Raw genomic sequence first — 461,373 nt, 5'->3', positions numbered from 1 at the left:
GCGTGCTTGCCGGACAGTTCCAGCAATTCGTTTTTGTAGCGAAAAACCCTGAAAAAGCAGGGGAAGCTGCATGGGATGCGTATCAATATTATAAGGATGGAACGGTCGTTGAATGGACTGGCGATAAAGATGCTGATAAGCCGCATTCGATCACAAACATTGTGGCATCTAATACGGTAACGGATTCCCATGGTCAAGAAAAACCAAAGGAAGAAAAGGCATCTGAAACAGCCTCCAATTCTCCTTCACCACTTGTGCTAGGGTTGTCCATTGCTGCTCTAGTCGTAGCACTGATTGCGCTTGTGCTTGTTTTTAGAAAGAAATAATTGATTAGTAAGCGATCGTTTTCACGGGAACGATCGCTTTCATTTCTTTCCACCTTATTTGAACACGAGATGCAAGGCTTTGCCTGCAAGCTAGGAAGATCACCCCCTATTTTCCCAACCTATTATTACCAATATAGGATTGAATAGGATGATGACGCATGCCATAATGAGACACATGACCACCTAGGAGGCTATAAGATGAACCATCTAATTATATTTGCTCATCCCCAGCAAAGCTTAAACCAAACCTTATTAGATCTTGTTGTCAGCACTCTTTTGAACAATGGTCATAAAGTGACTGTTCGTGATGTTTATGCTCTTGGTTTTTCGCCAGAACTAAGCATCTTGGAAAAGGCTGCGATCAAACGAGGTGATCTCCCAATTGCCATTCAAACTGAGCAGAAGCTGATTCAGCAAGCAGATGTCCTAACGTTTATTTTCCCCATTTGGTGGACAGGCTTACCCGCTATGCTAAAGGGCTATGTAGAACGCGTTTTTTCTGAGGGCTTCGCTTATCAAATCAATGAGTATGGGGCTATTGAAAACCTGCTTCGGCACAAAAAAGGTGTCATTATCAACACGCACGATGCTCCAAGGACCTTTCTTGACTCTAACCGGATCGTTTCCGCTTCCCACCGAATGACAGCAGATACAGAAGTCTTCAATTTTATTGGGGTTGAGCCTGTTGAACGGCTTTTGTTCAGCAGCATGGAGCAGGCATCAGCAGATTACATCCACGAAATTCTGAAAGAAACAAAAGAAACGGTGGAGCAGCTTTTCCCGCCGGCTGTTTAACATAAAAAAGACTGCCGAGATTCCTTATTCGGACAGTCTTTTTCACGTTTATTCGTCTAAACCAATGGATACATATTTGGTTTCTAAATAGGGTTCGATCCCTTCGATGCCGCCTTCACGGCCAATTCCGCTCTCTTTCATTCCTCCAAATGGTGCTTGAACAGCCGATGGTCCGCCATCATTCCAGCCAATAATTCCGTAATCAAGATTCTCTGAGATGTAGAGGCCGTTTCGATAATTCTCTGTAAAGAAATAAGCTGCAAGACCAAAAGGTGTATCGTTGGCTAATTCAATCGCTTCATCTAGCGTTTTAAATGTCGTAATCGGTGCCACTGGTCCAAAGGTTTCTTCATGCATGATGTTCATGGAAGGGTCCACATGTGTGAGAACCGTTGGCTGGACAAAATAATACGACTTTTCATCATCGAAATGCGTATCGCCGCCGACAAGAATTTTCGCCCCTTTATCGACTGCATCTTGAATTTGGCTGACAATTTTATCAAAGCCGCGCTTGTTGATAATTGGGCCGATGGATGTGCCTTCTTCAAAGCCATTTCCCACTTTCAGCTTTTCTACCTCTTTGCTAAAGCCATGAGCAAATGCTTCATGAATGTCTTCATGCACAATTAAGCGGTTGGCACAGACACAGGTTTGTCCTGCATTACGGAACTTAGATGCCACTGCTTGTTTGACAGCTAGTTCAAGATTGGCATCTTTGTCTACGATGAGCGGGGCATGACCGCCAAGCTCCATGGATACGTGCTTGACTGTGCTGGCACTGTTTTTGATCAGATGCTTTCCGACTGGCGTTGAGCCTGTAAACGTGATTTTGCGAATCAATGGACTATCTGTGAAAATTTCACCGACTTCTTTTCCATCTCCAACCACCCATTGCAGGGCATCCTCAGGTATTCCGGCTTCGTGGCCTAATTTCACAAGTTCAATAGCCGTCAGCGGCGTGTCTTCAGCAGGCTTCACAATAAAGGTACAGCCCGCCGCAAGTGCTGGTGCTGCCTTTCTCGTGATCATGGCTGCTGGGAAATTCCACGGTGTAATGGCCGCAACAGGACCAACTGGCTGCTTTGTGACGAAAAGGCGTTTGTTCGTCGTATGTGACGGAATGGTTCTACCGTAGATTCGTTTGGCTTCCTCTGCGTACCATTCAATATATCCAGCCGCATAAGCGATTTCGCCTAATGCTTCTTGATACGGCTTCCCGTTTTCTTCCGTGATGATTTTTGCGAGCCTTTCTTTCTGTTCAATCATGAGATCAAACCACTTGCGAATGATATTGGCACGTTCATGCGCTGACGTTTTTGCCCATACTTTGAATGCTTTATGTGAGCGCGAAATGGCGTCTTCGATCTGTTCTTTTGTATGCTGAGCAACTGAAGCAATTGCTTCTCCTGTTGCAGGGTTATACACTTTGAGTTCGTTTGTCATGCTCTACCGTCTCCTTCGTTCTTGGATTCATTACATATAGTATATACCCAATGAGTGCCCAACCTAAAAGCAATATCCATTCAGCTGGCCATGATAAGGAAGCCGGCATCCCTGGAAAATAAAATGAAAGAAAAAGGAGACTTAGCCCGATGGCTAAAACGCCTGTCGTCCGCCAATATTTAATGCGGTATGGACGCTCAAGCTCTGGTTCCACTTTGCGAAGTCTCATAAAGGCAATGGACACAATTAAGTACCCAACGATGATCCCGACACCACCTGCATTGACAATCCATACGAGGGCAGGGCGCCCTAATAATGGAGCGAAAAAAGCCAAAGCACCAAGAAATAAAATGGCATTTGTCGGCGTTTTATACTTTGGATGAATATACGCAAACCATTTGGAAATCATGCCTCTTTCCGCCATCGCGTATAGAATACGGCTGGCACCGATAATAAAAGCATTCCAGCTCGTCACAATCCCTGCTACACCGCCAATGACAAGCACTGTCCCAAATGCTTGATGACCGAGAAGCTGCACCATGGCATCTGCTGTCGCCAATGAAGAGGTTTCAAGCTGTCCTTTTGATAGCCCCGCAGCTACCCCAAAGACAATAAGCAGATAAAATACGACCGCACTCACGATGGAGATAATTAAAATTCTCCCAATGATTTTCTTTGGCGCATTAATCTCTGCTGCTACTTGCGGTATCACATCAAAACCAACGAATAAAAAAGGAATCATGACTAACACGGCCATAAGCCCGCCAACCCCGCCTTGAAACATTGGCTCAAGGTTTGCAAAATCTCCATTAAAAGTCGCGCCGCCTAAAAGGAGAAAACCTGTCAGAATAATCGCTACTGTGAACACAGACTGAAAAATGGCTGCGGGCTTTGCCCCAATGTAATTCAGTGCTGTTAAAAACAGTGCACCGCCAGAACCAATCAATACCCATGTGAAATAAACGTCCCATCCACCTATATTCCATAGGAAGCCAACATGCTGTGTTGGAATCACATAATCAATAACTGTCGGCAAGGCAACAGCCTCAAACGTAATGACGGACACATAACCAAACAATACGCCCCATGCTGAGATGAACGCTGATTTCATCCCAAATGCCCGCTGGACAAAGACGAGCCCTCCGCCTGTCTCTGGAATCGCAGACGAAAGCTCAGCATACGTCAGTCCAATAAAGATGACGAGAATACCTCCTATAACGAAGGCAATCACGCTGCCTAAAAATCCAGCTGTTAAAATCCAATCTCCCGAAAGTACAACCCAGCCCCATCCAAGCATTGCACCAATGGATAAAAACAGTACGTCAGACTGCGACATGGTTTTTGCCATTTGTTGTTTTTGCATACAACCATCCCCCTTTGTTGTTTAGCGTGCTTTGAAGGCGTCCTCGATGATCCCTAGTCCTTCGTGAAGCAGCTCATCTGTGATGACAAGTGGTGTTAAGAAGCGAATAATATTCCCATTAATCCCCGCCGTTAATAAGAGCAGCCCATGCTCGTTTGCATATGCTGCAATCGCTGCGGCTGTTTTCTTATCTGGTGTACGCGTAGTTTGATCTTCCACAATTTCAATCGCCGCCATTGCCCCTAACCGGCGGACTTCCCCAATGAATGGATACGTAGTTCTCCAATCATTTGCTTTCTCCTCAATGACTTGTCCGATGTGCTCAGATCGTTGATTCAGTTGTTCTGTTTCAATAATATCAAGAACCGCTAGTGCTGCCACACAGCCTAATGGACTTCCTGCATACGTTCCCCCTAATTCCCCTGGATCTGCCGCATCAAGCAGTTCTTTTCTGCCGACGACACCGCTTAGCGGCAACCCAGCAGCAAGAGATTTTGACACCGTGATTAAGTCAGGCACCACATCAAAGTGCTCAATCGCAAAATATTTTCCTGTTCTTGCAAAACCTGTTTGGATTTCATCTGCTACAAAGACAATCCCGTGCTGCTGACAGAATGAAGCGACATGCTGAACAAAACGCTTCGATGGTACAATGAACCCGCCCTCCCCCTGGACTGGCTCCATGACCACACACGCAACGGTTTCTGGTGCAACGGTAGCGACGAAGAATTGGTTGAATTGATCAATGATGTACTCATCGTAGGCTGCATCGCTTAATCCTTCTGGCTTCTGATAGTAATACGGGTATGGCGCTTGATACACCTCTGACGCAAATGGTCCGAACCCAAATTTATATGGCTTGACCTTGCTCGTCATGCTCATCGTCATATTCGTTCTGCCGTGGAAGCCTCTTGTAAACGAGACAACGGCCTGTCTTTTCGTATATTTACGTGCAATTTTCACCGCATTTTCAACAGCTTCTGCACCTGAATTAAGGAAAATGGCTTTCTTGTCATGGTCGCCTGGTGTGAGGCGGCATAGCTTCTCTGCCAATTCGATATACGATTCGTACATCATCACGTTGAATCCTGGGTGGATCAGACTGTCTGCCTGTGCTTTGACGGCTTCCACAACCTTTGGATGTGAATGGCCTACATTTAACGTACCAATTGCGCCAGCAAAATCGATAAAACGTTTCCCATCGATATCGAACAGCTCGGCTCCCTTCCCTTTTGCTGCAAGATGGCGGTTACCATTACTCACGCCTCTTGCGACGTATTGATCTCTTTTCCCCTGCCATTCTTCTGTTGAAAAACGGTTTGTTGTCGTTTGACTCATTGTCATCCATCCCCTTTATGTCTTTTTTATTATTCTGAATATTTTTTGGTATGATAGAAAGTACCAATATCATTTTTTTCATGGTACCAGAGAGGAAGGACTGAAGAGATGCTGACAATTCAACTAGATCAAACAGGGGCAAACGGATATATTTATCATCAAATTTATACGAAAATTAAAGGTGAAATTTTAAATCGAAACCTTCAGCCGCACGATCAATTACCATCCAAACGAGAATTAGCCGATGCATTAAACGTCAGCGTGAATTCAGTGAATGGCGCGTATCAGCAGCTGCTTGCCGAGGGATATTTATATTCGGTTGAACGGAAAGGATTTTTTGTGGAGTCACTAGAAACGTTTCATGAATCAGGTCAGCTGAAACCCTCTTCCCTTCCAGCAGATTTAAAGGAAGAGCCGATTGCACGAGACGATTGGTATTCCTTTTCACATATCTCAGTCGATACCACTCATTTTCCCTTTAAAAGCTGGTTGAAAAGTGAACAAAAGGCGATCAGCCTCCACCAAGAAGCGTTTGGCGAGCTTCCGCATCCACAAGGTGTGTACGAGCTTCGGGAAACGATTGCCCGGTTAATCGGGCTGGCAAGAGGCGTCAAATGCTATCCAGAACAGCTCATTTTAAGTGCAGGCACGCAGTCACTTATCCATTCGTTATCAAGCATTCTTCCAGCCGATCAAGTATACGGGTTAGAAAACCCTGGCTATCGCCGGCTCTATCAAATGCTAAAAAACAATCATCACCGAATTGAAACGATTGGCATTGATCAAAAAGGAGTGCGGATGAGTGACATTCAGAAAAAAGAGCCGAATGTGTTGATCATTACCCCTTCACATCAATTCCCAACAGGGGTGATTATGCCAATTTCCCGGCGGATTCAGCTCTTAAACTGGGCAGCCGATGAGCATGACCGTTATATCATTGAGGATGATTATGACAGTGAATTCAAGTATGGGACTGACAGCATTCCAGCGCTGCAAAGTTTGGATCGATATGACAAAGTCATTTATATGGGGACCTTTTCAAAATCATTGCTGCCCGGCTTGCGGCTAAGCTATATGGTACTGCCTCAGCATTTATTGAGACGCTATAAGGAAGAACAGCACTTCTTCATTCAAACGGCCAACCTTTTTACACAATACACCCTTCTTCATTTTATAAAGGATGGGGCGTATCAGCGGCATATTAAAAGAATGAATGGTTTATATGAGGAAAAGCGGAAGCAGCTCATTGAAGAGCTCGACACGGTTTTTGCTGACAATGTACGGATTATTGGGGAAAATGCTGGACTTCATTTTATCGCAGAGTTCCGCTCAAACCGCACGCAGCATGAGATTTTACAGCGTGCCAAAGAAAGAAAGCTGAAAATGTATGGGATGGACCGTTTTACCCTTGATGAGCAATTACCGGGGCATCAGGAAGGCTTTGTTCCGCTCGTCCTCGGCTTCTCTCATATGCGGCCAGAGGATATTGAGCCGGCGGTAAAACGACTGTATGAGTCGATTTATGGAAAATAAAACAGCCAGCTGCTTTACTAGACAGCTGGCTTACCACCGCTCTTTATCTACGGCTAAAATGGATGACACGAGTCCAGGAAAAGCGGTCTCGATGTCTTCTGTTCTTAAAGAATAGTAGCGGTGTTTTCCGTCAATTCTCACTTTCACGATGCCTGCCTCCCTCAGCACTTTGAAGTGATGAGAAAGCGTGGATTTGGCAATATTCATTTCATACGTGCCACATGTCCTCTCGCCTGCTTCTGCTAAGCAGCGGACAATTTCTAACCGGATTGGATCGGCCAATGCGTGCAGCACAGAAATCAGTCTCATGTCTTCTTGGGTTGGATGGATTGGATTATTCATACGATAAATGTATCGTATTTTGTGCCAACATACAATCTCCTTACTCGCCTCAAAAAGTAACGATACATCCTTCGGAAACGACTATGACCATATAATAACTTTCTTGAAGGGAAGGACCTCATTTGACACGAAAGATCTGGACTTACTTATGTATGATGTTACTCGCCATTTGCTTATGTGGATGCCAATCCGTTCGGTATGCCGAATCTAAACCACCTAGTGCAGAAGAGTTATTAGCTCTCGATAAACAGGCAGATTTATTTCAATGGGAAGAAACTGTCTATGAAGCAAATGTAGATTGGACCCATCAACTAACCGTCACTAAAGATCAGCAATTAGGTGTGATTTAGAAAACAGCTGCCGAACATTATAATCACGGCACAGCTTCCCAGCTGAAAAAAGGGACAGCGATTTACTCTGTAAAGGAGCAAAAAGACCTTTTGATCGCCGAACTTAACGGTCAAATCATCATATATGCCGCACATGCGGAAGGGTAAAACACCTGTCATAAGATAGGTGTTTTTTAAGTTTCTTTTCTTGTCATAGGTCATTGATTTTGTTATCATTGCAAAAGTGACCACTCGGTTTCCATTGTGACCATATGGTTTTGCCGAATCGGAAAGGACTTATGAAGATGAACGAAAAGCAAGAAGAGATTTTGCGAGTTTCAAAGAAATTATTCTCTCAAAAAGGCTATATGAGTGTCTCCATGCAGTCAATTGCCGATGCCTGTAAAATATCAAAAGCGTCTATTTATAAACTGTTTGATTCAAAGGAAGCTCTTCTATTAGAACTGATTAAATACAATCAGTGCAAAATGAGAGAGATTTCTCAGATCATTCATTCAGAAACAACGCTGTCCAAAAAGGAAAAATTCACAAAGAAGATCAAGCTTGAGCTTGAAGAGTTTAAAGAGAATCATAAATTTTTGAATATGCTGTCCTTTGAAGCTTTTTCACAGCATTCACCCATTGTGATTAAGCATTTACGTGAGACACGCTCCATTATCATGCAGCGGCACAGAGACATTATTTTAAGCACATATGGTGAATCTGTTGCGCCTTACGTCTGGGATCTTGTGATTGTACTCAACGGACTAATGAGAGAATTCATCTTAATGCTGGCCATCGAGCGAAAGAACATCCAATTAGAAAATGCCGCAGAAATGATTATCGGCGTGATGGACCGTGTGTCGAAAAAGCCTTGCTCTATTGAGCCTGTGCTAACAGATCAGTTGATGGACTCTTATTTGCTTTCCACACAGGACGAATATGATGAAGAAAAGCTTGTCATCTCGTACTTAACAAAGATCAAACAAGAGCTTCACACACTGTCAAACGGGGAAGAAAAGGACGATCTCCTCTCTGCGTTTGAACTGCTAAGTGAAGAATTATCAAAGGACCAACCGAGAACCTTTTTAATCAGTTCACTACTCGATTATTTAGGCAAAAACAGCGTTTTATCACAAAACGTGTCACAGCTGAAAAGCATCATTTTATAGATAAAGAAGGGATAACATGAACCAATCTACAACATCGTATAATCGATCTGTGATTGTGGGGATTTTCCTCGTTGGGGCATTCGTCGCGATTTTAAACCAAACGCTGCTCATACCAGCAATCCCACATATCATGGAGGAATTCAATATTGATGTCAGCAAAGGACAGTGGCTCACTACAGCCTTTATGCTGACAAACGGGATTCTCATCCCGATCACGGCTTTCTTAATTGAGAAATTTTCAAGCCGTTCTTTAGTTTTAACAGCGCTTAGTATCTTTACAGCCGGTACCATTCTTGCTTCATTCGCAACGAATTTCCCTGTATTACTTGCAGCGCGTATTGTGCAGGCAGCTGGCGCAGGGATTTTAATGCCGCTGATGCAAACGATCTTTTTAACCATTTTCCCGAAAGAAAAACGGGGTCAGGCAATGGGCATGGTCGGACTTGTCATATCTTTCGCACCAGCTCTTGGACCGACACTTGGCGGCTGGATTGTTGATGCCTTCAGCTGGAAGTTCTTGTTCTATATTGTTCTGCCAATCGGTATCATTGATCTTATTCTTGCTTTCTTCTTAATGAAAAATGTAACGCAACAAAGAGAGGCACGTATTGATGTTTTATCTGTCATCTTGTCGTCCTTCGGTTTCGGCGGGCTGCTTTACGGATTTTCTAGTGTTGGCACATATGGCTGGACGAGTGCCACTGTCCTCATATCACTGATTGTCGGCGCTGTGAGCTTGTTCTTCTTTATTCTGCGCCAGTCGAATTTGACAAGACCGATGCTTGAATTTGGTGTCTTTAAGTTTGCGATCTTTAGCTTAACGACCTTCCTTGGGATGCTTGTCTTTGCTTTATTGATTGGGACAGAGACGATTCTGCCGCTCTATACGCAGAATGTGAGAGGATTGTCTGCTCTTGATACAGGGCTTATCTTACTGCCAGGTGCTCTCTTTATGGGACTCCTCTCACCAATTATTGGACGGATTTTTGATAAAGTCGGCGGAAAAGGGCTGGCATTAGGCGGGTTTACGATACTTACCGTGACGACCTTGCCATTTATGCTGCTCACCCTTGATTCATCCATCGCCCTCATTACGGTCGCTTACACACTGCGCTTAATTGGGGTTGGGATGATCATGATGCCGCTGACAACAGCAGGTATTAACTCTTTACCGCCTCATTTGATCCCGCATGGAACAGCGATGAATAACACGATGAGACAAGTGGGTGGTTCCATTGGGACGGCAGTGCTTGTCTCCATCATGAGCAGCTCTGCTGCAAATGCAGATTTGGCCAGTCCATTAAAATCAGCCGTTCACGGCATGAACACATCATTTATCGTGTCTGGTTTGATTGCGGTCCTTGGGCTTGTCCTCTCCTTTTTCTTAAAGGAAAAACGCGAGAATAAAGTGATGAAACAGGAGCTATCTTCCTCCTCATCTTCTTCATAAGAATAAGAGTCGGCATATGGCCGGCTCTTTTTTCATATACTCGCGCTATATCGTCCTCCCCTAAAATACATTTGTATTTCTAGTGAAGAAAAACCTTGATAATTTGATGAAAAGAGTTGATAATAGGAACTATTCAATTTGTGAGAAAATTTTTACTATAGGAGATGTATGCTTTGAAGGTCGTTAAATTTGGTGGCAGTTCACTTGCATCTGGCAAGCAGCTGCAAAAGGTATTTGACATTGTAACAGCAGATCCAGCTCGAAAAGCAGTCGTTGTTTCCGCACCAGGAAAACGGCATTCAACGGATACGAAGGTCACCGATCTATTAATTAGCTGTGGTGAGCAATATTTACGTTTAGGCGAAGCACACGATTTACAGGAAGCCGTCATCAAGCGGTATGCCTCGATTGCGGATGAACTCGGGTTAAGTCATGACGTGATTGGCACCATCCGGCAAGATCTAGATGCCCTCTTGCAGGCTGATACGTCTCATCCTGAGCGATATCTTGATGCCATCAAGGCAAGCGGTGAAGACAATAACGCAAAGCTCATTGCCGCCTATTTCCGCTATCAAGGTGTCGAAGCTCACTATGTGAACCCAAAGGAAGCCGGTTTATTTGTGAGCGATGAGCCTGGTCAAGCGCAAGTCCTTCCGGAGTCATACGATCATTTGTACAAATTAAGAGAGCGCTCTGGCATCATCATCTTCCCTGGCTTTTTTGGCTTTAATCTATCGGGAGATATCGTCACCTTTTCTCGCAGCGGCTCCGATATTACCGGCTCGATTTTGGCAAATGGTTTGAAGGCAGATGTGTATGAAAACTTTACAGATGTGGATGCTGTCTACGCTGTTAATCCAACGATCGTTCATGAGCCGAAGGAAATTACAGAGCTAACGTACCGGGAAATGCGCGAGCTATCCTATGCTGGTTTTTCCGTGTTCCATGATGAAGCACTCATTCCAGCCTTCCGTGCAGGCATTCCTGTGCAGATTAAAAACACCAATAATCCCTCGGCAAAAGGCACAAAAATTGTGAACCAGCGGGATCATACAAATGGACCCGTTGTCGGAATCGCTTCAGACAGCGGATTTTGCAGCATTTATATTAGCAAATATTTGATGAACCGAGAAGTCGGTTTTGGACGCAAGGTGCTGCAAACGTTAGAGGAATATGGGCTTACGTATGAGCACGTCCCTTCTGGCATTGATGATATGAACATTATTTTAAGGCAGGATCAGCTGGAGGAGCAGCATATTGAACAAGAGCTACTCGATCGCTTGAAGCTCGTGCTTGATGCAGATGAGGTCGTGTTAGAGCCGAATCTCTCCCTCATTATGGTTGTAGGAGAAGCGATGCGTCACAATGTTGGTACCACAGCAAGAGCAGCAAAGGCGCTGTCAAAAGCGAAGGTCAATATTGAAATGATCAATCAAGGTTCTTCCGAGGTCAGCATGATGTTTGGCGTCAAAGCGGCTCAAGAAAAAGAAGCCGTTCAAGCGTTGTATGAGGAATTTTTCTCTATGTCTACTGTCCCTGTCTCTCTTTAATCAGCAGGCTGCCAGATCTCAGAATCGGCAGTCTTTTTTGTTCTCACCCGATTCACATATTAAAGTATATCTATTTCTCGTTTGATTTTGTATGATAGAGACAAACCAACTATTGTTCCGGCCTATGATCGGAGCTACAAGGAGTCCTAAAACAATGCCTCGTCAACAACTATTAAAACAGTTTCGCAATTTTCATGATGCTTCTACGAGTATTTTAAATATGATGAGTCAATTCACTGATGTAAATACACTGTTTATTGCTAAAAACGATCAAACCACCAATCAGATTGTCAAGGTGCTGAATCATGATGAGCAGCTTCTTGAAGAAGGAGAAGAAATTCCTTACGAGAAGACATTTTGCAAACTGGCGGTCGATCATCAGGATACGCTTGTGATTCCTGATATATCATTGGATGATCGTTCTAAATACTTAGAAGTCACGAAACGTCTTCAAGGCGGATCATTCATCGGAGTGCCGATTAATTTTACAGATGGCACAAACTACGGAACGATTTGCGGGCTTGACCTAAGACCACAGCAATTCACAGAAGAGCATGTGCATATGTTTGAAACGATGGCTTCTCTATTAAGCTACGTCCTGGAACTAGACCGTGCCAACCGGCAGATTCAGCAATTATCTGTACCGATCGTCCCAGTTGTTGACGGTGTTGCCGTGCTTCCTCTACTTGGTGATATCGAAGAGACAAGAGCTCAGCATATTTTAGAAACCATTTTACAGGAAAGTTACAGACTGTCGCTCTCTCATTTGGTCATTGATGTATCGGGAACAAAACGGCTGAATGAACAGAGCATTCAATATTTGGTCAGCTATGCACAAACGCTGAGACTTTTAGGGATTTCGGCTGTTTTAACAGGGATTAAACAAGACCTTGCTTTAAGTGCGATTCAATCGAATATTTCATTTAAAGACATCACCATTCGAAAGGACTTGCCGCAGGCACTTGCTCATATTGGCTTGACGTTTACTAAAATGGATTAAGAAATATATACACAAAAAGGGCTAACTGATGATAGCCCTTTTTCTTCTTTTTAAATCATGCCAACAGCTGCAAATAAGAAGAATCGTTTCCGTCTTCAATAACTTGTACAACCTGCTGTGCATGTAATGCTTCTGTGACACTGTTTAATTTTTGCTTGATGTCTTCTTTCGATAGTGCATGGCCTGGTGCTCCCCGCGGAATATCGACTCGTTTGCTGATGATGGTGCCGTCAGATAAGGTAAGCTTCACAATCGTAAAGCGTCCTTTTGGGACAGCGTCTGGATGGGGTTCTATCGTTTGATCATACCCTCTGCTCACCCGCTTCATCCATGTGCGCATGTGTGATGGAATGATTTTTTTCGTAAAGTGATCCAGCGTTAGCGTCTGTCCAAACACGGCAAGTGCGATCACGTATTCGACACTGAATCGTCCTTCTTCTCCAGTTGAAGGTGTCCGCTCAATAAGTGCTGCATCTCCGCCAGGCGGGAATAGGACATCTACTTGTTTCACCTGCTCCGGTAAGAAAGTACGCTCATTCATTAATGCTAGGATCGCATCGGCTGCATGATGCGCAGCTGAACAGAACGGGTATACTTTGAACCACAGCCCCGGCGAGACAATTCGCCACGTTGTACCATATCCCTCTAGTAAACGACTTTCCGCGCGCTCCTGATCTCCATAGAGAGAAAAGAAACCAAGCGTACCATCAAGAACCGATTTATTCCCGCCAAAACCTGAACAAGCTAAGTCCATAGACCAGACGGCTGTTTTAGCCGCTAAGCCGGCTTGTAATGGTTTCATATCAGAGCCGAACTGCTTTCTCATTCCGGCTGATTGCGCTCCGGCAAAGCCGATTGCCTTCGCCAGCTCTTCCTGCGAGACTTGTTTTAAATACCCAATGGCACATACTGCCGCAATGGCTCCGAGGGTTCCAGTATTATGCCAGCCCCTTTCATAATGCGCCTTGCCGATGGATTCGCCAAGCCTTGCCATCACTTCAACACCTGTGATGTAGGCAGCTAAAAATCGATCGCCAAACCCTTTGCCGTCTGATAGCTGTGATAGCAATGCTGGAATGATAACCGCACTTGGGTGTCCTCTCACGTCTGAATGCACATCATCATAATCAAGGGCATGGATCAGGTAGCCGTTCAGCATCGCTGCTGATTGACGGCTGACCTTCTTCCCTTGTCCAATGACAGGAATTTGAGCGGCTCCGCCTTCTTGTTCCACCAGTGCCATGAGCTTTTGAATTCCTTCATCCTCTTTCGCAGCAAGCGCTGCTGCCGCAGCGTCTAACAGACCATTTCGAGCCATTTCTACCGCCCGCTGATCTTGAAGTGGATGAGCAGACAGTACAGCCTCTGCCAGTTGTTTTGTTAGTTCCATGATCGTGACTCCAATGCCCGAACAGCAAGCTCGGCAAAGAAGGCAGCGGCAACAGGGAGTGCGCCTTCATTTAATGTAAAGGCAGGGTGATGCCATTCCTCCGTACCGCTTGTCCCCATCCATACGAAAAAGCCTGGAATGTGTTCTTGATAAAGGGCAAAATCTTCTCCGCCCGGTGACTGCTCTGCCTGAACGACTGTGAGATCCAGCGCACCTGCCGTTTCTTCGACCACCTTTGTCAAACGATCGTCATTCAACACAGAAGGCAAATACGGATGCCATTTCACTTCACCTTTCGCCCCAAATCCCTCGGCAATCCCACTCACGATTTGTTTCATAAGCTCTGGAATCATCGCTCTTACTTCAGGCTCAAACGTCCGAACGGTTCCTTCCATCTCAACACGATCAGGAATCACATTCCATGAAGTACCACCTTGAATGCGTGTGATACTGACAACTGCATGATGCAATGAGCTGATGCGGCGGCTAACGATTTGCTGAAGAGCACTTGTGATCTGCCCGCTGATGGCAATCGGGTCCACCGTATGATTCGGAATACCTGCATGACCACCCGTTCCTTTAATATTGATTTCAAACCGGTCTACACTTGCCATCAACGCTTTTTCTCTAATGCCTATAGTGCCAACTGGCAGGTCAGGTTTGTTGTGCATACCAAAAATCGCATCCACTCCATCTAAAACGCCTGCCTCTATGACATGTTTCGCTCCTTGCGCGACTTCCTCAGCCGGCTGGAACAAAATGCGGACCGCTCCTTTGATCTCGTGTTTCCGTTCTTTTAATAAAAGAGCCGCTCCAAAGATAGAAGCTGTATGGAAATCATGTCCGCATGCATGCATTTTGCCCGGTACCTTTGAAGAAAATGGTTCGCCAGATGCTTCTTCAATCGGAAGTGCATCAATATCAGCTCTCAGGGCAATTGTTGGTCCCTCTTGTTCTCCTTTGATTTCACAGACAACACCTGTTTGAAGAGCTGGAAAATCGAGTACGGTGATCCCTTCTTCTTTTAACCAGCCGCGCAGTTTTTTAGTCGTTTCATGTTCTTCAAATGCCAGCTCTGGATGCTCATGAAGCGCTCGGCGAATGTTAATTAAACGTTTGTTTAATGCTTCATTTCCTATTGATTTCACTGATACTCACCCCTCTAAAGAGTAAAAAGCAGCTTATGCTTCTTCAGCCGCTGCTTCTTTTTGGATAAATCGTTTTGTCCGTTCATTCTTCGTTTCATCAAATAGCTCAGTTGGTGTGCCCTGTTCAATAATATGACCATCCGCCATGAAAATCACATGGTCTGCCACTTCTCTTGCAAACGCCATTTCATGTGTGACGATGATCATCGTTGTTTCTTGAATCGCAATGGATTTAATGACTTGAAGCACACCTGAGACAAGCTCTGGATCAAGTGCTGACGTTGGTTCATCGAGTAGAATCGCATGTGGATCAACCGCTAATGCGCGGGCAATCCCAATTCGCTGCTGCTGTCCGCCAGATAACGTGACTGGATAGCTGTCAGCCTTTTGCTCTAACCCTACCTGCTTCAGCAGCTTCATTCCAATCTCATTTGCCTGCTGCTTCGTCATTTTTTTCGTCACAAGCAGTGATTCTGTGATGTTTTGCAGTGCTGTCTTGTTTTTAAATAGATTATAGTTTTGAAACACCATGGCCGTTTGTTGACGCAGGTGATGGGCTTCTTTTCGTGTATATTTAGACGCATCGAGCTTCGCATCGCCAATTTCAATCGTGCCTTCATCTGGTATTTCTAATAAATTTAAGCAGCGCAGCAAGGTGGATTTACCGGAGCCAGAAGGTCCGATAATGGCCACAACCTGCCCTTTTTGCACGTCGAGATTGATTCCGTCTAAGACGACAAGGTCGCCGAATGATTTCTTCAAATTGGTGAGCTTGATCATGTCCACACCTCCTTAATTCCGGTAAGGTTTGCTAATTTTTCGTTCAAATAGGTCTTGAAGGAAGCTATAAATGATGGTCATCACCCAATACACAATCCCTACAGCTAAATAGGTTTCAAAGTATTTATAGTTCGCTGACGCAATCATCTTCCCTTGTGCAAACATTTCTGCCACACCAATCGTAAAGGCAAGAGATGTTTCTTTTAAAAGACCGATAAAGGTATTTCCCGTTGCTGGAATCGCATTTCTTATTGCCTGCGGGAAAATAATTCTTACGTAAGACTGCCATCTTGTCATGCCGACAGATAGACAAGCTTCCAGTTGCCCTTCATCTACAGAATTAAGGGCCGCTCTGAAAATTTCTGCTAAGTATGCTGAGTTTTTAATACTTAATCCGATAATGACCGCTGTTAGGGCATCCATTGAGGTCATCGCAGGGAATAGCTGCGGAAGACCAAAATAAATGAGAAAGAGCTGAACCAAGGTTGGAACCGCTCTGAAAAAAGAAATATACAGCTTAGCAAATTGGTATAAAACAGGTATCCGGTTTTTCGTAATAAGAGCGAATACCACACCAATGATAATGGCAAATACCATGGAGACAATCGCCATGAAGATCGTTATCGGCAAGTATTGGATCAATGTCGGAAAAACCGTCACCATATACTGCCAATCAATTTTGTTCATGTCTGCTCTTCACCGCCGCTGTCGTTATTTTTTAATTGGCACTGTGACATCGTCTTTGAAATACTTCTCAGACAATTTCTTCAGTGTCCCGTCTTCTCTTAATTCTTTGATCGCTTTGTTAAATTCTTCTCTTAGCTTGTCATGCTTTTTATCTTTGGCAAATGGGTAGCCTACTTCTTCATACACAATTGGGTTGCCAACGATTTTGAGTGGCAGACCTGTTTTTTCAATTTGAGCAAGTAATACACTGCGTCCGTTGACATAAGCATCTACGCGGCCATTTGCCACTTCATTTAAGACACCGTCTTGCGTTTCATATGTTTTAATATTGATTTTTTTGTCTGGGTCTTTGCTCTCTAAGTTTTTGGCGTGGTTAGAGCCAAGAACCGCCGCCACTGTTTTCCCTTTTAAATCATCAAGACCTTTGATGTCGTTGTTGTCCTTTTTCACGATGATTTGTGTTCCTGCATAAGCGTACGTATCAGTGAAATTAAACGTTTGTTTACGCTCATCTGTGACTGCGACTTGATTTGACACTGTATCCAGCTTACCAGATGTCAGCTGTCCCATGAGTCCGCTGAATTCACTCAGCTGCCAGTCTAGTTTGTAGCCGAGCTTTTTCGCAACCGCTTCAGTTACTTCGACATCGAAGCCAACAAGCTTGCCATTGTCTTTATAAGCGAACGGATAGCTTTGCCCTGTGGCACCTACTTTCAACACTTTTTCGTCTTTGCCTTCACTCTGATTGTTACCGCCGCAAGCTGCTAAAACTGCCAACATTGCTGCAAATAGAACGACTAGCCATTTTTTGTTTTTCATGATCGTATACCCTTCTTTCCTCTTATGGTTGTGTGATATCTGACCTTAGTTGTTTTTTAAAATAAACCGTGATGTGACCCTTGCCTAAATCCTTTTCTCCTGCTCTGACGTAGCCTTTGCGCTCATACATGTCTATGAGCCACGGATGCTTATCAGCTGTACCAAGAGATACGTATGGCACCTTCAAGGTATCTCTTAACACTTCGGTTTCAACCCATTCCAGCAAGACAGAGCCTGTCCCTTTTTTGGCGGATGGTTCTGAGGCAAACCACCAAATATGAGGGACGCCGAACGGGCCTGGCTGTTCTCCCCAAGGCATACGGAGCGACAAGGTAGATAGAAGCTCTCCGTTTTCTTCCATCACATAGCAAAGATTCTTTTGTACATTTTTTTGAACGAGAGCGAAATCAGCATGTGCTGCTTGGAACTGGATGCCGAGCTCACGAATTGGCTCATAGGCTCTTGTTGTCAGTTCAAGCAGCGCCTCTATATCTGCCTCTGTTGCCAGACGAAACGTGTATCCCAACGTTAGTCACCTCACCCTTATGTCGTGTAACGATTTTTTGGCTGTGTTAATCCTAGATTTTCTCGTAAGGTTTGTCCTGTGTATTCTGTTTTGAATAAGCCTCTTTCCTGAAGGATTGGGACGACGCGGTCTACGAACATATCCAGCCCTTCTGGCAATAGCGGCGGCATGACGTTAAAGCCGTCTGCTGCTTCTTCATTGATCCATGTTTCCATCACATCTGCGAGCTGCTGCGGTGTACCAATGAAAATATTATGACCACGAGAGCCGGCGACCGATTGATAGAGCTGGCGAATGGTCAGGTGATCCTTTCTCGCCATATTCATCACGAGATCAAAACGGCTTTTTACCGCATTTGACGTGCTTGGATCAATTTCTGGAAGCGGACCGTCTAATGGATACTGGGAAAGATCAATACCACCTAAGTAGTTTTGCAAAATGCTCAGCCCAATCTCAGGAACAATCAGCTCCTGTAATTCTTCATATTTCGCTTTGGCTTCTTCCTCTGTATCAGCAATAATCGGGAAGATCCCCGGCATGATACTGACGTCCTCTCTAGCACGACCAGCAGCCTCTACTTTCTCCTTTAAGCTTTGATAAAATTCCTTCGCTTTTTCGAGATCGTTTTGTGCAGTGAAAATGAGTTCAGCTGTTTTCGCTGCAAGCTTTTGACCATCTTCGGATGATCCTGCTTGAATGATCACTGGCTGCCCTTGAGGCGTGCGTGATACGTTGAGAGGACCCCTTACTGAGAAGAACTCCCCTTTATGCTGGAGCTCATGAAGCTTACTAGATTCAAAGAATTCTCCCGTTTCCTTGTTTCTGACAAGGGCGTCTTCCTCCCAAGAATCCCAAAGACCTTTGACGACTTCAACGAACTCTTCTGCTCGCTCGTATCGTTTATGGTGTGCTAAATGCTCTTCGCCGCTAAAGTTTTTCGCTGTTTCTTCAATAGAAGATGTGACCACATTCCATGCCGCTCTTCCGCCTGATAAATGATCAAGGGAGGCAAACTGTCTTGCAATATGGAAAGGTTCACTGTATGTAGTGGATGCTGTTGCTGCTAAACCAATTGATGAAGTAGACTCAGCAATGGACGAAAGCAGGGTAAGCGGTTCAAATCTCGTCAGTACATTCGGATGAGAGGTTTGGTTAATGGATAAGCTGTCGGCTAAAAAGAGTAAATCTAGCTTTCCTTCCTCTGCTTTTTTCGCTAATTGTTTAAAATAATCAAGGTTCATGGCTGCATCTGATACGGCATTCGGATGTCTCCAAGAGGCAACATGATGTCCAGTTCCTGCGATGAATACGCCTAGCTTGAGCTTCCTTTTCGGCTGTGACACTTGTTCTTCATCCTTTCTATATCCTGCTGTATCAAACTGAAGTCCTCAGAAGATACATTTTTCTGATTGAATTAATCGGTTTTATCAATAAAAAAAGGGCAAATGTTGCGAAAAATGAAAAATAATTATTACTATATGCCCTTTTTACAGGATTGTCAACCGCCTTCTGAACCTCCAAAATCAGGAATTCCACTCGTTCATCACGGTGTATCGATTTCAATATTTCCGATGAGCCGGTCTGTGGTATGTGTCACCAATTGACTGCGTTCCAGCATGTTATGGGCGATCACGGAATGAGTGGAAGAAATGGTGCGGACGGCAATCGCTTTTTGAGGAGACAAATTAATGATGTTATTCCGCAACACACGGGCTGAGGCGGATTGATCAATAAAGATCGCCGTCGGCTGTCCGAACGAACGATTTAAATAAAAGCGGTTATCTCCGATTTGTGGTGAACCGTTTTTAATATACATCACGACATATAAAGATGATTCTTCAAAGGAATTGTCTTTGATTTCTAATGGCCCCGTCGTGCTGCTGTATACGGCATAGTTTTGGTAGTGTTTAAAGCGATTATGCCAAATGAAAGCCTTTGCATTTCCAGTGACACTGATCGTATACGAAGACGCAAGCTCTGGGTGTCCCTCTTGAATAAAGTGATTGCCGTTGATTCCAGCTTCTCCATCCTGCACCCAGATCCCTCTGCTGAAATCTTTGAATTGATTTTGCTGGATCAGGATATTCGTTCCTCTCACCATCGCCCCATCGATCACCGAATAAATCGTATTGTTTGAAAAGACGACGCTATCCGATTGATAGATACGCAGTGCTGCGCTTCTTTGCCCTGTATTCGTCCCCGATTCAATATGATTTCCTTCTATTAGAATGCGATTCGCCATATAAACGGACAAAGCCGCATCTTCAAATAGACTGATCTTATTCCCTGTAATGTGAACGCTGTCGCCCCTCACATCAATCCCTTTTTCAAACCCTTCAATCATATTGCCAATAATAATCACATTGTTTTCCGATTGATCAAGAGAGACACCTAAGCTCGTAATTCCTGCTTTTGTTACGCCTCCTCCTACTGCACGGATCAAATTGTTGGCAATGATTGTTTCGGTAGCAAAGCCATAGGAGATGCTACTGTCTGTGTGATTGCCTTCAATGATGACACCATAGCCGTTGAAGTTATAAATGGAGCTGGCGGCACCACCTCTTACAATGTTGTTTCGAATTTGAATATTCAGCGGTTCCTCCATATTAACTGCATTTTCCCCGTAGCCTTCAATATCAATGCCCATTCTTGGCTCGACTCCGTTTACTCCTGCTCTCTCCAGCAAACAGTCCTCCACAATGACCCCATCACAGCCTGTAATCGAGATATTGTTTCGTCTTGAATCTGTGATGTGGCAGCCGGAAATATGAATAGATGAAGCAGGCGAGTACGATTCAGCTTGTGATAATAAGCCGTGGGGACTGACAATCATGCCGTCTCCCGTACAATTCTTGATTTGCACACGATTCACTTCCACATTAGAGGCCCCTTCAATACATATCCCAAAGCCCCACTCATGGGTTTTTCGTTCAGGAGGAAGCGACTTGTATACATGCTCATGACGATCCCCTTCGATACGCCCGCCCCGGATGGTCACATGCTGAACCTTTCCTATATAAAAGGCCGCATACCCCCATGAATCATTTGGTTTTACCTTAATTACGGCATCCGGCGCCATCTCAATGGTCATATGACTTGGCACACGTATACCCGCACCTCGGAAAGGAAAAAATCGATCCCCTCTGTACACTGCATCGATGACATACGTGCCGCTCGGCAGCCAGACGTGAGAATACCCCTGTGCTTTCGTCCATTGTAAGCATTCATTGAGCTTCGCTGTACAGTCCGTTTTCCCATCCGCCACCACACCAAAATCTTGTACATTGACAACAGGCTTTTTTAGATCAGATTCATTCAATTCCCCCAACCTAAACCCCTCCTTTTCACACATGTCCTCTTGTCATCCTATGCATGTGTAAAAGGTTTGCTTGTACAATCCTTCAAATTTTAAATAAATTCTTTCGGTATAACTTTCTGACCATTCTTACTTGAGAGAATTTTTCGTTTTTTGAGTCTTTACGCCTATTGAACTAACATTTTCCTGTTTTAGAATAGTTTTATATTGACACAAGAACTATACAAGAATATCATTTTTCTCATATCTCTTTTTTTAAGAAAGGATCTATGCCATGTCTACAATTGACCACGATAAAATTGTTAAAAGTGTTCCTCAAAAAGGGTTTTTTGGACATCCTAAAGGACTTTACACACTGTTTTTCACTGAATTTTGGGAGCGTTTCTCTTATTACGGCATGCGTGCACTGCTTATTTACTATATGTACACAGAGGTGACAAAGGGCGGTCTTGGCTTTGATCAGACGACAGCCAATTCGATCATGTCTGTCTACGGTGCGCTTGTCTATATGTCAGGCATTATTGGCGGATGGCTCGCCGACCGGGTATTCGGTTCGTCCAGTACGGTCTTTTATGGCGGGGTGTTCATTATGCTTGGACATGTCATTTTGGCTTTGCCAAGCGGAGCAACAGCGCTCTTTATTAGTATGGGATTGATTATTATTGGGACAGGTCTTCTAAAGCCGAACGTTTCAAACATTGTTGGCGACCTGTATTCCAAAACAGACCCACGCAGGGATTCTGGCTTTAGTATTTTCTACATGGGGATCAACATGGGCGGTTTTATTGCCCCATTAATTGTCGGAACACTCGGTCAAAAAGTGAACTTCCACCTCGGATTCTCACTTGCTGCCGTTGGGATGCTTGTTGGTCTGATTACATTTGTGATCACGAAAAAACCGAATCTTGGTCTTGCCGGTACTTATGTGACAAATCCGTTATCAGCTACTGAACGCAAGAACTTCAAAATTTTCGGAACATTAATTGCCATTGTGCTCGCTGTTTTTGTCGTCATTGGCATTCAAACTGGCGCTCTTACGATTAATCTATTCACTTGGTTTGTCAGTGTTCTTGGGGTGCTTATTCCGATTGTGTATTTCATCGTCATGTATTTCAGTAAAAAGACGAGCCCAGTGGAGCAATCCAGGGTTCTCGCTTATATTCCATTGTTCCTTGCTGCGGTGATGTTCTGGGCGATTCAAGAACAAGGCTCAAACATTTTAGCCACATATGCAGATCAACGAACAAACTTGAATTTCCTTGGGATGACACTTGCCTCTTCGTGGTTCCAATCATTGAACCCAATTTTTATTGTGCTCTTGTCTCCTGTGTTTGCTTGGTTGTGGATTAGACTAGGGAAAAAACAGCCATCTACCCCGATTAAGTTCTCACTTGGCCTTCTGTTTGCAGGATTATCCTTCATCATCATGATCATTCCTGCCTACATGTCTGGCCCGAATACACTTGTAAGTCCATTATGGCTCGTTCTGAGCTTCTTCCTTGTCGTGATCGGAGAGCTCTGCTTATCACCAGTTGGGCTGTCAGCGACAACAAAGCTTGCACCTGCTGCCTTCTCAGCGCAAACGATGAGCCTTTGGTTCCTTTCAAATGCGATGGCACAGGCGATCAATGCGCAAGTGGTCAAACTGTTTGATAAAGTGCCAGAAACCGTCTATTTCGGTATCATCGGATTGCTTGCCATCGTTTTATGCGGTGTGATGCTATTACTTACACCAGTGATTAAGAAAGCGATGAAAGGTATTCATTAATAAAAAACTGGACATGAGTCCTCATGTCCAGTTTTTCCATAATACCCTTATTTATCATCATTCTTTTTTCAGCATCTTCATTATGGAATATAATATGATTGATCCATCAGCAGTAAAAGGGAACAAATTCACAAGATTTAATATGCAAATAAATGCAAATGCATTCCAGTATATGCTGATATCGTAGGATAATAAGATCCCGCCGCTTATCGGTAAAATAATATTAGGCGCTACTGAAATTATGAAGATATGAAGATATTTATTATCATTTAGATAAGTAACACTAGCTCCAAATAAATTAAACTTCATGCTTAAAATCTTTTTTCCTAGTTTTCTTATAAACAGCAAATGAATAGCTTCATGGATTAAAAGCACACTCATAAATATAAGATAAAAAAGTATAAACCCTTTTGTAAATAAAATCAAATTTTCCATAATTTATTTAGTTGTTTTTTTAAACTTTACAATAGCAAATAGTGCAATAATAAAGAGAATATATATAATATATATAATTAAAATTTGAGATGTAAATGAAAAATTCGTGTACAATTCTTCTTCATTCATTGTCATGTCAATTTTTAGTCCTAATTTAGACATATATACGCCAGACTTATCAATAGAAAAAAGAGTCGTTATATAATCTATTAAAAACGCAACTAAATACAAAATTGTACCTAAAAAAATCCACCTAGGCAGCCTCATCTAAATAACTCCTTTCCAATAAATAGTATTTAACTGAAAATAGCAACAAGTATACAGAGATAAAAATAAGCATACTATTTGATATTAGGTAAAGCCCTACAGCCATAACAATACATAATACAGAAGCAGAAAACTCATTTAAAGAACTCTTATTTTTCGGAAATATAATACTCATTATCAGCCCTGCTTCAAATAAAATGACACCATAATAGAGACTTTTTACGAAATCACCTGATAACAGTAGTGATGTGATTACAAGTGGGAATATGAAATTCATAAATGTTGTAATAAAAGTTTCTTTTAAAGAAGTTAACCCAAAAAAAGAATTCATTTTACGATATGATACAGTTGTATTAAAATACCTAATAGATGAAAATGAAATAAGGGGATATATGTATACAAGTGTAGTCAATGAAATGAGAATATTTTTAGTATCAAAAAGAGATAATAAAAAGACTAGAATTACTACACCCAAAAGCCTTATGGTCAACTTACTCCTAATAGTTCCAAGTATTATTAAATTTAATTGATTCATTTTCATATTAAACGGCAGTTTGAAAATATAAAAATCATTAGAAGTATATACATCATTATCAATCTTTGTATGTAGATAATTGATACATATCACAAATGATGTTATTAAAATGCATAAAATAAGCATTAACTTAACCACCAAGGCATGATCAACAGTAATATTAAATGTCTGAAATTTCATGTCAATACTAAAACGAAAAGAGAAATAATAGAGGAAAAGAAACAACACTAGTAACCCATTATTAATATTAAAAAAAGTTAATTTAACAAGGTTACTCAAAGAATAAAAAATTAAATAGTAAAAACAGATACTTGCAACGAATAAAAGCTGGCAATATATCAGGATTAAAAAATTTAATCCTATATTATAGTGGAATAACCTCAACATAGGGCTGATTATTGCGAAAACAATTAAAAAGGAACAATAACTTAATAACAGTTTGAAAATAACACTACCAAACCATATACTCCCTTTTTCAAACGGAAGAATCTTTAGTAAATATTGCATTTTTTTGGTTAGTGTGAAGGATAGTGTTACAATTAAATAAATAACTCCAGTGATAATAATGATCATATTAGTTAGACTAGAGAACAGAGAGTTTCTCAATTCGTTAGAAACTTCATCCCTATTTATAAAAATTTTATTTAATTCAGACATATTTAAATAGAAATACAAGATATACAAAGCTACGATAATACATAATAAAAGATATCTATTATGTTTTTTTTCGAAAATATTATTAGATAACAAGTTATGACAAATCTCATTAAGTAAGACTTTTGTTACGAGAAATGAATCCATCAATTTTTTCATAGTATTTTTGTAGTTCTCCATTATTTATTACTATCCCTTCAATATCTCCAACATTCTTAATAGTACTCAAGGTGCCTTTGCTAAGTAAATAGATATTAGCCTGTTCATTACGCATAATAAAATCCATATTATGTGAAATTAATATGAACTTTCTGAGTGCAGAGTATTTTTTTATTAAATACTCTGTCAATAGATAGCTTTCATAATCAAGTCCATTAAATACCTCATCTGCCAATACATATTCAACTTCTAAAGCTAAAGCAATACCTATTTGTAATTTCTTTTTCATTCCATAAGAATAATTGCTAATTTTTTCGTCTAAAAATGTTGTCAGATGATACATTTCGGTAATAAATTCAAATAATTTCTTGTTTACATCCTTATATCTCTTAAAAATAAAATCAGCATATTCGTTACCAGACAAATATTCAGGCAAATAAAAATCAGATGGTATATAGAACATTTTAAGTTTTGCTTCTTTTTCTTTTCTACTAACAGAATTAATTCTTATATCTCCTTTTTGAAAGGACGTTATATCGCATATACAATTTAGAAGTGTAGTTTTCCCCGATCCATTTACTCCAACAATGATGTCGATTCCTTTAGAATCAAACGTTATATTTAAGTTATTCAGAACAGGGTTACCATTATAGTTTTTTTCTAAGTCATTTATAGTGATCATTTTTATCATTCCTATATTTAAATAATAGAGATTTTGAAGAACAGCATATATACTAATTTATTTTGCGTTACAACCTATCCCGATATCCCAAACTCTTGGCCAATTCCACTTTACTTTACCTGAGAAACTGTAGCCTTTACTTGTACAATAAAATGCATAGGCACTGCCTGAAAGTAATGCTATTAAAATAATAACCCATACTATCCATTTATTTTGAATAACGTTCTTATGCTTTTCATTTAAATAAGATCCCATTTTATATAGACTAGACATTAATTTATTCTCAATTTTACTAATGACAAACACTTTATTCTCCCCTAATTGCTGTTCTCCAAAATACAAACTAATACTAATTTGTTTAAATGGAAAAAACAAGTTTATTTTACAATTTTAAGGTTATTTTAATCCATTACTCTTAAAATCACCGTTTTATCATCCTATTAATTTAATAATTATTAAGTTCATTAGATTGTGATTGAACTAACTTCAGTTGAATATGAAACTTTACCGAATGATTCTCATGAAAAAACACCTTCTGATTTATATCAGAGGTGTTCTTAAATATCCCATACTCATATATTTAGTGCTTCTTTTTGATCTTAAAACCGGATCTCATCATCTCCATGAATTTGCAGCTTAAGCAGTTCACTTTTCGCTTGATGCTTTTTCACATAGCGGTGATAGACGACATACCCAATGATCATGAGAGGGACGCCGACATATAATCCGATGCGCTGCTCCTGATCAAAGGCAAGGCTGATCAACACAATGGTGTTGAGAGTAATCGCAATAATCGGCAGCACCGGATAGAGAGGGGTTTTAAATTTTAAGTTTTCCAACTTTCCGCCTGCTTTCAGATATCTTCTGCGGAAAAGCATCTGTGATAATGTAATGGTGATCCAGCCAGTCTGGGCACTCATGCCGGCAATGGACACGATCCAGGCAAAAACTGTTTTCTCTGCAAAGAAACCGGATAATAGCGAAATCCCTGTAAACAGGAACGTGAGCAGTAAGGCATTCATCGGAATACCGCGCTGATTCACGCGTCTAAATGCTTTTCCTGCCATTCCTTCTTTCGATAAGGAATAGAGCATTCTCGTCGATGCATACAAGCCAGAGTTGGCAACAGATAATAAAGCGATGATAATGACAAAGTTCATGATATCTGCCGCAAAAGGAATGCCCGTTCTCTCAAATACAGTAACAAACGGACTTTGCAGCACACTCGCTTCCTTCCAAGGCACCATACCCGCTAAGACAAATATAGATAAGACGAAAAAGACGAGTGTACGCCAAACAGTCTGATGTATCGAACGAGGAACGGTTTTCTCAGGGTTTTCACTTTCTCCTGCCGCAATCCCGATCAGCTCTGTTCCTTGGAATGAAAAGTTCACGGTAATCATCGTGACCACAACGGCGAGCAATCCATTTGGAAACAGCCCATCACTCACAAAATGACTGAAGTAAGGGGCAGGTTCACCGCTCGTTGTTTCAATAAAACCAAACATCGCCGCTCCGCCTACACCTATAAAGAGTAAAATCGCAATGATCTTAATGGTTGAAAAGAAAAACTCCGACTCCCCGAACGCTTTCGCCGACCGGGCATTTAATAAGAAAAGACACAGTCCAAATATGAGACACCAAATCCACACATCCACTTGCGGGAGCCAGCGCCTCATCAGCTGTCCTGCTGATAAAAATTCAAGGGCGACCGTTGCTGCCCAGCCAAGCCAATAAATCCAGCCGACCGCAAAACCCGCTGCAGGGCTGACAAATTTCGTCGCATACGTATGAAACGACCCGGACACAGGAAGTGCAACCGACAGCTCTCCAAGACACAGCATGGTTAAATACATAATCAATCCGCCCACAATATAAGAAAGAACGGCTCCGACTGGTCCTGCTTGTCCAATCGTATAGCCCGTTCCTAAGAAAAAGCCTGTCCCAATGACACCGCCAAGTGAAATCATAAATAAATGACGGGAGGTCATCGCCCTTTTCAATTGCTCAGGCTGATTTTGTCCAACATCCACAATGATGCCCTCCTTCTTCTAAGATGATAACTTATCAAAACATGTCTCCATGTGATTCATTCCATTTTCAAAACAACCTACTAATTATACATCTTTTATAATAAATATGCTTCCTTCTATGGTCACTGTCTCAAAGTCTTTATTTTAGTAATGTTCGCACAAATAAAAGATGAAAGGCTTTGTAGACGAGAGAGGTTTGAAAGAAATGGGTTGCGGGCATAAAGTTGGTGAGATTCGCTCAAGCTAGTTTCAAATGCTTTACTTTTAGGTTGCTTCTCTGTAAGATCATATGTTGTAAATACCAACAAGAAAAGTGGGGAATAAAATGAAAAAAATGTTCTTTGCCATTATGTTAGGCGCTTGTGTTGCATTGATCACGGCATGTGGATCAGGTGCAAACGACAACGCGAACAAACAATCTGGGTCTAAGGAATCAGGTGACCTTTGGAAATCCGTTCAGGATAAAGGTGTTCTGACGATCGGAACTGAGGGTACTTATGCTCCTTTCACATTCCATGACAAAAAGACAGATAAATTAACTGGCTACGATGTAGAAGTCATCACAGAAGTAGCAAAACGTCTTGACTTAAAACCCGAATTCAAAGAAACACAATGGGACAGCATGTTTGCTGGACTGAATTCGAAACGTTTTGACGTGGTAGCGAACCAAGTTGGTAAAACTGGACGTGAAAATCAATACGAGTTCTCTGATAAATACACAACGTCTCAAGCCATTGTTGTGACAAAATCAGATAACAACGACATCAAGAAACTATCTGATGTAAAAGGCAAAAAAGCAGCACAATCATTAACAAGTAACTACAATAAACTAGCTACAGATGCTGGCGCTAAAATTGAAGGCGTTGAAGGTCTTGCACAATCGATTCAATTGATTCAGCAAGGACGTGCTGATCTGACGTTCAATGACAAGCTGGCTGTATTGAATTACTTGAAAACAAGCGGGAACAAAAACCTAAAAGTTGCATTTGAAACAGGAGATCCTCAAGAAACTTACTTTGCATTCAGAAAAGGCAGCGGCGAAGTCGTTGACAAAGTGAATGGCGCATTAAAAGAAATGAAAAAAGACGGTACACTTGCTAAGATTTCTAAGAAATGGTTTGGTGAAGATGTTACAAAGTAATACCCTAGGAGTCGTCATTCCTTGGGATCTTCTTCAGCAATCTTTTTGGCCAATGGTGATGCAGGGGATTTATTATACAATCCCCCTCGCCATCATTGCCTTTATTATTGGTATTTTCATCGCGCTTGTGACAGCTCTTGCTAGAATGTCTAAAATCAAAGCCCTCAGATGGATTTTTTCCATCTATGTGTCGGCCGTTCGTGGAACGCCGCTTTTTGTGCAATTGTTTATTATTTTCTATTTCTTTCCGACATTTAATATCACACTGGATCCATATCCAAGTGCCATTATCGCTTTTTCATTAAACGTAGGTGCGTATGCGTCTGAAATTATCCGTGCATCCGTCCTATCTGTTCCTAAAGGACAATGGGAAGCTGGTTATTCAATTGGGATGACGCATCGTAAAACGCTTGTCCGCGTGATTTTACCGCAGGCAGTACGTGTTTCGATTCCGCCGCTATCTAATTCATTCATTAGTTTGGTGAAGGATACATCTCTTGCCTCCCAAATCCTCGTAGCAGAGCTTTTCCGTAAGTCTCAGGAAATTGCTGCGGCGAACTTAGATCAGATCTTGTTCATTTATATGGAAGCAGCCCTAATCTATTGGGTATTCTGCTTCATTCTATCGCTCGTTCAGCACCAAATTGAAAAACGACTTGATCGATATGTCGCAAGGTAAGGAGGGAACGACATGCTAACAGTCAAAGGTCTTAAGAAATCCTTCGGTGAAAATGAGATTTTAAAGTCAATAGATTTTACGATCAACAAAGGGCAGGTTATCGCCATCCTTGGCCCATCAGGTTCAGGAAAAACAACGATGCTTCGCTGTTTAAATGCACTTGAAACACCAAATGGCGGCTCCTTAACCTTCGATGATTTCTCGATTGATTTTTCGAAAAAGAATAAATCAGCTGATCTGCTAAAGCTACGCCGGAAATCGGGAATGGTGTTTCAAGATTATCACCTGTTTCCACACCGCACTGTGCTTGAAAATGTGATGGAAGGTCCTGTCCAAGTGCAGCGCCGTCCAAAGGAAACAGTTCGAAAAGAAGCCATCCAGCTCTTGCAAAAGGTCGGTCTGGAAGATAAAAAGGATCTGTATCCATTCCAGCTTTCAGGCGGCCAAAAGCAGCGTGTCGGGATTGCCCGTGCACTTGCCATTCAGCCAGAGCTCATGCTTTTTGATGAGCCCACCTCTGCACTTGACCCTGAGCTTGTCGGGGAAGTCTTAAAGGTCATGAAGGATTTAGCGAAAGAAGGCTGGACGATGGCAGTTGTCACACATGAAATCAAGTTTGCCCAAGAAGTGGCGGACGAAGTGATTTTTATTGATGGCGGCGTCATCGTCGAACAAGGTCCTCCCGAAGAAATCTTCAAACGACCGAAGGAAGAACGAACAAAACAATTCTTAAACCGGATTTTGAATCCAGTATGATGAAAAAAGGCTGTTCTCACGTGATGAGAACAGCCTTTTTTCATATTTCTTTTTGCAGGCGAAGCGCCAGTAAATCTTGCAAGAGCAATCTCGCTCCCTCTGGACTGATAACGACTCCACCCGATAGCACTTTGTTGGAGCCTGTTACTTCCCCTGTAACGATACAAGGTTTATCCTGCCAATACGGCTTCATGACAATTTGGTCTTCTTCTCGATAAATCTCCATAAAATCGCGAGGATGAATTTTCAACCGTTTTCTTATATCTGTCGGAAGAACAATTCTTCCAAAGTTATCTATATATCTTACATAGTCTTGATTTAACAAATTGACCCCCTCCTGCATCTCTATAGATATAGGCGATTCCCTTTTTATCAAGGAATGAAGCGCTCTAATCGGTTAGTGAAAGGATAAGTTGCAGGCTGATCCAGTGGCTAAACACGCTTCCCATATATGATATATCTGTTTGGTGCAGGACCAATGAAAGAAAAAGGATAACATGTGGTGAGGATAAGTTCTTCCTTTCCCTGTTGCAATGTAATAATACTTTGATCATCTTTTTTCACAATCTTTGTTTTCTCAATTTCATAGGTAAATCGTCCATATGAAAGTTCAATGACGAGTTGATCCCCTTTCACCAGTTCTCCTGTTCGTCTAAACACAGTATCACGATGCCCAGATAAAACGATTTGTCCTTGTTCATTAGGTAAATAGCTTTCGTGATAATGACCAACGCCCTTTGCTAAATCCTCCGCTTCTGTTCCTTCTACAATTGGTAACTCAGCATTTAACTTTGGAATGTGCAAGAGCCCAATGGTTTCACCAGCCTTCGGGACAAGAGGGGAATCTGTTTGCCCCTTTTGCTGGATGGCTGCTTGGGCAGACTGGAAAGATTGATCTACTTGCCTTTGCCCATCAACAATCCTCATATATCCTATAATCACAAGACAAATACCTGCTGAAATCAATAGCGTTGAGATGATTTTTTGAAACATGGACAATTATTCGTTTCTTTTTCTTCTTTTCCATACAATAAGGGATGCACCTATTAGCACAAGTGCAAATCCTGCTAGTAAAAGGTTGTACATCGCTGTTGCTGTATTCGGCAGGTGATGTCCGGGTGTGTCCGGGTTTGACCCAGAAGGCTGCTCTGGATGTTCAGGCACCTCTGGCACATGCGGTGGTTCTACCGTTGTGGAGTTTTCAGGTTTGTCTGGTTCGTCAACATTCTCACCCTTCACAACTGCGATATTTTGAATGGTTTTACCTTCATATCCTTTAGCGACCTTCGCTTCAAAAGTAATCGTATGCCAGTCCGTATCTTTGATATCGCCAAATTGACCGGTTACTGTGCCTTTTGTGTAGTCTCCGTTGTCGTCATCTTTTGCATCTGTGACGGCTTGCCCATCTACTTTTAATGACCCTTCGACATACTCAAGACCTTCTGGCAATTGATCTGCGATGACTAAATCTTTGATAACACTGTCTTCTACACTATTTTTTGCTTTGATCGTGTAAAGAAGGGTGTCGCCTACCTGAACTTGTTTTTCATCTTTATTTCCTTCTGCTTTTTGAGAGATCTCAGATGTTTTTTCCGATTCAAGCTTTGGATCTCTTGGATCAATTTTTGTTTCGGTTGTCGGCTCATCTGGTGGTGTGTTTTCGCCTGTTACTTTCGCTGTGTTTTGAATGCTTTTATCCGCTTGGCCTTTAGCGACCTTCGCTTCAAAAGTAACTGTATGCCAGTCCGTGTCTTTGATATCACCAAATTGACCGGTTACTGTGCCTTTTGTGTAGTCTCCGTTGTCATCATCTTTTGCATCTGTGACAGCTTGTCCATCTACTTTTAATGATCCTTCGACATATTCAAGACCTTCTGGCAGTTGATCTGCGATCACTAAATCTTTAATAACACTGTCTTCTACACTATTTTTTGCTTTGATCGTGTAAAGAAGGGTGTCGCCTACTTGAACTTGTTTTTCATCTTTATTGCCTTCTGCTTTTTGAGAGATTTCAGATGTTTTTTCCGATTCAAGCTTTGGATCTCTTGGATCAATTTTTGTTTCGGTTGTCGGCTCATCTGGCGGTGTGTTTTCGCCTGTTACTTTCGCTGTATTTTGAATACTTTTATCCGCTTGTCCTTTAGCGACCTTCGCTTCAAAAGTAATCGTATGCCAGTCCGTGTCTTTGATATCGCCAAATTGACCGGTTACTGTGCCTTTTGTGTAGTCTCCGTTGTCGTCATCTTTTGCATCTGTGACAGCTTGTCCATCTACTTTTAATGATCCTTCGACATATTCAAGACCTTCTGGCAGTTGATCTGCGATGACTAAATTTTTGACGATGCTGTCTTCTTCAAGATTCTTTGTTTTGATCGTATAAAGAAGGGTATCTCCTACCTGTGGTGTCTTTTCATCTGTGTTTCCTTCTGCTTTTTTCTGAATGCTCGCTGCCTTTTCTGATGATAGTTTTGGTTCACGTGGGTAAATTTCTGTTTTCGTAGTTGGATCATCTGGCGGCGTGTTTTCACCTGTTACTTCGGCAGTGTTTTGAATGTCTTGACCAGACTGTCCCTTTTCAACTGTGACTTCAAACGTCACGGTATGCCAGTCCGTGTCCTTCACATCACCAAAATAACCCGTGACCTTTCCATCTGTGTAGTCACCGCTATCGTCGTCTTTCACATCTGTGACGGATTCTCCATCAATTTCAAGAGACCCAGCAACATACTCCAGCCCTTTTGGCAATTGATCTGAGATGACTAGATTTTCAATAAGGCTGTCTTCTATCGTGTTTTTTGTTTTAATCGTATAAAGCAGGGTATCGCCTACTTCTGGATGCTTCTCATCTTTGTTACCTTCTGCTTTTTTCTGCAAGACGGCTGATTTTTCTGATTCAAGCTTTGGATCACGCGGATAGATTTCTGTTTTTGTTGTTGGATCGTCTGGTGGTGTATTTTCACCTGTGACACTCGCTGTATTTTGAATGTCTTTACCAGACTGTCCTTTTTCAACCGTCACTTCAAACGTCACGGTATGCCAATCTGTATCCTGAATGTCACCGAATTGTCCTGATACGGTTCTGTTTGTGACATCCCCATTGTCTTGATCTTGCTCATCTGTCACCGCTTGTCCGTCTACCTCAAGTGAATTCGGCACATATGCTAATCCTTCTGGCAGTTCATCTGAGATCACTAAGTTTTTAACGAGACTGTCTTCTATCGTATTCTTTGTTTTAATCGTATAAAGAAGTGTATCACCGACCTCTGGATGCTTCTCATCTGTATTACCATCTGCTTTTTTCTGCAAGACGGCTGATTTTTCAGAAGTCAGCTTCGGGTCACGAGGATAGATTTCTACATTCGTTGTCGGCTCGTCTGGCGGTGTGTTGCCGCTTGTGACATTGGCTGTATTTTGAATGTCTTTGCCTGCCTGACCTTTTTCAACTGTGACTTCAAATGTCACGGTATGCCATTTCGCATCTTTCACGTCACCGAACGTTCCAGTGACAGTTCCGTCTGTCATATCACCGTTATCATCATCTTTTGCATCTGTGACTGGATTTCCATCTACCTGAAGTGAATTTGGTACATATGATAACCCTTGAGGTAACTTGTCAGAAATCACAAGATCTTCAATGAAGCTGTCTTCAACAGTGTTACGGGCTTGAATGGTATACAGCAATGTGTCGCCTACTTCTGGGTGCTTCTCATCTGTATTACCATCTGCTTTTTTCTGTAAGACCGCTGATTTTTCTGATTCAAGCTTTGGATCACGAGGATAAATTTCTATGTTTGTTGTTGGTTTGTCTGGCGGTGTGTTTTCCCCTTTGACATTGGCTGTATTTTGAATATCTTTGCCAGCTTGACCTTTTGCTACTTTCGCTTCAAATGTCACGGTGTGCCATTCGGTGTCTTTCACATCACCTATTTGACCTGTAACAGTGCCGTTTGTATAATCACCTTTGTCTTGATCCTTTGCATCTGTTACGCCTGCGCCATCCACCTTAAGTGAGCCTGGAATATAGGCTAAGCTGCTCGGAAGGTTATCTGATATGATCAGATTTTTAAGAATGCCGAATTGCACCGTATTTTTGGCTCTAATTGTATAAAGCAACGTGTCTCCTACTTCTGGATGCTTCTCATCAGTGTTTCCTTCTGCTTTTTTCTGTAAAGTAACAGACTTTTCTGATTCAAGGTTAGGTGGGAATGGATCAAATTCTGGCTTTACCCGTGATGCTAAGTCGTAAGATAATGAATTACCTGCAATGCCAATATATTTTGTACTTAATGATTTTGCATCAAGTGTAAAAAGAGTAGAATGGCCTATAGATGCATCTTTACCTGATTGTAATAGCATTTGTCCATTTGGCAAAAAGCTAATTCCTCGTACGCCTCCCTCAATAGGTTTACCATCTGCATTTGTGATTGGAATCACTCGAATTACTTCAGCTGTATCAGGATTCATTTGTGCAATGGCGCCACTTCCATTTGATGCGAACCAAAGATAGCCATCCTTATCGACTACAAGGTCTCCGCCAACGCCAGAGCCGATGTCATAGCCGACAATTTTTTTAGACGTTTTTTGACCGGTCGTTAAATCGTATGATCCAAGGAAGTATTCACCACCCGAAGCATAAGAATGTAAATATTTACCTTTGTAGATGACAGCATTCGACGCAGCATACGAACCTCCAGCTAATACGCCTACACTCTGAGCTTGTCCTGTCGTCGGATCTATTTTATAAAGAACAGGTTCTCCAGTTGCTGTCGTCGTTGCATACACAAAATTTTGCTGATCATTAACTGCAACACCGTTGACTAAAGTGCTCGGAATCCCCTTCACCGGCACACTAGCCTTTACGCTGGTTGGATTATTCCCATCAAGCTGATAAAGGGTCATTGGAAGACCTTGGCCACTTTGGCCAATCATGTAGGAATCTGTATTATTGACAACCACCGTTCCAGCGGCTTTCGTAACAGCTGGTGAGACTGTTAATAAATTTCCAGCAATCAGCACCAATATAAGAAATAATTGACTCGTTCTTTTTAATATGTTCATTCTTTGACATCCCCTTTCCATGCTTCAGATCATAATGGTATGTACCAGTTCACCTCCCACACTTTGGTAAAGAATATCAATAATATTTCAAAAGCCTCAACATGACTAAATGACTATTTTCGACAAAAATAGATATTTAGAACTATATACCTCTCAACGATTGATTCGCTTATGTCTTTCCAATAAATTAACCTTTTTCCATCTCAAATTTCATCATCTATCTATCTTTACAAACAGGTCTTATGATGGGAATCACATACAATCCTTTCTATTTAAAGATAAATATTCTTTTATTGGGTGACGATTAATTTTTTGTTAATATATATAGAATTTTTTTCTTTTTTTATTAAAAAAAGGGAATGATTGGTTCGCTTTGTTAAAAAAAACAAGCCGAAAGTCTTGCTGCTTGTTTTGATGTTTTGACTTTTACGATGCGAAAAAATTCTTTTTATAAGTAAGCGATTACAATTGAGCAAAGCCATTTAAAGGGGCGTGGGAGTATGTTACGATTGAATTCGAGTGTTTAAGAAAGAAGGGAAAGCTTTTGAAGCGGGAACATCTTTTACGTTGGTTTTTTTATTTTGTTGGATTAATCGTATTAGCTTTTGGACTATCGCTGACAGTGAAAGGAAAGATTCTTGGGATTGGTCCTTGGGACGCTTTCCACTACGGACTGTTTCAGCACTTTGGACTTACGATTGGACAATGGTCCATCATTATTGGTGCACTGATTGTGACACTAACATCTGTTTTTACGAAATCATTTCCAAAGATCGGCGCATTACTGAACATGGTGCTGATTGGTATGTTTATAGATTTCTTTAATGCGGTATTGCCTGCACCACATGGGTATTTACCCGCTTTATATGTGTTTATTACGGGCGTTGTGGTTTCAGGGTATGGTGTAGGCATTTATGTCTCAGCAAATCTTGGCGCTGGGCCAAGGGATTCATTAATGCTGCTCATCTCAGCAAAAACAGGGTTGAACGTGCAGTGGGTTCGAAATGGCATTGAGTTAACAGTGCTTTTATTTGCATGGATGCTCGGCGGGCCGATTGGCGTTGGCACGATTCTGACGGCTATTTTCACAGGTCTCGTCCTTCGATTCTCCTTGCCGCAATCGACACGGCTCTTGCAGCTGCTTATTACGAAAACAGCAGAGAAACCTGTTCAGACGCTTATCCGATAAGAACAAGCCATTCTACGAAAAGAATGGCTTTTCTTGTGTTGAAAAGAATAAACGGAATATTATATTATTTGAGATGAGACCTCATGCAGCTTTTCCACTATCATTACTGGACACCATTTGTTGAAGAGACCGAGCAGACGTATCGCTTGTTAGGCTTTGAAGTAAAGGCGCGTTTCACAAAGGATGGCTCCTTTCATCCGCCGCTCACATGGGATGATGTTAGAGAAGAGTAGCCGACCTTTCGAATCGTCGAAATGAGAAAGGGACAAATGAATATCACATTCGGTTAAAGTAAAAAAGTCCTTTCTGATCATACAGGCTTAGAATGCAGCGTGGCTTGCTGTCACTTTGTGCTTTGATTGTATAGGATTTCCCTTTTGTACGGCTCTCTCCAATGGTACAATCAATGTAAAAAATTAGAGGTTCATTATGAAGATTTTCGCTATCCAATTACAACATTTAGATGACATCCATGCACGAGAACAAATCGAGCAATTGAAACCCTTTGTTTCAGCTGAAAAGCGTGCTGCGGCTGAGCGTTTTCGCTTTTTGGTCGATGCAAGAAGGACTTTGTTAGGTGAGGTGCTGGTTCGTCAAATGATCCATAGTATGTACGATCTGCCTATTGATCAGATCGTTTTTCAAACAGAGGGCAATGGCAAGCCTGTCGTCCGGCACATTCCTTCTTTTCATTTTAATCTTTCTCACTCTGGTGATTGGGTCGTATGCGCAATAGATGATGCACCCGTTGGTATTGATATTGAGGAGATCAAACCGATTGATCTAGCGATTGCTAAACGATTTTTTTCAGCAGATGAGTATGAAGATTTACTTTCACAACCGGCAGAACGGCAGGAAGCCTACTTCTTTCATTTATGGTCAATGAAGGAGGCCTTTATCAAGCTGACTGGAAAGGGATTATCTTATGGTCTTTCGTCCTTTACAGCCCACCTGTCAGAGGATGGACAGGCGACGCTTGCATTACCTGATCATGAAGCGCCCTGCTTTGTTCAAACATACTCACTCGATCCTGCCTACCAAATGGCGGTGTGTACACGAAAGCCTTCTGCGGCTGAACGTGTAGAGATACTCTCTTGCCGTGATGTGCTGTCTCGTCTTTAATATCGCCCAATTTGCTGAAATGCTGTCTTTAACAAATCGACTCCACGTGTGATTTGTTCTTCTTTCACATGCCAAATGTTCAACTGAAGAATAGAGTCTTTTTGAAAGGTCGACAGATAATGGCGGTCGATTGACTGAATGGAAACAGATGCCTTTTTCAGCTGCTGAATGAGCTGGTTCGTCGGAATTGACCGATCGAGACGTACATGTGTATGAGTAGCTGGCTCCTCTTCTCCTAGTTGATAAGCGATTTGATCGCTTTTCAGGCATGTCACTAGTTGTTTGGATCGGTTGCGATAGGTTGTCTGCATTCTGTCTCGATGCCGTTCAAACATCCCGCTTTTTAAATATATTTCTAAGGCTGCCTGTGACAGCATGGAGCTGTCGATGTCAATGAGCCGTTTGTGTTCGCTAAAAGGTCTAATCAGTTCCTCAGGTAAGACGACCGCTCCTGTTCGAAGTCCTGGAAAGATGATCTTGGAGAAGCTTTTTAAATAAATGACCTTACCCGCCTGATCGTACGAATAGATCGGGTCTCTTTTTGCATCGAATTCTAAATCGGCTATATAATCATCTTCAACGATATAGACATCATATTTCTCGGCAAGAGCTGCAATCGCTCTTTTCTCCAGTTTTGACAAGCTCGTTCCAAGCGGGTTTTGAAATCTTGGCATCGTATAGAAAAAACGAATCTCCTCTTCTCGAAAGATGCGCTCCAATTCCTGAAGGTCAATTCCCTTTTCCGTCCGCTGAATCCCCATCACAGGCAGTTGATTTTTTTCTAAATATTGAAGGTATAGGTGATAGCCTGGCTGTTCGACTAGTATGGTCTGTTTGCCATTCGGAAAAGGGATGGTGCTTAAAATAGATAACGCCAGTTGAATACCAGAAGTCATAACGATCTGTTCTGGATTTGCAAACACTTGATAATCCATTAATCGCTGAGAAATGACTGGTAGCAGCGAGGGTAATCCGTTGGCTGTGCCGTATATAAACAAGTCATTTTGATACAAATCGATCGCTTGGTTAATGCAGTGCTGGAAATCAACATATGGAAACACGACGGGATCAGGTGCAGATGAAGCAAAATCAATCCATGTGCTATCCTGTTTCCCCGCTGACTGCTTCGTTTTCACGACATAATAGCCGCTTCTTTCTACAGAATAAAGCAGATGTTCATGTTCCAATGTGTCTAGTGCTTTGATGACAGTGCTTTTACTCACTGCATATTGAGCCGCCAAACGGCGAATGGAAGGGATCTTCATGCCAGCATTGTATTCACCAGACGTCATCTTCTCTTTTAAGCTGAGAACAAGCTGATCATATTTCCTCACACCACTTCCTCCTTGTACCGGTACAGATATCATGTTCTCTTATTGTACACCTTAGATGATCCGATTACGATAGAAGAACAGAACCGGTCAATTCATCCGAAGCATGCATGCTCGTATAAGGAGTCAAATTGTGGACATTTCAAAACAGAAAGCGTATGCTGCCGCGATAGGCTACGCCACGATCATTGGTTTTTCATTTTTGTTTGTCAAAATTGCATTAGAATCAGCAAACCCGATCGATTTATTGGCACACCGCTTTACAGTTTCTTTTGCAGCCGCACTATTGCTGTATCCATTTTTACGAAAGAAAATCCGCCTCTCCATTCAATGGCGAGATCTTCTCTACATCGTACCGTTTTCCTTGCTTTATCCTGTGTTGTTTTTTGCTTTTCAAGTATGGGGGCTGATGTATACCTCTTCGTCAGAGGCTGGTATTATTCAGGCAACGATTCCTATTCTGACAATGGTGCTTGCCGCGTGGTTTTTAAAGGAACGCGCGACATGGATACAAGTGCTGTTTACCATTCTTTCTGTGTGCGGGGTGATGCTTCTCTTTGTCATGAAGGGAATTGATGTGAAGCATTCACACATGATCGGCTATGGACTGATATTGCTTTCTGCCTTATCATCCAGTGCATACAGTGTATTTGCCCGGGTGATTACACGGCGCTTCCATGTGATTGAACTCACCTTCGTGATGACATTCTTTGGATTTGTCTTCTTCAATGCCACTGCGCTCATCCGGCATTCAGTAAACGGGACAATGCCGCAATTTTTCAGCCCATTTACACAACCATCCTTTGTATGGTCAATGCTCTTTTTAGGCATTCTTTCTTCACTTCTCACGGCATATTTATCAAACTATGCCCTCTCTCAGCTTGAAGCGGCAAAGGTCAGCATCTTTAACAATTTATCTGCGTTTATTACAGTCGCCGCTGGGGTCCTCATTTTACATGAAACAATCGATTGGTATCATCTCATCGGAGGTGTACTGGTCATTGGCGGAGTGATTGGCGGGAATGTGGTGAAAAAGCGGAATTCATAAGAAAAAGCGGTCCCTTTAAGGAGGACCGCTTTCTTTTAAAGTTTCATTAATTGTTGTTTAGCTGCAAGGTCGATCACATGTCTCATCTGTTCTGCGAAGGGCTCGAGGTGTGTGTTGATATACATGTGCCCTCCTTCGAAATTGGTGCGTTCGATGGTTTTTGCCCATGGCAGCCAGCCGTTTGCATCTTGCATGCATTTTTCATCTTGTGTTCCATTGAATAAATAAACAGGTGTTTCGATGATGGATTGATCTTTGTGTTGGAAGGTTTCCAGCGCCTGATAGTCTGCACGTAAGGACGGCGTAAAGTAATCCATCATTGGTTTGTTCTCTAATAATTCCTTTGGAATCCCGCCCATTTCGGCAATATGCTGAACAAATGCTTCATTCGATAAATGGGTCAGGATCTGTCGTTTTGTTTGCGGCGGCTGAATGGCTGAGATCACGACTGCTGCAGGATCAATTCCTTCCTTTTCTAACAGCTGCGTCAGTCTATACACAACGAGTCCTCCCATAGAATGTCCGAACAGGATAAACGGGCGGTTCAAGTTGCCCGAGAGCCCTTCTTTGTATAGCTCAGCCAATCGGTCAATGCTCGTTTCGAGCGGCATGAGATTGGTTCCATGCCCTGGGGGCTCTGCTGCTGTTACTTCGGCAGTGCCTTTTAGCTGTTCAAAAAGCGGGCGGTACGAGGCGGAATAACCGCCTGCAAAAGGAAAACAAATAAGTTGAATAAGATCTGATTTTTTTTCAAAGGTTTTAAATAAATGATTCATACGTTCTTACCCCTTTATCATCGTTTGAAGAATTCGTGCCAGTTCATCCGCCTGCGGCCTTTTCATCATGGTGACATGGTCTCCTTTGATGTGATAATACGAGCACGGTCCTTTCGTATAAGCCTCCCAGTCTGAGAACTTCTTCTGGAAATCAATGGCGTGATCACTGCTTTTTACAATATAAAACGGCACACCGAATGGTTCTTTTTCTAATTCAATGGCTTGTGACATGATTGTATTGTGCGTTTGCATTTGCAAATATTTATCTAAATACTGATCATTCATAAATTGATGAACCACTTCATCCTTTTCTGCCTCTTTGAGTATTTTTTGCTTCACTTCTTGGAAGCTCAGCCCTTGTAATGCTTCTGGCTGAATGCCGACGAGATTCCCCATTCCAAGGACAAGCGCAAGCATTTTCACTTCTTCTTCGTTCATATCCGCATGGAGCGCCTGATCTGCCTCATCTCTTAACACCGGGACCGTATCTAAAATGATGAGTCCTTTCGGCGCTTTTCCTGCATGGCAGAGCCGCTGATTCATTCCGTAGGCAAGGTGCCCGCCCATTGAATGCCCTGCTAGATAGTCAACACCAGGTCGATAGAAGGTCTCAATGGCTTCAACAAATATGGACACAAGCTCTGTGTAATGGAGGAATTGCGGTTCTTCATCCTCATATAAGCCAGGAGACTGCAAGGCGTACACAGCGCCTTGATGTGTCATCAGCTTAGCCACATCGATATAGCCCATTACCGTTCCACCGGCAGGCGGTGCAAAGAAAATCCTCGGCTCGGCTGGATCGCCTTTTTTCAGCTCAATCACGTAGTCCTTTGGAGACCTTTCGACGTGCTCCCCGGCCTCTGGCATTGCATCCACATGTGCGGCTAGCTGAGCCGGTGCTGGATGCATGAAAATCCATTTCGGATCCACACGAATCCCCTGTTCTTTTAATTTGGCAACGGCTTGGATACTCATAATTGAATCACCGCCTAAATCAAAAAATGAGTCATGTATGCCTACTTGTTTGACACCAAGCACGTCCTTGAAAGCTGTGACAATCAACTGCTGTGTTTCGGTGACTGGTTTGTCATCTCCTTGAGAAAGAGAGATCGTTTCTGCCGGGTCTGGCAGTGCTTTTTGATCAACCTTTCCGTTTGTTGTAACTGGCATTTCGTCCAGAACGATAAAGTAACTTGGAATCATGTAGCCTGGCAGGCTTTCCTGTAAAAATGCTTTCCAGCCTGGAACAGGATTCGCTCCGTCTGTGACAAGGTAGGCCGCCAGCCGTTTTGAGCTGCCATACGTTTTGGCGATGACTGTACATTCTTTTACTTGTGGATGCTTGAGGAGAGCTGTCTCTATTTCTCCACATTCAATCCGGTAGCCTCTAATTTTCACGAGGTTGTCTTTTCGGCCGAGATATTCAATGGTGCCATCTGAACGCCATGTACCAAGATCACCTGAACGATATAGCCTGTCTCCCCCTAGTTCAGGGAATGGATTGTCTATAAACCGTTCATGCGTCCGCTCTGGATCATGAAGGTAGCCTTTTGCGAGCCCTGTGCCGCCGATATAAATTTCTCCTTTGACGCCTGCTGGCACTGGGTTAAGCGCATCATCTAGTATGACGACAGTTGAATTCGATACTGGGACACCAATCGGAACTGACCTTGCTCCCTCTGGCATGTGCGTGACTTGATGTGTTGTGGCTAAGGTCGTGTTTTCTGTTGGGCCGTAAGCATTGATGAGTACACCCTCCATATGCGGCAGTGCCTTTCGTGCATGCTCACTAGACATTGCTTCTCCGCCAACGAGTAATGTGCGGTAGCCTGCTACACTTTTTGGATCGTGCTCCACCAGCCGATTGAATAAAGCAGTTGGCAGACAGTTGGCTGTCACTTGATGCACTTTGATCAGCCGTGATAATTCTTCCATATTCAGTGCGGCATATTTCGGAATCAGAATGAGCTGACCGCCATTCAGCAGCATTCCCCACAACTCAAATGTAAAGGCATCAAAAGCATAGTTTGAGAGCTGAAGCATCTTATCATCTGGACCTAGTTTCATATAGTTTGTTTCTCGAACCAGACGGACAACTCCTGCATGGGGGAGCATGACGCCTTTTGGTGTACCTGTTGAGCCTGATGTGTAGTTGACATAGGCTAACTGGTCTTCTCCAATGATTGATTGTTCTCTTTGATACACTGCATCTGTTACTGGTAATGGCTTGTCCATCTCAATCTTTGTACCTGTAAAGTCTACTAGACGCTCTATTAAATGAGACTGAGTGATGATCACATCACTTTGCGTATCGCGAACAATGAGGCGGATTCGCGCATCTGGATATTCTGGTGACATTGGAACATATGCAGCACCAGATTTGACGATGCCTAGCACTGAGACAATCATGTCAAAGGAACGATCAAAAAGCATCGGTACAAGTGAACCTGGTCCAACTCCTTTTGACTGCAAGTAAGCAGCAAGCTGTGTTGCCTTCTCATCCAACTCTTGATACGTCATGTGCTCTTCCAAATAAGACAAGGCAATGCGGTGCGGATCACGCTGCACCTGTTCTTCAAACAGCTCTTGAATGGTCCGTTTTGGATATGGCGTAGCCGTTTGGTTTTTCCCTATGATCATCGCAGCCTGTTCCGCTTTGTCCATTAAGCAATAATCAGAAAATGTACGTTCAGGCTGAGCTGTCATACCATCTAGCAGATGAAGATAATAATTCATATAACGATGAATGGTCTCTTGATCAAATAAATCTGTATTGTATTCCACATGGATCGACAGCTGATCCCCCTGTTCAAATACATGTAGGGTGAGATCAAATTTAGACACTGTATGATGAACCATCACATGTTCACTTGTCAGCCCTTTGAGATTGACATGGAGCGAATCTGTTACATAACCCATGGCCACTTGGAAAATAGGCGATCGACTTAAATCTCTATCTAATGAAAGATCATCGACAAGCTTATCAAATGGATAACGCTGATGCTCGAAGGCTTTTAATGTCATCTCCTTCACGTTTTCCATGACATCAGCAAACGTATCTGCTGTGGAGATATCCTGTCTCAGCGCGAGTGTATTCACAAACATTCCAACAAGCTTCTCTGATTGCTTGGCACCTCGCCCTGCGATCGGCGAACCAATGATGATATCTGTCTGTCCTGACAGCTTGTGAAGCAGGACGTAGTACGCCGACAGCATCGTCATAAACAGCGTTGTGCCCTGCTGCTTGGACAAAGCCTGCAAACGGCGGATAAGCGTATCTTCCAAGACAATTTGCTCTGTAGCGCCGTTAAATGTTTGAACTGGCGGACGAGGACGGTCAAACGGCAGCTCTAACACCGGAAGATCACCTTGTAAATGATCGAGCCAATAGGCTTGGTCTACTTGATGATGCATTACTTGCTCATTTTCCCAATGAACATAATCTGTCCACTCAATTTCCAGCGCTGGGAGCTGCGGCGCTTCATCTGCAAGAAGCCCGTCATATGCCACTTCTAACTCCTGAATGAGCAGACTGAGCGACCATGCATCTGAAATGATATGGTGCTGCGCGCAAAGAAGATAAAATTCTTCATTGCCCATATCCACAATCGTCCACTGCGCAAGAGGCCCTCTTTCTAAATCATAAATGCGGTTCGCTTCTTGCTGAATAAGTTGCTTAAGTCTTCTCGTTCTTGTTTTTTCATTAAATAATGAGAAGTTCGCAACAGTGACGGATGGCGGAAGGTCTTCACGTATCAGTTGAACCGGCTTGCCGCCAAGCGATTGAAAGGTTGCACGCAGTGCTTCATGACGTTTCGTCAAGAGGCCAATCGCTTTTGTTAACGCTTGAATGTGCAGTTGTCCTGTCAACTTCCAAGCACCTAATATATTGTAATGATGGCTCTTTTCTAATGTGGATAAGAACCAAATACGCTTCTGAGCATGTGACAGCTCATAGCTTGTTCGCTTTTCCAGCTTTGGAATATTGGCTTCCTGAACAGCCGGTGCCTCTTTGATGTCATCCACCATTTGCGCCAAATGTGCCAGATGCTTGCTTTCAAATAATATTTTTAAAGGCGCCTTGATTGAAAACTCATGATTGATCCGAGAAATGGTTTGAGTCGCCTTTAATGAATGTCCGCCAAGGTCAAAGAATTGATCCTCTTTGTACACACGATCAACGTCTAAAATGTCCTCCCATATGGCAGCAAGCATTTGCTCTGTTTTCGTTTCAGGCAATTGTTTTTCAAGGGGTTGTCCATTTTTGTGATGATTCAGCTTAAGGGCTTCATGATCAATAGAGCCATCTAGTTTTTTCGGTATTTCCTGTACTTGCTGAATATCCCAGTCACCTTTTGTTCCACCTGCCATATCTTCAACATGCACTTCTTTGCCAGACTGAACCGTGTAAAAAAGCTTTTTCTCAAAAGTCGGTATTGGCGCTGGCTGAAGATACGCTGCGATTTCTGGATTGGCTCCGTCTAGGCCGATAAATAGATGCGCTTCATTCAGCCTAGCACCTAGACAGAATGAATGGAGACCTTGCTTCTTTCCAATCAATTGAAATCCCTTGCGAACGGTAAGGGCTGCGCTGGTATGTCCCTTAGACAAACCAAGATTATCCCACATGCTAAAGTTTAAAGAGATCGCCCGTCTTCCTTCATGAAAGGTGAGCGTGTGCGCAAGTCCATCTAAAAAGCTGTTGGCCGCAGAGTAAGCCCCGAATGTTGTACCGCCAAAAAAGCCATTTACTGATCCAAAGAAGACGAGTGGTACTGCCGGGTCATGCTTGAAGGCTTCCTGCAGGACAAACGCTCCGTCCGCTTTCCCTGACAGTTCCTTTGTAAAATCCTCTTCTGACGTATGCGCCAATGTATACTTATCTGTATGCTGAAAATGCTCAGACACATTGCCAGCACCGGCTAAATGCAGCACACCCCGGATGGTTTGACCAAAATGTTTTTCTGCTTTGTAAATCGCCCGCTCTACATCAGCTAAATCGGTCACATCCGCTTGTACATAGATGACGTCACCAAGGTCTTTTAGCTGTGAGAACGCTTCTTTCTTTTCCAAACTGTCTTCCAAAGAAGTCCTTCCAATCAATACAAGCTTTAGGCCAAATTGAAGCATCTGCTTAGATAGTTCAAACCCAATACCGCCGAGTCCTCCGGTCAGCAAATAAAGACCTTCATATTCTAAAAACCCTTCTGTTTGAGGTGCTTTCATCACATCGACTTTTTCCAACTTTGGTACGAGCCTGTGCCCTTTTCGGTATGCCACCTCTGCTTTTATATGAATCACCGACAGCTCATCAGCAATGTGCTTTGCATCCTGTTCCACTTGCTCCGCTTCAATATCAATATGGGACACCTCTGCTCCTTCCCATTCTTGCGGGATGGTTTTTAATAAGCCAACGAGCGACGTTTTCTCCACATGGAGATCGTCTTCAGGGCTTACATATTGACCACCCTTTGTCACTACAACAAGCCGGACAGACTCTTTGTTCTCTTGCCTCCACGCTTGATACAAGTACAAAATCGATTGATTGGACCTCGCATGCATTTCTGTGAACTGCGCAGGCTCAACAATGGCTTCTTTGTCTGTCACATTCCACAAATGGAGTATGCACCCTGTCTTTAATTCATCTGCTTCAAGAGCTGCAACGAGCCTGACATAATCCCCCTTGATTCTCGGGTTCATCTGGTACATCCCTTTGGACAGACGCAAAAATTCATGTCCTTTTTTCACAGAAACATAGGGCTGATTTCTTTGTTCGAATTGGGCGTAAAGTGATTGGTAAAGCCCTTTTTCATCCTCGAAAACGAGTACATGATCAGCAGCAGGCTGAGACGGACCAATATGTTCCTTTGCCCAAGTGCGTTTGAAAAACCAATCTGGTAGTGTTTGTTCATTGTCAGAAGCAAGATCCAGTGCCCTTTCAATGTCACGGAATACCCCTTCTTTTAGCGCCGCGCCTAACTGAGCACGTTGGATCTTTCCACTTTCTGTTTTCGGAAATTGGTCTTTTTTCACTGGAATGATGTGATCGGGCTCTATGCCAATTTTACGAATGATGGCCTCTCTAATCTGCTGAATCATCGTGATTTGTTCCTCTATCGATTCCTTTTGTGTGACAAAGAAGACGGCAAGCGTGTCGTTGCTTGATTCGGGATTGTAGATGCCGTACGCAGCGGCAAAGGTGACTTCCACCCCGTCTACCTCTTCCACAACTGCTTCAATTTCGTAATTCAAATAGTTGGCTCCGTTGATGACGATGATGTCCTTTTCCCGGCCTGTCAGAACAAGACGCCCTTCGTGGATAAATCCTAAATCCCCCGTGTGAAACCAGCCATTTTCCGCAAATACCTCTTGATTGGCTTCCTCATTTTGATGATACCCCATCATAATCGTCGGACTCTTCACCTGCAAACGGCCGACCTGATCTTCTGGGAGCACATGATGATGCTCGTCTACAATCCGAATCCATACAGACGGAATCGGTACACCGACTTCTGTAAACGTCATTTTGTGCGGATGATCTTGCGCCACGTATTGAATGTCACCTGTTAACGAGGTCTGATCAATCGTCAGTTGTCCATCCTGATCACCATGCCGCATGAATTTCTTTGATTGAACAATGGCTGAGGATGTTTCAGACATGCCGTACGCCGGCACCATCGCATGATGGCTTAATCCGTGCTGGCCCATCATATGCATGAAGCGCTGCGTCACTTTTGGCACAACCGCTTCGGCTGCATTCATGATATAAATCAGTGTGGAGAGATCCCAGCTCCCCTTGCGAATGTCGTCCTCATATTCATTCATCATCGCAAAAGCAAAATTCGGTGCCCATGTCCTTGTGACGCCGTATGTTTCTACCCAATCCAGCCACACCATCGGCCGCTCGATAAATTGATCGATGGATGGACTAATCTGCTGGCAGCCAAGGTAGACGTCATGCACATGAAACATGACAATGCCTCCTACATGATCAAGCGGCATCCAGTTAAGCGACACATCCTCATGCGTAAAGCCATTTGTCTGCTCAAAGGAGATGATTCGAGATAAAATACTTTGATGGTTGTGACGAATACACTTAGGCACACCCGTACTTCCTGAAGAGAGCAGCTGAAGAACAGGCTCATCCGGCTCTGGCTCATAATGCTGTTCATCCGGTTCACACGCAAGCAATGTTTCTACTGTTAAAATAGGTATTTCTTTTGCCTCAAATGTCTCACGCAGCCCAGCAATGTCCTCAGCACTTGCTTCGTTTGTAATAATGAACGGTTCATTTTGCAGCTGAAACACGCCCTTGAGCTTGTTCACTCCTTGATTCATCTCATCATAAACAGGCGGCACAGAGACTGGAGTCGGAATGATGCCACCGAGAATACAGCCCCAAAACACAGTGATGAAATCGTGATGATCTTTCAATTGAAGTAACACTTGATCGCCGTTTGTCAGCCCTGCTTTCCTTAAACCAGACAGAACCCGTTCTGCGTTTGTGAGTAACTCAGGATAGGTTTGGGTCAACGTGCGCCCGCCTTCTGTGATATATGTCACCCCGCGGTCAGGTGACATAAAGGCTGATCGAATCAACACCTCTGTCAGTGTGACAGGTGTGCCTGGTTTTTTGATGACATCCCCGCCATACACAAGTGCAGGCGGCTTTTCATGAGCGGATGCTTGCTTTGTTTCACCCTCTTCATCCTTCGAGATCGATACGTTCCCTTGCACACGCTGCCGATTAGGAAACAGATCATCTAGGTGATAAGGCGTTTGTTTTTCTGTCTGACTTTCAATGAGAGCAGCCGCTTCCTCTACTCCATCTATAGCTTTCGTACGATCTTCTATCTTTCTCAAACTCTCTTCATCAATGATGTCAATCGAAAGCAGTGCTTCTGTATCGACAGCTCCACTTTCTGCCCTTGGCAAGGAAGGCAATAAGACGAGAGCGGCTGGCACTTCATCAGGGTGAAGCGCGCCTGTCATCAGATCCTCTCTTGTTAGCGAAGGGGCCTTCGCCTGTGCAAATAGCACAAGCGAGAGGCTTCCTTCTTCATTTTTCTTCGGGATGAGTACACATTCCTTTAGCGGAAAATGCAGCATCATGACCTGTTCTAATGCTTTGAGATCGATTCGTTTTCCGTTGATTCTGACGATATGATTTGCTGCATGTCCTTTTCTTCTGCTCATTAACATCGTTCTTCTCCTCCTACACCCAATCCAAAATTTGAATCTTGTTTTTTTCAGTCCAAACGCCGACATCACCTGTCGGATAGAGGTATTCGCCTGTTTGATGTTTGAATGGATGCGGAATTTTATGCGTCTCCATCCAATCGGCAAGCTCTCCGCAAAGTGCCTTGATATCCTCTGCACCGATAAAAATATCTCCAGGAAACCCTACCGGCATGAGCTGATGCTCTTCGCTCAGGACATAGATTTCTGTCTCACACGAAGGATCATGCACACCTGAGTAGACCTCTTCTTGATCTGGGTACAGCACGCTGACTTGTGCGTTTTTCGCCCAATCGGTGATCATCCACTCTTTTTCTTTATTTGTCACGATCGTGAAGGAAGAGAGTGGTGTCTCCACTTGTTCTGTCATGGCTTCAAGTGTGTGGACCAGCTGCTGCATCAGCGATTGTATTTGTTTTTCTTTATATTGATTGAAGCGGTATGTGACCCGAAGCTCCAGCGTATCTCCCGGGACAGCCACAAGGGTCAGGTCATAGTTTGTTTCTTCATGACTGGCTATGTCTAAGATCCGTACACCATACGGCTCTACAGTTTCAATCGGGTAGTTTTCAAACACGACAATGCTGTTAAACAATGATTCTCCATTCGGAATTTGGGTCATCTGCTGAATATCTGGCAGTACGGTATACTCGAATTCTCGCATGTGAAAAACCGTTTCCTGCGTCTGCGTAAGCAGCTCGGCAATGGTCCTATCTGGTGTGATCGGCAAACGGAGCGGCAAGGTGTTAATAAAGAGACCTGTCATGCTTTCAACCTCTGGTAAGTCCGCCGGCCGGCCAGATACTGTGACACCGAACACAACATCCTCTGAGCCTGAATGAAGGTGCAAGAGCAGACCCCATGCCGCCTGAATCAGTGTGCTCATCGTGACCTTCTGTGTCCCTGTCATTTTCTCCAGCTTTTCCTGCATTTCAGGCGTCAGTTTGATACTAATTTGATCAATACCTGCTCCTTCATCCGAAGCTTGCTCTCCGTCTCCTGGAAGTGGTGTGACTTCCTCTACTCCTGACATATAATGTTTCCAGAACTCTTGCGCCTTCTCTTGATCCTGCTTTTGCAGCCACTCGATAAAATCTTTATATGGACGCACAGCAGGAAGGTTCATCTCTCGTTCATCCACAAGCGAGCGATATATTGAAAAGGATTCCTCAATCAAGCCGAACAGGCTCCAGCCATCAATTAAAATATGATGAAAGCTAAAAACAAACGTGCAAGTTTTCTCATCACGATGGAATAAAGCAATTCGAATGAGCGGTTCAGCCGCATCTTCTAATTCAAAATCCTTTGAGCGATCGGTTTGTAAATACTGCTCAATGGTTTCCTTCTGATCCATTTCACTCAGGTGGCGCACATCGTGCTGAGTGAGGTGAATGCTTCCTTCTGATTGAATCAATTGGACAGGCTCCTTTAGCCCCTCCCAAGCAAATCTTGTCCGTAAAATCGAATGACGTTCCACAAGCAGATTCCATGCTTTTTCATAGGCTTCGCCGTCCGTTAAGCCTTCGAGTGTCATATGCACCTGGCCAAAATACGCCTGTGATGCTTGATCTAACAGTGCATGAAACAGCATCCCTTGCTGCATCGGAGATAACGGATACACATCTACCACATTGTCTGGAAGCTCATCTATTTGCTTTTGCGTAAGCTGAACCATTGGAAAATCAGATGGCGTAAAGCCACCTTTTGCCTCTACACAATGCGTCAAAATGTCCTCCATTTTTTCTTTAAATCGGTCAGGTAACTGACGCACCTCTTCCTCCTGAAGCAGTTCACGATTGATCATAAAATTCATCTGAAGCTGACCACTGACAACGTATCCGTACACATCGATCAAATGCTGTCTTTCTGCTTTTGGGTCATGTACATGTCCATTTCGCTCATCTGCTATATACAGATTTGCCTCACCATCTATTTGATCTAACTGTCCAAGGTAATTAAAGCTCATCTGCGGCGCTGCCGTTTTAAGGAAACGAGATGCTGTCATGTATTGAAGTAAGCCATAGCCGATGCCCTTTTGCGGCACAGCTCTTAAGGTTTCTTTGACATCTTTAATTTGTCTCTCAACATCGGTTTGAATAAAAGGAATAAAAATAGGATAAGAGCTTGTAAACCAGCCGACTGTCCGTGACAAATCCATCTGTTCAAATAAATCCTCGCGTCCGTGCCCTTCTAACGTAATCAGTATTGGCTTTCCAACAGCTTGCGCAAGTGCTGACAGGAGTAAATCGTTGACCTCTGTTCGGTACGCTTGTGATGCGTGCCTTAGTAAAATGTCTGTTTGATCCTTCGTCAATTGAACAGTCAGGATCTCTGCATGTTCTTCTATATTGAAAAGCGCAGGTCGTTGAAAAGGAGAACCTTCTTCCTCTTGATTCATGATCTTTTCCCAAAAAGGAACCTGCTCTTGTAATTGATCAGTTTGTGCATATTCATAGAGTGCCTCTGCCCACTGCTGATAGGAAGCGGTTTTCTTTGCAAGCGTGATCTCCTGCCCTGCCGCAGCCTGCTTCAAACCATTTAATACATCTTCCTGTATAATGCGCCACGATATTCCATCCATCACAAGATGGTGGGCTGCGATAAAGAGTTCAGACGTACGATCACTTGTCTGAAAAAGAATGGCTTTGATCACTTCTCCCCGCTCTAATGACAGTGTTCCTTGACAAGCGCTTGTCTCCAAGCGGATTTGATCCAGCGCTTCCTCATGAGAAACATTCGTCAAATCAAAGAATGTGACACAAGGGGTGATGCCAGGCGCACGAATGGTTTGAATCCATGTTCCGTCTGCTGCTTTTGTATAAATCGCTCTCAGCATATCGTGATGATCGACAAGCTTTGAAAGAACTTGTGATAACTGCTCGGGTTGTATAGATTGCTTGAATTCAATATGAGCTGATAGATTCCAATAATCTTGGTTTGTCATCGATTGCTCAAGGAACCAAGATTGGATTGGAAGCAGACGAACATCTCCTGTAACAGGTGATTGATCATAAGACACAGATACATCTGCTTTTTTCATAGCGCGTGCCAGCTGTGAAATGGTCTGTTTTTCAAATACATCTCTCGGCTGTATGATGTAGCCTTCCTGTGATAGGCGTGCCACCATTTGTATGACAATAATAGAATCTCCGCCAAGCTCAAAGTAGTTATCATGAACACCAATTGAAGGAGTGCCAAGAAGCTGAGTCCACACTTTTTCCAGCACTCGTTCTTCCTCACTGAGTGCCTGATCTGTTGGTTTGTCTGCTTCTTCCTGTCCCCACACTGGCGGCGGGAGACGCTTTTGATCTACCTTGCCGTTTTGCGTGAGCGGCAGTTCCTCGAGCTCTATGAATAGGCTCGGTACCATATAATCTGGCAGTCTATCATTTAATTTGCGGCGAAGGTCTTGCTGGGTCCATGCACCTTTTTGGACAAAGTAACCGATGAGGCGCTTATGACCACTCCCGTGCTGATGCGGAATGACCGCACATTCTATGATGTCTTCAACACTCAGCATAGCGACTTCAATTTCTCCACATTCGACGCGATGTCCGCGGATTTTCACTTGATGATCGATTCTTCCAAGGCAGTCGATGATGCCATTTGGGAGCCAGCGGCCCATATCACCTGTTTTATATAAACGCTCTCCTTTATGGAAAGGATGCGGGATAAATGATTGCGATGTTTTTTCTTCATCTCCAAGGTAACCTAGTGCCAGCCCTGTTCCCCCAACATAAATCTCTCCAATGACACCTTGCGGAACCGGCTGCAACTGGTCATCTAATACATAGGATTGTGAATAAGCAATTGGCTGACCGATAGGGACGGTCGTCTGCCCTTCGTCTAATGAGTGAATGTGATGCACACAAGAGAACGTCGTGTTTTCAGTTGGTCCATAGCCGTTTAAAAGCCCTTCAGGTAAATACGGTAGTGCCTTACGAATATGAGCAGCTGAGAGCGCATCACCACCAACCAATAATGCATCGAATCCAGATAAAGCTTCTGGATGTTCCTCTGTCAATCGGTTGAACAGCGGCACTGTCAGAAATCCTGTTGTGATCTTGTATGATGTCAGCGTGTCAGCCAGTGTATCCATTGATAAAACCGTATTTCGATCGGTGAGAATCAGTCTTCCCCCGTTTAGAAGAGCTCCCCATATTTCATACGTAAAGGCATCAAAGGAGAAGCTGGCGATTTGTAAAATACGCGTATGTTCATCAAGGGTGACATAATCTGTTTCACAGACAAGCCTGATGACTGCTTGATGCGGGATCAATACCCCTTTTGGCTGTCCAGTTGATCCTGAAGTGTAATTGATATAAGCGAGTCCATCAGGTTTTAAGGCAGCAGGTATGAGTTCTGCTTCTGATAAAAATTCTTCATATCCCTCATCAAGACAAATGAGTTCGGTTTGACTGATGGACACTTTTTTCAGCCATTTATTTTTTGTCAGTAACAGCTGAATACCTGTATCCCTCAGCATATAATCAATGCGTGCATCTGGATATTCAGGATCAATTGGCACATAGGCGCCTCCTGCTTTCACAATCGCCAGCACCCCAAGAATCATTTCAGGCGACCTATCGATGAGCAGCCCTACTGGTTCATGCGGTGTGACACCTCGCTGCTGCAGAGAAGCCGCAAGCCGGTCGACTTTCTCTTGTAACACACGATACGTCCACTGCTCTTCCCCGAATTCGAGAGCGATGGCATCGGGTGACTTTCTCACCTGGGCTTCAAACCGGTCCGTGATGAGAAGCGGGCCTGCTGGCTGATCTGTTTTGCCGCTCCATTCATAGAGCAGCTGATGCTTCTCTTTTTCTGGCAGGTAATTCATTTGTCTAATCGGCTGTGCTGGATTTTCACAAATACGCTCAAGCAGATGCTCGTAGTATCGAAGGAACCGGTCCATCGTATCGTCAGAAAATAAGTCCACATCATACTCCAGTTTTAATTGAAGACCCTCCGCTCCTTCAAAAACAAACAGAGATAGATCGAATTTGGCGGTATTGTTATCTTCAATGGCTAAAACAGATGTCGCCTCTCCCATCGGAGAAGCCTCAAGCGGCAGATTTTGCAAAACGAACATGACCTGAAACAGCGGCTGTCTGCCAGCCTCACGTACAATATTCAGCTCATCTACGACCATTTCAAACGGCACATCCTGATGCGCATAGGCGCCCATTGTTGTTTTTTTCACCCGTTCTAATAGGTCAGTGAAAGCAGGATTCCCGCTATGATCGATCCGAAGTGCCAGCGTATTGACGAAAAATCCGATGAGCTGCTCCATCTCCGTCCGATTTCTCCCAGCAATGACTGACCCAATCACAAACTCATCCTGTGAAGACAAACGGTGAAGCAATGTAGAAAAAGCGGTCAGTAGCGTCATATAAAGGGTACTATCTGTTTTTTTAGAAAGCTCAGCCAACTGCTCTGAAAGCGACTTCGACAGGTGGTATTTTTTCGTTTTTCCCTTGTAGGATTGAACGGCTGGCCGCGGGTAGTCATACGGCAAAACCAAATCTTCTACAGGGACTGCAAATTGCTCCTTCCAATAGGAAACCTGCTTTTGCAGCGTCTCTCCAGTCAAATACTCCTTCTGCCATAGGGTGTAATCCGCATATTGAATCGGCAGTGGTGAAAGATCAGGTTCTCGGCGGTCAATCATCGCTGTATACCATTCAGACAGCTCTCTTGCGGCAATCCCAACCGACCAGCCATCTGACACAATGTGGTGAATGGACATTAGCAGCAAATGATCTGTTTCCGACAGACGAATCAGTTTTACCCGAAAGAGCGGATCACGCTCTAAGTGAAAAGGTGTGCTCGCCTCACTTTTTGCCCATTCAGCCGCTTTTTGTTCTTTTTCTTCCTGTGACGTCAGATCTGATAGATCCACCACTTCAAGCTCTGGAAGGGTCATATGCTCATGGATGATCTGCACCGGTTCATCGCCGCTCATGGTAAAGGAAGTTCTAAGCGACTCATGCCTTTGCACCATTTGCTGAAGACTGCGCTGAAGCACCTTCACATCTAAAGGGCCATTCATCCGAAAGGAAATTGTATTATTGTAAAAAGGCAGATCAGGCTGTAATTGATAGAGAAACCACTGTCTTTGCTGGGCATAAGACATCGGAATCTCCTGACCCTTTGCCATTTTCCGCACCTGTACCGCTTCATCCACTTTTGCATGCGAATCGATCCATGCCGCTAATTCCCCAAGTCTCGTATGCTCAAAAAGAACAGCGAGCGGCACGTCAAATCCCATTCTTTGTCTCACCGCAGACAGCATTTGCGTTGCCTTGAGCGAATGACCCCCGAGTAGAAAGAAATGATCACCACAGCTGACATTTGAGACATCAAGCAACTCGGACCAAATGCTTGCCAACAGTTTCTCCGTCTCCGTTTGAGGCGCTCTGTCCTCGGCTTCCTGGCCACTTTCCTCAATGAGTGCTTTGAAATGCGCTTCATCCGGCATGCCATCCTCTGATTCTTTCCAGTATTCCTCAGGAAATAGATGGACGGAATATTCACCAGATAGATGAGTCTGCAAACACGTATAAATGGACTGATACAGCCGTTCTTCAATGGCTTTTGTTTTGTCGGTTTTGTAAAAGACATACACGGCTTTCTCTGTTCGGCTCTCCGCATGAAGCATCTCTTGAATGTCCTGCTTCGACCGATCTAATCCCATATAAATGAGAGGTGCATCTGTCATCAAACATGCCAGCATCGTCTGCAAGCCCGCCCGCTTCGGAATCGGAAGATAGCCTCTTTCTTTTAAGATGCCTTTGATCATCGAACCCTCGCTCATGCCGATCTCATCCCACATGCTAAAGCTAAAGCAGTACGGCTTCACGGTAGATGTCAGCCTCTGATAATGAGCGAATTGTTCAACGAACTCATTGGCAGCGCAATAAGCGCCTACGGTCATCCCGCCCTTTAACGTTCGTGCTGATGAGCTAGAAAGAAATAAGACGTTCTCCCGTTTAGAAGCCGCTTCATGAAGCGCAATCGTGCCATATACCTTTGCTTCGTACATCGCATGTAAGGACACAGACGTCATGTCAGCAAGCAGCTCTTCTTGAATGATGCCAGCGAAATGAATCACGCCATGCAGCCTTTTGCCCCGAGCCACCTCTTGTCTTGAGATGAGCGCTTCAATACCTTTTGCGTCCGTCAAGTCCACTTCTTCATAATGAACAGTGCCGCCGCGTTTTTCCGCTTGTTTCTCAAGTGAGGTCAATACGTCTTGCTGCTCCGCAGATAAAGCTTCTCGTGCCTTTCTTCCAAGCAGCACAAGATGCGCTTGATAGGATGTTAGAAGATGCTCACTTAGCATCCGTCCTATTCCGCCAAGCCCGCCTGTCATCACGTAAAGCCCCGATGATTCAAATGGCGGTTTTTTCCTCTTTTGTTCCCTTTCCAGATGAAGCGGCGCTATAAGAGGAATATAACGAACACCTTCGCGATAAGCAGCGACATGATGACTTGTGCCATGTATGAGCTCTGTCATGATCGCCGATACATGAGAATGACCAACCGATTCTGTTAGAGAAAAATCAAGACATCGCACCTTGATAAACGGCCATTCATGCTGAACAGCTGTCATCAATCCCGCTGTTGTTGCTTTTTCCACATGATGTACTTTGTCTTCTGGCAAATTCATCGCATGAGCGGAGACAAAGGTCATCTCTACAGGTTCCTCATAGGCGGCGATCGCTTTTGTTACATACAATGCACTCATGCTGCCAGCTTTCTGTGCTTCCTTCGCTATTTCCGCTTGTAATGTGTCTTTTTTGTTTGTGTAGTTCCAAAGGTGAATGATTTGTTTCACCGAAACGCCATACGAACGGAGCGCCTCAAAGAGTTGTTCGTAGTCTGACGGCCGATTCGGGTGGATGATGAAGTGAGTGGGTGTGAGTTGTGTGAATGCTTGACCCGGCTCAACCGTGATATAGGTTTGTTCATGGTTTGAGAGGAATTTCAATTGATCTGCAAGCCCTAACTCATCTGCAAAGATCACCATGTCCCCTGCTGTTTGCTTTTCGGTTTCATGAAGCGGAGCGGGTGTCCACTTCTTTTGATAACTCCAATCAGGCAAGGTGTGTTCATTTTCAAGTCTGATGTCCAGTTCCTTGATGATTTCGTCGAATTCACCTTCCTGCCACCTTGTCTTGAGCTGTGCCCTTTCTATTTTTCCAGAGCTTGTTTTCGGAAAGGCATGCTTCTGGACCGGAATAATCCTTGATGCATAAAGACCCATTTTTGTTGCAATATGGGTTTTGATATGCTGGCTAGCCCTCATGATATAAGCAGGCTCATACAGCTTCGGTGTAAAAAAGAGAATCAGTTCATCGGATGCAGATGCCTCCATCCGAACGGAGCAAGCTGCCACAAAGCTTGTTTCTACGCCGGGTACTTCTTCTGCCATGGCTTCAATTTCATAGTTGTGATAATTTTTCCCGTTGATGATGATCATGTCTTTTTCTCTACCGGTTAATGTCAGCCTTCCTTCATGCAGAAATCCTAAATCACCCGTGTGGAACCAGCCTTCTGTTTGAAATACCTCTTGATTCGCTTCGTCATTCTTGTAATAGCCCTTCATTGTCGTCGGCCCTTTGATTTGCACGCTGCCAATATGATCTTCGGGAAGAAGCTCATGCTCATGGTTGACGATACGAATCGTGATACCCGGAATCGGTTTCCCGAGCTCTGTAAAGCTGACGGTTCCTGTCTCGCGTGCCTTCGCTGGTCTTAGCTGCTCTGTCAGCGATGTTTCTTCAAAGGTCAGCACCCCGCTGTTTTCATCTCCCCGCTCAATCGCAAAAGAGAAAACAACAGCTGATGAGATTTCTGACATGCCGAATGCCGGTCTGATGACGTCTCCTTTTAAGCCGTGCGGAGCGAGCAGGTGTAAAAACCGGTGGATCGTCTTCGGTACGACCGCTTCTGCCCCATTGATCATACAAGTCATAGCAGAAAGATCCCAAGACCCTGAAGAGATTTCTTTCTCATAATCATTGATCATCGCAAATGCGAAGTTAGGTGCCCATGTCTTCGTTGCACGATAGCGGTCCATCCAGTCAAGCCAGCACAGCGGCTGAGCGATGAAGTCATCTGTTCTTGCTCGAATTTGCTCACAGCCTGTGTACACATTGACAAGATGGAACATGACAATGCCGCCAATATGATCTAATGGCATCCAGTCTAATGAGACATCTTCTTGTGTAAACCCATTGGCTGCCACTGTTCCTTTGACATTTGCCAGCACACTTCTATGAGAATGCTCTACGCATTTGGGCATCCCTGTACTTCCAGACGTTAAGATAAAAAAGACGGAATCATCGGGCGTGACTGGGTGTGCTTCTAGATCTCTTTCTAAAGTAAGCATTGGTTCAACGGCTGCAACACGTAATTGATCTGTATGCCACAGTAAAGCTAATCCTTGCACCTCATCAATCAGCGAGTCATCTGTGAGAATGAGCGGATGCTCCAGCAGGTTCCAAGCGTGATGAAGCTTCTTCACTGAGGCGTTCATTTCCCGATAGGTCGGGGCTGCTGATACAAGTGTTGGGACAAATCCGCCTAATACACATGCCCAAAAGGCCGTGACCATCGCATGATTCGATGAAAATTGAAAGAACACAGGATCTCCTGGCTCAAGCCCTAGTGCCCTTAAACCCGTCAACACCCGCTCGGCATCCTCCTTTAACTGCGCGTAGGATTGCGTGAGCTCGTTTTCACTATTGATGATATAAGTCAGCCCATTTGTTGTTTTGGCTGCCTCAGTTAGAGCGTCCTGCAAGGTTTGAGCTCCTGCACGAACATCTATATCCCCTCCATAGGAAATGGCTGGGGGCATGTCCGCTAAAGCAGGTGAAGCCATTTGCGTTTGTATCCATTCAACTGCGGCCTCCTGCTCCATGTGATGGTCTAGAAATAAATGAGAGAGGTGATATGGCCGAGGTCGAATGGTTTTTTCACGAGAAAAAACAGCGAAGCGTTCGATTTCGTTGGTTTGTAAAATGGTATTCTGTACATCTTGTAAAATCGTATCCATTGATTCATGTACATTCGATTGATTAATGATTGATGGTTTCATATGAGTTCCTTCCCTTTTTTGTCAGGCAGGGCTGCCAGTGTGCACCCCTGCCTCATCTAAAGTTTACAAGACTATTTCTTTATTTTTATGATGGACTATTTCTTTAATTAGCTGTGCATTTCGGGCGGCACATTCTTTGTTTTTGAACATGTCAGCGTGCTGACCATAGCCTTGATATTGTCGATAAGCGCCGGTCGTCGCAGCTTCCCAATGTTCCATCCATTCTGGTATCGCAATGTGCTCTTCGGATTGGATAAAGTCAATGTCTGCTTGTATCTCTCCTTGGTTCACCCCCTTAACAAAAGTTTCATAGTAAGCCCTCGTTTTTTGAGCAAGCGCGTCTTGAATGAGCTCCGCTTGGGCAAGTTCACTTTGCTTCGACTGATGGACGATCGCTGCGATATCGTCATCAATGGATCGTCCTTCTAAATCACTTTCTCCTATTTTCTTATAGGAATCGATCATGATGACTTTTTCGACGGTACGCCCTGCTTGTTCGAGCGATTGAACAAGCTCAAAGGCTAGGTAGCACCCGCCAGAGTAACCCATCAAAGTCAGCGGCCCTTCAGGCTGAAGGTGCTCGATATGCTGAACGTATTGCGTGATTCGGTGATCAGCTTCAATAAAGTCAAAGGCGATCAAACGAACACCATCGAGCGTTTTTGCGGCTTCCTGATAGATAAAGCCATAGCCTGGTAATGGCGGTAGAGCAAAGACTGTTGGCGTTTGAGATTCATTGAATACAAGATAGCCGGCGGCTTCCTGATCCTGCTGTTGAATATAACGGCTGATTGCTTCAATGGTAGGCGTCTCAAACAGCAAGTGAATAGGCATCTGAACATCGAATTCCTTCGACATCTTGGATAAAAGCGACATCGCTTTTAATGAATGTCCGCCAAGCTCAAAGAAATGGTCATCTGTGCTGATATCTTCTCGTTCAAGCACTTCCCGCCACATCACAAGTAACTTTTGTTCTACCTCATTTACCGGAAGCTTCACATGACGGTTTCCTTGAGGCACCTCTGGCTTTGGCAGCTGACGTTTATCAACCTTTCCATTTGGCGTAAGTGGCATTTTCTCAAGTCTGATCAGCTCATGAGGCTGCATGTAAGCCGGAAGTTTTTCCTTCAGCCCTGATTTGATCACATCCAGTTTATCCTTCCACTCCTCCTCACACGTCATATAGGCGAGCAGCCTTGTATGCTGCGTGTTATGCTGATCAGCTATAAGGGCCACTTGTTTTACACCTGGATGCATGAGAAGGTGGGCTTCAATTTCTGTCAGCTCAATTCGGTGACCGCGAATTTTCACCTGATCATCCACTCTGCCTGCATACTCAATCAAACCGTCCGTTCGAAAATAAGCCAAGTCTCCTGTACGATACAGCCTTTCTCCCGCAGCGAATGGATGCGCGATAAAGGCTTGTTTTGTCAGATCAGGACGATTCAAATACCCCTTCGCAAGCCCTTTGCCGCTCAGACAAAGCTCTCCGACCATTCCAATCGGCTGAAGCTGCCTGTGCTGACTCAATATATAAGCACCCGTCTGGTTGAGCGGCTTTCCGATTGGAATCGAACGGGCTTCCATCGGCAGAGCCTCATCGACTGGATAATAAGTGGCGAATACTGTTGATTCGGTTGGGCCATAGACATTGATGAGTCTGCCTTTCCCCATGACAGCAAAAGCTTTCCTCACATGCTGTACCGATGCCCGCTCTCCGCCGAATAGCACCTTGCGCACACTGCGCATCCAGTCGGTTTCTTCATCAACAAGGAGATTAAATAATGCCGTTGGAACAAACATGACAGAAATGTTTTCCCTTTTAATCAATCCCGTCAGCTCGCCCATGTTTAAAATGGTCTCTTTTTTCGGCAAGACAAGCTTCGCTCCGTTTAAAAGTGCGCCATACACATCAAATGTAAAGCCATCAAATACGCTGTTGGATAATGACAGCAGTGTATCTGTTTCTGAAATGGTTAAGTAGTTTGTATTTTTGACCACCCGGGCAATATTCGAATGGGTCGTCATGATGCCTTTTGGCTGACCTGTTGTACCAGACGTATACATGATGTAAGCCGTATCGTGTAAACCTGCTTCAAGCGGCAGATTCTCTGAGCTCATCAGTGAAATTTCTTGATCATCTGCAAACAGATACTTTCCATCAAACGCAAGTCCCTTCACTTGACCGATAAAGGATGAGTGAGTCAGTAGATGCGTTGCCCCGCTGTCTTTAAGCATGTATTGAATGCGGCTTTCTGGATAATCGGGATCACTTGGCACATAGATTGCACCTGCTTTTAAGACAGCCAGCAGGCTGACAATTAGTTCAGGCGTGCGGCCGGCTAAAATGGCGATGACCGTTTGATGCGTGACCCCATTTTTTTGCAAATGTCTTGCCAATCGGTTAGCTTGTTCATTCAGCTCCGCATATGTCATCGTGTGCTCACCTGCTGATAATGCGACCGCATTCGGCTGTTTGCGGACATTATGCTCAAACCATTTCGACAAATATAGCTGGTCATGCTCAAGCTCGGGCGCATTCCATTCCTCAAGAATCAGCTGCTTTTCCTGTTTCGTGACAAGTGTAAATGTATGAACCGATTGATCAGGATGCTTGATCGCCTCGCTCATCAATAGACTCAGCTGCTCCTTTAACCGTTGAACAAATTGAGGATCAAATGCTTTTTTGTTAAAGGCCAGCTTCAATTGCAATTGTTCTCCTGGTGATGCCAGCAAATTGAGATCATAGTTCGATTTTTCATACACATTCATGTTTTCCACAGTAAATCCTAACCGCGCCTCTTGCTCGTCCTTCTTTGCGGCTGGGACATTTTCAAACACGACAATATGATCAATGAGTGGCTGATGACCTGTCTTTGCCTGAATATCATAAATCGGAATATATTGATGCGGCTCAGCCGCAAGAGACTGCTGCTGCGTTTCTGACAGAAGAGAACGGAATGTCATGTCATCTGTCAGCTGAATTCTTCTTGGGATGACATTGATGAACAAGCCAACCATTCTGTCAACACCAGCCAAATCTGCCGGACGCCCCGACACAACCGTGCCAAACAGCACATCATTTGAACGCTGATACCTGCTCAGCAGAATTGACCAAACCGATTGCAGCACACTGCTTAACGTCGCATTTTGCTGGAACGCTAACTCTGATAAAGCAGCCGTTTCTGCCTTACTCATCGACCATTCCAATTCGCCTAATTCATGTTCATTCGTTTGCTTTCTCTGTTCTTTAAAGGTAGATTGTCCATCAAATCCGGCTAATGATTGCTGCCAATATTGAAGTGATGCTTGTTTATCTTGTTTTTCAAGCCATTGAATATATTCTTTGTACGGTTTAACCGGTTCCAGCTTGTAAGGGATGTCATGTAAAAGGGCATGATAAATCGCAAATAACTCCTGCACCACAAGCCCAAAGCACCAGCCATCAAGAAGGATATGATGATAGCTCCATATCCAGCGATAGCTGGCAGGGCCCGTTTGGAAAACAGTTGCCCGCATGAGAGCATCCTTCGAAAGGTCAAATCCTCTCAGGCGATCCTGTTGTTTAAATGTCTCAAGACGTACAAGCTGTTCGTCTTCAGAAAGATTCTGCATGTCCACCACATCAAGCGTAAAAGGACGTTTCTTCAGTACCACTTGGACAGGGCGCTTCACTTTTTCGTGGAGAAATACGGTACGAAAAATATCGTATCGCTCCACGATGACATTCATGCTTTTCTCAAGTAAGTCATGACGCAGTGTGCCCTTTACGTTCATATCCATTTGCTCTACATAAAAGCCCTTTTCTTGGTGATGGAGGGTATGAAACAGCATGCCTTCTTGCATCGGTGACAGATAATACATATCTTGAACTTGATCCCTTTTAAATGAACTCATCTATTTCATCCTCCCTTCCCGTTTTTATGACTGATCTCATGTTGTTAGGTCAATTTCTCCTCAAGCATGTCAAATATATCGTCCATTTCATCCATATCAAGGTCACCAGCAGAGAAATCACTTGGCGTAAATTCTCGTTCGTGCTGCGCTAAACAATGAGTCATGATGGATTGTATTTTTTCTTTTAGCAATGCCATGAACCGCTGTATCGTCTGTTCATCATATTCATCTGAGCAATATGAACAAGACAACATGAATCGATTGTGTTGAACAAGACCACTGAGGTTCAGCTTATAGACAGCTTCTGAATCAGGGCTTGCTTGTCGTCCCATATCATAGGCGGATGGTCCAAAGAGTTCTGTCGTCACTTCCTGATCAATCTGCCCAAGATAGTTCAAGCTGATTTCAGGTTGTACATGTTTTCCTGACGATTCAGTGGCTGTGAGGTATTTTAAAATCCCGTAGCCAATCCCTTTATTCGGGACACGCCGCAGCATCTCTTTCGTTCCTTTAATCTCCTCAGCTATGGTCTGATCCGGCTTTGCTTTCAGTACGACTGGATACATACTCGTAAACCATCCAACCGTGCGGGAGACATCCAGTCCTGATAAAATATCCTCTCTTCCATGACCTTCAAGCTGCACATGTACATGGGACTCACCTGTCCACTCCTGAATGGCAAGACCGAGCGCACATAGAAGAATATCGTTCATTTCCGTTGTGTACGGTAGATGAATGTCGGTCAAAAGATGCTCGGTTTCAGACTCTGAAAGCTGCATCTGTACTGCTTTTGTTTGAGCAACTTTTCTTTTCGTTACTTCATGATCAACAGGTAAAGTGGTGATTGGGGTCCTGTCAATCTCATTCCAGTACTCACTTTGGCTTTTTAACGGCTTGGACTGTGCGTATCGTTCGATCGCCTCTGCCCATTCTTTAAAGGAGTGGGTTTTAGGCGGTAGGACGAGTGTTTGTCCTTGAACTGCCTGTTGATAAAGAGACATAAAGTCCTCTAGTAAAATTCGGCATGAGACACCATCAATCACAAGATGGTGTGTCACGATAAGTAAGTGATCGCCATCTTTTGCACAGAAACAGATCACTTTCATCAATGGACCTGTTTCGAGGTTCAGCTGACGCTGATACTCGTTGGCATAGGTGGAAATGGCTTTTTTCACGTCGTGCTCTTTAGAGACATCATGAGAAATAACCGCAATTGGTTCAGTGAGCTCGCGCTGATTGTATTGCAGGATGCTGCCATCCTCTTGCCTGTATACCATGCGCAGTGCATCATGATGTGAAAGTAATTTCTGCATCACTTGTTCTGTCATCAAAAGGTCAAATCCATTTGGCGCATGAAGCATCATCGAGAGATTCCAATGATGCTGGTCAGTGAATGTTCGTTCAAAGAACCAGCGTTGAATTGGAGTCAACATGACTTCCCCTTCAACCGTTGATTGGTCAGCTGTCAGTTGATCAGCTTCTTCGATATATGGGCGTAGCTCCGCAATCGTTGGGTACTGGAATAGTAGTTTCATATCAAGCTTCCAGCCCGCTTGTGTGAGCCTGCTTGCCATTTGAATGCCTTTAATCGAGTCTCCGCCAAGGAAAAAGAAATGGTCGTGAATGCCGACTTGGCTGACGCCAAGCACATCTTCCCAAATGCCGCATAGAAGCGTTTCGACTTCGTCTCTTGGCGCTTCGTATGCCATTTTGTTGGCTTCCATATTTGGTGCTGGCAATGCTTTCAGATCGACTTTTCCATTTGCCGTCATCGGCAGGTGGTCTAGCTTGATGATCCATGAAGGGACCATATAGTCTGGCAACGTGCGTTTTAAGCTTTCTTTCATGTCGGCCGTTTCTTCAGCTGTGATGACGTAAGCGACAAGCGCATCTTGTTCGCTGGTATCTTTCACCGTTGTCACAACTGCTTCTTTGACTGAATTCAGTTCAAGAAGCTGAGCTTCAATTTCTGATAGCTCAATCCGGAAGCCACGGATGTTGACCTGATGGTCTTTTCTGCCGAGGTAGATCAGCTCGCCATCCTCTGTCCATTTCACCAAATCACCTGTCAGGTACATGCGCTCATCTGGATAAAATGGATCTGGGACAAAGCTTTTCTCTGTTTCCTCCGGAAGATTCCAGTACCCTCTTGCCAGTCCTTTTCCTGCGATCACAAGCTCACCCGGTACGCCTGGCGGCGAGAGGTCATATAACGAACCCATAATGTAAAAACGAGTATTGGCAATCGCTGTTCCAATCGGAAGCGTGCCTTGATCTGGATTGATGATCCCGCTTGTCGCCACGACGGTGTTTTCTGTCGGACCGTAGTTATTAACGAGTTTATACGGAACAGGCTTCACCTGTTTCAGCTTGTCTCCGCCTGTCAATAAGTAACGCAGAGAATGGTTCTCCATAGACATAAACTGCTCGCATAGCTGAGTTGGCAGGAATGCAATGGTGATATTTTCATCATTGAAATACGCATTGAGCTTGATCATATCGAGACGAATCGCTTCATCAATGATGTGCAGCTCTGCACCGGCAATCCATGTCGGGAACATTTCCCAAATAGAGGCGTCAAAGCCAAAGCCGGCATATTTGGCGGTTCGGTCCGCATTGGTCACTTGGAAGGCATCATTGTGCCAAAACGCTAGATTCACAAGAGACTGGTGCTCGACCATGACACCTTTCGGCTGTCCTGTCGTTCCAGACGTGTAAATCATATAGGCGAGATCTGTTGGTTTGACATGAACCTGAACATCGTGAGCTTCACCTTCTACGGCATCTTCTATGAACAGGACATGACCTCTGAATGAAGATGGTGCAGTCAGTCCTTTTTGCATGAGAAGAACCTCTGCCCCGCAGTCTTCCAGCATATAAGCAATGCGCTGATCAGGATAATCCGTATCAATTGGAACGAATGCCGCACCTGCCTTGAGGACGCCAAGGACGGCTGCCGCCATATCAAGCGATGGGCGAGTCAGAATACCGACACGATCTCCTCGTTTTATGCCGTTTGAAATGAGTCTTGAAGCGACTGTATTCGCCCCGCTGTTCAGTTCCTCATACGTCCAGCTTGTTCCGCAGAAGGTCGCCGCTTTTTGTTTCGGTGCTTCAAATGCTTTAGCCTCAATCAGTGCATGAACGGTTTGATCTGACGGAACGTTTAGGACAGGACCTGACCATTCATTGATCAGCTCTTGTTTTTCCTCTTCTGTTAAGATCGAAAGCGATGAAATTGGTTCATTTAGCTTCACCAGCATCTCGTCTATAATTTGTTCATAATATCGACTCCAACGCTGAATGGTCTTATTTTTAAACAGCGCTGTTGCATACTCAAAGCGTAAGCCCACTTGGTCCTTTTCTTCGAATACACCGAGCGTTACATCAAATTTTGCATGAACTGTCTCTTGCTGTTTTTGCGAAAGCTTGAGTCCATTTAGATTCGGTAACGTCATATCACGGTCATCCGTTGTCAGCATGACACTAAACAATGGGTTGCGGCTCGTGTCTTTCGGCAGATCTAACTGTGCCACCAATTCCTCAAACGGAAATTCTTGATGTTCATAGGCTGATAGACTTCGATCTTTCATTTTTTCAAGTAATTGTGCTGTCGTTTCCTCGAGCTGCACTTCATGTCGAAGAGCCAGTGTATTCACAAACATGCCTGGAACCCGTTCGATTGAAGCATGTGTACGTCCTGCTGTGACAGCGCCTATCACGATATCTGTCTGCCCAGTTAATTTGGAAAGGAAAATAGCAAATGCCGTTTGCATGACCATGTTCATGCTCACACCTTTTTCAGCCATGAGCGCTTTAATGGTCTGCACCTTTTCAGAAGATAACCATCTATCGACTCGGTCTCCTTCAAATGACTGTACATGAGGGCGCGGAAAATCAAGTGGCAGTGCCAAATCTTCAGGTGGCTCTGCGTATTGCTCCAGCCAATACTGACGCTGTTTCTGGAGCAGCGCTTGCTGCTTTTCTTCCTGCTGCCATACTGCATAATCCTTGTAGTGCAGCTGAACTGGCGGTAACGTCTTTTTCTCATACAGCTCTGCCAATTCTTGAATGAGCAGACTGCGTGTGACACCATCTGCGATGATATGGTGCATATCCATCATGAACACATATTTTTCTTCAGAAAGCTTCGCCACCTTTGCCCTCATTAATGGTGCTTGATGTAATGAGAATGGGGTGATGAATGCGTCTATAACAGGTTGCTCATGACCTTTCTCTACTTCAACAACCTCTAACGTAAACGGCACTCGGCGATACACTTTTTGAACGGGTACGCCATCAATTTCTACAAAGGCTGTCCGCAATGATTCATGTCGTTCGATCAAGGCTTGCAGCACTTCTTCTAGCTGCTTTACATCTAGAATGCCTTCCATCATCAATACGGCAGGCATATGGTAAGTCACTGCTTCTGGATGCAGCTGCTGCAACACATACATCCGCTTTTGAGCAGAAGAGACAGGATAGAAATCTTGCTTCTCCGCCGGCTGAATGGATGTCATGTCCGAGGAACCCACTTCTTCTAAATAAGCTGCCATCGCGCGTATCGTTGGCTTTTCAAAAAGGACTTTGAGCGGCACATGCTTGTTCAGCTTGGCTTGCATTTTTGAAATGAGCACCATGCCTTTTAGGGAATGACCTCCCAATTCAAAGAAGTGATCATGCACACCTATTTGTTCAACCGCAAGTACTTCTGACCAAATATCGCAAAGCGTCTGCTCAAGTGCCGTTTTTGGTGCTACATGCACCGCGCGATTCATATGCACCTCGTGCGGAAGCGGCAGAGACTTCGCATCTACCTTTCCGTTTTGCGTGAGCGGGATGTGGTCGACTTTGACAAAGTACGTTGGGATCATATAATCCGGCAGTGTCTCCGCAAGCTTTTCTCTAAACGTCAGTGTTCCAATCGGTTCAGGCGACGTGTAATAAAGTGCAAGCTCTGGTAAACGGGACATATGAAGTACTTTGACATACACCTCTTGAATGGATAATCGTGCACGTGCGGCATGCTCAATTTCCTGCTTCTCAATACGATAGCCGCGGATTTTCACTTGATCATCTATTCTTCCAAGAAACTCAATCTCTCCATTTGCATGCTGTCTGACCAAATCTCCTGTACGATACATCCGCTCTTCAGGAAAATACGGATTTTCTAGAAAACGCTCTGCCGTTAATTCAGGCTGATTCAAATACCCTCTCGATACGCCTTCCCCTGATATATAAAGCTCTCCAGGTGCGCCATACGGGACGAGGCGCTGCTGACGATTGAGTGCGAGCGCTCTTGTGTGAGCAATTGGCTGTCCGATCACAGAGCGATCCTTCGATTCGCCTAGCTCTTGCTTTGTGATCAGCTTGGTCACAGTTCCAATGGTTGTCTCTGTCGGGCCGTAGTGGTTCATCACAGCCACACATGGATGCTGTTCCATAAATATCTCAACGTCTTCAGAGACAATCGGTTCTCCTCCAAGTATGACAAGGCGTAAAGCGTTAAATGCATGATCTTTCGAATCTGCCATCATATGAAATAAGGATGGTGTCATTTTGATATAAGTCAGCTCTTGTTCATCAATTAAACGCATGAGTCGTACCGGGTCTGTATACACATCTTCACGAGGCACATACAGGGTTCCTCCTGCCTTTAAGACAGGGAAAATGCTTGTGTAACCAAGATCGTATGCATAAGAAGAAAGAAGTGCCGTCCGATCGCATTCTTGCAATGTCACCTCATTTGTCAGCCAGTTAACGTAGTGTGATAGATTACGATGCGTGAGCTGAACACCCTTCGGTTTTCCTGTTGTCCCAGATGTGTAAATCACATACGCAAGTTGATCGGCTGATGCTTCCGGCAAATCTAGCGTGCGGCTTTGTAGTACTGCTTTTTCAACCTGCACGACCTGAATCGACTTGTGATGTTGATAGGACCCTGCAAGAGACTCATTTGTTACGATCACTTGTGCACCTGAATCTTCTAATGTGTAATTGATACGTTTCTCAGGAAAGGCCGGATCAATTGGCACAAATGCACCTCCTGCTTTCATCACACCAAGCATTGAAACGATGACATAGACAGAGCGATCAAGAATCAGCGCTACAGTCTTTTCTTTCTCGACGCCTCGTATCTTCAGTTCACTGCCAATTGCATTTGACATGTCTTCCAGCTCGCGGTAAGTGAGCTTCCGTTGATCATCCATCACCGCAATGGCATCTGGTGTTTCCTTTGCCTGACGTGAAAGTTGGACGTGGAAAGGCTCATGATGATTTGTTTGCACTTCGTCTTTTTTCTCCAACCGCTCTATTTGCTCATGCTGTTCAAGAATAGGGAGCAAGCCGATCTGTTCCTCCGGGTGTTGGACCGCTTCATGAATAATCGCAAGAAGATGAGTTCCGAATCTGCGGACCGTCTCTTCTTTAAATAACGCCGCTGCATAGTCAAAGCTCAGCTTTAATGCTCCTTCTCGTTCGAATGCTTCTAGAGACAAGTCAAATTTGACTGAGTGATGCTGTATGGCATAAGGCGAAATGTGCAGGTCACCGAGCTTTAGCGCGGGAACCTCCATGTTCTGCATGTTAAATGACACGCTAAAGAGCGGGCTTCGGGTTGTATCACGATCTAACGGAAGACGTGCAATTAACTCTTCAAGCGGATAGCTTTGATGAGCAAAAGCATCAACACTCGTTTCTTTTATTTCTTCAAGCAGCTGTAAAAATGTCTTTGTTTGCTCTGGTTTTCCGCGCATCGCAACGGTGTTGATAAACATCCCCGGCATGTCCTGTATATCAGGATGTGTCCGTCCTGCAACAGGGGAACCAACGATGATATCTTCTTGGCCGCTATAGGTGGCAAGTAGCACCTGAAAAGCAGATAACAAGAACATGTACATGGTCGTATCTGTTTTCTGAAGCAGGTCATGAATCCGCTGAGTCGTCGCTTGATCACAGCCAAACATGAATCGTTCTCCTGAAAAATCACGTTCCGCTGGACGCGAATAATCCGTTGGCAGCTCTAATACTGGCAAGTCTCCTTCGAATTGCTTCAGCCAATAGGCTTCATGCTCCTTCTGTTTCTCCGTCTCTTCTTCACTTAACTGCCAGACAGCGTAATCTTTATAATGAATGGCTCTTTCTGCAAGAGCTTCGCCATCATAGGCCTTCGCCAAATCTTGTATGAACGTCTTCATGGAGCTGCCATCTGTAATGAGATGATGTGCTTCCAAGACGAGAAGATGACGGTTTTCACTGACCTTCAATAGCTGAGCTCGTAATAAAGGCGCAGCTGTTAAATCAAATGGTGTCTGACGTTCAGAAAGAAATGCTTCCGCCTCTTCTTCCTTGATGTCATGGACGGGAAGATCAAATGACGTCCAATCATTCACTCTTTGAACAATGTCTTCTCCATTTATATGAAAACTCGTTCTTAGAATTTCATGCGTTTGGATCAACTGATCGAACGCTGATTTGAGCCGCTGATATTGGAGTGTTCCTTCAAGCATTAAGACGATTGGAATATGATAATTCGTGCTGTCTGGTTCGAGTGTCTGCAAAATGTATAAACGACGCTGAGCTGGTGATACCGGATATTCATCCGCCTGCTCTGCTGGTAAAATCGGATGCCCCATTTCTTCTTGACCATCCTGATCGATATATGCCGCTAATGAACGAATCGTCGGCTTCTCAAAAATCACTTGAATCGGCACTTCCTTTTGTAGCAACTCTTGAATCTTCGCAGACATCATCATCGCTTTGAGAGAGTGCCCGCCAGCCATGAAGAAATGTTCATCTACTCCGACCGTTTTTCCAAGGAGCTCCTCCCAAATTTGAGCGAGTGCCTTTTCTATCTCCGTCTCAGGCGGAATGATTTCCTTTTTCTCCTGATGCGCTTCGTCCGGCTTTGGTAAAGCTTTTCGATCTACCTTTCCGTTCGATGTGAGCGTAAAAGCATCCAGCTTCATCACATGGTGCGGCACCATATAAGCCGGGAGCTCTTGATTAAATAAATCTCGCACTTCTTCTTCTGTTATTGTCCCTGTGAAGTAAGCGGTGATTTCCTTCTCATCTGTGGAAAACGAATGGACAAGCACAACCGCATCCTCTATGCCCACGTTTTGCTGAAGCACTGATTCAATTTCACCAAGCTCAATACGGAAGCCTCGAATTTTCACCTGATCATCTGTCCGGCCGAGGAATTCGATCTGGCCATCTGCACCATACCGTGCCAAATCCCCTGTTCGATACAAACGGCCTGACGGCTTAAAAGGATCTGCCATGAATACTTGATTGGTCAAATCTGGACGATGGAGATACCCTCTTGCGACACCATCCCCGCCAACATACAGCTCTCCTGGCGCTCCAATTGGCTGCAATCGTTGATCACCATCTAAAATATAAGCCGACGAATGGTTAATCGGCTGGCCAATTGGAATTGGACCCGTTTCATCTCCTCTTACTTCGTAAATGGTCGAGATGGTTGTATTTTCTGTTGGACCATAGGCATTCAGCAAGACAAGTGCTGGATGATGCTGTTTCACAAGCTCCGCACTCTTCACATTGATCACGTCACCGCCTGTAATTAATGTGGTTAATCCTTTGAACATTTGCGGCCGCTGCTGAGCGAGCTGATTAAATAATCCAGTCGTTAAAAAGAGCGTCGTGATCTGATGTGTTTGGATAAATTGTTCAAATCGATGAATATCCAATAAAGTATCGCGGTCAACAGGATACAGCGTCGCCCCACCCAGCAGCGTGGTAAAGATTTCAAAGGTAATGGCGTCAAAGCTGACCGCTCCTGTATGCGCCATACGATCCGACTTATTCAAGCCTAATTTCTCCTGAGAACAAGCCAATCTCACAATGTGCTGATGCTCAATTTGCACCCCTTTGGGCTGTCCAGTTGATCCCGATGTATACATGATATACGCCAAGTGAGATGGAGACGTCCTGACTGATACATCTATGTGTGAGTGATGAGGCTTACTCGTCACATGTACAGCCTTGATCTGTTCATCAACTGGCGGCTGACTGTCAGCATGAAGCAAAATGGATGCGCCACTGTCCTCAAGCATAAATCGGATTCTTTCTTCAGGCTGCGAAGGATCAATCGGCACATAAGCTGCCCCTGCGTGTAGAACTGCTAAGATGGCGATCACCGCATCAGCTGATCGGTTCATATACACCGCCACAGCATCCCCGGGCTGTACGCCTTTCTCAATAAGACTGCCAGCCAAACGACGGATTTCTTGTCCAAGCTCCTCGTACGTGAATGTTCGGTCGCCTTCAACTAATGCCAGATGGTCAGGCTGCGCCTTCATACGTTCTTTGAGCAGCTCAGGAATAGACAGATGCTTCGGATAATCTCGCTCCGTCTGATTCCACGCTTTGATCTGCTGCTTCTCTTCTTCCGTGATACATGTCACGTCATGAAGGCGTACATCAGGGTTATGGATGATTTGCTTCATGAGATTGGTTAGATGTTTCGATATGTTTTCAATGACCTTTTCTTCAAAAGCTATGGCGTTGTATTTGATTTTCAATGTCCACGTTTCACCGGGATACACAAGGACATTTAGGTCAAAATTCGTTTGTTCAAATCCGTCCTTTACATCAATGGAAAAACCAAGACGCGCAGACATGGTGTCACCAGACAGCTCCTGATCTAAAGGATAATTCTCAAACCCAACCAAATGATCAAAGAGCTGCCCTCCAGCAGCTGTTTTCTGCTGAATGTCATAAAGCGGCATAAAATCATAGTTTTCCGCTTCCAATGCATGCTGCTGTACCTTTTGAAACAACTGTTTGAACGTCTGCTTCTGATCCAATGTCACTCGAACGGGTATCGTATTGATAAACAGCCCTGCCATGCGCTCAATTCCAGATACACTTGGAGGTCTGCCCGATACAACGGTGCCGAATGTGACATCATCAGCTGCATGATAGGTGCCTAAAAGAACAGACCAGACAGCCTGAAACAGGTTCGGGGCTGTTACTTGGCATTGTCTTGCTACATTTTGAATGGCTTGTACCGTTTGAGCATCCCATGTAAATGTCCATTCCTGATGGTCGTATTGTCCATTCGCTTCTTTTTGCTCTAGCAGCCCTTGATGCTGAACCGCCCCATCTAGACGCTTTTGCCAATAGCTTTCCGCTTCTTGTTTGTTTTGCTTTCCAAGCCACTGGATATAATCTGCATAAGGCTTACCCTGTGAGCGATCCGGCGTTCGACCGTTCCGAAAAGATTCATAGTAATGAAACAGTTTTTTCATTAAAACACCCATGGACCAGCCATCCATGATGATGTGATGGTTGCTCCAAATCAGATGCCAGTTTGTTTCATTTAGTTGAAAAACAGCGACTTTCAATAACAGATCATTTGTTAAGTGAAATCCTTGCTTTCTCACTTGTTTTTTATATTGATCCAATACCATTTGCTGCTCTTGATGATTCAGATGAGATAGATCCTCTCGATACACATCGAGATGACGTTCAGCAAGTACAACCTGACGAGGCTTTTGTAATTGTTGATAAACAAAGGCTGTACGGAGAATGTCATATGTCCGTATGAGCTCATTGAGACTTTTTTCAAAAAGAGCGTGATCAAACTCTCCGCTTATTCCAAGCTCAAGCTGTGTGAAATAAGAGGAGGAATTAGGGTCTAGCATGGCATGATAAAGCATGCCCTCCTGCATGGGTGTTAAAGGATATACCTTTTGAATCTTCTGCTTGCTCATATGTCCACCTCTTCGTTTGCTTAAAATATATCCATTAGCTTTTCAAGTTCATCCATCGTGAGATCTTCATCCCCCACATCACTAGGTGTCATCTGGGTTTCCTCCTGTGATACGCAATGTGAGATCAGCGCCTTCACATTCTTTTCAAGAAGGTCCTTGAATTGTTCCATCGTACGTTCTTCAAATTCAAGATGATGATAAGAAATCGTCACATGGAGCATGGCTTGTTCGACGAAACCAACAATATCAAGTGCATGAGGTTTCTCTGATTCAGGACTCAGCGATTGGCCTGCATCCCACGTTGAGCGGCTTAACTCACCGATGATCTGTTCATCAAACTGACCAAGATAGTTAAAGCTGATATGTGGCACGAGATCAAATGAGATATCGTCCTTCATCTTGTCAGGGGTTAAATATTTTAATATGCCATAGCCGATTCCCTTGTTCGGGATGTGCCTGAGCTCCTCTTTTAAATGCTTGATCTGATAAGAAAGATCGTCTGCATGCGACATATCCAGTAACACAGGATACATACTTGTAAACCAGCCAATCGTCCGTGATACATTGACCGCAGGGAGGATGTTCTCTCTCCCGTGTCCTTCAAGATGTATAAAGTGTCTGTCTTCACCAGTCCACTCTTTCATGGACAATCCGAGTGCTGTCAGCAAAATATCATTGATGTCTGTTTGATATGCTTCATGTACATCTGTCAGCAGACTGCGCGTTTCCTCCTCAGACAATGTAAAACGAATGGTCTGTGTATGAAGCATCCGCTGATCCTCCGTCACATGATCCTTTTGAAGCGGTGTAACAGAATGCGCAAGTACCTTTTTCCAATAAGCTCTTTCCAACAGCAACTCATCTGACATCGCGTATTCCGTCAGCTTCTGGGCATATTCTTGGAAAGAGTGTGTTTTTTCAGGAAGTGTCAGGATTTCCCCGCGCTTCGACTGTTCATAAAGAGCCATAAAATCTTCAAGGAAAATACGCCATGACACACCATCGATGACAAGATGATGTACAGCGAGCAGTAAATGATCCCCTTGATCCGTTCGGAAAATGGCTGGCTTTACTAAAGGTCCTTCCGCTAGCGATATACTCGCCTGCACTTCATTTGCCAGCTTTTCTACCTGCTGGATTTGCTGCGACAGTTCCCCTTGTACTTCTACCACATCAACAGCCACCAAGTTTTCTTCGATTTTTCGATGACGCTGGATCACGCGTCCTTCTTCAAGCGGATACACCATTCGCAAGGCATCGTGATGGATCATGAGCTGCTCCAACACTTGCTGAACGATGGTTTCATCCAAGCCATTTGGCGCTTGGAGCATAACTGATTGGTTCCAATGGTGCTGACTCGTAAAGTTTCGTTCAAAGAACCAGCGCTGAATCGGTGTGAAAATGACTTCTCCTTCGACAGGTGATTGGTCGGCTGTCAGTTGATCGGCTTCTTCGATATATGGGCGTAGCTCCGCAATCGTTGGGTACTGGAATAGTAGTTTCATATCAAGCTTCCAGCCCGCTTGTGTGAGCCTGCTTGCCATTTGAATGCCTTTAATCGAGTCTCCACCAAGGAAGAAGAAGTGATCATGAATGCCGACTTGGCTGACGCCAAGCACGTCTTCCCAAGTGCCACATAGAAGCGTTTCAACTTCGTCTCTTGGGGATTCGTAAGCTGTTTGATTGGCTTCCTTATCAGGTGCTGGCAATGCTTTTAGATCCACTTTGCCATTTGCCGTCATCGGCAGTTGGTCTAACTTGATAATCCATGAAGGCACCATATAGTCTGGCAACGTGCGTTTTAAGCTTTCTTTTAAGTCTTCTGTTTCATTCTCCGTGATGACATAAGCGGCAAGCGCGTCTTGATCGCTGGCATCTTTGACCGTTGTCACGACTGCTTCTTTGACTTCCGAAAGTGCAAGAAGTTGCGCTTCAATTTCTGACAGCTCAATCCGGAAGCCGCGGATGTTGACCTGATGGTCTTTTCTGCCGAGATAGATCAGCTCGCCATTCTCTGTCCATTTCACTAAGTCGCCTGTCAGGTACATACGCTCACCTGGATAAAATGGATCTGGGACAAAGCTTTTCTCTGTTTCCTCTGGAAGATTCCAGTACCCTCTTGCCAGTCCTTTTCCTGCGATCACAAGCTCACCCGTTACGCCTGGCGGCGAGAGGTCATATAACGAACCCATAATGTAAAAACGAGTATTGGCAATCGCTGTTCCAATCGGAAGCGTACCTTGATCTGGATCGATGATCCCGCTTGTCGCCACGACGGTGTTTTCTGTCGGACCGTAGTTATTAACGAGTTTATACGGAACAGGCTTCACCTGTTTCAGCTTGTCTCCGCCTGTCAATAAGTAACGCAGAGAATGGTTCTCCATAGACATAAACTGCTCGCATAGCTGAGTTGGCAGGAATGCAATGGTGATATTTTCGTCATTGAAATACGCATTGAGCTTGATCATATCGAGACGAATTACTTCATCAATGATGTGCAGCTCTGCGCCGGCGATCCATGTCGGGAACATTTCCCAAATAGAGGCGTCAAAGCCAAAGCCGGCATATTTGGCGGTTCGGTCCGCGTTTGTCACTTGGAAGGCATCATTGTGCCAGAACGCAAGATTCACAAGAGAATGGTGCTCGACCATGACACCTTTCGGCTGTCCTGTCGTTCCAGACGTGTAAATCATATAGGCGAGATCTGTTGGTTTGACATGAACCTGAATTTCTTGTGCTTCGCCTTCTACGGCATCTTCTATATGCAGAACATGACCTGTGAATGAAGATGGTGCAGTCAGTCCTTTTTGCATGAGAAGCACCTCTGCCCCGCAGTCTTCCAGCATGTAGGCAATACGCTGATCCGGATAATCCGCATCAATTGGAACGAATGCCGCACCTGCCTTGAGAACGCCAAGGACGGCTGCCGTCATGTCAAGGGATGGACGGGTGAGAATACCAACGCGATCTCCTCGTTTTATGCCGTTTGATCTGAGTCTTAAAGCGACTCTATTTGCCCGATTGTTCAGCTCTTCATACGTCCAGCTCGTTCCGCAGAAGGTCGCCGCTTTTTGATGAGGTGTCTGGTATGCCTTAGCCTCAATCAGTGCATGAATCGTTTGATCTGACGGAACGTCTAGGACAGGACCTGACCATTCGTTGAGCATTTTTTGCTGCTGCTTCGGTGATAATAGCTGCATTTGATCTAGCGTTTGACCTGGCGCTGATACCATTTGTTCCAATAAATGAAGGAAAAACTCCTTCCACTTTTCAATCGACGACTGTTGAAAGATAGAAGTATTAAAATCGAACACAAGCTCAATGTGATCAGCCGATTCGTTTCCCGTTAAGGTCAAATCAAATTTGGCGATATTCTCTTCGAATGGCTCCGGAACAATATGAAGTCCATCCATCGTTAAATCACGAATATCCGCATTTTCCATCGAGAACACCACATCAAAGATTGGATGACGGCTAGTGTCTCGAACCGCTTGTACTCGGTCTACCAATTCTTCAAATGGGTACAACTGATGCTCATTTGCCTCTAACACAAGCTGATGAACATTTGACGCAAATTCTGCGGCTGTCAGATGTCCTGCTGGCTTTGTTCTAAGTGCCAGCGTGTTCACAAACATACCAATGACAGATTGAATATCCGGATGAGTTCTGCCCACAATCGGCGAACCGATGATGATATCTTCTTGTCTTGATAGCTTGCTTAAAAGGGTACTGTAGCAAGTGAGCAGCACTGTATACGTCGTACTGTTGAGCGCTCTGACCAGCTCATCCAATTTCGCTTTAAGCGGCCCATTGATTGTAAATAAGACACGATCTCCTGCGAATGTTTGCACTTTTGGTCTTGGCAAATCTTCTGGCAGTGCCAGTACAGGCAGTTCTCCTTCTAATTGCTTCAGCCAAAACGCCTCTTCAGCTCTTTTTTGTGCAGCAAACGTCTCGCTTTTTGACCAAACCGCATAATCCTTATATTGAACAGGTAATTCCTCTAGTTTGTCTCCTCGATACAAGGCTGAAAGCTCTTCAATTAAAATGCCCACAGATGCACCATCTGAAATGATATGGTGCATATCAATCAGTAAATAATGGACATTTACGGAAGCAGAAACTAGACCTACTCTGAGTAGAGGCGCCTTTTCTATATTAAATGGACGGATAAAGTCATTCATCAATTCCTGTATGTCTCTTCCGTTCCCTTCGATTGTCTCAATGTCTACGGAGATGTTTGGTTCAATCCGTTGAACAGGTTCATTCTGAACAAAATCAAAGCTCGTTCGGAATGCTTCATGACGATGGACAAGCTGTTCAATCGCTTTTTTAAATCGTTTTTCATCAAAAGCACCTTCTAGTTTTAAAGCAGCCGGCATATGATAGCTTTGCTCCGCATCGGTCATTTTCTCCAATACAAACAGCCTTTTCTGAGCAGATGTCACTGGATAATAGGCCGCTTCTTCTGCAACCTCCACCCGCTTGATCTCCGTTTGATCCGCTTGATCAACCGCAAAGGCAAACGCCTCTAATATTGGGGATTCAAATAAAGACTTTAAAGTGAGCTCCACATGCATCTCTTCATACAGCTTGTTCAGCATTTTCATGCCGCGCAGCGAATGACCACCGCATTCAAAGAAATGATCGTGCCTGCCGATTCGCGGCACTTCAAGAACTTCTTCCCAAATGCGCGCCACGAGACGCTCCGTTTCTGTTTGAGGAGGGATGTACTCATTTACCCCTTGCTCACTTAGGTCAGGCACCGGTAGCGCGCGCCTATCTATCTTGCCGTTATTCGTCAGCGGAAGCTCGTCTAATTGCATGAAGAATGACGGCATCATATACACAGGCAGTTCACGCCCTGCTTGCTCGCGCAAATCAGTTAATGAGACAGACCCTTCGGCTGTAAAATACGCACATAATGTGTCATTTGGAGCTGCAATGACGACGGCTTCCTTTAATTGCGGATGGCGCAGCAACTGATGCTCAATTTCTCCAAGTTCAATACGCTGACCTCGAATCTTCACTTGATGATCGATTCGTCCAATGAATTCAATCTCTCCATTTGACAGCCAGCGGGCAAGATCACCTGTTTTATACATCGCCTCACCAGAGCGGAAAGGATTTTTCACAAATTTTTCGCTTGTGAGTTCTGGCTGCCCATAATATCCTTTTACCAGTCCATCACCAGCGACACATAGCTCTCCCGCTACACCTGGCGGCTGCAGCTGTCCAAATTCATCTACAATATAAACAGCCGTTTGACTCACTGGCTTTCCGATTGGAATGGATAACGCCTGCTCCTCAATGTGATTCACTGGATAATACGTAGTGAAAATCGTACTTTCAGAAGGACCGTACATATGAACAAGTTTGCCTTCCCCTACCGTTTCAAGTGCAGTCATGACATGAGGCACGGAAGCACGTTCTCCGCCAAATAGAACTTTTCTAACGTTCTTCAGGCTGTCTTTTTTCATATCGATAAGTAAGTGAAAAAGAGCTGTCGTGATCATTAAAATACTGACTTTCTCCTTCTCAATCGCTCCAGAAAGCTCATTCATGTTTAAGATATGATCCTTTGGCAGAACAATCAGTTTCGCACCGTTTAATAAAGCACCAAACACATCGAACATAAAAGCATCAAATACATAGTTTGATAAACTCATCACCGTATCTTCCTGATAAATGGCAAGATAATTTGATTGCTTCACTGTTCTCAAAATGTTCCGGTGTGTCACCATATTTCCTTTAGGTTTTCCAGTTGTACCAGATGTATAGGTCAAATTCGCCAAGTCCTCTGGTAAAATACCAACATCTATAGGGCTGTCTGATTGCTGGTCAATTGCCTGATCTTCTGTTTCGATGATGTTTCCCTCGAAAGAAGCGAGTACCGAGCGATGGCGCAGCACTTGATGTGTCAATAAGAATCGCGCACCGCTATCTGTTAAAAAGTGCTTCACGCGTTCATCAGGGAAATCAGGATCAATTGGTACATAGACGCCGCCCGCCTTAAGTACAGCTAGAACAGAGAGTACCATCTCATTAGACCGTTCAAAGAATAAGGCTGCTTTCATCCCTCTTTCAAACCCATGTTCACTTAAATAATGAGCCAGCTGATTCACACGGCCATTTAGTTCTTGGTAAGAAAGAATCACACCTTCACATTGGAGGGCAGACTTATGACCGTGCGCCTTCACCTGTGCTTCAAACTGCGTCACAATGGTTTCTTCTGACGGATAAGGCGTCGGTAACGGATTCCACAGATTCAGTTGAGCTTCTGCTTCTTGTTCAGAGAGTAATCGATAAGATCGAATCGCCTCCTCCGGCGCTTGAACCATCTGCTTCAGCAAATACATATAATGATGCAGCATCTGCTCGGCTGTACTTCGTTTAAATAGCGCCGTACTGTAATCGAGGACAAAGGATAACCCTTGATCTGACTCCATCGCTTGCAGCGTTAAATCAAACTTTGCAATATGGAAATTGGTTTCTTCGATTTCAACTTGCATTTCTCCTATATGCTGGGCTGATCCATGATCTGGCATGAGTGTAAAAACGGTATCGAATAATGGATGACGGCTAAAATCCCTTGGCACATTCAGTTTTTCAAGCAGTCGTTCAAATGGATATTGCTGATGCTCAAATGCATGCATCGTCTTTTCCTTCACTTGCTCGATCAACTGCGACATGGTTCCATTCGGATCAACCTCGGATCGCAAAGCAAGTGTCTGGACAAACATGCCAATCATGTCATCCAAGTCTGCATGCACTCGCCCCGCCGCCGGTGTTCCAACCACGAATTCCTTTTGACCCGTGTACTTCGCAAGCAATGTATAGTAAGCAGAAAGCAGAACCGTATACAGTGTCGTATGGTGTTTTGCCGCTAGCTCCTGTAATTGTCCCTTTAACGTTTCATTGATTTCTTTGATCACACGATCACCCGAAAACGATTGGACCGCTGGGCGCTGATAATCGGTCAGCAGCTGTAAAGCAGGAAGATCACCCGAAAATTCCTGCAGCCAGAATGCCTCTTCTTTTTGAAAATCTTGTTGTTCTTGCCAAACAGCATAGTCCTGATATTGAAGCTTCAATGGGGCTTTGACCGATCCTTTGTAAGCGTCTGATAGCTCACGCAGCATCAAATCAATCGAAAGACCATCTGAGATCAGGTGATGCATATCGAAAAAGAGCAGGTGCTCCTGGTCATGTAATGACTTCAAGCCAATACGAAGAAGTGGTGCACACTCAAGGTCAAAGGGTCTGACAAATTGCTGCATATTTTCTTCCATCGTGCCGCCTGTTAGCTGTTCGATTTGAAATGACACGGATGGAGCTACCCGCTGACGAGGAACACCTTTCAACGTATGAAAAGACGTACGCAGCATATCATGACGTATGATGAGTTTTTCAAAGGCTTCCATCAGCTTCTCTTGCTGCAGCGTTCCTTTTAACTTCACAACAGCCGGCATATGATATGCAGTGCTTTGCTCCAATTGACTCACCATATAAACGCGCTGCTGTGGAGGTGACAATGGATAATGGTCTAAGGCAGGTGCTTTAGGTATCACCGTTTCAGAAGATGTTTCCGCTTGCTCAATGTAGGCAGCCAAAGCGGCAATAGTCTGCTGTTCAAATAAAATGGACAGCGGCACCTCTACCTGAAAATCTCGCTGCACATGTGTGAGTACAGTCATTGCTTTCAGCGAATGCCCCCCTCGTTCGAAGAAGGAATCATATATACCAATCTTCTCTTGACCAAGGATTTCTTTCCACAAACGCACAAGCTTCGTTTCGAGCTCGTTTCTAGGCGCAGCATAAACAGCTTGAACGGCTTTATCACCTTTTAAGGCAGCAAGTGCACGACGATCGACTTTGCCACTGACTGTGAGTGGAAATAAATCGAGCTCTTTGAAATAGAGCGGCATCATGTAAGCTGGTAGCTGATGTTTGATAGCGGCTTGAAGTATGTCAACTAACACATTTTCATGACGAGCTTGATAGTAAGCACTTAACGCCTTTTCCCCGTCCGCTTCTTCGACAACAAGTACGACAGCTTGATCCACTCCATCTACCTGCTCCATCACTGCTTCAATTTCGCCTGTTTCTATGCGGTAACCCCTTATTTTCACTTGATCATCCATTCTGCCAAGATAATCAATTGTGCCATCCGGAAGCCATCTGACTAGATCCCCTGTTCGATACATCCGCTCATCTGGAGAAAATGGATCTGCCGTAAATACTTTCTCCGTCAATTCAGGCTGATTCACATAGCCTCGTCCAACACCTATCCCTGCAACGCACAGTTCTCCAGCAGCCCCCTGTACCTGTAATTGATCATGGTCATTTAAAATGTAAAGACGGTGATGACCGAGCGGCTTTCCGATCGACACATAACGCTGCTGTTCGGATGATTCGCGCAGCTCACTTAGTTCCAGACGATGAACCGCCGCATCGACACACGTCTCAGTCGGACCATACACATTCCACAAAGTAAAATCAGGCTCACTCATCCGAACCGCTTCGATAAGAGAATATGCTGCTTTCGCAGGCAATGCTTCTCCCCCAACTAACATATGCAAGAGTGACAGCCCATCTAATTCCGCTGCAAGTAAAAGCTGCACATGCGCCGGTGTTCCGTCCGCTGCTTCAATTTGATGTTTTCTATAATAAGCCGCTAATTGAACACCATTTCTCGTTGTTTCTCGCGGGATGATATGAAGCGTATGCCCAAATAATAGTGCAGCAAAGATTTGTTTCACCGATGCATCAAAATGGAATGGTGCAAGAAGCGCCATTTGAAGCTCACTCGCCTCTTCATAAACCTCATGATGCAAGGCATGGACCAAATGATGCAGCTGAAGATGCTCAATCATGACGCCCTTCGGCTTTCCAGTCGTCCCCGATGTATAAATCATATAAGCCAAATCCTCTGGTAACGACTGATCTACAAGCTGAGGCAACAGTTCATCATCTAATGCGATTTGCTGCTGCACGACCATTTTTTCCGAGAGGACACGGTATGTTGAAACGAACGATTCCTCAGTTAACACAATGGAAGCACCAGAATCCTCCACAATATATTGAATACGCTCCTCAGGTAATGCCGGATCAATCGGTACATACGCCCCGCCAGCCTTTAATATGCCGAAGATCGCCACCATAGCCTCTGCCTTCCGATCCATTAGGACAGCAACAGGCACATCACGCGAGACACCTTTCATTTGTAAAAAACGCGCCAGCTTTTCTGCCTTTTGAAACAGCTCTCCATAAGTAAATGCTCCATTTTCTGCTACAACAGCTGTCCGCTCTGCATACTTATTGGCTGTCTCATCAAACAAGTGGTGAACCGGCTTTTCAGCTGGCTTTTCAAACGGTTTTCTCTCAGATAATTGAAGCAGTTCCTTTTGTTCATCTGGTGGAAGTAAAGGGAGTTTCCCGATCAGCTGGTCAGGCTGAGAGACCGCCGCTTCTAGTATGATCAAGAATCGATCAAACATCTGACTGATTTCTTCTTCGGTGAATACATCTGTACGGTAGTCCAAATCAATGGTCAATGTATCTGTATCCCAGCGGTCCTTTACATGAATGGAAATATCATTCATTCCGCTCCCGCTAAAGATCGGTTCAGTAATAAAAGACAGATTCTCTTTTTTCTGCCACTGCATGACTTGGTATTCTAAAGAAATATCAAAAAGGCGTCCTGTAAACCCTTCTCTTTCACGTAAATCATTCATGAGGAGATTGTAAGGGTACTTTTGGTGACGCAAAATCTTCATTTGATCCGCCATGACCTGTTTGACGAAATCAAGAAATGATTGCGACCCTTGAACAGATGCACGCATCGGAATGGTGGAAACAAACATACCAATCATCTTTTTTTCTTTGGCATTCGTTCGGTTGCCCATAAAGGTTCCAAGGACAACATCCTCCATACCGCTAAAACGATGCAAATACATATAAACAGTAGACATGAACATCGAGAGCATACTGACTTTCTGCTCTTCACAAAACGTACGAAGTTTCTCCTTCAAAGAATCTGGAATATCCCCTGAAAATCGCTCCGCATGTAAACTCATCTCATATCCCTTATGCGGTTTTAAAGAAGCGAAATCTGGAATATTGGCAAATTGTTCATTCCAAAAAGCTTGGTCTTTTTGAAATCGTTTAGAAGTTTCATAGCTTTGCTCACTCATGATGTGGTCAACGAAGGAAATCTCCTCAACCGGTGAGATGTCTACCCCCTGCAGCATGTCCTGGTACAAGTCGATAATGCGATTTCCCATCAAGATAATGGAGATACCATCCGCCACAATATGATGTGCTTTACAAAACAGCCAGCACTCTTGATCACTGATTTGAAAGACCGTAAATTCAATCAAGGGGCTGTCAATCAACGGCATCGGCTCACGGATTTGTTCATTCGCCCAAGCCCTCACTTCTTCTTCACTCCAGCCCTTCTCCATCCGAATCGGCTGTTCTTCATAAGGCTTGATATATTGAACAGGCTCCTCCTGCTCATGCCGATACACCAGCCTCAACCGAAGGGAGTCAGTTTGGCGAATGTACGCTTGAAGCACGTCAACGACCAAAGATGGATCTAAACCTGATACCGATCTCAATCTGGCGAATCCACCCAAATTAGAAATACTTGTACCTGGATAAAATCTTTCCGTGTAGAATACTCGCTTTTGCGCATGTGTTAAGGGGTAATAAACTGTATTCATTTTCATCCTCCGCCTCTTCTGTGTTTTCTCCACCAATGTGACAACCCTGCACCCTCTATATCAAAAGAACCAAGTCTATTCCATTAAAATAGACAGAATACGGAAAGAAGCCCACCCCGAATAAAACGGAGGGACTCCCATTTTGATTCGGTAACCTGCCGACCATAGTAAAAAAGCAACATTTACCTTAGGACATGGCTTTGCGTCTCTACGTTTCCATAGATTTGCCTTTTTCTTCTTTTCTTTTTAAATATTTTCTATATTACGTCCACTTTATATGAAATTATTGTTTTTTTCACCGAAAAATGGGTGTAAAGATTCATGCGTTATGCCGAATGAATCACATAATAATTTACGATATTTACCGAAAATAACTAATAATAGTTGCGTTCAACCGAAAATAATCGACTAAATACCGCAAAAATTTCATGTTTTTCCTTAAATTTTGCAAATATGACCGAAAATGTAGGATAGAGGTCTCCTCCCATCCTCCACATTTTCTTAAATCTTAAGAACTATATTCCCTAAAAAATTGAAAATATTTACCGTAAAAACAACACAAAAAGAGCTGCCATTTCAAATGACAGCTCCCTTGTTTCTTCATTATATTTACATCACCTTAGACAGGCCAATTGTTTTTTCAATAATGAGCAACGCAATGATAGAAATGATAATAAATATGACAGATATCGCATTGACACTCGGATCAAAGGTTTGCTCAATGTAATTAAACGTCCTGACGGGAATCGTAATCGTTTGAGGAGAGGAAACGAACAAACTAATCGATATTTCCCCAAATGACGTCACAGCTGAAAACACCCCGCCTGCAATAATTCCTGGCTTTATCAAAGGCAGCGTCACTCGAAAGAATGTGCGAATGGGTCCTGCGCCAAGATTCATTGAAGCTAGCTCAAGCCGTGGGTCCAAATTCGATACACTGACGCCTACTGTTCGAACCACATAGGGAAAGCCAATAATGACGTGACCTATAACAAGCGCCCACAAAGATCCCGTAAACCCCATAGCCGTAAACAAATAAAGCATGGCAATCCCTAACACTACTTGAGGAATCATAAGAGGTGACAAAATGAAGGCTTGAATGGCCTCCTTTCCCTTAAAGGAAAGCCTTGCTAAAGCATACGAAGCCATCGTGCCTAAAAGAACCGTGAGAGGCGTTACGATGAATAGCAAAATCACACTGATACGCAGAGACTCCATCCATTCTGGATTCGACACGACCTCTTGAAACCAACGAACAGAGAACGAAGTCGGCGGAAATTCAGGAAAGGCATTTGGACTAAAAGCAGATAAGACGATGACAAGAACAGGTATGGTCAAAAAGAGATAAACCAATGACCCAGCAGTCCAAACCAGGATTGAAAGCAAGCGATCACCAAATGATTTTTTACGCATGCATCCTCGCCTCCCAACGCTTCAATAGATAGCTTAATAAACTGACCACCACAAGCACACAAACCAATAACGTAAAGGACATCGCTGCAGCAAGAGGCAAGTTATACACCTGCATGACCTGCTGATAAATAGACAGAGGCAGCAGCGGCTGCATTCTTCCGCCGACTAAGAGCGGAGTGATATAGCTCCCAGCCGCCAGCGAAAAGACAATAATAGCCCCAGTCACCATCCCTGGAATGGTCAATGGAAAGGTCACATGAAAGAAGGTTCGAATTCGTCCAGCTCCTAGACTCATAGAAGCCGATCGTAAATGACGATCCATATCAGTTAAGCTCGTCGCAATAGGCAGCACTGCAAAAGGCAGCATGACCTGAACATAAGCAATAATCACCGCATTCATATTCCACAGCATAGAGAGCGGCTTCTCAATCACATGTAAATCTAATAACATGCCATTGATCAGACCATTTTGTGAAAGAAGGACAATCCATGCAAACGTCCGAATCACTACGCTTGTCAAAAGCGGGGAGACAAGTAAGATATAGAAAAATGCCCGCAGACGTGGATGAGGTGCCTTGACGAGCACGTATGCTGCAGGGTATGCCATCAATAAACAAATCACCGTTGTCTGTAAGGCTACCCACACTGTACTTCCAATCGCCTTCACATACGCATCTGTCGTGAACACATGTATATATTGAGAAAAACTATACGTTTGTAATGTGTTCATCATTGAATCCACATCGCGAAAACTGAGGACGAACATCATCACTAGCGGCGCTAGAAGAAATACAACAAGGAACAAACACGCCGGCAGCAGCATGAACCAATGAAATCGCTGATTCTTTTTCTTGATACGCATCACGTATGCACCTTCGAATCTAGGAAAACGATATCTTCAGGCTGCCAATTGATATGAATAGCTTCTCCAGCTTTCGGCAGTTCAGGAAATGCTGCATCGGAAGCATGGACAATCATTTCACCGCTATCGAGCTCTACCACCAAACGTAATGAGTGACCAATATAACTGACATCTGCCAGCACGCCTGATACATAGTTGGACTGAACGTCTTCCCGCTCAGAAGATATGTTGATTCTTTCTGGACGGAGCATGAGTAAATGCTTCTCCTTCTTCTCTTGGTGTGCCGCTGCCTTTAACTGAACTTCCTGCCCGTTTGACTGGATTAAATGAGGAACGATAAATATAGCTTTCGCTTCATCATAGACTGCCTCGAATAGGTTCACTTGTCCGATAAATTCAGCAACAAATCGATTGTTTGGCTGGCGGTACACCTCTAAAGGCGTTCCAATCTGCTGGATTTTCCCCTCTCCTAAAATCCCAACCCGATCAGAAAGACTTAATGCTTCCTCTTGATCATGGGTCACGAGAATGGTGGTAATTCCGACATTCCTTTGAATATTTCGAAGCTCCGTCTGCATATTTTTTCTTAGTTTTGCATCTAGATTGCTGAGCGGTTCATCAAGAAGAAGAACAGATGGCTGAATCGCAAGCGCCCTTGCAATCGCTACCCGCTGCTGCTGTCCACCACTTAATTGATGCGGCATACGTTTAGCAAACGCTTCTAATTGCACAAGAGATAAACTCTCCATTACCTTCTCTTTGATTTCAGCCTTCTTTTTCTTTTGAACCTTTAACCCATACGCCACATTATCAAATACGGTCAGATGCGGAAAGAGTGCATAGCTTTGAAAAACCATACCCGTTTTTCTTTGATAAGGCGGTAAATTCGTCACATTCTGATCACCAATATAGACTACACCTTTTGTTGGTTCTAAAAAACCGCCAATGATGTTTAATAACGTTGATTTCCCGCAGCCGCTAGGACCAAGAAGGGAGAAAAACTCTCCCTCATTCACCGTAAGACTGACATCGTTAAGAGCAATCTGCTCGCCGAAATGCTGGCTGATATGTTCTAAATGGATTCCACTCATACGATCACCTATTTTCCTCCGCCTAATACTTCGTTCCATCGATTTGTCCAATTTCCCAGCTCCGAAGTTGCTGTTTCGTAATCTACCCAAGTCAGCTTGCTATAATAATTCTCTCCAACCTTGACCTTCCCCTTAATCTTGTCACCGTATTTCACATCAGAATTCGACATACCATAATAAGATTTTTCCGAGAAAGCTTCCTGAGCTTCTTTTCCACTTAAATAGTTTAATAGTTTGTAAGCCGCTTCCTCATGCTGACTTCCCTTCGTTAAAGCCCAGCTCGCAACTGCTGCAACAGCGCCTTCTTTCGGATATGAAAAACCAATACTCATTCCTTCTTCTTCAAGTGCAAATGCTCGTCCATCCCAATATGGAACTGCTACGACGTCACCACGTTCTAACAAGGTTTGAATAGACCCTGGATTATCTGGAAAAGCAGCAACATGCCCTTTTAATTGCGAAAGGCTTTTAAAGGCTTTATCAATATCCTTAGGATTTGATTCTGTCCCCCCTTGAGCATGGACAAGCGCAGAGAAAAATTGCAGCCCGGCTGAATAAGTCGGAGATGAAATGGCTACCTTCCCTTTTAGCTGACTGCTCCATAGGTCTGTCCAGCTGTTTGGTTCCTGCTTTACGAGGTCTTTTCGATAAGCAATTCCAAGCTGACCCATACTAAAGCCTGCTGCATATTGTTTTCCATCAACAGTGAGCTTCTTTTGGACAGAACGGTAAAGTTTTTTGACATTCGGTGCTTGATCTTCATCGATAGGTGCAAGAACGTTTGCTGCAATGCCTCTTTGAATCGTATCAGGCTGTAAAATAAGCAGGTCATACGGTGGATTTTTACCATTTGACGCTTTTAATTTTGTAAACCATTCAGAATCCGCACCAGAGACGGTTTGGACTTTAATTCCCGTATCTTTTTCAAACTTTTCAAGGATCGGTTTGATATTCTTTTCCCAATCGCCCCCGTATACGCCAACGATCACAGTCTGCTGCTGTTTACCTTGATCCTGTCCATTCCCACCGCAAGCTGTCAGCAGTAAAATCATTGACAGAACACCTGCAAAAATAGTGATTAATCTTCTTTTCATGATTCATTTCCCCCTTTTTGTCCATCCATATGACGAAGTGCTTGAATAATATCTTTCTTTGTTAACGGCTCATTTCTATGACTGAAATATTGATGAACTGCATGTTTATAATGTGTACGTTCATTGGCTGGGTAGGAACGCAGCCGCACAGCAAGCTCGCTACTGGCTTCATCCGTCCATACTTTCTCATAAGCTTCTCTGTGTTCTCCGACATCCCACATGATATTAGCAGGATGATTACCCTTTTCACGAAACTGATTCGTTTGCTCCTCATCAATCTTCCATTCATTTTGGTCTAGATACACTTTAACGCCATATTGCTGCAGCGCTCTTTCTTCACTTAATAAACCTGCTTCCACTTCATGAAGGACTTTTTCTTTCTCTCTTGCAAATGGATTTCCCCAACCGCCTCCACTTGGTGATATCAATTGCACAATATCGCCTTTTTCAAGACGTAGAACATCTATTTTCGGTTGGTCTTGTTTTTCATCTTTTGCTGTGACTAGCTTGACCTCACCGATAGCTCCCGCTCGTCCGCCCATTAGCCCCCAAGGCTGAAACTTCATACGTTCCATACCTCGTGCGGTCACCATGGATTCAGGCTTGATCATTTCAAATTCCAAACCAATCGCATGTCCGCCTCTGTTTTCTCCTGCCCCGCCTGTGTTCGGCAAAAGCTCATATCGGTGAACATGAATATCAATATGCTGTTCTAAACTCTCAATAGGTGTATTCTTCAAAAAGCCAGACGAATGATCAATACCATCTACTCCGTCCGTTCCATTTTGAGCACCACCGCCTCCGCCTAATGGTTCGACAACAGACATTTTCCTGCCGCCTGTTTGATTATCAGGAACAGAGAGAACAACAATAGCTGATTGACCTGCACCTGCTGCCGGCACTGCTTCAGGTAACAGCTTACCAATGGCGCCTAGCACGACATTGAACAGCCGCATCGTAATTGAATGCCGAATACCAACAGAAGCCGGGTATTCTGGATGCACTAGCGTCCCTTTAGGTGAAATCACTTCAATCGGATATGTGATTCCGCCATTAATCGGTATAAAGGGATCTTTACTAATAATGTAATTAATCAATCCTTGATATAGGAAGGAATGCTTCTGACCATTGGTGACAAGGTTAAAAGCTGTTTTCACTTGCGGGTCACACTCAGAAAAATCAAGCGTTAGCCGCTTTCCTTTGACCGTTAACTTAATTTTCAACCGTATCGGCACATCCGAGATCATATCATCATCTAAATAATCAGCAAATTCACTCGTTCCATCCGGAATGGCTTCAATGACCTTTCCTGCACGAACCTCAGATTGTTTCAGGAGGTCCATCATTCCTTGTTTCACTTCATTTATTCCAAATTTCCCGATCATTTCTTTTAACCGAATTTCTGCTGTATTTACTGCAGCAATCATTGCATTGATATCCCCATCATTTAAATGACTGGCTCGGCTGTTGGCTCTTAAAAAAGTACGTACAACCTGATTCTCTTTTCCGCCTTCATAAATTTTCACTGGCGGTATTCTTAATCCTTCTTGATGAACATCGGTCGCTGTCGGTGAAATACTCGAGGGTACAAGTCCGCCCACATCACTTACATGAACAAAAGACCAAGCATAGCTGACAATTTCACCATCTACGAAAATCGGCTTAATGATATGAACATCCGGCAGGTGAGTCGCTAAACCATCTGTCGTATAAGGGTCATTTGTGATGATAATATCTCCTGGCTGCATCGGTCCGCTCTCTTCAATCGCTTTTTTAAGACTCAGCCCTAAAAAGATCGTGACACCCACTGTCTTCGGATAAACAAAGAAATCTCCAGAAGGCGTGGCTAACGCTGTCGCAAAGTCAGCTGATTCTTTAACGAAAGTCGTAAAAGACGTCCGCTCAATGACATGTCCCATGCCAGATGCAATTGCATTAAAATAACTGCGCATCATCTCAAGCTTTGCTGGATCAGTTCTCATATAAAGCCGCCTCCCTTGAAATCACCAAGTTCCCTGATTGATCAATGCCTCCTGCCCAATTTGGCAGAATCAATATTGTTGTATCATCCTGCTCAATGATGGCAGGTCCATTAATGACAGAGCCTACTGACAAAGTATCTCTGTAATAAATAGCTGCTTCATATTCTTTTTCTTCTATAAAGATTCGCCTGTATTCATGTGGCTTCAAAGATTGTCCGCTGCTTTCATGAACAGGTGTGAAAGGCAGTGGCGGCGTCTCGCCTATGACTCGAACTCGTAAATGAGTAAACTCGATGTTCGCCTGATCATCTCTATGCCCATATTGACGCTGATGTAGCTTGTGAAAGGCTTCAATGAGTTGATGGATATCTTGTTCTTGCGTCAGCCATTCAGCTGATAATGGTAATTCAATCTCAAAGGCTTGTCCTTGATAACGTGCATCTGCCAATAATAGTATGGATGTCTGTTTAATATGCTGAATGTTCTGCTGACTGAACCAATCAGTCGCTTTTCGAGAAAGCACCTCATAATCTTGTTTTAGTTGATCTATCGAGTAGTCTTGTAAGCATATTTTCTTCGACAGTACTGCATCATGAATAAAATCAGCGTTCAAGGCACCTAATGCACATAATGTTCCTGGACTTGGAGGAACGACCACGTTTTTCGCATGAATTTCTCTCACAAGGAAATTCGCTACAACCGGTCCTGCTCCGCCAAACGCTAGTAAACTAAAATCTCTTGGGTCAAACCCTTGCTGCTCCATGACATTGCTTAATTCTGTGTACATATTGGCGACAGCTACTTGAATCAGCTGGTCAGCCGCTTCTTCTACCGTTTTGTTGAGCTGGTCAGCAATTGGCTGAAAGGCCTTTTCCGCCGCGGACAGCTGTAGTTGTAAATGTCCTCCGGCAAAACGCTCTTGATTGAGATAACCACATATGAGGAACGCGTCAGTTAAGGCGGCTTTCATTCCCTTTCCATACGAAGCTGGTCCCGGCTGTGAGCCAACTGATTCTGGTCCTGCTTTGAGAAGCCCGCCCTGATCAATCCATGCAACAGAACCCCCGCCTGCCCCTATTGAATACATCGCAACAGATGGAAGAATGATCGGAAAACCTGAAAGCTGATTTGACTGAGCCATTGTAGGCTGTCCATTTTGAATAATGGAGATATCTGCACTCGTCCCCCCAACATCAAACGTGATCAGATTGGATTCGTTTGCAGCGGCTGCAATTCTTGCCGCACCAATGACACCAGCTGCCGGACCAGAAAAAAGTGTTTTAACAGGTGAAGTTGCTGCACTTTCTGCATCCATTAAACCACCATTTGATTGTGTAATGTATGGAGAAATTGGTACACCTTCTTCTTTCAAACGGCTTTTCAATGTTTGTAAATACTGTTTCACCTTTGGTTGGATATACAAATTGACAACAGACATCACAGTACGCTCGTATTCTCTCATTTGGGGCCATAATTCAGATGAAGTAAGGACTTCTAATTGCGGATAATGGTGTTTGATATAGGCTTTTGCCTGTAATTCATGAACTTGATTTTGATAGCTATGTAAAAAAGAAATGACAATACCTGCTAGTCCTTTAGACATGACCTGCTGGACAGCATGATCTAATTGCTGCAGATGGAGAGGTTTTTTGATCGTACCATCGTGTATCAACCTTTCAGAGATTGGATATACATGCTTTCGTGGTATCAATGGTTCTGGCAAACGAGAATTGAAGTCATAAGGAATGGGTAATCGTAAACGCTGTAGTGACAATATGTCTTGAAAGCCTTCGGTCACAAAAAGGGCCAAATCTGCTCCTTTTCTCTGCAATAATGTATTAAGACCGATTGTCATGCCATGTACGAGATATTGGATTTTAGATAAATCAACACCTCTGTCTTTTAGAAGTTTTAGCCCATTGATAATTCCCTGAGCTGGGTCGTCAGTCACTGTGGGTGTTTTGAGTTCAGTTAGCGCCCCTGTTGCTTCATTCATCAGCGATAAGTCAGTAAATGTTCCGCCTATGTCTATGCCAAGCCGATAAGAGACATCCGCCATTTGTACTTCCCTCCTACAATGTAAATAGAATGATATTTTGATAAATTACGACATTTTTTGATATTTGACTCCATATTATTAAAGCATATCGGTCTAGTCAATTTTATTTTTTTAAAATTTCTGTGTGTTAAATTCTTGAAATTAGCCCAAAAAGCAGTGATAAAGCCATTTTGATAAAGCATAATCTTTTTATGAACTGAAAAATTAAAATTTTTATGAATTTTTACAAATGTGAAAAGCAAGAAAATGGATAAAAACCGTTTTTCGAACTTTAAAAGGCGTTTTTTCAAAACCAGGAGAAATTGGTAAGTAATTCTGCTATACTTCTGTTTACAAAATACGCAAACAAGAAAGAGAGCTAGCATCTATGAAACTTCTTAAAATCATTCTCTTGCTTTTACTGGTCGTCGTTAGTGTAGCAACAGGCTATATTCAGCTGGAGCAAAGTAAACAAGAGACGACGAATTCATCTTATGACAAAACGATTCACTTCCCATCAGATCGTTACCCCGAAACCGCTAAGCACATAGAAGAGGCCATTGATGAAGGCCATTCATCCGTATGTACGATTGACCGTAAACATAGCGATGAACAAAGAGAACAATCACTTCATGGCATCCCAACAAAGCGCGGGTATGATCGGGACGAATGGCCGATGGCGATGTGTAAGGAAGGAGGAACAGGAGCTTCAGTCAAATATATTAATCCTTCAGATAATAGAGGAGCAGGCTCATGGGTCGGTCATCAATTATCGGATGATCCTGACGGCACAAGAATACAATTTATCATCGATTAATGCCATTTCCCTTTTTTATCTAAAAAAATTTCCTCGTAACTGCATTGAGGTATTTCAAACATTTTTTTCATGCCGATAATCCTTAAGGAGGTTTACCCTACCTTATACCTAAAGGAGTCAAAAAGCATGAAGAACAAGGGGAAACTGAGGCTTGGTGCCAAAATTTTGCTGATCTTTTTAAGTGTCATCATCATCTTTTCAGCAATTGTTGGTTATATGGTGAATCGTGAAATGACAGAAAACATCAAGCACATGGCCACTGAAAAAACAAAAGGTGATGTAAAGCTAGGCTATGCCTACTTGCTCAAAACGCAGCAATTGAAGCAGCACGAGCAGGCGAGCATGGGAAAGGATTTGCGGTTGTCGCAGACGAAGTGAGAAAGCTCGCTGAGGAATCACAAGCATCATCAAATTTGATTTCCCATCTCATTTCTGAAATCCAAAAAGAGATGACTCATTCAACAAATGCGATCAAACGAGTAAGAGAGGAAGCGGCTCTAGGGACTGTACTTATTTCTCATACAGAAGAATCATTTATTGATATTCAACAGTCAATGAGAGAAGTGGCAGATGGCATCAAGCATTTATCTAGTGCATCACAAAAAATCGCAGCTTATACAAACGATGCGAAACGATCCTTTGCCACTATTACAGAAGGGGTTAAACTAACGAGTGAACATTCACAGCAAGTAGCCGGTTTAACAGAAGAACAATTTGCCGCAATGGAAGAAGTAACTGCTTCATCAGAAGCTCTTGCTCATTTAGCAGGAGATTTAAAAGCAATGGTTTCACAATTTCACATCTAGATTCCTCATATAGAAGCGCAAGACGGCGACAATCGTCTTGCTGCCTAACATTCTCTTCAAGAATCATTCTTTCAACCATTCACATTCCAATGAAAATCTTTGTATAAAGGAGTTTTTTAAATGAATAACTTAAACCAAGCCTATTCCCTATCTATCTCCTATAACCAAATCACCGTATACACCGGAAGCAAAACACCACCTGTGATTGACTGGTCAGATGATGACATTCTTCAAGGATTCGCCATAGGAGATCACGGTGTATCCTTTGAAGGGGTCAACAACGGAAAAGCATCTGTTACCGTAACTTTAAATAGCAATATGCCCCCAGCTTCGGCTGACAGAACGGTCACAGTGCCTTTTACGCATGCAAGCGATCAAGTTTATATCACAAGCGTCATGGCTCAGGTGCTGTCTTTCCCTATTCCAAAGGGAGACTATCAGCTCACCTGCTATACTTCTCAGCAGCCTGATCAAGACCTTTATCATATGAATTTCCAAACGGTGTAGGTCACGACTGATCGTACAAATCAAGCCACTTTTCCGCAAAGTCTACCGATTCTCTCACCGGTAATAAATATGAACTGGCAAGCCCGATTTGACCGTGATGATGAGTGCCTCCTGATAGAAGAAAGTCACGGCCGATCTGCTCAAATAGTTCTTCTCTTGTGATAATATCTTGGTACTCTTTCCATACCCTCCATCCATTTTCTAAGATGGGAGCTCCTCTTGTCATGAGGTCTTGCTGAGGAATGCGATATTCAGCCAGATGGAAAGCTGTCAGACTTTCAAAAGACGTACCAATCAGCAACACCTGAGCCTGAAGATCATACATGCGGGCTAGAGGCGAATGTTCCCCTAATCCAAAAGAAAGTGCGTGGTGTTTCAGAAGCTCATGTTTCTTTTTCCCCCAGGCCGTGAATGAAAAATGAGGATGATTGCTTCTCGCCACGCCCGGGTATTTCCAAAACGTTTCCGCTACCTTTCCCATTGCTGTTGGCATCGAGTAAGCTGGATCAAATGCAGGCATCGTGTCTTTGATCGATTTCCACCATGAAAAAGGAACAGGCGGATCGATCCAATCAGCGGGATCAGAAATCTCTAACGTTTGTGCCGGCATGATCAGTGTCCCCTCTTCTGTTAAGGTTTCCATCAATGCTTGTATGAGGGCAACAGCGCCTCCGTTTACCCAGCCGATAGATGATAAGGATGAGTGAACACATAAAATCATGCCTTTTTTCACACCAAGTTGAACCAAGTCTGCTTTGATTTTTTCCTTTGTCACCGGTTCAGCTTGATTTTCGATTAATTTTTTCATCGTTCTTTTTCCTCCTGCGTCTCTTTTCTTACTGATGAATGAGACGCTTAACCGCAATAGACAGTTTATAATTTGCGTAATTTGTCAGCTCCGTTAAAAACAGATCCAGTTCATCATGACTGAAGAAATGGCCTTCAGCCATATAGCAGCCTTCACCACTTATTTTAAATAAATTCTTGATCTCTTCCTGTCGGTCGAGAAAGGACAGAAGCGGTTCGTGATGATGACTGCGGGTATAGAGCTGCATAAATGTTTGGATGGTGTTTTGCGTCCGCCAGTCAATCGAAATGGTATATGCTTCAATCACACCCTCTTCTTCAAGCTTTAACACACGATTTGCAACAGCTTGACCCGTTAAATGAACTTTTTCACCTAGCGCTTTCATAGTTAATCGACTGTTTTTTGAGAGCTCTTTTAAAATATCCATATCGGTTTGGTCTAACATTGGCTCACCTCTTTCAAAAATCAAGTCCTTCTGATGAAAGACTTTCACAACCCTCTGTCACATGGAACTCTTTTAATATACTGTAAACTTAATCAGAAAAAAAGGAGGCCTTTTCATGAAAATCACGCTCATTCGGAATGCTACTTTCTACCTTGAATATGGTCAGGCAACTTTCTTCATTGATCCCTTTTTAGCAGCAAAAGGAACATATCCACCGTTTCCTCATACAGCCAATCAACATTTGAACAATCCGATTGTTGATCTGCCTGTAAACATTGACTTAGACAACATGCTACACCCAGATGCTGTCTTACTCACTCATTTGCACGTGGATCACTTTGATGACGAGGCGAAACAAAAATTAGCCCAAGACCAACCCATTTATACGCAATCGGATAATGACAAAAAAGAAGTTGAAGAGGCCGGTTTCCAGCATGTCACATGCATTGAAGATGAAATAGACATTTATGGTGTTCATATTCAGCGGACAGGTGGACAGCATGGGACAGGAGAAATTGCAAAGCGGATGGGACAGGTCAGCGGTTTTGTTTTCTTTCACCCTGATGAACCTACCCTTTACATTGCAGGTGATACCATTTGGTGTGATGAGCCGAAGGAGGTTATCAATACTTGCAAGCCAGATGTCATTGTGGTCAATAGCGGAGCTGCTCAATTTTTAGAAGGCGATCCAATTACGATGACGAAGGAAGACATTTTAGACGTTCACCGTTCTCATCCAACAGCACAAATTGTCGCTACTCACCTTGAGGCAGTGAATCATTGCTTACTAACAAGAGCCTCTTTACAAGCTTACATTCAAGAGCATCAAGCAGCACAAGCCATTTTTGTCCCTAAAGATGGTGAAAGTCTCTCCTTCTGAATAGATTGATAAACAATAAAAAACCGGCACCTCGCTGCCGGTTTCATCCTTATGGTCAATGGTGCTGTGGTTTTTTCAGCAATGGCACAAATCCGTTGTTTTTCAAATGATTGTAATGTTCATCCATTCGTTTCGTAATATGTGTACCTTGTTCCTTTGTTAACACACCATATTGGACGTACTTCTCAATCACTTCTTTTCGTTTAGAAAGAATTTGCTGCTCAAGCGTTTCAATTTGTTTTTGTTGTTCTGTCGTTAGTTTTACTTGATGCGTTACTGGACGCTTTTCCATTTGGGGTGTTTCTCCATGAGCTGTTTCCATATAAAAACCAGACAACAGCATCACCGATAATATGATCAAGCCACTTATTTTTTTCATCATTTTCTTCCCTCCTTTATTCGCATTTATTTTGTACGCACTTTCCTTTTTTATACATTATCTCACGTTGCAAATTGCACATAATATTCTTACTTTTTCGCTTTTCTTCTGAAAACGTTGTCCTAACAGAAAAAGCGTGCTATGTTTTGTTTTGTATAAAAAATAGAGGAGGATTCTTAAATGAGTCGTTTTTATCATAGAAAATCGATCTGGGTAATGCTTGTTGTGTCTGCTTTCATACTTGTCTTGTCTGCTTGCAGTCAATCAGGCTCTTCTCAGTCTGGAGATTCAAAGTGGGATGAGATTCAAAAGAAAGGGAAAATCGTGGTTGCTACTTCAGGGACCCTTTATCCAACGTCATATCATGATACCGCTAATGGCAAGGATCAATTGACTGGTTATGAAGTGGAAGTGGTCAAAGAAGCATTTAAACGCCTGGATGTGAAAGTAGAATTTAAAGAAATGGGCTATGATGGCATGCTGAGCGCCATTAATTCTGGTCAAGTTGATGCCGCTGCAAATGACATTGACATCACAGATGACAGAAAAGATAAGTTCGCCTTTTCAACTCCTTATAAATATTCTTATGGCACAGCGATCGTAAGAAAAGATGATTTGTCTGGCATTAAAACGTTAAAAGATTTAAAAGGAAAGAAAGCAGCTGGTGCTGCCACAACGATTTACATGGATGTCGCTCGCAAGTATGGTGCGAAGGAAGTCATTTATGATAATGCGACAAACGAGCAATACTTAAAGGATGTCGCTAACGGTCGTACAGATGTCATTCTAAATGATTATTACTTGCAGACACTAGCTCTAGCTGCATTCCCGAAATTAAATATTACGATTCACCCTGACTTAAAATACATGCCAAACGAACAAGGTTTTGTGATGAAGAAGGACAACACAGAGCTTCAAAAAGAATTAAATCGTGTCTTAAAAGAAATGAAAAAAGACGGAACCATGAAAAAGATTTCCGAAAAATTCTTTAATCATGCAGACGTCTCAAAGAAAATAGATGCTGATGTCGAAGATGTCGACATTTCTAAATAAGGAGCCGCAAGCGTGGCAGATATTCATTTAGAATATATATTTAATCCTGCACTGGCAAAGGCGTCATTTCCATTTGTCATGAAAGGCATCTGGCTGACGCTGCTCATTTCCTTTGTGAGCATGTTTTTTGGCACCATTCTTGGCTTTTTTATTGCGCTTGCCAGAATGGCGAATACGTGGGTGCTTTGGCTGCCTGCACGGCTGTATATCTCATTCATGCGTGGCGTGCCCATTCTGGTGATTTTGTTTATTCTTTATTTTGGATTTCCTTATATCGGCATTGAGTTTACAGCGGTCACTGCTGCCATTATTGGATTCAGCTTCAATAGCGCTGCCTATATTGCAGAAATCAATCGGGCGGCCCTCTCATCTGTTCCAAGTGGACAGGTGGAAGCTGCCAAGTCACTAGGTCTCAGCTATTGGCAAACGATGCGCGGTGTCATTTTGCCTCAATCCGTCCGCATCGCACTGCCGCCATTGACCAATGTCATGCTCGATTTAATCAAAGCCTCCTCACTGGCTGCAATGATTACTGTCCCCGAACTATTCCAGCAAGCAAAGATCGTAGGTGGGCGCGAATTCGATTATATGACCATGTATATTTTGGTCGCCCTCATTTACTGGGGCATTTGCAGCGTAGTCTCATTACTTCAGGACTTTTTAGAAAAACGCTATGCAAAATATCTGTAACAAAAAAGAGCAGATCCAAGCGACCTGCTCTTTTTTATATTCAGCTTTAATGTATGAGCCATAACCACGCATATAACCCCAATAAAGTAAGGATCAAGGTTGGGATGGTCAGGATGATTCCGGCTTTCATGTATGCACCCCAAGAGATATGGACGCCCTTTTTCTTAAGAACATGAAGCCACAGCAATGTCGCCAATGAGCCGATAGGGGTCATTTTCGGACCAAGGTTAGAGCCGATGACATTGGCATATATCAATCCGTCTCTCATGACGCCTGCTGTATCTGTATGACCGATCGCAATCGCATCAATTAACACAGTAGGCAGATTGTTCATGACAGAGGACAGCACTGCGGCAAGCACACCCATAAACATCGTTCCCGCAAGCAAGCCATGCGATGCTCCTTGTTCGATCCATGCCGCCAATATTTCTGTGAGACCGACATTCTTCAGTCCATATACGACGACATACATGCCGATTGAGAAAAAGACAATGGACCACGGTGCTTCTTTTACGACACGTTTTGTCGCCACTTGGGGACTTCTTCTTGCCAGCCACAAGAAGACAAGAGCAATACCGCCCACAATGATGGAGACCGGAACCCCAATGAGTTCCCCTGCAAAATAACCGACAAGCAGACAGCCAAGCACGTACCAAGACAAGCGGAACATGCGGATATCCCGGATCGCTGATGCCGGTTCCTTCGCCTGTGATACATCGTATGTTTTTGGGATAAGCTTTCGGTAAAACACATAAAGCACTAACATGCTTGCTCCAAGTGACACAAGGTTTGGCACGAACATGTTTGCTGTATATTCTAGAAACCCAATATGAAAATAGTCGGCTGATACGATATTGACCAAGTTACTAATGACAAATGGCAAGGAGGTTGTATCTGCAATAAAGCCGCTCGCCATCACAAAAGGCAGGATCATCCGCTCATCCAGCTTTAACGCTCTCACTACAGACAAGACGATCGGGGTCAAAATCAGTGCCGCTCCATCGTTCGCAAAAAAAGCAGCCACGACAGCGCCGAGCAATGTTAAATAAATAAACATGCGGACACCGTTCCCTTTTGCGGCTTTTGCCATATGCAGTGCAGCCCATTCGAAAAAACCGATTTCATCTAAAATTAACGAAATAATAATGATGCCAATAAACGCAAATGTTGCGTTCCATACTATTTGCGTCACTTCCCACACATCGCCCAGATGAACGACACCAAAGGCAAGTGCAAGAATGGCGCCTCCACATGCTGACCATCCAATGGTTAAACGTCCTGGCTGCCAAATGACAAGGACGAGGGTCAGGATGAAAATCAAAATGGCCAAGGTGACTGCTCCCAAAGGTGGCCCCCCTTTCATAAAATCCTTATCTATCATACAACGAAACACGGCCGTTGTATGCCATTTTCACATGAAAACCCGCAGGTGATCCCGGGCACCTGCGGATTCGATGACTATTGATCTTTTTTCATCAGCATCAATTCAATAAATAACTCACATCGCTGGCTGAAGTGACTTAAATCGATTGAGGTCATATCAAAGATTTGTTTCATTCGATAGTTTAATGTATTTTGATGAATAAACAACTGCTCTGCGGCTGGCTTTAGCTTGCAGTTATTCAATAAATAGACTTCAAGCGTTTTTAAAAATGAGGTTTGGCTGTCTCGGTCTTTTTCCTTCAAACGTAATAAATCTGGATTGAAGTCATTTTTCTTTTTTTGATGGCTGTAAATCGAGTCTAAGAAGCGGAAAACCCCAAGATTCTCGTAATCATATGGAATCAGCTCTTGTCCCCCCACAATTTTCACAGCCTTCACGACCTCTATCGCTTCAAATCGACTTGTGCTCATTTTCATGACATCTCGATACTCTCTTCCCATCCCAATATAAAATGGAGAAGGATGGGCATGCGCTTTCGATTGCAGATGAGCGATGACGTCAGCCGCAGTGGCTTTCGGTGAGTGCCGGTCTGACAAGCTGCCCAATATGACGACAATGTCGGCTTGAACGGAGTATACGTGATTCACCTTGTCTTCTAGCTGCAAATACGTCCGAATGACGTCCTTTACATCTTCTGCCGTCTCACTTTTGTTATCGGCAGCGTGTACGACCATGACAGTAAATACGGCTGGCAGCGGGATGCTTAAATTCTCAGCCTCCCACTTCAGTTCTTCTTCTGTATAAAAATGATCATCCATGACCTTTTTAAAAAATTCTTCAATCTTGCCTTCCTTTTTCTCCAGCTGTTTCTTATTCTTATAAATCACTTTTCCCACTTGAAAGGAAGCTTCATGCAAAAATTGCAGCTCCTCCTGAGAGAGAGAATCTTCAATGTCCTGCACCCAAATAAAGCCGACAACCTCTTGTTTATGCTTGGCGCTCACAGCCACCCGCCGATTAAACCCGAGCTCGTCATGACCGCTCACATAAAAAGGCTTTGACTCCTTGTGAAGCCGCTCGATGACCCCTGTTTTCTTTAACCAATCGACTACAGACCCCGGACATTCTTTTGAGAAAATCGTTTGCTGATTGACTGGGTCAAACTGCTGAATGCTGTAAGAATTATAAGCAAGGAGCTGACACTCTGTGCTTTCTAAAATGACTGGTTTTTTTAAATACCCGCTAATAAATGCAATTAACTTATCGACATCAAAAAATGTATGAAGCTTTTCTAATATCTCTTCCATCCCGATTGCTCCCTGATTAAGTAATACATTTATCATACTTCTTTCCGGACAGATTTGCATAGAAACAAGTCGTAGACAAGCAAAAAAAAGCATGAACCCGTGTGCACAGGTTCATGCTTTTCCAACTTAAAACATTTCACTAATCGTTTTTGCCTGCATGTGTAGAGCTAGGTAATCTGGACCGCCTGCTTTTGAATCGGTTCCTGACATTTTGAATCCGCCGAATGGGTGATATCCTACGATGGCTCCTGTGCAGTTACGGTTAAAGTAGAGGTTCCCTACATGGAACTCCTGCTTCGCACGGTTGATATGATCACGATTATTGGTAATGACAGCACCTGTCAAACCATATTCCGTGTTGTTGGCTACTTCAAGTGCCTCATCAAAGCTAGATACTTTCGAGAAGGCCAAGACAGGTCCAAAGATTTCTTCTTGCATCAAGCGAGATGTTGGCTCAAGATCTGCAAAAATGGTTGGGTGAATGAAGTATCCTTCTGAATCATCACTCGTTCCGCCAGTGACTAAGCGGCCTTCCTGTTTGCCCACCTCGATATAATCCGTGATCTTGTCAAAGGACGCTTGATCAATGACAGGTCCCATGTAGACATCCGCAGAAAGAGGGTTCGCTGTTGTTTTCGTTTCTGTGATTTCCTTCACTCGCTCGATCACTTGGTCATACAGCTTCTCGTGGACGACAGCCCGAGATCCAGCTGAACATTTCTGACCTGAAAAACCGAAGGCTGATGTGAAAATGGCATTAGCCGCTAATTCGACGTCTGCATCCTCATCTACAACCACTGTATCCTTACCACCCATTTCAGCAATGACACGCTTTAAATGCTGCTGACCTGGCTGTACAATTGCCGCGCGTTCAAAGATACGTGTCCCTACTTCTCTTGAGCCAGTGAATGTAATCAGGCTTGTTTTCGGGTGATCGACTAAGTAATCTCCAACCTCTGCTCCGCTTCCTGGTACAAAGTTCACCACACCCTTTGGAAGACCTGCTTGCTCAAGCTCTTCCACAAAACGTGCCGCAATGACAGGAGTTGCACTTGCAGGTTTTAAGACAACTGTGTTCCCTGTAACGATTGGTGCTACTGTTGTTCCTGCCATAATGGCAAACAAGAAGTTCCACGGCGGAATGACGAGCGTCACGCCAGTTGGTGTGTATACGTATTGATTGTGTTCCCCTTCGCGGCTGTTCACTGGTTTGCCTTTCGCCAGCTCCAGCATTTGACGAGCATAATATTCAAGGAAGTCGATCGCTTCTGCTGTATCTGCGTCCGCTTCATTCCAAGGCTTACCTGCTTCTTTGACAAGAAGGGCTGAATACTCATGCTTTTTACGGCGAATGCTTGCCGCAGCACGGAAGATGACGCTGGCTCTTTCTTCTGGAGACGTATAGCGCCAAGTTTCAAATGCTTTCGCCGCAGCCTGAACTGCTTGTTCTGCCTCTTCTTTTCCGGCCTTTGATACGGTTCCAACAACTTCATCCTTTTTCGCTGGATTGATCGAGACAATTTGATCTTTCGTTTCGATTCTTTCTCCATTAATCACGAGCGGATAGGTTTGACCCAGTGATTCTGTTACCTTTGCTAATGCTTGTTCAAACGCTTTGAGATTTTCTTCCTGGCTAAAATCCGTGAATGGTTCATGTTTGTAAGGTGTTGTCATTTTTGTCACGCTCCCGTTTCAAATTATTTTCTCGTCATTCCTTTTAAAGCAAAGGCAATGTTTGCCGGCCGTTCTGCAAGACGTCTCATGTAGTAGCCATACCACTCTCGTCCATATGGGGTATAGACCCTCATTTGATAGCCCTCTTTCACAAGTGCCTGCTGCGTTTCTGACCTCATGCCATACAGCATTTGAAATTCGAACTGACTTGTCGGTATATTGTGTTTTTTCACAATATTTTTCGTAAACTCGATCATTTGATCGTCATGTGTCGCAATGGCTGTATAGTTCCCTGTGAGTAATTGCTTTTCGATCAGTTTCTTGTAATTCTGATCAACGTCTTTTTTGTTTGGATACGCCACTTCGGCGGATTCCTTATAGGCACCCTTTACAAGTCGTAAAAATGGTTGCAGCTCATTGAGGTCATCAAGATCCTTTTCTGTTCTGTACAAATACGCCTGCAGGACCGTACTGACATACTCATATTGAGATTTCATCTCTTTAAAAATGTCCAGCGTTTTTTGACAGCGCTGTTCATCCTCCATATCGATTGTCACCATGATACGGTGTTTTTCTGCCGTATCTAAAATACGTTTCATATTGCGATACACAAGGTCATCGTCAATATCCAGGCCGAGTGATGTCATTTTGAGTGACACGTGGGAATTGAGTCCCGCCTCAGCAATCCGCTGAATGGTTTGAATACACTCATCCGTCCGTTCATTTGCAATCTCTGCCTTTGTGACAAACTCACCAAGGTGATCGACTGTTACAGCCATTCCTTGATCATTTAATCGTTTAATGACAGAGATAGCGCTCTCAAAATCTTTCCCACCGATGATTTTCTTAGATGCAACAGCACTTCCCCAATTACGAGCAATATGGTTCAAGAGACTGCTTTTTGACAAAAACAAGAAGAAATTTCTTGTGACCGACTCCATAAAGGGCACCTCCCACTCTTTGTAAGCTATGTCTTTATTGTAAGGCTCATAAGCTGTCCGCTACAATATTTGAAGATGACAAAAATTCTGACTTTTTTTGTGGTTTTATCACAATAAGAGAAAAAAAAGAGCCTGCCGCTATTCGGCTGGCTCTTCCCTCCTACACCCACACCTCATCAAGGGTAGACTGCAGCAGCTCATTTAATTTTTGTATCAGTTGTCTTTCGGCTGATTGTAGCTTTTCACCAATTCATCAAAACGCGCCAGCTCTTTATCAATAAATGGATGGACATGAGCGAGACGGTTCTCTACATCCATTTCTTCTCCATCGATTTTACGTTTGAGCAGTTCGTGAATTTCTGCTAAAAGCGGGCCTTCCTCCACTAGCTCCTTGAGCAATTCATGAAAGTCCATTGGTGGAACTGTTCGGTAACGTTCAATCCACTGACAGGCAAGAAGCGGCCGAAGCACATAGAAATACTTCTTGATTCGCACCTGCTCTCCTCGTAAATGCCGACTCTCATTCCGCTTCGCCATATTGAGGTAATGATACATCAAAGCCGCAGGGTAAAACGCTCGATCCTTTAATTCTCTTAGCTGCTTTGCCAAAGAGAAAGATTCAGCATAGATGATATCAGAAGACAGCCATTCCATAATGGACGGATTTGATTTATTGAATAAGCGAAGTGCCTTTCTAAGCTCCCAGCCGCTGATATCAAGCACGTCATCAATCGGTCGTTCAATGACATCACGATGCTCTTCCATCGCCCAATACCATTCTTTCCGGGGAACATATAAAAAACGAACATCATAATCACTATCGGTCGAGGGAAATCCCCATGCCCTACTGCCTGATTCGACGGCAAGACAAATCTTTACGTCATACGTTTCTTCGATGATTTTCAGCTCTTCCTTAATTCTCTCTCTCAAGCGTTCATCAACTCTTTCTATAGAATTCTGCATGACTTCTTCACGTTTTGGGAAAATACGAATAAGACATATATGAAAAAGGAGTTGGATCTGATGTCTATATCTCGCATTATGAAATGGATCACTGGGATTTTTGAAGCTTGCCTTGCCATCCCTGTGATCGGAGGTCTATTCGTTATCAGCAATGGATATTCACCGCTTATGGTCATGCTTATTCTGCATATTATCACACTCGTCTTATCGAGGCGAGACCAGGGACCAATGATTGGAAGTATCATCGGAATTGTCACATCCTGCCTTGCATGGATCCCGATTCTCGGATTCATTCTTCATATCATCACTGCCCTTGCCCTCATTATCACCGCGTTAGTGCCTGATGAAAAAACGAGACAGAATACGAGCTATTAAAAAAGAGGCCCTCCTAGAGAGGCCTCTTCAGCATATAGACAAACCCTCGCATTCGTTGTCAGGTCTGCGCGCTGGTGCTCACGAATGTTCAATTCGCTCCGCGCCAGTGCTCGCCCTTCCTAGACTTCAAAGGTTTTCTATCACGCTGAAAAAAGAAGACAAAGTGCTAAAATAAACATCATTTTAGCACTTTGTCAACAATCTAAAGAGGCCCTCCTAGAGAGGCCTCTTTGTTCTGTTAATTCGTTAAATGCTTTTGTAAGAAGGCAAGCTTCTCTGTTTGAAAAGCCGGGATGTACTCGTGTCCAAAGTAGCGATACACCTTTAAATCTTTATCTGTTTCTAAATGGTTATATACCGCAAACACAGTAGATGGTGGGGTGATTTGGTCAATCAGACCGATCGCCATCAATGTGGGCTGTTTCACCCATCCGGCTAAATTGATCAAATCAAAATAGCTTAACGTCTCAAATACCTTTTCTTCCGCTTCTGGATCGCTGTTTCTGCGAAAGTATGAATTGATTTCTAAATAAGGCTGCTCCAATGCCACATCTACTGCACGTTCAAAATTCGATAAGTACGGATAATCTGCCACGACGACCTTCGGAATGTCTGAAAGTGCTGCAGCTGCAACCGCTAATGCACCACCCTGGCTCCCGCCCACCACGCCGACCCGGTGTTCATCCACTTCCGGGAAGGACTGAATCACGGCGAGCGCTCGAACCGCATCTAAATAAACACCCCGATAATAGTAGGTCTCTTTCGATAAAATGCCTTTTGTCATCCACCCCAAAGCCTGTGCGCCTGGTGTCACTGTCTTATCTTCACTGCCGCCTTGACCGCGGACGAGCATACCAAATGTCGCATAGCCATGCAGTGCCCAGTTGACGATGTCATGAATGCCGCCGTCATAGCTAGCATTATAGCCATGAAAATGTACGAGTGCTGGATGTGGACCTGTTTGATCTGGTACTGCATACCAGCCTTCAATTCGAGAATGACCAAAGCTTTGATACGTCAGGCGGTACACCTTCACTCCCTTTACTGGATAATCATAAGGTTCAAGTGCTGGCTCTGCCTCCACTTGGTTCAGTTCTTCAAGCGATGCCTTCCAAAAGTCTGAGAAATCAGGACGTGCTGTTTTCTTCGGTTTATACTTTTTTAGCTCTTCTAATGGTAAATCAAACAATTGCATATCCTACTATCCCCCTTTGTTTTATTAGTTGTGTGTATCATATCACTGTTTTCTTGACGAAGAAAGCCATTTTCTATACAAAAGACAAAACCTTCTGACATTTCTATTGGCAAAGAAGTTTGAAACCTTTATGATAAAGAAACTGGCTTGAAAACTAGAGATTCTCAGACAAAAAAATCGATCGATCCATTCATGGATTTCATATTTGCAATCATCGAATAAAGGAGGAACCTGTATGAAAATCGCCCTTGTCCAAATGGACGTACAAATTGGAGAACCTGATGTGAACTTTCAAAAAGCAGAAGCATTTTTAGAAGAAGCGATCCGCGAGCAGCCTGATCTGATCATTTTACCCGAAATGTGGAATACCGGTTACGCTCTTGAACAAGCCGATCAGCTTGCGGATGTAAACGGTGAACGCACAAAACAGCTTTTCTCTTCCTTTGCCCGTAAACACCAAGTAGTTCTCATTGCAGGAAGTGTATTGAACAAGCGCTCAGAAAGTGACAACATCACCAACACGATGTATGTCTTTAACCGCCAAGGTGAGCTTTTAGTCGATTATGATAAAATTCATTTATTCCGCTTAATGGATGAGCACAACTATTTAACCGCTGGTGATCAGCTTGGTTTATTTGACTATGAGGAGGATGTGAAGATTGGGGCCATGATCTGCTACGACCTTCGCTTTCCGCAGCTTTCCAGAACACTTGTCAACAAAGGGGCGAAGGTGCTTATCAATACGGCGCAATGGCCTTCAGCAAGAGTGGATCATTGGCGCAGCTTGCTCATCGCAAGAGCAATTGAAAATCAGTCATTTATGATTGCTGTTAACAGAACAGGCACAAGTAGAGACACTGAATTCCCTGGCCACTCCATGGTGATTGATCCACTTGGCCGTATTTTACTTGAAACAAACCATGAGGAAGATATATATTATGCGGACATTGATCTTGAGCTAGTGGATGAAGTGAGACAGCAGATTCCTGTGATGACAGATCAGCGGCTGGATGTCTATTAAAAAGCGAAATATTCGTGTTTAATTAAACGTTTGTTTAACCCACTTCTATATAGAAAAAAGTCTACTATAACGGGACTGACCCCCGTTTTTGAGACAGGGATCAAAACACCTTTATACAGCCAATTGCCGATAGTTTATCGGTGATTGGTTGTTTAGTTTCGTTTGAATACGAATGTTGTTATAATAATAAATGTATTCTTTGACAGTGCGTTCTACGATGCTGGTCGTAGTGCGGTCAATCCTGTTAAGATAGAACGTTTCAGACTTTAGTGAGGAATGAAACGATTCGATGGAGGCATTATCAGCGGGCGTCCCTTTACGGGACATGCTCATGGTAATGCCTTTTATATGAACAGCTTTCTGATACTCGTAAGATGTATACACAGAACCTTGATCGCTATGTAACACGCAATTCTCAGGCAGTGCTGGGAGCTGATTAAGTGTGTTTAAGATAAAGTCTGTGTCCTGCTTATCACCAATCGTAAAAGCAATCACTTCTCCATTATATAAATCCAAGATACTGGAAAGGTACAATTGTTTCTGTCCATAAGGCAAATACGTGATGTCCGTTACTAGTTTTTCAAGAGGGCGATCAGACTGAAAGTTCCGATCCAATATATTACCGGCCACGGCATAGGGCTGCCCATTCTTCTTACGCTTTTTCATTTTAACCCGGCATTGCCACTGGTTTTTCTGCATGATACGTTGAACAGTTTTATGGTTAATACGCATTCTTCTTTTTAGTATGGCTGTGATTTTTCGATAACCATATCGATATTTGTGCTTTCGGCACAACGTGCCGACCTGTTTCTCTATTTGTCTTTTAGAATGATTCTGAGTCAAATCCTTTTTCCATCTATAATACGAAGTACGTAAGATGCCTAAATGGACACAGATGTCCTGTACTGTCATCGTTTTGCACAATTCTTCTACCAGTTTGATTGACGTTTCCTTATCAACTTCCTTTCCAATTCGTTGTACTTTTTTAAAACTTCATTCTGTTGACTCAAATAGCGATTTTCTGCCTGCAGTCTCTCTAATTCGGAAGAGTACTCGGGACCCTTTCCATAGGTATATTGTTTTCCAACAGGCTGTTCGAACCGGTGTGTATCCCCAGCCTTATGCCACCTCACCCATGTCTGAACCTGCGTCTTATTCTTGATATTCAATTTCTGCATGATCTCTTTCATAGGTACGCCTGCCAATCTCATTTCTACAGCCTTCTGTTTGACTTCAACCGGATAACTCACTCTTGTCCCCATAGAAAAAACACCTCCATGTTTTATTTCGGATCACAACGATCCATTTTCAAACTTGAAGGTGTTTTTTATTTGTCTCATCTTATGGGGTCAGTCCCTAACAAGTAGACTTTTTTATTTTGAGCATAAATCCCAGCCAAGCCTGAGTTTTCTCAGCTTCCGGATCTGTTTCGAGTCTTGAGTTATGAAGGGCTATATTTCCCGGCGCTCTTCAATCAAGCCTAAACTTTTATTGAATCACGGTGCAATATCCTCTAATACTTTCTCGCGCGTTTCGATCATTTTAAAAGCAAGAATTGCTCCCACTACAGTCACACTTGCAAAAAGAATAAAAATAGTTGAAACACCGCTTACCTCTAAAATAAAGCCTATCATAATAGGAGCGATCGCTGAGGCCAGCCTAAGCCATGCTGTAGCAAATGCCGTTCCAATCACCCTCATACGTGTTGGATAAATTTCAGGTGTATATAGATAGAGAAGAACTGTAATCGTCCCCATCATTCCGTAAGCAGCGGACCCTAAATATATCACACTTTCTGGAGAACTCGCTCCGCTGATCCATAAAGCAGTTAATAAAGCACCTGTTACGATAAATGCAATGGTTGCCCAGCGCTTTCGTCCTACTTTATCAATTAAAAATGCACAAGCGAATACCCCTATGGTCTGTAAAATATTTGTGAGAGAGGCTGCCCTTAATGAATCTCCAACTGGCAAATTGTAAACCGTATTATAAAGACTTGGTAACCAGTTATTTAAACCATTTGATACAAAGTAGGCAGAAAACCATAGTCCCCATACGATCAATGTTCTTTTACGGTAAAAAGTTGAAAAAAGCTCTTTCCAGTCGCCCTTTTCAGTACTGCTAAATACTTGCTTTGCTACAGGCATTCGTTTGTCAGTACTAGCTTCAATTTCTTCAATAATTCTTTCGGCCTCATCTAACTTGCCTTTCGAAATAAGCCACCTTGGAGATTCACGTAACATAAAAAAGAATACAAAGACGATTAAACCTCCAATACCTCCAATCAAAAACATCCACTTCCACCCAAAGCTAGGTACAACAAATGCGCCGATTTGAGCTGAGATCATTAACCCTAAAGGAAAAATCATCTCATAAAGCATAAAAAATCTGCCTCTCCCTTGAGCCCGGGACAGCTCATTGATATATGAAGCCGCTACCGGCACCTCTCCTCCTACCCCAATCCCTTGTATAAAACGAAAAATAAACAGTGCCATAAAATTACCTGAAAACACACATGCAATACTCATGACGGACATGAGGAGTACAGTCCACTTTGCACTAAATACACGGCCACGCCTTTCTGCTAACCATCCAAAGAAAATGGCACCAATCGCTTGTCCTATATAACCAGACCCAATAAGAAGACCAATTTGAGCAGGTGATAAACTCCACATGCCGATGAGAACTGGGAGAACAAACGCTAAAGACAGAGCATCAAAAGCATCAAAAAAGGTGGCAGATCCCATAATGATACGAGGTTTTAAATGCCATCTAGAAAAAGGTACACTTTCCATTCTCGTCAATAGTTGCGAAGCTCTATCAACAACTTGTCCATCATGAGAATTTGAATTTCCGCTGACTTCTAACGTCATGATATCTCCTCCTTATTAGAGGAAATGATGCAAAAGTACATGCCGAAGAGCGCTAAAGAAATCGCTTACATTTTAAATCAAGAGACATTCTAAAGCGTTCATAGGAGTTTTCAGCATCTATCATTTCTTTTTTGGCGTTCCCGTGGTGCCCCGATCTATGTAGTACATAGGGAAGATATGTTCCATCGCTTCTAACTGTTCTCCTTCTAATACCTGTGTTAATAAAGAAACAGCTTTTCTCCCCATTCCAACTAAATCAACATGAACTGAAGATAAAGAAGGGGTTAGAAAACTTGCAATGGGCACATCATCGGCACCAACGACAGACAAGTCATGAGGTATAGACACATTTGCGTGTTCTGCAGCTTTCATGACCCCCATCGCCAAAAAATCTGAAGAGCAAACAACTCCAGTCATGTGCTGGTTTCCTTGGAGAAATTGAGAAACCACTTCTACTACTTTTCCCCCATCAAATTCATCTAACTCAAACACAAGTTCTTTGTTCATTGTTAACCCTAAATTTTTAAGTGTGCGCTCATATCCCTTGTAATACCTCACACTATGCATCGAACTCATTGGACCATTGACCAGCCCAATGGTTCGATGGCCTTTCTCAAATAAGGCCGTTACGGATTGACACACACCTTCTTCATCATCTGGCCTGACACATGGGAAAGGAGAATCCTCTAAGTAACTTCCAACAACAATAATGGGTATAGCTAAACTTTTTAACCAATCCATGCTCAATTCTTCATTTCTTGGAGAAAATAAAATGGCACCATCTACAGCTTGCGTTTCAAGTAATCGCTGCTGCTGTATAGATGTAAATGACATCAACATATTGAATTCAGTCTCATCTAATTCCTTCGCTATACCATCTAAAATCGTCGAAAAAAATGGATTATTCAAAATATATGAACCACGCGGAACCACGACAGCTATATTCCCAGTCTTTCTTTTAACGAGCCCTCTAGCTCCTAAATTAGGACGATAGCCTAACTCATCAATCACTTGTTTGATTCTTTCAGCCGTTTGAGCACCTACTCCTGGTTTACCACTTAATACTCGGGAAACAGAGGCGATAGACACTCCAGCTTTCAATGCGACATCTTTAATACTTACTGACACATTTCATACCTCCGGGAGTCTGTTGTTTTATACACTATTATAACCTGACTCACCTTCATCATGAAATCAATGGTCTGTTATCTACCGACGTTTTCCTTAAGCAAACCAACACTTTGAAGTCCCTGACGAATTTCTTCTTTTTCCTCATCAGTTAAAGGTAGTACCGGCTTCCTAGCAAGCGAACTACTGATCAAACCTCGCTGATACATCGCTTCCTTCATGCGCAGATGAGAAGTAGATGAAGGTTCATCCATTTTATACACAGCATGCTTTAATTCGAATATTCTATCGTAAACTTTATTAGCCGCTATAAGGTCTTTTTCTTCCACACATTTCACAAGTTCAGCGATCAAATCTGGCACGAAACAGCCGAAACCTACAAGTGCTCCATCAATCCCTTGAACCAATGTTGGCAATAAATATTCATCGTGACATGTGAGTAACGATACATCTGGTGCATGTTTTTTCAATGCCCGCACATCGACCTCGTATTGTGCCATGTCTCTTTGACCAATTTTAAACGAAACAACATTCTCAATTTCCGACATTTCTAGTAATTGACTGGTTGTATATGAGGTTTTTGTCCATGTTGGATATTGATGAACGATGATTGAAATATCAATCGCTTCTGCAACATCTTTAAAGAATTGGACAGGTGACTCAGGCTGCATACCGAATCTTAGCCATGAATGTGGCGGCATGAGAAGTATACCTTCACCACCAGCTTCTTCAACGGCTTTTGCATGCTGGATCGCTTCAATTGTCCCTTCAGCAGAAACCCCAGAAATGACAGGTACTTCCCCTTTTAATTCGTCGGCTGCAATGCGCACAGCCTCAGCTCGTTCATGTGGCAGTAAGGTCATAATCTCGCCAGTATGTCCATTGACAACGATCCCGTTAATCCCTTTGTGATCCGCCACCCATCGGACAAGCTTACGAAAAGCAGGTTCATCAATTGAATAGTCATCTTTAAAAGGAATTAAGACAGCCGGGAATACACCGCTCCATTTTTCTTTATTTTTCATAAACAAATTCCTCCCCATTCGGTTATAGTAAACGTTTACGGTAAGCGTTTACGTAAACAATCATAGAATGATATTGTGAATGATGTCAATATTATTTTTTAATAATTACAATAATTCAAAAAACTATTGTTGAATTTTAGATACTATTTTATTTTTCCAAAAAAGAAAATGAGGGATATATTTTGTTTACCACATCGACCAAAAAACCTCATCTTCGTTAACTGGTTGAAGTATGATACCTCTTTTTCCAAACGGCAACATACCAAAAAAGGATAAATAAATTTTACTGTCAAAACATCATCATATCTACGAAGGAAAAGGCATCAATAAAAAAAAGTCTACCCTAAACGGTAGACTTAGATTGTTGACAAAGTGCTAAAATGATGTTTATTTTAGCACTTTGTCTTCTTTTCATCGTGATAGAAAACCTTTGAAGTCTAGGAAGGGCAGCTACTTTTGCGGAGCGAATTGAACATTCGTGAGCACCAACGCGCAGACCTGCGGGCGAATGCGAGGGTTTGTCTACACGCTGAGTCTACCCTAAACGGTAGACTTTTTTATTTCGAATATAAATCCCAGCCAAGCTTGAGTGTGTCCACAATATAATTGGCGACTTCCTCAGCCTCTAAATGATCTGTTTCCACTCTGGAGTTATGAAGAGAATAAATCTCCCGGCGTTCTTCAAACAGCTCTTTCATTTCATCAAGCGACCGGTTGTGAAGAACAGGACGGTTTTCAATTAAAATATCAAGTCGCTGCTTCCAATTCTCCCAAGATAGGTCAAGGAAAAGAACCGTACAATGCTTCAAGCAGGCACGTTTGATTTCTTCCTGTTTGAAAGCACCGCCTCCAAGTGAGACGATCTTGAGCTGTGTATGTTCACATAAATCGACGATATAATCCTTTTCAGCCTGCCTGAAGAATGCTTCTCCTTTATGCTGAAACATCTCTGGAATCGTCATGTTGTATTTTTTCTCAATCTCCTGATCGACATCAATAAAATCTCGATATAGCTTTTTGGCAACCAGCTGCCCAATGGTTGTTTTCCCAACACCCATAAAGCCAATGAGAACAATATTCCGCTGTCTTACAGGGATTTCTCTATTGATTTTCATGATCGTGACACGTCCTCCTTACGACAAGGAATGCTACATAATGTTTCTATTATATGATAAATGGAGCGCGAAAAGATAGGCAATCTTAAAAATTGTGTTTGACGACGTAGCCGAGCTGTTCAGAAAGCCTCTGTGCCTGTTCTTTCACTTTTTGCTGCAGCTGGGGAATGACTTCTTCAGTAAACCGGTGGGTTGGACCAGATATGGATAAACAAGCCTTCACTTCCCCATGAATGTTAAAGACTGGTGCCGCTACTGCCGCAGATCCTACCTCTCGTTCATCGATGCTGCAAGAAGTATACGTGTCAAGAATATGTTTACATTCCTTTTGCCAGTCATCTCTCATCACATGATCAGCCTCAGACGCTAATACTTTTTGTTGAAATTCTTCACTTTGAAATGCCAATAATACCTTTCCGCCTGCACCTGCGTATAACGGCAGCTTCTCACCAACCTTGACAAGATGTCGAATCGATTGCAGCCCTTCCGCCTGTTCAATACAAACCCTGCTTGTTGCATCCATTACATACAGGTTGACGGTTTCTTTTGTTTCATCACGAAGTGCGTACATGAGTGGTTTAGCCAGTTCTCTCAATTTAATGGACTTCCCTGCAATGTATCCAAGGAGATAAAGTCTTTGACCCAATCGATATTTCATTGTATCTGGATTCTTTTCCACAAAATGATTCATTTCAAGTGCCTTGAGCAGTCTCGTTGTAGTAGACATTGCTAAATTCATCTCTTTTGAAATATCCGTTAGCGTCAGCTCTTGACGTTCTTCACTAAAACAATAAAGAATATCTAAAGCGCGCTGAACCGTACGCAGCCCTGATTCTTCTTTTGACTTCTTATCAGCCATGTTCACTTTCTCCTTTTCCCCTTTGATTTCTTATCGACATAAACGATCGATTTTGCTATAATCCATTTTAAACGTTCCACTAAAAGAAAACAAATTCCACCAGTCGGAATAAAATCGATTGGAGATGTTTGATGGAGGAGATATTTGAATGTACCTGCTTGTTTTTACACTTCTTATTAGCCTATATATTGTTCATCAACTATTTCCCGCTCCCATACTCTCCTATTTTGTTGGTCTGCTGGCCGCTGCTTCGCTCATCATTTCTTTTAAGAAAGCAAGTGGCCTTTATTTGAAAACAGGTGGTATGTTTCTCATGATTGGCTTGATCTTATTCTTCTTATCCGACGAGCCATTGCACACGTTGTTTCTTCACTTTCATTCCATGCTAGGCTTGCTTTCTCTATTTTTCATGCTGCCTTTTATTCATTCTCTCATACATGTTGGACATTTCGATACACAATTAAATAAACTGCTCACACTGCATACAACGAGCACAAACCAGCTTTATCGCAAGAGTTCATTTGTCACTCATATTCTTGGCATGTTTTTAAATATCGCAACGATTCCCTTACTATATACATCGCTCAAACCGTCGCTGGATTCCCTAAAAGAACAAGTGAAACAACATCTTTATACACGCAACCTTTTAAGGTCATATGCATTATGTTTAAGCTGGAGTCCTGTTGAAGTGCTCGTAAGCGTCACCATTGATGCAACCAAACTCAAATATTATCAAATCGCACCCGTTACTTTTGGTTTAATGGTCATCGTGCTGGCGACAGATTGGATGCTCTTTTCTCGTCAAAGCAAACGACACCCAAACATCATTCAGTCCACAGAAACAAACTCCAATCCTCGTCGAATTAAGCGAAAAACCCTTCAGCTTGCTTTCATGCTGCTGAGTTTTATGACAGCCGTCTCACTTGTCGATGCATGGATTGGGAAAGGCTATTTATTCGCTGTTGTGCTAACCATTATTCCATTTGCTCTATTATTCTCTTCTGTCATCAAGAAAAGAAAACAATATATAGCCGTTTCTGTCCCTCATTGGAAAGAAAGAACCCGTCAGCTCTCCAACTATATGTGTCTATTTTTAAGTGCTGGCTTCTTTGTCGATATGCTGCTTGCCACAAACAGTATGCAGCCGATTCAAGCATTTATTGTCAGTATATCAGAGCATGCCATTTTGGTTTATTGTGTCATTGGGTTATATTTTCTGATCACCGCTCTTTGCGGTTTTCACCCGCTCGTCTCGCTTGCTTTGTTAGTTAGCATGATGGCACCTGTCATCCAAGAACTTCCTGCTCTTCCCATTGCAATCATGCTTATCGTTGCTGGAACATCAACTGTCATGTTTAGTCCTTTTAATGTTTCTGTCTCCCTGTTAGCTGATTTGATGAAGGTCAACCCTTACCGTATCACTCGCTGGAATATATGGTTTGCTGGCTTTTATATCAGCATAGGTATCGCATGTGCAACGATCATCACCGTTATCTTTTATTCATAAAAAAGAGAACTCATCTTGGTTTGAGTTCTCTTTTGCTTCGCTTTCTCACTCTGGTTTTAATTGAATACGTTCAATTTTCCCTACGATAAAAATGTACGACAATGCCCCGCCTAATGCGACTAAACTGACGAACAAAATCCCCCCGTTGTAAGAGCCTGTCGCCGACACGATGAATCCGATAATAAGCGGAGTGATGATCCCAGCTAAATTAGCAAAAAAGTTAAATACACCGCCAGCCAGCCCAACCATTTCCCTTGGTGCCACTTCAGACAGCATCGTCCAAGAGATATTAGACAGTCCTTGTGCAAATGAAGCGATGGATAAAATGGTCAGCACAAGCGGAATATTCGTTGTAAAGTTCGCTAAAACAATGGTACTCGTCAGAAGCAAGCCAACCACTACCGGCAGCTTCCTCGCTACATTAACGGATACGCCCTTTTTAAGCAGCCAATCAGACACATAACCTCCAAACAATACCCCAAAGAATGCAGCAATATAAGGAAGAGAAGCCGCAAAACCCACTTTAAGAAACGCCATATTTTTCGCCTCTGCCAAATAGGTCGGAAACCATGTTAAAAAGAAAAAAAGTGTAGACGCAACAGAGAATTGGCCAATATAGAGCCCGATCAATTTACGGTATTTTAGAAGGGCGGCAAAGTCTGCCCATTTCAGCTTCCCCTGTGATGCTACTGTCAGTCCATCGCCTTGCCGAATCAATTCTAACTCCTCTTCATTCATCTTCGGATGCTCTTTCGGTTCGTGATAATACTTGTACCAAAAGAAAGCAAATATGATACCGAGCGCACCTGCTGTAATAAAGACGGTTCTCCAATCGAAAGTCGTCATGATCCAAAAAAGAAGAGGTGTCGCAAATGCAAGACCCACATACTCTCCAGCAGTATAAACACCTGTTGCAAAAGCCCGTTCCCGTCTTGGAAACCATGTGGTGACAATGCGGTTATTCGCAGGAAATGCGGGAGATTCTGTAATCCCAATAAACAAACGACAGCCGAATAAAAAAGCAAAGCTGTTCGCAAACGCCTGCAGGCCTGTGAAAATAGACCAGGTAATGAGTGATATCCCATACGTTACCTTTGAGCCAAATTTATCGAGAATAAAACCGCCTGGTATTTGCATCGCTGTATATGTCCAGCTAAATGCTGAAAAAATGAGGCCTAATAAGGCAGGATTTAATTGCAATGAAGATTGAATAGCAGGTGCAACAATAGATACACTGGCTCGATCAATATAATTAATGGCGGTAATAAAAAACAACAGAATCAATATGCCAAAACGGGCTTTCGTTGGCTTCATATAACCGGGCCGCAATTCATTCCCCTTCAGTTCTGAATGCACTTTCATAACCATCCTCCTTTGTTTCCGCAGCGTGCGATTCGGTTGAGCGTCTTAAATAACCCCTTTTTCTTCCAATTGTTTGCACTCTTCTTCTGTTAACCCAAGCATATTTGTTAAAATCTCATAATTATGTTCGCCTAAATCAGGTGCAATGTGACGGATATTTCCGGGTGTTTTTTCAAATTTCGGAATGATCCCGGGCACCTTTACTTTTCCAAGACGGGGGTGATGTACCTCGACGATATTCTCTCGTGCTTTAAATTGCGGATGCTCAAAAATATCCTGAATACTTAAAATTGGACTCACAGGAACGCCATGAGTATCTAGAATTTCTAATACGTCATCCCTTGTTTTCGACGCGATCCATTGAGAGACGATCGCATCCATCTCTTTGTTATGCTTCAGCCTAGATGCATTGACCGCGAATTTTTCATTCTCTAATAAATCTAAGCGATTCATCGCCTCTGCCAATCGATTGAAGGTCGAATCCGTACTCGTCACAAGAACCAAATAATGCCCATCCTTTGTCTCATAGGTGCCGGCAGGGCTTGAATGACCGCTTAACCCCGGTGAACGCTCACGCACCTTCCCAAGCTTGTCATATTCAGCAACCAAAAATTCTAACATACGAAAGACAGATTCATAGAGGCCCAAATCCACCATTTGCCCAGTTCCTTCTGGATGTGTATCTCTGTAATACATCGCTGTCACAGTAGCAAACGCCACATATATGCCTGCAATATAATCAGTTAAAGAAAAGGAAGGACTGACTGGGTGCCGGTCTGGAAACCCTTGAATATATGTAAAGCCGCTAAACGCTGTCGCAGGTGTTCCAAATCCGGCCTTGTCCTTAAACGGACCCGTTTGTCCATAACCCGATACACGAATCATAATTAATTGAGGGTTGATTTCTTTTAATACGTCGTACCCTACGCCCCATTTTTCGAGTGTTCCAGGACGGAAATTTTCAATTAACACATCGACCTGACCTGCAAGCTTTTTAAAAATGTCTGATGCTTCGTCTTTGTGCAGATCCAGTGTTAGAGATTTCTTATTCCGTGAGAGACCTGACCATCTAAGTGGTTCACCTTCTGCAAAAGGGCCAACATGCCGCAGCGTATCGCCTTTACCAGGAATCTCGACTTTGATGACCTCTGCACCAAAATCCCCTAGAAGCACCGCGCCATAGGGGGCAGCGATCATCGTAGAGACGTCTAATATTTTCATTCCTTCGAGCGGTGTATTCATATTCATTGCTTGACTCCCTTTCATTCAAGTGATGAAGGGCTAAATAACTTTCTATTTTAGCCCTTGTCATCTTTCTGATTGACCCGGAAGACCCTGATGATTCAAAAGGAGGGCTTACCGGAGCAGTTTGTTAATCCTTCGGAAGCTGCCCTTGCGGTGTGTAAAGCCAAATCAGCCATAAAGGTTCATCTCCTGTATTTACATGCTGGTGCGAGACACCGTCTGGAATGAACATGAAATCATTTTGTTTAAAGGACTGCCTTTCTCCATCACAAATGACTTCGCCAGATCCTTTAATCACATAATCAAATTCCTCTGAACCTGGGTGATTGTGCACTGAACTTGCTTCTCCCGGTTCAAAAATGGTGAGACCTGCCATCATATGCTCTGACCCAACAGTATCTGGTGTAATGGTTTGAAATACCTTTCGAATCATTTGCTCCTCTGGATGATCTAAACCTAACCATAATGGGTTCCCATCTTGAAACGGATTCAATACTTTAATTTTCATTGTTACTTCCTCCTCGTTATGTTTAATTCACGCTGACATGTGAGCGCTTTGAATTTGGTGAATAAATATCATTAATATTCCAATGTCCATCCGTAGGGACAGGATCATTTTTCATTGCTACATCGATGACGCAAGGCTCCTCAGATGCAATTGCTTCAGCTAAAGCTTCTTTGAATTCAGAAGCAGAGGTGATTTTAATCCCCTTCATCCCATAACCTCTTGCAATGGCAGCAAAATCCGGAGAATAGCTTTCTCCACCTTTTCTGAAAACAGTACCGTACGTCGTTTCATAGTGCGCCATTTGCAAGCCAGCTATTGTTCCAAACGCACTGTTATTCATCACAATCCACACAACAGGAATGTTCTCTTCAACGGCTGTTGCGAGAACGGATGGATTTTGACCGAATCCGCCGTCCCCAACGAGTGACACAACGACACGGTCAGGCTGGGCAATCTTTGCCCCAAGTGCAGCAGGGGCTCCAAATCCCATCGTTGCAAAGCCGCCTGGTGTTAGAATGGTCCCTGGCGTGAGCACAGGAAATTGCTGTCCGACCCCATTTTTATTCCAGCCAACATCCGTTGTAATAAAGGCATCTGGCGGTAATATTTCCCGCACTTCCTGCAAAATACGCTGCGGCTTCATTGGGAAGGATTCATCTTGAATGTTCGTCAGATTGCTCGCCTGAAAATCCTTACGATATGCCGCAATTTCCTTTTTCAATTCAGGTCGATTCAGCCCTTCTGGCAGTCTTTCTCTCGCCACTCGATTGAGCACAGTCAAGGCCTGCTTCAGATCGGCTACTGCTCCTATGTCAACAGGATAGTTACGTCCAATTTCATTCGGATCAATGTCAATATGAATGAGCTTGGTTGACGGGAAACGGAACGTATAATTTGATTCCCACGAACTCGCATCAGCTTCAGCAAAACGGGTGCCTAAAGCCAATATATAGTCCGCCGCTTTGCACTAATCATTGATAAATTTTGTCCCCCAAAATCCTGTCATTCCAAGGGTCATTGGGTGATCATCTGGCATGGCTCCTTTCCCCATCAAAGAATGGGCGACAGGGATACTTAGATGATCAGAGAATGCCTTTAATTCTTCAGCTGCATCAGCTAGTAAAATGCCTCCCCCTACATATAAAAGCGGCCTTTCTGCCTGCAGCAATCGATCTAATATCCGATTGGCCGTTTGATCATCAATTGAAGGTTTTTCAATGGTCTGTGTATGATGGTTGATTTGTTCAAACAAGGACACATCTAGGTCTTTTGAGAACACATCCATTGGAACAGATATCAACACTGGACCAGGACGGCCGCTTTCAGCTAACTGAAATGCTTTTGATAAAATCTCTGGAAATAATTCTGGAATATCGACTCGCCATGCTCTCTTCACAAACGGCCGATAAATTTCGTATTGAGAGGCATCGGAATGAAGATTGATCTCTTGATGTGGGTGCTTTCCGTAGTAATGACTCGGGACATCTCCTGCAATGACAACCATTGGAATGGAATCAAGTGCTGCATTCGCTACCCCTGTTGCCGCATTGATGAGTCCTGGACCTAGATGACTGAGAACAACAGCTGTCTGTTTCTTTGCTCGCGCATAACCATCTGCTGCATGTGCCGCTATCTGTTCATGTCTGACATTTACAAATTGAATCGAGCTTTTTTCAAGCGCTGATAAAAAAGCAATATTCGTATGACCGCAGAGACCAAAAATATGCTCGACTCCCCGATTCTCTAAATACTGAATAACCTGTGTAGAAATATTCTTCTTCATGTTTCTCTCCTCTCACGGTGCAGCTATGAATCTGCTACTCACTTATTCTTTGAAAAACAATCGATAGAACGCTGTTCAAATCCTGTATCGCCACTTGCCCGGGAGCTGAGCTTTCTTTCCCTACAGCAAAGGTCATGACAGATCCAAAAAGTCCACCAACCATTCTTGTAAAAGCCCCATATTCCCCCATTGCCATCGAAATAACGGGAATCGACAGCTGCTTGTTCGCATGGCTGGTCGCCGAGAGCAGTGTTAATGCATCCTCATAGGAATGCGGCATCACTGCAATCTTTGCGATGTCGGCGCCGACTGATTCTGCATTGACGAAGAGCTGCACGAGACGATCCAACTCAGGGGTGCGCTGGAAATCGTGATACGACACAATCAAGGTGACCCCATTACTTTTAGCCGCCTGACTGACTTGCTGTAAATGTGTCACATCATGCATCAATTCATAATCAACGGCGTCCACAAGCTGTGTGGAACAAAGCTCGACAAGCAGAGAAACCTTCTCATTTTCTGAGAGTGATATACTTTCGCCGCCCTCCTTTTCAGAGCGGATTGTGAATAAAAATGGTATGCCCTTTGCCTTTTCTACCATTCCCTTAAGGGTTTCTATAACTTGTTCCTTGTCATGAAGGTGATGAAAAAAATCCGCCCGCCACTCTATCACATCAGGCTTCTTCTCAGTTAATACCTCGACCTCATGAAACAATTCTTCCTTTGTTTGCCCGATGAGCGGCGTACAAATCATTGGCTGACCGCCAGTCTGCACACTTTTTACCTTTTGCTGAAATGCATTCACATTCATACGCCCCTTTCACAGACCATTTGGAAGCACGATCATTTTGGTTTCGGTCATCTCCTCAATAGCGAAACGCGGACCTTCTCTTCCAAGACCACTTCGCTTAATTCCTCCATAAGGCCAATGATCCAGTCTAAAATTTGATGTCCCATTGATGACAACACCGCCAGTTTCAAGCTCTTTTGCTGCGTGTAACGCAACATCCAGCTGATTCGTAAAGATCCCTGCCTGCAATCCATATCGACTATCATTTGCTTCTTTAATTGCCTCCTCCAGCTCCGCATAAGGGAGAATGCTGACAACTGGGCCGAATACTTCCTCACAGACGACCTTAGCCTGTTTCGGAGGGTTCAGCAAAATAGCCGGTGTGATGCTCGCTCCATTTCTTTTTCCCCCACATAAAAGCTGTGCCCCCATACTCTCTGCCTCTTGTATCCATGTCTCAACTCGCTGCGCGGCCTGTACATCGACCATACAGCCGATATCACTCTCACTGGACAGCGGATCTCCAACGACAAGCTGCTCTACTTTTTGTTTTAATACCTCAGTAAACGACGGCATAATTTCCTGGTGGACATAAATTCTTTGGACAGAAATACAGCTTTGACCAGAATTACTAAAGCCTGTCTTGGCACAGAGGGATGCGGCTTGTTCAATATCAGCATCGTGATGAACAATCGTCGCGCCATTCCCTCCGAGTTCGAGCAATACTTTTTTTAATCCCGCAGAAGTTGTAATATGCTCTCCTCCGGCAGCCCCGCCGGTAAAAGAGATGAGATTCGTTCTTTCATCAGTGACTAACTGTTTCCCAGCGTCGACCCCGCCAATCACAAGCTGCAAACTTGCCTCAGGAAACCCTGCTTCGAGAAGGAGTTTGACAAACGCTGAGGCAACAGCTGATGTTTGCGGTGCAGGCTTCAAAATAATGACATTCCCTCCCGCAAAAGCTGGACCAACTTTGTGACAAATTAAGTTGAGCGGTGCATTAAAAGGGGTAATCGCCAGCACAACTCCGACTGGTACTTTAAATGTCATGGCCATTGCTCCCTGCCCACGCGATGATACATTGCCTGGAATGGTCTCACCTACTAATCGATTCGCTTCTTCCGCTGACTGCGCCAGCGTCTCGATTGATCGTGAGACTTCATCTCTTGTATTTTTAAGTGGTTTGCCTAATTCTAACGAAATCAGTTTTGCGAAATGGTCTTTTTGTTCTTCAAGCAAGGCGGCTGCTTTTGTTAGAATCTTTGAGCGTTCAATTGCCGATATTCCCGCTATTTGTTTTTTAGCATGCTGCGCAATAGAAAGTGCCTGTTCTATGTCTTCTGGTGAGGCGAGATATGATGTACCGATCCTTTCTCCTGAGTAAGGATTTGTGATATCTGTTTTCACACGATCGGAATCCATCCACTCGCCGTCTATATATGATAACGCTTTCAAACTACTCAAATTTTCTCTCCCTCCTTTAGGTGCCGCGTTCCATGTCCTGCATAACGAACCAATCTTTCTTCGTTCGGACAAGGTCCCTTCACGAGGGCTCCCTTTGTCAGCTCCTCATATGCATGCGCCACGATGCCCATTCCTCTGGATAAGGAAAAAATGCCTTTTGCTGCTTCTGCTGGAATGTTTAATTCACATTGGATTGCAGCAGATACACCGTCTATATTCATCGTGATTTTCTTCCCTTTCAGGTGTTCAAGCTCATGTCTAATCGCTTCGGCTAACCGTAAATATATCCCACTGATAAGGCCTTGCTGGACATATGTGTGACTCAGCTCATATAGACGTCTAACCCTCGGATCATCATCATGAAGCTGATGGCCGATCCCCGGGATTTTTTCCTTGCGAGTTAACCATGTGTGACATACTTGCTTGGCCGCAGACTGTATATCCTTTTGATCATCGTAGATCGCTTTGGCTTCGTATAACATACGCATGGCCTTCTCTCCGGCTCCGCCATGAATATCACCTAATAAATTCACCCCTGTTGCAACAGAGGAATTAAACGAAATACCGCAAGTCACCGCCATTCTGGCTGCTGCAATAGATGGCGCTCTTGGTCCATGGTCCGCACCTGCGACAAGAACACTTTCAAAAAGAGCTGCTTTTGAATCATCCAATAATTCACCAACAAGCAGTAAATAAAGCATTTGTGGATACGACAGTTCGCCAATAAGTTCTTCAATCGGATAACCTCGAAGTTCAATTGAATTTTTTTGAATATGACTAATCTCAGTTTCCCACCAAGCGCCTCCCTCTTTGTAAATTTCCAGTGCACTTCGATTTTTCATTGTGTCAATCATTCCTTTAGCTTCTTATTTGGAGGTGAACCACCCCTTTATTCCATCCAGTGGAATCTAATTTCACTTTTCGGAATGTGATTTCATTGTAAGCGCATTCTTTTTCTTCGTCAATCATTTTTTCTGAAAATACTGTAAATAGAAGTAAAATTAAGTGAATCGAACTAATTATACTTGCTTTTTTTGATCAAAAAAATCTTTATTTAGTTAAATGGACTTAAGTAGATCGTTCTACTAATTTAATGATTTTTTGGTTATTTTGTCAAACCCACTTGAAATTCGACATAAAAAAACCTCTCCGTCTACTGGAGAGGTCTCTGATTGTTGACAAAGGGCTAAAATGAACATCATTTTAGCCCTTTGTCTTTTTTTCAGCGTGATAGAAAACCTTTGCAGTCTAGGAAGGGCGAGCACCGGAGCGGAGCGAATTTGACATTCGTGAGCACTGGAGCGCAGACCTGACAACGAATGCGAGGGTTTGTCTACACGCTGAAACCTCTCCATCTTCTGGAGAGGTCGCTTTTTTATTTCCACCAGTCATCAAACATGGAAGCGGGTACTTGGCGTTTATGCTCTGATTGAACATAGCGCTTTTCAATCGCTTCTGCTGCTTGTTCTGACACGGGCTTACCTTCTAAGTAATCATCAATTTCATTGTACGTAATGCCTAGTTCTGTTTCATCCGTTTGCTGAGGTTTGTCATCAAGCAAATCAGCTGTCGGTTTCTTTAAGTATAGGCGCTCTGGTGCTTGCAGCGCTTCTAGCAGTGTCCGGCCTTGGCGTTTCGTCAGACCTGTGAGCGGGAGAACGTCTGCACCGCCGTCACCATACTTCGTGAAGAACCCAGTGACTGCTTCGGCTGCATGATCTGTACCAATGACAAGTAATCCTTCTTCTCCTCCGACAGCATATTGCGCGATCATTCTCATACGTGCTTTGACATTCCCTTTATTAAAGTCAGACAACGGTCCGCCTGTGTCTTTTTGATATTGTTCACTGAATGCCGTCACGGCAGGCGCAATATCATATTTCCACGACTTGTCCGGCTGAATAAATGATAAAGCGAGCTGGGCATCATCTTCATCCTGCTGCACGCCATGCGGGAGACGCACCGCAATAAAGACTGCCTCTTCTTTTCCTTCTTGACGCAGTTCAGATGCAGCGAGCTGTGCAAGACGTCCAGCGAGCGTTGAATCCTGTCCGCCGCTAATGCCGAGAACGAATCCTTTCGCGCCGGTTTTTTTCAAGTAGTCCTTTAAAAATCCAACCCGTTTTTCAATCTCCTGCTTCGGGTCAATTGAGGGCTGCACATGCAACTCTTGGCTGATCTTTTTTTGCAAACTCATACACTTTTCCTCCTAAGCATCCTCTACATGAAGAGAACAGGTTTTACTCTAAATTCATTGATTTGACAACGTTTTTTGAATCTTCATTATACCATGTTTTCAGTAAGAACATTTTGTAAGACGTTCCCCTATTTCATCAATGATCAAACATTCACAAATGAAAAAGACCCTGTCTATAAGGACTGGCCCTTTTTTTTCAATCAATTTCTACCCGTATAGATGTACAGCTTGCGCCATTACACTTCCCAATATCAGCAGGGCATGCGGATACGGCCACAATGAGATCCATTTCGGCTCGCAGACGAATGTAATCACCAGGAAGCGATTTTGGCTGCTCCACAGACAGCTTTCCTTTTTCATCAATGACTGTATTCATAAAGGCATTAAAAGGATAGTACATATCCTCCTTCGGAATCCCAAATGGTTCGAAGCCAGTCCTTAAATTATCGTAGCATGTATGCATGACCTCTAAATGCGTCCGTCCGTATAAAAGCTGGTACATTTCTTGCCGGCAGGCGGGCATATATAAATCATGGCACTCGACTGTATCTTCAATGACCGTAAACATCGGTTTGTATAAATTAGAATAGAGCTTATCGCCTTTTTTCACTTTGGACGAAAATAGGCTGTCCATTGTCGCGCCTTGGTCAAATTTTTCATAAAAATCCTTTTCGTGATAGGCCATGACATCTGCTACTTGCTGGCCTTCAACATCAACCACCCGCATACATTGGCCTTTTCCTAAACGAAAGCCATGTCCATCCTTTGGTAAAATCACGTATTCTCCGTTCAACACATGCACTCCTTTCCTTAACAGTATGCCCAAAACGTCCCCTTGATCATGTATAAAAAAAGGAGCCAGTCACAAGCTAATGTCATTGAAACAGAAAGGTGTTGCACATGCATTGAAAGAAGAACAATCTTTATCTTGGTGGCAGCTTTCTCTCATCGGAGTAGGCTGTACAATTGGTACCGGTTTCTTCCTTGGTTCCAGCATCGCCATTACAAAGTCCGGTTATTCCGTCTGCATTTCTTTTTTGCTTGCTGCGGTTGGAACCTATCTCGTCTTTAAACATTTGGCTGCGATGACGGCTGATAACCCTGATAAAGGGTCGTTTTGCTCCTATGCTCGTAAAGCATATGGACGCTGGGCAGGGTTTAGCAATGGCTGGGTGTATTGGTTCGCAGAAATGCTGATTACAGGAAGTCAGTTAACAGCGATTTCTCTTTTTACCCGCCACTGGTTTCCATCTGTGCCGCTCTGGGTGTTTTCTGCAATTTATTCCGCTCTTGCCCTGCTCGTGATTATCATAGGGCTTTCTTCTTTTCAAAAGACAGAAAATGTCCTTGCGGTACTGAAGACAGCGGCGATTTTTCTATTTATGATCCTTGCTGTGCTTGTGTTATTCGGTATTCTGACAGATCATAAACCAACCCTTCACCTCCCAAACAAGGATCACGAATGGATGCCGCTCGGTCCGCTTGGTCTTTGGAATGGATTGATTTATGCGTTTTATGCATTTGGGGGAATAGAAGTCATGGGGCTGATGGCGGTTCATTTAAAGGACCCGAAGGATGCAGCAAAGTCTGGACGCGTCATGCTGATGATTCTAGCGGTCATCTATATCGTCTCAATTGGTCTTGCTCTCTTGCTTGTCCCGGTGACAGCCTTTAATGAGAACAGTAGTCCCTTTATTACATCATTAGAGCCATTTCATTTATCAATCTTTCTTCATATCTTTAATGGCATTTTCATTATTGCCGGCTTTTCGACATTGGTTGCCTCACTCTATGCAGTCACGACGCTGCTTGGCACGATGTCGGAGCATCAAGATGCACCTGCTTGTTTTAAACAAAAAGACCCATCTCATGTCGGATGGCCTTCGATTATTTTAACTGCTGCTGGATTAATTGTCTCGATTTTGCTTGCACTCTTTTTGTCCAAACACATCTACGAGCATCTCACAACAGCAGCCGGTCTTACCCTTCTGTACACGTGGGTCTTCATTCTGTTCTCAAGTAAAAAGCTATCAAAGCCATCCACTCGCCAAACGTGCGAAATGTTTCTTGCGCTGCTCCTGATTGGAGCCGCCATTTCAGGCACTTTAACAGAGGCAAGCGGACGACCTGGCTTTTTTATCAGCCTTGGGATCATTGCAGTGATTGCCATCATGGTGCTATTTATGAGAAAAAAGTGGAAGCAGCAGGATCAGACCGCATCATAATTTCATCATGTTTCTTAATGCAGTAAAAGGACATTTGGCGGAGGCTGGTTTCTCCGCCTCATCATCTGAGAGGAAATATTGTTTCCATTCCAGATTTTTCTGATCACCATACCACTTTAACGCTGGATGAACATCTACTTGATCATATGCCTTGAGCCTTTTCCGAACAAGTTTGCTCATTTTTTGACCGAATGTGGTAGATCCGTTCATCTTCTCAAATACCCATCTTGGTTGAAATGCCCACATCACATAAGGAAAGTGACGACTTTTTCTAAGCTTGTGAGCTGGTGTTGCGCATAAAATAAAATAGGGTTCACCATGAAAACAAAATTCCCATTCATGATTTTCTGGATCTGTCGGAATGTCCTCGGGCCACTTCATTTCATCCTTTTGATGCAATTGCTGAACGAGCGACCAAAACTGTTCCTCATACTCTTCGAGCGAATATTCCCTCAAATCCTGCGGTGTCTCAAAAAAGCAAACAAATGAGGCATATTGACCCGTTTCTTTCGAACAACTTTGATATTCTCTCAAGAGCTGGGCCAATTCATCAACCGCATCCTCTTCCCTCGGGTCACCAACAAACCCATACCGTAAATGATCAAGAAAAAACCCCTGTCTTCCGGGTACACAAGGGAATGTATCTGCCTCATCTCCTACCATCTCTCCAAATAGCGTAAAAGCATCCTGCTTCCATTCTTCTAGTGATCGTAGATTTTGATCAAGGCAACTTTTTGCATACAACTGGGCCATTTCCTTCCACCTCGTTTTAGCGTCTTCTCCATAGCCTATGAGAAAAAAAGGCTGTGGTGACTGTCCCTAAGCGACTTTCCTTGCGCATTCCAGAGGTGGATGTTCTCGTTCAAATTCAGCATGTATGTGCGTCTTTCACTCCATGCTGCTTCTTTTAATAGAGCGCTTTTGTATCTTCCCTATGATCGGTTCTTCATCAAAAAGACAGAATCGAGCACCCAATAAATGAGGGCTGAGCAAAAGCTAAACAGATAGACTTTGTAGCTAATGAACACAACCAGTCCATAATCAATCCATAACGCTAACGCAGAGCAAATCACCCACGCCGCAAGAAAATAAACAAGTAAGTCACGGCCTCGAAACCTTCTAGGATGCCTGTGTAAAACAAGCTGAATCGGTGCAGCAAACACTACATAAGCGATCAAAATCAGCAGACTTGTCATCTCCACATAACCAAAGCCTGATTCAGTCGGGATAAATAGCATGGTATATACGAATGTTGCTGTGATGACTGATAAGATCAGCATGCACAAATAGTTGAATACTGGAAGAAAAATACGCATGGCAAAGCTCCTTGAATCCATTTTATATCTCAACATTATTCAAGAATGTGTTATATCTGTCAATCCTTACAAAAAAGCAGACTGACATGAGTCTGCTTTTCTACCCAATCAACGCCATGATCCCTTGATACCCAAAATAAGCGCCGAAACCAAGTAAAGATAAGCCTGCAAGCACGGATAAGCCATGTAAGACACGTTCACTTAAATAGCGCCTAAACGAACTAGCAAGCAGTGCCATGCTGAAATCCCAGATCAACATGCCGATAAAAATAGCCATGCTGTACATCAGCAATTGAGATGCCCCATACTTTTCGATCGTATTGGCCAAAATACTGCCGTAGATACCAAGCCAAAATAAAATACTGAGCGGATTGGAAAGAGAAATAAAAAATCCCGTCATGAACGACTGATTAATTGAAGTGTTTCCCCCATCCTTTTTTGGGCTCTCCTGCAAATTGATTTTACGTAGGCTCTCAATGCCGGTATAGGTCAAAACAAAAAAGCCGAATAGCCACAAAAAGGTTTTCACAAGAGGTGCGGTCAAAAGCTGGGCGACACCAAAATAGATGAGGAGCATATAGACAATATCCGCAGCCATTGCCCCCACACCAAAAATCCACGCGTGCCAAAATCCACTTTTAATCCCTCTGTCGATTTGAGCTGCATTGACTGGCCCAACAGGCGCTGAAAGTGACAACCCTAAAAAGATATAACCAAAAAACACCGCCACATAGACGTCCTCCTTTTGATGCTGACTTGTACATATTATTCAAACGTTCTATGGTTTAGTACAAGTCCTTTGTCATCTTTTCAGGCGGACTCAGGGGAAATAGCGGGTATCGCTTACCGATCCGCTTTCAGTACCGACTGCTGTGGGAGAACGGTTTCTTTTTTCTTCACACGTTTCATTTGAATCGCAGCTGCAAACAGAAGAACAGCTAAGAAGGCGAAAACAAAGACGGCACTTGCTGCTCCTGCCCATTCAAGACTAAAGCCGATCAAGAAGGACAAGCAGGCTCCGCCTAAACTTGCGGCTGCAATAAAGTAGCTTGTGGCCTCGTCGATGGCATTTTCAATCATTAATGCAGATGCAGTCAGTGCGATTGGGAACATACCAGCTGCGCACAGGCCGATGAAAAAGATGAGAAGCAGCTGGGCGGCAATGTGGGTTGTCATGGCAAAAACCACGAGCAGCAGAATCATGAGTGCTGCGCTTAGCTTTAAAAAACGCAGCGGGTGCAGCTGATCTGCTTTTCTCGCAATCACGGTTCTGCCGATGACAATTGCTGTCCAGAAAGTGGAGACTGCAAAGAGACCCCAATTGTCTCCCCCCTTCTCCAGCATGATCGACGGCAAAAAGTTCGCAAAGTTCGTTTCAATCCCTGCGTAGAAAAAGGCAAAGCAAATCATGATCACCACAATGATTCGATTGTTTCGATCAACAAGTAAGGACGGTTTTCTCACCCCATTGGAGGAAGAAGTCATCTGTCCACGAGGCAATTTGTTCATAAAGGCAAGCCAGAGCATCAGGAAGAAAGTCAGTGCACCGACTTGAAATAAAAACACATAGTGCCACGTCTGTTCATTGACAGTCAGTAAAATCACAAGTGGAAACAGCAGCGCTCCTAACCCAAAGAAGACCTCCATGATACTGATTCGCTTCGCACTGTTTGCCATCGAAATCACATACGCTCCGGCTGTTGTCTCAAGACTGCCCGCCCCGCTCCCAAGAAAAAAACCTGCCAGCACAAGTGTTGACCAGCCAGGAACCAAAAGCCCAAGCAGAAGTGATCCGATCATCAGCAAAAGACCCATGGTCAGAACAGCGCCATAGCCTTTTTTCCTCACAAGGATGGGGGATAACAGAACCCCTGTCAAAAAACCAATAAACTGAAAAAAGATTAAAGAAGATAATTCCCCAGGACCCTTATCGTAACTAGACAGTAAATAAGGAGTTAAGCTGCCAAAAAACACATGAATGGTCCCAATAAAAAAATAAAAGACACAGCCAAAATAAAATATTTTTTTCATCTTTTCACTTCCTCTAAAAAGGAGCGGAGTTTTGACATCCTCCGCTCCACCTCTTTAATATGCCCGGGAAGACTCGACAGCCTCTTCCCTCTCGAAGCATGTATTAAGCGCAGCCTGTGCGCGATACCCGTCTACAAAATCAGCAACTTTCATATGAGATGGATATGGATCTGTATTCACCCAGTGCATCAGCTGATCACGGAACGTATCAGACCATCCGTAAAATTCATTTGGCGGATCTGTCAGCAAGGTTTGCGGCATTTGATGACGCTCCACACACAAGCCATCGCTGATCTCATATTCGTTTTGCATGTTCGTATGGTATTTGAATACCTTGTCATGACCAACGACTTCCACACTAAATCCGCATTCCTCAGGCTGCGTGCTTTTGGATGTGACCAAGTGAAAGAACACTTGATTCTCCATCTGACCGAAAATTTCGGTATGATCATCCACCTGTACCTTTTTCTCTTCCTTTTCCTTTACATGCGTCAGCATCTTGGTATTAAGTGATTCTTTCTTCATTTCACTGCCAAATAAGTACCACAGCATATCAATTAAATGAATGCCCAGATCCCCTAATGCACCGCTCGTACGCAGACTCTCACCGCTGTCTCTCCATGAAAATGTCTTTCTTCTGAGGGCACTGTTTTTCTTAAAATGAGTCCTGACAGTCAAAATCCGGCCTAATTCACCATTGGCAATCAAGTTCTTCAAAATATTCACAAAGGATAAGTAACGATAGTTAAAGCCCATACTGGCTTGAACCTGGAACTGTTTGGCTGTCTCCACCATTTCCTCCGCTTCCTTCAGCGACACAGCCATCGGCTTTTCACATAAAATGGGCTGTCCTGCTCTTAGTGCCTGAAGGGCATGGTCTTTGTGACAAAAATTAGGGGAGGCAATGATCAACCCGTCAGATGCATCTGCTAAAGTTTCGATACTTGAATACACACGTCCGCCATACTGTTTAATGAATCCCTGTGCAACTGACTCGTGTAAATCATAGACACCGGATAACTCTGCACCTTTGATCGTTGATAATGCTCTTGCATGTGCTTTTGCAATATTCCCTGCTCCAACAATTCCAATTTTCTTCATGAATGTGCCTCCTCATGTTTATACATCACTGTTTTCAGTGTTTCATAGATTCCTTTTGCATAACCATGATGACAAATTTGATGATGGTGCCGCTTGGCTTCGGCCGTCGCATTTTGGACGAGGAAACCGTGCGTGACGGATTGAAGCATCCGCAAATCGTTCCCACTATCTCCAAAGGCAAAGCCTTGATCTTTCGATAAATCATATTGGTTCAGCATAAAGCGGACAATTTCATCCTTCCCTGTGCCGACTGGTAAAAAATCAACATCATAGCAATCAGCAGGGTCTCCTGCAAGCGGATTGCATTTGTTGATGTTGACCGCCACCCCGCGCTCTTTGGCAAGTGTTTGGATAAATGATAGATGATGAAGATCAGTCCGTTCATCCTGCTCCTGATAATAGAAATTCTTCTTATACCCTGAGCTGCCCAGCTGCGTTTGCGGTCTGAGATGAATTCCCTTTTCACGTATAGTTTCGAGGATGTCTTCAATTTTTTCATCTGAGAAGCCCTGCGCATCCAGCCGCTTCATCCACTCCGCATCTGGCTGTCCAAAATGAGCATCGGATGTATACACAATCTCAGTCCCTAAATTCGACGCAATGAAATGCGGGAATTGATGAAAACTGCCTGTTTCCATTTTACTTGTCACAGAATCGAGGCTGCTTCCCGTGACCCAGCCAAGCATGAGCTGTCCTGCTTCACTCTTTTCTGCCACAAAGGCTTCCAGCCGCTTTACATCCTCTCTCAGCTCATCGGTCATTCCGTGAGAATAATAGGTTTCATCAAAGTCACAGAAGACGATCCACTTCGGATTTTTCGGCTGATTCAGCAGCTTTTTATTGAATGGAAGACTTGATAACATGATGAACCCCCTCGATGACCTTCTCCTGATCTTGCAGCGGCATGCCTGGATACAGCGGCAAGTGAAGTAATTCCTGTGCTGCTTTTTCCGTTTGTGGAAGTGTCGTTTGTTTATACTTTTGAGAAACAAGATTTGTTTGATGCTGATGCGATAGAATCGGGTAATAAACATCTGTTTCTATGCCCATTTTCAGCAATTTCGTTGCAAGCTTATCTCGTTCTCCCTTCAGCACTCTGATCGGGAACAGATGCCAGACATGATCATCCGTCAGCTTCGGAAGCTTCAAGTATCCTTCATCCTCAAGCGTTTGCAGCTGGTCAATGTATCGCTTTGCTAAGTAAAAGCGTTTAAAGTTTTGTAATCCTAAATACTTCATGCGTTCGAGTCCGATCGCTGCCTGCAAATTATCAATTTTCGAATTAAAGCCGTAGTCACTGCGTTTGACATTTTTCTTTCCTACTTCAAAGCCGTGATAGCTGATCTCCATGCATTTTTCTGCTAAGGCTTCATCATTTGTCGCAATGGCTCCTGCCTTGCCGCAGACACCAAGATTTTTGTATGGATTAAAGCTGAGAACAAGCCCATCTCCATATGCTCCAAGGTCGGTGCTGCCGATCGCCTGACAGCCATCTTCAATGATTTTCAGCCCATGCTTTTTCGCAATCGCCGAAATGGCCTTCATATCCGCTTGTTTTCCATATAAATGAACCGGAAGAATGCATGCCGTTTGATCTGTGATATGCTTCTCTATTTCACTTGGTGCCAAGCAGTAAGTATCTGGATCAATATCGGCATAGACTGGAACAGCCCCAATCGCAAGCACTGCATTTTCTGTTGCAGCAAAGCTATTCGCTGGCAAAATGACCTCATCTCCTGGAGTGACGCCTGCTGATATAAGGCTGATCATTAGGGCATCTGTTCCACTTGACGTGGCAATGACATATTTCTTCCCTAAGTACTCAGCGAGCTGCTTTTCAAACGCCGGGATATATGGCCCTGAAGTAAAACGGCCAGAACTCAATACTTCTTTCAACACCTGCATAATGTCATCGATTTCATCCTCTGAAATCAGTTTATCAACTGGCAGAAACGGTATCTTTTTTTCCTTATTTTGTTTATAATGGAAGAGAATTTTTTCCAATCCTGTGTGCCCTATATCTTGCTCGAGGAACGTCACCAGCTTTTCATTTGCTAGGTGCTTCTCAACTGAATCAGACTTTACTTGAACACCTTGATTGATCATATCCAGCAAAGGAAGATAATCCTTGCTTTTACCTGATATCTTCGTCAATATTTGCATTCCATTCCCTCCAATTAATCAATTCCATTTGTTAATATTTAACTTGTTTCACATTGTAAATGATGTTATCGATTTCAGAACAATAACTTTGTGTAAAGGATTTGTTAATATGTGTACAATTTATGAAATTGCCAAACGCTGCGGGGTTTCAACCACCACCGTTTCCAGAGTGCTGAATCATCATCCATATGTGTCAGAGGAAAAGCGCCAGCTCATTTTACAGGTGATGAAAGAAATGGAATATACACCGAGTTCAGCGGCTCGCACCCTTCGTTCACATCAGACAAAAACCATTGCTGTATCTGTCCCGGCTGTGGACCATCCTTTTTTTGCACAATTCATTAAAGGAATTTCAAAAGAAGCACTGGATCAAGGCTATAAAGCCATCGTGCTTCAGACGTTTTATCAGGAATCATTAGAGCTTGAAGGGCTTCAATTATTAAAAAGAAGAGAAGTAGATGGGGTCATATTAGGGGCATTAGAAAATCCGTGGGAAAAGATCGAGCCATTTTTAACGAACGGCCCTATTGTCATGGCGAATGAATATCATCAAACAGCAGACATCCCGATTATTGGATACGACGAGCGGGAAGCTGCCTATAAAGCAGTTGACTACTTGATTCAGTCGGGGCGGAAATCGATCGGGTTTTGCTTTGATACAGAAAGCAGTGAAGCACAGAAACAAAGGAAACAGGGCTATCTCGATGCTCTTTCTGCACACGGCTTGCCGCTGCATGACGATTGGCTGTTCGGCGAGGCCTTCACCATTGAAGACGGTTTTCGCTTAATGGATGTCATCCATGACATGAAGAATGCACCTGATGCCATTTTCACCGGTAATGACCAAGTCGCAGCAGGGCTCATTAAACAGGCCATTTCATATGGTTATCAAATTCCTAAGGATCTAGCGGTGATTGGCTATGACAATCAAGACATTTGCGAGGTGACGGCTCCAACAATCACCACAATCGACATCCCGATCGTAGAGCTTGGCCAGCGGTCTGTGCAGCAAATAATCGAGATCCTGCAAGACCAAAAACCATTACAGCGTGAACATATCCAGCTGCCTACCCGGCTTGTAACAAGGGAATCGACATAAACAAAAAAAGACTGAGAGCTGTCCAGTCTTTTTTTAAACCTATATAAATTGAGCAAGAATGAATGTCCATACACACACTATGCCGAGCAGGATGAAGCTGTACTTCACAGTCTTTTGGAAGAGCTCAGATTCTTTACCTGTTTCTCCAACTGCTGCTGTAGCAATGGCGATAGATTGTGGAGAAATTAATTTCGCCATGACCCCGCCTGTTGTATTTGCTCCGATTAACAAACCTGCTTGTGAGCCGATTTGAGAAGCAGTGACCGCTTGAAGGTTACCGAATAAGGCGTTGTTACTCACGACAGATCCTGTAATAAACACCCCGATCCAGCCAAGCACTGGGCTGACAAGCGGGAACAAATCGCCTGTTTTGGCAAGTGCAAGCCCAATGGCTGAACTTAGTCCAGCGAAGTTCGCCAAGTTGGCAAAGCCCATGACAAAACAAATGGTGAGAACTGGTACCCAAAGCTCTTTCACTGATGCTTTTAAGCAGGCAGCGCCTTCTGTTAATGTAATATGTCTGCTAAACAAACCTGTCAGCATCACCGCAATCAGAATGGCAGTACCCGTTGCACTGATCACATCAATTTTAAAGATCGCATCAATAGGTGTTGCTGTTTGTGCAATTGGTGGTAATTTCACAATTTGCTGATGCAAAAATGGCATTTTCACTAAAATGGTTGTCCAGTTGAGCGGGCCTCCTACAGCAAACAATGCTTTAAATGCTGGCAGACTCCATACCGTAATCACGGCAGTTAAAATATAGAACGGAGACCATGCTTTCAGCACTTCAACGCCGCGATACGTTTGTTTCTGTTCAATGGCTGGTGCTCCTTCTTCACGATAAATATGTTTCGGCTGCCATTTTCGAAGAAATAAAGCCAAAATCCCCATACTTGCTAAAGCTGAAATAATATTGGCAAGCTCAGGACCCATTGTCACCATTGTGACAGCTTGCAAAATGGCATAGCTTCCACTCACAACAAGCAAGGCAGGGAGCGTTTCTTTAATCCCTTTCAATCCGTCCACAATGAGAATGAGTAGGAACGGAATACAGAATGAAATAAATGGAATCGTAAACACAAGGGTTTGAGATAATGCAAGCGGCGTCATATTGCCCATTTGCGCCCCTGTAATGACTGGGATACCCACAGCACCAAATGCGCCAGACGCAGCATTGGCAATTAAGCAGAGCATCGCAGCTTTCAGCGGTTTAAACCCAAGCTCTGTTAAGAGAGCGGCACTAATCGCAATCGGTACACCAAACCCAGCGGCTCCCTCTAAAAATGCGTTAAAACTAAAACCAATTAATAAGAGCTGAAGACGTTGATCTTGAGAGATTCCTGCAATACTAGAACGAATAACATCGAATTTACCAGATTTCACAGCAATTTTATAGAGCCACACCGCCATGATGACGATATATCCAATCGGCCACAGCCCATTAGATATACCGAGCAGCACAGCAGATAATGCTTTTTCAATTGGCATATGAAAGAAGAAAACTGCTGTTACAAAGCTGACGATTAAGGTAAAACAAGCGGCTAAAACACCTTTTAACTTAAATACGGTTAATGCAAGTAGGAAAAACAAAATTGGAAGCATTGCTACCAATGCACTCACGAACTCATTGCCAAACGGATTATATATTTGCTGCCACATAGTGATTCATCCTTTTCTGCTCAGATAGGTTGCTTTTGATTAAAAATGAGGAGCCAAAATCTTTTTTAACACATTCACACTGTGCGCGAATTGTTCTTTTTCTGTATCATTCAGTGCAAGCTCTATCACTTCTGTTGCGCCATTTCGATTCACAAGTGCAGGTACACCAATGTAGACATCTTCTGCTCCGTACTCTCCATCTAAGTAAGTGCTGACAGTCAAAATACTGTTTTCATTGTGCAGAATCGCTCTTGTTATGCGGGCCAAACTCATCGCTACGCCGTAGTAAGTAGCGCCTTTTTTCTCAATGATTTGATAAGCGGCATGACGGACATTTTCCATCATCTCATCTAAATCTTCTTGTTTGTATTGATCATTTTTCTTCATTAATTCTGTAATCGGTACACTTCCGATATTCGCATGACTCCAAACAGCAAGCTCTGTATCGCCATGCTCTCCAATGATGTACGCATGCACATTGTGTGCCGCTGCGTCAAAGTACTCACTAAGCATGTATCTAAACCTTGCAGTATCAAGTGTAGTTCCGCTGCCGATCACTCGTTCTTTTGGCAGTCCACTGAATTTCCAAGTCGCATATGTTAAAATATCAACAGGGTTTGTGGCGACTAAGAATATACCATCGAATCCACTTTTCATCACATTGTCTACAATGCCTTTAAATATATTTAAGTTTTTTTCAACAAGGTCAAGTCTCGTTTCACCTGGCTTTTGGTTCGCTCCAGCACAGATACACACAATGTCCGCATCCTTACAATCCTCATAATCTCCATACCATGTGTTCACCGGATGCGGAGCAAATGCTTTCCCGTGGTTTAAATCCATGACGTCACCCATTGCTTTATCTTGATTCAAATCGATGACAACCAATTCATCTGTGATCACTTGATTTATTAATGTAAAGGCATAACTGCTACCTACAAAACCTGCTCCAATAAGTGCTACTTTGTTTACTTTTTCGTTTGTCATTTAACTCATCCTCCTGAGTAAAACTAGGTTGCTTTTCATATGTGAAGTATTTCACATACTTATTGTGCAATATTTCACAAACTTTTGCAAGGGGGTTTCTGAAAAAAAATATGTAGCGAATTTGTGAACACACTTATTGTGCTTTCAAAGAGCTGTATCCATGCATATTTCCACAAGAAAAAAGCTGCCAAACCATTGTCAGCAGCTTTATACATGTTAATAAGGTCCCCAATTGATCATCACGCCGATACAAATAAAGACAAGGCCAATGACAAACCAAATGAGCGCAAGCGGCACCATAAAACGAAGCCACTTCACATAAGGAATACCACTTGCAGCAAGCACAGCCATGAGCACACCTGAAGTCGGATTGATACAGTTAACCACCCCTTCGCCAAGCATCACCGCTTCTACTGCGACCTGTCTTGTGATGCCCATTAAATCAGCCAGCGGCGCAAGAATCGGAATAAAGACAACCGCTTCTCCTGATCCTGATGAAATCAAAAAGTGAAGAAGTGCACTCGCAATATACATCCCGATCGCACCAGCAATTGGACTAAATCCTGTCAGCATACTCGCCAAGCCATTAACCACGGTATCAAGCAGCTTACCATTTTCCAAAATGACAGAAATACAGCGTGCCATTCCAACAATGAGTGCGCCGTAAACAAGGCTTTGACAGCCGACAATAAACGTTTTCGCAATATCATTGGCTGCTAATCCGCCAAGCAATCCAGCAGCAATCGCCATGAAAATGAAGACTCCTGCCATTTCCTTATCGGTCCAGCCAAGCTGAAGCGCGCCATATAAGAAGCCCCCAAGAGACAATCCACACACTGCTAAAATCAGCTTATGCCTGCCCGTAAATGCAGGCTTGTCCACAGATTCTGCATCAGATCCGCCAAGCCCCTTCGCAGGAAACCATTGATCACCAAGAAGACTTCCCTTTTCTTTATTCTTTAGGCGTCTTGTATATAAATAGATGTACACAATACTAGATATAAGAAAACAAAGATAAATAATGACACGCAGGCCAATGCCAGAAAAAATCGGCAGCTCTGCAATCGTCTGAGATAACCCCAGTGGAGATGGAGACAATATGGTTGCGTTAAACCCGGCATAACAGCCGATGTAAATGACCGCCGCTCCTGCCACAGCATCCCATTTCAAGGATCTTGCCACAATGATCCCGATTGGAATAAATCCTATAACAGAGTTCACGACAATTCCGGTCGTTCCAAGCACTGAAAATAATCCTCCAACAATACAAATAAACAATAATTGCTTTGTTTGAAACCTGCTGATGACATGGTGAATCATTCCGTTAATGGCACCTGTTTTCTCCAAAATGGCTATGGTTCCACCAGTAAATAGAATGAGAAAAATAATAGAAGAAGACCCTACCATCCCTTCCTGAATGGCTGTAAAAAAGCCCACTGGACTTACGGGTGATTGATCAATGCGGTGATAGCTGCCAGGAACAGCTGTTGTAATTTCCCCTGACGTTTTTCGGTCAAATTCACCTGCTGGCACAAAATACGTTGCAACGGTACAAATGAGCGCAATGATAAATAAGAGAACATAAGCATCTGGCATTTGAAGTTTTCTTTTTTGTTTCTCTGGTGGTAATACTGCTGCTGTTTTCATGTGTCAAAACCCCTTTGTCCCGATCAGAATTTAACTTAATTTTCTGAATAATCAAATGATGTGTTATATTATAAACACTGATGATATTTAAGATCAATATTATTTCACTAAAAGAATATTTTGACAGATTTTCTGTCAGCAAGGAGGCTATTCATGACAACTTTGACAAACGACATGCAGCAAACGGTGAAAGACATTTTTGATCACCTGCACGCCCACCCTGAAATCAGCTGGGAAGAAACCAATACGACGGCTTATCTTGAGGACTTATTAAAGAAAATGGGCTGTCAGACTCGAACATTTGACGACTGTACAGGAGTAATCGGTGAAATTGGAGAAGGTGCACCAGTGGTCGCTGTGAGAGCCGATATTGATGCACTTTGGCAGGAAGTAGATGGTGAGTTTCAAGCCAATCATTCATGTGGTCACGATGCACACATGACAATGGCTCTCGGCACCTTCATGGCATTAAAAGAAAAGGAACTCCCAAACGGCACCATCCGGTTCATTTTTCAGCCTGCTGAGGAAAAAGGCGGCGGTGCGCTGAAAATGATTGAAAAAGATGTGCTAGCAGACGTTGATTACTTATACGGAGTGCATGTGCGCCCAATTCAAGAAACATTAAACGGACGCTGCGCACCTGCGATCTTGCATGGATCGAGTAATCATTACATTGGCACAATTATTGGTGAGGAAGCCCACGGTGCACGCCCGCACCTAGGGGTCAACGTCATTGAAGTGGCTTCTACCCTCGTGCAAAGACTCGCGCATATTCATGTCGACCCAAGAGTTGCACATTCTGTGAAAATGACCAACCTGCATGCTGGCGGAGGCAGTTCAAACATCATCCCTGGCAAAGCTTCTTTTACATTAGATGTCAGAGCACAAACAAATGAAGTGATGGATGAACTAGAAAAAGAAATTGAAAGAGCCGTACATGCTGTAGCGGATGCCTTTGGTGCTTCCATTACCCTTTCAACAGATCATCGTCTGCCTGCCGCCACCTTAAATGAGGAAGCCGTTCAGATGATGTCTCAAGCCATTGAAAAGGTTTTAGGCAAAGAGCAGCTCGATCCTCCGCTTGTAACGACAGGTGGAGAGGATTTTCACTTTTATGCAGCAAAGCTTCCGCATATCAAATCGACGATGCTTGGTTTAGGCTGTGATCTAAAGCCCGGTCTACATCATCCATATATGACATTCGACCGCTCTGCTATTTTTACCGGCATTGAGATTTTGACTGAAGCTGTTTATCAAACCCTTCAGCAGCATTCATCATAAAATCAAAAAACCACCCGTTTTTTCTTTAAACGGGTGGTCTGATTGTATTACGCATTCAAATCTGTCATTGCTGGGACGTTGATTTCTTTTACACAGGATACCCTTGATAAATGAATCACACATCTCGCAAGTTCTACTATATCCTGTACAGGAATTCTCGTTTCATCATATAGAGCGATGGCTTTTTCGGCACCATCTTCATATGGTACCTCCGCTGCCAGCTCTCCTGGATTGATACAGGTGACAGATATTTTATCTTTTCTCACATGCTCTCTTAGTGCATTCACAATTCCGCGCAGGCCAAATTTAGATGCGACAAAAGAAACTTGCGGTAGGTTTGTATGATCGAGTCCCGCCGTTGAACCAATCACGATGATTTTTCCATTCTCCGATTTTCTTACGTGCGGAAGCAGTGCTTGGATGTAAGTAATCGTAGACGTGACATTCACATTGATTAAATGAGCGATATCCTCTGGCTGATCGTGATCAAATGAATAATCATCTTCAAAGCCTCGTTTTTCCCATAAGCCGACGTTATAGATGAGGACATCAATGGTTTTGTCCCCCAATGCTTCGATCATGTATGGGATATGAGATTGGCTTGATAAATCAATTTTCAGCCAAATTCTATGTACACCGTCATCTAATTTCAAACTGCTCGGTTCACTTCGAGACACAATCCAAACTGTATCTCCGCTTGTCGGAAGACCTTTAACAAACGCATCCCCTAATCCTTGACTTGCACCGAATATGATATAGTTTTTACTCATAGCTCCTCCTTCTACGTCTCATGAGCTTTCAGTCAGACAGTAGCTCATCTGTAAGCGTTTTATACCTCTATCATATAGGTTCTAAGATTTGGCTGCCTCTTTTATGCCTGTCTTTACTTTCAGTTACTTGATTTCCTTTAATTCCACTGGTAATGTGCGTTCCTCTATAAAGCATTGAACCATATCCATAAACAGTTCTTTCTTTTCAAACGTAAATGTATGTCCAATAGCGGGAACGACGACACCTGCTGCCTGCGGATGTGAATTCGTTATTTTCTTTGCTGACCGTTTCATGATGCCTTTTTCCTTTTCCCCCACTGTGACAAGAATTCGTGCCTTCGCTTGTTGAAACGTGTCTGGGAGCTTGTAATGGAGATTTTCTTGAAACATCGTCAGAAGGGTTTTCTTCTGCAAATTCTTCGAATCCGCCACATAGTGATTGAGTACATCGTTTGGAAGCCCCATTTTTTCAGCTTGGAGCTCGATAAACCAATCTTTCTTTAATAATGGATACGTAAGAGGTAAAAGAGGTCTCACCATCAAGTAAAGCCATGGCAGTGGCATTACAAGAGCGCTATTGATGACGGCTATGTCTACGATGTCAGGCTCTTTTGATAACACCTCAACGGCAACCTGTGCACCTAGAGAGAAGCCAACGAGTATTACTTTATGTCCGTGCGCATGCTGCTTGATCCATGAGATGACTTCAAGAGCACTTTCTCGCATGGAAAAGGACTGTTCATCTGCTCTAGTCCCGTGACCAATGAGGTCAGGCGTATAGCATTCATACGCTTCCTTGAATGTTTTTATCTGCTCCTGCCACATCCAGCTACTTACTCCTCCACCATGCAGGAAAATCATGATTGGCTTAACCATCATCGACAACTCGTCCACCTTCCTTATATATAAGAAAAAAGCAGCCGCTTTTTGAGCAGACTGCTTTTTCATATGCTCCCTTCTATTATAAGGGAATCTCATCATAATTAGCTATTTTTTCAAATCCTCAATCGAGTTGATGTTCTTCATATATGTCGGAACAACTAGACCCATGCGAAGACCTTTCATACTTGTGCCTAGATCATCATATTTCCCTTTAAACTTCGCTGCATACGTTTTATGCGTATTTGGCAGCCAAGCAGATAACGAGGCATCCGCACTTCCAGTTGCAATTGCTGTCCACATTGGACCTGCTTCCACCTGAGTCAAGGCCACTTTAAATCCGAGCTCACGCAGTACTTCTGCAGCAACATTGGTACTTGCAATCTCACTATCCCACGCAACGTAGGCAAGATTGACTTTGTCACCATTCGACTTTTTCACGCCTTTTGTCCATTTCGCTACTTGGTCTTTATGTTTCTTCACATATTTAACGGCGGCATCCTTTGGATTGATACCATCTTGGATATCTATCATGACTTCGCCCATGTCATCTTGAGACCATTTAAACTGGCCAAGCATTTTGGCTGCATCCGGCTGATCCTTTGCAAACCCTTTACGTGAAATCGTATGAATCTCTTCCGCTTCACCGTAAGATTTCTTTGGATCCTCTAAATATTTTAAATCATAGCGAGAAAACATCCAGTGTGGATTCCAGCCAGTGATGATGATTGGCTTTTTACGGTCGTAAGATTTTTTGAGCGTTGCAGTCATAGCTGCACTTGATGCAGACACAACCGTCCAATCCTCTAAGCCGTAATCCTTTTTCGCTTGATCAGTTAGCGCCATAATCCCTGAACCGGGATCAATGCCGATAATGGTTTTATTCACCTGCTGTGCTGCACTCGCATTAGAATCTGGCTTTGCACCACAAGCGGCTAGTAAAAAGACAAGCAGGGCGGTCATCCCAATGTAGAGAGACTTTTTCCACATTAAGCATTCCCCCTGGTTTTTTTCGTTTTAATGTTTTGTGTAATACGGTCAAGTGTAATTGCCACAATGACAATGGCAATACCTGCTTCAAATCCAATTCCTGTTTTCAGCTGCGTTACCGCACTATATACTTCTGAACCAAGTCCTGGTGCACCTACCATTGCCGCAATGACGACCATTGATAGAGCAAGCATGATACTTTGGTTAATACCAGCTAGGATAGTTTTTGTTGCAAGTGGAAGTTGAACTTTGAACAAACGCTGGAATGTCGTTGAACCAAATGCTTCTGTTGCTTCAATTAAATCAGCTGGTACTTGTTTAATACCGAGAATCGTCATACGAATCGTTGGCGGCATAGAGAAAATAACCGATGCCACAACTCCAGGCACAACGCCAATGTTAAAGAAGAAGATTGCTGGTAATAGATAAACGAATGCAGGCATTGTCTGCATTAAATCTAAGATAGGTGTCACAATTTTACGCACAGTTTCCTTCTGTGATGCCCAAATACCGATCGGAACCCCGATTACGATGGAAATGACCACAGCTGTTAAAACGAGCGCAAGTGTTTGAAGCATTGGATGCCAGTAGCCTAAATAGTCAATCAGCAAGAATCCAATAAGTGTGAAAAGAGCAATTCCTCTTGTACTGATCCACCAAGCAATGCCGGCAAAAATAAGGGTTAAAATAATGGATGGAATCACACCAAGTACTGCCACAATTCCATTTACTGTACCTGCTAATCCATTTGTGATCCCATCAAAGAAACCACCAAACGTTAATGTTAACCAGTCAACAAATCGATCGATATAATCCGCGAACGGAATTCTAGGTAAATCACTCATACTAAACATCTTATTCTACCTCCTGTGCAGAAGGCTCTTGTGTTTTAATTTCCTCAAGCTTGTTAGAAGACATGTTGATATACTCATCATTACCTGATAACGCACCAATTAATGCACCTCTGACCACAATACCCTTCATTCTGTTTTTCTCATCGACAACGGCAATTGGAATGTTTGCCGCATCAGACACCGCATCAAAGATTTCTGTCAAATACGTCGATTCCAATACTGTCGTGAATTCTTTATCAAGAACAGTTTCAAGCGATGCTCCCATTTCTGCCGCCTTTTTCGCTGCTTGTGCAGAAATAACACCTAATAAATGCTTTTTCTTATCGACTGCATAGATTGACGAAATTCCAAGGTTTTTCATGAGCGTAAGTGCAACACGAGCCCCTTTGTCGATCTGAACTGTTTCTGCACGTTTCATAATATGACCAGCGGTTAATACTTTAGAAAGGTCGACATCTTCAACGAAACGTTCAACATATTCATTCGATGGGTTCATCAAAATTTCTTCTGGTGTTCCGATTTGGACGATATTCCCGTCCTTCATGAGCACAATGCGGTCGCCAATCCGAAGCGCCTCATCTAAATCATGGGTAATGAAAATGATCGTTTTTCCTACAGATGTGTGAAGCTCAAGCAATTCATCCTGCATGTCTTTACGAATTAATGGATCGAGTGCGCTGAATGCTTCATCCATTAATAAGATGTCAGGGTCATTTGCTAATGCACGTGCCAATCCAACACGCTGCTGCATCCCACCACTTAATTGGTTTGGATATTGCTCTTCAAAGCCTTCAAGTCCAACAAGCTTTAAAGATTCAAGCGCTTTTGAGTGGCGCTCTTCTTTGTCTACACCTTGTAATTCAAGACCATACTCTGTGTTCTCAAGAATGGTGCGGTGCGGGAACAATGCGAAGTTTTGGAAGACCATGCTGATCTTTTTCCGTCTGACTTCACGCAATTGATCCTTTGACATATTTGTTATCATATCCCCATCAATATATATTTCGCCGGAGGTTGGTTCGATTAACCTGTTTAGCAGCCGCACAAGTGTGGACTTTCCGCTCCCTGATAGCCCCATGATGACAAATATCTCGCCGTCATACACATCAAAATTTGCTCGATTGACACCAACTGTTGCGCCGGTCTCTTTTAGGATCTCTCTTTTTGTTTTCCCTTTTTCAAGCATTTGAGTTGCTTTTTTAGCATTTTTACCGAAAATTTTAGATACATTATTTATCTTGATTTTGATATTTCTCTCTTCAGAATTCATATTTTCCCTCCAAATTAGCATCTTTATAACCGTAACATAAGCGTTATGATGCGAACAATCTTTAGAATTCGCTTATTTCTGCACAATATGTATGAATTCCCTATAAGAGGTCTGGTGATTAGAGTTTATACGCCGTATTACTCGTAAATCCTATAGAATGCTTCATAAACAACATAATTTACGGGGTATTTCCTCTCATCAGACAATATTTTACTGGAAATTCCTAATTGTGCTGAAAAATAACTCAAATCCTCACCATAGCGAACTTTTTCAAACATGGGTGAACCATTCCTCTGAACAGGATTTACCCGAAAATGGTCACATAGAAACCTTTTTCATTCAAATTTTAATTAAAATATTAAAAAACTGCCTGCAACTTTAGTTACAGACAGCTTATTTTTTTAGGACTCTAGGGCAGCTCGCTTAATATTATCTTGTAATTCAAGCATACGCTTTGTTCCATCTTCGCGTAATCGTTTGTTTTCTTCTTCGATCTGTTTCGTCTCTTTCATCCCTTGTACAATCGTATTAAAGGAGGATTCGATCGTTTCAATGTCGATACTTGGACGTCCAGACAATTTGGCAATCTCCACACTTTGGCTTGAGATGTTTTCAGCATTTCGTTTCAGCATTTCATTTGTTCTTCTATCCAACTCACTCATTGAATCAGCCACAAGCTTTTGTCTTTTCGCTGTCACAGCTTGAATGATGCCATTTTTAAAGATCGGAATCGTGATAATGAACGCTGAGTTGATTTTACCGATTAGTTTCGTATTCCCACGCTGCAGCAAACGAATTTGCGGTGCTGTTTGAAGAGCCACCATCCGTGCCATATCAAGGTCATATACACGCTCTTCCAACGCTTGAATGCCGTTACGAAGTGTATCGAGCTCCATTTGTGCGAGCTGGTTTCCACTAGCTGCTTTTTCTTCATAAGAAGGAACCAATTGCTTTAATTCCTCGATTTTCATTTGACCTGCAACGACATACTTTTCAAGCTCCATATAGTATTGAATGTTATGCTCATACATTTCTTCAAGCGTCACAGTCGATTTGGTCATTTCGTCTTTATATTTACTGATTTCCACATTAATTTTTTCAATCTCTGCACCGAGCGTTTGATATTTACTGAAAATCTTTTCAATCATGCTGCCGCCGCGTTTAAAGATTTTTGACAGTAAACCACCCTTTGGCTCGTCAAAATCATTTTTATCAAAACGATCCATAATTTTTCCAAGCTGCGTCAGCATCGTTCCTGAGTCAGTGACACTAGTTGAACGCATCATCGAAAGAATACGATCAGAAAACTTAGAGATTTCAACGGCCGGCTGTTTTCCGTATTCAAGCAGATCCAGCTGATTTTTCGCATCGATCTGTCTTGCAATATTTTGCACTTCTGGTTCATTTCGAAGCTGAACGCGAATATCGTCTGCCTTCTCAATGGAGATTTCCTCTTTATCAATTGAAATGATGTCATTTCCGTTTGTATTTGTCATAAGCTTTGATCTCCTTATCGGTTTTTAATGGATTGAAATAATTTTCTTACGATGGACGGCTCTTTAAACTCCTGGTTCATAACCATCTCATCAAGCCAATTGGTATCAAATAATTGGTCATCTATATACCGCTCGATACACTGGTATCCCGCCGGATGATACACGAAGAGATCCACACCCATTTCATTTAGGAAAATGAGGACAGCCGCATCAGAACGAGTTAGCTCACCATTATATTCCGTATGATATAAAATCACTTTCGGTACAGTTTGTGCATAATCAAAGGTTTGAATGAGTTCAATGAGCTCCTGGCCGATATGCAGTACCTGTTTGAATAAATAAATACGGACATCTAATTCAGTCTCATTGCCTTCTTTTATTAGCTTCGGATGCTGACAGATTCGAGATATCGCCTCTGCTATCGCACGCTGCGTCCCCTCATATAGATGAGAAAACTGCCATACGTTGCTTTTCATTAATAATTCAGGATCAATCTCTCCAGCAGAAGAAAGGGCATGCTGATAATGAAATTGATAATTCGAAGACACTTCTTTCGTAAAAGGAAAATGGCGAATGGTCTTCGTCTCTTTCCATTCCATTAACGTGTGGATACGATCCCAGTATTCACGCTTGTCTCGAGTGACCCCCATCATTTTCGCAAAGAGATTCGGGATCTGTATCGTGTCGCGGTCTGCTTGAAAATTAGGGCGGATAAAGGAACGTTCCTTTGCAATTAAAAACAACTCATCATACGTTGTCTTCAGCGTAATAGAATGAGGAGTATGATCTCTGAATTGCCAAGGCTTATACAGCATTGAATCTTCCGTGTGGAGCACCTCTTCAAGCTCTCTTGTCGAGCGGTACGCCACCGTTGACTTCCTCTCAGGCTTTTCAGTAGGGAACGGTTCCAGCTTTGAAGTCCCCGGATACTGATCAATAAAAGTCAGCTTTTCTTCTGGATCTAGTTCGCGGAACGAATCCTCGCCCTCTGGATGAAATAGCACAACATCACAGCCAATCAGCATGACATAGTAAAGAAAATAAAGCTGACTTTTATTCGCCTCTCCATACCAAATGACAGCCGGCATTTTTTCTTCTATATTGACTTCCTTCAGCCATGGACCTAGATGATTATTTGAGAACTTTACTACATCCAGCAAAACCCGTCGGAAATCGGGATGCTGAAATCCCCCTTCATGCAGCTGTTTGAAATGCTCAAACACCTTGATCAATGAAAGGCGGATATGCCGGTTCATCACAGGGTTTGGATGGCGTACAATCAGCTGTTCACCATCTAAGAAAGCCACAAAGCGATTCACAGATAATCCTTTTTCTTCTTGGTTAATCAAATGAATGCGTTGAAGCGCTTGAAAATGCTCCGGCTCAATATGACGATTGAGCGTTTCACTTAAAATATGAATGCCATCTGTTTCATATAATTCATGTAAATAAATAAAATAATCGGTTGCATCATGCGGAGTTCCAAGGACCCGGGCGGCGAGACGCGGGAAGGACAATGTATGCTCGTCCTTTACATAACCGTCTCTTTCAGGGAGCGGCTTTTTCAGCACGTTTTTCCAGGCTTCCTGCTCCGCCCGTGTTTGGTTAACATTGATTTCTTTATAACTCACGCCGCTCCTTCCTTTCTCCTATATTTTCTCGAAAGCTACTACTATCATATCATTCACCCTTCTACTTCTGCTATCGAATCGAAGGCTTTTTTGCGGTCGTCATCTGCTTCATGACACAAGCGGTGATTTCATCTGCTGCTGCCATGCCAGATGCTGCTGTCGGCTCAAGTAAAGGATCAAAGTCGAGCACTTCTCCATGCCTTGGGGCAAAGCCCATATCTGCCTGACGAATGAGACCTGCATCTAAGAGGGAATCACCCGCACCGTATACATATTCAAGCTCCAGCCGCTCCTTTAGAAAAGCAACAGCATCCCACTTATTGAGCGGTTCCGGAATAAAATAAAGCTTCCGTCCTTGTAGAGACACCTGCCAGCCTCTCTCCTCGCCCCACTGCTTCAATTCAGCAAGTGGAATGCGAGACAGATACTCATCTTTCATAATCAAATAAAGAAATCTTCCCTCTGCTGTCCGGGTACGCTTCACCCATGCCGCAACTGGAAGTTCGGAGATGGCTCTTAGCATCTCTCTGACTGACATACACACTTTGAGCCTCTCATCAACGATGACCTGCCAATCCTCAAGCGGCTTGCCGTGTTGAAGGATACAGCCCCCATTTGTCGTGATAGCATACTCCGGTTTGAGCTCTTGCTGAAAGAAGGTGATCCGTTCATACTGAGCGGTCGTTCTTGTCGTCACTGGAATGAACCAGCCCAATTGATGAATCGTCTGCAAAGACTTCTTCGTTTCAACCGACATATAGGAAAGCGGACGTTCATCCAGCATTTCAACTAAAGCATAATCTCCTTCATACACATACTGATCCAGCACTCGATGTGAGTAAATCAGTGTCCGGTCTAAATCACTGGCAAACGCACTTGTCTTCATGACGTCTGCTCCAGCGGACGAATGAGTCCACAGCACGTATAGGACATATTGGCATATTCAATGACAGGAACGCCTCTGTCCTCTGCCAGAAGCAAAATATGCTTTAGCTTCTCCTGAGACCCAGGCTGTATCAAGATTTTCCAAGGGATTCTTCTCAGCAGCACACGGGTCGTCTCACCAACACCCGGCTTAATCAAATGGGTATTTTCAATTTGAAACTCCTGACCGATCGCTTCAATGGACGCCATTCCCCGCCAATCCGCAGGCATTCCTTGCGCGAGGATGGTCTCTGCTTTCTCTCCTACATTTGGTTCGAGGCTAGAAAATGCTTCTTCGATTGTATCCACATACAGATTGGACACATCCTCTTCAAGTAGCTCTTCATAATATTTTGCCCCATGGAAATCATCGGCATTGATCCAGCGGTTGTTTAGTACCGTACGACTAACAAGTCCAGATACAGTCGAATTCAGGCAAGCACTTGGAATGAGAAAGTCCTCTCTCGTTCCGTAGACATGTGTACAATAGCCAGGATCAGCGAGTACAGCTAGTTCACTAGAAAGACGAATACCATACTTTTTTTCAAAATCAATCACCGCTTTTTGGAGCTCTCTCGAAATCGCACCTTTTCCGGTCCATCCATCAATAAAGGCAATCTCATAGCCCGGATGTTCCTTGAGCATATAATGTAGCGCATTCTCATCTATTCCTCGATCACGAATAATCGAGATGCTGTAATGAGGCAGTTCAAGACCATATGTCTTTCGAATATATCGTTTGATGAGTACCCCGATCGGCGTTCCCGCTCTAGCCAAACTGCAAAGCACCGTTTGGAAGCCTCGCTTTTTCACAATCTGTTCTGCTACAACAGCTACCGCTTCTGCTACCTTCTCCTTACTTTCTTTCAGAGATTCATAGAATAAATCCATATAAGATTCCGTTGGTTTATATTCAATCGGCAGCATTTCTGAATAATGCGCACCACTCTGAATCGAACGTTCCCGCTCCTCTGTACTTTTCTCCATCTCAATGGATGATAAATCTTTGAGTAAGAAGGTTACATCCTGCTCTGGATAGCTTCCCATCTTTGTATACACATTAGCCATTCACCTTCACCTCGTCTGATAAAGTCACAATCTGCACATGCTTCACATGCCGCTCGGCAAATAAATGAACAAGCGGAAGCAATGCCTCCTGAGAGACCTTTTTCTCAAAGAAGAGAAATACATCATCGTATTGACCTTTTGGTATGTTGTACACGTAGTGCTGAATTCGAGCATCCTCTGGACTCACAAAGGTGAACCCATTTTGAACAGCGTATCCATCCTTTTCAACGGGATGAATAGGGCTTCTCGTCGTTGAATGAAAGAGAACACCTTCTCCCATATGTGCAGCCACTCTCATCGGCACATACATCAGCTCACCAGTTCCTAAACAAAGTGTCTGCTTTCCTTTGCGTTCCTTCTTCAGTTTCAGTCCAGCCGCTGCAGCTGCTTGGTCGATGGCTGCTGTATCTGCTGCGTTTAAACCAAAACGACCCGTTTCATGTATATATGGCGAATGACCAGCCGAATTGGTTGCATGAGAACGTGCATACGGCTCTTGCTGAAAGAAGGATTGAAGGGAGTGAACAGAGAGACTTGGCAGATCCTTTTGCTCAGCAATCTCATACGAATAAGCTGGTTCATCCAGCGTTTTGCCGCGAAAGACCATTTGCCCTTTTAATAAAGACAATGAGGTGATATGAATACCAAGCTCCTCTTCAAGCTCACACATGGCTTTCTCGTGCTCCTCTGTCCGCCAGTCTAAAATAGAAAGAATCGTGTAAGAATGCCGCGGGTGCTTTGCATGAAGGTCCCGAATGATATTGATATTCGTACGGCCTGTCGTGACTTCATCATCTACTAGCACGACGGGACGGTCTGTGCGAAGTAATGCTTCGTCTGCATAACAAAGCTGATCCGTTGCATGCGAATGCTCTTCTTCAAATACCAATGAAGGATCAAGATCCAGCAGCTGTTCACGTGTCGTATGAATGTAAGATGCTCCTTCTAATACGTCATACACACCGTGACCAAGAGCTGTGGCTGTTTCTGCAAAGCCGATCACGATCGGCTGTTTTCCTATTGAAAGCTTCTCTTTTTTGAGCGCTTCGTAGGCTTTAGTTAATACCGTGTGGTCATCCGTCTTGAGTGCTTCTACTAAAAGCTCTTGATGCGGAGACGTCTTGCCTGTTTGCTCTTTGGCATACGCCATGGCTAAAAGACCCGAGACAAGGAGCGGCTTTACTGGATGAACAGGAATGTGCTTACCGAGCACCTTACTAACGAATAAAAAGGCTCTTTTTTTGTTCACCCTTGCTGCCATGTCAAAGAGATGCTCTTTTTCTAGCTGAAGCGCACCTTCTTTGAGAACAAGCTCAACTTCCATATGTTCCAAGATGCTCAGCGTATGCGGCTTCTGCTTCTGTGAGTATGTCGATATAGCTTCTATTTTCATGAAACACCCCGTAAATATCTGACTTCATTATAATGTGCTCTGCCCATCTGTAATGGGGCTTCGTTTCATTCATTTTATTAGAGAAGGTACTCTTCATTACGCCAACTGTGCCGTCTGCATGTTCAAGAATGCTTAATGCATCCATATACTCTTCCTTCGTTACAACATACATGCTTTGAACCGGCTTGAGATGTGTTGGATGAATGACCGTCTTTCCATGAATGCCGTTAGCCACATCGAGTTTTGTCTCCTTGAGTAAACCTTGTACGTCATCAAATTCAGATGAAGACGATTCACCACTCTTATGAGAAAGTGCCCGGATGAATGGCTTTTGTTCCTTTCGTGCAGGGCCAAAATGCTCCCACACAGCACCTGATACCACAAAGGAACGGCCAAAATAATTGGTGATATCTGTGATCAAATCAGCAATCAAATTAATCTCATAAATGGTCGTGTTACGATCACGGCGAATTCCGTACAAACCGCAAAGATCCGTTGCCCCAATGCGAATATTCAAAATATATTCCTCGTCATTCAGCAAGATCTGCTTTAACTCTGACAACACCGTATATCTTGTTTCTTTTTCTAGTAAATCGGGTGTTTCCAAAATGGGCATCCCATAAAGGGTTGTCTGCGTTTGGGACGATGCCTGTTTCAGACTGTCCAAATAATCCTTCGCATTATGAACCGAGCACTTCGGGAACACAAAACCGGTAAGTAATTGAAGAGAGGAACCGAGCAAGTCTGCCATTTTGAGCAGCTGTTTCGGCGAACGAACGCGAATAAATATAAGAGGCAAATGTTCAGCCGTTTCAGGCGCATGCGTGACTTTCTCTTTGAGACTGGCCAATTGTGCCACTAGATTCTGTTCAGCCATGTCCACTTCTTGATCACCGATGGCATCCTCCAAGCAAAATACAACAGAGCAAAGCGCTTCATATTTCTGCGACAGCAGCATATCTGCTATATCTTGTCTTGTCGCAGGCATATACAAAGTAGCACCTAATGCATGCGCAAGTACATGCCTCGGTGTCAGTGAATGCATCGCCCCCGGCCGCTTGAAAAAAAGATCGTGCTGCATCGCCTCTGATAAAAATCGAAAATACCGCATGCTGTGCCACCTCCTGTTGTTTAGAGAAAATAAATAAATGACCTGATGATTCAAAAAAGGATGGAGCCGCTAGTCAACTCCATTCCTTTTTGATCGTCCTATTCTTCTTTTGAAGCCGCAGCTTCGTTTGTCACATCTTGATGTTTCTTCTTATTGATTTTATGGACAATAAACGTCCCGATAAATGCTAGGATAATAATCGCAAAGAATGCGACATGCGGAATTTCAATATGAGCAGCACTTAAGCCCATTTTGATGGCAATAATTCCAATGAGAATAAACGCTGTATTCTCAAGCTCTGGAACACGGTCAATGAGGACAAGGAATAACTGTGCCACTGTACGCATCATGAGAATGCCAAGCATTCCGCCTAATAGCAGAATCCATACTTCCTCAGATACAGCGAATGCCGCAAGAATACTGTCCACCGAGAAGGCAAGGTCCATAATTTCCACAGAAATAACGGTTGCCCAGAACACGCCAAATACGCGAATCATCCAGCCTTCTTTTTTCAATTCCTTCGCTTCGTCATCGCCGTCACCTAACCAGAAATGCTTAATGACAAGCCATGCTAAATATGCAGCTCCGAGAACCTTAATCCACCAAAACTTAATAAGCAGCATCCCTACGCCAATGAATAGAAAACGGAAGAAATAAGCGCCAATTAATCCGTAGGTTAATGCCTTTTTACGCTGCTTTTCTGGTAAATGTTTCACCATGACAGCTAATACAAGTGCGTTATCTGCTGATAACAATCCTTCAAGCACAACAAGGGTCCCAATGAGCCCCCAAGAGACAGGGTTTGTTAATACCTCTGCCCACATATGCCAATCAAAAAACGAGGCATACGTGTCCAACATATGTTTCAAAATATCCAACTGGTTTTCCTCCTATAAGTGTAGAAGCATCAGCAGGCTTTCGCCTGCTGTTATTCTTGATCGCTGTTTCTTTCTCACTTTGGAAAAGGCCCTCATATGAGTCATTGGCAGCGCCTCTTGAATTTTGTTTCTCTCGTTTATACTTCTAACCCATAATTTTGACAAAGAGCTGCAAGTCCGCCAGAGAATCCGCTTCCGATCGCGTTAAACTTCCAATCGCTTTCGTGTCGGTACAATTCACACACTACGACAGCCGTTTCAATTGAGAAGTCTTCCCCTAAATCAAAGCGAATCAATTCTTCCCCGCCCTCTTCATTTACAACACGAACAAATGCATTCGAGACTTGTCCAAAATTCTGGCTGCGCGTCTCTGCATCATGAATCGTCACTGTAATTCCGATACGATCAATGTTAGCAGGAATTTTTGAGAAATCAACGAGAATTTGCTCGTCATCTCCATCTCCTTCACCTGTCCGGTTATCACCTGTATGAGTGACACTGCCGCTTGGGTGCTGAAGGTTATTATAGAAAACAAAATCTGTGTCTTGCTGACAACGATTGTTTGCATCCACTAAGAATGCCGAAGCGTCCAAATCAAATTCGGCTCCGCCAGAATATTTATTCGTATCCCAGCCAAGACCAATCATCACTTTCGTCAGCCCTGGGTTGGTTTTTGTTAAATCGACACGTTGTCCTTTTGAAAGCTGAATCGCCATATTCGTCCCTCTCCTGTCTCCTGAAAATATAAAAATAGCCGTTACCCGATATCTAAACCGAAGTCCGTTGCAATGCGGGCAAGTCCGCCTTGATAACCCGATCCGACAGCTGAGAATTTCCATTCCCCGCCATGACGGTATAATTCACCTACAATAATCGCTGTCTCGATGGAGAAGTCCTCTGCCAAATCGTAGCGAATCAGTTCTTCATTTGATGCCGCATTTAAAATACGCACATATGCGTTCGTGACTTGTCCGAAATTTTGACTGCGCGCTTCCGCATCATGAATCGTAATGACAAATGAAATCTTCTCAATACTCGCTGGTACAGCTGATAAGTCGATATTGACCTGCTCGTCATCTCCGTCGCCTTCACCAGTGCGGTTATCGCCTGTATGTACGACACTGCCGCCTCCGCCAGTTGTTTGATTGTAAAAGACAAAATCCGATGGAGAGCTTGCCTTACCTGCCGCATCTAAAAGAAATACACTTGCGTCTAGATCAAAGTCATGTCCGCCGTCATACTTATTGACGTCCCAGCCAAGACCTACGACCACTTTCGTTAAACCTGGATTCGTTTTTGTTAAATCAATTTTTTGACCTTTCGCTAAAGAAATTCCCACTAGGAACCTCTCCCTTCTAATTAAATGTAGTTTCTCGTAATATCGGCAAGCTTCGCATCATTTGTACCGTCCCCAACAGCCGCAAACTTCCACTCATTCTCGTGACGATAAAGCTCTCCGACGATTAATGATGTTTTCCCTGCATACTCATCTTTTAAATTATACTTCACTAATTCTTGATTGTTTGAACGATCAACGATGCGAATGTACGCATTTTGAATCATACCAAAATGCTGATTTCTTCTAAGTGCATCATAGATGTTCACAACAAACACCAATTTATTCACATTGCCTGGCACCTTGCTCAAGTTGACGAGAACTTGTTCATCATCTCCGTCTCCTTCACCAGTCAGGTTGTCACCTGTATGCTCGACACTGCCGCATTTGCTTTTCAAGTTGCCAAAATAAATCAAATCTTTATTTTCCGTAAATTTATCATTTTTCAGCATGAGCACTGAAGCATCACAATCAATATCAGCGCCGCCTCCGCCGCCAAACAGCTTTCCTAAAAATCCGCCGCCTTGTGATACAGGGTCCCAGCCAAGTCCAACAAGAATATTCGTTAGCCCTGCTTTGCCTTTTGTTAAATCAATACGTTGACCTTTTTCTAATGTAATCGCCAAATCAATCACTCCTCCAGCATAATAAAAATCTATTTATTAAGCGATGGACCCTATTAAAATCATCATACATGAAAATTCGACAAAATTCATGAAATGACATTGGAGCCTCTTACTCTTTTTTCTATTTACTAGTATATACGATCTACGTTCAAGATAGGTTTCAAACAAATGATATTTTTTTAACGAAAGATCCATGTAGAAAATGGTTCATGTCGTAAATGAAGTGTTTCATGTGAAACATTGTCGAAAATTCTCGTCCACAGAACTTGCTGATAAATAACGTATTGATGTGTTTTCGTATGTTGATATAGAAAAGATAAAGCATGAAATCAAAGGATAAACCCTTTCGTTTCCTTCTATTCAAGGATTTCTTTATACTGAAATGAAGAACATTGACCGTGTAAATGAAAGGATGTTGATGATGCCATCACTTCACATATTAGATCAAGTCGCTATTCCTAAAGGTCAGACAGCGCAAGAGACATTGATTCACACAACACAGCTAGCTCAGCTTGCGGAAACTCTTGGATATGAGCGTTATTGGTTTGCTGAACACCACAGCACAAGAGGGCTCGCTAGTACAGCACCTGAAATATTAATGGCACATATCGCCGCTCATACATCGACCTTACGTACCGGGTCTGGCGGCATTTTACTTCCGCAGTACAGCCCCTTTAAAGTAGCAGAGGTCACGCGGCAGCTTGAGGCTCTGTATCCTGGACGAATTGAAATCGGTGTCGGCAAATCTCCGGGCGGGATTGAAAGGACGAGACTTGCTTTGACAGACGGCGTGCATAAAGATCTATCTCAGTTTGACCGACAGCTGAAGGATCTTCTATTTTACTTATCAGACAGCCTGCCTTCTAGGCACCCGCATGCAGGAGTCAAAGCTTCTCCGCTTGTTGATGCTCATCCGCCAGTTTGGCTACTTGGTCTCGGAGAAAATAGTGCCGTGCAGGCAGCGGAACTTGGGATCAACTATATTTTTGGTCACTTTATCCACCCTGCACGCGGCAAACAAGCATTTGAGACGTATCGGTCTCACTTTTCTCTATCTGTCTTTGCCACGCAGCCGCACGCTATGTTTGCCGTGTTTGTCATTTGTGGTGAAACCGATGAAGAGGCCGAACGGATCGCCAGCAGTACAGATTTATGGCTGCTGCGTGTTGAAAAAGGACTGGACAGCCGCGTCCCTTCTATAGAAGAAGCCAGTACCTATCACTACACCTCGCAGGAAAAGAAAAAAGTGTTACAAAACCGCCAGCGGATGATCGTCGGCTCAAAGGCAACGGTGAAAGAGCAATTACTTAGCTTGATGGAACGCTATCAAACGGATGACATCATGATTCTAAACAATTCATTTGATCCGATAGAAAAACAGCGCTCCTTCAAACGAATCGCCGAATTATTTTGAAGCCAAAGGGCTGAAATGGGAAATGTAACATCAAGATGTCAAAATCCTTCCGCCTGTCATCTGATCGCAAATGTGTCTTCTAATCGTTAGCGAACTGTAAACGCATAAGGGGTGTACCTTTTATATAGTAGAGGTACATATAAAAGAACCGTTTACGACGCTAGAAGGAAGGAGATGACAGGCCATGAATAAGAGACTCGAATGGGTCGATGCGGCTAAAGGGATCGGGATTCTGCTCGTGGTTATGGCGCATGTGCCCATTCCAGATCCGCTCAAGCAATTCATTTACTCTTTTCATATGCCGCTTTTCTTTTTACTATCCGGCATGATGTTTCGATCATCCTCACGCCCTGCTCTGTCATTTATTCAGAAGAAAGCCAAGAGCTTACTCTTGCCCTATCTCTATTTCTCCATCATTACGTATGTTTTTTGGTTCACCGTTACTCGTTTTTTTGCCTTTAAGGGACAAACGGATATTGACCCTTTCGTTCCGTTTACAGGTATTTTTATATCCAATGCAGATGAAGCTAGACTCACGCATAACCCAGCCATCTGGTTTTTAACGACACTCTTTTTAGTGGAAATGATCTTTTTCTTTATGCACCGTCTGACAAAAAGGAAACCTGCTGTCTTGATCTTACTGACCGTCCTTTGCGGAGGTGCTGGATATGCCTCTACCTTGCTTTTAGACCAAAGTCTACCGTGGAATGCCAATGTCGCCTTGACGGCTGTTGTGTTTTATTCAATTGGCTTTTTGGCAAAGCAATGGTTTGTGGAATTAAAGACAGACCCAACCCTTCTTCTATGTACTGGTCTGCTTGTACTGACGGCTTACATGCAAAGCTTTAATTCACGTGTCGATATGCGCGTGAACGACTATGGTGATCTTTTTCTTTTTTATGCATGTGCACTGCTCGGTTCAGCTGCCGTGATTTATTTAAGTTTTAAATTCAAAACGTCCCCTATTTTGACGTATCTCGGTCGAAATTCCATTGTGATTCTCGTCTTACAGTTTGCCGGCATCGATATCATGAAAGCATTTGTTTATTATGGACTTGGCATCAATATTGCAGATACAGCGCAGCTCTCTTGGACTCTCTTTTACACGATCGGAACATTGCTGCTCATGGTGCCATGTATCTCCTTCCTAAGCAAATACCCGATGCTACTCGGCAAACCAGCCAAAGCCGCACACCGTTACGAACAAAAAACATCCGCCAGCTGATTGGGCGGATGTTTTTTGGATTAATCATTGATTTGAGAAGGGTAAAGCGTCATTCCTCCATCTACAAATAAAGTGGTGCCTGTGATATACGAAGCTTCCTTAGATACGAGGAATGCAGCGGCTGACCCAATCTCCTTCGGTTTACCAAATGCTCTCATCGGAATCTTTTCAAGCTGCTTTTGTTTTTTCTGTTCATCCTGCAAATCATCATTCGATTCGGTCGCCATTGTACCTGGTGCAATCGCATTGATCCGAATACCTGCTTCCGCATAATCAAGAGCCAGCGTTTTTGTCATCATGTTCATTCCGCCTTTGGAAGTGGAATAGTGAACATTGAACGGGCGCGGTATTTCCTGATGGACACTGGATATATTTAAAATCGACCCTTTGATGTCATGCTCCATCATATAGGCGATTGCAGCCTTTGCGCCTAAAAAAGTGCCTGTGATATTGACATCAATGACTTTTTGCCATTGCTTGAGCGTCATCTCATGCGGCATCGCTTCTTCGCCATTAAAGCCTGAATTATTGACGAATACATCGACTGTTCCGAAATGCTCCAGTGCTGTCTCCATGATGGATTGAATTCCTTCCTCTTCGGAGACATCTGCGTGTACTTTCACCGCTTGCCCTCCGCTCTGCTGAATGGCTTGGACCGTTTCTTCAGCACCCTCTTCATCACCTTTATAGTTCACAACCACATTCATCTGCTCTTCTCCAAATCGTAATGCGATGGTTTGTCCGATTCCTTTTGAAGAACCTGTGACAATGGCTGTTTTTCCTTTTAAATCTTGATACATCTTTATTTCCTCCTATCACGTGCTTCATCTTGTTGATACACAATGGTTACCCATTTTGAAAAAAAGAAAAGCACAATCCTCTGCAATCGTTGACTAAGAGGATTGTGCTGTTCATCAAACTAAAAGGTGTTATAGACATTTTCACAAGTTTCAGCGGTTGGCTGATAAAAGCAATGAGACTTATACCTTGCCACAAACGGCTGATTGTACCATGTCGGTGGACAATTACCAGGCGGCTTAAAATACCAAAGGCTGAATTTTGCTGGCCAAAATCGTTCTCCGTTAATATTCCTCCGTGCAAGTGTTTTTTCTGTTTCTCGTGCTCGTTGATAAAAATAACCATGCGTGACTGCTTCAAATGCATGCTCCTGATAAATCATTTGTGGAATCGTACGCAGCCCTTTAAAGTCAGAGCAGTTGGCACGCAACCGGTTGATGCCCACATTTCCTACAAGCAGCATCCCTTGCTTCCCTTCACCTTCTGCCTCCGCTCTCAGCAGTCTGGCCATGAGGTCAATATCAGAGCTTGTCGCTCTTACCACTGCCATACATCCACCTCCATTCGTTTCTCTTTTATTTTATGTAGGGTTTCTGTGTAGATGACTGCCATTTTGAAGGGAAAAGACACATTCCGTGTCGAGAGCCTGTCTAAACACCTCAACATTTTGCTGGACATGTGTCTCTCTGCCAACAACACACAAACCTAGTGATCATGCACATTACAGGAAAAAATATTCATTACTATAGACTCACTTACAAGTCATAAAAATCCTTCTAATTGCTACACCATCATCAAAAACAGTCATTTGAACCTATTCAACAATCCGACTCAAAACCTTAAAATATAAAATATTGAGTTTTTACAGGAGACATCAAATCATATTTTACAGTTTCTCCTTTCAACTTAGTGTCATTTTTACTACTTGAAGCTGTACAACCTTAGAAACGCACTGAAGTATTGACAGTACTTTCGCTTCATTCTACAGTAAAAAACATACAGTATTTTTCTTTTTGTGCAAAAAGAATGATATGAACTAAAGCTTTCCAATGAAATTCATCATAAACCCGAGGAGGAAAACACGTCATGTTTAAAAAGAAATTATCCCTGTTTCTTCTGATCTTATGTGTCACTGTTGTCGCTGCTGCTTGTAGTGGTGGAAAAGAAAAGTCAGCTGCAAAGGAAAAAGATACAAAATCTCTTGATGCAGCAGAGGTAAAGGTAGAAAGTGCTGAGTACACATTACCACCTCAATACGATACATCTGTACAGGATGATCAGTATGTACTAAAAGTGAACGTATCTGTAAAAAATATCAGCAAAGAGCCTCTAAATGTTGATAAAAGCAACTTTACGCTTTACCAAGATGACTCACAGGTGTCTACGATCTCTCCAGATGACTACAATGAAGTATTATCTTCAAGCTCTCTAAATGCAGACAAAGTATCAAAAGGCGGTCTTTTCTTTGTTGTTGATAAAGACAAAGACTATCAGCTTGTGTACAATGAGCCAGGTAGTGGTTCTAAAAAAGATGACAAAACACTAGAATTCGATATTAAAGGTAAAGACTTAATGAAAAAAGCAGATACACTTCAAGCATCTGCAAAAGCTCTTTCTTCTTATATTGATGTCATGATTTTCGGTAAGAATAACGACGAGTTTGAAAAACTAACAGGTGATAACAAATCAACCGTTGTCAACCAATTTGATAAATCATTCAAACAAGGCTACATCACGTCATCAGGTATTTCTTCTAGCTCAGCGAAGGACGAAAACCTTGATAAGCTTCTAAAAGCTGTAAAAGAAACATTAGCTGAAAAATCAAAAGTATCAACAAAAACAAAAGCGATCAGTGGTGATAAAGCTGTTGTGACTGTCACTCTTACACCAATTGATGCAAGCCCGCTTGTCGATCGTCTAAAAGAAAAAGCGACTGAGTTCTACAGCAAAAACCGTTCAGCTTCTTACGATGAAGCTCAAAAATACCTACTCTCGATCTACCCAGAAGAGTTCAAAAAATTAGGACCATCATCTTCTGAAGAAACAGTAGAAGTCAACATGAAGAAAAATGACATCGACCAATGGAAACTTGATTTGAACGATTACAAAACAAGCTCATTGGTTGAAAAGTTCATCAAGAACTAATGAAAAACCCCCGATGCCGGGGGTTTTTTCTTATCGTTTTTTGTTTGATCCCTATATTTAATTCCGAATTACAGCCAAGAAAGTAAGATACGGTCTATTATGAAGGAGTTTCTTTTACAGCTTCATACTCTTTTATCACCTCAACCGGATCAACCGCATCCTCCTCTTGTGCGTATTCCTCTACATAAGGATCCATTAATTTTTTAAACTTTTGTTCGTCGTCTACTAAAGCAACATACGTTTCATATCCTTCAAAATCAGATGGATATAAATGTGCAACGGAACTACCCGTTTCTAATGCCTCATCTATCGCTTTTCTTAATTCCAATAACCCTTTCCTGTTTCCCAAAATAAACGCTTCAAAATGGTGTGTTTGTTGAGCATATATATTACATAGCTCTAGCACATCATCGTCTACTGCTTGATAAGACATACACGAATCACCTCATTAATCGAATTGGGATAATAATGTAATTCCTCCCTTCCATTATGCCATTCCTTTCACTCGATAGTGAATCTCTTTTATATAAATCTCTGGATATAAAAAAACTTGCAGATAAAATCTACAAGTTTTTAGCTTTTTTATTTCGCAAGCATTCACTTTTCTTTCATAAACAAACTTCTCACGCTGCCAAACATCAATTACTTACATAGTAAGTGAATATTAAGAATGGGATAGCAAAGTAATACGTATCTAGCTGCGTAGCTCCTGCTCTCATGGTATTATTATCACTGGCATCCCTATAAAAGGACTCCAAAAGCTCATTCATTCTACGGAGGTCCTGTTAAATAGTTAATAGAGGTGAATCATGTATAATTACGAAAAGCTATATAAACAGTATTTATATAAAAAAGATCAATTGATTTTTACTAAAGAACAAGTCGTTGAAATGATAACGTCTAAATTTAAAGCTAGAGAATTTTCAAAAACAAAGATTTTAGATTTAGTAAATGATGATCACTTTGAATATACTAAGATATATAAATGTTTTGTCATTGATGATCCGAGTATATTGATTCAATTGTTTTCGAATGAGGAAAGAAAGGATCACCGTGAAGAAGTACTTTATAATCGTCTTCATCCTTTAAATCCTAAAAGAGTCGAAGATTGGGAGTATAATCACTTATTGCGTGATGAACAAGAAGGTAGAAGAATTGATATCATTTTAGAGAGTAAAGATGGGTTATATATTTCAGAATTTAAAGTAAGATCTAGTTGCGAAAAGCTTGATAGGTATATAAATGCTTTAATTGTAGGTGCTCTTATCGAAAATGGGTTAGAAGAATATCCTGATGGTATTCATGACGAGTATCTTCAATTTTATTTAGAGAACTTGGATCAATTCGGTTTCTTAAACTGAAACATACGGTGATCGGTATTCACTTGAAAACGCCCTCTATCATAGAGGGCGTTTCTTTATTTTGCAAGCATCCATTTTTCTTTCATAAACAAGCTTCTCACGATGACAAACAAGATGACGACTGCGAGGGCTGAGGAGCCGAGTGTCAGAGTGACGGCCATCGGATCGATGATGCCAAACATCAATTGCTTACAGAGCGCATGAATATTGAGGAATGGGACAGCAAAGTAATACGTATCTAGCTGCGTAGCACCTGCTCTCATGGTAAAGAACATTGGGATCACACCTAATGTAATGATCATGGACATGTACGATTGCGCTTCTTTCACTGAGCTTGAAACGACACTGAGTAGCAGTTCAATCATGGATACCATGAAGGAGAAGATGATAAGCGCCGCAAACATGACGGCGATAATGCTCCACATTTGATCACCAAAGTTCAGTGCTTGTTTTAGCTTTTCTGTAAAGAGCAGCGTGGATAAAAGCAGCATGCCGATCGCCACAATTCCACTTAAAATCCCGAACATGGAGACAGCCAGCCATTTTCCGATGAGAATTTGGAGTCTGCTGGCAGGTGTCAGGAACAACGCTTCAATGGATTTTCGGTCTTTTTCACCCGCTACAATATCAAGCGCAGCTGGCAAAGCACCTGAGATGACGGAGGTCACCAAAATCATTGGAAGAAGAATCGACAAAAGCATAGAGGTCATGCCATTTTCTCCTTCTTCGCCCTCTTCTACATCAACAGCCTGCACCTGAAATGGGTGAACAACAGATGTATTGATTTGATCAGCTGCTAAACGCTTTTCTACGACTTGGTTTTGATACTGCTCCAATAAGGATTGCAGCATTTGAACCGCGATGACCGAATCATCATCTGTTGTATACCCATGAATTTTAATTGCAAATGATTGTTGATGCTGAAGCATGTCGTCTGCCTCTTTCGGCATTTCCAGGTAAGCATTCGCCTTTCCATCTTTGACAGCTTGCTGCGGGTCATCAAAAGTTTCAAGTGTGAGGTTTTTGACCTCTTTGATCATTTGATTCATTTCAGTTGGAAGCTGTTCATTCACTGCGACCGTATAGGTTTCATCTCCTGGATCTGCAATCATGCTTTCATAAAAGAACACCAATCCAAGCATCGTCAAAAGAGGAATCAGCACTGTTAAGAGTAGCGTTTTTCGGTCTCTTAGCGCATCTGTCATTTCTTTTAAAAATACGGTTTTCCACATTATGAAATCCCCCTAGCGAGCTTCGACATAAAGATATAGTTCAAGTCATCACTTTGTTCCTGTGTATATAATTCTGGAAGTGTCCCTTTATACACAAGCTCTCCTTGATGAATCATCATGACACTGTCACAAAGCTGGCTGACTTCTTCCATGATGTGGCTTGAAAAAAGGATGGTTTTATTTTGCTGCTTGAGCTGATGAATAAAGTCTCTGAAAATATTACTTGATGTGATATCCAAGCCTGTTGTCGGCTCATCAAATAAAATAATGTCAGGATCATGAATCAAGGTTCTGGCAATCGCCACCTTTTGTTTCATTCCTCTTGAGAATCCTTTCACCTTGCGATCCATGTATTGTCTCATCCCAAAACGCTTTGCCAAATCCTCTATTCTTGCTTTGATTTCATGCTGATCTAAGCCATACAATTTGCCAAAGTATTCAAGGTTTTCTCGTGCCGTCAAACGATCGTAAAGCCCCGTCTCACCGCCAAACAAGACACCAATTCGCTTTTTCACTTCTGTTGATTCTTTCACCGTATCAAAGCCTGCGACAGTGACTGTTCCGTGCGTAGGTTCTAACAATGTGGCGACGGCGCGTAATAATGTGGTTTTCCCTGCACCATTTTCTCCTAGGATGCCAACGACTTCCCCTTCCTTCACGGAAAACGTCATATGTTTCATCGCTTTTACAACCTTTTTCTTATCTTTAAACCAGCAGCTGCAATCGCTGAGAGTAATCATGTGGTTCGCCCCTTTCAACTTTCTAAGTCTATGATAGAAAAAATGACGCTTCCTTGACATAGAAATGTCGCGAAACGTCCTTTTTCTGTCTTGAAATGATCTATTTTAAAAAACAAATGGTAAAATAGACAAATAATAAGAAGAGTCATAGGTGATTTTTATGATAAAAGTAGGTCTCGTTGATGATTACCGAGTAGATTTAGAAAAGCTGCATGCCATTGTAGGCAGAATGGAGGCTGTAGAGATTGTCTTTGTCACGCAGTCAGCAGAGGATGCCTATGAGAAGGTCAAACAAGGAGACATTGATCTGTTGTTTGCAGACATTGAAATGCCCGGAATGTCCGGTTATGAACTAGCGGACCTCATTCACTCTCATGCACTGAATGTCGATGTTGTCTTTGTGACAGGAAATAGCGGATATGCGGTTCATGCGTTTGATTTGAATGTACATGATTATATTATGAAGCCCTACCATGCCGATCGAATCGCCAAATCCTTAGAGCGCTACAAGTCCACCAAGCAGGAGAAAAGCATTCATGGACGGCTTCTCATTAAGCAGCAGTCAGATATTCATGTGCTGCAAAAGAAGGATGTCATTTTTGTTGAGCGAACAGGCAGGTCAACCACCATTGTCACAACAACAGGAGATATCCAGACATATCAGACATTAAACGAGTTAAAGGGCGATCTAGCTGAAAAAGATTTTATCCGCTCTCACCGATCGTTTATCATCAATATTCATTACATTAAGAACTTCTCGGCGTATGCTAAAAATTCATTTATCGTATCTTTTGAAGGTACAGATAAAAAAGCCATGATAACCAAGCAGCAATTAGAATACTTTAAGAAATATTATTTTTAAGGAGAACGAACGTGAACGCTTTCTATCTTGGATTCCGCATGTATGCTTTCATATGGCTAGGTCTTGCGTTTCATGCAGCTGCTGAAGCTATTCTGCCGCTATCATCAGGAGTGCTGTGGCTCCTCACTTTTTGTCTGATTTGTCTTTATACATTTTTCATATACAAAAGGTTTTTGCCTCATGTGAGTGGTTATGTGATGTTGGGCGCTTTTGTGCTCTTTACCTGTGCAGGTCTTTCCCTTTTTCTGACGCAAGGAAATGGATGGAGCTCTCTTTTGGCTTTTGTGATCATCATGACAACAGATATCCTTTCATTGAAGATGATGCGGACGGAGAGACGATTAAATGGGCGGCTTCAAGAGCTGATCAACGCAGAATCAAGAACCAATGAACTGCTGCTTGAGCTGCGCAGTAAACATCATGAAACAGCTAGACATTTAAATGCCTTTTCCGCGTCAAACGAAGAGCATGAGATCAAGGATTTGATTCAGCAATACGTGAAACATTTCCCTTGGATGAAAGGAGAAAATGCTTATTTGGCCTCAACCCTGCATTCCTTTTTCCAACGGGCTGAAAAAGAGAACATTGCCCTTTCTCTAGACCTTCAAGCACCTTTTTCATCGCTTCCCTTTTCTAAGGCGGATCAGGTTAGTTTCACTGGCAACCTGCTTGATAATGCCCTAGACGCAGCGATTGAAGCGAAGCAAGTCGGAAAAGAGGGCAGCATCTCGATTGCGACCTCTATTCGGAGCGGGCTCTTTTTAATCCATTGTGAAAACAGCACAAAAGGAATGGAAAAACACGTGTTATACCATTTGTTCAAAAACTTTGGCCGCTCGACAAAAGGCGGAGATCATCAAGGAATGGGGACGTATATCATTCATCAGCTTGTTGAAAAGGCAGACGGTACTCTTGATTTCACATACCGTTCTCCACATTTGCGGCTTGTCATCAAAATCCCCCTCACGATGTCATAAAAAAAAGGTGCAGCTAAGCACCTTTTTTTATTAAGAGAAAATGTGGTCAATTTGATTGATTTCCTCTTTTGTTAATTGAACTTCGTTTGTTTTTAAGTTTTGCTGAACTTGCTCAGCTCGTTTTGCACCTGGAATGATGGCGTCGATGCCGTCCTGTGCTAAAAGCCAAGCGAGTGCGACGTGTGCCGTTTCGGCGTTCTTTGATTGTGCAATTGCCTTTAGCTTGTCTACTTTTTCGAGGTTTTGAAGGAACGCCTCGCCTTGGAAAAGTGGATCTTTTGCTCGAATATCATCAAATGTCGCATCCTTCGTAAATTTCCCAGTCAACAAGCCTGATGCCAATGGGAAATACGGAATAAAGGAAATACGATGCTCGACGCAGTATGGGAGAAGATCCTGCTCTGCCTCACGTTTCAGCAAAGAATACTCCGACTGAAGCACATCTAAGTAGCCATCTCGATTAAAGGCTTGAAGCTGTTCAAAATCAAGGTTAGATGCACCAATGGCCCTGATTTTCCCTTCATCCTTCAATTCCTTTAATGTGCCTGCTACTTCTTCCAGCGGCGTCCGGCCGTCTGGGAAATGCATATAGTATAAATCAATATAATCTGTTTGCAGTCGTTTCAGGCTATGTTCGACCTGCTCTCTTAAAAAGTCCCGGCTGTTATCCAGCTCAATTTGTCCGTTTACTTCTTTATGAGCCCCCTTTGTCGCAAGGACGAGGTTCTCTCTACCGCCTCTTTTGGCAATAATCTCACCGATCAATTCCTCTGAACGGCCCAGCCCATAAATAAAAGCAGAATCTAAGAAATTGACACCTTGATCAAGAGCTGTCTCCACAAGCTCTCGTCCGGCATCTTCACTCAGGTTGGGGAACAAATTATGTCCACCTACCGCATTCGTACCAAGCCCTATCGGATTCACCTGTAAATTAGTTCGTCCAAGCGTTACCTTTTTCAAAAGCTCATCTCCCTTATCTGCTTAATCATCCTTATTTTCCCATGAATCCTTTTCAACATTCAAGTATCCTGCTCTCTGAAGCACAAACACCCTCACTTCAAGATTTTTACGTAAAAAACATTTAAAACCGATAATAAATCTACAAATTAATTCTTATTGACCGGTATATTAGACTCACAAATTTCCTTTTATTATTGATTTTAGTGTAAATTTCTTTCAAAGATAGGGACTAAAACCTATTCCTCATCATGATCGAATTTCGATAGAATGAAAAGTACAAATCGTCATAAGGAGATTTTCCCCTGCAACACCCGAATATACCATTCTATCTGTTTCTTTTTTCATAGTCAGATAGCGGGAATGAAATGACGAAAGAAAAGCAAAGGAGCATCAACTGTGAATCTTAAAAAAATAAGCGCACTCCTCATGATTTCATTCGTGATGATCATCTCTACAGCTTGCCAGAGCTCAGCCAAATCAAGCAACGCTGATCAAAAATCAACAAAAACAGCAGAGGTAAAAGTCGATAGCTACGAATATACGTTACCAGAAGACTCAACAACTACGCTTAGAGACAATGAATTGGTGCTAAAAGTCAACCTGACGATTACAAATAAAGGTGACAAAGCTCTATCATTATATAGCTCTGACTTCTCCCTTTATCAGGATGATGCCAAAGTATCTGATTTAAAATTTTACGGCAGTAAAGACCGTCTTGACCTCGGTTCATTGAACAAAGGCAAATCTCAATCAGGTGCTCTTTATTTCCTTGTAGACAAAGGGAAAAAATATCAGTTCGTGTACCAAGACAGCATCAAGAAAAACAGTGATTCGATCGAAATCGACCTAGATGGAAACAAAATACTTGATACAGCGAAAAAGCTGGATAACCCTGCAAAGGCGCTTTCCGCTTATACTGATATCATTGTCTTTGACAAAAAGAACGATCAATTTGCAGATTTAACAGGTGACAACCAATCCGATGTCGTGAATAAATACCACGACATGTTCGTAAAAGACTTCAAAAGAAGCGCCGGAATGTACGGCAATGAAGTAAGTGACCGTGATATTCTGTCTATGTACAAACGGATTCAAGACACCATGAAGGATAAAACCAAAGTAGAAACAAGTGTAAAAACCATCTCTAATGACGAGGCGAAGGTTGTCGCTCAAGTAACAGGCATTGATGCTTCTAACTTAAAAGACAAGCTAGACAAGCAAAGAGATGAGTTTTACAACGGCAAGATCCGCTCTAAAGAAGAATTGTATAAGAAAAGCTTAAACTTGTACGCATCTGAATTCGAGAAGCTTCCTCCAGTCTCCATCCCGGCTGAATACGAAGTGAAAATGAAACGTAATGGGGATGGTCAGTGGAAAATTGACCTTAACGATTACAATACATCGCAGTACATGAGTGGTTTTATTAAAACAAGATAATCATGAACTAAAAAAGACGCTGGCCCAATGAAGGTGCCGCGTCTTTTCTTATGCTATACAGTCGCCTCTTGCTCTTCTTTCACCGCTTTTTCAATATCTTTAAAACGGCTCGATACAGTAGACGCACTAATGCCATACTTTTTCGCTATTTGCGCTTGAGAAAGCGGGGCATCGCTTGCAAGTGAATGAATGTAATATTCGATTCCCGCAGCAAATGATGCTGCTTTACGGATCACAGGTGATTTCTGATCACAATAGGCTTTCCACACAGTTAAAGCGCCATCAGTCAGGCTTTGGTCCCCGTGTTCCTTCATTCCGTCTTCAATCAGCTTAGCTGTTTCCAGTTGAACGTCACTTGCCCAGTCCATTCGATCTGCTGTTAGGCCTGTATCGCCTTCTGTTTGAGCAGATGTTTCTGATTCTTCTACTTCTTGCTTCGCAAACATGCACTTCAACACGTCAGGGAATGATTCTCTCATAAATGTGCTGCGCGTTCCTCCATTTGCCTCATATGCTTCAACAAGCTGACGAACTTGAAGAAGAAGCGTATCTGTAAACTCCTTCGCAAACATCGTATATTGAATGAAAAACTCTGCTTTTTCTTCAAATTGAACAGGGAATCCAAGTACGAGACTTCCCTTTTCAGGCAGCACTGTTTGATCCGGTTTTACATCTACTTCAACCTTTTCAGCTGTCACCATATTCTCAAAGTAAAGAGACTCGTCCGTTTTTTCATTTAATAAAAGCAAAGAAGGCTCCATGTCTGTCCATGATTGAACCACTTGTTTTGTTTTCGGACGGGTAATATCCTCCGCTTTCTTTGTCAGGAATTCTTGGAAGATGGTTTCTTTCTGATCCGTTAATGGACGGAAGAAGATGCCCCATACACTCAAATGAAAGACTGAGATTTGTTGCGTTTCTTTATCCATATCTGCAAGAAAAGAAAACTCATTAATGAATTGATTGATGGCTCTCTGATGTTTAGAGAATGCGTAATTCATTAAATCCTTTTGAACTTGTACAGCTTCCTTAAACACAAGCTCAGACGTTTGTTCTCCGCCTGACTTTTGACCACAGCAATGTTTATATTTTTTTCCGCTCCCACAAGGGCAGAGCGCATTTCGTTTAATTTTTCCCAAAATAAAACCTCCGACATTCTAGTCTAACCTCACTATTTTAACAAACGATTGCACAAGAGAGTTTTATTTTCAAGAAAAAAGAAAAATCAGAATGATCAGTTAAATAATAAAGATACTTGAAGATCACGACAGATCATAGGAATAGCGGTCTTTTTCTGTTTATTTTCTCCAATCATTCCAATAGATTTTCTTTAGCTCATTCCCTCAAATAACTGCTTTGCCTCAAAATAAAAGATTTGAACAAACTTCTTCGTATTGACTCTGCCCGTTGATCCTGCGGATGATGAGGTCTTCTGCATTTCTTTCATTCTTTGGCTGACATCGGTAAAGTCAAAAAACTTCGACGCATAGTGCTCAAACTTAGGATTCGAGAAATCTGTTAATCCTAGTGAAGCAAAATGATTCAAGGAATGATGAATAGCGCGTCTAATCCGCTGTTCTGCCGCTTTCACTTCCCTCATCACTTCGACATCGGTTGCCCCATGATCCAGCTTCCTCTCCGCTGTTTTGATAAAGAGCTGCTTTAGCGGCGGGAAATTAACCTCATGAGAATTGGCTGACTGTGTTTCATGTAAGTAGATCAGTATCTCAAGTAAATCCTTAGAACCGCTCTCTCCGACAATTCCTAGTTCGGATAAGAGAAATTCCCCCGCCTCTTTCATCGTCCTTTTCTTCAATCCATTGCCCGTTGTATTATGAGAAATCACAGGCTCTAACGGCAGCACATGGCGAAGGGAAGCTTGAATATCGTAAATCGATTTCTCGAGTTTGATCCGCTCCATGACTTTTCGAATCACACTGACGATCTCAATTCGATTGACAGGTTTATGAATATAATATTCGATCCCTAATTCATAGGCTTCTGCCATCATCTCTTTCGCCTCTACTTGGGAAATCATCATGATTTTACCTTTGAATTCAGGGTGAATATGACGAATGGTTTGAATGCCATCTCTAGCAGGCATCAAAAGGTCAATCAGAAGGATGTCTATTTTTTTCAGATTCAATGAATGGGCTTCTAATCCAACACCGTCATCGGCTTCATCCACGACCTCTCCCAAATCTTCATCCTCAATGATTTGTCCTAAAATCGAGCGTATTGCACGATCATCATCTGCAATGAAAAATCGCATACACTCACCCTCTCTGTATTAAATTTTGTATAGGAAGGAGTAGCTGAAAAGCTGTTCCCTTTGTTTCTCTTTGTTCGATTTTAATTGTACCGCCAAGCTCTTTAACCAGCTCTTTCACATAGGATAAGCCAATCCCAGTTGATGGTGTTCCATATGCATCAAATTTAGAAGTATAGCCTGGATCAAATACTATTTCTCTCATTTTTTCAGGAATCCCCGGGCCATCATCTTCAATCCGAATCTCTATTTTATCATGACTTACTTTCAATACGAGTGAGATCATTCCGTTATCCTTTATGGCTTCAACCGCATTTGCCATTAAATTATTAATGAGCGATAAAAAAATGAACACATGATAATCATGCAAATGAATGCCCCTTATATCAGATATAAAGGAGATGTTTTTCCCTAGAGAGAGCGCATACTTTTCTTGAATGCGGAGTACAATTTGAACGAGTTCTTCTGCCTTCATATAGTCTTGCATATTTTCCTTAGAAATTAGCTTCGAAAGCCCAGCATATATACGCTGATTATCCTTTTTCACTTCATGGATTTCTCCTGCAAGCTTTAATAGCTCCTGACTCACTTTCTTCCCTGCTTCGTGTTCATGCAAGAGACGATAAAGCCTGTATGATTCTTGCGTAATGTGCTCTGTATGTTTTAACGTTTTCTTTAAATGAACCGTTTCTTCGTATAAATTTGAAATGACCATCATCATATGCTCATTTTGTTTCATGATTTGCTTCTCTCTTGATTGTGCCTCATATAGCTTCATCATATTAAAAAAGCTGATTACGACAAAGCTGTGAGCAAACGCAATGAGAAACATATCACTCAGCTTTGATAGCGTCATCGTCGTATCAAACACTAAAAATTGTACAAAGAGCTCAACAAAATCAGCCACTAATTCAATCATGAGACCAATGATGCCAATAAAAATAGAGCGCTGTTTAAAACGTCCCGTACGGACGGCAAAGAACAGGAATGCATATGTAAAATAGAAAAAGAAACTTGGGAATTGCTGATAAAATGATGCAGCGAGATCAGCATGATACTGCATCAGATCTAAACCTACTCGAAAAAGCACAATGGCTGCGCCTGTTAAAAACCCGGGCAAGAACGGTCTAGATTTCCTTAAGAGTAATAAACAAAAGAAAAACGCAGGTGCCCCAAAGCTGATCCGGAACGTCTCATTCACAGGATAAAACTTCAGTTCTCCTGCAAGCGGCACAATCACCACCATAAAAATTAATATGAATGCGTCTTTTTTAACAAGCTGGTTTAAACTCAAATGACTGACATCCCTTCCCCTTTTTGCATAGCCACAGTATACAAGGAGACTCTTTTCTTCACAACATACAAAAAAATAATTTTCACAGCTCCTTCTTTCCTCAAAATCCTTTTTTATGACTATTCACCGAGACGGCATGGTGACCTTTCAGCTATTCAGCATTTTGGATATTGTCTACAATAATGGGAATTGTTTAGACAATGATCGACAAACCGATTTTTATTTGTAAGTTTTTCTGTAGATTTTCGTCAGATTGTGTAGTTTCCAAGATAAATTGAATGAACAATTTTAGTGAAACTATATGTAAGCGTTTTCTGATTTTTCACTAAAAACCCTTTTTGTTTTTTCGCCGCCAAAGCCTTCATTTGAACATATATTTAGGTGTAAAGGAGTGGTACAAGCAGCGCATGACAAGTTCTTTGAAGATGTGTAACATGTTTTCGTGCCTATTTGATCGCATTTTTTGTCATCCGCCAATTCAATAGGGTACTTTTTGATTTTTGATTGGAGGAATCGTATGAAAACAGCAATTTCTAATAATACACAACACGCATGCCAGTCTTCTGTTGATCAATGGGCAGAAGAAATTCGTCCGTATTACAAAAATGGACAAAACGCTGGCTATATTCCAGCACTCGGAAAAGTGAATTCCTCTCAACTTGGTATCAACGTGATAGGCCCAGATGGATCATCTGTACGATATGGTGATTGGGACGTTCCCTTTACCCTGCAAAGTATCTCAAAAGTCATCAGCTTTATAGCTGCCTGTTTAGGAAGAGGCGTTCCTTACGTCTTGGACCGGGTAGATGTAGAGCCAACTGGTGATGCATTTAATTCCATCTATCGTCTTGAGATGCATAAACCAGGGAAGCCCTTTAATCCAATGATTAATGCTGGAGCTATTACCGTATCCTCCATCCTTCCCGGAAAGACTTCTACAGAAAAGCTAGCATATATTTTCGATTTAATCGAAAACTTAATAGGAAAGCGTCCATCTGTCAATGAAGAGGTTTATCAATCAGAATGGGCAACTGCGCACCGCAACCGTGCTCTTGCTTATTACTTAAAAGAAACCAATTATTTAGAATCAGATGTCGAGGACACATTAGAAGTGTACTTAAAGCAATGTTCCATCGAAGTTACAACAGAGGACATCGCCTTGATTGGGCTGATTATATCAAGTGATGGCTATCATCCCTTTAAACAGGTTCAAGTCATTCCAAAAGATATCGCAAGACTAACAAAGGCATTGATGCTGACATGCGGCATGTATAATGCGTCTGGTAATTTTGCTGCTTTCGTAGGCGTTCCAGCCAAAAGTGGTGTGTCTGGAGGAATTATGGCTTGCGTTCCGCCAAGCGCAAGAAGAGAATTTCCATTTCAGACAGGCTGCGGAATCGGTATTTATGGTCCCGCCATTGACGATTGCGGAAATAGTATTACCGGTGTCATGATGCTGAAAAAGCTCGCAAAAGAGTGGGATCTCAGTATTTTTTAAAATGAACAGTCATGAATTCGAAGAGGTGATGTTATGAACGAAAAAGCTTTGCTATCTTATTTAACACATACAAATGATTTTATTTGGACTTATATTGTCATTGCTCTGTTACTTGGAGTTGGTGTCTACTTCACATATAGAACACGCTTCCTGCAAGTGAGAATGATTAAAGAAATGGTGCGTGTCCTGAAAGAAGGAAGAAAAGAAAAAGAAGGGATATCACCGTTCCAAGCATTTGCCATCAGTATGGCGGCACGTGTAGGAACAGGGAATATTACAGGGATTGCCATCGCCATTGCAATTGGTGGACCTGGGGCAATCTTTTGGATGTGGATCGTAGCGATTATCGGTTCTGCCTCAAGCTTTGTTGAAAGTACGTTAGCCCAAGTGTATAAAGTGAAAGATAAAACAGGATTCCGCGGTGGACCTGCTTATTACATGGAAAAAGGGTTAAACAAGCGCTGGATGGGAATTTTATTTGCGATTCTGATTACAATTTCTTTTGGAATCGTCTTTAATGCGGTGCAATCAAATACAATCACTGTCGCTTTTGAAAACTCCTTTGGATTAGACCGTTTAACAGTCGGTATTGTGATGGCTGTTATTTTTGCAGCAATTATTTTCAAGGGAATCCAAGCCATTGCAAAAGCTTCTGAATACATTGTCGTTGTGCTGGCTCTAGCTTATATCGGAATTGCATTCTTTGTTATTGTGACAAATATCACTGAACTTCCTGGTGTCATCAGTACGATTGTGAAACACGCCTTCGGGTTTGAACAGTTCGCTGGTGGAACATTAGGCGGCGCATTATTACAAGGGATTAAACGCGGTCTTTTCTCGAATGAGGCTGGTATGGGTAGTGCACCTAACGCAGCAGCAACAGCTGTGACAAGTCACCCTGTAAAACAAGGATTAATCCAGGCGTTTGGCGTGTTAACAGATACATTAATTATTTGTACAAGCACAGCCTTCCTTGTCCTGTTCTCTGATGCATACAAAACAACGAACCTGCAAGGAATTGAATTAACACAGGCTTCACTCAGTCAGCACATTGGACCATGGGCCTCTGGATTCCTTGCTATCATGATTTTCCTATTCGCCTTTAGTACATTAATCGGTAACTATTACTACGGTGAAACGAACATTGAATTCCTTGGAGCCAACAAAGTTTGGCTTAACATCTATCGAATTGCCGTTATTGGAATGGTTCTTTTCGGTGCAGTTGCTACCGTTCCTCTCGTGTGGGGTCTAGCCGATCTCTTCATGGGACTCATGGTCATCGTCAACCTCATCGCCATTACCATGCTGTCTAAAGTCGCCTTTGAAGCATTGAAGGATTATACGAGACAGAAAAAAGAGGGGAAAGATCCAGTCTTTTATAAAAATGCCGTTCCAAACAATGAGAACATTGAATGCTGGGACGATGAATCTGCTTCGTTGAAAAAGAATCATATTGGGTAAATCACAAAAGCTCTGGTCCTCTGACCAGAGCTTTTTTCTTTAGTTCAAAAATTCGAGTATAAGTTTGTTCACCACTTCTGGTTTTTCATGATTGATCCAATGAGAGGCATCATCGACAAAAATCAGCTGACCATTTGGGCAAATCTTCATCGTTTCCTTCGCCAGCTTTCTGCTTAAAAACTTATCCTCCATCCCCCAGATCATGCGAACAGGTACTAGAATGCGCTTTGATATCGGCTTTTCAAAGCCACCCTTTTTGATGGCGCGGTACCAATTCAGCATTGAGGTCATGGCCCCTGGCTGCGTCCAAGCCAGCTTATAGCTTGATATATCTTCCTTCGTGAACAAATGGGGTCTTGCAGTCAGCCCAATGGCTTCATCCAGCTTTTGAAAGTGATTTTCCTGGAGAGCTGCCTCTGGCACATTCGGGAGCTGAAAGAATGCGATATAGGAGCTCTTCTTCCACTGCGGGGGATAAAATGGAAGAACCTTCATCATCACCCGCGGATGCGGCATGTTGACAATGATTAGTTTCTCTACATATTGAGAACGTGTGGATGCCAAATGCCATGCAACTGCCCCGCCCCAATCATGACCACCCACAATCGCCTTTTGATTCGGACTAAGCGTCTTAATCAGCCCTACGATATCATCTCTCAGTTGATCTAATACATAGGATTCGATTCCTTCTGGCTTATCACTTAGATGGTAGCCTCTTTGATCAGGAACGACGACACGATAGCCTGCCTCAGCCAGGGGCATAATTTGGTTCTTCCAGCCGTACCAGAACTCAGGAAATCCATGCAGCAGTATAAGTAGCGGGCCATCCTCAGGTCCAGCCATTGCTGTGTGAAGTGTTACACCATTTGTTTGGATTGATTGAAATTCAATTTGCTCCATCCCTTTGCCACCTTTCTCCTTGTTCTTTTATTCTTCCAACATAGCATATTTTCCATTTTTCAGAAAATAAAAGCACTCCCAAAAAAACCTTCACAATGGTGAAGGTCTTCGTCTATTTCATATAATTCAGCACCCAGATCAACCCATTTTTGCGGTCCTGTACTTGTCCGTGAAGTGCCCCAAAGAACGTATCCTGTAATTCGACCAGTACATCTCCATCAGCTTCTAGCGCTTCATATACAGCCTTTAGTTCTTCTTCATTGTCAAACTGCATAATCAATCTGAGATGTTCAGGCTTTGGTGTGTGGTCAAACGTATCTGAAAAGTGAAGCAGCGATTCTCCAAGGTGCAGTTCTGCATGCAGCACACGGTCTTGATGTTCATTTAAAATATGAATATCACCGCCAAAAATCCCTTGATAATATTGAAGAGATTCCTTCACATCGTCTACCACAATATAAGGACTAACACTAATCATACCCCTCATCCTCCTCTTATTCCGTCCATCTTCTCTTTTATAGCTTATCCCAAATCGTATGAAAAAAGGCACAAACCGTCAACGGATTTGCACCTTTTTCTCATGAAGATTTCGCTAATTCACTATGTTTGTTTGAATACGCTGCGTACATGACAACACCGATTAACAGCCAAACGCCAAAGTAAAGCCACGTCCGGCCTGGTAAGTTGAGCATAAGGAACAAGCAGCAGCCCATTGAAATAATAGGTAAGACCGGCACAAATGGAACCCGGAATCCTCTCTCAAGCTGCTGATGTGTCTTTCTCAAAATGAGCACAGATAAACTCACCATTGCAAACGTCAATAAAGCACCGATATTCGCTAAATTGGACAAGTCCTTTAAATCAATAAACCCTGAAATAACAGCTGTCATGCCGCCAATCATCCATATGCTTGCAACAGGCGTATCGCTTTTGTTTGTTTTCGAAAATACTTTCGGCAAAAGACCATCTCGTCCCATCGCATAGGCAATTCGAGTTGCTGCATAATTATTGGCGAAAATCACAGCCATCAATCCAATGACCGCACCGACAGAAATAATACCGGCTACGCTATTTTGATGTACACTTTGCAAGACATAGGACATAGCCTCTGTGACATTCAGTTTTGTATAGTGCACCATACCTGTCATAATCAAACAAACGACAATGTAAATGATCGTGCAAATGAGTAATGAGCCAATAATGCCAATTGGCAGGTTCCGCTGCGGATTTTTCACCTCTTCTGCAGAAGCAGAAATCGCATCAAATCCTAAGAAGGCAAAAAACACAGCAGCAGCACCGGCAATGACGCCTTCTGCACCAAACGGCATGAACGGCTGCCAATTGGATGGCTGTACATAAAACCCGCCTACTACAATGAAAAGAACAATAATACCGAGTTTCACAAACACCATGATATTATTGAATTTTTTACTTTCTTTCGTTCCTCTTGATAAGATCCACGCAATCAGTAAGGCAATGATAATAGCTGGCAGATTCATATATCCGCCTTGTTCCGGTCCCGCTAAAAATTGATGGGGGATTGAAATCCCAAACCCCTCAAGCAAGCTGTTGAAATAGCTCGACCAGCCACTGGCGACAGCTGAAGCAGTCAGCATATAAACGGACAATAACGTCCATCCCATTAGATGCCCGACAAGCTCACCCATCGTTGTATATGAATAAATGTACGCACTGCCGAATACAGGCAGCGCTGAAGCCATTTCTGCATAGCAAAGTGCTGCCAAACTGCACACAATCGCTGCGATAGCAAAGGAAAAAATGACAGCCGGCCCTGCATCCTTAGCCGCTGTAATTCCGGTTAACACCATGACCCCCGTGCCGATCACTGCCCCTATACCAAGGAGCGTGAGATCGAGCCCGCCTAGCGTTTTCTTTACCTTTTGCTGCCTGCTCTGTTCTAACAAATCGTGAATGTGTTTCTTACGTAGAATATGTCGCAAACCCTTTCCCTCCAAAACGTTAGAAAAACAAAAAATCATTCAAATTTCATTATAGCAGAATAGGCACTACGCATTCACAACCAATTCACGTAAATCTTTCTTCATAATTTTACCAAGCTTATTTTTTGGCAGCTCCTGTGTGAAATGAATGGAGGGCACTTTGTAATCTGCCAAACGGTCCTGGCAATAGTTCACCACATCTTCTTCGCAAAAATCGACGGTATCGTCTTTTACGATATACGCACTTGGCACTTCACCATATAATTCGTCCGGTACCCCAATGACAGCTGATTCAATCACACCTGGAATTTGATCAATGACTTCTTCTACTTGGTCAGGATAGATATTATCCCCGCCGTACAGAATCACATCTTTGTATCTCCCTGTGATGAAAAGAAAACCGTCTTCATCTAGATACCCTGCATCCCCCATATGGAACCAGCCATCTTTCAGCACCTTCTCTGTAGCGTCAGGCTGATGATAGTAGCCTAGGAAATAAAATGGGCTTCTCATAACGACTTCGCCAATTTCTCCAGCTGGCAATGTCTCCTCTGTCTCAGGGTGCATGATTTTCACTTCTACATCCGGATCCACTTTACCTGCAGAGCCCATTTTATCCTCGCCCATCGCTGGATGCCACGCACTCACAACCCATGCTTCGGTACTTCCATAGCCATGCATCATCTGAATGCCTGCTTCTTTGTAATCTTTAATTAAGCGTACCGGCACCTTCGTACCGCCAGAAATCGCAATTTCAAAAGATGAGAGATCGTACGAACATCGTTTCATTTCTTCTAGCATGTACGTGTAAGCTGATGGGAAAGCCATCATGAACGTAATTCTTTCTTTCTCAATCGTTTCTAAAATGCGCTTCGGTGTTGCATCATGTAAGAAGACAAGCGTATATCCTTCAATCGCAGCTGCGATCAGGTGATTAATCGAACTCATATGATACAGAGGGTGACTCGCCAAGTACCGTTTTCCTTTCAGATCGAATCCTCGATTCCCATGTCTTGTTAAAAATTGATAGATTCGTCCATGTCCGACCATACAGCCCTTTGGATTCCCCGTTGTCCCAGAGGTGAATAAAATCATCGCTAGATCCTCTTCTGATACCTCTTCAGCAAGGTTACTTCCATCATTTGAAGCCAAAATGTCTTCAAACAGCTGTGTTGTTTTCGCATTGACACCGGATTCCACCATCAGGCAATCTTCTAAAGACACATTCACTGCCGCAATGATGTCACGGAATTCACGGTCAAAAAATAAAGCCTTTGGCTCTGCTTTTTTCAAAATACCTTCCAGCTCAAAGGAAGTAAGCTGCCAGCTAAGCGGAACAGCGACTGCACCTGCTTTAATGGTTGCCAGCATAATCGTTGAAAAGTGATGATGGTTTTGACAAATAAAGCAAACACGGTCCCCTTTTCGAATCCCCTTTTGATGTAAGTAATGAGCGAGCTGGTCAATGCGTTTTGCATATTCTTCAAATGTATAAGACACACCCCCGCCAGTTACCGCTTCAATTTGTGAAGAGCGTTCCATTCTGTCGTTAAGTAATGCCTGTAATGTATTCAATATCTTCATCTCCAAACGTTTGATTTACAAAAGCCAATTTCCAGTGAATGGGTTGGCAGATTTTATCTCATTCACATTCTAAAATAAAACCAGCTGAAAGTAAAATCATTTCATTTTGGAATTGTTCTTTATATTAATTGATAATATAGGTAATTTTATAGCCGTCTTCCATTTTGGTTTAAATGATGATAACTATTATGATAAGATAGACCTAGTAATTGATCGGAAAATGCGAATGCAATAGGAAAAGAGGTATGGAGAATGCAACATTTCGAGCTAGAGGCAAGTTTATTAGACCATGCGCTGACAAAGTATTTAAAGGCGACGAAACAAATAGATGAAAAGAACATCCCGAAAAACGTCACGAATGTGAAAGGGTTTATTTTACGCATTATTTATCGTCATCAATCATGTACTGTGAAAAATATTCTGCAGGAAGTTTCATTATCTCCCTCTGCAACAACAACCGCTCTCAATCACTTAGAAGATGAAGGGCTGATTATCCGCTCTCGAAATAATAATGACCGCCGTACTGTATGGATTGAACTCTCTGAATCTGGTGAACAAATTGCAAAACAAATGATCGACAACCGCCAGCTGCTTGTCAATCAGCTGTTCGACCACCTTTCAGAAGAAGATAAAAAAACATTTTTTGAATTAATCGAAAAAATGATGGACGAGCACACATTAAAGGCTTAGGGATAAACCTAAGCCTTCTTTTTTATGGCTTTAAAATGACCTTTATACAATCATCCTTCTTATCATTAAATATGTGATACGCATGAGCGGCATCATCTAACGGCAATTGATGTGTGATGATTGCTCTAGGATCAATTTCACCGGTTGTCACTTTTTGATAGAGCTTTGACATGTAGCCTCTTGCTGGGGCCTGTCCCATTTTCAGTGTGACGTTTCTTGCGAAAAAGGCACCTAATGGGAACATATTATATAGGCCGCCGTACACACCCGTCATCTGAACCGTTCCACATTTACGGACGGCTTTTGTGGCAATTTGAATCGGTCCAATTGTTCCGCCTTGCAGCTTGAGCTTCTGCTCAATTTTTTCAAGCGGCGACTTCTTCCCGTCCATTCCGACACAATCGATCACAACGTCCGCTCCGCCCTTGGTGAGCTCCTTCAATGTTTCTCCCATGTCGGGATCTTCTGTAAAATCAAATACTTCTACGCCACTCATCCGCTTTGCATGTCGCAGACGGTAATCAATATAATCGACCGCAATCACACGTTCTGCCCCTTTTTGCCATGCAAATTGCTGTGCCATTAACCCAACAGGTCCACAGCCTAACACAATGACCGTATCACCTTTTTTCACACCGGCGTGCTCCACGCTCCAATAGGCAGTTGGAAGAACATCCGATAAGAACAGCAATTGTTCATCCTCCAGCTCACAATCATCAGGGATCTTAAACGGGGTGTAATTGCCAAAAGGCACACGTAAATACTCTGCCTGTCCTCCTGGGTAGTTCCCATATTTCTCACTATATCCAAAGAGTCCACCCGAATCGTAGTGCGGGTTTGAGTTGTCGCATTGGCTTTCTAAGTGGTGATGACAATATTGGCATTGACCACATGCAACGGTAAATGGAATAACGACACGGTCTCCCTTTTTCACTGCCGTGACATTCGGTCCAACTTCCTCCACAATCCCCATTGGCTCATGCCCAATCACATAGCCGATTGGAAGTGGGAAATTACCCTGATACAAATGTAAATCAGATCCACAAATTGCTGTTGATGTCATTCGGATAATCACATCTTCCCGATCTTAAATAGATGGCGCATCTACTTTCTTCACTGCAATGCTATTTTTCCCCTGATAAGTAACAGCTCTCACATGCATTTCCTCCTTTAGCGAAAATCATCTGTACATAGCTTCACCTTGAATGGATGGTTCATGCATCAGATCAGGATTATTAAAAAACAAAAAAGCCCGTCGATCGGTTCGACAGGCGCTTATTCAATCATGTGTAACGCGTTACATATTTATCCTTTTTCGATAAAGACCAAATCATATTGAGAGGAATTCTCTCGATCAATCATCAAGTTCCCTTCTTGAATAAAATAAGGACATATACTCGGGCTTTGTGATTCTTCAAATTGCTCATACAACTGCTCAATCTTTCCAGGGAGCAGTAAAAGCAAAAATTTATTAGAATGGGACACGAATTCATAAGAGTGAATTGTATCCGGCGGTATATAGGCAAAGTCACCCGGCATCAGGCATATATCCTCTCCGTTCAATTGAAGATTCATTTTTCCCTCAACGCAATAAAGTGCTTCTGTATGTACTTGATGATAATGCGGAGGAAAATACTTTCCCTTCGCGCCTTCAATCACAAAATGACTGAATCCGCCTCCAGTTGTTTCTGTTGTTGCGATCAGCTCATGAAGCTGACCATCAATAATGTATTGCTTCCCTTCACCAGCCTCTAATACGTAGGGCTGCACCGCCTGAGGGAGCTGACTATGAAATAATACGGAGGGCTTAGTTGTATTTGACAGCTGCCTGATACCATGCATCAATATGAGATCGCTTTCTTTTTCAGCTTGTTCAAAGCTGTCTGCATCGAAAGCATGATCGGTCATCGGCCATTCGTTCCGCTGAAGCCTTTTCCCAATTTGCTGATAGACATCTGTCATTTGTCCGCCCAACGTATATGAAATAAATCTTGTTTTGTGACTATGCATTCTGTAGCCATGGATCGTTTTGGGTGGGATATGAATATAATCGAAGGCTGTGACCATATATTTTTTACCGTCCAAGATCACTTCAAGCTTTCCTTCCAGCACAAAAATGGTTTCAAATAAGTGCTCATGACAGTGAAGTGGAAAATAAGCTCCTTTCCCACCTGTGATTAAGACAAGCTCAAACAGCTGATTCGTTTGATTTACTTCTGCCAGCACATGAACAAGCTGATTTTCCAGCCCATACAGTTTCCCTGAACCAGACACGGTATAAAAAGAGGTTCCTTCGGATTGCTTGATCGATTGCGGTTGCTCCGACATCCCATCACTCCTCATGACTAATTGACTATCTTTATTATATAGACCAATTGATATAATAGATAGACAATATGCGAGAGATTTTACTCTTCTCGCATAAATAAGTGTCTAAGGTAACATTTCACATGTTCTAACGGGGTCGTTTGTTTGAGTGCGGTGGTCATCGATAGACCCCCAATCACCATTGAATGAAGGAGAGAAGCCAGCTCATCCGCTTTGTTTTCTTCATATCCGCTGTTCATGAGCTTTTCTTTCACAAGCTTTTGCCAGCGGATCATTTCTTGTTTACATGCAGTATGAAGCTGCGTATGTTCTGGCTTGGATTCTGCCGCCAGCAAGACAATCGGAATCCCTCTTTCATTTTCTTGCTCCGTAAATCCCCGGATGATGTTTGTCATAAAGCGGTCGATGGCGATATAAGGATCATCCGAATAGGCAAAGCTTTCTTCAATTCGATTGATGACCTTTTGACTAATATATTCAACGGCTGCTATGGCTAGCTCTTCTTTTCCGTTTGGAAAATAATAATAAAGAGATCCTTTAGGCGTGCCGCTCTCTCTAATGATTTGATTCAATCCTGTCGCATGATACCCCTGTTTGCGTAAAAGAAGTGCGGCCGTTTGAATAATTCTATCCTTCGTACTCACGTGTGACACTCCTTTCCCTCCATAGACCAATGTCGTTTCAACGTATGAGTTGATTTGTTCCTTTCCAAATCGAGGATGTCTCCATCTCTGCTGCAAGCCGAAGCAGCCAATCCTCTTTCCCCTTAGGTGCTGTTACCTGTACCCCTAAAGGCATGCCCGCCTTAGTGAGATGAACAGGAACGCTCATAGAAGGCTGACCCGTTAAGTTGGCAAGCTGTGTAAATGGTGTGTAGGTCAGACTCTTTAAGAACATGTCATAAATGAGATCCTGCTGCGCTTGCATTGAGAGAGATGACACACGTAAAAGTTCAGTGATTTCTTCTTTCGAATGCATCAACTCACCAACCTTAGGAGCAGAATAGGCAGTCGCTGGTGTCACAAAGAGATCATAGGTTTGATGAAATGACGCCATTTGTGCAGCTGCCATATCCCATGCATCAAGACTTTCTGTGTAAGCAGCTGCGGTTACATTTTTGCCAGCCTCCGCCAACACCCATGCCACGATGTCTGTTTCCTCCGGATTGACTGGACGTCCTAATGAACGATTCAAGGACATGAATAGTGCAGACATTTCTCCGCTGTTCATGACGTAGTATTGCTGCATGAGATGAATCCCATCGATTGCAGGCCCTGCTTCTTCTACTTGGTGCCCTTGATCACTCAGCCATTTCACTGTTTGCTGCACCGCCTGCTTCGCTTCCTCACTGACCTTCGTACCAACTGGAGATTCTACACTGTAAGCAATTCGCATAGAAGATGTACGTTTCACTAGATCTTCTTGATAGCTGCCGTCGTATAATGGCGTTTGGAAAGCTGCTTCAGGCTGAATGACTTGAAGCAGATCAAGAAGAGCTGCACTGTCCCGCACTGTTTTTGTAAGTGTAAAGTCAATGGATGCCCCTTGCCACTGCCTTCCTACGCCTGGTCCTACCGGCGTTCTTCCTCTTGTTGGCTTGAGACCGAACAAACCTGTAAAGGATGCTGGAATCCGAATGGAACCTCCACCATCACTTGCTCCACCAGCAGGTACGATGCCGCTTGCAACAGCTGCTGCCGTCCCGCCGCTTGAACCGCCAGGGGAATAGTCAGGATGCCAAGGGTTCCTCGTTGGACCATGTAAAGCAGGTTCTGTTACATTCCTTAATCCAAATTCTGGTGTGTTTGTATGTCCCATCATGAGAAATCCAGCCTGCTTCAATCGCTGGACAAAGTGGGAGTCCGTTTTTGCCTTTACATCCTTTAACAAAGCAGCACCAGCTGTCAGCGGTTCATTTTCCAGTCCTTGCGATATATTTTTCAGTACAAGTGGAACGCCTGCAAACGGCTGATTCGTATGTAATGTCTTGATTTCTTTTAATACTTGATCTTGTCTTGTCTGAATCAACGCATTTAGTTCAGGATTGACCTCATTCAATCTAGCAAATGCAGCTTGTACAAGCTCATCTGGTGTTACCTGCTTATTCCGTACAAGTGCTGCCAAGCCTGTCGCATCATACGTCATATACTCTTTTACGTTCATCAGCATATCCTACTTTCTCTTATTATGATCTCTCTATTGTCTACTAGATTTGTATGAATTTCAATTTCAGGTTACTTGTAAAAAAACTTTCTGACAAACAATATGATTCTTCTAACCATCCTTCTCATTTCTCCGATATAATAGAGAAAAAAAGACGGAGGTCATCGTATGCAAGGGGCTATCGCCTTGAAAAAGAAAATCGTCGTAGTCATCGCGTTTCTTCTTGCGTTGACAACTGCCTTGCCTTACCATTCGCAGGCAGCTGCACCGCCAAAAGAAACAGATGTCATCATCGTCTATAAAAACCAAAAAGGAAAGCAAACAGCTATTGAAGAAAGTGAAAAAGTGAACGCACAGTACATACATCTTCCCGCTGTCGCTGTGATAGCAGATGAACAAGCGGTCACGTCACTCAAAAAAGATCCCAACATCGCGTATGTCTCAAAAAACATAAAGGTCAAACTCGCTTCTTCTAAGATTAAAAAAACCGCTGCCTCTACGAATCAGGATGCATTGGTTCAAAAATCTTACAACCTGCAAAAGCTGAATGTAAAGCAAGCGATAAAAGAAGGCGTCACGGGGAAAAATGTGAAGGTAGCCGTTTTAGATACTGGAATTTCTCCACATGAGGATTTAAAGATATCCGGCGGTAAATCATTTGTGAAGTACACAACTTCCTATAAAGATGATCAAGGGCATGGCACACATGTAGCAGGCACGATTGGTGCGCTCAATAACGATTATGGCACAGTCGGCGTCGCTTCTGGTGCGAAGCTATATGCTGTAAAAGTGTTAGATAAAAAGGGAGAAGGCGACTTGTACAGCCTGCTTCGAGGAATCGATTGGGCCATTAGCAACAAGATGGATATTATGAATTTAAGTCTAGGTTTTGAAGACAATATCCCTATTTTGCGTTCAGCAGTGGATGAAGCATACAAAAGAGGACTGCTTGTGGTCGCTGCAAGCGGGAATGATGGGAAGAAGAATCATATCAGCTACCCTGCCGCGTACAATAGCGTCATTGCCGTTTCTGCCACGACGGACAAAGACAAACTCGCATCTATCTCAAATACAGGGAAAGGTATTGAATTTTCTGCCCCTGGTCAGAACGTCATCAGCACTTATTTAAAAAATGAATATTGGTATGCAACAGGTACATCACAAGCTGCACCGCATGTCACAGGCATGCTGGCACTGTTGAAGCAGCTTCACCCGAAGAAAACAAATGTTCAGCTTCGCACCTTATTACGCAGCTATACAGTGGATCTTGGCGCAAAAGGAAAGGATCCACAATTCGGCTATGGCCGCGTGCAATATATAGCACAATCAAGCTTTTTGAAGGCTGCGACTAGCGCTGTCAAAACAGCCGAAACTTCTAAAAAGCAGGCAGATGTCAATCAAGCCAAAACGAGAATTGGCCGACTCACTGCAAGTAAACAAAAAACAGCACTCACTGAACGGGTGAAAAAGGTACAAGGAACCATTGATATCCGCTTGGCACGTGCAAAGGTTCAAACAGCCGAAAAAAGCAAAACACAAGGCGCCATTAAAAGCGCACAAGCGGCCATCAAAAAGTTAAACAAAGGCAAAGAAAAAACAAGCCTGCAAAATCGGCTCGACAAAGTCAAAAAACAGGTCGCCTATCAAAAGAAAGTGACAGATGCCAAACAAAAGGTCAAAAAAGCGGAAACCAAACGAACGAAGAAAACAAAAGCAGCAGCGCAAACCGCTGTCAAACAGCTAAAAGCTTCTAAAACGAAAACCAGTTTACAAAAACGATTAAACCGTATCAAGGTGTAACAGAAAAAACGATTCCTCGCTGAAAGGAATCGTTTTTTTATTTCAACAGCGGCGCAAACAAGCTGTGATGATATTTCCCTTCGACATCTGCCCTCACTTGATCGAGTATGCTTTCTAACGAAGCCATCACACCCTCTAATGCCCGGCGCACTGAACCTTGTTCAAAATCCGCCAAACTCTCCGGCAACTCATCTTCATCCAATACAAAAAAATCACCATTCGGAAGAACGAGAAGATCAACAATGAGGTCTTCAAACATGACCAGCTGGCCGTTGAACCATGTATTCCCTACAATATTAAAATAAGACCCAAGTTCCTTCCCTTGATCATCCCTCCAGAAGTAAATATTGTAAGGTCGATCCTTCCAATAATAGGCGGTCGTATAGCTCCCTTTTGGAATGGTCAGACTACCATCGCCTGCCCTCATCGTAAACGTGTCTTCAATCTTGTGAAAAAGTACAGCCTGCTGTTCCTGAACATCTAACAGCTGACACGTATGTTCCACAACCTTCTGATCGTATTTGATTTTTCTCTCGATTACTTCATCCCACCGATCCGCATGTAGCGAAAACACCATGTCACAACTCCCTCTTGCATCTAGTTTCTCTCTTTCCAGTATACACCGATTTTTTTTTGAAAAAATAAAGGGTTGCTGCATTCACATATGGAAGACCTATGATGAGGTGAAATAAATGAACGGAATCTCGATTCTTGAGAACCTTACACAGCTTGGACAAATCATCCTCATTTTTTGTGGCTATGCCCTTTATTGGCGGCTGGTGAAAACAAAGAGAGAACGAAAGCTATCTCCTTATGAGCACATGTTAAAATTCTTTGTTATGTTCGGTTTAATCTCGTGGTTGGTATCATATTGGGCGCTTGTACTGTGGGCGTAAATTGAAAAAAGGAAGAGCTGTCCATTGGGGACGTGCTCTTCCTTTTATTACGCGTGATGTGATGAACCAGCCGGCTGTTCTTTTTGGATGACATATTGATAGCTTTTGACATGCGTCCCATTTTGATTCACAAATTCTTTATCTAGTGCACGCTCAAAGCCCATTCTTTCATATAGACGAATGGCAGCCTGCATTTTATCAGATGTATGAAGGTACAGAACATTTTCGCCCCATGATTGCGTGAGTTCAATACTTTTACGTAACAATGACTCTGCAATTCCTTTTCCCCTGACATCGGGATCTACTCCTAAAAACCGGACGATGGCTGATGTAATGCCCATTTCGGGTTTGTCATACGCTTGCTCTGATGACCGGAACATTTGAAGCGTCCCCACGACCTTACCTTCAAGCTCCGCCACAAGCATCAGCTCCATGTTCGGATTATCTACAGCTGCTGCAAGCGCAGCAGAATAATTTTGCCAGCCTTCCTCTGTAAATTGAGGTTCATATTGTGAATAGGACTTGATTAGTACTTGTCTGATCGCTTCATGATCTTCTTTGACTGCTTGACGAATGATCAGCTCTTGCTGCTCCATGTCAGCACCTCCTGCTCTCTATTGCTAGATATACGTATCATGCAAATACTGCATGTCGATGACCTTGTTCTTTTCTCTACTCATTCAATGTAAAGAGTCTCATTCGAAAGATCAATCATTTTGCACGGAATCCTCTTTGAAAATTTCCATTGAAAAGGAGCGCTTGATTCATTATGCTGTTTTGAGGAAGTATACGAGGAGTGTAATGATCATATGAGTTCTTTATCTTATCCCCAAGAATCGAAAAAAAACCGATTTCTCCTTGCTGCATTGCTTGGGTCTTTAACAGCCCTTGCACCGCTTGCAATGGATATGTATTTACCTGCTTTACCTAATATTGCACGTGATTTTGAAGCGAGCACGGCTTTGTCCCAATTAAGTCTGATGGCTTGTCTGATTGGACTGGCGCTTGGACAGCTGATTGCAGGTCCGATCAGTGATACGATCGGCAGAAGAAAACCACTGATGATCGGCTTAATCATTTTTATCGCCGCATCCCTTTTATGTACGGTGGTCACGTCGATTTGGACGTTCATCCTCTTAAGATTGATTCAAGGGCTCGCTGGTTCAGCAGGCATTGTCATTGCACGAGCCATTGTGCGTGATCATTATGAAGGCTCAGAAATGACGAAATTCTTTGCACTGCTCATGTTGGTCAACGGGGTTGCTCCGGCAGCGGCACCTATCGTGGGCGGACAGATGTTACGCTTTACCACATGGCAGGGTGTATTTGTTCTATTAGGAATTCTCGGGGCCTTGATGCTGCTGAGATCCATTTTTTCACTTCAAGAAAGTTTACCTGCGGAGCGCAGACAGACAGGAGGCTTTCAACAGATTGTTGGTGCCATGAAAATTTTAGCGAGTGATCGTCTCTTTGTTGGGTATGCCCTCTCCCAAGGTCTTGTATTCGCAGCGATGTTTGCTTATATTTCTGGCTCACCGTTTGTGCTTCAGGAGCTTTTTCACCTTTCTCCACAAGGATTCAGTGCTGCCTTTGCGGTGAATAGTCTCGGGATCATCACGGCTGGACAAGTATTTGCCCGCGTCGCTGCTAAAATCGGCGAAGAGAAGGTTCTTCGCATTGGATTGCTGATAGCTGCCTTAGGCGGCGTCACCTTATTTTTGATGATCTCCATTGATGCAGGGTTGTATGGTATTCTCATTCCGCTCTTTTTTGTGGTCTCAAGCGTTGGAATTGTCGGCACCTCTGCCCCGTCTCTTGCGATGCAGCATCACGGCGCACATGCAGGAAGTGCAGCCGCACTCATCGGTGTGGCACAAATGCTGCTAGGCGCCTGCATGACGCCTCTTGTCGGACTAGCCGGAAGCCAAACGGCCTTTCCAATGGGCCTGATTATTATGCTTTGTGAACTAGGTGCACTTTGCTGTTATTTCTTCTTTGTGATTCGAGCAAAAAAAAGACCCGCATAAGCGGGTCTCAGATTGTTGACAAAGGGCTAAAATGATCTTGATTTTAGCCCTTTGTCTTCTTTTTATGGCTTGCTCCAATTGATGGTGCGGAACACATTGTTCTGGTCATTGTTGTGATATGCATCTAGGTCAAAGCCTGATAGTCCAAAACCAATTACCATTACAGTTCCCCCGACAACAGTGAAGATGATCCCCCATTTGATGCATTGCTTTTTTAAATCATTCACATTCATATTCTCACGACCTTCTTTTTAAACATTCCCATGAATGCCTTAGTGGTTTGAACAGTCATTTGAACAAATAGCTTTGTCAAATACACCGTGGCCATGCCGCATAATAATCCGACACCTAATAGAAGAATACCAACGCCAATCTGCGTCACCACCACATGCAAACCGTCCTGAAAGATAAATGGAGAACCAATGATGCTCCAAAAACCTCCGAGCAGACCAACTAGCGTCATTGTACCTGTCACGAGCGGAATGCACCAAATCACCATGTACACAGAAAGAATCAGCAGGAAGACTGTTGCTAGAATACTACCCCATAACGGAAAGCCTAAAATGAGGATGGAGAGCCTTGTGGCTTTTTCTCCAAACGTCGGCACCTGAACGGTTTTGATTCCTTGTTCCTTCAAAATCCCTTCAGCGATGATGGCAGGCTGCCCGACTTGATCGACCGCTTCCTGTTCACTGTATCCATCTTCCTGATAATCCTCGATCATTTCATCGTAATATTCGATGAACCGATCACTTTCTTTTTCGCCTAGACGATGCAGGTGCTTCTCTAAGCTGGCTAAAAATTCTTTTTTATTCATTGCCCTGTCCTCCAGAAATAAAGTCGTAAATCGCCATCACTTGATCCCATTCCGCTAAAAACTGCGCCATATGCTCACGGCCGCTTTTTGTCATCCGGTAGTATTTTCTTAATCGACTATTGTGTTCTTGAGAATAGGTCTCTACATAATTGTTTTGCTCTAACCGTTTTAATATCGGATATAATGTCGATTCTGAAATCTCAATACAATGGGACATATCTTTAATCATTTGATAACCATAGGAATCGCCTTTCTTTAATACCGCCAGTACACAGAATTCCAGCAACCCTTTTTTTAATTGTGCATTCATGATTACAACTCCTAACCATTTATACTATACATTACATAGTATCATGTGACAAGAGGTATCAAGTATAAAAAAAAGACCCTAATGGAATGGGGTCTTCTCGTTTTTATATATTCACAAATCCTTCTCCGAACACATCACGCACGTCATGGACAACAACGAATGCATCCCGATCAATTTTCTTGATGATTTTCTTTAGGCGCATAAGCTCTTGCTTTTGAATGACTGCATAGAGAATTTCCTTCGATTCCTTTGAATAATGACCGCGGCCGTTTAAAATCGTCACGCCTCGATCCAAGGTGTGATTGATTTCTTCGGCAATATCATCTTTGCATGAAGAAATAATCGTTACTGCCTTTTTCGTGTTAAGCCCTTCTATCACGAAGTCCATCACCTTTGTTGCCACGTACAGCATCACAATCGTGAACATTAATTTTTCCGCACCAATAATAAAGTAGGAAGCAAATACGACGATCAGATCAAAGAACAAGATGGCGTAGCTCACGTTCCAGTCTAAATACTTGTTGGCAATTCTCCCGAGTATGGCAGAACCCGCCGTTGTACCGCCTGCTCTTAGCACAAGACCAATCCCAATTCCGATAATGATTCCTGCGAAAATGGCTCCAATGATCAATTCGTGAACATTCACGACCCATGTTGTGGTCAGGTGTAAAAATAGGGAGTTACTCGCGACGGCAACCACAGTATAAATCGTCGTCTTCTTGTCCAAATATTTATACCCCACAAGCAGCAGGATGGCATTAAACACTAGGTTCGTCAGCCATGGTGCAATTTCAAACAAATAATAGAAAATGATGGACAGCCCCGTTACACCGCCTTCACCAAATTCAAGCGGAATGACAAACATGTTCACTGCGGCGGCAAATAAAAAAGAACCAATTAGAATCATTGCGATATCTTTTACACATTTTTTCAATTTCTTCTTTCCTCCTTTTTTAAGCATATAAAAAACCCTCTTTCTGCACGAAAGAAGACAGTCGTTGAACAAAAAAAATCAAAAGACAGCGCCTTTTGACGAAGCTTTCTGAAATGAACCTTTCCATAATATATATCTCTTTTTAGAGGCTGTCAATGACTTGGTTTTCTATTATTTTGACTGCATGTTTATGCATGTAAACCCGCATGTTTTCAGGGTTTTTCCGCGGTCACATGCTTTTTCCTCTCCTTGACAAAAACAATTTAGTCATTTAAACTACTGCCTCATATCATATCCATCATTTCCGACTAAAAAGGAGGGTGTTCAATTCGATGAATCCTATTCAAAGCCGTTTACAGGCTCACGCACCTTTAATTTTAGACGGTGCACTTGCAACAGAGCTTGAACGAAAGGGCTGCAATTTAAACGACAGTTTATGGTCAGCCAAAATACTTATTGAACAGCCAGAATTGATTCAGCAAGTACACTTGGATTACTTCCAAGCCGGAGCTGACTGTGCCACAACAGCGAGCTACCAAACAACGATTGATGGCTTCGCTGAAAAAGGCTATTCAAAAGAAGAAGCCATCGAACTAATGAAACGATCTGTCACTTTAGCAAAAGAGGCACGCGATCTTTTTTGGCAGGATGAAGCGCGTCGTAAAGGGCGGACAAAACCACTTGTCGCAGGATCTGTGGGGCCATTCGGCGCTTATTTGTCTGATGGTTCAGAATATAAAGGAAATTACGGACTCACAGAGCAGGCACTCATTGATTTTCATAGACCAAGGATTCAGGCATTAGTAGAAGCTGGTGCAGATATTCTTGCGTGTGAAACGATCCCTTGTCTCATTGAAGCAACGGCCATTGCAAAGCTGCTGCAAGATGAATTCAGTGGTGTATCTGCTTGGATTACATTCAGCGCGAAGGACGACCTTCATATTAGTGAAGGAGATTTGCTTAGAGAATGTGTACAAGCACTGGAACCTTATGAACAGATCGCTGCTGTTGGTGTAAACTGTACGCCGCCGCAATTTATCTCTTCTCTCATTCAAGAGATGAAAAAGGGGACGAGCAAGCCGATTGTCGTGTATCCAAACTCAGGAGAATTATATGATCCTGAAGAAAAGGTATGGAGCGGAGATACGCCTCAGCATACATTTGGTGAATGTGCGCATCAATGGTATCAAGACGGCGCGCATATCATCGGCGGCTGCTGCAGGACAACTCCAGAAGATATTACGGACATCTTAAAACTAACCACATCATAGCATCATGAATCATCACACATACTTCTAAGCAAAAGGGCGGGAAGACATGGAACAAGCAAAAGATGAGTCACAACAATATCAACGAAAAATGACGAGCCGCCACCTGTTCATGCTTTCTTTAGGCGGCGTCATTGGAACAGGGCTCTTTTTAAGCTCTGGGTATACCATCAGTCAGGCCGGGCCTGCGGGAACGATTCTTGCCTATCTTGTCGGGGCATTAATTGTGTACCTCGTGATGCTCTGTTTAGGTGAGCTGTCTGTTGCAATGCCAGTTACAGGGGCATTTCATACGTATGCAACAAAATATATTGGACCCGGCACAGGCTACACAATTGCTTGGCTGTACTGGCTGACATGGACAGTCGCACTCGGATCGGAATTTACAGCGGCAGGGCTTTTAATGCAGCGCTGGTTCCCGGACACATCGGTTTGGATGTGGAGCGGCGTCTTTGCTCTTCTTATCTTTTTACTCAATGCGTTTACAGTTAAGTTTTTTGCAGAATCAGAGTTTTGGTTTTCCAGCATTAAAGTAATGGCTATTATTCTCTTTATTATTCTTGGCGGAGCTGCGATGTTTGGCTTGATTCCGTTAAAAGGCGGTGAGGCCGCTCCATTCTTTTCTAACTTCACCGGGGAAGGTGGACTTTTCCCAAACGGCTTTTTACCAATTTTAATGACGATGCTGGCCGTCAATTTCGCTTTTTCAGGTACGGAGTTAATTGGGATTGCTGCGGGTGAAAGCGTCAATCCTGACGAGACCATTCCAAGAGCGATTCGCACAACCGTACTGCGTCTTGTCTTGTTTTTCGTTGGAACAATCGTGGTCTTAGCCGGCTTGATCCCAGTGGAAGAAGCCGGGGTGATCAAAAGTCCATTTGTTGTGGTGTTTGATCGCATCGGGATCCCATATGCCGCAGATTTCATGAATTTTGTCATTTTGACAGCGATCTTATCTGCCGCAAACTCTGGACTATACGCTTCATCCCGTATGCTCTGGTCACTTTCTGAGGAACGGACACTGCCTAAAAAATTGGCGAAGCTGACATCAAAAGGAATTCCTTTGAATGCACTGATTTTAAGTATGATCGGCGGGATTCTTTCTTTGTTATCAAGTGTCATCGCACCAGAAACGGTATACCTTGTCCTTGTTTCGATCTCAGGACTTGCCGTTGTGATCGTGTGGATGGGGATTGCTGCCTCACAATTTATGTTTCGGAAACGTTTTTTACAAGAAGGCGGACAGCTCCATGATCTTTCCTTTCGAACCCCGCTCTATCCAGTGGTTCCGATTGCTGCCTTCTTCCTGTGTCTTGCCTCTGTGATCGGCATTGCCTTTGATCCAAATCAGCGGATTGCCCTTATCTGCGGCATCCCTTTCATCGCGCTCTGCTATGCTGCCTATTATGTGACAACTTGGATTCAGAAAAAACGTGAAGAACCTGGTGTATAACGCCAGGTTTTTTTCTATCAAAAACAATTTGACAAAAAAGGATATCGCTAGTAAAAGAAACACACTTTGGTATATGATAGGAATCTATGATTTTCAGGATGAACCAAGGGAGTTGTCACTAATATGGAAATGACCATTACAAGAGCATTAAGTGAACTGAAAATGTTAGACAAGAGAATCAACCGAACCGTTGATGAAGCCGTACTTGGTGGATTGATGATCGGGAAACATATACAGCACGGGTTTCAACATCAAGAAGACATCGAAAAGAAGGCGAAGGCTGATGACCAATCGATTCAAGCATTAATCAAACGCCGGAATGCCATCAAATCAGCCATCGTTGTGTCGAATGCGACGACAACGATTGATGTTGCGGGTGTCAGCATGACGGTGGCAGAAGCAATTGAACGGAAGACGTCGATAGAATACGATATTCGTTATTTACGGAAATTGAAAAAGGTGTACACAGAGCTAGTAGACAAAGCAGAACAAACCAATGAAGATGTGAAGAAGAGGCTCGACCAGCATTTAGAAACCCTATTTGGAAAAGACGGAAAAACACAAGCGGCTGCCAACCAAGAGATCGTCAAGTCGTTCCTCGCTGAAAATGAGGCGACGATCATCGATCCGCTTCGTCTTCGAGTGAAGATTGAAAAGCTTTCGACCGAGATTGAGGATTTTCAAATGGAAGTTGATTTTTCCTTGTCAGAAAGCAATACACTAACGAAAATACAGATCAATTAATAGATTTTGTTAGTGAGCCGAAAATCGATAGAACTAAACACCTCCGAGGGAAAGGTCATTCCCTCCTCATCTGATCATCTCTGGATGATCCTTGATAAAAGCTCAAAGCTGAAGGTTCAAGGATCAACGTTCAAGTGTAAAAGTTCTTATCCATCAAAGCTCAAAACTAAAAGGTAAACGCTCGATCGAATCTGGGAGTCACGGCTCATGAGTGTTTGTTTATCGACTCTTTTGGTTGCCGCCCAGCAGGTTTGCTAACAAAAAGAAAAGGATGTCACATGATGACATCCTTTTTTCTATGAAAAAAACGACAAGGCTTCAGCCAAGTCGTGTCCCCCAGCAGATTAGTTACGTAATGTATATGCCAAATGGTAAACACTTGTGACATTTGATGATAGCTTGATGTCATTTGAAGTGAACGTCACTGGAACGATATCATAGTAATGTGTAGACCAGCCTGCATTATTGTATGTAAGGTAGCCTGCACCTGAAGGAACTTGAATCGTTAGTGAAAATTGTCCATTTACGTCTGTTGTGCCTGTCGCTGTTTGAGCATATGATTTAATTGCTGCTTCAAAATAAAGCTGGATCGGCTGATTGGGCATGAGATTTCCACTTGTATCTTTTAGTGTTCCTTTAAAAGTAGCTGGATAATAAGAACCCACGCGATATTTACTTCCATAGCCGTAATTCACTAATCCACTATCGGCTGCTGTGACACTTGTTACTTGAACGGAAGCTGGTACTGCCCCTGTTTCCTCTGCATGTGCAAATGTTGGGAATACGAGAAGCAATGATAGAAAGAAAGCAAACATGATTTTTTTCATCGATAAATCCTCCTTTTTTTTCCTGCTATATTACTATCGACATTAATTGGTATTTTTCCAGTAACAAGAAAAAAAACTTCCCTTCTTTAGAAAGGGAAGCTCTCCTCTTACTTTTTCACAACAACGACCTTCACCGCTTTGCTTTCTCTTTTTCTCACATCAGAAGCGGTCACATACAAGACTGTTTTGGCTTTTTGCGGTTTTATTTGGGCAGTAAATGCGCCCTTGTTATTTGTTTTTACCGTTTTGATGACTTTCTTTGATTTGTTTTTCACTTTAATGGTCAATCCTGCACCCGCAGTCCCTTTGACCGTTTTACTTTTGACCGTTACTTTGCCCACTTTCGGCTTAGCTGGTGCTTTGCCTTTTTTGACGACTGTTTTGAGCGTTGTAGCGGCCTTTCCTTTTGAAATCTTAATGTGAAGGACTTTGTTTTTGTTCTGATGCTTGATCTTCACGCTAAAGGTTCCATTTTTGCCTGCTGTGCCTTTTCCAAGCAGGGTTTTGCCTCTATACACAGAAATAGCAGCGCCTGCCTTTGCTTTACCTGTCACCTTTTGATGCTGATCCTCCACTTTGCTGACAGATGCATTCAGTTCGACAGCACTTAAAGCAGCAAATGCATTCAGTCTGCCATGTCCTGTCATCCAATCGATCCCTGGAATTTTCGGATCGACAATTGGCTCATCGTTTTCATCATAGAAAACGTCATCTGTACCATCAACAGACGTAAAGGAGATATTATCTGATGTGCTTTGCAAGATATTCCTTACTTGATTCGGCTTTAAGGTTGGATTTTTAGAAAGCAGTAATCCTGCTGCTGCTGCCACATATGGTGTCGCCATTGATGTCCCGCTCAGGTATGAGACATTCCCATCTGGCATTAAGCTTGGAATATCAGATCCTGGTGCAGACATGCTCAGTCCTTTACCATAGCTTGAGAATTCAGCGGCAATATCCATACGGTTGCTTGCACCAATGGCCATTGCGTACTTTGATGTCGCAGGATAGCCCATTTCTGGAACGCCATCATTTCCACTCGCCACGACCACTAGTACATTTCTTTGAGCCGCGTAGTTCATTGCATATTCAATCACCCGGCTGTAGTAGCCACCAAGACTCATGTTGATGACCTTTGCGCCTTTATCCACTGCATGCTTGATTCCAAGTGCAATATGCTCTGTATCTCCAAAACCATAGGCATCCAGCACCTTCACCGGAATGATGCCCGTATGTTGGTTGAGACCTGCCATCGAGTAATAATTATCGGCTTTTGCGGCAATGATGCCAGCTACGTGCGTACCATGTCCATTGTCATCAATCGCATCTTTGTTTCGTCCAATGAGATTCGCACCTAAGTCCGTACGAACAGTCCCGCTTAAATCAGTCAAACGACTGTCTACACCTGTATCCACAACAGCAATCAATGTTTGCTTCATTTTGCTTGTACCAATCAGTGTGTTCATTTGTTCAAACTTCACATCAGCGCCTTTTTTCCCGCTGTTTTGCGCACTGTTTTTCAGGGGCCACTGGTATCCATACTGCACATCATTGCTCAGTGCACGATAGGTTTGAACAGGCTCCGCGAATTCAACATTCGGCATGCTGGACAGCTTTCTCGCAGTGCTTTTGATCACAGCTTTACCTGCTTTTAAAGTCTTTCCAGCTGATTCTTGCCCTGCTGGCACATCATAGACATACATTCCTTTAAACAAAGGACTTACTGACTGCGATGTCACACGGTTTTCTTGGATTCCATAGCTTTTCATCTTCTTTTTCGCAGATTGAAGCGTTTGGCCATCCTTTAATTTAAAAATGATCTTATTCGTCTTCACTTTCTCTTCTTTTACAAGCTTTTGCTTCTCTAATACATAACCGATCGATTTTCCTTCAAGCTGATCGATTCCAATCTGTTGACTCACTGCTTCTAATTCCTTTTTTAAATAGGCAGGACTTGCCCCTTTGAGCATATCAAAAAGGGAACGGATCGCCTGTTGTTCTTTCTTTGTTACAATATGACCGCTAAATGCACCATTTTTCTCTACGTCATTTAGCAGTGACTTTAATGTCAGCAGATGATTGTATACCTTTTGCTGCTCATTTTTTTGTTTGATGAGTTTCGATTTGAGAAATGGCTTTGTTTTTTGAAGCACACGGCTCAGCTTCTGACCATTTGGTGTTTCATTAAAACGTTTATCTTCGATTGTACGAATCGATTGGAGAATTTCACGCCCGTACTTCTTCTCAATAATAATGATACCAGGCTCATCGTCTTCAGGGAAAACGGGTTCAGAAGGCGGAAGGTTAGCTCCTTTATACCCGATTGTATAGGCCGCATCCTCTTCCTCATCACGGCTGTCTTCCTCCGACCCTAAGTAGAGCACTTTGACAAAGTAAGGACCTGACCATGCATGCGGGAAATCTACCTCTGTCTCTCCCCTTGCAGTGTCCACACGATATCTGGAATAAGTGTCATCCTTCATCGCTCTGTCTTTACTTGGATAGACCGATACGGATAACATTTGTTTACTTTTGACAGAAATTTTCATATGCGTATGTTTTGCCACCTCTTGTGCTGATGGCGTGATTTGGTACCATGACTCTTCCATTTCATTCTGTAATGTACCTGAGATGACTTCACCATTTTTTAACCCAATGGCTTCATTGACATTAGTTCCTTTACTGGCAGCTGCTGCCTCGTATCCAGGTAATGCCGCCATACAGAGAATGACGGCCATGAGTACGACCACACAAGATTTGACCTGCTTTTTGAACATGAAAAGACCCCCTTATCTTTTGTAATACCTTGGAAGAATATCACAGAAATGCATCTAGTAGAATCTGTTTTTTACATAATTAAACTCGTTTTAAGCTAGGATTTGAGATATACAGACAGCAAGATGAATAGCTTCATAAACTTTTTGCCATTTCAAACGGAAAATGATGCTATTTAACCATGTCGAAAAGTACATTACAATCAATTTGTAAGCGCTTAACAAACAAGAGAGAAGGGATCAGCTTGTTCCAAAAAGATCATGTTTTCACACAAGTAAACGGACGATCAAAGAATGAGATTTTACAATACATTGCCGAGAGAGCTGAAGACCTTCAGATTACAAACGATCAGGCGGGGTTATTATCAGATTTGTTGACTCGCGAAGACGAAGTCTCAACAGGACTTCAGCAAGGCTTCGCCATTCCTCATACAAAAAGCTCCGCTGTACAAACGGCTTCACTTCTTTTTTTAGAGCTAGAACAACCGATTGAATGGGGCAGCTTTGACGATTTGCCCACAAGCTATTTATTTACACTGCTCGTTCCACTAGAAGAAGCCAATATCACACACCTGAAGTTACTGTCAGGGATTGCGACCAGCCTCATGGAACCGGCTTTCATCGAAAAAATACAACCAGGTCAAACCACTGACTACTATTACGAAGTCATTGAACAACAATTGAAAGAGGGGATTACACAATGAAAATTGTCGGTGTCACTTCATGTCCAGCAGGGTTAGCTCATACACCAATGGCAGCAAAGGCGTTAGAAAATGCGGGTAAACAGCTCGGTCACGAGATCAAAATCGAGCAGCAAGGGATTATGGGACAGGTAAATGGCATTACCGCAGAGGAAGCAAAGCAGGCAGACCTCTGCATCATTGCCTCCAACCAGCACATCAACGATGCGGAACGTTTCTCAGGCATTCCCACAGTACGTGTCGAGATTGGACGCGCCTTAAAAAATGCCGAGCAAATCATCACAAAAGCTGTAGCACTTGTTGAAAAGAAAAAATCTGAATCTCAATAAACGTGAGCAATGCCATATAGAAAGGAGCAAAGCAAAATGAAAGCAAAATTAAAAGTCATTGAAGGCCATCTCATGACCGGTATTTCTTATATTCTTCCTGTAATCATTGGCGCCTCCCTTATCGTTGGTTTAGCCAAACTAGTCGGATTAGGATTTGGTGTTTCAGATTTAAACGCCTATAAGGATGCTGGCGGCATTTTACACAGCGCCTATTTAATGGAGCAGGTTGGCTGGACAGGTATTGGCTTAATGAACGTCCTGCTCGCTGGATTTATCGCCTATTCGATTGCGGATAAATCAGGGCTTGCAGCCGGCTTCATCGGCGGTGCCCTTGCCAGCTCAACGAATGCTGGATTTATCGGTGCCGTTATTGCAGGCTTCTTCGCAGGATATGTCGCTCTTTTTGTAAAACGAAAAATTCAAATTCAAGGCTCCGCAGCCGGACTTGTTCCTCTGCTCATCTTACCGCTTATTACCGTTGGCTTAACTGGACTTCTCATGTCCGTTCTGCTGGGCGGGCCATTAGGCGCTTTGAACACGGCATTAATTGAATGGATCAAAGGTATGGTCGCTGACGGGACAAGCACACTCGCACTCGCTCTCATTCTAGGTGCGATGATTGGCTTTGACCTTGGCGGACCAGTGAATAAATCTGCTTGGATGGCCGGTAACGCGCTCTTCCTATCAGGCGTCTACCTCCCTGCCATTCTCGTCAATATTGCGATCGTCATTCCGCCGCTTGGATACGGGCTTGCGACACTGATTCGAAAACGTAACTTCTCCCCAACCTTTAGAGAAGCCGGACGAGGCGGCCTTGTCATGGGGATTATCGGTATTACAGAAGGAGCAATTCCTTTTACCCTCGTCAATCCTTTGAAATTGATTCCACTGAATGTCGTCGCTTGTGCTGCTGGAAGTGGGGTCGCTGCATTATTAGGTGTTCATGACATCATGCCGCCAATTGGTGGACTATACGGCTTCTTCTCAGTCGGAAACTGGTGGGCCTATTTAATCGGAGCCCTCACTGGCGCACTCGTCATCGGTATTGGCGCCAACCTGCTTGTCAATTTCTCTGAGAAAAAAGAGCCAAAAACGCCTGAGCATGATCAGAAGCAGAAAGAAGAAGACGATTTTGACCTTGTACTAGAAGGATAATTTGCACATAGAAAGGTGTCGTTGATCAATGACTGTCAATGTACATGTGATTCCACATACTCACTGGGACCGGGAATGGTATTTCACCACCTCCCGCTCCCGTATCTACTTAATGAAAAGCGTAATGGACATTTTAGACACCCTTGAAACAGATGAAAGGTTCCATTACTTTATGCTCGATGCTCAGGCATCCTTATTGGATGATTACTTGAAATGGCGTCCTGAGGATGAGAGTCGAATCAAAAAGCTCGTCACAGCCAAACGTCTCATCATCGGCCCATGGTATACCCAAACCGACCAGCTCGTCATTTCAGGTGAATCGATTGTACGGAACCTGCAATATGGGATTGAACGCTGTCAGCAGTTCGGTCATGTGATGAAAGTCGGCTATGTCCCTGATTCCTTCGGACAATCCGCGCAAATGCCTCAAATTTACCGCGGATTCGGCATTGTGGATACAGCTTTTTGGCGCGGTGTTTCAGACCATATGACGAATCACACTGAATTCAATTGGCAAGGTGCTGACGGCAGTGAAGTCTTTGCGGTTAACCTGCCATTTGGCTACTACTACGGTGGTAATATTCCTGAAAAGGATGAGGACTTACAAGCCTTTTTATCTGAAAAAATCGGTGCGCTGCAAGCAAAGGCAACCACAAAAAATATCTATTTCCCAAATGGCTTTGACCAGGCACCGATCCGCAAAAACCTGCCTGACTTATTAGAAAAAGCCAATGAACTGGACGAGCACCACTATCAAATTAGCAGTTTAGAAGATTACATTGCAGCAGTGAAAAAAGAGCGGACGTCTTTTGAGACGTTACAAGGAGAGCTTATTCACGCGAAGCATATGCGGATTCACAAATCGATCTTTTCAACACGAGCTGATTTAAAAATCTTAAACAATCAAATTGAAAACTATCTCGTCAATGTGATGGAGCCAATCCTAACGATCAGCTATTCACTCGGACATGACTATCCTCATGACACGGTGCGTGATATTTGGTACCTCATGTTTGAAAATGCAGCGCATGACAGCATTGGCGGCTGTAATAGTGATACGACGAATCAAGACGTCTTCTTCCGCTACAAGCAGGCAAAGGAAATCGCCGGAAATCTGGTGGACTTACACATGCGTCTCATCGCTATTCGACTGCAAACTGAGCAAGACATCACACTTACGTTATTTAATACATTGCCTTCAAAGCGCTCTGAAGTCATTGAAGTCGAAACGTTTATCACAGAGCGTCCATTTACGCTGAAGGATGCAAATGGAAAAACGCTTCACTACACAGTGAAAAGCAAAACCGATGTCACAGATTATGTGCTGGCACAGCAAATTTCTCTTAACCCAAGTAAAGATGTGTACATGCCAAAACAAGTATGGAAAGCCGTTCTGCTAATTGAAGCCAGCGACTTACCGTCAGTTGGTTATACACAAGTCAGCATGGTTTTCGATGAATCAAGCGAATCTGCATGGGAACAAACAGAAGGACGCGCGATTGAAAATACGTATTACCGCATTGCGGCAAATGACAACGGATCACTGGAGATCACAGATAAACAAACAGGCCGGACATTCTCTGAGCAAATGATCTTTGAAGACAATGGAGACGACGGGGATTCCTACAACTATTCCCCGCCGCGTGAGGATCTGTATGTGTCATCCAAGGATCTTTCTTCGGCAGACATCACAGTGTCTAAAAGCGGCTTGCAGGAAGAGCTCACCGTCCAGCTTACTCTTACTGTCCCTTATGACTTAGAAGAGCGCTCTCAGCAATCAGTCACGACTTCACTCCCAATCACAGCGAAGGTAGCATTAAACAAAGATGAGCCTGTCATCCGTTTTCATGTCGATGTCGACAATCCTGCGTTAGACCATCGTCTGCGTGTCCTCTTTGATACAGGCATCGCATCAAAGGTATCACTGAGCGATCAGCAGTTTGGAACCATCGAACGCCCAACAGAGCTCACGCAAGAGCTTGAATGGTGGAGCAATGAACATTGGGAAGAAAAACCGATCACCATTGAACCGATGCAATCCTTTACTGCACTTCGTGATGAAGCATACGGTGTCGCTCTGTTGACGGACTGCGTGAGAGAATATCAGATCACAGGAGAAGGCTACACAACGATTGCGTATACGCTTTTCCGTTGTTTCGGAAAAATGGGGAAAGAAAATCTTCTTTACCGTCCAGGACGCGCATCTGGGGAAAAAATTGTTGAGACACCTGACGCTCAGCTACAAGGTGCACTGTCGTTCTCATTTGGCATGCACTATAGCAAGGATGCTGTCAGCGAGGGGCACTTAGCGCAGCTTGCCAAGCGGTATACAACCCCAGTTCAATGCTACGAACGGGCAGACTTTTTAAACGGTCGTTTAATTTTCTCTTTCCGAGATGAAAAAGAAGACTTACAATCTACTTATAGCCTGCTTGACATTGAGACAGACGGAGCCATTCTAAGCGCTCTGAAAAAAGAAGAGCATGGAACAGGCATTGTCATCCGTCTCTTCAATCCATATTTAACGCGTCAAACAGCCGCTTCAATCAATAGTTCATCTCTACAGCACGGAGAAACAGCGAATTTAGGCGAAACACCTGAAGGACATATACTCAAAGCACAACATGGATCATTACACATTGAACCGCTCACACCTTGTCAGGTACAAACCTACATTGTAAAGAAAAAATGAACATGTAGGGGCGGGATCCATTTGGATTCCGCCCCTCTTTAATGGAGGGCATTGATCATGCGAATTGGAGGCATTGAAGCAGGCGGAACAAAATTTGTCTGCGGCTACGGAACAACAGATGGAACGATTGAACACATGACTTCCTTTGCAACAGGAAACCCAATTGAAACATGCCGGCAAGTGATCGATTACTTTACAAAGCATCCTGTCGATGCCATTGGCATTGGGGCATTCGGGCCTGTGGATGTAAAAGAACAAAGTCCAAGCTATGGGACGATTTTAGAGACACCCAAAACAGCCTGGCGCCAATTCCCTTTACTTTCTACTTTAAAACAAGCCCTTGGGCTTCCGATGAAGCTTGATACCGATGTGAACTGTGCAGCACTCGGAGAAGCCCGCTTTTCGGTCGAAGCACAAAAGCCTGCTTCTTTGGTTTACATCACAGTTGGAACAGGAATAGGCGGCGGTGCCTATATTGAACACCGCCTCATTCACGGGTTGCTGCATCCAGAAATGGGTCATATCACAGTGCAGCGGCACCCTCATGATTCCTTTGGTGGCTGCTGCCCTATACATCATGATTGTTTAGAGGGACTGGCATCTGGACCTGCCATAGAAGGACGCTATCATACACTGGCACCCATGCTGCCAGAGGATCATCCTGCCTGGTCACTTCATGCCTACTATCTCGGGCAGATGACCGCCAATTTATTACTCACCCTTTCGCCAGAGCGCATCATTCTCGGCGGAGGTGTGATGAAACAGCCCGCTATGCTGCCGCTCATTCTTGATGAAACAGAAAAACGGCTTCATGGGTATTTGCAACTGCCAAAGCCTTTAAATGAAATTATCACCAAGCCATCCTTTGATGGATTATCAGGTTTAATGGGCGCTATCGCTCTTGGTAATGATGCCTTACAGGCGCAAGGAGCCGCGCAATGATGATGACGGCAGATCCTCGAACCTATCAGCTGATTCAGCGGCTATTTGAAACGAAAGGGTTCGTGAAGCTGGAGGAGCTTACTGCCTCTTTTCGCTTATCTGACCGCTCCATCCGCAATTTAATTAAAGAAGCAAATGAGCAGTTAAAGGAAGCTGGAGCCAAGATTAAAACGATCCGCGGAAAGGGCTACACCCTATTAACGAGTGATCAAGACGCCTTCCTGCTTTGGCTTCATCAACAAAAGCTTCCTGCCCGCTCTCTCGTTCCCGTCATGCCAGAAGAGCGTGTACGATTTATGATGAGAAAGCTATTGCTTCAACCGGATTACTTAAAAATTGACCAGCTGGCTGAAGAACTGTTCATCAGCCGCATGACGGTCAGCAGTGATTTAAAAAAAGGACGAGAGCTGTTAGCCCGTTACGGTATGACCCTTGTGTCAAAGCCTGGATTTGGTTTGAAAATTGAAGGGGAAGAGTTGCAAAAAAGAACATGCTATGCAGACTTACTCCTTGAAGAAGAGCCTGCACTTTCTCATATCACAGAGCGGGAGCAGCTCCATTTTCCCGATATTTCTCTTGAAACCATTCGATCGATTGTCCTGACGAATCTGCATCAAGAGTCATTGCTCATTAAAGACATTGCCTTAAAAAACTTAGTCATTCATTTAGCGATTGCGATTCAGCAGACACGAAAAAACCAGCGGATACCTGCCAGTACCACTCGTACACAACGATCACCCGTCTTGATGAGAATTGCCCAAAAGATCATACAGCAGGTGAGTGACACCTTTCATGTCACCTTATCAGAGGATGAAACAGATTACTTAGTCATGCATCTATTGGCAAATCAAACGTGGAAAGAAACCGCCCAGCATCAGACGACAGTGGAAGTTCAGCAGGCGGTTGCGGTCTTTCTACAGCACATTGAGAAAATGAGCGGTCAGCGCTTTGCAGAGGACAACATCCTGCAGCAAGACTTGATGCTTCATATGAAGCCATTATTAAATCGAATCCAATATGGCGTATCCTTACAAAATCCGCTTTTGCATGAGATCAAAGCGTCCTATCCATACCCGTTTGATTTGGCTGTCAGCGGGCTGAATGCCTTACAGCTGGTGCGGACGCCAAATGAAGATGAGGCAGCATATGTTGCCCTGCATATCGCTGCTTCATTTGAAAGAAGTCAGCTCGATACCTCGCAAAAAAAGAAAGCCATTATCGTGTGCGGGTCTGGATTAGGGACGGCAAGACTACTTGAAATTAAATTAAAGGCAGCCTTTCAGCACGAGCTGGACATCGTCGAGCTGTATTCCTATCAGGATTATCTCATGAGCACCATCCTGCCCTGTGATGTCATCATTACAACCGTCCCACTCGCATCAAAGGGAAAACCAGTGATACAGGTCAGCGCCTTTTTTGAACATCATGATGTACAGCGGGTGAATGAAGTCATTCATTTATTAAATGGACACGGGACTCCCTCGAAAGAACTGATGGCGTTTTTTCAAGAACGATTGACCTTATTGAATGCTGACCTATCCAGTAAGGACGAGGTATTAGACACACTATGCAGCCGTTTAGAAACGTATCAGCTAGTATCGTCATCTTTTCGATCCTCGGTGCTTGAGCGGGAGCAAATGTCGTCTACCTATCTTGGAAGAGGAATTGCCATGCCGCACCCGCTCATCACAAATGAAGGCACATCCTGCGTAGCCATCGCACACTTAAAACAGCCAATTGACTGGCAGGGAAACCAAGTATCAATTGTCTTTTTATTAGCCATTCATAAAGATGACGCAGCCTGCATGAATCAATTCTTTGAACAGGCCGTCGATTTACTGGACAATCCAAACCGCATTCACTCCCTGAATCAATCGAAAACATATGATGAGCTGATGGATGCGTTGTTTCAATAAGATCAAACAAAAGGCCGCCCAGCTATTGATGAGGCGGCCTTCGTGTGATTGAGAATCATCAATCGTATATGACATTTTTTCCTTCTTCACTTAACTTCTTTAAAGAGCTCAGCATATGATCGATTTCTTCATCGGAATGTCTTTCCCATGAACCTAATTCTGCGACGATTTTCAAAGGGGATTTCGACCGATAAGAACGTGTGGGATTACCCGATTTTTTGTCAGTCAAATTCGGATCATTTTCAAACTCGCCTAACGGTTCTACAAGATAAATTCTCTCTTTCGCATCAGATCTTGCTAATTCAGCACCCCATTTGGCTGCGTTTAATGTTCCGGTGAAATAGATATGATTTGATTTTTGATCTTGATAATTCGATAAATACTGCGGTTCAAGCAGATCTCCAATCTTCAATTCCGCTTTCGTCCCATGAAAAAACGGGCCAGGATCTAAAACTTGTTGCTTGTCATTTATACAGCCGCACCCCTTATCGTTTTTGACTTGCGTATAACAGTATACGGCCTGATCTGGGCGGAAAACAGTCTATAAATGAGATGACATTCGGGGTATAATGATAGTAGAGAGTAAGAAGTGATTTGTAAACTCCAGCAAGTTGAAAAAACAGCAAGAATACATACAAAGAAGTCTTATTAAAAGAGATAAAAAGCTATTAGAAGCCATAAGAGAAACAAGAAACTAAAAAATTAATTGCGACAACGGACCAGAAGGAAAAAAGGGCAAAAAAATGTTGGTGACAGTTTTGGAAATAGCGTATTGATGCCTAGGAAGAATCTCTGAGCAGGATTGAAGAAGATGAGGATAAAGTAGCCAATGAGACGTTTGAGGTCTTGGCATGTTGGCATCAATAATTATATAATTAACTAAATTTTACTTTGGAGGTGCTTTTTGTATGTCTATTCAAGTGGATGATGATGATGTTTTAGAGATGTGTAATATATATGCTCAAGAAACTCATCATAGAGAAGCATTGATTTTAGGAAACAGGAAAGGTCTATTGGAATTAAAAAATGCGATAGATCAGGCTTTAAAAACTGGTAGTGCTGTTGCAAATTTATACCCATCTGATTTTGAAGGATATGAAACTTGTATTGCTTTAGTAGATGATGAAAATAAGTTTGAGAAGTTGATGACTCCTTATGTAGAGCAATATGTACAAGATGATGATGCAATTGATCCAATTGAAATTATTAAAGATTACGATGCTAAAAAAGAAAAGCCCTCCTAATAGGGCTTTTCAGATTGTAGAGAAACTCATGTTTTTCTACAATCTTTTTTATTTTCATCGTAATGATGATGGATGAGATTAAAGAAAAAGGCCTCCCACACACCTAGCCTAGCTTCGCTAGGTGTGTGGCAATCTTCTTCATGTTCTGACAGGCAGCTGTGAGAAGCACTTGCTCACTCACATTTTGTTTTCCCCTCAACCGGCAGTAGCGAAGCCCATGCAGTTGTTTTGAATCTGCAAAGCTTCGCTCTATTTTTTCTTTTCTTTTTTTATATAGCTCTTTTCCAGAAGCAGACAGACGATTTTGTCTGATCTTTTCTTTATGTTCTTCCCATACATGTCTTGAGATCACTTTTTGATGATTTTTCGACCTTGTACAGCTCTCTAGGAAAGGACACGATACGCATTTTTTAGGGTCTGATTTGTAGAATCGATAACCTTTTCGATCAGTTGTTGTATATAATAGCTTCTCGCCATTTGGGCATATGTAGTGATCATGTTCAGAATCATACTGAAATTTCCATTTCTCAAATAATCCTCTTGTTGGATGAAAGCGTCTATGTGCGATGACACCAAAAATACGGCGATCGGATAAACCTTTACAGATTGGGGTTGTCAAATAACCAGAATCAAGGGCAACAGCTTCTACTTGAAAACCAAATCGGGCGATTTGGTGATCCAATCGATCAAGATACGGAACAGAGTCATGGATATTGCCGGGCGTGACATGGGCATCCGTGATGATATTGTACTTCATATCCGTTGTACGGTGGTCTAGGTAGAAAAAGCCTTCTGGCTTGTTTTCACGATAAAGATAGCCACTTTCAGGGTCAGTCGTACTTTGACGAATGTCTTTTTCCGTTTTCACCTCCTCTTTTACCTTTAAGGGCTTTTTTCCGTGTACCTCTCGATCTTCTTGGATCGCTTCTTCTAAATCATTTATATAGTTCTGAGTATCTTGTTCAATCGTTTTTCTCGTATATTTATGTTTATTGGCATTGGCTTTAAGATGAGTCGAATCAGTAAAAAGAACGCGGCCTCCTACCATATCATGATTGATGGCTTGAAGCACAATTTCATCAAAAATGTCTTGAAAAATCGTTGTATCTTTGAATCGAGTACGACGATTCCAGCTAATGGTCGAGTGGTGGGGAACGGGGTCATTGATGTTCAAACCTAAAAACCATCTATACGCCATGTTATAGTAAATTTCTTTTTCAAGTTGTCTTTCAGAACGGATACCGTACAGGTATCCGATAAACATCATTTTGAACAAAATAAGTGGATCAAGAGAAGGACGACCTTTATTCTCACTATAATAGGGTTTGACTTTATCTACGATAAATGAAAAATCAATGTACTGATCAATTTTACGAAGCAGGTGATCCTCTTCGACCAGTTGATCTAGCAATACAAATTCGGCTTCGTGCTGAGAAGAATTTCTAGTGTGGAACATGAGAAAAACACCTTCCTTTAGTATGCCTTTCTCTATTATAAAACGGGGGAATGGAAACTTTAAGGGAAAAAATAAAGCTGTCGAGATTTTCTCGACAGCCTGAAAAGCCCTCCTAATAGGGCTTTTCTTTTTTAGTGGAGTATTGTTCTACCTTTTACAGCTTTGTGTTTACTTGGTACTGATGCTCTCAGAGCATGGTGTATATTAATTTTTGGAGCTACGTGAAAATGCCAGTACCAGTTTGATGATCCTGGTTTTAGTGGTATGACTCCGTTATCAACTGCAAATACTCGTATTTTCTTTTTTCCTTTTTTATGGAACACTTTTACAAGACTCTCGACTTTTCCTTTTCTATTTTTTACATACCAATCGATATGATAGTTCTTCCCAAAACCTTTTATTCTGTTTTTCAAATACTTCAGTGCAACTTTTGCGCCTTTTGATCTTATGGCCCATAAAGCAACTCTTCCTACGGTCATTGCAATTGGTACGAAGAATATTGGTAGTGCTTGTGTTGTGATTTCACTCTGACTACTTTTGGAGTCAAGTTGTTTCATTCGGTTTTCTAAAGCTAAAATTCTTCATTGTTGAAATATTGTTCGATCACTTTATTTTGTTCTGACTCTGTCATGTTTTCAAATTCTTTTTCTGTAAATGGAAGGTTTTCTATGTATTCCCCCATTTTCATTTCAAGTTCGTCTAATTCTTTGTTAGCTTGTTCATTTTGTAGAACCGTCGGTGTTACTAACGCTTTTAATTCTTGTGAATTAATAGAGTATGTTTCTGCTGATGCTTCTGATGAAAATGGACACCATATTGATATGACAAGAGCTAGAGTAATTAGGGTTAAGAGCGTTTTTTTGAACATTTTGTTTATATTCCTCCTTTTGTATTAAATTCCAAAATCAAGGTTATCAAATCAAAATGAGTGTATCAATGGATTTAAGATAGATTTAAGAAAATTACTTTTTTGGTTGCGGTGTCCGCAATCATTTTTTTATTTTTTAGAACTTCGTTTTGATGAAAATTTCTGTGGTAGACAAATGACACAAGCCGAATTGCATATGGTCCTAAACAATGGTGCAAGATATTCCCACCACAATCTAAAGAAGCCCAAACTAAAAATATCGTCACTTCAATAGCAAAAAAACTTGCTGTTCAGGCTCTTCGCAAGTCAGGCACATATTTAGAAAAAACCTTATCGAAAGTAATAGGCAAGAAATATGCAAAGAAAGCTAAATCAGGTTTTTACAAAGTAGCGCAATTTTATACAAGCTGGCCTACCACCTGATGTAGCATTCTAAACAGCAAAATGGATTGTGATATTCTTCGGATTATAAAAGAAAGCAGTTTATTAGGCTGTTAAAATCAGACTATCATTCTAGAACAACTCGAACAATATAATCTTGCCAATAGAGTGAACGAAAAAAAGCCAACCGGCCGCATAAGGTGATTGGCTTTTTTATTTGTTACTCCCCGATGTTCTCTCCATTTTGCTGAATTAATGTTTCATACCAGTAAGAGCTCTTTTTACGAATTCTCTTCAGGTCTTTTAGGTCAAATTCATCGCGGTTGACGTAGATGAATCCGTAGCGCTTGGAGCACCCTTGGTGTGTGCTGATTAAGTCGATAGCGGACCACGGGCAGTATCCGAAGACCTCGACGCCGTCTGTGATCGCCCATTTGATTTGTTCGATATGCTTTTCTAAATAATCAATTCGATAATCATCTTGGATTGAACCATCTTCTTCTAACTTGTCGAAAGCACCCAGTCCGTTTTCCGTGATAATAAGCGGCAGCTGATAGCGGTCATAAATCTCGCGCATCGTTGAACGGAAACCGACAGGGTCAATCTCCCAGCCAAACGCATTTTTGCTTAAGAATGGGTTGTTGCCGCCTTTGTAAACGCCATCTTCACCTGATTTCAAATGCTGATCTCCGCCGCGTGCAAATTCGTCGTTGCCATCTCCTTTACTCGCTTCAACCGTTTGAGAGGTGTAGTAGTTAAAGGCAATGAAGTCTGGCTTCGCGCTTTTCAAAATATCCATATCTCCCTCTTCGATGACAGGAAGAATGTCTTTTTCTTTCATGTACGCCCAAGCAAGGTTGTTATAACGCCCGAACACAGCCATATCAAGATAAAGCCAGTTGCGGATCGCATTGTAATTCGCCGCAGCAAGCACATCCTCAGGCTTTGGAGAAGCCGGATAAATGAGCGCGATGTTTGGCGCTGGTCCAATTTTCGCTTCGGGCAACATTTGATGACAAAGCGTCATGGCTTTTGCCTGAGCGACGAGCATATGATGGTTCTGCTGATACAGTTCTTTTTTCGGATTTTCTAAATTTGGATCAAGTGTACCGAGCGCTGATCCATGTAAGATCATCATGTTTTGTTCATTAATGGTCAGCCAATATTTCACCTTCTGACCATACTCCTGAAATAGAACCTTTGCATACCGTTCAAACGCATCTACTGTCGCACGATTTGACCAACCGCCTTTTACTTGAAGTGCATGAGGCAGATCAAAATGATACATCGTCACGATTGGTTCAATATCATAGCGGCGCAGTTCATCGATGAGAGAATGATAGAATTCAATCCCCTTTTGATTGATCTCCCCATCTCCATTTGGAATGATCCGTGTCCATGCAATAGAGAAGCGATAAGCCTTCAAACCCATTTCTGCAAACATTTTCACATCCTCTTTATAGCGGTGATAGTGATCGCTTGCGACTTTAAAATCTGTTGTTCCTTCAGGGTAACTTGCTCTCATATCAATGACAGAAGGCCCTTTGCCATCCTCGTTCCACGCACCTTCTACTTGATAGGCGGAAGTAGATCCGCCCCAGAAAAAGTCCTTTGGAAATGGTGCTAGTGTTGAATATCTCATAATTTTTTCCTCCTCTTGATTAAACGAGATGTAAAAATGATTGTCCTGGTGTGATTTGTTTTTCTTCTGTTTCTATGATATCGCTAAACTCACCTGAATTGGTAATAATCACTGGTGTTGTGACGGACAGGCCGGAAGCTTGGATGGCTTCAATATCAAACTCCGCAAGCAATTCGCCCTCTGTGATGGTTTGCCCCTGTACGACCTTCGGGGTAAAATGCTGACCGCCTAATTGTACGGTATCAAGTCCAATGTGAATGAGCACTTCTGCTCCGCTTTCAGAAGTAAGACCGTACGCATGGCCTGTTGGGAACACCGTTGTCACAACTCCTGATACTGGTGCAAACAGCTTGCCTTCTGATGGAATGATGGCTGCGCCCTTTCCTAGTGCACCAGATGAGAATGCCTTATCCTGTACTTCCTCTAGCTTGATCACCTCACCCTTTAAAGGACTTTTCACATGAGCTGCTTTGACCCCATGTTCGTTTTCCATTGTTGGTGCGGCAACCGGTGCTGGCGTTTCATCTTCATCTACTGGATCCTTAAATCCAATCAAGTAAGTCAAGACGATGGATAGAACAAACGATACCGAGATTCCGATGATGAACCCTGTAAACCCTTGTCCGTAGAAAATCGGAAGTGTCAGTAAACTTGGAAGTCCTGACGCAATCGCAATACTTTGTGAATAACCGATGATCGCACCGCCGACTCCAGCAGAGATAACGGCTGCAATAAATGGTTTTTTCAAACGAAGTGTGACCCCGTATACAGCTGGCTCTGTGATCCCAAACACGGCAGAAACCGCTGTTGATCCAGCCAATGATTTCAGCTTTTTATTCTTTGTTTTCAGCATAACACCGATGGAAGCACCGGCTTGTGAAAATACAGCTGGCGCAGTCGCCGGCTTGATATGATCTTTTCCATGGACGGCAATATTATTTAAAATCACTGGCACTAGACCCCAGTGGATACCGAAGATCACAAGAACCTGCCATGCCATCGCAATTAAAGCACCTGCAAGTGTAGGACTAAAGGAGAATACTTTCAGCAAGACAGCGGCAATGCCGTTCCCTGCATACACACCAAATGGTCCGAATACAATGAGTGTCAGTGGAACAACCGTGACAAGTAAAATCAGTGGAGTAATAAAGTTTTTGACACTTTCATGAATGACTTTGTTAAAGAAACGTTCGATATATCCCATGACAAACACTGCCAAAATGATTGGAATAACCGTTGATGTATAAGACATTAAGACGACCGGAATACCGAAGAAGGTCACATCTCCGCCGCCTTTTGACAACTCTTGAATGGTTGGGTAAATGAGTGCACCAGCAATCGTCACAGCGACAAATGGATTCGCTTTAAACTTCCTCGCCGAAGTGAATGCGAGCAGTAATGGCAGGAAGTAGAACAAGCTGTCAGATGCAGCAAATAAAATTTGATACGACGTATCTTCAGGTGATAACCATTTTGCATTGATACAGATCCCTAATAGACCTTTTAAAATACCAGCACCTGCCATGACACCGAGAAGTGGTGTGAAAATACCAGAGACAATGTCGACGAATTTTCCGAAAAGACTCGTGCTCTCTCCCCCTGATTTTGCAGATGAAGAAGTGGAATCCTCTAATAGATTTGTAAACTCCCCAATCTCTCGATAAACCTCTGGTACAGTATTGCCAATGACTACTTGAAATTGGCCGCCGCTTTCCATAACAGTTACAACGCCATTTAATTTTTCAATGGCTGCTTTGTCTGCTTTTGATCGGTCATTTAATGTGAAGCGAAGTCTTGTAGCGCAATGGACCAGTGAATGAACGTTTTTCTCTGTGCCAATGTGTTTGATAATGTCTTCTGCTAATTGACGATAACTCATACAAAAACCCCCTTTTTTTCAAAAAAATACGTTTTTGGGCAAAATAAAAACCTAAACGGGCACCAAAAATAGTCGCAACTGCTATTGCGCTTTTTTCAGTGAACGTTTAGGTTTTGCCTGCCGAACAGTCACAATCCTCTAAGACGATCATTGTGAAACCGTATTCTTTTATGTTTATGAGCAAATAGTACCACTCTGCTTTTCTTATGTCAACGCTTTCTTTTAAAAACTATCTTTATTTTTCTCGTTTGATCAATCGATTCAAATGAATAGATAGATACAGCATCTCCTCTGATGTGAGATCTCGGTGATAGGTTTGATAGACATATTCTGCGATTTTCTTTGCACATTCGTATGCCTTCGGATATTTTACCTTGATTAGCTGATACAAGTCATGATCTTCGCTGACAAGCATTGTTTCGTTCATCAGACGCTGGACGAAAAAGCGTAAATGCGTGAGAAAACGATAAAAGTTGAGCGAATCTTCATCAAATTCCATATTGAGATGATATTTCACAATGGTGAGAATGGCGTTTACTTCTTTTGTGATATTGACCGTTGTATTCATGTCCTCATTGAGCTCTGCATTAATAATATGCATAGCAATAAAGCCTGCTTCATCCTCAGGCAATTCAATATGTAGACGCTCTTCAATCATCTCAAGGCAGTCCTTTGCCACAAGAAATTCATCTTTGTATAAGCGTTTAATCTCCCAAATGAGCGAATTCTCAATGAGGTGATTTTTCTTCAATCGTTCGATGGCGTAATGAATATGGTCTGCGAGTGATACATGCAGACTTTCGTTTAATCTTCGGTTCAGCTTTGTATGTGCATATTGAATCATTTCTTCGGTCACCTTGACCACATCATACGGAACTTCCAGAAGCAGCATTTTCATCCGCTCATGAACGGAATGATCCTCTAGTCGAAAGACTTTATCGATTAACGATTCGTCTACCGGGTCCCCGGGTCGCCGCTGGAACGCGATACCTCTCCCCATGACGACGATTTCTTTTCCTTGTTCATCTATCACACTAATGACATTATTGTTTAGAACTTTTTGTATCTGCAACCCCAAACACCTCCGTCTATGAACCACAATCTTCACTCAAAATATGCTCTCATCTTAACACAACTGTCAAATCACTTGGTGTTTTTATCTGACTTTTGCAATAGATTTCACCATAATTCTCCCCCGTCATAGCTGGTCTGATCCTTCAATTGCCTGCATACAATACTCCGAGGAGGTGACCTTCAGTGAAGGCTTTTTTCTGGTCTGCATCATTTTTATTCGTGCTTCTATTCACACTCGTCTTTCTAGGAATCGTGTTTTGGCTTAGTGGACAAGGCATGAATCAGCTTTGGAAGTATATGCTCATCTCATTTGTCACAGCAGCCGTTTTGCGCGGTGTCACCACTTGGCTGAGGCAGCATGTGATGCATCATTTATCAAAATAAAACGGCTGCCCGTAATATTCAGGCAGCCGTTCCTTTATTCTTTGGATGATGCGGCTTCTTGCGAAGAAGTACGCAGCTCATCATTGATTTTTTTCGCATCCTCTAGAAATTCTGTTTCAAATCCACTTTTGAGTGCCCACATATAAAATAGCAGAGCAACCACTGTAATAAGAGCCATGTCCCAGCCATAATGAATGACGTTATAGCCGCCGAATTTGTCACTGCCAAGGCAGGAAATCGTCATCATCACAAGTAAGTACACGACCATCCAAGCACCCGCCTTGAAGTTGCGGCCGAAGCCTTTCCACTTCGCTTTTGCTTGATAGTAAGAATAGATCGGAAGACCGATGAGAATAATGAATAGCACCTGACCTGTTAACGGCCATCTCGCCCAATACAGCGTCAATGACGCAAAGACAAAACCGAGAGGAGCAATAATGCTGAGTCCTTTTATTCGAAGGGGACGATATAAATCTGTCCCTGTCTTTCTCAGTGTCATGACAGTTACTGGGCCTGTCAAATAAGAAATAAGTGTCGCAACAGAAATGATTTCCGCAAGTACACCCCAGCCTCTAAATAAAAACAGAAAGATAAACGATACGGCTAAGTTAAAAAACATCGCTGAACGAGGCACGCCATAAATAGGGTGCAGACGACCAAGTACACTTGGCATGTATTTGTTTTTTTCCATTCCATAAATCATACGGGATGTCGTCGCCGTATACGTAATGCCTGTACCAGAAGGTGATACAAACGCATCTGCATATAAAATCAGAACCAGCCAGTTAATCCCAAGCGCAATGGCAAGGTCAGCAAATGGCGAGTTAAAATTCAAATGTCCCCATCCATTCACAATCATGGACGGATCGACAGCACCGATAAAGGCGATTTGTAAAAGAACATAAATCACAGTCGCAATCAAAATGGATCCAACAATAGCAATCGGAATTGATCGGCCTGGATTTTTCGCCTCACCCGCCATATTAATCGGGCTTTGGAAGCCATTGAAGGCAAACACAATTCCTGATGTCGCAACAGCTGTCAGCACACTCGCCCAGCCGTTAGGGGCAATACTTGTTCCAGAAGTAAAATTCTCACTATGAAAACCTACGAATAAGAGCGCACCAATTGTTAATCCTGGAATGACAATTTTAAACACGGTAATGAATGTATTGGCTTTTGAAAATAACCCTACTGTCCAATAATTGAGCATAAAGTAAATCACAAGAAGCACACTGGCGACCATGAGCCCTTCTGTCGTCAACACCCCTTTTGTGACCAAATGGCTTGTCCACTTTGCCCATTCCCAAGGCCATGAACTCATATACTGGACAGAAGCCACCGCCTCAACCGGAATGACGGAGACAATGGCGATCCAGTTTGCCCAAGCGGCAATAAACCCGATAAAAGAGCCGTGTGAATATTGCGTATATTTCACCATTCCCCCTGCCTCTGGAAACATCGATCCGAGTTCACTATAAGACAAAGCGATAAATAAAATCACAACCATCCCAATCAACCAGGATAAAATAGCAGCAGGACCTGCAATTTGAGCGGCACGCCAAGCACCGAATAGCCAACCTGAACCAATGATTGAGCCAAGACCTACCATCATTAAAGCGAAAGTTCCCATTCTACGATGTAAATGATTCATGTTCATAACACCTTTCGATTAAATTACAAAGCATGTGCCTAAGTAAGCACCTTTCTTTCATTGCAGCTCACTTTTCATTCAATTAACAAATATTTCTTCAACTAAATCTTTACTCTTGTTCATTTTTTCGCCTGTTTTATTATCTCTCAATTCTCCATTTTCTGAAATAGTCGAACATGCTTATTTCTTAAGAAAGCGCTTTTTCAATGATTCAATCTATTAGACTGAATAACTACCTTTACCCTTATTTTGAAAAAAACTAAACAAAAAAGAAAGAGGAAATGAATCCCTCTTCCTTCTGAGCCCTATCATGAATAAAAAAAAGGATAAAGGGGGGTTCCCTCTATCCTTGTGAGATCGCTTGTTCTTGTTCAATCACAGCTAGTCTTTCTTGCACTTCTTCTTCAGACAGATTGTGCTGTTTCACATAAAGGTTACGTTCACTCGTACGACATTCATGGCTGCAGCTGCGCATATATTTATGCTCGCTTTCTTCTGTTGCAATCATTTTGCGGTTACATGCAGGGTTTGCACAGTTCACATAACGCTCGCAAGGCTCACCAGTGAAGAAATCTTTTCCGACAACCACATGCTCTGTTTGATTCACGGGCACTGTTAAGCGAGTATCAAACACATAGCATTGACCATCCCAAAGCTTCCCTTGAACTTCTGGATCTTTTCCATACGTGACTATTCCGCCGTCAAGCTGAGAGACATCTTCAAAGCCTTCACGCTTTAACCAGCCAGAGAATTTTTCACAGCGTACGCCGCCTGTGCAATACGTCAGGATTTTTTTCCCTTCAAGAATCTCTTTATTGTCACGAATCCACTCCGGTAATTCGCGGAATGTCTCAATATCAGGACGAACTGCCCCTCTAAAGTGGCCGACATCAAACTCGTAATCATTACGTGCATCTATCACAACGGTATCAGGTGATTGCATTTGCTCGTAAAACTCAACCGGGCTAAGATGTTTACCTGTTAATTCTAACGGGTTCACATCATCTTCAAGGCTCAGATTCACTAGTTCATTTCGATGGCGGACGTGCATTTTTTTAAACGCATGACCATCTGTTTCATCAATTTTGATCGGCATAGACGCAAAGCGCCGATCTTCTTTTAATGCTTGCATGTACTTATCCGTTTGCTCAAGAGTTCCTGAAACCGTCCCGTTTATACCTTCTGATGAAACAAGGATACGGCCTAACAAACCAAGCTCCTTACAGAATGCTAGATGCTCTGCTGTAAACGTCTCTGGGTCCTCAATGGGGACATATTGATAGTAAAGTAAGACACGATATTGTTTTTCCATATATATAAACACCTCTTAAATTTAATGAGAACATACCGTTCTTTATCATACAGGAAATACATACCTAAAGGCAATGACAGCGGCTCAATTCCATAAAACGGAAGGGTCTTTCCTCTCATATTTGACAGAACTTTCTGTGAAATGAGATGATTTATCAAATATGATGTTGTAAAGGAGCAGAACGCAATGATCCAGCCAGAAGATATCGTCAGAAGCGGTCCAAACCAATTTATTTCTCAAAAAGGCATTTATCATGAACTCGATTCACTTGTTTCTCCATCCTTCCAGTCGCCCGCTGTCGTGACGGGATATGATTCATTTCATGCTTTTTCACAGTACACAAAGCTTCCGCCATATTGGCCTGTTGTTCAGCACAAAGGATACAGTTCACCCAATGCAATCACTCGAATTGCAGAAGAACTGAAAGAGGCAGATGTGGTGATTGGGATTGGAGGCGGCACGATTTTAGACACCGCCAAGTCAGTAGCAGAGGCTCTTCAAATTGAAGTCATCATGGTTCCAACTATCCCGGGGACATGTGCTGCATCTACACCTCTTAGCGTCATTTATGATGACAAGGGGAATTTCATGAGAGTCGATTACCATAAACGGTCCAGCTACCTCACGCTCATTGATCATACATTTTTGCTCTCGTCTCCTCTTTCCTACCTTCAAAGTGGGATTGGAGATACGCTGGCCAAATGGTATGAAGCGGAAGCCATTATTCGAAATGCAAAGGATTCCTTGCCGCTCATGGTGCATGCAGCACTAAAACAGGCGGTATACGTGAGGGATATTCTTGTTTCCCATAGCGAAGAAGCTATCCACAGCTTGCAAACGGGTCAGCTTTCGCAAGCATTTGCAGATGTAACGGATACCATTATTACATTAGCTGGCACGGTCGGCGGCTACGGAGGACGCTACGGAAGAATGGCAGGAGCCCACGCCATCCATAACGGATTGACGTTTATTGAGGAAACGCACCATATGTTACATGGTCAAAAAGTGGCCTATGGCATTCTTGTTCAGCTTGCCGCAGAAAATCGAATGAGCGAAGTAGAAGAATTACTTGAGCTTTATGAAACACTCGGATTACCTAGAAATATGCGTGAGCTTGGCATCACAGCTCAGCTGGAAGAAGCCGCAGAAACAGTGGCAAGCCATGCTGCACGTATAGACGAAACCTTTTGCTTGATTGGAGACTATTCCAAAGAGCAAATTGTCGACGCCATTCAAGTCATTGAAAACGTATCAGCCTCATAAAATCGTTCAATAAGAAAAGCACAGGCATCCCACCTGTGCTTTCCTTTCGATTAAAAATCAAAGTTATCTGGATCTGGACCTGTGCGCTCATCTTCATTGAGCTGATCGATGACGCCCATCTCATGTGCGGACAGCTCGAAATCGAAGACTTGTGTGTTTTCGATGATTCGACTCTTCGTCACAGATTTTGGAATGGTGATAATACCATGCTGCAAGTCCCAGCGAAGAATGACTTGAGCCACGGATTTGTCATGTTTTTTCGCAATATCCTGAAGAACAGGATGGTTCAGCAGCTTCCCGCTGCCTAATGGTGACCACGCTTCTACATGAATCCCTTTCTCCTTGCAGTAGTCTCGTAAAGGCTCCTGCGTCAGCTTAGGATGCAGCTCGATTTGATTAACCATTGGCACAACTTCTGCTTCTTCTAATAAATCATCTAGATGGTGCTGATGGAAGTTACACACACCGATGGCTCGAACGCGTCCATCCTTATACAGCTTCTCTAGTGCTTTCCAAGTATCTTTATATTTACCTTCAACTGGCCAATGAATTAAATAAAGGTCTAATACATCTAACCCTAGCTTGTTCATACTTGTTTCAAAGGCTTCAAGTGTTGATTCATAGCCTTGATCACGATTCCACACCTTTGTCGTAATAAACAGCTCATCGCGAGAGATGCCTGATTGCTGAATGGCTTTGCCTACCCCTTCTTCATTTTGATAGGCAGCTGCTGTATCAATGCTGCGGTAGCCCGCTTCAAGAGCGTCTGTGACTGCATTTACAGCCTCATCCCCATCTTTTACTTGCCATACACCGAAGCCTAGCTTCGGCATTTTTACTCCGTTTGCTAATGTGACTGTATCTGTTAATCCACTCATCAAACAAACCTCCGCTTCATTTTTGCTTACCAAGGACTATACCCAAATTTTTGATTGATCATGCATGAATTTTCGCTGGTGTTATTTGATATATTGTCCTATATCGACTTGATTGGCGTCAACGATTTGGTATTCGCTTGTTTGATCTTTCTTTTTAGAAAAATCATATGTCTCTAAATATGCCTGATCATAGAATGTCAGACCGTATGTTTCCTTCTTATTCTCATAAACCCTGATCCAATAAGACTCTTTTGTGGCTTTTTTGGCTTTTTTGGCTTCATTGGTTTTCTTTAATGTCACATCTGAAAGTTCCTTCAACAGCTTTTGAATGTCTTCTTTCTTGTCTAAAACAACACGTTTATGATCATGCTCAATTTGAATCGAAGTCACCTTATTTTGATCAATCGAGACCACATCATTAAATGAGTACGTTTTGGCATTGATCATAAAATATATACCAATTCCTATTAAAATGACTACAACTACACCAATGATCCACTTTTTCAGCCTAACTCCTCCTTCTATTCGCCACACCTATTGAAACAACGACATCCAATCATCCTCCTCAGAGAACACTTCAATCCCGTGCTGTTTCAGCAAAGCTGACGTCACACCATCTCCCGCTTTTGTCTTACCGTTAAACTCTCCCTGATAAATCATCCGGCTCCCGCAAGAAGGGCTGTACTCTTTTAGCACAACCGCTGTTGCTTTCAGAGACTGAACCTGTTCCAGCGCCGCTTTCGCACCTTTGACATACATCTTTGTGACATCAGTTCCATGCACATCAACAACAGCAGCCTGCCCCCGTAAAACATCATGTCCATCTCCGTCAATGATTTCTGCGGGAGGTCTAGGCGTAGAGAAGCCGCCAAGCAGTTCAGGACAAACTGCCACAGCCTTTCCTTCCTGCACAAGCTCTTCGATTCGCTGATCTAATCGATGGCTACCATTATACCGGACCTTCAACCCAGCAAGACAAGAGCTGACCACAATCATGAATGTTCCTCACTATTTTTTCTGACTTTAAAATAAATACATAATGGCAAAAAACATATCGTGTTCACCAAAAAGGGCAGAGCACAATACAAAGCAGCAGCCCAAATCGGTTCTCCAGCTCCTGCAATACCAAAAAAATAAACAAATAATATCAAGCTGACAAACAATCCCACGAATGGCATAATGAATACGTACTTTTTAAAATTTTCCATCATTTCTTTCCCCAAAGAAACTCCCTCCCTTTTAACATGATCACGAATAACGTCAATATATGTTAATTTTACCATATAAAAAACCGAAATCATCTCATTTTCTACGATGGTTTCGGTTTTTGTAATCTATATCTTTTCTTTCCAAGCCTTCAAAAAGCGCTCAATCACTTGTAATTCATCTTCATGAAACTGCTGGAGAAATTCTAAGTAGGACGCGACAGCTTTCTCATGTAATTCATCATGCAGCGCCGCCAATTGCGTGCCTTTCTCTGTCAATGAATAGTAGACAGATTTTTTATCCCCTTGCCGGTGGCAATAGTCCACCATGCCTTTATCAATTAGTTTTTTCACAGCTTTTGTAATAGCGGGCTTTGATAGTTTCAGTTGTTGAGAAAGAAATGTATTATTTGATTCGTTTGAATTTGCTTGAATCATTGATAAAATGTGAAGCTGTGTGAGTGTCCAATCTTGCTTGAGTGTATCAGTCGTGGTAATCAGTGGATCTGTTGGATCATTCCTTCTCTTTTCTCTATGAATAATCAGATCTTGAATCGCTTTTAATACAATCTGCTCTTTAGTCTCCATCTGAACCTCCACTCTTAACTGGTTAATAAAATGGTACTAATAATTAAGATAGGAGTCAAAAGAAATGTCAGTGTGATAAAAAGAACAGGCCATCAGACCTGAAAATGGTGTATGTACTTTTCTACTAGATGACCTATGATGTCACATCTCCTCTTTCTTTTATTTGCTATCATTCATAGGGGATGTCATCCAATTTTTGATGAAAAAGGTGAGCTAATGAAAACCGAACAAAAAATCGCCATTCGTCAGTTAGAAGAAAAGATCCACCTGTTTTCTTCAGCTGTGAACGGAACCTTCCTCGCAACGGACGATTTCGTACTATCCAATACTCACATATCGACAGACACATTCAATTTGCTATTACCGACATCAGCGCAAATCAAAGATCCGCAAAAAGTGAAAACGACCATCGAACACTTGCAGTCACAGAAACAATCATTCAGTACGTGGGTGGATCACCGCTTACTTCATCCTGATTGGACTGATTTACTAAAGGAATATCAGCTTGAAGAGGTTGAACGTAATACCATCATGATGCTTGAGCAGACAGAAGACATGGATACATTCACACCTTCGTCGCTTACAATCAAAGAAGTACTTGATGAGCAGACACTGCTTGATTACAAAAATATCTTTATCGAGCTATTCAAAGAGTCACCGGAGGCCATCGCCTTAGATAACTATTTCCAGCGTTTTTCGCTTGAAGCTATACACTCACGCGCTCGCATGTTCGTCGGATATGCAGACCACAAGCCGGTCACAACAGGCTTATTACTCGAAGCAACCGATAGCTACGGTATTTATGATGTCATCACAAGGGCAGAGCACCGCGGAAAGGGACTTGGCAGTGACATGTTTCATTATCTTCTGACACAGACAGAGAACAAACAAAAGTGCGTCCTGTTACAAGCATCAGCTGACGGCAAAAATATTTACCAACGTGCCGGCTTTCAACCAATCGGCGAAATGGTTGTTTTTGAATAGAAAGTTTTTTTGTGTGAAGTGAAAGAAAAACATAAAAAAGGCTGCCTATCATAGGCAGCTACAGATTGTTGACAAAGGGCTAAAATGTTCTTTATTTTAGCCCTTTGTCTTCTTTTCAGCGTGATAGAAAACCTTTGCAGTCTAGGAAGGACGAGTACTGGCGCGGAGCGAATTTGACATTCGTGAGCACCAGCACGCAGGACTGACACCGAATGCGAGGGTTTGTCTACACGCTGAAGCTGCCTATCATTAGGCAGCTATTCAGCACGATGCTGACGATCCATATAAAGTGGTGGTCTTTTCAACGAAATCACCGCACAGCTAAACGCAATCAGCACAAACACTGCACCGAACTTCGCCAGATCAACAGATGAACCGGTCATCGTAAATAGGACACCGCCAACCGCTGATCCAATTGAGATACCAATTTGCAAGGCCGATGTATTTAAGCTTTGCTGAATATCAGAAGTGACAGGATCTGTTTGAATCAAATAGCTCTGCAAGGCAGGCGTTAATGCCCAGCTAAGCGCTCCCCATAGGACAACCATGATCATAAAGAGGACAAACACACCCGCTGTATAAGGAATGATAAACAACACAACCGCAAACGCGATTGTCACCAGCAAAATGGCTTTCCCTGAACCCAGCTTGTCACTAAGCCAGCCGCCTAACCCATTCCCGCCAATAGATGCAAGCCCGAAGACCAAATAACAAATACTAATCCAGAACGGGGTCATATGCAGCACTTCCATTAAAAACGGAGTGAAATAAGAATAAAGCATATAATGACCTGCAAGCATAAACAAACTGATCAAATGTGCACTAAAAATTTTCGGATGCCCTAAAGAACGTATTTGCTCTCTAAGAGGTGTCACTTTTTCAACAGGCATTTTCTCCAATAGGAAATAAATTAGCACCATCGATATCGCTGATAAAATACTGATTCCTAAAAACATCACTCTCCAGCCAAAGCTCTCTGTAATAAAAATACCGATCGGTACACCGAGAACAAGTGAAGAACTAATCCCAATAAAAATCAGCCCTAATGCCTTCGCACGATGCGCTGGTTCCACCAACTTAGCAGTGATCGTCAGTGACAACACCACCACTAGCGCTGTACTCATTGCGATCAATACCCTAGAGATCATGACAAGGGCAAAGGTCGAACTAAAATATGTGAATACATTCCCTATTGTAAACACCAATAACGCGATTAAATAAAGACGCTTTCGTTCAATTTTAGCTGTGGCAGTCAGCAGCACAGGTGCTGAAATGGCATACACAATGGCAAATACGGTGATAAGCTGCCCAGCTGTCGCAAGAGATACATTCAAATCCTCTGCAAGGCTTGGCAAAATGCCTCCGACCACAAGCTCAACTAATCCAACCGCAAAAGTAGAAACGGCTAATAAATATACTCTCCAGTTCATGTCTAACATCCCTTCTCTATATCATCGCTTTCACTTTTGATACAGGGTGAAGACAAACAAAAAAACCCTGATTACAAAAAAGGAAAGCACGCTTTTGTAATCAGGATTTATCGGATCCTGGTAGAAACCCTCAAACCATATTATTGAGGTTATACAAGTCTATTTTTTCTTCAAATATAGTAGCATATGCTTACATAACTGGCAAGCTATAAAAATAGGAAATGACTGCAAATTCACGATCAAACAAAGCACTCAGAACAGCATGAAAAGAAACCCCAGTACAACTTGCTTTCTCCTGCATTTACAGGTAAACTGATGAAAAATCAACGAACATTGATCAACGTAGATCTGGAATAGTAGCTTGAATTGACCTTTAACAGAGAGGGAACGGTGCTGAGAAGTTCCTACTGACATCTTCAAGTGAACCTGCCGATTTAGTTCTGTTTCATACAGCGGTTCATACCGTTATCATGATCGAGTGTAAAGCTGTGCTTTAAATTAGGGTGGTACCACCAGGAATGGTCCCTAACTTAAAGCACAGCTTTTTTGCATTTTAAAAGGAGGAATATGCAATGTCAAAGAAACAATTTGTTGAAAAAATCACAAGCATGGAAGACGACTTTGCCCAGTGGTATACAGATGTTGTCACAAAGGCGCGCCTCGTCGATTATTCAAGCGTCAGAGGCAGTATGATCATTCAGCCATACGGCTTTAAAATTTGGGAGAATATTCGTGACGAACTGGACCGCCAAATCAAAGAAACAGGGCATGAGAATGTGTATATGCCGCTCTTTATCCCAGAAAGTCTGCTGCAGCAGGAAAAAGACCATATCGAAGGCTTCGCTCCTGAAGTGGCGTGGGTCACACATGGCGGTGAATCCGAATTACAGGAAAGGCTCTGCGTCAGACCGACCTCTGAAGTACTGTTCGCTGAGCATTACAAAAATATCATTCATTCCTACCGTGATTTACCGAAGCTTTATAACCAATGGGCGAATGTCGTCCGCTGGGAAAAGACCACACGTCCATTCCTTAGAACGCTTGAATTCCTATGGCAGGAAGGACACACATGCCATGAGACGGAGCAAGAAGCGATTGAGGAGACAGAAAGAATGCTTCACATCTACGCTTCTCTTTGCGAAGAGCTCCTTGCCATTCCTGTCATTAAAGGGAGAAAAACAGAGAAGGAAAAATTCGCTGGTGCCCGCTTCACCTATACGGTTGAAAGCCTGATGCATGATGGAAAAGCGCTGCAAACGGCCACTTCTCACTTCTTCGGCAACGGCTTTGCCAAAGCATTTGGCATTGAGTTCTTAAACCGCGAAGGAAAGCTAGAGCATGTCCAGCAAACCTCTTGGGGCTTCACCACAAGAATCATCGGTGCCATGATCATGGTGCACGGCGATGACAGAGGACTCGTCCTTCCGCCAAACATTGCGCCAACCCAAGTGCGAATCGTGCCAATCGCCTCTCATAAAGAAGGTGTACTCGATCATGCCTACGAATTGAAAGATCGACTCACCCGCATCGTACGTGCTGACATTGATGCAAGCGATAAACAGCCAGGCTGGAAGTTCAACGAATGTGAAATGCAGGGCATCCCTCTACGTGTCGAAGTAGGACCAAAGGACATCGAAAAAGGACAGGTGATGCTCGCAAGACGAGACACTGGTGAAAAGCAAGCTGTCACATTAGATGCACTTGAACAAACCATCACATCCACGCTTGAAGATATTCAACGGACGATGTACGAAAAGGCGAAAGAACGATTACATGAAAAAACATCAAAAGCTCACACCATCGAAGACATTGAGCACATTCTTTCAGAAGAAAACCGATTGATTAAAGCCATGTGGTGTGGTGACGAAGCCTGTGAGAACGACATTAAAGAAAGAACAGGGGCGACCTCACGCTGTATCCCATTTGAACAGGAATCTGTTTCAGACACATGTGTCTGCTGCGGAAAACCTGCATCTGATATGGTGTTCTGGGCAAAAGCCTACTAATAATATGGACAAAAGAGAAGCATCCTGGAAATGCTTCTCTTTTGTTAAAAAGATCCAAACACCCATTGACCTCACCTACACGATCCCCTATAATTCATATTAATATAATCGGTTTTTAAGACTTTAACTGGAGTGGTGATGTATGAAGCGCTGGCCCTCACTGTTTGCCGAACGCTGCCCTAAATGTAAAACAGCATTAAAAGTCTCTAAGTCCAATGCCCTGCAAGGCAAAGTCGTGAAAACATGCCCCAACCTTCATTATCAAAAAGAGTACCACCCAGCACTTGAAACGTATATCGAGCACGATGACGTCAAATAAAAAAGACCAACACGTGTGAAGCAGCTGCTGCTTTCTCTGTTGGTTTTTTCTTCAAAATAGATCCAGCCAAATTTTTATCGCTGTCGCTGTAATCATCACGGCAAGTAGCCATTGCAAGTAGACGGCATTGATTTTCTGACCGACCTTTGCACCAATCGGAGCGGCAATCAAACTTGCCGCCATTAACACAACAGCAGGAAGGAGCATGACTTGACCCGTCAATACCTTTCCAGTAGATGCACCGATGGCAGAAAGAAACGTAATCGCAAGTGACGACGCAATGGTCATCCGTACAGGAATTTTTAAAATAGACAGCATCACCGGCACCAAGATAAATGCTCCTCCTGCGCCTAAAACCCCTGAAACACTGCCGATCACAAAGGCAATACCAGCGGCCAGCCCTTTATGAAAAGTCACTTCTCCCTCTGCGTCTGCACGCTGCCCTTTTTTCGGAATCAGCATGAGGATAACGGCTACAATGGCGAGCAATCCATAGACGAGATTCATCCCTTTCTCCGGCATGAAGTGTGATATATAACTGCCTAATAAGCTGCCTGCCAATATACTGCTTCCCATATATAAAATCAACGAGCGATGTAAATACCCGCTTTTTCGGTAGGCCAATACCCCACCGAGCGTCGAAAAAAGCACTTGAATGGCGCCAATTCCTGATACCTCATGTGCCGATAGTGCCATCACACCGACCAGTGGCGGGATATAAAGCAGCATAGGATAGTTGATCACAGATCCCCCGATCCCCACCATTCCTGATAAGAAGGAACCAATACATCCGATGATAAAAAGTGTAATCAAAAACGCAAAATCCACGCTGGTCTCCTCCTTTGCAAAAGGAAAAGGGGATCTTCAGCAGATACCCCTACATCCTTTAGGACCCTTTTCTCACCCAGAACTTCAGCACATCTCCTTCATCCGTCTGCGTGATCAATTCATGTCCGCTTGACTTCGCCCATGCTGCTAAGTCAGCTTTAGCCCCTTTATCTGTTGCATGTATTTCTAACACTTGACCCTCCGTCAAGTCATTCATTTTTTTCTTCGTCCGAATAATCGGCATTGGGCATGCAAGCCCTGTGACGTCTAATATTTGATCTGATGTCATTTGATTGTTCCTCTCTTCTTATTTTATTGGACATTACCGAATCGCACAACGGTTTGGACCAATTTCCATTTCACGCTTCGCTTCATCATCTGGACTCAGCTTCCCCATATTGGTTTGACGAATGTCTTGATAGGCGTTTGGCTGTGCAGGCAGATTCTTCGTGACCATTTGTCTAAATACGTCATCATCTTCAATATTCAGTCCATGATTTTCTTCAAATAGGACGCCTAGCTCCTTCCAAACGCTTCCGTCTTCATTGACTTCATCCATGATCATGAAATGCGCTGGTAGCACAATCAATTCTTTCGAAAGTGCTCTATATCGGTCATAAAGTGTTTCTCTCAAATCACCTACCCAGTCCTCCGCCATTCCAGCGAGGTCAGGTCTTCCAATCGAATCCACGAACAAAATATCACCTGAAAGAAGATATTGCCGATCCACGATAAAAGATGTTGAACCAATCGTATGCCCCGGCGAGTAAAGGGGGTGAATATCAATTGAAGCCGCTCCAATCGTTATGCGCTGCCCTTCTTCAAGTCGGTTATACTCAAAGATCACTTCTTCTGCATCTTTTGGCGGCAGCCAGTAGTTGGCACCAGTCTGTTCAGCCAGTTTTTTCCCGCCAGAAATATGATCTGCATGAAGATGAGTATCTAACACTTGCGTTATAGAGACATGATGCTTTTTAGCAAAACGAATATAAACATCCGTCATTCTAGCTGCATCTACAATTGCGGCTTCTCCATTCGACATGATCATATAAGACAGACATCCCTTGCCCATTCGCACAAATTGATACAGCTCTCCACCGCCGCTTAAATCACCGATCTTCACTGGCTCTAGATGCTCACTCCACGCCTTCATGCCGCCTTCTAAATAATGGACCGTTCTACCCACCTCTGACAGCATCTCCGCGACCATGATAGAGGAGCCTTCCTTGGCACAAACCACCAACACTTCACGATCATGAGGAATGTCATGCAAAATGCCCTCTACTCCTTCAAGGAGATCAAAATAAGGCACATTCATATGAACGATTGCTTCCCCTTCGATCTTCCAATCCTGAACATCCGCTTGATTTCGCACATCTAGCAAAAAGAGCGGTTCCTTGTTCACGATCTTTTTTGTTAACTGCTCTGCGTTCATCGCTGTTACCGTCATGTTTCATTCAGCTCCTATTTTTCAATCGCTCCTGTCCAGCTATTCATGCCTGGCACGATATTCATCAATTGATGAAATCCTTTTTCTTTTAACTTTTGCGCAGCTAATTCACTTCTTCTGCCTGAATGACAGATCAAGTAAATGTCCGTCTCCCGGCTCAATTCCTCCGCACGTTGTTCAACCTCACCAAGAGGAATATGAACAGCTCTTGGAATATGCCCCGCCTCGTATTCATCAAGCTCTCGCACATCTAAAATAAACAAAGATGGATCTTCTTTTACTTTCTGTTGAAAAGTCTCCAAAGACATTTCCGAAATCATGGACTTCCCTTCTTTCTCTTGTTCTCCGCCCTTACGAATCAAATGATGAAGCACCTGGCCTTCTACTGTTGTTCCTAAAAATTCGTGGCCTGCACTTTTTGACCATGCCGCTAGATCCGCTGCTGACCCTTTATCCGTAGCTTGTACTTCAAGTACATCTCCTGGCAAAAGCTCATTCATTTGTTTTTTTGTTTTCACAATCGGCATCGGGCATGCCAATCCTTTTGCATCTAAAATGACAGTTGGTTGCTGCATGTCTTATCCTCCTCCATATAGGGGTGGGGGTATATTTTATTGCGCATTTAATGCCAAGCATTCATGCCACCCTTGATGTTTGTAATCTGAGTAAATCCTTGCTTCTTCAATATTTTCGCCGCCTGCATACTTCTCATCCCGCTTTGACATATCACATAGACCTCTTCTTTTTTCTCAAGCTGAGAAGCTCGTTTCTTCAAATGAGACAACGGGATGTTTTGAAAGCCTTTGATATGATTTGTTTGAAATTCACTGGGAGAGCGTACATCAATGAGCTGTTGACCTCTGCTTTTCAGCTTCTTTTTCATATGAGCTGCATCCATTTGCTTCACACCTCGAACCGGCAGAAAGCGGCTCACGAGTAATCCAATTACGATGATGAGTAAAATCGTCTGCACCATCCTGCTTCACCTCACTAGATAAATAAATTCACACGTCCGATTTCAGCCTCTGCTAAATATGCCGCTACACCAGCATATTGAATGTCATCTAATAATTCTTTCTCCTGTAATCCTAAAAGATCCATCGTCATTGTACATGCGACAAGATTGATATCCTGTTCCTTCGCCATCTCAATGAGCTGCGGCAAGGTCATGGCATTGTGCTTTTTGATCACATGCTTAATCATCTTCGGCCCCATTCCTGCAAAGTTCATCTTGGACAGCCCCATACGATCAGCCCCGCGCGGCATCATTTTGCCGAACATTTTTTCTAAAAATCCTTTTTTCATCGGTACCATCTCATCCTTACGTAAGGCGTTCAGCCCCCAAAACGTATGGAAAATGGTCACCTCATGATCATAGGCTGCTGCACCATTGGCAATAATGTAAGCAGCCATCGCTTTATCATAATCTCCACTAAATAACACAATCGTCGTGCGTTTTTTCTGTTCTTCCATTCTGCTCCTCCTTCAAATATTACCTATGGGGGTATATAAAAATAAAAAATATATACATATACCGGTAAGGGTATATTACATCAAGTAAAAAAATCCGTCAACCTCCAAAGGCTGAGGAATTTCTTACCGGCTTTTCACCAATAGCTCAACTGCCTCTTTCACAAGCCCTTCCGTATCCTTGCCTTCTTCAAGACTTTCACGGACACATTGCTCAAGATTTGTACTCACAATCACACCCATTGCCCGATCAATCGCATTACGTGATGCAGACAGCTGCGTGACCACCTCACGGCAATCCTTGCCCTGCTCCATCATCGCAAGAACCCCTTTAATCTGCCCTTCAATCCGGCGAAGACGGTTCTTCATCTGCTGATTATATTCCATGAATAAGCACTCCTTTCTATTCTTTCTATGACAGATAGTATACCCTAAGAGGTATTTAGTCAAACGACTTGCCCTTTTCTTTTGTAGAAAACGAATGTGAAAAGAATTGCACATTCCACCATTTATTGATAAAAAGTAAATAATCAACGAACAAGAAATCATTGAAGAAAAGAGGGCAACCCATGACTTTACAGCATTATATTGGATCAAACAAAGAACTGCCGCTTGGGACCATTGGTCAAAATCCTACCTATAAACCACTCTCTGAACTCAATATCAAATTGTTTGATCAAAAACAAAAAAAGCACAAAACCTATCAAAAAGAAGATCCTTTGATAGAAGTATTCGAAACAGAAGAGGATTTCGAAGGCATTCACATTGATTATTTAGATCCTGTCTATGAAATGGTAAGAAACAAATTCACGCATCCTTTTGTTTATGAATTGGACATCATTCATTCTCTTCGTGCACTTTTTCAATTCATTGAAAAAGAGCTGTCAACAGGAGAAACCATCGAAATCTATTCTTGTCTAAATGAACTCGAAACGAAAGAAAAGGATGATCAATTGGATGTAGAAATTGACCTAAGCAAAAAACAGTTTGGGAAACATATCAATTTTAAAGGGATCGATGAACTGATTGATATGTTTGAATTAGAAAACCTACAATATGTGTTGGTGAAGAAGTGAAAATGATAAATTCCTTCCAAATGAGGGATCTTAAAAAAAGAAAAAAGCAGGTGACCCATGCCAAACAACCAAACACCCAACCCACTCATCACTGAAAAATCGCCATACCTCCTTCAGCACGCCCACAACCCAGTTCACTGGTACCCGTGGGGGCAAGAAGCCTTTGACAAAGCCAAGCGTGAAAATAAACCAGTGCTTGTCAGCATCGGTTATGCCACTTATCACTGGTGCCATCATATGACTAATTAAACTAACAATAGTAATCCAAAATACAAATTCCCCATTTTGTAAATAAACCTTTTTTTGTTAAAAACAAAGATCTAATTACCGATATTCATTAAGAGTTAGTTATAAACAAAGGGGGAATTATTCTTGTCAAGAAGAGCAATTTTAACAGGAAACGGTTTATCAGTAGCTTTAAATTCTGATTTTGGATTAGGATCAATAACCAAAAGGTTTTTTGATAGATTGGATGACAATCATCGAGAATTTATAAAACATCATATGAGAGACAACTATTCACAACTAGATTTTGAAGAAGCAATCGCTACAATTGAACAAGTCTACGATTCATTATCTCACTATAATGAATTTTTAACTGGAGAAAACGGAAAGAATTTTTTAAATTCTTATAGACTGAATAACAATGAATTAGCTGACCATATTGAAGCAGTACAAATAGTAATTCATCAATATACATCTTCAATCCTTGATTTAATAATTAACAATGTTCGGCAAAAAGATATCTCTGATAAATTACAGCCCTTTGTGGATTGGTTAACAAAGATCATTGATTCTTCCGAACATGTTGATTTGTTTACATTAAACTTTGATTTACTACTAGAAACAATACTATTAACTTACTATAGAAAAGAGCAATTCGCAGACTTTCATTATAGAGGAAAAAAATGGCCTGTTATAAATAATGATTATCAATATTACTTTGATCCAGATAGAAGTAAACAGATACATCCTGAAAATTATGAAAAGAATATAAGACTGCATCATTTACATGGTTCTTTATCGTCCTTTAAAGATATCAAAACTGGACGTATTTTTAAAATAACTACAGAATCTTTAAGAAACAGTGATCTTTATGAAAACATATTTGAAAAAGGTGTAGTTCCTTCTATAGTTACCGGAGGTGGGAAGAGTTTCAAAGTCCAACAAAACCCATTCCATTTTTATTACAATGAGTTCAAAAAATGCATGGTAATTGAAGATAACCTTTGTGATGAATTATATATAATAGGTTATAGCTTTAGGGATAATCATATAAATAAAGCTATTTCAGAAAGGTTAAAATTTTCAAGAAGGAAAGAAAACCCAATTCCATTTAAAATTATAATTGTAGATTACGCTAAAGATGAGGCATCCAAGCACAGTTTTATCAATAGGGTAAATACTAATTTGCAAATACCTAAAAAACATGCTTTCAAAATTGAAGACGATAATATATTATTCGGAGGAGCTAACAGTATAAAAGATGTTTAATTTTTTTGATTCTATTTGTAACTAACTCTAATAGAATGGGAGTGTATTATTCTGCAAGATTTTGCTACATACTCGCCTTTATTTGTCGCTATACTAACTATATTTGGTGGTTTTTTTACATGGTATTTAAATGAGAGAAGCAAAAGGAATCAGGAAGTATTCATCAGAAAAGAGGAGCGTTATGCTGTGCTGGTAAAAAGTCTAAAAGGCTTTTATGTTGAGTCTGAAAATTCAGAGCTAAAATCCGTTTTTATAGATCAAGTTAACTTATGTTGGTTGTATTGTCCAGATCAAGTCATAAATAAACTATACAACTTTTTAGAAAGTGTTAAAAATAGCTCAACTCATGAACACAAACATAAAGCTCTTGGAGAATTACTTGTTGAAATAAGGAAAGACTTAATTAAAGATTCAAAACTCAAATCTGATTTAAAGCCAAATGATTTTAAAATATATTCCTCAACTAATTCTGAAAATTCCTCTCGGACTTCAGAATTTACACAAAATCAGTCCAATTAAATTATCGAATAAGCATAGACTAAGTCTCTTTAAAGGTAAAGTACAGTGCAATAAACTAACAACGGAAGTAGGTGATCCCATGCCAAACAAAAAAATACCCAACCGATTAATCGCTGAAAAGTCTCCCTACTTACTTCAACACGCCTACAATCCAGTTAAATGGTACACATGGTCAGACGAAGCATTCAAAAAAGCGAAACGCGAAAACAAACCTGTTTTCGTATCGATTGGGTATGGTTAACCAAAGGAACATGTCACTGGTGCCATGTCATGGCACACGAAAGCTTTGAAGATCAACAAGTCGCTGACATCTTAAATGAGCATTTCATTTCGATTAAAGTCGATCGTGAGGAGCGCCCAGATATCGACTCGATGTATATGTCTGTTTGTCAGATGATGACGGGGCAAGGCGGCTGGCCGTTGAACGTGTTTGTCACACCTGATCAAAAGCCTTTTTATGCGGGAACGTATTTTCCAAAAAGAAATGCTTACGGACGCCCTGGCTTTATCGAGGCACTGACACAACTCTTGGACGCATATCACAACGATCGCGATCATATCGAATCATTGGCAGAGAAGGCGACAAATAATCTGCGGATCAAAGCAGCAGGGCAGACAGAGAATACGCTCACCCAAGAGGCGATCCACAAAGCCTATTATCAGCTCATGAGCAGTTTTGATACGCTGCACGGCGGATTCGGCTCTGCGCCAAAATTCCCTGCACCTCATATGCTTTCATTCTTGATGCGCTATTACGAATGGACTGGGCAGGAAAATGCGCTATATGCAGTCATGAAAACGTTAGATGGAATGGCAAATGGCGGTATATACGACCATGTCGGTTCAGGTTTTTCTCGTTATTCAACAGACGAAAAATGGCTTGTGCCTCATTTTGAAAAAATGCTGTATGATAACGCCTTGCTGATGGAAGCTTACACAGAAGCGTATCAGCTCACTCAACAACCTGAATATGAAAAGCTTGTCCACCGCCTGATCCACTTTATCAAGCGAGATATGATGAATCCGGGCAGCTCCTTTTATTCAGCGATAGATGCAGATTCTGAAGGGAAAGAAGGACAATATTACGTTTGGTCAAAAGATGAGATCATGACTCATTTAGGCGAGGACCTCGGCGCATTATTCTGCGCTATCTATCACATCACAGAAGAGGGGAACTTTGAAGGGACGAACATCCCTCATACCATTTCCACCTCTTTTGATGACATCAAAGCCTCTTTTTCGATTGATGACCATGCGCTTCAATCTAAGCTGCAAGAGGCCCGGCACATTTTACAATCTGTCAGACAGCAGCGACCCGCACCGCTTGTCGATGACAAGGTACTCACATCATGGAATGCACTGATGATCTCATCTCTCGCCAAAGCAGGAAGGGTATTTGGTGCAGAGGAAGCGATCCGTATGGCGAAACAGGCGATGTCTTTTCTAGAAACACACCTCGTCCAACATGATCGTCTCATGGTCCGATATAGAGAAGGTGACGTAAAGCATCTCGGCTTTATCGAGGATTATGCTCATATGCTAAAAGCGTATATGTCTTTATACGAAGCGACCTTTGAATTAGCATGGCTGGAAAAAGCGACAGCTATTGCCGAGAACATGTTTGAGCTGTTTTGGGACAAGGAAAAAGGGGGCTTTTTCTTCTCAGGATCAGATGCGGAAGCGCTCATCGTTCGAGAAAAAGAAGTGTACGACGGCGCCATGCCTTCTGGTAACAGCACCGCACTCAAGCAGCTTCTCATGCTAAGCAGACTGACCGGACGTCAGGATTGGCTGGACACATTAGAGCAGATGTTCAAAGCCTTTTATGTCGATGTCTCTTCCTATCCAAGCGGGCACACAGCGTTTCTGCAAGGACTCCTCGCTCAATATGCAACGAAAAGAGAAATCATCATTCTCGGAAAAAACGGCGACCCTCAAAAAGAACAGCTTTTACAGGCGCTTCAAAAACGCTTCATGCCATTTGATATCATATTGACTGCCGAAACAGGGGAGGAATTAGCAAAACTCGCGCCCTTTACAAAAGATTACAAAACGATCGATGGCAAAACCACCGTGTATATTTGTGAAAACTACAGCTGCCGCCAGCCAATCACCAATATCGACGAAGCGATGGAACAATTATTCCACGATTGAGTCTGTCATAAGATGACTATGAGAAGACAAAATGAGGACAAACAGATAAAAAACATGTCAATCCGCTAACAAATTGTCTGTACGGTTTTATTTTTCCTAAAAAACGGTTAGAATGCGCACTAGATGTTCTCATACCGAAGGGAGAGAAAATGATGAAAAAGGTATCATACACACTCATCGCTTGTTTGTTATCTGTTGGGCTTGCAGCCTGCTCGTCAAACGATGCCAAACAAGATAAGCAAAACGACTCAGCCAAAAACAAGGAAACAACACAGGCTGACCAAAAAGAACAGCAAAAGCAAATGGAAGAGATGCAAAAGAAATTAGACGAACAAAAAATTGATGATCAAAAGGTCGTTGCGACCGTCAACCAAGACAAAATCACAGGTAATGAATATAATAGCGCTCTATCAACCATTCAGGGACAGCTTCAGCAATCCGGGCAAGACCCAACATCTAAAGAAGGCGCAAAAGCAGTCAAGAAACAAACCATTGATGCGCTCGTAGGTCAAGAGCTCATCCTGCAAGATGCTGAGAAGAAGGGCATCAAAGCCTCTGACAAGCAGGTAGATAAACAGTTAAAAGAAGAAAAGAAACAATTCAAAGACAACGCTCAATTTGAAGAAGCCCTTAAGAAAAGCGGACTCACAATGGATCAGCTGAAAAGTGACATTGCCGACAGCATCAAATATAGCCAGTATGTCGACAAAGAAATCAAATCAGCGTCCGTCTCTGAAAAGGACGTCAAAGCGTACTATGATCAATACGCTGATGAAATGAAAAAACAAAAGCAAAAAGCACCAGAGTACAAAGAGGTTAAATCACAAATTAAAAAACAGCTAGAATCTCAAGAAAAGCAGAAAGAAGTACAAAAAGAAATTGAAAAACTAAAGAAATCTGCGAAAATTAATGTGTCTCTGTAACAGCTAAGAAAAAATCCGCCATTGTGCGGATTTTTTTTCGTTACTTGATGAACTGTTTTTCCAAAATTATGACAAAAGCCTCATCATAAACGTCTCTTCCATCCGATATGATGGGAGTACAAAAGAAAGCGTTATCAATTCTTTTGTCTCTTAAAAAGTACAAGATCAAACGCTGATCTCGTACTTTTGCTTCAGTCAATCGGACAACGACAAGAGGAGGATCTTTATGTTCAAATGGTTTAAACCCGCTCCGCATATCGACAGGCTCGATGATGCCAAGACAGATGAGACGTATAAGCGGCTGCGGCTGCAAGTCTTTTTAGGCATCTTTATCGGGTATGCGGGCTACTATTTGCTACGAAAAAATTTCGCTTTTGCTATTCCGTATCTACAGGAAGAAGGGTTCACGAAAAGTGAATTAGGCTTTGTACTCGCAGCTGTCTCCATCGCTTATGGCTTTAGTAAATTCATCATGGGGATGATCTCAGACCGCTGTAACCCAAGATACTTTTTAGCCACCGGACTCTTTCTATCAGCCCTTATCAATATCCTATTTGTCTCATTTCCATGGGTGACGTCAAGTGTATGGATCATGTTCTTATTCATGTTTTTAAACGGCTGGTTCCAGGGCATGGGGTGGCCGCCATGCGGACGGACGATGGCGCATTGGTTTTCGGTTAGTGAACGTGGAACGAAAATGTCCATTTGGAACGTCGCTCACAATATTGGCGGGGGAATTCTTGCACCGCTCATCACCTTAGGGATCGTGCTGTTTGCGACGTGGAAAAGCATCTTTTTCTTCCCTGCCATCATTGCCATTATCGTCTCCTTCGTGATCATTCTTCTCGTCCGGGATACCCCGCAATCCGCTGGTCTTCCGCCAATCGAGGAATATCGCAATGACTATCCGTCACAGCAGTATGAAGATCAAGAAAAAGAATTAACAGTGAAAGAGATTTTATTTAAGTATGTACTCAACAATAAATTCCTTTGGTATATCGCCATTGCCAACGTCTTTGTGTACTTCGTCCGTTACGGTGTCGTGGACTGGGCGCCGACCTACTTAACAGAAGCAAAGGGCTTTTCACCAGAGCATTCACGCTGGTCATATTTTCTTTATGAATATGCAGGCATTCCCGGCACATTATTGTGCGGCTGGATCAGCGACCGCTTCTTTAGAAGCCGCCGTGCACCAGCAGGCGTCCTCTTTATGGCTGGGGTGTTAATTGCGGTGCTTGTTTACTGGTTAAACCCTGCTGGCAATCCAATGGTCGATAACATTGCCCTCATCAGCATCGGCTTTTTAATTTACGGACCTGTCATGCTCATTGGACTTCAAGCCATTGACCTCGCTCCGAAAAAAGCGGCTGGCACTGCGGCTGGACTCACAGGCTTCTTCGGTTATATTGGCGGCTCTGCCTTCGCCAATGCGATGATGGGCGTCGTCGTGGATCATTACGACTGGACAGGAGGCTTCATTTTATTGGTTGGTTCTTGTGTGCTTGCAATTGTCTTCCTAGCGATGACTTGGAATACAGGGAAGCGCGTAGAGCAAGCTTAATGAAAATCACATAAAAGATTCATATCCGCCCAACATGCCCTTTACATCTATTTCTTATGATGGAGGCAGTTACCGTAAAAGGAGGATAAAATATGAAGAAAAGTAGATTACTTGCTTTCGTGTTGCTCTCTTTTGCTTTACTGTCTATTGCTTGGGTGCCGACCACCGTATCAGCACATGAACATCTTTTATCTCCAGATCGTATTCTAACTGTTGCACATCGCGGAGCATCAGGGTATGCACCAGAGCATACCCTGGCTTCTTACAAACTCGCCACAAAGATGAATGCGGATTACCTCGAACTCGACCTTCAAATGACAAAGGATGGACATCTCATCGTCATGCACGATGAAACCGTTGACCGCACCACAAACGGAACGGGCTGGATCAAAGACCTCACACTTGCCGAAATCAAACAGCTTGATGCTGGTACTTGGTTTAATGAAGTCAATCCCGACAGACAAAACGCCAACTATATCGGACAACGAGTCCTCACATTAGATGAAGTGCTGCGCTATTTCGGTAAACGAGAAAATTATTATATTGAAACAAAAAAACCAGACATCTATCCGCAAATGGAAGAAAAACTATTGGCGACCCTAAAAAAACATCATCTTCTCGGGAAACACACAAGAAAAGGGCAGGTCATTATCCAATCCTTTAGTCAAGACAGCCTGCTAAAACTACAGAAATTAAATCCACGCCTTCCCAAAGTACAGCTTTTAGACAGAACCCAAATGACGTCCATCACAGATGATCAGCTCGATTTCATCAAATCTTATGCAGTGGGTGTCGGACCGAATTTTAGAGCATTAACACTTGAAAACGTACAGCAGGTCAGAAGCCACGGACTCCTCCTCCACCCATATACGGTAAATAGCGAAGCAGATATGACCCGTCTACTGCAATACGGCGTCACCGGTCTTTTCACCAACTTTCCAGATGTCTTTCAACGTGTGAAAGCATCGTTATAGTTTCATCTTATTTGTTAACAAAGCAGTCCATTAGTAACAAAACTAATGGACTGCTTTGTTATTTTTTATGCATTTCACCTTTGTCTTCATACATACCTCTTTCTTCATATTGCATGATTAATCAACCTATGATAAATTGGATTTATACGATAATTGAAAACAAAATCCGTTTATCGTATTAAAATGAAAGCGTTTTAAGGAGGAGTTCATATGAACAAGGCGTTAGAAGGTATTACTGTTTTAGACCTTGGTCAAATTTATAACGGCCCCTACTGCTCGCTAATGTTAGCATTTCAAGGAGCAAAAGTAATTAAAGTAGAGCCTTTAAAGGGAGAGAACTTAAGGGTTAGGCGAAAAGGGGACTGCCACGAATTACTTATGTTGAATTCAAATAAATACGGCGTATCAATCGATTTAAAAACCGATCAAGGTAAAGAAATTTTCTTAGATTTAGTGCAGAAATCTGATGTATTGGTTGAGAACTTTTCACTCGGCGCCATGGATCGATTAGGACTTGGCTATGATGTTTTAAAAGAAGTAAACCCTCGTCTTATCTATGCTTCTGGAAAAGGATATGGGCTTAGCGGTCCTTATGCAAAAAGACCGGCGATGGATTTGACCGTGCAAGCAATGGCAGGAGTTATGGCGACAACTGGCTTTGCTGATAAACCTCCTGTTAAGGCAGGACCAGCCATTTGCGATTTCCTAGGGGGAATTCATCTATTTGGAGGGATAACGACCGCACTTTATCAAAGAACAATAACCGGAAAAGGTCAGCTTGTGGAAGTCTCGATGCATGATTCAGTCTATCCGACACTCGCCTCTGCTTTAGGTGCATATTACAGCCAAGGGGAGAAATTTTCCGAAAGAACAGGCAATCAGCATAGTGGAATGGCGACAGCTCCCTACAATGTGTATGAAACGAAAGATGGCTATATCGCTATCCTATGTGTCGCTGACAGACAATGGAGATCACTTTTAACCGTGATAGATAGAGAAGATCTTTTAGATGACAAACGATTCGAGACAAATATTGATCGATCTGCACACACACTTATCGTCGATGAGATCGTCAGTAGCTGGACAACAAAACGTAATAAAAATGAGATTGCGGAGCTCTTTATTGAAGCGAACATACCTCATTCCCCTGTACAGACAATTGATGAAGTAGCAAACGATCCGCATCTAATAGAGCGCGAAATGATAAGAGAAGTTTCTCATGCTGTGGAAGGAAACATTAAGGTACCAGGCTCCCCGATTAGACTATCCGATTCACCTTTAGAAAAAGTTTTCCCAGCACCTATTATCGGTGAGCATACAGAAGAGGTTTTAAAAGACTTATTAGGCTACTCGGATGAACAATTAGAAACGTTCAACCATGAAGGTATTATTCGTTCAAAAAATCACGAGTTACAAAATAAGTAACTAAAGGAGGCCATTATGACTTCAACCATCTTAACAAATATAAAAAACCACGTATTAACGATCACCCTGAATCGGCCTGATAAAAAGAACGCATTTAATGCAGAAATGATTGGCGAATGGGTTCATGCACTTGAAGAAGCAAAACATAATGACGATGTTCATGTCATTGTAGTCACTGGAGCCGGCAATGCTTTTTGTTCAGGCGGGGATGTTGGCGGGATGAAACAAAATCAAACTCCTTTAGATAACAAAAATAAGCTATGGGAAAATATCCATCGTATCCCATTAACCCTTAAACATATTGATAAACCTGTTATCGCAGCGATTAATGGTCCCGCTGTAGGTGCAGGACTGGACATGGCGTTAATGTGTGATATGCGGGTGATGATTCAAGACTCGAAAGTCAGTGAAGGGTATGTCAAGGTTGGCCTTGTTCCTGGAGATGGAGGTGCTTATTTTTTACCGAGAATTGTCGGGAAAGCGAAAGCTTTAGAACTATTATGGACGGGGAACTTTATTTCATCTGATGAAGCACTAGCAATTGGCCTCGTGAATCACGTTTATTCACAAGACCAATTCGAAGAGAAAACAAAAGAATTAGCAGAGCACATCGCTTCTGGTCCACAAATCGCCATTCGAATGACCAAACGCGCTGTACAATATGCGGAGTCATTGGAATTAGAGGCAGCTTTAGACCTTATTTCCTCTCATTATGCTGTTATCAAAGAAACTTCGGATCACAAGGAAGGCGTACAGGCATTTAAAGAGAAAAGAAAAGCCGTTTTTCAGGGCAATTAGTTTAAAGGAGAGTGTTCACGTATGGACGTTATTCACTATGAAAAAAAGGGGCAGATTGCTTACCTATACATCAATAAACCAGACAAGATGAATGCCATCGATTCAAAAATGCCTGATCTATTTTTGGAATTTTTAGAAGAGTATAAAAATGATAAAGACGCCAGGGTTTTAATCATAACAGGTGTCGGAGAAAGAGCTTTTTGCAGTGGCAGAGATTTAAGTGAAGCAAAATCAAATCCAGAGGCATTTAAAAAGAAGCCACTTAGAGGCCGGTTATTTAATGCCATCATCGAAACGTATAAGCCTGTCATATCTGCGATTAATGGCGTTGCTGTAGGAGCAGGCTTTGAAATCACATTGGCAAGTGATATTCGACTAGCTGTTTCAAATGTCAAACTAGGTTTACCTGAAGCAAAAAGAGGAATGGGGGCTACTTTTGGAGCAACGATCTTACCTAAGCTTATTTCTCCCAGTATAGCAGCAAAACTTCTTTTTACAGGAGCCTTAATAAAATCAGATGAAGCCTACAATCTACAACTGATAGATGAAGTCTTACCAACTGTCGAAGACCTAATGAAAAGAGCTGAGGAATTAGCTGAGGAAATTTGCCTTTGTGCTCCTTTATCTGTACAGCGTATAAAAGAAACGATATGGAAATCAATGGACGTCCCCCTCTTCCATGCACTACAAATGGATATTGGGCCTAATGTATATGAAAGCGAAGATAGATTAGAAGGAACACAAGCCTTTTTAGAAAAACGCCAGCCAATTTGGAAAGGTAAATAGACAACTATTTTGAAAAGAGGTTGATTGGATGTTTAAACATATACTTGTTGATGTTCAAGAACAGGTAGGAACGATAACAATTCATCGTCCAGAAGTAAGAAATGCACTAAATTATGCAACGCTTCAGGAGCTCGAACAAGCCGTAGATATGCTTAATGCACAAGAGGAAATCAGAATAATCGTGATTACCGGCTCTGGAGAGAAAGCATTTGTCTCCGGCGCAGATCTCAACGAGTTGAATGATAGAAAAGCGTTAGATTGTTTAAAACCAGGGATGCAAGGGGTTTATAAGCAAATTGAAGACTCAGATAAAGTGACTTTAGCTGTTATAAATGGTCATGCTTTAGGCGGAGGGTGTGAACTTGCACTTGCGTGTGATCTTAGAATAGCCGTTGACCATGCAAAAATTGGACTGCCTGAATTGAATTTAGCCATTATTCCGGGAGCTGGGGGAACACAGCGGCTAAGCAGAATGATCGGGAAAAGTCGAGCTCTTGAAATGATTCTTCTCGGAAAATTAATCACAGGAGCAGAAGCAAAAGCCATTGGTTTAGTTGCTCAATCATGTCCTCTCTCTCAATTAAATAAAGAAAAAGAAGACATGATCCAAACCCTCTTATCAAAAGGTCCTCTCGCCCTAAAATTAGCGAAGATGATCGTTCATCGAGGCTACGATTCAGATATAGATACTGCGTTTATGTTAGAAAAACTTGCACAATCAGTAGCCTTTTCTACGGAAGATAAAACCGAGGGAATCAATGCCTTTCTAGAAAAAAGAACACCTGCTTATGATCGAGATGTCAATACGCAGAATGAGAGTGAGGTTTAATATGAATAAAAGTGTCATTATCGATGCAATCAGAACACCTATTGGGAAATTAGGCGGTGGTTTAAAGGACGTTTTAGTAGATGAGCTTGCAGCCAAAGTCATGACTGGATTATTTGAAAGAACTTCACTTCCAAAAGAATTAGTAGACGAGGTGATCCTAGGTCAAGCAAAGCAAAGTGCCGATTCATCAAACCTGGCTAGGCTCTCTTTACTTCGAGCAAAATTTCCAATTGAGACCTCTGGCTATACCATTCACCGACAATGCGGTTCTGGCTTACAGGCCATTAACAGTGCTGACTTACAAATACAACATGGTCTGAACGAGGTCATTGTAGCTGGGGGCGCTGAAAGCATGAGTACAGCTCCTTATTATTTGAGACACGCTCGGTTTGGCTATCGTTCAGGAAACGGGGTGCTTTTAGATCCTAACACAGAAAGTCAGCCCTACTCTCAGCCTATTGAAGACTATGGATACTTAACAATGGGGGAAACTGCTGAAAACTTGGCAGAACAATATCATATTGAAAGATCCGAACAAGATGAATTTTCTTTACGAAGTCAAGAGTTAGCAAATAAAGCCATAAATGATGGACGTTTTGACAGCCAGCTCATTCCATATGAAGTCATCTCAAAAAAGAATACCACTCTATTTCAGAAGGATGAGCACCCTAGAAATACCTCTCTTGAACAACTATCTCATCTAAAACCAGTGTTCAAAAAAGATGGTACTGTTACCGCCGGTAATGCAAGTGGTCGTAATGACGCCGCTTCTGTTTTATTAATGACGAGTGAGTCAATTGCTCAAAAATATGAACTAACACCTAAATCTCGCATTATTGCACAAGCTTCTGTAGGGGTTTCACCTGAATATATGGGGATCGGGCCTGTGTACTCGACTAAGAAAGCATTAGCTCAATGCGGCCTTTCTATCAATGATATAGGTCTTATTGAACTCAATGAAGCTTTCGCCGCTCAGTCGATCGCTGTCATTAGAGAATTAGCATTAGATATAAACAAAATAAATGTGAACGGTGGAGCAATTGCATTAGGGCACCCAATAGGGGCTACAGGAGCCATTCTTGCGACAAAGCTAATCCATGAAATGGAGCGACAAGGAACGAAGTATGGCATTGTCACACTTTGTACAGCTGGCGGGCAAGGAATCACAACGATATTTGAAAATCTACAAGTATAGGAGTGTATAAAATGACTCAAATCTCTATTATTGGGGCTGGTACGATGGGAAGAGGAATTGCTTATTCAGCTGCTTCCAATGGATTTACCGTCTCCTTATACGATATCGAAGCATCTTCTCTATCAAAAGCAAAATCTTCTATTCAATTAGAACTAGAAAAAAGCGCAAAGAGAAATTTTATCAAAACAGAAGATATTCATCCAACCCTACAAAGGATTTCCTATTCAGATAGTCTTGAGGAATCTGTTCGCTCCGCTGACTTAGTGATTGAAGCGGTTGTTGAAAACATGGCTGTCAAATTAGATGTATTCAAAGAACTTGACCAACTGACGAAGCCTGAGACAATTCTCGCTACCAATACGTCTACAATGAGCCCTACTGAAATTGGCGCGATCACCTCTCGACCAGAGAAAGTTGTAGCAATGCACTTTTTTAATCCTGTACACAAAATGAAACTTGTTGAAATTATACGAGGACTTGATACCTCAGACGAAACAGTAAACCTTGTAAAAGAAGTGACGACACAATTAAAGAAGGAATATGTCGAAGTAAATGAATTTCCAGGATTCGTTACAAGCAGAATGAACTGCTTAATTGGGAATGAAGCAATGAATATGTTAATGGAAGGCGTTGCATCTGCCGAGGATATTGATAAAGCCTGTAAATTAGGCCTAAACCACCCGATGGGGCCACTAGCTCTTGCTGATCTGGTCGGCTTAGATTCTAGACTTCGAAATATGGAATATTTGTATCAAACTTTGGGAGAAAAATATAGACCTAGTCCATTACTCACTAAATATGTAAAGGCAGGAAAGTTAGGTGTAAAATCAGGTGAAGGATTCTTTCACTATCAACACAAATAAACGTGATCTTTTCCATAAAGCGTTTAGGCTCTATGGAAAGATCATGCTACTCATCATAATTATTCATTAGAGAAGAGATATCTTGAGCAGCTTCTTTTACAAGCATTGTGAATTTTTTTACCGTATCTTCTTTTTTTCGATAGGCAGGACAATGAATAGCAATACTAGCCAAAATCAAACCCTCTTTGGTCAAAATTGGAGATGATACATTTAAGGCACCTGCTGTAACTTCCCCTTCGGAGTAGCAATAGCCATTTTTCTTAATTAGTTGTAATTCTTTTTTCAATTTCTCAACCTGTTGAAACCCTTGTTTTTCCGCTTCATCTATAACTAATTCTTGCTGTGAAGGAGTCAGGTAAGCCAAAATGGTCTTCCTTGATGCACCCTTATATAACGGTCTACTAAGCCCTACCGGTGAGGAAAATTTGATATTGTCTTTACTCTCTACTGAGGCAATACAAACTCCTTCCATTTTTACAGGATCAAATACATTTATACTAACGGTTTCATTCGTCTCGGAAGAAATTTTCTCTAAAAATGGGTGCGATTTTTCAACCAACTTTGGATTTGGATTAGCGAATATACCCAATCGATAGGAGGACATACCCAATCGATACTTTCCATTTGAAACGTTTCTTGTTAAGTATCCCATTCCAACAAGTGTATTCACCAATCTAAAACCGATGGTTGGCGAGAATTTCAATATGTCAGAAATTTCTTTAACACTATATTCAGATTCACTTTTAGTGTACAAATCTAATATCATGAGTCCCCTTTGAAGGGTTTGTGATAATGATTTATTGGCCGTCATAGATAGACATCTCCTTAAACAATAGTAATCCAATTCCATTGTAACATCTTCATAACCAATATGATGATCATTCAGCATGATTTAAAATGAATGATTCATTAATAAACTGAATTTTAAGATTTTGTTGTCTTGATTATTTTTTGATGTTATATTACAAATATCGGATTTAAAAACCGAATATCGATATAAATATAGAAATGAAAGCGTTTTACCATATAACCTGTGTATAGGGGGAAAAACATGAAAAAAATGATGATGTTGATTAGTTTTATCAGTGTAGTGACACTTTTAATTTCGTGTCAGAATCAGCAAGGGTCGAATTACACGTTTCCAACTGGTGGCACTTCTGGTGTACTCTATTCAATCGGTGCTGCGTTTTCGCAAACAATGAATGAAAGCGATGTCCCAATCAACCTCACAAATCAAGTTTCAGGCGGGGCAATAGAAAATATACGTCTCATGGATAAAAAAGAAGCAGACTTCTCTTTATTTGGTGGAGATGTCGCATTAGAAGCCTATGAAGGAAAAGGAGTATTTAAAGGGAATCCACAAAAAGATTCTTTAAGAAGTGTTTTTACGATCTATTCGCAGCCACTTGGAATCGTCGCTTTAGAATCCTCAGATATCCAATCAATAGATGACTTAAAAGGGAAGAAAATTGCTGTAGGCACACCTGGAAGTGGGAATGAAGTGCGGACAAAGCAAGTACTAAATGCTCTAGACCTTTATTACGATAAAGACTTTAAGCCACAATTCCTTTCGATTTCAGAAAGTGTAGATGGATTAAAAGACGGTCAGCTTGATGCTATCTTTGTTTGGACTGGATTACCAACCCCGGGGATTATGGATCTGGCAAATATTCGAGATATAAAAATGATACCGCTTACAGATGATGAAGTGAATACGATTTACAGCGCCTATCCCTCTCTTTATCCTTTTGAAATTCCAGCTAAAACTTATAAAGGTGTAGACAACGACATTCAAACCATATCAGTCGATGTCAGCTTATTTGTTCATAAAGATGTCCCTGAAGATGATGTGTACCAATTAACCAAGACCGTTTTTGATCACTTAGATGATCTGCAAGGCACCGTCTCTACACTACGACAGTTAAATAAAGAGACTGCGTCAAAAACAATAATTGAGCTTCATCCAGGAGCAAAAAAATATTTTAAAGAAGCAGATGTAAACAATTAATAGAGGAGAAATGGGGGGATTTTTATGGAGAATATTCAATCAAAAGGCCAGTCAGAAAACGCTAAACGTATTACCGTAAGAGTTATTCTATTGATCTCAATCATGCTATCGCTGTTTCATTTATTCACAGGGGGATTCGGTGTTCTAACAGCCATGATTCAACGTAATGTTCATTTAACCGTTGTTCTACTGCTAGTATTCTTAACAAAACCGCTGCCAAACAAAAAATTACGTTGGCTTGATACCCTTTGTATCATTGTCAGTATCAGCTCTGGAATCTATATTTTTTATACGTACGATCAGCTGCTTTTAAGAGTAGGAGCACCAAATGCATATGACATGTTTTTTGGCATCACTTTAATCATCGTTATACTAGAAGCAGCAAGAAGAGTGACTGGCTTTATTTTACCGCTAATAGGTTTACTGTTCTTACTCTATGCTTACTTTGGACATTACTTCCCTTCTATTTTAAAGACATCGGATATCTCACTAGAGAGAATCATTTCTTTAATGTATTTATCCACTGAAGGGTTATGGGGAACATCGTTAGGAATCGCTGCCACATTCATCGCTCTCTTTATTATTTTTGGGGCCTTTCTTAATACAACTGGGGCAGGGAAAGTCTTTATAGACTTAGCTTTTATCATTGGCGGTAGATTTAAAGGCGGTCCCGCCAAAGTATCCGTCATATCGAGTGCATTGATGGCCACGGTTTCTGGAAGTGCCGTCGCCAATGTCTCCTCAACAGGACAATTCACCATTCCGTTAATGAAGAAGGTAGGGTTCAAGCCTCGTATGGCCGCTTCTATTGAGGCAGTTGCTTCTGCTGGAGGAAGTATTATGCCTCCCGTGATGGGCGCAGGTGCTTTTATCATGGCTGAACTAACAGGGATTTCATATGGTGAGATCATTCTTGCTGCACTTATCCCTGGCATACTATACTTTTTATCAGTTTTTCTTTTTGTCGATTTTGATGCAGGTAGGGCTAAAATGAAAGGGATAGCGAAAAAAGAGTTGCCTGTTTTCAAAGAAGTGTTTTGGAAGGGTTTTCATTTATATATCGGCTTAGGGACACTCATTTATCTGTTAGTTGTCTTAAATGCATCACCGATGTTTGCGGCTTTTTGGTCCGTTGTTGCCTTAGTTATCTCTTATATCGCCATCTATTTTAAAAAGATCGATTGGAAATTTTTCCTTGAGGCTTTAGAGCAAGGTGCAAAAGGGATGTTGCTCATCTCAATGGCATGTGCCATTGCAGGGATTGTTGTTGGGGTAATTAACTTAACAGGTACTGCCGTAACATTAACATCTCTGCTAATGAACCTCGGTCAGAACAGCATTTTTCTCACTCTTTTCTTAACGATGATCGCTTGTGTAATTATGGGGATGGGTTTACCTTCTACAGCTGCTTATATCATTGTAGGTGTTCTTACTGCACCGGCTTTAATTGATTTAGGTATTGATCCTCTACTAGCACACATGTTTATCTATTATTTTGCAAGTCTCGCTCCAATAATACCGCCTGTCGCACTTGCATCGTATACAGCTGCAGGAATTGCTGGAAGTGATCCATTAAGAACTTCTTTTACGTCTGCACGAGTAGGTTTAGTTTCATTTATTATTCCTTACATGTTTGTGTTCGGGCCAGAACTATTAGGACAGGGTAGTGCAGTAGAAATAGCATTGGCTGTAACAGGCGCTTGTATTGGTGTCATTTTTTTCGCTGCTGCTTTAACAGGCTGGCTCAAAAGAGACCTGTTCTTTTATGAGAGAATTCTCAGCTTCGGAGGAGCATTACTTTTAGTTCATACAGGTTTGTTAACAGATCTAATAGGCATCGGTATCATTGCAGTTTTATTAACATCCATACTGATTCGAAGCCAATTCAATGAAAAACCGCAAGATACGTACGAAGTGAATCAGTAAAATAAAAGTATTTTAATGAAGCTGTTTTAGCATTCTCATAAAAGCTAAGCAGCTTTTTTATGTAAAAATAAAATGTTCTATCTTTCTCGGTGTGCCCATTATGAAAATTCAATCATACAAAAAATACCCCAATCATTAGGTTTTTCTAACTTTTGGGGTATTTTGCTAAGTGATAAGACTGTTAGTTACTTTGAATTTGTATCAATTGAAGCATCTTGGATCAGTTTCCGTTTCCCGATCCCAAAGACATAGAAGCTAAGCGCTACTACAATCAAGAACCCAATTGCCACAATCAGAGAAATACGCGTATCCTGATTAATGAGCATAAATACAAGCACCATCAATAAGAAACCGATTGTAAGATAATTAGAAAACGGCGCTAGCGGCATTTTGAATGGATGCTGATCAAGCGCAGCTCCCTTCGCCTTTCTAAAGCCGATATGACTAATCAAAATCACAAACCATGGCACCATACCAGGAAGTACACTCGCACTATACACATAGACGAAAATGTTTGGTGGCGCAACATAATTGAGGACAACTCCTACCGCTAGACCAATCAGCACAGCGAATGTCCCAAAATACGGCACACCATTCTTTGAAATTTTGGTGAAGAAAGCAGGCGCCTGTCCATTCACACCTAATGTATAAAGCATACGTCCCGCACTGAAAATCCCACTATTACAGCCGGACATCGCTGCTGTAATGACGACAAAGTTAATAATACCAGCGGCTGCTGTAATCCCAATTTTCGCAAACGTCGCCACAAATGGACTGCCAAGGGTATTCAGCTGATCCCAAGGATACACTGTCACAATGACAAAGATCGCACCGATATAGAAAATCAAAATACGCCAGATGATACTTTTGATGGCATTGGTCAGCGTCTTTTCTGGATTTTGCGCTTCACCTGCTGTAATCCCAATCAGCTCTACACCCTGATAGGCAGCAATGACGAGCGACAACGCAAACAAGAATCCGGTAAATCCACCTGTAAACAACCCGCCGTGCGCCCACAGATTAGACAAGCCAATAGGCGTCCCGCCATTTCCAAATCCAAAGAAAATAATGCCTAGACCTGCAATGATCATTAAAATAATCGTCACAATCTTGATCATTGCAAACCAAAATTCGAACTCACCGAACGATTTAACCGAAATCAAGTTGGCCGCTCCCAAAATAATCATCGCAATTAATCCTGGAATCCACGCTGGCAGCTCCGGAAACCAATATTTCATATAAGCGCCTACGGCAATAATTTCCGACATCCCGACAATGACCCACTGGAACCAGTTACTCCAAGCTGTCATATACCCCGCAAGCGGATGAATATATTGATGACCAAATGTAGCAAATGAACCTGTACTCGGTTCAACGTATAACATTTCTCCCATCGCACGCATAATAAAAAAGATAAAGATACCACATACTGCGTACGCGAGAAGAACCGATGGACCTGTCCATTGAATGGCCTTGGCTGACCCCATAAATAAGCCAACACCAATCGTGCCGCCAAGTGCGATCATTTGAATATGGCGGGCACTTAACCCTCTCTTTAATTCCTTTTGAGCCACTTTTCTTCCCCCTCATCAACAAACAACATAAAAAATAAAAATCAGAATGTTCATTCTGATTGAGAAACATCAATCTTTCGATGTATATTATCATAATAAATCTACCCTTAAAATACAATTGTTTTTTTGAGGGAAACACTATTATCAAAATATTCCGACATAAAGAGATGCTCAAATTGTTTTATATTGATATATTGAACCAAGGGGTGAAAGTCACTTCAAAGCTGATGACTTAATAAGAACTGACCGCCTCTTATATCAACCTCAAAGAATCGCAGTCCATTTTTATGCACCATTTTGTCCTTCTCTCGATGACAAGAAAAGTCATTCCGGAAAGCGCCGGATCTTTTCTTTACATAACAAGTAAACCCATCATTTTCCGGTATCGTCACTTTGACATTTGCTCCAGTTGAAGTAGATTTAAGTGAATTTAGCATGTTTGTAGAATGAATCTGCATCCTTCTACCTGTTACATTCAGATCAACGTCCGAAAAGGCACCCGTCAACTCAACTTTTGACGATGTGGCGTGCAGTAATAATCTTTGTGTGGTCAGTTGCCGACTAGAAATAAGCCCACCTACTGTCTCTAAATGGAGATGCTTGATGTCACCTGATAGCATCGTCTTCCCGGAAGTTAAATGACAAGAGGCATTTTCCGCCTTCAGTCTCTCTGCCTGAAGATTTGCTCCTTTACAACGAATGGAAATGGACTGTAATTGTCGTTTAGGGAGAAAAATAGCGACATCAGTTTTATAAAGTTGAAGCCCTAAGCTGAGTATTTTTTTCCGTCTATCTTTAATGAACAATCGCCCATCCTTTACCTGATGACTCATCAAATAACGATTTGGAAACACTTGATTGGCCGTTTGACGAATGATGAGATAAGGATGATCATGGTGTTGAATACACACCTCTCCGAGCAACCAATCCAACGATAATTCTACGACCGATTCTTCAATTTGAATCGTATGCTCCATATGTCTCCCTCCTTGTATACTCGCTTATCTCGCTTGAAGCCGGGGCATGCGGCCACATAATTCCAAGATCACAATGAGGACAGCGAGCAGCATGACTCCTGACAAAATGAAATTCATTTGATCATTACCATAAACAGCGATTAATACGTTTCCTAAAACAGCACATAGAACAATCGCAGTCAGAATGGTCATGAAAGTAGACCTCTTCATTACCCCCACTCTCATCGCAATCATGCCAATACCATTGATACAACAAGTAAACACTAGGTACGTTTTGATCACAGTGAACATCACATCAGCTGTCAGTGCATCTTGAACAATAGGGAAGAATGTTTCAGTGACACTAAACACAAAAAATGAAGGAATGATACTACACAGCATGACAATTGTAGAAAAGCAAAGCATCCAAACCATTCTCGGAAGGAGGGATGACTTCATACTGGGTGAATGAGGTTCATGTTCTTTCAATGCAGTCACTATTACTCGACAATACATCATGGCTGTGACGATCGAAAAAAAGATCATCCATACTATACTGGTCAACAAATAGATATTCTGATATTGCTGAAAACCTATTTCCTGTTCAACCTGTGCAACAAACGCGACAAAATAAATAAACACCAGCAGTACAATACTGACAATCATACTAGCTTGAATATAATGTTTCATATGGCTTTTTCTTAGCTCAAGTTTTACGAAGTGAAGCATAAGGCATCCTCCTATGAAATGAATTTTGCTTTTGACTCTTTTCTGACCATTTAGGTTCCAGGCTGATCATAACCACCAATCCCAGCATAATGCGCTGTGACCTTTTGAATAAATAGATCACTCACCACATCCACTCCGAGACCTTTCATCATCTGTTGTAAAAACAGTAAACGCTGGCTAGTTTCCTGCTCATCACGAGCAAATAGCGTTGGGTTCAGCCATATATTGACGAGAAGCATAAACACTTCTGCCACTTCACCAGGAAAAGCAGTCTTCATCGAACCATCCTCAATTCCTTCAAGAATAAGATGTTTGATTTTTAGCGCATCCTGATTTACGCCTGCCTTCATTCCCTCAACCACAAATTGCGGATTTTTGATCTGGTCAACCAAGATCCCATCAATCGAATGAGATTTTGGATCTGCCACTAGCTGCTCTAAAATACGTTGCAACTTCTCTTTCGCATGCGCTGCCTCTGTATGCTTAATCAGATCTTCAAGTTTCTCAGTCGCATGACGAAATTGCCTCTCCATCACGGCACGTAATATTTCTTCCTTCGATTTAAAATGATGATAAATAGCCCCTTTAGACATGTTCAATTCATGGATGATATCCTGCAAACTCGTCTTTTCAAATCCTTTTTCCTGAAACAGCTTCGTCGACACATCTAAAATTTGCTTGATTGTCTTTTCTGGATATTTATTTCTGGCCAAATAAAATGCCTCCTTTTTACATACCGACCGTTGGTATGTATTTTAATCTACTTCATGATAAACTGTCAATATAGGTTCTTTATATAAAACAAAAAAGACCGCTCACACGGTCTCTTTTTTTTAACACGAGAAAATGAAAATATTGTTCAATAAGCTTGGGTCACTAGATGAAGCGCGGAAGGTATATGACTAACGATGACTCTCGTTGTTAGATAGAAATTCTCTAAAATCAGCTGCAATTTCCTTTGATTTCGTATGATGCAAATAATGGCCGCCTTTGAAAGTAACTACTTTGCCGTGATCTACATTTTTCAATAGCTCTTCATGCATTGGTTTCCAGTTTGGTGTTTCTTTCTCCGTTTGATCTGCTAAATAGAAAACAACAGGGAGCTTCATAGGGAAATGTAGACGTTGAGCATTTTTAAAATTGGTTCTAAAGTTATCTGCCTCACTAGCTTGGCTTTCATCCATGAAATTTCGGAAAGTCAGCATTTTAATTTGAGCTTTCGTTTGATCATCTACTTTAGGCATCACCAATTGATCTGGATTCATTTTCACTATCAATCTGTAAAAGCCGGATTGATGAAGCAGCTGTAAGCTGGAGACTGGCAATTCATCTGCATCCTCCTGCTTAGGAACACTGCTGTCAATTCCAACAAATGCTTGGACTTCTTTTTCATATTGATTCACATATTCTAATCCATAAATGCCAGAGATCGAATGACCCATCAACGTATACTTTTTAATGTTGAGCTTCTGCAAACATTCATGAATCTCATCTACAATGTTTTGACTTGTCCGTACTTTATCTGTATCGTCACTTAAACCATATCCAAATGGTTCAATCACTACGACTCTATAATAAGGTGATAATTCATCTACTAGCGGCTTGAAATCTAGCACTGGTGAAGCAGTTCCATAGCCTGGGAGAAGGACAATCGTTTCTTTCCCATCGCCTTGAATGAGCACATTCATTTGCTTCCCATCCACCAAGACCTTTTGCCCATAAGTTTCTATTTTCCCCTTCTCTCGTTCATTACTAATGAGGTTTACAAAATAAACAGTAGCTAGAAAAACAACCATGACCGTGATAATGGTGCCTATGGAGATCAGCATGATTCTCAATAATTTTTTCATTGGTTTTCTCTTCCCTTCATGATGAAGAACTCTAGCCTACATCCCTCGATGAAAATTAATATTTTCTTTCACAATAGATGATGCCAATTGTATTTGCGCAAACACTTGATACATACATAAAAGTAATCGCTATATAAAACCACTCTGTTGGAGATGAGAATTGATGGACCATAGATTGAACGACAGCAACCAATATATATGCTAAAGCCACACCTACAATAGAAAAACTTCCTGCTTTCGCTAAAATAAATTGTCCTCGTTCATCATGTTTATATTCACGGTTCTTCTTAAATTGAAAAACTGTGCTTAAAATAGAAAGGATAATCAAAGAATAAAGAATGATCGTCGTCATCATTGTTGTTCCTCCTTGTCGACCTCTTGAAATACATCATACAAATCAACTTCAAATGTCCTAGCAATTTGAAAGGCTAATTTTAAAGACAAAGAATATTTACCATTTTCAATCGCTGCCACAGTTTGACGAGTCACACCTAACTTCTCTGCCAAATCCTTTTGTGTCCAGTCTCTTTCTGCCCGTAATACCTTAATTCGATTTTTAATCTCCATTTGAAATCCCTTTCTTAAAGGATGATTTATTTAACAATATGTTAAAAATTATTAACATTATGTTAATTAATAATAACCTCTTTTCTTCTGTATGTCAATTTCACCAGATGCAAAAAAATAAGAATCATCCATTTTGAAAGTCTTACCTCAAAATGAATGATTCTCTAAAAATGATGTGATCATCTGAATTAGAACACTTTCCTCTGGTAAATCGCAGTAGAAAGTCCCCAAGACAGCAAGTAGATGAGCATAATCAGCACAGTTGATCCCGTATATAAAATAGGGATCGATAAATTCATCATAAAATCAGTAATCCCACTAAATTGCTCTGCTAAATAGACAACAACTGGCGGTCCCATAGCAGATAATAGGATAAAGCCAATGAGCACTGCCGTTGTGATATAACCAGGCTTTAAGATATAAAACAATGGAAACGTACACGCCGCGAACAATAAAAACAACCCGCTGCCAAGAGCAATATCCGTCATCGAAAACAGCTTCCCAAAACTAAATAAAGCAACACTTGTCAACCCGATCGCAATGACCATATAAAAAACGGCACCAAGATAACGAGATGCAATAATTTCATTCCGTGTATAAGGCAAAGAATTTAATAGAATATTCGTTTCCGCCTTCTCATCGTACGCATATGTGTTAAATGGAATGAAGACACTAGCGACTAGAAACGTCAATACTGGATGGACATCCATGAAAATAAAAAATAAGATAAACGGAATAAAAATAAGTAACTGCTTCTTTTGCAAAATCACATCACGCTTAATTAAATGATACATGCGCAACCCCGCCTTTCAAATAAAACATGATATCCTCAAGCGACGCCGGTTCAATCACAACAGCATCCCCAAAAATAAGTTTCACCTCATCAATCCGATCTGTTAATGCTTCAAATCCGGCTGCCGTACGCTGAATATAGATAAACGCCTTTTCTGTGTCTCGATCCAACAAATCCAGGCTCCCCTTCACCAGCGCATAATTCTCCGCTACCTCATGTATCGACTGTTGAAAGACCAATCTTCCATTTTGTATAAACGCAATATAATCCGCAATGCGATCTAAATCAGTCGTCATATGCGTCGAGAAAAAAATCGTTCGATTTCCATCAATCATCAATTCTTGTAACGTGCCGAGTAGCTCTCTTCTAAAGACCGGATCCAACCCAGCAGTTGGTTCATCCATGATAATCAGCTCGGCATGATGTGACAGCGCAATCGCAAGTGACGCCTTCATCTGCATCCCTTTTGAAAATGTTTTGATCGCTTTATTCAGCGGCAGACCAAACTGTTCAATATATTGATAAAAAAGCTGGTCATCCCAGCGTTTATAGGCAGGTGCCACAATTCGTTTAATGTCCTTTAAATTCAATCCTGGGAAAAAAACGTTAGCATCGTAAACAAAGCCGATTCGTTCCTTAATCTCTTTTTCATGGGTGCGGTAATCTAATCCGAAGATTTTAATCTCACCCGAATCTGGTTTTAATAAATTCATAATCATTTTAATCGTGGTCGACTTACCAGCGCCATTTTCTCCAATAAACCCTGTAACAAAGCCTTTTTTGACCTGTAAATCAAGATTCTGAACAGAAAAGTCCTTGAATCGTTTTGATACTCCTTTGAATTCAATCACGTGCTCCACTCTTCTCACTCCTCATACAAGAACTTTAATAACTGCTGCAATTCATCAAAAGATAAGCCTAATTCCTTGCCGTTTGTAACAACCGCTCCAAGCTGTTCCTCAATCACCTTCAATTTTTTCTCTCTCATGACCTCTAGGTTTTGCTCCGCAACAAATGATCCCTTACCGACAATCGAATAAATAAATCCTGCCTTCTCTAACTCTTCATATGCTCGCTTTGTTGTGATGACGCTGATTTGTAAATCCTTCGCCAGCTTTCGAATAGACGGTAGTGCCGCGCCTTCCGCCAGCTCACCCGTTAAAATCATCGATTTAATTTGATTCGTAATTTGCTCATAGATGGGCTCCTTAGAGTGATTTGAAATCGTAATTTGCATATAAAAACCTCTTTTTTTCTGTACTGGTGTTTGGAACGAAATATTGTATATACACTATATATACATTATATACACACTGAAAGAATAATCAACCATTTTTTGATTGCAACTCAACTAAAAAACCGCACAGCTTTTCAGCTATGCGGCCTTCCCCAACAAAATTTATCTCCAATACACCCATTTTCCCATCATCCACTCCACCGGACCTCTTCTCCATTTTTTCAAATAGAGATAGCTGATGAACAGCTGTGCTGTATACAGTCCGACAGCGAGCAGCAGTCCAAATATTGATCCCATTTGTCCAAATAGACCAAGTCCATAAGAATAGAAAATCGTTGTACAAATGATCGACTGCGCCAAATAATTTGAAAGGGACAAACGGCCAAGCCCTGCAAGCAAACGTTTGAGGCCTTCGGCTGCCTTCGAATAGTAAAAAACAATAAAAGCTTGAATATACCCGATCGCCAGCACATATCCACCGAGAACCATAACGAATTCACTCCAAGGCGCATCAATGAACGTCGCACATTTTAGTGCAAGGCCGACGACAATGACCCAGACCCAGCCTTTGCGATAGGCCATCCCTCGATCTTCTTCTGTGAGATGCCCTCGTTTACCAATCACCATGCCTAGCAAGGCGAACGGCCCCACCGTCATCGTACCGAAAAGAAACCCTAGTATCGGCATAAGCGTAATGCTCACGATCGCCAAAATAATGGTCACAATCATCATATCGTCTTCAACCGTAATCCGGCTGAGCAAAATATCAGTATAATCACCCTTCGCATACACATCGGTTAATAATTCATCAGTCCCATGAACAAGTTTCATCATGTATGGCGAAACGACTAATGACAATGCACCTAACACACCCGACCAAATCAGCATTGTTTTGATCCGGCTGCTCATAAACATCATCAAGAAAAGCATACAAGCTCCATAATAAAGAAGAATGTCACCATTCCAAATAAAGATGTAATGCAGCATTCCAAGCACAATCAGACCAAAACCACGGCGGACGACAATGGCATTCGTATTTAGTCCCTTAGCTTTCGTAGATTCAATCAGCTTGATAAAAGAATACCCAAACAAAAAGGAGAAAATCGGATAAAACGACCCCTGGAACAAAATTTCCGTTACATAAACGCCAAATTCCTGCCCCCAAAAACTCGAATCAAACATTTTCTCAAAATCATAATCATATTGAAAATTTAGCATATTCACGATCAAAATACCTAATAAACTAAAACCACGCAAACTATCAATTAACTCAACCCTAGACCCCTTCAACTCGACAGCTCCTTCGGAAAATATAAAAGCATATTTATCCTACCACACTTTTAAAAAATTGGTCTCTACACCCATGTAAAAACATGCGTTTTAAGGTAAATTTAATAAAAAAACCTAGAATATACATTCTAGGTTTCATACGAATGAATTGATGAATGATGACTTTCTTCTTTCCGCGTCACACGTTTCAAATAAAACAAAATCCCCAATCCCCAAAAAATCAACGTCAGCTCCCAGTCTGCAGAAATCGAAAACCATTTCAATATCATTAAAATCAACAAAACCGCTCCAATCCCTGCGAAAAAAATGACGTTTCTTTTTAATTCTTTGTTTGATTGAAACAACACTATCTCCTCTCCTCCCTGATACTTGCTAACTAATTGAATGTTTTTCTAACTTTTTCAATATTTTTTCCAAGCCGCTATCTCCCATTTTCCGATCTATTAAATTTCCCTCTTCATCTATAAGGCAAAAGCTAGGTAACCCTTGAATCTTATACTTTGCAACAATCTCATAATCCTGATCCAACACAATAGGAGCGGTCATATTTTTTTCCTCTGCATATTCTGAAACAACATCTGCCGACTTTTCATCTTCTGTATATGGAACATGGACACAGGTTAAATGAATACCCAACTGATTTACACGATGTAGAATGTGGTCGGTTAATTCTTCACAATGCGGACAGTTGACTGACCAAAAGTATAGAAGTTGCTGTCCCTCAGATAAACTCCTTTGATCTGAAGGAAAAATCCAAGGGAGGTGCTCAGGCCAATTGAGTTTTTGCGTTTCCACTATTCATCCCCCTTTTCCTTTAGCTGAAAAGCAATAATCTTCCCTAATGCTTCCTCTGCAGCAAAAGGAGTGACGCTGCCTGTTGGATTTTCTTGTTCTTGTTTTAAGCACTCGTACATGTTTTTTTCAATTTTTGATGGATCAATCCAAGAGATACACCATGATGCCCAGAAACAAGTAGGTCCCTCATAACGTTTAGCCAGTGCCAGAAGGAATGGCAAGCTAGGCTGTCCAATCCTCATGAGTGACATGGCAGCGGCCATTCTTGTATCCTCTTCTTCACTTTCTAATAGCTGTGCTAGTGGCTCAGCTGCTTCTCCCGCATCTGCTCCAAATTCACCAAGTACAGCTGCTGCAATGTTCCGCAGAGATCCTTTTTCTTTTAAAGCCTCAACAAGGACGGGCACTGCATCTTTTCCGAACTTTCTCAATTCCCCTATTGCTTGAACGATCGTTACTTCATTTGTATTTGCCAATTGTTGAACTGATTGAGACAGCTTATTTTCTGGTTTCATTGACAATCAACTCCTCTTTTTAATGAACCGCACGGTATCGATAACAAAGCACATAAAATCCTGCTCCAGCCACTAGGGATACAATTGTTGTCAACAAGCCATCAGTGATTAGATGAATGCTAATCATAACCATAGCACTGATCACAGACGCAAATAGCAATGATCGATAATAGGCGGCCAAAGCAAAACTCCTTTCTCTTCTCAGAGGCTGCATAAAGGCAAAGAGCCGTATGGCCAAAAACCATATATAAACTCCTCCACCAAATAAGGTCCAATACAATACATCCTGAATCTCAATTAAATAAAGAGAAATCAAGTAGAACGCATACAGCCAAAAGGTTTGAAACACTTCTAACAGAATGATTTTTTGATATAAAGCACCTGGAAAAAGATAGAGCACTCCTGTTTGTGCATGTCTTACAATCCCAGCATAATATGAACTAAAAAGAACGGATGAAGCGATGACGATTAAGAATAGATTCAGCCAATCAGAAAAATAAGTAAGGACGACATAGTAAGTACCAATTAACAGCATGGTAGATAACAAATGAAAGGCAGCATACTTTTTTACCAGCAATAATTCAATCCAAAGAAAAGCCCAGCTACCCGTTAATGACGAAAGCCCCCACCACGTCTTGACCTTTTTTTGAACAATTGGACTTGATTGAATATGTTTCCCTTCAAATTCCTCCCAGAATACTGCCTCTTTGACTAAAGACTCCTTCATCTCTAAACGATGACTAGCCCTATACATCATGATGAAAGATAGGAACATTACTCCAATAAAGATGAAGAAAGAAAGAATGGAGAACTCTTCGATCATACGTCCAGCTTGAAACATCAAAGAATCAGCAATGTTCATCAAGAAGGGCTGTTTCATCATGAATTGATTCAAAACCAGCAGTGCAAAGAAGCCAAACATCAATACAAAACCGAGTATGAGCAGGCGCTTATATACTCGAATGGTTCTAGCACAAGACATCGCAATCATCCAAGTTTCAGCCAAACATAACAGCCCTGTCAGGATGAGTGATTTTCCAAGCAGAAACGGGTACTGCTGCGTCATAAAAAACAGAAGTAGATCCGCAGCCACAGCAGAAACAATGAGAAGAGCCCCTCGCCAAAAAATGTGATACAACCATACACTGATGACAACTGTCCATAGAGAAGCACCATTTCCATATAACCAAATGATATCGTTCATTTGACTAGGCAGCCGATTTGTAAACAAGCCAAACCCCGTATAGAGAACAAACAAACAGACAATGATCCACCCAGCTGCAACCGCATTCCAATCACCCATACTTGAAACTGCGCTTAGCTGAAAACCAATTGCCGCAATGAAAAGAAGTAAGATCAGAAAAGGCATTTTCTTTTCTTGATTTTTACTGATCAAGCGTCTTTGAGATTTCATCCATAAAAGGGAGAGTGTGTTATTCACTTGACCACTCCCCCAGAAGTTGAATGACTTCTGCCCTCCACTCACTCTGTTCTTCCTTTAATTGAGGAACATCCATATTCTTCATGATGGTACCGTCTCGAATCAATATCACCCTGCTGGCCGTATCAAGAACAAACTCCAGACTATGTGTCGACACAAAGACCGACCCACCTTGACTGCTTTTTTGTCTCAGCCAATCCGCCAGCCACTGTTTTGACGGAATATCTAACCCTACAGTCGGTTCATCTAATATAAAAAGGGAGGCATCTTGAACAATGGCCCCTGCTAAGACGACACGCTGCTTTTGGCCTCTTGACAGCCTTCCGCACAGTTCATTCATCTTTTTTTCCATATGTACTTCTTTCAACGCTCCATATACCTTTTCCTTGATCTGTTTTAAGCCTTTATGATATCCACGAGCACGGAATTGAACATGTTCAGCAGCCGTTAAGTCTGGATACAAATACGGCTGATCAGGAATAAGAGCTACTTGTTTTTGGACATAGGAATGACCAGGCGGGAAACCCTCAATGAGAATTTCCCCTCCATCTGGTTTATATTGCCCCGTTAAACACCGAATCGTTGTCGTCTTCCCGGCACCATTAGGTCCGAGTAGCGCCACAACCTCACCTGCTTCGATGGAAAACGACAGACCCTCTATCCCATCACCATTGCTATATCGTTTGCTTATATTCTGAACCTCCATGAATGGCATCAAATCTCTCCCTTACTATTAGAGTGATGTATGCTGAGGCTTCTTAGTATGTATATATCTCTGAAATTTAAATTGCCACAAGGGCATACACACAAGCACCAAATTGTGAATGAAATGTGCCACAAGTACACAAATAAATCCATAATTCACAAAAAGATAACCAAGGAAACATCCAAAAGTGAAAAGGTGCGCCCAGCGGACCCATCTTGGATCATACCCTGTAACTTGATGCATGATTGCCCATAAAAAAGATGATAGTAAAATTGACAGCACCGTATTATTACTTAACCATAAAAATAAAGAAATCATTAAAAGTCGGTATATGACTTCTTCTCCTATAGAACTTTGCAGACTCATATTTAGCCCTTGTCTTAAGGTAAATCCAGACAAGAACATACTTCTATTTGATAATTCTGGAGATATACGCAATCGATTTATTTTCTCTAATAGATAAAAAATAAATGAAGTGATGCCTAGACTAATAAGTCCACCGCTAAGACCAATAAAAATCTGTTCATTAATTCGATCTAAAAATGCTAAACCTAATTTATTCGCAAGAGCCCCCCCTCCCAATGAACATATAAATACTACAAATCCTGTCAATAATCCTGCAAACATCGTGGAGAGTATTCCAAGTAATTTAACCGTATGAACACTCATCCTAGCATCATAAGCATTTACAATTGTTAACTGTATATCTTCTTTAACCGTGAGTGATTGTACTAAAACAATGATTAAACCTAGTATAAGACTAAGTATGATTTGAGTTTGAACATCCATTAAGACTAAAACTAAAATAGCCACAACCATCGCAGCAGCTGATGCTAACATACCTGATATCCCAAAAGTAGATTCGACTTGTTCATCTCGTATTACTTTATTCATCTGATCTGTTAGAATCTCTGTATCTGTACCAATATAAGTAATGACACCAGATTGCATTTCAACTGTTATCTTAAGTCGAACATCTTCCTTTTCAGCAATATACCAATATGTTTTGACTTCACGAAAATCCTCCTCCTTTGAACCCGAACCAGTAGGCTGTGTCTTAGCCCATAGTCCTGATTAAGAATAAGTTAGTTGATCCTTTAACCCTTCTGGTGATATTTTATTAGCTTTATTAGATAATGATGCTTGCCTAACATCTGCATAAAAAAATGTTACTTCATGCTTTGCGTTTACTCCTATCACAAAAGATTGATGTTCATGAACAAAGCGAACACGCCAAGACTCTACCAAGCCCATTTCGTGAAGTACACGTCGATTTTTATTCAGTAAACCTAGGTGATGTAGTTTATTCACTGTATCGTGGTCATACCAATAGACTGAATATACATCCCATTCTTCTACATCTACGCCTACAAATTCTTTAATAAAATTGATACTGACTTTTCTTGCCTCACTTTTATCTAAAAGATTTGATTCTATAGTTGATACTCTATACTTCATGAATAGGACAAGTCCTATCACTCCTAGAGCTGTCCATAAAATGAAAGTAATACTATTCATATGCAGCTCCTGCTTTCATCTCATTTTCAAATGGAAGGTCTGGTTCTGAAAGTTCAATTTTCCCAATACATTTACAGTTTTTCACTTCACATTTCAATTTCATTAGCCGTGCTGGTGAGCCAATATCAAAAAAAGAATCTGTTAGAATATGACCTAAAGAGATATCCTCTAATTGACAAGGTGTCACATACCCGTCTGCTCTGATATACCAAGCCAGGTAACCAGGTGTACAAAAATCAGTTGTAAAAGTACTTTCTTCGTGTTCCCAATCGATTATATTCAGGTGATGTTCCCATCTATGACGTGCCTGCTGTAATTGACTCTGAACACGCTGTTCAAATGACGTCTCTAGTGCTTTAAAGTTCTTTGCAGCTCGCCCAACAGATAAGGTCTTACCAGCACGAAAAATGGAGGCATTTGCTCTTGCACAATGATCAATAACCTCTGTTACTTGATCAGCGTTTATTTCATTGATCGTCATTGCAACAATTACAGGAACATTCATCTCTGCAAAATGTTTGATGGTTTCCATACTCTCTTGAAAAGCACCTTTTCTTCCTCTTAAGGAATCGTGAGTTTCGCTCGTACCGTCAATACTAATTTGTACAGTTACATTGCCCAAATGACTAAGAAGTTCTACTTCTTCATGTCTCCAGTTTAGTCCATTGCTAAACACATTTACATTCGTAAATAATGAACTGGCTGCCATTACAATCTCTTTAAAACCTTTGATTAACTTTGCTTCCCCCCCAGTTAAAGTAACATCAGCTACTCCCTGGGCTGCTAACTTTTGCATCACTTCGATCCATTGAGAACATGTTAACTCATCGGGATAAGGCTTCCCAGAACTGGCATAACAGAATGAACAACCTAAGTTACAGGCATTGGTTAATTGCAGGGTACAGCTAATAGGTAAATAAGACTGTAGCGATCCAGAAAATTGAATGGGCTGATCCAATAACCCCTGTGTCCAAGCCTCTGTAAAAGGGTGGGCACTCAACTCTTCACGCAACTGATCAGCTGTCAGCTCTTCTTTTTTAACGATCTCCCAAATACGAGCAGTTTTGCTTAAATCTTTATTCTTAGATAATAAAAATGCAAGTTGAGCGCCTCTTCCGCTCAATCTAAAATAATACATTGATTTTCTATCTATCATGACGGCCCCATGAGGCTGTAAATGGATGGATAATTCAGGTAACTCATATTTTGCAATTTGATTATTCGACATAAAAACACCCCTTTTTATAGAATAAGGAGTTAGCAATGTATGCATAACTCCCTATGTTACTCATTAAAGAGCTCGCATTGCAGGATGTGGAAGTGCACAAACACGTGTCATCGGTATACTCTTTGAGGCCCAGCACCCCATACATCCAGCAGCCTTTACAATTGACGTACCACCTGGACGTTTAAGGTCTTTTTTACTCACAGATTCCCATTCTTTTTGGTTTCGTTTCATAAGTAAAACCTCCTCTTAATTGTTGCATAGTGTCAATAGACCCATCTGCTATGCACCCTGATATTACCATATGAAAAATGTCGAAGTAAGGGGAATTGTGTAAATAATTCTAAAAATAAACTTAAAAGGTATTTATAGTATATTAATTAGATGCTCAATAAAAAAGATTGGCTGCGATACTCCAATCTTTTAGACAAACTTTGTCGTTTTTGAACTAATGTGAACAAATTTTTTTGCACTATTTTAACTTAACAAGCTCCGTCACCAAAAACCATCTCCTGACACGCCCAAGCATCAACCTCTACCTTAAGAGCAGGAGAAGCCAATGCCACCACATAAATCATCGTCATACAAGGCAGATGATCACCTAAAAACTGCCCCATGATTCGTTTTCTGCTCTCCGCATCGAACTCTCCTACGAGATAAAATACTAGTTTCGTGATGTCCTCTACCGCCATGTCTGCCGCTTCTACGTTTCGTTTCACATTTTCTAATGCTAATTCGAGCTGCTCCAACGGACTCTCTGGGATGGTTCCATCAGCCTCCATCCCCACTTGACCTGATAGGGTTAACCACCGCTGTGGTCCTGTTGTTTCTATTTGATGAGCATAGGGTGCAACTGGCGGGTGAATGGTCTCAGGATTTCGTGATGTTCTCATGAATAAAACCCCTTTTCTGAAAATACAGTCAATTTTTATTATCATATCAAAATTTCAACCGTATTCAGATTTTTATGCTCATAGTAAACCTGAAGAAACAATCGCAACCGCCTGCTATAATTCTTGTTTTCTAAAAAGAAACCATCCGATGAGAAAAAAGAAACCAATCAATACCGATACACCTAGAAAACTTGTAAGTGCCTGATCCGAATAAGTCCCTCTATGAATCATCTCCTCGGCCGCACTTGTCACGCCTTTAGGCGCAAACTTCCCTAATGTATCCTCATAAAATGAAGGAACGGTAAATAGAATAAGGTTGATCAAAAGCGATACACCGCCAGCTGTGACGGAACGTGTAAAGAATGCCGAAGCACAAATGGTCGATACCACAATCAGCAATAAATTGGGGTAATAAAGAAGCGTTCCTTTTACCACATTGACCCAATCCAGATGCCCAAATTGGATGTCCACATAATAAACGGAGGCAAGCACCGCCACTACCAAACTAAACAAGGTCAAACAAGCATAGGCGCATATTTTCGAGACATAGTAACTCATTCGACTGATCGGTTTCACCATAATCATCGCCGTCACCCCAGAGGCACGCTCTCCTGCGATCGTCCCCATCACGATCATAATGAGAATAAAAACGCCAAGCGAATCAAATTTACTCAACGCACTCGCTAAAGCCTCTCCAGCGCTAGGCTCTGGTATATAAAATGTGGACCCTTCAGGTAGATTCGCTGATTTCGACAAAAGATCTGGCAGCATTTTGAGTGTAATAGGCTGTGTGATCATTAAAATCGTAAAAATGATTGGCACAAACAACAATTTATAACTAGTGAATAACTCCCTAAATTCCTTTTTCAACATCATCATGCCGTCACAACCTTCATGAAAATATCTTCAAGCGTCAGCTTAGATAGTTGATAATGGAGGAGAACACCGCCAGTTTCAGTGATGAGACGAGGCAGCTCTTTCAATGCCATTTGTTGATCGTTGACTCGCACCTGATAAGCGTCTCCTGTTTCAATGCATTCCTCCACCCAATCCCGCTCCTTTAACAAAGCCACTAGTTTCGTATTCTGTTGTTCTAATTGAAATTCAATCACTGGCTGGATATAGTCTGCTTTGATCTGTTTCATCGAAGAGGACATCTCAATTTTGCCGCTGTTGATCATAATAATATGATCCGCCACCCTTTCAATGTCGTCTAAAATATGGGTCGACATAAAGATCAACATCTCATGCTTTAGTCGCTCAATCAAAGTCAGGACATCTTTTCTTCCCATTGGATCAAGTGCAGACACAGGCTCATCCAAAATAAGAACCTTCGGGCTATTGATAAGCGCCTGTGCAATGGCAAGCCTCTGCTTCATCCCTCCGCTATAGCTTCCAATGGCACGATCCTTCGCCTCATATATGCGGCAAAGCTTCAACAGCTTCTCTGTTTTGGATCGAATGATGTTTTTCTCTAATTGAAATAACCCGCCAACCCAATGCATCCACTCCTGCCCCGTCATATCCTGATAAAATGCAGGCTGCTGCGGACAATAGCCAATCACATGACTAATGTCATCCATGTCCTTTGTCACATCCATACCCGCCACCTTCACGACACCAGTCGTAGGACGAGCAAGCCCCGTCAGAATCCGAATCGTCGTTGTTTTCCCCGCTCCATTGGCCCCTAAAAAGCCAACACATCCAACCTCCCCAACAGAAAACGAAACATTTTTTAAAATTTCATGCCGACCATACGATTTCGTCAGCCCATGACACTCCAGCATATTCAAGCAAATCCCCCCTACTAAGATTGTTTACGACCAAAAATGAAATACGCAATAGGACCGGCACTCGCCACAAACACAATCACCAAAGCCCAAACCCACTTCACTTCTCCTCTGATCCTTGATGGATCTCTTTTCAGCAAATCAAACAAACCAATTACCATTAAAATGGCTTGCAGCAAAATAAGAGGTAAAATCACCTTCATGTCCATCACGCCACTCCCTTTTCAAACGCCAATTTGTTTTGATATCACTTCTTTTGACGACATCAAGAGTGATTTCGTTCAAATGGGTTTTATTTTTATTGGTCAAATGGTCTATATAAAAAAAGCCCAGTGAAGGTTATTCACTGGACTTGCTTGTTATGGTCATGAAGAACACCGCAAAATCTTTTCCATTGCCTTTCCTTTTGCTAACTCATCAATCAGCTTATCTAGATATCGAATGTTTTTCATGGTTTCTTCCTCAATGTCCTCTACTCGAACACCACAGATGACGCCTTTGATTAAGCTGCGGGAAGGATGCAGCTCAGGAGCCTCGGCAAAGAAGTTTTCAATATCTATCTGTTTTTCTACCCGTTCCTGCAACTCTTCCGGACTGTACCCCGTCAACCAACAAATGATCGTATCAACTTCAGCTTTCGTTCGTCCTTTTCTCTCTGCCTTTGCGATATAGAGAGGATAGACTTTTGCAAAGCTCATTGTATAGATTTTAGGTTTGGTCATGTGTTTTTCTCTCTTTTTTTTTAAAATATTCAAGCTGTATGGCCTTCTCTATATGCTGCTCTCTTAGTATGCCTATTCTCTTTTTATTACCTGCATCTTTTTTGAAAGATCTATATTTATGAAATTGAACGAAACAGAATCCTAGAAATACACAAATCGGTCCTTCGACGGTAGCAGGACCGCCAATCAACACATAAGAGCTTATAAACAATGCGATATAAACGATGAAGAAAAAAATAATTCCCCTTTTCTCCTTTTTTAAATATTCACTCATAATGATTCCGCTCCCTTAAACATGTACGATCTTATCGAATCTATCTTTCATTTTATTTAGTTCTTTAGACACAAAAATACCCCTTTAGACAATTATATCTAAAGGGGTATAAAAAATCCGATTTTATTTAACTCTACTCCACCGTCACACTCTTCGCAAGGTTACGTGGTTTATCCACATCACACCCGCGGTGAAGGGCTGCGTAGTAAGCGATTAGCTGTAATGGGACAACAGATGCAAGTGGTGCAAGTGCTGGGTGTACAGCTGGAAGGACGAAACGGTCGCCTTCGTCTTCTAGGCCTTTTAGTGAGATGACACATGGGTTTGCGCCACGTGCAACGACTTCTTTGACGTTACCGCGAATGCTGAGGTTCACGTGCTCTTGCGTTGCAAGGGCAATGACCGGTGTGCCTTCTTCAATTAAAGCAATCGTGCCGTGTTTGAGTTCTCCGCCAGCAAAGCCTTCTGCTTGAATGTAAGAGATCTCTTTTAGTTTTAGTGAACCTTCAAGGCACACATAGTAGTCAAGTCCTCTTCCGATAAAGAATGCGTTACGTGTCACTGTGAAGAAGTCACGAGCGATTTGTTCCATTTCATCCTTTTGATCGACAAGGGCTTCCATTGCGTTTGCTACAATCCCAAGCTCTTTCACAAGATCAAAGTCAAGAGATTGACCATTTAATTCAGCTGCAACGGATGCAAGGATCGCAAGAACAGCGATTTGTGCTGTGTAGGCTTTTGTCGAAGCCACTGCGATTTCTGGTCCTGCATGAAGAAGCAATGTGAAGTCCGCTTCACGAGAAAGCGTAGATCCTGGTACGTTTGTGATCGTTAATGCTTTATGACCAAGCTCTTTGACTTGAACAAGTACAGCACGGCTGTCCGCAGTCTCCCCAGATTGAGAAAGGAAGATGAACAACGGTTTTTTCGATAGAAGCGGCATGTTGTAAGAGAATTCACTCGCTACATGGACTTCTACAGGTACTTTCGCCCAGTCTTCAATGTATTGTTTACCGACAAGTCCAGCATGGTAGCTCGTTCCACAAGCCACAATGTAAATGCGGTCTGCTTCTGCTACTGCGCTTGCGATATCGCCAGCGACTGACAGCTTGCCGTTTTCGTCTTGATATTCTTGGATGATTTTGCGCATGACAAGCGGCTGCTCATCCGTTTCTTTTAACATGTAGTGAGGATATGTGCCTTTCTCGATGTCGCTTGCATCTAGCTCAGCGATATAAGAAGGACGTGTCATGATATCACCGTCAAGGTTTTTGATGATCACCTCGTCTTTTGTGACAATGACCATTTCTTTATCCATTAATTCCGCATATTCGTTTGTTACTTGAAGCATCGCCATTGCGTCAGAAGCTACAACGTTGAAATCTTCTCCGAAACCAACCAATAATGGGCTTTTGTTTTTCGCCACATAGATTGTTTCTTTGTTTTCGTTATCGAAAAGGGCAATTGCGTAAGAGCCTTTTAGTTGAAGAAGCGTTTGACGGAAAGCTTCCTCTGTATCAAGACCTCTGCTTACAAATTGTTCGATGACTTGAACAACAACCTCTGTATCTGTGTCGCTTTTTAGTGGGACGTCTTGTAAATATTCGCGTGTCAATTGTACATAGTTCTCGATGACACCGTTATGAACAAGCGTAAAACGGCCAGAAGCACTTTGATGCGGATGCGCATTTAGATGGCTTGGTACACCGTGTGTTGCCCAGCGTGTATGTCCGATTCCAGCTGAAGATGCAACGTTTGCATCAACGACTTCACGAAGCTCAGCGATACGTCCTTTTTCTTTGAACACATGCACGCCTTCTTCGTTTGCCACAGCGATACCTGCTGAGTCATACCCACGGTACTCAAGCTTCTCTAAACCTTTTAATAAGATTTCCTTCGCATCATTCTGACCAATATAACCTACGATTCCACACATAAATATTCTTCCTCCCGATCATGTGAAAGGGACAAAGAAAGCCTACTAAAATAGAAGGGACATTTCTTCGTCCCTCTCTACATGTTTAATTTGGGAGATCATGTGTATTCCCTTTGTACAAAGAGTCACCTCTTTGCTTTAAAGAAACACTTACGGCTGTGATCTCTTTTTTGATCAGCCGGGAGGCATCCGCCGAAAATTCGATAACCTCCATCCTCGTCAACTAAGCATCTTTCGTCCGATCGCTTAGTTCGGGCGCTATAATTATAAGAGAGTTGCTGAACATCTACCCTGCCTTTCCTGATAGAATAAAAATCCAGTAACACAAGGATGATTGTACTATAAGGTCTGACCTCCGTCAATCACAATTTAGCAGGTGACCCCTTCCTTTAAGTAAGGGAGACCTCCATACACTATATGCGATGTGGCTTGTCACGTTCTACCTTTGATGTGCTCTCCTATGTATGAAGACAACAGGAAATTGCCCTCGCCTATAAGATTCGTACAAATCCATCCATTTATGACGTTTATTCGAAAAAAAAGCAAACCGCTACTAGCGATTTGCTTTCATCTATTACTCAATACCCATTTCCTCTTTCACAACAGCGGTAATTCGAGTCACATATTCATCACATAGCTCTTTTGTTTTCGCCTCTGCCATGACACGTACAAGCGGCTCTGTTCCAGATGGACGAACAAGAATGCGGCCGTCACCGTTCATCTCTTTTTCAACCTCTTGAATCACTGCTTTTACTTTTTCATTTTCTTCTACTTTATATTTATCAGACACTTTCACATTCACTAGAAGCTGCGGGAATTTTTCCATTTCAGCGGCAAGCTCTGACAATGTTTTTCCTGTTGCTTTGAGTGTATTGACAAGCATGATTGCAGAAAGCATGCCATCACCTGTCGTATTGTAATCAAGGAAAATCAAGTGGCCTGATTGCTCACCGCCGACATTATACCCATCCTTTTTCATCGCTTCAACCACATAGCGGTCACCAACAGCGGTTTGGATGCTCTTAATGCCTTGTTTCTCGAGCGCTTTATAGAAACCTAGGTTACTCATGACCGTGGAGACGACCGTGTCATCCTTTAATCGACCTTCGCCCTTCAAATAACGTGCACATATGTACATAATTTGATCGCCGTCTACAATATCACCTTTTTCATCGACAGCAATCAGACGGTCACCGTCACCATCAAACGCAAGACCAATATCTGCACCCTTCTCCTTCATAAAAGCAGAAAGTGCCTCTGGATGAGTTGAGCCTACACCATCATTGATATTCAATCCGTTTGGTGATGTTCCCATTGTGGACACATCCGCATCTAAATCTGCAAATAAATGTGTCGCTAGAGAAGAGGTTGCACCGTGTGCACAGTCAAGCGCCACGTGAATACCTGTGAAATCCTCGTCTGCTGTCTGCTTCAAGAATTGCAAGTATTTCTGACCGCCTTCAAAGTAGTCATTGACCGTTCCAAGATCCGCTCCAACTGGGCGTGGCAATTGGTCGACCGGCTGATCCATCAGCTGCTCAATTTCATTCTCCTGTTCATCAGACAGCTTAAAGCCGTCACCGCCGAAGAATTTAATTCCGTTATCTTGAACTGGGTTGTGAGAAGCAGAGATCATGACACCCGCTTCTGCGTCCATTGCCTTCGTTAAATAAGACACTCCAGGTGTTGAAATCACACCTAAACGCATCACTTCAGCCCCAATTGAAAGTAAGCCTGCTACGAGCGCCCCTTCTAACATATGACCGGATACACGTGTGTCTCGCCCAACGAGTACCTTTGGACGTTCTTTATCCTTCGTGAGCACATAGCCGCCAAATCTCCCAATTTTAAATGCGAGCTCTGGCGTTAATTCGCTATTCGCCACACCCCTTACACCATCAGTTCCAAAGTACTTGCCCATGTTTCAATCGCTCCTTTTTTACCATTCAAGAGGACGCTTCGTCCTCTTTTTTATCTTCTTTGATCCGCTGTCTTTGACTTGATTCTTTCTTTGCTTTATCTTGCGTGGATTCTTCTTTACTCTTCTCTTCCTGATCATCGTCATCAGAAGATGGCTTCTTCTGATCATTTGTAGACGCTGGCTGATCTTCTGTCTCAGTAGAAGTCAGTTTCACTTTGACCTTTGATCTCGATAATGTCCACGTCACATTTTGAGGACCGTTCACTTGAACTGTGACCTCATGAGTTCCTTCGTTCAAGTCCCCAACATTGATATAGGCTTCAACATCTGAAGCCTTTAGTTTATCAATTGCACTTTTTGATCCCTTTGCTGTTAACGTAAGTCGTCCAGAAGATGGGCTCACAAAATCAGAGGTGAGATCCTTGCTCAGACCTACGACAGAAATTGGTACATTATCGATCTTTTTTTCTTGCGCTGTTGCAACCTTCACTTTGATCTTCACCGTTTCGGGCGATACCTTTTTCACACCATCTGGCAGGGGAATGTCGGCATCAATCTCCGTATCATCTTTGATCTTGCTTAGGTCCAACTTGACACCATCAATAAAATCAAGCGAATCCAGCACTTTTTGAGAACCGTACACTGTGACCTCACTCGGGCTTGTCTCAATGCTTGAGATACTGATCCCATCCGGCAAACTGCCAGTCCGCTCTATTTTAAACGGAACCTTTTTGCTTGGACTTGAGATGGGAACTGTAATATTCACCACAGACGGACTCAATTCGACTGGCAGCTCATTCCCGCTGCTATCATATACAGTGAGCTTCGCTTCCTTTTCAATTTGCTGATCGACATCCTCTAGGTTCACAAATGCTTTAATGACAGAAATTTTGTCGATCACGTCCTTAGAACCTGTGACTGTGACTTTTTTCGGATTCACAATAGGCTGTTCAGGTGAATAGCCGTCTTTGATTTTATTTTGATTATAAAATTCGGTTTCCACAGGAAATTCTGCTGTTGTTTTTTCTTGTATCGTCACCGTCGTCACAGATGGATTGATCGATAGTGTGAGTCCTTTTGATACATCTCTTGCCTTCAGCTCCACTTTATGAGTACCTGTGGATAAATTCTGCATATCTGCATATATTTCAAAGTTCTTTGTTTGTCTTGCTGTTTTCACAGCACTCGTTGACCCTTTAATCGTCACATTAACTGTTTGCGGCACACCAGTAACGACGTACTTCTCGTCATCATAATACGCTTTAACAGGAATGTCAGTTAGGGTTGCTTCATCTGTCGTCGATGTTGGGAAAAAGGATTCACCGATTTTTTTCGGCGTGGGCGCTTGCGCTGAATTGACTGCACCATACAGCAATAAAGCGAAGACCAATGCAAAAAGCTTTACGGCCCAGCGATTATTCAAAATCTTATCCATTTTTCTTGCCCCTCCAATACCATTTGGTCGAGGAAGCATCTTTGCTGTTCTTACTAAATTCAGCAATCAGCATTTCTTCAAGCGCTTCTTCTGTCAATTCTCGGTGGAGATCACCATTTCTCGCGACAGAAATGCCGCCTGTCTCCTCAGAAACGATGACGGTCAAGCTGTCTGTCACTTCGCTAATTCCGACTGCCGCCCGGTGACGCGTCCCAAGTTCCTTAGAGATAAAAGGACTTTCTGACAGCGGTAAATAACAAGCGGCAGCTGCAATTTCATCACGCTTCATAATGACAGCACCGTCATGAAGCGGTGTATTTGGAATGAAAATATTAATGAGCAGCTCTGAACTCACCTTTGCATTCAAAGGAATTCCAGTCTCTATGTAATCATTCATCCCAGTATCACGCTCTATTGTCAGCAGCGCGCCGATTCTGCGTTTTGCCATATAGTTAATTGCTTTTGTAATTGCCTCGATCGTTTTCTGCTGCTGTTCCTCTACAGGTGTCCCGCTTCTTGAGAAGAAACGGCCGCGCCCAAGCTGCTCAAGCGCCCTCCTTAGCTCTGGCTGAAAAATAATAATGATCGCAAGGAATCCCCACGTAATCGCTTGATCCATCAGCCATTGAAGTGTGTTAAGACCGAGATACGCACTTCCCATCCTGACGAGAACAATGACCACAATTCCCTTTAAAAGCTGAACCGCTTTTGTTCCGCGGATGACCATCATTAATTTATATATCACATACCAAACAACGAGAATATCAACAGCATTACCGAGGTACTGCAAAATAGGAATATCCCCTAAAGCCATTTCCTCGTCCTCCAGAATTTTCAGTTATTCTTCGTTTGATGCATTTTTGATAAAAAAAGAGCCTATGTGTAAATACATAGCGTGGCTATTATATCACATTTTGTTTCAGCAAGGAAAACAGTTGCCATATATGGCTAGCGTGCTAGCTCGCATACATTCTGACCTATAATATAGAAAAAGAGCAGCCCCTAAAGAGACTGCTCTCGACCCGTATAATTACTTTTGCTCCTCTGGTCCAATGACCCGCATCACATTTTGTGCTGTAGATTTCATTTTGTACCAAATCCAATCAAACACTTCATTAATTTCATTAATTTGACCAGTGACTTGTCCGGCAGAAGCAGTCAGCTGTTCCCCATTGACGACGGTGACATTTCCATCAACCTTGCCTTCTACAATCAGCTTGCCATTTTTGACAGTGACATCACCTTTTACGGTTTCCCCTTTAGGTACGGTCACTGTATCATTTACAACGACGAGATTCGGCTGCTTCGACACACTGAAATTATGATCCGTATTCCAGCTTGTAAACAGACTGCCTCCCATCAAAATGAGAAAGAGGGCAGCGGCCACCATCAGCGGATGAGCTTTGATCCATCTTTGAACCGACACACGCTTTTTTTCCTTTGGAAGACCTGCCATCACCTTTGCAGTGAAATCAGTCGGTGCTTCTATATGAGATGTACTCTGCACAAGCGCGATGGATTTCTCAATTTGTTGAAAATGAGTACGGCACTCCTCACACGATTGCAGATGGCTTTTTAATTCTTTTTCGTCTTGGGGCTCAATGTCCCCGTCTAAATACTGATGCATAAGCAGGACGATTTTTTCCTGACAGCTCATCAAAATCACCTCACTCAAAGGTCTCTCAACTGTTTCCGGAGAGCCTCTCTACCCCTGTGTATTCTCGTTTTCACCGTACCAACAGGTATATTTAGAATCTCACTAATTTCTTTTAACGAGAGTTCATCAATATACTTTAATACGATGACCGAACGATATTTATCGGGTAATCTTAGAATTTTTTGCTGAATGGTACTCGATAATTCAAGAGACACCACCTCTTCCTCTGGCAAAATGCCATCAGCAGCAATTTGAGAATACATATTCAATCCTTCTGTTCCTGCCACCTCTGCATCTAAATAATAATCCGGCTTTTTTTTGCGAATACGATCGATGGTCAGGTTGGTTGCAATGCGGTACAGCCACGTAGAAAACTTACGATTCACATCAAAGCTTTCAATATTCACATAGGCACGAATAAACGCCTCCTGTGCAATATCCTCTGCTTCGTGTGCATTCCCAAGCATACGGTAGCACAGCTGATAAATTTTGTCTTTATACAGGTCTACGATGTCTGCAAATGCGTTCTGGTCGCCTTTTTTCAATTGCTTAATTCTCTTTTTAATCATTGTGTCCATAGTATATTCAACCTCTGCCTTCACCGGTCTTTATGTATACGAACCTCTTTCCAAAAGGTTTCATTCTCCTCTAAAAAATAGTGTAACAAATTTTTGACAGCGTGTTACGTATATCCACCAGTAAAAACCTTAATATATCCTTAAATTTATCCAAAACAAAAAAGAACGGGAACAAGTCCCGCTCTACAATAGCTTTTCGCCCATTAATGATCCAATCAAAGCAACAGCTGCCTCGGCTGTTTTATTTTTTTCATCCAAAACCGGATTCACCTCAACAAATTCAGCTGAAGTCAAAATACCCGCTTCCTCTAAAAGCTCCATGGCTAGATGACTCTCACGGTAACTGATGCCGCCTGCCACAGGAGTTCCTACACCTGGACACTCAGCTGGATCTAATCCATCTAAATCAAGCGACAGGTGGACACCATCCGTTCTTTCCTTTAAATAAGAAATGGCTTCCTCCATCACCCTTGTCATCCCTAAACGATCTATTTCATGCATCGTATACACTTTAATGCCTTTCTCTCTAATTAATGCCCGCTCTCCTTCATCTAGGGATCGAGCACCAATTAAAACAACATTCTCAGGCTTCAATTTTGGAGAATAACCACCAATGTTCGTCAAATCAGCATGCCCAAGGCCAAGACTGACTGCAAGCGGCATACCATGTATATTTCCAGAAGGAGAGGTTTCCTCTGTATTTAAATCACCGTGAGCATCATACCAAATGACACCTAAGTTTTCATAATGCTTGGATACACCAGCAAGTGTGCCAATGGCAATGCTGTGATCACCGCCTAAAATGAGCGGGAATGAGCCTGATTGAACAATACTGTCAACCTTCTCAGCCAGCAGCTGATTCGCACCAGCATTCTCCGTTAAATTTTTTAGCTTTTCACTTGTATATAAACCTTTTTCATCATCTCTTTGTTCAACCGGAATATCCCCGAGATCCTCCACATCAAATGAAAGCGATTCCAATTTTTCTTTTACGCCTGCACACCGAATCGCACTCGGTCCCATATCGACGCCCCTTCTCATTTGACCCAAATCCATCGGAACCCCGACAAGCGTGACCTTCTTTTGATCTCCCATATGTACATCCCCTTTCCGTTCATGCTTATATTTTACTTTCTCGATGCCTTCTGACTCAACTCAACAATATTTTGAATAGTTATACATTCCGCCTGCCAACATAAAAAAAAGACACCTTTTTGAAAAAGGTGTCTTAACTGGGCTAGCTGGATTCGAACCAACGCATGACGGAGTCAAAGTCCGTTGCCTTACCGCTTGGCTATAGCCCAAAAATGGTGGAGGGGGGCGGATTCGAACCGCCGAACCCGGAGGGAGCGGATTTACAGTCCGCCGCGTTTAGCCACTTCGCTACCCCTCCACATATGGAATTGATAAAGAAAAAACAGTGCCGGCAAGAGGACTTGAACCCCCAACCTACTGATTACAAGTCAGTTGCTCTACCAGTTGAGCTACACCGGCATATGGTGGAGGATGACGGGCTCGAACCGCCGACCCTCTGCTTGTAAGGCAGATGCTCTCCCAGCTGAGCTAATCCTCCACATCAATGGTGACCCGTACGGGATTCGAACCCGTGTTACCGCCGTGAAAGGGCGGTGTCTTAACCGCTTGACCAACGGGCCAATTTGTCAAGTTTGACTGTTTCCGTGAAGCTGACAAAAGTTATTATATACAGGTTGTCCCCCTTTTGTAAAGGGGATTTTTATTTTTTTTATTTTCTAACTATTCACCTTCAATTAGCACCACTTTTTGATTAAAATATAATTTCAGTATTTAAATATAATGTTGAAATTTCATATCATACTGAATATACTGAAAATGAAGAAATAAGGAGGAATGTCGCATGCAGCCATCTCAATTGCGTTCTTTGACAACAGAATCAAGAAATCCTAACACAATGGGAATATCACAAGCAGATCCACTCGAAATGCTCCAAATGATTAATGAAGAAGATATGAAGGTCGCTCAAGCAGTCAACCGTGTCCTACCACATGTCAAAACAGCAAGTGACTTCGCCTATGAATCCATCTCAAATGGGGGCAGACTCGTTTATTTAGGAGCCGGGACAAGCGGCAGACTTGGCGTGATGGATGCTGTCGAATGTCCCCCTACCTATAGCGTCTCACCTGATGTGATTGTCGGCATCATGGCAGGCGGAGACTCTGCTTTTTCACATGCTGCCGAAGATGTGGAAGACAGTGAAGAAGCCGGCAAACAGGATTTAGTACACATTCACCTGACATCAAAAGATACAGTCGTCGGTATCGCCGCCAGCGGTAGGACACCCTACATCATCGGCGCTTTAAACTACGCTAAATCCATCGGCGCAAAAACAGTAGCCCTCAGCTGTAATGAACAAGCAAAAATTAGCGAACTGGCAGACTGCGCCATTGAAGTCATTGTAGGACCAGAAGCCATCACAGGGTCAACACGAATGAAAGCCGCATCCGCTCATAAAATGATTTTAAATATGCTTTCCACCTCTGTCATGATCAGACAAGGAAAAGTATATGAAAACCTGATGGTTGATGTAAAAGTCAGCAATCATAAATTAAAAGAACGCGCCATCACCATCATTCAACATGTGACAAACGCTTCCTACGAACAAGCCGTGAAAACGCTTGAAGCGGCAGACTTAGAAATCAAAACCGCCATCGTCATGCTTCAAACAAACACAGACAAGAAAACAGCCAAGGATTTACTCAACAAAACGAATGGTCATATCGACAAAGCCATCGCACATCATCAATCCTAAAGGAGGCAGTGCTCATGTCAGCAGGTGGACTCACCCTACTACACACAATGAAAGCAAAGCTCCCCCAATCTGAAAAAATCATTGCAGACTATATCCTTGCCCATCCTGACAAAGTCATTAAGAGCACAGTACACGAGATCAGTCAGGCAGCCGGTGCAAGCAGCTCTGCAGTCATCCGCCTTTGTAAATCTCTCGGGCTAGATGGCTATCACGATTTAAAAATGCGAATCGCTGGGGACTTGATGCATAGCGATAAACAAGGCTACCGTGATATCGAACAAGATGAACCGCTTCAATCCATTATTCAAAAAACAGCAGGAAACTCGATTCAATCGATTAAGGACACCGCTTCTATTTTAAATGCAGAGGCATTAGAAAAGGCTGTTCAATTACTGCTGCGTGCAAATCAAATCCATTTCATCGGCGTCGGTGCATCTGGCATCGTCGCAGCGGATGCCCAGCAGAAATTTCTCAGAATCAATTATGCAGCGACTGCCTTCACTGACATGCACATCGCATCAACGGTCATCGCAAATGCCGGAAAGAATGACATCGTGTTCGGTATATCCTTTTCAGGAGAAACGTTAGACATCATTCAAGCCCTTCAGCTCGCAAAAGACAATGGAGTGAAAACCATTGCCTTGACACATCCAGGTCAAACAAGCGTTTCTGCCTTATGTGACGTTCACCTATCGACGTCCGGTTCCAATGAAGCACCTTTTCGCAGTGCAGCCACTTCCTCTAGAATGGCACAGCTCTACTTAATTGATGTCTTGTTCCTCAGCTTAGCTTCCCGTCAATATCAAGAGACGGCGCAATATATTGACAAAACAAGACATGCCATCCGCTCCATGAAACGAAAATCAAAGGGGGATTCAACATGAGTCATCAAACGAAATATCAGCAGTTGGCGAAAGACATTCTTTCTCTCTGTGGTGGTTCTGAAAACATCTCTTCCCATACACATTGTATGACGCGTCTCCGAATTACACCGATTGACAATGAACAAGTTCAGATCAATGCAATCAAAGAACTCGATGGCGTCATTGGAGTCGTTGAGGCAGAAACGCTACAAATTATCTTAGGTACTGGTGTTGTCAACCAAGTATCAAGTGCGTTTGAACAACTGCTAAATGACTCTGGCTCCTATGATTTAAACAACGAAGCACAAAAAAACAAGCAAGCCATTTCACAAAAGAACCGCACACCGTTCAAGCTGTTCTTACGACGGATTGCCAGCATTTTTATTCCTATCATTCCAGCACTCGTTGCATCAGGTCTTATTACAGGGATTACAAAAGCAATCGTGCAAGCGGGTTGGCTTGATGGAAAGTCTCAAGCAGCGATCATTTTAACCGTTATTGGTTCAGGCTTGTTCGCATATCTCGGTATATTAGTCGGAACAAATGCCGCAAAGGAGTTTGGGGGCTCTCCTGCATTAGGCGCATTAGCTGGTATCCTCATTATTAACCCAGCCTCCGCAGACATTATGCTATTTGGCACAAATATTCTACCGGGCAGAGGCGGACTTATCGGTGTTCTTCTAGCCGCCATCTTTATGGCACTTGTGGAAACAAGAATCAGACGCTTCGTCCCGCAATCACTTGATATCATCGTCACACCAACCATCACACTACTCATTACAGGCATTTTTACGTACGTTGTCTTCATGCCAGTCGGCGGATTTATATCGGATGCCATTACCTCAGGATTAACTTATCTATTAAATATGGGCGGAATCTTCGCTGGATTTATTCTTGGTGCGACCTTCCTTCCACTTGTTGTAACAGGACTTCACCAAGGACTGACACCGATTCATATGGAACTCATTAATTCCATAGGAGATGACCCGCTTTTGCCGATTCTCGCTATGGGCGGTGCAGGACAGGTAGGTGCGGCATTCGCCATTTATATGAAAACAAAAAAGAAAAAACTCAAAAGAGCCATCGCGGGTGGACTTCCTTCAGGGATGCTTGGCATTGGTGAACCACTCATTTTCGGTGTCACACTCCCGCTGGGACGACCATTTCTCACCGCTTGTCTTGGCGCTGGAATCGGCGGTGCATTTCAAGCCTACTTCCAAATTGCAACGAAGGCGATTGGTGTATCAGGTCTCCCATTAACCTTTATTGTTCACGCACATCAAATGCTTCTTTACTTAATCGGACTCTTTATTGCATATGTCGCTGGATTTATTTTCACATACTTATTTGGTTTTCATGATGATATGGCTGTTGAATTTGAGGAAAAATAAGCAATAGGAGGGCTAACTCTTGAAGAAATACTTTCTCTTAATGACAAGTCTGCTCATGCTCCTTGGATTACCAGCACAAACATTTGCAACTAGCTCCCATCCTGTATCGTCTTTGTCTAAAACAGCACCTGAAGAATACCCCGTCTTAAAAAAGGCAAAACGACCGGAACAAGTTGGTTTTTCTTCTAGGCAGCTTAGGAAGGTTGATCACATGATTCAAAACGATATCAAAGCAGGATTTCCAGGAGCCGCACTCATCATTATCAAAGACGGAAAAATCGTCCATCAAAAAGCCTATGGCTACAGGCAAAAATACGAAGGCACAACGGAACTCAAATCATATAAGAAAATGAAAAAGAATACTCTGTTCGACTTAGCATCCAATACCAAAATGTATGCGACCAACTATGCACTGCAAAAGCTTGTCTACGAGAAAAAACTGAATGTGAATGAAAAAATACAAGCCATCCTGCCAGATTTTAAAGATGAACCAGATGCAAAGGTAACCGGCAAAGATCAGCTCCGTGTAAAAGATCTTCTGACCCATTCTGCCGGACTCCCTTCCAGTGTTTTATTTTATAGCAAAGAAGCAGCCGCCACCTTTTTCTCTCAAGATAGAAAGACAACGATGAAATGGCTGCCGAAGGTGCCTCTGCAATACAAACCAGGCACCCAGCACATTTATAGTGACATTGATTACATGCTGTTAGGCATGATCATTGAGAAAAAAACAGGCATGCCTCTTGATCAATATGTAGAGTCGACGATCTATCGGCCGCTAGGTCTCAAGCACACAATGTTCAATCCACTGCAAAAAGGATTTAAGCCGAAGCATTTTGCAGCAACCGAACGTTTAGGTAATTCGCGAGATGGTGTCATTGATTTTGAAAACATTCGCAGGTACACCCTGCTAGGCGAAGTCCATGATGAAAAAGCATTCTACTCAATGGCAGGTATCTCTGGTCATGCTGGACTTTTCTCTAACATATCAGACATGGCCGTGCTGCTCCAGCTCATGCTGAACAAAGGAGGCTATGGAAAAACAACCATCTTTGATCAAGCTTCTATCGATCTCTTTACAGCCTCTTCTGATACAAACCCAACATACGGGCTAGGCTGGCGAAAAAACGGTCATACTGACATGGAATGGATGTTTGGAAAATATGCAAGTAACGAAGCCTATGGACATACTGGCTGGACCGGAACGATGACATTGATTGATCCAAAACATAATCTAGGTATCGTCTTGCTGACAAATAAGAAACATTCGCCTGTCGTTTCACCTGAAACCAACCCAAATCAATTTGAAGGTGACCTTTTCCCAACTGGCACTTATGGAAGCATCATGACCGCCATCTACGAACCTTTTAAGTAAAAGGAGGAATTCGATGTTAAAAGCACTTTTCCCCGCTGCTTTGGTTTTAGCTCTGCTAACCTCTTCCATTCCAACGGAAAAGGTTAGCTCTGCCCCTCTTCCAACCGCAAAACAAATGGTACAAAACATGTCTTTGGATGAAAAGATAGGTCAAATGCTTATGCCAGACTTTCGTAATTGGCAAACAAAAGATGAATCCGCACCTACAGGCTTAACAAAGATGAATAAAGAAGTATCCCATCTTGTAGAAAAATATCATCTAGGTGGTGTCATCTTATTTGCGGAGAATGTCGTTGATACGAAACAAACCGTCAAACTCACCCATGAATTTCAAAAAGCATCACCAAAGATTCCATTACTCATTTCAATTGATCAAGAAGGTGGAATCGTCACAAGATTACAAAAGGGAACACATTTCCCAGGAAATATGTCGATTGGTGCCTCTAGAAGCAAGAAAAATGCATACGACACAGGCAAAATCATCGGCAAAGAATTAAACGCACTGGGGATCAATACAAACTTCTCTCCTGTGCTAGATGTGAATAATAACCCAAACAACCCCGTCATTGGTGTCCGTTCCTTTAGCTCTGATCCTGCTCTTGTCACTAGGCTTGGCCTTCAAACCATGAAGGGACTTCAAAAGGAGAAGACTATTTCGACACTCAAGCATTTCCCGGGACATGGTGATACAGCCGTCGATAGTCACTACGGCTTGCCGCTCGTAGAACATGACCTAGATCGTCTTAAAAAGGTGGAGCTGTATCCGTTTCAACAAGCGATCAACGCTGGTGCGGATATGGTCATGACCGCTCATGTTCAATTTCCTGCCATTGATGATACAACATATAAAAGCAAAAAAGATGGCGAGGACATTATGGTTCCAGCAACCTTATCGAAAAAAGTCATCACACACTTATTAAAAGAAGAGATGGGCTTTCAAGGAGTTGTCGTAACAGACGCCCTAAATATGAAAGCGATTGCAGATAACTTCGGACAGGAAGAAGCCGTAGTGATGGCCATTAAGGCTGGCGTCGACATCGCCCTCATGCCAGCACCAGTCACCTCTCTTAAAACTGAGAAAAACCTTGAGAATGTGTTCAATGCTGTAAAACAGGCAATTGTAAAGAAAGAAATTCCGATGTCTCAAATCAACGAATCTGTTGAAAAAATTCTTCAATTGAAGATCAAACGAGGCATCATTTCTTCCAAAAAACCTATCACCCTTGAGAAAAAAATCAAAAAAGCCACTCAAGTCGTTGGGAAAAAATCGCACCGGAAAGCAGAACAAAAAATGGCGCGTGAAGGGATCACCCTGCTTAAAAACAACGATAAGACCCTACCCTTCAAGCCTAAAAAGAATGATAAAATCTTGGTCATGGCACCTTACGAAGATCAAACAAAAGCCATGTCTGTCACAATTGACTCTCTGATCAAACAAAAAAAGATCAAACCTGTACGTATCCAATCATATGCTTTTGCGGAAAAGACTTTCAACAAAGAAACAGCCAGACTCATACAAGATGCTGACTATGTGATTACTGGCTCATACGTTGTCCAAAATGACCCAGCTGTGAATGATGGTGTGATTGATGACAATGTACAGGACCCGAAAAAATGGGCTACTACTTTCCCACGTGCTGTCATGAAAGAAGCTGCAGCACAAAACAAAAAAATGGTCATCATGAGCCTAAGAAACCCTTACGATGCTGCAAATTTTGAGGAGGCGGATGCCTTACTAGCTGTTTACGGTTTTAAGGGCTACTCAAACGGACAATTCAACCAGCCAAATATTCCTGCTGGGTTAGAAGTCATATTTGGCACTGCATCACCTAAAGGCAAACTGCCTGTAGATATCCCATCTGTCACTCATCCAAATCAAACCCTGTATCCATTCGGCTATGGACTCAACTTGAAAGGGAAACAGATCAAATAGGAGGGATTCTCTTGAAAAAAACAGCAAGCTTCATACTCGCAAGCATTCTCATGATGAGCACATTGACCGCCGCCTCCCCCGCAAGCCAAGAACGAACAGATACAAAAGGAAAAAAAGCAACAGTCAAAACTGGGATCGAAACACTACTCTCAGGCAATCTTTCATGGTTAAAAGGGAAAAGGGTCGGCCTCATTACCAACCCAACTGGTATTGATGCAAATATGAAAAGCAGTGTCGATCTCCTATTTGAGCATCCAAATATCAAGCTTACTGCTCTATATGGACCTGAACATGGTGTGCGCGGCGATGCACAGGCAGGAGAAGGCGTCGAATCCTATACCGATGAAAAAACGGGTCTTCCTGTTTACTCTCTCTATGGAAAAACAAGAAAACCAACGCCTGACATGCTTAAAAATGTAGATGTCCTGTTGTTTGATATTCAAGATGTTGGCGCTCGTTATTACACCTATATTTACACGATGGCCTATGCGATGGAGGCTGCGAAAGAAAACAACATTCCCTTTGTTGTCCTAGACCGTCCAAACCCCATTGGCGGACTAAAAGTAGAAGGCCCTGTCTTAGAACCTGAGCACGCTTCATTTGTAGGGCTCTATCCAATACCATTAAGACATGGGATGACCACTGGTGAACTAGCAACATTCTTTAACAAAGAGTTTCATATCAATGCTGATGTCACAGTCATCAAAATGAAAAATTGGAAGCGTTCCATGACGTTTGATGACACGAAGCTGCCGTTCGTCCTTCCTTCACCTAACATGCCAACAGTGGATAGTACCTTTGTATATCCCGCCACAGGATTAATTGAAGGCACAAATGTCTCTGAAGGCAGAGGAACAACAAAACCGTTCGAGCTCATTGGCGCTCCGTATATCAATAGCAATGAGCTAGCAGATTATTTAAATCAATTAAAACTAAAGGGTGTGAAATTTAGACCCGTATCATTCACCCCCACTTTTTCTAAACATACAGGGAAGCTATCACACGGTGTGCAGCTATACGTCACAGACCGCTCTTCATTCGAAGCGGTAAAAACAGGGTTATCCATCATCAAAGCCATACATGATTTATATCCAAAAGACTTTCAGTTCCTTCAAACAGGTAGCTTTGATAAACTCATCGGAAATGGTTGGATCAAAGAAGAAATCAATCAAGGTACTTCCGTCAAACACATCATGAAGCGCTATCATCACGACCTCAAATCATTCGAAAAGAAACGGAAGAAATATCTCATCTATTAATTCGCAAAAAGACCTCCATCTCATAAAATGGAGGTCTTTTCATGATAAAGATTTAGTCACAGCAGGCGCTTTCAGCTCAAAACGATTGAGTAAGAAACCAAACAAGGCAGCAAGTACTTGCTGAAACAGCATACCAATCACAACAGGGACAGCAACAGCAGGCGGAAAAAAACTAATGGCAAGCACAGCTCCGGCACTAATATTTCTCATGCCGCCCGTATACACAATGGCCACAATCTCCCCTTGAGTACATTTCATTACCTTTCCAATCAACCATGCAAAAGCATACCCACTCATCGCAATGAAAAAGACAGTCGCTGCTTTGCTAAAAAATGCAGCATCCAGTTCACGCAAATATGGGGCGACAACAGAACTGTTAATCGATACGACAACAAACAAGCCTAATTTTGAAAAAGGAGCCAGGGTCTGACTAATTGTTTTCGTCACAGATGGCTTTGCATACTGACGAACGAGCATCCCTAAAATAGAGGGCAGCACCACCATACCAAACAGCCCTTTCATGATCGCAACCATGTCCATATGGACCTGTGTACCGACGAAGAGTGACAAGCTTACTGGCACAATCAATGGCGAAAGCAATGTATCAATTAAAATGATAGATAACGTTAACCCGACATTCCCTTTATACATCGCAGCCCATATTAAACTAGACACACCTGTTGGAATCACCATCGCAAGAGTCAAACCGGTGATCGTCATAGAATCGCCCGCAAATATCAAATGCCCCGCTGACCAAGCATAAAGAGGCATCAGCACATGCAAAATCATAAACGATAAAATCAAAGGCAATGGATGCATCACCGTATGCTTTAAAGCTGAAAAAGTAGATGACAAGCTCCCTGAAAATGTCATAATGGCAAATACCCAAGGCACCATAAACGTAAAATCTTTTAAATAGGCCGCCAATAAAACACCAAGTAGCACACTAATAGGCGTAATAAGCGGCATCATCCGGCCGAGCACTTGGTTCAAACGCACAAGCATGCCGGCCACCTCCATCCTTCACTTTTTACCCTTTCTATTGTAACAAACAGAAAAAACTTATGAAGAACCATTCACCTGTTTCACAAGATTTCGACTTGATGTATCCATTCCAACTACGTCTACTTGTACGCCAGCTGCTTGATACTTTTCCTTTACACGTTCTATCGCTGCCACACCCGATTCATCCCATATACGCGCTTCAGATAGATCAATCACAATGGCTTGGAGATCTTTTCCCTGATGGAACGCTTGGATGAAATCAGTCACAGAAGCAAAGAAAATTTGCCCTTTAATTCGATAAATCCAAGTACCTGCTTGGCTTTCTGTAGAAGAAATATGGAGCTTCGATATTTTTGCTACAAAGAATACCGCACTTAGCAGCACACCTGCAAAAACACCTTTTGATAAATCATGAGTTAACACTACCGTCACGACCGTGACAATCATCACAATAGAATCTGTTATCGGATTCTTTCGTAACTGCTGAAAGGAACTCCAATCAAATGTCCCAACGGAGACCATAATCATGACAGCTACAAGAGCAGCCATCGGAATCTGAACAACAACATCACCAAGTACAAAAATGAGAACCATTAAAAAGGCACCCGCTACAAAGGTAGAAAGACGGCCACGCCCGCCTGCCTTCGTATTAATCACTGATTGACCAATCATCGCACAACCAGCCATACCACCAAAGAACCCTGCAACCACATTGGCAATCCCTTGACCTCTCGCTTCCTTGTTCTTACGACTAGACGTCTCCGTCATATCATCAACAATCTGTGCAGTTAAAAGAGACTCAAGTAAACCAACCATCGCTAGCGCTAAAGAATAAGGAAAAATAATAGCAAGTGTCTCCCAGCTAAACGGTACTTGAGGAATCAGAAAAGCAGGCAAAGTACTAGGAAGCTCTCCCATGTCTCCAACTGTTCTCACATCAATATGTCCAAATACAGCAATGATCGTCATGACAATAATCGCAATGAGAGGGGATGGTATCACCTTTACCACCATCGGCAATAAATAAATGATCAGCAAAGCGCCGCCTGTCATTGTATACATGGCCAACGATTCCCCTACGAAATGTGGAAGCTGAGCCATGAAGATCATAATAGCCAACGCATTCACAAAACCAACCATTACGGATTTCGGAATAAACTTCATCAGACGAGACACTCGGCAAAGTCCAAACACAATTTGAATCAGACCTGTTAAAATCGTAGCCGCAAACAAGTACTGCAATCCATGATCGGCTACCAAATTAACCATAACCAGAGCCATAGCCCCTGTAGCAGCCGAAATCATACCTGGCCGTCCACCAACAAACGAAATGACAATGGCAATACAAAACGAAGCATACAACCCAATCTTCGGATCAACGCCCGCAATAATCGAAAATGCAATCGCCTCAGGAATTAAAGCCAGAGCCACTAAAATACCCGCCAGCACATCCTGACGCACATGTCCAAACCATTCTTGCTTTACAAATAAATCTTTCAAACCATCTACTCCTTTTTATACACATACCGCACACAGAAAAGAAGATCAATCAAACCTGGAGATGAAGAAAGGAAAATAAACAATGCTTCACTTTCGGGGAAAAAGAGGAACGTACAGAGTCTTTTGTTAGAGAGGATATTGTCTCTTTCGTAGGCATAAAAGGTACTGAAGAATCAAGAACGAAAAAAGGCATAAGTAGAAATCTGATACAAAGCTTCCAAGCAAATTGATTCATTCGTATAGCAAGCTTACTTGTGATCCAACGTGAATTAGTTCGAATATATATGAGAACAAACAAAAAAAGCCTTCTCATCATCGAGAAACCTTACACATTAATCATTATAATTTAGAGGAAAGCTTCCAAGCGGGCTCGAACCGCTGACCTCTTCCTTACCATGGAAGTGCTCTACCTACTGAGCTATGGAAGCATGGCTCCGCAGGTAGGACTCGAACCTACGACCGATCGGTTAACAGCCGATAGCTCTACCACTGAGCTACTGCGGAATGATAAAGTAACTTCTTCCATTGGAAGGATATAAACAAAAAGCTTGGCGGCGTCCTACTCTCACAGGGGGAGACCCCCAACTACCATCGGCGCTGAAGAGCTTAACTTCCGTGTTCGGTATGGGAACGGGTGTGACCTCTTCGCTATCGCCACCAAACCTGATGGAGAGAATGTTCTCTCAAAACTAGATAACAATGTTCAAGCTTCACATTAGAATATAGGTTAAGTCCTCGATCTATTAGTATCTGTCAGCTCCACGTGTCACCACGCTTCCACCTCAGACCTATCAACCTGATCATCTTTCAGGGATCTTACTTCCTTGCGGAATGGGAAATCTCATCTTGAGGGGGGCTTCATGCTTAGATGCTTTCAGCACTTATCCCGTCCGCACATAGCTACCCAGCGATGCCCTTGGCAGAACAACTGGTACACCAGCGGTGCGTCCATCCCGGTCCTCTCGTACTAAGGACAGCTCCTCTCAAATTTCCTGCGCCCGCGACGGATAGGGACCGAACTGTCTCACGACGTTCTGAACCCAGCTCGCGTACCGCTTTAATGGGCGAACAGCCCAACCCTTGGGACCGACTACAGCCCCAGGATGCGATGAGCCGACATCGAGGTGCCAAACCTCCCCGTCGATGTGGACTCTTGGGGGAGATAAGCCTGTTATCCCCGGGGTAGCTTTTATCCGTTGAGCGATGGCCCTTCCATGCGGAACCACCGGATCACTAAGCCCGACTTTCGTCCCTGCTCGACTTGTAGGTCTCGCAGTCAAGCTCCCTTGTGCCTTTACACTCTGCGAATGATTTCCAACCATTCTGAGGGAACCTTTGGGCGCCTCCGTTACATTTTAGGAGGCGACCGCCCCAGTCAAACTGCCCACCTGACACTGTCTCCCTGCCCGATAAGGGCAGCGGGTTAGAAGGTCAATACAGCCAGGGTAGTATCCCACCGATGCCTCCACCGAAGCTAGCGCTCCGGTTTCCAAGGCTCCTACCTATCCTGTACAAGCTGTACCAACATTCAATATCAGGCTGCAGTAAAGCTCCACGGGGTCTTTCCGTCCTGTCGCGGGTAACCTGCATCTTCACAGGTACTATAATTTCACCGAGTCTCTCGTTGAGACAGTGCCCAGATCGTTGCGCCTTTCGTGCGGGTCGGAACTTACCCGACAAGGAATTTCGCTACCTTAGGACCGTTATAGTTACGGCCGCCGTTTACTGGGGCTTCAATTCGCACCTTCGCTTACGCTAAGCGCTCCTCTTAACCTTCCAGCACCGGGCAGGCGTCAGCCCCTATACTTCGCCTTACGGCTTCGCAGAGACCTGTGTTTTTGCTAAACAGTCGCCTGGGCCTATTCACTGCGGCTTCTCGGGGCTTTAACACCCTAAGAAGCACCCCTTCTCCCGAAGTTACGGGGTCATTTTGCCGAGTTCCTTAACGAGAGTTCTCTCGATCACCTTAGGATTCTCTCCTCGCCTACCTGTGTCGGTTTGCGGTACGGGCACCTCTCACCTCGCTAGAGGCTTTTCTTGGCAGTGTGGAATCAGGAACTTCGCTACTAAATTTCGCTCGCCATCACAGCTCAGCCTTCACGGGAAACGGATTTGCCTATTTCCCAGCCTAACTGCTTGGACGCGGATATCCAATACCGCGCTTACCCTATCCTCCTGCGTCCCCCCATTGCTCAAATGGTGAGGAGGTGGTACAGGAATATCAACCTGTTGTCCATCGCCTACGCCTTTCGGCCTCGGCTTAGGTCCCGACTAACCCTGAGCGGACGAGCCTTCCTCAGGAAACCTTAGGCATTCGGTGGACGGGATTCTCACCCGTCTTTCGCTACTCATACCGGCATTCTCACTTCTAAGCGCTCCACCAGTCCTTCCGGTCTGACTTCACAGCACTTAGAACGCTCTCCTACCACTGTTCGTAAGAACAGTCCGCAGCTTCGGTGATACGTTTAGCCCCGGTACATTTTCGGCGCAGAGTCACTCGACCAGTGAGCTATTACGCACTCTTTAAATGGTGGCTGCTTCTAAGCCAACATCCTGGTTGTCTAAGCAACTCCACATCCTTTTCCACTTAACGTATACTTTGGGACCTTAGCTGGCGGTCTGGGCTGTTTCCCTTTCGACTACGGATCTTATCACTCGCAGTCTGACTCCCAAGGATAAGTCATCGGCATTCGGAGTTTGACTGAATTCGGTAACCCGGTAGGGGCCCCTAGTCCAATCAGTGCTCTACCTCCGAGACTCTTACCTTGAGGCTAGCCCTAAAGCTATTTCGGAGAGAACCAGCTATCTCCAGGTTCGATTGGCATTTCACCCCTACCCACACCTCATCCCCGCACTTTTCAACGTGCGTGGGTTCGGGCCTCCATTCAGTGTTACCTGAACTTCACCCTGGACATGGGTAGATCACCTGGTTTCGGGTCTACGACCACGTACTCATGCGCCCTATTCAGACTCGCTTTCGCTGCGGCTCCGCATCTTCTGCTTAACCTTGCACGGGATCGTAACTCGCCGGTTCATTCTACAAAAGGCACGCCATCACCCTTTAACGGGCTCTGACTACTTGTAGGCACACGGTTTCAGGATCTATTTCACTCCCCTTCCGGGGTGCTTTTCACCTTTCCCTCACGGTACTGGTTCACTATCGGTCACTAGGGAGTATTTAGCCTTGGGAGATGGTCCTCCCGGATTCCGACGGAATTTCACGTGTTCCGCCGTACTCAGGATCCACTCTGGAGAGAACAACATTTCAGTTACAGGGCTGTTACCTTCTTTGGCGGGCCTTTCCAGACCTCTTCGCTTATATCGTTCCTTTGTAACTCCGTATAGAGTGTCCTACAACCCCAAGAGGCAAGCCTCTTGGTTTGGGCTGTTCCCGTTTCGCTCGCCGCTACTCAGGGAATCGCATTTGCTTTCTCTTCCTCCGGGTACTTAGATGTTTCAGTTCCCCGGGTATGCCTTCTCATACTCTATGTATTCAAGTATGGATACTACTCCATTACGAGCAGTGGGTTTCCCCATTCGGAAATCTCCGGATCAAAGCTTGCTTACAGCTCCCCGAAGCATATCGGTGTTCGTCCCGTCCTTCATCGGCTCCTAGTGCCAAGGCATCCACCGTGCGCCCTTTCTAACTTAACCATTTCTTACTTTAGAAAGAATCACTATGTGTGATGAACTTTGCATTGCATTCAATGTGAATGTATTACTTATTGTTATCTAGTTTTCAAAGAACAATCCTGTCTCGCTAGAGACATGTCTTGAAGGAATGATCCTTCAAAACTAAACAAGACGAAAACGCACACTGCTCCATATATCCTTAGAAAGGAGGTGATCCAGCCGCACCTTCCGATACGGCTACCTTGTTACGACTTCACCCCAATCATCTGTCCCACCTTCGGCGGCTGGCTCCATAAAGGTTACCTCACCGACTTCGGGTGTTACAAACTCTCGTGGTGTGACGGGCGGTGTGTACAAGGCCCGGGAACGTATTCACCGCGGCATGCTGATCCGCGATTACTAGCGATTCCAGCTTCACGCAGTCGAGTTGCAGACTGCGATCCGAACTGAGAACAGATTTATGGGATTGGCTAAACCTTGCGGTCTCGCAGCCCTTTGTTCTGTCCATTGTAGCACGTGTGTAGCCCAGGTCATAAGGGGCATGATGATTTGACGTCATCCCCACCTTCCTCCGGTTTGTCACCGGCAGTCACCTTAGAGTGCCCAACTAAATGCTGGCAACTAAGATCAAGGGTTGCGCTCGTTGCGGGACTTAACCCAACATCTCACGACACGAGCTGACGACAACCATGCACCACCTGTCACTCTGTCCCCGAAGGGAAAGCCCTATCTCTAGGGTTGTCAGAGGATGTCAAGACCTGGTAAGGTTCTTCGCGTTGCTTCGAATTAAACCACATGCTCCACCGCTTGTGCGGGCCCCCGTCAATTCCTTTGAGTTTCAGTCTTGCGACCGTACTCCCCAGGCGGAGTGCTTAATGCGTTAGCTGCAGCACTAAGGGGCGGAAACCCCCTAACACTTAGCACTCATCGTTTACGGCGTGGACTACCAGGGTATCTAATCCTGTTCGCTCCCCACGCTTTCGCTCCTCAGCGTCAGTTACAGACCAGAGAGTCGCCTTCGCCACTGGTGTTCCTCCACATCTCTACGCATTTCACCGCTACACGTGGAATTCCACTCTCCTCTTCTGCACTCAAGTTTCCCAGTTTCCAATGACCCTCCCCGGTTGAGCCGGGGGCTTTCACATCAGACTTAAGAAACCGCCTGCGAGCCCTTTACGCCCAATAATTCCGGACAACGCTTGCCACCTACGTATTACCGCGGCTGCTGGCACGTAGTTAGCCGTGGCTTTCTGGTTAGGTACCGTCAAGGTGCGAGCAGTTACTCTCGCACTTGTTCTTCCCTAACAACAGAGCTTTACGATCCGAAAACCTTCATCACTCACGCGGCGTTGCTCCGTCAGACTTTCGTCCATTGCGGAAGATTCCCTACTGCTGCCTCCCGTAGGAGTCTGGGCCGTGTCTCAGTCCCAGTGTGGCCGATCACCCTCTCAGGTCGGCTACGCATCGTCGCCTTGGTGAGCCATTACCCCACCAACTAGCTAATGCGCCGCGGGTCCATCTGTAAGTGACAGCCGAAACCGTCTTTCATCCTTGAACCATGCGGTTCAAGGAACTATCCGGTATTAGCTCCGGTTTCCCGGAGTTATCCCAGTCTTACAGGCAGGTTACCCACGTGTTACTCACCCGTCCGCCGCTAACATCCGGGAGCAAGCTCCCTTCTGTTCGCTCGACTTGCATGTATTAGGCACGCCGCCAGCGTTCGTCCTGAGCCAGGATCAAACTCTCCGAGGTATGCAGGATGCATATCACACATGCGTTGCTACACGATGTAGCGAACTTAGCATGTGATCATTTCCTGCCTCGTCAGCGTTTGACTGACTACCTATGATGTTTCATAGGATTTTTTTATAAAACTCGAATTAACAGGTACGTTTTGTCTTGTTTAGTTTTCAAAGATCATCTTCGCCGTTCTTAGCGGCTTTAATAATGTAACATTTCGCTTCATCTTATGTCAACAACTTTTTTTAAAGTTTATTTCCCGAAGCGTTTTGTCTTTGTCACCGTGTGTCAGCGACGATTAATAATATATCACGAAAACTTTCTATTGGTCAACGCCTTTTCAAAACTTTTTTTGAAATAGTTTTATTGTGCATCTCAAACCCTTGTCCTGCATACAATCAAGTAACAATCTTGGACAAGGCAGGAGTGTTTGAATTGAGTCGATTATATGTGTTGCCTATTAAACGGCTGAAGCAAGTTGTCATTATTCTTGTAGCAGCCCTTGCAGCTGCAACGTTTTTTTATGTACAAAAGGCACCGCCGCTGTCGGTATTTAAAACAGAACACGGACCACGAGCTATTTATAAAGGCGAGACTTCCTCAAAACATGTCTCCCTCACATTTAATATCGGCTGGGGAGATGAGAAGGCTGTTCCTATTTTAAATGTCCTTCAAGAGTACGATATAAAGAACGCTACTTTCTTTCTGTCTGCTTCTTGGGCTGAGCGTCATCCTGATATCGTCAAACAAATTAGAGAGGACGGTCACCAAATCGGCAGCCTTGGCTATGCTTATAAAAATTATAGCCAGCTTGAAGATAGTGAAATCAAGCAAGATCTTGTCCGGGCACAAAATTCATTTCAAAAGCTTGGGCTAGATGACATTCAACTATTAAGACCGCCAACTGGGCAATTTAACGAAAAAGCATTGAAAATTGCCACACAGTACGGTTATACCGTTGTACATTACAGCGTCAATTCACAGGATTGGCTGAATCCGGGCGTCGATCAGATTGTTCAGAATGTAAATGATCGAATGAAAAGCGGAGACATTGTTCTCCTCCATGCCTCAGATTCAGCAACCCAAACCGCTCAAGCCTTACCAGCTATTTTGAAACAAATTAAAGAAAAGAATTTAAAAAATGTGACGGTTGGCGAACTGATCTCCAATACCAAAACAAAGTCATCGGAAGTTAAGTAGCTTTCGCCTTTGAAAACCGCGGCATAGCTAATAACTGAAACGCATTACAGCCTAATAGCGGGAATAGCATTAAATACAGCCAGTCCTCTTCATTGACTCTGAGCGCCGGGAACCATTCTAGCGACGTGATGACGACCATGAGAAACATTGCGGAAACAAATGTTTTCTTAGAGGACTGCTGTTGTTTAAAGTAAGCCACGATCAATGCGAACACACCGATAAAGACAGGCAGCCATAGGTATGGAAAAAATGATTCATTCTCCCCGAAAAACAAAAATCGCAAGTAAGCTAAATCAAACAGCACAAAGATCACCAGGAACAGCTGAATGGTATTCCATAAAGAATGTGACCGGAATATCTCTAACGCAAACCGGTGCACCGTCAAAAAGACAACAAACCCCATCTGACTAATGACACTAAAGATCATCCCCACACCAATGAACCAAAACAATACAGATGCGATCTCTAGAATTTCAAACGATATAAAAAGCTTCTGATATTTCCCCCACTCCAGCGCAAAGCCTACCACGCTTGTAATGACCGCTCCAACAGCTAGCACAGAGAAGAAAAAACGAACTAAATCCCGACTTTTCATTGAATTGACCCAACCCCTATTATTGTTATGTATAAATTTACGTGAAACATTCATATTAAAAGTAAGACATGTAACGAAAGGAGCCACAGTATGTCAAAAGGCATCTTGCGTATAATGAGCTGTTTTCTCCTTTTATCTCTAACAGCTTGTGCTCCCAAAACCCAATCCTCATCTAATATGGACTATGACGAAACAAAGAAAATGGTCGTCGATATATTGAAGACAGATGACGGTAAAAAGGCCATTCAACAGTTATTAAATGACGAGGCAATGAATGAAGCTTTGGTAATGGATGAACAAACTGTGAAAAAAACGATAGAGAAAACACTGACTTCTGATAAAGGCAAAGAGTTCTGGAAGAAGGTCTTTGAGGATTCTAAATTTGCCGAGACTTTCGCAAAATCCATGCAGCAACAGCATGAAAAGATGTTAAAACAGTTAATGAAAGACCCTGACTATCAGCAATTGATGATGGATATTCTCAAGGATCCTGAAATGGAAAAGAAATACGGTGAACTGGTGAAAAGCAAAGAGTTCAGAAAGCACTTAGAAAAAGTTATTACGGAAACATTAAGCAGTCCTCTTTATAAGAAGAAATTCGAAGATGAGCTTAAAAAAGCAGCATCTGAAAGCAGTGATTCCGGATCAAAAGGCAGCGAAGAAAGCGGCAGTTAAACATCACCCGAGTGGACATACATCCACTCGGGCTTTCATTATGCTTTTACTGCTAATTGTTCAATGACTTTATTCGCAATGTGTTGATACACTTCTCCCGTCGGATGACTCGCATCATAGACAGATGGAGCAAAATCATCTTCATTCCAATCAGGCTGCCTTAAAGGAATTTGGCCAAGGACCGATACTCGCAGCTCTTCTGCCAGCTTGTCCCCGCCCCCTTTTCCAAAGACGTATTCTTTCTCACCTGTTTTTTTGCTTTCATAATAGCTCATATTCTCAACGACCCCTAGCACCTCGTGATCTGTTTGCAGTGCCATTGCGCCTGCTCTAGCAGCAACGAAGGCAGCTGTAGGATGCGGTGTTGTGACAATGATTTCTTTACAGCTTGGAAGCATTGTATGAATATCAAGCGCCACATCTCCCGTTCCAGGCGGAAGGTCTAATAGTAAGTAATCTAATTCTCCCCACTCGACTTCGTGGAAGAAGTTATTTAGCATTTTACCAAGCATCGGTCCTCTCCATATGACCGGTGCATTTTCTTCAACAAAAAAGCCCATTGAAATCACTTTGACACCAAAGCGTTCCACAGGTATGATTTTTTCCCCTTTAACCGTTGGTCTGACGGTGATTCCCATCATATCCGGTACACTAAAGCCATAAATATCTGCATCAATCAGTCCGACTTTTTTTCCTAGACGAGCCAGTGCTACAGCAAGGTTCACAGACACGGTGGATTTCCCAACGCCTCCCTTTCCACTCGCAATCGCAAGGAACTCAGGAGGATTTTTAGAGTTGAGCAGGTTTTCTTCCTCATCTTGCGAAGGCATAAACCTTTCAAGTGTTTCCTGAGGCAGTTCTTCAAAACGAAGTCCTACTGTGTTAGCACCCTCTGCTTTCAAGGCTTTTACGATGTCTTGCTGAAGCTTCATCTGCTCAGCAGTGCCCGTTTTGGCAATAGCCACCTTTAAGCTCACATGTTCTTTTTCAGGCTTTAGGCTGATTTCCTTGATGGCATCCAGCTCACCAAGCGGTATATGAAGGAAAGGTTCGTCCATCTTCCCAACTAGTTTTCTCACATCATCTTGTCCGATCATAGCAGAACCTCACCCTTTATTGAATTCGTTTACAATCCAAGTATATCATACATATCCTTACAATGTCTGTCCTGTTTGCCTGTGTTCAAAAGGAAAAAGCCCCTTATTCAGGCGGCTCTTTTTGCTCTGTTAAATATCTTAAAATGCCTTTATAAATGGATGCGGCTATTTGATCTTGATATTTAGGTGTTGCCAGCTGACCGGCCTCTTTCGGATTGGAGAGAAACCCAATCTCCACAAGAGCTCCTGGCTTTGTCACATTTTGCATTAAATAAATACCATTGATCCGCTTTGCCTTTCGATCTGTGTTTTCAAGATTATTGCGTAATTCATCTTGTATGAACTTCGCTGCCTTTTCATTCTCTTCATACTTTCCGTAAAAAAACGTCTGCGCTCCGCTCCATTTGTTCGATGGGATCGCATTTAAATGAATACTTAAATAGAGATCCGCTTCAGACTCATTGATGACTTTTACACGGTTCCTTAAATCCTCCGCTTTCTTCCGGGCATATCCCCTTGTGTTCTTTGATGATAAATCAGAATCATCCTCGCGGGTCATAAGAACAAGCGCTCCCTGCTCCTGTAAATAGTCACGTATCTTCATGGATACATCCAGTGCAATCTCTTTTTCAAGCAGCTCTCCTCCTACAGCCCCGCCATCTGGACCGCCATGACCCGGATCTAAATAGATGATCTTGCCGCTCAGAGGCAAGTTCCACGATTTCCACGAATCATCATTTAGAAATTGAAACCTGAATAAGAATAAGAGGACAATAAACCCGATTAAAAACCCTGTCCATTTCAGCTTTCTTTTCATCCCTGTCCCTCCCATACACCATTATTTTATAGATATGGGACAAGGGCTGGAAATATGCTTAGTGCAGTCGAAGCTTATGCCTTTTTTCTGATTCTCGAAAGCCTTCCTGCCACCACATGCTTAAAAACTCCTTCGCAAATGGATACAGACACGACATCTCCCGCTCCATTCGGAACATATTCCCCCACGATTGCAAACACCCTGCTAGCTCCTCAACCAGCTCATCTTCTTCATGAACTGACCGCTTCTTTATATCATCGAACGATTCAACGTACTTGCTCGACTCACCGTATCTCCCACCTGCTAAAAAAGCTTCAATGGCGAAATCGATGCAGCCATCACTCATAATCCCAGCTGGATCGTCTGCAAATGGGAACAGCTTCTTCGTGAATTTCTCGGAAGCAACCGTCACCTGTTGAAGAGACAATGTACGCAACAGCTTCTTTTCAAGCGTGACATCTCGTTTTGTTTTCAATTGATAAAATGAAAGAACTTCTGCCATGGACTGAACTCCTTTTTTTCTTTGTATTGTTCGTTGGTTTGAACAAAACATGCAGTTCAGTAAATGGAAATCAATGAGCTAATGGATTGGAAAATTGTGATAAGATGAACATTTATATATAGAAAGAATGGAAAAGAGGCAAAATCAATGAAGAAATGGATGTATATCCTGCTGCTACTAACAGTCGTCTTATCTGGATGCAGCAGTCACGCGACCGAGCAGAAGAGCGACATAAAAGGAATAGAAGACATATCCTTAAAACAGCTTTCTAAGCACAAAAATTCTTATATTGGAGACAACGGAGCAATCGGCGCTATTTTATCAGATCTTCCAGGTAACGTGATTCGCGAGTATGAAATCGTAGATGAAAAAGCGCTAAAAGTGACATACGGCGTGAAAGAAAATGCCAATGATACAGAAGAACAATTTGATACATTTTGGTTTGATAAGAAGGATACCATTGAAAAAAACTACTTATATAATGCATTGGCACTTTTTATTCTTATCGATAACGTAAAGCAAGTAACACTTAATATGAGCTCTAAAGACGAGCCGTCCGTCACGTTTAAAAGAAAACAGCTAGAAAAACAGCTCCCTCACTCTTTTAAAGTTTACAAAGACGATACAGCACTTTGGCAAAAGGAATTGGTTGATGGAGTTGTGAAGTCAAAAGAGAAACGCCAAGATGTATACAAAGTGTTTCCAATGCAGAAATAATAAAACAGAGGGGTATCTCCCTCTGTTTTTTTGATGATTATGTAGTAAAAGCCTTAATTAAACGTTGTCTAAAGTTTTGATCCACTGCTGTAGTAAGCATAAATTCATTGAATACTCCCTCAATCCAGTGAGAATTGTTCGCTTTCGGATCATTGATAAAAAGAGAGATGGATATAGAGGATGTATCTGTTCTTCGATATAAAGCAGCTGTGAAAACAAACAATGTTGCTCCGCCTTTATACCAAAGATATTGATCTGTTTCCTTTTTGAATGTTTCTCCCAGTACGATTTGGCTAAAAAGACTTTTTTCTTCTGTTGTTAACAGCTCATCCTGCAGACGTTTCATAAGATGTGCATATTGATTCGTTGTAGACTTTGTCATCTTTTGCGTCAGTAATGATTGAATACGCAAGCTTAACAAGTTCTTTTTCATCAATTTTTCTTCTAACGCCTTTTTTTGCTCTGGGTTATTTTTCATGATATTAAAAATCTCAATCATCAGAGATTTGTATTGCTCATCAGTTACACCGCTCATTTTCTTTAATGCATCCCGCCGATGATTAGATACATAGGATGACCACAACAGCTTGGGTGTCAGCGGCATGAGTTCATCATGTTCTGTAAGACCTGCTTGTTTCATCTGATCATTGATCTTATCTAAGCCGAACCGATCAATCAAATAATCAGTACAAGCATTCGAACTGACTTGCATCATCCCTTTGGCAACATCTAATAAAGTTGCATGCTCAGAAAAATCGTTGACCTCCAGCCAGTATGTGTGAGCACCGCCATCTGTTCTACCAATATAAAACCGCTCTATGTCCGCCAATGCCACTTTTTCATCTAGCTTGATGTCACCACTAGAGACGGTTTTAACAAAATGAAACAAAACCATTAATTTCACCGTACTTGCAAGTGGTGTTTTTTGATTACCATTCCAATCTAATACCACATCTTCATTTTCAATGATTGTCACTGATACGTCCTTTTTGTTTTTTGTGACAAATGTCAAAAGATCTTCCTTCGTTTTCTTCATATCTCTTTTATACAACAGGACATCAACCACCAAGTAAAGTATGACCACACCTAAGACAACTAGACCGATTTTGAGTAACATGTTTCTCCTTTCCAAATAACCAAGGATTTATATATTTAATATAACAAATATTTCAAATAAAGACACAAAAAAGCAAAGTGAACCCTTCGCTTCTTGGTGTTCTTATTCATGGGGAGAGATGCAGCTTCATTCCTTCATGTGTGGCTTCAAACCCTAATTTTTCATAAAAACGGCGTGCATCCGGTCTCTGTTTGTCTGTTGTTAGCTGAATCATATGACAGCCGCGGTCGCTTGCTTGTTGAATAGCCTTTTTTATCAACATCGTGCCAATTCCTTTTCCTCTATGAGTCGAGGCCGTACGAACTCCTTCTATTGAAGCTCTCCATCCTCCTTGATGTGTAGGAAATGGCGTCATGGTTAATTGGAGAACACCAACAGCTTCTTCCTGTTCACACGCAACAATGAGTTCAATATTTGGATCAGCATCTATTGAATGAAAGGCTTCGATATAGCTTTCTAACAATGGTTGCGTGTAACGCTCTCTTTTTTGACCTAACATATCATCCGCGAGCATAAAGACGATTTTATCGAGATCATCCAGCTTGGGTTCTCTGAACGTCAGTTGACTAAACCCCATTGAACACACCTCCTATGAACTGAAGTGGAACTTATTGACCAAAATACCATTGATACGCGTTCTTATATAAGATGTGGTCAGCTGCTTTTTCCTCAAATAGCTGTTGAATCAACTCAACATCACCGTATTCAAATGAGCGCTTTGCTCTTGTGGATGGAAGGTCTGTACCAAACATCAGTGCATCAGGATTCGTTTGATAAATTGATGTCAATGCATGTTCAACGTTTAAATCGACTCGTCCAAAACCAGTTGCTTTTACCCGAACTCCTTTATCAACCAGCTTGAGCAAATGCGTCAAGCCTTCTTCCGATAAGCCTAAATGATCAATCGAAACGGCCGGCAGCTGTTCAAGCGTAGATGAGATGTCAGGGAGATGCTTAGCGTCTATGTAGAGCTCACTATGCCAGCCCGCCAGCTCATACACCCTTCTCGCAAAATAATCGAGCTTCGAAATATCCTCCGAACCGCCCCGCTTCACATTAAAACGTAATGCCTTTACCCCATGTTGACCCAAATGAACAATTTCATCATCAGTTGCTGTAAAAGGTAATTGAGTCACACCGCAAAAAGCTGAGCCCAGTTCATCTAGCGCTTTCAACAAATAGCCTTGATCAAAGCCTTGAAATGACCCTGAGACGATTGCTCCACCTAAAATCCCTAGATCAGCCGTCTCTCTCTTATAATCATCCACCACATAACTAGGCGGTGTATACCCTTGGTTTTCCTGAATGGGAAAATTAAAATCAATGATATGAAAATGTGCATCAAAGATCCTCATGCGCGCGCCCCTCTTCTGCTTATTTGATCTGATTATATCAATAGCGAAAGCCAAGGGATATTTGGAATGACGAATTACTTCATATCATGAAAACTTATCAAGTTTTCCATTCCTCTCGTAAGATGGCATAATAAAACTCATCCCACCACTCACTTTCCTGTGGTATACACTTTTTAAAATAACCCTCTTTTCTCATCCCCATTTTCTCCATCACTCTCCACGATGGCACATTTTCAGGCTGACAAGTGGCAATGATCCGATGTAAATTCATTGTGTGAAAGCCATGATGCAGTACAGCATACGCCGTTTCAGAAGCATAGCCTTTGTTTTGATATGCAGGATTGAAGACCCAGCCAATTTCATACGTGTGATCACCAAAGTAAGGATAAAATGCGATATGCCCGATGCATGTTTGATCTTCTTTTAATAGGACAGCGACATACTTAGCATCTTCATGACGATTATTTTTGACAAATTCCTTCGCATCTTCTCTAGAAAATACATCTTCCGGAATATACTTCATCACTACCGGATCAGATGTATATGCATAGACATCCTGCCAATCATCATCCGTAAATGGTCGAATGAGACATCTTTCTGTCGTTAGATTCATAGGACAACCTCCATCTTTTTTAACAGAAAACTTCTATACTCATATTTTATACGTATTCAAGAGGAAGAGACCAGTCATGATCTATCACATAAAAAGCACAAAAAAAAGCACCAGCACGAAGCTGATGCTTTTTTTATAAGGTTTGTTTGTAACAAACCTTTGTAAAACGTCCATACAATATAAAATTGATTAACGTTTTGAGAACTGAGGAGCTCTACGTGCGCCTTTAAGACCGTATTTCTTACGCTCTTTCATACGAGGGTCACGAGTAAGAAGTCCAGCACGTTTAAGTGATGTACGGTACTCAGGATCTACTTCTAGAAGAGCACGAGAGATACCGTGACGAATTGCTCCAGCTTGACCAGAGAATCCACCACCGTGAACAGTTACAAGAACATCGTAGCTGTTAGCTGTTTCTGTGATGTTCAAAGGCTGTTTCACGTCTTCGATTAAAGCAGCGAATGGAATGTATTCAGTAATTTCACGATTATTAACGACGATACGGCCTTCACCTGGAACTAAGCGAACGCGCGCTACAGAACTTTTACGACGACCTGTACCGTAATATTGAACCTGTGCCAAATTGTTAACCTCCCTTATAATTAACCGCGAAGTTCGTAAACTTCAGGTTGTTGTGCTTGATGTGGATGCTCAGAACCACGGTACACATTTAATTTTTTGAACATTTGACGGCCTAATGGACCCTTTGGAAGCATACCTTTGATAGCAAGCTCCAACATTTTTTCAGGGTAGTTTGTACGCATCTCAAGAGCAGTTCTTTGTTTCAAACCACCTGGGTGCATAGTGTGACGGTAGTAAATTTTGTCCGTCAATTTCTTACCTGTTAATTCGATTTTCTCAGCATTGATGATGATGACGTGATCACCTGTATCAACGTGTGGTGTATAAGTTGGTTTGTGCTTACCGCGCAAAAGTGATGCTACTTCAGTAGAAAGACGACCTAGAGTCTTGCCTGCCGCATCAACAACTAGCCATTTGCGCTCAATTGTGCTTGCGTTCGCCATTGGTGTTGTACGCATGAGTTTCCCTCCTAAATAAATCAATAATTTTTCCTTGAATCAAATGCTACGTTCTATTTCAAAACACAAGATAAGTCTTCCGGGGCTTATTTGTGGGGTTGAAATACATACCATATGATATCTTATAACTTTCTGCTTCCTGTGTCAAGAACATGTTACACCTGGTTTAGTTGTCATAGAAAACTTCCCATAAATACAGTCCGTGACTAGGCGCAGTCTTGCCTGCCGCTTCGCGATTTCGGGCGGCAAGCATGGCTTTTATCTCATCAGGGCGAAATTTACCAGATCCGATTTCAAGTAACGTTCCAGCGATAATTCGCACCATGTTGTATAAAAAGCCATTTCCTTTCACACGCATTTCAAGCCCGTCTGAGACGTTTTTCCACTCGAGGGTGTAAATCTCCCTCACCTTGTCCTGAACCTCTGTATTGGCCGCACAAAAGCTTGTGAAGTCGTGTGTGCCAATGAGGTGTCCAGCAGCTTCTCTCATTTTGTCTGCATCCAGCCGGTAAGGGAAGTGGCAGGCATACTGTCTCGTGAACACATTTTGGTGCGTTTCCGTTGAGACCTTATAACGGTACTCCTTCGAAACGACACTAAAACGTGCATGAAACGACTCATCCACTTCCTCAGCCTTTAGAACTCTGATGTCATCCGGCAGGAGACTATTGAGGGCAAAAGGCCATCTTTCCATCGGAATCGAAAGCGGCGTGTCGAAATGGATGACCTGCCCCTTCGCATGGACGCCGCTGTCCGTCCGGCCAGAAGCCACAATCGGAATCAGTTCATCCTGTTTGTGCATTCTTGCAAGAGCCGACTCGATCTCCATCTGAACAGTTCGCTGCCCAGGTTGCACCTGATAGCCTTTAAAATGTGTTCCATCGTAGGATACGGTACATTTGACCTTCATCTAGGAATCACCTAATTTCTCAGAAGCACAAGGAGTGCTGTTAACAGGATAAATAGGAGCAGTGTGAACGTGTCTTTCATGCCCCAGACAAGCTGACGGTATTTCGTCCGTCCTTCTCCTCCGCGGTAGCCTCTCGCTTCCATAGCGGTCGCCAGTTCCTCTGCACGCTTAAACGCACTGACGAAAAGCGGGACAAGTAAAGGAACGATGGCTTTCATGCGATCTTTAAGAGGTCCGCTTGTAAAATCAACACCTCTTGCCATTTGCGCCTTCATGATTTTGTCCGTCTCTTCTAGTAAAGTTGGAATAAACCGAAGAGAGATGGACATCATGAGAGCAAGCTCATGAACGGGCAGTTTGATTTTACGGAATGGGTGAAGCAGCTTTTCCATACCGTCTGTCACTTCTATAGGCGTTGTGGTTAACGTCAGAAGTGTCGTCATCATGATGAGATAGACAAAACGGAGAGAAATGAAAATCCCCTGCTTTAGACCTTCTTCATAAATATTTAAAAAACCAAAGTGAAATAGCAAGGCGCCATCCTTTGTCATAAAAATATGCAGAATGAAGGTAAACAGGACAATCCATAGGATCGGCTTCATTCCTTTGAGAATAAAGTATAGCGGCACCTGAGAAACCATCACCACAAGAAGGGTAAAGACACCTAAAAGCCCGTAAGTGATGTAATTATTAGCAAAAAAGACAATAAAGACAAAAAAGAAAATTGATAACAGCTTTGTCCTTGGATCAAGACGATGGACAAAGGATGAACCTGGCACATATTTGCCGATAATCATACTATCCATCATGATGTCGTGTCCTCCTGATAAAGAGCTGTTAAGGCTTCTGCCATTTCATCCATGGTCAGAAGCGGCCTTGGAAACGTAATGCCCAACTTTTCTTCTACAGTCTGCTGGAATTTAATCGTTTCTGGGAGGTCGAGACCAAACGAAGACATATCTGTACGATTGGCAAACAATTCTCTCGGCGTACCTGTCGCCTTCACCGTTCCTTTATGCATCACAATCATTTGATCCGCATAATGAGCGGCGTCCTCCATACTGTGTGTAACCAGAATCGTGGTGAGGTTTGCCTTTTGATGAAGCTCATAGAACATGTCCATGATTTCCTTTCGTCCGCGTGGATCTAACCCTGCAGTCGGCTCATCCAGCACAAGCACTTCTGGCTCCATCGCTAGAACACCTGCAATCGCCACACGTCTCATTTGACCGCCGCTTAGTTCAAAGGGAGATCGAGATAATAGGGATTCAGGAAGACCAACTAGCTTCAGCATTTCCTTCGCCTTTGCTTCTGCCTTTTCCTGAGGAACACCGAAATTCATCGGACCAAAGCAGATATCCTTAAGAATCGTTTCTTCAAAGAGCTGATGCTCAGGAAACTGAAACACGATGCCTACTTTTTTCCGGAGGGACTTTAAATCCTTCTGCTTTTTATTGGCTTGTAAGACGGTATCTCCAAGCGCAATGCTCCCCTTCGTTGGTTTGAGCAAGCCATTTAAATGCTGCAACAACGTGGACTTGCCAGAGCCCGTATGACCAATGACAGCGACATAGCTGCCCTCTTGGATGGAAGCATTGACATCATACAAAGCGAGACGCTCAAACGGCGTTTTCATTTGATAACGATGCTCTAATTCTTTGATCGTAATGTCCATAGCTCTTTCACCAATCCTTCTTGTGTCAAATGGGCATTTGCAAGCGGTACACCTTGCTGCTTCAATTGTTTGCTCAGCCGATAGGAAAATGGCAGATCAAGTCCAATTTGAACTAGCTGTTCGTCTAGTTCAAATACTTCCTCTGGGGTTCCCTCGGCAAATTTTTTCCCGTCATTCATGACAATGACCCGGTCTGCCTTGGCGGCCTCGTCTAAATCATGTGTGATGGAAATGACTGTGACCGTCCCTTGTTCCTTCAATAGTCTAACAGTCTCTAACACTTCTTCACGGCCAATCGGATCAAGCATCGATGTTGCTTCATCCAAGATCATGATGTCAGGGCTTGCGGCAAGTACACCTGCAATGGCGACTCTCTGCTTTTGCCCGCCTGATAGATGGTGCGGCTCTTGATCAAGAAACTCCTGCATATTGACCTGTTTGACAGCCCAATCTACACGTTCTATCATCAATTCCCGCTCAACCCCGTTATTTTCTAAACCAAAAGCCACATCATCACGAACCGTTGAGCCAACGAATTGGTTATCTGGGTTTTGAAAGACCATTCCGACCTTTTTGCGAATATCCCAGACACTCTCTTCTTTCAGCTCAATCTCTCCAACCTTGACCGTTCCAGCATCCGGTAAAATGAGCCCATTCAGTACACGGGCAAGTGTGGATTTACCTGAACCGTTATGACCAACAATGGCGAGCCATTCATTTTGATTCACATGCAATGACACTTGATCTAAAGCGGGCTTGTCCGCATCCTTGTGATAACGAAATACAATGTCCTTTACGTCAATTAATGTCTTCCCCATCTCTACCGGACCTCCTCTCAGCTCAACCTCTTCTTTGCTTATTGTTAAAAAGCCGTAGTATCTAAAAAAGGGCATAGATCCAGTTATGAACTGTCCCGCCCTTTCTTAGATACACGCTATGTGATTAAACTAATTCAATGACAGCCATTGGTGCGCCATCGCCGCGACGAGGTCCAAGCTTCATGATACGAGTGTATCCACCTTGGCGATCTTCGTAGCGAGTTGCAACGTCAGCGAATAATTTTTGAAGTGCATCTTGGTTTGTTTCAGCATTAGCTACTTCATTACGAATGTAAGCTGCAGCTTGACGGCGAGCATGAAGATCTCCGCGTTTGCCAAGAGTGATCATTTTTTCAACTACAGAGCGAAGTTCTTTCGCACGTGTTTCAGTTGTTTCGATGCGTTCGTTGATGATCAAATCAGTCGTTAGGTCACGAAGCATTGCTTTACGTTGTGCACTAGTGCGTCCTAGCTTTCTGTATGCCATGTGATGTCCCCTCCTTAGTTAGAGAATGCTGTATGAATAAAAAACACACGAAAATCCTAGTTCACAATGAAACTAGTCAATCGTCTTTACGAAGACCCAGTCCAAGTTCTTCTAGTTTCGCTTTCACTTCTTCAAGAGATTTACGTCCAAGGTTACGAACTTTCATCATATCCTCTTCTGTCTTGTTAGCAAGCTCTTGAACAGTGTTAATACCCGCACGCTTCAAACAGTTGTAAGAACGAACAGAAAGATCAAGCTCTTCAATTGTCATTTCAAGCACTTTTTCTTTTTGGTCTTCTTCTTTCTCAACCATGATTTCAGCATGCTGAGCTTCGTCAGTTAACCCAACGAAAATATTCAGGTGTTCAGTTAAAATCTTAGAACCTAGAGCGATCGCTTCTTTCGGTCCTGTGCTTCCATCAGTCCATACATCTAGTGTTAATTTATCATAGTTTGTGATTTGCCCAACACGGGTGTTCTCCACTTGATAAGTCACACGAGATACAGGTGTATAGATTGAGTCGATCGGAATCACACCGATTGGCTGATCGTCTCTTTTGTTTGCATCAGCAGGATTATACCCGCGACCTCTTTGTGCAGTTAAGCGAACACGGAAGCTCGCATTCTTGCCAAGAGTTGCGATGTGGAGATCTGGATTTAAGATTTCAATATCGCTGTCGTGTGTAATATCAGCAGCTGTTACAGTACCTTCATCTTGTACATCAATTTCAAGCGTCTTCTCTTCTTCAGAGTAGATTTTGAGTGCAAGCTTTTTAATGTTTAAGATAATCGTTGTAACATCTTCAACCACGCCTTCGATCGTTGAGAATTCGTGTAAGACACCATCTATCTGGATCGATGTTACAGCTGCACCAGGAAGTGAGGATAAAAGGATACGACGAAGGGAGTTCCCTAAAGTGGTACCATATCCACGCTCAAGTGGCTCTACGACAAACTTGCCATACTTGGCATCGTCGCTGATTTCAACCGTTTCGATTTTTGGTTTTTCAATTTCGATCATCTAATAAAACCCTCCTTCAAAACGTCGAAACCTCGAATAGAATCATATGAGATTCCATCCGAAATTCCTCATTGTTTAGTCCCGTATGTGCTCAGGCAACGAGTCGTGTATTCGTCTCATAAATAACTGTATCATAACCCATTATTGACAGGGACACAAAATCTATACAAACAAATTACACGCGGCGACGTTTTGGTGGACGGCATCCGTTATGAGGAACTGGAGTTACGTCTCTAATTGCAGTAACTTCAAGACCTGCAGCTTGAAGTGCACGAATTGCAGCTTCACGACCAGAACCAGGACCTTTAACAGTTACTTCAAGTGTTTTAAGACCATGTTCGATAGAACCTTTAGCAGCAGTTTCAGCAGCCATTTGTGCAGCGAAAGGAGTAGATTTACGAGAACCTCTGAATCCTAATGCACCAGCACTTGACCAAGAAATTGCGTTTCCATGAACATCAGTAATCGTTACAATCGTGTTGTTGAAAGTGGAACGAATATGAGCGATTCCAGCTTCAATATTCTTTTTCACGCGACGTTTACGCGTATTTTGTTTACGAGCAGCAGCCATTCTTTAACTACCTCCTTTACTTATTTTTTCTTGTTAGCTACAGTACGACGCGGACCTTTACGAGTACGCGCGTTGTTTTTTGTGTTTTGTCCACGAACAGGAAGTCCTCTACGATGACGGATTCCGCGGTAGCTTCCGATTTCAATTAGACGCTTAATGTTAAGTGAAACTTCACGACGAAGGTCACCTTCTACTTTAAGTTTGTCAATGATATCACGGATTTTACCAAGTTCGTCTTCAGTTAGATCGCGAACGCGAGTGTCTTCAGAAACACCTGCTTCTTTAAGGACTTGTTGCGCAGTCGTACGACCAATTCCAAAAACATATGTTAAAGAAATGACAACACGTTTATCACGTGGAATATCTACACCAGCAATACGAGCCATGATTTGGGCACCTCCTTGTTATTAGCCTTGTTTTTGTTTATGTTTTGGGTTTTCACAGATCACCATTACTTTTCCTTTTCTGCGAATAACTTTACATTTTTCACAGATAGGTTTAACAGATGGTCTCACTTTCATGTGTTTCCAACCTCCTTCTTCCGGAGTTGCTTTATTTGTAACGGTACGTAATTCTACCACGAGTTAAGTCATATGGAGATAATTCTACCGTAACTTTGTCTCCAGGTAAAATGCGAATGAAGTGCATACGGATTTTTCCTGATACATGAGCCAAAACTGTATGACCATTCTCTAGTTCAACTTTGAACATTGCATTTGGCAAAGTTTCTGCTACAGTACCTTCCACTTCAATTACATCGTCTTTCGCCATTCAAGTGTTCTCCCTTCTTCAAATCAGTAACTTGCTCTCTGACAAATGTCCAAATGAGTTCATCTCAATTGGCCATCTATCACCCGACCTGTTTTGAATATACTGTTCTGAACTTCCGGAGATACGCAACCATAAAAGGTTATATGATTGATATTTTTTCTTAGGAGAATGAAATTTACGCTTTTCTCCGTCTGCGATTAGTACATGGCAGCCACCGAACATGCCGATGACACCTGTATACTGATCTTGTTCTTTCCTTTGGACTATACAGACAACCTGCCCGATTTGGGCCTGAAAGGCTTCAGTGAAGACCTAAATCTTAGTCAGTATATCAAAACCTGTATCTGTAATCGCAATCGTATGCTCAAAGTGAGCACACTTTTTCCCATCAACCGTTACAACCGTCCAGTTATCAGCCAATGTTTTCACATATCGGCTGCCTGCGTTCACCATCGGTTCGATGGCCAACACCATTCCAGGTTTTAGCCGCGGGCCTTTGTTGGGCGGACCATAATGAGGAATTTGAGGGTCCTCATGAAGATCCTGTCCGACCCCATGTCCAACATATTCTCTAACAACTGAGAAATTCTCGTTTTCTACATACGTTTGTATGGCATGGGAAATGTTCGACAGACGTTCGCCTGGCTTTGCTTCCTGTAAGCCTTTATATAGAGATTCCTCTGTGACTTCCAGTAGTTTGCGGTCTTCATCACTGATTACCCCAAGTGGATAAGTCCAAGCAGAGTCACCATGATAGCCATTTAACTTTGCGCCAATATCGATACTAATGATGTCACCATCACGTAAAACCCGTTTACCAGGAATACCGTGAACGAGTTCTTCATTCACCGAAACGCAAATGCTCCCGCGAAAACCATTATACCCTTTAAAAGATGGGATTGCACCCTGCTTTGTAATAAAACGTTCGGCAATTTGATCCAATTCTTTTGTCGAAATACCTGGTTTTATATGTTTCTTCAGCTCTTCATGAGTCAGTGCGACAATGCGTCCAGCTTCTCTCATAATCTCAAGCTCGCGAGGAGTTTTACAGATAATCATTTATTTAATCCCCCAAGCAGGTCCTTGATATCTGCATATACATCGTTAATGTGTTTTGCACCATCAATGTTTGCAAGATATCCTTTTTCTGAATAGAAGTTCAGTAAAGGTTCAGTCTGCTTTAAGTTTACTTCAAGTCTAGTCGAAACGGTTTCTGCATTATCATCTGCACGTTGATAAAGCTCGCCTCCACACTTATCGCAAACATTTTCTTTCGCAGGTGGATTGAATACTAAATGATAGGTTGCTCCGCAATTTTTGCAAATTCTTCGGCCAGTCAGACGCTCCATCAAAGCATCTTTATCGACTTTAATATTAATGACATAATCAATCGTTCTGCCAAGGTCCTTTAGAATGTCTTCTAAAGCTTCAGCCTGAGCGACTGTTCGCGGAAATCCGTCCAGAAGAAAACCTTGTTCACAATCATTTTTGCCAAGTCTTTCTCTAACAATACCGATTGTGACCTCATCAGGAACAAGCTCTCCTTTATCGATAAAGGATTTTGCTTCGAGCCCAAGTTGTGTCTCCTCTTTCATAGCAGCGCGGAACATATCTCCTGTTGAGATATGAGGGATCCCATAATCATCAACAATTCGTTCTGCCTGAGTGCCTTTACCAGCACCCGGAAGCCCCATTAAGACTAAGTTCATTTCGGATTTCCCCTTCCTTACTTAGAGAGGTTGGGCAGGAGCCCAGCCCTCTGTTTTATTTCATAAATCCACGGTAGTTTCGTTTCACTAACTGGCTTTCAAGCTGTTTCATTGTTTCAAGTGCAACACCTACAACAATGAGAAGACTTGTGCCACCAATTTGTGCAGCGGAAGGTAATCCAGCGAATTGAATGAAAAAGATAGGAAGTATTGAAATCACGGCTAAGAAAATGGCGCCCACGAACGTGAGTCGGTACAAAATGCTCGTAATTCTATCTTGAGTCATTTTCCCTGGACGAACTCCCGGGATATAGCCACCCTGCTTTTGCAGATTTTCAGCCATTTGTTCAGGATTCACTTGGACAAAGGCATAAAAATATGTGAAAGCAACAATCAGTGCTACATAAATCGTCATACCGATTGGCTTAGTATAGTCAAAGTTGTTGGTTATCCAAGTTGTCACATTATTGGTTCCGAAGAACGATGCGACCGTCTGCGGAGTAATAATGAAAGAAACGGCAAAGATGACTGGAATCACCCCTGCTGGATTCACTTTCAATGGAAGGTGCGTTGCTTGACTAGCAGACATTTGTGCACGGCCAGTTCCTTTTGAATATTGAATCGCAATCTTTCTCACTGCCATTTGAATGTAAATCACACCGACAACAATGACAAGAATAGCAATGACAATAAGGGCAATTTTCAGGATTTGCATGAACAGCTGTCCATCTCCACCTACAAATTGCTGAGCGTACACTTGTTTTAATGTTTGAGGGATACCTGCGATGATACCGGCAAAGATAATAATCGAAATACCGTTACCAACACCGTGAGCAGTAATCTGCTCTCCCAGCCACATCAAAAATGCTGTTCCCGCAGTGAGTACGACCGCAATTAAGAGGTACGTTGAAACACCTGGGTTTTCAATCAGCATGCCTCCTGCCATATTGTTGAATCCATATGACATTCCTAACGCCTGGATAAAACCTAGAACAATTGTAAAATACCTTGTGAATTGTGCTAATTTTCGGCGGCCAACCTCTCCTTGCTTTGACCACTCAGTGAACTTCGGAACAACATCCATCTGCAAGAGCTGAATGATGATCGAAGCAGTGATATACGGCATAATCCCCATTGCAAGAATGGAGAATTGGAAAAGTGCCCCGCCCCCAAACGTGTTGAGGATCCCGAAAACACTCATTTGATCCTGTGCCTGGAGAACTTCGGCGTTCACATTAGGCACAGGGATGAAAGCACCTATACGAAAGACGATTAACATTAAAAGAGTGAATATAATCTTATTCCGTATATCTTTCACGCGCATAAAATTGGAGATTGTCTTAAACAAGTTAGATCACCTCGGCTGTACCGCCAGCAGCTTCAATCGCTTCTTTAGCAGAAGCAGAGAATTTATTGGCTTTTACAGTTAATTTTTTTTCTAATTTACCGTTGCCAAGAATTTTTACTCCTGCTTTTAACTTGCTTATTGCACCAGTCTCTAGAAGAAGTTCAGGAGTTACTTCCGTTCCTTCGTCAAAACTGTTTAATCTGTCTAAGTTGATTACCGCATAATCTTTACGGTTGATGTTTGTAAAACCACGTTTTGGAAGACGTTGGAATAAAGGCATCTGACCACCTTCGAAACCAGGGCGTACACCGCCGCCAGAACGAGCGTTTTGACCTTTATGACCTTTACCAGAAGTTTTACCGTTACCTGATCCAATACCACGACCAACACGGTTGCGTACTTTACGTGAACCTTCTGAAGGCTTCAATTCATGAAGTTTCATTTGGGCACCTCCTTATCGATTAAAAATGTTTTATTGTTCTTTAACAGAAACTAAATGAGACACCTTGTTAATCATGCCGCGGATCGCTGCATTGTCTTCATGTACGACTGTTTGGTTTGTTTTCTTAAGACCAAGAGTACGAACAGTGACACGCTGATCTTCTGGGCGACCGATTACACTGCGTTTGAGGGTAATTTCTAATTTATTTGCCATTAATGTTCCCTCCTTATCCTAACAGGTCTTCTACAGATTTTCCACGAAGCTTCGCAACGTCTTCAGCACGTTTAAGTTCACTTAAACCCTGAAGTGTTGCGCGGATCATGTTGATCGGTGTATTAGAACCTAGAGATTTAGAAAGGATATCAGCTAGACCAGCAAGCTCAAGAACCGCACGCACTGGGCCTCCAGCGATAACTCCTGTACCTTCTGAAGCAGGCTTCAATAGAACGTTTCCTGCACCGAATCGACCGATGATTTCATGTGGAATTGTAGTTCCAACCATTGGTACTTCAATTAAATTCTTTTTCGCATCTTCAACAGCTTTGCGGATCGCTTCTGGTACTTCTTGTGCTTTACCAGTACCGAAACCTACATGACCGTTTTTGTCACCGACAACAACTAAAGCTGCAAAACGGAAACGACGTCCACCTTTAACAACTTTCGCTACGCGGTTAACCGTAACTAAGCGTTCTTCTAACTCTAATTTGCTTTGGTCAATACGACTCATTCGGATGTGTCCCTCCTTCTTTTATTAAAATTTAAGTCCAGCCTCACGAGCAGCTTCAGCTAGAGCTTTTACACGTCCATGATATAAGTATCCTCCGCGGTCAAATACCACGTTAGAGATTCCTTTTTCAACAGCACGTTTTGCAACAAGTTCGCCAACTTTAGTAGCAGCTGCAGCGTCAGAACTATTCTCGATCTTTAAATCTTTATCAAGAGTAGAAGCACTTACAAGTGTTACACCGTTAACATCATCAATTACTTGAGCGTAGATGTTCTTGTTAGAACGGAAAACGTTAAGGCGAGGTCTTTCAGCAGTACCTGAAAGTTTCGCACGAACACGAGCGTGTCTTTTAAGACGAGTAGCGTTTTTACTAGTTTTCGTAATCATCCGAGTCACTCCTTTCTTCACATTAAGCGATCTTACTTACCAGTTTTTCCTTCTTTACGGCGAACGAATTCACCTTCGTAACGAATTCCTTTACCTTTGTAAGGCTCTGGAGAACGGACAGCGCGGATGTTAGAAGCTAGAGCTCCCACACGCTCTTTATCGATACCTTTAATGACTACTTTCGTTTGAGATGGAACTTCGACTTCAACTCCAGCCTCAGGAACGATTTCAACTGGATGAGAGTATCCAACGTTAAGAACAAGTTTGTTTCCAGATTTAGCTGCACGGTAACCGACACCGATAAGTTCTAAACCTCTTTCGAAACCTTTAGATACACCTTCAACCATGTTTGCAATTAAGCTACGTGTTGTACCATGTAATGCACGGTGTTCTTTATGATCAGACGGACGGCTTACAGTTAAGACGCTGTCCTCAATTTTAATTTCCATATCAGGGTGAAATGTACGAGTTAGTTCACCTTTTGGTCCCTTTACTGTCACTGTGTTATCGTTGTTTGTCACAGTAACTCCTGAAGGGATCTCGATTAGTTTTTTACCTATACGAGACATACCAAGCACCTCCATTCATCTTAAACTTTTTTTACCATACGTAAGCAAGTACTTCTCCACCAGCTTGTTTAGCACGGGCTTCTTTGTCCGATAAAACACCTTGTGATGTAGAAATAATTGCGATTCCAAGTCCGTTAAGTACACGTGGTACTTCATTTGATTTCGCATATACACGTAAACCAGGTTTACTGATTCTTTTTAGACCAGTGATAACACGTTCGTTGTTTTGGCCATATTTAAGGAACATACGAATAATTCCTTGTTTGCTGTCTTCAACATATTCAACGTCACGGATAAAACCTTCACGCTTTAAGATTTCAGCAATTTCTCTTTTGATTTTGGAAGCCGGTACTTCTAGCTTCTCATGACGTACCATGTTCGCATTGCGAATACGAGTCAGCAAATCTGCAATCGGATCTGTCATAACCATTATTTAATAACCTCCTTCCCATTTATGGGGATTACCAGCTGGCTTTTTTAACGCCAGGAATTTGTCCTTTATATGCAAGTTCGCGGAAACAAATACGGCAAAGTTTAAACTTGCGAATTACTGAATGTGGACGTCCACAACGTTCGCAGCGCGTATACTCTTGAACTTTAAACTTTTGTTTGCGTTGTTGTTTCGCAATCATAGACTTTTTAGCCACGATTTCGCCTCCCTTTCATTGATTATTTCTGGAACGGCATACCTACTTGAGTTAATAACTCACGTGCTTCTTCGTCCGTATTGGCAGTCGTAACGATAACGATATCCATACCGCGGACTTTTGTTACTTTATCGTAATCAATTTCTGGGAAGATTAACTGTTCTTTAATACCAAGCGTGTAGTTTCCACGACCGTCGAAAGATTTCTTAGAAATCCCGCGGAAGTCACGTACACGTGGTAAAGACACAGAAATAAGTTTATCAAGGAAATCGTACATACGCTCTCCGCGAAGTGTTACTTTCGCACCGATTGGCATTCCTTCACGTAGACGGAATCCAGCAATAGACTTCTTCGCACGAGTAACGACAGGTTTTTGACCAGCGATAAACGTTAATTCTTCAACAGCAGTATCGATTGCTTTAGCGTTTTGAACGGCGTCACCAACACCCATGTTGATCACGATTTTTTCGATTTTTGGCACTTGCATTACTGATTTGTATTCAAACTTAGAAACTAATGCAGGTGTAATTTCTTTTACATACTTTTCTTTAAGGCGGTTCATGAGAAAGACCTCCCTTCCTTATTTACTATTTATCTAGAACTTGCCCAGATTTTTTCGCTACACGGACTTTCTTTCCGTCCTCAACTTTATACCCAACACGTGTCACTTCACCCGTTTTAGGATCAAGCGGCATTACGTTTGATACGTGGATCGGCGCTTCTTGTTCAGAAATTCCGCCCTGAGGGTTAGCTTGGGTTGGTTTAGAGTGTTTTTTCACAAGGTTAATACCTTCTACTAAAACACGGTCATTCTTAGGGAAAGCAGCAAGGATGACTCCTTGTTTACCTTTATCTTTACCAGAGATAACCACTACTTTATCGCCCTTTTTAACATGCATTTAATCGCACCTCCTTGAGTCGCGGATTGTATTCATTAAAGTACTTCTGGTGCTAGAGAAACAATTTTCATATAGTTGTTTTCACGAAGTTCACGTGCTACTGGTCCGAAGATACGAGTTCCACGTGGGCTCTTGTCGTCACGGATAATGACACATGCATTTTCATCGAAGCTGATGTAAGATCCATCGTTTCTGCGAGCTCCGCTCTTTGTACGAACGATAACTGCTTTCACAACTTCACCTTTTTTGACAACGCCTCCTGGTGTTGCTTGTTTAACCGTACAAACAATGACATCACCGATGTTAGCCGTCTTACGTCCAGAGCCACCAAGAACTTTAATCGTTAGTACTTCGCGTGCGCCAGAGTTGTCAGCTACTTTTAAACGAGTCTCCTGTTGAATCATTAATGTTACCTCCTTTCGGAAAAAGAAATCCGAACTTTATTAGATAATAACGGCTTCTTCGACAACTTCAACTAGACGAAAGCGTTTAGTCGCAGATAAAGGACGAGTTTCCATGACCTTTACGATGTCTCCGATTTTTGCTTGGTTGTTTTCATCATGTGCTTTGAACTTCTTAGAGTATCTTACACGTTTGCCATAAAGTGAATGCTTTTTGTATGTTTCAACTACAACAGTGATGGTTTTATCCATTTTGTCAGAAACAACACGACCTTGATACACTTTACGTTGGTTACGTTCGCTCATGTTTGCGGGGCCTCCCCTCTAATTATTATTTATTAGCAGCGATTTCTCTTTGACGAATCACAGTTTTCATGCGTGCGATTGATTTACGCACTTCACGAATGCGAGCAGTGTTTTCAAGCTGCCCAGTCGCTAATTGGAAACGAAGATTGAAAAGTTCTTCTTTAAGAGACTTTACTTTTTGTTCAATTTCAGCAGTGGTAAGGTCACGAATTTCATTAGCTTTCATTTGATTCACCACCAATTTCTTCACGTTTTACGAACTTCGTTTTAATTGGCAATTTATGAGATGCAAGACGAAGAGCTTCACGAGCAACTTCTTCAGACACACCAGAAATTTCAAATAAAACTTTGCCTGGTTTTACTACAGCTACCCATCCTTCTGGAGCACCTTTACCGGAACCCATGCGGACCTCTAGAGGTTTAGCTGTGTATGGCTTAGAAGGGAAAATTTTAATCCAAACTTTACCGCCACGTTTCATGTAACGAGTCATAGCAATACGAGCAGCTTCGATTTGGCGGTTCGTGATCCAAGAAGCTTCTTGAGCTTGGATACCGTACTCACCGAAATGTACTTCAGTACCACCTTTTGCACGACCACGCATTTTTCCACGATGTTCTCTGCGATACTTCACGCGTTTTGGCAATAACATATTATTTTCCTCCTTCCGCAGTATTCTTCTTAGTTGGAAGGACTTCTCCACGATAGATCCATACTTTTACGCCAAGCTTACCATAAGTAGTGTCAGCTTCAGCAGTAGCATAGTCGATGTCAGCACGAAGTGTGTGCAACGGAACAGTACCTTCACTGTAATATTCAGAACGAGCAATATCTGCACCGCCAAGACGACCAGAAACCATTGTTTTGATTCCTTGTGCTCCAGCACGCATTGTGCGTTGGATTGTTTGTTTTTGTGCACGACGGAATGAAATACGATTTTCAAGTTGACGAGCGATGTTTTCAGCAACTAGCTGAGCATCAAGATCTGCTCTTTTGATTTCAAGGATGTTGATGTGTACACGTTTGCCAGTTAGGCTGTTAAGAGCTTTACGAAGTGCTTCAACTTCAGATCCGCCTTTACCAATTACCATACCTGGTTTAGCCGTGTGGATTGTGATATTTACGCGGTTTGCAGCACGTTCGATTTCTACTTTAGAAACAGACGCGTCAGACAAACGCTTGCTGATGAATTCACGGATTTTCAAGTCTTCATGTAAGAAGTCAGCGTAATCTTTTCCTGCGAACCATTTAGATTCCCAATCACGAATGACGCCAATACGAAGACCTACTGGATTTACCTTTTGACCCACGGATTATCCCTCCTTCTTTTCTGATACAACGATTGTAATGTGGCTAGTACGTTTGTTAATTGCGCTCGCACGACCCATAGCACGTGGACGGAATCTCTTAAGTGTTGGACCTTCGTCAACGAATGCTTGAGTAATCACTAGGCTGTTAGCGTCCAACTCGTAGTTGTGCTCAGCATTTGCGATAGCAGATTTTAATACTTTTTCAATAATTGGTGAAGCAGCCTTAGGTGTAAGGTTTAAGATAGAAACTGCTTCTCCTACTTGCTTACCTCGGATCAGGTCCATTACTAGACGTGCTTTACGAGGAGCAATACGGACTGTTCTTGCGACAGCTTTAGCTTGCATTTAAAAGCCTCCTCTCATTAGCGTCTTGTTTTTTTATCGTCACTAGCATGACCTTTGTAAGTACGGCTTGGTGCGAATTCGCCCAATTTGTGACCTACCATATCTTCAGAAATGAAAACAGGTACATGTTTGCGTCCGTCATAGACAGCGATTGTGTGACCGATGAATTGTGGGAAAATTGTAGAACGACGAGACCAAGTTTTTACGACTTGCTTTTTGTCAGTTTCATTCAATTTCTCGACTTTAGCCATCAAATGATCATCAACAAATGGTCCTTTTTTTAAGCTGCGAGCCATTGTGGAACCTCCCTTCGTGATTGAACTACGGTCCTAAATGAACCGTAGACAACCCCGTTACTTGTTTTTACGACGACGTACAATGAATTTATCAGACTTGTTGGTTTTCTTACGAGTCTTGAATCCAAGAGTCGGTTTGCCCCATGGAGACATTGGTGATTTACGTCCGATTGGAGCGCGTCCTTCACCACCACCGTGTGGGTGATCGTTAGGGTTCATTACAGAACCACGAACTGTTGGGCGTACGCCTTTCCAGCGTGAACGTCCAGCTTTACCGATGTTAATTAATTCGTGTTGCTCGTTTCCAACTTGACCGATAGTCGCACGGCAAGCAGAAAGAATCATACGAACTTCTCCTGAGTTCAAACGTACAAGAACGTATTTACCTTCTTTACCAAGAACTTGAGCAGAAGTACCAGCAGAACGAACTAATTGTCCACCTTTACCTGGTTTTAATTCAATGTTATGCACAACTGTACCAACTGGGATGTTGATAAGTGGAAGAGCATTACCTGGTTTGATGTCAGATTCTGGTCCAGAAGTAACTTCAGTACCAACTTGGATTCCTTTAGGAGCAAGAATGTAACGTTTCTCACCATCTGCATAGTTTACAAGAGCGATGTTCGCTGAACGGTTTGGATCATACTCGATTGTAGCAACGCGTCCAGGTATACCGTCTTTATCACGTTTAAAGTCAATGATACGGTATTGACGTTTATGACCGCCACCTTGATGACGAACAGTCATTCTACCTTGGTTGTTACGTCCGCCTTTTCTGTGAAGCGGCGCAAGCAACGATTTTTCTGGTTTGTCAGTCGTGATTTCAGCAAAATCTGAAGTAGTCATGCCACGACGACCATTACTGGTTGGTTTATACTTTTTAATCGCCATTTTGAATTTCCCTCCTTCTTTTTAAGATTTACGCTTCAAAAATTTCGATTTCTTTGCTGTCAGCAGTTAATTTCACGATCGCTTTTCTGCGACGGCTAGTCATACCAGTGTAGCGTCCAACGCGTTTAGATTTTCCTTTGTAATTTTGAACGTTGACTTTCTCAACTTTCACTCCAAAGATTTCTTCAACAGCGTCTTTCACTTCTGTTTTGTTAGCTCTGACATCAACTTCGAACGTATACTTCTTCTCTGTCATTAGATCAGCAGAACGTTCAGTAATGATAGGGCGCTTTAGAACATCACGAGGATCTTTCATTATGCAAGTCCCTCCTCTACTTTTTCAACCGCTGCTTTAGTGATCAGAAGTTTCTCGTGGTTGACAACGTCAAGAACGTTGATACCGTTAGCTTCAACAACTGTTACTCCAGGGATGTTACGAGCAGATAAAGCAACTGTTTCGTTTGCATCCGCAGTGACGATCAACGCTTTCTTCTCGACAGATAATCCTTTAAGGATGCCTGCGAATTCTTTCGTTTTCACTGCATCAAGAGTCAGATCTTCAAGAACGATGATGTTGTTGTCGATTACTTTAGAAGACAATACTGACTTGATAGCCAAGCGGCGAACTTTTTTAGGTAATTTATAAGAATAGCTGCGTGGTGTTGGACCGAATACGATACCGCCTCCGCGCCATTGTGGTGAACGGATAGAACCTTGACGAGCACGACCAGTACCCTTCTGTCTCCAAGGCTTACGACCTCCGCCACGTACTTCAGAACGAGTTTTTACTTTGTGAGTTCCTTGACGTAAGGAAGCTCTTTGCATAAGAATAGCATCGAATACTACGCTTTCGTTTGGCTCAATCCCAAACACAGAAGCGTTTAATTCGATTTCACCGTTAGTAGAACCGTTTTGGTTAAATAATGCTACTTTTGGCATGACTTGTTTCCTCCTTTCCTAAGAGAGTTATTTAGATTTAACTGCACTCTTTACAGTTACTAGAGATTTTTTAGCTCCTGGTACATTTCCTTTGATCAATAGAAGATTGCGTTCCGCATCAACTTTAACGATCTCAAGGTTTTGGACAGTGATTTGTTCTCCGCCCATACGACCTGGAAGAAGTTTACCTTTGAATACTCGGTTTGGATCAACAGGTCCCATTGAACCAGGACGACGGTGGTAACGTGAACCGTGAGTCATTGGTCCGCGTGATTGTCCGTGGCGCTTGATAGCCCCTTGGAATCCTTTACCTTTTGATGTTCCTGTTACATCTACGATATCTCCATTTGCGAAAATATCAACTTTGACTTCCTGACCAACTTCATACGCATCTAGCTCCGCACCGCGTAATTCTTTTACGAAGCGCTTAGGAGCAGTTTCCGCTTTAGCAACGTGGCCCTTCTCTGGTTTGTTAGAAAGCTTTTCACGTTTGTCGTCAAAACCGATTTGGATTGCTTCATAGCCATCCGTGTCAGCAGTCTTCTTTTGAAGAACAACGTTAGCAGCAGCCTCAACAACAGTTACAGGGATAAGATCACCGTTTTCTGCGAATACTTGCGTCATACCAATTTTTCTACCTAAGATTCCTTTGGTCATTAGTCACACCTCCTATAATATGTGTTTTCTATTTGAATTAAAGTTTGATTTCGATATCTACACCAGATGGTAAATCTAAACGCATAAGTGCATCAACTGTTTGTGGAGTTGGATTCACGATGTCGATTAGACGTTTGTGAGTACGCATCTCAAATTGCTCACGAGAATCTTTGTACTTATGCACCGCACGAAGGATTGTGTAAACTGATTTTTCAGTTGGAAGCGGGATTGGACCAGATACACTAGCACCAGAACGCTTAGCCGTTTCAACAATCTTCTCAGCAGATTGATCAAGAATTCTATGATCATATGCTTTTAAACGAATACGAATTTTTTGTTTTGCCATTATTTTCCCTCCTTTTCGCCTACTTACGTTAGACAGTTCTCCGTGAGAAAAACCTGATCACCTTGCCATGGCAAAGCGGCCGGGTGTGTCAGCAACCTCTCACTTCATCGCAGTCAAAGACCAACATGCACTATTGTACCAAATTGGCCTGCGTGTTGCAATAATAAATCGGATAAATTTATGATTTGCACACTTTTCATATTATACAGGGGTTCAGCCTATAAATCAAGCTTTCCCTGAAGATGATGTACAGCCGTCTTTTTTATGGTACGGATAAATTCTTCTGGCTCTTCTAGATGCGGGGAATGTGCAGATTCTTTAAAGGTGAACCATTCTTTGACTGGTGCTGTTAATTGCTCAACATAAGGTTTTGATACAGCAGCTGGTGTAATCATGTCATATTCACCAATGATAAAGTAACAAGGTATTAATATAGTAGAAACTCGGTATTCAATGCTCTCATTCATCAATTCATCCCATAGAATGTCCTGACTAAGCATCTGTCCTTTAAGGAAATTCCACTTATCTTTGAGCTGATATTCCTTACTAAAAAGAAACCCGCGCAGCATTTGAATAAGCGGCTTCCACCTATGTGTGAGACCTACGCTTCCGAGCTCTTTATATAGAGAGAACAGAGCATGAGCTGATATTCGTTTCCACGGAGGAGGCGTCAGTAATCGCAGGCACCAAGTAAACAACCGATTTCTTTCGTATTTCTCCAAAAGAAGCTCGTACGACACACTATCTTCTTTTATTACATCTACTACCTGACTAATTCCATAATAAGCATGATATAGATCTGGGCGCTTATGTACTGCTTGTATGGCGATTAATGACCCCCACGAATATCCGGCGATGTACAATTTTGATTGACCTAGATATGAAAGGACTTTCTCTGTCAGTTCAATCGTATCTTCAATAAATTGCCGAATGGTCATGGAAGTATCGGAGGGATTCTTTTGATAGGAGAGTCCCGCGCCACGCTGATCCCAATGAACAACTGTAAAATCGTGATTAAGTTCCTCATGAAATGAGTCGATATAGCTGATTTGAGCGGAGCCGGGCCCACCGTGTAAAAATAAAAGAACAGGCTTCGCTTCACTAGTGTGATCTTCTTTGATCATAATCCATTGGTCAACCCCGCCGATTAACCATTTCTTCAAATATGTCTTCGCCATTCCAGTGATCCTCTCGGTTCCATTTAGATTCTATAGCTTATAGTAGCCGTTCTGATCTGGAAAAGCAAAAAAAGAGACCCTTTTGCAAAGAGTCTCTTTTATATGTTTATTACTTAATGATATTTGAAACGACGCCAGAACCTACAGTACGTCCACCCTCACGGATAGAGAAACGAGTTCCTTCTTCGATAGCGATAGTAGAGATAAGTTCAACTTCCATCTCAGTGTTATCGCCAGGCATTACCATTTCAGTACCTTCTGGAAGATGTACGATACCAGTTACGTCAGTTGTACGGAAGTAGAACTGCGGACGGTAGTTAGCGAAGAATGGAGTATGACGTCCACCCTCTTCTTTAGAAAGTACATAAACTTCAGCTTTGAAACGGCTATGTGGAGTGATTGTACCTGGTTTAGCAAGTACTTGACCACGTTGGATATCTTCACGAGATACACCACGAAGTAGTGCACCGATGTTGTCACCAGCTTCAGCATAGTCAAGAAGCTTACGGAACATTTCAACACCTGTAACAGTTGTTTTACCATTGTCTTCTTGAAGACCGATGATTTCAACTTCGTCACCGACTTTAACTTGTCCACGCTCAACACGACCAGTAGCAACAGTTCCACGACCAGTGATTGAGAATACATCCTCAACTGGCATCATGAATGGCTTCTCAGTGTCACGCTCTGGAGTTGGGATGTACTCATCAACCGCATCCATAAGTTCAAAGATTTTTGCTTCGTAATCAGCATCTCCTTCAAGAGCTTTAAGAGCAGAACCTTTGATAACTGGTACATCATCACCAGGGAAGTCATAGTCAGAAAGAAGGTCACGAACTTCCATTTCAACAAGTTCAAGTAACTCTTCATCGTCAACCATGTCACATTTGTTAAGGAATACTACGATGTATGGAACACCTACGTTACGAGAAAGTAGGATGTGCTCACGTGTTTGTGGCATTGGACCATCAGCAGCAGATACTACTAAGATCGCGCCGTCCATTTGAGCAGCACCAGTGATCATGTTTTTAACGTAGTCAGCGTGTCCTGGGCAGTCTACGTGTGCATAGTGACGAGTGTCTGTTTCATACTCGACGTGTGAAGTTGAGATTGTGATTCCACGCTCGCGCTCTTCTGGAGCACCATCGATTTGGTCATATCCCATAGCTGATCCTTTACCAGACTTCTTATGAAGAACTGTTGAGATAGCAGCAGTTAGAGTTGTTTTACCATGGTCAACGTGTCCAATTGTACCAATGTTAGCATGCGATTTGGAACGGTCGAATTTTTCTTTAGCCATTCTAAAAATCCTCCTTAAAGGTTCATTGTATTTGGTATAGAGTGATAGAAAGTGAAGAGTTATCTCTCACTTTCTGATCTTCAATAGTAGTTATACTTTAGTTTAAAGGCAAAATCAATTATTCACCTTTATTTTTTTTGATGATTTCTTCACTGATGCTCTTAGGCACTTCTTCGTAGTGATCCATATGCATAGTGAAAGTACCGCGTCCTTGTGTGTTAGAACGGAGTGAAGTTGCATATCCGAACATTTCAGAAAGTGGAACCATTGCGCGAACAACTTGAGCGTTACCGCGAGCTTCCATACCTTCTACACGTCCACGACGAGATGTGATATCACCCATGATGTCTCCCATGTATTCTTCAGGGATAACGACTTCCACTTTCATCATTGGCTCAAGTAGAACTGGGTTACATTTGCTGACAGCATTTTTCAATGCCATAGATGCAGCAATTTTAAACGCCATTTCGTTCGAGTCAACATCGTGGTAAGATCCATCAAATAATTTTGCTTTGATGTCGATTAATGGGAATCCAGCTAATACACCATTTTCAAGTGAATCTTCAAGACCTGCTTGAATTGCTGGAATGTATTCACGTGGAACAACCCCACCGACGATTGCATTTTGGAATTCGAAGCCTGCGCCTTCTTCGTTTGGTTCGAATTCGATCCAAACGTGTCCGAACTGACCACGTCCACCAGACTGACGAACGAATTTACCTTCAACTTTTGCACCAGAACGGAATGTTTCACGGTACGCAACTTGAGGAGCACCTACGTTAGCTTCCACCTTGAACTCACGCTTCATACGGTCAACAATGATATCAAGGTGAAGCTCACCCATACCAGAGATGATCGTTTGACCAGTTTCAGGGTTTGTTTGTGTACGGAATGTTGGATCCTCTTCAGCTAGTTTAGCTAAAGCGATACCCATTTTATCTTGGTCAGCCTTTGATTTAGGCTCGATGGCTACATCGATAACTGGCTCTGGGAATTCCATAGACTCAAGGATAACAGTATCTTTCTCGTCACAAAGAGTGTCACCAGTAGATGTATCTTTAAGACCAACAGCTGCTGCGATATCCCCTGCATATACAGTAGAGATTTCTTCACGGCTGTTTGCGTGCATTTGAAGGATACGTCCAACACGCTCACGCTTGTTCTTAGAAGAGTTCTTCACGTATGAACCTGAAGCAAGTGTTCCAGAGTATACGCGGAAGAAAGTTAGTTTCCCAACATAAGGATCAGTCATAACTTTAAATGCAAGAGCTGAGAATGGTGCGTCATCAGTAGACTCACGAACAACCTCTTCATTTGAATCTGGCAGGATACCTTTGATTGCAGCAACATCAGTTGGTGCAGGTAGGTAATCAAGCACAGCATCAAGTACAAGCTGAACACCTTTGTTTTTGAAAGCAGATCCAACAAGAACTGGGTAGAATTCAACATTCAACGTTCCTTTACGGATTGCAGCTTTCAATTCAGGAATTGTAATTTCTTCACCCTCAAGGTATTTTTCCATAAGCTCTTCATCAAGCTCAGCGACAGCTTCAATAAGGCTGTTGCGAAGCTCTTCAGCTTTGTCTTTATACTCAGCAGGGATTTCTTGTGCATCAGAGCGAGTTCCAAGGTCATCTTCGTAGAAGTATGCTACGTTATCTACAAGGTCGATGATTCCTTCGAATTGATCTTCAGCGCCGATCGGCAATTGAATTGCATGAGCGTTCGCTTGAAGACGATCTCTTAATGTGCTTACAGAGTAAAGGAAGTCCGCACCGGTTTTATCCATTTTGTTAACGAATACGATACGAGGTACTCCGTAAGTTGTTGCTTGGCGCCAAACTGTTTCAGTTTGTGGCTCTACACCTGATTGTGCATCAAGAACTGCTACCGCACCGTCAAGTACACGTAAAGAACGTTCAACTTCAACAGTGAAGTCTACGTGTCCTGGTGTATCGATGATGTTTACACGGTAACCTTTCCATTGTGCTGTAGTAGCAGCAGAAGTGATTGTAATACCACGTTCTTGCTCCTGCTCCATCCAGTCCATTTGGGAAGCTCCTTCGTGAGTTTCACCAATTTTATGGATACGACCAGTGTAGTATAAGATACGCTCAGTCGTTGTCGTTTTACCAGCATCGATGTGAGCCATGATACCAATATTACGAGTTTTGTCTAAGGAGAACTCTCTTGCCATTGGGTAATTTCTCCTTCCTTATTAGGGAATAGTTTTTTTAGTTTGGTATAAATCCTACCAGCGGTAGTGAGCGAATGCTTTGTTCGCTTCTGCCATTTTGTGTGTATCTTCACGTTTCTTAACAGCAGCACCAGTGTTGTTAGCTGCGTCAAGGATTTCGTTAGCAAGACGCTCTTCCATCGTTTTTTCTCCACGAAGACGAGCGTAGTTTACTAACCAGCGAAGACCTAAAGTAGTACGACGGTCTGGGCGAACTTCTACAGGAACTTGGTAGTTAGCTCCACCTACACGACGTGCTTTAACTTCAAGAACTGGCATGATGTTTTTCAAGGCTTGTTCGAAAACCTCCATCGCTTCATTACCAGTACGTTCTTTGATGATATCAAATGACTTGTAGAGAATTGTTTGTGACTTTCCTCTTTTACCGTCGATCATCATTTTGTTGATCAAACGAGATACAAGTTTAGAATTGTAAATTGGATCTGGCAATACGTCTCTTTTTGCTACAGGACCTTTACGTGGCATCTGATAGCCTCCCTTCTCATTTAAAAGGATTTCTATCTGTCTCTCATCTCAATATCATTGTCAGTTGCCTGACTCCATTGATCTGATATCAACTTCTAAAAACCCTTATGTTTGTTTGTATTATTTGCTTTGTTTAGGGCGTTTTGTTCCGTATTTAGAACGTCCTTGCATACGACCGTCAACTCCGGCAGTATCAAGCGCACCACGAACGATGTGGTAACGTACACCCGGTAAGTCTTTTACACGTCCGCCACGGATAAGTACTACACTGTGCTCTTGTAGATTATGTCCGATACCAGGAATGTAAGCTGTTACCTCAATCAGGTTAGACAAACGTACACGAGCATATTTACGTAGTGCTGAGTTTGGTTTTTTCGGTGTCATTGTGCCGACACGAGTACAAACCCCGCGCTTCTGTGGAGATGTTACGTTAGTGTGCTCTTTTTTGAAACTGTTGTATCCTTTGTTAAGTGCAGGAGACTTTGAGTTTTCAACTTTACTCACGCGTCCTTTGCGTATTAGCTGATTAATTGTAGGCATGTTGTTATTCCTCCCTTCGTTGCTTTTTTTATAACCCACATACCCAGGTGGTTCATTAAAAGGCAAAAAACAATGCTTTTGCATTTACACATGCAAAAACAAAACAAGTACGCTATAACATAATGGCAACAGCTGCTGCCCCAACTTCAATTCCGCAGGCTTTGCCGAGCTTTTTCATGGAATCTACCACTAAAATGTCTACACCCTTCTCTTGAGCTAGTTTTGTTACACTAGCTGTTAAAGCAGGATCAGCATCTTTCGCTACGACGATTTCCTTTACTGAATCTCGTTTCAGAGCTTTTACTGTTTGCTTCGTACCAATAATAATGGATTGGGCCTGTGATACTTTATCATAAGACATCGAATATCCTCCAAAGTAACAGGTTTTATTTTGAGCACCTTGGTTATATTATCATCATGGCAGAAGGATGTCAATATCATATGACAGATTATCTTGACATCCTTCACCATTTTTTGATGATTTTATAGGAATCTCACGAGAAAGATTACTCTACAGGAACCATATCGTCAGACGGCTGCACTTGTGAAACCGGCTTAACTTTACGGTAGTTTGGCATTCCTGTTCCAGCTGGAACAAGTTTCCCGATGATAACATTCTCTTTCAAGCCAAGCAGTTCATCACGTTTTCCTTTGATCGCCGCATCTGTTAGGACACGAGTCGTTTCTTGGAAGGATGCCGCAGACAAGAATGAGTCTGTTTCAAGCGATGCTTTTGTAATACCAAGAAGAACTGGGCGGCCTGTTGCAGGACGCTTGCCTTCGAATAGTACTTTTTTGTTCGCTTCAGTGAATTGATGTACATCAAGAAGTGTGCCTGGTAATACATCTGTATCCCCTGCATCAGCGACACGCACTTTACGAAGCATTTGGCGAACCATTACCTCAACGTGCTTATCTCCGATCTCTACCCCTTGCATACGGTATACTTTTTGTACTTCATGAAGCAGATATTCTTGAACAGCTGTCATATCAGTCACTTTAAGAAGTTCTTTCGGATCGATCGAACCTTCTGTCAGTACTTGACCACGAGTGACTTTGTCACCTTCAACAACTTTCAGACGTGCATTGTAAGGAGCTGTGTAAGAACGAGTTTCAACGTCGCCTTGAACCACAATTTCCTGCTGCTTGTCACGAACATCGTTAATTTCAGCAACAACACCATCAATTTCAGAAATGGTCGCTTGCCCTTTCGGATTACGCGCTTCAAATAGCTCTTGGATACGAGGTAAACCTTGTGTGATATCGTCTCCTGCTACCCCACCGGTGTGGAACGTACGCATTGTAAGCTGTGTTCCTGGCTCACCGATTGATTGAGCAGCGATGATTCCAACTGCTTCACCGACTTCAACGTCAGTGCCAGTTGCAAGGTTACGGCCGTAGCATCGTTTACATACACCATGGGGCGTGTTACATGTAAATGCAGAACGGATCCATACTTCCTCAACCCCTGCTTCAACTACTTCAAGTGCTTTATCTTCATCAATTAGCTCGTTTTCGTCGACCATGACTTCGCCCGTTTCAGGATGAACAATTGGTTTTCTTGCAAAACGTCCGATAAGACGTTCTTCAAGTTTCTCAATAATTTCATTTCCTTCTCTAATGGACTTCGCCAAGATTCCACGGTCTGTACCGCAATCTGTTTCACGGATGATGACATCCTGTGCAACGTCAACGAGACGACGCGTGAGGTAACCTGAGTCAGCTGTTTTAAGAGCTGTATCGGCAAGACCTTTACGCGCTCCGTGAGTGGAAATAAAGTATTCTAATACGGTTAAACCTTCACGGAAACTAGATTTGATCGGAAGTTCAATGATACGTCCAGCCGGGTTGGCCATCAGACCACGCATACCAGCCAGCTGAGTGAAGTTAGATGCGTTACCACGCGCTCCAGAGTCACTCATCATGTAGATTGGGTTGACTTCATCAAGGGACTTCATCAGTTTACCTTGGATGACATCTTTAGAAGAACTCCAGATCGAAATGACTCTCTCGTAACGCTCTTCTTCAGTAATCAAACCACGTCTGAATTGCTTCATAACGTTATCTACTTTTGCTTGCGCTTCTTCGAGGATCTTCTGTTTATCATCTAATACGACGATATCAGACACCCCAACCGTAATACCCGCTTTAGTAGAGTATTTGAAACCAAGATTTTTCATGCGATCAAGCATTTTAGATGTCTCAGTGATATGGAATCTCTTAAAGATTTCCGCAATGATTTTACCTAAAATACCTTTTTTGAACGGCGCATTGATTTCTTGTTTCTCAATCGCAGCTTTGACATCTTCACCTTTTTCAAGGAAGAAGCGGTCAGGCGTTTTTTCTTCAATATTGCTCTTTGTCGGCTCATTCATGTAAGGGAATGATTCCGGTAAGATTTCGTTAAAGATTAGTTTTCCAACTGTTGTAATCAACAATTTAGAACGCTGTTCATCAGTGAATGTCACATTCTTCAACGAGTTAGCTGCAACAGCTACACGTGTATGAAGATGCACATACCCATTTTGATAAGCTATAAGGGCTTCGTTAGTATCTTTGAAGACCATACCTTCTCCGATAGCACCTTTACGCTCAAGTGTAAGGTAGTAGTTACCAAGCACCATATCCTGAGATGGCGTAACAACAGGTTTTCCATCTTTCGGGTTCAAAATGTTTTGAGCAGCAAGCATTAAGATACGAGCTTCAGCTTGAGCCTCAGCAGATAATGGTACGTGAACCGCCATTTGGTCACCGTCAAAGTCAGCGTTGTAGGCTGTACATACAAGTGGATGCAGACGAATTGCGCGTCCTTCCACAAGTGTAGGTTCAAACGCTTGAATACCAAGTCTGTGAAGAGTCGGTGCACGGTTTAGTAAGACTGGGTGCTCGCGAATCACTGATTCTAAAACATCCCATACTTCCGGCTGCACGCGCTCAATTTTACGCTTCGCACTCTTGATGTTGTGAGCTAAACCTTTTTCAACAAGTTCCTTCATCACGAATGGTTTGAATAATTCAAGAGCCATTTCTTTCGGAAGTCCACACTGATACATTTTCAAATGTGGTCCTACGACGATAACGGAACGTCCAGAATAGTCAACACGTTTACCAAGCAAGTTTTGACGGAAACGCCCTTGTTTCCCTTTCAGCATATGAGAAAGAGATTTCAATGGTCTGTTTCCTGGTCCTGTTACTGGTCGGCCTCTACGTCCATTATCAATCAAGGCATCGACAGCTTCTTGAAGCATACGCTTCTCGTTCTGAACGATGATGCTTGGCGCGCCAAGATCTAATAAACGTTTCAGACGATTGTTACGGTTGATGACACGACGATAAAGGTCGTTTAAGTCAGAAGTAGCAAAACGTCCACCATCAAGCTGAACCATTGGACGTAATTCTGGCGGAATAACCGGAAGTACATCAAGAATCATCCATGATGGTTTGTTTCCTGAGTTACGGAAGGCTTCTAGCACTTCAAGGCGTTTAATCGCACGTGTACGACGCTGTCCTTGAGCAGTTTTCAGCTCTTCTTTCAGTGCATCTACTTCTTTTACAAGATCGATATCTTGAAGAAGTTTATTGATTGCTTCTGCACCCATAGCTGCTTGGAATGTATTACCGTATTTATCTAAATAAGCACGGAATTCCTTCTCAGAAAGAAGTTGTTTCTTCTCAAGCGGTGTGTTGCCCGGATCTGTCACAACGTATGAAGCGAAGTAAATCACTTCTTCTAACGCACGTGGTGACATATCAAGGACAAGACCCATACGGCTTGGGATACCTTTGAAATACCAAATGTGGGAAACTGGGGCAGCCAGTTCGATATGCCCCATTCTCTCACGACGGACTTTTGCCCGTGTTACTTCTACACCACAACGGTCACATACAACACCCTTATAACGAACGCGTTTATACTTTCCACAATGACATTCCCAGTCTTTTTGCGGTCCGAAGATACGTTCACAAAAGAGACCATCTTTTTCAGGTTTCAGTGTACGATAGTTAATCGTTTCAGGCTTTTTCACTTCACCAAAAGACCAAGAACGGATTTTATCAGGTGATGCGAGACCGATGTTCATATACTCAAAATTGTTCACATCTAGCAAGGGGCCTACCTCCCTTTTAATCTTCGGGTTATACCCTAGTCACTTGCTCTAATCGTTTCTGCTATTCTTTTGTGACTGCGTCACGTTCAAGATCGACAGGTGCGAGGTCTGCAGCATCTTCGTCATTAGATAACGCTAATCCGTCTGCTTTCTTCGTTTCCTCATCGTCTTCTAAATCTCTCATTTCTATCTCTTTTTCATCGCCAGATAAGATTTTGACATCCATACCTAAACTTTGAAGTTCTTTGATTAACACTTTGAATGATTCAGGGACACCTGGTTCAGGGACGTTATCCCCTTTGACGATGGCTTCGTATGTTTTCACACGACCCACCACGTCATCCGATTTAACTGTTAAGATCTCTTGAAGTGTGTATGCTGCACCGTAAGCTTCAAGTGCCCATACTTCCATCTCTCCGAATCGCTGACCACCAAACTGTGCTTTACCGCCAAGTGGCTGCTGCGTAACAAGTGAGTATGGTCCAGTTGAACGAGCGTGAAGTTTGTCGTCAACCATGTGAGCCAGTTTGATCATGTACATGATTCCGACTGATACACGGTTATCGAATGGTTCACCAGTTCGACCGTCATAAAGGACTGTTTTCGCATCACGGGACATACCTGCTTCTTCAAGCGTTTCCCAAACATCTTCCTCACGCGCACCATCAAATACTGGTGACGCAATGTGGATGCCAAGGTAACGTGCAGCCATACCCATATGAAGCTCAAGTACCTGACCGATGTTCATACGAGATGGTACCCCTAGAGGGTTTAACATGATATCAATCGGTGTTCCATCTGGAAGATACGGCATATCTTCTTCTGGAAGGATTTTAGAGATAACCCCTTTGTTACCATGTCGTCCAGCCATTTTGTCACCTTCAGAAATTTTACGCTTCTGAACGATGTATACGCGGACTAACTGGTTAACACCTGGAGGTAATTCATCTCCATCTTCACGGTTAAAGACTTTGACGTCGTGGATAATTCCGCCGCCGCCGTGTGGAACACGTAGAGATGTATCACGTACTTCACGAGCCTTTTCACCGAAGATTGCATGTAATAGACGCTCTTCAGCTGTTAGTTCTGTTACACCTTTAGGCGTTACTTTCCCTACAAGAAGGTCTCCGTCTTTTACTTCTGCACCAATACGGATGATTCCACGCTCGTCAAGGTTGCGCAAAGCATCTTCCCCAACGTTTGGAATATCACGAGTGATTTCTTCCGGTCCAAGCTTTGTATCACGAGCTTCTGATTCATATTCTTCAATATGAATAGATGTGTAGACGTCATCTTTTACAAGGCGCTCACTCATGATGATTGCATCCTCGTAGTTATAACCGTCCCAAGTCATGAAGCCGACCATAACGTTACGTCCTAGAGCCAATTCACCTTTTTCCATTGAAGGACCGTCTGCAAGGATTTCTCCTTTTACGACTTCATCTCCAACACTTACGATTGGACGCTGGTTGTAGCAAGTCCCTTGGTTAGAGCGGACAAATTTCAGCAAGCTGTATTTGTCTAGGTTTCCTTTGACTTGTTGTCCGTCGACATCTTCATAGCGGCGAACCCAAATATTTTTTGCTTCAACACGTTCTACAACACCTGGGTAACGGCAGATGACAGCAGCACCAGAGTCTTTACCTGATACATACTCCATACCTGTACCAACAATCGGTGATTCCGGCTGCATCAAAGGCACAGCCTGACGTTGCATGTTCGCTCCCATTAGAGCACGGTTAGAGTCATCGTTTTCTAGGAATGGGATACATGCTGTCGCTGCAGAAACAACCTGCTTTGGCGAAACGTCCATGTAGTCAACACGGTTTCGAGGAACAACGGTGTTTTCCCCTCTGAAACGAGCAATGATATTATCATCGATAAACGAACCATCTTCACCTAATATAGCATTCGCTTGTGCTACAACGTAGTTATCCTCTTCATCAGCAGTTAAGTAATCGATTCTCGGTGTCACTTTACCTGTTTCAGGATCAACCCGGCGGTAAGGTGTTTCAATAAAGCCGAAACGATTCACTTTTGCAAATGAAGATAGAGAGTTGATCAAACCAATGTTTGGACCCTCTGGTGTTTCAATCGGACACATACGGCCATAGTGAGAGTAGTGAACGTCACGAACTTCCATTCCTGCACGCTCACGTGTCAAACCACCAGGCCCAAGCGCTGACAGACGACGTTTGTGCGTCAATTCAGCAAGCGGGTTTGTTTGATCCATGAACTGAGAAAGCTGAGAGCTACCAAAGAACTCTTTGATAGAAGCGATCACAGGACGGATGTTGATCAGTTGCTGAGGTGTGATCGTGTTTGTGTCTTGGATCGACATTCTTTCACGAACAACACGCTCCATTCTGCTTAAACCAATACGGAATTGGTTTTGCAGAAGTTCACCTACAGAACGCAGGCGACGGTTACCAAGGTGATCGATATCATCTGTGTCACCTACACCATGAAGAAGGTTGAAGAAGTAACTGATCGATGCAATGATGTCAGAAGGCGTGATGTTTTTCACAGCTTCCTCTACGTATGCATTCCCGATCACGTTGATCACTTGCTCGCCTTCTTGATCAGACGGTGCATAAATCTTAATAGATTGAAGTTCTACTTCATCTTCTACTACGCCACCATTTGGATAAAGCTTTCTAAATCCGATGCCGTTTTCTAAGTATGGAAGAACTTTATCAAGAACTCTTCTGTCTAAAATTTGACCTTTTTCTGCTAGAATTTCACCTGTTTCAGGGTCAACTAACGTTTCAGCCAATTTTTGATTGAACAGTCTATTTTTAATATGAAGCTTTTTATTAATCTTGTAGCGTCCAACATTTGCTAGGTCATATCTCTTCGGATCGAAGAAGCGAGAGTCTAGCAGGCTTTTCGCATTTTCAACAGTTGGCGGCTCTCCAGGACGGAGGCGCTCGTAGATTTCGAGAAGTGCTTTATCCGCATTCTCTGTATTGTCTTTTTCCAGCGTGTTGCGTAAGTATTCATTCTCGCCAATGAGGTCAAGAATCTCTTGATCAGAGCTGAAGCCGAGAGCACGCAAAAGAACCGTAACCGGCAACTTACGTGTGCGATCGATGCGTACATAGACTACATCCTTCGCATCAGTTTCGTATTCTAACCATGCGCCACGGTTTGGAATGACAGTCGCAGTAAAACCTTTTTTACCGTTTTTGTCTACTTTACCACTGAAATATACACTTGGAGAACGTACTAACTGAGAAACGATTACACGTTCCGCACCGTTAATGATAAAAGTACCTGTGTCTGTCATGATTGGGAAATCACCCATGAACACATCTTGGTCTTTTACTTCTCCAGTTTCTTTGTTAATTAAACGAACTTTCACTCTTAGTGGAGCAGAGTAAGTTACATCACGTTCTTTTGATTCTGCTACAGGATACTTAGGATCCCCTAGGCTGTAATCAATGAATTCAAGAGAAAGGTTACCAGTAAAATCCTCAATTGGGGATATATCTTGAAACATCTCTCTAAGACCCTCATCAAGAAACCACTGATAAGAAGAGGTTTGAATTTCAATGAGATTTGGTAATTCTAACACTTCGCTTATGCGTGCGTAGCTTCTGCGCTGGCGGTGTCGTCCATACTGAACTAGTTGACCTGTCAACTGATTCACCCCTCAAATCATGCGTATTATATGTGTAAAAAGTATTTCAGCCTTTCAAATGTCAGTAAAGAAATACTTTTACAAGACAAAAGAAAAAAGGGTTTCTAAAATAAGAAAACCACATCCAAAAACAAATACCGATTTTATTAGTTTTCCCAAATATGCATAATTTATACAAAATAGTTGTTTTTTAAGCCTATCAAGCAAAATATACACATTGGCATTTTATAATGTTAACACAGCTAGGAAACTGCGTCAAACTTTTTTAGCTTTGATAATATAGTAGCCCTTTTTTTTCAATACAACTTCGACTTCTCCAAAGAGCTGTTCTAATTTCTCAATCGCAGATGGTCCGCCCTGCTTTTTCTGAATAACCACCCACAACTCACTTTCCGGCAATAAATGATCAGCACTTTTTTCAAAGATCGCATGTACAACTTTCTTCCCTGCCCGTATTGGGGGATTGGTCAGTATAGAGGCAAAAGCAGCTGATGAATGAACATTCGAGAACAAATCACTTTGATAGATGCGGACATTATCAATGCGATTATGTTTAGCGTTTTCCTTTGAAAGTTCGACTGCTCTTTCGTTCACATCAATCATATGAATGGTGCGGCTCGTCATTTCGTTTGCTAACGATAAGCCAATCGGTCCATAACCGCAACCGACATCTAAGACATCGCCATCCACGTCAGGTTCTTCAAAAGCTTCAATTAAAAGCCTCGAACCAAAGTCGACTTCTTTCTTAGAAAACACTCCACTGTCACTTGTAAAAGTAAAGGTACGGTTTCTCAAGGTGAAGTCCCATGTCTGTTTATTGCTTTTCACTGATGGCTTTTCCGTATAATAGTGGTCACTCATGGTGAATGGACCTCCTCTGGATTCAATCGTTTCAGGAGAATAGAAAAGAAAAAGCTCGCCAGTAAAAGCGAGCTTTCCCAAAAGATTAGGCGAAGATTACTTAACTTCTACAGAAGCGCCAACTTCTTCAAGCTTAGCTTTAAGTTCTTCAGCTTCTTCTTTAGCAATACCTTCTTTAAGTGGTTTTGGAGTGTTGTCAACAAGTTCTTTAGCTTCTTTCAAGCCAAGACCAGTGATTTCACGAACCACTTTGATAACTTTGATTTTTTGGTCTCCAGCACCAGCAAGTACTAGATCAAAATCAGTTTTCTCTTCAGCAGCGGCACCACCAGCTGCAGCTACAGCTACAGGAGCAGCAGCAGTTACGCCAAATTCTTCTTCGATTGCTTTTACTAAGTCGTTTAACTCAAGTACAGTTGCTTCTTTAACTGAAGCAATGATTTCTTCGATATTTAAAGCCATTTGTAATTCCTCCATTTTAAGTTTTTTACGTTAAGTACGCATTAAGCGCCTTGTTCTTCTTTTTGATCTGCAACTGCTTTAGTAGCAAGAGCAAGGTTACGAACTGGAGCTTGAAGAACGCTAAGCAACATAGATAGTAAGCCTTCGCGAGACGGAAGTTCCGCAAGAGCCTTCACTTCTTCTACAGTCGCTACGTTTCCTTCGATGACACCAGCTTTGATTTCTAAAGCTTCGTGGCTTTTCGCAAATTCGTTGATGATTTTCGCTGGTGCGATAACATCTTCGTTACTGAATGCGATAGCGTTTGGACCTGTTAAGAAATCGTTTAAACCTGTTAGTTCAACTTGTTCAACTGCACGGCGAGTCAAAGTGTTTTTGTAAACTTTGAATTCTACGCCAGCGTCACGAAGCTGTTTACGAAGTTCAGTCACTTCAGAAACTGAAAGACCGCGGTAATCTACAATTACAGTAGACATACTATCTTTAAATTTAGAAGTAATTTCATCAACGACAACTTTTTTTGTATCGATTGCATTGCTCATGGTTACACCTCCTGTACATTGTTTGTGTAACACTTATACCGATCAGGCCATCACGTTCCTAACGAACGGTTCTCCATATAAAAAGCCTCCATTAAGACATGGAGGCTGTATATACAAGCATACGTTAACGTAAGACTGTGACATATACACCTCGGCGGGTTAATTAAGCCATAAGGCCCCTGCTGTCTACGGTATAAATGGACATATTCTATTTTACAACATTTTGATATTATCAAAATGATTGTGATAAGTCAAGATTTATTTTGCAGAGAAAGAAGATGGATCCACTTTCACGCCAGGGCCCATAGTAGATGTAACAGAAACGTTTTTCACGTATACACCTTTAGCCGCTGCAGGTTTTGCTTTAAGGATTGTGTCATAGATTGTTGCAAAGTTCTCAACAAGCTTTTCGTCCTCGAAAGAAACCTTTCCGATTGGCGCGTGGATGTTACCAGCTTTATCAACGCGGTATTCTACTTTACCAGCTTTGATTTCATTGATTGCTTTTTCTACTTCGAATGTAACAGTTCCTGTTTTAGGGTTTGGCATAAGACCTTTTGGTCCAAGTACACGACCGATCTTACCAACTTCACCCATCATGTCAGGTGTTGCAACGATTACATCGAAATCGAACCAGCCTTGTTGGATTTTAGTGATGTAATCAGAATCTCCAACGTAGTCTGCTCCAGCAGCTTCTGCTTCTTTTGCTTTTTCGCCTTTAGCGAACACAAGAACGCGTTGAGTTTTACCAGTTCCGTTTGGAAGTACAACTGCACCGCGGATTTGTTGGTCGTTTTTACGAGGGTCTACGCCCAAACGAAAAGCAACTTCTACAGTCGCATCAAATTTCGCTGTATTTGCTTTTTTTGTAAGAGAAACAGCTTCAGCTACATCATACGCTTTAGTACGTTCGATTAGCTTAGCAGCTTCTACATACTTTTTACCTTTTTTAGCCATTATAAAAATCCTCCTTATGTGGTTTTAGCGGAATAACCTCCCACGAATAAGGGTTGCGAACTTGTCAAAACCAAACTCGCAACCCAACAAGACAATAAATTAATCTTCGATGACAATACCCATACTGCGTGCAGTACCTTCAACCATGCGCATAGCTGATTCAACGCTAGCAGCGTTTAAGTCAGGCATTTTTGTTTCCGCGATTTCGCGTACTTTATCACGCTTAACAGTTGCCACTTTATTACGGTTAGGTTCACCAGAACCAGACTCAATACCAGCTGCTTTTTTAAGTAAAACTGCAGCAGGTGGAGTTTTAGTAATAAATGTAAATGAACGGTCTTCAAAAACCGAAATTTCAACAGGAATGATAAGACCAGCTTGGTCAGCTGTACGAGCATTAAACTCCTTACAGAATCCCATGATATTAACACCGGCTTGACCTAGTGCAGGTCCAACTGGTGGAGCTGGGTTAGCTTTTCCAGCAGGAATTTGCAATTTAACAACTTTAACTACTTTTTTAGCCACGAGACACACCTCCTTAAAGTCCGTGATGTGGTAATAGGGGAATCCCCCTCCCACTCAACAACTTCATTCTTTATATGAATGACGAAATAACTAGCTAGCGATCTTGAGCGAACTCAAGACGTACCTTTGCTATATTACCACTTCTATACACTCATTTCAAGCTCTTTTGAATTACAATTTATCGATCTGCGTGAACTCAAGTTCCACGGGTGTTTCTCTACCAAACATATTAACGAATACTTTGACTTTGCTTTTATCGTAATCAATCTCTTCGATAGAGCCTGTGAAGTTCGCAAATGGACCGTCGATGACCTTTACTGTTTCTTTCAATTCAAAGTCGATTTCTGTTTTGCGTTCTTCAAGACCCATTCTCTTCAGAATGGTTTCAGCTTCGCCTGGCAAAAGCGCAGTCGGCTTTGAGCCTGATCCAGCTGATCCAACGAATCCTGTAACACCTGGTGTATTACGAACAACATACCAAGAGTCGTCTGTCATCACGATTTCCACTAGGACATAGCCAGGGAATACTTTCTTTTTGACAACTTTTTTCTTACCATTTTTAATATCTGTTTCTTCTTCTTCTGGTACGACGACGCGGAAGATCTTATCTTGCATGCCCATTGATTCAACACGCTTTTCCAAGTTCGCTTTTACTTTGTTTTCATAGCCAGAGTACGTATGCACAACATACCAATTCTTTTCCATTTCGTTCAGGACTATTTAGTCCTTCCCTCCCCACATTTCGTAATGTCTATTTGACGAATCTCGAGTACCGGTAAATATTTTCAAGCAATTGAAAAAACCCGTAAAACGGGTTTTTTGGCAAGTCATATTATGATCTATTATAGCACGTTCAGCAGACCATTATTCAAGTATTAATGAATTAATTCGATTAATTGTGAGATTCCTATATCAAGAAAAGAGAAAAAGATTGCAAAGAATACGACTGTTAAAATAACAGTGATTGTGTAACGAATCATTTCGTTTTTCTTTGGCCAGCTGACCTTCTTCATTTCTTTCCCGACACTTTTTAAGAAACTGATAATACGCATTGTAAAAGACCTCCACAGATTAAAGAACGCAAATCTTACTTCGTTTCTAAATGTGTTTTATGTGAATTACAAGTCTTGCAATATTTCTTAACTTCTAATCTTTCAGCTGCTGAAGCATCACTTTTCATTGTCGTATAATTGCGGCTTCCGCAGTCTTTACAGGCTAGAGTAATCTTTTTCCTCATATTTACACCTATTTTCTCGACATCATTTCCTTAGTACCTTATCACAGTGTCGAAAAAGCTGTCAATATAGGTTTGATTAGAGACTAATCTCGCGAAGCTCTAAATATTTCTCTAATTTTCTCTTTACTCTTTGGAGTGCGTTATCAATTGATTTCACATGACGGTTTAAATCTTCAGAAATCTCTTGATAGGATCTACCATCAAGGTAAAGCACAAGAACCTTTCTTTCCAGCTCGCTTAGTAGTTCACCCATCTTCATTTCGATATCATCAAATTCTTCTTTGCTAATGATTAAATCTTCTGGGTTAAGCGCTTTAGCACCGGAAATGACGTCCAACAATGTTCTGTCTGATTCTTCATCATATATTGGCTTATCTAATGATACATAGGAATTTAACGGGATATGTTTTTGGCGAGTAGCTGTTTTAATTGCGGTGATAATTTGGCGGGTAATACATAATTCTGCAAAAGCCTTAAATGAAGTAAGCTTGTCCTCTCTGAAATCGCGGATAGACTTATAAAGTCCGATCATCCCCTCTTGGACAATGTCCTCTCGATCCGCTCCAATCAAGAAATAAGATCTTGCTTTTGCACGTACAAAATTGCGGTATTTTGTTATTAAGTAATCTAGCGCATCACTATCTCCGACATGAACCCTTTCAATGACTTGTTCATCTTCCAACTGGCAAAATTGCTCTCTGATGGATTTATCCTTGCTGTTGTTTAGATTCACTTCGATCCCCCCGACCGCACCTAGATAGAAATATTATACATTAATGGTTGAAATATCGTCAAGCTATTCTAGATTCCCACGCCGCCATTTTTCAAACGTTTTCAATACATCTTCTGACAATTCAATCTTAGATGCTGGTTTATCAGAAGTAATCTTTTTGACTCTCGTTTCAATCTTTCGTTCGATCACTTCAATCTCTCTTAAAAGCTCTCGAGCCGACTTTCGAAGAGCTCCTTGTCCAAAGATTGCCCATTGTTCTGTAAAGTCTGAGGTCGCCACATGAATCTGCGTCCGAATATTATTCAAATCCTGGGCCAGCTTTTCAATCCGCTCATCAGCTGTTTCATTCTCTCTTGTAAAGATGACCTCTACTCGGTGATTGATCCGCTTTTTTTCGATTCCTTTGACCATATGGGCATCGAATACGACAATGACTCGATACCCTGTGTATGCTTGATATTCTGCTAAATGTTGAATCAGTATGTCTCTGGCTTCTTCAAAGCTGTTTTCCTTTAAGTGCTGCAGCCGTGGCCAAGCACCTATCATGTTGTATCCATCGACTAAGAGGATGTCCATCTCTATTCTCCTAACGGATAACGTTTTCGATACACTTCATACATCAATAGACTAGCTGCAACTGATGCGTTTAACGAAGTGACCTTTCCGGCCATAGGCAGCTTAATTAGAAAATCACACTTTTCTTTGATCAATCGGCCTATCCCTTTTCCTTCACTGCCAATCACGAGAGCAAGTGGCATCGTGCCATCAAATTGTCTGTAATCCTGTTTGGCAGACGCATCTGTTCCCGCGACCCAGATTCCTCTTTCTTTCATCTCATCAAGAGCTCTTGAAAGATTGGTGACTTTGGCAACAGGAATATGTTCAATTGCCCCAGTGGATGCTTTGGCAACGGTTGTCGTTAAGCCGACCGCTCTCCTTTTCGGAATCACAATCCCGTGTGCACCTACAGCATCTGCTGTACGCATAATGGAACCTAAATTATGCGGGTCTTCAATTTCATCTAAGATAAGAAAAAATGGCTGTTCATTCCGTTGTTCAGCGATTTGATATAGATCGTCCAATTCTGCATATTCATATGCTGCTACTTGTGCAACGATTCCCTGGTGCTGACCTGTGACCATTTGATCAAGCTTTTTCCTCGGAACATACTGAATGGTGATATTTTGTTTTTTTGCGAGTTCAATGACCTGCTGGGCTTGTCCTTTTACAGTGTTTTCTGCCATCCAGAGCTTGTATAACTCCCGATCTGACTTCAGTGTTTCAATCACTGCATTTTTCCCAATCACATAATCATGTTGCTGACTCATTTGTCTTCCTCCCTGACGTTCCGATTTCAATCGCCTGACTAATCAGTTCTTCTAAGCGTTCGTCCTGCTTTTCAATAAATAAATAACCCATGAGCGCTTCAAACGCCGTACTATAACGATACGTTTGAACGTCTGTGTTTTTAGGCACTGTGCCTGATTTTGCATTTCTTCCTCTTTTCAGCACCGCTTCTTCTGCTTCAGTGAAAAAGCCTTGCTGCTGAAGCGTAAATAAAATAGCTGCCTGAGATTTAGCTGAAACAATTTTGCTTGCTCGTTTGTGCAACTCATTTGGTTTTGTCGCCCCCGTTTGGAGGAGGTGATGCCTCACGTAGACTTCAAAAATGGCATCACCCATATAAGCAAGCGCAAGTCCGTTTAACTGTTTACCGTCTTTCAGCTTTTCAAAATTCAACATGACCTATTCTCCTCTTTTCCAGCGAGTACCTTGAGGAGTGTCCTCCAATACAATATTCATGCTCTTTAACTGGTCACGAATTTGATCAGATAGCGCAAAATCACGATTTCTTCTAGCCTCATTGCGTTTTTCAATTAACGCTTCTACTTCTTCGTCAAGCGTATGCTTTTCTTCTAATGAGAAGCCAAGAACAGACGTGATTTCTTGGAACAAGCCGATAAATGCCTTGATCACTTCCTCCGAAGTATGATCATTTTCCATATAATAATTCGCCTGTTTCGCAAGTTCGAATAAAACAGAGATCGCATTTGCCGTATTGAAGTCATCATTCATTTCAGAAATAAATGTCGCTCGCTGCTCTTCCACCTTCGCCAGCCATTCAGCATTGTCTTCTGTGATATTCGTGCTGCTCTCGAGGCGATGATGTAAATTGGCATACGACGTTTTGAGTCGGTTAAACGCACTCTTTGTGCTCTCTAGTAAGTCCATTGAATAGTTAATTGGATGACGGTAGTGAACCGACAACATAAAGAATCGAAGTACATCAGGATCTTGTTCTTTCACAATATCGTGCACGAGCACAAAGTTGCCAAGTGATTTTGACATTTTTTCATTCTCAATATTAATATATCCGTTATGCATCCAATACTTTGCAAAAGGTTTCCCTGTCAAAGCCTCAGATTGAGCGATTTCATTTTCATGGTGAGGGAAGGTTAAATCCTGTCCGCCTGCATGAATATCGATCGTATCACCTAAATATTTTTTAACCATGGCCGAGCATTCGATGTGCCAGCCTGGGCGTCCTTGGCCCCACGGGCTATCCCATGAGATTTCTTGGTCCTTTGCAGCCTTCCATAAAGCAAAGTCAAGCGCATCTCGTTTCTTCTCACCTACACGAATACGGGCACCTGTCTTCAGTTCATCAATCGACTGGTGAGAAAGCTTTCCGTAGCCTTCAAATGAGCGTGTGCTGTAATACACGTCACCTTCTGCTTCATATGCGTAGCCTTTTTCAATCAATGTCGCAATAAATGCAATGATATCATCCATATTTTCCGTCACTCGCGGGTGAAGGTCAGCTTTTTTGCAGCCTAGTGCACTGACGTCTTCAAAGTAGGCTTGAATAAAACGGTCAGCAATCGTCGGGACATCTTCCCCGAGTTCATTGGCTGCTTTGATGAGTTTATCATCCACATCTGTAAAGTTTGAGACAAAGTTCACATCATAGCCGCTGTATTCTAAATACTTACGTACAGTGTCATAAACAATAGCAGGCCTTGCATTCCCGATATGAATGTAGTTATAAACGGTTGGTCCGCACACATACATCTTGACCTTTCCTGGCTCAAGCGGGACAAATTCTTCCTTCTTACGTGTCAATGTATTATAAATATTGATTGTCATGATTGTTCTTCCTTTCTGCTCAATGAAGCCAGCTCACCTTTTAGCTTTTCCATTTCTCGTTCCAATTCTTTAAAACGATCGGAAATTGGATCTGGCAAATCTTGATGATTGAGATCACGATTGATTTTCTTACCATTTTGAACGACGACTCGCCCAGGTATACCGACAACAGTGGAATGGTCGGGTACGTCCTTTAACACGACCGATCCCGCTCCAACCTTGGCTCCTTTTCCGACTGTAATGGAACCAAGCACCTTTGCACCTGTCGCAATGAGCGCATCGTCTAAAATGGTCGGGTGCCGCTTTCCCTTTTCTTTTCCTGTTCCCCCTAATGTCACGCCTTGGAAAACAGTGACGTTGTCTCCAATTTCACATGTTTCCCCAATCACCACTCCCATGCCGTGGTCAATGAAGAAGCGCCTGCCAATGGTTGCCGCAGGGTGAATTTCCACCCCTGTGAAAAACCGGCTGACCTGAGAAATGATCCGCGCAAGAAAGTACAGCTTCCGCTTATAAAATGCATGCGCGATACGATGAGCCCAAATCGCATGAAGCCCTGAATAGGTTAGCACTACTTCAATATAGCTTCTAGCAGCAGGATCTTGATCAAACACAGTATCAATATCTTCTTTCAGCATTTTGAAAAACACATGCTCCCCCCGTTCTTCCCCATCAATCTCTCTTCGGACTTGCTCTCTTTTTTGGACAAATAAAAAACGCCTCTGTCATATGACAGAGACGTTTTGAAAACGCGGTTCCACTCTGTTTAGAAAGCCCTCATTTCGCAGCCTTCTCAACTTAATCCCATAACGGAGGGTACCGCCCTTGCATACTAACGTACTCGTGTTCCTCAAGGGTCTTGAGGGTGCATTTCCAACATCTGCCCATAAGTCTCTTTCAGCCAGTGAAGACTCTTTCTGTGATGGACGAAAACATTGTACTTCTCCCTCGCAACGATTTCCTTATATTTGTTTAATGCGGTTTAATACCGTTTCTTTACCTAGTAGTTCAATACTTTGCGGAAGTTCTGGGCCATGCGTTTGTCCTGTGACAGCCACACGAATTGGCATGAATAGTTTCTTGCCTTTATGCCCTGTTTCTTTTTGTACCGCTTTAATAGCAGCCTTGATTTCATCAGGTGTGAAAGATTCAAGTCGTTCAAGCTGACCAGCAAAAGATGCCATGACTTCTGGTACTTGCTCCTCTGCTAGAACTTCCTTTGCCTCTTGATTATACTCAATTTGCTCCTTAAAGAACAACTCTGTTAACTCAACAATTTCTGCTCCATAGCTTAATTGTTCGTGATACAGAGCAATCAGCTTGCGCACCCACGTGTTTTCTTCATCTGATAGCTGCTCGCTTACCTTGCCTGCCTTTTGAAGATGCGGAAGTGTTAACGCAACAACCTGATCAAGATCAAGTGCTTTCACGTATTGGTTATTCACCCATTTTAGTTTATGCATATCGAATAGAGCTGGTGACTTAGAAAGTCGGTTTACATCGAAAATGTCGATGAATTGCTCTTTTGTAAACAGTTCTTCTTCGCCCACTGGAGACCATCCAAGTAGTGCAATGAAGTTGAACAGGGCTTCTGGTAAATAGCCCAAGTTTTTATATTGCTCGATGAATTGAATAATGGATTCATCACGCTTGCTTAATTTCTTGCGGTTCTCGTTCACAATCAGCGTCATATGTCCGAATAGCGGAACATCCCAGCCAAATGCATTGAAGATCATGATTTGTTTAGGCGTATTCGAAATGTGATCCTCTCCGCGGAGAATGTGAGTCATTTTCATCAAATAATCATCCACTGCTACAGCGAAGTTATAAGTTGGCGTACCATCTTTCTTCACAATGACAAAGTCACCGATGCCGTCTGTCTCAAATGAAATATCGCCTTTGACCATGTCGTCAAATTTAATGATTTCTCCTTTTGGCACTCGGAAGCGGATGCTTGGCTCTCTTCCTTCAGCAATCAGCTTGTCCTCTTCTTCTTTTGATAAATGACTGCATTTACCAGAATATCGAGGCATTTCACTGAGGGCGATTTGTGCTTCACGCTCTTCCTCTAGCTCTTCAGCCGTACAATAGCACTTATACGCCAAGTCCTTCTCTAGCAGCTCGTCATAATACTTTTTATAAATATCATTACGCTCTGATTGTCTGTAAGGGCCGTAGCCTCCATCTTTATCAATGCTCTCATCCCACTCAATACCGAGCCATTGCAGGTGGCGAAGCTGGCTTTCTTCTCCGCCTTCTACATTACGCTTTTGATCCGTATCTTCGATTCGAATAATAAATTTGCCGCCTTGACTGCGTGCGAACAAATAGTTGAAAAGAGCCGTTCTAGCATTCCCAATATGTAAATGACCAGTTGGACTCGGTGCATAACGAACACGCACTTCATTTCCCATGAGTTTAACTTCCTTTCATCTGCATCATGTTGTCTGACACCAATTTTTTATAAACGTATTTTATCATCAAATCCCATTCTCATCAAAATGAGTTTTACCTTTTCTGAAGAAGCACCGTTGCCTGAGAGGCAATTCCTTCGCCTCTTCCTGTAAATCCGAGTTTCTCTGTCGTTGTTGCTTTCACATTCACCTGTGTGACATCTGCCTCAAGCGCTTCAGCAATCTTCTCACACATTGGTTGAATGTAAGGTGCCATTTTGGGCTTTTGCGCCATGATGGTGCAATCAATATTCACAAGTGTGTAGCCTTTTTCCTTTACTAGTGCCCACACATGCTGCAGTAATTTAAAAGAATCCGCATCCTTAAACTCAGGATCTGTGTCTGGGAAATGTCTGCCGATATCTCCTTCAGCAATCGCACCTAGGCAGGCATCTGCCACTGTGTGAAGCAGTACATCAGCGTCTGAATGCCCAAGCAGCCCCTTTTCATAAGGGATGGTGACCCCGCCGATAATCAAAGGTCTCCCCTCTGTTAATTGATGTACATCAAAGCCTTGTCCTATTCTCAACATGATCTAGTACCCTCTTTCCGCATCCATAATTGCCTTGGCAACCAATAAATCATCCGGTGTCGTCAGCTTAATATTGGTGTAATCTCCTTGGACAATATACACGTTTTCACCATGTAATTGTTCCACAAGACTGGCGTCGTCTGTTCCAAGGAAACCGGTCCGCTCTGCATATTCATGCGCCTCTTTTAAAATAGAATGACGAAAAGCTTGTGGGGTCTGGACTGCCCACAAGCTCTGACGTTCAATGGTTTGTTCCACTTTGCCTTCTTGAACGCGTTTGATTGTGTCTTTCACTGGTACCGCTACAACTGCGGAGCCTTTTTCAATCGCTGCTTTAACGAGCAAGTCAATCTGTGTATGCTTAATAAAAGGCCTTGCCCCATCATGAACAAGCACGATGTCCGCATCTTTCACAGCCTTTAATCCTTCGTATACACTTTGCTGACGTTCTTCACCGCCAGTGACAAGTGAAACAGGCGTTTGAAAAGCGTGTACCTTGAGTAGCCTTTCAAAGTCTTGACGCTCCTCTTCATTGATCGCTAGGATCATGCGTTTGCATTGCGAATGAGCGTCAAATACCTTTAGTGTATGAATAATGACCGGCATTCTTTTCAGCTCAATAAAAAGCTTATTGCGGCCGGCCTTCATTCGTTTCCCCTGCCCCGCAGCCGGAATAACTACTTCATAATACATGTTCGTTCTCCCTTTAGAGCGCCTTCTCCAGAAGTTTTGGCTTCGCAAAAATCATTCTTCCAGCAGCAGTCTGCAGCACACTTGTGACGAGCACATCGATGTCTTTTCCAATGTAATTGCGTCCTTCTTCGACCACAATCATCGTACCGTCATCTAAGTAAGCAACACCTTGGTTATGCTCTTTCCCATCTTTAATGACCTGTACCTTCATTTCTTCCCCAGGCAGCACAACCGGTTTCACCGCATTGGCTAGATCATTGATGTTTAACACTGCTACTTTTTGAAGTTCGCATACTTTATTTAAATTAAAATCATTTGTCACAACAACACCTGAAGTTAATTTAGCGAGCTTCACAAGCTTGCTATCAACCTCTTGAATGTCTTCAAAGTCACCTTCGTAAATTTCAACTTTGATATCTAATTCTTTTTGAATACGATTTAAAATATCAAGACCTCTTCGGCCTCTATTTCTCTTTAATACATCAGAAGAGTCTGCAATATGCTGTAATTCCTCGAGCACAAATTGAGGAATGACCATGACACCTTCTAAGAATCCAGTTTGACAAATATCTGCGATTCTTCCATCAATGATAACACTTGTGTCTAAAATTTTCAGCTTTTTATCTTCTATTTCAGGTTCATCATCGGCTGCTCCTTTTTTCTTGGTGACCTTTGCAGATCGGGAGAACAGCCCCATCATTTCATCCTTCTTTTTAAACCCTACCTGAAATCCAAGGTATCCTAAAAAGAAAGCCAGGAAAATCGGAATAATAGTACCAAAAATATGATATGGGATATTGTTTAGCGGGATCACGTTTACAATAAGATATGCTAGAATAAGTCCAAATACTAATCCGAAACTTCCAGAAATAAGATCAGGAAGAGGCGCCTTTAATAGAGAATCCTCGATCCATTTCACCCAATTAACCACATAGCCTGTGCACCATTTACCGATGATAAAGAACACAGCGGCTCCTATTAGTGCTGAAGAGTAAGCATTTGTTATAAAAGGTATGTCCTTTACATTTAACAGCAGAAATAACTCTGGAATGATAAAAATCCCTACAACTGCACCAAAAATGATAAAAAACGCCTGAACGATTCTTTTTAACATACCTTCACCTCCTTTATTTTTCATCTGTCAATCCACCCTCACCTGACATTGATATATGTTTAAGTTTCCTATCATGATCAATAGAAAACAAAAGCATCATTAATATACCCATATTCATCCATTTTTAACCGTGTTTAGAGAAAATTTCTCTTCTTACAGCTGTCGGTCGATATAATGTTTTTCTTGCAGCCTCTTTAATCCTTTTTTTATCTTTTTCGCTCTTACTTCTCCAATTCCTTCTACTTCATCCAAATCTTGTACATCCGCTTCCATAATTCGATCTAACACACCGAACGCTTCAACCACGTTTTCGACGATTGGCATAGGCAGTCTAGGGATTTTGTGAAGCAATCTATAGCCTCTTGTGTACACATATTCGTCAATATTTGTAGAAGCTGGATAGCCAAGTAACTTGTACAGAATGGAGTCATCTAAAAGCTCAAAGCTAGACATATCTTGGAGCTGTTTAAGCAGAACATACGGGTCTTTAATTTTTTCTTTCACGTAATCTTTAATAAATAAAGCCGCTTCCTGCTCCATATCTGTAATCAATTCATTGACTTGCAGACGGATCAAATGTCCTTCTGTTCCGAGCTCTTTGATATACATATTGATTTCATTTTTGATTCTAAGCACCATCTCGTAACGATGCAGCACGGATAATACATCACCAAAGGTCACAAGCTCTTCAAATTCTAGGGCGCTTAGCGCAGAAATGGCGTGATCTAAAATGGTTTTATATTTCTCAAGTGTTTGTATGGCTTGGTTGGCCTTCGTTAAAATAAAGCCAATATCTTTCAGCGTGTAACGACGATTCCCTTGGTATAAGGTAATGACATTCCTCCGTTCAGAAATCGCAATGATTAAGCAACCTGTCTGCTTCGCTACACGTTCAGCAGTACGGTGCCTCATGCCCGTTTCCGATGAATGGATGGTTGCATCTGGCATGAGCTGTGTATTCGCATACAAGATCTTTTGACCAGAATCGCTTAAAATAATGGCCCCATCCATTTTCGCCAATTCATATAAGTGTGCTGGAGAGAAGGCAGAATTAATGTGAAATCCTCCATCGACAACACTCTTTACTTTGTCATTATAACCAACAACAATAAGCCCGCCAGTATTGGCCCTCAGGACATTTTCGATCCCAGCCCGAAGAGGTGTCCCTGGTGCCACAAACTGTACGATATCTAAGAGATCGAGTTCTTTCGCTCCTTTTTTCTCTTTTTCCATTTCTATGATCCCCCTAGTGAAATTCGAAGTGCCTCCGCTACATTTTCTACACCGACTAACTCAATCCCTCTCGGCTTTTTCCATCCATCTATATTCGCCTGAGGAATAAACATTCGCTTAAATCCTAGTTTCGCAGCTTCCTGCACACGCTGTTCAATTCTTGATACTCTTCTGACTTCTCCCGTCAGACCGACCTCTCCTATAAAGCAATCCGCTTGATGCGGCGCTGCGTCTTTAAAGCTCGATGCAATGCTGACCGCAATGGCCAAGTCAATTGCTGGTTCATCAAGCTTCACACCGCCTGCGACCTTTAAATACGCATCCTGGTTTTGCAGCAGTAGTCCAACACGTTTTTCTAAAACCGCCATGAGTAGTGACACTCGATTATGATCAAGACCAGTGGCCATTCTACGTGGATTTCCGAAGCTTGTCGGTGAAATTAATGCTTGTATCTCGACAAGAACAGGTCTTGTTCCTTCCATTGAGGCAACAACACACGAACCAGATACACCTGCCGAACGTTCTTCTAAGAAAATTTCGGATGGGTTTAATACTTCCGTGAGCCCTTCCTCTCTCATTTCAAAAATCCCTAGTTCATTCGTCGAACCAAATCGGTTTTTCACCGCACGCAAGATACGAAACGTATGGTGACGCTCGCCTTCAAAATAAAGAACCGTGTCCACCATATGCTCTAAAAGGCGTGGACCTGCGATCGAGCCTTCTTTGGTCACGTGACCAACGATAAATATTGGAATACCATTTGTCTTGGCAATCTTCATCAGCTGTGCTGTACATTCTCTCACTTGAGATACAGACCCAGGAGCTGACGTAATATCGCTTTGATAAACGGTTTGAATTGAATCCACCACGACAAAAGCGGGTTTCATCTCTTGTATAGCAGACGTTATATACTCCATATCGGTTTCAGCCAAAACATGTAAAGAGGTGCTTTTTATGCCAAGGCGGTCCGCTCTTAGCTTCGTTTGTTTAATGGACTCCTCACCAGATATGTATAATACATTCTGATTTTTGTCTGAGAGCTGTGCTGATACTTGTAATAATAATGTGGACTTCCCAATCCCAGGATCTCCGCCAATGAGAACAAGAGAGCCTTTGACAATTCCACTTCCTAATACTCGGTTAAATTCTTCTAAATTCGTTTTGATTCGGGGTTCATCAGATGTTTCAATTGCAGATATAGGTGAAGGTTTTTGAATGGTTTGAACAGAATGATTAAAAGCACTCCGACGGTTTGCCGGCTCTTTGCGAACGACCTCTTCTGTCATACTGTTCCACGTGCCGCAGCCTGGACATTTCCCCATCCATTTGGCTGACTCATAACCGCACGATTGGCATATAAATTTTGATTTTGTCTTAGCCATAGATTGAAGAATACAACTCCTTATACTGGTCAGAAAATAAGTAAAGGGAGGCATACACCTGACTGGTATGCCTCACACTTTTTTCTTACTATATTAGTTCGTAGCAGCCGTCGTTTTTACGACAATTTCTCCATCTTCCACATCTAATACGATATGTTGACCTTTTTCAATATTACCCTTCAGAAGCTCCTCAGAAAGTCGATCCTCCACATGCTTTTGAATCGCTCTTCTTAACGGACGCGCACCGTACTCAAGGTCTACACCTTCGTCGGCAATCTTCGCTTTTGCTGCTTCTGTCAATTCAATTGAAAGGTCTTGTTCTTTTAATCGTTTCGTCAATTGATCAGACATGAGAGAAACGATCTCTTTTAAATGTTTCTTTTCAAGTGAATGGAAGACAATGATTTCATCAATACGGTTGATGAATTCTGGTCTAAACGCACGTTTCAACTCGCCCATCACTTTGCCTTTCATATCTTTGTAATTTTGACCTTCATCCTGCACGTTAAAGCCAACATATTTATTTCGCTTCAGTTCACTAGCTCCAACGTTGGATGTCATGATCAAAATCGTATTTCTAAAGTCAACGGTACGCCCTTTAGAATCAGTGAGACGACCATCCTCTAACACTTGCAGTAAGATGTTGAATACATCTGGATGCGCCTTTTCAATCTCGTCTAAAAGCACAACAGAATAAGGTTTTCTTCTCACTTTTTCAGTCAGTTGTCCGCCTTCTTCATAGCCAACATACCCTGGAGGTGACCCAACAAGTCTAGATGTAGAGTGTTTCTCCATGTATTCAGACATATCGATACGGATCATCGCTTCTTCATCACCGAAAATAGACTCTGCGAGTGCTCTTGCAAGCTCCGTTTTACCAACCCCTGTTGGGCCTAAGAAGATAAATGAGCCGATTGGACGTTTTGGATCTTTTAGACCAGCACGCGCACGTCTCACAGCTTTTGCTACAGCGACAACCGCTTCATCCTGCCCGATTACACGAGAATGGAGTAATTGTTCCATATTCAGAAGCTTATCTGTTTCTGTTTGGGCAATTTTTGAAACAGGCACTCCCGTCCAGCTAGAGACAACCATTGCGATATCATCAACTGATACCTCTGAATTCTCCTGTCCTTGCTTTTCTTTCCAAGATTTCTTGGTGACTTCTACTTTTTCACGTAAACGCTGCTCTGTATCGCGAAGAGAAGCTGCTTTTTCAAATTCTTGACTTTGAACAGCCGCATCCTTTTCTTTGCGTACTTCATCTAGCTTTTGCTCTAGTTCTTTTAGGTTAGGCGGTGTTGTGAAAGAACGTAAGCGGACTTTCGAACCTGCCTCATCAATTAAATCAATCGCCTTATCTGGAAGGAAACGATCAGATATATAACGGTCAGACAGCTTCACCGCCGCCTCAATCGCTTCATCTGTGATGGACACACGGTGATGTGCCTCATAACGATCTCTAAGTCCTCTTAAGATTTGAATACTTTCATCAACAGATGGCTGATCTACTTGAATTGGCTGGAAACGTCGTTCAAGCGCAGCATCCTTTTCAATATATTTACGGTACTCATCTAACGTTGTCGCCCCAATACATTGAAGCTCTCCACGTGCTAAGGATGGTTTGAGAATGTTAGATGCGTCAATCGCACCCTCTGCTCCACCAGCACCAATCAGTGTATGAAGCTCATCAATGAAGAGAATGATATTTCCTGCCTGACGAATTTCGTCCATGACTTTTTTCAAACGATCCTCAAATTCACCACGATATTTCGTACCCGCTACAACGGTTCCCATATCAAGTGTCATCACTCGTTTATCGCGCAGGATTTCAGGCACTTCATTATGAATAATTTGCTGTGCAAGACCTTCAGCGATGGCTGTTTTACCAACACCAGGCTCACCAATCAGCACAGGGTTATTTTTTGTTCTTCTGCTTAGTACCTCAATGACACGCTGAATTTCTTTGCTTCGTCCAATGACTGGGTCCAAGCTGTCTTCTTTCGCAATAGCTGTTAAATCTCTTGCCAAGCTATCTAATGTTGGTGTATTTGCATTGCTGTTAGAGCCAGCGGCAGATGCACCTGTTTCATTGCTGCCAAGCAGCTGCAGGACTTGCTGACGTGCTTTATTTAAGCTCACTCCGAGGTTATTTAACACGCGGGCAGCTACACCCTCTCCCTCGCGAATAAGACCTAATAGAATATGTTCTGTCCCTACATAGGAATGACCTAGCTTTCTTGCTTCATCCATTGAAAGCTCAGTGACCTTCTTCGCTCTAGGCGTATAATGAGGAATAGCTTGAGACACCTCTTGCCCTCTTCCAATCAAGCTTTCGACTTCTTTTTGGATTTTATCTGAAACAAGGCCCAGTGCTTCTAACGCTTTTGCGGCAATGCCCTCACCCTCACGTACTAGACCAAGTAAAATGTGTTCAGTACCAATGTTCTTATGGCCTAGGCGAATGGCTTCTTCTTGTGCAAGTGCTAATACCTTTTGAGCTCTTTCAGTGAATCTTCCAAACATCATATCGTTTCATCCTCCTGTCCATTCCTATGCATTTCTAAACGCAGCCTTTCTCTAATAATCGCTGCTCGTTTTATATCTCGTTCATTTGGCTCCAAAGCTCCTCCAGAATATTGTTGAAGAAAGCCAGGCTGTGTCAAAATCATGAGTTCATTCAGTATATTACTAGAAAGCCCCTTAATGATACCTAAATCAATTCCAAGGCGCACATCTGACAAACACTTAGCTGTTTCCTTTGATTCAATCATGCGACAATTGGACAAAATCCCTAACGAACGGTACACTCTGTCCTCAAGTTCAATTTTAGATGTTTGATATAACGCTTTTCTTGCAGATCGCTCTTGTTCAATGAGCTGAGCGGTCACACTATTTAAATCATCTACAATATCCTCTTCTGATTGACCAAGTGTCATTTGATTTGAAATTTGAAAGATGTTTCCTATTGCTTCGCTGCCTTCACCATAAATTCCTCTGACGACAAGACCTAATTGATTAATCGCCGGAATTATTCGGTTCATTTGTCTTGTGAGGGCTAAAGCTGGTAAATGCATCATGACCGAAGCCCTAATACCTGTACCTACATTGGTTGGACAGCTTGTTAAGTATCCTCGTTTTTCAGAAAACGCATAATCCACTTGCTCTTCAATCCAGTCATCTACCTGGTTAGCCGCTTTCAGTGCATTGGCTAGTTGGAATCCTGGGAATAAGCATTGGATCCGAATATGGTCTTCTTCATTCAGCATCACACTGATTTCTTCATTTTCAGAAAGCAAACAACCACCAAATCTTGATTCTGCTAAGTTTGGGCTGATCAAATGCTTTTCAACAAGTACTCTCTTTGCTAAAGGCTGCGTTTCATTCATTCGAATCAGAACAAAGTTTCCGATGTCCTTCACTTTCTGGCTAGCAAACTTTTGCTCGAATTGCTTGAGAACAGCTTCAGCCTCTTCCTGAGAAAACTGAGTTGGGAAACGAACATGCTCTAGGTTTCGTGCTAGCCTGATTCGACTGCTTAGAACAATGTCACTTTCTGGTCCTTTTTGTTTCATCCATTGACTTAAAGCGTCTTGAATAAAATGCTGGAGCGACATGTTGTTAATCTCCCTCCCTCTGCTGAGATTGCTCATGCTCTAATGCACGAATTTGATCTCGAACTTCCGCTGCTTTTTCAAACTCTTCTTGTTCAATTAACTGCTTCAGTTCTTGCTGCATCAACTCAAGTTTCCGGCGCACATGAAGACTGCCGGCAATCCGTTTAGGCACTTTTCCATGATGGACTGTATTTCCACTATGGACTTTCCTTAAAACAGGGTTCAGATACTGATCAAATGATCGGTAGCATTCTGCACAGCCAAAACGGCCTGTTTTTCTGAATTGTTGAAAGGTTAAGCCACACTTAGGACATTGATCCACTTCTCTTGCTTCTTGAAAAATAGATGATCCCTTATTCGCACTTGTGGTAAAGCTAGGATCAATATTCAATAAACCCGATAATAAGTTGTGAATCGAGAAACCTTGGTTTCCACTCATAGCATATGAATCACTGTTTTCTTTTGCACATTGTTCACATATGTGCATTTCCTGTTTTTCTCCATTTATAACTTTCGTAAAGTGAAAAGTGGCTGGTCTCTCATTGCATTCTTGACAAATCAATCTTTTCACCCGCTTTACTTTAATTTCAAAGCATTTAACATCGCTTTCATCATACGAGCCCGCAATTCATCCCGTTCAGGTAAATTAATGTGCAAAACAGAACGGTCCATGACACTGATCATCATCTTTGCTTCTCTTTCAGATAAAATGTTATTTTCGACAAGACGCATGATGATATGATCAGAGGCAGCCTGTGATAAACGATGATATATTTGGGAAATAATGTTGTTCAATAAGTCGACTTCATCATTCATTTTGACTTTAATGATGCGGATATAGCCACCGCCGCCACGCTTACTTTCAACGATATAGCCTCTCTCGCTCGTAAAGCGTGTATTGATAACATAGTTAATTTGTGAAGGTACGCATTGAAACTTATCTGCAATTTCATTGCGCTTAATTTCTAATATTTCTCGACCATTCTGATCCAAGACTTCTTTCAAATACTGCTCGATGATATCAGAAATATTTTGTGCCACTCCGCCTCCTCCTCCATTGACTTTGACTATATTTGACTTTAATCTTACTATAAATTTTTTCGGTCGATTTTTCAAGATAATCGCTCAACTAAGAATATTATTTCCACATTTATATGGTGTCAAACCTCTCAAAAACACAAAAAAGACCAGTTCCTTATGGAACTGATCCTTAGAAAAGCTTGGCGGCGTCCTACTCTCACAGGGGGAGACCCCCAACTACCATCGGCGCTGAAGAGCTTAACTTCCGTGTTCGGTATGGGAACGGGTGTGACCTCTTCGCTATCGCCACCAAACCTGATGGAGAGAATGTTCTCTCAAAACTAGATAACAATGTTCAAGCTTCACATTAGAATATAGGTTAAGTCCTCGATCTATTAGTATCTGTCAGCTCCACGTGTCACCACGCTTCCACCTCAGACCTATCAACCTGATCATCTTTCAGGGATCTTACTTCCTTGCGGAATGGGAAATCTCATCTTGAGGGGGGCTTCATGCTTAGATGCTTTCAGCACTTATCCCGTCCGCACATAGCTACCCAGCGATGCCCTTGGCAGAACAACTGGTACACCAGCGGTGCGTCCATCCCGGTCCTCTCGTACTAAGGACAGCTCCTCTCAAATTTCCTGCGCCCGCGACGGATAGGGACCGAACTGTCTCACGACGTTCTGAACCCAGCTCGCGTACCGCTTTAATGGGCGAACAGCCCAACCCTTGGGACCGACTACAGCCCCAGGATGCGATGAGCCGACATCGAGGTGCCAAACCTCCCCGTCGATGTGGACTCTTGGGGGAGATAAGCCTGTTATCCCCGGGGTAGCTTTTATCCGTTGAGCGATGGCCCTTCCATGCGGAACCACCGGATCACTAAGCCCGACTTTCGTCCCTGCTCGACTTGTAGGTCTCGCAGTCAAGCTCCCTTGTGCCTTTACACTCTGCGAATGATTTCCAACCATTCTGAGGGAACCTTTGGGCGCCTCCGTTACATTTTAGGAGGCGACCGCCCCAGTCAAACTGCCCACCTGACACTGTCTCCCTGCCCGATAAGGGCAGCGGGTTAGAAGGTCAATACAGCCAGGGTAGTATCCCACCGATGCCTCCACCGAAGCTAGCGCTCCGGTTTCCAAGGCTCCTACCTATCCTGTACAAGCTGTACCAACATTCAATATCAGGCTGCAGTAAAGCTCCACGGGGTCTTTCCGTCCTGTCGCGGGTAACCTGCATCTTCACAGGTACTATAATTTCACCGAGTCTCTCGTTGAGACAGTGCCCAGATCGTTGCGCCTTTCGTGCGGGTCGGAACTTACCCGACAAGGAATTTCGCTACCTTAGGACCGTTATAGTTACGGCCGCCGTTTACTGGGGCTTCAATTCGCACCTTCGCTTACGCTAAGCGCTCCTCTTAACCTTCCAGCACCGGGCAGGCGTCAGCCCCTATACTTCGCCTTACGGCTTCGCAGAGACCTGTGTTTTTGCTAAACAGTCGCCTGGGCCTATTCACTGCGGCTTCTCGGGGCTTTAACACCCTAAGAAGCACCCCTTCTCCCGAAGTTACGGGGTCATTTTGCCGAGTTCCTTAACGAGAGTTCTCTCGATCACCTTAGGATTCTCTCCTCGCCTACCTGTGTCGGTTTGCGGTACGGGCACCTCTCACCTCGCTAGAGGCTTTTCTTGGCAGTGTGGAATCAGGAACTTCGCTACTAAATTTCGCTCGCCATCACAGCTCAGCCTTTACGGGAAACGGATTTGCCTATTTCCCAGCCTAACTGCTTGGACGCGGATATCCAATACCGCGCTTACCCTATCCTCCTGCGTCCCCCCATTGCTCAAATGGTGAGGAGGTGGTACAGGAATATCAACCTGTTGTCCATCGCCTACGCCTTTCGGCCTCGGCTTAGGTCCCGACTAACCCTGAGCGGACGAGCCTTCCTCAGGAAACCTTAGGCATTCGGTGGACGGGATTCTCACCCGTCTTTCGCTACTCATACCGGCATTCTCACTTCTAAGCGCTCCACCAGTCCTTCCGGTCTGACTTCACAGCACTTAGAACGCTCTCCTACCACTGTTCGTAAGAACAGTCCGCAGCTTCGGTGATACGTTTAGCCCCGGTACATTTTCGGCGCAGAGTCACTCGACCAGTGAGCTATTACGCACTCTTTAAATGGTGGCTGCTTCTAAGCCAACATCCTGGTTGTCTAAGCAACTCCACATCCTTTTCCACTTAACGTATACTTTGGGACCTTAGCTGGCGGTCTGGGCTGTTTCCCTTTCGACTACGGATCTTATCACTCGCAGTCTGACTCCCAAGGATAAGTCATCGGCATTCGGAGTTTGACTGAATTCGGTAACCCGGTAGGGGCCCCTAGTCCAATCAGTGCTCTACCTCCGAGACTCTTACCTTGAGGCTAGCCCTAAAGCTATTTCGGAGAGAACCAGCTATCTCCAGGTTCGATTGGCATTTCACCCCTACCCACACCTCATCCCCGCACTTTTCAACGTGCGTGGGTTCGGGCCTCCATTCAGTGTTACCTGAACTTCACCCTGGACATGGGTAGATCACCTGGTTTCGGGTCTACGACCACGTACTCATGCGCCCTATTCAGACTCGCTTTCGCTGCGGCTCCGCATCTTCTGCTTAACCTTGCACGGGATCGTAACTCGCCGGTTCATTCTACAAAAGGCACGCCATCACCCTTTAACGGGCTCTGACTACTTGTAGGCACACGGTTTCAGGATCTATTTCACTCCCCTTCCGGGGTGCTTTTCACCTTTCCCTCACGGTACTGGTTCACTATCGGTCACTAGGGAGTATTTAGCCTTGGGAGATGGTCCTCCCGGATTCCGACGGAATTTCACGTGTTCCGCCGTACTCAGGATCCACTCTGGAGAGAACAACATTTCAGTTACAGGGCTGTTACCTTCTTTGGCGGGCCTTTCCAGACCTCTTCGCTTATATCGTTCCTTTGTAACTCCGTATAGAGTGTCCTACAACCCCAAGAGGCAAGCCTCTTGGTTTGGGCTGTTCCCGTTTCGCTCGCCGCTACTCAGGGAATCGCATTTGCTTTCTCTTCCTCCGGGTACTTAGATGTTTCAGTTCCCCGGGTATGCCTTCTCATACTCTATGTATTCAAGTATGGATACTACTCCATTACGAGCAGTGGGTTTCCCCATTCGGAAATCTCCGGATCAAAGCTTGCTTACAGCTCCCCGAAGCATATCGGTGTTCGTCCCGTCCTTCATCGGCTCCTAGTGCCAAGGCATCCACCGTGCGCCCTTTCTAACTTAACCATTTCTTACTTTAGAAAGAATCACTATGTGTGATGAACTTTGCATTGCATTCAATGTGAATGTATTACTTATTGTTATCTAGTTTTCAAAGAACAATCCTGTCTCGCTAGAGACATGTCTTGAAGGAATGATCCTTCAAAACTAAACAAGACGAAAACGCACACTGCTCCATATATCCTTAGAAAGGAGGTGATCCAGCCGCACCTTCCGATACGGCTACCTTGTTACGACTTCACCCCAATCATCTGTCCCACCTTCGGCGGCTGGCTCCATAAAGGTTACCTCACCGACTTCGGGTGTTACAAACTCTCGTGGTGTGACGGGCGGTGTGTACAAGGCCCGGGAACGTATTCACCGCGGCATGCTGATCCGCGATTACTAGCGATTCCAGCTTCACGCAGTCGAGTTGCAGACTGCGATCCGAACTGAGAACAGATTTATGGGATTGGCTAAACCTTGCGGTCTCGCAGCCCTTTGTTCTGTCCATTGTAGCACGTGTGTAGCCCAGGTCATAAGGGGCATGATGATTTGACGTCATCCCCACCTTCCTCCGGTTTGTCACCGGCAGTCACCTTAGAGTGCCCAACTAAATGCTGGCAACTAAGATCAAGGGTTGCGCTCGTTGCGGGACTTAACCCAACATCTCACGACACGAGCTGACGACAACCATGCACCACCTGTCACTCTGTCCCCGAAGGGAAAGCCCTATCTCTAGGGTTGTCAGAGGATGTCAAGACCTGGTAAGGTTCTTCGCGTTGCTTCGAATTAAACCACATGCTCCACCGCTTGTGCGGGCCCCCGTCAATTCCTTTGAGTTTCAGTCTTGCGACCGTACTCCCCAGGCGGAGTGCTTAATGCGTTAGCTGCAGCACTAAGGGGCGGAAACCCCCTAACACTTAGCACTCATCGTTTACGGCGTGGACTACCAGGGTATCTAATCCTGTTCGCTCCCCACGCTTTCGCTCCTCAGCGTCAGTTACAGACCAGAGAGTCGCCTTCGCCACTGGTGTTCCTCCACATCTCTACGCATTTCACCGCTACACGTGGAATTCCACTCTCCTCTTCTGCACTCAAGTTTCCCAGTTTCCAATGACCCTCCCCGGTTGAGCCGGGGGCTTTCACATCAGACTTAAGAAACCGCCTGCGAGCCCTTTACGCCCAATAATTCCGGACAACGCTTGCCACCTACGTATTACCGCGGCTGCTGGCACGTAGTTAGCCGTGGCTTTCTGGTTAGGTACCGTCAAGGTGCGAGCAGTTACTCTCGCACTTGTTCTTCCCTAACAACAGAGCTTTACGATCCGAAAACCTTCATCACTCACGCGGCGTTGCTCCGTCAGACTTTCGTCCATTGCGGAAGATTCCCTACTGCTGCCTCCCGTAGGAGTCTGGGCCGTGTCTCAGTCCCAGTGTGGCCGATCACCCTCTCAGGTCGGCTACGCATCGTCGCCTTGGTGAGCCATTACCCCACCAACTAGCTAATGCGCCGCGGGTCCATCTGTAAGTGACAGCCGAAACCGTCTTTCATCCTTGAACCATGCGGTTCAAGGAACTATCCGGTATTAGCTCCGGTTTCCCGGAGTTATCCCAGTCTTACAGGCAGGTTACCCACGTGTTACTCACCCGTCCGCCGCTAACATCCGGGAGCAAGCTCCCTTCTGTTCGCTCGACTTGCATGTATTAGGCACGCCGCCAGCGTTCGTCCTGAGCCAGGATCAAACTCTCCGAAAAAGTACAAAACCGAAGTTTTGTTTTTCGTCAGCGTTTGACTGACTACCTATGATGTTTCATAGGATTTTTTTATAAAAACTCGAATTAACAGGTACGTTTTGTCTTGTTTAGTTTTCAAAGATCATATTGGTGGAGCCTAGCGGGATCGAACCGCTGACCTCCTGCGTGCAAGGCAGGCGCTCTCCCAGCTGAGCTAAGGCCCCATAAAAGATGGTCGGGAAGACAGGATTCGAACCTGCGACCCCTTGGTCCCAAACCAAGTGCTCTACCAAGCTGAGCTACTTCCCGATCTTAATGGCGCGCCCGAGAGGAGTCGAACCCCTAACCTTTTGATCCGTAGTCAAACGCTCTATCCAATTGAGCTACGGGCGCTTATTGTATAATGCCGAGGGCCGGACTTGAACCGGCACGGTAGTCACCTACCGCAGGATTTTAAGTCCTGTGTGTCTGCCAATTCCACCACCCCGGCGTGGATGGTATAAGCGGAAGACGGGATTCGAACCCGCGACCCCCACCTTGGCAAGGTGGTGTTCTACCACTGAACTACTTCCGCATTACAGGATTTCTTTATTTTGTTTGGCTATGCGGGTGAAGGGACTTGAACCCCCACGTCATAAAGACACTAGATCCTAAGTCTAGCGCGTCTGCCAATTCCGCCACACCCGCATGAAAATGGTGAGCCATGAAGGACTCGAACCTTCGACCCTCTGATTAAAAGTCAGATGCTCTACCAACTGAGCTAATGGCTCGCTTTAAAAGCGACTTGTCTATCTTACCATATGAAAGTGGTGCCGGCAAGAGGACTTGAACCCCCAACCTACTGATTACAAGTCAGTTGCTCTACCAGTTGAGCTACACCGGCTTTATCTATCCTAACATTATGTAAGAATAAATATGGTGGAGGATGACGGGCTCGAACCGCCGACCCTCTGCTTGTAAGGCAGATGCTCTCCCAGCTGAGCTAATCCTCCATATTGTGTTGTCATTTCGAATGTCTCTCGATCCGACAAGTAGTATTATATAATGATAAGATATTGTTTGTAAAGACTTTTTTAAAATAATTTTCGAATTTATTTTAACGTTGTTTTTTTCATCTTTTCATTAAGGCACCTAAAGAAGTCTACCACTTGTCTCATCATTTTAAAAGCCTTTTTTTCATTTTTTTATGTTTTTTTGTTAAAAACCGCTCTAATAAAGCTTTATTGGTGTGAAATGACCCTTTTCATGCTTTTTATATGCTTGTTTTATTCAATATATCTTCTCATACAAATCATCTAGAGAAGGGAATCTTTTATTATTTTATTTTTCTGAGAAATCATTTTCGTGTAAAAATATCCGTAAATGATGCTGTTCTTTACTATCTTCAATATTAAAGTGTTACTGGGGCAACAAGTTGTTGTTGATTCTTTCTTGTTCTTATACTTAGAGCGGGTGAAAAAAATTAACTGAAGGTGCTATATGTTCTTTGGCAATACTCAGTTATCTAGTGTGTCTCTAAACAGCCCTCTGTATCTGGATGCCAAAGAAAATTCTTATTGGCTGCTTTCTATGTTTTGATCTTCATCTTAAACGAATTGAACGACCGATCCACACAACAGCTGCATTGTTCAATGAGAATACATGAAAGTGAGACGAACGGAAGGATTAATTGATCGATGAGGCTTACTACATCATCACTTCTCACTTTACAAAGTGATTTAATAGAAGTAATTTTTTCAAAAACACAAAAAAGATCAGTTCCTTATGGAACTGATCCTTAGAAAAGCTTGGCGGCGTCCTACTCTCACAGGGGGAGACCCCCAACTACCATCGGCGCTGAAGAGCTTAACTTCCGTGTTCGGTATGGGAACGGGTGTGACCTCTTCGCTATCGCCACCAAACCTGATGGAGAGAATGTTCTCTCAAAACTAGATAACAATGTTCAAGCTTCACATTAGAATATAGGTTAAGTCCTCGATCTATTAGTATCTGTCAGCTCCACGTGTCACCACGCTTCCACCTCAGACCTATCAACCTGATCATCTTTCAGGGATCTTACTTCCTTGCGGAATGGGAAATCTCATCTTGAGGGGGGCTTCATGCTTAGATGCTTTCAGCACTTATCCCGTCCGCACATAGCTACCCAGCGATGCCCTTGGCAGAACAACTGGTACACCAGCGGTGCGTCCATCCCGGTCCTCTCGTACTAAGGACAGCTCCTCTCAAATTTCCTGCGCCCGCGACGGATAGGGACCGAACTGTCTCACGACGTTCTGAACCCAGCTCGCGTACCGCTTTAATGGGCGAACAGCCCAACCCTTGGGACCGACTACAGCCCCAGGATGCGATGAGCCGACATCGAGGTGCCAAACCTCCCCGTCGATGTGGACTCTTGGGGGAGATAAGCCTGTTATCCCCGGGGTAGCTTTTATCCGTTGAGCGATGGCCCTTCCATGCGGAACCACCGGATCACTAAGCCCGACTTTCGTCCCTGCTCGACTTGTAGGTCTCGCAGTCAAGCTCCCTTGTGCCTTTACACTCTGCGAATGATTTCCAACCATTCTGAGGGAACCTTTGGGCGCCTCCGTTACATTTTAGGAGGCGACCGCCCCAGTCAAACTGCCCACCTGACACTGTCTCCCTGCCCGATAAGGGCAGCGGGTTAGAAGGTCAATACAGCCAGGGTAGTATCCCACCGATGCCTCCACCGAAGCTAGCGCTCCGGTTTCCAAGGCTCCTACCTATCCTGTACAAGCTGTACCAACATTCAATATCAGGCTGCAGTAAAGCTCCACGGGGTCTTTCCGTCCTGTCGCGGGTAACCTGCATCTTCACAGGTACTATAATTTCACCGAGTCTCTCGTTGAGACAGTGCCCAGATCGTTGCGCCTTTCGTGCGGGTCGGAACTTACCCGACAAGGAATTTCGCTACCTTAGGACCGTTATAGTTACGGCCGCCGTTTACTGGGGCTTCAATTCGCACCTTCGCTTACGCTAAGCGCTCCTCTTAACCTTCCAGCACCGGGCAGGCGTCAGCCCCTATACTTCGCCTTACGGCTTCGCAGAGACCTGTGTTTTTGCTAAACAGTCGCCTGGGCCTATTCACTGCGGCTTCTCGGGGCTTTAACACCCTAAGAAGCACCCCTTCTCCCGAAGTTACGGGGTCATTTTGCCGAGTTCCTTAACGAGAGTTCTCTCGATCACCTTAGGATTCTCTCCTCGCCTACCTGTGTCGGTTTGCGGTACGGGCACCTCTCACCTCGCTAGAGGCTTTTCTTGGCAGTGTGGAATCAGGAACTTCGCTACTAAATTTCGCTCGCCATCACAGCTCAGCCTTTACGGGAAACGGATTTGCCTATTTCCCAGCCTAACTGCTTGGACGCGGATATCCAATACCGCGCTTACCCTATCCTCCTGCGTCCCCCCATTGCTCAAATGGTGAGGAGGTGGTACAGGAATATCAACCTGTTGTCCATCGCCTACGCCTTTCGGCCTCGGCTTAGGTCCCGACTAACCCTGAGCGGACGAGCCTTCCTCAGGAAACCTTAGGCATTCGGTGGACGGGATTCTCACCCGTCTTTCGCTACTCATACCGGCATTCTCACTTCTAAGCGCTCCACCAGTCCTTCCGGTCTGACTTCACAGCACTTAGAACGCTCTCCTACCACTGTTCGTAAGAACAGTCCGCAGCTTCGGTGATACGTTTAGCCCCGGTACATTTTCGGCGCAGAGTCACTCGACCAGTGAGCTATTACGCACTCTTTAAATGGTGGCTGCTTCTAAGCCAACATCCTGGTTGTCTAAGCAACTCCACATCCTTTTCCACTTAACGTATACTTTGGGACCTTAGCTGGCGGTCTGGGCTGTTTCCCTTTCGACTACGGATCTTATCACTCGCAGTCTGACTCCCAAGGATAAGTCATCGGCATTCGGAGTTTGACTGAATTCGGTAACCCGGTAGGGGCCCCTAGTCCAATCAGTGCTCTACCTCCGAGACTCTTACCTTGAGGCTAGCCCTAAAGCTATTTCGGAGAGAACCAGCTATCTCCAGGTTCGATTGGCATTTCACCCCTACCCACACCTCATCCCCGCACTTTTCAACGTGCGTGGGTTCGGGCCTCCATTCAGTGTTACCTGAACTTCACCCTGGACATGGGTAGATCACCTGGTTTCGGGTCTACGACCACGTACTCATGCGCCCTATTCAGACTCGCTTTCGCTGCGGCTCCGCATCTTCTGCTTAACCTTGCACGGGATCGTAACTCGCCGGTTCATTCTACAAAAGGCACGCCATCACCCTTTAACGGGCTCTGACTACTTGTAGGCACACGGTTTCAGGATCTATTTCACTCCCCTTCCGGGGTGCTTTTCACCTTTCCCTCACGGTACTGGTTCACTATCGGTCACTAGGGAGTATTTAGCCTTGGGAGATGGTCCTCCCGGATTCCGACGGAATTTCACGTGTTCCGCCGTACTCAGGATCCACTCTGGAGAGAACAACATTTCAGTTACAGGGCTGTTACCTTCTTTGGCGGGCCTTTCCAGACCTCTTCGCTTATATCGTTCCTTTGTAACTCCGTATAGAGTGTCCTACAACCCCAAGAGGCAAGCCTCTTGGTTTGGGCTGTTCCCGTTTCGCTCGCCGCTACTCAGGGAATCGCATTTGCTTTCTCTTCCTCCGGGTACTTAGATGTTTCAGTTCCCCGGGTATGCCTTCTCATACTCTATGTATTCAAGTATGGATACTACTCCATTACGAGCAGTGGGTTTCCCCATTCGGAAATCTCCGGATCAAAGCTTGCTTACAGCTCCCCGAAGCATATCGGTGTTCGTCCCGTCCTTCATCGGCTCCTAGTGCCAAGGCATCCACCGTGCGCCCTTTCTAACTTAACCATTTCTTACTTTAGAAAGAATCACTATGTGTGATGAACTTTGCATTGCATTCAATGTGAATGTATTACTTATTGTTATCTAGTTTTCAAAGAACAATCCTGTCTCGCTAGAGACATGTCTTGAAGGAATGATCCTTCAAAACTAAACAAGACGAAAACGCACACTGCTCCATATATCCTTAGAAAGGAGGTGATCCAGCCGCACCTTCCGATACGGCTACCTTGTTACGACTTCACCCCAATCATCTGTCCCACCTTCGGCGGCTGGCTCCATAAAGGTTACCTCACCGACTTCGGGTGTTACAAACTCTCGTGGTGTGACGGGCGGTGTGTACAAGGCCCGGGAACGTATTCACCGCGGCATGCTGATCCGCGATTACTAGCGATTCCAGCTTCACGCAGTCGAGTTGCAGACTGCGATCCGAACTGAGAACAGATTTATGGGATTGGCTAAACCTTGCGGTCTCGCAGCCCTTTGTTCTGTCCATTGTAGCACGTGTGTAGCCCAGGTCATAAGGGGCATGATGATTTGACGTCATCCCCACCTTCCTCCGGTTTGTCACCGGCAGTCACCTTAGAGTGCCCAACTAAATGCTGGCAACTAAGATCAAGGGTTGCGCTCGTTGCGGGACTTAACCCAACATCTCACGACACGAGCTGACGACAACCATGCACCACCTGTCACTCTGTCCCCGAAGGGAAAGCCCTATCTCTAGGGTTGTCAGAGGATGTCAAGACCTGGTAAGGTTCTTCGCGTTGCTTCGAATTAAACCACATGCTCCACCGCTTGTGCGGGCCCCCGTCAATTCCTTTGAGTTTCAGTCTTGCGACCGTACTCCCCAGGCGGAGTGCTTAATGCGTTAGCTGCAGCACTAAGGGGCGGAAACCCCCTAACACTTAGCACTCATCGTTTACGGCGTGGACTACCAGGGTATCTAATCCTGTTCGCTCCCCACGCTTTCGCTCCTCAGCGTCAGTTACAGACCAGAGAGTCGCCTTCGCCACTGGTGTTCCTCCACATCTCTACGCATTTCACCGCTACACGTGGAATTCCACTCTCCTCTTCTGCACTCAAGTTTCCCAGTTTCCAATGACCCTCCCCGGTTGAGCCGGGGGCTTTCACATCAGACTTAAGAAACCGCCTGCGAGCCCTTTACGCCCAATAATTCCGGACAACGCTTGCCACCTACGTATTACCGCGGCTGCTGGCACGTAGTTAGCCGTGGCTTTCTGGTTAGGTACCGTCAAGGTGCGAGCAGTTACTCTCGCACTTGTTCTTCCCTAACAACAGAGCTTTACGATCCGAAAACCTTCATCACTCACGCGGCGTTGCTCCGTCAGACTTTCGTCCATTGCGGAAGATTCCCTACTGCTGCCTCCCGTAGGAGTCTGGGCCGTGTCTCAGTCCCAGTGTGGCCGATCACCCTCTCAGGTCGGCTACGCATCGTCGCCTTGGTGAGCCATTACCCCACCAACTAGCTAATGCGCCGCGGGTCCATCTGTAAGTGACAGCCGAAACCGTCTTTCATCCTTGAACCATGCGGTTCAAGGAACTATCCGGTATTAGCTCCGGTTTCCCGGAGTTATCCCAGTCTTACAGGCAGGTTACCCACGTGTTACTCACCCGTCCGCCGCTAACATCCGGGAGCAAGCTCCCTTCTGTTCGCTCGACTTGCATGTATTAGGCACGCCGCCAGCGTTCGTCCTGAGCCAGGATCAAACTCTCCGAAAAAGTACAAAACCGAAGTTTTGTTTTTCGTCAGCGTTTGACTGACTACCTATGATGTTTCATAGGATTTTTTTATAAAAACTCGAATTAACAGGTACGTTTTGTCTTGTTTAGTTTTCAAAGATCATTTTCGTTATCGCTCGTAAGCGACTTTAATATCTTAACATTTCGTATTGGTTAAAGTCAAGAAGTTTTTTCAATTTCTTTTTTTAACCTCGTTGCTGTTTTGCGGCAACGAATAATAATATACCATCTTGATTCTTTCCTTGCAATAGTTTTTTTAAAAAAAGTTTCATTTTATGAAAAATAAAAAGCGCCATAGTTAAAATGGCGCTTTAATTGATGTATTAGCGGTTTCTCATTTGTGGGAAAAGCAGTACATCTCTGATTGATGGAGAATTTGTTAATAGCATGATTAACCGGTCGATACCGATTCCTAGTCCGCCTGTTGGAGGCATACCATATTCTAATGCTTCAACAAAATCGTCATCCATTAGATGCGCTTCGTCATTTCCTTCTTCACGTTCTTTTAATTGAGCTTCAAATCGTTCTCTTTGATCGATTGGATCGTTTAGCTCTGTGAATGCATTAGCATGTTCACGACGTACGATAAATAGCTCAAAGCGATCAGTGAAGCGAGGGTCTTCAGGATTTTTCTTAGCTAATGGAGAAATCTCCACTGGGTGTCCGTAAATAAATGTAGGCTGTACCAATGTTTCCTCCACTTTTTGCTCGAAGAACTCATTGATGATATGACCTACTGTCATGTTTTTCGTAATTTCAATTCCGTGATCAGCTGCATGCTGTTTCGCTTCTTCTACAGACATCTCCTGCCAGAAGTCTACACCAGTTGCTTCTTTGACCGCTTCAACCATATGGAGTCTCTTCCATTCAGGCTTGAGATCAATTTCATCTTCTCCATATTGAATCGTGGTTGTTCCTAGTACCTCTTCGGCAATATGAGCAATCAGGTTTTCAGTTAGGTTCATGATGTCTTTGTAATCTGCGTAAGCTTCGTACAGCTCGATCATAGTGAATTCTGGGTTATGACGAGTTGATACACCTTCGTTACGGAATACACGGCCAATCTCGTATACTTTCTCTAGACCACCGACAATGAGGCGTTTTAAGTGCAATTCAATCGCAATACGCATATAGAGCGGCATATCCAGTGCATTATGATGAGTAATGAAAGGACGTGCTGATGCACCACCAGGTATGCTGTGCATAGTTGGTGTTTCAACTTCTAGGTATCCTTTAGAATCTAAGTATCTTCTCATAGATTGAATGATCTTGCTTCGCATGATGAACGTCTGCTTGCTTTCTGGATTTACAATCAGGTCAAGGTAACGCTGACGATAACGTTGTTCAACATCTTTAAGTCCATGATATTTATCAGGAAGTGGGCGAAGTGCTTTTGTGAGAACCTCAAAGCTAGTCGCTTTAATAGAAAGTTCTCCTACATTCGTTTTAAATACCGCTCCTGTTACACCGATAATATCGCCTAGGTCTGAGCTTTTGAATAATTCGTAAGCTTCTTCTCCTACACTATCTTTGCGAACGTAGATTTGAATTTGTCCTTCTAAGTCTTGTATATGCGCAAAGCCAGCTTTCCCTTTTCCACGCTTTGTCATCATACGTCCAGCGATTGTCACTTGGGCAGACTTTTCTTCTAAGTCTTCTTTAGAAAACTCATCGTATTCAGCAATAATTTGTGCAGATTGATGAGAACGGTCATATCGTTCACCGAATGGATCGATACCCTCTACTCTCATTTTATTCATTTTGTCACGTCTGACCTGGAATTGGTCATTTAATTCTTCGTTATTAAGCCCTTCATTACTCATTTATATCACTCCAATAATGTATTTTGCAGAGAAAAGCAGAAAAACTGCCAGTACATGCACTAGCAGTGAGCTACAAAAAGAAAGATAGTCTTATCCTACTTTTATACTTTGAAGCTCTTTTGCCTCGGCTTCGACCGTAAAGTCATCAAGAACTTGTACAAGCTCCGCTCTCGTTTCACTTTGATTGATTTGATTTCTCACGTCCGCATTGCCTCGGACACCTTTTAAGTACCATGCTGCGTGCTTTCTCATTTCTCTGACAGCCACATGCTCGCCTTTTAGATCAATGAGTCTGTCTAAGTGAAGCTTACACACTGACATCTTCTCACGTACATTTGGCTCTTCTTTCAGTTCACCCGTTTCTAAATAATGAACCGTTCGATAGATCATCCACGGGTTTCCTAGTGCGGCTCTTCCGATCATGACAGCATCTACACCCGTTTCATCAAGCATACGTTTTGCATCTTGAGGGGTTTTGACATCTCCATTGCCGATGACAGGAATGGAAACAGATTGTTTGACCTCTTTTATAATATCCCAATTCGCTGTTCCTTCGTACATCTGCACACGTGTCCGTCCGTGAAGCGCAACCGCTTGGCCACCTGCTCGTTCAACAGCACGGGCATTGTCGATAGCGAAGATATGATCTTCGTCCCAGCCCATTCTCATTTTCACCGTAACAGGTTTATCTACAGCATCTACAACAGCAGAGACCATTTCATAAATCTTGTTTGGATCAAGCAACCATTTCGCTCCTGCATCACATTTCGTAATCTTCGGTACAGGACAGCCCATGTTGATATCAATAATGTCCGCTGTGGTATTCTGATCTACAAACTTTGCCGCTTCAACGAGAGTGTCTTTTTCTCCTCCAAATATCTGAAGGCTCAAAGGCTTTTCCCGTTCATCAATGTATAGCATACCCATTGTTCTTGCATTGTTGATCAGGATCGCCTTGTCACTGACCATTTCAGCGCAGACTAAACCTGCTCCAAACTCTTTCACTGTCAGTCTGAAGGCAGAGTTACACACACCAGCCATAGGTGCGAGCACCACTTTGTTTTTAATGTCGATATCTCCGATTTTAAACATCATTTCCCCTCCTTCCTTCTTCAAGAATTGGCGAAAGTTCTTCCACCGTTATATTTAAAGCATTTGCTATTTGACCAACCAATTGGTTTGTTGGTAATCGATTGCCTCGCTCAATTTCTCCTAAGACAGAGACAGAGATGCCCAGTCTTTTCGCGAACCCTTCCTGAGTATACCCTTTTAGCTTTCGGTATGCACGAATTCTTCTACCCCACATGTCTTTTTCCATATGCTTACACCTTCTTGGTCTGTTACGGCATTTATTTGCACTTCCCCGATTTCTGGGCAAATCTCACTCATCGGAACGAGAACGAATAAACGTTCGTACATTCTAGGATGTGGCACTACAAGCTGTTCTGTTTCAATATTTTCACGATTATAAAGTAAAATGTCAAGGTCAGCCGTTCGCGGTCCCCATCTCACTTCTCTTGTTCTGCCTAACTCTTGCTCGATTTTCTGAGTAAGTGTCAGTAGTTCATTTGGACGAAGCGAGGTGGTAATTTTCACAGCCATATTTAAAAAGTCATCTTGGTTTGCGTAACCTACAGGTGTTGTTTCATATATAGATGAGATTGATTCTACTTGAACCTCTGGATGTTCGTGCAGTTTTTTGACGGCTTCTTTTAAATAGGTTTCCTTTTTCCCTATGTTCGAACCTAAAGCGATGTATGCGGTATTGTTCATGCGCGCGATCTCGTCATTTCAATGGCAACAGACTGATAGTGTCCTGGAATTGGCGGATCTGGTTTGATCACCTTCACTGTACATTCCTGAACTGTCGGGAAGTCCTTTAACACTTGGATTGCAATTCTTTCTGTCAGTGTTTCAACAAGGTTGACGGATTCACCCTCTACAATGCTTTTGCAGATTTGGTAGAGCTCCGCATAATTGATGGTCTCATTGAGGTCATCCGTTTGTCCGGCTTTACTTAAATCAAGTGAAGCTGTTAAATCCACACGGAACCGCTGTCCTAATTTATTTTCTTCTGCAAATACGCCATGGTAGCCGTAAAATTCCATTCCATTTACATATACTTTATCGATGATAAGCGCCTCCCTTATTCAACATGGCATCCATCATTTTTGCCATTCTTGCGATTTCTTTTACATCATGTACGCGAACCATCGCACTGCCTTTTTGAATCCCAAGGCAGACCGTAGCCCCCGTTCCTTCAGTACGTTCTTCCGGTGGCAGGTCTAAGACAGCTCCGATGAATCGTTTTCGAGATGTAGCTAAGAGCAGTGGATACCCAAGGTGACAAAAATGTTCGAGCTCATTCATGACCATCAAGTTGTCCTCTTTATTTTTCGCAAACCCTACACCTGGGTCCAATATGATCATGTCATCACGGACACCGGCTTGTTTCGCAATTTGAACACTTTCTTTCAAATCTGCGATCATATCTGAAATTAGATGTGTGTAGTTTCGCTCTGGCCGATTGTGCATTAAAATAATCGGCACATTGTGCTTCGCTGCCACATGCGCCATTTGAGGATCTGCCTTCGCTCCCCATACATCATTAATGATGGAAGCTCCGGCTTTCACTGCTTCATCTGCCACATGGGCTTTATACGTATCAATGGAAATCGGTACATCCAATTCTTTTGTGATCTTTTCAATGACGGGAATGACTCTTGAAAGCTCCTCTTGTTCTGAGACAAATGCCGCTCCTGGGCGAGTCGATTCTCCGCCAATATCAATGATATGTGCCCCGTCCTCTATCAGCTGTGCTGCATGAGCCAGCGCTTTATCCACTTGATTAAACTTTCCTCCATCTGAAAAAGAGTCAGGTGTGACATTTAAAATGCCCATAACCAATGTCTTTTCTTCATAACTAAGGGTGTGGTGCTTGGCTTGTATGATTTTAGGCTGTTTTATCACTTGTTGTGTCATTGTGTCCACCTACTCTTTATGATCTAGACGTTCTTTTGTATATTGTGTTCGCAATTTTGTTGAGAATATCCGGCTGTTTTGGGAAAAGGAGATTTCCCCTATACTTCTGAAAGGCACAATCCCTTGAACAGAATTGGTCATCCATGCCTCATCAGCTGATAGCAAGTGGGAGACCGGGTATCGCCCTACTTTTAGTGAAGCCTCCATCGCTTGGAGTGTTTCGATACAATATCGACGAGTGACCCCATTTAAAATGCCTGTATCAAGTGACGGTGTATAAATCACATCGTCTTTTCGCCAAAATACATTGGAGGTAATTCCTTCTGCCACATCATTTTCTTTTGTTAAAAAGATGCCTTCTAACGACGGATCATTTCCCACTTCTCTTTTTGCGAGCATGTTGTTCATATAATGATGAGACTTGAGGCGCCTTGGACCTTCTGGCGTATTTCTCCTCGTTTGAAGAATGACTCCCTGTTTCTCATCTAAAACAGATTCGGGCCGGAATGGAGAGATCATGACAAACACGACAGGCTCTTCATAAGGATCTGCAGAAAATCCATTGCCTCTGCCCGCAGATACATTGAAGCGAATTCTCGCATGACCACCGGCTATGTCGTTTTTATTCAGTAAGGTATGAATGATGTCGAGTACAAATGGTTTCTCTATTGTGGATTCGATGCAAAGGTCACGCAATGATTGATTGAGCCTTTCAAGGTGCCAATCTAACAGAAAGACTTGTCCTGCCAGGCTGGTAAATGTTTCGAATACACCGATGCCATATAGAAAACCATGATCAAAAGGAGAAAGAGTCGCGTCTTTCTCCTCTATATACTGACCGTTCAGATAAATGATCATGCGTTTACTTCATGCCCCTTTTTACGATAGGTTTCAATGAAATTTTTCAGCATTTCTTTTCCGAAGGACGTCATAATCGATTCAGGATGAAACTGTACACTTTCAATCGGCAGCTCTTTATGGCGAATGGCCATGAGCTCGCCTTCCTTTGTGCTGGCTGTTGCGTCAAAGCACTCCGGCAGCGTCTCGTTTTTGACAATTAATGAATGATATCTCGTTGCGACAAGCGGATTTTGGAGTCCAGTGAAGACACCTTTTCCGTCATGAGCAATCTCTGACGTTTTACCATGCATTAAGCGTTCTGCACGAATGACATCCCCGCCAAAAACTTGTGCGATGGATTGATGACCTAGACACACACCGAAGATCGGAATACTTCCCGCAAAGTGCTTGATCGCCTCCATACTAATTCCCGCTTCATCTGGACTGCATGGCCCCGGGGAAATCATGAGAAAATCCGGCTTGAGTTCTTCGATTTCTTGAATGGTTACTTGATCATTCCGTTTCACGATCAATTCTTCTCCAAGCTCACCTAAATACTGGACCAAGTTGTACGTAAATGAATCATAATTATCAATCATTAATATCATGCTCTGCTCACCTCTAACTCAAAATAGTCTCTTCTTTGCTCAACTGTAATGCTTTTTTCACTGCATAGGCTTTTTTAATCGATTCTTTGTATTCGTGCTTTGGTACAGAATCGATGACGATCCCAGCACCCGACTGCATAAAGGCTTTGCCTACAGTGCAGTACGCCGTACGAATGACGATGTTAAAGTGCATATCTTGATTGAATCCAAACCAGCCTATAGATCCAGTATAAAGCCCACGCCTTGTCGGCTCAAGCTCTTCTATGATTTCCATTGTTCTCACCTTTGGAGCACCTGTAATTGTGCCGCCTGGGAATACAGCTCTCATGACATCTACTGCATCACAATCATCACGCAGTTCCCCTTGTACGTTGGAAACAATGTGCATCACGTGTGAATATTTCTCAATCGCCATAAATTCGTTCACTCTTACTGAGCCATAAGTGGACACGCGTCCAAGGTCATTCCGCTCAAGATCCACGAGCATCACATGCTCCGCGCGTTCTTTTTCATTTTCAATGAGCTCTTTTGCCAGCGCTTGATCATCAGCATCGTCTTTGCCTCTTGATCTTGTACCCGCAATTGGTCTTGTTTCTAATTGAGTCCCCTTTTTCTTAATAAGCAGCTCTGGAGATCCACAAACGATTTGGAAATCAGGCGTGTGCAGATAAGACATATAAGGAGATGGATTGACTTGACGTAACGTTTTGTATAAATCATAAGGGTGGGTGTGGAGCTGTTCATCTTGTCTGATGGACAAATTCACTTGGAACACATCACCGCTTGCGATATATTGCTTAATCTTCTCTACTGCTTCTCCAAAGGTTTCTTCGGTAAAAGGCGCTGCTGGTACAAATTCTGCAGAAGATTCATGAACAGGTGATTGCGCTGATTCTTTTGCAGAGCTTGTCCACTTTTGCTTCAAATCTTCGAGTCTTTGATGAGTGTCACTCACGGGTTCCGCTCCCTCTGTGTGAGTAATCAGCCACAGCACGTTTTCTTCATGATCAAAGACCGCAACATCATTAAACACGAGAAAATAAAGATCTGGTGTTTTCAGGTCATCAATGGACAACATCTTAAAATGTTCAATATATCTAGCATAATCATAGCTTAAAAATCCAATCGCTCCGCCTTGAAAATCAGGGTATTCCTCATTCGTTTCGGTTTGAAGGGTTTGGAACCAATCCGTAAACGCTCTGAATGGATCACCTTCTTTGAACAGCACCTCATCTTGATAATGGATGGTTGTCATCCCGTCTTTACCCTTCGCTTTAGCGATTGGGTGAATGCCAGCAATGCTGTAGGAACCACCGCGAGCACTTTCAAGTAGAACATGGTGTGTTTCGCCAGCAGTTAATTGTTCGTATCTTTTCAAGAATGCATCTTTCGTAAAAGGAATTTTGATGCCCATCGGCCTGCGTTGTGTCATGTTATCATCCTTTTTCATTTTCATTAATCTTATTGTAATGCAATCCAATTTATTTAGAAAATAGTATTTGCTTTCCATCTACAGATTTCATAAAAAAACCCCAGCAAATGCTGGGGTAATTGGTTTAATCGAATTGATAAAGAGGTGTGCTGAGGTAACGCTCCCCATTACTTGGGATAATTGCCAGAACCTTTTTCCCTTTACCAAGCTTCTTCGCTGTTTGAAGTGCTGCGTAAATAGCTGCTCCTGAAGAAATACCGCCGAGGATCCCTTCCTCTTTCGCTGCTCTTCTTGCAAGCTCAAATGCATCTTCGTTTTTCACTTGGATAATGCCGTCATATACTTCCGTGTTCAAGATGGAAGGGATAAATCCTGCTCCAATCCCTTGGATTTTATGCGGGCCTGGCTTTCCGCCTGATAATACAGGAGAATCTGTCGGCTCTACCGCATAAAGCTGAATCGATGGGATGGCTTCTTTTAGGACTTCACCAGCACCCGTAATTGTGCCGCCCGTACCAACACCTGCAATAAATGCATCAAGCTCGCCGTCAAACTGTTCAAGAATTTCTTTTCCTGTAGTACGGCGGTGAATCTCCGCATTGGCTTCGTTGCTAAATTGCTGAGGCATGAAGTAACCGTGCTCTTCTGCCAATTCTTCTGCCTTTTTGATGGCACCTTTCATTCCTTCTGCACCTGGTGTTAATACAAGCTCTGCACCATAAGCGCGTAAAAGGTTGCGGCGCTCCTGACTCATTGTGTCTGGCATCACTAGAATTGCGTTAATTCCTTTAGCTGCCGCTACCATTGCAAGACCGATCCCTGTGTTTCCGCTTGTTGGTTCGATGAGCGTGTCGCCGGCTTTTAAAGTACCTTTCGCTTCAGCATCTTCGATCATCGCTAACGCAATACGATCTTTTACACTGCTGCCCGGGTTCATATATTCAAGTTTCAAGTAGACATCCGCACTGTCTTCATCTACTAAACGGTTTAATTTAACGACTGGTGTATTTCCTATTAGTTCAAAAACTGAATTTGCAATACGAGCCATCACTAACACCTCTATCTCCGAGTAATTTTATTGTATTAATATTAAATTATCAATTTCGAAAAATTTTGTCAATGCTTTTAGTCCTGCTCGCCATCGTAAAACCATGTGACTTTTGCTTCTTTCCACAGGGTTTTGACATTCGCCTTTTCACCTAGATCTTCCATGGCAATCTGCCTTTTGATCTGATTTTTGACTTCTTCATAAGAGAAGGAGCGGCCATTTAATTTTTCTTTTAGTTGAATAATGGCATACCCATTTTTGGTCTCGATCGGTTCTTTAGTCCATTCATCTGGCTGAAGCTTTTGAGCTTCCTGTATGTATAGGGCTGGGATACTTTCTTGTTCTTCTGTCACAAACCCAAGATCTCCGCCATATGGAGAGGTGTAGCGGTCAATGGAGCGTTCAGCTGCCACCGCCTCGAAGCTAGATCCGCCTTTCAGATCCTTCAATACATTTTCAGCTTCGCCTTTTGTCTTCACGACGATATGACGAATACGGTATGAATCATCATATTGATATAAGTCCTTGTTTTTTTCATAAAAGGATTTCGCTTCTTTTTCGGAAACGACAGCATCTCTCGTTAAAAGCTGCTCTAATAAAATTTGATAACGAATCTGTTCTGTCCAGTCCTTTTCACTCGTATGTCCATCTTCGTAGAAATTATTAGATACCGCTTTAAGCATCAGCAATTCACGATTGATTTCTTTTGAGGACACCTCAAGCTTGTTTTCTTTCGCAAGCTGATCGACCACCTTCTGATTAATCATTTGCTCAAGTGTTGCCTTTCCATAGCGGTCTTCCATCTTCTTTAACCATTCTTGACGTGTCACCTTCTCTTTTCCAATCGACGCAATTTCTTCACCGCTCTTCCCGTTTGAAGAAGCCTGTGACATTTGCGACTTTGTTAATACATATGCAATAACACCGGCATTGATCATAAGCAACACAAGGATAAATGTCCATACTACTCTTGCTTTCAGTCTCATCATTCGGCTCCTTTCCATTCAAAAAAGAAAACCCGCTGCTTAGAGCTTAGCGGGTTATTTCTTCACGTAGCTCTTCTAGCTCTTCTTTTGTAAATACATACGTTTCGTTACAAAAATGGCATTGAGCTTCTGCTTGTCCCTCTTGTTCAATCATGTCTTCAATTTCGGCTTTTCCTAGGCTGATAATGCCATTAGCAAAACGTTCTTTTGAGCAGTTACAAGAGAATTCGACAGGTACAGTATCTAAAATTTGAGGTTTTTCTCCGAGTACTTCTTCTAAAATTTCTTCTGGTGTCATCCCTTTTTCAATGAGTTTAGAAATGGGTTCAATGGTTGAGAGCCGCTTTTCTAGTCTTTCGATGACAGCATCTTCTGTTCCAGGTAGCAATTGAATGATGAAACCGCCAGCTGCGAGAATCGAGTTATCTGGATTGACGAGAACCCCTACACCAACAGAGGAAGGCACTTGCTCAGAAGAGACAAGATAATAAGTGAAGTCATCTCCAATTTCACCTGAGACGATCTCCGTTTGTCCTGTGAAGTGATCTTTCAGTCCGATATCTTTGACAACACTTAACGTTCCAGATGTCCCGACTGCACGTCTAACATCTAGCTTGCCATGTTCATTTAAGTCAAAGTGGACTTGTGGGTTTGAGACATATCCGCGCACCTGGCCCTTTGCGTTTCCATCAGCAATGATGGCACCGATTGGTCCACCGCCTTCAATTTTGACCGTTAGCTTATTTTCGCCTTTCAGCATAGCACCCATCATGACTGTAGCTGTCATTGTTCTGCCAATCGCTGCTGATGCTGTTGGCCATGTATGGTGTCTTCTTTGTGCTTCGTTGATTGTATCTGTTGTGTTTGCAGCATATGCTCGGACTTTTCCGTCATATGCTAACGCTTTAACTAAGTAGTCCATTCGATTTTAAACCTCCTATAGTACACCGACACGATTACGTTCATAAATGAGTTGAAGTCCTTTTAATGTTAAGAACGGATCGACAATATCAATGCAGTCTGATTCATTTCCAATCAATGTCGACAAACCGCCTGTTGCAATGACTTTCGGTGTTTGTTTCGCTTGCTGCTTCATCCGTTTCACTATTCCCTCGACTTGCCCAACATATCCATAAAGGATGCCGGATTGCATTGCACTGATGGTGTTTTTTCCAACAATGTGATCTGGACGGACAATTTCAATTCTTGGCAGTTTCGCCGCTCTTGTATATAAAGCCTCTGTTGAGATGGTAATACCAGGTGCAATTGCCCCACCCATGTATTGTTTTTGTTCATTGATATAGCAGTAGGTTGTCGCTGTGCCAAAGTCTACGACAATGAGAGGTGCCCCATATAGATGAATCGCCGCTACTGCATTCACAATTCGATCAGCCCCGACTTCCTTTGGATTGTCACACATAATGTTTAATCCAGTTTTCATTCCAGGCCCTACAATTTGGGGAGTTATGTGAAAGTACTTCTCGCACATTCTTTCTAATGCAAACATCATTGGCGGGACAACAGACGAAATGATAATTCCTTCTATTTGGTCAAACATCAGCCCGACATAATCAAATAAAGACCTGATAGCCATACCAAATTCATCTTCTGTTTTATGACGGCTTGTTTCAATTCGCCAATGGTAGTTTAGATCGCCATTATGATAAACACCTAAAACGGTATTTGTGTTCCCTACATCTATCACGAGTAACAACTTCATCACCACTTTGAATAGTTTCTCAAAAAGAGCATTTTTCGACTTTCTATCATACCATACACGAATTGAGTTCCATTTGTAAACAATTCGAAACCGATCCATTCAGGAATCGAAATAAAAAAAGCTGCCGGTGATCCCGGCAGCTTTCACAGAAGGAGATTAGATCTCCTCATCTTCTTCTTTTTTCTTGATGTTCACTTTCACATCATCGTTTTTCTCTTCGTCATCTGCGTATACACGCTCTGGAAGCTTTCCAGTTTCGTAAAGAGATTTAATTTGCTCAGCATCTAATGTTTCAACTTCTAGAAGGGCTTGTGCGATGATTTCTAGCTTATCTTTATTCTCAGTGAGAATTTGTTTCGCACGTTCGTAGCTGTCCTTGATGAAACGCTGAATTTCTTGGTCAATTTCGTAAGCGATCGCTTCACTATAATTCGGCTCGTTGTTAAAGTCACGGCCAAGGAATACTTGACCTCCTTGTGCTTGACCGAATTGAAGTGGACCAAGTTTATCAGACATACCGAACTCTGTAACCATTTTTCTTGCAATGCCAGTTGCACGCTGGAAGTCGTTGTGAGCACCTGTACTTACTTCACCAAACGTAATTTCCTCTGCAACACGACCGCCGAGCAAGCCGACAATTTTATCAAGAAGCTCTGGTTTCGTTTGGAAATAACGGTCTTCTCTTGGAAGCATGACCGCATATCCGCCTGCCTGACCACGAGGAACGATCGTTACTTTATGCACCATGTCCGCTTCGTCTAGGATAAGACCAATAACGGTATGACCCGCTTCATGGTAAGCCACGATATTACGTTCTTTCTTCGAAATGACGCGGCTTTTCTTAGCCGGCCCAGCGATGACACGGTCAGTCGCTTCGTCGATATCACGCATATCAATTTTCTTTTTGTTATGACGGGCAGCAACAAGTGCTGCTTCGTTTAGTAAGTTCTCAAGATCTGCTCCAGAGAACCCAGGTGTTCTGCTTGCAATGGCTTTCAAATTCACTGCATCATCAAGCGGTTTGTTTTTCGCATGAACCTTCAGCACTTCTTCACGGCCAATGACATCTGGGCGGTCAACCGTAATTTGACGGTCAAAACGTCCCGGACGCAGCAATGCAGGATCTAGGATATCTGCACGGTTCGTCGCAGCGATGATAATAATACCTTCGTTCGCACTAAAACCATCCATTTCAACAAGAAGCTGGTTAAGCGTTTGTTCACGCTCGTCATGACCACCGCCAAGACCGGCTCCACGCTGACGACCCACTGCATCAATCTCATCAATAAAGATTAAGCATGGTGCATTCTTTTTCGCATTTTCGAATAAATCACGTACACGTGATGCACCGACACCGACGAACATCTCGACGAAGTCAGAACCACTGATGCTGAAGAAAGGAACGCCTGCTTCTCCTGCAGATGCTCTCGCAAGCAATGTTTTACCTGTACCTGGAGGTCCTACTAGTAAAACCCCTTTAGGAATTCTTGCGCCAAGCTCCGCAAATTTACGTGGGTCCTTCAGGAATTCAACCACTTCTACAAGTTCTTGCTTTTCTTCATCTGCACCGGCAACATCTTTAAATTTCACACGTTTCTTCTCTTCTGTGTAAAGCTTCGCCTTACTCTTACCAAAGTTCATAACACGGCTTCCACCGCCCTGAGCTTGGTTCAATAAGAAGAAGAACAGGATAAAGATGATGATGAACGGAATGATGGTTGTCAGGACTTGCAGCCATCCATTTGTTTCAGGTGCTGGTTCTACTTTTACATCTGTATTCTTAAGTGCACTGTAAATCTGGTCAACACCTTGACCATCTGGAACATGGGTAATGAAGTATTGATCTTTCTTCGCGCCATCTAATTGACCACGAATTTCATAAACCCCTCTTACAGGCTGAATGGAGATACTCTCCACTTTTCCCGCACTTAGATTTTGCGAAAATTTGCTGTAAGACATGTTCTCAGGCTTTTGATTAGGGGATCCTAACCAACTGACTACCCCTATCACAAGTAATAAAATAAGTATATAAAAAATCGTATTACGAAAAACCCGATTCATTCCTTACCTCCTCCCACAGTAAGCACAACTATGGTCAATAGTATCATAGAAAATCATTCCAATACAACCAATAACCTCATGTATACGTATGCTGATTAGCCTTCGTAAACAGATGGTTTTAACACTCCAATATACGGGAGGTTTCGGTAACGTTCAGCGAAATCCAATCCATAGCCGACAACAAATGCATCTGGAACTTCAAATCCAACATAATCTGCTTTGATGTCTGCTTTACGACCGCTTGGTTTATCAAGCAATGTCACAATTTTTATGGAGTTTGCTTTACGGTATCGGAAAAGCTCTACCAGATAGCTCAAAGTTAACCCACTGTCGATGATATCTTCCATAATTAAAATATCTCTTCCTTCAACAGAAGTATCTAGATCTTTAATGATCTTTACTTCTCCTGAAGATACGGTAGATTTTCCGTAGCTAGATACATCCATAAAATCAAGTTCTAAATATGTATCAATGTGTTTGATCAGGTCTGCCATGAATGGAAGAGCCCCTTTCAAAACACCAATAGCCAGAGGAAATTTACCATCATAATCGCTGGTTAATGTTGCACCCAGTTCCTTCACTTTTTGCTGGATCTCTTCTTCTGAGATCAAAACCTTTTCAATATCTTGTTTCATGCTTTTGCTTGCCCCCTACAAATTTTCATGCTGTCTATATTGTAATACAATGAGATCGCTGTTTGTCATATCAATTTCTTCAAAAACGGATTTTTTCAGAGCTGGGATCCAGATGATTTGATTCTCCGAGTCAGTGACGATCGGCCAGCTGTCTCTTTCTGCAAGAGGCACTTTTTTATCAATAAATATATCCTTCACCTTTTTTGATCCATTCATCCCTTTAAGTTTGATTCGATCACCATTTTTTCGTGAGCGAATGATCAAAGGGAAACGAACATGATCTTTTTGAAGCAAGAAAAAATGGTTTCCGTTCCGTGCATCCTTCGGAACATGATTTGATACCACGATAGACTGCCCATTTGGAAGGAAAAGCTTCTCTCCAAGCTCACCCTTTAAGTGAAGAGCATAAGACTGGTCTAGCACAAGCGATCGTTCAAAGGTAAACATACAGTAATCATAAGACTTGACAGCTTGTAAACCTTTTGGCAAATCTAATGATCCAGACGGTTGTTCAGTATGAGATAACCAGTCCAAAGTCCCTAGAATATGCTGGTTTGAAAACGCTGATTGAGTGTTTTCATAAAGATAGTTTAATATTAGTTGAATGCCTCTTCTTTGTAAAGGCAAAGGCAGGTCAAGCAAAGGCTTCGTTTTGATCTTAATTTGCTTAGGCGATTGATTCGTTATCACTTGGTTCATTTGTTCCTTTGTTAATGCCTGCAAGTATTGCTCATCTTCAGTCAGCATGTCACTTACAAACTGAAAGCTTTCATGTACATGAGGTGCCTCTTCTTTTAACACGGGAAGAATGTGTCTTCTTATCCTGTTTCTCAAGTAGTCATCTGTATGATTGCTTTGATCAATGACATAGGGAATATGTTCTTTTTCACAAGCGGTCAGCACGTCATCCTTGGAATATCCAATGAGCGGCCGAATCAGCCATCCATCTTGATAAGGACGTTTTGCTTGGATACCTGCGAGTCCTATTCCAACAGTCCCTCTCACAAGCCTCATCATCATTGTTTCTACTTGGTCGTCTCCATGATGTGCAAGCGCTAGAAATTGAGCGTTGTATTGCTCCATCAATTGACGAAAGAAAGCATATCTGCACTCTCTTGCAGCTGCCTGTTTGTTTAAGTGGTTTTCTTTTGCATATTGGGTAACTTGTATGCGGGCCGATTCAAAAGGAATTCCTTGCTCCTTGCAGTACGCCTCAACAAATGCCAAATCAGCAAAGGATTCTTCTCCTCTGAACATGTGATCTACATGGGCTGCAATCAGCTGATAGGAACCTTTTTGACGTTTGTTTAGTTCGTGCAGTAAAAGCATGGAATCTGGTCCGCCAGAAACCCCGACAATGACTGTCGTATTTTCAAGGTAAACATCATGTTTTTTCAAAAATGATTCAATTCTATTCACAACTTCCTCCTCACAAAGAGCAGGTAATTTAAAGATATACATATCCTATCACTTTCAGTAGCTCCAAGCAAAGATGAAGCCTGCTTTTTTACAGGGTCTATAGCAGGAACAAAACTACATATGCACAGTAAAGAGCAAGTACACTGCACACGATAAGAACAGTTTCAAAAAGCCCACCTGATTTTTTGCGTACTGGCGTTCTTTTTGCTGCTGCAACTCTCGATCGTGAAGTCACCTGTTGATTTTGTTGAACAGCGGGCTTTTGCCCGTTTTTTTGCTGCTGCTTCTTTTGACTCGCTTTTCTTGAAGCGATCAGCTGTCCTTCTTTCAGCATCGCACTCTTCATAGCCGCCGCTGATTGATATTTACCTTGTAGAGCAGCCTTTAACACCCTTTCATATCGCTTTAATAAAGGATGTCCTTCAATGGCTCTATAAAGCTGCTTTTCCGGTTCTGCTTCTTTTTTGAATTCTTTCTTATACGCACAGTTCACCATCACCATGCTTAAGGCAAACAGATCATAAGATGGCTCTGCCTTTCTTGTGCCAAATCCCCAATAGCCTCGATCAAAAAACTCGGTATATTCCTTGATTGCCCTGCCTGCTTTTGTCGTTCCTCCTACATCAATGCACCGAATCGCGGCCGGTGGACCTGACACGATGAGATTATCTGGCTTCAAGTCACCAAAAATCCAGCCTTCTTGATGTAAATGAGCCAGGTTAGATAAAAGCTGAACCATTAAAACAACAATCCACTCATCACCTTTTTGTTTTACAAATTCAAGCAGTAATGGGCCTCTGACATACTCCATCACATAAAAGGAACGCTTTTGAAGCATGCCGGGATAAATCGCATCATCCATATCATAAAAAGAAGGCCCCATGGTTTTCACAGGAGCCTTAGAAAAGGATTTTAATACATTGACTTCAGATGCAATGAGCATACTGTCATCACTCACTTTAAGGGCTACTTGACCATTTGGCGATTCGGCTAGATAGACAATACCGTTCGCCCCTTTTCCTAGCTCTTTTACAATGCGGTAATGATGGTGATGCCATTTCCCTTGAATCACCGTGCCTAACGGAATGTTAGAAGCCGAATTCATCATGCTCTTCCTTTGCTTCAAGCAGCCCTTTACGTGAACGAACTGATTTGAAATGCTGGAGTGCTTCTCGAAGCGCTGGTCCAGTTGGAGTAATTCCTCCCGTGGTCAGTTTCGGGAAAATAGATGACAGTGAATCGAATCGAGGCGTCCAATTCAACACAATTTCAGCATCTGAGTTTTTCCCGGGAAATATACACATCCCAAACTGATTTTCACCAATTCTTGAATTTAAACTAATGGAGAGGTCAATGAGTGCTTCTTTAACGGTAGGCAGCTTCGGTTTCATACTTGCACTTGTATCAACAAGCACAAGTACTTGAAGGTGAACCGTCTCTCCTAACTCATCGACTACTTCCATCACTTCCCCACGCTTATCAGGCGGAAGCTCTTCAATTTCAGTATCTTTGCCAAGTATTTGCTGCAATTCTTTATTCACAACACCTTGTAAAGTTTGTGTCATCGCTTTTTTTGTAACCATTTGTACTGTTTGAGATAACTGCTGGACGTAGACAACTTGATGAATGCCCCCACCTGCAAGAGCAATCCCCTCGACTTCTTTCATTGCTTCATGATCGTGTCTGTTTTCCTCCATAATGCCAATGACATTGACTGTAATCCCTTGTTCCTTTGCCAATGAGGCAATCGCAAGTGGATCTTCCCCGTGATTTGAGCAGCCATCTGTAATCAATAAGATTTGGTTTACGTGACCTTTTCGCATCTTCATTCCTCCTGGGATCGTAACTGAATGCTTTATATCTCCATCATCGCCAGAAGAAATTCATATTATACGATATTTCAAGAAATCTCTTGTTTCTCAAGATAGAATGTACCCGTCGGAATGGATGCCCATTTTGGTGTATTGTGATCAAGCCTGATGACAACAACCGTCATATCGTCGTCAATTTGACCCGATCTTGTTCGAATGACCTCTTCCATTAATAGATCAGCAATCTCTTGCGGATCTTCTGTTTTAAAGCTTTTCATTTTGCGCTTCACCCAGAGATCATGATTTTCAATATGCTTTGGTCCTTCGAAAATACCATCACTCATCATAATCAGCAGATCTCCTGCCTTCATCTGTTCACTCACAACCTCCACTTCAAATTCATCAATAATCCCAATCGGCAAGTTGCTCGCTTGTACCTTCATCACCTGATCACCCCGTTTAATAAAGCTGGGTGTTGAACCGATCTTAAGGAACTTGCAGCTCGCATCCTGTAAATCAATAATGGATAAATCTAATGTTGAATAGATTTCATCTGTCGTTCGTAAAGATAAAATACTATTAATGGTTTTGATCGCCACTTTTTCATTGATACCTGATGCTAATATTTTTTCTAACAGCTTAATCGTTTCATTGCTTTCAAAATGAGCCCTTGCTCCATTGCCCATTCCATCACTAATAGCCGCGGCATATTTGCCCGCACCCAGCTCCATCATGCTGTAGCTGTCTCCAGACACTAATCCTCCGCCTTTTGCTGCATGCGCTACGCCTGTAGCCACTCGATATGATTTTGCAGAGCCAAATACAACGTGGCAATAGCCTGTTGGGTGCTCTGCACACTGCTCTGCTTTGACTAAAATCTGTTCTTCTAAAATATCTGAGAGCATAGGGGCGATGATTTTTTCACATTCACCATGTCCTTGGCAATATGGGATTCTCATTTCAATATCGACATTTCCCTGCTCCAAGCTATAAATTTCTACTTGCTGAATTTCAATTCCAAAGTGCTGAAGTGCTTCTATCATCTGCTCTTCTTGAATAAAATGCTGTTCTCTTTCCCGTTTTATTTCCCGGGAAAAATCCTCCATCACTTGTGAGACACCCATCAGTTGTTCAGCTACCAGTCGTCTGCTGTCTTGGACTTTTTTCTTCAGGGTCTGGTTGGCTTTATAGTAAGCGATCTCCTCTTCAATCAATTCCTCGACATGTTTTGATTTTGAGCAGTGCTGGCTAAATTTCTTCTTCAATTTCCGGTTTTGCTCGTAGGTTTTTTCATCAGATTCATGCATAACTTGTTTCATCAGTTCATAGGTTGTATCAAAGTTCTGCACCCAGCATTTATTTTTCTTATAGCACGTTTGACAGGATCGTTCTGTGATCGTACTTAAAAAAAGATCTACATCCTCTTCCTGTTTCTTTTCTTCAGGAATGGAATCGTAAAATGTCGCAAAACTCTCAGACAGCGCATGAAATACGTTAGAAAATTGGTCTACCTTTTTTGCTGTCACATCTCGTACTTTCCGGGCGTATTGCTGCTGTTCCTGTACATGCTCTACCGTACCAGGAATATATTTCGCTACCTTAGAGGTCACTGATTGTGGCGTGAGCAAGAAGAGCGCAACCGCAATCAGTGATTCATATAGCGTGGTTATGAGTCCTGCTGATCCTTCTCCGTACAAGGAAATAAGTAAGGAACCTACAATTAAGCCAATGGCTGCGCCTGCTTTCTTCCCCTCTTTCAGCAATCCCCCTAATAAACCTGAAAAGGCAAGAAGACTCATCTGATAAAGGTTTCCGATGTTAGCGAGACCGAGAATTAATCCAGTCACGACACCCACTGTACAACCAATACTCGCTCCTCCAATAAAGGCAAAGCTCAGCACTACATATCGTGACAAAATATGCTCTGCCTGCATTCCTTGAAATGTGATCCCAGCCAGACCTGTTAAAACTGAGGCAATTAATATCATAAAGCAAATAATTTCTTCAACCTTTAAGGAGTGTTTGATTTTCCTGACTGTAAAAATCGGCAGGCTTTGAAGGAAAATCAGTGTCAAAATGAAGGCAAGTCCTGCTTCAACACCCGCCATGACGTAATCGTAGCTTTGCACAGCGCCTTGCTCTAGGTAAACAAATGCTCCTCTGGTGATCAGCATTGACAGCACAATGACAACCGGCAATGTTTTCACTGGGTCTTTGATGATGAAAGAAACCACCTTGGACATAAGAAGGAATACGATCAGCGACGCAAACACAAACAATGCATTTTGAGGTGATATCGTCATGGCTCCAGCAAGTAAAGCGAGACAAGCAAGCATGGACTTATCTCTTTTGATAAGCAGCATGGAGCCAAAGAAAGGCAGAGCAAACGGCATAATTTCAGATAATATAAAGGCTCGTCCTAATAAAAAACCAAGAACGACATAAATAAACCCTCTATAGAAAAAAAGAGAATGCGTATGATGAAGAAACAGGTTTTTCATCTTTTTTAACCCTGCACTGATTCTTTCAAACCCCGCTCCTGTTAAATCAGTTCTTCTTTCTAGTTTTTCCATCTTTTCATCCCCCACCTGATATTCGTTGCTTGTCATTATAGCGAAGGTGAAAAAGAAATTTTGTCAAAAGAAGTTGTCGTTTCCATAAAACGTTCGACGCTTTATTCGTCAAAGAGGCATACTTTCTTGAAAGTCGATGTCTTTCATCAGAATTTTACGAAGACACAAAAAAAAACAGCTTTCCTAAAGAAAGCTGTTTTCGAAGATGACCCGTACGGGATTCGAACCCGTGTTACCGCCGTGAAAGGGCGGTGTCTTAACCGCTTGACCAACGGGCCTTGCTTTTATGTTCTAATAAAAAGGATAGCGGCGGAGGGGATCGAACCCCCGACCTCACGGGTATGAACCGTACGCTCTAGCCAGCTGAGCTACACCGCCATAATAAAAATGCGCTAAGAAGCACAAGATCTATAATACAAAGGAATCGCTTGTCCGTCAATAGGAAGTTTTAAATTAAATGACGAAACCTCAAAAAATGTCGTATGGATCAAGAAAAAAAGCACCTGCGGACAGCAGGTGCTTTGTTGTGAAAGATATATAGAAAGCAGCAACAAGTTAACCTCTTCTTGCTCCGCGTCCCCCACGTTTTGATTCCGTGTTACGTTTTAAAGATGTTAAGCGGTCTTCACTATCTTTTAAGAATTTGTTCATTTTTTGCTCAAACGATTCCTTTGGACGGAAATCATTTCTGACCGGTCTTGATTGTTGTTGAGGACGATCTTTTGCTTTTTTAATGGACAAGCCGATTTTACCGTCTTTTTCAACGTTAATCACTTTCACTTCAACTTGTTCACCGACTTTTAAATGCTCATTAATATCTTTTACATAGTTATCGGCTACCTCACTGATATGAACGAGACCAGTTGAACCGCCTGGCAACTCCACAAAAGCTCCAAAATTTGTAATGCCCGTAACTTTCCCTTGTAACTTGCTGCCAACTTCAATCGACATAAAAAAAGTGCTCCTCCTTAGACTTATAAAAAAATCTCATTTGTTCAATTATACATAAACTGAATTTTAAGTGTCAACAAGGCTAATCGCTCTTATTGCCCACATCAAAGATTTTTTCGCCTTTTTTGGACATATAATAGTCCCGTCGTGCCAGTTCGAGTACGTATTCCTTGCTTTTCAGCTTTTTAATTTCATCAGAAATATCTTCCTGCTTTGTTTGTAATTGCTTTAATTCTTTTTCGAGCGCAACCTTCTTCTCTTCTTTTTCCTTTAATGAGGACGATTGCGACCAGAGGGCACTTGTCACCAAGACAGCAAACATGAGCACGATCACACCAAACACGGTAAGCCTTCTAAGGAGTCCTCGGCGTTTGCGTTTTAAGCGCTGTGCTTGCTGTTCCATTTGTTTTTGGTAATCATTTTGAATTTGTGCGATATTTCTTTTTCTCTTGTTCAAGGTTGAAGGCCTCCTCTCTTACTTTGTCCAGAATTGTTTCCATTTCGTTTTGATGGTACCAGATAATTTCTTGGTCCCTTGTAAAATTCCTGCTCCTTTAGAGAAAACCAATCTCATTGATGTTCGCCATTTTTCGGGAATCCGATGAATAATGGTCACATTAAGTAACCAGATGAGCGGATAACAAACAATGGACAGCACTTTCCACACGAGCCGAAACGTAAAACGAACAAGACGTAAGAGCGAGTGGAACAAGAATAGTATAACACTTATGACCATTGTGACAATCCAACGGATCGGCTGGAAGACGATCGACATGACCAGCCTTTTAAGGATGAGAACGGTTTGATAAATACACATCGTGATAAACTTGAGAATATTCATATACAGCTGTTTCATCAATGCCTGATACATCGAGAAACCTAGTGCAACGGCTAGAAAGATATAAAGCCTGAATTCTCCCTCATTTGTCAGCAGCAGAACATAAAAGAATAAGAGACCCTGTACCAGCCAAAAAAGGAGATCATGTATAATCAAAAGCCATTTTGCTGTCTTTTCCCGATTCACAAACAGCTTGTACGTATCAAGCGATGCGCCCAGCCAGATGCCCATCGCTACCATCGAAAGCATCGTATAAAACTGGACTGTCAGCGTCATTTAAACAGCTTGCTAAAAAACCCTTTAGCTTTCTCCCCGTGCTGCTCATCTACATAAATTAAGTCAAAGACACGTCCTTTAATCGACACAACGCCTTTTTCGACGTCTAGGTTTTTCATTTGCAGATTTTCTCCGCGGATAGCTAGAATTCCCATGACCGTCTCAAGCAGAAATTCTTCATTATCAAAGCTTTCCACCTGTTTGACGCCGGTAATATCTAAATGCTTTCTGTTTCGCATTGTGATATTGTGTTCCGCTTCTGATGACAGCTTCGTGCCTTGAGGTTGATTATAATATTGATTCATTTATACATCCCCCATATCTCATACTTGCATTGTTACTGCATTGTATGTGACAGGAGGATCATTTAGAACAAGCCCTATTCTGCTGTTTTTTCTTCTTTTAGCACAGTATACATGCCAGCGGATTCTTCTTTTTTCGTCGTGTCCTTTAACTCATTGACTTGAACCGTCACAAGTTTTTGACCAAAACGGATTTTAAGCTCGTCTCCTTCTTTCACGTCAGAGCTGGCTTTCGCCTGTGTGCCGTTAATAGAAATTCTGCCTTGATCAGCTACTTCTTTTGCCAATGTTCTTCTTTTGATTAAACGGGACACTTTTAAAAATTTATCTAATCTCATGTATGCTCACCTCTTTCTATACGTTTGGCTTCGTTCCATAGATCGTCCATTTCCTCTAGCGTTAAGTCCTCTAATGAACGTCCCATGTCCTTTGCTTTTTGTTCAATATGCTGAAAGCGTCGCATGAATTTTGTGTTGGCGGAAGCGAGCGCCGTTTCAGGCTCTAGCTGATAGAACCTTCCAATGTTGACGAGAACAAACAAAAGATCTCCAAATTCGTCTTTCATCTGCTTCGTTGCACTTTCGTCCGACTTCTCTGCCACTTCAACGAGAAATTCCTGCTTTTCTTCTTCGTATTTGTTCCAAATATCTTTCACATCTGTCCAATCAAAGCCTACTTTGGCGGCTTTCTTTTGGAGCTTATATGCCTTTGTTAATGCTGGAAGCGTCGCCGGGATGGATTGCAACATGGAGGCTGCCCGCTCCGGTTTCTCCTGCTGCTTGATTTTTTCCCAGTTGACGACCACTTCTTCTGCTTCAGACACATTTGTATCGCCAAACACATGGGGATGTCTACGAATCATTTTTTCTGTGACTTGCTGGATGACGTCATCAATTGAGAAAAAGCCGTCATCTTCACCAATTTGAGCATGAAGTAACACCTGCAGCATCACATCTCCGAGCTCTTCCACCATATGGTCTGGATCATCTTCATCTATCGCTTCAAGCAGTTCATAGCATTCTTCAATTAAATAGGGTTTGAGTGACTCATTGGTTTGTTTTTGATCCCATGGACAGCCGCCCGGACCTCTTAATGTACGGATGACGTCACGGAAGGTGTCAAATTGTTGATAAAGCAGCTTTTCATCTTGAATCGGAGGCACATAAACACTCGTTAAGTTATTTATCGACACATCTCGATCAAGTTCAAATAAAGGAACGGCAGTAATCTGTTCCAGGCTGCTTCCAGCCGCCGTCACAATATAGACTTCATAATCGTCTGGAAGCTTTTCCATCAGCGTGAGTTTCACATTCGAAGCGGTGATCTGATCATATACCTGACAAATGAGGACATGCTGGGTCAATTTCAGATCTTCCGCTCTCATATCTCCTGCATCAACGAATTGGAATCCCTCGATTGGGTCGATCTGCAAGGAGTTAAACGTCGCATCCAAAAAGCTTTGTCCACCAGCAACAGACACCTCAATCCCGCGCTCTTGCTGTTGAGAAACTAATAGCTGGACGGTCTTTTCTGCGACAAATGGGTGACCTGGTACTGCGTACACAATCTCCTTTTCCGCAGCCTCTGCAAATAAAATTTCCGTGATTTCCTGATAGACCGAATCAAACTGATCGTGCTTTTCATAAATTTCATCAAAAAAGGTCAGCGATGGGACCTCCTGCATCAACTCTGCGGTAAGCGGATGGTCCTGCGTTCTCATAAATACTTCTTTCGCCTGCGTCAGCTGCTTGTATACACCGAGCGTCAGCTGATCCATGTCGCCTGCCCCAAGACCGACGACGGTAATCTTACCTGCCATTTTGATTCCCTCTCATCTGTTTAAAATATAAAATCTTTTCTCCTAATGGAATGAGTCTCCATTCCTCGTCCGTAAATACTTCTAGCTTAAGAATACTATATAAAAAGGCGAAACCACCAATAAAAACTGACGTCAGGCTCTCTAAAACGGAAAAAGGACGTTTTTCAAAGGGAATGACCCAAGAAAACAGTGCCTGATACCCTATTAAGACGATGGCCATGAAAGCGGCCGATAAAAGAATTTTCACTGGAAACAGCTCTCTCAACGAAATCCATCCTTTATATCTCAAATAAACGGCATTGAGCAGAGCGGCAGCGAGGAAACCGCACACGGTTGACCATGCGGCACCATAGATGCCAAATAGCGGAACAAGTGCAAGCGTGAGTATCCATTTCACCAGCACACTGAGAATCACCACAACAGCCGGATACACAGTATGCCCGAGACCTTGAAGTAAAGCTGCTTGCGTAATCGCTATCGATGTAAATGCGATGGAAATACAGAATATTTGCAGCGCATCGGTACCTAAATCATTACGAAAAAGCATGGTATTGACTGGCGAAAGAATACAAATCAGCCCAACTGCTGAACCAATCCCTAAAACCGACGTGGTTTTAAACGATGTACATACTTTTTGCCTGATCGCTTCATGCTCTCCATTCCTCATGGCCGCTGATAAAAATGGCACAAGAGAGGTCCCGATGCTAATGGCAAACACTGTCCCTAGCTGTAAAAACGGCTGCCCTCGGTCATACACACCTTTTGCCGCCTTTGCCGCGGCTTCACTCAGTCCCTCACTGCGCAGCAACGCATACAGATGAAAGGCATCAATCATTTGCATCCATAAAATGAGCAGTCCGCTGACACAAATCGTGAATGTATACAGCACCAAACTCTTCAAAACATCCTTTTTCCGAAGTGTCGCCTGCTTGACTGTCATAGGTGCAGAAGACTGTTTTCGGTAAGTCAGCCAAAGAAAAAGAAGTAGTACAAGCGAGGACGCGCTTCCCGCTATGGAGGAGAAGACCGCACCCGCACCCGTTTCATAAAGCGAATAACCGTGCCTGACGAAATAGAAGGATAAAACAAGCAGGACGCCTGCCCTGATGAGCTGCTCAACCAATTGAGAAACAGCCGTTGGAAGCATCATACCGTCACTCTGAAAAACGCCTCTCAGCATCACGGTAAGCGGCAGGAATAAAAACACGAAAGCACTCATTTGGATGAGCAGGATTAATTGACTGTCCGCCATAAGGCTCGCAATTCTACCTGCTCCTATGTAAAGACAAAGAAATAAGACCAGGCTCAGTAAAGTGATATAAACCAAAGATACCCTTGTGATGATCCTTCGATTTTCTTCCCCATGCTCACTCAGAAGCTTGGACATCATGACAGGAAACCCTGTGGTGCCGAGCATGATCGCAATACCAAGGAAGGGGTACACTTGCTGATAAATATAAAACCCTGTGTCTCCTACGATGTTCTGGAACGGAACACGATAAACGGCACTTAGTACCTTTGATAACAAGCCTGCGATGGTCAAAATCACCGCACCTTGGAAAAGCCAATGCGGCTGATTCACAGCATTTTTCATGGATGACTCCTTTAAAAATAGATCTACAGTTAAACGCACTCATTATATCATACGTGAATGAAAAGCCGTTTCTTTCTAAGGAGTAGACGGCATATTCCCCGTTTTGTTTCATTCCATATAAAAAACGCCGACAAAATCAAATGATTTCATCGGCATTCTTTCGTTTCATCAAAATGATATAGAATTATTAGACCTAGTGTTCCATTTGACGGGCTAAGAAGCCAGCTGCTGTTTCTGCCGCTTTATGCTCCACTTCCCCCATTGAACGCTCTTTAGAAAATAAGACGACGGCGCCAATCGGATCTCCGTTTGCAACAATAGGTGCAATGGTATAAGCAGATACGTCATCATCAATACCATCGACAAGTTGAATTTCTTTTTTGCTTTCTTCTAATACAGAATTACGCTGGTCCATTGTTCGTTCAAGTAAATCACTGATGGATTTGTTTAAGTACTCTTTTTTCGAACTGCCGGATACAGCAATATACGTATCTCGATCACAAATCAGGATGGAATGACCCAAACTGTCGAATAATGCATCAGCATATTCCTTCGCAAAGTCTCCTAGCTCACTAATCGGCGAATATTTCTTCAAAATGACTTCTCCATCGCGGTCGACGAAAATCTCAAGCGGATCTCCTTCCCGGATGCGCAATGTTCTGCGAATCTCCTTCGGAATAACCACTCTACCTAGATCATCGATGCGGCGTACAATTCCAGTTGCTTTCATTCACTGCTGCCTCTCTTTCGTTAGATGATGTGTTGGGTGAATGGAGCAAAAGCGTCCACTTTATGCAACATTCACCACTTGACCCTGAGATTAGTATCCGTCACATCAACCGTAATATACACGAGAGACAAACAAATTTTTATGAAGATGGAATGGTTTCTTTTTTCACATCTTGAAGACCTCGAAGCATATTCAGAACAATATCTAGCCATTCTTCCGTCTTCTTGCCTTTCGTTTGGACAGAAATAATTAGCTTGCTGCCTTCCATTCCTAGGCCAATATCACGGCCATATTTACTGCCGAGGGCAAATAATTTTTGACCGTCGATTTCACTGCTTGCTTGCTCTTCAAGGGTGAGTCTGACAATCCCTTTCTCCATCTTGATCAATTCGACACGTTCCTGCACTGCGTATACTTTCATCGTCGCAATTGTGAACAAGTCCGCCACTTCTTGCGGATATTCACCGAATCGGTCGATCATTTCATCTTGAAGCTCTTTTCTCTCTTCAATTGATCCAATCGCTCTGAATTGTTTATACATCTCGATCTTTTGCTTCCCATCCGAAATGTATGTGTCCGGGATGTAAGCATCGATTTGCAGATCGATTTCCGGTTCGAATTTATCTTGAGCCGTTGTATCGCCTCTTCTTTCTTCAATGGCTTCTTTCAGCATTTGAGAATAGAGGTCGAATCCAACAGAATCAATGAATCCATGCTGCTGTGCACCAAGTAAATTTCCTGCTCCTCGAATCGTTAAATCACGCATCGCAATTTTAAATCCTGATCCGAGCTCTGTGAATTCTTTAATAGCTTGAAGTCTCTTCTCTGCTACTTCAGAAAGAACTTTATCTTTTCGATACGTGAAATAAGCATATGCGACCCGATTCGAGCGCCCTACTCGTCCTCTTAGCTGGTACAGCTGAGAGAGCCCCATTTTATCCGCATCGTGGACGATGAGCGTGTTCACATTTGGAATGTCGACTCCCGTTTCAATGATGGTGGTACTGACCAATACATCTGATTCACCTTCAAGGAAATTGATCATCACTGATTCCAGCTCGTTCTCACTCATTTTCCCATGTGCATAGCTGACTTTCGCATCTGGAACTAGCATAGAGATTTCATCTGCTTTGCGTTCAATATCCTCGACACGGTTGTACAGGAAGTACACTTGACCACCGCGTGCTAGTTCTCGCTCAATCGCTTCTCTGACTAAAGCGCCATTGTACTCGACCACATAGGTTTGAACAGGGAAACGGTTTTCAGGCGGTGTTTCAATAACCGATAAATCCCGTACGCCAAGCATAGACATATGCAGCGTACGCGGAATTGGCGTAGCCGTTAATGTCAGTACATCGATATTGGCTTTCATCTGTTTAATTTTCTCTTTATGGGTCACACCAAAACGCTGCTCTTCATCAATAATCAACAGACCTAAGTCCTTATAGACAATATCTTTAGAAAGCAAACGATGTGTACCGATAACCATATCTATCGTTCCATTTTTCAACCCTTTTAACGTTTCGGTTGTTTCTTTTCTTGTACGGAAACGGCTCAGCTGAGCAATTTTGACCGGATAGTCTTGGAATCGGTCCATAATCGTGTCAAAATGCTGCTGCGCTAAGATGGTTGTTGGCACAAGCAGAGCAACCTGCTTCCCGTCAGCAATCGCTTTGAAGGCGGCTCGAATCGCCACTTCTGTTTTTCCGTATCCCACATCTCCACAAAGCAGGCGGTCCATTGGACGCTCCCGCTCCATGTCTTGTTTGATTTCATGAATCGAACGGATTTGATCATCTGTTTCCTGGTAAGGGAACGCTGATTCAAACTGGCGCTGCATCTCATGATCAGGTGAGAAGGCATACCCTTTGCTTGCCTCACGTTCTGCATACAGCTTAATGAGATCATCTGCAATGTCCTGAACAGAAGTTTCTACTTTTTTCTTCACGCGTTTCCAGTCACTACCGCCTAGTTTGTACAGCTTTGGTTCTTTTCCTTCTGATCCTACGTATTTCTGCACCTGATCAATTTGTTCAACCGGTACATAAAGCTTGTCGCTTCCTTGATAATGAATATTTAAATAATCTTTATGAATGCCGCCGATTTCAAGCGTTTCAATTCCTAAATACTTACCGATCCCGTGGTTAATGTGCACCACGTAATCGCCGACTTGAAGCTCTGAATAGCTCTTAATTCGCTCTGCATTGGTCAGCTTTTGCTTACGCGCCTGCTTCTTCACACGTTTCTTGAAGAGCTCGCCTTCTGTGATCACGGCAATTTTCGATAACGGCAGTTCAAAGCCTGTTTGCAGCTCACCTTGTAAAATATACACCTGCCCGCTTACAAGCTCTGCGTCCGGCTTGGCAAGAGCGGCTTCAATGTCGTAATCATGTAAGACAGAAGACAGTTTGTCTGTCCGCTCTTCATCCGCACCTAAGAAAACAACTGTGTATTGTTGTTTTTTGTAGCGTTCAATTTCACTTGCAAGCACATTCATCTGACCGTGGAAATTCTGCATTTGCTTACTAGATACATTGACGATATTTTGCGGATTTGTCTGCTGGACATGTCTCAGGAACAAGGAGTAGTACAGAATCGACCGCGATTGCTGATTGATCAGTTGTTGGAACGGGAAAGAAAGGGATAAATCATGAAGAATATTGCCTTCTTCAAGCAGGCTAATTGTCCAATCGGCTTCTTCCTGCTCAAGCTGTTCTTCCATCTCCTGAATCCTGCTAATTTCATCTAAAATAATAATCGTATCCTGTGAAGTGTAATCTAGCAAACTAGCAGGTTTTTCATAGAAATAGGACAGGTACTTCGTCATTTCCTGTGTCACGATACCCTCTAGCAGCTTCTCTCGATCAGCAGAAATATGTTGATGCAGCAATTCTTTTTGCTGGTCCGAGTTGAATTTCTTTAAGCTCTTCGCAAGTCCTTGATCAAGCTGTTCAATGGCTCTCACTCGTTCAGGCCCTCTCACAATCAGCTCTTTTGCGGGACCGATTTTAATTTCTTGAAGTGTTTCTAATGAACGCTGTGTATCCGAGTGGAACGTTCGAATTGAGTCTACTTCTGTATCAAACAGCTCAATACGAATTGGATGATCTTCCGTTAACGAATAAATATCAATGATTCCTCCGCGCACACTAAAATCTCCGGGCGCAGCAACCATCGACGTCCGGTCATAACCGATTTGTACAAGTTGTTTTGAAAACGCCTCCAAATCAATTTCTTCACCAAGCTTTAAATGGATCTGACTCTCCTTCCAGAGCTCAACTGGCGGAAGCATTCTACGCACCGCAGCAGCTGGGGTGACGATAATGGGGTTTTCTCCATTCGCCAGCCGGTTCAGAACATCTAGACGCTGTGCTCTGAGCTCAGGGCTCGCAACGGCAATTTCTGAAGCAATGAGTTCATTCACAGGATAAAGAAGGACCGAGCGATCTGACAGCACACTGGCAAGATCATCTGTTACCTTCTGCGCTTGATACAAGTTATGAGTCACAATAAACATCGGCCGCTTAAGTTCGTCTGATATAGCGGCTGTAAATAAAGATCTGACGGAGCCTGATAGTCCGGCGAGCAGTTGTGCTTTTAACCCTTCCTTTAGCCCATTAAAAATGGACTGAAAATCATCACTTTGTTTGATAAATGATTGTATATTTTTCATTTGGCTCCTCCTCCCTGCTTGTTTAAAACAGAAAAACGCTTTGGTCTATTATCTACACCAAAGCTTTTTATTGAATAAAGGTATGATACTGATGGTAATCAGGATTTCTTTCGAGCGCCTCTTGGCAATCCTCACAAATGGTTTGTACATGTAAATCACCATTTTCCCTATAAGAAATCATATCGTTTCTTTCCTCATTTGTTAAGTGATGAAATCCAAGTGCTTCACTTTGAACAGCGGATTCATCTAGACTGCCAACCTTTACACCACAGTGCCGGCAGTAATAATGCAAAGCCATACGTGATCCTCCCATGCTGAGATTTTATGATCAGTATGTGCTTTGCTTATCATTCTTATACCTTTTTGTTAAAATCATTCATCACTTCCAAAAATGGCTTAGTTAAAGCCGCCTCACAAGCTTCGACAGACGCCTGAATGGCTGATGCAATGTCAGGCTGCTCCTCTTCTGAAAAGCGTCCTAGCACGTAATCGACGACCTTCATGCCATTTTGAGGGCGTCCAATGCCGATACGGAATCGATCAAACTCAGGTGACCCTAAATGCTGAATCAACGATTTGATTCCATTATGTCCGCCAGCACTTCCTTTTGTACGCAAACGAATCCGGCCAGTTGGCAAATCAAGATCATCATAGATGACTTTCAAATGTTCAAGAGGAATATCATAGTAATCCATTAGCGGACGCACGCATTCTCCTGATAAGTTCATATATGTAAGCGGCTTTACAAGTAGAACCTTTTGCCCTGAAACAAACCCTGTTCCAAACAGTCCATGGAATTTTGATTGATTTAAAGGGATGTCCCATTTTTTCGATAATTCATCTATTGTCATAAACCCGACGTTATGTCTTGTTTTTTCATATTCTTTTCCTGGATTACCTAATCCAACGAATGCAATCATGAAACCAATAACCTCCTTTGTCACAAAGCACACGCCTAAAAAATGAGCCAATAGGATTGCCTCATGTAAAACGTATGAATTCTTTTCATTCTAGCACAAAAGACGCAACCGCGGGAGGGTTACGTCTCTAAATGCCCAGTTATTCTCCATCGTTATCCTTTTCTTTAATGGCCTCAGGTTCTTTTGGTTCCTCTGCGCTATCTGGTTCAGGAACCTCTGATTGCTGAGGTGGTAAAATGGATGCCACGACTTCTTCTGGATCGTTATTCACTTGATATGATGACTGAACAGACAAATCAGCGACTGTTAGGACATCATTCACTTCTAAGTTTGTAATATCTGCTTCAATATGCTGAGGGATATCTTTTGGTTTCGCTGTAATGGATAGTTCAAATAGTGGCTGCTGAAGCACACCGCCATCTTTAACTCCTTTAGATTCGCCAATCAGCTGTACAGGTACATCTGCTTCAATTTCACGCTGTAAGTCGACTACTTGGAAATCTGCATGGACAAGCTCATTTTTTAGCGGATCTGTTTGTAATTCTGTGACCATCACGGATTTTGTTTCACCGTTCACGTCTAATGTGATGATTGTATTCTTCCCTTCATCACGTAAGGTCTTTAATAAATCGATGCTGTCTAGTGAAACAGCCATGCTTTCTGTATTTTTTCCGTATATGACACCAGGAACGTGTCCTGAATGACGGATTTTTTGCAGTGTGGAACGTTTGAAATCAGTTCTTTTATTTGCTTTTAAAGTTGCCATATTCAGCACCATCCTATTTCATTTTTGTCACTACTCTCATAATTACCCATAACCGAATCATTTTAAACCTATTTGCTGTGAATGATGATAGCAAAAAGACCCCAAGCGGATGCCTAGGGCCTTTTTAAATCAGAAAATTAACTGAAAAGGTAGCTCACAGATTCTTCTTCATGTACACGGATGATGGCTTCTGCAAGCAAAGGCCCAACTGAAAGTGGAATGAATTTTCCAACTTTCTTGTCATCTGTTAAGTGAATACTGTTTGTCACAACTAATTCTTTAATTTTAGAATTTGTGATACGTTCTACTGCTGGTCCAGACAATACTGGGTGAGTACAGCAAGCATATACTTCAGCCGCTCCATTTTCCACAAGTGCATTTGCAGCAAGTGTAATGGTACCAGCTGTATCAATGATATCATCGATGAGAATCGCCGTTTTGCCTTCAATGTTACCAATGATGTTCATCACTTCAGCAACGTTTGGCTTTGGACGACGTTTGTCGATAATTGCGATTGGCGCTTTCAGGCGATCTGCCATTTTACGCGCACGTGTTACACCACCGTGGTCAGGAGACACAACGACGATATCATTCAAGTTTTTCTGTTCGAAATAGTTTGTTAAGATTGGCACAGCCATTAAGTTATCGATTGGAATATCAAAGAAACCTTGGATTTGCGGCGCATGAAGATCAAGTGCAATGACACGTGTAGCACCCGCTGTTTCAAGTAAGTTCGCAAAAAGCTTCGCAGTGATTGGCTCACGAGGTTTTGCCTTACGATCTTGACGTGCATATCCGTAATAAGGGATCACAATATTGACCGTTTTCGCAGAAGCGCGTTTTAGTGCATCTACCATAATGAGCAGCTCCATGATGTGCTCATTCACTGGCGCACTAGTAGATTGAATGACATAACAATCACAGCCACGAATACTTTCTTCAATATTGATTTGGACTTCACCGTCACTAAAGCGTTTAACAGAGCTCTTTCCTACATCAACTCCGATACGATCGGCAATTTCTTTCGCAAGTTCAGGGTTTGAATTCAAAGAGAATATCTTTAAATTCGCATCAGCATAACGATTAGACATGGTAAACCTCCGGGTATTTGGATTATTTTTTATGAATATTTTTCACATAATCTTCTTTATTGACTTGTCTTGCTCTAGCAATAGACAATGCATCCTGCGGTACATCTTCTGTAACCGTTGAACCAGCTGCAACATATGCCCCTTTTCCGACAGTGACTGGTGCGACGAGATTAGAATTACAGCCAATAAAAGCGCCATCTTCAATCTTCGTTAAGAATTTGTTCTTCCCATCATAGTTGACTGTAATAGATCCACAGCCAAGGTTTACATCAGTTCCGACCTCTGCATCTCCAATATAGCTTAGATGAGATGCTTTGCTGCGGTCACCGAAAACCGTTTTCTTGATTTCGACAAAATTCCCGATCTTCACTTCATCGCCAATTTTCGACAACGGGCGAATATGAGCAAACGGCCCAATTGTCACATCGACTCCAACCTCACTATCGCAGACGACAGATTGCTTAATCACTGTGCGGTCTCCGACGATGCTGTCAACAATTTCAGTGTTTGGTCCAATAGTTGCGTCTGCACCGATTTTCACATTCCCTTTGATGACCGTCCCAGGATAAATCATTGTATCTTCACCGATAACTGCATCAGGTGAAATATACGTGTTCTCAGGATCAATCAAGGTCACACCATTCTTCATATGCTGATTATTAATACGTCGCTTCATGAATTGCTCTGCTTGTGATAGAGCGATACGATCATTGACTCCAAGTGTTTCTTCAAAATGCGGTGTTTGATATGCAGCTACTGTTTGCCCTTCATTCTTTAAGATTTCAATGACGTCTGGCAAATAGTATTCGCCCTGTGCATTTTCATTCGACACTTGCTCAATCACACGGAAGAGATCTTCATTTGAAAAACAATAAGTCCCTGTATTAATTTCATTCACTTGACGTTCCGCATCATTCGCATCTTTATGCTCCACAATTTTCACGACAGCACCGGTTTCGTCACGAATAATACGACCATAACCTGTCGGGTCATCCGCATGTGCTGTTAAAATAGTGACTTTCGCTTGATGTTTTTGATGCTCGCTCAACATAGCTTCCATTGTCTCCGCTGTCAATAATGGCGTATCACCACAAATGACAATGGTTGTTCCCTTTTCCTGCGCAAGGAACGACTTTGCTTGTTTGACGGCATGTGCTGTTCCCAGCTGTTCTTCTTGAAGTGCATACTCACTTCTGTCTCCAAGCTGCTCTTTAACGTTCTCTGCTCCATGACCGACAATCGTCACTAGCTTGGCTAAAGAAAGCTTTAACGCTTCATCTGCCACATGCTCGACCATTGGCTTTCCGCAAACTGGATGAAGTACTTTGTATAGCTTTGACTTCATTCTCGTTCCTTTTCCCGCTGCTAAAATCACTGCGAACCGCTTATCCATTGATTGGCCTCCAATATCCCTATTATCCATAGAAAAATATATCCTAAATAAGGACTGATTTCAAGGATACATGAGGAAGTACAATATTTTTCTAACGGATGAAACATATAAGACACATGAAAGACACATGAGGAAAAACGCAAAAAAGACAGCATTTAAAAGAAAACATTCCATTTTCTCTTAAAGCTGCCTTTTTAGGTTAACGTATCATTAAGAAGCTCCAGCTTCTTCATATTCAATTGTCTCTTCCTCTTCGCCTAAGCGATGATATTCATTTAATACAGCATCTTGGATTTTTCCCCGAGTACCTGAATTAATTGGATGTGCAATGTCGCGAAACTCTCCATCAGGCGTGCGTTTGCTAGGCATTGCAACAAACAAGCCATTGTTTCCATCAATCACACGAATATCATGAACAACAAATTCGTGGTCCAGCGTGATGGATGCAATCGCCCTCATGCGACCATCGGTATTCACGCGGCGTAATCTTACGTCAGTAACTTCCACAGTAGTTCACCACCTTTTCCCAATATAAAAGCATTACTTAGGTATTCAACGATTGTGGTGATTCTCCTGCTCTTTTTTTAAACTTTTTTTGAAATATCGGGATATTTATACATTTTTTGTCATTTTAGTGACGGCGCTTACATTCTTTTCGTGAAAAAAAGACATCATGATGATGTCTTTTCCTGCATATGATGAAACCAAACGGCTTTCGTTAAGATTGCCTGTTTACTTTACTAATGCAATCACTTCAATTTCTACGAGTGCATCCTTAGGAAGTCTTGCCACTTCCACACAAGAACGAGCTGGCTTATGTGTATGGAAATACTCACCGTACACTTCATTTACTTCTGCGAATTGTTCCATATCTTTGATAAAAACTGTTGCTTTCACAACTGTCTCAAAGGAAGCACCTGCTGCTTCAAGTACGGCCTTAAGATTACGGAACACTTGATGAGTTTGTTCTTTAATATCTCCATTTACAAAGTCTCCAGCTGCTGTTAATGGAATCTGCCCGGAGCTGTAAAACATGTTATTGACAATAATCCCTTGAGAGTAAGGTCCAATGGCTGCTGGTGCATGTTTGGTTTGAACAACTTTTGTCATATCAATCTCTCCCATTCAACTACATGTTTATCAACGCTTAAGCTTTCGAATGAAAAAACTCGTGGAAATTGCCTTCATTGATCTCAATGATCTTTTGCTTCATATCAATGGTTGAAAGCTTTAAAAGCGATACATATTCATCAACGAGACGTTCATCTACGCCTTCATCTTCTAAAAGAACACCGATCCCTGCAACATTTGCATTAAATTCCTCAAGCAAATTCACCATGCCGTTAATGGTTCCGCCCGCTTTCATAAAGTCATCAATGATCAGGACATTGGATCCTTTATCTAAGCTTCGCTTTGCAAGTGACATGGTTTGAATTCGATTAGACGAACCTGACGCGTAGTTAATACTTACAGTTGATCCCTCAGTTACTTTATTATCTTTTCTAACGATCACAACCGGCACATTTAAATAACCAGCAACAGAATAGGCAATAGGAATACCCTTTGTCGCAACAGTCATGACGACATCAATCGCACGGTCTGCAAAGATGGTCGCAAATAGCTTACCGATTTTCGCAAGGATTGATGGATTCCCTAAAACATCGGTTAAATATAAATAACCGCCAGGAAGTACACGTTCAGGAGTCGATAGAGCTTCTCCGATATCGTTTACCACGTCGTCTGCTTCTTTTAGGTGAATCTTCGGAATATATTTCACTCCGCCAGCAGCACCAGGTACAGTAAGCAATGTGCCTATTCCCTGCTGTTCGAAGGTCTGTTTGATAATCGTTAAGTCTTCACTAATGGAGGACTTCGCAGATTGATATCTTTCTGCAAAAAAAGTTAACGGTACTAGTACGTGCGGGTGGGCTAACAAATAATTTGTTAAGTCCACCAATCTGCCGCTTCGACGAAACTTCATGAACTTACCCCCAGAACCCGAATAATTTATGATAAATATAACTTAATATACGGATTTAATCAAGGGCATTTTGTTCGCCGATCATGCGGACAGCGTATACTTGATCACAAAATCCTCTCAGTCCGTTATATATTCTTTGTACCTTCGATTCATATTGAATCAAGCCAAATACTGTAGGGCCGCTTCCACTCATTAAAACAGCGTCAGCACCGAAACGCTTCATCTGCCTTTTGATCATATCTACTTCTGGATACATCTTTAATGTCACAGACTCTAGAACGTTTCCGAGTGAGCCGCACATCTCTTTATAATCTTTCGCTTCAATCGCTTCAATCATACGCTTCACATTCGGGTGTTCTACTTTGCTTGCGTCATATTGTCTATAGACTTCTGCTGTAGATACCCCAATCACCGGCTTCGCTAATATCACCCAGCAATGCGGCGGTGCCGCAATATGCTTCAGCTTTTCTCCACGTCCTGTCGCTAGTGCTGTGCCTCCGTGTACACAAAAGGACACATCTGAGCCGATCTCCGCTCCAAGCTCAGCTAGTTCATCTAACGTGAGGTTTAACTTCCACAAACGATTTAAGCCGCGAAGTGCTGCTGCTGCATCACTGCTGCCTCCAGCTAACCCTGCTGCGACTGGAATTGTTTTTGTGATGACAATGGATACACCTTTTTGAATACCGAACCTTGTTTTAAGTAATTTAGCCGCCTGATAAGCCAAATTACGCTGATCATCTGGCACGAATCGATTATGAGATGATACACGAATTTCATCCTTGTCCAGCTCCGTCAGCTCTAGTCGATCTGCAAGGTCTATTGTTGTCATCACCATCTCCACTTCGTGATATCCATCCGGTCTTTTTCCATGAACATCAAGTGAGAGATTAATTTTCGCCGGTGCTTTTTCTAAAATACGCAAACATTTCACCTACTTCTCCATCTAAACATAAGTATCAATATTGTATCACATTTGATGGATCTGATGAATATAGGCTTTTACGCCGAGCACACTGACTTTTTCATCAAAAAAAGCCAGAGACACCCGAGGTATCCCTGACCGTTTTTCTATCGTTGATTCTCATCCTGAGCCATGTGCTGTTGAGCTAATTCAATGGCACGTTTGACCATATTACCTGCGTCACGCGCACGAATCTCTCCCCAGCCTCCATTTTTGACGGTATCATAAAATCCAAGATCCTTCGCCAGCTCGTATTTGAACTCATCTGACATAATGCCTCGGCGTCTACCCAAACGAAACAGCCCCTTTAGTCGAGAATTCGAATCAGTGCCACTGCTTGTGTGGCTATCTTATTTTGTATCGAATCCTTTCTTTTACCCCTTTCAAAAAATGGACAGACTCCCATTCAGAAAAAAAGGCAAAACAAAAAGCAGTAAACATAAAGTTCACTGCCCATTAATAGGCGACTGAGCTAGCGGTATCATCGAACGTTAATTCGACCGTCTCAGTCAGTATATCTGCATAACTATAAGAAACTCTTTCAAACGAATTCTCATCTTGATCTAATTGAATCACAAATACAGAAGGGTACGTTTCAGCTAAAATGCCCGAACGCTCAATTGTTTTACGGCGGCCCCCGTTAGCCTTTAACGTCAAACGTTTACCTAAGTTACCATCAAGCGATCTTTTGATGTCGGACAAAGTCTTCGCCATTGCATCCACCTCACTGAGATAATTATACAACAACGGCCCGTTTTTGTCAAATAAAAATTAAATTATATCAACGAACACGAGCCATTGTCAACAAAATAATTTTGACAAACTTCTACCTTTTCTCCTCCCTATTTTTCTCAATTTCCGGTGAATTATGTATCCTTTTGCAATTTCTTTTTGAACATAAAAAAAACCAGACTGAAATCAGTCGGGTTATGTCGATTCATGATCTCTTTTATATGGCATACCTACCCTTAGAACACCCTTCGTCTCGATGCCTCCGAGCCCTTTTTCTCTTGTTAATGTATTTCGGAGCACATCCCACACGTTGATTCGATCTACAAATGGAGTGAAGCTGATCTTCGCAACGATATAGACGGGGTCGAGCGCATGGATATTCACACGGGAAGGCGAGCTCGCAAAATTGGCACCTGCTTGGATCAATGATTCGAAATGAGATTGACAGGCACCAGCAAAGATCACAAGCTGATCTAAATGAGGGATTTTCCGTCTGGCTTTTTGAACCGTTTCAACGAAATGCCGAGAATGACGATAGGCACTGATATCATGTACGCCGCCCTTTTGCTTGGAATACGCATCATGTCCTGTGATAACCAATATATCTGGTCGATATTGATCAATTAACGAGTCAATCATGCTTGGCATTTTCTTCTCATGGCAATGCACCCCATACACAGGTACACCAATTCGTTCATATACATCTAAGCATTTCTTTAAGTATGAAGCATCTCCATCTAAATGAAGGACCTTTCCAGGCATGTGAAAATACTGCTCCTGATGCTGATATTGTCCAGAAGTATAATACTCTTGTTTTTCCCGCAGCAGCTGATAATCCTGTCTTAGTAAGTCGAGCGATTCATTGATTTTTCGTTCGTCATTTTTCTCTCTAGTCAGCTGTTCCTCTTTTTGAACCTTGACGAGATCTGACAACTTGGCATCAGCAATCAGCCTCACTTCATTCCCATGCAATATGGCGGTGGCTTCGTGCTGATCGGTCTCATCAATTCGAATGATTCGAAACAAAATATCCATTTGATAGGATGCCCTTGTCACCATATCTCCTATTTGAAATTGCATGCTTTTCACTCCACAATCAGGCTCATATCCTGTTGGTATCGTCTTGCACTAAATATGTTCGTCTTTCATGGTGCTGTTCTTTCTAGCCTATGCCCGAACAAACGAAGTGGTGAAAAACAAAAGAAAAAAGCCCTTAAGACAGGGCTTTTTGTAAAACATTCGACAAACGGGCAAATTCCTCAATGGATAATGACTCGCCGCGGCGCTTTCCATCAATGTCTGCTATTTGAAGTGCTTCTTCAATGATCGCTTTATGTTGCTTTCCATCAGGTAAGTTGTTCATGAGATTATTCATCAATGTTTTTCGGCGCTGACCAAAGCTCGCACGGATCAATTGAAAGAAAAACTCATTATTTTCTACTGAGACAGCAGGCGTTTCACGAACAGTTAGCTTGATCACAGCCGAATCGACATTTGGCTGTGGAACGAAAACCGTTTTAGGCACAACCATCACCGTTTTCGCTTCCGTATAGTATTGAACTGCGATAGACAGCGAATTGTATTCCTTTGATGAAGGGACAGCGGCCATACGATCTGCTACTTCTTTTTGCAGCATAACCACAATCCCTTTCAATGGAAGGTATTCTTCAAGCAGTTTCATAATAATCGGTGTCGTCACGTAATATGGAAGGTTCGCGACCACCATCACTTCTTTACAGTCAGCAAAATTTTCCTCGATGACCTTCCTCACATCCGCCTTTAATACGTCTTGATGAATGATCGTAACATTATCATACGGAGAAAGCGTATCGTTTAAAATGGGCAATAAACGCTGATCGATTTCAAACGCGGTGACTTTCTTTGCACGCTTAGCGAGCTGCTCGGTCAATGCACCGATACCAGGCCCAATCTCAATCACGCCGGTCTCATCCGTCACCTCTGCGTGATCGACAATACGATCGAGTATATTTGTATCAATTAAAAAGTTCTGCCCTAAGCTCTTTTTAAAAGAGAAACCGTATTTCTTCAGTATTTCCTTCGTTCTGATGGGTGTCGCTATATCTTTATTCATCGGCTTCCTCCTGCATGACGGTCTTTAAGGCCGCAATAAAATCATGTTTGGTTATTTGGAACATGTGAAGGCGCTTATGCAGCTGCTTCGCATTGGTATATCCTATATTTAATAGCACACCTAGTCGTTCTCGGCGGCGTTTCGATGATTCGCCTCCAATTAGGCCTGCGTCAAATAAGTCATCTAATGTAATGTCACTTTCCGTTACTTCCATTTCCTCATGGACATGGGCAAGGCATTCCCGAATACTGTCCAAGGAAGCATGCTCGACACCAATTCCTTTGTCCCGCTTCGCCTTCGCAAGATGTTTTGGCAAAAATGCGTGCTTACAGCCAGGAACCGCTTCTGCGATGGTTTTCCGGATCTTCTCCCCAGGGAAATCAGGATCAGTTAAAATAATGACCCCTCTCGTCTCCTGAGCAAGACGCACTTGTTGAATAACTGTATCGCCAATGGCTGATCCGTTTGTTTCGATCGTATCTGCATCAACTGCCATCTTCACTCTCGCAGTGTCGTCACGACCTTCCACCACAATGATTTCTTTGATTTTCATGTATTCCTCCGCTTGCAAAAACAATAAACAATTTTTGGTTAAAAAAACGAAACCTTTTATGCTGTTTTTGCGTCTAATTAATTAGAAAACAGTGCTTCTATTATAACCAAAAAAACAGAGGGTGCGCAAAGCCCTCTGTTCATATAAATGATTTGATGTGTTTATTTGAGTACTCTAATTTTCACTCGTTTATTTCCCCATTGATAAGCTGCCGACTTATTTGGGACGAACACATCAATTTTATTCCCTTTTATAGCAGATCCAGTGTCTGATGCAACGGCATATCCATAGCCTTCCACATACACTTTAGAGCCTAGCGGAATGACACTCGGATCAACTGCTATGACCTTTGCACCTGGATTTGATTTTAAATTATAGCCTGTTGACGTTCTGCCCGTACATCCAGCACAGCTCGCTGTATAGGCTGTCGACGCCACATAAAATTCTTTTCCTGACGATTCATTGCTTCTTGAAACGGCAGGTGTCGCTTTAGGCTCTTTTTGGGACTCTTGTGTACCAATGGCCACTAAACGATCCTTGCTATCTTTTTCAGTCACTTCTTTAATCAATTCTTTAGACACCACTTTGCCGTTTTCTTTCACAATGGCATAGTGCTTCTTCAATTTACCTTCTTCACCTTTTTTAAGCACCTTCTCTTTACCTTTTTCAAGAGAACGATCCTTTTTATGTTTGGTATCAAAAGCAATTTTCTCTTCCACTACATCGGTGACTTTTTCCACCCGAGTGATCTGGATATCTGCGCTTTTTTTAGAAATATGACTATGTAACGCAGGTTTGATCTTATCGTGCTTCTTGAGCTTCAGCTCTTGTTGCTTTAAAAAGTCAGCGACCGTAGTCGAAGTGGTCCACACTTTTTTCTCTTTTCCTCCATCATTTACGCTGACCTGGAAGGCCTGCTCAACCACAAGATCCATATCCTTTTTAATCTTGTCATTCTTTCCTGGAGTTACTTGATCGTGCTTCCCAATATCTATCTTCTCATTCTTCAATAATGCTCCTACCGTCTGATCTGTTGTCCATATCGTTTTCTCTTTCCCATCTAGGGTCAGATGAACCGGTATAGCCGCATCATACACAATGTTCATGTTGTCTTCAATCTTTGTATTTAGACTTGGAGAGATATGATCCTCCACCTTGGTCTTTATTCCAAGGTCTGAAAGCAGCTGTGCTACTGTCTCTTCATGTGTACGAATTGTCTTCTCTTTACCATTGATTGAAATGGTAATAGACTGCTTAGTGAGCTCATGCGCACCGTAAGCCGTCCCAGTTCCAGCTAAAAGCAAGCAAACAACTAGTAATAAAACCTTGCCTTTTCCTAGCTTAACAGAAAACAGATTTTTCATTTTTTGTACGATGAAAAACGCCTCCTTCTCCTCGGAGAGATTATATAGAGTATCTCAAAACCTGTCAACCCTTCCACCCACTGTACAAAAATGCTCGATTGTACCCCTATTATGGGAGTTTAATGGAAGGAAGGGAAGAAAGACTTATCGACAACTTATCCTATGAAGAGGCGTAAACGTGTAGAACATTTTCGTTATGTTTCACAAATGGACAAGCTTAAACAAGGATTGACATCATATACTGTCAGTTTATACCGAAAACTTTTTTCGCATTTTTTGTGGTCACTTCAGCAAGCTCTTCAAAGCTTATATCTCGTAACTCTGCAATCTGTTCTGCGATATATTTCACATAACTCGGCTCGTTGCGTTTTCCTCTAAATGGCGCTGGCGTTAAGTATGGGCAGTCTGTTTCAATTAAAAGTCGGTCACTTGGTATGTCCTTGACAACTTCCTTCGGTTTTTTGGCATTTTTAAATGTCACGGGTCCACCGAATGAAATATAAAAGTTCATATCCATACACGCTTTTGCGATTTCTAGGCTGCCAGTAAAGCAATGCATAATCCCTCCAACTTCAGCCGCTCCCTCTTCCTTTAAGATCGTCACGACATCTTCCGTTGCGTCACGATTATGAATAATGATTGGAAGATTCACTTCTTTCGCAAGAGCAATTTGACGTCTAAAGACTTCTTTTTGTACATCTTTTGGCGACTTGTCCCAATAGTAATCCAGACCCATTTCTCCAATCGCAACGACTTTTTCATGTTGAGATAATTCTTTGATCCACAGCAAATCCTCATCTGTCATATCGATGGCGTCGACTGGGTGCCAGCCAATGGCTGCATAGATGAAATCATACTCTTCAATTAATTCCATTGCTCTCGTAATTGTCGAGCGGTCAAACCCTACCACCACGATTTTTTCGACTTTTTCACTCTTCGCTCTTTCGATCACCTGCTCTAAGTCTTCATTATATTGTTCCGCATTTAAGTGGGCATGTGTATCAAATAACATCGTTGATTGCTCCTTTCGACAATTCTTCTAAAAAACAAAAGGTGTTCGACGAAATGTTACACGTGGAACACCTTTGTTGATTTATAAAATTTTTGTTCCATTCGCTAGAGATTGATCCACTTCAAGAACCTGCAATTTCCCGCTAGTTTCTCCAGTTAAAATCATTCCCTGGGAAATTTCCCCTCTGAGTTTAACTGGTGTGAGATTCGCTACACAGACGAGCTTCTTCCCTACTAATTCCTCAGGTTGATAATGCTTGGCTATCCCTGAAACAATTTGTCTCTTTTCAAATCCAAAATCAAGCTGTAGCTTTAAGAGACGATCTGCTTTTTTCACTGGGGCTGCTTCCAGTACCTGTGCGACTCGAAGATCAACTTTTGAGAAATCATCAAAAGCAATTTCTGCTCCCAGCTCAGGTAATTCCGTTTCTTCTATTTCCACTTTCTCTTCTTCTACCTTAGGTGCACTTCCCTGCATTTTTTCTTTAATGTAGGCTACTTCTTCTTCAACCTCTAAACGCGGGAACAAAGGCTCGCCTTTTTGTACCGTCGCTTGTTGAATCGCACCGAAAGATAGAATGCTATCCCAGCTTTTAAGCTTCTCTTCTTCAATGCCAAGCTGGAAGAAGATTTTCTCAGGTGTTTTCGTTAGGAATGGCGTTAAGAGCACTGCTGTGATGCGCAATGATTCTGCTAAATGATACATGACAGAATGCAGCTCTTTTCGTTTTGTTTCATCCTTTGCCAGCACCCAAGGAGCTGTCTGGTCAATATACTTATTGGTTCTGCTGATTAATGTCCAAACATTTGAAAGAGCCACCGAGAATTCAAGATTTCTCATCGCTTCTTCATAGGCTTTGACTGTTTGCTCAGCTACTGCTTTAAGTTCCTCATCAAACTCATTAACTGGACCCTTATAGCTGCTTAATGTCCCGTCAAAATATTTTTGTACCATCGCAACTGTACGGTTAAGCAAGTTACCTAAATCATTGGCAAGATCATAGTTTACACGTTCCACGAATCCTTCTGGTGTAAACACACCATCCGCACCAAATGGTACTTCACGAAGGAGGTAATAACGAAGGGCATCAAGACCGTAGCGATCAATTAATGTGACCGGATCTACTACGTTCCCTTTTGATTTAGACATCTTACCATCTTTCATCAGCAGCCAGCCGTGTGCGAAAATTTGTTTCGGCAGCGGCAGATCGAGTGCCATCAGCATAATTGGCCAATAAATCGTATGGAAACGAACAATTTCTTTCCCTACGAGATGCACGTTGGCAGGCCAATATTTTTTATATTTTTCATCCTGATCAGTTCCGTAACCAATCGCAGTTAAATAGTTGAACAACGCATCAATCCATACATAGATGACGTGCTTTGGATTGTTTGGAACTTTAATTCCCCAGTCAAAGGTTGTTCTTGATACAGCTAGATCCTCTAAACCTGGTTTGATGAAGTTATTGATCATTTCATTCTTTCTTGATTCAGGCTGAATGAACGTTGGATTCTTTTCGTAATAGTCTAGTAAACGATCCGCATACTTACTCATACGGAAGAAATATGATTCCTCTTTAATTAATTCGACAGGATGTCCGCTGTCAGGGCTTTTCCCGCCAGTGACTTCTCCTTTTTCATTCCGCTCAACATCCACAAGCTGTGTTTCCGTATAGAATGTCTCATCAGGAATACTGTACCAGCCTTCATATTGATCTAAATAAATATCACCTTGATCAAGTAGCTTTTGAAACACTTGCTCAATGATTTTCGTGTGTCTTTTTTCTGTTGTACGGATGAAATCATCATTGGAAATGTCGAGTTTCTTCCATAGTGATTGAATGTCTGCTACGACCGGATCTAAATACTCGATCGGTGTGATGTTTTGTTCTTCAGCTTTTTGCTGAATTTTTTGTCCGTGCTCATCTGTACCCGTTAAATACATCACATCATAGCCTTGAAGACGTTTATAACGAGCCATAGCATCCCCTGCTACTGTCGTATAAGCATGTCCAATATGTAATTTTCCGCTCGGATAGTAAATAGGTGTTGTCAGATAGAACGTTTTTTTCTTTTCCGGCATGTTGGAACCTCCTGCGTGTGTGTAAAAGTCAAAAACTCCCGCCCAATGGACGAGAGCGGTTATCATCATTACATGAAAATGTGTTAGATCCATTTATTAAATTTTGCACTTGTGCTTTCTCTATGATACCATCTTAGCCTTTAAGATCAAGCATATATACATAGAACAAGATGAAATGATCGAAAAAGATGAGTTTTTCAAAAAAACGACAAACCCGTCGACATTTTGTCGAATATTGTCGTATGAAATCTATCTCCAGATTTACAATTGTCTAATTTAGGGCAAAAGTCTTGTTAATCTGAACTCGTTATTTCTCATATTTTCATAGAAAAAACCCGCAAAATCCTTATAAATCAGTAGTTTCAAGGTCTTTTGACTTTAAGAGTCATATTTTACAAACAATAGTAAACAAAATGATTGACGATTTATGGAAACCTTGTTATGCTATGAATGTAAGGAATTTGTCGAATAATGACGAAGATAATATTATATTAAGAATAAGAACTCTTTGGGAGGAGAATGAAGATGAAATCTACAGGTATTGTACGTAAAGTTGACGAATTAGGGCGCGTGGTGATTCCAATCGAACTTCGCCGTACTCTAGGAATCGCTGAAAAAGACGCTTTGGAAATTTATGTTGATGATGAAAAAATTATCCTAAAAAAATATAAACCAAACATGACTTGCCAAGTTACAGGTGAAGTATCAGACGATAACCTTAAACTTGCTAATGGTAAATTAGTTCTTAGCCGTGAAGGTGCAGAGCAAATCATTAACGAAATCCAAAACCAACTTCAATCACAAAAATAAGTTTGATATAAAAAAGGTTCTTGCACCGTTTGCAAGAACCTTTCTTTATTGTTCAATATGATAGGCATCGTATATGGTGCGCTTTGGTACACCGCGTTCGACGGCTGCATGTTTAATGGCTTCCTTCGACGTTAATCCTTCCTCTATGTAATGGATTACGTGTTCCTTTTCAGATAAGGACTTCCACCAGGCTTCTTCATTTAGCTCTTCTTCATCTTGATCGTTACCTTGTACGACAAGACAGAATTCACCTCGGATTTGATTCTCTACCGCCCATGTCAGCACAGACTCTAAATCTCCACGAATAAACTCTTCAAATTTTTTCGTTAGTTCTCTCGTAATGGCGATATTCCGGTTGCCCCATACTTCCTTCATCAAAGTCAGCGTTTCTTTTAACCGATGAGGCGCTTCATAGAAAATGATTGTTTCTTGACGCTTCTTCAATGCTTCGAGCTGTTTTTTCTTTTCCTTTTTTTGTCGGTCGAGAAATCCATAAAAGAAAAATGGCTGCGGCGTGATCCCTGAGGCAATGAGTGCTGTAAGTGCAGCATTTGCTCCAGGTAACGGAACGACATAACCGCCGATATTCGTAAAGTCTCGGACCACTTCAGCACCTGGATCAGAAATTGTCGGTAAACCAGCATCGCTCACGAGTGCGACGTTTTTTCCTTCTTTTAACCATTCGATCAACTTGTGGCCGCTACTGTCTTTGTTATGCTCATGATAACTCGTTAATGGTGTATCAATTTCATAGACATGACAAAGTTTTTTCGTTTGTCTTGTATCCTCTGCGGCAATATAGTCTACAGCTTTTAATGTTTGTATGGCTCGAAACGTCATATCTTCTAAATTGCCAATTGGGGTTGGGACGAGATATAGAATGCCCATATCTGATTGACCATCAAAGCTTTTCTGTGTTTTCATGTGCCGCCTCCTTTTCAATACGCATTTCTTCTATATAAAGATCTTTCTTTTTCCGTGTCCACGTTTTAAAACGATATTCTTGCTGCATGGCTTCTCTTTTGGTTGCAAAACATTCATGATAATACAGTTCAACTGGCCGTCTGGCTCTTGTATACTTTGCTCCCTTTCCACTATTGTGGGTCGTCAGTCTTTTTTGCAAATCATTTGTATAACCTGCATATAGGCTGCCGTCTGCACATTTCAATACATAGAAATAATGATTATGCTTCTCCATACAGTATCGTCCTGATTTCCTCAGTATACTCTTGATCATCTCCATAAACAAAAAGAGGCGGGAGAATTTTCAGATCTGGTTTTCCATCTTTTATCCCCTCTACTAAGATGGTATTGGCTTCCTTACCCTGTTTTGGATAAACAAATTGAATTCGTTTTGGCTCAATTCGGTACTTCTTCATCAATTCCACAATCTCAAGTAGCCGGCCAGGCCGATGAACCATCGCCAGTTTCCCTCCTTGCTTCAGCAGCGTGGAAGAAACGCGAATGACATCTTCTAATGTACAATGAATTTCATGCCGAGCAATGGCCAAGTATTCATTTTCATTGATTTCTTCCTTAGAAGGTGTCTTAAAATATGGTGGATTACATGTGATGACATCTACTTTGTGATTGCCGTAGCGTGCTGGCATATCATTCAGATCGCCATGAATCAGTTCTATCTGCTTTTCAAGTTGATTATACGCCACACTTCTTTTTGCCATATCAAACAGCCGTTCTTGAATTTCGACCCCAGTAATGGAAGCCTTAGATCGAGTCGAAAGCAGCAATGGCACAATGCCATTTCCCGTGCAAAGATCAATGATCTCTCCTTTTTGGATGGGCACATACGCAAATTTTGCTAATAAGACTGCGTCCAATGAAAAGGCGAAAACCGTTTTACTTTGAATAATCTTCATATCTTCGGCGAGCAAATAATCTAATCGTTCATCTTCTCTTAACGAAACCATGATGTATCCTTTCTTTTCCTGTGAAAAAGGCTTCCGATTCAGCGGAAGCCTTTTCTCATTTTTTATTTAAAAATGACAGACAGAACAAACAGTCTCCCTCTTTACGTATGCTCCCATAATGTACATTGCAAATATGGAAGCCCTCCTGATATAACCGAGCCAGGTTATCATGACCTTCTCCTATATCAGAATGACCTGGTTTCTGAGCAGAATCATTCTCTGTCTCAGACGATTTGTCCCGATCGGACTGATCCAGACGTTCACGCAAGTGCTGATTCTCCATCTGCAGCTGATGATTTTCTTCAATCACTTCACCGATATGATTTTTCAAATCACCTAACTGGCGATAAAGAGAACCGATTTGTTCTTCTAAATTAATTACCGTATCAAATAGTTCCTTTTTATCCAAGGTGGCACACCTCGTTACTCAGTTGTTTGTGCAGATACAACGCCTTCTTGTAATAATTCTTCCCAAGTATATTCTACCACTTTTTCTTGCCCGGTTAATTCAACTTGCAAAATTCGTTCTAAAATGTTGAGCCCTACTACCTTTGCAGAGCCACTAGATGTTTGAATCGTTTCACCGATATCAGGCAATTGTTCTTTCGCTGTTTCATACTCATCATTCTCATACTTCAAGCAGCACATCAAACGACCGCAAAGCCCTGAAATTTTTGTGGGATTTAGCGACAAGTTTTGATCTTTTGCCATCTTAATGGATACTGGTTCAAAGTCTCCTAAGAATGTCGAACAGCAAAGCATTCGCCCGCAAGGTCCTATGCCACCCAGCATTTTCGCCTCGTCTCTTACACCAATCTGGCGAAGTTCAATTCTCGTTTTGAAGATCGATGCAAGATCCTTCACTAGCTCGCGGAAATCTACTCTGCCATCCGCTGTGAAGTAGAAGATGACCTTGTTTCGGTCAAATGTAAATTCAACATCAACCAGCTTCATTTCAAGGCCATGTTCACTTACCTTCTGAAGACATGTATCAAAGGCTGTCATCGCTGCATCTTTGTTTTCCTCAACGATGAGCCGGTCTCGTTCATCTGCTACACGAATCACCTTACGCAGAGGAAGAACGACATCGTGTTCATCTACTTTTTTATTAGCGATGACCACTTGTCCGTACTCAACACCTCTGACCGTCTCTACAATGACACAACTATCATTTTCTATATGAAATCCATTAGGATCGAAATAATAGATTTTGCCCGCTTTTTTAAAGCGAACACCAATTACGTTGTACAAGCTTATCCCTCCTGCAACATCAACACCAATTGCTCCATCAGCCCTTGGGCATTCACGTTGGATTGAAGTCTCTTTTTCGCTTCTAATACAGCAAGGATCTGGTTCGTCACCATCTGCTGTGTGGAATGCAGCGCGTGCTGCTTCATTGTCTGGAATAAGTCTTGATAAATGACTTTATCTTCATTTCCTATTTGAATCGACAATACATCACGATATATAAATAAAAGCATATCCAGACCTGTTTCTTGAAGGTCTTTCTCTTTGAAAAAAGGCATCCATTGATCTTGTATATAAAAAAATGCATGTTCTTTTCGCTGGTGTAAGACTTCATACAATTTTATCACTTTCGCTCTAGACTCTGCAAACTGATCATTTCGACTTAATTCGAGTGCTTCTGCTAAATTGTTGGTTAAATTCGACAAAAGCCTTGCAAGATGTTGAGATACGCCTTCTTGTAATAGCTGCTGCTCCAAGGATTGTGGCTGCAGCGGCTGAAAGCTGAGCATCTGACATCTTGAAATAATCGTATCCAATATTTTATGCGATTGCTCAGTGATTAAAATTGCCATCGTTTCCCGGTTAGGCTCCTCTAGGAACTTTAATAAACTGTTCGCGGCATTGACCGTCATTTTGTCCGCATGAAGAATGATATACATTTTTCGGTGAGATTCCACACCTGCTTTTGTAAATTCCTCTTGCAATGCCTGTACTTGCGCTTTCTTAATTGATTGACCATCAGGCTGCACGAGATGTAAATCGGGATGGTTTCCTGACTCAATCCTTTTGCAGTTTTGACAGGATTCACACGGTTTCACTCCTGATTCCAAGCAAAAAAAGCTCTTAGCCAAAAGCATCGCAGCATCCCGCTTACCAGTCCCTTTTTTTCCTTCAAATAAGTAGGCATGCGCAAGTCGGTCTTTATCAATACTATTAAAAATCAGCCGCATGACGCGCGGCTGCAAATCATTCATGTCATCCCAGCTAATCGCCATGTTATCACTCTCTATGTGTAAAGGTTAATCAATAAACCTTTTATTTCTCCAATACGTTCAAGCAAATCAATAGATGGCTTCTCTTGGTCCATCATATCCTCTGTTAATTCAATCAGCTTTTCATCTAATGCTTTGACTAAAGCGAGTGTACGCGTGTTGCCATAAATGTCAAAGCTTCTTGATGTTTCTATATTTAACCCATTATCGACTGTCTCTTTCACAAAGCGCTTCACAAGACCTTTAAACCTAGCCAAGTCCTTTAAGTTTCGTGACTTTGTCAGCTTTTTACCGAACACTTCGATATCACTCAGCATAACCGTCAGCTGCTCTAAGCGCATTTTGCCGCTTTGCGTCTCCATCGATGCTTTAAAGGAGGCAGATGTCTGGCTTCCTTTCATGCCTTGGAGTTCACGCTTTTCTAAAAGCAGCCGCATATCTTGATTAATTTTCACAGCAACCCATCCTTAGAATTGATGAAATTGTTCAACTGGCAGAATAAAGACAGTAGCTCCACCAACTTCAACCTCAACAGGGTATGGTACATATGAATCTGCGTTACCACCCATTGGAGATACAGGTGCAATCATTTGATCACGTTTGCGGCAATTTTCTTTTATAAGCTGCAATGCTTTATCCACTCGGACATCATCACAACCAATGATAAAAGTCGTATTCCCAGACTTTAAAAACCCACCAGTTGAAGCTAATTTTGTCACGCCGAATTGATGTTCAGTCAATATTTTCAACAACTTGCTGCTATCTTGGTCCTGTACAACGGCAACAATTAATTTCATTTGATTGGCCTCCTTTGTTTTAGGCACAGGTGACATGCCGATGTCTTCCTCTATATTATAACAACGATTGGGAATGAGGTCATTTTTGATTTTTCTTTAATGTGTCCTGAATCACTCGAAGTACTTCTTCATAGACATTTTGCATTGGCTGAGAAGCATCCACTACATGGAATCGTTCTGGTGATTGCGCAATAAGTAGTTCATAGCCTTCTCTGACCAACTGGTGGAAATTCAGCGTCTCCATGTCTAATCGATTCTTTTCTCTTCCTTGATTGGCGTGAATTCGCTTTAGCCCTTCCTCAGGTGTAATGGAAAAGTAAATCGTCATTTGCGGCATCGTGCCATCAATAGCAAAGTCGTTAATTGATCTGACTTGGTCAATTCCAAGCCCTCTCGCATAGCCTTGATAAGCAAGAGAGCTATCAACAAAACGATCACACAAGACTGTCTCTCCGCGCTGCAATGCCGGTTCTACCTTTTCAGCCAAATGCTGCCTTCTTGCTGCTGCATACAGCAATGCCTCTGTTTTCGCGTCCATTTTTGTATTTTTTTCATTTAAAATGACTTCACGGATCTGCTCAGCAATGTCAATGCCGCCCGGCTCGCGTGTCGCCATCACTGCATATCCTTGACGTTCCATTTCTTCGTACACTTTTCGTATCACTGTCGTTTTTCCGGCACCCTCTGGCCCTTCAAACGTAATAAACATACCGCTCATAGTGTCTCCTCTTCTATATAAACATATAATTTTCTCAGATGAATGACCTGACTTGCTTGAATATGAACCTCGTGACCAAGCAAACGGCTTAACGCTTCAATTTGTTCTTTTTCAATACGCTCTCCCTTAATCATCAAAGGAATTCCAGGTGGATAGGGAATAATGGATTCTGCACTCATCCGGCCTGCTGCATGTTCAAATGGGACAGCCTCTATATCTTGATTTTGTTCATCAGTCTCAATAGATACCGTCTCATTTTGGGTATATTTTTTTCCTTTGAGCAATGAATCACTTTGCTTAAGAGCCTGCTCGATCCGCTTGAAAGGGACGTCCTTCCTCTGTTCTAAGCTAAGTACAAGTAAAACCTGATGTTCGTCCGCAAGCTCTGGATGAACATCCACTGATTCAAGCACCTGCTTTAGTTCGTAACCAGTCAGTCCTTTTGTTGATCGAATGACGCATTTTAAAGGATCGGAATGTAGCGAGTCAGGTTCAACCACTTCAAGATGGGTCAGACGGTTGAACTGATCTTTCAGCTCTGTCAGTTCTTTCATGATTACATCCAATGTCCCTTTTCCTTTGATCTCCTCGACATAAGCTCTTGCTACATCTAATGAGGCCATAATTGGATAAGAGGGCGAACTACTTTGAAGCATCGTGAGCAAGGTTTTCAAACGCTTCGCATCGATTCGGTCCCCTTGAAGATGAAGATAGGAACCCATCGTCATTGCCGGAAGGGTTTTATGTGCTGATTGTACCACCACGTCCGCTCCATAGGAAAGAGCAGATAGAGGAAAGGCACCGCCTAATACAAAATGCGCCCCATGTGCCTCATCAACCAAAACAACCATACCTGCTTCATGACACATGTGAATCAGCTTTGATAAATCAGCTGCATGTCCGTAGTAGTTCGGATAAGTCAAAACGATTGCCCGGCAATGAGGATGTCTTGCTATGGCTTTTCTCACTGTATCATCCGTCACATGTGTTGGAACGTGCAAGTGTGCGTCTATCTCAGCGTCTATCAGAATAGGCGTTGCCCCTGCAAGCTCGATCGCATGAAAGACAGACTTATGGCAATTACGCTGAACAAAAATCTCGTCTCCCGTGCGGCATGCTGTCATCACCATCGCCAAATTTCCAACTGTTGTGCCATTCACAAGGAAGAAGCTTTGATCTGAACCATATAGCTTAGTCAATAAATGTTCTGCCTCTTGGATGACCCCAGTCGGGTGATGAAGATCATCTAGGCCTTCAAGCTCCGTCACATCCAATTGAAGGATTGAAGCATAGTGAGACCGTGCCTCATCAAAAAAGACATCTCCATTGTGATGTCCTGGAACGTGAAAAGAATAAGGCTTCTTTTCCGCATGCTGTGCTAATGCTGTATATAAAGGTGTTCTCAAACAAATCGACCCTTTTCACTTTAACGATATCTTAAGTCTATTATAACGTCCAAACAAGTGAACCGAAAGATGGTTTCTCATTCCTTTATTGGATTCGCCAACTGCTGCTCTGCCTCATACATACTGCTTTTCAATTGAGCTCGCTCTTGGCTTCCATGCTCTTTCACCTGTAACGTTTCCTGTAATGTTTCAGCTAATTGACGTTGAACCTTTTTCAAGGTATCTATAGGGGCTAAAGATACCTCTTCAAGAATCTGCCCCTGCTGTTTCGATACATTTTCATATGTTTTTTGGATTCGGTCCTCAAGAGCTGAATTGGCCCGCTGCTGAATATGCGTTAATGCAATCGACATTTGGTTGATCCATAGAGGAATAGATGCTGAAACAGTTGATTGAATGTGATTGGCCAATGTATGATTCGTATGCTGGATCATCCGAATTTGAGCATTACATTGCAATGCAATTTGCCGGCTTAACAGCAAATCATACTTTCGTTCCTTTAGTCTCTCCACATACTCTTCTTCATTGACTTCTTGACTCATCAATTGCTCCTCTAACGTCCGTTCAACAGAAAGTTGCGTTTCTGAAAGAGGCTGTTGCTCTAACGTTGTCATTTTCGCTTCAACTGCGGCAACCTGCATCGTCATCTCTTGAAAATATGTTTGATTTTCTTCAAATAAACGCTCTAGTAACATATGGTCCGAGATTAATACGCCTCTTGCATAACGAAGCCTTGCTGACAATCTCTCGATCTGTGATTTTGCATGTTGAAAACGTGATATGATCTCCTGAGTAGATCGCTTATCCCGTTGAAACCATTTCAAAAAAAAGCCCTGTTTCTTTGGCACTAAATCCTCAGGCTCCACTACATGTAGCTGCTGCAAAAAAGCCTCCAGCACGTCTCCTATTTGATCAATATCTTTTTTCTCAACATATTTCATCATCTGTTGTGATTGTTCCAATAGTCGTTCCTGCACACGTGTACCATAGAAAAGGAGCTTTTGCGTATTTTCAGGGATCTGCTGAGCTCGCTGCACAGCTTCGTTTTTCTCTTCATCAGATAAGGTATCAAACACCCGAAACTGAAGATCTGTATTGGGGATAGGCGGTGTTGTGGCGTGATCTTCCGGTTTCATCGAGTTTGACTCCTTTCATCTATTTCTTCATCATTTTATCAGCTACTTCAAGCTCAATATGAAGAGCTTCTATATCTCTTCCTAACACTTGCTGCAAATCATTCGTCAATTGCTTTTGCAGCTCTGTCAATGTCACTCGGGTTTGGCTCAATGTCATTTCCAGCTCATGACTACGATTGGGCTGATTATACAATAGTGCATATTTCTCAGTTAGTTCAACGACAGAATCCAAGCTTTCAAAATAAAAACGCTGTGCATCATAAAAGCGATTAGGCTCTTTTTTTGTTATTGTATGGATTCGTCGTGCAAGCCGAAAAATTTCATAATTATGTTTGATCGTTTGTACGTTTTTCACAGCAAATAAAGCTTTTTTTAAACGCACAAGCTTTTGTCCTGCTTCTTTTAAATGCTGTTTGATATATACATAATCACTCCGAGACAGTCCGTGTTTCTTTAAAAACAATTGGAAAGCAGTCCATCTGCTCCCTACAAACATCACGCCCCACCCAATCATCGCATACAGTATCGATAATCCAGCATGATGATGGAAAACCCCTATACTGACGGTTAAAATCACAAGCGAAAAAAAAGTAGAGAGGATGGCCCATATAAATGTATAAAAGATTGATTTCATGTTCATCGACTCCTATGAATAATCAGGCTCTCTGTTTATCTTATTATGAATTACGGATGATGTCCAAACTAAGTTCCAAAAAACAAGCCCAATCCTTCATAGCTCATAAAAAAAGACCATCTAGTGGTCTATGAATACAAAGGCGGCGTATGAAGATTTTTAAGCTTTCTTACATAATCGGAATAGCTAGGATCCGAGGTCGATGTAGAAATTAACTTTCGCTCACAGTCGCGGCACAAAAACTGATGATATAAATAAATTCCCTTTGTCTTTTTCTCTTCACAAATCAAACAAATCGCTTCTCGCTCTTTTATGCTCATTGTGACACCTCCACTTATAGCTTCAGTATGCCCTAGCGCTTTCAATTGTATACAAAATTAAGAATGTTTTAGATGGTAGTTTAGTATATGTATCCATGTCAGATCGGGTGTTTGTTCCTTTTCTTAAAAAACAAAAAAGACCAGTTCCAAATGGAACTGATCCTTAGAAAAGCTTGGCGGCGTCCTACTCTCACAGGGGGAGACCCCCAACTACCATCGGCGCTGAAGAGCTTAACTTCCGTGTTCGGTATGGGAACGGGTGTGACCTCTTCGCTATCGCCACCAAACCTGATGGAGAGAATGTTCTCTCAAAACTAGATAACAATGTTCAAACTTCACATTAGAATATAGGTTAAGTCCTCGATCTATTAGTATCTGTCAGCTCCACGTGTCACCACGCTTCCACCTCAGACCTATCAACCTGATCATCTTTCAGGGATCTTACTTCCTTGCGGAATGGGAAATCTCATCTTGAGGGGGGCTTCATGCTTAGATGCTTTCAGCACTTATCCCGTCCGCACATAGCTACCCAGCGATGCCCTTGGCAGAACAACTGGTACACCAGCGGTGCGTCCATCCCGGTCCTCTCGTACTAAGGACAGCTCCTCTCAAATTTCCTGCGCCCGCGACGGATAGGGACCGAACTGTCTCACGACGTTCTGAACCCAGCTCGCGTACCGCTTTAATGGGCGAACAGCCCAACCCTTGGGACCGACTACAGCCCCAGGATGCGATGAGCCGACATCGAGGTGCCAAACCTCCCCGTCGATGTGGACTCTTGGGGGAGATAAGCCTGTTATCCCCGGGGTAGCTTTTATCCGTTGAGCGATGGCCCTTCCATGCGGAACCACCGGATCACTAAGCCCGACTTTCGTCCCTGCTCGACTTGTAGGTCTCGCAGTCAAGCTCCCTTGTGCCTTTACACTCTGCGAATGATTTCCAACCATTCTGAGGGAACCTTTGGGCGCCTCCGTTACATTTTAGGAGGCGACCGCCCCAGTCAAACTGCCCACCTGACACTGTCTCCCTGCCCGATAAGGGCAGCGGGTTAGAAGGTCAATACAGCCAGGGTAGTATCCCACCGATGCCTCCACCGAAGCTAGCGCTCCGGTTTCCAAGGCTCCTACCTATCCTGTACAAGCTGTACCAACATTCAATATCAGGCTGCAGTAAAGCTCCACGGGGTCTTTCCGTCCTGTCGCGGGTAACCTGCATCTTCACAGGTACTATAATTTCACCGAGTCTCTCGTTGAGACAGTGCCCAGATCGTTGCGCCTTTCGTGCGGGTCGGAACTTACCCGACAAGGAATTTCGCTACCTTAGGACCGTTATAGTTACGGCCGCCGTTTACTGGGGCTTCAATTCGCACCTTCGCTTACGCTAAGCGCTCCTCTTAACCTTCCAGCACCGGGCAGGCGTCAGCCCCTATACTTCGCCTTACGGCTTCGCAGAGACCTGTGTTTTTGCTAAACAGTCGCCTGGGCCTATTCACTGCGGCTTCTCGGGGCTTTAACACCCTAAGAAGCACCCCTTCTCCCGAAGTTACGGGGTCATTTTGCCGAGTTCCTTAACGAGAGTTCTCTCGATCACCTTAGGATTCTCTCCTCGCCTACCTGTGTCGGTTTGCGGTACGGGCACCTCTCACCTCGCTAGAGGCTTTTCTTGGCAGTGTGGAATCAGGAACTTCGCTACTAAATTTCGCTCGCCATCACAGCTCAGCCTTCACGGGAAACGGATTTGCCTATTTCCCAGCCTAACTGCTTGGACGCGGATATCCAATACCGCGCTTACCCTATCCTCCTGCGTCCCCCCATTGCTCAAATGGTGAGGAGGTGGTACAGGAATATCAACCTGTTGTCCATCGCCTACGCCTTTCGGCCTCGGCTTAGGTCCCGACTAACCCTGAGCGGACGAGCCTTCCTCAGGAAACCTTAGGCATTCGGTGGACGGGATTCTCACCCGTCTTTCGCTACTCATACCGGCATTCTCACTTCTAAGCGCTCCACCAGTCCTTCCGGTCTGACTTCACAGCACTTAGAACGCTCTCCTACCACTGTTCGTAAGAACAGTCCGCAGCTTCGGTGATACGTTTAGCCCCGGTACATTTTCGGCGCAGAGTCACTCGACCAGTGAGCTATTACGCACTCTTTAAATGGTGGCTGCTTCTAAGCCAACATCCTGGTTGTCTAAGCAACTCCACATCCTTTTCCACTTAACGTATACTTTGGGACCTTAGCTGGCGGTCTGGGCTGTTTCCCTTTCGACTACGGATCTTATCACTCGCAGTCTGACTCCCAAGGATAAGTCATCGGCATTCGGAGTTTGACTGAATTCGGTAACCCGGTAGGGGCCCCTAGTCCAATCAGTGCTCTACCTCCGAGACTCTTACCTTGAGGCTAGCCCTAAAGCTATTTCGGAGAGAACCAGCTATCTCCAGGTTCGATTGGCATTTCACCCCTACCCACACCTCATCCCCGCACTTTTCAACGTGCGTGGGTTCGGGCCTCCATTCAGTGTTACCTGAACTTCACCCTGGACATGGGTAGATCACCTGGTTTCGGGTCTACGACCACGTACTCATGCGCCCTATTCAGACTCGCTTTCGCTGCGGCTCCGCATCTTCTGCTTAACCTTGCACGGGATCGTAACTCGCCGGTTCATTCTACAAAAGGCACGCCATCACCCTTTAACGGGCTCTGACTACTTGTAGGCACACGGTTTCAGGATCTATTTCACTCCCCTTCCGGGGTGCTTTTCACCTTTCCCTCACGGTACTGGTTCACTATCGGTCACTAGGGAGTATTTAGCCTTGGGAGATGGTCCTCCCGGATTCCGACGGAATTTCACGTGTTCCGCCGTACTCAGGATCCACTCTGGAGAGAACAACATTTCAGTTACAGGGCTGTTACCTTCTTTGGCGGGCCTTTCCAGACCTCTTCGCTTATATCGTTCCTTTGTAACTCCGTATAGAGTGTCCTACAACCCCAAGAGGCAAGCCTCTTGGTTTGGGCTGTTCCCGTTTCGCTCGCCGCTACTCAGGGAATCGCATTTGCTTTCTCTTCCTCCGGGTACTTAGATGTTTCAGTTCCCCGGGTATGCCTTCTCATACTCTATGTATTCAAGTATGGATACTACTCCATTACGAGCAGTGGGTTTCCCCATTCGGAAATCTCCGGATCAAAGCTTGCTTACAGCTCCCCGAAGCATATCGGTGTTCGTCCCGTCCTTCATCGGCTCCTAGTGCCAAGGCATCCACCGTGCGCCCTTTCTAACTTAACCATTTCTTACTTTAGAAAGAATCACTATGTGTGATGAACTTTGCATTGCATTCAATGTGAATGTATTACTTATTGTTATCTAGTTTTCAAAGAACACGTTGGTGGAGCCTAGCGGGATCGAACCGCTGACCTCCTGCGTGCAAGGCAGGCGCTCTCCCAGCTGAGCTAAGGCCCCGATTTAATAGAAGATGGTGGGCCTGAGTGGACTCGAACCACCGACCTCACGCTTATCAGGCGTGCGCTCTAACCAGCTGAGCTACAGGCCCATCTTTCATATCGAAGATATGATGTTGTAGGATCTTTTGCAAGTTCCTTCAAAACTAAACAAGACGAAAACGCACGCTGCTCCATATATCCTTAGAAAGGAGGTGATCCAGCCGCACCTTCCGATACGGCTACCTTGTTACGACTTCACCCCAATCATCTGTCCCACCTTCGGCGGCTGGCTCCATAAAGGTTACCTCACCGACTTCGGGTGTTACAAACTCTCGTGGTGTGACGGGCGGTGTGTACAAGGCCCGGGAACGTATTCACCGCGGCATGCTGATCCGCGATTACTAGCGATTCCAGCTTCACGCAGTCGAGTTGCAGACTGCGATCCGAACTGAGAACAGATTTATGGGATTGGCTAAACCTTGCGGTCTCGCAGCCCTTTGTTCTGTCCATTGTAGCACGTGTGTAGCCCAGGTCATAAGGGGCATGATGATTTGACGTCATCCCCACCTTCCTCCGGTTTGTCACCGGCAGTCACCTTAGAGTGCCCAACTAAATGCTGGCAACTAAGATCAAGGGTTGCGCTCGTTGCGGGACTTAACCCAACATCTCACGACACGAGCTGACGACAACCATGCACCACCTGTCACTCTGTCCCCGAAGGGAAAGCCCTATCTCTAGGGTTGTCAGAGGATGTCAAGACCTGGTAAGGTTCTTCGCGTTGCTTCGAATTAAACCACATGCTCCACCGCTTGTGCGGGCCCCCGTCAATTCCTTTGAGTTTCAGTCTTGCGACCGTACTCCCCAGGCGGAGTGCTTAATGCGTTAGCTGCAGCACTAAGGGGCGGAAACCCCCTAACACTTAGCACTCATCGTTTACGGCGTGGACTACCAGGGTATCTAATCCTGTTCGCTCCCCACGCTTTCGCTCCTCAGCGTCAGTTACAGACCAGAGAGTCGCCTTCGCCACTGGTGTTCCTCCACATCTCTACGCATTTCACCGCTACACGTGGAATTCCACTCTCCTCTTCTGCACTCAAGTTTCCCAGTTTCCAATGACCCTCCCCGGTTGAGCCGGGGGCTTTCACATCAGACTTAAGAAACCGCCTGCGAGCCCTTTACGCCCAATAATTCCGGACAACGCTTGCCACCTACGTATTACCGCGGCTGCTGGCACGTAGTTAGCCGTGGCTTTCTGGTTAGGTACCGTCAAGGTGCGAGCAGTTACTCTCGCACTTGTTCTTCCCTAACAACAGAGCTTTACGATCCGAAAACCTTCATCACTCACGCGGCGTTGCTCCGTCAGACTTTCGTCCATTGCGGAAGATTCCCTACTGCTGCCTCCCGTAGGAGTCTGGGCCGTGTCTCAGTCCCAGTGTGGCCGATCACCCTCTCAGGTCGGCTACGCATCGTCGCCTTGGTGAGCCATTACCCCACCAACTAGCTAATGCGCCGCGGGTCCATCTGTAAGTGACAGCCGAAACCGTCTTTCATCCTTGAACCATGCGGTTCAAGGAACTATCCGGTATTAGCTCCGGTTTCCCGGAGTTATCCCAGTCTTACAGGCAGGTTACCCACGTGTTACTCACCCGTCCGCCGCTAACATCCGGGAGCAAGCTCCCTTCTGTTCGCTCGACTTGCATGTATTAGGCACGCCGCCAGCGTTCGTCCTGAGCCAGGATCAAACTCTCCGAAAAAGTACAAAACCGAAGTTTTGTTTTTCGTCAGCGTTTGACTGACTACCTATGATGTTTCATAGGATTTTTTTATAAAAACTCGAATTAACAGGTACGTTTTGTCTTGTTTAGTTTTCAAAGAACTTGTTTACCGCTTCAGAAGCGACTAGAACATCATACCACATTTAAATTGTTAATGTCAACAACTTTTTTGTTATCATGTTTTTTCGTTTCTTCGTCATCAGCGACGTATATTAATTTACCACCATACAGAATCAAAGTCAACAATATTTTTCATTAAATAATAAATTTTTCAATTACGACTAAAGCTGCTACGCCTGGGATGCCCAATAAACCACTGATTCCACTTGTTACAGGGTTAATAGAGACATGTAATCCTAGACTCTCACCAAATAGATTGAGGCAAAATAAAAAAAGAGCACCTGCCACAAACTTTATTCCGATCAGCCCTAACCATTTGATGGGGTTCGCTTGAACACCTGACATAAACAACAATAGTACAGCAAGCAAAATTGACCCGATCACAATAACAGGTTCCATAATCCTCTCATCTCCTCTTCATATGAATAGTACAAGCATATGAGAGGACTATGTAAAATAGACCTGCTATCTCCAGCTGTTTAAACGTAAATTCCTCTTTTTCGCTTCTCTTAGATAGAAAAAGTACTTCGCTTGAGCAAGCTTTAATTCGAATAGAATGTCCGGTGAAGGCTCAACGCTATTTGCGACAAGCTTTTTTTGTCTGTTCCATTCTTCCTTTTGCTTAAAAAGCTGTTGAATTAATTTCTCATCGAATTCTTTTCGAATTGATTTTCTGCGAAGAAAACCCATGTACCGTACTTCTCCTTCCTACATCTCACGTCTGCCCTCTAGAGCTTTAGACAGTGTGACTTCATCCGCATACTCTAAGTCTCCACCTACTGGTAGTCCGTGAGCAATACGAGAGAGTTTAATTCCTGATGGTTTCAACAATCTAGAGATATACATGGCTGTAGCCTCTCCTTCAATGTTTGGATTCGTTGCAAGGATTACCTCTGTCACTTGATCGTCTTGCAATCTTTTTAACAGGTCAGGAATTTTAATGTCCTCTGGGCCAATGCCATCCATTGGCGAAATGGCACCATGAAGCACATGATATAAGCCGTTGTATTCTTTCATCTTTTCCATTGCAATCACATCTTTTGGATCTTGTACTACACAGATAACAGATTGATCTCTTCTTGTATCTTCACAAATATAGCAAGGATCTTGATCTGTGATATGGCCGCATACCGAGCAATAAGTTAAATTACGCTTTGCGTTAACAAGCGCCTTCGCGAAATCTAGTACGACATCTTCCTGCATACTAAGAACAAAAAAAGCCAGACGGACCGCGGTTTTCGGTCCGATTCCTGGCAATTTCATAAAGCTATCAATCAGCTTTGATATTGGTTCAGGATATTGCATCTTCAGTTATTCCTCCTAGAATAAACCTGGCATGTTCATTCCTTTTGTGAATTGACCCATTGTTTCATTTGTTAACTCATCAACTTTTTTCAATGCATCGTTTGTCGCTGCAAGTACAAGATCTTGAAGCATATCGATATCTTCTGGATCAACAACTTCTTCATTGATTGCTACATCGACAACTTCTTTTTGTCCATTTACTTTTACAGTGACCATACCGCCACCAGCTGTACCTTCAAGGACTTTTTCTGCAAGCTCTTCTTGAGCCTTAGCCATATCCTTTTGCATTTTTTGCATTTGTTTCATCATTTTTTGCATATTTCCCATTCCACCGCGCATATGAACACCACTCTCTTTCATTTTTATTAATCTTTAATTTCAATTAAATCGGTTCCTACTAACTTCTTTGCTTCTGCAATCAATGGATCCTCTTCAGCAGGAGTCCCCTGACCATCTGCCTGTTCATCTGGCTGATGATCTCTTAAAAATTCTTCTCTTATTTTACCCCATTGAGCGTCAGGAACGCCAACTAATTCCACTCTTTTCCCTAACATAGACTCTAGTAGCTGCTCAAGGTTGGTTCGAACACCACTTTTATCTTCAGCAACCATTTTACAATGTATTTCAAACTTGAATTTTAAAACAAAGGCATGAGTAGCAGCAGCAACTGGTTCACTATCCGTTAATAGTGCAGCGTGAGACACCTTATTCTGCTGTTTCAAGTGGGCAAGGAGTTCTCCCCATTTACCTTTAATTTTTTCTAGCTCTGGACGTTTTGCCTCTTTTAGAATCTCGTGAATTCGACCGACAGGTGCACGGTATCCATTTTTGTTACTCGTTTGTGGTCGAGGTGCTTCCTTTTTTTCTTGAGGATGATGAGAATGAGACATTGGCACACCCTCAGCTTTTATCCTAGATAGCTCCTGTTCCAACCTGTCTATTTTATCCGTTAGCGCCGTTAAATCAGCGTTAGCATGAGCTTGTGGTATTCCAGCCGTTGACTGACATAGCTTGACAACAGCTACCTCAAAGAAAATCCTTGGATGATTCGTCCATTTCATTTCTTGGTGACTTTTATTCAGCACTTCAATTGTTTCATATAGAAATTGAGGTGTCACACGATCCGAAAGCGTCACGAAATTTTCATCGACCTTTACCTTTTCAAGGACCCCTTCCAGATCTGGTGCTGTTTTATAAAGCAGCATATCTCTAAAATAAAAAATCATGTCCTCTATTAATTTAGCAGCATCTTTCCCCTGCTGAAGTAATTCATTTAAGGTATCTAACGCCACAGCAATATTTTGATCAAAAATTGCTTCGGCTAGCTGACTAATGAATTGCTGAGAAACAGCTCCTGTAATGAGCAGCGCATCATCAATTGTCAGTTGCTCACCACTAAATGAAATTGCTTGATCTAAGAGGCTTAGTGCATCACGCATACCGCCATCAGCTGCACTAGCGATAATCTCGAGCGAGCCCTCTTGTACATTTAGGCTTTCTGCATCTACAATTTTCTGCATTCTTCCAACAATATCTTTTGTTGTGATTCGTTTAAAATCAAATCTCTGGCAACGAGATATGATGGTAAGAGGAATCTTATGAGGCTCTGTGGTAGCCAAAATAAAGATACAATGAGCGGGCGGCTCCTCTAACGTTTTAAGGAGGGCATTAAACGCCCCGATAGAGAGCATATGTACTTCATCTATAATATAAACCTTATATGTAACCGCCGAAGGAGCAAATTTCACTTTATCACGTATATCACGGATTTCATCTACCCCGTTGTTTGAGGCAGCATCTATTTCGATCACATCTGAAATCGAGCCGTTAGTAATCCCTTTACAGGCATCACATTCATTACAAGGTTCACTCACAGGTGACTTTTCACAGTTCACTGCCTTCGCAAAGATTTTAGCAGCACTTGTTTTACCTGTTCCTCTAGGACCTGAAAATAAGTAAGCATGAGAAAACTTCTTCTGCAAAAGGGCATTTTGCAACGTTTTTGTGATGTGTTCTTGTCCAACAACATCCTCAAAAACTTGAGGTCTGAACACTCGATACAAAGCTTGATAACTCACAAATACGCCCTCCTCCATTTATCATCTTTTTTATTATACATGATGCACCGATCAATTCAAAAGCACACCTTTATTTTCTAATAAACGAAAATGATGATTTCAACTATAGATTTTCTACTTTCTATGAATCAAAAACCTTTTTTCTAGATTTTCGAATTGATCTGCCACACCATAAAGAACACTAGTTCTCATCATAATTAATGAAAAAACAAAAGACTCTAAAAAGATTTTTTGGCTATTTGTATAAACAAAGCAGCTGAGCTATTCTTTAAACAGCAACAAAAAACTCACCTAGATTAACTAGATGAGTTACATTTAATATTGATTTACCGTGCACCTTCTGTCGATTCGCTACCCCAAGCGTTACTTAAACAGTTAGCTCGGCCCAGGCAACCCTGCGGCACATGAGAGGTTTCACTTAATGCTGCTTCCTTCCGGACCTGACATGGTTCATGAATTCCCATTGCGCAGGACCCAGACGTCAACACCACTTATTTAAGGCAGACCTTGAAGTAAACGAACCTTGAGAAGGGATTCGGCCTCGCTAGAGCGGATTGCGAGTACAGGGCACCGCTACCTCCCCGCTTAGCACGGCAAAATGAATATTAAATTGTTAGTGACGCAGACATAAGTATACCTTCTTATAGCCGAAATTGCAAACAACATCCATTCATTTACTTTTGGCTTGTTTCTTTCGCTGACGGAGATTTCGGAAGAACTGACTTAACAGCTCACCACACTCATTTTCAAGTACACCACCAATGACTTCAGACTGATGATTGAACCGTTCATCATCCAGTAAATTCATTAAAGTACCTGCACATCCACCTTTTGGATCGCATGCACCGAAAACGACCTTTTTCACTCTAGAAAGGACAATCGCTCCCGCACACATAGGACATGGTTCAAGCGTCACATAAAGTACAGCATCCTCTAAACGCCAGCTTCCAGCCGTTTTACACGCTTCATCAATGGCAAGTAATTCTGCATGTGCAATTGAACGCTGCTCTGTTTCCCTTAAATTATGAGCTCGGCTCACAATTTGGTCATCAACAACGATGATGGCACCGATTGGTACTTCTCCTATTTGTTCTGCTTTTAAGGCTTCAGAAATAGCTTCTTGCATAAACTGTTCATCTCTCGTCATAGCACGGCTCTCTTTTCATGTTTTTTAAAAGGATATTGAGGTTAACATATTAGCACAATCTTTTAAAGGGGGTCTTACTTTGTCAAAGCACCAAAAGGCACTGCTTATTATCGACATGATTAATAATTTTGATTTTGAAATGGGACATGTGCTCGCTGATAAAACAGAGCAAATGACCAATAAGATTTTAGCTCTTAAAGATCATGCTTTCAAGGAAAATTGGCCGATTATCTATATCAACGACCACTATGGTCTCTGGAAGGCTGATATTCAAGCTGTGATGGAAACATGTGAAAATGAAAGAAGCGCCCCTATTTTAGAGAAAATGGCACCATCTAAAGATGATTACTTCTTAATTAAACCGAAGCATTCTGCCTTCTATGGAACTGCATTAGAGACACTCTTAAATGAATTAGGTGTACAAGACATCATTTTGACCGGAATTGCAGGAAACATTTGCGTTCTGTTCACTGCAAATGACGCATACATGCGAGAATACAACTTAATTGTACCTAAAGATTGTATCGCATCAAATGACGACAGAGACAACGAATATGCTTTAACGATGATGGAGAACGTTCTACTAGCAAAAATCACCACTGCTAAAGAGATCACGAATGAAAATCAAACATGATTTATCCATAACCCTCATAAATTGTTAGCAATAACAAAGGGGGCGTTGACTATTCAAATTTATGTTGTCAAAAGAGGAGATACTTTAAACGAAATTGCCATGCGTTTTAAAACAACAGTCAATGAAATCATCCGTACCAACGATATTGAAACACCAAATCAACTCGTCATTGGACAAACAATTGTCATTCCAATTAGAGGACAATTTTATGAGGTCAAACAAAATGACACACTTTATCAAATTGGAAGACGATTTCGAATTTCAGTGGAAGAGTTGGCACGTGTGAATAGAATACGGCCTGAAGCGATACTTCCTATTCGCTTCTTGCTCTATATTCCTCAAAGACCTAAGAGGAACATTAATTCGAATGCTTACATTGAACCACGGGGAAATCAAGTCAGTGAAAACTTAAAACAAGCAGCTAGAGAGGCCTCTCCATATTTAACGCATTTAGGCGCCTTTAGTTTTCAAGCGCAAAGAGATGGAACACTGAAAGAACCACCGTTAGATCAGCTACCTCAAATAGCCGCTCAGAGCAGAACCGTTTTATCAATGGTGGTGACTAACCTAGAGAATGATAAATTCAGTGATGAACTTGGGCGAATTCTTTTGAATAACCAATCTGTCAAAGCCACATTTTTAAATGAAATCGTTCGTGTTGCAAAAAAGTATCAATTAAAAGAAATCCATTTTGATTTTGAATATTTACGTCCCGCTGATAAAGATGCTTACATTCAATTTTTAAGAGAGGCAACAACCCGCTTCCATCAAGAAGGATGGACAATATCTGTTGCGCTTGCCCCTAAAACAAGTAGTCAGCAAAAGGGAAAATGGTATGAAGCTCATGACTATGAAGCCATTGGGAAGATCGTCGATCATGTTGTATTAATGACCTACGAATGGGATACAGCGGCGGCCCTGCGCAAGCAGTCTCTCCCATTGGACCTGTCCGCCAAGTCATTGAATATGCACTGACCGTTATGCCAGCCAATAAAATTGTTATGGGCCAGAACTTATACGGCTATGATTGGACGCTACCTTACGTTCAAGGCGGCCCTATTGCTAAAGCTGTCAGTCCCCAACAAGCGATTGCAATTGCTAGAAATAATAATGCCTCCATTCTATATGACGAAACAGCACAAGCACCTTATTTTCGTTATAAAGATGCCAATAATAAAGAGCACGAGGTATGGTTCGAAGACGCTAGATCAATTCAAGCAAAGTTCAACCTCATCAAAGAGTTAAACTTGAACGGAATTGCTTATTGGAAATTAGGTCTATCCTTCCCTCAAAATTGGCTCTTATTATCCGATCAATTTAATATTGAAAAAAGAACGACATCGTAATCCGTTCGCTCTATCTCTCGGAAGGGGTATGGTACAATATACATTGGTTTGACAACTTTATAGATAGAGGAGAACGCCTATGTATCCTGCCCCTTTTATTGCAGTGGAAGGCCCAATTGGAGCCGGAAAAACAACTTTGGCTACAATGCTTGCGAAGGAATTTCAATTTCCTTTAGTAAAAGAGATTGTAGAAGAAAATCCATTCTTAGATAAATTTTATGAAGATATGGAACAATGGAGCTTTCAGCTTGAGATGTTCTTTTTATGCAATCGGTTCAAACAATTAGAATCTATTCAAGAAAACTATGTGAATCAACAGCAGCCGATTGTCACTGATTATCATGTCTATAAAAATATGATATTTGCAGAAAGAACATTATCAAAAAAGCACATGGACAAATACAGAAAGATCTATCACCTGCTAACAGATGATCTTCCTAAACCAAATGCCATCATCTATATAAAAGCCAGCCTTCCTACCTTACTTGAAAGAATACAGATGAGAGGACGCTCTTTTGAAGAAGACATTGATCCGGCTTATTTAAAAACACTCATTGAAGATTATGAGCTGGCCATTGAGCATTTAAAGCAGACTGACCCAGGGCTTCCTATCATTACAATTGAAGGAGATCATACAGACTTCGTTTCCTCACAGCAAGATTACCAGCAAATTGTACAGAACATAAAGGAGCAAGTGCTATGAACAATATCGAAATACCAAAGGATGCAGTGATCACAATCGCCGGGACTGTTGGTGTCGGAAAATCAACTATGACTAAAACAATAGCGGACAAGCTTGGCTTTCAAACCTCTCTTGAAAAAGTAGATGATAACCCATACTTAGAGCCCTTTTATTCAGATTTCCAAAGATGGAGCTTCCATTTACAGGTCTATTTCCTAGCTGAGCGTTTTAAGGAGCAAAAACGGATTTTTGAATCTGGTGGAGGATATGTGCAAGATCGTTCAATTTATGAGGACACAGGCATTTTCGCAAAAATGCATGCGGACAAAGGTACGATGTCTGAAGTAGATTATGAAACGTATACGAGTCTATTCGAGGCGATGGTGATGACACCTTACTTCCCTCACCCTGATGTTCTCATCTATTTACACGGGGATTTAGATCATATTTTACATCGTATTGAGGAACGCGGCAGAGAGATGGAAACTCAAACGGACCGAGCCTATTGGGAAGAAATGTACATGCGATACACGGAATGGATCGAACAATTCGATTTATGTCCAGTGATTATAATTAACATTGAAGATTATGACTTACTTCATGATGAAAGCTCACTTGATCCCATTCTTCATGAAATAGCTTCTGTTATTCAAAAAAATCTCTCTAAAACAAAATAAAAAAAACCGCTGCATTTCGCGAATGCAGCGGTTTGACAATTCCAATTTTTATGCTTGCGTTTCAATTCAACTAAGGTAAAAAATCAATATGGCGGAGGAAGAGGGATTCGAACCCCCGCGGGCTTTGACACCCCTGTCGGTTTTCAAGACCGATCCCTTCAGCCGGACTTGGGTATTCCTCCGTATCGACAAGAATTAATATACCATATCGTTTTATTTCAAGTCAACATCTTTTCGAAAAAAATTTCAATAAGTTATTTTGGTATGAGAATCTGCCCATAAAAAAGCAGCCATCGACGGCTGCTCTTGATCTATTTTGTATCCTGTCTAATCTCTTCAATAAAATGATTCATCTCTTCTTTAAACTCATTTAATGATTCAATAATTTTCGTAAAATCTGTCACTTGTTTTGCTTGTTCATTTGTTGAACTGCTGATTTGTGAGATGTTTTCAGACAAAGTGCCAATGCTGTCTTGGATCTCTTTTAAGAAGGTATTAATGGTTTCAGCCGCTTCCTTTGATCCATCTGATAATTTACGAACTTCATCAGCCACGACAGCAAACCCTTTTCCATTCTCTCCTGCTCTTGCTGCTTCAATTGCAGCATTTAGCCCTAGCAAGTTGGTTTGTCTAGCAATCCCGCCAATGGTTTTGACGACTTCTTCAATATTTGCAGATTTCTCTTCCGCTCTTCCTGCCTGTTCGCTTATTTCTAAACTTGTGGCAGCCAGCTCTTGTGAATGCGCAGCGATTTGCTCAATTCCACTTTGAAGTTCTTTCGCTACATCATTGATATGCTCCATATAACCGCTTAATTTCTTTTCACGATGATGTGAAAAAGCCACTAAAAAAGAGCCAATTACTTTTCTATTTTCATCAAAAATCGGGTAACCTTTTACTGCAATTTCATAACCATATAAAGACTCTGGTAAATGACCGTCATATTCTTGTCCTCTTAATGTCGTCGCCACGTTTTGGTCTTCTGGGTTCAATGGGTCCCCAACCTTCATGCCAAAATCTATTGTTTTAGACGGATAGTAACAAAGCACCTTCTCTGTATCAGTGATGCCAAAAAGGATACTTTCATCTAGAACTTTTCTAATTAATTGAGCCATTTCAACATAATAGTCAAGCCTATTCAAGGTTATTCCTTCTTTCCTAGAAGCTTTTAGTATTTCTATCGGCTAAATTTAGGAAAACTGTAGGACTTTTGGGAAAAAGAAAAAAGATGCCATAGCGGCATCTTATTTCATAACTTCTTTATTTCCCATATAAGGACGCAGTACTTCAGGAATGATCACAGTGCCGTCCTCTTGTTGATAGTTTTCTAAAATGGCCGCCACGGTTCTTCCTACTGCTAAACCAGATCCATTTAATGTGTGCACATGCTCTGGCTTGGCTTTAGGCTCTGGACGGAATCGAATGTTTGCACGTCTTGCTTGGAATGCTTCAAAGTTACTGCAAGAAGAAATTTCACGATACGTATCTTGGCTCGGAATCCATACTTCGATGTCGTATTTTTTCGCAGCCGTGAATCCTAAATCTCCCGTACACATGCTCATGACACGGTATGGCAGATTTAATAACTGAAGGACTTTTTCTGCTTGATTTGTTAGTTTCTCTAATTCTTCATAAGAATCTTCAGGTCTAACAAATTTCACAAGCTCTACCTTATTAAATTGATGCTGACGGATGAGTCCGCGTGTATCTCTGCCGGCAGATCCAGCCTCTGATCTAAAGCAAGCACTGAATGCTGCATAATTGATTGGCAGCTGTTCCCCTTCAAGGATTTCGTCACGGTGCATGTTGGTGATTGGCACTTCAGCCGTTGGAATGAGGAAGTAATCTTCTTCTCGAATTTTAAAGGCATCCTCTTCGAACTTTGGAAGCTGACCAGTTCCTGTCATGCTTGCTCTGTTAACCATATAAGGTGGAATCACTTCAGTAAAACCAAACTCATCCACATGTAAATCGAGCATGAAGTTATACAGTGCGCGCTCTAAGCGTGCGCCAAGCCCTTTATAAAAAACGAAACGGCTTCCTGTCACTTTTCCTGCACGTTCAAAATCTAGAATATCTAACTCATCCGCTACGTCCCAATGTGGCTTTGGCTCAAATGAGAATGCCGGCTGTTCGCCCCATTTTCTCACTTCCACGTTGTCATCTTCTGTTTCCCCAACGGGTACAGTGTCATGAGGGATATTCGGAATAGAGAATAGGATATGCTGCAAGCTTTCTTCTACTGTTCGTAGCTCATCATCCAGCTTCTTAATCTCATCTCCTACCTCACGCATTTCTTGAATAATGTGATCGGCGTCTTTCTTTTCTCTTTTTAGAACAGCCACTTGCTGTGATACTTCATTTCTTCGGCTCTTTAATTCTTCTGTTTTTCCGATTAATTCTCTTCTTTTTTGATCCAGCTCACCAAACTTATCAAAATCTGCTAAATCTTCGCCTCGGTGTGCTAATTTTTCTTTGATTTGATCAAAGTCCGTGCGCAGTTGTTTAATATCCAGCATGTGTAACACTCCTTTTTTTATCGAAAAATAAAAAGAGCCCTCATCCCATGAAAGGGACGAGAGCTCTCGCGTTGCCACCCTGATTGAAAACATGCAGAAGCATGCTTTCCTCTTTCCTCTGTAACGGTATCACCGTAAATGCTTACTTCTCGTGTTTCAGCATTTCGCTCAAGGATGGATTCAGACTGCATCTTTCACCGATTCGCACCAACCATCGGCTCTCTGAGAAAGAGGGGCTTCTTACTATTTCCCGTCAACGCTTTTTCGATCTTTGATTGTGATTTTAATGTACTATAAGTTTTATCTCTTTTCAACCGTTTTATACAGCGAGCTTCGTTTTATAGGATTTCACCATTTCAACAAACAGTTGTGTTAACCGGTGGTCGTCTGTCAGCTCTGGATGAAAAGAACAGCCTAAGATATTGTTTTCCTTCGCCATCACAATCCTGCCATCATATTCAGCCATGATGTCTACACTCTCATCTGCGCTGATGATATGAGGCGCACGGATGAACACTCCTGTAAACGGCGCATCCAGTCCTTTTACTTCTAAATCTGCTTCAAAGCTGTCTACCTGTCTGCCAAATGAATTCCGTGCAACAGATACATTTAACAGTCCAAGATGAGCATCGTCTCGATCTTCTATATGCTTTGCCAGCATAATCAAACCGGCACATGTCCCGAAAATCGGTTTCCCTTCTGCAGCGAACGCTTTGATCGGTTCAATGAATTGGTACGTATCCATGAGTCTTCTCATCGTCGTGCTTTCTCCACCAGGGATAATAAGACCGTCAACAGATGCTAGCTCTTCTGCTCGTTTGATGATCTTCCCTTCTGCAGCGCAGGCTTCAATCGATTGAATATGCTCTCTCACGGCTCCTTGAAGCCCTAGTACACCAATTGTTAGCATGTTCGTTTGCCGCTCCCTTAATTACCAGCCACGCTCTTGCATACGCTCTTCTGGCAGTAGATTTGAGATTTCAATTCCTTTCATGGCTGTTCCAAGCTCTTTTGAAAGCTCTGCAATGAGACGGTAATCTGTGAAGTGAGTCGTTGCTTCAACAATTGCTTTTGCAAATTTCGCTGGATTGTCTGATTTAAAAATACCAGATCCAACAAATACACCGTCTGCTCCAAGCTGCATCATTAACGCAGCATCTGCTGGTGTCGCAACGCCTCCCGCTGCAAAGTTAACAACTGGGAGCTTGCCGTCTTTTTTGATTTGAAGCAATAAATCATACGGTGCTCCCAGGTTCTTCGCTTCTGTCATCAGTTCATCTTCACTCATTGCTGCTACTTTACGAATCTGAGCATTGACCTTTCTCATATGACGGACAGCTTCTACAATGTTGCCTGTCCCAGGCTCCCCTTTTGTGCGAAGCATAGAAGCACCTTCTGCGATACGGCGGGTTGCTTCACCTAAGTCACGGCAACCACAGACAAAAGGTACTGTGTATTCATTTTTATTTAAATGGAATTCCTCATCTGCGGGCGTCAGCACTTCACTCTCATCGATATAATCAACACCAAGTGCTTCAAGAACACGAGCCTCGACGATATGGCCGATACGTGCTTTTGCCATGACTGGAATCGTTACTGCATTTTGTACTTCCTCTACGATTCTTGGGTCTGCCATACGGGCAACACCGCCGGCTGCACGGATATCAGCTGGTACGCGTTCTAGTGCCATAACTGCCACCGCACCTGCTTCTTCTGCGATCTTTGCCTGTTCAGCATTGACGACATCCATAATGACGCCACCCTTTTGCATTTCTGCCATTCCACGTTTCACTCGTTCAGTTCCCTTATTGCTCACAATAGTTTCCTCCCATTTGTCAATTCGATTGATTTACCCCTTTATCATACAAGTGAGGTAGTATAACAATAAAGAGAATAGTATAACAATTCAATCCGCCGACAAATAAGCTTAAACCCTTGTATATAAACGATTACCTGCTAAAAATATGTCATTCTTTCTTTGAGGTGTCATTTACATGCTATAATGTAACTATAACAATTCAAATTCATGTATAACAATTTTGCACTCAATGGAGGTTTCTCATGCATATTGATATCCATCGACATTCTGATACATCGCTTTCAAATCAGATTTACTTTTCAATCATTGATCATATCCAATCGGGTTTGCTTCAGCAGGGAGATAAGCTGCCAACTGTACGTGATTTAGCAAAGCAGCTGAATGTGAGTCTTGTCACGGCAGCAAAGGCATACACCCGGCTGAAGGACGACGGATATTTAACGACTGTGCAAGGAAAAGGAACGTTTGTGGATGAATTGCAAAAGCAGTCAGAGATTCCGGTTCCATCATCTACCTCTTTTGATTGGCAGTTATCCATTCCGGATTATTTACCACGGTCTCAATTTGCTCAGTACCACTATGTCGAAGAAGCGATCAACCTTTCTTCCTCTATGATCGATCCAGGGCTTTTGCCAAACCGTTATTTAGAAAAAGAAATGCAGCATGTCCTAGCGAGACATCCTCAAATCATGTCAAAGTATGGGGAAATTCAAGGGGATCTTCAGCTTCGGCAGGTCATTCAGTCTTTTTTAGAAAAGCTAGATGTGCCTTCTACTCCTGAGAATATCCTTGTAACTAGTGGTTCTCAGCAAGGGCTTGATCTGGTCGCACGTGCGTTTATCGGTCCTGATGATGTAGTTGTCATGGAAGCACCGACCTATCCAGGCGCCATTGATGTCTTTATGGGGAGAGGGGCAAGAATTATTACAGTCCCGGTTGATCATGAAGGAATGAACATGAAGCAGCTTCAAAGCATTTGTGATAAATATAAACCAAAGCTCATCTACACGATTCCTACTTTTCACAGTCCAACAGGCGCCAGTATGTCAATGAAACGCAGAAAACAACTTCTCTTACTGGCTCAAAGTATTGATTGTCTTATTGTAGAGGATGATCCTTATCGTGAGCTTTATTTCGAAAAGAAGCCGCCAGCACCTATCAAAAGTCTGGATCATGATGGACACGTCATTTATTTACGAGGTTTAAGTAAAACACTTGCTCCAGGATGCAGAATTGGGATTATTACTGCTTCAGGCTCGATATTTAATCGTTTATTAGCTGCAAAGGCCAATAATGATTTAGGCAGCCCTCTTCTCACACAAAAAGCCATTCTGCCATTTCTGACTTCAAAGAAAATGATTGATCATACGAAAAAGTTGAGAACCGCCTTGATGGTGAGACGTGATTTAATGATAAATGTATTAACGAAGCATGCACCAAAAGATGTGACGTGGCAAATTCCTCAGGGTGGGCTCAATTTGTGGCTTAGCTTTCCTTCCTGGGTCGATACACGTGCACTTCTGCATGAGGCACGTAAGCAGCAAATCACCTTTCTGCCTGGCTCTGTGTGCTATCCTGGAGAGCCGAAGCAAAACTATATCCGCCTCAGCTTTTCTTATGTGAATGAAAAGGCACTGACCGAGGGAGTGGAAAAGTTATGTGGTATTTTTCAGCAAGCCTTGTCCACTCCTCAAAATCACAAACAATCGCTTTTCTTTTAATAAAAAAACTGCTCTCATGCATAGAGAGCAGTTTTTTATTAGAACCAACCTTTAACTGTGTCAACGATTCCGCCCCAAATGCCAGCGAAGAATCCACCTACACTACGCATTGCAAGGATGAACCAGTTTGCTTTTTCATCGCCTGTTTTCGTTATAAGCTCAACACCTGATTGATCTTTATTCAAATAGCCGTAGTCCTTCTCATCACCTGAATAAGAAGTCGTCAGCATGCCAACCTTCGTTCCTTTTTTAATAGGAGCTTCTAGTTTCGTTTTCTCGATATTTACTTTTGCTTTAAAGCTCTTTTCGTCACCATTTTTTACTGGCACAGAGAAAGCTTCTTTCGTAACGACAGGTACTTCTTTGTCTTTACCTTTGTCGACTTCGATGTTTTCATGTCCTTTGATCTGTTGACCTTTTTTGTACATTTCTTTCATCGTGAAGTTTTTAAACGCATAATCGAACAGTTTTTTCGCCACGTCAAAACGTGCTGTATGAAGATTACCTTTTGCATTCAAGATCACTGCGATGACACGCATGTCACCTTGTTTAGCGGTACCTGTGAAGCTAGAACCAGCTGAATCTGTAGAACCTGTTTTCAGACCGTCTACACCTTTATATTCCTTCACAAGTCCTTTAAGCATGAAGTTCCAGTTAGGCATGTCCATTTCATCATCTGTGCCTTCTCTGAACTTTGTTTTCGCAATACTTGATGTTTCAAGAATTTCTGGGTGGTCTTTGATGAGATGCTGTGCAAGCAATGCCATATCTTTCGCAGATACTTCACTTTCTTCATCAGGACCTGTACCTTTTGGCTGTTTGCCATGTAAGTCTTTATTTTCTAGTCCAGTTGCATTCACGAATTTGTAGTTTGTTAAACCTAATTCTTTCGCTTTTGCGTTCATTTTTTCAACGAACTTCGATTCTGATCCAGCAATCACTTCTGCTAAGCCAATTGCTGCTGCATTTGCGGAATAAATAGCCGTTGCTTGATAAAGTTCTTTCACTGTATACGAGCCATCTTTTCTCAAAGGAACGTTTGATAAACTGCGGTCCTGAGAAATTTCGTATACATAATCATCTGGCGTATACGTTTGATCCCATTTCACTTTGCCTTCAGCAATCGCCTCTAGTAATAGATACTCTGTCATCATCTTTGCCATACTTGCAATAGGCAGTCTTTGCTCTGCGTTTTTACTATAAAGAATCTTACCTGTAGAAGCTTCAATTAGGATCGCTGCTTTCGCATTCACATTGAATGGATCTTCAGTTGCTTTTGCTTTGGACATTGGTGTAAATGCTGTCACAATCAATGCCAGTGCAAGGATAGAGACCATAAGCTGTTTCAATATCTTGCTGTTCAATCGTCATACCTCCGTTATCATCTTTTTTCGACATATTTCATATATATTTAATCCACAAGGGCTTATTTCAACACAACAGTATAAATTTTATCACAATAAAGACAAAAAAAATAGACAGAGTCATAGACCCTGTCAAATGTAATTTGATTGTCACAATTTATCAAGAAATTGTGTAGTTTGGTGATTCTTTTGTAATTTGTACATCATGTGGATGACTCTCACGAAGTCCTGCACCAGTCATGCGAATGAACTGTGCATCTTCTCTAAGTGAGCGTAAGTCCTGCGTTCCACAATAGCCCATACCAGAACGGATACCGCCAACGAGTTGATACACTGTATCAACGACTGGTCCTTTGTATGGTGTACGGCCTTCAATACCTTCTGGAACGAATTTTTTATTATCTTCTTGGAAGTAACGATCTTTACTTCCTTTTTCCATTGCAGCGACTGAACCCATACCGCGATAAACTTTGAAGCGTCTACCTTGGAAAATTTCTGTGTCCCCTGGGCTTTCAGATGTACCAGCTAGAAGGCTTCCAAGCATTACAGCATGTCCACCAGATGCTAGAGCTTTTACGATATCACCTGAATATTTAATTCCACCATCTGCAATAATAGCTTTACCATGTTTTCTTGCTTCTGTTGCACAGTCATAGATCGCTGTGATTTGTGGTACACCAACACCTGCAACAACACGTGTTGTACAAATAGATCCTGGTCCGATACCGACTTTCACAATATCTGCTCCTGCTTCAAACAATGCTTTTGTTGCTTCGGCTGTTGCAACATTACCAGCAATGATATTAAGAGAAGGATACGTTTCACGGATTTTCGATACAGTGTTTAGAACACCTTGTGAATGACCATGAGCGGTATCAATGACAACGACATCCACATTGGCTTCGACTAATTTTCTCACACGAGTCATTGTATCGCCAGTGACACCAACAGCGGCGCCAACAATTAAACGGCCATGTGCATCTTTAGAGGAGTTAGGGAATTCGATCACTTTTTCAATATCTTTGATGGTGATGAGACCTTTTAACGTTCCTTCGTCATCTAAAAGAGGTAATTTTTCAATTTTATATTGCTGTAGAATTTTTTCAGCTTCTTCTAACGTCGTACCTACTGAAGCTGTCACAAGTTCCTCTTTTGTCATCACATCGCTAATCTTCATTGAATAATCCGAAATAAAACGAAGGTCACGGTTCGTAATAATACCAACAAGCTTTTGATCTTCTATGTTATTTACAATTGGTACACCTGAAATACGGTACTTACCCATTAGGTGCTCTGCATCAAATACTTGATGCTCAGGTGTTAAGAAGAATGGATTTGTAATAACGCCGCGCTCTGAACGTTTTACTTTATCCACTTGTTCTGCTTGTTGCTCTATAGACATGTTCTTATGAATGATACCAAGACCACCTTGACGTGCCATTGCAATCGCCATTTGTGATTCAGTCACCGTGTCCATTCCTGCACTGATAATTGGAATGTTTAGTTTTAATGTGCTTGTTAACTCAACTGATAAATCGACATCTCGCGGAAGTACTTCAGACTTAGCTGGAACAAGCAAAACATCGTCAAACGTCAAACCTTCTTTTGAAAATTTACTTTCCCACATTAGTAAATCCCCCTCTTTTCGGCAAAATATTATATGTAGATTATCAACTAGCAAACAGCATGTCAAGGAAGCAACAAACAGTTGCAATTTTTAGAAAATATAAAGAGAGTTGAGGAAGAAGATGAAAAGTTCAGGATGGAAGGATTTAAAACGTTTTTACTCACTTGAAACTTCCCAAAAGTTTCTATATCAACAATATGAGAAACGGAACATTCAAGATGCAAACCAGCAAGCCTATAAAAACTGTGAACGGTTTATTTATTTTTTAAAGCATGGCCATACGTTCTACGAACAGGCAGCTATCGCCCCACTAGAACTGAAGCCCATTTTATTGTTTTATGGAATGGCTCAGTTGCTAAAGGCATGTTTACTGACAGTTGATCCTCACTATCCTTCTCAAACCTCTGTTTTGGCCCATGGCGTAACATCGAGAAAGAGAAAGAAGCAGCACTACCGTTTTAGTGAAGATGAAGTAAAAATTCAGCGAAATGGACTATGCATGCATGTGTTAAAGCATTTATTTCATTTAAATGGCCTTGAAGATGAGCGATTTACGATGATTCATCTCCTTTCAAAGATACCTGAAATGAGTCATATTCTGGAGTTTCAAAAGCAGCCCTCGACATTAGTTAAAGTGGAAAAGGCCAATGGGATGATGATTCAAGATCATATTCCATTGCTATATAACATGTCTGCTGAACGTTTTATTGAATACTTTGAGTTTCATACAAGTTGGAAACTCAAACAGAGAGAAGCCAAAAAGCTGACGTTTGATGTATCTCTAGAAGAAAACCCAGCGCTCGCTACTCATCTTCATTATGATTTAGAAATGGATCAATGGTATATTCCGTCAACGCGTGATTCATTTTTAGGGATTCCTGAAATTATCAGCCATTACTTATTAATGTATAATCTCAGTATGATTGCCCGCTACGAAACTGAATGGTGGTACGAGCTGCTGTCTCAATACATTAGTGATGATTATGTCATGATTGAGCGCTACATGGAGATTGCCGAAGAGAAGTTCCCAGCTTATATCATGATGCTGTTAGAAAAATAAACAAAAAAGACCAGTTCCTTATGGAACTGATCCTTAGAAAAGCTTGGCGGCGTCCTACTCTCACAGGGGGAGACCCCCAACTACCATCGGCGCTGAAGAGCTTAACTTCCGTGTTCGGTATGGGAACGGGTGTGACCTCTTCGCTATCGCCACCAAACCTGATGGAGAGAATGTTCTCTCAAAACTAGATAACAATGTTCAAGCTTCACATTAGAATATAGGTTAAGTCCTCGATCTATTAGTATCTGTCAGCTCCACGTGTCACCACGCTTCCACCTCAGACCTATCAACCTGATCATCTTTCAGGGATCTTACTTCCTTGCGGAATGGGAAATCTCATCTTGAGGGGGGCTTCATGCTTAGATGCTTTCAGCACTTATCCCGTCCGCACATAGCTACCCAGCGATGCCCTTGGCAGAACAACTGGTACACCAGCGGTGCGTCCATCCCGGTCCTCTCGTACTAAGGACAGCTCCTCTCAAATTTCCTGCGCCCGCGACGGATAGGGACCGAACTGTCTCACGACGTTCTGAACCCAGCTCGCGTACCGCTTTAATGGGCGAACAGCCCAACCCTTGGGACCGACTACAGCCCCAGGATGCGATGAGCCGACATCGAGGTGCCAAACCTCCCCGTCGATGTGGACTCTTGGGGGAGATAAGCCTGTTATCCCCGGGGTAGCTTTTATCCGTTGAGCGATGGCCCTTCCATGCGGAACCACCGGATCACTAAGCCCGACTTTCGTCCCTGCTCGACTTGTAGGTCTCGCAGTCAAGCTCCCTTGTGCCTTTACACTCTGCGAATGATTTCCAACCATTCTGAGGGAACCTTTGGGCGCCTCCGTTACATTTTAGGAGGCGACCGCCCCAGTCAAACTGCCCACCTGACACTGTCTCCCTGCCCGATAAGGGCAGCGGGTTAGAAGGTCAATACAGCCAGGGTAGTATCCCACCGATGCCTCCACCGAAGCTAGCGCTCCGGTTTCCAAGGCTCCTACCTATCCTGTACAAGCTGTACCAACATTCAATATCAGGCTGCAGTAAAGCTCCACGGGGTCTTTCCGTCCTGTCGCGGGTAACCTGCATCTTCACAGGTACTATAATTTCACCGAGTCTCTCGTTGAGACAGTGCCCAGATCGTTGCGCCTTTCGTGCGGGTCGGAACTTACCCGACAAGGAATTTCGCTACCTTAGGACCGTTATAGTTACGGCCGCCGTTTACTGGGGCTTCAATTCGCACCTTCGCTTACGCTAAGCGCTCCTCTTAACCTTCCAGCACCGGGCAGGCGTCAGCCCCTATACTTCGCCTTACGGCTTCGCAGAGACCTGTGTTTTTGCTAAACAGTCGCCTGGGCCTATTCACTGCGGCTTCTCGGGGCTTTAACACCCTAAGAAGCACCCCTTCTCCCGAAGTTACGGGGTCATTTTGCCGAGTTCCTTAACGAGAGTTCTCTCGATCACCTTAGGATTCTCTCCTCGCCTACCTGTGTCGGTTTGCGGTACGGGCACCTCTCACCTCGCTAGAGGCTTTTCTTGGCAGTGTGGAATCAGGAACTTCGCTACTAAATTTCGCTCGCCATCACAGCTCAGCCTTTACGGGAAACGGATTTGCCTATTTCCCAGCCTAACTGCTTGGACGCGGATATCCAATACCGCGCTTACCCTATCCTCCTGCGTCCCCCCATTGCTCAAATGGTGAGGAGGTGGTACAGGAATATCAACCTGTTGTCCATCGCCTACGCCTTTCGGCCTCGGCTTAGGTCCCGACTAACCCTGAGCGGACGAGCCTTCCTCAGGAAACCTTAGGCATTCGGTGGACGGGATTCTCACCCGTCTTTCGCTACTCATACCGGCATTCTCACTTCTAAGCGCTCCACCAGTCCTTCCGGTCTGACTTCACAGCACTTAGAACGCTCTCCTACCACTGTTCGTAAGAACAGTCCGCAGCTTCGGTGATACGTTTAGCCCCGGTACATTTTCGGCGCAGAGTCACTCGACCAGTGAGCTATTACGCACTCTTTAAATGGTGGCTGCTTCTAAGCCAACATCCTGGTTGTCTAAGCAACTCCACATCCTTTTCCACTTAACGTATACTTTGGGACCTTAGCTGGCGGTCTGGGCTGTTTCCCTTTCGACTACGGATCTTATCACTCGCAGTCTGACTCCCAAGGATAAGTCATCGGCATTCGGAGTTTGACTGAATTCGGTAACCCGGTAGGGGCCCCTAGTCCAATCAGTGCTCTACCTCCGAGACTCTTACCTTGAGGCTAGCCCTAAAGCTATTTCGGAGAGAACCAGCTATCTCCAGGTTCGATTGGCATTTCACCCCTACCCACACCTCATCCCCGCACTTTTCAACGTGCGTGGGTTCGGGCCTCCATTCAGTGTTACCTGAACTTCACCCTGGACATGGGTAGATCACCTGGTTTCGGGTCTACGACCACGTACTCATGCGCCCTATTCAGACTCGCTTTCGCTGCGGCTCCGCATCTTCTGCTTAACCTTGCACGGGATCGTAACTCGCCGGTTCATTCTACAAAAGGCACGCCATCACCCTTTAACGGGCTCTGACTACTTGTAGGCACACGGTTTCAGGATCTATTTCACTCCCCTTCCGGGGTGCTTTTCACCTTTCCCTCACGGTACTGGTTCACTATCGGTCACTAGGGAGTATTTAGCCTTGGGAGATGGTCCTCCCGGATTCCGACGGAATTTCACGTGTTCCGCCGTACTCAGGATCCACTCTGGAGAGAACAACATTTCAGTTACAGGGCTGTTACCTTCTTTGGCGGGCCTTTCCAGACCTCTTCGCTTATATCGTTCCTTTGTAACTCCGTATAGAGTGTCCTACAACCCCAAGAGGCAAGCCTCTTGGTTTGGGCTGTTCCCGTTTCGCTCGCCGCTACTCAGGGAATCGCATTTGCTTTCTCTTCCTCCGGGTACTTAGATGTTTCAGTTCCCCGGGTATGCCTTCTCATACTCTATGTATTCAAGTATGGATACTACTCCATTACGAGCAGTGGGTTTCCCCATTCGGAAATCTCCGGATCAAAGCTTGCTTACAGCTCCCCGAAGCATATCGGTGTTCGTCCCGTCCTTCATCGGCTCCTAGTGCCAAGGCATCCACCGTGCGCCCTTTCTAACTTAACCATTTCTTACTTTAGAAAGAATCACTATGTGTGATGAACTTTGCATTGCATTCAATGTGAATGTATTACTTATTGTTATCTAGTTTTCAAAGAACACGTTGGTGGAGCCTAGCGGGATCGAACCGCTGACCTCCTGCGTGCAAGGCAGGCGCTCTCCCAGCTGAGCTAAGGCCCCGATTTAATAGAAGATGGTGGGCCTGAGTGGACTCGAACCACCGACCTCACGCTTATCAGGCGTGCGCTCTAACCAGCTGAGCTACAGGCCCATCTTTCATATCGAAGATATGATGTTGTAGGATCTTTTGCAAGTTCCTTCAAAACTAAACAAGACGAAAACGCACGCTGCTCCATATATCCTTAGAAAGGAGGTGATCCAGCCGCACCTTCCGATACGGCTACCTTGTTACGACTTCACCCCAATCATCTGTCCCACCTTCGGCGGCTGGCTCCATAAAGGTTACCTCACCGACTTCGGGTGTTACAAACTCTCGTGGTGTGACGGGCGGTGTGTACAAGGCCCGGGAACGTATTCACCGCGGCATGCTGATCCGCGATTACTAGCGATTCCAGCTTCACGCAGTCGAGTTGCAGACTGCGATCCGAACTGAGAACAGATTTATGGGATTGGCTAAACCTTGCGGTCTCGCAGCCCTTTGTTCTGTCCATTGTAGCACGTGTGTAGCCCAGGTCATAAGGGGCATGATGATTTGACGTCATCCCCACCTTCCTCCGGTTTGTCACCGGCAGTCACCTTAGAGTGCCCAACTAAATGCTGGCAACTAAGATCAAGGGTTGCGCTCGTTGCGGGACTTAACCCAACATCTCACGACACGAGCTGACGACAACCATGCACCACCTGTCACTCTGTCCCCGAAGGGAAAGCCCTATCTCTAGGGTTGTCAGAGGATGTCAAGACCTGGTAAGGTTCTTCGCGTTGCTTCGAATTAAACCACATGCTCCACCGCTTGTGCGGGCCCCCGTCAATTCCTTTGAGTTTCAGTCTTGCGACCGTACTCCCCAGGCGGAGTGCTTAATGCGTTAGCTGCAGCACTAAGGGGCGGAAACCCCCTAACACTTAGCACTCATCGTTTACGGCGTGGACTACCAGGGTATCTAATCCTGTTCGCTCCCCACGCTTTCGCTCCTCAGCGTCAGTTACAGACCAGAGAGTCGCCTTCGCCACTGGTGTTCCTCCACATCTCTACGCATTTCACCGCTACACGTGGAATTCCACTCTCCTCTTCTGCACTCAAGTTTCCCAGTTTCCAATGACCCTCCCCGGTTGAGCCGGGGGCTTTCACATCAGACTTAAGAAACCGCCTGCGAGCCCTTTACGCCCAATAATTCCGGACAACGCTTGCCACCTACGTATTACCGCGGCTGCTGGCACGTAGTTAGCCGTGGCTTTCTGGTTAGGTACCGTCAAGGTGCGAGCAGTTACTCTCGCACTTGTTCTTCCCTAACAACAGAGCTTTACGATCCGAAAACCTTCATCACTCACGCGGCGTTGCTCCGTCAGACTTTCGTCCATTGCGGAAGATTCCCTACTGCTGCCTCCCGTAGGAGTCTGGGCCGTGTCTCAGTCCCAGTGTGGCCGATCACCCTCTCAGGTCGGCTACGCATCGTCGCCTTGGTGAGCCATTACCCCACCAACTAGCTAATGCGCCGCGGGTCCATCTGTAAGTGACAGCCGAAACCGTCTTTCATCCTTGAACCATGCGGTTCAAGGAACTATCCGGTATTAGCTCCGGTTTCCCGGAGTTATCCCAGTCTTACAGGCAGGTTACCCACGTGTTACTCACCCGTCCGCCGCTAACATCCGGGAGCAAGCTCCCTTCTGTTCGCTCGACTTGCATGTATTAGGCACGCCGCCAGCGTTCGTCCTGAGCCAGGATCAAACTCTCCGAAAAAGTACAAAACCGAAGTTTTGTTTTTCGTCAGCGTTTGACTGACTACCTATGATGTTTCATAGGATTTTTTTATAAAACTCGAATTAACAGGTACGTTTTGTCTTGTTTAGTTTTCAAAGAACTTGTGTGTCACTCTCTTAAAGCGACCACTTAAATATATCATATATCTCTATCAACAGTCAACATTTTTCTTAAAAAACATTTTGTTTTTCTAAGAAGTTTTTACTGGGGAATGAGATAAAAAAATAGAGCCTCTTTTTGCTCCTTTGAAAGATTAACACATATCTATGAAAAAAGCATTATAAATTTCAAAAAAAGTGATGTTTTTTCAAAAAAAATAAAGCCGGTGAAGAACCGGCTTTATTTTTACTCAGATTGCTCTTGATCTGACTCTATATTTTCTACGTTCTCTTCATTATCTTCATCGTCTTCTTGTGATTGTTCAACTAATGCCACTGTTGCGACATGTTCCTCATCACCAAGACGGATTAGGCGGACACCTTGAGTGACACGGCCTGTTGTCGAAATGTCTGAAACGGCCATACGAATGATGACACCGCTCCCTGTAATAATCATCAAGTCTTCTTCAGCTTCAGCATTGGTCGCCTTCACTGTGATAAGCGGACCATTGTTGTCAGTGATCTTGCATGTTTTAAGACCTTTACCGCCTCGAGTTTGAACACGATATTCTTTTTCAGGCGTTAATTTACCATAACCTCTTTCAGTTACGATCAATACGTTTGCATCTGGCTCAAGGATTTCCATTCCAACGACGATGTCATCCTCAGAAAGTGTGATCCCTTTGACCCCAGCTGCCGTACGTCCCATTTCACGAACATCTGTCTCGGCGAAACGAATCAGCATCCCCTTTTTCGTCCCAATGATGATTTGTTTTTCTCCATTGGTTAAACGAACGGCCATCAGTTCATCTTCGTCACGCAGGCTCAGAGCAATAAGACCATTGTTTCGAATGTTTGCAAACTGAGACAATGTTGTTCGTTTCGATACACCGTGTCTTGTTGTAAAGAAGAGGTACGAATCTTCATCAAATTCGCTTACTGGGATAATGGCGTTAATCCACTCTCCTTTTTCTACTTCAAGAAGGTTAATAATCGGAATCCCTTTCGCTGTCCGTCCGAATTCAGGAATCTCATACCCTTTCGCACGATAGACCTTCCCTTTATTGGAGAAGAAGAGGATTGTATCGTGGGTCGATGTTGAGATCAGTTGTTCAACGAAATCATCCTCGTTGGTCCCCATTCCTTGGACACCTTTACCGCCTCTTTTTTGACTGCGGTATGTTGATGCAGGGAGACGCTTAATGTAACCATTATGAGTCAGTGTAATCACGATGTTCTCAACAGGAATCAAATCTTCGTCTTCAATTGTTTCAATACCCGCTGTCACAATTTCAGTACGTCGAGTATCATTGAAGCGCTCTTTGATTTCTATTAATTCTTCTCTAATGATTTCAAGTACTTTCTCATTGTCTGCTAGGATGGCTTTTAATTCAGCAATCAAATCAACAAGTCCTTTATATTCATCTTCTATCTTTTCTCGTTCTAGACCAGTCAAACGCTGAAGTCGCATATCAAGAATGGCCTGTGCCTGTTTTTCAGACAAGCTATAGTTTTCCATCAAACCATTTCTCGCAATTTCTGCAGTTTGAGAGCCTCTAATTAAAGCAATGACTTCATCTAAGTGATCAAGTGCAATTCTCAGACCTTCTAAAATATGTGCTCTTGCTTCTGCTTTACGCAGCTCATACGCTGTTCTTCTGCGAATGATCACTTTTTGATGCTCTAGATAATACTCAAGACATTGTTTGAGGGACAAGACTTTCGGCTGTCCATCAACAAGTGCTAATAAGTTGATACCAAAAGACGTTTGAAGTGTCGTTTGTTTATAAAGATTGTTTAATAGAACATGAACGTTTGCATCTCTACGCAGTTCAATGACAATACGCATACCATTACGATCTGATTCATCGCGCAAATCTGTAATGCCATCAATCTTTTTATCACGCACAAGATCAGCAATTTTTTCAATTAAACGGGCTTTGTTGACTTGGTAAGGGATCTCATTGATAACAATGCGCTGTTTACCACTAGATGTTTCCTCAATATCCGATTTTGCTCTTAATGTGATAGAGCCGCGCCCTGTCTCATACGCCTTCCGAATACCACTTCGGCCAATGATTTGACCTGCTGTTGGGAAATCTGGGCCTGGGATGATATCCATAAGTTCCTGTGTGGTCATTTCAGGGTTTTGACTGATAGCCAATACCCCATCAATCACTTCACCTAATTGGTGTGGCGGAATATTGGTCGCCATTCCTACAGCAATTCCTGTCGCTCCGTTGACCAATAAGTTCGGGAATCTTGCAGGCATCACCATTGGCTCTCTTTCACTGCCGTCATAGTTATCTTGATAATCAATGGTATCCTTAGTGATATCACGGAGGATTTCCATAGAAATCTTCGATAGACGCGCCTCGGTATAACGCATCGCCGCTGCTCCGTCTCCATCGACTGAACCAAAGTTTCCATGACCATCTACTAACATATAACGATAGTTGAAGTCTTGCGCCATACGAACCATCGCTTCGTATACAGCGCTGTCACCGTGAGGGTGATACTTACCGATAACTTCCCCGACGATACGTGCAGATTTCTTAAATGGTTTATCACTTGTCATACCTAGGTCATTCATCGCATACAAAATTCTTCGATGCACGGGCTTTAATCCGTCACGCACATCTGGTAATGCACGCGACACAATCACACTCATTGCATAATCTAAAAAGGACGTACGCATTTCTTGGCTGATATTCACTTCGCGTACATTTGGTGTATGTTGTTCACTCACTATAAGAACCTCCCTTTACGTATCACATGAAATAAATTATGTGGGAGTAAAATATGTATTTATCTTCACAAGACTATTCTTCATTATATCAATAATCTCTGCTTTATACACATTAATTTACTAGAAAATCAACGAAACATAGAAAACCAGGACATTCGTTTCACAGGCCTAAATCTTGAAAAACAACCTTATTCCAAACAAGAAATAAGGTTGTTCTCAAGGGGACCTATCTAAATATCAAGATTTTTCACGTATTGTGCATTTTCTTCGATAAAGTTTCGTCTCGGTTCTACTTTATCTCCCATCAACATTTCAAATGTCTCATCAGCATCAATCGCATCTTCAAGCGTCACTTGAAGAAGTGTTCTCGCATCAGGATCCATTGTTGTTTCCCAAAGCTGAGTTGCGTTCATTTCTCCAAGACCTTTATAGCGCTGAAGTCCAGGTTTTGGTGTTTGAGGCAATGTCTTTAGCAGCTCATCTAGCTGTTTATCGTTATACACATACTCAACACGTTTACCTTGCTGCACTTTAAATAAAGGTGGCTGCGCAATATACACATAACCGTTTTCTATGATTTCACGCATGTAGCGATAGAAGAACGTTAAGAGCAGCGTGCGAATATGGGCACCATCGACATCCGCATCCGTCATGATCACAACTTTGTGATAGCGAGCTTTCTCTAAAGTGAAGTCTTCACCGATTCCAGTTCCTAACGCTGTAATCATAGAACGAACTTCGTTGTTCGATAGAATTTTATCTAGTCGCGCTTTTTCAACGTTTAAGATCTTCCCTCTTAACGGTAAGATCGCTTGGAAGTGACGATCACGGCCTTGCTTAGCAGATCCGCCCGCTGAATCTCCCTCTACGATATAAAGTTCAGAGATGGAAGGGTCTTTAGAAGAACAGTCCGCCAGTTTCCCTGGTAAGCTGGAGACTTCCAGTGCACTTTTACGTCTTGTCAGCTCACGTGCCTTTTTGGCAGCCATTCTTGCACGAGCTGCCATCACGCCTTTCTCCACAATTTTCTTTGCAGCATCAGGGTTCTCTAAGAGGAATTTCTCAAGTGCTTCAGAGAAAAGGGAGTCGGTAATGGTTCTTGCTTCTGAGTTCCCAAGCTTTGTCTTCGTTTGTCCTTCGAATTGAGGATTTGGATGTTTGATGGAGATAATGGCTGTTAAGCCTTCTCGCACATCTTCACCGCTCAAATTCGAGTCTCCATCTTTGAATACGCCATTTTTACGAGCATAATCATTGATGACACGCGTCAGCCCTGTTTTAAAGCCTGCTTCGTGTGTTCCGCCTTCATACGTGTTGATATTGTTGGCGAAGGAATAGATGTTGCTTGTATAGGAATCGTTATATTGTAATGCCACTTCAACCGTGATTCCATCTTTTTCACCTTCAATGTAAACGGGTTCTTCATGAACGACTTCTTTTGAGCGATTTAAATGTTCTACATAGCTCTTAATACCGCCTTCATAGCAGTATTCATTTCGTCGTTCTTTCCCCTCACGTAAATCTTCAATAACGATGTTGACACCTTTTGTTAAGAAAGCTAACTCACGTACACGGTTGGCAAGTGTGTCGTAATCAAATTCAATGGTTTCAGTAAAAATTTCTGTATCTGGCACAAAATGAGTGGTTGTCCCTGTAACATCTGTTTCACCAATGATCTCTAAATCTCCAACTGGAACACCGCGTTTGAATTGTTGATAATGAATTTTCCCATCACGATATACGGTCACGTCTAAGGTCGTAGATAACGCATTAACAACAGATGCCCCTACGCCATGCAGACCGCCAGATACTTTATAACCGCTGCCGTCAAATTTACCGCCAGCGTGAAGAACAGTCATAATAACCTCTACAGCAGGACGTCCCATTTTCTCATGAATCCCAACAGGAATTCCGCGGCCATTATCTTTCACTGTAATGCTATTATCCTTTTCAATTTGCACCGTAATATCTGTGCAATATCCAGCTAAAGCCTCATCAATACTGTTGTCGACAATTTCCCATACAAGATGGTGAAGTCCTTTTGCACTGGTTGACCCAATGTACATTCCTGGACGTTTTCTAACAGCTTCTAGTCCTTCAAGCACCTGTATCTGATTTTCATCATAACTATTATGTTGCTGTTCCATTGCCACGTACATTCACCTACACTTTTCTTAAACGATATATTTATATGAATTGAGCTTTTAGACTTCAATTTCAATCACAAATGAAGCACGTTTTTTGAGCGTGCTTGAGGAAAGAGGAGAGTAATAAACAGATTTAGTTGTGACGACGATGGATTTGGGTGTCCCTTGTGATAACGAAATGATTTGTCCTTCTTGTTTTTGGAGAAACTCTTCTACAACAGAAGACGACCTCATTTTATAATCAACAATTGCGACAATCTCTCGTGTAGAAACAACACAATCATCACCTAAATGAATATACAAGACCCACACCTCATTTATCAGTCAATTACTTTTCCACTGGCTACTCTGAAAATTTCCGCTTCTTTCAAGGTGGCGTGATCGATGCCTTCAACACTTGTTGTGGTGACGAAGGTCTGTACACGTCCCTGAATGGTATGGAGCAAATGAGACTGTCTGTAATCATCAAGTTCAGATAAAACATCATCGAGTAGAAGAATGGGATATTCTCCAATCTCTTCGTGTATCAAGTCGATTTCTGCCAGCTTTAGTGAAAGAGCTGTTGTTCTTTGCTGCCCTTGAGAGCCATATGTCTGAACATCCCGACCATTCACAAAGAAAAGAAGGTCATCTCTGTGAGGTCCCCACAGCGTCACTCCTCGGTCTATTTCTCTGTCTCTTAGTTTCTGAAACGATTCTTCATAGCTATTCTTTATTTTCGACAAGTCTGACGCTTCTGATACCTCTATCGACGTGTGGTATTGGAGCGTGAGTGTTTCTAGCTCTCTAGAAATGCCAAAATGCAACGGCTGCGCCCATTTCTCGAGCTGTTTCGTAAAAGTCAGTCGTCTTTTGACAACTTTCGCTGCCGCATCAATCAACTGCTCTGTTAAAACCTCCAGCATCGCTTGATCTTTTTGCTTTCTTGTCTGCAATTGTTTCAAGTAATGATTCCGCTGAGAGAGAATTTTTTGATAGAGCGATAAATCATGCAAGTAGACAGCAGAAACTTGTCCAATCTCCATATCGAGAAATCTTCTGCGGATTTGCGGGCTGCCCTTTACAAGACTTAAGTCCTCTGGTGCAAACATGATGGTGTTTAACGCACCAACATAATGACTGAGCTTCTGTTGTTCAATGTGATTGACCTTGCCCCTTTTCCCTTTTTTTGAAATCACGAGCTGCATAGGGAGTGGACCATTTTTTTTGATGACTCTACCTTCTATTTTAGCATAGTCTTGGTCCCATCGGATAAGTTCTTTATCATTTGACGTACGATGCGACTTTGCCATCGACAATACATAGATCGCTTCCATCAAGTTCGTTTTACCTTGGGCATTCTCACCGATCATGACATTCACCTTGTTGTCGAATTGAAGCTCGGTGTGTTCATAGTTTCGGTATGAAGTTAACGCCAGACTTTGAATGTACATGTATTGTCACCCGTTTCTAATTCACAACTTGAAATGTGCCATAACCTTCTATCTCGACAACATCTCCTGGGTATAGTTTGCGTCCCCGTCTATTATCTGGCTCTTGATTAATGAACACCTCATGTTCACTTAAAAACCATTTCGCCATTCCGCCAGATTGGATGACTTCGGCTAATTTCAAAAATTGCCCTAATGTAATCATTTCTTTCTCAATGGTTATAAGATTAGGCATTGTATCGACCTCTTTCAATATCACTAATAACTAATTGTACTAAAAAACAAGACAAGAAGGAAAGGGGGAAAGCGAACTGGGATGAAAGAAAGCATGGTAAACGAGAAGAAAAGCTGCTGTGCACTCTCACAGCAGCTATTTTAGGTTGAATTAATATGTTCTGACTGGAAGAATCAACTGCAAGATTGAATCATCATTTGGCGTGCGCAATAGGAACGGTCTCATGGCTCCAGTGAAGCTTACATGAATTTCAGTTCCCTCTAATACTTTTAACGCATCTAGCATATATTTTGGACTGAAGGAGATTTTGAGGTCCTCCCCTTTAATGTCATCTGCTTGAACCGTTTCGACTACTTTACCAATTTCAGGTGAATTAGAAGAAATCTCAAGGCTTTGTTCAGGATCAGCTGACAGCTTTACGACGTTATTGCGCCCTTCTCTTGCCAAAAGTGATGCACGATCAATGGCTTGAAGGAATTCCTTCGTGTTGACTACGACATCCGTTTTACTTTCCTGCGGGATCAGGCGAGCTGTATCTGGATAATTACCATCCAGCAATCTTGAGAAGAACAACACGTTTTGTGCTTTAAAGAGAACTTGCGTTTCTGTAATTACGATGCTCACAAGATCTTGTCCGTCATCAAGGATTCTACTTAACTCTGTTAAACTTTTCCCTGGAATCACGACATTGTATGAACTTTCCTCGTCAATATCCAACTTTGCTTTTCTTAAAGCAAGACGGTGGCTATCCGTCGCTGTGCATATTAATTCACCTTTTTCTACCCTCCAGTTTACACCTGTCAAGATAGGTCGTGTTTCTGAGGTGGACACTGCAAAAACGGTTTGACGAATTAAGTTTTTAAGCAAGTCTGTCGGGATTTGAAATGCATGATGCTCTTCAATTTGCGGAAGATGCGGATATTCCTCAGCATCTAAGCCGTTTAAGTTAAATTCCGCTGAACCAGAACGGATGATGGTGAGGTGATTTTGTTCTACTTCAATTTCGACAGTAGCCATTGGCAGTTTCTTCACAATTTCACTAAAGAAGCGGGCCTGAAGCACAATACTCCCTGGACGATCAATCGTGATCACTTCTAAATCTCCATCTCTTAGAGAGATAAAGGATTCAATTGAGATATCGGAGTCACTTCCTGTGAGAGAAACCCCCTCATCAGATGCAACAATTTTTATCCCTGTCAAAATAGGTATCGTTGTTCTAGAGGATACGGCCTTTAATACATCTTGGACACTTTCGACAAGACGATCTTTTTGAATCGTGAATTTCATAGTGGTCCTCCTAAATTTTCTTAATGACATGTATATATATTTTATTAATAAAAATCGTAGAAGTAATAGTAGGGCTTGTGAATATGTGGATAAGTCGGTAAAAAGAAAGGAAAGACAGCCTATCCACATGTGGACAGACTGTGTATGACTATGCTCTAGTTATTCACATTTCCCCGTACTTATTATATCAGCTAGGTTATTTCAATTGTTCTTTTATTTCTTTCACATGCTGCTGAAGCTGTTCATCTTCAACGATTAATTTCGAAATTTTCTCATGAGCATGAATGACAGTCGTATGATCACGACCTCCAAATTCTTCTCCTATTTTAGGCAGAGAGGAATCGGTCATTTCTCTAGAGAGATACATGGCAATTTGTCTTGGATAAGCAACTGACTTCGTACGTTTCTTCGCTTTGAAATCCTCTAAACGAATATTAAATTGCTGCCCTACAATTCTTTGAATATCTTTAATTGTAATGATCCTTGGCTTCGACGAAGGAATGATGTCCTTTAGCGCCTCAGCTGCTAGATCCGCATTGATGTCTTTATTAATTAAAGAAGAGTAAGCAACGACACGAATCAAAGCACCCTCCAGTTCACGAATATTGCTGTCGATTTGATTGGCAATATAAAGCATGACTTCATTCGGAATGTCTAAGCCTTCTGCTTTTGCCTTTTTTCGTAAAATTGCAATACGTGTTTCTAAATCTGGCGGGGTAATGTCTGTGATTAAGCCCCATTCGAATCGAGAGCGTAATCTGTCTTCAAGTGTCGGAATTTCTTTCGGCGGCCGATCACTAGAAATGACGATTTGCTTACTTTCTTCGTGAAGTGTGTTGAATGTATGGAAAAACTCTTCTTGTGTTTGTTCTTTTCCTGCTAAAAATTGAATATCATCTATCAAAAGCACATCGACATTCCGATAGCGATTACGGAAATCGACAGCTTTGTTGTCTCGGATTGAGTTGATAAATTCATTTGTAAATTTTTCAGATGATAGATAGACCACTTTGGCTGATGGATTATGGTCGATGACATAATGACCAATCGCATGCATCAAGTGAGTCTTTCCTAAACCAACGCCCCCATAAATAAAGAGCGGATTATATGCTTTTGCTGGTGCTTCCGCAACTGCAAGTGAAGCGGCATGCGCAAATCGGTTGCCTGAACCAATAACAAAAGTGTCAAATGTATATTTTGGATTCAGCATATTTTGTGGAATATCGACGGGATCTTCTTTAGACATTTTTTTAATTGGAGACTTTGGCATAGCTTCCACTTCATCTTGATTTTGAGGAATGATAAATTTAATGCTGAGCTCTTCACCTGTCAGTTCGTAGATGGTATCAGCAATTAAGTGAAGATATCTTGATTCCAGCCAGTCTCTAGCAAATTCATTAGGTGCCGTAATTGTGAGCGTATCACCTTGAAGAGAATGGGCTTTTGTCGATTTCATCCATGTCTCAAAACTGGGTTTGCTCAACTTTGTCTCTATTTTTTGAAGTGCTTTATTCCAGAGATCCAAAATATTTTCCAT

General features: G+C 42.8%; 398 protein-coding genes, 23 tRNA genes, 15 rRNA genes, 1 other RNA gene, 10 pseudogenes, 2 riboswitches and 3 other annotated features (1 of these 452 only partly in view). Of the genes and pseudogenes, 90 read left to right on the top strand and 357 right to left on the bottom strand.

Translation table 11 applies throughout. The features are described from left to right. Both MHI11_RS02230 and MHI11_RS02225 read left to right on the top strand, forming a co-directional pair. Nucleotides 1-326 carry the 3' portion of a YcnI family copper-binding membrane protein gene (locus MHI11_RS02230; protein WP_113768569.1) on the top strand. It extends 289 nt beyond the left edge of the window, so the window shows 326 of its 615 coding nt (coding positions 290-615); its start codon lies beyond the left edge, outside the window; the stop codon is at nucleotides 324-326. A 198-nt stretch (nucleotides 327-524) separates the two neighbouring features. Continuing rightward, the gene (locus MHI11_RS02225; protein ID WP_113768568.1) at nucleotides 525-1,121 is read left to right on the top strand and encodes an NAD(P)H-dependent oxidoreductase; all 597 of its coding nucleotides are present in this window, start codon (nucleotides 525-527) and stop codon (nucleotides 1,119-1,121) included. A 48-nt stretch (nucleotides 1,122-1,169) separates the two neighbouring features. On the opposite strand, the gene MHI11_RS02220 is transcribed toward MHI11_RS02225, so the two are convergent. The 3 genes from MHI11_RS02220 to gabT are packed head-to-tail and all read right to left on the bottom strand — an operon-like array spanning nucleotide 1,170 to nucleotide 5,265. Further along, entirely contained in the window at nucleotides 1,170-2,564 is a 1,395-nt protein-coding gene (locus MHI11_RS02220; RefSeq protein WP_340960310.1) for an NAD-dependent succinate-semialdehyde dehydrogenase, read from the bottom strand. Further along, complete coding sequence (locus MHI11_RS02215; RefSeq protein WP_113768565.1) at nucleotides 2,539-3,927, bottom strand: APC family permease; 1,389 nt, start codon at nucleotides 3,925-3,927, stop codon at nucleotides 2,539-2,541. Before MHI11_RS02215 ends, MHI11_RS02220 begins: the two co-directional genes overlap by 26 nt. A gap of 21 nt (nucleotides 3,928-3,948) precedes the next feature. Beyond that, nucleotides 3,949-5,265: a 4-aminobutyrate--2-oxoglutarate transaminase gene (gene gabT, locus MHI11_RS02210; RefSeq protein ID WP_044140509.1), complete on the bottom strand. Its 1,317-nt coding sequence runs from the start codon at nucleotides 5,263-5,265 to the stop codon at nucleotides 3,949-3,951. A 108-nt stretch (nucleotides 5,266-5,373) separates the two neighbouring features. Here gabT and gabR point away from each other — a divergent pair, with 108 nt between their 5' ends. Then, on the top strand, nucleotides 5,374-6,798 hold the full coding sequence (gene gabR, locus MHI11_RS02205) for a MocR-like transcriptional regulator GabR (protein ID WP_106066474.1): 1,425 nt from the start codon (nucleotides 5,374-5,376) through the stop codon (nucleotides 6,796-6,798). A 30-nt stretch (nucleotides 6,799-6,828) separates the two neighbouring features. Here the strand turns inward: gabR and MHI11_RS02200 are convergent, their stop codons facing one another. After that, a complete protein-coding gene (locus tag MHI11_RS02200; protein WP_065098801.1) occupies nucleotides 6,829-7,140 on the bottom strand; it encodes an ArsR/SmtB family transcription factor in 312 nt (103 codons plus the stop codon). Between the two features lie 122 nt (nucleotides 7,141-7,262). Between MHI11_RS02200 and MHI11_RS02195 the strand changes: the two genes are divergently transcribed. From MHI11_RS02195 to MHI11_RS02175, 5 genes are all read left to right on the top strand, one after another. Then, the gene (locus MHI11_RS02195) at nucleotides 7,263-7,490 is read left to right on the top strand and encodes a hypothetical protein (RefSeq protein WP_283924153.1); all 228 of its coding nucleotides are present in this window, start codon (nucleotides 7,263-7,265) and stop codon (nucleotides 7,488-7,490) included. Nucleotides 7,491-7,774: 284 nt separating this feature from the next. Then, entirely contained in the window at nucleotides 7,775-8,641 is an 867-nt protein-coding gene (locus MHI11_RS02190) for a TetR/AcrR family transcriptional regulator (RefSeq protein WP_223250691.1), read from the top strand. A 16-nt stretch (nucleotides 8,642-8,657) separates the two neighbouring features. After that, the gene (locus tag MHI11_RS02185; protein ID WP_044140504.1) at nucleotides 8,658-10,091 is read left to right on the top strand and encodes an MDR family MFS transporter; all 1,434 of its coding nucleotides are present in this window, start codon (nucleotides 8,658-8,660) and stop codon (nucleotides 10,089-10,091) included. 173 nt (nucleotides 10,092-10,264) lie between these two features. Next, complete coding sequence (locus MHI11_RS02180) at nucleotides 10,265-11,641, top strand: aspartate kinase (RefSeq protein WP_044140503.1); 1,377 nt, start codon at nucleotides 10,265-10,267, stop codon at nucleotides 11,639-11,641. A 154-nt stretch (nucleotides 11,642-11,795) separates the two neighbouring features. Continuing rightward, nucleotides 11,796-12,641 (top strand): GAF domain-containing protein, encoded by an 846-nt coding sequence (locus MHI11_RS02175; RefSeq protein WP_106066477.1) that lies wholly within the window; start codon nucleotides 11,796-11,798, stop codon nucleotides 12,639-12,641. Between the two features lie 55 nt (nucleotides 12,642-12,696). Here MHI11_RS02175 and MHI11_RS02170 read toward each other — a convergent pair whose 3' ends face one another. The 8 genes from MHI11_RS02170 to MHI11_RS02135 all read right to left on the bottom strand — a co-directional run bounded on the left by MHI11_RS02170 (nucleotide 12,697) and on the right by MHI11_RS02135 (nucleotide 21,319). Next, nucleotides 12,697-14,031: an MmgE/PrpD family protein gene (locus MHI11_RS02170; protein WP_340960308.1), complete on the bottom strand. Its 1,335-nt coding sequence runs from the start codon at nucleotides 14,029-14,031 to the stop codon at nucleotides 12,697-12,699. Continuing rightward, nucleotides 14,022-15,179 carry an amidohydrolase gene (locus tag MHI11_RS02165; RefSeq protein WP_340960307.1) on the bottom strand — a complete coding sequence of 386 codons (1,158 nt, stop codon included), beginning with the start codon at nucleotides 15,177-15,179 and terminating at the stop codon, nucleotides 14,022-14,024. The genes MHI11_RS02170 and MHI11_RS02165 overlap by 10 nt, the downstream gene beginning before the upstream one ends. Nucleotides 15,180-15,212: 33 nt before the next feature. Further along, on the bottom strand, nucleotides 15,213-15,959 hold the full coding sequence (locus MHI11_RS02160; protein ID WP_012008912.1) for an amino acid ABC transporter ATP-binding protein: 747 nt from the start codon (nucleotides 15,957-15,959) through the stop codon (nucleotides 15,213-15,215). Nucleotides 15,960-15,971: 12 nt separating this feature from the next. Continuing rightward, a complete protein-coding gene (locus tag MHI11_RS02155; protein ID WP_003214174.1) occupies nucleotides 15,972-16,646 on the bottom strand; it encodes an amino acid ABC transporter permease in 675 nt (224 codons plus the stop codon). Between the two features lie 24 nt (nucleotides 16,647-16,670). Then, a complete protein-coding gene (locus MHI11_RS02150) occupies nucleotides 16,671-17,465 on the bottom strand; it encodes an amino acid ABC transporter substrate-binding protein (RefSeq protein WP_044140498.1) in 795 nt (264 codons plus the stop codon). Between the two features lie 22 nt (nucleotides 17,466-17,487). Next, nucleotides 17,488-17,991, bottom strand: coding sequence for a GNAT family N-acetyltransferase (locus MHI11_RS02145; protein ID WP_003214146.1), 504 nt, complete (start codon nucleotides 17,989-17,991; stop codon nucleotides 17,488-17,490). Between the two features lie 17 nt (nucleotides 17,992-18,008). After that, nucleotides 18,009-19,334: an LLM class flavin-dependent oxidoreductase gene (locus MHI11_RS02140; RefSeq protein ID WP_106032984.1), complete on the bottom strand. Its 1,326-nt coding sequence runs from the start codon at nucleotides 19,332-19,334 to the stop codon at nucleotides 18,009-18,011. Nucleotides 19,335-19,534: 200 nt separating this feature from the next. Beyond that, complete coding sequence (locus tag MHI11_RS02135; protein ID WP_340908852.1) at nucleotides 19,535-21,319, bottom strand: right-handed parallel beta-helix repeat-containing protein; 1,785 nt, start codon at nucleotides 21,317-21,319, stop codon at nucleotides 19,535-19,537. Nucleotides 21,320-21,581: 262 nt separating this feature from the next. Here MHI11_RS02135 and MHI11_RS02130 point away from each other — a divergent pair, with 262 nt between their 5' ends. Further along, on the top strand, nucleotides 21,582-23,075 hold the full coding sequence (locus MHI11_RS02130; protein ID WP_044140493.1) for a peptide MFS transporter: 1,494 nt from the start codon (nucleotides 21,582-21,584) through the stop codon (nucleotides 23,073-23,075). A 57-nt stretch (nucleotides 23,076-23,132) separates the two neighbouring features. Here MHI11_RS02130 and MHI11_RS20875 read toward each other — a convergent pair whose 3' ends face one another. The 4 genes from MHI11_RS20875 to MHI11_RS02115 form a co-directional block, all read right to left on the bottom strand. Beyond that, complete coding sequence (locus tag MHI11_RS20875) at nucleotides 23,133-23,456, bottom strand: metalloprotease family protein (RefSeq protein ID WP_044140492.1); 324 nt, start codon at nucleotides 23,454-23,456, stop codon at nucleotides 23,133-23,135. 1,622 nt (nucleotides 23,457-25,078) lie between these two features. Then, a complete protein-coding gene (locus MHI11_RS02125; RefSeq protein ID WP_044140490.1) occupies nucleotides 25,079-25,807 on the bottom strand; it encodes an ATP-binding cassette domain-containing protein in 729 nt (242 codons plus the stop codon). Between the two features lie 57 nt (nucleotides 25,808-25,864). Further along, nucleotides 25,865-26,113, bottom strand: coding sequence for a hypothetical protein (locus tag MHI11_RS02120; RefSeq protein WP_340960306.1), 249 nt, complete (start codon nucleotides 26,111-26,113; stop codon nucleotides 25,865-25,867). Between the two features lie 293 nt (nucleotides 26,114-26,406). Continuing rightward, entirely contained in the window at nucleotides 26,407-27,840 is a 1,434-nt protein-coding gene (locus MHI11_RS02115; RefSeq protein WP_080772978.1) for an amino acid permease, read from the bottom strand. 325 nt (nucleotides 27,841-28,165) lie between these two features. Here MHI11_RS02115 and tcyA point away from each other — a divergent pair, with 325 nt between their 5' ends. The 3 genes from tcyA to MHI11_RS02100 are packed head-to-tail and all read left to right on the top strand — an operon-like array spanning nucleotide 28,166 to nucleotide 30,416. Next, nucleotides 28,166-28,981, top strand: a complete 816-nt coding sequence (tcyA, locus tag MHI11_RS02110; protein WP_265208775.1) for a cystine ABC transporter substrate-binding lipoprotein TcyA — start codon at nucleotides 28,166-28,168, stop codon at nucleotides 28,979-28,981. Next, entirely contained in the window at nucleotides 28,968-29,660 is a 693-nt protein-coding gene (locus MHI11_RS02105) for an amino acid ABC transporter permease (RefSeq protein WP_034325166.1), read from the top strand. Before tcyA ends, MHI11_RS02105 begins: the two co-directional genes overlap by 14 nt. 12 nt (nucleotides 29,661-29,672) lie before the next feature. Further along, complete coding sequence (locus MHI11_RS02100; protein WP_034325164.1) at nucleotides 29,673-30,416, top strand: amino acid ABC transporter ATP-binding protein; 744 nt, start codon at nucleotides 29,673-29,675, stop codon at nucleotides 30,414-30,416. 40 nt (nucleotides 30,417-30,456) lie between these two features. On the opposite strand, the gene MHI11_RS02095 is transcribed toward MHI11_RS02100, so the two are convergent. The 3 genes from MHI11_RS02095 to MHI11_RS02085 form a co-directional block, all read right to left on the bottom strand. Then, entirely contained in the window at nucleotides 30,457-30,741 is a 285-nt protein-coding gene (locus MHI11_RS02095; RefSeq protein ID WP_050945487.1) for an AbrB/MazE/SpoVT family DNA-binding domain-containing protein, read from the bottom strand. Between the two features lie 107 nt (nucleotides 30,742-30,848). Further along, nucleotides 30,849-31,409, bottom strand: coding sequence for a class D sortase (locus MHI11_RS02090; RefSeq protein WP_340962281.1), 561 nt, complete (start codon nucleotides 31,407-31,409; stop codon nucleotides 30,849-30,851). 6 nt (nucleotides 31,410-31,415) lie between these two features. Continuing rightward, on the bottom strand, nucleotides 31,416-35,474 hold the full coding sequence (locus MHI11_RS02085; RefSeq protein ID WP_340960305.1) for an isopeptide-forming domain-containing fimbrial protein: 4,059 nt from the start codon (nucleotides 35,472-35,474) through the stop codon (nucleotides 31,416-31,418). 544 nt (nucleotides 35,475-36,018) lie between these two features. Between MHI11_RS02085 and MHI11_RS02080 the strand changes: the two genes are divergently transcribed. The 3 genes from MHI11_RS02080 (at nucleotide 36,019) to MHI11_RS02070 (ending at nucleotide 37,785) form a co-directional block, all read left to right on the top strand. Further along, nucleotides 36,019-36,663 carry a YczE/YyaS/YitT family protein gene (locus MHI11_RS02080; RefSeq protein ID WP_044140485.1) on the top strand — a complete coding sequence of 215 codons (645 nt, stop codon included), beginning with the start codon at nucleotides 36,019-36,021 and terminating at the stop codon, nucleotides 36,661-36,663. A gap of 83 nt (nucleotides 36,664-36,746) precedes the next feature. Beyond that, nucleotides 36,747-36,896, top strand: coding sequence for a hypothetical protein (locus tag MHI11_RS02075; RefSeq protein WP_260564554.1), 150 nt, complete (start codon nucleotides 36,747-36,749; stop codon nucleotides 36,894-36,896). 196 nt (nucleotides 36,897-37,092) lie between these two features. Continuing rightward, complete coding sequence (locus tag MHI11_RS02070; RefSeq protein WP_185108304.1) at nucleotides 37,093-37,785, top strand: 4'-phosphopantetheinyl transferase family protein; 693 nt, start codon at nucleotides 37,093-37,095, stop codon at nucleotides 37,783-37,785. On the opposite strand, the gene MHI11_RS02065 is transcribed toward MHI11_RS02070, so the two are convergent. Then, nucleotides 37,782-39,119, bottom strand: coding sequence for an aminotransferase-like domain-containing protein (locus MHI11_RS02065; protein WP_268453420.1), 1,338 nt, complete (start codon nucleotides 39,117-39,119; stop codon nucleotides 37,782-37,784). The genes MHI11_RS02070 and MHI11_RS02065 overlap by 4 nt on opposite strands. A 127-nt stretch (nucleotides 39,120-39,246) precedes the next feature. Here MHI11_RS02065 and MHI11_RS02060 point away from each other — a divergent pair, with 127 nt between their 5' ends. Then, nucleotides 39,247-40,164, top strand: coding sequence for a DMT family transporter (locus MHI11_RS02060; RefSeq protein WP_372706119.1), 918 nt, complete (start codon nucleotides 39,247-39,249; stop codon nucleotides 40,162-40,164). 35 nt (nucleotides 40,165-40,199) lie between these two features. Here the strand turns inward: MHI11_RS02060 and MHI11_RS02055 are convergent, their stop codons facing one another. The 12 genes from MHI11_RS02055 to MHI11_RS02000 form a co-directional block, all read right to left on the bottom strand. Continuing rightward, on the bottom strand, nucleotides 40,200-40,940 hold the full coding sequence (locus MHI11_RS02055; RefSeq protein WP_065098784.1) for a thioesterase II family protein: 741 nt from the start codon (nucleotides 40,938-40,940) through the stop codon (nucleotides 40,200-40,202). 6 nt (nucleotides 40,941-40,946) lie between these two features. Further along, nucleotides 40,947-49,142, bottom strand: coding sequence for an amino acid adenylation domain-containing protein (locus MHI11_RS02050; RefSeq protein WP_340960304.1), 8,196 nt, complete (start codon nucleotides 49,140-49,142; stop codon nucleotides 40,947-40,949). 13 nt (nucleotides 49,143-49,155) lie between these two features. After that, on the bottom strand, nucleotides 49,156-59,286 hold the full coding sequence (locus MHI11_RS02045; protein ID WP_340960303.1) for a non-ribosomal peptide synthetase: 10,131 nt from the start codon (nucleotides 59,284-59,286) through the stop codon (nucleotides 49,156-49,158). A 63-nt stretch (nucleotides 59,287-59,349) separates the two neighbouring features. Beyond that, a complete protein-coding gene (locus MHI11_RS02040) occupies nucleotides 59,350-63,183 on the bottom strand; it encodes a non-ribosomal peptide synthetase (RefSeq protein WP_340960302.1) in 3,834 nt (1,277 codons plus the stop codon). A gap of 44 nt (nucleotides 63,184-63,227) precedes the next feature. Then, entirely contained in the window at nucleotides 63,228-73,922 is a 10,695-nt protein-coding gene (locus MHI11_RS02035; protein ID WP_340960301.1) for a non-ribosomal peptide synthetase, read from the bottom strand. Nucleotides 73,923-73,942: 20 nt separating this feature from the next. Next, nucleotides 73,943-84,649, bottom strand: a complete 10,707-nt coding sequence (locus MHI11_RS02030; protein ID WP_340960300.1) for a non-ribosomal peptide synthetase — start codon at nucleotides 84,647-84,649, stop codon at nucleotides 73,943-73,945. A 146-nt stretch (nucleotides 84,650-84,795) separates the two neighbouring features. Beyond that, nucleotides 84,796-84,888, bottom strand: a riboswitch (cyclic di-GMP riboswitch). A gap of 370 nt (nucleotides 84,889-85,258) precedes the next feature. After that, entirely contained in the window at nucleotides 85,259-86,062 is an 804-nt protein-coding gene (locus MHI11_RS02025) for an ABC transporter permease (protein ID WP_044140475.1), read from the bottom strand. Beyond that, nucleotides 86,055-86,924, bottom strand: a complete 870-nt coding sequence (locus tag MHI11_RS02020; protein WP_003214329.1) for an ABC transporter permease — start codon at nucleotides 86,922-86,924, stop codon at nucleotides 86,055-86,057. The genes MHI11_RS02025 and MHI11_RS02020 overlap by 8 nt, the downstream gene beginning before the upstream one ends. Next, entirely contained in the window at nucleotides 86,924-88,015 is a 1,092-nt protein-coding gene (locus MHI11_RS02015) for an ABC transporter ATP-binding protein (RefSeq protein WP_044140474.1), read from the bottom strand. The genes MHI11_RS02020 and MHI11_RS02015 overlap by 1 nt, the downstream gene beginning before the upstream one ends. Nucleotides 88,016-88,023: 8 nt before the next feature. Next, a complete protein-coding gene (locus tag MHI11_RS02010) occupies nucleotides 88,024-89,109 on the bottom strand; it encodes an ABC transporter substrate-binding protein (RefSeq protein ID WP_044140473.1) in 1,086 nt (361 codons plus the stop codon). Further along, on the bottom strand, nucleotides 89,106-91,091 hold the full coding sequence (locus MHI11_RS02005; RefSeq protein ID WP_340960297.1) for a hydantoinase B/oxoprolinase family protein: 1,986 nt from the start codon (nucleotides 91,089-91,091) through the stop codon (nucleotides 89,106-89,108). Before MHI11_RS02005 ends, MHI11_RS02010 begins: the two co-directional genes overlap by 4 nt. Beyond that, a complete protein-coding gene (locus MHI11_RS02000) occupies nucleotides 91,081-93,150 on the bottom strand; it encodes a hydantoinase/oxoprolinase family protein (RefSeq protein ID WP_340960295.1) in 2,070 nt (689 codons plus the stop codon). Before MHI11_RS02000 ends, MHI11_RS02005 begins: the two co-directional genes overlap by 11 nt. 367 nt (nucleotides 93,151-93,517) lie before the next feature. Here MHI11_RS02000 and MHI11_RS01995 point away from each other — a divergent pair, with 367 nt between their 5' ends. The 4 genes and pseudogenes from MHI11_RS01995 to MHI11_RS01980 all read left to right on the top strand — a co-directional run bounded on the left by MHI11_RS01995 (nucleotide 93,518) and on the right by MHI11_RS01980 (nucleotide 95,259). Continuing rightward, nucleotides 93,518-93,946 carry a NucA/NucB deoxyribonuclease domain-containing protein gene (locus MHI11_RS01995; protein WP_340960294.1) on the top strand — a complete coding sequence of 143 codons (429 nt, stop codon included), beginning with the start codon at nucleotides 93,518-93,520 and terminating at the stop codon, nucleotides 93,944-93,946. A gap of 126 nt (nucleotides 93,947-94,072) precedes the next feature. Beyond that, nucleotides 94,073-94,324 carry a hypothetical protein gene (locus MHI11_RS01990; protein WP_044140468.1) on the top strand — a complete coding sequence of 84 codons (252 nt, stop codon included), beginning with the start codon at nucleotides 94,073-94,075 and terminating at the stop codon, nucleotides 94,322-94,324. Further along, nucleotides 94,243-94,752, top strand: a pseudogene (locus MHI11_RS01985) (methyl-accepting chemotaxis protein); the annotation flags it as partial. The gene MHI11_RS01990 and the pseudogene MHI11_RS01985, both read left to right, overlap by 82 nt. A 120-nt stretch (nucleotides 94,753-94,872) precedes the next feature. Then, nucleotides 94,873-95,259, top strand: a complete 387-nt coding sequence (locus MHI11_RS01980) for a competence protein ComJ (protein WP_340960293.1) — start codon at nucleotides 94,873-94,875, stop codon at nucleotides 95,257-95,259. Between the two features lies 1 nt (nucleotide 95,260). On the opposite strand, the gene MHI11_RS01975 is transcribed toward MHI11_RS01980, so the two are convergent. Further along, the gene (locus MHI11_RS01975; protein ID WP_340960292.1) at nucleotides 95,261-96,067 is read right to left on the bottom strand and encodes an aminoglycoside N(3)-acetyltransferase; all 807 of its coding nucleotides are present in this window, start codon (nucleotides 96,065-96,067) and stop codon (nucleotides 95,261-95,263) included. Between the two features lie 28 nt (nucleotides 96,068-96,095). Beyond that, on the bottom strand, nucleotides 96,096-96,512 hold the full coding sequence (locus tag MHI11_RS01970) for an Lrp/AsnC family transcriptional regulator (protein ID WP_217012742.1): 417 nt from the start codon (nucleotides 96,510-96,512) through the stop codon (nucleotides 96,096-96,098). A 115-nt stretch (nucleotides 96,513-96,627) separates the two neighbouring features. On the opposite strand from MHI11_RS01970, the gene MHI11_RS01965 reads away from it, so the two are divergent. Next, nucleotides 96,628-97,392, top strand: coding sequence for an MBL fold metallo-hydrolase (locus MHI11_RS01965; RefSeq protein WP_044140464.1), 765 nt, complete (start codon nucleotides 96,628-96,630; stop codon nucleotides 97,390-97,392). 55 nt (nucleotides 97,393-97,447) lie between these two features. Here the strand turns inward: MHI11_RS01965 and MHI11_RS01960 are convergent, their stop codons facing one another. After that, nucleotides 97,448-97,771, bottom strand: coding sequence for a YckD family protein (locus MHI11_RS01960; protein ID WP_044140620.1), 324 nt, complete (start codon nucleotides 97,769-97,771; stop codon nucleotides 97,448-97,450). A gap of 180 nt (nucleotides 97,772-97,951) precedes the next feature. Here MHI11_RS01960 and MHI11_RS01955 point away from each other — a divergent pair, with 180 nt between their 5' ends. Both MHI11_RS01955 and MHI11_RS01950 read left to right on the top strand, forming a co-directional pair. Continuing rightward, entirely contained in the window at nucleotides 97,952-98,824 is an 873-nt protein-coding gene (locus MHI11_RS01955) for a transporter substrate-binding domain-containing protein (RefSeq protein WP_003214277.1), read from the top strand. A gap of 12 nt (nucleotides 98,825-98,836) precedes the next feature. Then, nucleotides 98,837-99,514, top strand: a complete 678-nt coding sequence (locus tag MHI11_RS01950; RefSeq protein ID WP_340960291.1) for an amino acid ABC transporter permease — start codon at nucleotides 98,837-98,839, stop codon at nucleotides 99,512-99,514. Between the two features lie 46 nt (nucleotides 99,515-99,560). On the opposite strand, the gene MHI11_RS01945 is transcribed toward MHI11_RS01950, so the two are convergent. The 5 genes and pseudogenes from MHI11_RS01945 to MHI11_RS01925 form a co-directional block, all read right to left on the bottom strand. After that, entirely contained in the window at nucleotides 99,561-100,859 is a 1,299-nt protein-coding gene (locus tag MHI11_RS01945; protein ID WP_065098769.1) for an arsenic transporter, read from the bottom strand. A 113-nt stretch (nucleotides 100,860-100,972) separates the two neighbouring features. After that, a complete protein-coding gene (locus MHI11_RS01940; RefSeq protein ID WP_340960290.1) occupies nucleotides 100,973-102,205 on the bottom strand; it encodes a PucR family transcriptional regulator in 1,233 nt (410 codons plus the stop codon). Nucleotides 102,206-102,331: 126 nt separating this feature from the next. Next, nucleotides 102,332-103,879, bottom strand: a complete 1,548-nt coding sequence (gene pruA / locus MHI11_RS01935; RefSeq protein ID WP_340960287.1) for an L-glutamate gamma-semialdehyde dehydrogenase — start codon at nucleotides 103,877-103,879, stop codon at nucleotides 102,332-102,334. A 23-nt stretch (nucleotides 103,880-103,902) separates the two neighbouring features. Continuing rightward, complete coding sequence (locus MHI11_RS01930; protein ID WP_065098768.1) at nucleotides 103,903-104,820, bottom strand: proline dehydrogenase family protein; 918 nt, start codon at nucleotides 104,818-104,820, stop codon at nucleotides 103,903-103,905. Nucleotides 104,821-104,980: 160 nt separating this feature from the next. Continuing rightward, nucleotides 104,981-105,750 (bottom strand): annotated as a pseudogene (locus MHI11_RS01925) (nucleotidyltransferase domain-containing protein). Between the two features lie 93 nt (nucleotides 105,751-105,843). On the opposite strand from MHI11_RS01925, the gene MHI11_RS01920 reads away from it, so the two are divergent. Beyond that, nucleotides 105,844-106,158, top strand: a complete 315-nt coding sequence (locus MHI11_RS01920; protein ID WP_044140457.1) for a hypothetical protein — start codon at nucleotides 105,844-105,846, stop codon at nucleotides 106,156-106,158. 238 nt (nucleotides 106,159-106,396) lie between these two features. Here the strand turns inward: MHI11_RS01920 and MHI11_RS01915 are convergent, their stop codons facing one another. Beyond that, nucleotides 106,397-107,353 carry an acetylxylan esterase gene (locus tag MHI11_RS01915; RefSeq protein ID WP_044140456.1) on the bottom strand — a complete coding sequence of 319 codons (957 nt, stop codon included), beginning with the start codon at nucleotides 107,351-107,353 and terminating at the stop codon, nucleotides 106,397-106,399. A gap of 235 nt (nucleotides 107,354-107,588) precedes the next feature. Here MHI11_RS01915 and MHI11_RS01910 point away from each other — a divergent pair, with 235 nt between their 5' ends. Continuing rightward, nucleotides 107,589-108,374, top strand: coding sequence for a carbon-nitrogen family hydrolase (locus MHI11_RS01910; RefSeq protein WP_340960285.1), 786 nt, complete (start codon nucleotides 107,589-107,591; stop codon nucleotides 108,372-108,374). Nucleotides 108,375-108,485: 111 nt separating this feature from the next. Here MHI11_RS01910 and MHI11_RS01905 read toward each other — a convergent pair. From MHI11_RS01905 to MHI11_RS01880, 6 genes are all read right to left on the bottom strand, one after another. Beyond that, a protein-coding gene (locus tag MHI11_RS01905) for an IS3 family transposase (protein WP_340960284.1) occupies nucleotides 108,486-109,636 on the bottom strand; the annotation gives its coding sequence in 2 pieces (ribosomal slippage) (nucleotides 108,486-109,363 and nucleotides 109,363-109,636; 1,152 coding nt in all). A gap of 234 nt (nucleotides 109,637-109,870) precedes the next feature. Further along, on the bottom strand, nucleotides 109,871-111,247 hold the full coding sequence (locus MHI11_RS01900) for an MFS transporter (RefSeq protein ID WP_111912374.1): 1,377 nt from the start codon (nucleotides 111,245-111,247) through the stop codon (nucleotides 109,871-109,873). Between the two features lie 120 nt (nucleotides 111,248-111,367). After that, on the bottom strand, nucleotides 111,368-112,375 hold the full coding sequence (locus MHI11_RS01895) for a LacI family DNA-binding transcriptional regulator (protein ID WP_111912376.1): 1,008 nt from the start codon (nucleotides 112,373-112,375) through the stop codon (nucleotides 111,368-111,370). A 77-nt stretch (nucleotides 112,376-112,452) separates the two neighbouring features. Further along, on the bottom strand, nucleotides 112,453-113,400 hold the full coding sequence (locus MHI11_RS01890; RefSeq protein WP_044139274.1) for a dihydrodipicolinate synthase family protein: 948 nt from the start codon (nucleotides 113,398-113,400) through the stop codon (nucleotides 112,453-112,455). Between the two features lie 557 nt (nucleotides 113,401-113,957). After that, entirely contained in the window at nucleotides 113,958-114,515 is a 558-nt protein-coding gene (locus tag MHI11_RS01885; protein WP_044139273.1) for a shikimate kinase, read from the bottom strand. 85 nt (nucleotides 114,516-114,600) lie between these two features. Beyond that, nucleotides 114,601-115,374, bottom strand: a complete 774-nt coding sequence (locus MHI11_RS01880) for an IclR family transcriptional regulator (protein ID WP_340960282.1) — start codon at nucleotides 115,372-115,374, stop codon at nucleotides 114,601-114,603. A gap of 148 nt (nucleotides 115,375-115,522) precedes the next feature. Here MHI11_RS01880 and MHI11_RS01875 point away from each other — a divergent pair, with 148 nt between their 5' ends. Next, nucleotides 115,523-116,881 carry a hypothetical protein gene (locus tag MHI11_RS01875; RefSeq protein WP_340960281.1) on the top strand — a complete coding sequence of 453 codons (1,359 nt, stop codon included), beginning with the start codon at nucleotides 115,523-115,525 and terminating at the stop codon, nucleotides 116,879-116,881. 45 nt (nucleotides 116,882-116,926) lie between these two features. Here the strand turns inward: MHI11_RS01875 and MHI11_RS01870 are convergent, their stop codons facing one another. The 9 genes and pseudogenes from MHI11_RS01870 to MHI11_RS01830 form a co-directional block, all read right to left on the bottom strand. Continuing rightward, on the bottom strand, nucleotides 116,927-118,243 hold the full coding sequence (locus MHI11_RS01870) for an MFS transporter (protein ID WP_044139270.1): 1,317 nt from the start codon (nucleotides 118,241-118,243) through the stop codon (nucleotides 116,927-116,929). 45 nt (nucleotides 118,244-118,288) lie between these two features. Beyond that, nucleotides 118,289-119,491, bottom strand: a complete 1,203-nt coding sequence (locus MHI11_RS01865) for a CaiB/BaiF CoA transferase family protein (RefSeq protein WP_340960280.1) — start codon at nucleotides 119,489-119,491, stop codon at nucleotides 118,289-118,291. A gap of 124 nt (nucleotides 119,492-119,615) precedes the next feature. Next, entirely contained in the window at nucleotides 119,616-119,996 is a 381-nt protein-coding gene (locus MHI11_RS01860) for a cupin domain-containing protein (protein WP_003216877.1), read from the bottom strand. Between the two features lie 22 nt (nucleotides 119,997-120,018). Then, nucleotides 120,019-121,779: pseudogene (locus tag MHI11_RS01855) on the bottom strand (thiamine pyrophosphate-binding protein). Nucleotides 121,780-121,813: 34 nt separating this feature from the next. Next, nucleotides 121,814-122,590, bottom strand: a complete 777-nt coding sequence (gene aroD / locus MHI11_RS01850) for a type I 3-dehydroquinate dehydratase (protein ID WP_340960279.1) — start codon at nucleotides 122,588-122,590, stop codon at nucleotides 121,814-121,816. A gap of 9 nt (nucleotides 122,591-122,599) precedes the next feature. Then, nucleotides 122,600-124,033 carry an aldehyde dehydrogenase family protein gene (locus tag MHI11_RS01845; protein ID WP_340908736.1) on the bottom strand — a complete coding sequence of 478 codons (1,434 nt, stop codon included), beginning with the start codon at nucleotides 124,031-124,033 and terminating at the stop codon, nucleotides 122,600-122,602. Next, entirely contained in the window at nucleotides 124,030-124,887 is an 858-nt protein-coding gene (locus MHI11_RS01840) for a citryl-CoA lyase (RefSeq protein WP_080772930.1), read from the bottom strand. Before MHI11_RS01840 ends, MHI11_RS01845 begins: the two co-directional genes overlap by 4 nt. 521 nt (nucleotides 124,888-125,408) lie before the next feature. Then, nucleotides 125,409-126,230: an ammonia-dependent NAD(+) synthetase gene (gene nadE / locus MHI11_RS01835; protein WP_044139266.1), complete on the bottom strand. Its 822-nt coding sequence runs from the start codon at nucleotides 126,228-126,230 to the stop codon at nucleotides 125,409-125,411. Nucleotides 126,231-126,426: 196 nt separating this feature from the next. Beyond that, entirely contained in the window at nucleotides 126,427-127,023 is a 597-nt protein-coding gene (locus tag MHI11_RS01830; protein ID WP_340960278.1) for an urea carboxylase-associated family protein, read from the bottom strand. Nucleotides 127,024-127,102: 79 nt separating this feature from the next. On the opposite strand from MHI11_RS01830, the gene MHI11_RS01825 reads away from it, so the two are divergent. Further along, nucleotides 127,103-128,455, top strand: coding sequence for an amino acid permease (locus MHI11_RS01825; protein WP_340960276.1), 1,353 nt, complete (start codon nucleotides 127,103-127,105; stop codon nucleotides 128,453-128,455). Here the strand turns inward: MHI11_RS01825 and MHI11_RS01820 are convergent. The 7 genes from MHI11_RS01820 to MHI11_RS01790 form a co-directional block, all read right to left on the bottom strand. Then, nucleotides 128,450-129,208, bottom strand: a complete 759-nt coding sequence (locus tag MHI11_RS01820; protein WP_044139263.1) for a YqcI/YcgG family protein — start codon at nucleotides 129,206-129,208, stop codon at nucleotides 128,450-128,452. The genes MHI11_RS01825 and MHI11_RS01820 overlap by 6 nt on opposite strands. A gap of 179 nt (nucleotides 129,209-129,387) precedes the next feature. Beyond that, nucleotides 129,388-129,771, bottom strand: a complete 384-nt coding sequence (locus tag MHI11_RS01815) for a UPF0715 family protein (protein ID WP_003216904.1) — start codon at nucleotides 129,769-129,771, stop codon at nucleotides 129,388-129,390. 100 nt (nucleotides 129,772-129,871) lie between these two features. After that, nucleotides 129,872-130,501 (bottom strand): LysE family translocator, encoded by a 630-nt coding sequence (locus MHI11_RS01810; protein ID WP_044139262.1) that lies wholly within the window; start codon nucleotides 130,499-130,501, stop codon nucleotides 129,872-129,874. A 113-nt stretch (nucleotides 130,502-130,614) separates the two neighbouring features. Next, nucleotides 130,615-131,802: an MFS transporter gene (locus tag MHI11_RS01805; RefSeq protein ID WP_340908723.1), complete on the bottom strand. Its 1,188-nt coding sequence runs from the start codon at nucleotides 131,800-131,802 to the stop codon at nucleotides 130,615-130,617. A 54-nt stretch (nucleotides 131,803-131,856) separates the two neighbouring features. Further along, nucleotides 131,857-132,903 carry a Gfo/Idh/MocA family protein gene (locus MHI11_RS01800; RefSeq protein ID WP_044139260.1) on the bottom strand — a complete coding sequence of 349 codons (1,047 nt, stop codon included), beginning with the start codon at nucleotides 132,901-132,903 and terminating at the stop codon, nucleotides 131,857-131,859. Next, a complete protein-coding gene (locus tag MHI11_RS01795) occupies nucleotides 132,900-133,766 on the bottom strand; it encodes an HAD-IIB family hydrolase (RefSeq protein WP_044139259.1) in 867 nt (288 codons plus the stop codon). The genes MHI11_RS01800 and MHI11_RS01795 overlap by 4 nt, the downstream gene beginning before the upstream one ends. Beyond that, a complete protein-coding gene (locus MHI11_RS01790) occupies nucleotides 133,741-135,066 on the bottom strand; it encodes a DegT/DnrJ/EryC1/StrS family aminotransferase (protein WP_065098748.1) in 1,326 nt (441 codons plus the stop codon). The genes MHI11_RS01795 and MHI11_RS01790 overlap by 26 nt, the downstream gene beginning before the upstream one ends. A 109-nt stretch (nucleotides 135,067-135,175) precedes the next feature. Between MHI11_RS01790 and MHI11_RS01785 the strand changes: the two genes are divergently transcribed. After that, the gene (locus MHI11_RS01785; protein WP_003217004.1) at nucleotides 135,176-136,165 is read left to right on the top strand and encodes a LacI family DNA-binding transcriptional regulator; all 990 of its coding nucleotides are present in this window, start codon (nucleotides 135,176-135,178) and stop codon (nucleotides 136,163-136,165) included. 39 nt (nucleotides 136,166-136,204) lie between these two features. Here the strand turns inward: MHI11_RS01785 and MHI11_RS01780 are convergent, their stop codons facing one another. The 3 genes from MHI11_RS01780 to MHI11_RS01770 all read right to left on the bottom strand — a co-directional run bounded on the left by MHI11_RS01780 (nucleotide 136,205) and on the right by MHI11_RS01770 (nucleotide 140,461). After that, nucleotides 136,205-137,827 (bottom strand): L-lactate permease, encoded by a 1,623-nt coding sequence (locus tag MHI11_RS01780; protein WP_340960273.1) that lies wholly within the window; start codon nucleotides 137,825-137,827, stop codon nucleotides 136,205-136,207. Nucleotides 137,828-137,866: 39 nt separating this feature from the next. Continuing rightward, nucleotides 137,867-138,814, bottom strand: a complete 948-nt coding sequence (locus MHI11_RS01775) for an L-lactate dehydrogenase (protein ID WP_106066532.1) — start codon at nucleotides 138,812-138,814, stop codon at nucleotides 137,867-137,869. Between the two features lie 216 nt (nucleotides 138,815-139,030). Continuing rightward, nucleotides 139,031-140,461 (bottom strand): YfcC family protein, encoded by a 1,431-nt coding sequence (locus tag MHI11_RS01770; protein ID WP_113386686.1) that lies wholly within the window; start codon nucleotides 140,459-140,461, stop codon nucleotides 139,031-139,033. Between the two features lie 153 nt (nucleotides 140,462-140,614). Between MHI11_RS01770 and MHI11_RS01765 the strand changes: the two genes are divergently transcribed. Next, the gene (locus MHI11_RS01765) at nucleotides 140,615-141,742 is read left to right on the top strand and encodes a M20 peptidase aminoacylase family protein (RefSeq protein ID WP_044139253.1); all 1,128 of its coding nucleotides are present in this window, start codon (nucleotides 140,615-140,617) and stop codon (nucleotides 141,740-141,742) included. 47 nt (nucleotides 141,743-141,789) lie between these two features. Here MHI11_RS01765 and MHI11_RS01760 read toward each other — a convergent pair whose 3' ends face one another. The 15 genes from MHI11_RS01760 to MHI11_RS01690 all read right to left on the bottom strand — a co-directional run bounded on the left by MHI11_RS01760 (nucleotide 141,790) and on the right by MHI11_RS01690 (nucleotide 156,968). Continuing rightward, entirely contained in the window at nucleotides 141,790-142,512 is a 723-nt protein-coding gene (locus MHI11_RS01760) for an SDR family oxidoreductase (protein WP_044139252.1), read from the bottom strand. 123 nt (nucleotides 142,513-142,635) lie between these two features. After that, nucleotides 142,636-143,460, bottom strand: coding sequence for an alpha/beta fold hydrolase (locus MHI11_RS01755; RefSeq protein ID WP_044139251.1), 825 nt, complete (start codon nucleotides 143,458-143,460; stop codon nucleotides 142,636-142,638). A gap of 39 nt (nucleotides 143,461-143,499) precedes the next feature. Then, a complete protein-coding gene (locus tag MHI11_RS01750) occupies nucleotides 143,500-144,381 on the bottom strand; it encodes a glycine betaine ABC transporter substrate-binding protein (protein WP_340960272.1) in 882 nt (293 codons plus the stop codon). After that, entirely contained in the window at nucleotides 144,381-145,226 is an 846-nt protein-coding gene (gene opuAB / locus MHI11_RS01745; protein ID WP_044139281.1) for a glycine/proline betaine ABC transporter permease subunit OpuAB, read from the bottom strand. Before opuAB ends, MHI11_RS01750 begins: the two co-directional genes overlap by 1 nt. 10 nt (nucleotides 145,227-145,236) lie before the next feature. Continuing rightward, on the bottom strand, nucleotides 145,237-146,505 hold the full coding sequence (gene opuAA, locus MHI11_RS01740; protein ID WP_044139249.1) for a glycine/proline betaine ABC transporter ATP-binding protein OpuAA: 1,269 nt from the start codon (nucleotides 146,503-146,505) through the stop codon (nucleotides 145,237-145,239). 401 nt (nucleotides 146,506-146,906) lie between these two features. Next, the gene (locus tag MHI11_RS01735) at nucleotides 146,907-148,001 is read right to left on the bottom strand and encodes a toxic anion resistance protein (RefSeq protein ID WP_044139248.1); all 1,095 of its coding nucleotides are present in this window, start codon (nucleotides 147,999-148,001) and stop codon (nucleotides 146,907-146,909) included. A gap of 14 nt (nucleotides 148,002-148,015) precedes the next feature. Next, a complete protein-coding gene (locus MHI11_RS01730) occupies nucleotides 148,016-149,632 on the bottom strand; it encodes a YceG family protein (protein WP_340960271.1) in 1,617 nt (538 codons plus the stop codon). A 70-nt stretch (nucleotides 149,633-149,702) separates the two neighbouring features. Continuing rightward, nucleotides 149,703-150,518, bottom strand: coding sequence for an HAD family hydrolase (locus tag MHI11_RS01725; RefSeq protein ID WP_044139246.1), 816 nt, complete (start codon nucleotides 150,516-150,518; stop codon nucleotides 149,703-149,705). After that, nucleotides 150,515-151,624, bottom strand: a complete 1,110-nt coding sequence (locus MHI11_RS01720; RefSeq protein WP_044139245.1) for a cysteine protease StiP family protein — start codon at nucleotides 151,622-151,624, stop codon at nucleotides 150,515-150,517. Before MHI11_RS01720 ends, MHI11_RS01725 begins: the two co-directional genes overlap by 4 nt. Next, nucleotides 151,617-152,948: a phosphoribosyltransferase family protein gene (locus MHI11_RS01715; RefSeq protein ID WP_044139243.1), complete on the bottom strand. Its 1,332-nt coding sequence runs from the start codon at nucleotides 152,946-152,948 to the stop codon at nucleotides 151,617-151,619. The genes MHI11_RS01720 and MHI11_RS01715 overlap by 8 nt, the downstream gene beginning before the upstream one ends. Beyond that, a complete protein-coding gene (locus tag MHI11_RS01710; protein ID WP_044139242.1) occupies nucleotides 152,938-154,128 on the bottom strand; it encodes an HpcH/HpaI aldolase/citrate lyase family protein in 1,191 nt (396 codons plus the stop codon). The genes MHI11_RS01715 and MHI11_RS01710 overlap by 11 nt, the downstream gene beginning before the upstream one ends. Before the next feature lie 98 nt (nucleotides 154,129-154,226). Beyond that, nucleotides 154,227-155,006 carry a TerC family protein gene (locus MHI11_RS01705; RefSeq protein WP_044139241.1) on the bottom strand — a complete coding sequence of 260 codons (780 nt, stop codon included), beginning with the start codon at nucleotides 155,004-155,006 and terminating at the stop codon, nucleotides 154,227-154,229. A 137-nt stretch (nucleotides 155,007-155,143) separates the two neighbouring features. After that, nucleotides 155,144-155,722, bottom strand: coding sequence for a TerD family protein (locus MHI11_RS01700; RefSeq protein WP_003216935.1), 579 nt, complete (start codon nucleotides 155,720-155,722; stop codon nucleotides 155,144-155,146). Nucleotides 155,723-155,763: 41 nt separating this feature from the next. Further along, the gene (locus tag MHI11_RS01695; RefSeq protein WP_034664247.1) at nucleotides 155,764-156,345 is read right to left on the bottom strand and encodes a TerD family protein; all 582 of its coding nucleotides are present in this window, start codon (nucleotides 156,343-156,345) and stop codon (nucleotides 155,764-155,766) included. Nucleotides 156,346-156,365: 20 nt separating this feature from the next. Further along, nucleotides 156,366-156,968, bottom strand: coding sequence for a TerD family protein (locus tag MHI11_RS01690; RefSeq protein ID WP_044139240.1), 603 nt, complete (start codon nucleotides 156,966-156,968; stop codon nucleotides 156,366-156,368). A gap of 421 nt (nucleotides 156,969-157,389) precedes the next feature. Between MHI11_RS01690 and MHI11_RS01685 the strand changes: the two genes are divergently transcribed. Beyond that, nucleotides 157,390-158,382: an LLM class flavin-dependent oxidoreductase gene (locus MHI11_RS01685; RefSeq protein ID WP_340960270.1), complete on the top strand. Its 993-nt coding sequence runs from the start codon at nucleotides 157,390-157,392 to the stop codon at nucleotides 158,380-158,382. Between the two features lie 184 nt (nucleotides 158,383-158,566). Beyond that, complete coding sequence (locus MHI11_RS01680) at nucleotides 158,567-159,607, top strand: acyltransferase family protein (protein WP_340960269.1); 1,041 nt, start codon at nucleotides 158,567-158,569, stop codon at nucleotides 159,605-159,607. Between the two features lie 20 nt (nucleotides 159,608-159,627). On the opposite strand, the gene MHI11_RS01675 is transcribed toward MHI11_RS01680, so the two are convergent. Together MHI11_RS01675 and MHI11_RS01670 are read right to left on the bottom strand one after the other, a co-directional pair. After that, on the bottom strand, nucleotides 159,628-160,407 hold the full coding sequence (locus MHI11_RS01675) for a glucose 1-dehydrogenase (protein ID WP_340960268.1): 780 nt from the start codon (nucleotides 160,405-160,407) through the stop codon (nucleotides 159,628-159,630). A 119-nt stretch (nucleotides 160,408-160,526) separates the two neighbouring features. Next, entirely contained in the window at nucleotides 160,527-160,955 is a 429-nt protein-coding gene (locus tag MHI11_RS01670; RefSeq protein ID WP_003217242.1) for a cell wall hydrolase, read from the bottom strand. A gap of 536 nt (nucleotides 160,956-161,491) precedes the next feature. On the opposite strand from MHI11_RS01670, the gene MHI11_RS01665 reads away from it, so the two are divergent. Beyond that, nucleotides 161,492-162,550: a DUF4352 domain-containing protein gene (locus tag MHI11_RS01665; protein WP_003217128.1), complete on the top strand. Its 1,059-nt coding sequence runs from the start codon at nucleotides 161,492-161,494 to the stop codon at nucleotides 162,548-162,550. A gap of 97 nt (nucleotides 162,551-162,647) precedes the next feature. Here the strand turns inward: MHI11_RS01665 and MHI11_RS01660 are convergent, their stop codons facing one another. Continuing rightward, the gene (locus MHI11_RS01660; protein ID WP_106066546.1) at nucleotides 162,648-162,983 is read right to left on the bottom strand and encodes a hypothetical protein; all 336 of its coding nucleotides are present in this window, start codon (nucleotides 162,981-162,983) and stop codon (nucleotides 162,648-162,650) included. Nucleotides 162,984-163,359: 376 nt separating this feature from the next. Here MHI11_RS01660 and MHI11_RS01655 point away from each other — a divergent pair, with 376 nt between their 5' ends. Next, on the top strand, nucleotides 163,360-163,911 hold the full coding sequence (locus tag MHI11_RS01655; RefSeq protein ID WP_340960267.1) for a hypothetical protein: 552 nt from the start codon (nucleotides 163,360-163,362) through the stop codon (nucleotides 163,909-163,911). Between the two features lie 56 nt (nucleotides 163,912-163,967). Here MHI11_RS01655 and MHI11_RS01650 read toward each other — a convergent pair whose 3' ends face one another. Together MHI11_RS01650 and MHI11_RS01645 are read right to left on the bottom strand one after the other, a co-directional pair. After that, nucleotides 163,968-165,143, bottom strand: coding sequence for an ABC transporter permease (locus MHI11_RS01650; RefSeq protein WP_217012754.1), 1,176 nt, complete (start codon nucleotides 165,141-165,143; stop codon nucleotides 163,968-163,970). Further along, nucleotides 165,143-165,883 (bottom strand): ATP-binding cassette domain-containing protein, encoded by a 741-nt coding sequence (locus MHI11_RS01645; protein ID WP_044139233.1) that lies wholly within the window; start codon nucleotides 165,881-165,883, stop codon nucleotides 165,143-165,145. Before MHI11_RS01645 ends, MHI11_RS01650 begins: the two co-directional genes overlap by 1 nt. Before the next feature lie 160 nt (nucleotides 165,884-166,043). On the opposite strand from MHI11_RS01645, the gene MHI11_RS01640 reads away from it, so the two are divergent. Next, nucleotides 166,044-166,745, top strand: a complete 702-nt coding sequence (locus MHI11_RS01640) for a LytR/AlgR family response regulator transcription factor (RefSeq protein ID WP_340960266.1) — start codon at nucleotides 166,044-166,046, stop codon at nucleotides 166,743-166,745. 11 nt (nucleotides 166,746-166,756) lie between these two features. Continuing rightward, on the top strand, nucleotides 166,757-167,722 hold the full coding sequence (locus MHI11_RS01635; RefSeq protein WP_340960265.1) for a sensor histidine kinase: 966 nt from the start codon (nucleotides 166,757-166,759) through the stop codon (nucleotides 167,720-167,722). 30 nt (nucleotides 167,723-167,752) lie between these two features. Here the strand turns inward: MHI11_RS01635 and MHI11_RS01630 are convergent, their stop codons facing one another. After that, entirely contained in the window at nucleotides 167,753-168,682 is a 930-nt protein-coding gene (locus tag MHI11_RS01630; protein ID WP_044139230.1) for an aldo/keto reductase, read from the bottom strand. Nucleotides 168,683-169,078: 396 nt separating this feature from the next. Between MHI11_RS01630 and MHI11_RS01625 the strand changes: the two genes are divergently transcribed. Continuing rightward, the gene (locus tag MHI11_RS01625; protein WP_340960264.1) at nucleotides 169,079-170,119 is read left to right on the top strand and encodes a DUF4352 domain-containing protein; all 1,041 of its coding nucleotides are present in this window, start codon (nucleotides 169,079-169,081) and stop codon (nucleotides 170,117-170,119) included. A 53-nt stretch (nucleotides 170,120-170,172) separates the two neighbouring features. Here the strand turns inward: MHI11_RS01625 and MHI11_RS01620 are convergent, their stop codons facing one another. From MHI11_RS01620 to MHI11_RS01610, 3 genes are all read right to left on the bottom strand, one after another. Beyond that, the gene (locus MHI11_RS01620; RefSeq protein ID WP_034664274.1) at nucleotides 170,173-171,258 is read right to left on the bottom strand and encodes an SEC-C metal-binding domain-containing protein; all 1,086 of its coding nucleotides are present in this window, start codon (nucleotides 171,256-171,258) and stop codon (nucleotides 170,173-170,175) included. A gap of 191 nt (nucleotides 171,259-171,449) precedes the next feature. After that, a complete protein-coding gene (locus MHI11_RS01615) occupies nucleotides 171,450-172,391 on the bottom strand; it encodes a response regulator (protein ID WP_065098726.1) in 942 nt (313 codons plus the stop codon). Nucleotides 172,392-172,395: 4 nt separating this feature from the next. Continuing rightward, nucleotides 172,396-173,682 (bottom strand): ATP-binding protein, encoded by a 1,287-nt coding sequence (locus MHI11_RS01610; protein WP_340960263.1) that lies wholly within the window; start codon nucleotides 173,680-173,682, stop codon nucleotides 172,396-172,398. Between the two features lie 517 nt (nucleotides 173,683-174,199). Between MHI11_RS01610 and MHI11_RS01605 the strand changes: the two genes are divergently transcribed. Next, nucleotides 174,200-175,180, top strand: a complete 981-nt coding sequence (locus MHI11_RS01605; RefSeq protein ID WP_340960262.1) for a glutaminase — start codon at nucleotides 174,200-174,202, stop codon at nucleotides 175,178-175,180. 33 nt (nucleotides 175,181-175,213) lie between these two features. Then, nucleotides 175,214-176,641, top strand: coding sequence for an alanine/glycine:cation symporter family protein (locus tag MHI11_RS01600; protein ID WP_340960261.1), 1,428 nt, complete (start codon nucleotides 175,214-175,216; stop codon nucleotides 176,639-176,641). A 39-nt stretch (nucleotides 176,642-176,680) separates the two neighbouring features. Here the strand turns inward: MHI11_RS01600 and MHI11_RS01595 are convergent, their stop codons facing one another. The 4 genes from MHI11_RS01595 to MHI11_RS01580 all read right to left on the bottom strand — a co-directional run bounded on the left by MHI11_RS01595 (nucleotide 176,681) and on the right by MHI11_RS01580 (nucleotide 181,077). Continuing rightward, nucleotides 176,681-177,541 carry an alpha/beta fold hydrolase gene (locus MHI11_RS01595; protein ID WP_044139224.1) on the bottom strand — a complete coding sequence of 287 codons (861 nt, stop codon included), beginning with the start codon at nucleotides 177,539-177,541 and terminating at the stop codon, nucleotides 176,681-176,683. A gap of 112 nt (nucleotides 177,542-177,653) precedes the next feature. Further along, on the bottom strand, nucleotides 177,654-178,019 hold the full coding sequence (locus tag MHI11_RS01590) for a VOC family protein (RefSeq protein ID WP_044139223.1): 366 nt from the start codon (nucleotides 178,017-178,019) through the stop codon (nucleotides 177,654-177,656). 100 nt (nucleotides 178,020-178,119) lie between these two features. Further along, on the bottom strand, nucleotides 178,120-179,502 hold the full coding sequence (locus tag MHI11_RS01585; protein WP_044139222.1) for an amino acid permease: 1,383 nt from the start codon (nucleotides 179,500-179,502) through the stop codon (nucleotides 178,120-178,122). A 66-nt stretch (nucleotides 179,503-179,568) separates the two neighbouring features. Next, the gene (locus MHI11_RS01580; RefSeq protein WP_340960260.1) at nucleotides 179,569-181,077 is read right to left on the bottom strand and encodes a class I adenylate-forming enzyme family protein; all 1,509 of its coding nucleotides are present in this window, start codon (nucleotides 181,075-181,077) and stop codon (nucleotides 179,569-179,571) included. A 261-nt stretch (nucleotides 181,078-181,338) separates the two neighbouring features. Between MHI11_RS01580 and MHI11_RS01575 the strand changes: the two genes are divergently transcribed. Further along, complete coding sequence (locus MHI11_RS01575; protein WP_340960259.1) at nucleotides 181,339-181,776, top strand: MarR family winged helix-turn-helix transcriptional regulator; 438 nt, start codon at nucleotides 181,339-181,341, stop codon at nucleotides 181,774-181,776. Nucleotides 181,777-181,798: 22 nt separating this feature from the next. On the opposite strand, the pseudogene MHI11_RS01570 reads toward MHI11_RS01575, so the two are convergent. The 4 genes and pseudogenes from MHI11_RS01570 to MHI11_RS01555 all read right to left on the bottom strand — a co-directional run bounded on the left by MHI11_RS01570 (nucleotide 181,799) and on the right by MHI11_RS01555 (nucleotide 186,267). Next, nucleotides 181,799-182,932 (bottom strand): annotated as a pseudogene (locus tag MHI11_RS01570) (zinc-dependent alcohol dehydrogenase). A 149-nt stretch (nucleotides 182,933-183,081) separates the two neighbouring features. After that, entirely contained in the window at nucleotides 183,082-184,104 is a 1,023-nt protein-coding gene (locus tag MHI11_RS01565) for a quercetin 2,3-dioxygenase (protein WP_340960257.1), read from the bottom strand. Between the two features lie 80 nt (nucleotides 184,105-184,184). Continuing rightward, a complete protein-coding gene (locus tag MHI11_RS01560) occupies nucleotides 184,185-184,748 on the bottom strand; it encodes a TetR/AcrR family transcriptional regulator (protein WP_003217172.1) in 564 nt (187 codons plus the stop codon). 37 nt (nucleotides 184,749-184,785) lie between these two features. Continuing rightward, on the bottom strand, nucleotides 184,786-186,267 hold the full coding sequence (locus MHI11_RS01555; protein ID WP_340962276.1) for an amidase: 1,482 nt from the start codon (nucleotides 186,265-186,267) through the stop codon (nucleotides 184,786-184,788). A 168-nt stretch (nucleotides 186,268-186,435) separates the two neighbouring features. Between MHI11_RS01555 and MHI11_RS01550 the strand changes: the two genes are divergently transcribed. Then, nucleotides 186,436-188,067 (top strand): S8 family peptidase, encoded by a 1,632-nt coding sequence (locus MHI11_RS01550; protein WP_340960256.1) that lies wholly within the window; start codon nucleotides 186,436-186,438, stop codon nucleotides 188,065-188,067. A gap of 37 nt (nucleotides 188,068-188,104) precedes the next feature. Here MHI11_RS01550 and MHI11_RS01545 read toward each other — a convergent pair whose 3' ends face one another. Continuing rightward, entirely contained in the window at nucleotides 188,105-188,644 is a 540-nt protein-coding gene (locus tag MHI11_RS01545; protein WP_340960255.1) for a DUF402 domain-containing protein, read from the bottom strand. 115 nt (nucleotides 188,645-188,759) lie between these two features. On the opposite strand from MHI11_RS01545, the gene MHI11_RS01540 reads away from it, so the two are divergent. Continuing rightward, nucleotides 188,760-188,963, top strand: a complete 204-nt coding sequence (locus tag MHI11_RS01540) for a hypothetical protein (protein ID WP_044139216.1) — start codon at nucleotides 188,760-188,762, stop codon at nucleotides 188,961-188,963. A 47-nt stretch (nucleotides 188,964-189,010) separates the two neighbouring features. Here the strand turns inward: MHI11_RS01540 and MHI11_RS01535 are convergent, their stop codons facing one another. Beyond that, nucleotides 189,011-189,559, bottom strand: coding sequence for a GNAT family N-acetyltransferase (locus tag MHI11_RS01535; protein WP_044139215.1), 549 nt, complete (start codon nucleotides 189,557-189,559; stop codon nucleotides 189,011-189,013). 213 nt (nucleotides 189,560-189,772) lie between these two features. Here MHI11_RS01535 and MHI11_RS01530 point away from each other — a divergent pair, with 213 nt between their 5' ends. Next, nucleotides 189,773-190,990 carry a multidrug effflux MFS transporter gene (locus MHI11_RS01530; RefSeq protein ID WP_065098717.1) on the top strand — a complete coding sequence of 406 codons (1,218 nt, stop codon included), beginning with the start codon at nucleotides 189,773-189,775 and terminating at the stop codon, nucleotides 190,988-190,990. Nucleotides 190,991-191,052: 62 nt separating this feature from the next. On the opposite strand, the gene MHI11_RS01525 is transcribed toward MHI11_RS01530, so the two are convergent. The 4 genes from MHI11_RS01525 to MHI11_RS01510 form a co-directional block, all read right to left on the bottom strand. Next, complete coding sequence (locus MHI11_RS01525) at nucleotides 191,053-191,223, bottom strand: hypothetical protein (RefSeq protein WP_165840225.1); 171 nt, start codon at nucleotides 191,221-191,223, stop codon at nucleotides 191,053-191,055. Beyond that, a complete protein-coding gene (locus MHI11_RS01520; RefSeq protein WP_106066559.1) occupies nucleotides 191,220-191,807 on the bottom strand; it encodes a DUF1700 domain-containing protein in 588 nt (195 codons plus the stop codon). Before MHI11_RS01520 ends, MHI11_RS01525 begins: the two co-directional genes overlap by 4 nt. Next, nucleotides 191,800-192,117 (bottom strand): PadR family transcriptional regulator, encoded by a 318-nt coding sequence (locus tag MHI11_RS01515; protein WP_003217253.1) that lies wholly within the window; start codon nucleotides 192,115-192,117, stop codon nucleotides 191,800-191,802. The genes MHI11_RS01520 and MHI11_RS01515 overlap by 8 nt, the downstream gene beginning before the upstream one ends. Before the next feature lie 103 nt (nucleotides 192,118-192,220). After that, nucleotides 192,221-193,051: a YitT family protein gene (locus MHI11_RS01510; RefSeq protein WP_034320763.1), complete on the bottom strand. Its 831-nt coding sequence runs from the start codon at nucleotides 193,049-193,051 to the stop codon at nucleotides 192,221-192,223. Between the two features lie 332 nt (nucleotides 193,052-193,383). Between MHI11_RS01510 and mmuM the strand changes: the two genes are divergently transcribed. The 3 genes from mmuM (at nucleotide 193,384) to MHI11_RS01495 (ending at nucleotide 196,516) form a co-directional block, all read left to right on the top strand. Then, a complete protein-coding gene (gene mmuM / locus MHI11_RS01505; RefSeq protein ID WP_340960254.1) occupies nucleotides 193,384-194,322 on the top strand; it encodes a homocysteine S-methyltransferase in 939 nt (312 codons plus the stop codon). Between the two features lie 46 nt (nucleotides 194,323-194,368). Next, nucleotides 194,369-195,772, top strand: a complete 1,404-nt coding sequence (gene mmuP, locus MHI11_RS01500) for an S-methylmethionine permease (protein WP_044139211.1) — start codon at nucleotides 194,369-194,371, stop codon at nucleotides 195,770-195,772. Nucleotides 195,773-195,895: 123 nt separating this feature from the next. After that, nucleotides 195,896-196,516 (top strand): hypothetical protein, encoded by a 621-nt coding sequence (locus MHI11_RS01495; protein ID WP_044139210.1) that lies wholly within the window; start codon nucleotides 195,896-195,898, stop codon nucleotides 196,514-196,516. A gap of 344 nt (nucleotides 196,517-196,860) precedes the next feature. Here the strand turns inward: MHI11_RS01495 and MHI11_RS01490 are convergent, their stop codons facing one another. After that, nucleotides 196,861-197,343 carry a hypothetical protein gene (locus tag MHI11_RS01490; protein ID WP_044139209.1) on the bottom strand — a complete coding sequence of 161 codons (483 nt, stop codon included), beginning with the start codon at nucleotides 197,341-197,343 and terminating at the stop codon, nucleotides 196,861-196,863. 107 nt (nucleotides 197,344-197,450) lie between these two features. Then, nucleotides 197,451-200,120: a S8 family peptidase gene (locus MHI11_RS01485; protein WP_340960253.1), complete on the bottom strand. Its 2,670-nt coding sequence runs from the start codon at nucleotides 200,118-200,120 to the stop codon at nucleotides 197,451-197,453. A gap of 242 nt (nucleotides 200,121-200,362) precedes the next feature. On the opposite strand from MHI11_RS01485, the gene MHI11_RS01480 reads away from it, so the two are divergent. From MHI11_RS01480 to MHI11_RS01455, 6 genes are read left to right on the top strand one after another with little or no spacing between them, the layout of a single operon-like run. Beyond that, nucleotides 200,363-200,821, top strand: a complete 459-nt coding sequence (locus tag MHI11_RS01480) for a PTS sugar transporter subunit IIA (protein WP_340960252.1) — start codon at nucleotides 200,363-200,365, stop codon at nucleotides 200,819-200,821. After that, entirely contained in the window at nucleotides 200,818-201,147 is a 330-nt protein-coding gene (locus MHI11_RS01475) for a PTS fructose transporter subunit IIB (RefSeq protein ID WP_007498438.1), read from the top strand. Before MHI11_RS01480 ends, MHI11_RS01475 begins: the two co-directional genes overlap by 4 nt. Before the next feature lie 36 nt (nucleotides 201,148-201,183). After that, a complete protein-coding gene (locus MHI11_RS01470) occupies nucleotides 201,184-202,302 on the top strand; it encodes a PTS fructose transporter subunit IIC (RefSeq protein WP_106066561.1) in 1,119 nt (372 codons plus the stop codon). 28 nt (nucleotides 202,303-202,330) lie between these two features. Beyond that, nucleotides 202,331-204,994, top strand: a complete 2,664-nt coding sequence (gene mngB, locus MHI11_RS01465; RefSeq protein WP_340960250.1) for a mannosylglycerate hydrolase — start codon at nucleotides 202,331-202,333, stop codon at nucleotides 204,992-204,994. 57 nt (nucleotides 204,995-205,051) lie between these two features. After that, the gene (locus tag MHI11_RS01460; protein WP_340960249.1) at nucleotides 205,052-205,936 is read left to right on the top strand and encodes an ROK family protein; all 885 of its coding nucleotides are present in this window, start codon (nucleotides 205,052-205,054) and stop codon (nucleotides 205,934-205,936) included. Then, the gene (locus MHI11_RS01455; RefSeq protein WP_106066564.1) at nucleotides 205,933-207,852 is read left to right on the top strand and encodes a BglG family transcription antiterminator; all 1,920 of its coding nucleotides are present in this window, start codon (nucleotides 205,933-205,935) and stop codon (nucleotides 207,850-207,852) included. Before MHI11_RS01460 ends, MHI11_RS01455 begins: the two co-directional genes overlap by 4 nt. Nucleotides 207,853-207,910: 58 nt before the next feature. Here the strand turns inward: MHI11_RS01455 and arr are convergent, their stop codons facing one another. Next, complete coding sequence (arr, locus tag MHI11_RS01450) at nucleotides 207,911-208,324, bottom strand: NAD(+)--rifampin ADP-ribosyltransferase (RefSeq protein WP_340962274.1); 414 nt, start codon at nucleotides 208,322-208,324, stop codon at nucleotides 207,911-207,913. Nucleotides 208,325-208,760: 436 nt separating this feature from the next. Between arr and MHI11_RS01445 the strand changes: the two genes are divergently transcribed. Then, on the top strand, nucleotides 208,761-209,096 hold the full coding sequence (locus MHI11_RS01445) for a hypothetical protein (protein WP_203144058.1): 336 nt from the start codon (nucleotides 208,761-208,763) through the stop codon (nucleotides 209,094-209,096). Between the two features lie 103 nt (nucleotides 209,097-209,199). Here the strand turns inward: MHI11_RS01445 and MHI11_RS01440 are convergent, their stop codons facing one another. From MHI11_RS01440 to licT, 6 genes are all read right to left on the bottom strand, one after another. Continuing rightward, the gene (locus MHI11_RS01440) at nucleotides 209,200-210,552 is read right to left on the bottom strand and encodes an IS1182 family transposase (RefSeq protein WP_340960248.1); all 1,353 of its coding nucleotides are present in this window, start codon (nucleotides 210,550-210,552) and stop codon (nucleotides 209,200-209,202) included. A gap of 131 nt (nucleotides 210,553-210,683) precedes the next feature. Continuing rightward, on the bottom strand, nucleotides 210,684-211,109 hold the full coding sequence (locus tag MHI11_RS01435) for a hypothetical protein (RefSeq protein WP_340960247.1): 426 nt from the start codon (nucleotides 211,107-211,109) through the stop codon (nucleotides 210,684-210,686). 14 nt (nucleotides 211,110-211,123) lie between these two features. Beyond that, on the bottom strand, nucleotides 211,124-211,420 hold the full coding sequence (locus MHI11_RS01430; RefSeq protein ID WP_340960246.1) for a hypothetical protein: 297 nt from the start codon (nucleotides 211,418-211,420) through the stop codon (nucleotides 211,124-211,126). Nucleotides 211,421-212,021: 601 nt separating this feature from the next. Beyond that, complete coding sequence (locus MHI11_RS01425) at nucleotides 212,022-213,443, bottom strand: glycoside hydrolase family 1 protein (RefSeq protein WP_265209015.1); 1,422 nt, start codon at nucleotides 213,441-213,443, stop codon at nucleotides 212,022-212,024. 19 nt (nucleotides 213,444-213,462) lie between these two features. Beyond that, on the bottom strand, nucleotides 213,463-215,322 hold the full coding sequence (locus MHI11_RS01420) for a beta-glucoside-specific PTS transporter subunit IIABC (RefSeq protein ID WP_003217262.1): 1,860 nt from the start codon (nucleotides 215,320-215,322) through the stop codon (nucleotides 213,463-213,465). Nucleotides 215,323-215,557: 235 nt separating this feature from the next. Then, nucleotides 215,558-216,394 carry a BglG family transcription antiterminator LicT gene (gene licT / locus MHI11_RS01415; protein ID WP_106066567.1) on the bottom strand — a complete coding sequence of 279 codons (837 nt, stop codon included), beginning with the start codon at nucleotides 216,392-216,394 and terminating at the stop codon, nucleotides 215,558-215,560. 185 nt (nucleotides 216,395-216,579) lie between these two features. Between licT and MHI11_RS01410 the strand changes: the two genes are divergently transcribed. Continuing rightward, nucleotides 216,580-216,780, top strand: coding sequence for a hypothetical protein (locus MHI11_RS01410; RefSeq protein WP_106066568.1), 201 nt, complete (start codon nucleotides 216,580-216,582; stop codon nucleotides 216,778-216,780). A gap of 34 nt (nucleotides 216,781-216,814) precedes the next feature. On the opposite strand, the gene MHI11_RS01405 is transcribed toward MHI11_RS01410, so the two are convergent. Together MHI11_RS01405 and trhO are read right to left on the bottom strand one after the other, a co-directional pair. Continuing rightward, nucleotides 216,815-218,434 carry an APC family permease gene (locus tag MHI11_RS01405; RefSeq protein WP_340960244.1) on the bottom strand — a complete coding sequence of 540 codons (1,620 nt, stop codon included), beginning with the start codon at nucleotides 218,432-218,434 and terminating at the stop codon, nucleotides 216,815-216,817. A 343-nt stretch (nucleotides 218,435-218,777) separates the two neighbouring features. Continuing rightward, a complete protein-coding gene (gene trhO, locus MHI11_RS01400; protein WP_268508185.1) occupies nucleotides 218,778-219,746 on the bottom strand; it encodes an oxygen-dependent tRNA uridine(34) hydroxylase TrhO in 969 nt (322 codons plus the stop codon). 189 nt (nucleotides 219,747-219,935) lie between these two features. Here trhO and MHI11_RS01395 point away from each other — a divergent pair, with 189 nt between their 5' ends. Continuing rightward, on the top strand, nucleotides 219,936-221,009 hold the full coding sequence (locus MHI11_RS01395; RefSeq protein WP_340962272.1) for an iron-containing alcohol dehydrogenase family protein: 1,074 nt from the start codon (nucleotides 219,936-219,938) through the stop codon (nucleotides 221,007-221,009). A 50-nt stretch (nucleotides 221,010-221,059) separates the two neighbouring features. On the opposite strand, the gene MHI11_RS01390 is transcribed toward MHI11_RS01395, so the two are convergent. From MHI11_RS01390 to MHI11_RS01370, 5 genes are all read right to left on the bottom strand, one after another. After that, the gene (locus tag MHI11_RS01390) at nucleotides 221,060-221,887 is read right to left on the bottom strand and encodes an aldo/keto reductase (protein ID WP_044139194.1); all 828 of its coding nucleotides are present in this window, start codon (nucleotides 221,885-221,887) and stop codon (nucleotides 221,060-221,062) included. 81 nt (nucleotides 221,888-221,968) lie between these two features. Next, on the bottom strand, nucleotides 221,969-222,421 hold the full coding sequence (locus MHI11_RS01385) for a DUF5301 domain-containing protein (RefSeq protein WP_340960243.1): 453 nt from the start codon (nucleotides 222,419-222,421) through the stop codon (nucleotides 221,969-221,971). Continuing rightward, nucleotides 222,422-222,883: a DUF523 domain-containing protein gene (locus MHI11_RS01380; RefSeq protein ID WP_340960242.1), complete on the bottom strand. Its 462-nt coding sequence runs from the start codon at nucleotides 222,881-222,883 to the stop codon at nucleotides 222,422-222,424. Then, nucleotides 222,880-223,110 (bottom strand): hypothetical protein, encoded by a 231-nt coding sequence (locus MHI11_RS01375; protein ID WP_282063102.1) that lies wholly within the window; start codon nucleotides 223,108-223,110, stop codon nucleotides 222,880-222,882. The genes MHI11_RS01380 and MHI11_RS01375 overlap by 4 nt, the downstream gene beginning before the upstream one ends. Before the next feature lie 111 nt (nucleotides 223,111-223,221). Continuing rightward, on the bottom strand, nucleotides 223,222-223,680 hold the full coding sequence (locus tag MHI11_RS01370) for a MarR family transcriptional regulator (RefSeq protein ID WP_340960241.1): 459 nt from the start codon (nucleotides 223,678-223,680) through the stop codon (nucleotides 223,222-223,224). A 216-nt stretch (nucleotides 223,681-223,896) separates the two neighbouring features. On the opposite strand from MHI11_RS01370, the gene MHI11_RS01365 reads away from it, so the two are divergent. Further along, entirely contained in the window at nucleotides 223,897-224,664 is a 768-nt protein-coding gene (locus MHI11_RS01365; RefSeq protein ID WP_340960240.1) for a GNAT family N-acetyltransferase, read from the top strand. Nucleotides 224,665-224,921: 257 nt separating this feature from the next. On the opposite strand, the gene MHI11_RS01360 is transcribed toward MHI11_RS01365, so the two are convergent. Further along, nucleotides 224,922-226,094, bottom strand: coding sequence for an MFS transporter (locus MHI11_RS01360; protein WP_044139188.1), 1,173 nt, complete (start codon nucleotides 226,092-226,094; stop codon nucleotides 224,922-224,924). Between the two features lie 77 nt (nucleotides 226,095-226,171). After that, nucleotides 226,172-226,271: riboswitch (purine riboswitch) on the bottom strand. 395 nt (nucleotides 226,272-226,666) lie between these two features. Between MHI11_RS01360 and proS the strand changes: the two genes are divergently transcribed. Further along, nucleotides 226,667-228,100: a proline--tRNA ligase gene (proS, locus tag MHI11_RS01355; RefSeq protein ID WP_340960239.1), complete on the top strand. Its 1,434-nt coding sequence runs from the start codon at nucleotides 226,667-226,669 to the stop codon at nucleotides 228,098-228,100. A 142-nt stretch (nucleotides 228,101-228,242) separates the two neighbouring features. Beyond that, nucleotides 228,243-228,419: a hypothetical protein gene (locus tag MHI11_RS01350; protein WP_340960238.1), complete on the top strand. Its 177-nt coding sequence runs from the start codon at nucleotides 228,243-228,245 to the stop codon at nucleotides 228,417-228,419. Nucleotides 228,420-228,470: 51 nt separating this feature from the next. Here MHI11_RS01350 and MHI11_RS01345 read toward each other — a convergent pair whose 3' ends face one another. The 7 genes from MHI11_RS01345 to MHI11_RS01315 all read right to left on the bottom strand — a co-directional run bounded on the left by MHI11_RS01345 (nucleotide 228,471) and on the right by MHI11_RS01315 (nucleotide 232,554). After that, nucleotides 228,471-229,247 carry a sulfite exporter TauE/SafE family protein gene (locus tag MHI11_RS01345; RefSeq protein ID WP_185108626.1) on the bottom strand — a complete coding sequence of 259 codons (777 nt, stop codon included), beginning with the start codon at nucleotides 229,245-229,247 and terminating at the stop codon, nucleotides 228,471-228,473. 58 nt (nucleotides 229,248-229,305) lie between these two features. Continuing rightward, entirely contained in the window at nucleotides 229,306-229,536 is a 231-nt protein-coding gene (locus MHI11_RS01340; protein WP_003216954.1) for a sulfurtransferase TusA family protein, read from the bottom strand. A 33-nt stretch (nucleotides 229,537-229,569) separates the two neighbouring features. After that, nucleotides 229,570-230,697: an MBL fold metallo-hydrolase gene (locus MHI11_RS01335; protein ID WP_340960236.1), complete on the bottom strand. Its 1,128-nt coding sequence runs from the start codon at nucleotides 230,695-230,697 to the stop codon at nucleotides 229,570-229,572. Between the two features lie 14 nt (nucleotides 230,698-230,711). Then, the gene (locus MHI11_RS01330; protein WP_340960235.1) at nucleotides 230,712-231,272 is read right to left on the bottom strand and encodes a sulfurtransferase TusA family protein; all 561 of its coding nucleotides are present in this window, start codon (nucleotides 231,270-231,272) and stop codon (nucleotides 230,712-230,714) included. Between the two features lie 47 nt (nucleotides 231,273-231,319). Continuing rightward, the gene (locus MHI11_RS01325; protein WP_340960234.1) at nucleotides 231,320-231,673 is read right to left on the bottom strand and encodes a rhodanese-like domain-containing protein; all 354 of its coding nucleotides are present in this window, start codon (nucleotides 231,671-231,673) and stop codon (nucleotides 231,320-231,322) included. A 14-nt stretch (nucleotides 231,674-231,687) separates the two neighbouring features. Further along, entirely contained in the window at nucleotides 231,688-232,170 is a 483-nt protein-coding gene (locus MHI11_RS01320; RefSeq protein WP_003216959.1) for a DsrE/DsrF/DrsH-like family protein, read from the bottom strand. 123 nt (nucleotides 232,171-232,293) lie between these two features. Then, on the bottom strand, nucleotides 232,294-232,554 hold the full coding sequence (locus MHI11_RS01315; protein ID WP_099726207.1) for a metal-sensitive transcriptional regulator: 261 nt from the start codon (nucleotides 232,552-232,554) through the stop codon (nucleotides 232,294-232,296). 182 nt (nucleotides 232,555-232,736) lie between these two features. On the opposite strand from MHI11_RS01315, the gene MHI11_RS01310 reads away from it, so the two are divergent. The 15 genes and pseudogenes from MHI11_RS01310 to MHI11_RS01240 all read left to right on the top strand — a co-directional run bounded on the left by MHI11_RS01310 (nucleotide 232,737) and on the right by MHI11_RS01240 (nucleotide 246,764). After that, on the top strand, nucleotides 232,737-233,243 hold the full coding sequence (locus tag MHI11_RS01310) for a hypothetical protein (RefSeq protein ID WP_065097713.1): 507 nt from the start codon (nucleotides 232,737-232,739) through the stop codon (nucleotides 233,241-233,243). A 57-nt stretch (nucleotides 233,244-233,300) separates the two neighbouring features. Continuing rightward, nucleotides 233,301-233,489, top strand: a pseudogene (locus MHI11_RS01305) (DUF255 domain-containing protein); the annotation flags it as partial. Nucleotides 233,490-233,615: 126 nt separating this feature from the next. Then, complete coding sequence (locus tag MHI11_RS01300; RefSeq protein WP_113768618.1) at nucleotides 233,616-234,737, top strand: SIR2 family protein; 1,122 nt, start codon at nucleotides 233,616-233,618, stop codon at nucleotides 234,735-234,737. Nucleotides 234,738-234,923: 186 nt separating this feature from the next. Then, a complete protein-coding gene (locus tag MHI11_RS01295) occupies nucleotides 234,924-235,256 on the top strand; it encodes a hypothetical protein (RefSeq protein WP_126268980.1) in 333 nt (110 codons plus the stop codon). A 79-nt stretch (nucleotides 235,257-235,335) separates the two neighbouring features. Then, nucleotides 235,336-235,517 (top strand): annotated as a pseudogene (locus MHI11_RS01290) (DUF255 domain-containing protein); the annotation flags it as partial. Between the two features lie 9 nt (nucleotides 235,518-235,526). Beyond that, a complete protein-coding gene (locus MHI11_RS01285) occupies nucleotides 235,527-237,410 on the top strand; it encodes a thioredoxin domain-containing protein (protein WP_340960231.1) in 1,884 nt (627 codons plus the stop codon). 152 nt (nucleotides 237,411-237,562) lie between these two features. Then, nucleotides 237,563-238,333 carry a SurA N-terminal domain-containing protein gene (locus MHI11_RS01280; RefSeq protein ID WP_340960230.1) on the top strand — a complete coding sequence of 257 codons (771 nt, stop codon included), beginning with the start codon at nucleotides 237,563-237,565 and terminating at the stop codon, nucleotides 238,331-238,333. A gap of 226 nt (nucleotides 238,334-238,559) precedes the next feature. Further along, the gene (gene glpT / locus MHI11_RS01275; protein WP_340960228.1) at nucleotides 238,560-239,894 is read left to right on the top strand and encodes a glycerol-3-phosphate transporter; all 1,335 of its coding nucleotides are present in this window, start codon (nucleotides 238,560-238,562) and stop codon (nucleotides 239,892-239,894) included. 92 nt (nucleotides 239,895-239,986) lie between these two features. Continuing rightward, nucleotides 239,987-240,868, top strand: coding sequence for a glycerophosphodiester phosphodiesterase (locus MHI11_RS01270; RefSeq protein WP_340960227.1), 882 nt, complete (start codon nucleotides 239,987-239,989; stop codon nucleotides 240,866-240,868). Nucleotides 240,869-241,078: 210 nt separating this feature from the next. Next, nucleotides 241,079-242,293, top strand: coding sequence for a CaiB/BaiF CoA transferase family protein (locus tag MHI11_RS01265; protein WP_340960226.1), 1,215 nt, complete (start codon nucleotides 241,079-241,081; stop codon nucleotides 242,291-242,293). Nucleotides 242,294-242,308: 15 nt separating this feature from the next. Further along, nucleotides 242,309-243,091, top strand: coding sequence for an enoyl-CoA hydratase/isomerase family protein (locus MHI11_RS01260; RefSeq protein ID WP_340960225.1), 783 nt, complete (start codon nucleotides 242,309-242,311; stop codon nucleotides 243,089-243,091). A 21-nt stretch (nucleotides 243,092-243,112) separates the two neighbouring features. Next, entirely contained in the window at nucleotides 243,113-243,877 is a 765-nt protein-coding gene (locus MHI11_RS01255; RefSeq protein ID WP_340960224.1) for an enoyl-CoA hydratase/isomerase family protein, read from the top strand. 28 nt (nucleotides 243,878-243,905) lie between these two features. After that, on the top strand, nucleotides 243,906-244,706 hold the full coding sequence (locus MHI11_RS01250; RefSeq protein WP_340960223.1) for an enoyl-CoA hydratase/isomerase family protein: 801 nt from the start codon (nucleotides 243,906-243,908) through the stop codon (nucleotides 244,704-244,706). 1 nt (nucleotide 244,707) lies between these two features. Beyond that, nucleotides 244,708-245,901 (top strand): thiolase family protein, encoded by a 1,194-nt coding sequence (locus tag MHI11_RS01245; protein WP_340960222.1) that lies wholly within the window; start codon nucleotides 244,708-244,710, stop codon nucleotides 245,899-245,901. An 11-nt stretch (nucleotides 245,902-245,912) separates the two neighbouring features. Next, entirely contained in the window at nucleotides 245,913-246,764 is an 852-nt protein-coding gene (locus MHI11_RS01240; RefSeq protein ID WP_340960221.1) for a 3-hydroxyacyl-CoA dehydrogenase family protein, read from the top strand. Between the two features lie 46 nt (nucleotides 246,765-246,810). Here MHI11_RS01240 and MHI11_RS01235 read toward each other — a convergent pair whose 3' ends face one another. Further along, entirely contained in the window at nucleotides 246,811-247,575 is a 765-nt protein-coding gene (locus MHI11_RS01235; RefSeq protein WP_340960220.1) for an IclR family transcriptional regulator, read from the bottom strand. Nucleotides 247,576-247,815: 240 nt separating this feature from the next. Between MHI11_RS01235 and MHI11_RS01230 the strand changes: the two genes are divergently transcribed. Continuing rightward, nucleotides 247,816-248,772: a TAXI family TRAP transporter solute-binding subunit gene (locus MHI11_RS01230; protein ID WP_340960218.1), complete on the top strand. Its 957-nt coding sequence runs from the start codon at nucleotides 247,816-247,818 to the stop codon at nucleotides 248,770-248,772. A 24-nt stretch (nucleotides 248,773-248,796) separates the two neighbouring features. Continuing rightward, entirely contained in the window at nucleotides 248,797-250,698 is a 1,902-nt protein-coding gene (locus MHI11_RS01225) for a TRAP transporter permease (protein WP_340960216.1), read from the top strand. 185 nt (nucleotides 250,699-250,883) lie between these two features. On the opposite strand, the gene MHI11_RS01220 is transcribed toward MHI11_RS01225, so the two are convergent. From MHI11_RS01220 to MHI11_RS01035, 38 genes are all read right to left on the bottom strand, one after another. Then, on the bottom strand, nucleotides 250,884-252,272 hold the full coding sequence (locus tag MHI11_RS01220) for an amino acid permease (RefSeq protein ID WP_340960215.1): 1,389 nt from the start codon (nucleotides 252,270-252,272) through the stop codon (nucleotides 250,884-250,886). A 218-nt stretch (nucleotides 252,273-252,490) separates the two neighbouring features. Further along, the gene (locus MHI11_RS01215; RefSeq protein WP_340960214.1) at nucleotides 252,491-253,249 is read right to left on the bottom strand and encodes a DUF4097 family beta strand repeat-containing protein; all 759 of its coding nucleotides are present in this window, start codon (nucleotides 253,247-253,249) and stop codon (nucleotides 252,491-252,493) included. Nucleotides 253,250-253,273: 24 nt separating this feature from the next. Continuing rightward, the gene (locus tag MHI11_RS01210) at nucleotides 253,274-253,957 is read right to left on the bottom strand and encodes a bacitracin ABC transporter permease (RefSeq protein WP_340960213.1); all 684 of its coding nucleotides are present in this window, start codon (nucleotides 253,955-253,957) and stop codon (nucleotides 253,274-253,276) included. A gap of 50 nt (nucleotides 253,958-254,007) precedes the next feature. Continuing rightward, a complete protein-coding gene (locus tag MHI11_RS01205) occupies nucleotides 254,008-254,640 on the bottom strand; it encodes a TetR/AcrR family transcriptional regulator (RefSeq protein WP_106036026.1) in 633 nt (210 codons plus the stop codon). Nucleotides 254,641-254,859: 219 nt separating this feature from the next. Next, nucleotides 254,860-255,807: an alpha/beta fold hydrolase gene (locus MHI11_RS01200; protein ID WP_340960212.1), complete on the bottom strand. Its 948-nt coding sequence runs from the start codon at nucleotides 255,805-255,807 to the stop codon at nucleotides 254,860-254,862. Nucleotides 255,808-255,862: 55 nt separating this feature from the next. Next, the gene (locus tag MHI11_RS01195; RefSeq protein ID WP_340960211.1) at nucleotides 255,863-256,162 is read right to left on the bottom strand and encodes a hypothetical protein; all 300 of its coding nucleotides are present in this window, start codon (nucleotides 256,160-256,162) and stop codon (nucleotides 255,863-255,865) included. Further along, entirely contained in the window at nucleotides 256,159-256,374 is a 216-nt protein-coding gene (locus MHI11_RS01190) for a helix-turn-helix transcriptional regulator (RefSeq protein WP_012008754.1), read from the bottom strand. The genes MHI11_RS01195 and MHI11_RS01190 overlap by 4 nt, the downstream gene beginning before the upstream one ends. 188 nt (nucleotides 256,375-256,562) lie before the next feature. Further along, nucleotides 256,563-257,168 carry an ABC-2 transporter permease gene (locus MHI11_RS01185; RefSeq protein WP_340960209.1) on the bottom strand — a complete coding sequence of 202 codons (606 nt, stop codon included), beginning with the start codon at nucleotides 257,166-257,168 and terminating at the stop codon, nucleotides 256,563-256,565. Beyond that, complete coding sequence (locus tag MHI11_RS01180; RefSeq protein ID WP_044139168.1) at nucleotides 257,152-258,027, bottom strand: ABC transporter ATP-binding protein; 876 nt, start codon at nucleotides 258,025-258,027, stop codon at nucleotides 257,152-257,154. Before MHI11_RS01180 ends, MHI11_RS01185 begins: the two co-directional genes overlap by 17 nt. A gap of 5 nt (nucleotides 258,028-258,032) precedes the next feature. After that, nucleotides 258,033-258,404 (bottom strand): GntR family transcriptional regulator, encoded by a 372-nt coding sequence (locus MHI11_RS01175; RefSeq protein ID WP_003217079.1) that lies wholly within the window; start codon nucleotides 258,402-258,404, stop codon nucleotides 258,033-258,035. A 162-nt stretch (nucleotides 258,405-258,566) separates the two neighbouring features. Then, complete coding sequence (locus MHI11_RS01170; RefSeq protein WP_340960207.1) at nucleotides 258,567-259,694, bottom strand: DUF418 domain-containing protein; 1,128 nt, start codon at nucleotides 259,692-259,694, stop codon at nucleotides 258,567-258,569. A gap of 128 nt (nucleotides 259,695-259,822) precedes the next feature. Further along, nucleotides 259,823-260,038 carry a hypothetical protein gene (locus MHI11_RS01165; protein ID WP_044139165.1) on the bottom strand — a complete coding sequence of 72 codons (216 nt, stop codon included), beginning with the start codon at nucleotides 260,036-260,038 and terminating at the stop codon, nucleotides 259,823-259,825. Between the two features lie 28 nt (nucleotides 260,039-260,066). Further along, complete coding sequence (locus tag MHI11_RS01160; RefSeq protein ID WP_065097726.1) at nucleotides 260,067-260,489, bottom strand: TlpA family protein disulfide reductase; 423 nt, start codon at nucleotides 260,487-260,489, stop codon at nucleotides 260,067-260,069. Next, nucleotides 260,489-261,004 (bottom strand): HEAT repeat domain-containing protein, encoded by a 516-nt coding sequence (locus MHI11_RS01155; protein ID WP_050943428.1) that lies wholly within the window; start codon nucleotides 261,002-261,004, stop codon nucleotides 260,489-260,491. Before MHI11_RS01155 ends, MHI11_RS01160 begins: the two co-directional genes overlap by 1 nt. 19 nt (nucleotides 261,005-261,023) lie before the next feature. After that, nucleotides 261,024-262,445 (bottom strand): sporulation killing factor system integral membrane protein, encoded by a 1,422-nt coding sequence (gene skfF, locus MHI11_RS01150; protein ID WP_340960206.1) that lies wholly within the window; start codon nucleotides 262,443-262,445, stop codon nucleotides 261,024-261,026. Continuing rightward, a complete protein-coding gene (locus tag MHI11_RS01145) occupies nucleotides 262,438-263,160 on the bottom strand; it encodes an ABC transporter ATP-binding protein (protein WP_340960205.1) in 723 nt (240 codons plus the stop codon). The genes skfF and MHI11_RS01145 overlap by 8 nt, the downstream gene beginning before the upstream one ends. An 18-nt stretch (nucleotides 263,161-263,178) precedes the next feature. Beyond that, complete coding sequence (locus MHI11_RS01140) at nucleotides 263,179-264,102, bottom strand: CPBP family intramembrane glutamic endopeptidase (RefSeq protein WP_340960204.1); 924 nt, start codon at nucleotides 264,100-264,102, stop codon at nucleotides 263,179-263,181. Nucleotides 264,103-264,225: 123 nt separating this feature from the next. Continuing rightward, nucleotides 264,226-264,669, bottom strand: a complete 444-nt coding sequence (locus MHI11_RS01135) for a hypothetical protein (protein WP_340960203.1) — start codon at nucleotides 264,667-264,669, stop codon at nucleotides 264,226-264,228. Next, complete coding sequence (gene skfB, locus MHI11_RS01130; protein WP_340960202.1) at nucleotides 264,662-265,897, bottom strand: sporulation killing factor system radical SAM maturase; 1,236 nt, start codon at nucleotides 265,895-265,897, stop codon at nucleotides 264,662-264,664. The genes MHI11_RS01135 and skfB overlap by 8 nt, the downstream gene beginning before the upstream one ends. Before the next feature lie 63 nt (nucleotides 265,898-265,960). After that, nucleotides 265,961-266,128, bottom strand: coding sequence for a sporulation killing factor (gene skfA, locus MHI11_RS01125; RefSeq protein ID WP_106029705.1), 168 nt, complete (start codon nucleotides 266,126-266,128; stop codon nucleotides 265,961-265,963). A 248-nt stretch (nucleotides 266,129-266,376) separates the two neighbouring features. Continuing rightward, complete coding sequence (locus MHI11_RS01120; protein WP_340960201.1) at nucleotides 266,377-266,787, bottom strand: RidA family protein; 411 nt, start codon at nucleotides 266,785-266,787, stop codon at nucleotides 266,377-266,379. A gap of 114 nt (nucleotides 266,788-266,901) precedes the next feature. Then, a complete protein-coding gene (locus tag MHI11_RS01115; RefSeq protein WP_340960199.1) occupies nucleotides 266,902-267,666 on the bottom strand; it encodes an ABC transporter permease in 765 nt (254 codons plus the stop codon). Then, nucleotides 267,663-268,580 carry an ABC transporter ATP-binding protein gene (locus MHI11_RS01110; RefSeq protein WP_340960198.1) on the bottom strand — a complete coding sequence of 306 codons (918 nt, stop codon included), beginning with the start codon at nucleotides 268,578-268,580 and terminating at the stop codon, nucleotides 267,663-267,665. Before MHI11_RS01110 ends, MHI11_RS01115 begins: the two co-directional genes overlap by 4 nt. A gap of 14 nt (nucleotides 268,581-268,594) precedes the next feature. Continuing rightward, nucleotides 268,595-268,786 carry a PLD nuclease N-terminal domain-containing protein gene (locus tag MHI11_RS01105; protein WP_185108652.1) on the bottom strand — a complete coding sequence of 64 codons (192 nt, stop codon included), beginning with the start codon at nucleotides 268,784-268,786 and terminating at the stop codon, nucleotides 268,595-268,597. 156 nt (nucleotides 268,787-268,942) lie between these two features. After that, on the bottom strand, nucleotides 268,943-269,299 hold the full coding sequence (locus MHI11_RS01100) for a DUF2200 domain-containing protein (RefSeq protein WP_106066597.1): 357 nt from the start codon (nucleotides 269,297-269,299) through the stop codon (nucleotides 268,943-268,945). Further along, complete coding sequence (locus MHI11_RS01095) at nucleotides 269,286-269,573, bottom strand: hypothetical protein (RefSeq protein WP_340960197.1); 288 nt, start codon at nucleotides 269,571-269,573, stop codon at nucleotides 269,286-269,288. Before MHI11_RS01095 ends, MHI11_RS01100 begins: the two co-directional genes overlap by 14 nt. 133 nt (nucleotides 269,574-269,706) lie before the next feature. Next, nucleotides 269,707-271,509: a glutamine--fructose-6-phosphate transaminase (isomerizing) gene (gene glmS / locus MHI11_RS01090; protein WP_044139155.1), complete on the bottom strand. Its 1,803-nt coding sequence runs from the start codon at nucleotides 271,507-271,509 to the stop codon at nucleotides 269,707-269,709. Between the two features lie 574 nt (nucleotides 271,510-272,083). Next, nucleotides 272,084-273,430 (bottom strand): phosphoglucosamine mutase, encoded by a 1,347-nt coding sequence (gene glmM, locus MHI11_RS01085; protein ID WP_044139154.1) that lies wholly within the window; start codon nucleotides 273,428-273,430, stop codon nucleotides 272,084-272,086. Nucleotides 273,431-273,455: 25 nt separating this feature from the next. Continuing rightward, nucleotides 273,456-274,865, bottom strand: a complete 1,410-nt coding sequence (locus MHI11_RS01080) for a CdaR family protein (RefSeq protein WP_106036018.1) — start codon at nucleotides 274,863-274,865, stop codon at nucleotides 273,456-273,458. Further along, nucleotides 274,858-275,679 (bottom strand): diadenylate cyclase CdaA, encoded by an 822-nt coding sequence (gene cdaA / locus MHI11_RS01075; RefSeq protein ID WP_003217057.1) that lies wholly within the window; start codon nucleotides 275,677-275,679, stop codon nucleotides 274,858-274,860. Before cdaA ends, MHI11_RS01080 begins: the two co-directional genes overlap by 8 nt. Before the next feature lie 216 nt (nucleotides 275,680-275,895). Beyond that, nucleotides 275,896-276,522, bottom strand: coding sequence for an anti-sigma-W factor RsiW (gene rsiW / locus MHI11_RS01070; protein ID WP_034664492.1), 627 nt, complete (start codon nucleotides 276,520-276,522; stop codon nucleotides 275,896-275,898). Between the two features lie 14 nt (nucleotides 276,523-276,536). Then, complete coding sequence (sigW, locus tag MHI11_RS01065; protein ID WP_003217112.1) at nucleotides 276,537-277,100, bottom strand: RNA polymerase sigma factor SigW; 564 nt, start codon at nucleotides 277,098-277,100, stop codon at nucleotides 276,537-276,539. A 183-nt stretch (nucleotides 277,101-277,283) separates the two neighbouring features. Continuing rightward, entirely contained in the window at nucleotides 277,284-278,195 is a 912-nt protein-coding gene (rocF, locus tag MHI11_RS01060) for an arginase (RefSeq protein ID WP_044139152.1), read from the bottom strand. A gap of 137 nt (nucleotides 278,196-278,332) precedes the next feature. Beyond that, nucleotides 278,333-278,404: transfer RNA gene (locus MHI11_RS01055), tRNA-Gln, on the bottom strand. 4 nt (nucleotides 278,405-278,408) lie between these two features. Continuing rightward, a tRNA-Tyr gene (locus MHI11_RS01050) sits at nucleotides 278,409-278,493 on the bottom strand. 28 nt (nucleotides 278,494-278,521) lie between these two features. After that, nucleotides 278,522-278,594: transfer RNA gene (locus MHI11_RS01045), tRNA-Thr, on the bottom strand. Between the two features lie 3 nt (nucleotides 278,595-278,597). Beyond that, nucleotides 278,598-278,673, bottom strand: a tRNA-Val gene (locus MHI11_RS01040). A 7-nt stretch (nucleotides 278,674-278,680) separates the two neighbouring features. Beyond that, nucleotides 278,681-278,755: transfer RNA gene (locus MHI11_RS01035), tRNA-Glu, on the bottom strand. 221 nt (nucleotides 278,756-278,976) lie between these two features. Between MHI11_RS01035 and murQ the strand changes: the two genes are divergently transcribed. The 6 genes from murQ to MHI11_RS01005 are packed head-to-tail and all read left to right on the top strand — an operon-like array spanning nucleotide 278,977 to nucleotide 286,709. After that, the gene (gene murQ, locus MHI11_RS01030) at nucleotides 278,977-279,888 is read left to right on the top strand and encodes an N-acetylmuramic acid 6-phosphate etherase (protein ID WP_340960194.1); all 912 of its coding nucleotides are present in this window, start codon (nucleotides 278,977-278,979) and stop codon (nucleotides 279,886-279,888) included. Between the two features lie 14 nt (nucleotides 279,889-279,902). Further along, nucleotides 279,903-280,772 (top strand): MurR/RpiR family transcriptional regulator, encoded by an 870-nt coding sequence (locus tag MHI11_RS01025; protein ID WP_340960193.1) that lies wholly within the window; start codon nucleotides 279,903-279,905, stop codon nucleotides 280,770-280,772. Beyond that, entirely contained in the window at nucleotides 280,769-282,142 is a 1,374-nt protein-coding gene (locus tag MHI11_RS01020) for a PTS transporter subunit EIIC (protein ID WP_340960192.1), read from the top strand. Before MHI11_RS01025 ends, MHI11_RS01020 begins: the two co-directional genes overlap by 4 nt. Before the next feature lie 19 nt (nucleotides 282,143-282,161). Then, nucleotides 282,162-283,517: a penicillin binding protein PBP4B gene (gene pbp4b, locus MHI11_RS01015; RefSeq protein WP_340960191.1), complete on the top strand. Its 1,356-nt coding sequence runs from the start codon at nucleotides 282,162-282,164 to the stop codon at nucleotides 283,515-283,517. Nucleotides 283,518-283,530: 13 nt separating this feature from the next. Then, entirely contained in the window at nucleotides 283,531-285,450 is a 1,920-nt protein-coding gene (locus tag MHI11_RS01010; RefSeq protein WP_340960190.1) for a glycoside hydrolase family 3 protein, read from the top strand. A gap of 11 nt (nucleotides 285,451-285,461) precedes the next feature. Further along, the gene (locus MHI11_RS01005; RefSeq protein ID WP_340960189.1) at nucleotides 285,462-286,709 is read left to right on the top strand and encodes an exo-beta-N-acetylmuramidase NamZ family protein; all 1,248 of its coding nucleotides are present in this window, start codon (nucleotides 285,462-285,464) and stop codon (nucleotides 286,707-286,709) included. A gap of 39 nt (nucleotides 286,710-286,748) precedes the next feature. On the opposite strand, the gene MHI11_RS01000 is transcribed toward MHI11_RS01005, so the two are convergent. From MHI11_RS01000 to MHI11_RS00970, 7 genes are all read right to left on the bottom strand, one after another. After that, complete coding sequence (locus MHI11_RS01000; RefSeq protein ID WP_044139145.1) at nucleotides 286,749-287,714, bottom strand: bile acid:sodium symporter family protein; 966 nt, start codon at nucleotides 287,712-287,714, stop codon at nucleotides 286,749-286,751. Between the two features lie 57 nt (nucleotides 287,715-287,771). Then, on the bottom strand, nucleotides 287,772-289,214 hold the full coding sequence (locus tag MHI11_RS00995) for a SulP family inorganic anion transporter (RefSeq protein ID WP_044139144.1): 1,443 nt from the start codon (nucleotides 289,212-289,214) through the stop codon (nucleotides 287,772-287,774). Between the two features lie 355 nt (nucleotides 289,215-289,569). After that, nucleotides 289,570-289,642: transfer RNA gene (locus tag MHI11_RS00990), tRNA-Thr, on the bottom strand. 1 nt (nucleotide 289,643) lies between these two features. Beyond that, nucleotides 289,644-289,718 (bottom strand) — tRNA-Asn (locus MHI11_RS00985). Between the two features lie 42 nt (nucleotides 289,719-289,760). Further along, nucleotides 289,761-289,876 (bottom strand): 5S ribosomal RNA (gene rrf, locus MHI11_RS00980). A 61-nt stretch (nucleotides 289,877-289,937) separates the two neighbouring features. Beyond that, nucleotides 289,938-292,868 (bottom strand): 23S ribosomal RNA (locus MHI11_RS00975). Between the two features lie 182 nt (nucleotides 292,869-293,050). Then, a 16S ribosomal RNA gene (locus MHI11_RS00970) occupies nucleotides 293,051-294,599 on the bottom strand. The 16S, 23S and 5S rRNA genes sit together here with 2 tRNA genes alongside, the layout of an rRNA operon. 423 nt (nucleotides 294,600-295,022) lie before the next feature. On the opposite strand from MHI11_RS00970, the gene pdaB reads away from it, so the two are divergent. Beyond that, complete coding sequence (gene pdaB / locus MHI11_RS00965; protein ID WP_044140734.1) at nucleotides 295,023-295,787, top strand: polysaccharide deacetylase family sporulation protein PdaB; 765 nt, start codon at nucleotides 295,023-295,025, stop codon at nucleotides 295,785-295,787. On the opposite strand, the gene kbaA is transcribed toward pdaB, so the two are convergent. After that, nucleotides 295,780-296,382 (bottom strand): KinB-signaling pathway activation protein, encoded by a 603-nt coding sequence (kbaA, locus tag MHI11_RS00960; RefSeq protein WP_041084725.1) that lies wholly within the window; start codon nucleotides 296,380-296,382, stop codon nucleotides 295,780-295,782. The two genes, pdaB and kbaA, sit on opposite strands and share 8 nt — an antisense overlap. A 90-nt stretch (nucleotides 296,383-296,472) precedes the next feature. Between kbaA and gerD the strand changes: the two genes are divergently transcribed. Continuing rightward, a complete protein-coding gene (gene gerD / locus MHI11_RS00955) occupies nucleotides 296,473-297,057 on the top strand; it encodes a spore germination lipoprotein GerD (protein ID WP_003217144.1) in 585 nt (194 codons plus the stop codon). A gap of 38 nt (nucleotides 297,058-297,095) precedes the next feature. Here the strand turns inward: gerD and MHI11_RS00950 are convergent, their stop codons facing one another. The 3 genes from MHI11_RS00950 to MHI11_RS00940 all read right to left on the bottom strand — a co-directional run bounded on the left by MHI11_RS00950 (nucleotide 297,096) and on the right by MHI11_RS00940 (nucleotide 299,473). After that, a complete protein-coding gene (locus MHI11_RS00950) occupies nucleotides 297,096-298,154 on the bottom strand; it encodes an Mrp/NBP35 family ATP-binding protein (protein ID WP_044140732.1) in 1,059 nt (352 codons plus the stop codon). 103 nt (nucleotides 298,155-298,257) lie between these two features. Further along, nucleotides 298,258-298,971, bottom strand: coding sequence for an N-acetylmuramoyl-L-alanine amidase CwlD (gene cwlD / locus MHI11_RS00945; RefSeq protein ID WP_003217264.1), 714 nt, complete (start codon nucleotides 298,969-298,971; stop codon nucleotides 298,258-298,260). Nucleotides 298,972-299,029: 58 nt separating this feature from the next. Continuing rightward, nucleotides 299,030-299,473: a YbaK family protein gene (locus MHI11_RS00940; protein ID WP_044140731.1), complete on the bottom strand. Its 444-nt coding sequence runs from the start codon at nucleotides 299,471-299,473 to the stop codon at nucleotides 299,030-299,032. 147 nt (nucleotides 299,474-299,620) lie between these two features. Between MHI11_RS00940 and MHI11_RS00935 the strand changes: the two genes are divergently transcribed. Next, the gene (locus MHI11_RS00935) at nucleotides 299,621-300,190 is read left to right on the top strand and encodes a DUF4825 domain-containing protein (RefSeq protein WP_044140730.1); all 570 of its coding nucleotides are present in this window, start codon (nucleotides 299,621-299,623) and stop codon (nucleotides 300,188-300,190) included. A 37-nt stretch (nucleotides 300,191-300,227) separates the two neighbouring features. Here MHI11_RS00935 and MHI11_RS00930 read toward each other — a convergent pair whose 3' ends face one another. From MHI11_RS00930 to metG, 135 genes and pseudogenes are all read right to left on the bottom strand, one after another. Beyond that, a complete protein-coding gene (locus MHI11_RS00930) occupies nucleotides 300,228-301,307 on the bottom strand; it encodes a serine hydrolase (protein WP_235355581.1) in 1,080 nt (359 codons plus the stop codon). Nucleotides 301,308-301,413: 106 nt separating this feature from the next. Continuing rightward, nucleotides 301,414-301,884, bottom strand: coding sequence for a GNAT family N-acetyltransferase (locus tag MHI11_RS00925; RefSeq protein WP_044140729.1), 471 nt, complete (start codon nucleotides 301,882-301,884; stop codon nucleotides 301,414-301,416). Between the two features lie 31 nt (nucleotides 301,885-301,915). Further along, nucleotides 301,916-302,662 (bottom strand): amidohydrolase family protein, encoded by a 747-nt coding sequence (locus tag MHI11_RS00920; RefSeq protein ID WP_044140728.1) that lies wholly within the window; start codon nucleotides 302,660-302,662, stop codon nucleotides 301,916-301,918. A 97-nt stretch (nucleotides 302,663-302,759) separates the two neighbouring features. Continuing rightward, a complete protein-coding gene (locus MHI11_RS00915; RefSeq protein WP_044140727.1) occupies nucleotides 302,760-303,275 on the bottom strand; it encodes a GNAT family N-acetyltransferase in 516 nt (171 codons plus the stop codon). Between the two features lie 189 nt (nucleotides 303,276-303,464). Continuing rightward, entirely contained in the window at nucleotides 303,465-303,857 is a 393-nt protein-coding gene (gene rpsI / locus MHI11_RS00910; protein WP_003217273.1) for a 30S ribosomal protein S9, read from the bottom strand. 20 nt (nucleotides 303,858-303,877) lie between these two features. Further along, nucleotides 303,878-304,315 (bottom strand): 50S ribosomal protein L13, encoded by a 438-nt coding sequence (rplM, locus tag MHI11_RS00905; RefSeq protein ID WP_003217042.1) that lies wholly within the window; start codon nucleotides 304,313-304,315, stop codon nucleotides 303,878-303,880. Nucleotides 304,316-304,481: 166 nt separating this feature from the next. After that, on the bottom strand, nucleotides 304,482-305,225 hold the full coding sequence (gene truA, locus MHI11_RS00900; protein ID WP_340960188.1) for a tRNA pseudouridine(38-40) synthase TruA: 744 nt from the start codon (nucleotides 305,223-305,225) through the stop codon (nucleotides 304,482-304,484). An 11-nt stretch (nucleotides 305,226-305,236) separates the two neighbouring features. Further along, entirely contained in the window at nucleotides 305,237-306,034 is a 798-nt protein-coding gene (locus MHI11_RS00895; RefSeq protein ID WP_044139647.1) for an energy-coupling factor transporter transmembrane component T family protein, read from the bottom strand. Next, nucleotides 306,031-306,900: an energy-coupling factor ABC transporter ATP-binding protein gene (locus tag MHI11_RS00890; protein WP_044139648.1), complete on the bottom strand. Its 870-nt coding sequence runs from the start codon at nucleotides 306,898-306,900 to the stop codon at nucleotides 306,031-306,033. The genes MHI11_RS00895 and MHI11_RS00890 overlap by 4 nt, the downstream gene beginning before the upstream one ends. Beyond that, nucleotides 306,876-307,718, bottom strand: coding sequence for an energy-coupling factor ABC transporter ATP-binding protein (locus MHI11_RS00885; RefSeq protein ID WP_044139649.1), 843 nt, complete (start codon nucleotides 307,716-307,718; stop codon nucleotides 306,876-306,878). Before MHI11_RS00885 ends, MHI11_RS00890 begins: the two co-directional genes overlap by 25 nt. A 124-nt stretch (nucleotides 307,719-307,842) precedes the next feature. Beyond that, nucleotides 307,843-308,205 (bottom strand): 50S ribosomal protein L17, encoded by a 363-nt coding sequence (gene rplQ, locus MHI11_RS00880; RefSeq protein ID WP_003216944.1) that lies wholly within the window; start codon nucleotides 308,203-308,205, stop codon nucleotides 307,843-307,845. A 76-nt stretch (nucleotides 308,206-308,281) separates the two neighbouring features. Next, nucleotides 308,282-309,226: a DNA-directed RNA polymerase subunit alpha gene (locus MHI11_RS00875; RefSeq protein WP_003217009.1), complete on the bottom strand. Its 945-nt coding sequence runs from the start codon at nucleotides 309,224-309,226 to the stop codon at nucleotides 308,282-308,284. A gap of 175 nt (nucleotides 309,227-309,401) precedes the next feature. Next, a complete protein-coding gene (gene rpsK, locus MHI11_RS00870) occupies nucleotides 309,402-309,797 on the bottom strand; it encodes a 30S ribosomal protein S11 (protein ID WP_003217231.1) in 396 nt (131 codons plus the stop codon). A gap of 20 nt (nucleotides 309,798-309,817) precedes the next feature. Continuing rightward, the gene (gene rpsM / locus MHI11_RS00865; RefSeq protein ID WP_003217023.1) at nucleotides 309,818-310,183 is read right to left on the bottom strand and encodes a 30S ribosomal protein S13; all 366 of its coding nucleotides are present in this window, start codon (nucleotides 310,181-310,183) and stop codon (nucleotides 309,818-309,820) included. A gap of 21 nt (nucleotides 310,184-310,204) precedes the next feature. Next, the gene (gene rpmJ, locus MHI11_RS00860; RefSeq protein WP_003156543.1) at nucleotides 310,205-310,318 is read right to left on the bottom strand and encodes a 50S ribosomal protein L36; all 114 of its coding nucleotides are present in this window, start codon (nucleotides 310,316-310,318) and stop codon (nucleotides 310,205-310,207) included. 31 nt (nucleotides 310,319-310,349) lie between these two features. Then, on the bottom strand, nucleotides 310,350-310,568 hold the full coding sequence (gene infA / locus MHI11_RS00855; protein ID WP_003217190.1) for a translation initiation factor IF-1: 219 nt from the start codon (nucleotides 310,566-310,568) through the stop codon (nucleotides 310,350-310,352). Continuing rightward, a pseudogene (locus tag MHI11_RS00850) lies at nucleotides 310,546-310,853 on the bottom strand (KOW domain-containing RNA-binding protein). The gene infA and the pseudogene MHI11_RS00850 overlap by 23 nt, the downstream one beginning before the upstream one ends. A 27-nt stretch (nucleotides 310,854-310,880) precedes the next feature. Beyond that, a complete protein-coding gene (gene map, locus MHI11_RS00845; protein ID WP_340960186.1) occupies nucleotides 310,881-311,627 on the bottom strand; it encodes a type I methionyl aminopeptidase in 747 nt (248 codons plus the stop codon). Beyond that, nucleotides 311,624-312,277, bottom strand: a complete 654-nt coding sequence (locus MHI11_RS00840; RefSeq protein ID WP_012008711.1) for an adenylate kinase — start codon at nucleotides 312,275-312,277, stop codon at nucleotides 311,624-311,626. The genes map and MHI11_RS00840 overlap by 4 nt, the downstream gene beginning before the upstream one ends. 55 nt (nucleotides 312,278-312,332) lie before the next feature. Next, on the bottom strand, nucleotides 312,333-313,625 hold the full coding sequence (gene secY, locus MHI11_RS00835) for a preprotein translocase subunit SecY (protein ID WP_044139651.1): 1,293 nt from the start codon (nucleotides 313,623-313,625) through the stop codon (nucleotides 312,333-312,335). Between the two features lies 1 nt (nucleotide 313,626). Then, a complete protein-coding gene (gene rplO / locus MHI11_RS00830; RefSeq protein WP_003216888.1) occupies nucleotides 313,627-314,067 on the bottom strand; it encodes a 50S ribosomal protein L15 in 441 nt (146 codons plus the stop codon). 30 nt (nucleotides 314,068-314,097) lie between these two features. Next, on the bottom strand, nucleotides 314,098-314,280 hold the full coding sequence (gene rpmD, locus MHI11_RS00825) for a 50S ribosomal protein L30 (protein ID WP_003217067.1): 183 nt from the start codon (nucleotides 314,278-314,280) through the stop codon (nucleotides 314,098-314,100). Nucleotides 314,281-314,293: 13 nt separating this feature from the next. Next, the gene (rpsE, locus tag MHI11_RS00820) at nucleotides 314,294-314,794 is read right to left on the bottom strand and encodes a 30S ribosomal protein S5 (RefSeq protein WP_003217179.1); all 501 of its coding nucleotides are present in this window, start codon (nucleotides 314,792-314,794) and stop codon (nucleotides 314,294-314,296) included. Between the two features lie 24 nt (nucleotides 314,795-314,818). Then, complete coding sequence (rplR, locus tag MHI11_RS00815) at nucleotides 314,819-315,181, bottom strand: 50S ribosomal protein L18 (protein ID WP_012008708.1); 363 nt, start codon at nucleotides 315,179-315,181, stop codon at nucleotides 314,819-314,821. Nucleotides 315,182-315,213: 32 nt separating this feature from the next. Further along, nucleotides 315,214-315,750 carry a 50S ribosomal protein L6 gene (gene rplF / locus MHI11_RS00810; protein WP_003217186.1) on the bottom strand — a complete coding sequence of 179 codons (537 nt, stop codon included), beginning with the start codon at nucleotides 315,748-315,750 and terminating at the stop codon, nucleotides 315,214-315,216. A gap of 31 nt (nucleotides 315,751-315,781) precedes the next feature. Next, nucleotides 315,782-316,180 (bottom strand): 30S ribosomal protein S8, encoded by a 399-nt coding sequence (rpsH, locus tag MHI11_RS00805; protein WP_003217040.1) that lies wholly within the window; start codon nucleotides 316,178-316,180, stop codon nucleotides 315,782-315,784. A gap of 31 nt (nucleotides 316,181-316,211) precedes the next feature. Next, nucleotides 316,212-316,397: a 30S ribosomal protein S14 gene (rpsN, locus tag MHI11_RS00800; protein WP_008356542.1), complete on the bottom strand. Its 186-nt coding sequence runs from the start codon at nucleotides 316,395-316,397 to the stop codon at nucleotides 316,212-316,214. A 22-nt stretch (nucleotides 316,398-316,419) separates the two neighbouring features. Then, entirely contained in the window at nucleotides 316,420-316,959 is a 540-nt protein-coding gene (gene rplE / locus MHI11_RS00795) for a 50S ribosomal protein L5 (protein WP_003217159.1), read from the bottom strand. 25 nt (nucleotides 316,960-316,984) lie between these two features. Continuing rightward, complete coding sequence (gene rplX / locus MHI11_RS00790; protein WP_003217151.1) at nucleotides 316,985-317,296, bottom strand: 50S ribosomal protein L24; 312 nt, start codon at nucleotides 317,294-317,296, stop codon at nucleotides 316,985-316,987. Between the two features lie 35 nt (nucleotides 317,297-317,331). After that, entirely contained in the window at nucleotides 317,332-317,700 is a 369-nt protein-coding gene (rplN, locus tag MHI11_RS00785) for a 50S ribosomal protein L14 (protein ID WP_003216882.1), read from the bottom strand. A 39-nt stretch (nucleotides 317,701-317,739) separates the two neighbouring features. Then, entirely contained in the window at nucleotides 317,740-318,003 is a 264-nt protein-coding gene (gene rpsQ / locus MHI11_RS00780) for a 30S ribosomal protein S17 (RefSeq protein ID WP_003216906.1), read from the bottom strand. A 25-nt stretch (nucleotides 318,004-318,028) separates the two neighbouring features. After that, nucleotides 318,029-318,229, bottom strand: a complete 201-nt coding sequence (rpmC, locus tag MHI11_RS00775) for a 50S ribosomal protein L29 (RefSeq protein ID WP_003217155.1) — start codon at nucleotides 318,227-318,229, stop codon at nucleotides 318,029-318,031. After that, the gene (rplP, locus tag MHI11_RS00770; RefSeq protein WP_003217039.1) at nucleotides 318,219-318,653 is read right to left on the bottom strand and encodes a 50S ribosomal protein L16; all 435 of its coding nucleotides are present in this window, start codon (nucleotides 318,651-318,653) and stop codon (nucleotides 318,219-318,221) included. The genes rpmC and rplP overlap by 11 nt, the downstream gene beginning before the upstream one ends. 1 nt (nucleotide 318,654) lies before the next feature. Next, nucleotides 318,655-319,311 carry a 30S ribosomal protein S3 gene (gene rpsC / locus MHI11_RS00765; RefSeq protein WP_003217241.1) on the bottom strand — a complete coding sequence of 219 codons (657 nt, stop codon included), beginning with the start codon at nucleotides 319,309-319,311 and terminating at the stop codon, nucleotides 318,655-318,657. A gap of 3 nt (nucleotides 319,312-319,314) precedes the next feature. Then, nucleotides 319,315-319,656 carry a 50S ribosomal protein L22 gene (gene rplV, locus MHI11_RS00760; protein ID WP_007496316.1) on the bottom strand — a complete coding sequence of 114 codons (342 nt, stop codon included), beginning with the start codon at nucleotides 319,654-319,656 and terminating at the stop codon, nucleotides 319,315-319,317. 17 nt (nucleotides 319,657-319,673) lie between these two features. After that, nucleotides 319,674-319,952 (bottom strand): 30S ribosomal protein S19, encoded by a 279-nt coding sequence (rpsS, locus tag MHI11_RS00755; protein ID WP_003216920.1) that lies wholly within the window; start codon nucleotides 319,950-319,952, stop codon nucleotides 319,674-319,676. A 57-nt stretch (nucleotides 319,953-320,009) separates the two neighbouring features. Further along, the gene (rplB, locus tag MHI11_RS00750; RefSeq protein WP_003217065.1) at nucleotides 320,010-320,843 is read right to left on the bottom strand and encodes a 50S ribosomal protein L2; all 834 of its coding nucleotides are present in this window, start codon (nucleotides 320,841-320,843) and stop codon (nucleotides 320,010-320,012) included. Between the two features lie 28 nt (nucleotides 320,844-320,871). After that, a complete protein-coding gene (gene rplW / locus MHI11_RS00745) occupies nucleotides 320,872-321,159 on the bottom strand; it encodes a 50S ribosomal protein L23 (protein ID WP_003217016.1) in 288 nt (95 codons plus the stop codon). Then, a complete protein-coding gene (rplD, locus tag MHI11_RS00740; protein ID WP_003217216.1) occupies nucleotides 321,159-321,782 on the bottom strand; it encodes a 50S ribosomal protein L4 in 624 nt (207 codons plus the stop codon). Before rplD ends, rplW begins: the two co-directional genes overlap by 1 nt. A gap of 27 nt (nucleotides 321,783-321,809) precedes the next feature. Then, entirely contained in the window at nucleotides 321,810-322,439 is a 630-nt protein-coding gene (rplC, locus tag MHI11_RS00735) for a 50S ribosomal protein L3 (RefSeq protein WP_003217069.1), read from the bottom strand. Nucleotides 322,440-322,476: 37 nt separating this feature from the next. After that, entirely contained in the window at nucleotides 322,477-322,785 is a 309-nt protein-coding gene (gene rpsJ / locus MHI11_RS00730; RefSeq protein WP_003156464.1) for a 30S ribosomal protein S10, read from the bottom strand. A gap of 218 nt (nucleotides 322,786-323,003) precedes the next feature. Continuing rightward, nucleotides 323,004-323,963, bottom strand: a complete 960-nt coding sequence (locus MHI11_RS00725; protein ID WP_044139652.1) for an alpha/beta fold hydrolase — start codon at nucleotides 323,961-323,963, stop codon at nucleotides 323,004-323,006. 109 nt (nucleotides 323,964-324,072) lie between these two features. After that, nucleotides 324,073-325,263: an elongation factor Tu gene (gene tuf, locus MHI11_RS00720; protein WP_044139653.1), complete on the bottom strand. Its 1,191-nt coding sequence runs from the start codon at nucleotides 325,261-325,263 to the stop codon at nucleotides 324,073-324,075. Nucleotides 325,264-325,381: 118 nt separating this feature from the next. After that, nucleotides 325,382-327,460, bottom strand: coding sequence for an elongation factor G (gene fusA / locus MHI11_RS00715; protein WP_044139654.1), 2,079 nt, complete (start codon nucleotides 327,458-327,460; stop codon nucleotides 325,382-325,384). Between the two features lie 54 nt (nucleotides 327,461-327,514). Further along, the gene (rpsG, locus tag MHI11_RS00710) at nucleotides 327,515-327,985 is read right to left on the bottom strand and encodes a 30S ribosomal protein S7 (RefSeq protein WP_003216884.1); all 471 of its coding nucleotides are present in this window, start codon (nucleotides 327,983-327,985) and stop codon (nucleotides 327,515-327,517) included. Between the two features lie 120 nt (nucleotides 327,986-328,105). Then, entirely contained in the window at nucleotides 328,106-328,525 is a 420-nt protein-coding gene (gene rpsL / locus MHI11_RS00705) for a 30S ribosomal protein S12 (RefSeq protein WP_003216962.1), read from the bottom strand. 112 nt (nucleotides 328,526-328,637) lie between these two features. Beyond that, the gene (locus tag MHI11_RS00700; RefSeq protein WP_003216985.1) at nucleotides 328,638-328,886 is read right to left on the bottom strand and encodes a 50S ribosomal protein L7ae-like protein; all 249 of its coding nucleotides are present in this window, start codon (nucleotides 328,884-328,886) and stop codon (nucleotides 328,638-328,640) included. Between the two features lie 145 nt (nucleotides 328,887-329,031). Continuing rightward, nucleotides 329,032-332,631, bottom strand: a complete 3,600-nt coding sequence (gene rpoC / locus MHI11_RS00695) for a DNA-directed RNA polymerase subunit beta' (protein WP_044139655.1) — start codon at nucleotides 332,629-332,631, stop codon at nucleotides 329,032-329,034. Between the two features lie 61 nt (nucleotides 332,632-332,692). Next, a complete protein-coding gene (gene rpoB / locus MHI11_RS00690; protein ID WP_044139656.1) occupies nucleotides 332,693-336,274 on the bottom strand; it encodes a DNA-directed RNA polymerase subunit beta in 3,582 nt (1,193 codons plus the stop codon). 255 nt (nucleotides 336,275-336,529) lie between these two features. Beyond that, a complete protein-coding gene (locus MHI11_RS00685) occupies nucleotides 336,530-337,135 on the bottom strand; it encodes a class I SAM-dependent methyltransferase (RefSeq protein ID WP_340960184.1) in 606 nt (201 codons plus the stop codon). A gap of 96 nt (nucleotides 337,136-337,231) precedes the next feature. Next, complete coding sequence (gene rplL / locus MHI11_RS00680; RefSeq protein WP_003216952.1) at nucleotides 337,232-337,597, bottom strand: 50S ribosomal protein L7/L12; 366 nt, start codon at nucleotides 337,595-337,597, stop codon at nucleotides 337,232-337,234. Nucleotides 337,598-337,638: 41 nt separating this feature from the next. After that, nucleotides 337,639-338,139, bottom strand: coding sequence for a 50S ribosomal protein L10 (rplJ, locus tag MHI11_RS00675; RefSeq protein ID WP_003217048.1), 501 nt, complete (start codon nucleotides 338,137-338,139; stop codon nucleotides 337,639-337,641). A gap of 69 nt (nucleotides 338,140-338,208) precedes the next feature. Further along, nucleotides 338,209-338,349: a sequence feature (ribosomal protein L10 leader region), on the bottom strand. A 48-nt stretch (nucleotides 338,350-338,397) separates the two neighbouring features. Continuing rightward, on the bottom strand, nucleotides 338,398-339,096 hold the full coding sequence (rplA, locus tag MHI11_RS00670; RefSeq protein ID WP_003217271.1) for a 50S ribosomal protein L1: 699 nt from the start codon (nucleotides 339,094-339,096) through the stop codon (nucleotides 338,398-338,400). Nucleotides 339,097-339,195: 99 nt separating this feature from the next. Continuing rightward, nucleotides 339,196-339,621 (bottom strand): 50S ribosomal protein L11, encoded by a 426-nt coding sequence (rplK, locus tag MHI11_RS00665; RefSeq protein ID WP_003216956.1) that lies wholly within the window; start codon nucleotides 339,619-339,621, stop codon nucleotides 339,196-339,198. A 171-nt stretch (nucleotides 339,622-339,792) separates the two neighbouring features. After that, nucleotides 339,793-340,326, bottom strand: coding sequence for a transcription termination/antitermination protein NusG (nusG, locus tag MHI11_RS00660; protein WP_003217197.1), 534 nt, complete (start codon nucleotides 340,324-340,326; stop codon nucleotides 339,793-339,795). Nucleotides 340,327-340,496: 170 nt separating this feature from the next. Further along, a complete protein-coding gene (secE, locus tag MHI11_RS00655; RefSeq protein WP_003216942.1) occupies nucleotides 340,497-340,673 on the bottom strand; it encodes a preprotein translocase subunit SecE in 177 nt (58 codons plus the stop codon). 35 nt (nucleotides 340,674-340,708) lie between these two features. After that, a complete protein-coding gene (gene rpmG, locus MHI11_RS00650) occupies nucleotides 340,709-340,858 on the bottom strand; it encodes a 50S ribosomal protein L33 (protein WP_012008694.1) in 150 nt (49 codons plus the stop codon). A 76-nt stretch (nucleotides 340,859-340,934) separates the two neighbouring features. After that, nucleotides 340,935-341,591 (bottom strand): RNA polymerase sporulation sigma factor SigH, encoded by a 657-nt coding sequence (sigH, locus tag MHI11_RS00645; RefSeq protein ID WP_003217132.1) that lies wholly within the window; start codon nucleotides 341,589-341,591, stop codon nucleotides 340,935-340,937. Nucleotides 341,592-341,654: 63 nt separating this feature from the next. Then, complete coding sequence (gene rae1, locus MHI11_RS00640; protein ID WP_044139659.1) at nucleotides 341,655-342,167, bottom strand: ribosome-dependent mRNA decay endonuclease Rae1/YacP; 513 nt, start codon at nucleotides 342,165-342,167, stop codon at nucleotides 341,655-341,657. Between the two features lie 2 nt (nucleotides 342,168-342,169). Further along, complete coding sequence (gene rlmB / locus MHI11_RS00635; RefSeq protein WP_003217141.1) at nucleotides 342,170-342,919, bottom strand: 23S rRNA (guanosine(2251)-2'-O)-methyltransferase RlmB; 750 nt, start codon at nucleotides 342,917-342,919, stop codon at nucleotides 342,170-342,172. Next, nucleotides 342,903-343,334: a Mini-ribonuclease 3 gene (locus tag MHI11_RS00630; protein ID WP_003217007.1), complete on the bottom strand. Its 432-nt coding sequence runs from the start codon at nucleotides 343,332-343,334 to the stop codon at nucleotides 342,903-342,905. The genes rlmB and MHI11_RS00630 overlap by 17 nt, the downstream gene beginning before the upstream one ends. A gap of 3 nt (nucleotides 343,335-343,337) precedes the next feature. Beyond that, the gene (gene cysS / locus MHI11_RS00625) at nucleotides 343,338-344,738 is read right to left on the bottom strand and encodes a cysteine--tRNA ligase (protein WP_106066798.1); all 1,401 of its coding nucleotides are present in this window, start codon (nucleotides 344,736-344,738) and stop codon (nucleotides 343,338-343,340) included. Next, nucleotides 344,735-345,388 (bottom strand): serine O-acetyltransferase, encoded by a 654-nt coding sequence (gene cysE / locus MHI11_RS00620; RefSeq protein WP_217013120.1) that lies wholly within the window; start codon nucleotides 345,386-345,388, stop codon nucleotides 344,735-344,737. The genes cysS and cysE overlap by 4 nt, the downstream gene beginning before the upstream one ends. Nucleotides 345,389-345,469: 81 nt before the next feature. Next, nucleotides 345,470-345,701 (bottom strand) — a binding site (T-box leader). Continuing rightward, nucleotides 345,701-347,152, bottom strand: coding sequence for a glutamate--tRNA ligase (gene gltX, locus MHI11_RS00615; protein ID WP_340960183.1), 1,452 nt, complete (start codon nucleotides 347,150-347,152; stop codon nucleotides 345,701-345,703). It overlaps the preceding feature by 1 nt. Before the next feature lie 94 nt (nucleotides 347,153-347,246). After that, nucleotides 347,247-347,723: a 2-C-methyl-D-erythritol 2,4-cyclodiphosphate synthase gene (ispF, locus tag MHI11_RS00610; RefSeq protein ID WP_111913466.1), complete on the bottom strand. Its 477-nt coding sequence runs from the start codon at nucleotides 347,721-347,723 to the stop codon at nucleotides 347,247-347,249. Between the two features lie 3 nt (nucleotides 347,724-347,726). Next, a complete protein-coding gene (gene ispD / locus MHI11_RS00605) occupies nucleotides 347,727-348,416 on the bottom strand; it encodes a 2-C-methyl-D-erythritol 4-phosphate cytidylyltransferase (protein WP_034665643.1) in 690 nt (229 codons plus the stop codon). 13 nt (nucleotides 348,417-348,429) lie between these two features. Beyond that, on the bottom strand, nucleotides 348,430-349,530 hold the full coding sequence (locus MHI11_RS00600) for a PIN/TRAM domain-containing protein (RefSeq protein ID WP_003217214.1): 1,101 nt from the start codon (nucleotides 349,528-349,530) through the stop codon (nucleotides 348,430-348,432). 153 nt (nucleotides 349,531-349,683) lie between these two features. Continuing rightward, nucleotides 349,684-350,763 (bottom strand): DNA integrity scanning diadenylate cyclase DisA, encoded by a 1,080-nt coding sequence (gene disA / locus MHI11_RS00595; RefSeq protein ID WP_106066797.1) that lies wholly within the window; start codon nucleotides 350,761-350,763, stop codon nucleotides 349,684-349,686. A gap of 2 nt (nucleotides 350,764-350,765) precedes the next feature. Then, a complete protein-coding gene (radA, locus tag MHI11_RS00590) occupies nucleotides 350,766-352,145 on the bottom strand; it encodes a DNA repair protein RadA (RefSeq protein ID WP_034620767.1) in 1,380 nt (459 codons plus the stop codon). 93 nt (nucleotides 352,146-352,238) lie between these two features. Continuing rightward, nucleotides 352,239-354,674, bottom strand: coding sequence for an ATP-dependent protease ATP-binding subunit ClpC (gene clpC / locus MHI11_RS00585; RefSeq protein WP_034665649.1), 2,436 nt, complete (start codon nucleotides 354,672-354,674; stop codon nucleotides 352,239-352,241). After that, the gene (locus MHI11_RS00580; RefSeq protein WP_106066796.1) at nucleotides 354,671-355,762 is read right to left on the bottom strand and encodes a protein arginine kinase; all 1,092 of its coding nucleotides are present in this window, start codon (nucleotides 355,760-355,762) and stop codon (nucleotides 354,671-354,673) included. The genes clpC and MHI11_RS00580 overlap by 4 nt, the downstream gene beginning before the upstream one ends. Before the next feature lie 4 nt (nucleotides 355,763-355,766). Beyond that, the gene (locus tag MHI11_RS00575; protein WP_034620770.1) at nucleotides 355,767-356,324 is read right to left on the bottom strand and encodes a UvrB/UvrC motif-containing protein; all 558 of its coding nucleotides are present in this window, start codon (nucleotides 356,322-356,324) and stop codon (nucleotides 355,767-355,769) included. Between the two features lie 14 nt (nucleotides 356,325-356,338). Further along, nucleotides 356,339-356,803: a CtsR family transcriptional regulator gene (locus MHI11_RS00570; protein WP_340960182.1), complete on the bottom strand. Its 465-nt coding sequence runs from the start codon at nucleotides 356,801-356,803 to the stop codon at nucleotides 356,339-356,341. A gap of 177 nt (nucleotides 356,804-356,980) precedes the next feature. Further along, nucleotides 356,981-357,096: ribosomal RNA gene (gene rrf, locus MHI11_RS00565) — 5S ribosomal RNA — on the bottom strand. A 61-nt stretch (nucleotides 357,097-357,157) separates the two neighbouring features. Next, nucleotides 357,158-360,088: ribosomal RNA gene (locus MHI11_RS00560) — 23S ribosomal RNA — on the bottom strand. 182 nt (nucleotides 360,089-360,270) lie between these two features. Then, nucleotides 360,271-361,819, bottom strand: a 16S ribosomal RNA gene (locus MHI11_RS00555). Between the two features lie 127 nt (nucleotides 361,820-361,946). Continuing rightward, nucleotides 361,947-362,022: transfer RNA gene (locus MHI11_RS00550), tRNA-Ala, on the bottom strand. Nucleotides 362,023-362,030: 8 nt separating this feature from the next. After that, nucleotides 362,031-362,107: transfer RNA gene (locus MHI11_RS00545), tRNA-Pro, on the bottom strand. A gap of 7 nt (nucleotides 362,108-362,114) precedes the next feature. After that, nucleotides 362,115-362,191, bottom strand: a tRNA-Arg gene (locus MHI11_RS00540). An 11-nt stretch (nucleotides 362,192-362,202) separates the two neighbouring features. Continuing rightward, a tRNA-Leu gene (locus tag MHI11_RS00535) sits at nucleotides 362,203-362,288 on the bottom strand. 12 nt (nucleotides 362,289-362,300) lie between these two features. Continuing rightward, nucleotides 362,301-362,372 (bottom strand) — tRNA-Gly (locus MHI11_RS00530). Between the two features lie 30 nt (nucleotides 362,373-362,402). Then, nucleotides 362,403-362,485, bottom strand: a tRNA-Leu gene (locus MHI11_RS00525). Nucleotides 362,486-362,492: 7 nt separating this feature from the next. Further along, nucleotides 362,493-362,568: transfer RNA gene (locus MHI11_RS00520), tRNA-Lys, on the bottom strand. A gap of 37 nt (nucleotides 362,569-362,605) precedes the next feature. After that, a tRNA-Thr gene (locus tag MHI11_RS00515) sits at nucleotides 362,606-362,681 on the bottom strand. 33 nt (nucleotides 362,682-362,714) lie between these two features. Next, nucleotides 362,715-362,790, bottom strand: a tRNA-Val gene (locus tag MHI11_RS00510). 793 nt (nucleotides 362,791-363,583) lie between these two features. After that, nucleotides 363,584-363,699: ribosomal RNA gene (rrf, locus tag MHI11_RS00505) — 5S ribosomal RNA — on the bottom strand. Between the two features lie 61 nt (nucleotides 363,700-363,760). Next, a 23S ribosomal RNA gene (locus MHI11_RS00500) occupies nucleotides 363,761-366,691 on the bottom strand. 182 nt (nucleotides 366,692-366,873) lie between these two features. Then, a 16S ribosomal RNA gene (locus tag MHI11_RS00495) occupies nucleotides 366,874-368,422 on the bottom strand. Nucleotides 368,423-368,766: 344 nt separating this feature from the next. Then, the gene (gene lysS / locus MHI11_RS00490) at nucleotides 368,767-370,266 is read right to left on the bottom strand and encodes a lysine--tRNA ligase (protein WP_340960181.1); all 1,500 of its coding nucleotides are present in this window, start codon (nucleotides 370,264-370,266) and stop codon (nucleotides 368,767-368,769) included. 90 nt (nucleotides 370,267-370,356) lie between these two features. Then, on the bottom strand, nucleotides 370,357-371,358 hold the full coding sequence (gene dusB / locus MHI11_RS00485) for a tRNA dihydrouridine synthase DusB (RefSeq protein ID WP_044140419.1): 1,002 nt from the start codon (nucleotides 371,356-371,358) through the stop codon (nucleotides 370,357-370,359). Then, a complete protein-coding gene (locus tag MHI11_RS00480) occupies nucleotides 371,351-371,584 on the bottom strand; it encodes a helix-turn-helix domain-containing protein (protein WP_044140418.1) in 234 nt (77 codons plus the stop codon). The genes dusB and MHI11_RS00480 overlap by 8 nt, the downstream gene beginning before the upstream one ends. Continuing rightward, nucleotides 371,536-372,039: a 2-amino-4-hydroxy-6-hydroxymethyldihydropteridine diphosphokinase gene (gene folK, locus MHI11_RS00475; protein ID WP_044140417.1), complete on the bottom strand. Its 504-nt coding sequence runs from the start codon at nucleotides 372,037-372,039 to the stop codon at nucleotides 371,536-371,538. Before folK ends, MHI11_RS00480 begins: the two co-directional genes overlap by 49 nt. Next, nucleotides 372,036-372,398 (bottom strand): dihydroneopterin aldolase, encoded by a 363-nt coding sequence (folB, locus tag MHI11_RS00470; protein ID WP_080772974.1) that lies wholly within the window; start codon nucleotides 372,396-372,398, stop codon nucleotides 372,036-372,038. The genes folK and folB overlap by 4 nt, the downstream gene beginning before the upstream one ends. Beyond that, nucleotides 372,391-373,248: a dihydropteroate synthase gene (gene folP / locus MHI11_RS00465; RefSeq protein WP_044140415.1), complete on the bottom strand. Its 858-nt coding sequence runs from the start codon at nucleotides 373,246-373,248 to the stop codon at nucleotides 372,391-372,393. The genes folB and folP overlap by 8 nt, the downstream gene beginning before the upstream one ends. A 9-nt stretch (nucleotides 373,249-373,257) precedes the next feature. Beyond that, the gene (gene pabC / locus MHI11_RS00460) at nucleotides 373,258-374,106 is read right to left on the bottom strand and encodes an aminodeoxychorismate lyase (RefSeq protein ID WP_340960180.1); all 849 of its coding nucleotides are present in this window, start codon (nucleotides 374,104-374,106) and stop codon (nucleotides 373,258-373,260) included. Next, nucleotides 374,103-374,696, bottom strand: a complete 594-nt coding sequence (gene pabA / locus MHI11_RS00455) for an aminodeoxychorismate/anthranilate synthase component II (protein ID WP_060595368.1) — start codon at nucleotides 374,694-374,696, stop codon at nucleotides 374,103-374,105. The genes pabC and pabA overlap by 4 nt, the downstream gene beginning before the upstream one ends. Before the next feature lie 13 nt (nucleotides 374,697-374,709). Next, the gene (locus MHI11_RS00450; RefSeq protein ID WP_340960179.1) at nucleotides 374,710-376,128 is read right to left on the bottom strand and encodes an anthranilate synthase component I family protein; all 1,419 of its coding nucleotides are present in this window, start codon (nucleotides 376,126-376,128) and stop codon (nucleotides 374,710-374,712) included. Between the two features lie 124 nt (nucleotides 376,129-376,252). Continuing rightward, nucleotides 376,253-377,176, bottom strand: a complete 924-nt coding sequence (gene cysK, locus MHI11_RS00445) for a cysteine synthase A (protein WP_044140410.1) — start codon at nucleotides 377,174-377,176, stop codon at nucleotides 376,253-376,255. A 77-nt stretch (nucleotides 377,177-377,253) separates the two neighbouring features. After that, nucleotides 377,254-378,156: a peptidyl-prolyl cis-trans isomerase gene (locus MHI11_RS00440; RefSeq protein WP_223250718.1), complete on the bottom strand. Its 903-nt coding sequence runs from the start codon at nucleotides 378,154-378,156 to the stop codon at nucleotides 377,254-377,256. A gap of 52 nt (nucleotides 378,157-378,208) precedes the next feature. Continuing rightward, nucleotides 378,209-379,084 carry an Hsp33 family molecular chaperone HslO gene (gene hslO / locus MHI11_RS00435; RefSeq protein ID WP_283924092.1) on the bottom strand — a complete coding sequence of 292 codons (876 nt, stop codon included), beginning with the start codon at nucleotides 379,082-379,084 and terminating at the stop codon, nucleotides 378,209-378,211. A gap of 15 nt (nucleotides 379,085-379,099) precedes the next feature. Continuing rightward, nucleotides 379,100-379,876, bottom strand: a complete 777-nt coding sequence (locus tag MHI11_RS00430) for a type III pantothenate kinase (RefSeq protein ID WP_008341820.1) — start codon at nucleotides 379,874-379,876, stop codon at nucleotides 379,100-379,102. A gap of 162 nt (nucleotides 379,877-380,038) precedes the next feature. Then, nucleotides 380,039-381,943 carry an ATP-dependent zinc metalloprotease FtsH gene (gene ftsH, locus MHI11_RS00425; protein ID WP_044140407.1) on the bottom strand — a complete coding sequence of 635 codons (1,905 nt, stop codon included), beginning with the start codon at nucleotides 381,941-381,943 and terminating at the stop codon, nucleotides 380,039-380,041. A 95-nt stretch (nucleotides 381,944-382,038) separates the two neighbouring features. After that, a complete protein-coding gene (gene hpt / locus MHI11_RS00420) occupies nucleotides 382,039-382,578 on the bottom strand; it encodes a hypoxanthine phosphoribosyltransferase (protein WP_003217950.1) in 540 nt (179 codons plus the stop codon). Then, nucleotides 382,575-383,997: pseudogene (gene tilS, locus MHI11_RS00415) on the bottom strand (tRNA lysidine(34) synthetase TilS). The gene hpt and the pseudogene tilS overlap by 4 nt, the downstream one beginning before the upstream one ends. Before the next feature lie 97 nt (nucleotides 383,998-384,094). Then, nucleotides 384,095-385,102 (bottom strand): protein kinase domain-containing protein, encoded by a 1,008-nt coding sequence (locus tag MHI11_RS00410; RefSeq protein WP_111913494.1) that lies wholly within the window; start codon nucleotides 385,100-385,102, stop codon nucleotides 384,095-384,097. Next, a complete protein-coding gene (locus MHI11_RS00405; RefSeq protein WP_003217969.1) occupies nucleotides 385,086-385,820 on the bottom strand; it encodes a vWA domain-containing protein in 735 nt (244 codons plus the stop codon). Before MHI11_RS00405 ends, MHI11_RS00410 begins: the two co-directional genes overlap by 17 nt. 77 nt (nucleotides 385,821-385,897) lie before the next feature. Continuing rightward, nucleotides 385,898-388,381 carry a stage II sporulation protein E gene (spoIIE, locus tag MHI11_RS00400; protein WP_065097654.1) on the bottom strand — a complete coding sequence of 828 codons (2,484 nt, stop codon included), beginning with the start codon at nucleotides 388,379-388,381 and terminating at the stop codon, nucleotides 385,898-385,900. A 206-nt stretch (nucleotides 388,382-388,587) separates the two neighbouring features. Continuing rightward, nucleotides 388,588-388,659: transfer RNA gene (locus MHI11_RS00395), tRNA-Glu, on the bottom strand. A gap of 26 nt (nucleotides 388,660-388,685) precedes the next feature. After that, nucleotides 388,686-388,759, bottom strand: a tRNA-Met gene (locus MHI11_RS00390). Nucleotides 388,760-388,936: 177 nt separating this feature from the next. Next, entirely contained in the window at nucleotides 388,937-389,332 is a 396-nt protein-coding gene (locus MHI11_RS00385; protein ID WP_044140403.1) for a S1 domain-containing RNA-binding protein, read from the bottom strand. A gap of 82 nt (nucleotides 389,333-389,414) precedes the next feature. Then, nucleotides 389,415-389,789, bottom strand: a complete 375-nt coding sequence (locus tag MHI11_RS00380) for an FtsB family cell division protein (RefSeq protein ID WP_003217952.1) — start codon at nucleotides 389,787-389,789, stop codon at nucleotides 389,415-389,417. 18 nt (nucleotides 389,790-389,807) lie between these two features. Continuing rightward, nucleotides 389,808-390,446 (bottom strand): spore cortex biosynthesis protein YabQ, encoded by a 639-nt coding sequence (gene yabQ / locus MHI11_RS00375; protein ID WP_106067693.1) that lies wholly within the window; start codon nucleotides 390,444-390,446, stop codon nucleotides 389,808-389,810. Continuing rightward, nucleotides 390,443-390,751 carry a sporulation protein YabP gene (yabP, locus tag MHI11_RS00370; RefSeq protein WP_003217974.1) on the bottom strand — a complete coding sequence of 103 codons (309 nt, stop codon included), beginning with the start codon at nucleotides 390,749-390,751 and terminating at the stop codon, nucleotides 390,443-390,445. The genes yabQ and yabP overlap by 4 nt, the downstream gene beginning before the upstream one ends. Before the next feature lie 74 nt (nucleotides 390,752-390,825). Further along, nucleotides 390,826-391,086: an RNA-binding S4 domain-containing protein gene (locus MHI11_RS00365; RefSeq protein WP_340960177.1), complete on the bottom strand. Its 261-nt coding sequence runs from the start codon at nucleotides 391,084-391,086 to the stop codon at nucleotides 390,826-390,828. Then, a complete protein-coding gene (gene mazG, locus MHI11_RS00360) occupies nucleotides 391,083-392,567 on the bottom strand; it encodes a nucleoside triphosphate pyrophosphohydrolase (RefSeq protein WP_340960176.1) in 1,485 nt (494 codons plus the stop codon). Before mazG ends, MHI11_RS00365 begins: the two co-directional genes overlap by 4 nt. Next, nucleotides 392,557-394,161, bottom strand: a complete 1,605-nt coding sequence (locus tag MHI11_RS00355) for a putative polysaccharide biosynthesis protein (RefSeq protein ID WP_340960175.1) — start codon at nucleotides 394,159-394,161, stop codon at nucleotides 392,557-392,559. Before MHI11_RS00355 ends, mazG begins: the two co-directional genes overlap by 11 nt. Before the next feature lie 193 nt (nucleotides 394,162-394,354). Beyond that, nucleotides 394,355-394,891 carry a stage V sporulation protein T gene (spoVT, locus tag MHI11_RS00350; RefSeq protein WP_003217990.1) on the bottom strand — a complete coding sequence of 179 codons (537 nt, stop codon included), beginning with the start codon at nucleotides 394,889-394,891 and terminating at the stop codon, nucleotides 394,355-394,357. Between the two features lie 139 nt (nucleotides 394,892-395,030). Then, a complete protein-coding gene (gene mfd, locus MHI11_RS00345; protein WP_319610865.1) occupies nucleotides 395,031-398,564 on the bottom strand; it encodes a transcription-repair coupling factor in 3,534 nt (1,177 codons plus the stop codon). A gap of 67 nt (nucleotides 398,565-398,631) precedes the next feature. Continuing rightward, nucleotides 398,632-398,862, bottom strand: a complete 231-nt coding sequence (locus MHI11_RS00340) for an anti-sigma-F factor Fin family protein (RefSeq protein WP_003217967.1) — start codon at nucleotides 398,860-398,862, stop codon at nucleotides 398,632-398,634. A gap of 55 nt (nucleotides 398,863-398,917) precedes the next feature. Further along, entirely contained in the window at nucleotides 398,918-399,484 is a 567-nt protein-coding gene (pth, locus tag MHI11_RS00335; protein ID WP_065097674.1) for an aminoacyl-tRNA hydrolase, read from the bottom strand. Between the two features lie 139 nt (nucleotides 399,485-399,623). Continuing rightward, nucleotides 399,624-400,250 carry a 50S ribosomal protein L25/general stress protein Ctc gene (locus tag MHI11_RS00330; protein ID WP_065097658.1) on the bottom strand — a complete coding sequence of 209 codons (627 nt, stop codon included), beginning with the start codon at nucleotides 400,248-400,250 and terminating at the stop codon, nucleotides 399,624-399,626. A gap of 137 nt (nucleotides 400,251-400,387) precedes the next feature. Further along, entirely contained in the window at nucleotides 400,388-401,341 is a 954-nt protein-coding gene (locus MHI11_RS00325; RefSeq protein WP_003217907.1) for a ribose-phosphate diphosphokinase, read from the bottom strand. A gap of 22 nt (nucleotides 401,342-401,363) precedes the next feature. After that, the gene (gene glmU, locus MHI11_RS00320) at nucleotides 401,364-402,734 is read right to left on the bottom strand and encodes a bifunctional UDP-N-acetylglucosamine diphosphorylase/glucosamine-1-phosphate N-acetyltransferase GlmU (protein WP_340960173.1); all 1,371 of its coding nucleotides are present in this window, start codon (nucleotides 402,732-402,734) and stop codon (nucleotides 401,364-401,366) included. A 210-nt stretch (nucleotides 402,735-402,944) separates the two neighbouring features. After that, nucleotides 402,945-403,241 (bottom strand): septation regulator SpoVG, encoded by a 297-nt coding sequence (spoVG, locus tag MHI11_RS00315; protein WP_034324487.1) that lies wholly within the window; start codon nucleotides 403,239-403,241, stop codon nucleotides 402,945-402,947. Between the two features lie 225 nt (nucleotides 403,242-403,466). After that, nucleotides 403,467-403,844: a 2-iminobutanoate/2-iminopropanoate deaminase gene (ridA, locus tag MHI11_RS00310; protein WP_003217959.1), complete on the bottom strand. Its 378-nt coding sequence runs from the start codon at nucleotides 403,842-403,844 to the stop codon at nucleotides 403,467-403,469. A gap of 37 nt (nucleotides 403,845-403,881) precedes the next feature. After that, nucleotides 403,882-404,715 (bottom strand): pur operon repressor, encoded by an 834-nt coding sequence (gene purR, locus MHI11_RS00305; RefSeq protein WP_003217919.1) that lies wholly within the window; start codon nucleotides 404,713-404,715, stop codon nucleotides 403,882-403,884. Nucleotides 404,716-404,770: 55 nt separating this feature from the next. Further along, complete coding sequence (gene ispE, locus MHI11_RS00300) at nucleotides 404,771-405,640, bottom strand: 4-(cytidine 5'-diphospho)-2-C-methyl-D-erythritol kinase (RefSeq protein ID WP_044140396.1); 870 nt, start codon at nucleotides 405,638-405,640, stop codon at nucleotides 404,771-404,773. A 146-nt stretch (nucleotides 405,641-405,786) separates the two neighbouring features. Next, the gene (locus tag MHI11_RS00295; RefSeq protein WP_012008653.1) at nucleotides 405,787-405,972 is read right to left on the bottom strand and encodes a small, acid-soluble spore protein, alpha/beta type; all 186 of its coding nucleotides are present in this window, start codon (nucleotides 405,970-405,972) and stop codon (nucleotides 405,787-405,789) included. A 163-nt stretch (nucleotides 405,973-406,135) separates the two neighbouring features. Next, complete coding sequence (gene veg / locus MHI11_RS00290; RefSeq protein ID WP_003217979.1) at nucleotides 406,136-406,393, bottom strand: biofilm formation stimulator Veg; 258 nt, start codon at nucleotides 406,391-406,393, stop codon at nucleotides 406,136-406,138. A 213-nt stretch (nucleotides 406,394-406,606) separates the two neighbouring features. Continuing rightward, entirely contained in the window at nucleotides 406,607-407,491 is an 885-nt protein-coding gene (yabG, locus tag MHI11_RS00285) for a sporulation peptidase YabG (protein ID WP_034620903.1), read from the bottom strand. A gap of 133 nt (nucleotides 407,492-407,624) precedes the next feature. Then, the gene (rsmA, locus tag MHI11_RS00280; RefSeq protein ID WP_340960172.1) at nucleotides 407,625-408,503 is read right to left on the bottom strand and encodes a 16S rRNA (adenine(1518)-N(6)/adenine(1519)-N(6))-dimethyltransferase RsmA; all 879 of its coding nucleotides are present in this window, start codon (nucleotides 408,501-408,503) and stop codon (nucleotides 407,625-407,627) included. Continuing rightward, nucleotides 408,496-409,056, bottom strand: a complete 561-nt coding sequence (gene rnmV / locus MHI11_RS00275) for a ribonuclease M5 (protein WP_012008650.1) — start codon at nucleotides 409,054-409,056, stop codon at nucleotides 408,496-408,498. The genes rsmA and rnmV overlap by 8 nt, the downstream gene beginning before the upstream one ends. A gap of 161 nt (nucleotides 409,057-409,217) precedes the next feature. Then, entirely contained in the window at nucleotides 409,218-410,420 is a 1,203-nt protein-coding gene (locus MHI11_RS00270; protein WP_106066824.1) for a G5 and 3D domain-containing protein, read from the bottom strand. A gap of 244 nt (nucleotides 410,421-410,664) precedes the next feature. Next, nucleotides 410,665-411,432 carry a TatD family hydrolase gene (locus tag MHI11_RS00265; protein WP_065097665.1) on the bottom strand — a complete coding sequence of 256 codons (768 nt, stop codon included), beginning with the start codon at nucleotides 411,430-411,432 and terminating at the stop codon, nucleotides 410,665-410,667. An 81-nt stretch (nucleotides 411,433-411,513) separates the two neighbouring features. Next, a complete protein-coding gene (gene metG / locus MHI11_RS00260; protein ID WP_268506960.1) occupies nucleotides 411,514-413,514 on the bottom strand; it encodes a methionine--tRNA ligase in 2,001 nt (666 codons plus the stop codon). Between the two features lie 519 nt (nucleotides 413,515-414,033). On the opposite strand from metG, the gene MHI11_RS00255 reads away from it, so the two are divergent. Continuing rightward, the gene (locus tag MHI11_RS00255; protein WP_087975202.1) at nucleotides 414,034-414,324 is read left to right on the top strand and encodes an AbrB/MazE/SpoVT family DNA-binding domain-containing protein; all 291 of its coding nucleotides are present in this window, start codon (nucleotides 414,034-414,036) and stop codon (nucleotides 414,322-414,324) included. Nucleotides 414,325-414,369: 45 nt separating this feature from the next. Here MHI11_RS00255 and rsmI read toward each other — a convergent pair whose 3' ends face one another. The 25 genes from rsmI to tadA all read right to left on the bottom strand — a co-directional run bounded on the left by rsmI (nucleotide 414,370) and on the right by tadA (nucleotide 433,362). Continuing rightward, nucleotides 414,370-415,248 (bottom strand): 16S rRNA (cytidine(1402)-2'-O)-methyltransferase, encoded by an 879-nt coding sequence (gene rsmI, locus MHI11_RS00250; RefSeq protein WP_268506962.1) that lies wholly within the window; start codon nucleotides 415,246-415,248, stop codon nucleotides 414,370-414,372. Next, the gene (locus MHI11_RS00245; RefSeq protein ID WP_003217970.1) at nucleotides 415,226-415,522 is read right to left on the bottom strand and encodes a GIY-YIG nuclease family protein; all 297 of its coding nucleotides are present in this window, start codon (nucleotides 415,520-415,522) and stop codon (nucleotides 415,226-415,228) included. The genes rsmI and MHI11_RS00245 overlap by 23 nt, the downstream gene beginning before the upstream one ends. Beyond that, nucleotides 415,509-416,252 carry a tRNA1(Val) (adenine(37)-N6)-methyltransferase gene (locus tag MHI11_RS00240; protein WP_044140390.1) on the bottom strand — a complete coding sequence of 248 codons (744 nt, stop codon included), beginning with the start codon at nucleotides 416,250-416,252 and terminating at the stop codon, nucleotides 415,509-415,511. Before MHI11_RS00240 ends, MHI11_RS00245 begins: the two co-directional genes overlap by 14 nt. 55 nt (nucleotides 416,253-416,307) lie before the next feature. After that, a complete protein-coding gene (gene yabA, locus MHI11_RS00235; RefSeq protein WP_003217957.1) occupies nucleotides 416,308-416,661 on the bottom strand; it encodes a DNA replication initiation control protein YabA in 354 nt (117 codons plus the stop codon). Between the two features lie 14 nt (nucleotides 416,662-416,675). Further along, nucleotides 416,676-417,503 (bottom strand): PSP1 domain-containing protein, encoded by an 828-nt coding sequence (locus tag MHI11_RS00230; RefSeq protein ID WP_340960171.1) that lies wholly within the window; start codon nucleotides 417,501-417,503, stop codon nucleotides 416,676-416,678. A gap of 2 nt (nucleotides 417,504-417,505) precedes the next feature. After that, entirely contained in the window at nucleotides 417,506-418,495 is a 990-nt protein-coding gene (holB, locus tag MHI11_RS00225) for a DNA polymerase III subunit delta' (protein ID WP_340960170.1), read from the bottom strand. Nucleotides 418,496-418,506: 11 nt separating this feature from the next. Next, on the bottom strand, nucleotides 418,507-418,947 hold the full coding sequence (locus MHI11_RS00220) for a YaaR family protein (protein WP_044140388.1): 441 nt from the start codon (nucleotides 418,945-418,947) through the stop codon (nucleotides 418,507-418,509). Between the two features lie 12 nt (nucleotides 418,948-418,959). Beyond that, nucleotides 418,960-419,289, bottom strand: a complete 330-nt coding sequence (locus MHI11_RS00215; RefSeq protein ID WP_012008640.1) for a cyclic-di-AMP receptor — start codon at nucleotides 419,287-419,289, stop codon at nucleotides 418,960-418,962. Between the two features lie 79 nt (nucleotides 419,290-419,368). Continuing rightward, nucleotides 419,369-420,007, bottom strand: a complete 639-nt coding sequence (tmk, locus tag MHI11_RS00210) for a dTMP kinase (RefSeq protein WP_044140387.1) — start codon at nucleotides 420,005-420,007, stop codon at nucleotides 419,369-419,371. Further along, nucleotides 420,004-421,413: an aminotransferase class I/II-fold pyridoxal phosphate-dependent enzyme gene (locus MHI11_RS00205; protein WP_268506970.1), complete on the bottom strand. Its 1,410-nt coding sequence runs from the start codon at nucleotides 421,411-421,413 to the stop codon at nucleotides 420,004-420,006. The genes tmk and MHI11_RS00205 overlap by 4 nt, the downstream gene beginning before the upstream one ends. A gap of 77 nt (nucleotides 421,414-421,490) precedes the next feature. Further along, the gene (locus MHI11_RS00200) at nucleotides 421,491-422,549 is read right to left on the bottom strand and encodes a toxic anion resistance protein (protein WP_268506972.1); all 1,059 of its coding nucleotides are present in this window, start codon (nucleotides 422,547-422,549) and stop codon (nucleotides 421,491-421,493) included. 19 nt (nucleotides 422,550-422,568) lie between these two features. Further along, on the bottom strand, nucleotides 422,569-423,183 hold the full coding sequence (locus tag MHI11_RS00195) for a 5-bromo-4-chloroindolyl phosphate hydrolysis family protein (protein WP_268506974.1): 615 nt from the start codon (nucleotides 423,181-423,183) through the stop codon (nucleotides 422,569-422,571). Between the two features lie 128 nt (nucleotides 423,184-423,311). Beyond that, nucleotides 423,312-423,503, bottom strand: coding sequence for a sigma factor G inhibitor Gin (locus tag MHI11_RS00190; protein WP_044140383.1), 192 nt, complete (start codon nucleotides 423,501-423,503; stop codon nucleotides 423,312-423,314). 171 nt (nucleotides 423,504-423,674) lie between these two features. Then, nucleotides 423,675-423,790: ribosomal RNA gene (gene rrf / locus MHI11_RS00185) — 5S ribosomal RNA — on the bottom strand. 61 nt (nucleotides 423,791-423,851) lie between these two features. Further along, nucleotides 423,852-426,782 (bottom strand): 23S ribosomal RNA (locus MHI11_RS00180). A gap of 98 nt (nucleotides 426,783-426,880) precedes the next feature. Further along, nucleotides 426,881-426,956: transfer RNA gene (locus MHI11_RS00175), tRNA-Ala, on the bottom strand. Between the two features lie 14 nt (nucleotides 426,957-426,970). Further along, nucleotides 426,971-427,047, bottom strand: a tRNA-Ile gene (locus tag MHI11_RS00170). 95 nt (nucleotides 427,048-427,142) lie between these two features. Then, nucleotides 427,143-428,691, bottom strand: a 16S ribosomal RNA gene (locus MHI11_RS00165). Nucleotides 428,692-428,967: 276 nt separating this feature from the next. Next, complete coding sequence (locus MHI11_RS00160) at nucleotides 428,968-429,231, bottom strand: pro-sigmaK processing inhibitor BofA family protein (RefSeq protein ID WP_003218084.1); 264 nt, start codon at nucleotides 429,229-429,231, stop codon at nucleotides 428,968-428,970. Between the two features lie 66 nt (nucleotides 429,232-429,297). Beyond that, on the bottom strand, nucleotides 429,298-429,522 hold the full coding sequence (locus tag MHI11_RS00155) for a YaaL family protein (protein ID WP_340960169.1): 225 nt from the start codon (nucleotides 429,520-429,522) through the stop codon (nucleotides 429,298-429,300). 18 nt (nucleotides 429,523-429,540) lie between these two features. Further along, nucleotides 429,541-430,137, bottom strand: a complete 597-nt coding sequence (gene recR, locus MHI11_RS00150) for a recombination protein RecR (protein ID WP_003218094.1) — start codon at nucleotides 430,135-430,137, stop codon at nucleotides 429,541-429,543. A gap of 15 nt (nucleotides 430,138-430,152) precedes the next feature. Then, on the bottom strand, nucleotides 430,153-430,476 hold the full coding sequence (locus tag MHI11_RS00145; RefSeq protein WP_008342011.1) for a YbaB/EbfC family nucleoid-associated protein: 324 nt from the start codon (nucleotides 430,474-430,476) through the stop codon (nucleotides 430,153-430,155). Nucleotides 430,477-430,502: 26 nt separating this feature from the next. Beyond that, on the bottom strand, nucleotides 430,503-432,215 hold the full coding sequence (dnaX, locus tag MHI11_RS00140; RefSeq protein WP_126741999.1) for a DNA polymerase III subunit gamma/tau: 1,713 nt from the start codon (nucleotides 432,213-432,215) through the stop codon (nucleotides 430,503-430,505). A 329-nt stretch (nucleotides 432,216-432,544) separates the two neighbouring features. After that, nucleotides 432,545-432,809, bottom strand: an RNA gene (gene ffs / locus MHI11_RS00135) — signal recognition particle sRNA large type. Between the two features lie 76 nt (nucleotides 432,810-432,885). Then, the gene (gene tadA / locus MHI11_RS00130; protein ID WP_268508635.1) at nucleotides 432,886-433,362 is read right to left on the bottom strand and encodes a tRNA adenosine(34) deaminase TadA; all 477 of its coding nucleotides are present in this window, start codon (nucleotides 433,360-433,362) and stop codon (nucleotides 432,886-432,888) included. 79 nt (nucleotides 433,363-433,441) lie between these two features. Here tadA and MHI11_RS00125 point away from each other — a divergent pair, with 79 nt between their 5' ends. The 4 genes and pseudogenes from MHI11_RS00125 to MHI11_RS00110 all read left to right on the top strand — a co-directional run bounded on the left by MHI11_RS00125 (nucleotide 433,442) and on the right by MHI11_RS00110 (nucleotide 436,701). Next, nucleotides 433,442-433,996, top strand: coding sequence for an isochorismatase family cysteine hydrolase (locus MHI11_RS00125; protein ID WP_268508636.1), 555 nt, complete (start codon nucleotides 433,442-433,444; stop codon nucleotides 433,994-433,996). A 99-nt stretch (nucleotides 433,997-434,095) separates the two neighbouring features. Continuing rightward, a pseudogene (locus tag MHI11_RS00120) lies at nucleotides 434,096-435,342 on the top strand (glycosyl hydrolase family 18 protein). Between the two features lie 79 nt (nucleotides 435,343-435,421). Continuing rightward, nucleotides 435,422-436,045, top strand: coding sequence for a deoxynucleoside kinase (locus tag MHI11_RS00115; protein WP_044140447.1), 624 nt, complete (start codon nucleotides 435,422-435,424; stop codon nucleotides 436,043-436,045). Continuing rightward, nucleotides 436,042-436,701: a deoxynucleoside kinase gene (locus tag MHI11_RS00110; protein ID WP_340960167.1), complete on the top strand. Its 660-nt coding sequence runs from the start codon at nucleotides 436,042-436,044 to the stop codon at nucleotides 436,699-436,701. The genes MHI11_RS00115 and MHI11_RS00110 overlap by 4 nt, the downstream gene beginning before the upstream one ends. Nucleotides 436,702-436,790: 89 nt before the next feature. Here the strand turns inward: MHI11_RS00110 and MHI11_RS00105 are convergent. The 5 genes and pseudogenes from MHI11_RS00105 to pdxS all read right to left on the bottom strand — a co-directional run bounded on the left by MHI11_RS00105 (nucleotide 436,791) and on the right by pdxS (nucleotide 441,036). Next, a tRNA-Ser gene (locus tag MHI11_RS00105) sits at nucleotides 436,791-436,883 on the bottom strand. Between the two features lie 129 nt (nucleotides 436,884-437,012). Further along, a pseudogene (locus MHI11_RS20870) lies at nucleotides 437,013-437,348 on the bottom strand (methyl-accepting chemotaxis protein); the annotation flags it as partial. Between the two features lie 597 nt (nucleotides 437,349-437,945). Next, nucleotides 437,946-439,220 (bottom strand): serine--tRNA ligase, encoded by a 1,275-nt coding sequence (gene serS, locus MHI11_RS00095; protein WP_044140449.1) that lies wholly within the window; start codon nucleotides 439,218-439,220, stop codon nucleotides 437,946-437,948. A gap of 49 nt (nucleotides 439,221-439,269) precedes the next feature. After that, nucleotides 439,270-439,486, bottom strand: a binding site (T-box leader). A gap of 53 nt (nucleotides 439,487-439,539) precedes the next feature. After that, a complete protein-coding gene (gene pdxT, locus MHI11_RS00090) occupies nucleotides 439,540-440,130 on the bottom strand; it encodes a pyridoxal 5'-phosphate synthase glutaminase subunit PdxT (protein WP_050945825.1) in 591 nt (196 codons plus the stop codon). Nucleotides 440,131-440,151: 21 nt separating this feature from the next. Next, complete coding sequence (gene pdxS, locus MHI11_RS00085; RefSeq protein WP_044140451.1) at nucleotides 440,152-441,036, bottom strand: pyridoxal 5'-phosphate synthase lyase subunit PdxS; 885 nt, start codon at nucleotides 441,034-441,036, stop codon at nucleotides 440,152-440,154. Between the two features lie 245 nt (nucleotides 441,037-441,281). Here pdxS and pdxR point away from each other — a divergent pair, with 245 nt between their 5' ends. After that, nucleotides 441,282-442,760: a MocR-like pyridoxine biosynthesis transcription factor PdxR gene (pdxR, locus tag MHI11_RS00080; RefSeq protein ID WP_106067748.1), complete on the top strand. Its 1,479-nt coding sequence runs from the start codon at nucleotides 441,282-441,284 to the stop codon at nucleotides 442,758-442,760. Between the two features lie 38 nt (nucleotides 442,761-442,798). On the opposite strand, the gene MHI11_RS00075 is transcribed toward pdxR, so the two are convergent. Next, nucleotides 442,799-444,124 carry a D-alanyl-D-alanine carboxypeptidase family protein gene (locus MHI11_RS00075; RefSeq protein WP_340960166.1) on the bottom strand — a complete coding sequence of 442 codons (1,326 nt, stop codon included), beginning with the start codon at nucleotides 444,122-444,124 and terminating at the stop codon, nucleotides 442,799-442,801. A gap of 160 nt (nucleotides 444,125-444,284) precedes the next feature. Continuing rightward, a complete protein-coding gene (gene guaB / locus MHI11_RS00070; RefSeq protein ID WP_003218109.1) occupies nucleotides 444,285-445,751 on the bottom strand; it encodes an IMP dehydrogenase in 1,467 nt (488 codons plus the stop codon). Between the two features lie 121 nt (nucleotides 445,752-445,872). On the opposite strand from guaB, the gene MHI11_RS00065 reads away from it, so the two are divergent. Further along, nucleotides 445,873-446,811 (top strand): YaaC family protein, encoded by a 939-nt coding sequence (locus MHI11_RS00065; protein WP_340960165.1) that lies wholly within the window; start codon nucleotides 445,873-445,875, stop codon nucleotides 446,809-446,811. Between the two features lie 41 nt (nucleotides 446,812-446,852). On the opposite strand, the gene rrf (MHI11_RS00060) is transcribed toward MHI11_RS00065, so the two are convergent. The 12 genes from rrf (MHI11_RS00060) to dnaA form a co-directional block, all read right to left on the bottom strand. Continuing rightward, a 5S ribosomal RNA gene (gene rrf / locus MHI11_RS00060) occupies nucleotides 446,853-446,968 on the bottom strand. 61 nt (nucleotides 446,969-447,029) lie between these two features. Beyond that, nucleotides 447,030-449,960, bottom strand: a 23S ribosomal RNA gene (locus tag MHI11_RS00055). 98 nt (nucleotides 449,961-450,058) lie between these two features. Beyond that, nucleotides 450,059-450,134: transfer RNA gene (locus tag MHI11_RS00050), tRNA-Ala, on the bottom strand. Between the two features lie 14 nt (nucleotides 450,135-450,148). After that, nucleotides 450,149-450,225, bottom strand: a tRNA-Ile gene (locus MHI11_RS00045). A 95-nt stretch (nucleotides 450,226-450,320) separates the two neighbouring features. Further along, nucleotides 450,321-451,869, bottom strand: a 16S ribosomal RNA gene (locus tag MHI11_RS00040). 366 nt (nucleotides 451,870-452,235) lie between these two features. Next, nucleotides 452,236-454,737, bottom strand: coding sequence for a DNA gyrase subunit A (gene gyrA, locus MHI11_RS00035; RefSeq protein ID WP_217012627.1), 2,502 nt, complete (start codon nucleotides 454,735-454,737; stop codon nucleotides 452,236-452,238). Nucleotides 454,738-454,967: 230 nt separating this feature from the next. After that, nucleotides 454,968-456,884 (bottom strand): DNA topoisomerase (ATP-hydrolyzing) subunit B, encoded by a 1,917-nt coding sequence (gene gyrB, locus MHI11_RS00030; protein ID WP_044139139.1) that lies wholly within the window; start codon nucleotides 456,882-456,884, stop codon nucleotides 454,968-454,970. Between the two features lie 57 nt (nucleotides 456,885-456,941). Further along, nucleotides 456,942-457,187 (bottom strand): extracellular matrix regulator RemB, encoded by a 246-nt coding sequence (remB, locus tag MHI11_RS00025; RefSeq protein WP_041815080.1) that lies wholly within the window; start codon nucleotides 457,185-457,187, stop codon nucleotides 456,942-456,944. A 17-nt stretch (nucleotides 457,188-457,204) separates the two neighbouring features. Continuing rightward, nucleotides 457,205-458,317, bottom strand: a complete 1,113-nt coding sequence (recF, locus tag MHI11_RS00020; RefSeq protein ID WP_340960163.1) for a DNA replication/repair protein RecF — start codon at nucleotides 458,315-458,317, stop codon at nucleotides 457,205-457,207. A 16-nt stretch (nucleotides 458,318-458,333) separates the two neighbouring features. Then, the gene (gene yaaA, locus MHI11_RS00015) at nucleotides 458,334-458,549 is read right to left on the bottom strand and encodes a S4 domain-containing protein YaaA (RefSeq protein ID WP_003215257.1); all 216 of its coding nucleotides are present in this window, start codon (nucleotides 458,547-458,549) and stop codon (nucleotides 458,334-458,336) included. A gap of 150 nt (nucleotides 458,550-458,699) precedes the next feature. After that, the gene (gene dnaN / locus MHI11_RS00010; protein WP_044139028.1) at nucleotides 458,700-459,836 is read right to left on the bottom strand and encodes a DNA polymerase III subunit beta; all 1,137 of its coding nucleotides are present in this window, start codon (nucleotides 459,834-459,836) and stop codon (nucleotides 458,700-458,702) included. A 196-nt stretch (nucleotides 459,837-460,032) separates the two neighbouring features. Beyond that, nucleotides 460,033-461,373 carry a chromosomal replication initiator protein DnaA gene (gene dnaA / locus MHI11_RS00005; protein ID WP_003214781.1) on the bottom strand — a complete coding sequence of 447 codons (1,341 nt, stop codon included), beginning with the start codon at nucleotides 461,371-461,373 and terminating at the stop codon, nucleotides 460,033-460,035.

The sequence above is a fragment of the Bacillus sp. FSL K6-3312 genome, from assembly GCF_038007485.1.
Classification (GTDB): domain Bacteria; phylum Bacillota; class Bacilli; order Bacillales; family Bacillaceae; genus Bacillus; species Bacillus pumilus.
The sequence above is the reverse complement of the archived record's forward strand: the minus strand, read 5'-3'. Positions and strand labels throughout refer to the sequence as shown.

Coding starts and splice junctions, on each gene's coding strand:
- MHI11_RS02225 (WP_113768568.1), top strand. CDS start 525: ATGAACCATCTAATTATATTTGCTCATCCCCAGCAAAGCTTAAACCAA.
- MHI11_RS02220 (WP_340960310.1), bottom strand. CDS start 2,564: ATGACAAACGAACTCAAAGTGTATAACCCTGCAACAGGAGAAGCAATT.
- MHI11_RS02215 (WP_113768565.1), bottom strand. CDS start 3,927: ATGCAAAAACAACAAATGGCAAAAACCATGTCGCAGTCTGACGTACTG.
- gabT (WP_044140509.1), bottom strand. CDS start 5,265: ATGAGTCAAACGACAACAAACCGTTTTTCAACAGAAGAATGGCAGGGG.
- gabR (WP_106066474.1), top strand. CDS start 5,374: ATGCTGACAATTCAACTAGATCAAACAGGGGCAAACGGATATATTTAT.
- MHI11_RS02200 (WP_065098801.1), bottom strand. CDS start 7,140: ATGAATAATCCAATCCATCCAACCCAAGAAGACATGAGACTGATTTCT.
- MHI11_RS02190 (WP_223250691.1), top strand. CDS start 7,775: ATGAACGAAAAGCAAGAAGAGATTTTGCGAGTTTCAAAGAAATTATTC.
- MHI11_RS02185 (WP_044140504.1), top strand. CDS start 8,658: ATGAACCAATCTACAACATCGTATAATCGATCTGTGATTGTGGGGATT.
- MHI11_RS02175 (WP_106066477.1), top strand. CDS start 11,796: ATGCCTCGTCAACAACTATTAAAACAGTTTCGCAATTTTCATGATGCT.
- MHI11_RS02170 (WP_340960308.1), bottom strand. CDS start 14,031: ATGGAACTAACAAAACAACTGGCAGAGGCTGTACTGTCTGCTCATCCA.
- MHI11_RS02160 (WP_012008912.1), bottom strand. CDS start 15,959: ATGATCAAGCTCACCAATTTGAAGAAATCATTCGGCGACCTTGTCGTC.
- MHI11_RS02155 (WP_003214174.1), bottom strand. CDS start 16,646: ATGAACAAAATTGATTGGCAGTATATGGTGACGGTTTTTCCGACATTG.
- MHI11_RS02150 (WP_044140498.1), bottom strand. CDS start 17,465: ATGAAAAACAAAAAATGGCTAGTCGTTCTATTTGCAGCAATGTTGGCA.
- MHI11_RS02130 (WP_044140493.1), top strand. CDS start 21,582: ATGTCTACAATTGACCACGATAAAATTGTTAAAAGTGTTCCTCAAAAA.
- MHI11_RS20875 (WP_044140492.1), bottom strand. CDS start 23,456: ATGAGTGTGCTTTTAATCCATGAAGCTATTCATTTGCTGTTTATAAGA.
- MHI11_RS02125 (WP_044140490.1), bottom strand. CDS start 25,807: ATGATCACTATAAATGACTTAGAAAAAAACTATAATGGTAACCCTGTT.
- tcyA (WP_265208775.1), top strand. CDS start 28,166: ATGAAAAAAATGTTCTTTGCCATTATGTTAGGCGCTTGTGTTGCATTG.
- MHI11_RS02105 (WP_034325166.1), top strand. CDS start 28,968: ATGTTACAAAGTAATACCCTAGGAGTCGTCATTCCTTGGGATCTTCTT.
- MHI11_RS02100 (WP_034325164.1), top strand. CDS start 29,673: ATGCTAACAGTCAAAGGTCTTAAGAAATCCTTCGGTGAAAATGAGATT.
- MHI11_RS02090 (WP_340962281.1), bottom strand. CDS start 31,409: ATGTTTCAAAAAATCATCTCAACGCTATTGATTTCAGCAGGTATTTGT.
- MHI11_RS02085 (WP_340960305.1), bottom strand. CDS start 35,474: ATGAACATATTAAAAAGAACGAGTCAATTATTTCTTATATTGGTGCTG.
- MHI11_RS02075 (WP_260564554.1), top strand. CDS start 36,747: ATGCAGCTTTTCCACTATCATTACTGGACACCATTTGTTGAAGAGACC.
- MHI11_RS02070 (WP_185108304.1), top strand. CDS start 37,093: ATGAAGATTTTCGCTATCCAATTACAACATTTAGATGACATCCATGCA.
- MHI11_RS02055 (WP_065098784.1), bottom strand. CDS start 40,940: ATGAATCATTTATTTAAAACCTTTGAAAAAAAATCAGATCTTATTCAA.
- MHI11_RS02050 (WP_340960304.1), bottom strand. CDS start 49,142: ATGTTAATGAGCAGAAGAAAAGGACATGCAGCAAATCATATCGTCAGA.
- MHI11_RS02045 (WP_340960303.1), bottom strand. CDS start 59,286: ATGAAACCATCAATCATTAATCAATCGAATGTACATGAATCAATGGAT.
- MHI11_RS02040 (WP_340960302.1), bottom strand. CDS start 63,183: ATGAGTTCATTTAAAAGGGATCAAGTTCAAGATATGTATTATCTGTCA.
- MHI11_RS02035 (WP_340960301.1), bottom strand. CDS start 73,922: ATGAGCAAGCAGAAGATTCAAAAGGTATATCCTTTAACACCCATGCAG.
- MHI11_RS02030 (WP_340960300.1), bottom strand. CDS start 84,649: ATGAATACAGTTTATTACCCCTTAACACATGCGCAAAAGCGAGTATTC.
- MHI11_RS02025 (WP_044140475.1), bottom strand. CDS start 86,062: ATGCGTAAAAAATCATTTGGTGATCGCTTGCTTTCAATCCTGGTTTGG.
- MHI11_RS02020 (WP_003214329.1), bottom strand. CDS start 86,924: ATGCGTATCAAGAAAAAGAATCAGCGATTTCATTGGTTCATGCTGCTG.
- MHI11_RS02015 (WP_044140474.1), bottom strand. CDS start 88,015: ATGAGTGGAATCCATTTAGAACATATCAGCCAGCATTTCGGCGAGCAG.
- MHI11_RS02010 (WP_044140473.1), bottom strand. CDS start 89,109: ATGAAAAGAAGATTAATCACTATTTTTGCAGGTGTTCTGTCAATGATT.
- MHI11_RS02005 (WP_340960297.1), bottom strand. CDS start 91,091: ATGAGAACTGATCCAGCAAAGCTTGAGATGATGCGCAGTTATTTTAAT.
- MHI11_RS02000 (WP_340960295.1), bottom strand. CDS start 93,150: ATGGCGGATGTCTCTTATCGGCTTGGCATAGACATAGGCGGAACATTT.
- MHI11_RS01995 (WP_340960294.1), top strand. CDS start 93,518: ATGAAACTTCTTAAAATCATTCTCTTGCTTTTACTGGTCGTCGTTAGT.
- MHI11_RS01990 (WP_044140468.1), top strand. CDS start 94,073: ATGAAGAACAAGGGGAAACTGAGGCTTGGTGCCAAAATTTTGCTGATC.
- MHI11_RS01980 (WP_340960293.1), top strand. CDS start 94,873: ATGAATAACTTAAACCAAGCCTATTCCCTATCTATCTCCTATAACCAA.
- MHI11_RS01975 (WP_340960292.1), bottom strand. CDS start 96,067: ATGAAAAAATTAATCGAAAATCAAGCTGAACCGGTGACAAAGGAAAAA.
- MHI11_RS01970 (WP_217012742.1), bottom strand. CDS start 96,512: ATGTTAGACCAAACCGATATGGATATTTTAAAAGAGCTCTCAAAAAAC.
- MHI11_RS01965 (WP_044140464.1), top strand. CDS start 96,628: ATGAAAATCACGCTCATTCGGAATGCTACTTTCTACCTTGAATATGGT.
- MHI11_RS01960 (WP_044140620.1), bottom strand. CDS start 97,771: ATGAAAAAAATAAGTGGCTTGATCATATTATCGGTGATGCTGTTGTCT.
- MHI11_RS01955 (WP_003214277.1), top strand. CDS start 97,952: ATGAGTCGTTTTTATCATAGAAAATCGATCTGGGTAATGCTTGTTGTG.
- MHI11_RS01940 (WP_340960290.1), bottom strand. CDS start 102,205: ATGGAAGAGATATTAGAAAAGCTTCATACATTTTTTGATGTCGATAAG.
- pruA (WP_340960287.1), bottom strand. CDS start 103,879: ATGACAACACCTTACAAACATGAACCATTCACGGATTTTAGCCAGGAA.
- MHI11_RS01930 (WP_065098768.1), bottom strand. CDS start 104,820: ATGGAGTCGGTCACAAGAAATTTCTTCTTGTTTTTGTCAAAAAGCAGT.
- MHI11_RS01920 (WP_044140457.1), top strand. CDS start 105,844: ATGTCTATATCTCGCATTATGAAATGGATCACTGGGATTTTTGAAGCT.
- MHI11_RS01915 (WP_044140456.1), bottom strand. CDS start 107,353: ATGCAATTGTTTGATTTACCATTAGAAGAGCTAAAAAAGTATAAACCG.
- MHI11_RS01910 (WP_340960285.1), top strand. CDS start 107,589: ATGAAAATCGCCCTTGTCCAAATGGACGTACAAATTGGAGAACCTGAT.
- MHI11_RS01900 (WP_111912374.1), bottom strand. CDS start 111,247: ATGACGTTAGAAGTCAGCGGAAATTCAAATTCTCATGATGGACAAGTT.
- MHI11_RS01890 (WP_044139274.1), bottom strand. CDS start 113,400: ATGAAAAATAAAGAAAAATGGAGCGGTGTATTCCCGGCTGTCTTAATT.
- MHI11_RS01885 (WP_044139273.1), bottom strand. CDS start 114,515: ATGAAAATCAATAGAGAAATCCCTGTAAGACAGCGGAATATTGTTCTC.
- MHI11_RS01880 (WP_340960282.1), bottom strand. CDS start 115,374: ATGGCTGATAAGAAGTCAAAAGAAGAATCAGGGCTGCGTACGGTTCAG.
- MHI11_RS01875 (WP_340960281.1), top strand. CDS start 115,523: ATGTACCTGCTTGTTTTTACACTTCTTATTAGCCTATATATTGTTCAT.
- MHI11_RS01870 (WP_044139270.1), bottom strand. CDS start 118,243: ATGAAAGTGCATTCAGAACTGAAGGGGAATGAATTGCGGCCCGGTTAT.
- MHI11_RS01865 (WP_340960280.1), bottom strand. CDS start 119,491: ATGAATATGAATACACCGCTCGAAGGAATGAAAATATTAGACGTCTCT.
- MHI11_RS01860 (WP_003216877.1), bottom strand. CDS start 119,996: ATGAAAATTAAAGTATTGAATCCGTTTCAAGATGGGAACCCATTATGG.
- aroD (WP_340960279.1), bottom strand. CDS start 122,590: ATGAATGTGAATGCATTTCAGCAAAAGGTAAAAAGTGTGCAGACTGGC.
- MHI11_RS01840 (WP_080772930.1), bottom strand. CDS start 124,887: ATGATTGACACAATGAAAAATCGAAGTGCACTGGAAATTTACAAAGAG.
- nadE (WP_044139266.1), bottom strand. CDS start 126,230: ATGAGTTTGCAAAAAAAGATCAGCCAAGAGTTGCATGTGCAGCCCTCA.
- MHI11_RS01825 (WP_340960276.1), top strand. CDS start 127,103: ATGTCATTGAAACAGAAAGGTGTTGCACATGCATTGAAAGAAGAACAA.
- MHI11_RS01820 (WP_044139263.1), bottom strand. CDS start 129,208: ATGGCCCAGTTGTATGCAAAAAGTTGCCTTGATCAAAATCTACGATCA.
- MHI11_RS01815 (WP_003216904.1), bottom strand. CDS start 129,771: ATGCGTATTTTTCTTCCAGTATTCAACTATTTGTGCATGCTGATCTTA.
- MHI11_RS01805 (WP_340908723.1), bottom strand. CDS start 131,802: ATGAAAAAAATATTTTATTTTGGCTGTGTCTTTTATTTTTTTATTGGG.
- MHI11_RS01800 (WP_044139260.1), bottom strand. CDS start 132,903: ATGAAGAAAATTGGAATTGTTGGAGCAGGGAATATTGCAAAAGCACAT.
- MHI11_RS01795 (WP_044139259.1), bottom strand. CDS start 133,766: ATGTTATCAAGTCTTCCATTCAATAAAAAGCTGCTGAATCAGCCGAAA.
- MHI11_RS01790 (WP_065098748.1), bottom strand. CDS start 135,066: ATGCAAATATTGACGAAGATATCAGGTAAAAGCAAGGATTATCTTCCT.
- MHI11_RS01785 (WP_003217004.1), top strand. CDS start 135,176: ATGTGTACAATTTATGAAATTGCCAAACGCTGCGGGGTTTCAACCACC.
- MHI11_RS01780 (WP_340960273.1), bottom strand. CDS start 137,827: ATGTGGCAGCAAATATATAATCCGTTTGGCAATGAGTTCGTGAGTGCA.
- MHI11_RS01775 (WP_106066532.1), bottom strand. CDS start 138,814: ATGACAAACGAAAAAGTAAACAAAGTAGCACTTATTGGAGCAGGTTTT.
- MHI11_RS01770 (WP_113386686.1), bottom strand. CDS start 140,461: ATGAAAACAGCAGCAGTATTACCACCAGAGAAACAAAAAAGAAAACTT.
- MHI11_RS01765 (WP_044139253.1), top strand. CDS start 140,615: ATGACAACTTTGACAAACGACATGCAGCAAACGGTGAAAGACATTTTT.
- MHI11_RS01760 (WP_044139252.1), bottom strand. CDS start 142,512: ATGAGTAAAAACTATATCATATTCGGTGCAAGTCAAGGATTAGGGGAT.
- MHI11_RS01755 (WP_044139251.1), bottom strand. CDS start 143,460: ATGAAAAAGCAGTCTGCTCAAAAAGCGGCTGCTTTTTTCTTATATATA.
- MHI11_RS01750 (WP_340960272.1), bottom strand. CDS start 144,381: ATGTGGAAAAAGTCTCTCTACATTGGGATGACCGCCCTGCTTGTCTTT.
- opuAB (WP_044139281.1), bottom strand. CDS start 145,226: ATGAGTGATTTACCTAGAATTCCGTTCGCGGATTATATCGATCGATTT.
- opuAA (WP_044139249.1), bottom strand. CDS start 146,505: ATGAATTCTGAAGAGAGAAATATCAAAATCAAGATAAATAATGTATCT.
- MHI11_RS01735 (WP_044139248.1), bottom strand. CDS start 148,001: ATGACAAATACAAACGGAAATGACATCATTTCAATTGATAAAGAGGAA.
- MHI11_RS01725 (WP_044139246.1), bottom strand. CDS start 150,518: ATGAAGACAAGTGCGTTTGCCAGTGATTTAGACCGGACACTGATTTAC.
- MHI11_RS01720 (WP_044139245.1), bottom strand. CDS start 151,624: ATGGCTAATGTGTATACAAAGATGGGAAGCTATCCAGAGCAGGATGTA.
- MHI11_RS01715 (WP_044139243.1), bottom strand. CDS start 152,948: ATGGAAGTTGAGCTTGTTCTCAAAGAAGGTGCGCTTCAGCTAGAAAAA.
- MHI11_RS01710 (WP_044139242.1), bottom strand. CDS start 154,128: ATGCGGTATTTTCGATTTTTATCAGAGGCGATGCAGCACGATCTTTTT.
- MHI11_RS01700 (WP_003216935.1), bottom strand. CDS start 155,722: ATGGCGATTCAGCTTTCAAAAGGACAACGTGTCGATTTAACAAAAACC.
- MHI11_RS01685 (WP_340960270.1), top strand. CDS start 157,390: ATGCCATCACTTCACATATTAGATCAAGTCGCTATTCCTAAAGGTCAG.
- MHI11_RS01680 (WP_340960269.1), top strand. CDS start 158,567: ATGAATAAGAGACTCGAATGGGTCGATGCGGCTAAAGGGATCGGGATT.
- MHI11_RS01675 (WP_340960268.1), bottom strand. CDS start 160,407: ATGTATCAAGATTTAAAAGGAAAAACAGCCATTGTCACAGGTTCTTCA.
- MHI11_RS01670 (WP_003217242.1), bottom strand. CDS start 160,955: ATGGCAGTGGTAAGAGCGACAAGCTCTGATATTGACCTCATGGCCAGA.
- MHI11_RS01665 (WP_003217128.1), top strand. CDS start 161,492: ATGTTTAAAAAGAAATTATCCCTGTTTCTTCTGATCTTATGTGTCACT.
- MHI11_RS01660 (WP_106066546.1), bottom strand. CDS start 162,983: ATGTCTTATCAAGCAGTAGACGATGATGTGCTAGAGCTATGTAATATA.
- MHI11_RS01655 (WP_340960267.1), top strand. CDS start 163,360: ATGTATAATTACGAAAAGCTATATAAACAGTATTTATATAAAAAAGAT.
- MHI11_RS01650 (WP_217012754.1), bottom strand. CDS start 165,143: ATGTGGAAAACCGTATTTTTAAAAGAAATGACAGATGCGCTAAGAGAC.
- MHI11_RS01645 (WP_044139233.1), bottom strand. CDS start 165,883: ATGATTACTCTCAGCGATTGCAGCTGCTGGTTTAAAGATAAGAAAAAG.
- MHI11_RS01640 (WP_340960266.1), top strand. CDS start 166,044: ATGATAAAAGTAGGTCTCGTTGATGATTACCGAGTAGATTTAGAAAAG.
- MHI11_RS01615 (WP_065098726.1), bottom strand. CDS start 172,391: ATGCGATTTTTCATTGCAGATGATGATCGTGCAATACGCTCGATTTTA.
- MHI11_RS01605 (WP_340960262.1), top strand. CDS start 174,200: ATGAAAACAGCAATTTCTAATAATACACAACACGCATGCCAGTCTTCT.
- MHI11_RS01600 (WP_340960261.1), top strand. CDS start 175,214: ATGAACGAAAAAGCTTTGCTATCTTATTTAACACATACAAATGATTTT.
- MHI11_RS01595 (WP_044139224.1), bottom strand. CDS start 177,541: ATGGAGCAAATTGAATTTCAATCAATCCAAACAAATGGTGTAACACTT.
- MHI11_RS01590 (WP_044139223.1), bottom strand. CDS start 178,019: ATGATTAGTGTTAGTCCTTATATTGTGGTAGACGATGTGAAGGAATCT.
- MHI11_RS01575 (WP_340960259.1), top strand. CDS start 181,339: ATGCAACATTTCGAGCTAGAGGCAAGTTTATTAGACCATGCGCTGACA.
- MHI11_RS01565 (WP_340960257.1), bottom strand. CDS start 184,104: ATGTCGGAGCAACCGCAATCGATCAAGCAATCCGAAGGAACCTCTTTT.
- MHI11_RS01555 (WP_340962276.1), bottom strand. CDS start 186,267: ATGAACGTAAAAGAGTATATGACGTATGATGCGACAGGCTTGGCAGCA.
- MHI11_RS01550 (WP_340960256.1), top strand. CDS start 186,436: ATGCAAGGGGCTATCGCCTTGAAAAAGAAAATCGTCGTAGTCATCGCG.
- MHI11_RS01545 (WP_340960255.1), bottom strand. CDS start 188,644: ATGGTGTTTTCGCTACATGCGGATCGGTGGGATGAAGTAATCGAGAGA.
- MHI11_RS01540 (WP_044139216.1), top strand. CDS start 188,760: ATGAACGGAATCTCGATTCTTGAGAACCTTACACAGCTTGGACAAATC.
- MHI11_RS01535 (WP_044139215.1), bottom strand. CDS start 189,559: ATGGAGCAGCAAGAGCTGATCATTCGTCAAGCAGTCAAAGAAGATCAT.
- MHI11_RS01530 (WP_065098717.1), top strand. CDS start 189,773: ATGAGTTCTTTATCTTATCCCCAAGAATCGAAAAAAAACCGATTTCTC.
- MHI11_RS01525 (WP_165840225.1), bottom strand. CDS start 191,223: ATGAATGTGAATGATTTAAAAAAGCAATGCATCAAATGGGGGATCATC.
- MHI11_RS01520 (WP_106066559.1), bottom strand. CDS start 191,807: ATGAATAAAAAAGAATTTTTAGCCAGCTTAGAGAAGCACCTGCATCGT.
- MHI11_RS01515 (WP_003217253.1), bottom strand. CDS start 192,117: ATGAATGCACAATTAAAAAAAGGGTTGCTGGAATTCTGTGTACTGGCG.
- mmuM (WP_340960254.1), top strand. CDS start 193,384: ATGAATCCTATTCAAAGCCGTTTACAGGCTCACGCACCTTTAATTTTA.
- mmuP (WP_044139211.1), top strand. CDS start 194,369: ATGGAACAAGCAAAAGATGAGTCACAACAATATCAACGAAAAATGACG.
- MHI11_RS01495 (WP_044139210.1), top strand. CDS start 195,896: ATGGAAATGACCATTACAAGAGCATTAAGTGAACTGAAAATGTTAGAC.
- MHI11_RS01490 (WP_044139209.1), bottom strand. CDS start 197,343: ATGAAAAAAATCATGTTTGCTTTCTTTCTATCATTGCTTCTCGTATTC.
- MHI11_RS01485 (WP_340960253.1), bottom strand. CDS start 200,120: ATGTTCAAAAAGCAGGTCAAATCTTGTGTGGTCGTACTCATGGCCGTC.
- MHI11_RS01475 (WP_007498438.1), top strand. CDS start 200,818: ATGAAAATTGTCGGTGTCACTTCATGTCCAGCAGGGTTAGCTCATACA.
- MHI11_RS01470 (WP_106066561.1), top strand. CDS start 201,184: ATGAAAGCAAAATTAAAAGTCATTGAAGGCCATCTCATGACCGGTATT.
- mngB (WP_340960250.1), top strand. CDS start 202,331: ATGACTGTCAATGTACATGTGATTCCACATACTCACTGGGACCGGGAA.
- MHI11_RS01460 (WP_340960249.1), top strand. CDS start 205,052: ATGCGAATTGGAGGCATTGAAGCAGGCGGAACAAAATTTGTCTGCGGC.
- MHI11_RS01455 (WP_106066564.1), top strand. CDS start 205,933: ATGATGATGACGGCAGATCCTCGAACCTATCAGCTGATTCAGCGGCTA.
- MHI11_RS01445 (WP_203144058.1), top strand. CDS start 208,761: ATGTCTATTCAAGTGGATGATGATGATGTTTTAGAGATGTGTAATATA.
- MHI11_RS01440 (WP_340960248.1), bottom strand. CDS start 210,552: ATGTTCCACACTAGAAATTCTTCTCAGCACGAAGCCGAATTTGTATTG.
- MHI11_RS01435 (WP_340960247.1), bottom strand. CDS start 211,109: ATGAAACAACTTGACTCCAAAAGTAGTCAGAGTGAAATCACAACACAA.
- MHI11_RS01430 (WP_340960246.1), bottom strand. CDS start 211,420: ATGTTCAAAAAAACGCTCTTAACCCTAATTACTCTAGCTCTTGTCATA.
- MHI11_RS01425 (WP_265209015.1), bottom strand. CDS start 213,443: ATGAGATATTCAACACTAGCACCATTTCCAAAGGACTTTTTCTGGGGC.
- MHI11_RS01420 (WP_003217262.1), bottom strand. CDS start 215,322: ATGAGTTATCGTCAATTAGCAGAAGACATTATCAAACACATTGGCACA.
- MHI11_RS01405 (WP_340960244.1), bottom strand. CDS start 218,434: ATGAATCATTTACATCGTAGAATGGGAACTTTCGCTTTAATGATGGTA.
- trhO (WP_268508185.1), bottom strand. CDS start 219,746: ATGGAAAAACAATATCGTGTCTTACTTTACTATCAATATGTCCCCATT.
- MHI11_RS01390 (WP_044139194.1), bottom strand. CDS start 221,887: ATGAGTGGATTAACAGATACAGTCACATTAGCAAACGGAGTAAAAATG.
- MHI11_RS01380 (WP_340960242.1), bottom strand. CDS start 222,883: ATGATTGTGGTCAGCTCTTGTCTTGCTGGGTTGAAGGTCCGGTATAAT.
- MHI11_RS01370 (WP_340960241.1), bottom strand. CDS start 223,680: ATGGAGACTAAAGAGCAGATTGTATTAAAAGCGATTCAAGATCTGATT.
- MHI11_RS01365 (WP_340960240.1), top strand. CDS start 223,897: ATGAAAACCGAACAAAAAATCGCCATTCGTCAGTTAGAAGAAAAGATC.
- MHI11_RS01360 (WP_044139188.1), bottom strand. CDS start 226,094: ATGAACTGGAGAGTATATTTATTAGCCGTTTCTACTTTTGCGGTTGGA.
- proS (WP_340960239.1), top strand. CDS start 226,667: ATGTCAAAGAAACAATTTGTTGAAAAAATCACAAGCATGGAAGACGAC.
- MHI11_RS01350 (WP_340960238.1), top strand. CDS start 228,243: ATGAAGCGCTGGCCCTCACTGTTTGCCGAACGCTGCCCTAAATGTAAA.
- MHI11_RS01340 (WP_003216954.1), bottom strand. CDS start 229,536: ATGACATCAGATCAAATATTAGACGTCACAGGGCTTGCATGCCCAATG.
- MHI11_RS01335 (WP_340960236.1), bottom strand. CDS start 230,697: ATGACGGTAACAGCGATGAACGCAGAGCAGTTAACAAAAAAGATCGTG.
- MHI11_RS01330 (WP_340960235.1), bottom strand. CDS start 231,272: ATGCAGCAACCAACTGTCATTTTAGATGCAAAAGGATTGGCATGCCCG.
- MHI11_RS01325 (WP_340960234.1), bottom strand. CDS start 231,673: ATGGTGCAGACGATTTTACTCATCATCGTAATTGGATTACTCGTGAGC.
- MHI11_RS01320 (WP_003216959.1), bottom strand. CDS start 232,170: ATGGAAGAACAGAAAAAACGCACGACGATTGTGTTATTTAGTGGAGAT.
- MHI11_RS01315 (WP_099726207.1), bottom strand. CDS start 232,554: ATGGAATATAATCAGCAGATGAAGAACCGTCTTCGCCGGATTGAAGGG.
- MHI11_RS01310 (WP_065097713.1), top strand. CDS start 232,737: ATGACTTTACAGCATTATATTGGATCAAACAAAGAACTGCCGCTTGGG.
- MHI11_RS01285 (WP_340960231.1), top strand. CDS start 235,527: ATGGCACACGAAAGCTTTGAAGATCAACAAGTCGCTGACATCTTAAAT.
- MHI11_RS01280 (WP_340960230.1), top strand. CDS start 237,563: ATGAAAAAGGTATCATACACACTCATCGCTTGTTTGTTATCTGTTGGG.
- glpT (WP_340960228.1), top strand. CDS start 238,560: ATGTTCAAATGGTTTAAACCCGCTCCGCATATCGACAGGCTCGATGAT.
- MHI11_RS01270 (WP_340960227.1), top strand. CDS start 239,987: ATGAAGAAAAGTAGATTACTTGCTTTCGTGTTGCTCTCTTTTGCTTTA.
- MHI11_RS01265 (WP_340960226.1), top strand. CDS start 241,079: ATGAACAAGGCGTTAGAAGGTATTACTGTTTTAGACCTTGGTCAAATT.
- MHI11_RS01260 (WP_340960225.1), top strand. CDS start 242,309: ATGACTTCAACCATCTTAACAAATATAAAAAACCACGTATTAACGATC.
- MHI11_RS01255 (WP_340960224.1), top strand. CDS start 243,113: ATGGACGTTATTCACTATGAAAAAAAGGGGCAGATTGCTTACCTATAC.
- MHI11_RS01250 (WP_340960223.1), top strand. CDS start 243,906: ATGTTTAAACATATACTTGTTGATGTTCAAGAACAGGTAGGAACGATA.
- MHI11_RS01245 (WP_340960222.1), top strand. CDS start 244,708: ATGAATAAAAGTGTCATTATCGATGCAATCAGAACACCTATTGGGAAA.
- MHI11_RS01240 (WP_340960221.1), top strand. CDS start 245,913: ATGACTCAAATCTCTATTATTGGGGCTGGTACGATGGGAAGAGGAATT.
- MHI11_RS01235 (WP_340960220.1), bottom strand. CDS start 247,575: ATGACGGCCAATAAATCATTATCACAAACCCTTCAAAGGGGACTCATG.
- MHI11_RS01230 (WP_340960218.1), top strand. CDS start 247,816: ATGAAAAAAATGATGATGTTGATTAGTTTTATCAGTGTAGTGACACTT.
- MHI11_RS01225 (WP_340960216.1), top strand. CDS start 248,797: ATGGAGAATATTCAATCAAAAGGCCAGTCAGAAAACGCTAAACGTATT.
- MHI11_RS01215 (WP_340960214.1), bottom strand. CDS start 253,249: ATGGAGCATACGATTCAAATTGAAGAATCGGTCGTAGAATTATCGTTG.
- MHI11_RS01210 (WP_340960213.1), bottom strand. CDS start 253,957: ATGCTTCACTTCGTAAAACTTGAGCTAAGAAAAAGCCATATGAAACAT.
- MHI11_RS01200 (WP_340960212.1), bottom strand. CDS start 255,807: ATGAAAAAATTATTGAGAATCATGCTGATCTCCATAGGCACCATTATC.
- MHI11_RS01195 (WP_340960211.1), bottom strand. CDS start 256,162: ATGATGACGACGATCATTCTTTATTCTTTGATTATCCTTTCTATTTTA.
- MHI11_RS01190 (WP_012008754.1), bottom strand. CDS start 256,374: ATGGAGATTAAAAATCGAATTAAGGTATTACGGGCAGAAAGAGACTGG.
- MHI11_RS01185 (WP_340960209.1), bottom strand. CDS start 257,168: ATGTATCATTTAATTAAGCGTGATGTGATTTTGCAAAAGAAGCAGTTA.
- MHI11_RS01175 (WP_003217079.1), bottom strand. CDS start 258,404: ATGCAAATTACGATTTCAAATCACTCTAAGGAGCCCATCTATGAGCAA.
- MHI11_RS01155 (WP_050943428.1), bottom strand. CDS start 261,004: ATGAAACCAGAAAATAAGCTGTCTCAATCAGTTCAACAATTGGCAAAT.
- MHI11_RS01145 (WP_340960205.1), bottom strand. CDS start 263,160: ATGCCATTCATGGAGGTTCAGAATATAAGCAAACGATATAGCAATGGT.
- MHI11_RS01140 (WP_340960204.1), bottom strand. CDS start 264,102: ATGCAATCTGGTGTCATTACTTATATTGGTACAGATACAGAGATTCTA.
- MHI11_RS01135 (WP_340960203.1), bottom strand. CDS start 264,669: ATGAATAGTATTACTTTCATTTTATGGACAGCTCTAGGAGTGATAGGA.
- skfB (WP_340960202.1), bottom strand. CDS start 265,897: ATGTCGAATAATCAAATTGCAAAATATGAGTTACCTGAATTATCCATC.
- skfA (WP_106029705.1), bottom strand. CDS start 266,128: ATGAAACGAAACCAAAAAGAATGGGAATCTGTGAGTAAAAAAGACCTT.
- MHI11_RS01120 (WP_340960201.1), bottom strand. CDS start 266,787: ATGAGAACATCACGAAATCCTGAGACCATTCACCCGCCAGTTGCACCC.
- MHI11_RS01115 (WP_340960199.1), bottom strand. CDS start 267,666: ATGATGATGTTGAAAAAGGAATTTAGGGAGTTATTCACTAGTTATAAA.
- MHI11_RS01105 (WP_185108652.1), bottom strand. CDS start 268,786: ATGGACATGAAGGTGATTTTACCTCTTATTTTGCTGCAAGCCATTTTA.
- MHI11_RS01100 (WP_106066597.1), bottom strand. CDS start 269,299: ATGACCAAACCTAAAATCTATACAATGAGCTTTGCAAAAGTCTATCCT.
- MHI11_RS01095 (WP_340960197.1), bottom strand. CDS start 269,573: ATGAGTGAATATTTAAAAAAGGAGAAAAGGGGAATTATTTTTTTCTTC.
- glmS (WP_044139155.1), bottom strand. CDS start 271,509: ATGTGTGGAATCGTAGGTTATATTGGTCAGAATGATGCGAAGGAAATC.
- glmM (WP_044139154.1), bottom strand. CDS start 273,430: ATGGGCAAGTACTTTGGAACTGATGGTGTAAGGGGTGTGGCGAATAGC.
- MHI11_RS01080 (WP_106036018.1), bottom strand. CDS start 274,865: ATGGATAAGATTTTGAATAATCGCTGGGCCGTAAAGCTTTTTGCATTG.
- cdaA (WP_003217057.1), bottom strand. CDS start 275,679: ATGGCTTTAGGGGATATTCCTATTTTGCAGTACCTCGGTAATGCTGTT.
- rsiW (WP_034664492.1), bottom strand. CDS start 276,522: ATGAGCTGTCAGGAAAAAATCGTCCTGCTTATGCATCAGTATTTAGAC.
- sigW (WP_003217112.1), bottom strand. CDS start 277,100: ATGGACACAATGATTAAAAAGAGAATTAAGCAATTGAAAAAAGGCGAC.
- rocF (WP_044139152.1), bottom strand. CDS start 278,195: ATGGGAGATCAAAAGAAGGTCACGCTTGTCGGGGTTCCGATGGATTTG.
- murQ (WP_340960194.1), top strand. CDS start 278,977: ATGCAGCCATCTCAATTGCGTTCTTTGACAACAGAATCAAGAAATCCT.
- MHI11_RS01025 (WP_340960193.1), top strand. CDS start 279,903: ATGTCAGCAGGTGGACTCACCCTACTACACACAATGAAAGCAAAGCTC.
- MHI11_RS01020 (WP_340960192.1), top strand. CDS start 280,769: ATGAGTCATCAAACGAAATATCAGCAGTTGGCGAAAGACATTCTTTCT.
- MHI11_RS01010 (WP_340960190.1), top strand. CDS start 283,531: ATGTTAAAAGCACTTTTCCCCGCTGCTTTGGTTTTAGCTCTGCTAACC.
- MHI11_RS01000 (WP_044139145.1), bottom strand. CDS start 287,714: ATGCTTGTGCGTTTGAACCAAGTGCTCGGCCGGATGATGCCGCTTATT.
- kbaA (WP_041084725.1), bottom strand. CDS start 296,382: ATGAAAAGTCGGGATTTAGTTCGTTTTTTCTTCTCTGTGCTAGCTGTT.
- gerD (WP_003217144.1), top strand. CDS start 296,473: ATGTCAAAAGGCATCTTGCGTATAATGAGCTGTTTTCTCCTTTTATCT.
- MHI11_RS00950 (WP_044140732.1), bottom strand. CDS start 298,154: ATGATCGGACAAGATGATGTGAGAAAACTAGTTGGGAAGATGGACGAA.
- cwlD (WP_003217264.1), bottom strand. CDS start 298,971: ATGAAAAGAAAGCTGAAATGGACAGGGTTTTTAATCGGGTTTATTGTC.
- MHI11_RS00940 (WP_044140731.1), bottom strand. CDS start 299,473: ATGGCAGAAGTTCTTTCATTTTATCAATTGAAAACAAAACGAGATGTC.
- MHI11_RS00935 (WP_044140730.1), top strand. CDS start 299,621: ATGAAGAAATGGATGTATATCCTGCTGCTACTAACAGTCGTCTTATCT.
- MHI11_RS00930 (WP_235355581.1), bottom strand. CDS start 301,307: ATGTTACTCAAAATCGGTCTAGTTGTCTTAGGTGTGGTCATACTTTAC.
- MHI11_RS00925 (WP_044140729.1), bottom strand. CDS start 301,884: ATGGGGTTTAGTCAACTGACGTTCAGAGAACCCAAGCTGGATGATCTC.
- MHI11_RS00920 (WP_044140728.1), bottom strand. CDS start 302,662: ATGAGGATCTTTGATGCACATTTTCATATCATTGATTTTAATTTTCCC.
- MHI11_RS00915 (WP_044140727.1), bottom strand. CDS start 303,275: ATGAATCTAACGACAGAAAGATGTCTCATTCGACCATTTACGGATGAT.
- rplM (WP_003217042.1), bottom strand. CDS start 304,315: ATGCGTACAACACCAATGGCGAACGCAAGCACAATTGAGCGCAAATGG.
- truA (WP_340960188.1), bottom strand. CDS start 305,225: ATGAAGGTCAAATGTACCGTATCCTACGATGGAACACATTTTAAAGGC.
- MHI11_RS00895 (WP_044139647.1), bottom strand. CDS start 306,034: ATGATGGATAGTATGATTATCGGCAAATATGTGCCAGGTTCATCCTTT.
- MHI11_RS00890 (WP_044139648.1), bottom strand. CDS start 306,900: ATGGACATTACGATCAAAGAATTAGAGCATCGTTATCAAATGAAAACG.
- MHI11_RS00885 (WP_044139649.1), bottom strand. CDS start 307,718: ATGGGGAAGACATTAATTGACGTAAAGGACATTGTATTTCGTTATCAC.
- rplQ (WP_003216944.1), bottom strand. CDS start 308,205: ATGGCATACAGAAAGCTAGGACGCACTAGTGCACAACGTAAAGCAATG.
- MHI11_RS00875 (WP_003217009.1), bottom strand. CDS start 309,226: ATGATCGAAATTGAAAAACCAAAAATCGAAACGGTTGAAATCAGCGAC.
- rpsK (WP_003217231.1), bottom strand. CDS start 309,797: ATGGCTGCTGCTCGTAAACAAAATACGCGTAAACGTCGCGTGAAAAAG.
- rpsM (WP_003217023.1), bottom strand. CDS start 310,183: ATGGCTCGTATTGCTGGTGTAGATATTCCACGTGATAAACGTGTTGTC.
- rpmJ (WP_003156543.1), bottom strand. CDS start 310,318: ATGAAAGTGAGACCATCTGTTAAACCTATCTGTGAAAAATGTAAAGTT.
- infA (WP_003217190.1), bottom strand. CDS start 310,568: ATGGCGAAAGACGATGTAATTGAAGTGGAAGGTACTGTAGCAGAAACT.
- map (WP_340960186.1), bottom strand. CDS start 311,627: ATGATTATCTGTAAAACTCCTCGCGAGCTTGAGATTATGAGAGAAGCT.
- MHI11_RS00840 (WP_012008711.1), bottom strand. CDS start 312,277: ATGAACTTAGTCTTAATGGGGCTTCCGGGTGCTGGTAAAGGCACTCAG.
- rplO (WP_003216888.1), bottom strand. CDS start 314,067: ATGAAACTTCATGAATTGAAGCCTTCAGAAGGTTCACGTAAAGTACGC.
- rpmD (WP_003217067.1), bottom strand. CDS start 314,280: ATGGCAAATAAATTAGAAATTACCCTCAAACGCAGTGTAATCGGTCGC.
- rpsE (WP_003217179.1), bottom strand. CDS start 314,794: ATGAGTCGTATTGACCAAAGCAAATTAGAGTTAGAAGAACGCTTAGTT.
- rplR (WP_012008708.1), bottom strand. CDS start 315,181: ATGATTACGAAAACTAGTAAAAACGCTACTCGTCTTAAAAGACACGCT.
- rplF (WP_003217186.1), bottom strand. CDS start 315,750: ATGTCTCGTATAGGTAAAAAACTAATCGAGATCCCTTCAGGAGTTACT.
- rpsH (WP_003217040.1), bottom strand. CDS start 316,180: ATGGTTATGACAGATCCGATTGCAGATTTGCTGACTCGTATTCGCAAT.
- rplE (WP_003217159.1), bottom strand. CDS start 316,959: ATGAACCGCCTTAAAGAAAAGTATGTAAAAGAAATTACACCTGCATTA.
- rplX (WP_003217151.1), bottom strand. CDS start 317,296: ATGCATGTTAAAAAGGGCGATAAAGTAGTGGTTATCTCTGGTAAAGAT.
- rplN (WP_003216882.1), bottom strand. CDS start 317,700: ATGATTCAACAGGAGACTCGTTTAAAAGTAGCTGACAACTCTGGCGCA.
- rpsQ (WP_003216906.1), bottom strand. CDS start 318,003: ATGAGCGAACGTAACCAACGTAAAGTGTATCAAGGTCGTGTTGTTTCT.
- rpmC (WP_003217155.1), bottom strand. CDS start 318,229: ATGAAAGCTAATGAAATTCGTGACCTTACCACTGCTGAAATTGAACAA.
- rplP (WP_003217039.1), bottom strand. CDS start 318,653: ATGTTATTGCCAAAACGCGTGAAGTATCGCAGAGAACATCGTGGAAAA.
- rplV (WP_007496316.1), bottom strand. CDS start 319,656: ATGCAAGCTAAAGCTGTCGCAAGAACAGTCCGTATTGCTCCTCGTAAA.
- rpsS (WP_003216920.1), bottom strand. CDS start 319,952: ATGGCTCGCAGCTTAAAAAAAGGACCATTTGTTGATGATCATTTGATG.
- rplB (WP_003217065.1), bottom strand. CDS start 320,843: ATGGCGATTAAAAAGTATAAACCAACCAGTAATGGTCGTCGTGGCATG.
- rplW (WP_003217016.1), bottom strand. CDS start 321,159: ATGAAAGATCCTCGTGATGTTCTAAAGCGCCCTATCATTACTGAACGT.
- rplD (WP_003217216.1), bottom strand. CDS start 321,782: ATGCCAAAAGTAGCATTATTTAACCAAAACGGTTCTACTAACGGTGAA.
- rplC (WP_003217069.1), bottom strand. CDS start 322,439: ATGACCAAAGGAATCTTAGGTAGAAAAATTGGTATGACGCAAGTATTC.
- rpsJ (WP_003156464.1), bottom strand. CDS start 322,785: ATGGCAAAACAAAAAATTCGTATTCGTTTAAAAGCATATGATCATAGA.
- MHI11_RS00725 (WP_044139652.1), bottom strand. CDS start 323,963: ATGGCGAAGACATATTTGAAGAAATGGTTAATCGGCGGGGTTGACCAA.
- tuf (WP_044139653.1), bottom strand. CDS start 325,263: ATGGCTAAAGAAAAATTCGACCGTTCCAAATCGCATGCTAACATTGGT.
- fusA (WP_044139654.1), bottom strand. CDS start 327,460: ATGGCAAGAGAGTTCTCCTTAGACAAAACTCGTAATATTGGTATCATG.
- rpsG (WP_003216884.1), bottom strand. CDS start 327,985: ATGCCACGTAAAGGTCCTGTAGCAAAAAGAGACGTATTGCCAGATCCA.
- rpsL (WP_003216962.1), bottom strand. CDS start 328,525: ATGCCTACAATTAATCAGCTAATACGCAAAGGACGCGTGAGTAAAGTT.
- MHI11_RS00700 (WP_003216985.1), bottom strand. CDS start 328,886: ATGTCTTATGATAAAGTATCACAGGCCCAATCCATTATTATTGGTACG.
- MHI11_RS00685 (WP_340960184.1), bottom strand. CDS start 337,135: ATGAGTGACCACTATTATACGGAAAAGCCATCAGTGAAAAGCAATAAA.
- rplL (WP_003216952.1), bottom strand. CDS start 337,597: ATGGCTTTAAATATCGAAGAAATCATTGCTTCAGTTAAAGAAGCAACT.
- rplJ (WP_003217048.1), bottom strand. CDS start 338,139: ATGAGCAATGCAATCGATACAAAAAAAGTTGTCGTTGATGAAATTACT.
- rplA (WP_003217271.1), bottom strand. CDS start 339,096: ATGGCTAAAAAAGGTAAAAAGTATGTAGAAGCTGCTAAGCTAATCGAA.
- nusG (WP_003217197.1), bottom strand. CDS start 340,326: ATGGAAAAGAATTGGTATGTTGTGCATACGTACTCTGGCTATGAAAAC.
- secE (WP_003216942.1), bottom strand. CDS start 340,673: ATGCGTATTATCAGTTTCTTAAAAAGTGTCGGGAAAGAAATGAAGAAG.
- rpmG (WP_012008694.1), bottom strand. CDS start 340,858: ATGAGGAAAAAGATTACTCTAGCCTGTAAAGACTGCGGAAGCCGCAAT.
- rae1 (WP_044139659.1), bottom strand. CDS start 342,167: ATGGACATCCTCTTAGTCGATGGATACAACATGATAGGTGCTTGGCCA.
- rlmB (WP_003217141.1), bottom strand. CDS start 342,919: ATGAGTCAGCAACATGATTATGTGATTGGGAAAAATGCAGTGATTGAA.
- MHI11_RS00630 (WP_003217007.1), bottom strand. CDS start 343,334: ATGTTGAATTTTGAAAAGCTGAAAGACGGTAAACAGTTAAACGGACTT.
- cysS (WP_106066798.1), bottom strand. CDS start 344,738: ATGACAATCAATATTTATAATACATTGACACGTAAGAAGGAAGAATTT.
- gltX (WP_340960183.1), bottom strand. CDS start 347,152: ATGGGAAATGAAGTGCGTGTTCGTTATGCACCGAGTCCAACTGGTCAT.
- ispF (WP_111913466.1), bottom strand. CDS start 347,723: ATGTTGAGAATAGGACAAGGCTTTGATGTACATCAATTAACAGAGGGG.
- ispD (WP_034665643.1), bottom strand. CDS start 348,416: ATGTATTATGAAGTAGTTATTCCGGCTGCGGGGCAGGGGAAACGAATG.
- MHI11_RS00600 (WP_003217214.1), bottom strand. CDS start 349,530: ATGTTAAAAAGAATCGTTCAGGCGTTTTTTATCATTTTTGGTGCAGTT.
- disA (WP_106066797.1), bottom strand. CDS start 350,763: ATGGAAAAAGAGAAAAAAGGAGCGAAAGAACTCGATCTCTTAGATATC.
- radA (WP_034620767.1), bottom strand. CDS start 352,145: ATGGCTAAGACAAAATCAAAATTTATATGCCAATCGTGCGGTTATGAG.
- clpC (WP_034665649.1), bottom strand. CDS start 354,674: ATGATGTTTGGAAGATTCACTGAAAGAGCTCAAAAGGTATTAGCACTT.
- MHI11_RS00580 (WP_106066796.1), bottom strand. CDS start 355,762: ATGTCGCTCCAGCATTTTATTCAAGACGCTTTAAGTCAATGGATGAAA.
- lysS (WP_340960181.1), bottom strand. CDS start 370,266: ATGAGTAATGAAGGGCTTAATAACGAAGAATTAAATGACCAATTCCAG.
- dusB (WP_044140419.1), bottom strand. CDS start 371,358: ATGTTTAAAATCGGAGATATCGACATTAAAAACAAAGTGGTGCTCGCA.
- MHI11_RS00480 (WP_044140418.1), bottom strand. CDS start 371,584: ATGGAAAAAGACATGTGGGGTAGAAGAATTCGTGCATACCGAAAGCTA.
- folK (WP_044140417.1), bottom strand. CDS start 372,039: ATGAACAATACCGCATACATCGCTTTAGGTTCGAACATAGGGAAAAAG.
- folP (WP_044140415.1), bottom strand. CDS start 373,248: ATGACACAACAAGTGATAAAACAGCCTAAAATCATACAAGCCAAGCAC.
- pabC (WP_340960180.1), bottom strand. CDS start 374,106: ATGATCATTTATCTGAACGGTCAGTATATAGAGGAGAAAGACGCGACT.
- pabA (WP_060595368.1), bottom strand. CDS start 374,696: ATGATATTAATGATTGATAATTATGATTCATTTACGTACAACTTGGTC.
- MHI11_RS00450 (WP_340960179.1), bottom strand. CDS start 376,128: ATGACACAACGCAGGCCGATGGGCATCAAAATTCCTTTTACGAAAGAT.
- cysK (WP_044140410.1), bottom strand. CDS start 377,176: ATGGCTCGTATTGCAAATTCAGTTTTTGAACTAATAGGAAATACACCA.
- hslO (WP_283924092.1), bottom strand. CDS start 379,084: ATGGACTACTTAGTTAAAGCGTTAGCATATGACGGAAAAGTCCGAGCA.
- ftsH (WP_044140407.1), bottom strand. CDS start 381,943: ATGAATCGGGTTTTTCGTAATACGATTTTTTATATACTTATTTTATTA.
- hpt (WP_003217950.1), bottom strand. CDS start 382,578: ATGAAACAAGATATTGAAAAGGTTTTGATCTCAGAAGAAGAGATCCAG.
- MHI11_RS00410 (WP_111913494.1), bottom strand. CDS start 385,102: ATGAATTCGGCTTCTAACATTCCGTTAGGCACGGTGATTCAAGGGAAA.
- MHI11_RS00405 (WP_003217969.1), bottom strand. CDS start 385,820: ATGCGAAAAGGTCACGTAAACCAAATCTTATTGATTACAGATGGCTGC.
- spoIIE (WP_065097654.1), bottom strand. CDS start 388,381: ATGGAAAAACTAGAAAGAAGAACTGATTTAACAGGAGCGGGGTTTGAA.
- MHI11_RS00385 (WP_044140403.1), bottom strand. CDS start 389,332: ATGTCGATTGAAGTTGGCAGCAAGTTACAAGGGAAAGTTACGGGCATT.
- yabQ (WP_106067693.1), bottom strand. CDS start 390,446: ATGACGCTGACAGTCCAGTTTTATACGATGCTTTCGATGGTAGCGATG.
- yabP (WP_003217974.1), bottom strand. CDS start 390,751: ATGAATCAATATTATAATCAACCTCAAGGCACGAAGCTGTCATCAGAA.
- MHI11_RS00365 (WP_340960177.1), bottom strand. CDS start 391,086: ATGAGATTAGATAAATTTTTAAAAGTGTCCCGTTTAATCAAAAGAAGA.
- mazG (WP_340960176.1), bottom strand. CDS start 392,567: ATGGCAGGTAAGATTACCGTCGTCGGTCTTGGGGCAGGCGACATGGAT.
- MHI11_RS00355 (WP_340960175.1), bottom strand. CDS start 394,161: ATGAAAAATGCTGTGAATCAGCCGCATTGGCTTTTCCAAGGTGCGGTG.
- spoVT (WP_003217990.1), bottom strand. CDS start 394,891: ATGAAAGCAACTGGAATTGTACGCCGCATCGATGATCTAGGTAGAGTG.
- mfd (WP_319610865.1), bottom strand. CDS start 398,564: ATGAAAAATATACAATCATTTATCAAACAAAGTGATGATTTTCAGTCC.
- MHI11_RS00340 (WP_003217967.1), bottom strand. CDS start 398,862: ATGGCTTTGCATTATTACTGCCGGCACTGTGGTGTAAAGGTTGGCAGT.
- pth (WP_065097674.1), bottom strand. CDS start 399,484: ATGATTGCATTCGTTGGATTAGGTAATCCAGGAAAAGAATATGAAAAA.
- MHI11_RS00330 (WP_065097658.1), bottom strand. CDS start 400,250: ATGGCAACTTTAAAAGCAAATAAAAGAACTGATTTCAAACGTTCCACA.
- MHI11_RS00325 (WP_003217907.1), bottom strand. CDS start 401,341: ATGTCTAATCGTTATGCTGATGCGAATTTAAAGATATTCTCTTTGAAT.
- glmU (WP_340960173.1), bottom strand. CDS start 402,734: ATGGATAAGCGGTTCGCAGTGATTTTAGCAGCGGGAAAAGGAACGAGA.
- ridA (WP_003217959.1), bottom strand. CDS start 403,844: ATGACAAAAGTTGTTCAAACCAAACATGCACCAGCAGCCATTGGACCT.
- purR (WP_003217919.1), bottom strand. CDS start 404,715: ATGAAGTTTCGTCGAAGCGGCAGATTGGTGGACTTAACAAATTATTTG.
- veg (WP_003217979.1), bottom strand. CDS start 406,393: ATGGCGAAGACTTTGTCCGACATCAAAAGATCGCTTGATGGTAACTTA.
- yabG (WP_034620903.1), bottom strand. CDS start 407,491: ATGCAATTTCAAATAGGAGATATGGTGACAAGGGCATCCTATCAAATG.
- rsmA (WP_340960172.1), bottom strand. CDS start 408,503: ATGAATAAAGATATAGCGACACCCATCAGAACGAAGGAAATACTGAAG.
- rnmV (WP_012008650.1), bottom strand. CDS start 409,056: ATGAAAATCAAAGAAATCATTGTGGTGGAAGGTCGTGACGACACTGCG.
- MHI11_RS00270 (WP_106066824.1), bottom strand. CDS start 410,420: ATGAAAAATCTGTTTTCTGTTAAGCTAGGAAAAGGCAAGGTTTTATTA.
- MHI11_RS00265 (WP_065097665.1), bottom strand. CDS start 411,432: ATGTTATTTGATACACATGCCCACTTAAATGCGGAACAATATAATGAA.
- metG (WP_268506960.1), bottom strand. CDS start 413,514: ATGCCGGAAAAGAAAAAAACGTTCTATCTGACAACACCTATTTACTAT.
- MHI11_RS00255 (WP_087975202.1), top strand. CDS start 414,034: ATGAAGATGAAATCTACAGGTATTGTACGTAAAGTTGACGAATTAGGG.
- rsmI (WP_268506962.1), bottom strand. CDS start 415,248: ATGAAAACACAGAAAAGCTTTGATGGTCAATCAGATATGGGCATTCTA.
- MHI11_RS00245 (WP_003217970.1), bottom strand. CDS start 415,522: ATGGAGAAGCATAATCATTATTTCTATGTATTGAAATGTGCAGACGGC.
- MHI11_RS00240 (WP_044140390.1), bottom strand. CDS start 416,252: ATGGTTTCGTTAAGAGAAGATGAACGATTAGATTATTTGCTCGCCGAA.
- holB (WP_340960170.1), bottom strand. CDS start 418,495: ATGGCGATTAGCTGGGATGACATGAATGATTTGCAGCCGCGCGTCATG.
- MHI11_RS00215 (WP_012008640.1), bottom strand. CDS start 419,289: ATGAAATTAATTGTTGCCGTTGTACAGGACCAAGATAGCAGCAAGTTG.
- tmk (WP_044140387.1), bottom strand. CDS start 420,007: ATGAGCGGTATGTTTATTACGTTTGAAGGGCCAGAGGGTGCCGGAAAA.
- MHI11_RS00200 (WP_268506972.1), bottom strand. CDS start 422,549: ATGAAACCGGAAGATCACGCCACAACACCGCCTATCCCCAATACAGAT.
- MHI11_RS00195 (WP_268506974.1), bottom strand. CDS start 423,183: ATGAAATCAATCTTTTATACATTTATATGGGCCATCCTCTCTACTTTT.
- MHI11_RS00190 (WP_044140383.1), bottom strand. CDS start 423,503: ATGAGCATAAAAGAGCGAGAAGCGATTTGTTTGATTTGTGAAGAGAAA.
- MHI11_RS00160 (WP_003218084.1), bottom strand. CDS start 429,231: ATGGAACCTGTTATTGTGATCGGGTCAATTTTGCTTGCTGTACTATTG.
- MHI11_RS00155 (WP_340960169.1), bottom strand. CDS start 429,522: ATGGGTTTTCTTCGCAGAAAATCAATTCGAAAAGAATTCGATGAGAAA.
- recR (WP_003218094.1), bottom strand. CDS start 430,137: ATGCAATATCCTGAACCAATATCAAAGCTGATTGATAGCTTTATGAAA.
- MHI11_RS00145 (WP_008342011.1), bottom strand. CDS start 430,476: ATGCGCGGTGGAATGGGAAATATGCAAAAAATGATGAAACAAATGCAA.
- tadA (WP_268508635.1), bottom strand. CDS start 433,362: ATGACGAGAGATGAACAGTTTATGCAAGAAGCTATTTCTGAAGCCTTA.
- MHI11_RS00115 (WP_044140447.1), top strand. CDS start 435,422: ATGTATCCTGCCCCTTTTATTGCAGTGGAAGGCCCAATTGGAGCCGGA.
- MHI11_RS00110 (WP_340960167.1), top strand. CDS start 436,042: ATGAACAATATCGAAATACCAAAGGATGCAGTGATCACAATCGCCGGG.
- serS (WP_044140449.1), bottom strand. CDS start 439,220: ATGCTGGATATTAAACAACTGCGCACGGACTTTGATCAAATCAAAGAA.
- pdxT (WP_050945825.1), bottom strand. CDS start 440,130: ATGCTAACAATTGGTGTACTAGGGCTTCAAGGAGCCGTGAGAGAGCAT.
- pdxR (WP_106067748.1), top strand. CDS start 441,282: ATGCATATTGATATCCATCGACATTCTGATACATCGCTTTCAAATCAG.
- guaB (WP_003218109.1), bottom strand. CDS start 445,751: ATGTGGGAAAGTAAATTTTCAAAAGAAGGTTTGACGTTTGACGATGTT.
- MHI11_RS00065 (WP_340960165.1), top strand. CDS start 445,873: ATGAAAAGTTCAGGATGGAAGGATTTAAAACGTTTTTACTCACTTGAA.
- gyrB (WP_044139139.1), bottom strand. CDS start 456,884: ATGGAACAGCAACATAATAGTTATGATGAAAATCAGATACAGGTGCTT.
- recF (WP_340960163.1), bottom strand. CDS start 458,317: ATGTACATTCAAAGTCTGGCGTTAACTTCATACCGAAACTATGAACAC.
- yaaA (WP_003215257.1), bottom strand. CDS start 458,549: ATGCCTAATCTTATAACCATTGAGAAAGAAATGATTACATTAGGGCAA.
- dnaN (WP_044139028.1), bottom strand. CDS start 459,836: ATGAAATTCACGATTCAAAAAGATCGTCTTGTCGAAAGTGTCCAAGAT.
- dnaA (WP_003214781.1), bottom strand. CDS start 461,373: ATGGAAAATATTTTGGATCTCTGGAATAAAGCACTTCAAAAAATAGAG.